The organism is Arthrobacter sp. MMS24-S77, from assembly GCF_054888235.1.
On sequence record NZ_JBTZRN010000001.1, the window covers coordinates 1,770,046 to 2,230,115 of the forward strand.

General features: G+C 63.2%; 389 protein-coding genes, 10 tRNA genes, 20 pseudogenes and 3 riboswitches (1 of these 422 running past the window's edge). Of the genes and pseudogenes, 226 read left to right on the forward strand and 193 right to left on the reverse strand.

The features are described 5' to 3' along the window. Positions 1 to 72 precede the first annotated feature (72 nt). From ACX5I4_RS08085 to dnaE, 22 genes and pseudogenes are all read left to right on the forward strand, one after another. The gene (locus ACX5I4_RS08085; protein WP_461836223.1) at positions 73 to 435 is read left to right on the forward strand and encodes a DUF3040 domain-containing protein; all 363 of its coding nucleotides are present in this window, start codon (positions 73 to 75) and stop codon (positions 433 to 435) included. Positions 436 to 813: 378 nt separating this feature from the next. After that, on the forward strand, positions 814 to 1,245 hold the full coding sequence (gene mraZ / locus ACX5I4_RS08090) for a division/cell wall cluster transcriptional repressor MraZ (RefSeq protein WP_184738974.1): 432 nt from the start codon (positions 814 to 816) through the stop codon (positions 1,243 to 1,245). Positions 1,246 to 1,428: 183 nt separating this feature from the next. After that, complete coding sequence (gene rsmH / locus ACX5I4_RS08095) at positions 1,429 to 2,427, forward strand: 16S rRNA (cytosine(1402)-N(4))-methyltransferase RsmH (RefSeq protein ID WP_395801892.1); 999 nt, start codon at positions 1,429 to 1,431, stop codon at positions 2,425 to 2,427. Further along, positions 2,424 to 3,086, forward strand: a complete 663-nt coding sequence (locus ACX5I4_RS08100) for a hypothetical protein (protein ID WP_461836224.1) — start codon at positions 2,424 to 2,426, stop codon at positions 3,084 to 3,086. Before rsmH ends, ACX5I4_RS08100 begins: the two co-directional genes overlap by 4 nt. 55 nt (positions 3,087 to 3,141) lie before the next feature. Next, positions 3,142 to 4,938 carry a peptidoglycan D,D-transpeptidase FtsI family protein gene (locus ACX5I4_RS08105; protein ID WP_461836225.1) on the forward strand — a complete coding sequence of 599 codons (1,797 nt, stop codon included), beginning with the start codon at positions 3,142 to 3,144 and terminating at the stop codon, positions 4,936 to 4,938. A 140-nt stretch (positions 4,939 to 5,078) separates the two neighbouring features. After that, positions 5,079 to 6,719 (forward strand): UDP-N-acetylmuramoyl-L-alanyl-D-glutamate--2,6-diaminopimelate ligase, encoded by a 1,641-nt coding sequence (locus ACX5I4_RS08110; protein ID WP_461836226.1) that lies wholly within the window; start codon positions 5,079 to 5,081, stop codon positions 6,717 to 6,719. Between the two features lie 6 nt (positions 6,720 to 6,725). Then, a complete protein-coding gene (locus ACX5I4_RS08115) occupies positions 6,726 to 8,216 on the forward strand; it encodes a UDP-N-acetylmuramoyl-tripeptide--D-alanyl-D-alanine ligase (RefSeq protein WP_461836227.1) in 1,491 nt (496 codons plus the stop codon). Further along, positions 8,213 to 9,322 (forward strand): phospho-N-acetylmuramoyl-pentapeptide-transferase, encoded by a 1,110-nt coding sequence (gene mraY / locus ACX5I4_RS08120; RefSeq protein WP_461836228.1) that lies wholly within the window; start codon positions 8,213 to 8,215, stop codon positions 9,320 to 9,322. The genes ACX5I4_RS08115 and mraY overlap by 4 nt, the downstream gene beginning before the upstream one ends. Next, a complete protein-coding gene (gene murD / locus ACX5I4_RS08125; protein WP_461836229.1) occupies positions 9,304 to 10,905 on the forward strand; it encodes a UDP-N-acetylmuramoyl-L-alanine--D-glutamate ligase in 1,602 nt (533 codons plus the stop codon). The genes mraY and murD overlap by 19 nt, the downstream gene beginning before the upstream one ends. 2 nt (positions 10,906 to 10,907) lie before the next feature. Further along, positions 10,908 to 12,212, forward strand: coding sequence for a putative lipid II flippase FtsW (gene ftsW, locus ACX5I4_RS08130; RefSeq protein WP_461836230.1), 1,305 nt, complete (start codon positions 10,908 to 10,910; stop codon positions 12,210 to 12,212). Between the two features lie 6 nt (positions 12,213 to 12,218). Continuing rightward, complete coding sequence (murG, locus tag ACX5I4_RS08135; protein WP_461836231.1) at positions 12,219 to 13,325, forward strand: undecaprenyldiphospho-muramoylpentapeptide beta-N-acetylglucosaminyltransferase; 1,107 nt, start codon at positions 12,219 to 12,221, stop codon at positions 13,323 to 13,325. Further along, on the forward strand, positions 13,322 to 14,695 hold the full coding sequence (murC, locus tag ACX5I4_RS08140) for a UDP-N-acetylmuramate--L-alanine ligase (protein ID WP_461836232.1): 1,374 nt from the start codon (positions 13,322 to 13,324) through the stop codon (positions 14,693 to 14,695). The genes murG and murC overlap by 4 nt, the downstream gene beginning before the upstream one ends. After that, positions 14,688 to 15,527 carry a cell division protein FtsQ/DivIB gene (locus ACX5I4_RS08145; protein WP_461836233.1) on the forward strand — a complete coding sequence of 280 codons (840 nt, stop codon included), beginning with the start codon at positions 14,688 to 14,690 and terminating at the stop codon, positions 15,525 to 15,527. The genes murC and ACX5I4_RS08145 overlap by 8 nt, the downstream gene beginning before the upstream one ends. 214 nt (positions 15,528 to 15,741) lie before the next feature. After that, the gene (gene ftsZ, locus ACX5I4_RS08150) at positions 15,742 to 16,974 is read left to right on the forward strand and encodes a cell division protein FtsZ (RefSeq protein WP_461836234.1); all 1,233 of its coding nucleotides are present in this window, start codon (positions 15,742 to 15,744) and stop codon (positions 16,972 to 16,974) included. 38 nt (positions 16,975 to 17,012) lie between these two features. Continuing rightward, positions 17,013 to 17,708, forward strand: a complete 696-nt coding sequence (locus ACX5I4_RS08155; protein WP_461836235.1) for a polyphenol oxidase family protein — start codon at positions 17,013 to 17,015, stop codon at positions 17,706 to 17,708. Then, the gene (locus tag ACX5I4_RS08160; RefSeq protein WP_461836236.1) at positions 17,701 to 18,450 is read left to right on the forward strand and encodes a YggS family pyridoxal phosphate-dependent enzyme; all 750 of its coding nucleotides are present in this window, start codon (positions 17,701 to 17,703) and stop codon (positions 18,448 to 18,450) included. The genes ACX5I4_RS08155 and ACX5I4_RS08160 overlap by 8 nt, the downstream gene beginning before the upstream one ends. Positions 18,451 to 18,538: 88 nt before the next feature. Beyond that, positions 18,539 to 19,068 (forward strand): annotated as a pseudogene (locus ACX5I4_RS08165) (cell division protein SepF). 101 nt (positions 19,069 to 19,169) lie between these two features. Continuing rightward, positions 19,170 to 19,457: a YggT family protein gene (locus ACX5I4_RS08170; protein WP_461836237.1), complete on the forward strand. Its 288-nt coding sequence runs from the start codon at positions 19,170 to 19,172 to the stop codon at positions 19,455 to 19,457. 168 nt (positions 19,458 to 19,625) lie between these two features. After that, positions 19,626 to 20,309, forward strand: a complete 684-nt coding sequence (locus tag ACX5I4_RS08175; protein WP_461836238.1) for a DivIVA domain-containing protein — start codon at positions 19,626 to 19,628, stop codon at positions 20,307 to 20,309. 93 nt (positions 20,310 to 20,402) lie between these two features. Further along, positions 20,403 to 20,996 (forward strand): signal peptidase II, encoded by a 594-nt coding sequence (gene lspA, locus ACX5I4_RS08180; RefSeq protein ID WP_461836239.1) that lies wholly within the window; start codon positions 20,403 to 20,405, stop codon positions 20,994 to 20,996. After that, entirely contained in the window at positions 20,989 to 21,933 is a 945-nt protein-coding gene (locus ACX5I4_RS08185) for an RluA family pseudouridine synthase (RefSeq protein ID WP_461836240.1), read from the forward strand. Before lspA ends, ACX5I4_RS08185 begins: the two co-directional genes overlap by 8 nt. A gap of 62 nt (positions 21,934 to 21,995) precedes the next feature. Next, positions 21,996 to 25,553, forward strand: coding sequence for a DNA polymerase III subunit alpha (gene dnaE / locus ACX5I4_RS08190; protein ID WP_461836241.1), 3,558 nt, complete (start codon positions 21,996 to 21,998; stop codon positions 25,551 to 25,553). Between the two features lie 64 nt (positions 25,554 to 25,617). Here dnaE and ACX5I4_RS08195 read toward each other — a convergent pair whose 3' ends face one another. After that, entirely contained in the window at positions 25,618 to 26,076 is a 459-nt protein-coding gene (locus tag ACX5I4_RS08195) for a flavin reductase family protein (RefSeq protein ID WP_461836242.1), read from the reverse strand. Positions 26,077 to 26,235: 159 nt separating this feature from the next. Here ACX5I4_RS08195 and ACX5I4_RS08200 point away from each other — a divergent pair, with 159 nt between their 5' ends. From ACX5I4_RS08200 to nrdR, 3 genes are all read left to right on the forward strand, one after another. Continuing rightward, positions 26,236 to 26,781: a hypothetical protein gene (locus ACX5I4_RS08200; protein WP_461836243.1), complete on the forward strand. Its 546-nt coding sequence runs from the start codon at positions 26,236 to 26,238 to the stop codon at positions 26,779 to 26,781. Positions 26,782 to 26,790: 9 nt separating this feature from the next. After that, positions 26,791 to 28,164: a histidinol dehydrogenase gene (hisD, locus tag ACX5I4_RS08205; RefSeq protein ID WP_461836244.1), complete on the forward strand. Its 1,374-nt coding sequence runs from the start codon at positions 26,791 to 26,793 to the stop codon at positions 28,162 to 28,164. 169 nt (positions 28,165 to 28,333) lie between these two features. Next, positions 28,334 to 28,846, forward strand: coding sequence for a transcriptional regulator NrdR (gene nrdR / locus ACX5I4_RS08210; RefSeq protein WP_461836245.1), 513 nt, complete (start codon positions 28,334 to 28,336; stop codon positions 28,844 to 28,846). Positions 28,847 to 28,896: 50 nt separating this feature from the next. Here nrdR and ppgK read toward each other — a convergent pair whose 3' ends face one another. Then, complete coding sequence (gene ppgK / locus ACX5I4_RS08215; protein WP_461836246.1) at positions 28,897 to 29,700, reverse strand: polyphosphate--glucose phosphotransferase; 804 nt, start codon at positions 29,698 to 29,700, stop codon at positions 28,897 to 28,899. A gap of 73 nt (positions 29,701 to 29,773) precedes the next feature. Beyond that, a complete protein-coding gene (gene map / locus ACX5I4_RS08220; protein WP_461836247.1) occupies positions 29,774 to 30,652 on the reverse strand; it encodes a type I methionyl aminopeptidase in 879 nt (292 codons plus the stop codon). A 115-nt stretch (positions 30,653 to 30,767) separates the two neighbouring features. Here map and ACX5I4_RS08225 point away from each other — a divergent pair, with 115 nt between their 5' ends. Continuing rightward, a complete protein-coding gene (locus tag ACX5I4_RS08225; RefSeq protein WP_268022860.1) occupies positions 30,768 to 30,932 on the forward strand; it encodes an SPOR domain-containing protein in 165 nt (54 codons plus the stop codon). Between the two features lie 3 nt (positions 30,933 to 30,935). On the opposite strand, the gene panB is transcribed toward ACX5I4_RS08225, so the two are convergent. Then, positions 30,936 to 31,847: a 3-methyl-2-oxobutanoate hydroxymethyltransferase gene (panB, locus tag ACX5I4_RS08230; protein ID WP_461836248.1), complete on the reverse strand. Its 912-nt coding sequence runs from the start codon at positions 31,845 to 31,847 to the stop codon at positions 30,936 to 30,938. 191 nt (positions 31,848 to 32,038) lie between these two features. Here panB and glnA (ACX5I4_RS08235) point away from each other — a divergent pair, with 191 nt between their 5' ends. Genes glnA (ACX5I4_RS08235) through ACX5I4_RS08245 form a run of 3 tightly spaced genes read left to right on the forward strand, consistent with a single transcriptional unit; the run spans position 32,039 to position 36,972 of the window. Beyond that, positions 32,039 to 33,379, forward strand: coding sequence for a type I glutamate--ammonia ligase (gene glnA, locus ACX5I4_RS08235; RefSeq protein WP_395801940.1), 1,341 nt, complete (start codon positions 32,039 to 32,041; stop codon positions 33,377 to 33,379). 9 nt (positions 33,380 to 33,388) lie between these two features. Beyond that, positions 33,389 to 36,400 carry a bifunctional [glutamine synthetase] adenylyltransferase/[glutamine synthetase]-adenylyl-L-tyrosine phosphorylase gene (locus ACX5I4_RS08240; protein WP_461836249.1) on the forward strand — a complete coding sequence of 1,004 codons (3,012 nt, stop codon included), beginning with the start codon at positions 33,389 to 33,391 and terminating at the stop codon, positions 36,398 to 36,400. A 50-nt stretch (positions 36,401 to 36,450) separates the two neighbouring features. Further along, positions 36,451 to 36,972: a GNAT family N-acetyltransferase gene (locus ACX5I4_RS08245; protein WP_461836250.1), complete on the forward strand. Its 522-nt coding sequence runs from the start codon at positions 36,451 to 36,453 to the stop codon at positions 36,970 to 36,972. A 7-nt stretch (positions 36,973 to 36,979) separates the two neighbouring features. On the opposite strand, the gene ACX5I4_RS08250 is transcribed toward ACX5I4_RS08245, so the two are convergent. Beyond that, positions 36,980 to 37,240 (reverse strand): hypothetical protein, encoded by a 261-nt coding sequence (locus ACX5I4_RS08250; protein ID WP_461836251.1) that lies wholly within the window; start codon positions 37,238 to 37,240, stop codon positions 36,980 to 36,982. A 477-nt stretch (positions 37,241 to 37,717) separates the two neighbouring features. Here ACX5I4_RS08250 and ACX5I4_RS08255 point away from each other — a divergent pair, with 477 nt between their 5' ends. Further along, complete coding sequence (locus ACX5I4_RS08255; protein ID WP_395801946.1) at positions 37,718 to 37,882, forward strand: hypothetical protein; 165 nt, start codon at positions 37,718 to 37,720, stop codon at positions 37,880 to 37,882. Between the two features lie 171 nt (positions 37,883 to 38,053). Here ACX5I4_RS08255 and glnA (ACX5I4_RS08260) read toward each other — a convergent pair whose 3' ends face one another. Beyond that, on the reverse strand, positions 38,054 to 39,478 hold the full coding sequence (gene glnA / locus ACX5I4_RS08260) for a type I glutamate--ammonia ligase (protein WP_461836252.1): 1,425 nt from the start codon (positions 39,476 to 39,478) through the stop codon (positions 38,054 to 38,056). Positions 39,479 to 39,797: 319 nt separating this feature from the next. On the opposite strand from glnA (ACX5I4_RS08260), the gene ACX5I4_RS08265 reads away from it, so the two are divergent. Then, positions 39,798 to 40,235: an RDD family protein gene (locus ACX5I4_RS08265; RefSeq protein ID WP_461836253.1), complete on the forward strand. Its 438-nt coding sequence runs from the start codon at positions 39,798 to 39,800 to the stop codon at positions 40,233 to 40,235. 89 nt (positions 40,236 to 40,324) lie between these two features. On the opposite strand, the gene ACX5I4_RS08270 is transcribed toward ACX5I4_RS08265, so the two are convergent. The 3 genes from ACX5I4_RS08270 to lipB form a co-directional block, all read right to left on the reverse strand. Continuing rightward, a complete protein-coding gene (locus ACX5I4_RS08270; RefSeq protein WP_184739037.1) occupies positions 40,325 to 41,089 on the reverse strand; it encodes a DUF4191 domain-containing protein in 765 nt (254 codons plus the stop codon). Between the two features lie 89 nt (positions 41,090 to 41,178). Continuing rightward, on the reverse strand, positions 41,179 to 42,198 hold the full coding sequence (gene lipA / locus ACX5I4_RS08275; RefSeq protein ID WP_461836254.1) for a lipoyl synthase: 1,020 nt from the start codon (positions 42,196 to 42,198) through the stop codon (positions 41,179 to 41,181). Further along, positions 42,195 to 42,863 (reverse strand): lipoyl(octanoyl) transferase LipB, encoded by a 669-nt coding sequence (lipB, locus tag ACX5I4_RS08280; protein ID WP_461836255.1) that lies wholly within the window; start codon positions 42,861 to 42,863, stop codon positions 42,195 to 42,197. The genes lipA and lipB overlap by 4 nt, the downstream gene beginning before the upstream one ends. 146 nt (positions 42,864 to 43,009) lie before the next feature. On the opposite strand from lipB, the gene ACX5I4_RS08285 reads away from it, so the two are divergent. Continuing rightward, positions 43,010 to 44,641: a serine/threonine protein kinase gene (locus tag ACX5I4_RS08285; RefSeq protein ID WP_461836256.1), complete on the forward strand. Its 1,632-nt coding sequence runs from the start codon at positions 43,010 to 43,012 to the stop codon at positions 44,639 to 44,641. A gap of 10 nt (positions 44,642 to 44,651) precedes the next feature. On the opposite strand, the gene ACX5I4_RS08290 is transcribed toward ACX5I4_RS08285, so the two are convergent. Next, positions 44,652 to 45,548 carry a TIGR01777 family oxidoreductase gene (locus tag ACX5I4_RS08290; RefSeq protein WP_461836257.1) on the reverse strand — a complete coding sequence of 299 codons (897 nt, stop codon included), beginning with the start codon at positions 45,546 to 45,548 and terminating at the stop codon, positions 44,652 to 44,654. An 83-nt stretch (positions 45,549 to 45,631) separates the two neighbouring features. Between ACX5I4_RS08290 and ACX5I4_RS08295 the strand changes: the two genes are divergently transcribed. Next, complete coding sequence (locus ACX5I4_RS08295) at positions 45,632 to 49,159, forward strand: S41 family peptidase (RefSeq protein ID WP_461836258.1); 3,528 nt, start codon at positions 45,632 to 45,634, stop codon at positions 49,157 to 49,159. A 72-nt stretch (positions 49,160 to 49,231) separates the two neighbouring features. Here ACX5I4_RS08295 and ACX5I4_RS08300 read toward each other — a convergent pair whose 3' ends face one another. From ACX5I4_RS08300 to ACX5I4_RS08320, 5 genes are all read right to left on the reverse strand, one after another. Then, positions 49,232 to 49,660, reverse strand: coding sequence for an OsmC family protein (locus ACX5I4_RS08300; protein WP_461836259.1), 429 nt, complete (start codon positions 49,658 to 49,660; stop codon positions 49,232 to 49,234). Between the two features lie 182 nt (positions 49,661 to 49,842). Next, positions 49,843 to 50,196 carry a hypothetical protein gene (locus tag ACX5I4_RS08305; RefSeq protein WP_461836260.1) on the reverse strand — a complete coding sequence of 118 codons (354 nt, stop codon included), beginning with the start codon at positions 50,194 to 50,196 and terminating at the stop codon, positions 49,843 to 49,845. A 160-nt stretch (positions 50,197 to 50,356) separates the two neighbouring features. After that, positions 50,357 to 52,105 (reverse strand): 2-oxoglutarate dehydrogenase, E2 component, dihydrolipoamide succinyltransferase, encoded by a 1,749-nt coding sequence (sucB, locus tag ACX5I4_RS08310; protein WP_461836261.1) that lies wholly within the window; start codon positions 52,103 to 52,105, stop codon positions 50,357 to 50,359. A gap of 107 nt (positions 52,106 to 52,212) precedes the next feature. After that, the gene (lpdA, locus tag ACX5I4_RS08315) at positions 52,213 to 53,595 is read right to left on the reverse strand and encodes a dihydrolipoyl dehydrogenase (RefSeq protein ID WP_461836262.1); all 1,383 of its coding nucleotides are present in this window, start codon (positions 53,593 to 53,595) and stop codon (positions 52,213 to 52,215) included. Positions 53,596 to 53,830: 235 nt separating this feature from the next. Next, complete coding sequence (locus ACX5I4_RS08320) at positions 53,831 to 55,351, reverse strand: leucyl aminopeptidase (RefSeq protein ID WP_461836263.1); 1,521 nt, start codon at positions 55,349 to 55,351, stop codon at positions 53,831 to 53,833. Between the two features lie 319 nt (positions 55,352 to 55,670). Here ACX5I4_RS08320 and ACX5I4_RS08325 point away from each other — a divergent pair, with 319 nt between their 5' ends. The 4 genes from ACX5I4_RS08325 (at position 55,671) to ACX5I4_RS08340 (ending at position 61,074) form a co-directional block, all read left to right on the forward strand. Continuing rightward, on the forward strand, positions 55,671 to 56,609 hold the full coding sequence (locus tag ACX5I4_RS08325) for a proteasome assembly chaperone family protein (protein WP_461836264.1): 939 nt from the start codon (positions 55,671 to 55,673) through the stop codon (positions 56,607 to 56,609). 35 nt (positions 56,610 to 56,644) lie between these two features. Next, complete coding sequence (locus tag ACX5I4_RS08330) at positions 56,645 to 58,003, forward strand: MFS transporter (RefSeq protein WP_461836265.1); 1,359 nt, start codon at positions 56,645 to 56,647, stop codon at positions 58,001 to 58,003. 145 nt (positions 58,004 to 58,148) lie between these two features. After that, positions 58,149 to 59,396 carry a DUF4192 domain-containing protein gene (locus ACX5I4_RS08335; protein ID WP_461836266.1) on the forward strand — a complete coding sequence of 416 codons (1,248 nt, stop codon included), beginning with the start codon at positions 58,149 to 58,151 and terminating at the stop codon, positions 59,394 to 59,396. Between the two features lie 379 nt (positions 59,397 to 59,775). Beyond that, positions 59,776 to 61,074 (forward strand): RNA polymerase sigma factor, encoded by a 1,299-nt coding sequence (locus ACX5I4_RS08340; protein WP_461836267.1) that lies wholly within the window; start codon positions 59,776 to 59,778, stop codon positions 61,072 to 61,074. Between the two features lie 81 nt (positions 61,075 to 61,155). Here the strand turns inward: ACX5I4_RS08340 and ACX5I4_RS08345 are convergent, their stop codons facing one another. After that, positions 61,156 to 62,568 carry an aminotransferase-like domain-containing protein gene (locus ACX5I4_RS08345; protein ID WP_461836268.1) on the reverse strand — a complete coding sequence of 471 codons (1,413 nt, stop codon included), beginning with the start codon at positions 62,566 to 62,568 and terminating at the stop codon, positions 61,156 to 61,158. Between ACX5I4_RS08345 and ACX5I4_RS08350 the strand changes: the two genes are divergently transcribed. Both ACX5I4_RS08350 and ACX5I4_RS08355 read left to right on the forward strand, forming a co-directional pair. Then, positions 62,567 to 63,526, forward strand: a complete 960-nt coding sequence (locus ACX5I4_RS08350) for a DMT family transporter (protein ID WP_461836269.1) — start codon at positions 62,567 to 62,569, stop codon at positions 63,524 to 63,526. The two genes, ACX5I4_RS08345 and ACX5I4_RS08350, sit on opposite strands and share 2 nt — an antisense overlap. 47 nt (positions 63,527 to 63,573) lie before the next feature. Beyond that, positions 63,574 to 64,200 carry an FMN-binding negative transcriptional regulator gene (locus tag ACX5I4_RS08355; protein WP_461836270.1) on the forward strand — a complete coding sequence of 209 codons (627 nt, stop codon included), beginning with the start codon at positions 63,574 to 63,576 and terminating at the stop codon, positions 64,198 to 64,200. A gap of 90 nt (positions 64,201 to 64,290) precedes the next feature. Here the strand turns inward: ACX5I4_RS08355 and ACX5I4_RS08360 are convergent, their stop codons facing one another. Further along, positions 64,291 to 64,512, reverse strand: coding sequence for a DUF7455 domain-containing protein (locus tag ACX5I4_RS08360; protein WP_078105523.1), 222 nt, complete (start codon positions 64,510 to 64,512; stop codon positions 64,291 to 64,293). A 222-nt stretch (positions 64,513 to 64,734) separates the two neighbouring features. Here ACX5I4_RS08360 and ACX5I4_RS08365 point away from each other — a divergent pair, with 222 nt between their 5' ends. After that, positions 64,735 to 66,843, forward strand: a complete 2,109-nt coding sequence (locus ACX5I4_RS08365) for a DNA gyrase/topoisomerase IV subunit B (RefSeq protein ID WP_461836271.1) — start codon at positions 64,735 to 64,737, stop codon at positions 66,841 to 66,843. A gap of 70 nt (positions 66,844 to 66,913) precedes the next feature. On the opposite strand, the gene ACX5I4_RS08370 is transcribed toward ACX5I4_RS08365, so the two are convergent. Continuing rightward, positions 66,914 to 67,906, reverse strand: coding sequence for a M56 family metallopeptidase (locus tag ACX5I4_RS08370; RefSeq protein WP_461836272.1), 993 nt, complete (start codon positions 67,904 to 67,906; stop codon positions 66,914 to 66,916). A 6-nt stretch (positions 67,907 to 67,912) separates the two neighbouring features. After that, positions 67,913 to 68,299 (reverse strand): BlaI/MecI/CopY family transcriptional regulator, encoded by a 387-nt coding sequence (locus tag ACX5I4_RS08375; protein ID WP_395801992.1) that lies wholly within the window; start codon positions 68,297 to 68,299, stop codon positions 67,913 to 67,915. Positions 68,300 to 68,572: 273 nt separating this feature from the next. On the opposite strand from ACX5I4_RS08375, the gene ACX5I4_RS08380 reads away from it, so the two are divergent. Genes ACX5I4_RS08380 through cydD form a run of 3 tightly spaced genes read left to right on the forward strand, consistent with a single transcriptional unit; the run spans position 68,573 to position 74,763 of the window. Further along, a complete protein-coding gene (locus ACX5I4_RS08380; RefSeq protein ID WP_461836273.1) occupies positions 68,573 to 70,171 on the forward strand; it encodes a cytochrome ubiquinol oxidase subunit I in 1,599 nt (532 codons plus the stop codon). A gap of 20 nt (positions 70,172 to 70,191) precedes the next feature. Beyond that, positions 70,192 to 71,289 carry a cytochrome d ubiquinol oxidase subunit II gene (gene cydB / locus ACX5I4_RS08385; RefSeq protein WP_461836274.1) on the forward strand — a complete coding sequence of 366 codons (1,098 nt, stop codon included), beginning with the start codon at positions 70,192 to 70,194 and terminating at the stop codon, positions 71,287 to 71,289. Between the two features lie 3 nt (positions 71,290 to 71,292). Further along, the gene (cydD, locus tag ACX5I4_RS08390; protein ID WP_461836275.1) at positions 71,293 to 74,763 is read left to right on the forward strand and encodes a thiol reductant ABC exporter subunit CydD; all 3,471 of its coding nucleotides are present in this window, start codon (positions 71,293 to 71,295) and stop codon (positions 74,761 to 74,763) included. A gap of 15 nt (positions 74,764 to 74,778) precedes the next feature. Here cydD and ACX5I4_RS08395 read toward each other — a convergent pair whose 3' ends face one another. Further along, positions 74,779 to 75,297: a DinB family protein gene (locus ACX5I4_RS08395; protein ID WP_461836276.1), complete on the reverse strand. Its 519-nt coding sequence runs from the start codon at positions 75,295 to 75,297 to the stop codon at positions 74,779 to 74,781. Positions 75,298 to 75,425: 128 nt separating this feature from the next. Between ACX5I4_RS08395 and ACX5I4_RS08400 the strand changes: the two genes are divergently transcribed. Next, a complete protein-coding gene (locus tag ACX5I4_RS08400) occupies positions 75,426 to 75,806 on the forward strand; it encodes a VOC family protein (RefSeq protein ID WP_461836277.1) in 381 nt (126 codons plus the stop codon). 40 nt (positions 75,807 to 75,846) lie between these two features. Here the strand turns inward: ACX5I4_RS08400 and ACX5I4_RS08405 are convergent, their stop codons facing one another. After that, entirely contained in the window at positions 75,847 to 78,384 is a 2,538-nt protein-coding gene (locus ACX5I4_RS08405; RefSeq protein WP_461836278.1) for a DNA gyrase/topoisomerase IV subunit A, read from the reverse strand. Between the two features lie 54 nt (positions 78,385 to 78,438). Here ACX5I4_RS08405 and ACX5I4_RS08410 point away from each other — a divergent pair. From ACX5I4_RS08410 to ACX5I4_RS08420, 3 genes and pseudogenes are all read left to right on the forward strand, one after another. Continuing rightward, positions 78,439 to 81,131: pseudogene (locus ACX5I4_RS08410) on the forward strand (bifunctional acetate--CoA ligase family protein/GNAT family N-acetyltransferase). Between the two features lie 55 nt (positions 81,132 to 81,186). After that, a complete protein-coding gene (locus ACX5I4_RS08415; protein WP_461836279.1) occupies positions 81,187 to 81,915 on the forward strand; it encodes a DUF5998 family protein in 729 nt (242 codons plus the stop codon). After that, positions 81,915 to 83,144: an alkaline phosphatase family protein gene (locus ACX5I4_RS08420; protein WP_461836280.1), complete on the forward strand. Its 1,230-nt coding sequence runs from the start codon at positions 81,915 to 81,917 to the stop codon at positions 83,142 to 83,144. The genes ACX5I4_RS08415 and ACX5I4_RS08420 overlap by 1 nt, the downstream gene beginning before the upstream one ends. Positions 83,145 to 83,200: 56 nt before the next feature. Here the strand turns inward: ACX5I4_RS08420 and sepH are convergent, their stop codons facing one another. After that, positions 83,201 to 84,556 (reverse strand): septation protein SepH, encoded by a 1,356-nt coding sequence (sepH, locus tag ACX5I4_RS08425; RefSeq protein WP_461838678.1) that lies wholly within the window; start codon positions 84,554 to 84,556, stop codon positions 83,201 to 83,203. A gap of 283 nt (positions 84,557 to 84,839) precedes the next feature. Here sepH and ACX5I4_RS08430 point away from each other — a divergent pair. Further along, positions 84,840 to 85,135, forward strand: a pseudogene (locus ACX5I4_RS08430) (DUF4193 domain-containing protein). 19 nt (positions 85,136 to 85,154) lie between these two features. Here ACX5I4_RS08430 and ACX5I4_RS08435 read toward each other — a convergent pair. Beyond that, entirely contained in the window at positions 85,155 to 85,640 is a 486-nt protein-coding gene (locus ACX5I4_RS08435) for a DUF3093 domain-containing protein (RefSeq protein ID WP_461836281.1), read from the reverse strand. A 110-nt stretch (positions 85,641 to 85,750) separates the two neighbouring features. On the opposite strand from ACX5I4_RS08435, the gene dut reads away from it, so the two are divergent. From dut to ACX5I4_RS08455, 4 genes are all read left to right on the forward strand, one after another. Then, positions 85,751 to 86,263, forward strand: coding sequence for a dUTP diphosphatase (gene dut / locus ACX5I4_RS08440; RefSeq protein ID WP_461836282.1), 513 nt, complete (start codon positions 85,751 to 85,753; stop codon positions 86,261 to 86,263). A 112-nt stretch (positions 86,264 to 86,375) separates the two neighbouring features. Further along, positions 86,376 to 87,125, forward strand: coding sequence for a DUF3710 domain-containing protein (locus ACX5I4_RS08445; protein ID WP_461836283.1), 750 nt, complete (start codon positions 86,376 to 86,378; stop codon positions 87,123 to 87,125). Next, positions 87,118 to 87,471 (forward strand): single stranded DNA-binding domain-containing protein, encoded by a 354-nt coding sequence (locus ACX5I4_RS08450; RefSeq protein WP_461836284.1) that lies wholly within the window; start codon positions 87,118 to 87,120, stop codon positions 87,469 to 87,471. The genes ACX5I4_RS08445 and ACX5I4_RS08450 overlap by 8 nt, the downstream gene beginning before the upstream one ends. Continuing rightward, the gene (locus tag ACX5I4_RS08455) at positions 87,468 to 88,259 is read left to right on the forward strand and encodes a DUF3159 domain-containing protein (RefSeq protein WP_461836285.1); all 792 of its coding nucleotides are present in this window, start codon (positions 87,468 to 87,470) and stop codon (positions 88,257 to 88,259) included. Before ACX5I4_RS08450 ends, ACX5I4_RS08455 begins: the two co-directional genes overlap by 4 nt. Here ACX5I4_RS08455 and ACX5I4_RS08460 read toward each other — a convergent pair. Further along, positions 88,229 to 88,960, reverse strand: coding sequence for a potassium channel family protein (locus ACX5I4_RS08460; protein ID WP_461836286.1), 732 nt, complete (start codon positions 88,958 to 88,960; stop codon positions 88,229 to 88,231). The genes ACX5I4_RS08455 and ACX5I4_RS08460 overlap by 31 nt on opposite strands. Continuing rightward, complete coding sequence (locus ACX5I4_RS08465) at positions 88,957 to 89,631, reverse strand: potassium channel family protein (protein WP_184739106.1); 675 nt, start codon at positions 89,629 to 89,631, stop codon at positions 88,957 to 88,959. Before ACX5I4_RS08465 ends, ACX5I4_RS08460 begins: the two co-directional genes overlap by 4 nt. A 110-nt stretch (positions 89,632 to 89,741) precedes the next feature. On the opposite strand from ACX5I4_RS08465, the gene ACX5I4_RS08470 reads away from it, so the two are divergent. The 9 genes and pseudogenes from ACX5I4_RS08470 to ACX5I4_RS08510 all read left to right on the forward strand — a co-directional run bounded on the left by ACX5I4_RS08470 (position 89,742) and on the right by ACX5I4_RS08510 (position 101,699). Continuing rightward, positions 89,742 to 91,715 (forward strand): APC family permease, encoded by a 1,974-nt coding sequence (locus ACX5I4_RS08470; protein ID WP_461836287.1) that lies wholly within the window; start codon positions 89,742 to 89,744, stop codon positions 91,713 to 91,715. Then, positions 91,715 to 93,111: pseudogene (locus ACX5I4_RS08475) on the forward strand (class I SAM-dependent RNA methyltransferase). The gene ACX5I4_RS08470 and the pseudogene ACX5I4_RS08475 overlap by 1 nt, the downstream one beginning before the upstream one ends. Positions 93,112 to 93,253: 142 nt before the next feature. Continuing rightward, positions 93,254 to 96,084 (forward strand): annotated as a pseudogene (locus ACX5I4_RS08480) (aconitate hydratase). Positions 96,085 to 96,237: 153 nt separating this feature from the next. Further along, on the forward strand, positions 96,238 to 98,211 hold the full coding sequence (dxs, locus tag ACX5I4_RS08485; protein WP_461836288.1) for a 1-deoxy-D-xylulose-5-phosphate synthase: 1,974 nt from the start codon (positions 96,238 to 96,240) through the stop codon (positions 98,209 to 98,211). Then, entirely contained in the window at positions 98,208 to 98,783 is a 576-nt protein-coding gene (locus ACX5I4_RS08490) for a DUF402 domain-containing protein (protein WP_461836289.1), read from the forward strand. Before dxs ends, ACX5I4_RS08490 begins: the two co-directional genes overlap by 4 nt. Beyond that, positions 98,780 to 99,340, forward strand: coding sequence for a hypothetical protein (locus ACX5I4_RS08495; protein ID WP_461836290.1), 561 nt, complete (start codon positions 98,780 to 98,782; stop codon positions 99,338 to 99,340). Before ACX5I4_RS08490 ends, ACX5I4_RS08495 begins: the two co-directional genes overlap by 4 nt. 30 nt (positions 99,341 to 99,370) lie before the next feature. Further along, on the forward strand, positions 99,371 to 99,586 hold the full coding sequence (locus tag ACX5I4_RS08500; RefSeq protein WP_265978955.1) for a helix-hairpin-helix domain-containing protein: 216 nt from the start codon (positions 99,371 to 99,373) through the stop codon (positions 99,584 to 99,586). Between the two features lie 39 nt (positions 99,587 to 99,625). Further along, positions 99,626 to 100,603, forward strand: a complete 978-nt coding sequence (locus tag ACX5I4_RS08505; protein WP_461836291.1) for an aldo/keto reductase — start codon at positions 99,626 to 99,628, stop codon at positions 100,601 to 100,603. Positions 100,604 to 100,613: 10 nt separating this feature from the next. Next, positions 100,614 to 101,699, forward strand: a complete 1,086-nt coding sequence (locus ACX5I4_RS08510) for a nucleoside hydrolase (protein WP_461836292.1) — start codon at positions 100,614 to 100,616, stop codon at positions 101,697 to 101,699. Between the two features lie 10 nt (positions 101,700 to 101,709). Here ACX5I4_RS08510 and ACX5I4_RS08515 read toward each other — a convergent pair whose 3' ends face one another. The 9 genes and pseudogenes from ACX5I4_RS08515 to ACX5I4_RS08555 all read right to left on the reverse strand — a co-directional run bounded on the left by ACX5I4_RS08515 (position 101,710) and on the right by ACX5I4_RS08555 (position 112,095). Next, positions 101,710 to 103,860, reverse strand: a complete 2,151-nt coding sequence (locus ACX5I4_RS08515) for a 3-hydroxyacyl-CoA dehydrogenase NAD-binding domain-containing protein (RefSeq protein WP_461836293.1) — start codon at positions 103,858 to 103,860, stop codon at positions 101,710 to 101,712. Next, positions 103,857 to 105,140, reverse strand: a complete 1,284-nt coding sequence (locus ACX5I4_RS08520) for a thiolase family protein (protein WP_461836294.1) — start codon at positions 105,138 to 105,140, stop codon at positions 103,857 to 103,859. Before ACX5I4_RS08520 ends, ACX5I4_RS08515 begins: the two co-directional genes overlap by 4 nt. A gap of 346 nt (positions 105,141 to 105,486) precedes the next feature. Further along, positions 105,487 to 106,875, reverse strand: coding sequence for an HRDC domain-containing protein (locus tag ACX5I4_RS08525; RefSeq protein ID WP_461836295.1), 1,389 nt, complete (start codon positions 106,873 to 106,875; stop codon positions 105,487 to 105,489). Positions 106,876 to 106,943: 68 nt separating this feature from the next. After that, a pseudogene (locus ACX5I4_RS08530) lies at positions 106,944 to 107,626 on the reverse strand (DUF3000 domain-containing protein). 61 nt (positions 107,627 to 107,687) lie between these two features. Next, positions 107,688 to 108,800, reverse strand: coding sequence for a threonine aldolase family protein (locus tag ACX5I4_RS08535; protein WP_461836296.1), 1,113 nt, complete (start codon positions 108,798 to 108,800; stop codon positions 107,688 to 107,690). Positions 108,801 to 108,809: 9 nt separating this feature from the next. After that, positions 108,810 to 109,541 (reverse strand): SDR family NAD(P)-dependent oxidoreductase, encoded by a 732-nt coding sequence (locus tag ACX5I4_RS08540; protein ID WP_461836297.1) that lies wholly within the window; start codon positions 109,539 to 109,541, stop codon positions 108,810 to 108,812. Continuing rightward, positions 109,541 to 110,908 (reverse strand): DUF6421 family protein, encoded by a 1,368-nt coding sequence (locus ACX5I4_RS08545; protein WP_461836298.1) that lies wholly within the window; start codon positions 110,906 to 110,908, stop codon positions 109,541 to 109,543. The genes ACX5I4_RS08540 and ACX5I4_RS08545 overlap by 1 nt, the downstream gene beginning before the upstream one ends. Positions 110,909 to 111,098: 190 nt before the next feature. Next, complete coding sequence (gene msrB / locus ACX5I4_RS08550) at positions 111,099 to 111,590, reverse strand: peptide-methionine (R)-S-oxide reductase MsrB (protein WP_461836299.1); 492 nt, start codon at positions 111,588 to 111,590, stop codon at positions 111,099 to 111,101. 13 nt (positions 111,591 to 111,603) lie between these two features. Continuing rightward, positions 111,604 to 112,095, reverse strand: a complete 492-nt coding sequence (locus ACX5I4_RS08555; RefSeq protein ID WP_461836300.1) for a hypothetical protein — start codon at positions 112,093 to 112,095, stop codon at positions 111,604 to 111,606. A gap of 154 nt (positions 112,096 to 112,249) precedes the next feature. Between ACX5I4_RS08555 and ACX5I4_RS08560 the strand changes: the two are divergent. Beyond that, positions 112,250 to 113,499, forward strand: a pseudogene (locus tag ACX5I4_RS08560) (alpha/beta hydrolase family protein). Positions 113,500 to 113,545: 46 nt separating this feature from the next. Here ACX5I4_RS08560 and ybaK read toward each other — a convergent pair. From ybaK to ACX5I4_RS08575, 3 genes and pseudogenes are all read right to left on the reverse strand, one after another. Beyond that, positions 113,546 to 114,037 carry a Cys-tRNA(Pro) deacylase gene (ybaK, locus tag ACX5I4_RS08565; protein ID WP_461836301.1) on the reverse strand — a complete coding sequence of 164 codons (492 nt, stop codon included), beginning with the start codon at positions 114,035 to 114,037 and terminating at the stop codon, positions 113,546 to 113,548. Positions 114,038 to 114,055: 18 nt separating this feature from the next. Then, positions 114,056 to 114,511, reverse strand: coding sequence for a SufE family protein (locus ACX5I4_RS08570; RefSeq protein ID WP_461836302.1), 456 nt, complete (start codon positions 114,509 to 114,511; stop codon positions 114,056 to 114,058). Positions 114,512 to 114,586: 75 nt separating this feature from the next. Next, positions 114,587 to 115,509 (reverse strand): annotated as a pseudogene (locus ACX5I4_RS08575) (sulfurtransferase). 209 nt (positions 115,510 to 115,718) lie between these two features. Between ACX5I4_RS08575 and zapE the strand changes: the two are divergent. Continuing rightward, on the forward strand, positions 115,719 to 116,756 hold the full coding sequence (gene zapE, locus ACX5I4_RS08580) for a cell division protein ZapE (RefSeq protein WP_461836303.1): 1,038 nt from the start codon (positions 115,719 to 115,721) through the stop codon (positions 116,754 to 116,756). Between the two features lie 212 nt (positions 116,757 to 116,968). On the opposite strand, the gene ACX5I4_RS08585 is transcribed toward zapE, so the two are convergent. The 9 genes from ACX5I4_RS08585 to ACX5I4_RS08625 all read right to left on the reverse strand — a co-directional run bounded on the left by ACX5I4_RS08585 (position 116,969) and on the right by ACX5I4_RS08625 (position 121,063). Beyond that, positions 116,969 to 118,186 (reverse strand): benzoate/H(+) symporter BenE family transporter, encoded by a 1,218-nt coding sequence (locus ACX5I4_RS08585; RefSeq protein WP_461836304.1) that lies wholly within the window; start codon positions 118,184 to 118,186, stop codon positions 116,969 to 116,971. A 186-nt stretch (positions 118,187 to 118,372) separates the two neighbouring features. Then, the gene (locus tag ACX5I4_RS08590; RefSeq protein ID WP_461836305.1) at positions 118,373 to 118,585 is read right to left on the reverse strand and encodes an antitoxin; all 213 of its coding nucleotides are present in this window, start codon (positions 118,583 to 118,585) and stop codon (positions 118,373 to 118,375) included. A 110-nt stretch (positions 118,586 to 118,695) separates the two neighbouring features. After that, the gene (locus tag ACX5I4_RS08595; protein ID WP_461836306.1) at positions 118,696 to 120,105 is read right to left on the reverse strand and encodes an amino acid permease; all 1,410 of its coding nucleotides are present in this window, start codon (positions 120,103 to 120,105) and stop codon (positions 118,696 to 118,698) included. A 253-nt stretch (positions 120,106 to 120,358) separates the two neighbouring features. After that, positions 120,359 to 120,434: transfer RNA gene (locus tag ACX5I4_RS08600), tRNA-Gly, on the reverse strand. Positions 120,435 to 120,492: 58 nt separating this feature from the next. Then, positions 120,493 to 120,567, reverse strand: a tRNA-Val gene (locus ACX5I4_RS08605). A gap of 49 nt (positions 120,568 to 120,616) precedes the next feature. Further along, positions 120,617 to 120,689: transfer RNA gene (locus ACX5I4_RS08610), tRNA-Gly, on the reverse strand. A 58-nt stretch (positions 120,690 to 120,747) separates the two neighbouring features. Next, positions 120,748 to 120,822 (reverse strand) — tRNA-Val (locus ACX5I4_RS08615). A 41-nt stretch (positions 120,823 to 120,863) separates the two neighbouring features. After that, a tRNA-Cys gene (locus tag ACX5I4_RS08620) sits at positions 120,864 to 120,934 on the reverse strand. 56 nt (positions 120,935 to 120,990) lie between these two features. Continuing rightward, positions 120,991 to 121,063: transfer RNA gene (locus tag ACX5I4_RS08625), tRNA-Gly, on the reverse strand. Between the two features lie 327 nt (positions 121,064 to 121,390). Here ACX5I4_RS08625 and ACX5I4_RS08630 point away from each other — a divergent pair. Then, a tRNA-Val gene (locus tag ACX5I4_RS08630) sits at positions 121,391 to 121,462 on the forward strand. A gap of 76 nt (positions 121,463 to 121,538) precedes the next feature. Here ACX5I4_RS08630 and ACX5I4_RS08635 read toward each other — a convergent pair. Then, a complete protein-coding gene (locus tag ACX5I4_RS08635; RefSeq protein WP_461836307.1) occupies positions 121,539 to 122,687 on the reverse strand; it encodes a GGDEF domain-containing protein in 1,149 nt (382 codons plus the stop codon). Between the two features lie 147 nt (positions 122,688 to 122,834). Between ACX5I4_RS08635 and ACX5I4_RS08640 the strand changes: the two genes are divergently transcribed. The 15 genes and pseudogenes from ACX5I4_RS08640 to ACX5I4_RS08710 all read left to right on the forward strand — a co-directional run bounded on the left by ACX5I4_RS08640 (position 122,835) and on the right by ACX5I4_RS08710 (position 135,773). Continuing rightward, positions 122,835 to 123,716: a cytochrome gene (locus ACX5I4_RS08640; protein WP_461836308.1), complete on the forward strand. Its 882-nt coding sequence runs from the start codon at positions 122,835 to 122,837 to the stop codon at positions 123,714 to 123,716. A 50-nt stretch (positions 123,717 to 123,766) separates the two neighbouring features. Then, positions 123,767 to 124,333, forward strand: a complete 567-nt coding sequence (gene def / locus ACX5I4_RS08645; protein WP_461836309.1) for a peptide deformylase — start codon at positions 123,767 to 123,769, stop codon at positions 124,331 to 124,333. After that, the gene (gene fmt / locus ACX5I4_RS08650; RefSeq protein WP_461836310.1) at positions 124,330 to 125,250 is read left to right on the forward strand and encodes a methionyl-tRNA formyltransferase; all 921 of its coding nucleotides are present in this window, start codon (positions 124,330 to 124,332) and stop codon (positions 125,248 to 125,250) included. Before def ends, fmt begins: the two co-directional genes overlap by 4 nt. Next, the gene (locus ACX5I4_RS08655; protein ID WP_461836311.1) at positions 125,247 to 126,797 is read left to right on the forward strand and encodes an RsmB/NOP family class I SAM-dependent RNA methyltransferase; all 1,551 of its coding nucleotides are present in this window, start codon (positions 125,247 to 125,249) and stop codon (positions 126,795 to 126,797) included. The genes fmt and ACX5I4_RS08655 overlap by 4 nt, the downstream gene beginning before the upstream one ends. 93 nt (positions 126,798 to 126,890) lie before the next feature. Next, on the forward strand, positions 126,891 to 127,553 hold the full coding sequence (rpe, locus tag ACX5I4_RS08660) for a ribulose-phosphate 3-epimerase (protein ID WP_234750213.1): 663 nt from the start codon (positions 126,891 to 126,893) through the stop codon (positions 127,551 to 127,553). Between the two features lie 99 nt (positions 127,554 to 127,652). Next, a riboswitch (FMN riboswitch) is annotated at positions 127,653 to 127,807 on the forward strand. An 85-nt stretch (positions 127,808 to 127,892) separates the two neighbouring features. After that, positions 127,893 to 128,591, forward strand: a complete 699-nt coding sequence (gene pnuC, locus ACX5I4_RS08665) for a nicotinamide riboside transporter PnuC (RefSeq protein ID WP_284990753.1) — start codon at positions 127,893 to 127,895, stop codon at positions 128,589 to 128,591. Further along, on the forward strand, positions 128,588 to 129,739 hold the full coding sequence (gene ribD / locus ACX5I4_RS08670) for a bifunctional diaminohydroxyphosphoribosylaminopyrimidine deaminase/5-amino-6-(5-phosphoribosylamino)uracil reductase RibD (protein ID WP_461836312.1): 1,152 nt from the start codon (positions 128,588 to 128,590) through the stop codon (positions 129,737 to 129,739). Before pnuC ends, ribD begins: the two co-directional genes overlap by 4 nt. Further along, positions 129,739 to 130,377 (forward strand): riboflavin synthase, encoded by a 639-nt coding sequence (locus tag ACX5I4_RS08675; RefSeq protein WP_461836313.1) that lies wholly within the window; start codon positions 129,739 to 129,741, stop codon positions 130,375 to 130,377. Before ribD ends, ACX5I4_RS08675 begins: the two co-directional genes overlap by 1 nt. A gap of 71 nt (positions 130,378 to 130,448) precedes the next feature. Continuing rightward, positions 130,449 to 131,068: pseudogene (gene ribB / locus ACX5I4_RS08680) on the forward strand (3,4-dihydroxy-2-butanone-4-phosphate synthase). Beyond that, a complete protein-coding gene (gene ribA, locus ACX5I4_RS08685; RefSeq protein ID WP_461836314.1) occupies positions 131,065 to 131,766 on the forward strand; it encodes a GTP cyclohydrolase II in 702 nt (233 codons plus the stop codon). Before ribB ends, ribA begins: the two are co-directional and overlap by 4 nt. A 56-nt stretch (positions 131,767 to 131,822) precedes the next feature. Beyond that, complete coding sequence (gene ribH, locus ACX5I4_RS08690) at positions 131,823 to 132,308, forward strand: 6,7-dimethyl-8-ribityllumazine synthase (protein WP_461836315.1); 486 nt, start codon at positions 131,823 to 131,825, stop codon at positions 132,306 to 132,308. 117 nt (positions 132,309 to 132,425) lie between these two features. Beyond that, positions 132,426 to 132,689 carry a phosphoribosyl-ATP diphosphatase gene (locus tag ACX5I4_RS08695; RefSeq protein ID WP_078105460.1) on the forward strand — a complete coding sequence of 88 codons (264 nt, stop codon included), beginning with the start codon at positions 132,426 to 132,428 and terminating at the stop codon, positions 132,687 to 132,689. A gap of 143 nt (positions 132,690 to 132,832) precedes the next feature. Then, positions 132,833 to 133,693 carry an ATP phosphoribosyltransferase gene (hisG, locus tag ACX5I4_RS08700; protein ID WP_461836316.1) on the forward strand — a complete coding sequence of 287 codons (861 nt, stop codon included), beginning with the start codon at positions 132,833 to 132,835 and terminating at the stop codon, positions 133,691 to 133,693. A gap of 23 nt (positions 133,694 to 133,716) precedes the next feature. Next, the gene (hisF, locus tag ACX5I4_RS08705; RefSeq protein ID WP_461836317.1) at positions 133,717 to 134,493 is read left to right on the forward strand and encodes an imidazole glycerol phosphate synthase subunit HisF; all 777 of its coding nucleotides are present in this window, start codon (positions 133,717 to 133,719) and stop codon (positions 134,491 to 134,493) included. Between the two features lie 92 nt (positions 134,494 to 134,585). Beyond that, the gene (locus ACX5I4_RS08710; protein WP_461836318.1) at positions 134,586 to 135,773 is read left to right on the forward strand and encodes an IS30 family transposase; all 1,188 of its coding nucleotides are present in this window, start codon (positions 134,586 to 134,588) and stop codon (positions 135,771 to 135,773) included. Between the two features lie 80 nt (positions 135,774 to 135,853). Here the strand turns inward: ACX5I4_RS08710 and ACX5I4_RS08715 are convergent, their stop codons facing one another. After that, positions 135,854 to 136,498, reverse strand: coding sequence for a TIGR03085 family metal-binding protein (locus ACX5I4_RS08715; RefSeq protein WP_461838679.1), 645 nt, complete (start codon positions 136,496 to 136,498; stop codon positions 135,854 to 135,856). A gap of 89 nt (positions 136,499 to 136,587) precedes the next feature. Here ACX5I4_RS08715 and hisI point away from each other — a divergent pair, with 89 nt between their 5' ends. The 11 genes from hisI to pyk all read left to right on the forward strand — a co-directional run bounded on the left by hisI (position 136,588) and on the right by pyk (position 151,857). After that, complete coding sequence (gene hisI, locus ACX5I4_RS08720; protein ID WP_461836319.1) at positions 136,588 to 137,016, forward strand: phosphoribosyl-AMP cyclohydrolase; 429 nt, start codon at positions 136,588 to 136,590, stop codon at positions 137,014 to 137,016. A gap of 57 nt (positions 137,017 to 137,073) precedes the next feature. Further along, positions 137,074 to 138,666 carry an anthranilate synthase component I gene (locus tag ACX5I4_RS08725; protein ID WP_461836320.1) on the forward strand — a complete coding sequence of 531 codons (1,593 nt, stop codon included), beginning with the start codon at positions 137,074 to 137,076 and terminating at the stop codon, positions 138,664 to 138,666. Then, positions 138,663 to 139,268, forward strand: coding sequence for a Trp biosynthesis-associated membrane protein (locus ACX5I4_RS08730; protein WP_461836321.1), 606 nt, complete (start codon positions 138,663 to 138,665; stop codon positions 139,266 to 139,268). The genes ACX5I4_RS08725 and ACX5I4_RS08730 overlap by 4 nt, the downstream gene beginning before the upstream one ends. A gap of 89 nt (positions 139,269 to 139,357) precedes the next feature. Then, a complete protein-coding gene (locus ACX5I4_RS08735; protein ID WP_461836322.1) occupies positions 139,358 to 139,630 on the forward strand; it encodes an HGxxPAAW family protein in 273 nt (90 codons plus the stop codon). Positions 139,631 to 139,632: 2 nt separating this feature from the next. Then, positions 139,633 to 140,451 (forward strand): indole-3-glycerol phosphate synthase TrpC, encoded by an 819-nt coding sequence (gene trpC, locus ACX5I4_RS08740; RefSeq protein ID WP_461836323.1) that lies wholly within the window; start codon positions 139,633 to 139,635, stop codon positions 140,449 to 140,451. A 111-nt stretch (positions 140,452 to 140,562) separates the two neighbouring features. Further along, the gene (trpB, locus tag ACX5I4_RS08745) at positions 140,563 to 141,945 is read left to right on the forward strand and encodes a tryptophan synthase subunit beta (protein ID WP_461836324.1); all 1,383 of its coding nucleotides are present in this window, start codon (positions 140,563 to 140,565) and stop codon (positions 141,943 to 141,945) included. After that, entirely contained in the window at positions 141,945 to 142,757 is an 813-nt protein-coding gene (gene trpA, locus ACX5I4_RS08750) for a tryptophan synthase subunit alpha (RefSeq protein ID WP_461836325.1), read from the forward strand. The genes trpB and trpA overlap by 1 nt, the downstream gene beginning before the upstream one ends. A 20-nt stretch (positions 142,758 to 142,777) precedes the next feature. After that, complete coding sequence (lgt, locus tag ACX5I4_RS08755) at positions 142,778 to 143,977, forward strand: prolipoprotein diacylglyceryl transferase (protein WP_461836326.1); 1,200 nt, start codon at positions 142,778 to 142,780, stop codon at positions 143,975 to 143,977. A 262-nt stretch (positions 143,978 to 144,239) separates the two neighbouring features. Further along, on the forward strand, positions 144,240 to 148,853 hold the full coding sequence (gltB, locus tag ACX5I4_RS08760; RefSeq protein WP_461836327.1) for a glutamate synthase large subunit: 4,614 nt from the start codon (positions 144,240 to 144,242) through the stop codon (positions 148,851 to 148,853). After that, on the forward strand, positions 148,846 to 150,303 hold the full coding sequence (locus ACX5I4_RS08765) for a glutamate synthase subunit beta (protein ID WP_461836328.1): 1,458 nt from the start codon (positions 148,846 to 148,848) through the stop codon (positions 150,301 to 150,303). Before gltB ends, ACX5I4_RS08765 begins: the two co-directional genes overlap by 8 nt. Before the next feature lie 57 nt (positions 150,304 to 150,360). After that, on the forward strand, positions 150,361 to 151,857 hold the full coding sequence (gene pyk, locus ACX5I4_RS08770) for a pyruvate kinase (RefSeq protein ID WP_461836329.1): 1,497 nt from the start codon (positions 150,361 to 150,363) through the stop codon (positions 151,855 to 151,857). 142 nt (positions 151,858 to 151,999) lie between these two features. Here the strand turns inward: pyk and ACX5I4_RS08775 are convergent, their stop codons facing one another. Then, positions 152,000 to 152,605, reverse strand: coding sequence for an ANTAR domain-containing response regulator (locus tag ACX5I4_RS08775; protein WP_028266834.1), 606 nt, complete (start codon positions 152,603 to 152,605; stop codon positions 152,000 to 152,002). Positions 152,606 to 152,800: 195 nt separating this feature from the next. Here ACX5I4_RS08775 and ACX5I4_RS08780 point away from each other — a divergent pair. Beyond that, positions 152,801 to 152,882 (forward strand) — tRNA-Leu (locus tag ACX5I4_RS08780). Positions 152,883 to 153,352: 470 nt separating this feature from the next. Then, positions 153,353 to 154,027, forward strand: a complete 675-nt coding sequence (locus ACX5I4_RS08785) for a GIY-YIG nuclease family protein (RefSeq protein WP_284752161.1) — start codon at positions 153,353 to 153,355, stop codon at positions 154,025 to 154,027. Between the two features lie 140 nt (positions 154,028 to 154,167). Here the strand turns inward: ACX5I4_RS08785 and ACX5I4_RS08790 are convergent. Continuing rightward, positions 154,168 to 154,443 (reverse strand): annotated as a pseudogene (locus ACX5I4_RS08790) (NAD-dependent epimerase/dehydratase family protein); the annotation flags it as partial. A 783-nt stretch (positions 154,444 to 155,226) separates the two neighbouring features. On the opposite strand from ACX5I4_RS08790, the gene ACX5I4_RS08795 reads away from it, so the two are divergent. From ACX5I4_RS08795 to ACX5I4_RS08835, 9 genes are all read left to right on the forward strand, one after another. Next, entirely contained in the window at positions 155,227 to 155,640 is a 414-nt protein-coding gene (locus ACX5I4_RS08795; RefSeq protein ID WP_461838680.1) for an endonuclease VII domain-containing protein, read from the forward strand. A gap of 278 nt (positions 155,641 to 155,918) precedes the next feature. After that, positions 155,919 to 157,445: a DUF3375 family protein gene (locus ACX5I4_RS08800; RefSeq protein ID WP_461836330.1), complete on the forward strand. Its 1,527-nt coding sequence runs from the start codon at positions 155,919 to 155,921 to the stop codon at positions 157,443 to 157,445. Then, entirely contained in the window at positions 157,442 to 158,221 is a 780-nt protein-coding gene (locus tag ACX5I4_RS08805) for a DUF4194 domain-containing protein (protein WP_461836331.1), read from the forward strand. Before ACX5I4_RS08800 ends, ACX5I4_RS08805 begins: the two co-directional genes overlap by 4 nt. Next, positions 158,218 to 161,610 carry an ATP-binding protein gene (locus ACX5I4_RS08810; protein ID WP_461836332.1) on the forward strand — a complete coding sequence of 1,131 codons (3,393 nt, stop codon included), beginning with the start codon at positions 158,218 to 158,220 and terminating at the stop codon, positions 161,608 to 161,610. Before ACX5I4_RS08805 ends, ACX5I4_RS08810 begins: the two co-directional genes overlap by 4 nt. Further along, on the forward strand, positions 161,607 to 162,794 hold the full coding sequence (locus ACX5I4_RS08815; RefSeq protein ID WP_461836333.1) for a Wadjet anti-phage system protein JetD domain-containing protein: 1,188 nt from the start codon (positions 161,607 to 161,609) through the stop codon (positions 162,792 to 162,794). The genes ACX5I4_RS08810 and ACX5I4_RS08815 overlap by 4 nt, the downstream gene beginning before the upstream one ends. A 324-nt stretch (positions 162,795 to 163,118) precedes the next feature. After that, a complete protein-coding gene (locus ACX5I4_RS08820; protein WP_461836334.1) occupies positions 163,119 to 163,271 on the forward strand; it encodes a hypothetical protein in 153 nt (50 codons plus the stop codon). 686 nt (positions 163,272 to 163,957) lie between these two features. Next, on the forward strand, positions 163,958 to 165,559 hold the full coding sequence (locus ACX5I4_RS08825; protein WP_461836335.1) for a hypothetical protein: 1,602 nt from the start codon (positions 163,958 to 163,960) through the stop codon (positions 165,557 to 165,559). A gap of 182 nt (positions 165,560 to 165,741) precedes the next feature. Further along, on the forward strand, positions 165,742 to 166,080 hold the full coding sequence (locus tag ACX5I4_RS08830) for a hypothetical protein (RefSeq protein WP_461836336.1): 339 nt from the start codon (positions 165,742 to 165,744) through the stop codon (positions 166,078 to 166,080). Positions 166,081 to 166,255: 175 nt separating this feature from the next. Then, on the forward strand, positions 166,256 to 167,059 hold the full coding sequence (locus ACX5I4_RS08835) for a DUF5677 domain-containing protein (protein WP_461836337.1): 804 nt from the start codon (positions 166,256 to 166,258) through the stop codon (positions 167,057 to 167,059). Positions 167,060 to 167,248: 189 nt separating this feature from the next. Here the strand turns inward: ACX5I4_RS08835 and ACX5I4_RS08840 are convergent, their stop codons facing one another. The 3 genes from ACX5I4_RS08840 to ACX5I4_RS08850 are packed head-to-tail and all read right to left on the reverse strand — an operon-like array spanning position 167,249 to position 169,253. Continuing rightward, positions 167,249 to 168,403 carry a hypothetical protein gene (locus ACX5I4_RS08840; RefSeq protein ID WP_461836338.1) on the reverse strand — a complete coding sequence of 385 codons (1,155 nt, stop codon included), beginning with the start codon at positions 168,401 to 168,403 and terminating at the stop codon, positions 167,249 to 167,251. Then, the gene (locus ACX5I4_RS08845; RefSeq protein ID WP_461836339.1) at positions 168,403 to 168,699 is read right to left on the reverse strand and encodes a hypothetical protein; all 297 of its coding nucleotides are present in this window, start codon (positions 168,697 to 168,699) and stop codon (positions 168,403 to 168,405) included. The genes ACX5I4_RS08840 and ACX5I4_RS08845 overlap by 1 nt, the downstream gene beginning before the upstream one ends. Continuing rightward, positions 168,648 to 169,253 carry a hypothetical protein gene (locus ACX5I4_RS08850; RefSeq protein ID WP_461836340.1) on the reverse strand — a complete coding sequence of 202 codons (606 nt, stop codon included), beginning with the start codon at positions 169,251 to 169,253 and terminating at the stop codon, positions 168,648 to 168,650. Before ACX5I4_RS08850 ends, ACX5I4_RS08845 begins: the two co-directional genes overlap by 52 nt. 144 nt (positions 169,254 to 169,397) lie before the next feature. Here ACX5I4_RS08850 and ACX5I4_RS08855 point away from each other — a divergent pair, with 144 nt between their 5' ends. Next, positions 169,398 to 170,567, forward strand: a complete 1,170-nt coding sequence (locus ACX5I4_RS08855; protein WP_461836341.1) for a hypothetical protein — start codon at positions 169,398 to 169,400, stop codon at positions 170,565 to 170,567. Positions 170,568 to 170,806: 239 nt separating this feature from the next. Continuing rightward, positions 170,807 to 171,787, forward strand: a complete 981-nt coding sequence (locus ACX5I4_RS08860; RefSeq protein ID WP_461836342.1) for a hypothetical protein — start codon at positions 170,807 to 170,809, stop codon at positions 171,785 to 171,787. Positions 171,788 to 171,863: 76 nt separating this feature from the next. Here ACX5I4_RS08860 and ACX5I4_RS08865 read toward each other — a convergent pair whose 3' ends face one another. From ACX5I4_RS08865 to ACX5I4_RS08875, 3 genes are all read right to left on the reverse strand, one after another. Beyond that, positions 171,864 to 172,709, reverse strand: a complete 846-nt coding sequence (locus ACX5I4_RS08865; protein ID WP_461836343.1) for an abortive infection family protein — start codon at positions 172,707 to 172,709, stop codon at positions 171,864 to 171,866. 6 nt (positions 172,710 to 172,715) lie between these two features. Beyond that, complete coding sequence (locus ACX5I4_RS08870) at positions 172,716 to 173,258, reverse strand: type II toxin-antitoxin system Phd/YefM family antitoxin (RefSeq protein WP_461836344.1); 543 nt, start codon at positions 173,256 to 173,258, stop codon at positions 172,716 to 172,718. A gap of 141 nt (positions 173,259 to 173,399) precedes the next feature. Further along, positions 173,400 to 174,080, reverse strand: coding sequence for a hypothetical protein (locus ACX5I4_RS08875; RefSeq protein ID WP_461836345.1), 681 nt, complete (start codon positions 174,078 to 174,080; stop codon positions 173,400 to 173,402). Between the two features lie 921 nt (positions 174,081 to 175,001). On the opposite strand from ACX5I4_RS08875, the gene ACX5I4_RS08880 reads away from it, so the two are divergent. Together ACX5I4_RS08880 and ACX5I4_RS08885 are read left to right on the forward strand one after the other, a co-directional pair. Further along, the gene (locus ACX5I4_RS08880) at positions 175,002 to 175,817 is read left to right on the forward strand and encodes an IS3 family transposase (RefSeq protein WP_461836346.1); all 816 of its coding nucleotides are present in this window, start codon (positions 175,002 to 175,004) and stop codon (positions 175,815 to 175,817) included. A gap of 133 nt (positions 175,818 to 175,950) precedes the next feature. Further along, positions 175,951 to 177,051 (forward strand): ATP-binding protein, encoded by a 1,101-nt coding sequence (locus tag ACX5I4_RS08885; RefSeq protein WP_461836347.1) that lies wholly within the window; start codon positions 175,951 to 175,953, stop codon positions 177,049 to 177,051. A 907-nt stretch (positions 177,052 to 177,958) separates the two neighbouring features. Here ACX5I4_RS08885 and ACX5I4_RS08890 read toward each other — a convergent pair. The 8 genes from ACX5I4_RS08890 to ACX5I4_RS08925 form a co-directional block, all read right to left on the reverse strand. After that, positions 177,959 to 178,612: a YoaK family protein gene (locus ACX5I4_RS08890; protein ID WP_461836348.1), complete on the reverse strand. Its 654-nt coding sequence runs from the start codon at positions 178,610 to 178,612 to the stop codon at positions 177,959 to 177,961. 376 nt (positions 178,613 to 178,988) lie between these two features. Then, a complete protein-coding gene (locus tag ACX5I4_RS08895; protein ID WP_284990454.1) occupies positions 178,989 to 179,483 on the reverse strand; it encodes a cupin domain-containing protein in 495 nt (164 codons plus the stop codon). A gap of 202 nt (positions 179,484 to 179,685) precedes the next feature. Beyond that, positions 179,686 to 180,468 (reverse strand): creatininase family protein, encoded by a 783-nt coding sequence (locus ACX5I4_RS08900; RefSeq protein ID WP_461836349.1) that lies wholly within the window; start codon positions 180,466 to 180,468, stop codon positions 179,686 to 179,688. Further along, positions 180,465 to 181,814, reverse strand: coding sequence for an FAD-binding oxidoreductase (locus ACX5I4_RS08905; protein ID WP_461836350.1), 1,350 nt, complete (start codon positions 181,812 to 181,814; stop codon positions 180,465 to 180,467). The genes ACX5I4_RS08900 and ACX5I4_RS08905 overlap by 4 nt, the downstream gene beginning before the upstream one ends. Positions 181,815 to 181,908: 94 nt before the next feature. Next, positions 181,909 to 183,105: an ABC transporter substrate-binding protein gene (locus tag ACX5I4_RS08910; RefSeq protein ID WP_461836351.1), complete on the reverse strand. Its 1,197-nt coding sequence runs from the start codon at positions 183,103 to 183,105 to the stop codon at positions 181,909 to 181,911. 86 nt (positions 183,106 to 183,191) lie between these two features. Continuing rightward, positions 183,192 to 184,067, reverse strand: coding sequence for an ABC transporter permease (locus ACX5I4_RS08915; RefSeq protein WP_461836352.1), 876 nt, complete (start codon positions 184,065 to 184,067; stop codon positions 183,192 to 183,194). Continuing rightward, positions 184,067 to 184,846, reverse strand: coding sequence for an ABC transporter ATP-binding protein (locus ACX5I4_RS08920; RefSeq protein ID WP_461836353.1), 780 nt, complete (start codon positions 184,844 to 184,846; stop codon positions 184,067 to 184,069). Before ACX5I4_RS08920 ends, ACX5I4_RS08915 begins: the two co-directional genes overlap by 1 nt. Beyond that, complete coding sequence (locus tag ACX5I4_RS08925) at positions 184,843 to 186,114, reverse strand: amidohydrolase family protein (protein WP_461836354.1); 1,272 nt, start codon at positions 186,112 to 186,114, stop codon at positions 184,843 to 184,845. The genes ACX5I4_RS08920 and ACX5I4_RS08925 overlap by 4 nt, the downstream gene beginning before the upstream one ends. 194 nt (positions 186,115 to 186,308) lie before the next feature. On the opposite strand from ACX5I4_RS08925, the gene ACX5I4_RS08930 reads away from it, so the two are divergent. The 4 genes from ACX5I4_RS08930 (at position 186,309) to ACX5I4_RS08945 (ending at position 190,324) form a co-directional block, all read left to right on the forward strand. Continuing rightward, positions 186,309 to 186,998, forward strand: a complete 690-nt coding sequence (locus ACX5I4_RS08930; protein ID WP_461836355.1) for a helix-turn-helix domain-containing protein — start codon at positions 186,309 to 186,311, stop codon at positions 186,996 to 186,998. After that, a complete protein-coding gene (locus tag ACX5I4_RS08935) occupies positions 186,995 to 187,972 on the forward strand; it encodes a PDR/VanB family oxidoreductase (RefSeq protein WP_461836356.1) in 978 nt (325 codons plus the stop codon). Before ACX5I4_RS08930 ends, ACX5I4_RS08935 begins: the two co-directional genes overlap by 4 nt. A 47-nt stretch (positions 187,973 to 188,019) precedes the next feature. Then, the gene (locus ACX5I4_RS08940; protein WP_234750512.1) at positions 188,020 to 189,315 is read left to right on the forward strand and encodes an amidohydrolase family protein; all 1,296 of its coding nucleotides are present in this window, start codon (positions 188,020 to 188,022) and stop codon (positions 189,313 to 189,315) included. A gap of 772 nt (positions 189,316 to 190,087) precedes the next feature. After that, positions 190,088 to 190,324: a hypothetical protein gene (locus ACX5I4_RS08945; protein ID WP_461836357.1), complete on the forward strand. Its 237-nt coding sequence runs from the start codon at positions 190,088 to 190,090 to the stop codon at positions 190,322 to 190,324. A gap of 472 nt (positions 190,325 to 190,796) precedes the next feature. On the opposite strand, the gene ACX5I4_RS08950 is transcribed toward ACX5I4_RS08945, so the two are convergent. From ACX5I4_RS08950 to ACX5I4_RS08960, 3 genes are all read right to left on the reverse strand, one after another. Then, positions 190,797 to 191,597: a hypothetical protein gene (locus tag ACX5I4_RS08950; protein ID WP_461836358.1), complete on the reverse strand. Its 801-nt coding sequence runs from the start codon at positions 191,595 to 191,597 to the stop codon at positions 190,797 to 190,799. After that, on the reverse strand, positions 191,594 to 192,577 hold the full coding sequence (locus tag ACX5I4_RS08955; protein WP_461836359.1) for a winged helix-turn-helix transcriptional regulator: 984 nt from the start codon (positions 192,575 to 192,577) through the stop codon (positions 191,594 to 191,596). Before ACX5I4_RS08955 ends, ACX5I4_RS08950 begins: the two co-directional genes overlap by 4 nt. Before the next feature lie 255 nt (positions 192,578 to 192,832). Further along, a complete protein-coding gene (locus ACX5I4_RS08960) occupies positions 192,833 to 193,018 on the reverse strand; it encodes a hypothetical protein (protein ID WP_284990439.1) in 186 nt (61 codons plus the stop codon). A gap of 557 nt (positions 193,019 to 193,575) precedes the next feature. Here ACX5I4_RS08960 and ACX5I4_RS08965 point away from each other — a divergent pair. Next, entirely contained in the window at positions 193,576 to 194,262 is a 687-nt protein-coding gene (locus tag ACX5I4_RS08965) for a DUF6308 family protein (protein WP_461836360.1), read from the forward strand. Positions 194,263 to 194,297: 35 nt separating this feature from the next. Here the strand turns inward: ACX5I4_RS08965 and ACX5I4_RS08970 are convergent, their stop codons facing one another. Next, complete coding sequence (locus tag ACX5I4_RS08970; protein WP_461836361.1) at positions 194,298 to 195,239, reverse strand: hypothetical protein; 942 nt, start codon at positions 195,237 to 195,239, stop codon at positions 194,298 to 194,300. Positions 195,240 to 196,826: 1,587 nt separating this feature from the next. Beyond that, complete coding sequence (locus ACX5I4_RS08975; protein WP_461836362.1) at positions 196,827 to 197,492, reverse strand: TetR/AcrR family transcriptional regulator; 666 nt, start codon at positions 197,490 to 197,492, stop codon at positions 196,827 to 196,829. Positions 197,493 to 197,637: 145 nt separating this feature from the next. Between ACX5I4_RS08975 and ACX5I4_RS08980 the strand changes: the two genes are divergently transcribed. Next, positions 197,638 to 198,609: an aldo/keto reductase gene (locus ACX5I4_RS08980; protein ID WP_461836363.1), complete on the forward strand. Its 972-nt coding sequence runs from the start codon at positions 197,638 to 197,640 to the stop codon at positions 198,607 to 198,609. A gap of 103 nt (positions 198,610 to 198,712) precedes the next feature. On the opposite strand, the gene ACX5I4_RS08985 is transcribed toward ACX5I4_RS08980, so the two are convergent. The 6 genes from ACX5I4_RS08985 to ACX5I4_RS09010 all read right to left on the reverse strand — a co-directional run bounded on the left by ACX5I4_RS08985 (position 198,713) and on the right by ACX5I4_RS09010 (position 203,956). Beyond that, positions 198,713 to 198,970 (reverse strand): GNAT family N-acetyltransferase, encoded by a 258-nt coding sequence (locus ACX5I4_RS08985; RefSeq protein WP_461838681.1) that lies wholly within the window; start codon positions 198,968 to 198,970, stop codon positions 198,713 to 198,715. A gap of 95 nt (positions 198,971 to 199,065) precedes the next feature. Further along, the gene (locus tag ACX5I4_RS08990) at positions 199,066 to 199,857 is read right to left on the reverse strand and encodes an SDR family NAD(P)-dependent oxidoreductase (RefSeq protein ID WP_461836364.1); all 792 of its coding nucleotides are present in this window, start codon (positions 199,855 to 199,857) and stop codon (positions 199,066 to 199,068) included. Positions 199,858 to 200,021: 164 nt separating this feature from the next. Next, positions 200,022 to 200,834, reverse strand: a complete 813-nt coding sequence (locus ACX5I4_RS08995) for a sugar phosphate isomerase/epimerase family protein (RefSeq protein WP_461838682.1) — start codon at positions 200,832 to 200,834, stop codon at positions 200,022 to 200,024. A 175-nt stretch (positions 200,835 to 201,009) separates the two neighbouring features. Further along, entirely contained in the window at positions 201,010 to 202,425 is a 1,416-nt protein-coding gene (locus ACX5I4_RS09000; RefSeq protein ID WP_059389057.1) for an MFS transporter, read from the reverse strand. A gap of 338 nt (positions 202,426 to 202,763) precedes the next feature. Continuing rightward, positions 202,764 to 203,312 (reverse strand): AAA family ATPase, encoded by a 549-nt coding sequence (locus tag ACX5I4_RS09005; RefSeq protein ID WP_461836365.1) that lies wholly within the window; start codon positions 203,310 to 203,312, stop codon positions 202,764 to 202,766. After that, positions 203,309 to 203,956: a bifunctional 4-hydroxy-2-oxoglutarate aldolase/2-dehydro-3-deoxy-phosphogluconate aldolase gene (locus tag ACX5I4_RS09010; protein ID WP_306961561.1), complete on the reverse strand. Its 648-nt coding sequence runs from the start codon at positions 203,954 to 203,956 to the stop codon at positions 203,309 to 203,311. Before ACX5I4_RS09010 ends, ACX5I4_RS09005 begins: the two co-directional genes overlap by 4 nt. Before the next feature lie 141 nt (positions 203,957 to 204,097). Here ACX5I4_RS09010 and ACX5I4_RS09015 point away from each other — a divergent pair, with 141 nt between their 5' ends. The 14 genes from ACX5I4_RS09015 to ACX5I4_RS09080 all read left to right on the forward strand — a co-directional run bounded on the left by ACX5I4_RS09015 (position 204,098) and on the right by ACX5I4_RS09080 (position 216,702). Then, the gene (locus tag ACX5I4_RS09015) at positions 204,098 to 205,084 is read left to right on the forward strand and encodes a Gfo/Idh/MocA family protein (protein ID WP_461836366.1); all 987 of its coding nucleotides are present in this window, start codon (positions 204,098 to 204,100) and stop codon (positions 205,082 to 205,084) included. Then, a complete protein-coding gene (locus ACX5I4_RS09020) occupies positions 205,077 to 206,072 on the forward strand; it encodes a LacI family DNA-binding transcriptional regulator (protein ID WP_059389053.1) in 996 nt (331 codons plus the stop codon). The genes ACX5I4_RS09015 and ACX5I4_RS09020 overlap by 8 nt, the downstream gene beginning before the upstream one ends. Next, complete coding sequence (locus tag ACX5I4_RS09025) at positions 206,069 to 206,650, forward strand: VOC family protein (protein WP_461836367.1); 582 nt, start codon at positions 206,069 to 206,071, stop codon at positions 206,648 to 206,650. The genes ACX5I4_RS09020 and ACX5I4_RS09025 overlap by 4 nt, the downstream gene beginning before the upstream one ends. Then, the gene (locus tag ACX5I4_RS09030; RefSeq protein ID WP_461836368.1) at positions 206,641 to 207,540 is read left to right on the forward strand and encodes a sugar phosphate isomerase/epimerase family protein; all 900 of its coding nucleotides are present in this window, start codon (positions 206,641 to 206,643) and stop codon (positions 207,538 to 207,540) included. The genes ACX5I4_RS09025 and ACX5I4_RS09030 overlap by 10 nt, the downstream gene beginning before the upstream one ends. Further along, a complete protein-coding gene (locus ACX5I4_RS09035) occupies positions 207,540 to 208,532 on the forward strand; it encodes a Gfo/Idh/MocA family protein (RefSeq protein WP_461836369.1) in 993 nt (330 codons plus the stop codon). Before ACX5I4_RS09030 ends, ACX5I4_RS09035 begins: the two co-directional genes overlap by 1 nt. A gap of 190 nt (positions 208,533 to 208,722) precedes the next feature. After that, positions 208,723 to 209,898, forward strand: a complete 1,176-nt coding sequence (locus ACX5I4_RS09040; RefSeq protein ID WP_461838683.1) for an MFS transporter — start codon at positions 208,723 to 208,725, stop codon at positions 209,896 to 209,898. A gap of 206 nt (positions 209,899 to 210,104) precedes the next feature. After that, positions 210,105 to 211,367 (forward strand): ABC transporter substrate-binding protein, encoded by a 1,263-nt coding sequence (locus ACX5I4_RS09045; protein WP_461836370.1) that lies wholly within the window; start codon positions 210,105 to 210,107, stop codon positions 211,365 to 211,367. 55 nt (positions 211,368 to 211,422) lie between these two features. After that, on the forward strand, positions 211,423 to 212,337 hold the full coding sequence (locus ACX5I4_RS09050) for a carbohydrate ABC transporter permease (protein ID WP_441438058.1): 915 nt from the start codon (positions 211,423 to 211,425) through the stop codon (positions 212,335 to 212,337). Further along, positions 212,334 to 213,191 (forward strand): carbohydrate ABC transporter permease, encoded by an 858-nt coding sequence (locus ACX5I4_RS09055; RefSeq protein WP_461836371.1) that lies wholly within the window; start codon positions 212,334 to 212,336, stop codon positions 213,189 to 213,191. Before ACX5I4_RS09050 ends, ACX5I4_RS09055 begins: the two co-directional genes overlap by 4 nt. Then, positions 213,188 to 214,174: a Gfo/Idh/MocA family protein gene (locus ACX5I4_RS09060; protein WP_461836372.1), complete on the forward strand. Its 987-nt coding sequence runs from the start codon at positions 213,188 to 213,190 to the stop codon at positions 214,172 to 214,174. Before ACX5I4_RS09055 ends, ACX5I4_RS09060 begins: the two co-directional genes overlap by 4 nt. A 134-nt stretch (positions 214,175 to 214,308) precedes the next feature. Continuing rightward, positions 214,309 to 215,058: an SDR family NAD(P)-dependent oxidoreductase gene (locus tag ACX5I4_RS09065; protein ID WP_461836373.1), complete on the forward strand. Its 750-nt coding sequence runs from the start codon at positions 214,309 to 214,311 to the stop codon at positions 215,056 to 215,058. Positions 215,059 to 215,221: 163 nt separating this feature from the next. Then, on the forward strand, positions 215,222 to 215,674 hold the full coding sequence (locus ACX5I4_RS09070; protein ID WP_461836374.1) for a VOC family protein: 453 nt from the start codon (positions 215,222 to 215,224) through the stop codon (positions 215,672 to 215,674). Positions 215,675 to 215,874: 200 nt separating this feature from the next. Then, the gene (locus ACX5I4_RS09075; protein WP_461838684.1) at positions 215,875 to 216,195 is read left to right on the forward strand and encodes a DeoR family transcriptional regulator; all 321 of its coding nucleotides are present in this window, start codon (positions 215,875 to 215,877) and stop codon (positions 216,193 to 216,195) included. Positions 216,196 to 216,201: 6 nt separating this feature from the next. Continuing rightward, the gene (locus ACX5I4_RS09080; RefSeq protein WP_461836375.1) at positions 216,202 to 216,702 is read left to right on the forward strand and encodes a DeoR/GlpR family DNA-binding transcription regulator; all 501 of its coding nucleotides are present in this window, start codon (positions 216,202 to 216,204) and stop codon (positions 216,700 to 216,702) included. 52 nt (positions 216,703 to 216,754) lie between these two features. Here ACX5I4_RS09080 and ACX5I4_RS09085 read toward each other — a convergent pair whose 3' ends face one another. Then, the gene (locus ACX5I4_RS09085; protein WP_461836376.1) at positions 216,755 to 217,279 is read right to left on the reverse strand and encodes a PaaI family thioesterase; all 525 of its coding nucleotides are present in this window, start codon (positions 217,277 to 217,279) and stop codon (positions 216,755 to 216,757) included. Positions 217,280 to 217,641: 362 nt separating this feature from the next. Beyond that, complete coding sequence (locus ACX5I4_RS09090; protein ID WP_461836377.1) at positions 217,642 to 218,505, reverse strand: hypothetical protein; 864 nt, start codon at positions 218,503 to 218,505, stop codon at positions 217,642 to 217,644. A gap of 64 nt (positions 218,506 to 218,569) precedes the next feature. Here ACX5I4_RS09090 and ACX5I4_RS09095 point away from each other — a divergent pair, with 64 nt between their 5' ends. Then, on the forward strand, positions 218,570 to 219,007 hold the full coding sequence (locus ACX5I4_RS09095) for a winged helix-turn-helix transcriptional regulator (RefSeq protein ID WP_059389043.1): 438 nt from the start codon (positions 218,570 to 218,572) through the stop codon (positions 219,005 to 219,007). Positions 219,008 to 219,348: 341 nt separating this feature from the next. Here the strand turns inward: ACX5I4_RS09095 and ACX5I4_RS09100 are convergent, their stop codons facing one another. The 7 genes from ACX5I4_RS09100 to ACX5I4_RS09130 form a co-directional block, all read right to left on the reverse strand. Next, positions 219,349 to 220,887 carry a glycoside hydrolase family 32 protein gene (locus tag ACX5I4_RS09100; RefSeq protein ID WP_461836378.1) on the reverse strand — a complete coding sequence of 513 codons (1,539 nt, stop codon included), beginning with the start codon at positions 220,885 to 220,887 and terminating at the stop codon, positions 219,349 to 219,351. Beyond that, positions 220,880 to 221,833, reverse strand: a complete 954-nt coding sequence (locus ACX5I4_RS09105; protein WP_461836379.1) for a carbohydrate kinase family protein — start codon at positions 221,831 to 221,833, stop codon at positions 220,880 to 220,882. Before ACX5I4_RS09105 ends, ACX5I4_RS09100 begins: the two co-directional genes overlap by 8 nt. 49 nt (positions 221,834 to 221,882) lie before the next feature. Next, positions 221,883 to 222,974 carry a LacI family DNA-binding transcriptional regulator gene (locus ACX5I4_RS09110; RefSeq protein ID WP_461836380.1) on the reverse strand — a complete coding sequence of 364 codons (1,092 nt, stop codon included), beginning with the start codon at positions 222,972 to 222,974 and terminating at the stop codon, positions 221,883 to 221,885. A 117-nt stretch (positions 222,975 to 223,091) separates the two neighbouring features. Further along, the gene (locus ACX5I4_RS09115; protein WP_461836381.1) at positions 223,092 to 224,462 is read right to left on the reverse strand and encodes a NosD domain-containing protein; all 1,371 of its coding nucleotides are present in this window, start codon (positions 224,460 to 224,462) and stop codon (positions 223,092 to 223,094) included. A 27-nt stretch (positions 224,463 to 224,489) separates the two neighbouring features. Continuing rightward, positions 224,490 to 225,413 carry a carbohydrate ABC transporter permease gene (locus ACX5I4_RS09120; RefSeq protein WP_437774009.1) on the reverse strand — a complete coding sequence of 308 codons (924 nt, stop codon included), beginning with the start codon at positions 225,411 to 225,413 and terminating at the stop codon, positions 224,490 to 224,492. Positions 225,414 to 225,532: 119 nt separating this feature from the next. Beyond that, on the reverse strand, positions 225,533 to 226,420 hold the full coding sequence (locus tag ACX5I4_RS09125; protein ID WP_461836382.1) for a carbohydrate ABC transporter permease: 888 nt from the start codon (positions 226,418 to 226,420) through the stop codon (positions 225,533 to 225,535). A gap of 66 nt (positions 226,421 to 226,486) precedes the next feature. Then, positions 226,487 to 227,767, reverse strand: coding sequence for an ABC transporter substrate-binding protein (locus ACX5I4_RS09130; protein ID WP_461836383.1), 1,281 nt, complete (start codon positions 227,765 to 227,767; stop codon positions 226,487 to 226,489). A gap of 391 nt (positions 227,768 to 228,158) precedes the next feature. Between ACX5I4_RS09130 and ACX5I4_RS09135 the strand changes: the two genes are divergently transcribed. The 10 genes from ACX5I4_RS09135 to ACX5I4_RS09180 all read left to right on the forward strand — a co-directional run bounded on the left by ACX5I4_RS09135 (position 228,159) and on the right by ACX5I4_RS09180 (position 240,553). Continuing rightward, a complete protein-coding gene (locus ACX5I4_RS09135; RefSeq protein WP_461836384.1) occupies positions 228,159 to 229,511 on the forward strand; it encodes a NosD domain-containing protein in 1,353 nt (450 codons plus the stop codon). A 214-nt stretch (positions 229,512 to 229,725) separates the two neighbouring features. After that, positions 229,726 to 230,616 (forward strand): NAD-dependent epimerase/dehydratase family protein, encoded by an 891-nt coding sequence (locus ACX5I4_RS09140; protein WP_461836385.1) that lies wholly within the window; start codon positions 229,726 to 229,728, stop codon positions 230,614 to 230,616. A gap of 220 nt (positions 230,617 to 230,836) precedes the next feature. Next, complete coding sequence (locus tag ACX5I4_RS09145; protein ID WP_461836386.1) at positions 230,837 to 231,916, forward strand: LacI family DNA-binding transcriptional regulator; 1,080 nt, start codon at positions 230,837 to 230,839, stop codon at positions 231,914 to 231,916. A gap of 152 nt (positions 231,917 to 232,068) precedes the next feature. Further along, positions 232,069 to 232,878, forward strand: coding sequence for an ABC transporter permease (locus ACX5I4_RS09150; RefSeq protein ID WP_461836387.1), 810 nt, complete (start codon positions 232,069 to 232,071; stop codon positions 232,876 to 232,878). Positions 232,879 to 232,882: 4 nt separating this feature from the next. Then, positions 232,883 to 233,842 (forward strand): carbohydrate ABC transporter permease, encoded by a 960-nt coding sequence (locus ACX5I4_RS09155; RefSeq protein ID WP_461836388.1) that lies wholly within the window; start codon positions 232,883 to 232,885, stop codon positions 233,840 to 233,842. Positions 233,843 to 233,964: 122 nt separating this feature from the next. Next, positions 233,965 to 236,169 carry a GH32 C-terminal domain-containing protein gene (locus ACX5I4_RS09160; RefSeq protein WP_461836389.1) on the forward strand — a complete coding sequence of 735 codons (2,205 nt, stop codon included), beginning with the start codon at positions 233,965 to 233,967 and terminating at the stop codon, positions 236,167 to 236,169. Positions 236,170 to 236,409: 240 nt separating this feature from the next. Next, positions 236,410 to 238,017 carry an ABC transporter substrate-binding protein gene (locus ACX5I4_RS09165; protein ID WP_461836390.1) on the forward strand — a complete coding sequence of 536 codons (1,608 nt, stop codon included), beginning with the start codon at positions 236,410 to 236,412 and terminating at the stop codon, positions 238,015 to 238,017. A gap of 113 nt (positions 238,018 to 238,130) precedes the next feature. Beyond that, on the forward strand, positions 238,131 to 239,639 hold the full coding sequence (locus tag ACX5I4_RS09170) for a glycoside hydrolase family 32 protein (RefSeq protein ID WP_461836391.1): 1,509 nt from the start codon (positions 238,131 to 238,133) through the stop codon (positions 239,637 to 239,639). Next, complete coding sequence (locus tag ACX5I4_RS09175) at positions 239,620 to 240,180, forward strand: aldo/keto reductase (RefSeq protein ID WP_461836392.1); 561 nt, start codon at positions 239,620 to 239,622, stop codon at positions 240,178 to 240,180. The genes ACX5I4_RS09170 and ACX5I4_RS09175 overlap by 20 nt, the downstream gene beginning before the upstream one ends. A 70-nt stretch (positions 240,181 to 240,250) precedes the next feature. Next, on the forward strand, positions 240,251 to 240,553 hold the full coding sequence (locus tag ACX5I4_RS09180; RefSeq protein WP_461836393.1) for a hypothetical protein: 303 nt from the start codon (positions 240,251 to 240,253) through the stop codon (positions 240,551 to 240,553). A gap of 473 nt (positions 240,554 to 241,026) precedes the next feature. On the opposite strand, the gene ACX5I4_RS09185 is transcribed toward ACX5I4_RS09180, so the two are convergent. The 6 genes from ACX5I4_RS09185 to ACX5I4_RS09210 form a co-directional block, all read right to left on the reverse strand. Next, a complete protein-coding gene (locus ACX5I4_RS09185) occupies positions 241,027 to 241,440 on the reverse strand; it encodes a cadmium resistance transporter (RefSeq protein WP_461836394.1) in 414 nt (137 codons plus the stop codon). Between the two features lie 235 nt (positions 241,441 to 241,675). Next, positions 241,676 to 242,767 carry a PfkB family carbohydrate kinase gene (locus ACX5I4_RS09190; protein WP_461836395.1) on the reverse strand — a complete coding sequence of 364 codons (1,092 nt, stop codon included), beginning with the start codon at positions 242,765 to 242,767 and terminating at the stop codon, positions 241,676 to 241,678. An 809-nt stretch (positions 242,768 to 243,576) separates the two neighbouring features. Beyond that, on the reverse strand, positions 243,577 to 244,494 hold the full coding sequence (locus tag ACX5I4_RS09195; RefSeq protein ID WP_461836396.1) for a carbohydrate ABC transporter permease: 918 nt from the start codon (positions 244,492 to 244,494) through the stop codon (positions 243,577 to 243,579). Then, positions 244,491 to 245,360: a carbohydrate ABC transporter permease gene (locus ACX5I4_RS09200; RefSeq protein WP_461836397.1), complete on the reverse strand. Its 870-nt coding sequence runs from the start codon at positions 245,358 to 245,360 to the stop codon at positions 244,491 to 244,493. Before ACX5I4_RS09200 ends, ACX5I4_RS09195 begins: the two co-directional genes overlap by 4 nt. A 69-nt stretch (positions 245,361 to 245,429) precedes the next feature. Continuing rightward, entirely contained in the window at positions 245,430 to 246,746 is a 1,317-nt protein-coding gene (locus tag ACX5I4_RS09205) for an ABC transporter substrate-binding protein (protein ID WP_461836398.1), read from the reverse strand. 166 nt (positions 246,747 to 246,912) lie between these two features. After that, a complete protein-coding gene (locus tag ACX5I4_RS09210; protein WP_461836399.1) occupies positions 246,913 to 247,929 on the reverse strand; it encodes a LacI family DNA-binding transcriptional regulator in 1,017 nt (338 codons plus the stop codon). Positions 247,930 to 248,137: 208 nt separating this feature from the next. On the opposite strand from ACX5I4_RS09210, the gene ACX5I4_RS09215 reads away from it, so the two are divergent. Further along, a complete protein-coding gene (locus ACX5I4_RS09215) occupies positions 248,138 to 249,490 on the forward strand; it encodes a glycoside hydrolase family 172 protein (RefSeq protein WP_461836400.1) in 1,353 nt (450 codons plus the stop codon). After that, complete coding sequence (locus tag ACX5I4_RS09220; RefSeq protein WP_461836401.1) at positions 249,490 to 250,734, forward strand: glycoside hydrolase family 32 protein; 1,245 nt, start codon at positions 249,490 to 249,492, stop codon at positions 250,732 to 250,734. Before ACX5I4_RS09215 ends, ACX5I4_RS09220 begins: the two co-directional genes overlap by 1 nt. Positions 250,735 to 251,207: 473 nt before the next feature. Here the strand turns inward: ACX5I4_RS09220 and ACX5I4_RS09225 are convergent, their stop codons facing one another. Beyond that, positions 251,208 to 251,405, reverse strand: a complete 198-nt coding sequence (locus ACX5I4_RS09225) for a hypothetical protein (protein WP_461836402.1) — start codon at positions 251,403 to 251,405, stop codon at positions 251,208 to 251,210. 570 nt (positions 251,406 to 251,975) lie between these two features. On the opposite strand from ACX5I4_RS09225, the gene ACX5I4_RS09230 reads away from it, so the two are divergent. Beyond that, complete coding sequence (locus ACX5I4_RS09230; protein ID WP_461836403.1) at positions 251,976 to 252,956, forward strand: integrase catalytic domain-containing protein; 981 nt, start codon at positions 251,976 to 251,978, stop codon at positions 252,954 to 252,956. 281 nt (positions 252,957 to 253,237) lie between these two features. Here ACX5I4_RS09230 and ACX5I4_RS09235 read toward each other — a convergent pair whose 3' ends face one another. From ACX5I4_RS09235 to ACX5I4_RS09260, 6 genes are all read right to left on the reverse strand, one after another. Beyond that, the gene (locus tag ACX5I4_RS09235) at positions 253,238 to 253,840 is read right to left on the reverse strand and encodes a TetR/AcrR family transcriptional regulator (protein WP_461836404.1); all 603 of its coding nucleotides are present in this window, start codon (positions 253,838 to 253,840) and stop codon (positions 253,238 to 253,240) included. Positions 253,841 to 253,920: 80 nt separating this feature from the next. Then, positions 253,921 to 254,727, reverse strand: a complete 807-nt coding sequence (locus ACX5I4_RS09240; protein ID WP_461836405.1) for a strictosidine synthase — start codon at positions 254,725 to 254,727, stop codon at positions 253,921 to 253,923. Between the two features lie 28 nt (positions 254,728 to 254,755). Beyond that, on the reverse strand, positions 254,756 to 255,622 hold the full coding sequence (locus tag ACX5I4_RS09245; protein ID WP_461836406.1) for an alpha/beta fold hydrolase: 867 nt from the start codon (positions 255,620 to 255,622) through the stop codon (positions 254,756 to 254,758). Positions 255,623 to 255,670: 48 nt separating this feature from the next. After that, positions 255,671 to 256,669, reverse strand: a complete 999-nt coding sequence (locus ACX5I4_RS09250; protein ID WP_441438046.1) for an NADP-dependent oxidoreductase — start codon at positions 256,667 to 256,669, stop codon at positions 255,671 to 255,673. A gap of 187 nt (positions 256,670 to 256,856) precedes the next feature. Continuing rightward, the gene (locus tag ACX5I4_RS09255; RefSeq protein ID WP_461836407.1) at positions 256,857 to 257,570 is read right to left on the reverse strand and encodes an SDR family oxidoreductase; all 714 of its coding nucleotides are present in this window, start codon (positions 257,568 to 257,570) and stop codon (positions 256,857 to 256,859) included. Positions 257,571 to 257,629: 59 nt separating this feature from the next. Continuing rightward, the gene (locus tag ACX5I4_RS09260) at positions 257,630 to 258,706 is read right to left on the reverse strand and encodes an alkene reductase (RefSeq protein WP_461836408.1); all 1,077 of its coding nucleotides are present in this window, start codon (positions 258,704 to 258,706) and stop codon (positions 257,630 to 257,632) included. A 702-nt stretch (positions 258,707 to 259,408) separates the two neighbouring features. Here ACX5I4_RS09260 and ACX5I4_RS09265 point away from each other — a divergent pair. Further along, a complete protein-coding gene (locus tag ACX5I4_RS09265) occupies positions 259,409 to 259,726 on the forward strand; it encodes a type II toxin-antitoxin system death-on-curing family toxin (RefSeq protein WP_461836409.1) in 318 nt (105 codons plus the stop codon). A gap of 531 nt (positions 259,727 to 260,257) precedes the next feature. Here ACX5I4_RS09265 and ACX5I4_RS09270 read toward each other — a convergent pair. From ACX5I4_RS09270 to ACX5I4_RS09305, 8 genes are all read right to left on the reverse strand, one after another. Further along, positions 260,258 to 261,646 carry an FAD-binding oxidoreductase gene (locus ACX5I4_RS09270; protein WP_461836410.1) on the reverse strand — a complete coding sequence of 463 codons (1,389 nt, stop codon included), beginning with the start codon at positions 261,644 to 261,646 and terminating at the stop codon, positions 260,258 to 260,260. A gap of 1,015 nt (positions 261,647 to 262,661) precedes the next feature. Then, positions 262,662 to 263,084 (reverse strand): dienelactone hydrolase family protein, encoded by a 423-nt coding sequence (locus ACX5I4_RS09275; RefSeq protein ID WP_461836411.1) that lies wholly within the window; start codon positions 263,082 to 263,084, stop codon positions 262,662 to 262,664. 35 nt (positions 263,085 to 263,119) lie between these two features. Then, positions 263,120 to 263,410 (reverse strand): dienelactone hydrolase family protein, encoded by a 291-nt coding sequence (locus tag ACX5I4_RS09280; protein ID WP_461836412.1) that lies wholly within the window; start codon positions 263,408 to 263,410, stop codon positions 263,120 to 263,122. 596 nt (positions 263,411 to 264,006) lie between these two features. Further along, positions 264,007 to 264,360, reverse strand: coding sequence for a TraR/DksA family transcriptional regulator (locus ACX5I4_RS09285; RefSeq protein WP_461836413.1), 354 nt, complete (start codon positions 264,358 to 264,360; stop codon positions 264,007 to 264,009). Positions 264,361 to 264,763: 403 nt separating this feature from the next. Beyond that, positions 264,764 to 265,822 carry an LLM class flavin-dependent oxidoreductase gene (locus tag ACX5I4_RS09290; protein ID WP_461836414.1) on the reverse strand — a complete coding sequence of 353 codons (1,059 nt, stop codon included), beginning with the start codon at positions 265,820 to 265,822 and terminating at the stop codon, positions 264,764 to 264,766. A 522-nt stretch (positions 265,823 to 266,344) separates the two neighbouring features. Then, a complete protein-coding gene (locus ACX5I4_RS09295; protein ID WP_461836415.1) occupies positions 266,345 to 266,695 on the reverse strand; it encodes a hypothetical protein in 351 nt (116 codons plus the stop codon). Next, a complete protein-coding gene (locus ACX5I4_RS09300) occupies positions 266,659 to 266,898 on the reverse strand; it encodes a hypothetical protein (RefSeq protein ID WP_461836416.1) in 240 nt (79 codons plus the stop codon). The genes ACX5I4_RS09295 and ACX5I4_RS09300 overlap by 37 nt, the downstream gene beginning before the upstream one ends. Next, positions 266,895 to 267,515 (reverse strand): helix-turn-helix domain-containing protein, encoded by a 621-nt coding sequence (locus tag ACX5I4_RS09305; RefSeq protein ID WP_461836417.1) that lies wholly within the window; start codon positions 267,513 to 267,515, stop codon positions 266,895 to 266,897. Before ACX5I4_RS09305 ends, ACX5I4_RS09300 begins: the two co-directional genes overlap by 4 nt. A gap of 613 nt (positions 267,516 to 268,128) precedes the next feature. Between ACX5I4_RS09305 and ACX5I4_RS09310 the strand changes: the two genes are divergently transcribed. Beyond that, complete coding sequence (locus ACX5I4_RS09310) at positions 268,129 to 268,461, forward strand: hypothetical protein (protein ID WP_461836418.1); 333 nt, start codon at positions 268,129 to 268,131, stop codon at positions 268,459 to 268,461. A gap of 38 nt (positions 268,462 to 268,499) precedes the next feature. Further along, a complete protein-coding gene (locus ACX5I4_RS09315) occupies positions 268,500 to 268,748 on the forward strand; it encodes a hotdog domain-containing protein (RefSeq protein ID WP_461836419.1) in 249 nt (82 codons plus the stop codon). Between the two features lie 217 nt (positions 268,749 to 268,965). Here the strand turns inward: ACX5I4_RS09315 and ACX5I4_RS09320 are convergent, their stop codons facing one another. The 7 genes from ACX5I4_RS09320 to ACX5I4_RS09350 all read right to left on the reverse strand — a co-directional run bounded on the left by ACX5I4_RS09320 (position 268,966) and on the right by ACX5I4_RS09350 (position 276,424). Then, positions 268,966 to 269,199 (reverse strand): DUF4192 family protein, encoded by a 234-nt coding sequence (locus ACX5I4_RS09320; protein ID WP_461836420.1) that lies wholly within the window; start codon positions 269,197 to 269,199, stop codon positions 268,966 to 268,968. Between the two features lie 313 nt (positions 269,200 to 269,512). Further along, entirely contained in the window at positions 269,513 to 270,373 is an 861-nt protein-coding gene (locus ACX5I4_RS09325; RefSeq protein WP_461836421.1) for a CPBP family intramembrane glutamic endopeptidase, read from the reverse strand. 660 nt (positions 270,374 to 271,033) lie between these two features. After that, entirely contained in the window at positions 271,034 to 272,056 is a 1,023-nt protein-coding gene (locus ACX5I4_RS09330) for a LacI family DNA-binding transcriptional regulator (RefSeq protein ID WP_461836422.1), read from the reverse strand. Positions 272,057 to 272,090: 34 nt separating this feature from the next. Further along, positions 272,091 to 273,272 carry a glycoside hydrolase family 99-like domain-containing protein gene (locus tag ACX5I4_RS09335; protein ID WP_461836423.1) on the reverse strand — a complete coding sequence of 394 codons (1,182 nt, stop codon included), beginning with the start codon at positions 273,270 to 273,272 and terminating at the stop codon, positions 272,091 to 272,093. 26 nt (positions 273,273 to 273,298) lie between these two features. After that, positions 273,299 to 274,045 (reverse strand): carbohydrate ABC transporter permease, encoded by a 747-nt coding sequence (locus ACX5I4_RS09340; RefSeq protein WP_461836424.1) that lies wholly within the window; start codon positions 274,043 to 274,045, stop codon positions 273,299 to 273,301. Between the two features lie 44 nt (positions 274,046 to 274,089). Continuing rightward, on the reverse strand, positions 274,090 to 275,043 hold the full coding sequence (locus ACX5I4_RS09345) for a carbohydrate ABC transporter permease (RefSeq protein ID WP_306961635.1): 954 nt from the start codon (positions 275,041 to 275,043) through the stop codon (positions 274,090 to 274,092). 67 nt (positions 275,044 to 275,110) lie between these two features. Further along, positions 275,111 to 276,424: an ABC transporter substrate-binding protein gene (locus tag ACX5I4_RS09350; RefSeq protein ID WP_306961633.1), complete on the reverse strand. Its 1,314-nt coding sequence runs from the start codon at positions 276,422 to 276,424 to the stop codon at positions 275,111 to 275,113. A 268-nt stretch (positions 276,425 to 276,692) separates the two neighbouring features. Here ACX5I4_RS09350 and ACX5I4_RS09355 point away from each other — a divergent pair, with 268 nt between their 5' ends. After that, the gene (locus ACX5I4_RS09355; protein ID WP_461836425.1) at positions 276,693 to 278,246 is read left to right on the forward strand and encodes an arabinose isomerase; all 1,554 of its coding nucleotides are present in this window, start codon (positions 276,693 to 276,695) and stop codon (positions 278,244 to 278,246) included. Between the two features lie 132 nt (positions 278,247 to 278,378). Further along, a complete protein-coding gene (locus ACX5I4_RS09360; protein ID WP_461836426.1) occupies positions 278,379 to 282,347 on the forward strand; it encodes a glycosyl hydrolase in 3,969 nt (1,322 codons plus the stop codon). Positions 282,348 to 282,395: 48 nt separating this feature from the next. On the opposite strand, the gene ACX5I4_RS09365 is transcribed toward ACX5I4_RS09360, so the two are convergent. Then, positions 282,396 to 282,641: a hypothetical protein gene (locus tag ACX5I4_RS09365; RefSeq protein ID WP_461836427.1), complete on the reverse strand. Its 246-nt coding sequence runs from the start codon at positions 282,639 to 282,641 to the stop codon at positions 282,396 to 282,398. Between the two features lie 189 nt (positions 282,642 to 282,830). Between ACX5I4_RS09365 and ACX5I4_RS09370 the strand changes: the two genes are divergently transcribed. Continuing rightward, the gene (locus tag ACX5I4_RS09370; protein ID WP_461836428.1) at positions 282,831 to 283,226 is read left to right on the forward strand and encodes a transposase; all 396 of its coding nucleotides are present in this window, start codon (positions 282,831 to 282,833) and stop codon (positions 283,224 to 283,226) included. Further along, positions 283,181 to 283,519, forward strand: a complete 339-nt coding sequence (locus ACX5I4_RS09375; protein WP_461836429.1) for a transposase — start codon at positions 283,181 to 283,183, stop codon at positions 283,517 to 283,519. Before ACX5I4_RS09370 ends, ACX5I4_RS09375 begins: the two co-directional genes overlap by 46 nt. A gap of 242 nt (positions 283,520 to 283,761) precedes the next feature. On the opposite strand, the gene ACX5I4_RS09380 is transcribed toward ACX5I4_RS09375, so the two are convergent. Further along, entirely contained in the window at positions 283,762 to 284,892 is a 1,131-nt protein-coding gene (locus ACX5I4_RS09380) for a DUF2264 domain-containing protein (RefSeq protein WP_461836430.1), read from the reverse strand. A gap of 1,030 nt (positions 284,893 to 285,922) precedes the next feature. On the opposite strand from ACX5I4_RS09380, the gene ACX5I4_RS09385 reads away from it, so the two are divergent. The 3 genes from ACX5I4_RS09385 (at position 285,923) to ACX5I4_RS09395 (ending at position 288,564) form a co-directional block, all read left to right on the forward strand. Further along, positions 285,923 to 286,798 carry an alpha/beta hydrolase gene (locus ACX5I4_RS09385; RefSeq protein ID WP_461836431.1) on the forward strand — a complete coding sequence of 292 codons (876 nt, stop codon included), beginning with the start codon at positions 285,923 to 285,925 and terminating at the stop codon, positions 286,796 to 286,798. Positions 286,799 to 287,368: 570 nt separating this feature from the next. Next, positions 287,369 to 287,698 (forward strand): glycoside hydrolase family 99-like domain-containing protein, encoded by a 330-nt coding sequence (locus tag ACX5I4_RS09390; RefSeq protein ID WP_461836432.1) that lies wholly within the window; start codon positions 287,369 to 287,371, stop codon positions 287,696 to 287,698. A gap of 68 nt (positions 287,699 to 287,766) precedes the next feature. Further along, complete coding sequence (locus ACX5I4_RS09395) at positions 287,767 to 288,564, forward strand: sugar phosphate isomerase/epimerase family protein (RefSeq protein ID WP_461836433.1); 798 nt, start codon at positions 287,767 to 287,769, stop codon at positions 288,562 to 288,564. A 580-nt stretch (positions 288,565 to 289,144) separates the two neighbouring features. Here the strand turns inward: ACX5I4_RS09395 and ACX5I4_RS09400 are convergent. Then, positions 289,145 to 290,314, reverse strand: coding sequence for a glycosyltransferase WbsX family protein (locus ACX5I4_RS09400; protein WP_461836434.1), 1,170 nt, complete (start codon positions 290,312 to 290,314; stop codon positions 289,145 to 289,147). A 1,118-nt stretch (positions 290,315 to 291,432) separates the two neighbouring features. Between ACX5I4_RS09400 and ACX5I4_RS09405 the strand changes: the two genes are divergently transcribed. From ACX5I4_RS09405 to ACX5I4_RS09430, 6 genes and pseudogenes are all read left to right on the forward strand, one after another. Beyond that, entirely contained in the window at positions 291,433 to 292,215 is a 783-nt protein-coding gene (locus tag ACX5I4_RS09405; protein WP_461836435.1) for a sugar phosphate isomerase/epimerase family protein, read from the forward strand. A gap of 69 nt (positions 292,216 to 292,284) precedes the next feature. After that, the gene (locus ACX5I4_RS09410; protein ID WP_461836436.1) at positions 292,285 to 292,419 is read left to right on the forward strand and encodes a hypothetical protein; all 135 of its coding nucleotides are present in this window, start codon (positions 292,285 to 292,287) and stop codon (positions 292,417 to 292,419) included. Continuing rightward, the gene (locus ACX5I4_RS09415) at positions 292,416 to 294,386 is read left to right on the forward strand and encodes a DUF2264 domain-containing protein (protein ID WP_461836437.1); all 1,971 of its coding nucleotides are present in this window, start codon (positions 292,416 to 292,418) and stop codon (positions 294,384 to 294,386) included. The genes ACX5I4_RS09410 and ACX5I4_RS09415 overlap by 4 nt, the downstream gene beginning before the upstream one ends. A gap of 67 nt (positions 294,387 to 294,453) precedes the next feature. After that, positions 294,454 to 295,464, forward strand: coding sequence for a transposase (locus ACX5I4_RS09420; RefSeq protein ID WP_461836438.1), 1,011 nt, complete (start codon positions 294,454 to 294,456; stop codon positions 295,462 to 295,464). Positions 295,465 to 295,776: 312 nt separating this feature from the next. Next, positions 295,777 to 296,655, forward strand: a pseudogene (locus ACX5I4_RS09425) (IS5 family transposase). Between the two features lie 11 nt (positions 296,656 to 296,666). Next, positions 296,667 to 297,026, forward strand: a pseudogene (locus ACX5I4_RS09430) (cation diffusion facilitator family transporter); the annotation flags it as partial. A gap of 243 nt (positions 297,027 to 297,269) precedes the next feature. Here the strand turns inward: ACX5I4_RS09430 and ACX5I4_RS09435 are convergent. The 8 genes and pseudogenes from ACX5I4_RS09435 to ACX5I4_RS09470 all read right to left on the reverse strand — a co-directional run. After that, positions 297,270 to 297,557 (reverse strand): hypothetical protein, encoded by a 288-nt coding sequence (locus ACX5I4_RS09435; RefSeq protein WP_461838685.1) that lies wholly within the window; start codon positions 297,555 to 297,557, stop codon positions 297,270 to 297,272. Beyond that, a pseudogene (locus tag ACX5I4_RS09440) lies at positions 297,557 to 297,934 on the reverse strand (IS1634 family transposase); the annotation flags it as partial. The gene ACX5I4_RS09435 and the pseudogene ACX5I4_RS09440, both read right to left, overlap by 1 nt. 156 nt (positions 297,935 to 298,090) lie before the next feature. Next, the gene (locus ACX5I4_RS09445; protein WP_461836439.1) at positions 298,091 to 299,968 is read right to left on the reverse strand and encodes a glycoside hydrolase family 36 protein; all 1,878 of its coding nucleotides are present in this window, start codon (positions 299,966 to 299,968) and stop codon (positions 298,091 to 298,093) included. 355 nt (positions 299,969 to 300,323) lie between these two features. After that, positions 300,324 to 300,926: pseudogene (locus ACX5I4_RS09450) on the reverse strand (transposase); the annotation flags it as partial. 347 nt (positions 300,927 to 301,273) lie between these two features. After that, positions 301,274 to 302,638 carry a type 2 periplasmic-binding domain-containing protein gene (locus tag ACX5I4_RS09455; RefSeq protein WP_306961603.1) on the reverse strand — a complete coding sequence of 455 codons (1,365 nt, stop codon included), beginning with the start codon at positions 302,636 to 302,638 and terminating at the stop codon, positions 301,274 to 301,276. A gap of 306 nt (positions 302,639 to 302,944) precedes the next feature. Continuing rightward, positions 302,945 to 303,898 (reverse strand): carbohydrate ABC transporter permease, encoded by a 954-nt coding sequence (locus tag ACX5I4_RS09460; RefSeq protein ID WP_461836440.1) that lies wholly within the window; start codon positions 303,896 to 303,898, stop codon positions 302,945 to 302,947. Further along, positions 303,895 to 304,863 carry an ABC transporter permease gene (locus tag ACX5I4_RS09465; protein ID WP_306961601.1) on the reverse strand — a complete coding sequence of 323 codons (969 nt, stop codon included), beginning with the start codon at positions 304,861 to 304,863 and terminating at the stop codon, positions 303,895 to 303,897. The genes ACX5I4_RS09460 and ACX5I4_RS09465 overlap by 4 nt, the downstream gene beginning before the upstream one ends. A gap of 890 nt (positions 304,864 to 305,753) precedes the next feature. Beyond that, positions 305,754 to 306,622: pseudogene (locus ACX5I4_RS09470) on the reverse strand (MFS transporter); the annotation flags it as partial. Between ACX5I4_RS09470 and ACX5I4_RS09475 the strand changes: the two are divergent. After that, a complete protein-coding gene (locus ACX5I4_RS09475) occupies positions 306,578 to 307,291 on the forward strand; it encodes a FadR/GntR family transcriptional regulator (RefSeq protein WP_461836441.1) in 714 nt (237 codons plus the stop codon). The pseudogene ACX5I4_RS09470 and the gene ACX5I4_RS09475 overlap by 45 nt on opposite strands. A gap of 959 nt (positions 307,292 to 308,250) precedes the next feature. Here ACX5I4_RS09475 and ACX5I4_RS09480 read toward each other — a convergent pair. Then, a complete protein-coding gene (locus ACX5I4_RS09480; RefSeq protein ID WP_306961599.1) occupies positions 308,251 to 309,192 on the reverse strand; it encodes an AraC family transcriptional regulator in 942 nt (313 codons plus the stop codon). Positions 309,193 to 309,316: 124 nt separating this feature from the next. Between ACX5I4_RS09480 and ACX5I4_RS09485 the strand changes: the two genes are divergently transcribed. The 3 genes from ACX5I4_RS09485 to ACX5I4_RS09495 all read left to right on the forward strand — a co-directional run bounded on the left by ACX5I4_RS09485 (position 309,317) and on the right by ACX5I4_RS09495 (position 314,134). Next, on the forward strand, positions 309,317 to 310,498 hold the full coding sequence (locus tag ACX5I4_RS09485) for a glycosyltransferase WbsX family protein (protein WP_306961597.1): 1,182 nt from the start codon (positions 309,317 to 309,319) through the stop codon (positions 310,496 to 310,498). 192 nt (positions 310,499 to 310,690) lie between these two features. Then, a complete protein-coding gene (locus tag ACX5I4_RS09490; protein WP_461836442.1) occupies positions 310,691 to 311,746 on the forward strand; it encodes a hydroxyacid dehydrogenase in 1,056 nt (351 codons plus the stop codon). 93 nt (positions 311,747 to 311,839) lie between these two features. Further along, complete coding sequence (locus tag ACX5I4_RS09495; RefSeq protein ID WP_461836443.1) at positions 311,840 to 314,134, forward strand: family 78 glycoside hydrolase catalytic domain; 2,295 nt, start codon at positions 311,840 to 311,842, stop codon at positions 314,132 to 314,134. Between the two features lie 157 nt (positions 314,135 to 314,291). On the opposite strand, the gene ACX5I4_RS09500 is transcribed toward ACX5I4_RS09495, so the two are convergent. Further along, complete coding sequence (locus tag ACX5I4_RS09500; protein ID WP_461836444.1) at positions 314,292 to 314,564, reverse strand: hypothetical protein; 273 nt, start codon at positions 314,562 to 314,564, stop codon at positions 314,292 to 314,294. A 97-nt stretch (positions 314,565 to 314,661) separates the two neighbouring features. Between ACX5I4_RS09500 and istA the strand changes: the two are divergent. The 4 genes and pseudogenes from istA to ACX5I4_RS09520 all read left to right on the forward strand — a co-directional run bounded on the left by istA (position 314,662) and on the right by ACX5I4_RS09520 (position 317,217). After that, positions 314,662 to 316,204, forward strand: a pseudogene (gene istA, locus ACX5I4_RS09505) (IS21 family transposase). A 77-nt stretch (positions 316,205 to 316,281) separates the two neighbouring features. Then, a pseudogene (locus tag ACX5I4_RS09510) lies at positions 316,282 to 316,902 on the forward strand (ATP-binding protein); the annotation flags it as partial. A gap of 160 nt (positions 316,903 to 317,062) precedes the next feature. Continuing rightward, positions 317,063 to 317,134: transfer RNA gene (locus ACX5I4_RS09515), tRNA-Gly, on the forward strand. A gap of 12 nt (positions 317,135 to 317,146) precedes the next feature. Continuing rightward, positions 317,147 to 317,217 (forward strand) — tRNA-Gly (locus ACX5I4_RS09520). A 220-nt stretch (positions 317,218 to 317,437) separates the two neighbouring features. Here ACX5I4_RS09520 and ACX5I4_RS09525 read toward each other — a convergent pair. The 15 genes from ACX5I4_RS09525 to ACX5I4_RS09595 all read right to left on the reverse strand — a co-directional run bounded on the left by ACX5I4_RS09525 (position 317,438) and on the right by ACX5I4_RS09595 (position 335,376). After that, the gene (locus ACX5I4_RS09525; RefSeq protein WP_461838686.1) at positions 317,438 to 318,064 is read right to left on the reverse strand and encodes a nucleotidyl transferase AbiEii/AbiGii toxin family protein; all 627 of its coding nucleotides are present in this window, start codon (positions 318,062 to 318,064) and stop codon (positions 317,438 to 317,440) included. After that, positions 317,962 to 318,627, reverse strand: a complete 666-nt coding sequence (locus tag ACX5I4_RS09530; RefSeq protein WP_461836445.1) for a hypothetical protein — start codon at positions 318,625 to 318,627, stop codon at positions 317,962 to 317,964. The genes ACX5I4_RS09525 and ACX5I4_RS09530 overlap by 103 nt, the downstream gene beginning before the upstream one ends. 1,395 nt (positions 318,628 to 320,022) lie before the next feature. Then, complete coding sequence (locus ACX5I4_RS09535) at positions 320,023 to 320,706, reverse strand: GTP cyclohydrolase II (protein ID WP_459341029.1); 684 nt, start codon at positions 320,704 to 320,706, stop codon at positions 320,023 to 320,025. 60 nt (positions 320,707 to 320,766) lie between these two features. Further along, positions 320,767 to 321,141 (reverse strand): DoxX family protein, encoded by a 375-nt coding sequence (locus ACX5I4_RS09540; protein WP_459341028.1) that lies wholly within the window; start codon positions 321,139 to 321,141, stop codon positions 320,767 to 320,769. A gap of 998 nt (positions 321,142 to 322,139) precedes the next feature. Continuing rightward, positions 322,140 to 323,285 (reverse strand): alpha-hydroxy-acid oxidizing protein, encoded by a 1,146-nt coding sequence (locus tag ACX5I4_RS09545; protein ID WP_459341026.1) that lies wholly within the window; start codon positions 323,283 to 323,285, stop codon positions 322,140 to 322,142. Positions 323,286 to 323,302: 17 nt separating this feature from the next. Beyond that, positions 323,303 to 324,208 carry a ketopantoate reductase family protein gene (locus ACX5I4_RS09550; RefSeq protein WP_461836446.1) on the reverse strand — a complete coding sequence of 302 codons (906 nt, stop codon included), beginning with the start codon at positions 324,206 to 324,208 and terminating at the stop codon, positions 323,303 to 323,305. Positions 324,209 to 324,511: 303 nt separating this feature from the next. After that, entirely contained in the window at positions 324,512 to 326,119 is a 1,608-nt protein-coding gene (gene mdlC / locus ACX5I4_RS09555; RefSeq protein ID WP_459341024.1) for a benzoylformate decarboxylase, read from the reverse strand. 148 nt (positions 326,120 to 326,267) lie between these two features. Beyond that, positions 326,268 to 327,779 (reverse strand): aldehyde dehydrogenase family protein, encoded by a 1,512-nt coding sequence (locus ACX5I4_RS09560; protein ID WP_461836447.1) that lies wholly within the window; start codon positions 327,777 to 327,779, stop codon positions 326,268 to 326,270. A gap of 472 nt (positions 327,780 to 328,251) precedes the next feature. Continuing rightward, entirely contained in the window at positions 328,252 to 329,127 is an 876-nt protein-coding gene (locus ACX5I4_RS09565) for a LysR family transcriptional regulator (RefSeq protein WP_459341022.1), read from the reverse strand. Positions 329,128 to 329,405: 278 nt separating this feature from the next. Then, positions 329,406 to 330,308 carry an intradiol ring-cleavage dioxygenase gene (locus tag ACX5I4_RS09570; RefSeq protein ID WP_461836448.1) on the reverse strand — a complete coding sequence of 301 codons (903 nt, stop codon included), beginning with the start codon at positions 330,306 to 330,308 and terminating at the stop codon, positions 329,406 to 329,408. A 12-nt stretch (positions 330,309 to 330,320) separates the two neighbouring features. Then, positions 330,321 to 331,403, reverse strand: coding sequence for a maleylacetate reductase (locus tag ACX5I4_RS09575; RefSeq protein WP_459341020.1), 1,083 nt, complete (start codon positions 331,401 to 331,403; stop codon positions 330,321 to 330,323). Between the two features lie 104 nt (positions 331,404 to 331,507). After that, positions 331,508 to 331,999: a flavin reductase family protein gene (locus tag ACX5I4_RS09580; RefSeq protein ID WP_459341019.1), complete on the reverse strand. Its 492-nt coding sequence runs from the start codon at positions 331,997 to 331,999 to the stop codon at positions 331,508 to 331,510. A 65-nt stretch (positions 332,000 to 332,064) separates the two neighbouring features. Further along, positions 332,065 to 333,138 carry an alpha/beta fold hydrolase gene (locus ACX5I4_RS09585; RefSeq protein ID WP_461836449.1) on the reverse strand — a complete coding sequence of 358 codons (1,074 nt, stop codon included), beginning with the start codon at positions 333,136 to 333,138 and terminating at the stop codon, positions 332,065 to 332,067. Then, complete coding sequence (locus ACX5I4_RS09590; RefSeq protein ID WP_461836450.1) at positions 333,122 to 334,189, reverse strand: LLM class flavin-dependent oxidoreductase; 1,068 nt, start codon at positions 334,187 to 334,189, stop codon at positions 333,122 to 333,124. Before ACX5I4_RS09590 ends, ACX5I4_RS09585 begins: the two co-directional genes overlap by 17 nt. Before the next feature lie 161 nt (positions 334,190 to 334,350). Then, positions 334,351 to 335,376 (reverse strand): AraC family transcriptional regulator, encoded by a 1,026-nt coding sequence (locus tag ACX5I4_RS09595; RefSeq protein ID WP_461836451.1) that lies wholly within the window; start codon positions 335,374 to 335,376, stop codon positions 334,351 to 334,353. Positions 335,377 to 335,911: 535 nt separating this feature from the next. Between ACX5I4_RS09595 and ACX5I4_RS09600 the strand changes: the two genes are divergently transcribed. Next, positions 335,912 to 338,329 carry a LuxR C-terminal-related transcriptional regulator gene (locus tag ACX5I4_RS09600; protein ID WP_461836452.1) on the forward strand — a complete coding sequence of 806 codons (2,418 nt, stop codon included), beginning with the start codon at positions 335,912 to 335,914 and terminating at the stop codon, positions 338,327 to 338,329. A 347-nt stretch (positions 338,330 to 338,676) separates the two neighbouring features. Here the strand turns inward: ACX5I4_RS09600 and ACX5I4_RS09605 are convergent, their stop codons facing one another. The 5 genes from ACX5I4_RS09605 to ACX5I4_RS09625 form a co-directional block, all read right to left on the reverse strand. After that, entirely contained in the window at positions 338,677 to 339,687 is a 1,011-nt protein-coding gene (locus tag ACX5I4_RS09605; protein ID WP_461836453.1) for an ABC transporter permease, read from the reverse strand. After that, entirely contained in the window at positions 339,680 to 341,257 is a 1,578-nt protein-coding gene (locus ACX5I4_RS09610; RefSeq protein WP_461836454.1) for a sugar ABC transporter ATP-binding protein, read from the reverse strand. The genes ACX5I4_RS09605 and ACX5I4_RS09610 overlap by 8 nt, the downstream gene beginning before the upstream one ends. Before the next feature lie 4 nt (positions 341,258 to 341,261). After that, positions 341,262 to 341,822: a hypothetical protein gene (locus ACX5I4_RS09615; RefSeq protein ID WP_461836455.1), complete on the reverse strand. Its 561-nt coding sequence runs from the start codon at positions 341,820 to 341,822 to the stop codon at positions 341,262 to 341,264. Next, positions 341,819 to 342,403 carry a hypothetical protein gene (locus ACX5I4_RS09620; RefSeq protein ID WP_461836456.1) on the reverse strand — a complete coding sequence of 195 codons (585 nt, stop codon included), beginning with the start codon at positions 342,401 to 342,403 and terminating at the stop codon, positions 341,819 to 341,821. The genes ACX5I4_RS09615 and ACX5I4_RS09620 overlap by 4 nt, the downstream gene beginning before the upstream one ends. A 736-nt stretch (positions 342,404 to 343,139) precedes the next feature. Further along, positions 343,140 to 343,943, reverse strand: a complete 804-nt coding sequence (locus ACX5I4_RS09625; RefSeq protein WP_461838687.1) for a DUF4192 family protein — start codon at positions 343,941 to 343,943, stop codon at positions 343,140 to 343,142. A 91-nt stretch (positions 343,944 to 344,034) separates the two neighbouring features. Here ACX5I4_RS09625 and ACX5I4_RS09630 point away from each other — a divergent pair, with 91 nt between their 5' ends. From ACX5I4_RS09630 to ACX5I4_RS09640, 3 genes are all read left to right on the forward strand, one after another. Further along, a complete protein-coding gene (locus tag ACX5I4_RS09630) occupies positions 344,035 to 344,205 on the forward strand; it encodes a hypothetical protein (RefSeq protein WP_461836457.1) in 171 nt (56 codons plus the stop codon). Then, positions 344,144 to 344,368: a hypothetical protein gene (locus tag ACX5I4_RS09635; RefSeq protein WP_461836458.1), complete on the forward strand. Its 225-nt coding sequence runs from the start codon at positions 344,144 to 344,146 to the stop codon at positions 344,366 to 344,368. The genes ACX5I4_RS09630 and ACX5I4_RS09635 overlap by 62 nt, the downstream gene beginning before the upstream one ends. A gap of 153 nt (positions 344,369 to 344,521) precedes the next feature. Next, positions 344,522 to 344,794, forward strand: coding sequence for a PaaX family transcriptional regulator C-terminal domain-containing protein (locus ACX5I4_RS09640; RefSeq protein WP_461838688.1), 273 nt, complete (start codon positions 344,522 to 344,524; stop codon positions 344,792 to 344,794). Positions 344,795 to 344,874: 80 nt separating this feature from the next. Here ACX5I4_RS09640 and ACX5I4_RS09645 read toward each other — a convergent pair whose 3' ends face one another. The 15 genes from ACX5I4_RS09645 to ACX5I4_RS09715 all read right to left on the reverse strand — a co-directional run bounded on the left by ACX5I4_RS09645 (position 344,875) and on the right by ACX5I4_RS09715 (position 360,366). Then, positions 344,875 to 345,078 carry a hypothetical protein gene (locus ACX5I4_RS09645; protein WP_461836459.1) on the reverse strand — a complete coding sequence of 68 codons (204 nt, stop codon included), beginning with the start codon at positions 345,076 to 345,078 and terminating at the stop codon, positions 344,875 to 344,877. A 279-nt stretch (positions 345,079 to 345,357) separates the two neighbouring features. Beyond that, the gene (locus ACX5I4_RS09650; RefSeq protein ID WP_459341009.1) at positions 345,358 to 345,966 is read right to left on the reverse strand and encodes a TetR/AcrR family transcriptional regulator; all 609 of its coding nucleotides are present in this window, start codon (positions 345,964 to 345,966) and stop codon (positions 345,358 to 345,360) included. 14 nt (positions 345,967 to 345,980) lie between these two features. Then, positions 345,981 to 346,916, reverse strand: coding sequence for a GMC oxidoreductase (locus tag ACX5I4_RS09655; RefSeq protein ID WP_461836460.1), 936 nt, complete (start codon positions 346,914 to 346,916; stop codon positions 345,981 to 345,983). Further along, positions 346,885 to 347,529: a hypothetical protein gene (locus tag ACX5I4_RS09660; RefSeq protein ID WP_461836461.1), complete on the reverse strand. Its 645-nt coding sequence runs from the start codon at positions 347,527 to 347,529 to the stop codon at positions 346,885 to 346,887. Before ACX5I4_RS09660 ends, ACX5I4_RS09655 begins: the two co-directional genes overlap by 32 nt. A 71-nt stretch (positions 347,530 to 347,600) precedes the next feature. Then, positions 347,601 to 349,007 carry an MFS transporter gene (locus tag ACX5I4_RS09665; RefSeq protein ID WP_459341007.1) on the reverse strand — a complete coding sequence of 469 codons (1,407 nt, stop codon included), beginning with the start codon at positions 349,005 to 349,007 and terminating at the stop codon, positions 347,601 to 347,603. Between the two features lie 93 nt (positions 349,008 to 349,100). After that, positions 349,101 to 350,135: a sugar phosphate isomerase/epimerase family protein gene (locus tag ACX5I4_RS09670; protein WP_461836462.1), complete on the reverse strand. Its 1,035-nt coding sequence runs from the start codon at positions 350,133 to 350,135 to the stop codon at positions 349,101 to 349,103. Beyond that, complete coding sequence (locus ACX5I4_RS09675; protein ID WP_461836463.1) at positions 350,132 to 350,542, reverse strand: C-glycoside deglycosidase beta subunit domain-containing protein; 411 nt, start codon at positions 350,540 to 350,542, stop codon at positions 350,132 to 350,134. Before ACX5I4_RS09675 ends, ACX5I4_RS09670 begins: the two co-directional genes overlap by 4 nt. A 1,581-nt stretch (positions 350,543 to 352,123) precedes the next feature. After that, positions 352,124 to 353,125, reverse strand: coding sequence for a sugar phosphate isomerase/epimerase family protein (locus tag ACX5I4_RS09680; RefSeq protein WP_461836464.1), 1,002 nt, complete (start codon positions 353,123 to 353,125; stop codon positions 352,124 to 352,126). Between the two features lies 1 nt (position 353,126). Continuing rightward, complete coding sequence (locus tag ACX5I4_RS09685) at positions 353,127 to 354,302, reverse strand: Gfo/Idh/MocA family protein (protein ID WP_461836465.1); 1,176 nt, start codon at positions 354,300 to 354,302, stop codon at positions 353,127 to 353,129. Positions 354,303 to 354,408: 106 nt separating this feature from the next. Next, positions 354,409 to 355,419: a nucleoside hydrolase gene (locus tag ACX5I4_RS09690; protein ID WP_459341002.1), complete on the reverse strand. Its 1,011-nt coding sequence runs from the start codon at positions 355,417 to 355,419 to the stop codon at positions 354,409 to 354,411. Positions 355,420 to 355,467: 48 nt separating this feature from the next. Continuing rightward, a complete protein-coding gene (locus tag ACX5I4_RS09695) occupies positions 355,468 to 356,304 on the reverse strand; it encodes a carbohydrate ABC transporter permease (protein ID WP_459341001.1) in 837 nt (278 codons plus the stop codon). A 1-nt stretch (position 356,305) separates the two neighbouring features. After that, entirely contained in the window at positions 356,306 to 357,253 is a 948-nt protein-coding gene (locus ACX5I4_RS09700; protein ID WP_461836466.1) for a carbohydrate ABC transporter permease, read from the reverse strand. 70 nt (positions 357,254 to 357,323) lie between these two features. After that, complete coding sequence (locus ACX5I4_RS09705) at positions 357,324 to 358,580, reverse strand: ABC transporter substrate-binding protein (protein ID WP_461836467.1); 1,257 nt, start codon at positions 358,578 to 358,580, stop codon at positions 357,324 to 357,326. Between the two features lie 611 nt (positions 358,581 to 359,191). Next, positions 359,192 to 359,419 carry a hypothetical protein gene (locus ACX5I4_RS09710; RefSeq protein ID WP_461836468.1) on the reverse strand — a complete coding sequence of 76 codons (228 nt, stop codon included), beginning with the start codon at positions 359,417 to 359,419 and terminating at the stop codon, positions 359,192 to 359,194. A gap of 170 nt (positions 359,420 to 359,589) precedes the next feature. After that, entirely contained in the window at positions 359,590 to 360,366 is a 777-nt protein-coding gene (locus tag ACX5I4_RS09715) for an SDR family NAD(P)-dependent oxidoreductase (RefSeq protein ID WP_461836469.1), read from the reverse strand. A gap of 216 nt (positions 360,367 to 360,582) precedes the next feature. Here ACX5I4_RS09715 and ACX5I4_RS09720 point away from each other — a divergent pair, with 216 nt between their 5' ends. Next, a complete protein-coding gene (locus ACX5I4_RS09720; RefSeq protein ID WP_461836470.1) occupies positions 360,583 to 362,196 on the forward strand; it encodes an FAD-binding oxidoreductase in 1,614 nt (537 codons plus the stop codon). Here the strand turns inward: ACX5I4_RS09720 and ACX5I4_RS09725 are convergent, their stop codons facing one another. Continuing rightward, complete coding sequence (locus tag ACX5I4_RS09725) at positions 362,197 to 363,198, reverse strand: helix-turn-helix domain-containing protein (RefSeq protein ID WP_461836471.1); 1,002 nt, start codon at positions 363,196 to 363,198, stop codon at positions 362,197 to 362,199. It lies immediately after the preceding gene. A 241-nt stretch (positions 363,199 to 363,439) separates the two neighbouring features. On the opposite strand from ACX5I4_RS09725, the gene ACX5I4_RS09730 reads away from it, so the two are divergent. The 3 genes from ACX5I4_RS09730 to ACX5I4_RS09740 all read left to right on the forward strand — a co-directional run bounded on the left by ACX5I4_RS09730 (position 363,440) and on the right by ACX5I4_RS09740 (position 365,883). Beyond that, positions 363,440 to 364,018 carry a TetR/AcrR family transcriptional regulator gene (locus ACX5I4_RS09730; protein ID WP_459340994.1) on the forward strand — a complete coding sequence of 193 codons (579 nt, stop codon included), beginning with the start codon at positions 363,440 to 363,442 and terminating at the stop codon, positions 364,016 to 364,018. 234 nt (positions 364,019 to 364,252) lie between these two features. After that, positions 364,253 to 365,473, forward strand: a complete 1,221-nt coding sequence (locus tag ACX5I4_RS09735) for an acetyl-CoA C-acyltransferase (protein ID WP_461836472.1) — start codon at positions 364,253 to 364,255, stop codon at positions 365,471 to 365,473. A gap of 8 nt (positions 365,474 to 365,481) precedes the next feature. Then, on the forward strand, positions 365,482 to 365,883 hold the full coding sequence (locus ACX5I4_RS09740; RefSeq protein WP_461836473.1) for a hotdog fold thioesterase: 402 nt from the start codon (positions 365,482 to 365,484) through the stop codon (positions 365,881 to 365,883). A 132-nt stretch (positions 365,884 to 366,015) separates the two neighbouring features. On the opposite strand, the gene ACX5I4_RS09745 is transcribed toward ACX5I4_RS09740, so the two are convergent. The 6 genes and pseudogenes from ACX5I4_RS09745 to ACX5I4_RS09770 form a co-directional block, all read right to left on the reverse strand. Next, positions 366,016 to 367,335 carry an NADH:flavin oxidoreductase gene (locus ACX5I4_RS09745; protein ID WP_461836474.1) on the reverse strand — a complete coding sequence of 440 codons (1,320 nt, stop codon included), beginning with the start codon at positions 367,333 to 367,335 and terminating at the stop codon, positions 366,016 to 366,018. A gap of 89 nt (positions 367,336 to 367,424) precedes the next feature. Beyond that, positions 367,425 to 368,447 carry an ABC transporter permease gene (locus tag ACX5I4_RS09750; protein WP_461836475.1) on the reverse strand — a complete coding sequence of 341 codons (1,023 nt, stop codon included), beginning with the start codon at positions 368,445 to 368,447 and terminating at the stop codon, positions 367,425 to 367,427. Beyond that, complete coding sequence (locus ACX5I4_RS09755; RefSeq protein WP_461836476.1) at positions 368,444 to 369,403, reverse strand: ABC transporter permease; 960 nt, start codon at positions 369,401 to 369,403, stop codon at positions 368,444 to 368,446. Before ACX5I4_RS09755 ends, ACX5I4_RS09750 begins: the two co-directional genes overlap by 4 nt. Further along, positions 369,400 to 370,353, reverse strand: coding sequence for an ATP-binding cassette domain-containing protein (locus ACX5I4_RS09760; protein ID WP_461838689.1), 954 nt, complete (start codon positions 370,351 to 370,353; stop codon positions 369,400 to 369,402). Before ACX5I4_RS09760 ends, ACX5I4_RS09755 begins: the two co-directional genes overlap by 4 nt. 51 nt (positions 370,354 to 370,404) lie before the next feature. After that, positions 370,405 to 370,482, reverse strand: a pseudogene (locus ACX5I4_RS09765) (ATP-binding cassette domain-containing protein); the annotation flags it as partial. Between the two features lie 44 nt (positions 370,483 to 370,526). Beyond that, positions 370,527 to 370,907, reverse strand: a pseudogene (locus ACX5I4_RS09770) (ATP-binding cassette domain-containing protein); the annotation flags it as partial. A 120-nt stretch (positions 370,908 to 371,027) separates the two neighbouring features. Between ACX5I4_RS09770 and ACX5I4_RS09775 the strand changes: the two are divergent. Both ACX5I4_RS09775 and ACX5I4_RS09780 read left to right on the forward strand, forming a co-directional pair. Next, a complete protein-coding gene (locus tag ACX5I4_RS09775) occupies positions 371,028 to 371,663 on the forward strand; it encodes a hypothetical protein (protein WP_461836477.1) in 636 nt (211 codons plus the stop codon). A 29-nt stretch (positions 371,664 to 371,692) separates the two neighbouring features. Then, positions 371,693 to 372,283 (forward strand): substrate-binding domain-containing protein, encoded by a 591-nt coding sequence (locus tag ACX5I4_RS09780; protein WP_461838690.1) that lies wholly within the window; start codon positions 371,693 to 371,695, stop codon positions 372,281 to 372,283. A 512-nt stretch (positions 372,284 to 372,795) separates the two neighbouring features. Here the strand turns inward: ACX5I4_RS09780 and ACX5I4_RS09785 are convergent. After that, positions 372,796 to 373,815 (reverse strand): dihydrodipicolinate synthase family protein, encoded by a 1,020-nt coding sequence (locus ACX5I4_RS09785; RefSeq protein ID WP_459340986.1) that lies wholly within the window; start codon positions 373,813 to 373,815, stop codon positions 372,796 to 372,798. A gap of 43 nt (positions 373,816 to 373,858) precedes the next feature. Further along, positions 373,859 to 374,872 carry an ornithine cyclodeaminase family protein gene (locus ACX5I4_RS09790; protein WP_459340985.1) on the reverse strand — a complete coding sequence of 338 codons (1,014 nt, stop codon included), beginning with the start codon at positions 374,870 to 374,872 and terminating at the stop codon, positions 373,859 to 373,861. A gap of 142 nt (positions 374,873 to 375,014) precedes the next feature. Between ACX5I4_RS09790 and ACX5I4_RS09795 the strand changes: the two genes are divergently transcribed. From ACX5I4_RS09795 to ACX5I4_RS09835, 9 genes are all read left to right on the forward strand, one after another. Next, positions 375,015 to 376,391, forward strand: a complete 1,377-nt coding sequence (locus tag ACX5I4_RS09795; RefSeq protein ID WP_461836478.1) for an aldehyde dehydrogenase family protein — start codon at positions 375,015 to 375,017, stop codon at positions 376,389 to 376,391. A gap of 102 nt (positions 376,392 to 376,493) precedes the next feature. Beyond that, positions 376,494 to 377,996: a bifunctional 3-(3-hydroxy-phenyl)propionate/3-hydroxycinnamic acid hydroxylase gene (locus ACX5I4_RS09800; protein ID WP_461836479.1), complete on the forward strand. Its 1,503-nt coding sequence runs from the start codon at positions 376,494 to 376,496 to the stop codon at positions 377,994 to 377,996. 57 nt (positions 377,997 to 378,053) lie between these two features. After that, positions 378,054 to 378,992: a VOC family protein gene (locus ACX5I4_RS09805; RefSeq protein ID WP_459340982.1), complete on the forward strand. Its 939-nt coding sequence runs from the start codon at positions 378,054 to 378,056 to the stop codon at positions 378,990 to 378,992. 30 nt (positions 378,993 to 379,022) lie between these two features. Continuing rightward, complete coding sequence (locus ACX5I4_RS09810) at positions 379,023 to 380,054, forward strand: fumarylacetoacetate hydrolase family protein (RefSeq protein WP_461836480.1); 1,032 nt, start codon at positions 379,023 to 379,025, stop codon at positions 380,052 to 380,054. Beyond that, positions 380,051 to 380,902 (forward strand): ABC transporter substrate-binding protein, encoded by an 852-nt coding sequence (locus ACX5I4_RS09815; protein ID WP_461836481.1) that lies wholly within the window; start codon positions 380,051 to 380,053, stop codon positions 380,900 to 380,902. Before ACX5I4_RS09810 ends, ACX5I4_RS09815 begins: the two co-directional genes overlap by 4 nt. Before the next feature lie 87 nt (positions 380,903 to 380,989). Further along, positions 380,990 to 382,006, forward strand: a complete 1,017-nt coding sequence (locus ACX5I4_RS09820) for a fumarylacetoacetate hydrolase family protein (protein WP_459340979.1) — start codon at positions 380,990 to 380,992, stop codon at positions 382,004 to 382,006. Then, complete coding sequence (locus ACX5I4_RS09825) at positions 382,006 to 382,614, forward strand: cupin domain-containing protein (RefSeq protein WP_461836482.1); 609 nt, start codon at positions 382,006 to 382,008, stop codon at positions 382,612 to 382,614. Before ACX5I4_RS09820 ends, ACX5I4_RS09825 begins: the two co-directional genes overlap by 1 nt. Next, positions 382,611 to 384,581: an acetoacetate--CoA ligase gene (locus tag ACX5I4_RS09830; protein WP_461836483.1), complete on the forward strand. Its 1,971-nt coding sequence runs from the start codon at positions 382,611 to 382,613 to the stop codon at positions 384,579 to 384,581. Before ACX5I4_RS09825 ends, ACX5I4_RS09830 begins: the two co-directional genes overlap by 4 nt. 173 nt (positions 384,582 to 384,754) lie before the next feature. Further along, complete coding sequence (locus tag ACX5I4_RS09835; RefSeq protein ID WP_461836484.1) at positions 384,755 to 385,222, forward strand: MBL fold metallo-hydrolase; 468 nt, start codon at positions 384,755 to 384,757, stop codon at positions 385,220 to 385,222. Between the two features lie 213 nt (positions 385,223 to 385,435). On the opposite strand, the gene ACX5I4_RS09840 is transcribed toward ACX5I4_RS09835, so the two are convergent. From ACX5I4_RS09840 to ACX5I4_RS09850, 3 genes are read right to left on the reverse strand one after another with little or no spacing between them, the layout of a single operon-like run. Beyond that, positions 385,436 to 386,227 carry an enoyl-CoA hydratase/isomerase family protein gene (locus ACX5I4_RS09840; RefSeq protein WP_461836485.1) on the reverse strand — a complete coding sequence of 264 codons (792 nt, stop codon included), beginning with the start codon at positions 386,225 to 386,227 and terminating at the stop codon, positions 385,436 to 385,438. Beyond that, complete coding sequence (locus ACX5I4_RS09845; RefSeq protein ID WP_461836486.1) at positions 386,224 to 387,519, reverse strand: CaiB/BaiF CoA transferase family protein; 1,296 nt, start codon at positions 387,517 to 387,519, stop codon at positions 386,224 to 386,226. Before ACX5I4_RS09845 ends, ACX5I4_RS09840 begins: the two co-directional genes overlap by 4 nt. Next, entirely contained in the window at positions 387,516 to 388,835 is a 1,320-nt protein-coding gene (locus ACX5I4_RS09850; RefSeq protein WP_461836487.1) for an MFS transporter, read from the reverse strand. The genes ACX5I4_RS09845 and ACX5I4_RS09850 overlap by 4 nt, the downstream gene beginning before the upstream one ends. A gap of 241 nt (positions 388,836 to 389,076) precedes the next feature. On the opposite strand from ACX5I4_RS09850, the gene ACX5I4_RS09855 reads away from it, so the two are divergent. Continuing rightward, a complete protein-coding gene (locus ACX5I4_RS09855) occupies positions 389,077 to 389,778 on the forward strand; it encodes a FadR/GntR family transcriptional regulator (protein WP_461836488.1) in 702 nt (233 codons plus the stop codon). Between the two features lie 81 nt (positions 389,779 to 389,859). Here the strand turns inward: ACX5I4_RS09855 and ACX5I4_RS09860 are convergent, their stop codons facing one another. Continuing rightward, positions 389,860 to 390,597: a cache domain-containing protein gene (locus ACX5I4_RS09860; protein ID WP_461836489.1), complete on the reverse strand. Its 738-nt coding sequence runs from the start codon at positions 390,595 to 390,597 to the stop codon at positions 389,860 to 389,862. Position 390,598: 1 nt separating this feature from the next. After that, a complete protein-coding gene (locus tag ACX5I4_RS09865; protein ID WP_461836490.1) occupies positions 390,599 to 391,111 on the reverse strand; it encodes an FCD domain-containing protein in 513 nt (170 codons plus the stop codon). On the opposite strand from ACX5I4_RS09865, the gene ACX5I4_RS09870 reads away from it, so the two are divergent. The 5 genes from ACX5I4_RS09870 (at position 391,061) to ACX5I4_RS09890 (ending at position 396,305) form a co-directional block, all read left to right on the forward strand. Next, positions 391,061 to 391,294, forward strand: coding sequence for a hypothetical protein (locus ACX5I4_RS09870; RefSeq protein WP_459343156.1), 234 nt, complete (start codon positions 391,061 to 391,063; stop codon positions 391,292 to 391,294). The genes ACX5I4_RS09865 and ACX5I4_RS09870 overlap by 51 nt on opposite strands. 306 nt (positions 391,295 to 391,600) lie before the next feature. Then, positions 391,601 to 392,800 (forward strand): pyridoxal phosphate-dependent aminotransferase, encoded by a 1,200-nt coding sequence (locus ACX5I4_RS09875; protein WP_461836491.1) that lies wholly within the window; start codon positions 391,601 to 391,603, stop codon positions 392,798 to 392,800. After that, positions 392,797 to 393,756 carry a 2-hydroxyacid dehydrogenase gene (locus ACX5I4_RS09880; protein ID WP_461836492.1) on the forward strand — a complete coding sequence of 320 codons (960 nt, stop codon included), beginning with the start codon at positions 392,797 to 392,799 and terminating at the stop codon, positions 393,754 to 393,756. The genes ACX5I4_RS09875 and ACX5I4_RS09880 overlap by 4 nt, the downstream gene beginning before the upstream one ends. 57 nt (positions 393,757 to 393,813) lie before the next feature. Next, on the forward strand, positions 393,814 to 395,940 hold the full coding sequence (gene acs / locus ACX5I4_RS09885) for an acetate--CoA ligase (protein WP_461836493.1): 2,127 nt from the start codon (positions 393,814 to 393,816) through the stop codon (positions 395,938 to 395,940). 152 nt (positions 395,941 to 396,092) lie between these two features. After that, positions 396,093 to 396,305 (forward strand): hypothetical protein, encoded by a 213-nt coding sequence (locus tag ACX5I4_RS09890; protein ID WP_461836494.1) that lies wholly within the window; start codon positions 396,093 to 396,095, stop codon positions 396,303 to 396,305. On the opposite strand, the gene ACX5I4_RS09895 is transcribed toward ACX5I4_RS09890, so the two are convergent. Continuing rightward, complete coding sequence (locus ACX5I4_RS09895; protein ID WP_461836495.1) at positions 396,302 to 397,591, reverse strand: ammonium transporter; 1,290 nt, start codon at positions 397,589 to 397,591, stop codon at positions 396,302 to 396,304. The genes ACX5I4_RS09890 and ACX5I4_RS09895 overlap by 4 nt on opposite strands. A gap of 298 nt (positions 397,592 to 397,889) precedes the next feature. Between ACX5I4_RS09895 and glnT the strand changes: the two genes are divergently transcribed. The 10 genes and pseudogenes from glnT to ACX5I4_RS09945 all read left to right on the forward strand — a co-directional run bounded on the left by glnT (position 397,890) and on the right by ACX5I4_RS09945 (position 408,099). After that, a complete protein-coding gene (gene glnT / locus ACX5I4_RS09900; protein WP_461836496.1) occupies positions 397,890 to 399,248 on the forward strand; it encodes a type III glutamate--ammonia ligase in 1,359 nt (452 codons plus the stop codon). 29 nt (positions 399,249 to 399,277) lie between these two features. Beyond that, complete coding sequence (locus ACX5I4_RS09905; RefSeq protein WP_461836497.1) at positions 399,278 to 400,186, forward strand: class II glutamine amidotransferase domain-containing protein; 909 nt, start codon at positions 399,278 to 399,280, stop codon at positions 400,184 to 400,186. Next, complete coding sequence (locus ACX5I4_RS09910) at positions 400,174 to 400,884, forward strand: GltB/FmdC/FwdC-like GXGXG domain-containing protein (protein WP_461836498.1); 711 nt, start codon at positions 400,174 to 400,176, stop codon at positions 400,882 to 400,884. The genes ACX5I4_RS09905 and ACX5I4_RS09910 overlap by 13 nt, the downstream gene beginning before the upstream one ends. Positions 400,885 to 400,895: 11 nt before the next feature. After that, the gene (locus tag ACX5I4_RS09915; protein ID WP_461836499.1) at positions 400,896 to 402,266 is read left to right on the forward strand and encodes an FMN-binding glutamate synthase family protein; all 1,371 of its coding nucleotides are present in this window, start codon (positions 400,896 to 400,898) and stop codon (positions 402,264 to 402,266) included. After that, on the forward strand, positions 402,266 to 403,417 hold the full coding sequence (locus ACX5I4_RS09920; RefSeq protein WP_461836500.1) for an FAD-dependent oxidoreductase: 1,152 nt from the start codon (positions 402,266 to 402,268) through the stop codon (positions 403,415 to 403,417). Before ACX5I4_RS09915 ends, ACX5I4_RS09920 begins: the two co-directional genes overlap by 1 nt. Before the next feature lie 74 nt (positions 403,418 to 403,491). After that, a pseudogene (locus tag ACX5I4_RS09925) lies at positions 403,492 to 404,699 on the forward strand (allantoate amidohydrolase). A gap of 29 nt (positions 404,700 to 404,728) precedes the next feature. Continuing rightward, on the forward strand, positions 404,729 to 405,349 hold the full coding sequence (locus ACX5I4_RS09930) for a helix-turn-helix domain-containing protein (RefSeq protein ID WP_461836501.1): 621 nt from the start codon (positions 404,729 to 404,731) through the stop codon (positions 405,347 to 405,349). Positions 405,350 to 405,719: 370 nt separating this feature from the next. Beyond that, positions 405,720 to 407,117, forward strand: coding sequence for a PLP-dependent cysteine synthase family protein (locus ACX5I4_RS09935; RefSeq protein WP_461836502.1), 1,398 nt, complete (start codon positions 405,720 to 405,722; stop codon positions 407,115 to 407,117). Between the two features lie 527 nt (positions 407,118 to 407,644). Next, positions 407,645 to 407,896 (forward strand): hypothetical protein, encoded by a 252-nt coding sequence (locus ACX5I4_RS09940; protein ID WP_461836503.1) that lies wholly within the window; start codon positions 407,645 to 407,647, stop codon positions 407,894 to 407,896. Further along, positions 407,896 to 408,099, forward strand: coding sequence for a hypothetical protein (locus tag ACX5I4_RS09945; RefSeq protein ID WP_461836504.1), 204 nt, complete (start codon positions 407,896 to 407,898; stop codon positions 408,097 to 408,099). Before ACX5I4_RS09940 ends, ACX5I4_RS09945 begins: the two co-directional genes overlap by 1 nt. Here the strand turns inward: ACX5I4_RS09945 and ACX5I4_RS09950 are convergent. Continuing rightward, entirely contained in the window at positions 408,090 to 409,427 is a 1,338-nt protein-coding gene (locus ACX5I4_RS09950) for an LLM class flavin-dependent oxidoreductase (RefSeq protein WP_461836505.1), read from the reverse strand. The two genes, ACX5I4_RS09945 and ACX5I4_RS09950, sit on opposite strands and share 10 nt — an antisense overlap. Before the next feature lie 90 nt (positions 409,428 to 409,517). Then, positions 409,518 to 410,396 (reverse strand): MetQ/NlpA family ABC transporter substrate-binding protein, encoded by an 879-nt coding sequence (locus ACX5I4_RS09955; RefSeq protein WP_461836506.1) that lies wholly within the window; start codon positions 410,394 to 410,396, stop codon positions 409,518 to 409,520. Between the two features lie 242 nt (positions 410,397 to 410,638). Between ACX5I4_RS09955 and ACX5I4_RS09960 the strand changes: the two genes are divergently transcribed. From ACX5I4_RS09960 to ACX5I4_RS10000, 9 genes are all read left to right on the forward strand, one after another. Further along, positions 410,639 to 411,736 (forward strand): methionine ABC transporter ATP-binding protein, encoded by a 1,098-nt coding sequence (locus tag ACX5I4_RS09960; protein WP_461836507.1) that lies wholly within the window; start codon positions 410,639 to 410,641, stop codon positions 411,734 to 411,736. Then, the gene (locus ACX5I4_RS09965; protein ID WP_459341823.1) at positions 411,733 to 412,392 is read left to right on the forward strand and encodes a methionine ABC transporter permease; all 660 of its coding nucleotides are present in this window, start codon (positions 411,733 to 411,735) and stop codon (positions 412,390 to 412,392) included. Before ACX5I4_RS09960 ends, ACX5I4_RS09965 begins: the two co-directional genes overlap by 4 nt. A gap of 47 nt (positions 412,393 to 412,439) precedes the next feature. After that, the gene (locus ACX5I4_RS09970; RefSeq protein ID WP_461836508.1) at positions 412,440 to 413,606 is read left to right on the forward strand and encodes an LLM class flavin-dependent oxidoreductase; all 1,167 of its coding nucleotides are present in this window, start codon (positions 412,440 to 412,442) and stop codon (positions 413,604 to 413,606) included. A gap of 140 nt (positions 413,607 to 413,746) precedes the next feature. Next, positions 413,747 to 414,262, forward strand: coding sequence for a flavin reductase family protein (locus tag ACX5I4_RS09975; RefSeq protein WP_459341821.1), 516 nt, complete (start codon positions 413,747 to 413,749; stop codon positions 414,260 to 414,262). An 84-nt stretch (positions 414,263 to 414,346) separates the two neighbouring features. Beyond that, a complete protein-coding gene (locus ACX5I4_RS09980) occupies positions 414,347 to 414,787 on the forward strand; it encodes a hypothetical protein (RefSeq protein ID WP_459341820.1) in 441 nt (146 codons plus the stop codon). A gap of 109 nt (positions 414,788 to 414,896) precedes the next feature. Beyond that, positions 414,897 to 415,006, forward strand: a riboswitch (SAM riboswitch). Positions 415,007 to 415,136: 130 nt separating this feature from the next. Next, on the forward strand, positions 415,137 to 416,681 hold the full coding sequence (locus tag ACX5I4_RS09985) for an ABC transporter substrate-binding protein (RefSeq protein WP_461836509.1): 1,545 nt from the start codon (positions 415,137 to 415,139) through the stop codon (positions 416,679 to 416,681). Positions 416,682 to 416,747: 66 nt separating this feature from the next. Next, positions 416,748 to 417,695: an ABC transporter permease gene (locus ACX5I4_RS09990; protein ID WP_459341818.1), complete on the forward strand. Its 948-nt coding sequence runs from the start codon at positions 416,748 to 416,750 to the stop codon at positions 417,693 to 417,695. Between the two features lie 9 nt (positions 417,696 to 417,704). Next, complete coding sequence (locus ACX5I4_RS09995) at positions 417,705 to 418,655, forward strand: ABC transporter permease (RefSeq protein ID WP_461836510.1); 951 nt, start codon at positions 417,705 to 417,707, stop codon at positions 418,653 to 418,655. After that, positions 418,652 to 420,319, forward strand: a complete 1,668-nt coding sequence (locus ACX5I4_RS10000) for an ABC transporter ATP-binding protein (protein ID WP_461836511.1) — start codon at positions 418,652 to 418,654, stop codon at positions 420,317 to 420,319. Before ACX5I4_RS09995 ends, ACX5I4_RS10000 begins: the two co-directional genes overlap by 4 nt. Before the next feature lie 65 nt (positions 420,320 to 420,384). On the opposite strand, the gene ACX5I4_RS10005 is transcribed toward ACX5I4_RS10000, so the two are convergent. Then, positions 420,385 to 420,999 carry a DUF6919 domain-containing protein gene (locus tag ACX5I4_RS10005; RefSeq protein ID WP_461836512.1) on the reverse strand — a complete coding sequence of 205 codons (615 nt, stop codon included), beginning with the start codon at positions 420,997 to 420,999 and terminating at the stop codon, positions 420,385 to 420,387. Positions 421,000 to 421,296: 297 nt separating this feature from the next. On the opposite strand from ACX5I4_RS10005, the gene ACX5I4_RS10010 reads away from it, so the two are divergent. The 6 genes from ACX5I4_RS10010 to ACX5I4_RS10035 are packed head-to-tail and all read left to right on the forward strand — an operon-like array spanning position 421,297 to position 427,920. Beyond that, positions 421,297 to 422,958 carry an ABC transporter substrate-binding protein gene (locus tag ACX5I4_RS10010; protein WP_461836513.1) on the forward strand — a complete coding sequence of 554 codons (1,662 nt, stop codon included), beginning with the start codon at positions 421,297 to 421,299 and terminating at the stop codon, positions 422,956 to 422,958. After that, a complete protein-coding gene (locus tag ACX5I4_RS10015; protein ID WP_461836514.1) occupies positions 422,939 to 423,889 on the forward strand; it encodes an ABC transporter permease in 951 nt (316 codons plus the stop codon). The genes ACX5I4_RS10010 and ACX5I4_RS10015 overlap by 20 nt, the downstream gene beginning before the upstream one ends. Beyond that, positions 423,886 to 424,758 carry an ABC transporter permease gene (locus ACX5I4_RS10020; protein ID WP_461836515.1) on the forward strand — a complete coding sequence of 291 codons (873 nt, stop codon included), beginning with the start codon at positions 423,886 to 423,888 and terminating at the stop codon, positions 424,756 to 424,758. The genes ACX5I4_RS10015 and ACX5I4_RS10020 overlap by 4 nt, the downstream gene beginning before the upstream one ends. Then, positions 424,755 to 426,548, forward strand: a complete 1,794-nt coding sequence (locus ACX5I4_RS10025; RefSeq protein ID WP_461836516.1) for a dipeptide ABC transporter ATP-binding protein — start codon at positions 424,755 to 424,757, stop codon at positions 426,546 to 426,548. The genes ACX5I4_RS10020 and ACX5I4_RS10025 overlap by 4 nt, the downstream gene beginning before the upstream one ends. After that, on the forward strand, positions 426,545 to 427,342 hold the full coding sequence (locus ACX5I4_RS10030) for a M20/M25/M40 family metallo-hydrolase (protein ID WP_461836517.1): 798 nt from the start codon (positions 426,545 to 426,547) through the stop codon (positions 427,340 to 427,342). The genes ACX5I4_RS10025 and ACX5I4_RS10030 overlap by 4 nt, the downstream gene beginning before the upstream one ends. After that, positions 427,225 to 427,920 carry a peptidase dimerization domain-containing protein gene (locus ACX5I4_RS10035; protein ID WP_461836518.1) on the forward strand — a complete coding sequence of 232 codons (696 nt, stop codon included), beginning with the start codon at positions 427,225 to 427,227 and terminating at the stop codon, positions 427,918 to 427,920. Before ACX5I4_RS10030 ends, ACX5I4_RS10035 begins: the two co-directional genes overlap by 118 nt. A 69-nt stretch (positions 427,921 to 427,989) precedes the next feature. On the opposite strand, the gene ACX5I4_RS10040 is transcribed toward ACX5I4_RS10035, so the two are convergent. Both ACX5I4_RS10040 and ACX5I4_RS10045 read right to left on the reverse strand, forming a co-directional pair. Beyond that, entirely contained in the window at positions 427,990 to 430,185 is a 2,196-nt protein-coding gene (locus ACX5I4_RS10040; RefSeq protein ID WP_461836519.1) for a zinc-dependent metalloprotease, read from the reverse strand. A 247-nt stretch (positions 430,186 to 430,432) separates the two neighbouring features. Then, positions 430,433 to 432,211, reverse strand: a complete 1,779-nt coding sequence (locus ACX5I4_RS10045) for a GNAT family N-acetyltransferase (protein ID WP_461836520.1) — start codon at positions 432,209 to 432,211, stop codon at positions 430,433 to 430,435. A 261-nt stretch (positions 432,212 to 432,472) separates the two neighbouring features. Here ACX5I4_RS10045 and ACX5I4_RS10050 point away from each other — a divergent pair, with 261 nt between their 5' ends. After that, positions 432,473 to 433,924: an MFS transporter gene (locus tag ACX5I4_RS10050; RefSeq protein WP_461836521.1), complete on the forward strand. Its 1,452-nt coding sequence runs from the start codon at positions 432,473 to 432,475 to the stop codon at positions 433,922 to 433,924. Here ACX5I4_RS10050 and ACX5I4_RS10055 read toward each other — a convergent pair. Further along, complete coding sequence (locus ACX5I4_RS10055) at positions 433,905 to 434,315, reverse strand: rhodanese-like domain-containing protein (protein WP_461836522.1); 411 nt, start codon at positions 434,313 to 434,315, stop codon at positions 433,905 to 433,907. The genes ACX5I4_RS10050 and ACX5I4_RS10055 overlap by 20 nt on opposite strands. 37 nt (positions 434,316 to 434,352) lie before the next feature. Beyond that, positions 434,353 to 435,495, reverse strand: a complete 1,143-nt coding sequence (locus ACX5I4_RS10060) for an LLM class flavin-dependent oxidoreductase (RefSeq protein ID WP_461836523.1) — start codon at positions 435,493 to 435,495, stop codon at positions 434,353 to 434,355. Positions 435,496 to 435,688: 193 nt separating this feature from the next. Continuing rightward, positions 435,689 to 435,798: riboswitch (SAM riboswitch) on the forward strand. A gap of 29 nt (positions 435,799 to 435,827) precedes the next feature. Between ACX5I4_RS10060 and ACX5I4_RS10065 the strand changes: the two genes are divergently transcribed. From ACX5I4_RS10065 to ACX5I4_RS10105, 9 genes are all read left to right on the forward strand, one after another. After that, the gene (locus ACX5I4_RS10065) at positions 435,828 to 436,931 is read left to right on the forward strand and encodes an LLM class flavin-dependent oxidoreductase (RefSeq protein ID WP_461836524.1); all 1,104 of its coding nucleotides are present in this window, start codon (positions 435,828 to 435,830) and stop codon (positions 436,929 to 436,931) included. A gap of 12 nt (positions 436,932 to 436,943) precedes the next feature. Next, positions 436,944 to 438,347, forward strand: coding sequence for an NtaA/DmoA family FMN-dependent monooxygenase (locus ACX5I4_RS10070; protein ID WP_461836525.1), 1,404 nt, complete (start codon positions 436,944 to 436,946; stop codon positions 438,345 to 438,347). 348 nt (positions 438,348 to 438,695) lie between these two features. Beyond that, entirely contained in the window at positions 438,696 to 440,360 is a 1,665-nt protein-coding gene (locus tag ACX5I4_RS10075; protein WP_461836526.1) for a TIGR04028 family ABC transporter substrate-binding protein, read from the forward strand. A 2-nt stretch (positions 440,361 to 440,362) separates the two neighbouring features. Next, positions 440,363 to 441,307, forward strand: coding sequence for an ABC transporter permease (locus tag ACX5I4_RS10080; protein ID WP_461836527.1), 945 nt, complete (start codon positions 440,363 to 440,365; stop codon positions 441,305 to 441,307). Further along, complete coding sequence (locus ACX5I4_RS10085) at positions 441,304 to 442,221, forward strand: ABC transporter permease (RefSeq protein WP_461836528.1); 918 nt, start codon at positions 441,304 to 441,306, stop codon at positions 442,219 to 442,221. The genes ACX5I4_RS10080 and ACX5I4_RS10085 overlap by 4 nt, the downstream gene beginning before the upstream one ends. Continuing rightward, on the forward strand, positions 442,218 to 443,834 hold the full coding sequence (locus tag ACX5I4_RS10090; RefSeq protein WP_461836529.1) for a dipeptide ABC transporter ATP-binding protein: 1,617 nt from the start codon (positions 442,218 to 442,220) through the stop codon (positions 443,832 to 443,834). Before ACX5I4_RS10085 ends, ACX5I4_RS10090 begins: the two co-directional genes overlap by 4 nt. After that, positions 443,831 to 444,874 carry a putative FMN-dependent luciferase-like monooxygenase gene (locus ACX5I4_RS10095; protein WP_461836530.1) on the forward strand — a complete coding sequence of 348 codons (1,044 nt, stop codon included), beginning with the start codon at positions 443,831 to 443,833 and terminating at the stop codon, positions 444,872 to 444,874. The genes ACX5I4_RS10090 and ACX5I4_RS10095 overlap by 4 nt, the downstream gene beginning before the upstream one ends. Position 444,875: 1 nt before the next feature. Further along, positions 444,876 to 445,574 carry a CMD domain protein gene (locus ACX5I4_RS10100; RefSeq protein ID WP_461836531.1) on the forward strand — a complete coding sequence of 233 codons (699 nt, stop codon included), beginning with the start codon at positions 444,876 to 444,878 and terminating at the stop codon, positions 445,572 to 445,574. Beyond that, positions 445,571 to 446,179, forward strand: a complete 609-nt coding sequence (locus ACX5I4_RS10105; protein WP_461836532.1) for an alkylhydroperoxidase domain protein — start codon at positions 445,571 to 445,573, stop codon at positions 446,177 to 446,179. The genes ACX5I4_RS10100 and ACX5I4_RS10105 overlap by 4 nt, the downstream gene beginning before the upstream one ends. Positions 446,180 to 446,964: 785 nt before the next feature. On the opposite strand, the gene ACX5I4_RS10110 is transcribed toward ACX5I4_RS10105, so the two are convergent. The 4 genes from ACX5I4_RS10110 to ACX5I4_RS10125 all read right to left on the reverse strand — a co-directional run bounded on the left by ACX5I4_RS10110 (position 446,965) and on the right by ACX5I4_RS10125 (position 448,803). Further along, positions 446,965 to 447,294 (reverse strand): hypothetical protein, encoded by a 330-nt coding sequence (locus ACX5I4_RS10110; protein WP_461836533.1) that lies wholly within the window; start codon positions 447,292 to 447,294, stop codon positions 446,965 to 446,967. Positions 447,295 to 447,316: 22 nt separating this feature from the next. Beyond that, a complete protein-coding gene (locus tag ACX5I4_RS10115) occupies positions 447,317 to 447,691 on the reverse strand; it encodes a hypothetical protein (RefSeq protein ID WP_461836534.1) in 375 nt (124 codons plus the stop codon). A gap of 32 nt (positions 447,692 to 447,723) precedes the next feature. Next, positions 447,724 to 448,176: a J domain-containing protein gene (locus ACX5I4_RS10120; RefSeq protein ID WP_461836535.1), complete on the reverse strand. Its 453-nt coding sequence runs from the start codon at positions 448,174 to 448,176 to the stop codon at positions 447,724 to 447,726. 201 nt (positions 448,177 to 448,377) lie between these two features. Next, positions 448,378 to 448,803, reverse strand: coding sequence for an Hsp20/alpha crystallin family protein (locus ACX5I4_RS10125; RefSeq protein ID WP_461836536.1), 426 nt, complete (start codon positions 448,801 to 448,803; stop codon positions 448,378 to 448,380). A 133-nt stretch (positions 448,804 to 448,936) separates the two neighbouring features. Here ACX5I4_RS10125 and ACX5I4_RS10130 point away from each other — a divergent pair, with 133 nt between their 5' ends. Together ACX5I4_RS10130 and ACX5I4_RS10135 are read left to right on the forward strand one after the other, a co-directional pair. Beyond that, a complete protein-coding gene (locus ACX5I4_RS10130; RefSeq protein ID WP_461836537.1) occupies positions 448,937 to 449,272 on the forward strand; it encodes a MerR family transcriptional regulator in 336 nt (111 codons plus the stop codon). 597 nt (positions 449,273 to 449,869) lie between these two features. Beyond that, the gene (locus ACX5I4_RS10135) at positions 449,870 to 450,025 is read left to right on the forward strand and encodes a hypothetical protein (protein WP_459340847.1); all 156 of its coding nucleotides are present in this window, start codon (positions 449,870 to 449,872) and stop codon (positions 450,023 to 450,025) included. 278 nt (positions 450,026 to 450,303) lie between these two features. Here ACX5I4_RS10135 and ACX5I4_RS10140 read toward each other — a convergent pair whose 3' ends face one another. Together ACX5I4_RS10140 and ACX5I4_RS10145 are read right to left on the reverse strand one after the other, a co-directional pair. After that, positions 450,304 to 450,702, reverse strand: coding sequence for a LapA family protein (locus ACX5I4_RS10140; protein WP_461836538.1), 399 nt, complete (start codon positions 450,700 to 450,702; stop codon positions 450,304 to 450,306). A gap of 41 nt (positions 450,703 to 450,743) precedes the next feature. Next, the gene (locus tag ACX5I4_RS10145; protein WP_461836539.1) at positions 450,744 to 451,832 is read right to left on the reverse strand and encodes a fatty acid desaturase family protein; all 1,089 of its coding nucleotides are present in this window, start codon (positions 451,830 to 451,832) and stop codon (positions 450,744 to 450,746) included. A 554-nt stretch (positions 451,833 to 452,386) separates the two neighbouring features. On the opposite strand from ACX5I4_RS10145, the gene ACX5I4_RS10150 reads away from it, so the two are divergent. Next, positions 452,387 to 452,776, forward strand: coding sequence for a carboxypeptidase-like regulatory domain-containing protein (locus ACX5I4_RS10150; RefSeq protein WP_461836540.1), 390 nt, complete (start codon positions 452,387 to 452,389; stop codon positions 452,774 to 452,776). A 174-nt stretch (positions 452,777 to 452,950) separates the two neighbouring features. On the opposite strand, the gene ACX5I4_RS10155 is transcribed toward ACX5I4_RS10150, so the two are convergent. The 5 genes from ACX5I4_RS10155 to ACX5I4_RS10175 all read right to left on the reverse strand — a co-directional run. Beyond that, positions 452,951 to 453,766, reverse strand: coding sequence for an SDR family NAD(P)-dependent oxidoreductase (locus ACX5I4_RS10155; RefSeq protein ID WP_461836541.1), 816 nt, complete (start codon positions 453,764 to 453,766; stop codon positions 452,951 to 452,953). Between the two features lie 69 nt (positions 453,767 to 453,835). After that, positions 453,836 to 456,280 carry an alpha-L-rhamnosidase gene (locus ACX5I4_RS10160; protein WP_461836542.1) on the reverse strand — a complete coding sequence of 815 codons (2,445 nt, stop codon included), beginning with the start codon at positions 456,278 to 456,280 and terminating at the stop codon, positions 453,836 to 453,838. Between the two features lie 51 nt (positions 456,281 to 456,331). Continuing rightward, on the reverse strand, positions 456,332 to 457,714 hold the full coding sequence (locus tag ACX5I4_RS10165; protein WP_461836543.1) for an MFS transporter: 1,383 nt from the start codon (positions 457,712 to 457,714) through the stop codon (positions 456,332 to 456,334). A gap of 131 nt (positions 457,715 to 457,845) precedes the next feature. Then, positions 457,846 to 459,726, reverse strand: a complete 1,881-nt coding sequence (uidA, locus tag ACX5I4_RS10170) for a beta-glucuronidase (RefSeq protein ID WP_461836544.1) — start codon at positions 459,724 to 459,726, stop codon at positions 457,846 to 457,848. Positions 459,727 to 459,744: 18 nt separating this feature from the next. Beyond that, positions 459,745 to 460,070, reverse strand: partial view of a glycoside hydrolase family 1 protein gene (locus ACX5I4_RS10175; RefSeq protein ID WP_461836545.1) — the end only. It continues 892 nt past the right edge of the window; the window shows 326 of its 1,218 coding nt (coding positions 893–1,218); the start codon falls outside the window, past its right edge — the gene reads right to left on this strand; it ends in the stop codon at positions 459,745 to 459,747.

A 460,070-nucleotide genomic window follows, 5' to 3' on the forward strand; every position in this document is an offset into this window, starting at 1 on the left:
ATTCGTCCGTTCAAAGGAACAGAGGCAACGGCAGCGGCGTATCGAGACGCTGGCCGACTAAAGGAGGTCGCGATGCCCCTCTCGGAGCACGAACAGAAGCTCCTCGAGCAACTCGAGAAGCAACTGCATGAGGACGATCCAAAGTTTGCCAATTCAATGGGCTCTGACCCCATTCGTTCATGGTCGACCAGGCACATCGTTATTGGCGTTCTAGGCACTATCGCCGGGATCCTCTTGTTGTTGGTAGGTGTGTCGTTGCAGAACATCTTCCTTGGTGTGCTGGGCTTCATTGTCATGGGCGCCGGCGTTTACTTTGCGACCCTGCGAAGGGCTATCGGCGGCAAGGGGAAGAGTGCCAAGCCCGGCAAGGCCAGGAATTCATTCATGAGCAATCTTGAGGAGCGCTGGGACGAGCGTCGCCGCGGCGAAGAGTAGTTAGGCGCCCTTTTAGGACTTGTCTTCCGCAGGAAGCCGAGTCCTCCACATTGCACCACCAGGCGTCGGCCTGATTGCGAAAAGACCCGAATTTCGGGTCTTTTCGCATTTAACGGCAGGTTCGCCGCATCACAGGAGGGCGAGGGCGCGGCTTTGGCCCCGGCGTCGGGCGCCTCCCGGGAGTGCACCGCAGAATCCGCTCCACTTTCCACCCCGTACGAAATCCATGCGTTTTCAGGCGCCTTCATTCGAAAGTGGGGCAGAAACACGCCGGATTGCGTTGACTGTGGGGGCTTGTGGAGTAAAGTGGAGCAAGTAAGAGGGTAGTGGCGGCGTGGGGCAGGTACGGGCACCTTTACGGATGGGGGCGGTGGGCCAGTGTTTCTTGGCACGCATTCTCCTCGTCTGGACGAAAAGGGCCGGATCATCCTTCCCGCCAAGTTCCGCGAGGAACTTGCTGACGGCTTGGTGCTCACAAGAGGCCAGGAACGTTGCATCTACGTCTTCAGCCAGCGGGAATTCGAACGTATTCACGAGTCCATGCGGGAGGCCCCCATCTCCTCCAAGCAGTCACGTGACTACATCCGGGTTTTCCTGTCCGGAGCCTCTGACGAGGTACCTGACAAGCAGGGGCGCGTGACGATTCCGCAGGCGCTCCGGAGCTACGCAGGTCTCGATCGGGAATTGGCCGTCATCGGCGCCGGAACCCGTGCGGAGATCTGGGATGCCCAAGCTTGGGATGAGTACCTGGCCGAGAAGGAAGCCGCCTTCTCGGAGACCGACGACGACAACCTTCCCGGGTTCATTTAGAAACCGGGCCAGGAAGCAGCAAGGCTTCTTGGATGGGATCTCCAGCCGCCCATCACATTGTTTTCCTGGCTCACCTTCCCCGGAGCCAGGCGGACACTGCGATAGGCGCGGATGGGGATCCGACCCAAGAAGCAACCAACTGACCGGCAGATGCACCGAATAATTCAGCACTGAGGAGGCCACATGGAGGAGCAAGACGCGCCAAAGCCAACCTCGGAGCGCCATGTACCGGTCCTGAAGGACCGGTGCATCAATTTGTTGGCCCCCGGTTTTGAGGCGGCCCGCAGCCGTGGAGAAACGCCCGTGGCCATCGACGCCACCTTGGGAATGGGTGGCCACTCCGAAGCTATGCTGCAACGTTTCCCCGATCTGCACCTCGTGGGCATAGACCGGGACGAAGAGGCGCTCGCCCTGGCCGGGGCGCGCTTGAAGCCGTTCGAGGCTCGGACCGATCTGGTGCATGCCGTCTATGACGAGATTGAAGATGTCCTTGCGGACCTTGGCATCCCCGAGGTCCACGGCATCCTCATGGACCTTGGTGTGTCGTCCCTCCAGCTGGACGAGCGGGAGCGCGGCTTCGCCTACTCCTACGACGCACCACTGGACATGCGCATGGACACGAGCCGCGGCCAGACTGCCGCTGACGTTGTCAACAACTATTCCGAAGAAGACCTGGTGCGGATCATCCGCAAATGGGGCGAAGAGAAGTTTGCCGGCAGGATCGCCAATCGGATCGTCGCGGCGAGGGCCAGCAAACCGTTTGCCACCACGGGAGAACTGGTAGAGCAGATTCGCGGCGTGGTTCCTGCATCGGCCGCAAAGTCCGGGGGACATCCTGCAAAGCGGACCTTCCAGGCACTGCGGATTGAAGTCAACGAAGAACTCGACGTCCTGGAACGGGCGGTACCTGCTGCGCTCTCGGCATCGGCCATGGGCGGACGTGTGGTGGTGATGTCCTACCACTCGCTCGAAGACAAGATCGTCAAGTCAGTATTCCAGTCACGGTCCAAGTCATCAGCTCCGCTAGGTTTCCCGGTGGAGCTCGAAGAACACAAGCCGGAATTCAAGACCTTGACTAAAGGCACGGAAGTGCCGACCCCCGAAGAAATCGCCGAAAACCCGCGTGCGGCATCTGCCCGACTGCGGGCCGTGGAACGCATCAAAGCGAGGAGAACAGCATGAGCACCGCCGCCGCGAAGATCCTGCCGACCACAGTGGGCAACACCGCGCGCGCCCTGCCCGTCCGAGGCCCGGAGCGCGAAGCCCCCCGCAAGGCGCGGACGCCGCTCTCGCTCGTCCAGAGCGTGCCCGGAAGACGACGCACTCCGTTCGTCGTCTTTTGCTTTGGCGTACTCGCGGCGGCCTTGCTGACAGTCCTCGTGCTCAACATCTCTGTTTCCACTGCCCAGTACGATCTTGTGAAACTCAGGAACGATGCTGCGACCCTGAACAAGCAGAACCAGGATCTGACACAGCAGGTCCAGAACTTCGAAGCTCCGCAGAATCTGGCCGCCAAGGCTGCAGAATTGGGAATGGTAGCCTCCACTGCCACGGGCCAGATCAATCTGGACAACCTGACGGTCACAGGTAAGGCGACGCCGGCAGTCAAGGGACAAAATCCCGGTGCCGTCATCGCTGCTCCTGCGGTTGCAGGCCAGCTCAGCGTCGTACCTCCTGCAACTACCAAAGATCCGTTGGAAAACCGCAAACCAACAGGAACTGCTGACTCCCCACCGGCCAAGCCGGCGGCGCCCGCGGCTCCTGTGGCACCCAAGCCGCCGGTTGTGGATCTTCACGGTGGTTCGGTCCCGGCTCCACAGCAGAAGGTGCCCGGGCAATAGCGTCCAGCCGACCTGATTTCAGGGTAAACAGCAAGGCAAGCAGCAAGGAATCGACGTGGTGCAGAAAACCGGCAAATCGAAGAACAAGAGAACGCCGGCGGCGAAGAAGCGCCTGCGCATCGGCCTGGGAATCATGCTGACGTTGCTGCTGGTGGTTGGGGGCAAGTTGTTCCTCGTCCAGGGACTGGACGTCGGCGGTATGGCCGAGGCGGCCTATAACAACCGGCTGAAATCCACGATCCTGCCTGCCGAACGTGGCAGGATCCTTGACGCCAACGGCACTGTGCTGGCCAGCAGCGTCATCCGCTACAACATCGTGGTGGACCAAACTGTCAACACCGCCACCACCGAGTTTTCGCGCTACAACTCCCAGACCCAAGGCATCGACAAGATCTCCAGGGCCCAAGGCATAGCCGAGCTCGCCAGCGCCCTGGGGCTGGATGTCAGCCAGCTTACGCAAGCAGTGACCGGCGAGAAAAAATACAACATCGTGGCCAAGGAAGTGAAGCCCGAGGTTGAAGACCAGATCTCCCAGCTGCATATCCCGGGTGTCGGATCGGAAGGCATCAGCAAACGTGTCTACCCCAATGGGAGCGTTGCCGGTGGCGTCATCGGATTCCTCAAGGACGGGACCACGGGCCAGGCAGGCCTTGAACAGACCCAAGACGAGCTCCTCCGCGGGAAAGACGGAAAGCGGGTCTTCGAGATCGGTGCGGACGGTCTTCGCATCCCCGTGGCAACCGACCTGCTGACCCCCGCCGTGAATGGCAAAGACGTCAAGCTGACTCTGAACACGGATATCCAGTACTTTGCGCAGCAGGCCATCCAAACGCAGGTCAACCAGCTCAGTGCCGAGTGGGGATCGGTCGTTGTCGAGGACATCAAGACCGGGAACATCATCGCGATGGCGGACACCAATGCCCCGGACCCCAATGACCCCGGCAAAGTTGCGGCAGCGGACCGCGGCGTGCGGTCCGTGACGGCCGCCTACGAACCTGGTTCGGTCGAGAAAATGATCACGGCATCGGCCGCGATCAATGAAGGAAAGTCCAGTCCGCTGGACACCTTCACCATTCCGCCGGCTGTAACCATTGACGGCCAGACGTTCACCGACGCTTTCACGCACGGCACCGAACAAAGGACCCTCGCCGGCATCCTCGGCTATTCGATGAACACCGGTACCGTAATGGTCGGCAGCCGCCTGACCAAGCAACAGCGGTACGACTACCTCAAGCGCTTCGGCATCGGCGAAGCTCCGGACATCGGTCTTCCCGCTGAAGCCACCGGCATCCTCGCGAAGCCGGAGCAATGGGACGACCGGCAGCAGTACACAGTGCTGTTCGGCCAGGGGGTTTCCCAATCAACACTCCAGACGGTCCGGGCGTACCAAAGCGTCGCCAACGACGGCGTGATGCTGCAACCGCGGCTCATCGACGGCTACGTCGGCGCCGATGGAGTCGAGGCGAAAGTTCCTGCCAAGGATCCCAGACAAGTCGTTTCCAAGGAGACGGCGCAGCAGGTCCGCGACATCCTTGAGAGCAACGTCACCATGGGCGAAGTGAAGGATGCCGGCATCGACGGATACCGGGTGGGTGCGAAGACGGGAACCTCCGAAGCACCCCGTGAAGATGGACTGCCGGGCTTCGATGGGTTCACCGCTTCCATCATTGGAATGGCGCCCATGGAAAATCCACGGTTCATCGTCGAGGTAGTTGTCCAGCGTCCTAAAGGCAACATCTACGGCATCACCCAAGGGCCGATTTTCCGCTCGGTCATGGGCCAGGTCCTGCGCACCTACAACGTCCCTCCGTCCACCGGAACTCCGGCGCGGTTCCCCCAGTACGCCAAATAAGGCCAGTACGCCAAGTAAATCAGTTTCGCCAAGTAAGCTTGTTGGGCATCTGTCCGGCCATATTACGATCCACCCATGCCGATTCCGGGAGCCCTGCGGTTCCCGCGCGGCCAGTTTTACGAGTACCAACGGAGACCCCTTTGTCAGAGCAGAATGACGCCGTATCGATCCCCACAGGGAACACGCCGGCTACGGACAAACCCGGCTTCCGTCCCGCGTTCGTGGCGGCGGTCCCCCTTGAGGTCATCGCCGCATCCCTGGGAATCGTCCTTCCCCCGGACTCCGGCGGCACCTCAGTGACTGGGGTGTCCCTCAACTCGCGCACCGTCGAGCCGGGGGATTTGTACTTGGCCCTGCCCGGAGCCACGCGCCACGGGGCCGACTTTGTCCCCCAAGCTGTGGCCGCTGGCGCTGTGGCCGTCTTGAGCGATGAAGACGGCGCCCGCCGGCTGGCGCTTGGCGAGGACCTCGCTGTTCCTGTCCTGATCGTCAGCAGTCCCCGCGCCGCCGTCGGGCCTCTCTCTGCACTCATTTATCGCAGCCAACCGCGCGATGAGGCTTCGCCGACGCTTTTCGGCGTCACGGGTACAAACGGCAAAACCACCACAACCTACTTCATCAATTCGCTTCTCCGCGCCCTGGGCAAGAACCCCGGCCTGATTGGGACGATCGAAATCGTCGCGGGAGGCGAAGCCATCCCGAGCCTGCTGACGACGCCGGAGTCAACGGATGTCCATGCCTTGCTCGCCCTCATGCGGGAACGCGGGTTGGACGCGGCTTCCATGGAAGTCTCCTCCCACGCCCTGTCCTTCCACCGGGTCGACTCGGTGACGTTCGATGTAGCCGGATTCACCAACTTGACCCAGGACCACCTGGACCTTCACGGAAGCATGGATGAGTACTTCCGGACCAAAGCGGAACTCTTCACCACCGACCGCGCACGCCGGGGCGTGGTGACCGTGGACGATCAGTGGGGGCGGTTGCTGGCCGAAGAGGCCGGAATTCCCGTGACTACGGTGTCCGCCGTACCCGGCACGGACGCCGACTGGACTGTGGTCGCCACCATGCAACGAGGGCTCGGAACCGACTTCGTGCTGCGCCACCGTGACGGAACGGTCCTGCGGGTCCACACAGGATTGCCGGGGGACTTCAACGTCGCCAACGCAGCCCTGGCCACCGTCATGGTGCTGGCTTCCGGCATCGACCCGAAGGCATTGCAGGCGGCGCTGGACAGTGACGATCCCTTTACCGTTTCCGTACCCGGCCGGATGCAGCTGATCTCGGACGCCCCGGCCTCCGTGGTTGATTTCGCGCACAACCCGGACGCGCTGGCGAGGGCCCTGACGGCTGTACGCTCCCAGGAACCCGGATCCCGGGTGATTGTCGTTTTCGGCGCCACAGGCCAACGGGACCAGGGCAAGAGGCCGACCATGGGCGCCATAGCCGCCCGGCTCGCCGACGTCGTCATTGTCAGCGACGACGACCCCCACGACGAAGACGCCGCAACCATCCGTTCGGAAGTCATCGCCGGAGCCCGCGCCGCCCGGGAGTCCGAGGGGCTCGACTGCGAGATCGTGGAAGCGTATCCCCGGGATGTTGCCATTCGCCAGGCCGTGGAATTGGCCACTGAACGGGACACCATCCTGATCGCCGGCCGCGGCCACGAGGTCTGGCAGGAAGTGAAGGGTGTCAACCTTGCACTCGATGACCGCGTAGAACTGCGGGCTGCCTTGACAGCCAGGGGATTCAGAGTTTCCACGGATGAGCGGATAGAGTCCTAGACCGAGATGATTGCACTTACTGCGGCGGAAATCGCCGATATCACCAACGGCCGCTTGGCAGCGGACCCGGGCATTGTTCCCGGGTCCATCGTCACCGATTCCCGTGAGGTGGCTGCCGGATCGATGTATGTGGCCAAGCCGGGAGAGAACGCGGACGGCCATGCCTTTGTGGGGGCGGCATTTGAGCGCGGTGCCGTTCTGGCGTTGACTGAGCGCGACGTTTCCGACGCCGACGGCCGGACGTACCCGGCCGTCGTCGTCGATGACGCCGTGCTCGCCATGGGTGCGCTGGCCGCCGAGTCCGTGCGCCGCATCCGCGCTGCCCGCGCGGCACAGGGGGAGCCTTTTACCGTCATTGGCATCACGGGCTCGGCGGGCAAGACCACTACGAAAGACCTGCTGGCCGGCATCCTGTCCCGGGCCGGTGCCACGGTGGCACCCCAGGGTTCGTACAACGGTGAAGTCGGTGTACCGCTCACCGTATTCGGAGCCGACGCCGGCACCCGCTATCTCGTGATCGAAATGGGCGCCACCGGAGTTGGCCACATCAAGTACCTCGCCGAGATGGTCCAACCGGACATCGGCGTCGTTCTTGGCGTCGGCACCGCGCACGCTGGCGAGTTCGGTGGCGTGGAGAACATCGCCAAGGCCAAGGGCGAACTCGTCGAAGCCCTGGGGCAGGACGGAACGGCGGTCATCAACCTCGACGACGCCCGGGTCGCGGCGATGGTTTCCCGCACCCAGGCCAAGGTGCTCGGAACCACGGCGACCGGCGCTTCCGGCGCGGCTGTCGAAGCCAGGAACGCCGATATCGACGAAGACGGCCACCCGGAATTCGAACTCGTCCTGCCCGACGACGGAGCCTCCCATGCGGTCCACAGCAAGCTCATCGGTGCGCACCACATCACCAACCTGCTCGCCGCCGCGGCCGCGGCATATGCGGCAGGCGTCCCCGCGACCGACATCGCCGCCTCGCTGAGCGAGCAGTCGCCTGCCAGCCGGTGGCGGATGGAACGCACGGAGCGGGCAGATGGCGTCACCATCATCAACGACGCCTACAACGCGAATCCTGAATCCATGCGCGCCGCCTTGCGCACCCTTGCCGACCTCGGCCAAGGGCGTCGCACCTGGGCCGTCCTGGGCGCGATGCTGGAACTTGGCGAAGATTCCATCCGCGAACACACGGCCGTGGGGACCCAAGTGGTTCGCTTGAACATTTCCCGTCTGGTGGTGGTTGGCCGCGAAGCCCGGGCGCTGTACATTTCCGCGATCCAGGAAGGCTCCTGGGGCAACGAGTGCAGTTTCGCCGAGACGGCTGACGAGGCTTACGAACTCCTGCGGGCTGAGCTTGAGCCGGGCGATCTGGTCCTGTTCAAGTCCTCGAACGGGGTAGGCCTCCGCCATTTGGGGGATCGGATAGCATTACCCCCACAGGCCGGAACGAGTGCGAACACCGCGGCTGTAACCGCCGCCAATGAAGGGAACGAGCTCCTGTGATTGCACTGCTGATCGGCGCTGGCGTCGCACTCCTGGTGGCTTTGATCGGGACACCACTCTTCATCCGGTTCCTCGTGACCAAGGGCTACGGCCAGTTCATCCGGGATGACGGACCCACTTCCCACCACACCAAGCGCGGTACTCCCACCATGGGCGGCACTGTGGTGGTGGCCGCCGTGCTCATCAGCTATGGGTTGACCCATCTGATCATGTGGATGATGAACCCTCGTTCGCCGGGCCCGTCCGCTTCGGGCCTGCTTTTGTTGTTCCTCATGGTCGGTATGGGATTCGTTGGATTCCTTGACGATTTCATCAAGATTTCCAAGCAGCGCAGCCTCGGACTCAACGCCAAAGCCAAGCTGATCCTCCAGGCGTTTGTCGGCATCGTCTTCGCGGTGCTGGTCCTGAACTTCCCTGACGCGGACGGCATCACTCCGGCATCCACGCATATTTCCCTCGTCCGGGACATTCCCTGGCTGAACCTGGCCTTCGGGGGCACAGTCCTCGGGGCCATCCTGTTCGTGATCTGGTCAAACCTGATCGTCACGGCGGCAACCAACGGTGTCAACCTGACGGACGGCCTGGACGGCTTGGCCGCGGGTGCCTCCATCATGGTCTTCGGGGCATATACCCTCATGGGAATCTGGCAGAACAACCAGGCCTGCGGTTCGCCGCGTGAGGCCGGCAGTGGCTGCTATTCGGTCCGTGACCCGCTCGATCTCGCGCTTTTGGCCGCCATCTGCAGTGCCGCGCTTGTGGGCTTCCTCTGGTGGAACACGTCCCCGGCGAAGATCTTCATGGGGGACACCGGTTCGTTGGCAATCGGTGGGGCAGTGGCCGGCTTTGCCATCCTGTCCCGGACCGAGCTTTTGTTGGGCATCATCGGCGGGCTCTTCGTTCTCATCACGCTGTCGGTCATCATCCAGGTGGGCTACTTCAAAGTCACCAAGGGCAAAAGGGTCTTCAAGATGGCCCCCTTGCAGCATCACTTCGAACTCAAGGGCTGGGCCGAGATCACGGTGGTTGTCCGATTCTGGATTCTCTGTGGCCTTTTCGTGGCCGCGGGCCTTGGTATTTTCTATGCTGAATGGGTGGTGCTGCTGTGAGTGCGAGTCTTCAATCCAAGCCTTCGGCCAATGACCGGCTCCGGAACCTCATCAGTTGGGATTCCGACTGGAAGGGCCTTCGCGTCGTCGTGACGGGCATCGGCGTCTCCGGTTTCGCCGCCGCCGACACCTTGATCGAACTCGGGGCGCGGGTGGTGGTGGTTGACGCCGCCACGAGCGCCAGGGCCCTCGCCCAGGCGGACACCTTGAAGATCGTCGGCGCGGCCGACGTCCTGCTTGGCCAGGATGCCGTCAAGGCACTGCCTTTGGTGGATGGCGAGAAGGCCGAACTCGTGGTGACCTCACCGGGCTGGCGGCCGGACCAATCCCTCCTGGCAGCTGCCAAACGCGCCCATGTACCGGTGTGGGGCGACGTCGAACTCGCTTGGCGGGTGCGCGAACGCGAGGGCCGCAAGACGGCGGACTGGCTCACGATCACGGGTACCAACGGCAAGACCACCACTGTGGGCATGACCGAGGCCATGCTGCAGGCGGCGGGCCTCAAGGCGATTGCTGTCGGAAACGTCGGGACTCCGATCCTCGACGCCCTCCGGGATCCTGTGGAATACGACGCCCTCGCCGTTGAACTCTCCAGCTTCCAGCTCCACTGGAGTGAATCGCTCTCTCCCGTGGCTAGTGTCTGCCTCAATGTGGCCGAAGACCACGTTGACTGGCACGGCTCTTACGAGTCTTACCTTGCGGACAAGGCAAAGATCTTCGAGCACACGCAAAAGGCGTGCATTTACAACGCTGAACAGATCGAGACCGAACGCATGGTGGAAAACGCCGACGTCGTGGAGGGTTGCAGGGCGATCGGATTCACCACCTTGACGCCGGCAGTCAGCATGCTTGGCGTTGTCGAGGGGTTGCTCGTGGACCGCGCGTTCATTGAAGAACGCAGGAGCTCTGCCGAGGAACTTGCATCCTTGGCGGACCTGGGACCGGGTGCCCCTCGACACATGGTCGCCAACGCCCTGGCCGCGGCTGCCCTGGTGCGTGCCTACGGCGTCGATTCAGCAGCCGTGCGCGAAGGACTCAGGAACTACCTCCCTGGAGACCACCGCATCCAGCCCGTGGCGAAGCAGAACGGCGTGCTGTGGGTCAACGACTCCAAGGCCACCAATCCGCACGCCGCCTCGGCAGCCCTCTCGGCGTTCGATAGCGTCGTCTGGATCGCCGGCGGCTTGTCCAAGGGCGTCAACTATGACGAGCTGGTAAAAAGCAACGCGCGCAGGCTCAAGGCCGTGGTCCTGATCGGAACAGACACCGCGGACCTGGAAGCCTCCCTCCAACGACACGCAGCGGATGTGCCCGTAATCGGGCAGCCAAAGGGCGACACTGAAATGGTGCAGTCCGCCGATTCAGCTGGTGCCGCCGCGGAACCGTCTCCGATCTTCGGCGACACCGTCATGGCCCATGCTGTCGAGTCGGCAGCAAGCGTCGCCGAGCCCGGCGATACTGTGCTGATGGCCCCGGCGGCTGCCTCCATGGACCAGTTCTCTTCCTACGCTCACCGTGGCGACGCTTTCATCCGGGCAGTTCGCGAGCTAGTGGAAGGCAAGGCACAGACCACCGAGGAGTAACAATGGTCAGCACGCCCACGCGCACCGGTCCCGGGCGGACCCGGGCCGGCAAGGCAGCCCCCGCTGGACGCGCGGCCGGCGATGCTCGACCCTCGCTGCCATCGCGCATTCGTTCCGGGATTGCCGGTTTCTGGTCAACGCTTGAGGGAAGCGGTAAATCAAGAAACGGCTCCACGTACTACCTGATTCTTGGTGCATCGCTTGCGCTCACGGCTATCGGGATCATCATGGTCCTCTCGGCATCCAGCGTTGAAGCGATTGCGGCCGGAGAATCCCCGTATTCGATCGCCACCAAGCAAGGAATTTTCGCCGGTATCGGCATCGTCTTGATGTTGGTGCTTTCACGGGTCAATGTCCTTTGGCTCAAGAGATTCGCGTGGCCGGCGATCGTACTTGCGGTTGCCTTGTTGGTTCTCGTTCTGGTGATCGGCAAACGGGTCCTGGGCAACCAGAACTGGATCGAGATCGGCGGCTTCACCTTCCAGCCTTCGGAATATGCCAAGTTCGCGCTGGTGCTCTGGATGGCCACGGTCCTTTCCGTGAAGGCAAAGCTCCTTGATAAGTGGACGCACGCACTGGTCCCCATCGTTCCGGTCTCCGGCGCCATCATTACCTTGATTGTCCTGGGCCACGACCTCGGAACCTCGCTGGTGGTCATGCTCATCATGGCTGCCGGGTTGTTCTTCGGTGGCGTCAACTTGAAGCTCTTCGCTGCAGCGGGTGGTGTTGCCGCCGCTGCAGCGCTGATACTCGCCGTTACCAGCGGAAACCGGATGTGCCGGATCACCTCGTGGATGGGGCAGAGCTGTGCGGGAGGAAGCGACATAGGTTTCCAGAGCGAACAGGGGCTGAATGCCCTTGCTTCCGGGGGCTGGCTTGGCGTGGGGCTTGGCCAGAGCCGGCAGAAGTACCAGTGGATTCCTGAAGCCCACAATGACTTCATCTTCGCCGTGATCGGGGAGGAACTCGGCCTGGTGGGTACCCTGGTGGTCCTGGTGCTTTTTGCGCTGCTCGCTGTAGCCATCTATCGCGTGGTCAGCCACCAGGAAGACCTGTTCGCCCGTGTGTTGGGCGGTTCGATCATGGCGTGGATGCTTGGGCAAGCTGCAATCAACATGGCCATGGTGGCCGGTCTGCTGCCCGTGATCGGCGTTCCGCTGCCTTTCATCTCGTATGGCGGTTCAGCATTGGTGATGTCCCTATGCGGCGTGGGCGTAGTGTTGTCCTTGGCCCGCGCCCAAATGGCCTCTGCCAGCCCTTCCAAACCGCGTGGGCGGCCTGCGAAAACTGCACGAAAGCGTACATAGCACTCCATGAATTCCCAGCCCAAGCCTCTGTCCGTGGTCCTCGCCGGTGGCGGGACCGCCGGACACATCAGCCCGCTGCTCGCCATCGCCGACGCCCTCAAGTCCCTGCGGCCGGACGCCAGCATCCTTGCCGTCGGCACGCCCAATGGCATGGAAACCCGGCTCGTTCCTGCCGCCGGCTACGAGCTGGCCACCATTGATCGGGTTCCGTTTCCCCGGAAGCCTTCCGCGGATCTGCTCAAACTGCCCGGCAAGCTCGCTGCCGCCGTCAAACAGGCTGGCCGCATTCTCGACGACGCGCAGGCCGACGTCCTGCTGGGCGTGGGCGGCTACGTTTGCACGCCGATGTACCTGGCGGCGTGGCGGCGGAAGATTCCAATCGTCATTCACGAGGCCAATACGCGCCCCGGGCTTGCCAACCGGGTAGGGGCTATGTTCACCAAACATGTTGCCGTGGCTTTTCCGGAGACCCGGTTGCGGCATGCCCGCCACGTTGGCATGCCCATGCGCAAGGCCATCGCCGGCCTGGACCGGGCGGCGGGGCGGGCGGATGCCAGGCAATCCCTGGGCTTGGACGCCGGACAACCCGCGCTCATCGTGACCGGCGGTTCTTCCGGAGCCCAGAGCATCAACCGCACCATTGCCGGCGCAGTAGCCGCTTTGGCGGAAGCAGGCATCCAAACACTGCACATCACCGGCCGTGGCAAGGCAGTCAAGAACGACGACGGCGCCCCCCTGGCGGCCGATGGGTACCATCAGGTGGAGTACGTGGACGGCATGGAAGACGTCTACGCAGCGGCAGATGTCCTCCTTGCGCGCTCCGGAGCGGCAACGGTCAGTGAGGTAGCCGCCGTCGGACTCCCCGCGGTATTCGTTCCGCTCCCCGTCGGAAACGGCGAGCAGGCCATGAACGCCTCCGCGTTGGTCAAGGCCGGTGCCGCCCTTTTGGTCGATGACGCGGCCCTCACCGCTGACTGGCTCAAAGCCGAGTTGATTCCTTTGCTCACGGATCAGTCCCGCCTTGATGACATGGCCAGCAAGGCAAAAGAACTTGGCATCAGAAATGCTGATCAGCGGATGGCTGATCTTGTACTGGAAGCGGTATCCGAATGACCCAGCCCCTTGCAGACCTCGATTCCCTCGGCCGGGTCCACTTCATCGGCATCGGCGGTGTAGGCATGTCCGCCGTCGCCCGCATCATGGTGGCCCGGGGCGTTGCGGTGAGTGGTTCGGACGCCAAGGACCTGCCCGTCATGCAGGACCTTCAGACCGCCGGCGCCCGGATTGCCGTCGGCTACGCTGCAGGAAATCTTGGCGACGCGCAAACTGTTGTCGCAGGTTCGGCGATCAAGGCCGATAACCCGGAACTCGAGGCGGCCCGCACGGCAGGGCTACCGGTGCTGCACCGCTCCGAGGCCCTCGCGGCAACGATGGGCACGGATCGTGTCGTGACCGTGGCAGGCACCCATGGCAAGTCCACCACCACCTCCATGGTGGCTGTGCTGCTCAAGGAAGCGGGCCTGGATCCATCCTTCGCCATCGGCGCCAATGTGCCGGCCCTCGGCGTCAACGCGGCGCACGGCACGTCGGACATCTTCGTTGCCGAGGCCGATGAATCGGACGGTTCCTTCCTCAATTACCGGCCGCTCATTGCCGTTGTCACCAACGTCGAGGCAGACCATCTCGACTACTACGGCACGCCTGAGGCCGTCTATGCCTCCTTCGACAGCTTCGCAGCCCTGTTGCCTGCCGCTGGAGTCCTGTTCGCTTGCGCGGACGACGACGGCGCCCGGGCCCTTGCGGAGCGGACCCGCTCAGCGGGCAACACCCGCGTGGTGAGCTATGGGACCGCAGAGGACGCCGACATCCGCCTTCACAATGGCGGTCCGGGCGATGTCTGGGTCTCCGCCGATGGGCAGCGGCACCGCCTCGATCTTCAAGTTCCCGGCCGGCACAACGCCCTGAACGCGGCTGCCGCGTTCGGCGTCGCCGTCGAGCTCGGCGTGGCGCCTGAGGCCGCCGCGGCCGCGCTGGGCCACTTCACGGGAGCGTCGCGGCGATTTGAGTTCAAGGGGCAGGGGAGGGGCGTCCGGGTGTATGACGACTACGCCCACCACCCCACGGAGGTCCGGGCCGCTTTGTCCGCTGCCCGCTCGGTGGCGGGCGGCAACAAGGTGCATGTGCTCTTCCAGCCGCACCTGTTTTCGCGCACGCGCGAATTCGCAGAGCAGTTTGCGGAGGCTCTTGGAGAAGCCGATACCGCCCTCGTGCTGGAGATCTACCCGGCACGCGAGGACCCTATTCCAGGGGTCACGAGCACCTTGATCACCGAGCGCCTCAAGAGCGGCAGACTGGTGGCGGACGGCCAGGAAGCCTTGGATGCGGTTCTCTCCGAGGCCAGGGAAGGCGACATCATCCTGACTGTCGGAGCCGGTGACGTGACGGCTTATGGGCCCCGGATCGTGGAGTTGTTGGGTGGCTGATACCCGGAAGCCCACTTTCAAGCCGCGGGCGGGAACCCGGCCAGGGGTCGTCAGTGCTGAACGCAGCCTCGACGATCCCGTCGAGGTCCCTTCAGCGGCCGCGAGCGGCAAGGACAGCAATGTGCTCGCCTTTCCAGAACCGAAAGGGCGCAAGCGCCGCCGGACGGTTCTTACGGTGCTGGCCATCGTTATCGCGCTGGTTGCCGGCATCATCGTTGCGGCCATCTATTCACCGGTATTCGCGGTGCGCACTGTGACGGTCGACGGAGCCAAGTTGCTCCAGCCGGCCGCAGTCCAGAAAGCACTGGAGCCGGTGAAGGGAAAACCGCTTCCGCAAATCAACGACGCCGAGATTGCCGCGCTGCTCAAACCTCTGGTCCAGGTACGCTCCGTCAGCACGGAGGCCCGTCCGCCGTCGGAATTGTTGGTGCACATCACCGAACGGGTGCCTGTGGCGCTGGTCAAGAACGGTGACAGCTACCTGCTGGTCGACGTCGACGGCGTCAAGCTTGGTTCATCACCTGATGCTGCATCGGTACCCTTGCCCCTCATCGACGGGCAAGGAGCCAACCAGGACCTCTTCAAGGCGATCACCGCCGTTCTGGCCACGTTGCCGGCCGATGTCCTGGCAAAGATGGCCAGCGCCTCGGCGAAGTCGCCCGACGCCGTCGAACTCAAGCTCACGGACGGCAAGATCGTCGTCTGGGGAAATGCGGACGAGAAGGAGCTGAAGGCACGCGTCCTGGAAGCGTTGCTGAAGGCGCCGGCCAATCCGAAAGTTCCGGTGAATGTCTACGATGTGAGCGCACCGCGGCATCCATTTACCAAGTAGGCCATTTCAGGAAGTAACTTCGCGGCGTTCAGGGCTATTTTTGGGACTTTCAGACGACACGCGGAGGCGGTCATTGAATGTCGGATTCATAGCCCATACCGTCACTTAAGAGTTACTTGACATAACTATAACCTTCAACTAGAGGGTTAAGGTCCAAGAATTCAAGTTGGACTCGATCTGTTTCGCTATAGGACACAAGCAAGGGGCACGAAACGTGGCAGCACCGCAGAATTACTTGGCCGTCATCAAGGTCGTCGGCATCGGCGGCGGTGGCGTGAATGCAGTTAACCGAATGATCGAAGTCGGCCTTCGGGGCGTCGAGTTCATCGCCATCAACACCGATGCCCAGGCTCTGCTCATGAGTGACGCCGACGTCAAGCTCGACGTCGGACGCGAACTCACCCGCGGTCTGGGAGCCGGCGCCAACCCCGACGTCGGACGCCAGGCCGCCGAGGACCACGCCGATGAGATCGAAGAAGTTATCCGCGGAGCCGACATGGTCTTCGTCACCGCAGGCGAAGGCGGCGGCACGGGAACCGGCGGCGCCCCCGTCGTGGCCCGGATCGCACGCTCGCTCGGCGCCCTGACCATCGGTGTCGTCACCCGGCCCTTCACCTTTGAAGGCCGCCGGCGTGCCGGTTCGGCCGAAGCTGGAATTGACGCCCTGCGCGACGAAGTCGACACCCTCATCGTCATCCCCAACGACCGTCTCCTCTCCATCAGCGACCGTAACGTCTCCGTCCTGGACGCTTTCCGTTCCGCTGACCAAGTACTGCTGTCCGGTGTCCAGGGCATCACGGACCTCATCACCACCCCTGGCCTGATCAACCTCGACTTCGCCGACGTCAAGTCCGTCATGCAGGGTGCAGGCTCGGCCCTCATGGGTATCGGCTCTGCACGCGGTGAAGACCGCGCTGTCAAGGCTGCCGAGCTCGCCATCGCTTCGCCACTCCTGGAAGCATCGATCGACGGCGCCCACGGCGTGCTGCTCTCCATTCAGGGCGGCTCGGACCTCGGCCTGTTCGAAATCAACGAAGCCGCACGGCTCGTGCAGGAAGTCGCCCACCCCGAGGCCAACATCATCTTCGGTGCCGTCATTGACGATGCCCTCGGCGACGAGGCACGCGTCACGGTCATCGCCGCTGGTTTTGACGACGTCAAAGCCACGTCACCGTCGATGAACCAGTCGGCTTCCCAGCAGCCGGGCCAGCACCAGGCTCCTTCAACTCCGGAGCGTCCCGCCGTGCCTGCGGCCGCCCCCGCGTACTCGGCCCCGCAGCACGTTGCAGCGGGCGTCGGTGCCTCCGGCTTGAGCAACTGGGGTCAGCAGCGCCCCTCCGCCTTGCCGGCTGACTCCGGTTTCGACGTGGACCTCCCGGCAGTCGTCGAACCGGACCTTTCGGGCAGCCGGACCGACGACCTCGACGTTCCGGACTTCTTGAAGTAGTCCGTCCATATCAAGCTGTTCAGGAGAGTTAGTCAGCAGTGTTTTGGTGGCGAAAAGAAGTGCGACCTGGAGTTTCGGTCGCCTTCTCCGATATCGACGCGGGCAACCTCGCACTGCACGTGGCGGACAATCCTGACGATGTGATGGCGCGCCGGGCCCGGCTGGAAGCAGCGGCGGGGCTCGGCGAGCGGCATTTCCAATACATGAACCAGGTACACGGAAAAACCGTCGAATTCATCACTGCGCACGGTGACGGACCAACGGCTGACGCCATGGTGTCGATGGGGCAGCCGCTCGCGGTCATGGTGGCAGATTGTGTCCCCATTGTGTTTTTGGGCGAGGGGCAGGGCAACATGGAGCCTGTCCTGGCGGTAGCCCACGCCGGCCGCCCCGGCGTTGCGGCGGACGTCGTTTCGTCGACGGTTGCCGAAATGCGAAGCCACGGCGCAAGGACCATCAGCGCCTGGCTGGGTCCTTCGATCTGCGGCGAATGTTACGAAGTTCCCGATCAATTGCGTGCAGACGTCGCGGCCGTTGTGCCGGAAACCTGGTCCACTACCTCGTGGGGTACGCCCGCGTTGGACCTGCCGGCCGGCGTGCGGGCCCAACTGAAGGCGCTCGACGTCGTGGTCGAATACTCGGGGGAGTGCACGCGGGAGACCGCCCGGCTTTACTCGTACCGACGCAGTCAGCAAACCGGTCGCTTCGCGGGTTTGGTGTGGACGCATGAGTGAAACTGTCCCGGCAGCGGGCACCGCCGACACTGATCCGCGGACCGCCGAACTGCGGGAACGTCTCGCGGCCGTCCGGCAAAGGATTACTGCGGCAACCCGCGCGGCGGGGCGCGGCGAGGAACCGCAGCTGATAGTCGTCAGCAAGTTCCATCCAGCAGCGGACGTCGCCCGGCTTGCGGCCCTCGGAGTGACCGACGTCGGTGAGAACCGGGATCAAGAGGCGGCCGGGAAGTCCGCGGAGCTTGCCGGACTTGCCGTGCGTTGGCACTTCATCGGTCAATTGCAAAGCAACAAAGCCAAGTCCGTGGCGAAGTACGCGTTTTCCGTCCAGTCGATTGACCGTCCGCAGCTCGCCGAAGCCCTGGCCAAGGCTATTGCGCGGCAGCAGGAAGAGTCCGGCAGGCCGGATCTTGATTGCTACATTCAGGTCAGTCTTGAGGACGACGCCGGCACTCACCGCGGCGGCGCCGCGCCGGCCGACGTCGAGAGACTCGCAGAAGCCATCGCCACCGCTTCCGGACTGCGACTGGCCGGTGTGATGGCCGTTGCTCCCCTCGGAGCGCCTCCCGAGGAAGCATTTGAGAAGCTCGCCGCCATTTCCACGGATCTGCGGGGCCTGCATCCGGAAGCTGTGGGGATTTCAGCCGGGATGAGCCAGGACCTCGAATCTGCTGTCCAATTCGGTGCGACACACCTCCGAATTGGTTCGGATATTCTCGGTTCGCGTCCACGGGTGGGGTAGCGTCAAAGTATTGGAAGCGACGGGCCGGGATTTCAGCTATGTCAAGTCATGGGCGGCCCGCCTACTGCAGACACGATAGGAGTCCAGCATGGCTGGCGCACTGCGCAAGACAATGGTTTATCTTGGGCTCGCCGATGGCGATGAACACTACGAGTCTGAGCAGCACGTGCAGCACACGGACGAGGAGCGGTCTGTTGACCACCATCGCGAAGAGCGCCGCGCCCCTGCACCTGTACGTGAAGTAGTTCGTGAAGCCCCCCTGTCGCCGAAGAGGAATACCGCGCACCCGTGACACCTATCAAGCGTGCGGCATCGAGCCGCGAAGACGCCTCCGGACTGAGGCAGATCACCACCGTCCATCCCCGCTCCTACAACGACGCCAAGATCATCGGAGAGAGCTTCCGGGACGGCATCCCCGTGATCATGAACGTCACCGACATGGGTGAGGCAGATGCCAAGCGCCTCGTCGATTTCTCTGCTGGCCTGGTCTTCGGGCTCCACGGCAGCATCGAGCGCGTCACCAGCAAGGTCTTCCTGTTGTCGCCGTCGTACGTCGAGGTCCTTGGCGACGACAAGAAGGTCAGCGAAGCACAGGCAACCTTCTTCAACCAGAGCTAGCACCAACAGCAACGATGCCAGGCGGAGCGATCTGCCTGGCATCTGTGTTGCAATAGAGGGACTGACCGAGAAGTGGCGAACTAGGAGATTTGAGCTAACCCGTGGGCATTGTTTTCGGCCTTATCTACATCGCACTGCTGCTGTTCCTGGTCACCCTCATCATCAGGCTCGTCTTTGATCTGGTGCAGATGTTTGCGCGCCAGTGGCGCCCTCGTGGCGCTGCCTTGGTGGCGGCGCATGCAGTCTATTCCGTCACTGATCCGCCCCTGAAACGGATCCGCCGGCTTATTCCACCCCTGCAGCTTGGTGGGGTATCCCTTGACCTGGCGTTTTTGATCATGTTTATTGTCGTCAGCATCGCGATGGGTTTCGTCTACACGCTGGCGTAGCTTTTCCGCAGTCCACGGGCCGACGCTCAGTTTTTTCTTCGGCACGGGGACTGCAATCTTTCGGTCCAACACGATGGTGTTGAATTGGGGGAATCAGATGATATTTAGGTACCGTAGTTTTGAACGGCCGGAAGGCCTACTGACTAACTAGACCAACGAGGTGACCAGATGGCTTTGACGCCAGAAGACGTTGTCAACAAGCGCTTTCAGCCGACCAAGTTCCGCGAAGGCTACGACCAGGACGAGGTCGATGACTTCCTCGACGAAATCGTCGTCGAGCTGAGGCGTTTGAACCAAGAGAACGACGAGCTGCGCAAGAAGCTCGCCGAAGGCGGAAACCCGGTTCCTGCCAGCGCAGCAACCGCCCCCGTGGTCGAGAAGGTGCCCGCACCGGTCAAGGCCGACAAGGACGCACAGGCCAAGGCAGAAGCCGAAGCGAAGGCGGCCGAGGCTGACAAGAAGAAGGAACCGGCCGTTGCCGCCGCTCCGGCCCCGGCCGCGCCTTCGGCCGGGTCTCCCTCCGCAGAGTCCGCAGCCGGTCTGCTGGCCATGGCTCAGCAGATGCATGACAAGCACGTGGCTGACGGCGAGCAGCAGAAGGAAAAGATCATCGCGGAGGCACAGATCGAAGCCTCCAGCCTTGTCAATGACGCTCAGGACAAGTCCCGCAAGATCCTTGGTGCTCTCGAGCAGCAGCGCTCCGTCCTCGAACGCAAGGTGGAGCAGCTCCGCGGCTTCGAGCGCGACTACCGCTCCCGCCTGAAGGCCTACATCGAAGGCCAGCTGCGTGACCTGGATGCCCGCGGCTCCGTCGCGGCCCCTGAGGTCGGCGAAGCCGCCGCAGAGGTCTAGCAAGTATTCTGAAAGCCGGTGGCTGGGGATTCCCGGCCACCGGCTTTCGCCTGTTAAGGCGCCAGAAGCCTACGGTTACCGAATGAAAGTACTATGAGCGACGAACAAACTGACGGCACCACGGAGCCGCTCCGCACCAAAGTCCACACGTGGCGCCCCGCATTGCTCTGGGTTTTCGCAGGCTTCGCCGTCTTCGCGTACACCTTCGACCAGCTGACCAAACTCTGGGTCACCAGCACCATGGTGGAGGGCGAACGGATCCCCGTCTTGCCTCCGCTGCTGCACTGGTACTACATCCGCAACTCCGGGGCGGCCTTCTCCATCGGCGAAAACGTCACGTGGGTCTTCACGATCATCATGGCTGCTGTGTCCGTGGCGATCCTGTTCCAGCTGCGTCGACTGGGATCAGCCTGGTGGGCGCTTGCCCTCGGATTGCTCCTGGGCGGAGCACTTGGAAACCTCACGGACCGGCTCTTCCGCGAACCCTCCTTCGCCATGGGCCACGTGGTGGACTTCATCCAGCTGCCCAACTTCGCTATTTTTAACATCGCCGACTCCGCGGTGGTTTCCGGCGTCGTGATCATCTGCCTCCTGAGCCTGCGGGGGATTGGCTTGGACGGCTCCCGCCCGCACTCTGCCCGATCCCGTGCTGCGACGCCCGAAGGCGAGGACTCCGGCGATGTCTGAGCAATTCGTTGTTCCCGAAGAACTGGGTGGGGCCAGGGCGGACGCTGGACTCGCGAAACTCATGGATATCTCCCGTTCCGCGGCTGCCTTGCTGATCGCCGAGGGCAACGTGACCGTCGCTGCAAGTACGGCGGGCACATCGGCTGCTGTGGGCAAGTCGGCGAAGCTCCTTGCCGGTTCCGTGCTGGAAGTCACCGTTCCCGAACGCCGGGATCCCTTGGAAGTCGTGGAGGAAGTCGTGGAAGGCCTGAAGATCCTGTTGGACGATGAGGACTTTGTCGTCATCGACAAGCCTGTTGGCGTGGCGGCGCATCCGTCGCCGGGATGGGTCGGTCCTACCGTGGTCGGTGGCCTCGCCGGGGCCGGATACCGCATCTCAACCTCCGGTGCGCCTGAACGGGCCGGCATCGTCCACCGCCTCGACGTAGGAACGTCAGGCGTCATGGTGGTGGCGAAGACAGAGCATGCTTACACGGTGCTCAAGAGGGCCTTCAAGGAGCGCACGGTGGATAAGGTGTACCACGCCGTCGTCCAAGGCCTGCCGGATCCCCTGGAAGGCACCATCGACGCCCCCATCGGACGCCACCCGGGGCATGACTGGCGGTTTGCGGTGATCGAGGATGGCCGTCCCTCGGTGACGCATTACGAAGTCCTCGAAGCGTACGGCAAGGCGACCCTCGTGGAAATCCACCTTGAGACCGGCAGGACACACCAGATCCGGGTCCATTTCTCGGCCCTGCGGCATCCCTGCGCAGGCGATCTGACATACGGAGCAGACCCTCGCCTGGCTGCAAACCTGGGACTTACCCGGCAGTGGCTGCACGCGCGCCGGCTTGGCTTCAACCACCCCCGCACCGGCGACTGGGTGGAAGTCACCAGCCAGTACCCGGAAGACCTGCAGTACGCGCTGGAGCTTCTCGAGAGCGGCAACGCGTAGGGCGGATTTACGCCCCAAGCGCGGCACTCCATCCGGGCGACCCCTGCCGGTAGACTGTCGTGGTGACTTCCAGCAATGACTCGTTCGTCCATCTGCACACCCACACCGAATACTCCATGCTGGATGGTGCGGCACGGCTCACCGAATTGTTCGATGAGACCGAGCGGCTGGGGATGCCTGCGCTTGCCACCACGGACCACGGATACCTGTTCGGTGCCTTCGATTTCTGGAAGAAGGCCACCGACAAGGGCATCAAGCCGATTATCGGCGTCGAAGCCTATGTCACGCCGGGAACGGCGCGCGGCGACAAGGAGCGCGTCCGCTGGGGCGACGAGAGCCAGCGCAAGGATGACGTTTCCGGTGGTGGTTCCTACACCCACATGACACTGCTGAGCTACAACAACGTCGGCATGCGCAATCTGTTCCGGGCGTCCTCGATCGCTTCCCTCGACTCGGTGTTCGGCAAGTGGCCGCGCTTGGACCGGGAGTTGCTGAACACCTATTCCGAGGGCCTGATCGCGACCACCGGGTGCCCTTCCGGTGAAGTCCAAACCCGGCTTCGATTGGGGCAATACCGTGAGGCCCTCGCGGCGGCGTCGGAGTTCCGCGACATCTTTGGTGCGGAAAACTACTTCTGTGAACTGATGGACCATGGCCTCGACATCGAGCGGCGGGTCACGGGCGACCTGCTGCGCTTGGCCAAGGAGCTGAAGCTTCCGCTCGTGGCCACCAACGACCTCCACTACACGCATGAGCATGACGCCAAGGCCCATGAGGCCTTGTTGGCCATCCAGTCGGGCTCCACGCTGCTGGAGCCCACCTATGACAATGGCGGCTCGCGTTTCGCCTTCTCCGGTAGTGGCTACTACTTGAAGTCGCCGCAAGAGATGCGTGAGTTGTTCCGCGATCATCCCGAGGCCTGTGACAACACCCTCCTGATCGCGGAGCGTTGTGAGGTGTCCTTCAACACGGGTGCGAACTACATGCCGCGGTTCCCTTGCCCGCCGGGCGAGGATGAGACGTCCTGGCTGGTCAAGGAAGTCGCCACGGGTCTTGACTACCGCTACCCCAAGGGCGTCCCGGACAAGGTGCGCAAGCAAGCCGACTATGAGCTTGACGTCATCACATCCATGGGTTTCCCGGGCTACTTCCTGGTGGTTGCTGACTTCATCAACTGGGCCAAGAACAACGGGATCAGGGTGGGCCCGGGCCGTGGTTCCGGTGCTGGCTCCATGGTGGCGTACGCCATGCGTATCACCGACCTCGATCCCCTCGAACACGGCCTGATTTTCGAGCGCTTCCTCAACCCGGACCGTGTGTCCATGCCTGACTTCGACGTCGACTTCGATGATCGTCGCCGCTCCGAGGTCATCGACTATGTCACCCGGAAGTACGGCGACGAGCGCGTGGCCATGATTGTCACCTACGGCACCATCAAGACCAAGCAGGCGCTCAAGGACTCCTCCCGCGTGCTCGGATACCCGTTCAGCATGGGTGAACAGCTCACCAAGGCCCTGCCGCCCGCCGTGATGGCCAAGGATATCCCGCTTGCGGACATCCAGAACCCGGAGGCCAAGCGCTATGGCGAGGCCGGAGACTTCCGCCAGCTCATCAGCACGGACCCCGAGGCTGCCAAGGTCTTCGAGACCGCACTGGGCATTGAAGGACTGAAGCGCCAGTGGGGCGTGCACGCCGCAGGCGTCATCATGTCTTCGGATCCCATCATCGACGTCATTCCTGTCATGCGCCGTATCCAGGACGGCCAGGTCATAACGCAGTTCGATTACCCGACGTCCGAGGGCCTTGGCCTGATCAAGATGGACTTCCTCGGACTGAGGAACCTGACGATCATTTCCGATGCCCTGGAAAACATCAAGATGAACCGCGGCGTTGACCTTGATCTGGAGAACCTGGCGCTGGACGACGCCGCGTCGTATGACCTCCTGGCGCGCGGTGACACCTTGGGCGTGTTCCAGCTCGACGGCGGACCCATGCGGTCCCTGCTCAAGCTCATGAAGCCCGACAACTTCGAAGACATCTCCGCCGTGCTGGCGCTCTACCGGCCGGGCCCCATGGGCGCCAACGCGCACACTGACTACGCCCTCCGCAAGAACAAGATCCAGGAGGTCATTCCCATCCACCCGGAGCTTGAGGAGCCCCTGCAGGACATCCTGGGCGGGACCTTCGGCCTGATCGTGTACCAGGAACAAGTCATGGCCGTGGCCCAGAAGCTGGCCGGCTATTCACTTGGCCAGGCCGACATCCTGCGCCGTGCCATGGGCAAGAAGAAGAAGTCTGAACTGGACAAGCAGTTCGCTGGATTCTCCCAAGGCATGCAGGACAACGGCTACTCCATGGAAGCCGTGAAGACCCTCTGGGACATCCTGCTCCCGTTCTCCGACTACGCCTTCAACAAAGCGCACTCGGCCGCTTACGGGGTCATTTCCTACTGGACTGCGTACCTGAAGGCCCACTACGCTCCCGAATACATGGCCGCCCTGCTCACCTCCGTGGGCGATGACAAGGACAAATCGGCCATTTACCTCAATGAATGCCGACGCATGGGGATCACCGTCCTGCCGCCGGATGTCAACGAGTCAAGCCTCAACTTCACGCCTGTGGGTACTGACGTCCGTTTCGGAATGGGGGCGATCCGCAACGTCGGCGTCAATGTCGTGGAAGCCATGGTGGCGGCCCGTGAGAGCGAGGGCTCCTACACCTCCTTCAAGGACTTCCTCATGAAGGTTCCAGCGGTAGTCTGCAACAAGCGCACGATCGAATCCCTCATCAAAGCCGGTGCATTCGACTCCTTGGGCCACCACCGCCGTGCGCTGGCCATGGTCCACGAAGAAGCGATCGACTCCGTCATCACGCTGAAGCGAAATGAAGCAATCGGCCAGTTCGATCTCTTCGCCGGATTCGAGGACCAAGAGCCCCAGGCCTCTTTGAGCACGGAGATCCCGGACCTGCCGGAATGGGAGAAAAAGGACAAGCTCGCTTTTGAGCGGGACATGCTCGGACTCTATGTCTCGGACCATCCTCTGCAAGGGCTCGAGGGCGTCTTGAGCCAGCATGCCGAGCAGTCGATCACTTCGATCCTGGGAGAAGACGGGCCGCACGACGGCGCCATCGTCACCATTGCGGGCATGATCACCTCGCTCAGCCGAAGGATCGCCAAGGCAAGCGGCAACGCCTACGCGCGGGCGGAGATCGAAGACCTCGGCGCTTCCATCGAGGTCATGTTCTTCGGCCAGGTCTACGGGCCCATCGCTTCGGTCCTCGCGGAGGACCTGATTGTCGTGGTCAAGGGCCGCCTGCAGCGGCGTGACGACGGTGCGGTCACCCTGAACTGCATGGAACTCTCAGTCCCGGACCTGAGCGAAAGCACCAACGGGCCACTGGTCATTACGATGCCCACCTACAAGGCAACCGAGGCTGTGGTCACGGATCTTCGCGATGTCCTGAACACCCACCGGGGCAACTCCGAGGTCAGGCTCCACTTGCAGGGTGATTCCAAGGTCGAAGTGATGGGCCTGCCCGTGCACCTGCGGGTCAACCCCACGCCATCCCTTTTCGGTGACCTTAAGGTACTTCTCGGCCCGACCTGCCTGGACAGTTGATCGGGCGCGGCCACCCGAGCTAGCCAGCCGGCGACGCTCCGCTACTCAGATTTCGCTCCGTTACTCAGATTTCATAGTCGAGCGGAACCGGTTGGCTGTAGGAACCGGAGTGGTAGAGGAGGGGAGCGTCGTCCTCGCCAACAAGCCCGTCAACAACTTCCACCACCACGATCGCGTTGTTTTCGAAGGACAGGCGCATCTGGATCTTGCCGATCAGCCAGCCGGCCACGTTTTTCAATATGGGGACATCGAAAGGTCCGGGTTCCCAATGATCGCCTTCAAACCGTTCCTGGGTACGCGCGAAACGGTCGGCAAGTGCCTGGTTCTCAAGGCCCAGCATGTGCAGGCCGATATACGTGGAATTCGCCACCGCGGGCCAGGAACTGGAACTGCGCGACATGTTGAAGGTAAAACGCGGGGGCTCTGCCGACAGTGACGCCACCGACGTCGCGGTGAAGCCGAAAGGCGTGCCGTTGAGGTCCGCAGTGATGATGGCAACCCCGGCGGCATGCCGGCGGAACATTTGCTTGAACGTTCCTTCAAAAGCCGATTTATCCGAACCCACTGTGCTCGATCTCCTGCATGACCTATTGGTATTAACGCTGGTGGGTTCAGCGTATTCCGCCACCTGCCGGTGCGCTCGCTTGTTGAGCGTCCAGAAACGTTTGTTAATGTTTGTGTCATGACCAAGCCAACATCGAACCTCCTCGAGTCCGTCCCCGCGACGGACACGGACCCGCGAGACCGCAGATGGTGGTTATGGCTCGCCGTACCAGCCGCTTCGGGCATCGGACTGGGCCTGGCATGGTGGCTCTTGGCTCCAGGCGGCCTCAATCTGATTTCCGGAAATTCCGCCCTCGCCGATCCCTCCGCATCTGCGGGGCGATTTCCGCGGGACCTGGTCTTGGCCGGACTGCTGCTTCTGGCCGGCTGCTTCACGGCTGTCCTGCTCGACAGCAAGGTACGGAGTCCGGGTCAGGGCATGAGAACTCTTTTCGCTGTTCTCGGGGGCTTGGCGGGTGCCCTGGTGGCCTGGCAGGTGGGCCTTTTGGCGGCGCAGTGGTGGGGTTCCGCTTCCAGGGCCGTGGCGAGTGGAAGTGAAGGGTTCTCTTTGCGGGCAATGGCGGCTCTTTTGCTGTGGCCGGGAGCGACGGCCCTCGTGACATTTCTCCTGACTCTTTTCGGCCTGATGGGAAAGCAGCCGGAGGAATCGCCGCACGCCCCGTAAAATGATCTGGTGACCATTTCTCCGGAGAATCCTGCCGACACCGCCGCCCAGTCCCTGGAGTTCCGATGCATTGACTTGCGCGGACGCTCCCTGACCTTGGCGGAACTGCGCGCCGCGGTGCCCCGGGCGGAGCATCAGACCACGGCGGACGCGGAGCAAAAGGTCCTGGATATCATCAGCGCCGTCCGCTCCCGCGGTTTTGAAGCGCTTGGTGAGTTGGCCCTGGCGTTCGACGGCGTGGAACAGTCCCACCCCCGCGTGCCCGCTGCCGCCCTCGCCGGGGCCCTCGAAAACCTCGATCCGGCTGTCCGGGCCGCCCTGGAGGAATCGATCAGCCGTGCCCGCCGCTTCGCCGACGGCCAGCGGCCGGCTAACGTGGACGTGGAACTGGGGGACGGCGCCGTCGTCAGCCAGAATTGGCTACCGGTGGGCCGCGTGGGACTGTATGTTCCCGGCGGGCTGGCCGTGTACCCGTCCTCGGTCATCATGAACGTCGTTCCCGCGCTGGCTGCGGGAGTCGCGTCGATCGCGTTGGCCTCCCCGCCGCAGAAGGACTTTGGCGGCTTGCCCCACCCGACTATCCTGGCCGCTGCCGCATTGCTGGGAATTGACGAGGTCTATGCCATCGGAGGTGCCCAGGCGATTGTTTCGTTTGCCTACGGGATCCCGGGAGCTGGCCATGAGGAGTCCATCGAGCCCGTGGATGTTGTGACGGGCCCCGGCAACATCTTCGTGGCTACCGCCAAGCGCCTCGTCAAAGGCGTCGTGGGGATCGACTCAGAGGCGGGCACCACGGAGATCGCCATCCTGGCCGACGAGTCGGCCCGCCCGTCGCTCGTGGCGGCGGACCTCATCAGCCAGGCCGAGCACGACCCCAAAGCGGCCTCGGTGCTGATCACCGATTCCGAGGAACTCGCCTCGGCCGTGCAGCGGGAACTCGCATTCCAGGCAGGGACCACCAAGCACGGCGAACGGGTCCGCACCGCGTTGTCCGGACCGCAATCGGGCGTGGTGCTGGTTGACGATCTTGAGCAGGGCATTGCGGTCTGCGACGCATACGCAGCCGAACACTTGGAAATCATGACGGCGGATGCAGCCGCCGTCGCGGCAAGAATCCGCAACGCAGGGGCGATTTTTGTGGGGGACTACAGCCCGGTCAGCCTCGGCGACTACTGTGCGGGCTCCAACCATGTGTTGCCCACCAGTGGTACCGCAGCCTTCTCTTCGGGCCTGAACGTGACAACATTCCTCCGCGCCGTCCAAGTCATCAACTACAACAAAGCTGCCTTGGAGGAGGTCAGCAAGCACATTGTGAGCCTTGCTGACGCCGAGGACCTTCCCGGCCACGGCGACGCGGTCAAGATTCGCTTTGCGGGTGCCTAACCACTACATGTATGGGTAACAACCACTACATATAGTAATTACAGTATTGTCATTAGCCCGTATGTAGCCGTAAACTGGTGCCGGAAGTCAAACTTCCGGCACCTTTTGCGTCCCTGGCCGATACTGCCGCCAGGACGCCCGGGCCGGAACCGAGCAGGGGAGGCCCAGCGTGTATTGTCCGTTCTGCCGGAACCCTGACTCGCGCGTCGTGGACAGTCGAATGGCCGACGACGGTTCCGCCATCCGCCGTCGGCGGCAGTGCCCTGAATGTGGACGCCGTTTCACCACCGTGGAGACCACCAGCTTGTCTGTCATCAAGCGCTCCGGGGTGGGGGAACCGTTCAGCCGGATAAAGATCATCAACGGCGTGCGCAAGGCCTGCCAAGGCCGGCCCGTAACCGAGGACGACCTCGCCATGCTGGCGCAGGAGGTCGAAGAGAACATCCGCTCATCCGGTGCGGCCGAAATTGACGCCCATGAGGTTGGATTGGCCATCCTCGGACCGCTCCAGAAACTGGATGAGGTGGCTTACCTGCGTTTTGCCAGTGTTTATCAAGCCTTCGAATCCCTGGAGGACTTCGAATCCGCCATTTCGCTTCTTCGCCACGAGGCTGAAACTGCAGCCGCGCAGAACTCGGCGAAGGGCGCCAAAGGCAAGAGCTCGGAAAAGAGCTCCCTCTAGCTCCGGTGGTGGCAGCGGAGGGGAAGCCGCAGCCACCACCGGCATCACCTCTACTTGGCCAGCTTGTGGTGGAGGGCGACGTCCAGGGCCGCTCCCACGATTCCAGCGTCGTTCTTCAGTTCCGCCGTGACGATGCGGGTACGCAGGTCCAAGTGCGGGAAGTACTCGTCCGAGCGCTTCGAAATGCCGCCCCCGATGATGAAGAGTTCAGGGGAGAACAGGAATTCGACGTGGGAGAGATAGCGCTGCAGCAGCACGCTGTACTCTTCCCAGCTCAAACCGTCGCGTTCACGCGCGACGGCGGAGGCCTTCGTTTCGGCGTCGTGGCCGTCCACCTCAAGGTGGCCGAGCTCGGCGTTGGGCACCAGGTGCCCGTTGAAGATGAAGGCTGAACCGATGCCAGTGCCGAGGGTGATGACGAGGACGGTGCCGTCGACGCCTTCGCCCGCACCGTAGCGGGCTTCCGCGAGGCCGGCCGCGTCGGCGTCGTTGATGACCTCGACGGGGCGATCCAGTCGCTTGGTGAGAAGCGAATCAATGTCGGTGTCGAGCCACGACTTGTCCACGTTGGCGGCAGAGCGGACCACGCCATGCTGGATGATTCCCGGGAAGGTCACTCCAACAGGCGAACCCTTGGCCGGGGCGTCCTCGCGGGCGGACAATTCGTCGACGATTTGCGCGATCACTTCGGCGACGGCTTCGGGAGTGGCGGGCTGCGGCGTAGGGATACGTAGGCGGTCCCCGAGCAGCTTGCCCTTTTTGAGATCGACGATGCCGCCCTTGATACCTGTGCCACCGACATCGATGCCGATCAGGGGGCCGTTCTTGTGGATCTTCTCATCCTTCTTGGTCAATGCGTTTCCGTTCGTGGCAGGAGGGGTGGGCATGTCGCAGCGCGAAGGGCTGCGGGTGACCTTCCGGAGAAGCTTAAGGAAGAGTCAGGATTTCGGCGCCGGTCTCGGTGACCAACAGGGTGTGCTCAAATTGCGCGGTCCGCTTGTGGTCGCGGGTGACTACGGTCCAATCATCGGGCCACATGTCCCATTCGATCGTTCCGAGGGTGAGCATGGGTTCAATCGTGAAAACCATGCCCGCCTCGATCACGGTGTTGTAGGCGGGCGCTGCGTCATAGTGGGGGATGATCAGTCCGGTGTGGAAGGCCTCACCAACGCCGTGGCCGGTGAAGTCGCGGACCACGCCATAGCCGAAGCGCTTCGCGTAGGACTGGATGGCCCGGCCGATCACGTTGATTTCGCGGCCGGGAGCCACGGCTTTGATGGCGCGGTTGAGCGACTCCTGGGTGCGTTCAACCAGCAGGCGGGATTCTTCGTCCACGTCTCCCACCAAAAACGTGTAGTTGGTGTCACCGTGGACGCCGTTGATATAGGCCGTGATGTCAATGTTCAGGATGTCGCCGTCTTGCACCACGGTGCTGTCCGGAATGCCGTGGCAAATGACCTCATTGAGGGATGAGCACAGGGATTTAGGAAAGCCTCTGTAGCCGAGAGTTGACGGGTAAGCGTGGTGGTCCAGAACGAACTCGTGGCCAATCCGGTCAAGCTGGTCAGTGGTGACACCGGGCACGATGTGCTTTCCGACCTCGACGATCGCCTGGGCCGCAATTTTGCTGGCGACGCGGATTTTCTCAATGGTTTCCGCCGATTTGACCTCTGAACCGGTGAACTTTGCCGGTGCCGGCTTGCCGACATACTCCGGGCGCGGGATGGACGCCGGTACAGGCAGCTGTGGGCTGACAGTTCCTCGGGTGAGCGTGCCGATGGGTGCGGTCAGGGCGGGAGAAGGCATAGATTGATCATATAAGGGACGCACGAGACGCAAGTAACTAAGTAGCTACATAACAGCCCGGTCGAAGGGCTACAGCACCCGCCAATGCTTCGGCGGGATTCGCAGAGGAGAAACCGTGGCGGAGTACTGGTACAACGTTCAGACACACCAGATCGAAGAGGACGCGTTGTCGGACTGGACCCAGCTGATCGGTCCTTATAAGACCCGCGAGGAAGCGGAGCACGCCTTGGAAAAGGTCAAGGCGCGCAACGAAGCCTGGGACAAGGACGACGAGGACTGACCGTCAGAAGGAATGCTCCGGGCCAGGGAACTGGCCGGACCTGACGTCGTCGGCGTACGCCTTGGCCGCATTGCTGAGTGTGGTGCGCAGATCCGCGTATTGCTTGACGAACTTGGCCATTTTTCCGCCGCGCAGACCGGCCATGTCCTGCCACACCAGCACCTGGCCGGTGGTCGCGTTGCCGGCGCCGATCCCGATAGTGGGCACTTCAATTGCGGCGTCGACGGCGGCTGCCGTTTCCGCGGGAACCATCTCCATGAGCACACAGAACGCTCCGGCATTAGCGAGCGCAACTGCGTCTTCGATCAGGCGCGTGGCGTCATCACCCCGGCCTTGGACACGGTAGCCGCCCAGTGAGTGTTCGCTCTGGGGCGTGAATCCGATGTGCGCCATGACGGGAATGCCTGCCTGGACCATGGCCCGGACTGTTCCGGCGTAGAACGCACCCCCTTCGATCTTGACGCCGTGTGCCAGCCCTTCCTTGAGAAAACGAACGCCGGTCGCCACGGCCTGCTCCGGCGAGACTTCGTAGCTGCCAAAGGGAAGGTCGGCCACTACCAAAGCACGCTTGGCGGATCGGGCCACGGCCCGGCACAGCGGGAGGAGTTCATCGACAGTTACGGGGAGGCTTGTTTCGTTTCCGAAGACATTGTTGGAAGCCGAATCGCCAATCAGGAGGACCTCGATGCCGGCCTGATCGAAGATTTCAGCCGTGTATTGCTCGTAGGCGGTCAGCATGGCAAAGCGCTCACCCTTGGCCTTGGCTTGTTGAAGGTGGTGCGTCCGGATCCTGGCAGGAGCCTTCGGGGCGGAAACGTCCGTTGACGCTGCTGAACCTGCGGCGGAAGGCCCGGTTCCGTAAGGGGCGGGAACTTCGGCGGGCATGCTGGAATCAGAACTGTTGCTTGGGGCCATGACTAGAGCGTATGCGGTACCGGCCGTCCTAGCCACCGGCGCATGAGGAGCCTCACATTTGTAAACGCTGTGTTACGCGAACTGGGGGTGCAGCCATTCCGGGCCAATGCTTAGTAGAGTGAATGCTGAGTTGTCGTCGGCTTCGAACCCTCGAATCCACGGCATGGACGTTGACCCGGAAATGAGGCCCCATGGACCGCCAGCAAGAGTTCGTTCTGCGAACTATCGAAGAGCGTGATGTGCGCTTCGTACGCTTGTGGTTTACCGACGTCGTCGGTTCCCTGAAATCGGTGGCACTGGCCCCGGCAGAAGTAGAAGGCGCCTTCGAAGAGGGCCTGGGTTTTGATGGCTCGGCCATCGAAGGCCTCGCCCGGGTGTTCGAGTCCGACATGCTGGCCCAGCCGGACCCCTCCACATTCCAGATCTTGCCGTGGCGCGGTGAGACAGAGCAGACCTCCAGGATGTTCTGCGACATCCTGACCCCCGACGGCGAGCCGTCCGCTGCCGATCCCCGGAACGTACTCAAGCGCACCCTCGCCAAAGCGGCGGATATGGGGTTCACCTGCTACACGCATCCCGAGATCGAGTTCTACCTCCTGAAGTCCCAGGACCTTGACCCCAACGGCGTCCCTGTTCCCGTTGACGAGGGCGGCTACTTCGACCACGTACCCGGTGGCGTGGCACAGGACTTCCGCCGCACGGCCGTGACCATGCTTGAATCCGTGGGTATTTCCGTTGAATTCAGCCACCACGAGGGTGGTCCCGGCCAGAACGAGATCGATCTCCGCTACGCGGACGCCCTCCAGACTGCGGATAACATCATGACCTTCCGTACGGTCATCAAGGAAGTGGCCCTGCAGCAGGGCACCTACGCCACGTTCATGCCCAAGCCGTTCACGGACCACCCGGGCTCCGGCATGCACACACATTTCTCCCTGTTCGAGGGTGACACCAACGCCTTCTACGAAGCCGGCGCCGAATTCCAGTTGTCCAAGACCGCACGCCAGTTCATTGCGGGCATTCTCCGTCACGCTCCGGAATTCACGGCCGTCACCAACCAGTTCGTGAATTCCTACAAGCGCCTCTGGGGTGGCGGCGAAGCGCCGAGCTACCTCAGCTGGGGACACAACAACCGCTCCGCCTTGGTCCGGGTGCCCCTTTACAAGCCGGGCAAGGGCCAGTCCGCGCGGATCGAATACCGCGGGATTGACTCTGCTACGAACCCCTACCTCGCGTACGCCGTGCTGCTGGGTGCCGGTCTCAAGGGCATCGAGGAAGGCTATGAGCTTCCGGCTGCAGCAGAGGACGACGTCTGGTCGCTGACCTCGGCCGAACGCAAAGCGATGGGCCACACGCCGCTGCCCGCAAGCCTCCATGACGCCATCCGGGCCATGGAAGACTCAGAGTTGGTGGCGGACATCCTCGGCGAACAAGTCTTTGACCACTTCCTGCGCAACAAGCGTGCGGAATGGCAGGACTACCGGCTCCAGGTCACGCCCTACGAGCTCAAGCGCAACCTCGGCATTCTCTAGGCTGTGAGTGTGAGCCTGGCCCGCCGGCTCATCTCAGCCGGCTTCAGCGACCTTGAGAAGGGTGAACGGTTTCTTGCCGCCCGTGAACTCGACGGCATCGACCAAGACACGATCTTTGCGGGGCTGCACCTGAGCGCCAACCCGGACACTGCGCTCCAGTCACTCGTCCGCCTGATTGAGAAGCACCCCTCACTCAAACAGCTCGCGGGGGAGCACCCGGATCGCAGCGAGCCGCTATACCGCCTGCTGGGGGCATCCGAGGCCTTGGGGGAGTTCCTCATCAGGCATCCGGAGCATCTGGACGTCTTCGATGTCCGCGTCAGCCCCGAGCCGTTGTCTGCCGATGCCGGTGAACTGCGGATGAAACTCCTCCGTTCGGTCAAAGCGGACCCCAACTCTCCCAGGCCCGTTGCAGGAGTGTCGGGACCAAGCGCATACACTGCTCTTCGGACGGCTTACCGGCGTGGATTGACCGAACTGGCCATCAAGGATCTCTGCGCCGCCAGCCCCCAGGACTTCATGCCCGCCGTCGGCGCCGAACTGGCCGACCTCGCCGGCGCGGCGATTGAGGCCGCCCTCGCGGTGGCCCGGGCGGAAGCGGCGGCGACTTTCGACGCTGCCGATATTGCCGGCGTCGGGCTGGCTGTCATCGGTATGGGCAAATGCGGTGCCCGCGAGCTCAACTATATTTCCGACGTCGACGTGATCTACGTGATCGAGGCGCCCGATCTGGAGGACGCCGAGGCCGCGACCATCGGCACGGCCCTCGCCGCCGGCATCTCCCGCGCGATTTCTTCCACAGCGCCCGAACCGGGACTGTGGGAGGTCGACGCGAACCTGCGGCCTGAAGGTAAGTCCGGGCCGCTCGTCAGGACACTGCCCTCGCACTTGAGCTATTACGCGAAGTGGGCGGAAAGCTGGGAATTCCAGGCACTGCTCAAGGCCCGTACCATCGCCGGGGACAAGGACCTCGGGGCACGGTACGAGCAAGCCGTCCAGCCACTCGTGTGGGCTTCGGCCGGCAGGGAAGGCTTCGTGGAATCCGTGCAGGCGATGCGCCGCAGGGTTACCAACAACATTGCTCCGGCGGAGGAACAGCGCCAGATCAAGCTCGGTCCCGGTGGCCTCCGGGACGTCGAGTTCACCGTACAGCTCCTGCAGCTCGTTCACGGAAAGTCCGATGAAACGCTCCGTTGCCGGGATACGACGTCGGCAATCTCCGCCCTGTCCGCAGGCGGCTACATTGGCCGGGTCGATGCCGCAGCCTTCGACGCGGCCTACCGCTATTTGCGGGTGCTTGAGCACCGAATCCAGCTGTTCCAGATGCGTCGTACGCACCTCATGCCCACCAGCCAGGAGTCTCTTCGTTTCCTCGCCAAAGCCGTCCTGGGTCCCTTTTCCACGGGCCGGCCCCATCCTGATGCCCTGATCGAAACGTGGCAGAAGACCAAACGGTCCGTTCGGGAACTGCACGACCGGATCTTCTACAGGCCCCTGCTAAACACTGCGGCAAAGCTGAGCAGCGAGGACGCCCGGCTCACCCCGGAAGCCGCGCAGGGCCGTCTCGCGGCCCTCGGCTACCGCGACCCGCAGGGTGCTATGCGACACATAGAAGCCCTCACGGCCGGGGTCAGCCGGCGTGCCGCCCTGCAGCGGCAACTCCTTCCCATCCTTCTCGGCTGGCTCGCCGAGGGAGTCGATCCCGACGCCGGCCTGCTCGCCTTCCGCCGTGTCAGCGAAGCCCTCGGAACCACCCATTGGTATCTCGGTATGCTCCGGGACTCGCAGGCGGCAGCTGAGCGGCTTTGCCACGTACTTTCGAACTCACGACTGATCGCGGACCTCCTGGAAGTATCTCCGGAGTCCGTTGCCTGGCTGGGTGCCGACAAGGAACTCATGCCGCTTAGCTTCGAAGCTCAGTGGCAGGAAATCCAATCCAAGATGTCGCGCCATGCCGATCCCGAGAATGCGATGCGGCTCATCAGGCTTATCCGTCGCCGGGAGATCCTCCGTATCGCTATCGCGGACAGTTCCGGCCTCCTGGAGCAGGATGCAGTGGGCGCGGCATTGGCCGACGCCGACCGGGCAGCGGTTCTAGGCGCCCTGCACGTCGCCGAGGCCATCGTGGCTTCCGACGGGTCCCTCAAAACGCAAGTCCTGGTAGTTGCCATGGGCAGGCAGGGCGGACGCGAGATCGGCTACGGCTCGGACGCGGACGTCATGTACGTCCATCGCGCCCTTCCTGGAGAGAGTGAATCCGAAGCCCAGCAACAGGCCCTTGCCATTGTGGGCCACATTTCCACCCTGCTGACCCAGCCCCTCAAGCCGGCCATCCTGGCGGAGCGCGTCCTGAGCGTTGACGCCGACCTTCGCCCCGAGGGCAAGAACGGTGCCATGGTCCGTTCCCTGGAGTCCTACGCCGAGTATTACCGCCGGTGGTCCCTTATCTGGGAAGCCCAGGCGCTGCTGCGGGCTCAACCCATGGCCGGCAACGACGAATTGGCGGCGGAATTCCTCTGGCTCATCAACCCCATCCGCTACCCAAAGGCCCTCGCGGAAACTGATGTGCGGGAGATCCGACGGGTCAAGGCCCGGGTCGAATCCGAACGGCTCCCCAGAGGGGCCGATCCGGCGAGGCATGTGAAGCTCGGCAGGGGCGGACTCAGCGACGTCGAATGGCTTGTGCAGCTGCTGCAGCTCCAGCACGCAGGCGAGCACCCGCAGCTCCGGACCACGTCCACGCTGCAGGCTCTTGGTGCGATTGAGTCGTTGGGACTGATCGACAAGAGCGACGTCGTGTTGCTGCGCGAAGCCTGGCGGCTTGCGAGCCGTATCCGCTCGGCGAATGTGATCTGCACCGGGCGTGCCTCGGATCTCTTGCCTGCCTCCCGGCGGGACCTGGAGGCCGTTGCCAGGTGGTGCGGTTACGCTCCCGGGCAAGCCGCGGTGTTCGAAGAAGACTATCTGCGCTTGAGCCGGCGGACCCGGGCCGTGTTTGAAAAGGACTTCTACGGCCAGTGAGCTCCCGCCCGAGCCGCCCCGCGGAGCGCGGGGACGGCTAAGCTCGAAAGATGCTGGAAACCGTGTGGCTCATTCCCTTGAAGGATCTCGACGACGATGCCCGCGCCATTACGCTCGGCGACGTCGCCGTCATGGAATTGGCCGCGGGGCAGGACGACTTCGTCGGGGACCCGTTCAAGATGATGCTTATGGGCCTCGAAGACGAAAGCCGTCTGCCGTACGTGATCGAAGCGGCCGGTGCCGCCGTCGGAGTATTTACCTTGCAGGCCGGTGCCGCAACCTTGGCAGGATGGCCCGACGACGATTCCGCCTGGCTCTTGCGAGGGTTCCTGATCGACCAGAAGTGCCAGGGGAGAGGCCTGGGCTCCCTGTCTGCCGCGGCGGCTGCCCGGGAGGCGCAGAAGCTCACGGCGAGGCTGGGTGGCGGGCAGGCCGGCGTCGTGCTCTCCGTCAACGAACGCAATCCCGCCGCCAAGGCTGCGTACGCAAACGCGGGCTTTGTGGAGACAGGCAGGTACTTGGGTGGTTCCGCCGGTCCGCAATGGACCATGTACCGGGGTTTCGGCGACTAGGAAATATCTAGGATTCGACGAGCGTCAGGATTGTCTCCGGCCGCACGCCGTCGAATTTCATTGCCTCGGCCGCAGCTTCGGACTCCATCATCCGCTGGAACGTTTCCATGTCCGGGACTTCGACAATCAGGCCAACACGGTTGGTTTTTCCCGGGTCGACGAACGTTCGAACTGTGAAGCCAAGGGGTCCGAAGAGTTCTTCCCGTTTCGGTGAGCTGAGCCAGTGCTCAACATCGTCGACCTCATGGAAGATCATCAAGGTTGTCATCGTTTGCCTCCGCTTTCAGAAGTTGCGTCAGGAGCCGGATGAGAGGGGGCTCACCTGAGGCATCCTGATCACGCTGAACGTACCACGGCGTCCACTCCGGCGACAGGGTCGTCGGACTGGCAGAACCGAGCGTCAACGCCCGGTCCGGTCGGCGATACGGAAATGCGCCATTGTTTCTGCGCCGCGGCGCAAGACACGGACGCTCGCTCACCTACGCCGGTGTTTGGCCGGACGCCCGCTCACTTGTGCCGTCCATCTGGTCAACGCTCCTGCAGATATGACCTCAAGGTGGACATGTTCCCCAATTTGGTGAGCGAGGGTTTGGGGGAAGGGCGTTGTTTGTGAGAGAGGGTCGGGCGGGGGCTGGTGGGTCTTGGTGGATTAGAATAATAAGCATGCTTACAGTAAGGTTGCTGAGGTTTGCACAGCGATAAAGGTAATCATCAGAATGTTTACGACTGAAACGGACGGTACATCATGAATGTCATCCTCGGAATCGTCGCGGTCATCGCGATCGTTTTCTTTATCATTGGCGGCACGGTGAAGGCCCTGGGGTTCCTTCTTTGGATCGCCCCGATACTGATCGTCTTGGCGATCATCGTCTTCCTCTTCCGGTTGATGAGCGGGCGCCGGCGGGTGTAGGAAAAATTGGGGGTCCGGCCCGGGCGAATCCGGGGTCTCTACAAAAGGATGGCTGTGTCTTAACAGGCACAGCCGTTCTTGTTTCTTACGGGGATTACCCTGCGAACTTTAACGCAGAAGGGGCCACGGGCGCTTGCCCATGACCCCTTCTTATGCTTATTGCGGTGTTGCTTAGACGCCGTAGTAGAGCTCGAACTCGTACGGGTTCGGGCGCAGCGACAGCGGACGGATCTCGTTCTCGTACTTGTACTCGATCCAGGTGTCGATCAGGTCCTGGGTGAAGACGCCGCCGGCCTGCAGGAACTCGTTGTCCTCGCGCAGGGCCTCGAGGGCTTCCTCGAGGGAACCCGGAGCCTTGGGGATGTCCTTGGCTTCCTCGGCGGGCAGCTCGTACAGGTCCTTGTCGATCGGAGCCGGGGGCTCGATGCGGTTGCGGATGCCGTCGATACCGGCCATGAGCTGGGCGGCGAACGCCAGGTACGGGTTGGAAGCGGCGTCCGGAGCGCGGAACTCGATGCGCTTGGCCTTCGGGTTGGAGCCCGTGATCGGGATGCGGATGCCGGCGGAGCGGTTGCCCTGCGAGTAGACCATGTTGACCGGAGCTTCGAAGCCCTTGACCAGCCGGCGGTAGGAGTTGACCGTCGGGTTGGTGAAGGCGAGCACAGCAGAGGAGTGCTTCAGCAGGCCGCCGATGTACCAGCGTGCGGTGTCGGACAGGCCAGCGTAGCCCTTCTCGTCGTAGAACAGCGGGTCACCGTTGCTCCAGAGGGACTGGTGGCAGTGCATGCCCGAGCCGTTGTCACCGAAAATCGGCTTCGGCATGAAGGTTACCGACTTGCCGTACTCCCACGCGGTGTTCTTGATGACGTACTTGAACTTCTGCAGGTCGTCGGCAGCGTGTACCAGCGTGGTGAACTTGTAGTTGATCTCAGCCTGGCCTGCGGCGCCGACTTCGTGGTGCGAGCGCTCGACTTCGAGGCCTGCTTCGTCCAGGGCGAGGCACATGGCGTTGCGGAGGTCAGCCTGGTGGTCAACCGGGGATACCGGGAAGTATCCGCCCTTGAAGGGGGTCTTGTAACCGAGGTTTCCGCCTTCTTCTTCGCGGCTCGTGTTCCAAGGAGCTTCAATCGAGTCGACCTTGTAGAAGGAACCCTGGGGGGAGGACTCGAACTGAACATTGTCAAAGACGTAGAACTCAGCTTCGGGAGCAAAGAATGCCGTGTCCGCAATGCCGGTGGAGGCCAGGTAGGCTTCTGCCTTTTCGGCCACGCCGCGCGGGTCGCGGTGGTACGGGTCGCCAGTGCGCGGGTTCACGATGGAGAAGTTCAAAGCGAGGGTCTTCTCGACGCGGAAGGCGTCGAGGAATGCCGTGGTAACGTCCGGGATGAGCTGCATGTCGGACTCGGCGATGCCCTGGAAACCGCGGATGGAAGATCCGTCAAAGAGCTGTCCGTTGACAAAGAAGTCAGCGTCGACGCTCTTGGCCGGCACATTGAAGTGCTGCTGGACGCCCGGAAGATCGGTGAAGCGGATATCGACGAACTTTACGTCTTCGTCTTTGATGAACTTGAGGACTTCGTCCGCAGTCTTGAACATCTATGCTCCTATCGCATAACAGGTAACAGGCCTTCAGGCCGTCTGATCCAGCGCAAACCGAAGGCAGGGAAACAAAAAAGTGTCCCTGCATCGGCGGCTAGCAACTTCTCCAACCATAGGGAAAAGGGATTTCCCCGCGGTGTCAGTATTGTTTCGTGCAGGTTACAGAACTGCCTGCCGTGTAAACGCTACTGGTCTACTGCAGTGCCAGTCTATGTCTTTCCTCCGTGTGTCTGTTTCCTTGTGAACACAGTGAACATCCCGCCGGGCGCCACCCCCCGCCGTCGGGCATCCGGTGGTGAAGCCGTAAGCTTGAACAGTGGTTGATCGAAAAGACATTGGTTCATGGCTCACAGGGCCGGATACGTCCGGAATCTCCAAGTACCCGGGAGAGCGGCTCGGACTGCCCGAGTCCGGTCCCGGCTCCATCGCCCGCGCCGGCCGTCGCATCCTGGCAATCTGCATCGACTGGGTCATTGCCTTGGCAATCAGCAACTTTGCCTTCGGTGGCAACCAGTGGGCAACGCTTGCAGTCTTTGCGGTGGAACAGATCCTCCTCATCGGCACGCTTGGCTACAGCATCGGGCACCGGGTCGCGGGCATCCACGTGGTGCGGCTCGGTGGCGCGCCGGCAGGGCCACTCGCCGCCTTGGTAAGGACGCTTCTCCTGTGCCTCGTGATTCCTGCGGTGGTCTTTGATCCTGACCAGCGTGGCCTCCATGACAAAGCCATGAACACGATCCTCATCCGGATGTAACTTTCCGCGGACAAAAGAACCGCAGACAAAAGAACCGCCCGGTTCCTGGATGATCTTCCCAGGAGCCGGGCGGTTCTTCTTATGTCGTCTTAGCGTCCGCGGGCTGCCTTGCGGTCCGGGCGTGCCTTGTAGGGGTCAATGCCCTTCGGGATCGGCAGGCGGTTGCCGAGGGAGGAGATCCGCTTGCTGACAGCGTTGACCTCAACCTTGGTGAGCTCGTTCTTGTATTTGTTCATGGTCTTGGCAATCTGGCTGATAGGCACCTGGCCCTCGCCACGACCGCTTTCGATCACGTGGATGGTCACGTTCGGGAGAATGCGGGAGAGCTTCTTGCGCTCGGCGTCGGCCAGCGGCTTGACGCGGTGCGAAGGTCCTTCGGTCACCAGCACGACGCCGGGGCGGCCGATGGCGCGGAAGACCGCGTCCTGGGTGCGCGGGTTGACGGCCACCGGCTGGTCTTCCGTGATCCAGCCGCGGCGCAGGGTTCCCAGAGCCGCGCCCGAGGCTCCAGGCTGGTTCTCGATCTGCGCGAAGGCTGCCCGTTCCGCGCGGCGCGAGAGGATGAAGACCGCTGCCAGCAGGCCAAGGGGAATGCCAATGATCAGGCCCGTGACCCAGTTGTTCAGGAGGAGACCGACGATGAGGCTGACAGCAACGACACCCAGGAACGCCAGCAGCATGAGCCACACAACGATGGGGTCATTGCGGCGGGTCATCTTGAAGACCTCGCCGATCTGCTTCAGCTGGCTCGGCTTCTTGGCCTTGGCTTCCTTGGGCTTGCGGGAAAACAAGCCGCGCTTGGGAGCGTCGGCAGCCGATGTTGTCGAGTTGCTGGAATCAGGGGATTTCGCCATAGTGCCTTAATTCTACGTGATTTATGCCAAAGGACCGGACGCCGGATTTGTCCGGGGCCCGGTCCTTTGACCGTGCTTTTGCTGGAGTGCTATGCGTGGTGTGCGAGGAGGGTGCTGGCTTCCTGGCGGGTGGTGCCGGAGTCCTGGATGCCCTCGGCGATGTGGGCCAGGTGGGCGGGGATGTCGCGGCCTTTCCTGCGCATCGCGGTGGCCCAGAGGCGTCCGGCGCGGTAGGAGGAGCGGACCAGGGGCCCGGACATGACGCCGAGGAAGCCGATCTCCTCGGCCTCGTGCTGCAGGTCCACGAATTCCTGGGGCTTGACCCAGCGGTCCACGGGCAGGTGCCGTTCGGAGGGTCGCAGGTACTGGGTGATGGTGATCAGGTCACAGCCCGCGGCGTGCAGGTCGGCCAGGGCTTCGGAGATCTCGGCCCGGGTTTCGCCCATGCCCAGGATCAGGTTGGACTTGGTGACCATGCCCAGGTTGCGGCCCTGGGTGATGACGTCCAGGGAGCGGTCGTAGCGGAACGCGGGGCGGATGCGCTTGAAGATCCGGGGCACGGTCTCGACGTTGTGCGCGAAGACCTCGGGGGCGGAGTCGCAGATCGCTTTGATGTGTTCGGGTTTGCCGGAGAAGTCCGGGATGAGCAGTTCCACGCCGGTCCCGGGGTTCAGTTCGTGGATCTTGCGGACGGTTTCGGCGTAGAGCCAGACGCCTTCGTCTTCGAGGTCGTCCCGGGCCACGCCGGTCACGGTGGCGTAGCGCAGGGCCATGGCCTGGACGGAGCGGGCGACCTTGGTGGGTTCGAAGCGGTCCACGGGGGAGGGCTTGCCGGTGTCGATCTGGCAGAAGTCGCAGCGGCGGGTGCATTCGGAGCCGCCGATCAGGAAGGTCGCTTCCTTGTCTTCCCAGCATTCGAAGATGTTCGGGCAGCCGGCTTCCTCGCAGACGGTGTGCAGGCCTTCCTTTTTCACGAGGTTCTTCAGGCCCACGAATTCCGGGCCCATCTGGACCTTGGCCTTGATCCACTCGGGCTTGCGTTCGACCGGGACGGCTTTGTTGCGCTGTTCAACGCGCAGCAGCTTACGGCCTTCAGGTGCCAGGGTCACTGGATTGCTCCTTCGGGGCTGGATACGAGTGCTTCTTCGTGCTTGCGGAACTCTTCCTTGAAGCGCTCCGCAATGTCGGCGGGGTTGATGGTCCGGCCGGTCTCGATGGACATGGTGGTGACACTGGCATCAGTGATGCCGCATGCGATGATCTGCGCGTAGGGTGCGAGGTCGTTGCTGCAGTTGATGGCCACGCCGTGCATGGTGACGCCGTCCAGGACGCGGATGCCGATCGCGGCGATCTTGCGGTCCGGACCCTTGTGGTCGGCGAGGACCCAGACGCCTGCCCGGCCCTTGACCCGGGTGGCTTTGATCCCGTAGTCCTCCATGATCGCGATCATGACGTCTTCGAGGCGCTCGACGTAGTCACGGATGCCTGCGCGGTTCTTTAGCTTGAGGATGGGATAGGCAATCAGCTGACCCGGCCCGTGCCAAGTCAGCTTGCCGCCCCGATCGACAGGGACAACGGGAGTCCCGTCAAAGGGGCGCTCGTGGTCCTCGGTGAGCTTGCCTGCCGTGTAGACCGCCGCGTGCTCGAGGAGCAGGACGGTGCTGGGTTTCTCGCCGGCAACAACTTTGTTGTGGAGTTCGCGCTGGATATCCCAGCCCTGCATATAGTCAACGAAATCCGGGGCGAGACCCAGCTGTGAAAACTCAAGAGTCATGGGGACAAGCTTAGACCCCGCCGGACGCAGGCCATGATTTTGTGGCCAAGCTCTCAGTCGTACTCGGCCAGGCTGTGCGGGCGCCTGCCACCCGAGCCTGTGGATAACTTCTGCGGCAATCCGGGAAATCCGGTATCTGTTGAGGCATGGAGACTTTTGCACCCGGCACGGGCGGACAGGACGACGCTGAAGCGATGAGCTCCCAGGAGACGGACCCTTCCCAACCTGTGATTCCCGGCTTTGTGCCCGTCCGTGAGCTTGGCCGCGGCGGAAGTGCCGCGGTATGGCTCGCCACGGAGAAGCGCTCGGGGAGCAGTTTTGCCGTGAAATGCCTTCGCCGGAGACCAGAGGCGGAGGACCTGGACGAGGCCAGGTCCTCCATGCTTCGTGAGGTGCACCGTCTGTCCCGGCTGGACCACGAGCACCTCGTCAAGGTCCGTGGCGTCGTTCAGTTGGCGGGGGCCTTCGACGGCGGCCTGGGCCTTGTCATGGAATATGCGCCCGGGGGCTCGCTGGGGCAGCTGCTCTCCAGCAGGGGACGCCTCAGCGTGGGGGAGACAGCGACCATCCTGACTCCCCTTGCGCAGGCTTTGGCCTATCTCCATCACCAAGGCATGACGCACTCCGACGTTTCGCCCGGGAATGTCCTTTTCACCGCCCAGGGGAAGCCGCTCTTGTCGGATTTGGGCGTTTCACGCATGGTGGGGGATGCTTTCGGCGTCACGGACTTCGGCACTCCCGGATTCGCGGACCCGGGACCGATCGTCCCCGGGGCCAACCCGCTCTTGCCGGAGCGCGATACCTATGCCCTTGCCGCCCTCGGCTGGTATTGCCTCACCGGATCCCCTCCGGACAGCGCGGCCCGGAGGCCACCCCTGACGCTCCTGGTGCCCGCTGTCCCCGCGGCCCTGGCCGCCGCCATCGAGGCCGGGCTTCATCCAGAGCGGCGGCAACGGCCAACAGCCGCGGAACTGGGTATCGCCGTCTATCGGAGCGCGGCGCCGGCAGCCGTGGACCTTTCCGATGCCGTGCACGCGACGGTTGTTCCGGAACTGCTGACCCGGCGTCGGGCTTCTCATACTCATGCGAGGCGCGCCCGCATCAAGGCATTTTTCGGCCGGTTCCGCCCGCGATGGGGAGGACGAACAGGCCGGCCGGCAGTTGCGCTCGTTTCCGTACGACGGCGGGTAGCGTCCATCGTGCTCGCCGTCGGGACACTGGTGGTGGCCGGCTCAGCAACGGCGGTGTGGTGGGCCGGTGATCGAGGACCGGGAGTTGCGCAGCAACCGCAGAGGCCGGCACAGGCGCCGGGGCCGGAAGAGCCCAGACAAGCAGGTACCGCCTTCGACGGGGTTCCGGCCGCGATACAAGGCCAGATCCGCTCCCAAAACCCCGAGGAAGCCATCAGGGGACTAGCGGGCCTCCGGGACAGGGCGTTCAGTACCGGCACGTTTGAACTACTGGAGTACGTCAATGTGGAGGGCTCTGCGGCGGCCGCTGCCGACGGCAAAGTCAGGGACGGATTGGAGAGTGCCGGCTTGGTTCTTGCCGGCTTCTCCACCACCTTGATCAACACGAGCGTGGAAGGCACTGCCGACGGGGACCGCGCGACGGTTAGCGTCACCGTGGAGACATCAGCTTATGAAGAGCGGGATGCCTCTGGACAAGTGGTCCAGGTGCGTGCCGCCGGCAAACACCAGGAACTCAGGGTGCTACTCTTTCGTGGCGGTGGCGAAGGCGCGTGGAAGATCGCCGAGATCCTCGCGAAGCAGTCGTGAAAAGGGGCGATCACTTGCCCTCTGCCACCCATCGGGCCGCGTCAGCCAAGGCAGGGTGCTGCCAGATAAAGCCCGCGTCCATAAGTTTTGCCGGTTCCATGCGCTGGCTGGCAAGGACGAGTTCCTCGGCCAAGTGGCCGCCCAAGACGAGGCGCAGCGCCGGAGCAGGCACGCGAAGGAATGCCGGCCGGTGCAGCGCTGCCGCCAGCTGGGCGACGATCGCGTTGACATCCGCGCTTTCGGGGGCGCAGACATTGACGGGCCCCTCGAGCGGCGAAGCGAGCAGGAATTCGATAGCCGAGACTTCATCGGCCAAGGAAATCCATGGCCAGTATTGCCGGCCATTCCCTAGCGGGCCACCCACACCCAACTTCAACAACGGCAGTAGCCGGCCCAGCGCCCCTCCGTCCGGGCTGAGCACTATGCCCGTGCGCGGGGTCACCACACGGACGCCCGGGGGAGCAGTGTGGGCCGCTGCCTCCCAGTCGACGCAGAGCCGCGCCAGCACGCTTTGGCCGGGACCCGAATCCTCGCGGAGCAGGCCGGGCCGGGACGAGCCGTAGTAGTGCGATCCCGACTGGCTCAGGAACGCTCCGGGCGGAGTTCCCAGCCGTCCCATGGCCGCCGTGAGAGTTTTGGTTGCCTGCCGGCGTGAGTCGAAGATTTCCCTCACCCGGGCCTTGGTCCAGCGGCGATCTCCGATGCCTGCCCCGGAGAGATTGACCACCGCGTCTGCACCGTCCAGGACCGCCTCGTCCAATTGCCCGGAGGCAGGATCCCACTGTGCCTCGCCGGTTCCGGTCGGTGGGCGGCGAACCAACCTGACGACGTCGTGCCCTTTGCGAAGAAGACGCTCGGTGAGCGCGGTACCGATAAATCCCGATGCACCCGAAATCACGATTCGCATGCCCCATCACATCATGGCGAGCGTCACTTCGGCACTCCGGCAGGCCTCGAAGAGCTTGCTTCTCCTTTGACTATGATCGAACAATGACCTCCTCCAGCTACTTCCGTTTCCCGCATTTGCACGGTGATCTGCTCACCTTCGTGGCCGAAGACGACGTTTGGATTGCGCCCGTGGCCGGAGGCCGCGCGTGGCGGATTTCAGCCCAGCAGTTGCCCGCACGCAATCCCCGGTTCAGCCCGGACGGCAAGCGGCTTGTCTGGACGACGATCACCGGCGCAGCTCCCGAGGTAGTGACCGCAGAGGTCGACGGCGGCGGGTACCGGCAGCTGAGCTACTTCGGCCACAGCACCACCCGGGTCAAGGGCTTCACCTCCCGGGGCGACGTCGTGGTCACCTCCGCTTTCGAGCAGGCCGAAGGGCGGCACACCCATGCTTACGCCTTGCCGCTCGACGGCGGCCCCGCCGTCGAACTTCCCTTCGGTCCGGTGGAATCGTTGGCGTTCGGCCCGGAAGTGGGCGATGAGCGTCCCGTTGTCCTCGCCAGTGTGCTCTCCCGTGAGCCCGCTTGGTGGAAACGGTATCGCGGCGGCACAGCTGGAAAGCTATGGATCGACGCCGACGGGAACGGCGAGTTCGCCCGCCTGGTCCCCGAACTCGACGGGAATCTCGCGGACCCGCTGTGGGTGGGCAACCGTATTGCCTTCCTTTCGGACCACGAGGGCTACGGAAATCTCTACTCCGTGCAGCCCGACGGAACCGATCTGCGCCGGCACACCGATCATGAAGATTTCTATGTCCGGCACGCCGCGAGCGACGGCAAGCGGGTCATCTTCGAATCGGCGGGCGAGCTGTGGATCCTGCCGACCCTCGAGGCCGATGCCGAGGCGGTGCGGCTCGACATTACGCTCGGCTCGGCATCGCAGTCGCGCCGGCCGGCTCCCCTCAAAGTTGCGGCCCACTTGGGCGAAGTGGTCCCGAATGCCGCAGGTTCGGCCAGCGCGGTGGAATCCCACGGAACCATCCACTGGCTGCGCCACCAGGACGGACCGTCCCGGGTGGTCGAAGCGACTCCCGGCGTGCGGGCAAGGCTTCCGCGGCCCCTCATCGACGGTCGTATCGCCTATGTGGCGGACCACGACGGCGTCGACTCCGTTTACATCGGGAGGATCGCCCCGCGCGTCCCGGGACCGACCCTCGCAGCCCCGGTCCGGGACGGGGCCGCAGTGGCGCCGGAAACCGACGTGCCGCGCGCATCCGACGAGGCTGTTTCCGGACAATTGCCCCGTCCCGTCTCCGCTTCAGCGATCGCGGGACAGCCCGTGACGCCCGCGGTTCGGGATGCGCAGCCCCACACGGAGGCCGTTCCGGCTTCCGTGGACAGTGCGACAGTGCCGGGCGGCGCTACAGGGAGCCGCGCGGACAAATCGGAGAACGACTTCCAGCGGATCGACTTCCCGAGGGCAACCCGCCCGAGCACGCTTGAAGCAAGCCCTGATGGCCGATGGCTTGCCGTAGGTACAGCATTCGGTGACGTCTACTTGGCCGACACGGCCAGCGGCGCGTTGGCGCTGGTTGTGAGCGTAGGGGATGGCAGCATTGACGGACTCGCATGGTCGCCGGACTCACAATGGCTGGCCTGGTCCGAACCCGTGACGTCGTTTGGTTCACGCAGCAAGCTGCGGATGGTCAACACGGCCAGCCCGGAAGGCATTGTGGATGTCACCGATGGCCGTTTCTGCGACGAATCACCGGCATTTACCCCGGATGGCAAGTTCCTGGCGTTCCTGTCGAATCGCAGCTTTGATCCGGTTTACGACGGACACGCCTTCGATTTGTCCTTCCCCAGCCCCATCAAGCCGTACCTGGTGGCACTCGCAGCGGACACCCCGTCCCCCTTCGGGCCGGTGGTGGACTTGTTTGACGAGGGGGAAGCCGAGGCCGCTCCAAGGGCGACGGGCGGGAAGGACGGTGCCGGAGCGGCCGTCGTGGTCCGGGTGGACCTTGACGGCCTGTCACTGCGCGTCATCGGCGTCCCGGTGCCGCAAGGCAACTACTCGGAGCTCTCTGCCTCCAGCGATGCGCTGTTGTGGCTCGACACTCCGCTTTCAGGTGTTACCGGAGATGGCCGGGGAAAGGTGCAGGACAAGGCACCTGCTCCCGCTTTGGTCCGCTACGAGCTTTCGAAGCAAAAGCAGGTCACCTTGGCTTCGGCGGTTGAGCGCTACCGGGTCTCCGGCGACGGCAAGAAACTGGTCTTCGTCAACGACAAGCAGGTTGTCGCCGTGCCCTCGGACGCCAAGGTTGATGAAGACTCAGGTGAGCGCGTCAAAGTTGAGCTCAACCGGATCCGGGTCATCATGGATCCGTTGGCTGTGTGGGGGCAAGCGTTCGACGAAGCGTGGCGGTTGCAGCGGGACTTCTTCTGGACCGAGGACATGGCGGGCCAGGACTGGGAATCGGTGCACCGCCTGTACCGTCCCGTTGTCGAACGCCTGGGATCGCATGACGACCTGGTTGACCTCCTGTGGGAACTCCATGGCGAGCTCGGTACTTCCCACGCCTATGTACGTCCGGCGGCAGCGGGTGAACCCGGCAGCAACGGACAGGGCCGGCTCGGGGCCGACCTTAAGTTCACGGAGGCTGGCTGGGAGATCACGCGCATCCTCGCGGGAGACTCCTCAGACCCCCTGGCGAACTCACCATTAACGCGGCCCGGAGCCGACGCGAAGGTGGGCGACGTCGTCTTGGCGATTGACGGCGTCGGGCTCTCCGCGGACCGTACACCGGCCGAACAACTGGTGGGTGCGGCAGGCCGCACCGTGGAACTCACTCTCCTCAATGGCGAAGGCCACGGTGATGCGGCCGGTCAGCAGCGGCGCATTGCCGTAGTTCCGGTGAAGGACGAGGAACGCCTGCGTTACCAGGAATGGGTACATGCCAACCGGCGTACCGTGCGCGAGGCCTCGGATGGCAAGTTCGGCTACCTGCACGTGCCGGACATGATGGCCAACGGCTGGGCACAGCTTCACAGGGATCTCGATACCGAGACGGCTCTGGATGGGTTGATTGTTGATGTCCGGCGCAACCGCGGCGGACACACTTCCCAGCTGGTGGCCGAGCTGATCGGCCGCAAGGTCACGGGCTGGAGCATGCCCCGCGGCGAAAAGCCACGGACGTACCCCCATCACGCTCCGCGGGGGCCGGTCATTATCCTCGCCGACGAATTCGCCGGCTCCGACGGCGACATCATCACGCAGGTGTCCAAACTCCGCGGCATCGGCCCGGTCATCGGCACGCGGACCTGGGGAGGCGTTGTGGGCATTGACAACCGCTTCTCCCTGGCTGACGGCACGGGTGTGACCCAGCCGCGCTATGCCACGTGGTTCTCTGGCGGCATCGGCTGGAGCGTGGAGAACTTCGGGGTTGAGCCCGACATCGAAGTGGTGTTCCCGCCCCACGCTTACGCAGCGGGCACGGATCCCCAGTTGGAGTACGGCATCGGCGCGCTGAAGGAAATGGTGCAGGAATTGCCCACTGACCGGCCACCGCTGCGCGAAGGTTACCGCAAGGTCCGTCCGGCTGCGCTGCCCGCCAGGCCGCAACAGGGCTGAACCAACCCGCCCGGCAAGAGGCCCCGCCAACCCCCCGAAACGGGGAGTCGGCGGGGCCTTTCGCGTTGAGTGCTAGGAAGCCAGGGATGCTTCCAGCGTTATCGGGGTGGCCCGGAGTGCCTGCGAGACCGGGCAGTTCACTTTGGCGTCTTCGGCCAGCCGCTGGAATTCTTCCTCGGAGACGCCCGGGATGCGGGCGCTCACGGTCAGGTGGATGCCGGTGATGCCAACACCTGGCTGGAACGTGACGTCGGCTTTGGTGTTGACCTCTTCGGGGGAGAAGCCTGCGCCTGCCACGCCGTTGCTGAAGGCCATCGAGAAGCATGCCGAGTGTGCGGCGGCAATCAGCTCTTCCGGGCTGGTCTTGCCCTCTGCGGACTCCGCGCGGGCCTTCCAGGTGACATCGAAGTTTCCGAGTCCGGAGCTGTCCAGCGTGGTGTTGCCGGCGCCTTCGATCAGGTTGCCGTTCCATACGGTGTGTGCGGTGCGTGTTGTAGCCATGTCCACTCCTCAGCGTCGTTGCGAATTGGCATCCGGATGCCGGATACCGCCGGGTTCAATCCTATGGATTCGACGACGGCGACGCACCGCGTGTCCGCTCTCAGAGGATTGTGACCGCCACGGTCTAAACAGCAACGGCCGCCCGGACGGTGAGTCCAGGCGGCCGCTTATCGATCAGGGAATCACTGCCAGATCGTGGCGATGGCGATGTTGATCAACGCCAGTCCGCCGACGCCGTGTGCCAGACCGGTGGAGACCGGTTCGCCCTTCTTGACCTTGCGCGAGCCAATGACGGCGAGCACGGCCACGGCGAGACCGATGGCGAACTTGATGCCGAGCTTGAAGTAGTTGGGGTCGGCATTGGGCAGCATGGGCAGGATTCCCATCATGGCAATACCGGTGATCAGCTGCACGAAGGCGCCATCCCGCTGACGTGGGTGGACGGTCGGCTGCTTCATGGTGGCGATCCAGAAGCCCACAATCATGGCTGCGCCGACGATGTGCAAGAACAGCAGGACGTTGAAGAGAATACTCATGGCTCCAGCTTAGCCAGAATCTTCTACGTGCCGTAGCAAAGCCACGGAGCAAAATACGAGCACAAAAACGGGGCAGGTTCCGGCGGTTTCCCACCGGAGCCTGCCCCGTCGTCGTGATCCGCACCGTCAGGCGGTGCGAAGCGCTACGCGATGACTGGAATCAGAGACCCAGGTCAGCTTCGAAGGCACCTTCCTCAAGGCGGGCCTTGAGGGTCTGCAGGAAGCGGCCCGCGTCGGCGCCGTCGACCAGGCGGTGGTCGTACGTCAGCGACAGGTACATCATGGAGCGGATGGCGATCGAGTCGTCACCGTTCTCGTCGGCAACCACTACCGGGCGCTTGACGATGGCACCGGTGCCCAGGATTCCCACCTGCGGCTGGTTGATGATCGGCGTGTCGAACAGGGCCCCGACAGAACCGATGTTGGTGATGCTGAAAGTACCGCCGGACAGCTCGTCTGGACCGATCTTCCCCTGGCGGGTACGGCCGGCGACATCGGCGATCTTGCTGGCGAGGCCTGCAAGGTTCAGGTTGCCGGCGTCGGAAATGACCGGGACCAGCAGGCCCTTGTCGGTGTCTACCGCGATCGCGAGGTGTTCTGCGTTGTGGTAGGTGATTTCCTGCTTGTCTTCGTCGTAGGCGGCGTTCAGCTTGGGGTGCTGCTTCAGTGCTTCAGCGACGGCCTTGGCGATGAACGGCAGGAAGGTGAGCTTGACGCCGTTCTGGGCCTCGAAGGAACCCTTGGCCTTGAGCCGGAGCTTGGCGATCTTGGTCATGTCGACCTCGTGCACCTGGGTCAGCTGCGTGGAGGTCTCGAGCGATTCGCGCATGCGGCGGGCGATGACCTGGCGAATGCGCGGAGCCTTTTCCACGGTCCCGCGCAGCGAGGAGGCGACCACGGGAGCGGCGGCAGGCTTGCTGGGGGCCGCAGGAGCTGCGGACACCGGCGCCGGAGCGACGGCTGCTGCCCGCTTGGCGTCGGCCGCGGCGAGTACGTCCTGCTTGCGGATCCGGCCGCCGACGCCGGTGCCCGTCACGGTGGTGATGTCGACACCGTTCTGGTTGGCAAGCTTGCGGACGAGGGGGGTGACGTAGCCGGATTCCGTCGAAGCCGGAGCTGCTGCGGGCGCGGATTCGGCAACCGGAGCCGGAGCTGCCGGGGCGGCGGGTGCTGCTGCCGGCACTGCCTCAACAACGGGCGCAGGGGCTGCCGAAGCGGGGGCAGCAACAGGAGCGGCTGCTGCTACAGGTGCGGGAGCAGCTTCGGGTGCCGGTGCAGCAGCGGCGGGGGCGCCGAAGCCGATGACGGCAAGGACAGAGCCGACCTCAGCGGTGTCGTCTTCGTTGACGCGGATTTCCAGCAGCGTGCCAGCCACGGGGGAGGGGATTTCGGTGTCGACCTTGTCGGTGGATACCTCGAGGAGCGGCTCGTCGACCTCTACGGTGTCGCCGACGGCCTTCAGCCAACGGGTGACGGTGCCTTCGGTGACGCTTTCGCCCAGGGCCGGGAGGGTCACATCGTGGCCCGACGCCGCGGCAGGAGCTGCTGCGGGGGCCTCAGCCGGCTCCGCTGCGGGGGCCGGTGCTGCTTCAGGAGCCGGTGCTTCGGCCGGGGCGGGAGCCGCCGGCGCTTCTGCCACAGGTGCGGCTGCGGGAGCTGCAGCGCCATTGCTGCCGCTACCGATCCGGACCAGGGGAGCGCCGACTTCGGCGGTCTCGTCTTCAGCTACGAGGATCTCTTCGATGATGCCGGCAATAGGAGACGGGATTTCAGTGTCTACTTTGTCGGTGGAAACTTCGAGCAGGGGCTCGTCGACTTCCACTCGGTCACCAACCTGCTTGAGCCAGCGGGTGACGGTGCCTTCGGTGACGCTTTCACCAAGGGCGGGCAAGTTAACGGATTCAGACATGTCGTCCCCGTTCTCCTTATTGATCTTTAGTGCGGATGAGTGGTGCCTGCTGGGGTCCTGCGCCCGCAGTTCATGCGGGCGCAGGACCGGGTGTCTTGCGTAAAGACTCAGCCGTGGAGCGGCTTGCCTGCGAGGGCGAGGTGGACTTCGCCCAGGGTCTCGTTCTGAGTCGGGTGTGCGTGGATGAACTGAGCCACGTCCTCCGGGTGTGCTTCCCAGTTGACGATCAGCTGTGCTTCGCCGATCTGTTCACCCATGCGGGAGCCGATCATGTGGATACCGACGACCGGGCCGTCCTTCTGGCGGACGACCTTCACGATGCCGCCGGTGCCCAGGATGGAGCTCTTGCCGTTGCCAGCCAGGTTGTATTCCTGGGTCTGGACCTGGTCCTCGCCGAACTTCTCCTTGGCGCCCTTTTCGGTGTAGCCAACCGTGGCGATTTCAGGTTCGCAGAAAGTGACCTTCGGGATGTTCACGTCTTCGACGACCACCGGGTTGAGGCCGGCGATCTCTTCGGCGACGAAAATGCCCTGCTGGTACCCGCGGTGGGCCAGCTGAACGCCGGGGACGATGTCGCCGACCGCGTAGACGTTGCCGACGCCGGTGTGCAGGCGTTCGTTGGTGATGACGAAGCCGCGGTCGATGGTGACGCCGGCTTCTTCGTATCCGAGGTTCGCGGTGACCGGGCCACGGCCCACGGCAACCAGGAGGAGATCGGCTTCGAAGCTCTGGCCGTCAACCAGCGTGACCTTCACGCCGTTGTCATCCTGCTCGACGCCCTGGAAGAAGACGCCGGTGCTGAACTTGATGCCGCGCTTCTTGAAGGCGCGCTCAAGGTTCTTGACGATGGCGGCGTCTTCGTTGGGAACGAGGGAGGGGAGGCCTTCAACGATGGTGACGTCGACGCCGAAGGACTTCCACACGGAAGCGAATTCGACGCCGATGACGCCGCCGCCGAGGACGATGACGCTCTTGGGGATGTAGTCCATGGTCAGCGCTTCATCGGACGTGATGACGCGGCCGCCGATTTCCAGGCCGGGCAGGGAACGGGAGTAGGAACCCGTGGCCAGGACGATGTTCTTGCCCTTGTAGGCTGTGCCGTTCACGACGACGGTGTCGGTGCCCTGCAGCTTGCCTTCGCCTTCGATGACCGTGATGCCCTTGGACTTGATGAGTCCCTGCAGGCCCTTGTACTTACCGGCGACGATTCCGTCCTTGTAGGCGTTCACGGCCGTGATGTCGATGCTGTCCAGCGTGACGTTGACGCCGTACTTGGCGGAATCGCGTGCGTGGTCGGCCAGTTCCGCCGAGTGCAGCAGGGCCTTGGTGGGGATACACCCGTTGTGCAGGCAGGTGCCGCCGAGCTTTCCCTTCTCGACGAGACCAACGGTGAAACCAAGCTGAACGGCACGCAGAGCCGTGGCGTAGCCGCCGCTGCCGCCACCGAGTACCAGGATGTCGAATTCTTGCGCAGTTGCCTGATCGGCCACTAGGACGCTCCCTCGCGTGAGCGATGACACGCGACTACGCGTCATCTGGTCTTGGAACTTGTACTGCCGCGATTATGCCAGCACCGAAGTTCTCTTGCATTTGTGACTACCGTGGTTCACCTTAGCGAACCACTTATCCATGCTCCACCCTGCCGAGGCTTTTGTGGGGCGCTTGTGGCCAGACTCACGTCGGGCCGTGGGGCCGGTCATAAACCGGCCCCACGTGGGGACCGGCTCAGGCCGTGGCCAGCACGTCTTCGACGTAGGCGAGCAGCGTCCTGACGGTGCAGCCGGTGCCTTGCTTGGGCGTGTAGCCGTAGGGGCTGCCGTTGTTGAAGGACGGGCCGGCTATGTCGACGTGTGCCCAGGGGATCTGCTTGCCCTCGGCGTCCTTGCCCACGAACTCGCGCAGGAACACTGCCGCGGTCATCATTCCGCCATGGCGTTCGCCGATGTTGGCGATATCAGCCACCTGCGAGTCGAGGCTGGCGCGCAGTTCTTCCGGCAGCGGCATCGGCCAGACGAGTTCGCCCGCGCGGTCTGCCGCGGACTTGAGGGCGCCCGTGACGGCGTCGGAACCCATGACACCGGCAGTACGGTCACCGAGGGCGATCAGCTGGGCGCCCGTCAGTGTCGCGACGTCGATGATGGCGTCCGGCTGCTCGAGGCTCGCCGCGACCAGTCCGTCCGCCATGACCAGGCGACCCTCGGCGTCGGTGTTGAGTACCTCAACCGTCTTGCCGCCGTAGACGGTGAGGACATCCGCCGGGCGCTGTGCCGCGCCGGAGGGCATGTTCTCGGCGATGCAGAGCCACGCGGTCACCTTGACTGGCAAGCCGAGTCCCGCGACGGCCAGGACAGTATTAAGTACGACGGCGGCGCCCGCCATGTCGCTCTTCATGTCACCCATGCCGAGGGCCGGCTTGATCGAAATCCCGCCAGTGTCGAAGGTAATGCCCTTGCCCACAAGCGCGATCTTCTTAGTGGCCTTGGCGGGTGCGTACTCCACCTTGACCAGGCGTGGTTGGCGGGTTGAACCCTTTCCGACGCCGAGGATTCCGCCGAAACCGTCTTTCTCAAGGCGCTTCTCGTCCCACACGGTCACCTTGACGGGGAGGCCCTTGGAGAGCTCTTTGGCGGCTTCGGCAAAGGACTCGGGGTAAAGGTGGCTCGGCGGCTGGTTGACCAGGGTACGGGTGGCGTTGACCGCGCGTCCCACGAGCAACGCACGGTCAAGTGATGGCTGGACTTCCTTGCCGTCAAGGGCCGTGTGGATGAGGACCTTGCCGACCGGATCCTTGAGTCCGTCCTTGCTCGAGCGGTGCTCGGTGTAGGAATAGGAGCCGAGCACGGCGCCTTCGGCGACGGCTGCGACGTCGGCGAGGGACGCCGTCGGGAGGGCGAGCGTCACGGAGGACAGGCCAGCCAGTTGGCGGACGGCGGATCCTGCAGCGCGGCGCAGGGCCTCCTCGGCGAGGGGAGCGTCGTCGGCCACCTTGCCAATACCTGCCAGGACAAGTACGCCCGAGCCGGTCTCCGGAAGACCCGGCAGACGGTGAACCTGATCGGCTGCTCCCGTGATGCCCAGGAGCCCCAGCGAGGCCCCGAGGGATTCAGCGGCCTTCGCGCTCAGCGGGTTCCCGAGCAGGACAGGTCCCTCAGGACCCTGTCCGATGCCTATCACGAGTGCGTCGCTGGGCGACTTTTTCAGGTCCTTGGCAATGGTGCCAAGGATGATGTCTGTAGTCTTCACCACGAGGATCCGTCCTCATTTCTCTCTGCATGGATTGGCCGGGCTGCATGTTAGGCGCCCGGCCCTGATACCCGTCGGTTGTCCGCTTGTGACAACGTCCGTGGTTGCTTCGGTCCGCATACGGCGGCACGTCTCGATCGTAGTCTGTCTGCTGCGCCGGAAAGCAATTAAATGAGAGTTGCAGCACATCGGCTGACAGGAATGCGCAGCCGGTCCGGGGCGTTGTACCAATACATGGAGCGTGGCCGGCCGCCGAAGGCTCTTGCCGCGGTGTGCAGCCGCCTGCTCCTCCTAGAACTTGCAACTGCGAAAGGAACACGCCGTGTTTGAACGGATTTCCGGCTCACTCCTTGACCCTGAGTCGCTCTACGCGAGCAACATCGAGCTCTTCCACAGCCCGGAAATCAGGGGGCTCAACATGCTGATGGGCTTCACGGGATTTGCCGATGCCGGCCACGTGGTCCACCAGATCAACCGGGAACTGCTGGACACCCTTGAAGTCGAAACCGTGGCCGTCTTCGATGCCGACCAGCTCATTGACTACCGCACGCGCCGTCCCCACATCAGCTTCGTCGAAGACCATCTGGAGGACTACAAGGCCCCCCAACTTGCCCTTTACAGGCTGAAGGACGGCCTGGGTGAGCCGTTCCTGTTGCTTGCCGGTTTTGAACCCGACCTCCAGTGGGAGCGGTTCTCGCGCGCCGTCGTCGGGATCGTGGAAAAACTCGACGTCAACCTGGTTACCTGGATCCACTCGATCCCCATGCCGGTTCCGCACACCAGGCCGGTGGGCGTCACGGTGCACGGCAACCGCCCGGAACTCATCGAAGGGATCTCAACGTGGAAGCCGACTGTCGACGTTCCTTCGGCTATTGGCCACATTCTTGAGCTGCGGCTGAGTGAAGCCGGGCGCAAGGTGGCCGGTTACGTCATCCACGTTCCGCACTACCTCGCCGATGCGGAGTACCCGCCGGCAGCGGTCGCGGGACTTGAATACCTGGGCGCGGCGACGTCCCTGATGCTGCCCACGGACCGCCTCCGCGAGGCCGGCAGGGAAGTGGGCCGGCAGATCGCCGAACAGGTGGAGGCATCCGAGGACGTCCAGCAGGTGGTTTCAACGCTGGAATCCCGCTATGACGACAAGGCCGAGGGGACCGTCCGTCGATCCCTGCTCGCTGACGAGAACGACGAACTGCCCAACGCAGAGGACCTGGGTGCTGCGGTTGAGGCGTACCTCGCACGTAAAGATGCGCGCCCATAAAGCAGCTTTAATGCGGCCCCGGGCATAATGGAAGGGTGAACGCACCCCGCGCCTGGCTCATATGGACGATCGGGGTGCTCGCCTATCTCGTGGCAGTGGCCCAGCGCACATCTTTTGGTGTGTCAGGACTCGAAGCGACTGAGCGGTTCCATGCCAGCGCGGCCGCCATTTCCTTCTTCACCGTCCTGCAATTGCTCGTCTACGCCGGCCTCCAGATACCCGTCGGGCTGCTTGTTGACCGCTTCGGTTCCCGCGCCATGATTGCCAGCGGGGCCGTGCTGATGGGGCTCGGCCAACTCCAACTGGCCTATGCCGAGACTGTTCCGGGCGGCGTGCTCGGCCGGGTGCTCGTCGGCGCAGGCGACGCCATGACCTTCGTCTCCGTGATCCGCCTCGTGCCGATCTGGTTCGCGCCGGCCCGGGTTCCCCTCGTCACCCAGCTGACTGGGATGTCGGGCCAGCTAGGCCAGCTCATCAGTGTGGTGCCGTTCGCGCTGGTCCTTCATTCCGCGGGCTGGAATACGGCCTTCTTGGCCCTGAGCTCCCTATCGGCACTCGCCGTCGTCCTCGTCCTGGCCTTGCTTAGGGACGTTCCGCCCGGTCATCCGCCCCGGGAGAGCGCCCAAGGGCTGCGCGCCACGGGCGTGACACTGGCCCGTGCCTGGAAGCAGCCCGGGACGCGCTTGGGGCTCTGGTGCCACTTCACTGTCCAGTTCAGCGGTAACGTCTTCGCCATGTCCTGGGGCTACCCGTTCCTGGTATCGGCGCAGGGCCTGAACCCGGCCACCGTGTCCGCCTTGATGGGACTCTTCGTAGTCACGAGCATTCTCGTAGGGCCTTTGTTTGGGACCTTCGTGGCCCGGCACCCGATGCGGCGCTCCGCCATGGTCCTCCTGATTACGGCGGCTACCGCACTTGCCTGGGCTGCGGTCCTGCTGTTGCCGAGCAGGGCGCCCCTATGGTTGCTTGCCCTGTTGGTGGTCGCCCTGGCCATCGGCGGCCCCGGGTCCATGATCGGCTTCGATTTTGCCCGGACGTTCAATCCTTCCCACAGGATCGGTACCGCCACGGGCATCGTCAACGTGGGAGGCTTCGTTGCGGCGCTCCTGACGATCTACTTGGTGGGGCTCATCCTCGACATTCTCCACACCAGTGGTTTCTCGGGCGGAGAGCTATACGGCCTGGCGTCCTTCCGCATCGCGTTAAGCGTGCAGTTCCTGTTCCTTCTTGTGGGTACCGTCTTGATCGTCATGACCCGCCGCAAAGTGCGCCGCCAGATGGCGTCCCAGGGCGTACACGTCCCGCCGCTCCTCGTGTCGCTGGCAAACCAACGCCGGCGCCGCGTGGAATTGCGGCGTGAACGGCTTGCGAAACAGCGAAGTTCAGCGAGTTAGCCTGTTTCGCCGCGGCTTCCTTTTGCCGGGAGGCCTCGTAGCTGGTGCTGCGGCGGTGATCCTCCACGGGCCGTCCTTGGAAACTTTGTCCACATAGGGCAATTGAGGCCTGCCGTCGACGCTTATTGCCGCCGATGCTGAAATCATGACATCAGACAACCGTGTAACCGTCTCCCGGCCCGAGGACATCTTGGGCTTCATTCCCCACGCCTTGGGTCATTGGCCGAAGGAGAGCCTTGTGGCCATCACTTTGCGCGGCCAGACGCTCGGCGCCACCCTTCGGGTGGACCTTCCGCCCGGGAGATCCCAAGAGGTGCTCGCGGTGTACTCGCGGAAGATCGGAGAATATTTGGAAGCTGACCACGAAGCCGACGGAGTGCTCCTGGCAATTTTCAGCGACGATGGCTGGGACGATGGCGGTGTTGTACGGGGCAATGTGTCGCTGCTGGAGGACCTGGATCTAGTGCTGGCCCGCCGTGGCCTGGCGCTCCGTGATGCCTGGTTTATTGGTTCTGAGTACTGGCGCAGCGCGTTTTGCACCGACATCGCGTGCTGTCCTATCCCAGGGCGTCCTGTGGACCAGATCCTCGACAGCCGGCTCAACGCCGAAATGGTTTTCAGGGGGAGCAGCGTCAGGGAATCGCCCCGGTTGCTGGGGCCAGAGGACGAACCGGCCGTTGATCCGGAATTCTTGCGCGCGGAAGCAACCGCCCTTGAGGAGATGCTTCGGAGGTGGCAAAGCAAGAAGGCATTCGAAGAAATGCTGGATGTGTGGATGCGGATCCTCGATTCCGGTCTTCCCGAAGAACTCGACCTTGAGGCGGCGGCGTTCCTCCGGGCGAGCCTGCGGGTCCCGGCGTGGCGCGACGCCGTGGTGGTCTTGGCTGCTGCGGGGAAAGGGGTCGCCCGCGGCGGTGCGGAAGCCTTCCGCTTCTTTTCTCCTGAGCGCGATGACGAAGAAGCCTTGCTCATTCCCCCCGGACTTCGTCCCCTCTCGCCAGCAGCAGGGAAGGGCAAGGGGGCATCCGGAGGGGAGCCTCCGCGGACGGCGGCTGCTGATATCAACGCTTTGCGGTACGGGGACGTGTTGCTGGGACTCTACCCGGATACCCCGGATTGGGACCGGCTGACTGCCTTGGACCAGGTTTTGGCGAGGCTCTCGCGGCGTGGCGGTGGCGAGGGACGCGCTGCCGCGCTCACGATCCGGGGGTGGATTCAATGGTGCCAGGGGAGCGGTTCGTTCGCCGACGAGCTTTTTTCGCAAGCGGACGCCGAACAACAGGGCTATCGACTTGCGGAACTACTTGCCGAGGTGGTGCGGCGCGGCACCGTGTGCGGCTGGGCGAAAAGCCAGACCTCCGCGTGGCGGAAGTTCGGTCGGACGGCGGCCTGACAAGAAGCCATGAGCAAAGGCTCGACGTGAAAGACAGGGACGCGGCGTCAAGGCAGACCCGACCTGAAGACAGACCCGACCTGAAGGCTCCGAGGCGCGTCACTGATGGAAATCCGCCGACGCGTAATTGTCCGCAAGGAAGTCCATATCGACCCTCGAAAACCAAAACCGTGAGACAATGGTTGCCGAGACCCGGTTGGGTCCGTGTTTCAAGTGCCTCAAGTGTCCCTGAACCCAGGGAACATTTAGGCGTCGTCGGGAGTTTTACCTAAAGACTCTGCGGTCGGCGATGGCACTTGATGTTCATCGCGGACTTGACAGGGTCATAGTGGTGTTGCCCCCATGGTGATTCCACAGACCGCCGCTAGAAAGGTTTTCTGTGACCCCGTCTTCCGCCGAGAAGGAACCCGCCGCCCAGGCCGAACTGTCCGCCGAAGAAAAGAAGGCGGCTACAGTTGCGAAGCGTGCGGCAACGCGTGCTGCCAATGCTTCAACTGCAGGTGCAGAGAAGCCGGCACCCAAGAAGCGCGGGCCCAAGCCCGGCGCCAAGGCCGCTGCCGAAGCAGCCAACAAGTCCGCCGGCGCCGACGAGGACTCCGAGGAAGAAGCCGAGGATTTTGACGCCGTCGTTCCCGATGAAGCAGAGCTCACCGAGGAAGTCGAAGAAGGCGAAGAGGGGAAGAAACCTGCCACAACAGGTTCGGGTTTTGTCTACTCGGATGCCGATGACGACGACGCTCCTGTCCAGCAGGTTATGTCTGCCGGAGCAACCGCCGACCCCGTCAAGGATTACCTGAAGCAGATCGGTAAGGTCGCACTCCTGAACGCGGAGCAGGAAGTCGACCTTGCGCTCCGCATTGAAGCCGGCCTCTTCGCAGAGGAGAAGATCAACGCCGACGACGGTTCCATGGACCCGAAGCTCAAGCGCGAGCTCGAGTTCATCATCCACGACGGTAAGCGCGCCAAGAACCACCTCCTCGAAGCCAACCTGCGCCTCGTGGTCTCCCTGGCCAAGCGCTACACCGGCCGCGGGATGCTGTTCCTGGACCTCATCCAGGAAGGAAACTTGGGCTTGATCCGTGCGGTGGAGAAGTTCGACTACACCAAGGGCTTCAAGTTCTCCACCTACGCCACCTGGTGGATCCGCCAGGCCATCACCCGCGCCATGGCAGACCAGGCCCGCACCATCCGTATCCCGGTGCACATGGTGGAAGTCATCAACAAGCTGGCACGCGTTCAGCGCCAAATGCTGCAGGATCTCGGACGCGAACCCACGCCTGAGGAACTGGCCCTCGAACTGGACATGACGCCCGAGAAGGTCGTCGAAGTCCAGAAGTACGGTCGCGAGCCCATTTCGCTGCACACTCCGCTTGGCGAAGACGGCGACTCCGAGTTCGGCGACCTCATCGAGGACTCCGAAGCCGTTGTTCCGGCGGATGCTGTGAGCTTCACCCTGCTCCAGGAGCAGCTGCACTCGGTACTCGATACCCTGTCCGAGCGTGAAGCGGGCGTCGTAGCCATGCGCTTCGGCCTCACCGACGGCCAGCCGAAGACTTTAGACGAAATCGGCAAGGTCTATGGAGTCACCCGCGAACGCATCCGTCAGATCGAATCCAAGACGATGTCCAAGCTGCGCCACCCCTCGCGGTCGCAGGTTCTGCGCGACTACCTCGACTAAAGCAACGGACGCCTTGCCCACAGCGGCGCAAGGCTTTCGCGAAAATGGACCCTCGGATCTTCCGGGGGTCCATTTTCGGTCCTAGCGCCTGTTTCGTTCGAGTGCTTGGCCGAGGATCCTTGCGCCTTCCGGGAAGGCGGAGGGGTTGGGGCCGGCATAGTTGAGTCGGATGAACGGACCTGCCGGTTCGGCCGGGAACCACTCGTTGCCGACGGCGATCATCACTCCTGCACTCTCGCAGTCCAGGGTCACCTTTTCGAGGTCGGTTCCGTCCGGCAAGCGTGCCCAGAGGTTCAGCCCTCCCTTGGGGATCTGGCTGATGTGGGCCTGCGGGGCGTGTTCGCGCAGGCTCGTGACCAGAAGGTCGCGGCGGGATTGAAGCTGATGGCGGAGGCTGCGCAGATGCGTCTGCCAGGCCGGCTGTGTGACGACATCGAGTGCTGCGGCCTGGAGTAAGCCGCTGACATACATCGACTCTGCCGCGCGGTCGGCAAGGATGCGTTCACGGGCCGGGCCTCGTGCGATGACGGCCGCAACGCGGATGGCGGGGGAGACGCTTTTCGTGAGGGAGCGCAGATAGACGACATGCCCGGAGTCGTCACGTGCGGCGATGGGCATGGGAGTCGAAGTGATGCCGAAATCGTGGGCCCAGTCGTCCTCAACCAGGAAAGCACCGTTCGCGCGGACCACGTCCAGGACTTCTTCGCCCCGCCGGATGGGCCATTGTGCCCCAGTGGGGTTCGCGTAGTTCGGTTGAGCATAGAACAGCCGTGCGCCGGTCTCCTCAAAGGCCCTGGCCAATTCTTCCGGGTCCGGCCCATCGGGTCCGCTCGGCACCGGGACGATGCGGACTCCGGCTTGCGTCGCAGCGAGGATGGCTCCCCAGTAGCTCGGGGATTCCATGAGCAACGGCTGCCCGTGTCCTACCAACGCACTAAATATCGAGCTGAGACCCCCTTGGCTTCCTGGCAGCACGATGACGTCGCTCGGTGTTGGCGGGGTGAGTCCTGCCGGGGTCGCTGAGCCGAGTTCGTGCGCGAACCAGGACTGCAACTCGGGAAGCCCCGCAGCGGGTGGTCGAGACAAGGCGGCGTCTCCCCGGGCGGCCCGGGCGAGCGCGGCACGCACAAGGCGCTCCGGCAGGAGTTCCCGGTCCGGGTAGCCGGAGTGGAATGCAATGACGTCGTTCGAGGTGTTGCGCATTGTGGTGGAGGCCGAGCGGGGAGGTGCCTGCGGTGCGCGCAGCGCCGCAGTCTGCCAGCCGTAATCCGACGGCCGCGCCGTCCGGACGGCCCGCACGAAGGTTCCGACCCCCGGCCTGCTCTCGATCAGGCCCTGGGAGGTGAGCGCCTGCAGGGCCTTCTGCACCGTCACCGGGCTGGCCTGGTACTCGGCAACCAGCGACCGGGTGGACGGCAACCGGGATCCCGGTGCGACCCCAGCGATCCATTCGCGCAGTCGCGTCGCAATCCGGGAACTGCTATCGTTGTTCATGAGAGTCAATAGTAGCGCTACTACGCTTATTCGCCCAGCGATATCGTCCAGCCCGGCCACGGGCCTTTGGTGGGGTCTTCTTGGAGTAGCGGCGTTCTCGTTCACTGTTCCCTTCACCCGACTAGCGGTTGGTGGCCTGTCGCCACTGTTCATCGGCTCGGGTCGCGCTGTGGTCGCGGGGATACTCGCGACATGTGCCCTCTCGCTCACCAGGCAGCGCCTTCCCCAAGGTAAGCAATGGACGCGGCTCGTGGTGGTCGCCGCCGGGATTGTTGTCGGCTTCCCGTTACTCACTTCATTCGCCCTCATGACGACGCCGGCCAGTCACGGTGCCGTCGTCATCGCTCTGTTGCCGGCAGCGACGGCAACCGCGGCTGTGCTGCGCGGACGTGAGCATCCGCCGATCGCCTTCTGGCTGGTCACGGCCGTGGGAGCCATTGCGGCCATTGCATTCGCCCTATCGCAGGCAGGTCACCCAACGCAGTCCGGCGGGCTCGGGCAGCTGGACTGGGCGGACTTGCTGCTCCTCGGTGCCGTCATTGCCGCGGCCATCGGTTACGCGGAAGGCGGACTGCTCGCACGCGAACTCGGTGCGTGGCAGACCGTATCCTGGGCGCTCGTCCTCGCATTGCCGTTGATGGCCGGCCTGACTGCGCTCTCCATGTCCTGGCAGCCACCGTCAGCTTCACCGATTCAATGGGCTGCTTTTGCATACCTCGGAGTCGTCAGCATGTTCTTCGGCTTCTTCGCCTGGTACCGGGGCCTCGCCATGGGACCCATGGCCAAAGTCAGCCAGATACAACTCATCCAGCCCGTGCTGAGCATCTGCTGGGCAGGAGTGCTGCTTGGCGAAACCCTGGGCTGGACCACAATCGTCGGCGGAATCGCAGTCATCCTTTGCGCCGGCATCGCAGTCCGGGTCCGGCTCAATCCGCGACCCAAGAATCAGACACCCTAGCGGCCACCGGACATCAAGATCCCTCCCTCCCAAAGAAGAAGAACACCATGTACATTCCAGCGCACTTCCAAGCCGGCCCCGAAGCCATCCACGACCTCCTTATGCGGCCGGGCGCAGCCAACCTGGTCACTATGACCCAGCGCGGCCTGCTCGCCAGTTTCGTGCCCTTCGTCTTCGATCCTTCGACCGGCGAACACGGCGCGTTGCACGGACACCTCGCCCGAACCAACGCGCAATGGTCCGAGCCGGCGATCGGAGAATCACTTGTCATCATCCAGGGTGCGGACGCGTATATCTCGCCTTCGTGGTACGCCTCGAAAGCCGAACACGGACGTGTCGTCCCGACGTGGAACTACTCCACGGCCCACGTCTACGGAACGCTCGCTATCCACGACGATGTGGCCTGGCTTGGTGACCAGGTCCGGCGGCTGACCGAGCTCAACGAAGCCCACTTTGAGCGGCCGTGGGCCGTGGACGATGCGCCGGAGCGCTTCGTCGCCGGTCAGTTGCGAGCCATCGTTGGCGTCGAATTGTTGATCACGAGGATCGAAGCGAAAGCCAAACTGAGCCAGAACCGGCCTGACAAGGACATCGACGGGGTCGTGGCCGGGCTTGGTGCCCAAGGGCACAAGGAGATGGCTGCCGACGTCGCCCGGGCAAGGCAGGAAAGTTAACGCAGCGAGGCCCCCTCCATTCGGAGGGGGCCTCGCTATCTCTGTGAAATTTTGTCAACCGCCGCGGCCGGTGTGCCCGGCCACGGATGGCTAGTCGGCGAGGACGGGTTCCTTCTCCTGAAGGCGGCCCGTTTCGTCATGCCAGTCCGAGGTCATCGGCCGGAGCGTGGCCTCTACTGCACGTGCGTGGTGGCCGCAGAAAAGCAGCTCACCGCCGGAGGACTCGAGTACAACGCGGACATATGCCTGGGCCCCGCAACGGTCGCACCGGTCGAGTGCATTGAGTGTGCGGTCTGCAACTGCTGTTGTCATGTTCGGCCTCCTTAGTAGTTCTGTGTATCCATATAACCAGCATTCGAAGCAAAACCATGGCAAGGATGGGTCACGTTCGCTGTCCGCGTATCACATGTGCGTAACACTGGGAAGTGGCGTCCGGCACGATTGGGAGTGGCAGCACGCGCCAAGGCTTCGGGGCGGCTAGCCTAGGGGGAGTGTTATTTTGCGTCTGTTACACCCCGAAGGAGCGCCCCGCCCGTGGCACCGAGTTCTGAATACAACGCCCGGCACCTTTCAGTTCTGGAAGGACTGGAGGCCGTCCGCAAGCGTCCGGGCATGTATATCGGTTCCACCGACTCCCGCGGCCTCATGCACTGCCTGTGGGAGATCATCGACAACTCAGTCGACGAAGCGCTGGCGGGCTTCGGCCACGACATCCAAATCATCCTGCACGCGGACAATTCGGTGGAAATCCACGACGACGGCCGCGGCATCCCCGTGGACCTGGAACCCAAGACCGGGCTGACCGGCGTCGAGGTCGTCTTCACCAAACTGCACGCGGGTGGAAAATTCGGTGGCGGCTCCTACACGGCTTCCGGCGGTTTGCACGGCGTTGGTGCTTCCGTTGTGAACGCGCTCTCTGCGCGTCTTGACGTGCAGGTGGACCGCGGGGGCAAAACGTACCAGATGTCTTTCCGTCGGGGCGAGCCCGGACGATTCAAGGACACTGGCTCCAAGCCAAGCCCGACGTCTGTCTTTGAACCGTTCGTCGAAGATTCGGTGCTCGATGTCGTCGGTAAAGCCAAGCGGGGTGTCACCGGCACCCGCATCCGATACTGGGCAGACCGTCAGATCTTCACGCCGGACGCGAAGTTCTCGCACGAGGACCTCGCTGCCCGTGCGCGCCAAACTTCCTTCCTGGTTCCGGGCCTCAAGCTCACCGTGCGCGATGAGCGCCGCCTTCCAGGCACGCCCGGCGAGAACGGCCCGCACGAAGAGGTCTTCCATCACGACGGCGGTATTTCCGAGTTTGTCGACTTCCTCGCCGCGGATTCGGGCGTCACTGACATTTGGCGTCTCCACGGTGCGGGCAAGTTCAAGGAGACCGTTCCGGTCCTTGACGAGAATGGGCACAGCAAGATCGCCGAAGTGGAGCGCGACTGTGAAGTTGACGTCGCGCTGCGGTGGGGAATCGGCTACGAGACCACGATGCGCAGCTTCGTCAACATCATCGCCACGCCCAAGGGCGGGACGCACCAGGCCGGCTTCGAACAGGCACTCCTGAAGACCTTCCGCAAGGCCGTGGAAACGAACGCACGCAAACTCAAAGCAGGCAACGACAAGATCGAGAAGGATGACGTCCTTGCCGGCCTCACGGCAGTGCTGACTGTCCGCCTGGCAGAGCCGCAGTTCGAAGGCCAGACGAAGGAAATCCTGGGCACATCGGCGGTCAGGGCGATCGTCGCCAAGGTGGTCGAAGAGGAGATCACGGCGCGCCTGAACTCGGCGAACCGCAATGACAAAGCCCAGTCCGCCTTGCTGCTTGAGAAGATCGTCAGTGAGATGAAGTCCCGCATCTCCGCCCGCGTGCACAAGGAAACGCAGCGCCGGAAGAATGCACTGGAAACGTCGTCGATGCCCACCAAGCTGGCGGATTGCCGCACGGACGACGTCGAACGCTCGGAATTGTTCATCGTGGAGGGTGACTCCGCCCTTGGCACCGCCAAGCTCGCGCGGTCCTCGGACTTCCAAGCGCTGTTGCCTATCCGCGGGAAAATCCTGAACGTACAGAAGGCCTCCGTAGGGGACATGCTCTCCAACGCAGAGTGCGCCGCCCTCATCCAGGTAGTCGGTGCGGGATCGGGCCGGAGCTTCGACATCGACGCCGCCCGGTACGGCAAGGTGATCCTGATGACCGATGCAGACGTCGACGGCGCCCACATCCGCACGCTCCTGCTCACCTTGTTCTTCCGGTACATGCGCCCGATGATCGACGAAGGCCGGGTATACGCGGCAGTACCGCCGCTGCACCGGGTCGAAGTCATCAACGCTGGCCAGAAGGCCAACGAGATGATCTACACCTACTCGGAGGCCGAACTGCACGTCCTGCTGGCAAGGCTCGCCAAGGAAGGCAAGCGCTACAAGGAGCCGATCCAGCGCTACAAGGGCCTGGGCGAAATGGACGCCGAGCAGCTCGCCGAGACCACCATGGATCCGCGCCACCGCACGCTCCGCAAGGTGGGGATCGAGAACGCCAAGATGGCGGAGGACACTTTTGACCTGTTGATGGGTTCCGACGTCGCCCCCCGCAAGGACTTCATCATTGCGGGGGCCGCAGACCTGGACCGGGAACGCATCGACGCCTGACCCGGCGGGCCCGCGTTCAGCGCACTATCCGGCCCGCGGGCCTATCGAGCCGTTCAGCCCAGCAAACCCTTCAGCCCAGCAGGCCGGGCACTATCAGCAGGCCCGTGGGCACGGCAAGCAACATGGCCGACGCCGCGAGGACCAGGGCGCGCAGCCCTGCCGGAAGCGGAGGCTTGGGTGAGAGCAGCCGGCTGACGCGCGACGCCGTCGTACGCGGTGAATCGGCGCCGCCGGTTCCGCTCAACGTGCCGTCTTCGGCGGAAGAGTCTCCGCTGCGTGTTCCGGGCAGGGAGACCCGCTCCACGGGACGGGCGGAACCGCTGGCCACGATCGCGATCGCCTTGATGAGCGTTCCCTTGCTCTCCGTGCGCAGGGCCACGTCATCGGCGAGCATCTCGATCAAGGAGTTGACCGCAACCTGGGCGAGCCGGGTGGTGGGGAACCAGGGCAGGGCCTGGCGCCACGCGGCGAAGGCCCACAAAAGAAGGTCGTGGCGTTGCGAGAGATGCGCGTTCTCGTGGATCAGGACGGCCCTGAGCTCAGCAGGTTCCAGTGCGGCCATGAGTCCATCGGACAGCACGGTCACGGACCTCGCGCCGCCGGGCAGGCAGTAGGCAACGGGGGAGTCGTGGTTGATGACCACGGTGCCCGGGCCGTCGTCGGAGGGTGAGGCCAGAAGCGCAAGGAGTTCGCGGTGGCGCCGGCGCTGCCGTTCGATCTTGACGTAGGTCAGCAGCAAGGTAAACACCAGATGGGCGCTCAGCAGCGCCGCTGCGGACAACGCGAACAAATGCCAGAAGCCCAGCGCTGTGGTGGGCTCGTTGTGCAATACCATGCCGGTCAAGGAACGCAGCCCCGCAATGAGGTTGTCGCCGATGGGCTCAAGTCCGTAGACGAGCATGGCTCCGATCATGGAGAGGCCACCGGCAAGTGCGATGGCCTGCCAGAGGACCATGGCCATGAAGGGTGCGCGCGCCGGCCATTCGGCGCGCGACAAGAGGACGGGAACTGGCCATGCCAGCACCAAAGCAAGGACCGCCAGAAAGTATGAGGTCCAGAACATGGGTGGTTAGTTTTTGCCGAGCAGTTTGCGCAGCGTGGCAGCTTCACTTTCGCTCACGGAACCAATGAACCGGGCCAGCACCGCCTCGCGGTCCGGGGCCGACCCCAGCGCCTCGTGCATGAGGTCTGCCGTGTGGTCGGCGCGGCTCGACACAGCCTGGTAGCGGTGCGGACGGGTGCCCCGTTCGCGCTCCACGAGCCCCTTCTTCTCAAGGCGCGACAAGACAGTCAGCACCGTGGTGACGGCGAGGTCCTTGCCTTGGTGCCCTGCGATGCCATCGGCGGCTGCGGAATCCTGCGCCAGCAGATCACGAAGTTTGTTGGCTGTCGCAGCCTCCTGGCCTGCCCAGAGCAGATCCATGACCGCCCGTTCCAGTTCGCCAAGACTTGCCATCAATGCATCCCTACTTTCCGCACTTCCCCGACCATGATATGGGTTCAAGGGCGTGCGATGATCCAACATTCCACCATCAATCTACCGCTTTTTGGAGTGCGATTCTACGTGAGGTAGAACATGCGGCGCGGCGTGTCCTTGCGGCACTGTTACGCCACTGGAAGAGTGGTGACCACATCGCAGAGGTTTGTTCTACACTGTGTAGAAGAAGCAGCTTCTACACAACGTAGAAAATGGACGCCGCAAGCGGGCGGCGGGACAATAAGGACAGCCATGGACGCCTTGGAAATCGCACGCTGGCAATTTGGAATCACCACGGTCTACCACTTCATGATGGTGCCGCTGACCATTGGGCTGGGGCTCGTTGTGGCCGTCATCCAGACTCTTTGGTACCGCACCGGAAAAGTCGAATACCTGCGGATGACCAAGTTCTGGGGCAAGCTCTTCCTCATCAACTTCATCATGGGCGTGGCCACAGGCATCGTGCAGGAATTCCAGTTCGGCATGGCGTGGAGTGAGTACAGCCGCTTCGTTGGAGACATCTTCGGCGCGCCCCTGGCCCTGGAAGCGCTTCTGGCGTTCTTCGTGGAATCGACCTTCCTCGGGCTATGGATCTTCGGCTGGAAGCAGCTCAAGCGCGGCGTCCACCTCGCGTGCCTTTGGATCGCCGTGATCGGCTCGCTCTTCTCGGCCTACTTCATCATCGTGGCCAATTCCTGGATGCAGCACCCGGTCGGCGTCGAGATGGTCAACGGGCGTCCGGTCATGACCGATGCTTGGGCGGTCTTCACCAACAACACCGCCTTGGTGGCCGTGCCGCACACGCTCTTCGGTGCCCTGGGCGTCGCCGGTGCGTTCCTTCTGGGCATCGCTTGGTACCACCTCTGGCGCCGCCGCCACGACGGCATTGACAGCGTCGATGCGGACGGACGCGCCATTCCCGGGGAAGCCAACATCCCTGGGCGCGACAAGGCCGACTACAAGGTGTGGATGACTTCCTTGCGGATCGGCGCCGTCGTTGCCATGATCTCCTTCGCGGGGACGGCCTTCACGGGCGATCTGCAGGGCAAGCTGATGTTCGAACAGCAGCCCATGAAGATGGCCGCGGCAGAGGCCGCATGCCACGACGGCACCGGATTCTCCGTGCTGAGTGTCGGCAACGTCGGTTCCAAGAACTGCAACGACATTGTGGCCGTGATCGAGGTCCCCGGCATTCTGTCCTTCCTGGCCAAGGGCGACTTCAGCACGGAGGTGAAGGGCGTCAACAGCCTCCTGGACGAGTACAAGGCCAAGTACGGCACGCACTTGCCCAACGATCCTTTGTACGGCGATCGCGCAGGGCAGGAAATCCAGTACGTGCCGGTCATGGAAGTGACCTATTGGGGATTCCGCATGATGATTGGCTTCGGTGGGATTGCCGCCTTGGCCGCGCTGCTTGCCTTGTGGGTGACCCGCAGGGGCGTGGTGCCGCAATCCCGGTGGATCATGCGCCTAGCAGTCTTCGGCATCCTCGCTCCTTTCGGGGCCAACGCCGCCGGCTGGATCTTCACCGAAATGGGCCGGCAGCCGTTCGTCGTCGCTCCCAATCCGGACGCGAGCGGCATCGACCAGGTGTTCATGTTCACGGCCGCGGCCGTCTCACCCGGCGTGTCCGCCGCCGAGCTCATCACCTCATTGGTGGTGTTGGCCTCCATCTACGCGGTGCTCTTGGTGGTGGAAGTCCGGCTGCTGGTCAAATACGCCCGCGGTGGTGTGGCATCCGCCATGCCGGAGCTCGCTGAGGCGCACCACAGGAAGGACGACGACGCCGGAATCCCCGGCGCTCCGGGCCAGCCCGGCGACAGCGACGACGTCCTGGCATTCGCCTACTAGGAAGCAGAGGGATCTTTCGCATGGAACTGTTGCCAACCGTCTGGTTCATAGCCATCGCCGTGTTGTGGACCGGCTACCTCTTCCTGGAGGGCTTCGATCTCGGCGTCGGAATGCTCATGAAGCTCTTCGCCCGGAACAACACCGACCGCCGGGTGCTCCTGAACACGATCGGCCCGGTATGGGACGGAAACGAAGTGTGGCTGCTGACCGCGGCCGGTGCCACCTTCGCGGCCTTTCCGCTCTGGTACGCCTCGCTGTTCTCCGCCCTCTACCTGCCCCTGTTGCTTGTCCTGGTGGCCTTGATCTTCCGTGCCGTCGCTTTCGAGTACCGGGGCAAGGTGGACACCGCGCGCTGGCGGACCGTCTGGGACTGGTCCATTGCGGTGGGCTCGTTCACGGCTGCGTTCGGTATCGGCGCTGCCTTGGCCTTGACCACTACCGGGCTGCCACTCAACGCCAACGGCGACCGGCAGGGCGGACCCTTTGCCTGGTTCAGCGGTTACGCCGTGCTGGGCGGTTTCGCCGTCGTCGCGTTCGCCCTGGTGCACGCTTTGGCGTTCCTGGCCCTCAAGACCGACGGCGAGATACGCCACCGCGCACGCCGCTGGTTTGTGCGGCTCTCGCCCGTCGCGTTGCTGCCGCTTCTGGGATGGATGGTGGCCGTGCAGCTGCTCAGTGGCAAGCCCTGGACGTGGATACTCGTGATCCTGGGAGCGCTGGCTGCTGCGACGGCATGGGTTCTCGCCCGCAAGGGAGCCGAGGGCAAGGCCTTTGGAGCCCTGGGTGCGTTCCTGGTGTGCGCCACGGCATCCATTTTCGGTGCGGCCTTCCCCGTGGTCATTCCTTCGACTGTGGATCCGGCCTTCAACCTCACCATTTCCAACGCCTCTTCCTCCGCCTACACCCTCGGGTTGATGAGCATCGTTGCGGCAGTCGGCTTGCCCCTGGTCATCGCCTACCAGGCGTGGACCTACTGGGTGTTCCGTCGCCGCGTGAGCGCGGCACACATTCCGGCGGCGCATGGATTCCTGCCGGCCATCGCCGCCAAGGTGCTCGTTGGCCATGCGGCGCCGGACGGTCCGGCTGCAAAACACGCACGCCACAACGCCGGCGAGTAACGGATGAAGCCCCAGTTCCCCGCCGGACCCGCTACCCGTTCCGCCCTCTACGCCCTAGGTTTGTTGTCCTCACTCAAGGCCTTGTCACTGGTCCTGATTGCACAGGCCGTTGCGGGGATGCTATCCGGACTTGCCTCCGGCGGCATGGGGTGGCGGGAAGGACTCCTCTGGGGTGCCATTGGCGCGGTACTGCGATCGCTGACGGTCTGGGGCCAAGGAGTCGCTGCGCGCCGGGCGGCCCTGGGGGTCAAGGAAGAGCTGAGGTCCAGGCTTCTGGGCCGTGCCCTCGGCGCCGGTGCCGCGGGACAGGTCGGGGAAGTGAACGACGGCGGGCTGGCGGTGCTCGCGACGCGCGGTCTTGACGCATTGGACAACTATTACACCCAGTTCCTGCCCGCCTTGGTCAATTGCGCCGCGTTGCCTCTGATCCTCGGCGCGAGGATTCTCTTCGCCGACTGGGTCAGTGCAATAGTTGTGGTTTTGACCCTGCCGCTGGTACCGCTCTTCATGGTGCTGATCGGCCGCCACACCGAGGACAGGGTCCACGAAGCACAATCCGCCCTGAGGAGGCTTTCGGGGCACATCCTGGAGCTGGCCAAAGGGCTTCCCGTGCTCGTGGGACTGGGCCGCGCCCGCGAACAACGAGCAGCGCTAGAAGACCTCTCCGAGGAATACCGTACCCGCACGATGGGAACCCTCCGCACGGCCTTCCTGTCCGCCCTCGCCTTGGAGCTCATCGCCACCATTTCGGTGGCCGTGGTTGCCGTCTTCATCGGCGTACGGCTCGTGGCCGGTGACATGGGCCTTGAGGCAGGCCTGCTGGCCCTCATCCTCGCACCCGATTGCTACCTTCCCCTGCGTGAGCTCGGCACGGCCCACCACGCCAGCGACGACGGTCGTGAAGCACTGGCCGCGGCCAACGCCGTGCTGGAGTCGCCGGCGGGCCGCCCCCTGAGCGATGTTTCCAGCACCGATGTTTCAAGCACAGATGTTTCAAGCACAGAGGCGTACGACGTCGGCGCGCCCGCCACCAATAGGCCGCTCGCCGACGTCGTGGTCACCGGACTAGCGGTGAGCTATGCGGGACGGGCGGCGGCCGCCGTCGGGCCCCTCGACTTCCGTGCCCCCGCAGGTCAGGTCACGGCCCTTGACGGCCGCAGCGGTTCGGGCAAGAGCACCATCCTGGGCGTTTTGGCCGGCACGATCGGCGACGGTCCGCGGGCGTCCGTTAGCGGTGCCGTTGCCGGATTGGACGCCGGTGCCGTGGCCTGGGTGCCGCAACATCCCGTCATGGTGGCTGGAACGGTGCTGGACGAGATCATTTTCTACCTCGACGGCGACGGCCAAGGCCCAAAGGCAAGCGACTCCGAATCCATGCCGGGCGCCCACAACACGACCGCAATGGAGTGCCTGGAGCAGGCTGCCGCGGAACACCTCGCACTCAAACATCCCGCGGAGCTCAGCCCCGGCGAAATGCGACGGGTTGCCGTTGCCCGAGGCTTGGCGCGCCTCAAAGCCGGAGCCACGGTCCTCTTGCTCGACGAGCCGACCGCCCATCTCGACGCCGCCTCGGCCGATGCCATCCGTACGGCAATCGGGGGCCTACGAGGGTCCGCGACCGTCATCCTGGTCGCCCACGACGCCGCAACCCGGCGACTTGCCGACCACGTGGTGGAGCTCGACGGCGGGACGGCGATCCAGCGGGCCGCCCCCGCAAACCCCGAGCCAGCGGCCGCCGGAAGTCGAACAGCGATCCAGCGGGACGGCCACCTCCGGGCCACCCCGACCGGGGGAACTGAACCCCCCACCGCCATCTCCACCCTCAAGGCCCTGGCACGTATCCTTGCGCCCGTCCGCTACAAGTTCGCCGGAGCTGTGCTGATCGGCGCGCTCGCCGCCTTGTTTGCCGTGGCCTTGTCCGGATCGTCGGGCTGGCTCATCATCCGCGCCAGTGAGCAACCGCCCATCCTGTACTTGCTCGGAGCCATCGTGGGTGTGCGGTTCTTCGGCATTGGCCGGGCAGTGCTTCGTTACGCTGAACGGCTCCTCGTCCACGACGCCGTCTTCGCCGCCATGACAAGGCTTCGGGGTGCGCTGTGGGCGGCGCTCAGTGCGCGGGCACTGTCCCTCCGACGGCTCCTGCAAGGCGGCAATGTGCTCGGGGCAGTGATCGACGACGTCGATACGCTGCGGGACTTGCTGCCGCGCGTCGTACTGCCGCCGCTCTCGGCGCTTGCCGTCGCGGCGTCGGCGGTGGTCGCCTCGGCACTGCTTGTCCCCGCTGCCGTGCCTGCCGTTGTCGCGGCTGCCGCGACCGGGGTTGTTCTGGCCCCCCTGCTCGCCCTGTTGGCGGACCGCAACGCTGCCCGCGCGGAGCAGCAACTCCGTTCGCTGGTTCTGCGTGACGTTGCATCCGCCCTCGACGCGCGTGCCGAGCTCAGCGCCAACGGGGTGGCCCCTGCGGTCCTGTCCTCCTTGGCCCGGCGGGACAACGCAGCCACAGCGTCGGCACAGCGTTCTGCATGGGCCGAGGGCGTCGGCCAAGGATTGACCGTGCTCGCCTGCACGCTGGGAGCGTTGGTGTCGGGAATTCTCGCAGGACCCTCGGTGCAAGGCGAAAATACAGCCGGGACCGTTGCGCCTGCCTTGCTTGCCGTCGTTGTGCTCATGCAACTAGCGCTCGCAGAACCCTACGCTGCGGTAGTGTCTGCCGTGCGGCAGGCACCCGCCTTGGCCGCGGTGTTGCGGCGAATCGCCGAGTCGGGAGCGTTTGACACGTCAGCAGAGTCCGACGGCGGTGTGCTGGCCCTGCCGGAGCGGCCCGGCGGTTCCCCGGGGCTGCTGCTGGACGGACTCGAAGCGTCTTGGCCCGGTGGCACCCCGGTATTCCGTGGACTGGGCGGCGAGGCGGCCCCCGGGCACTGGCTCTCCGTCACGGGTCCGTCCGGTTCCGGCAAATCCACACTGCTCTCGGTACTGCTCGGCTTCCTGCCGGCATCGTCCGGCGCTGCCTACGTCACCGGGAATGCGGCATGGTGTCCGCAGGAGGCCCACCTCTTCGACTCCACTATCCGCGGCAACCTGCTGCTGGCCCGCCCCGCCAGCCACAAGCCTTCCGAAGCGGAGATGCGCCAGGCTTTGGGCGCCGTCGGCCTCTCCGCACTGGTATCCGGGCTTCCTGCCGGCCTCGATAGCCGGATAGGCCCCTCGGGTTCGTTCCTGAGCGGCGGCGAACGCCAGCGTCTCGCGATGGCGCGAACGCTCCTGACCGGGGCAACGGTCCTCCTCCTGGACGAGCCGACCGCCCATCTCGACGCCGAAGCGGCCCGCCTGATGATGGCCGAACTTCGTGGCGGACTGGGAGGCGTTACGGTGGTCCTCGTGACCCACAACCCGGCCGACATCAGCGAAGGAGACTCCCGGCTTGACCTTGGATCGCCATCGGGCCTCCCGGCGCTGGTACGCGGAGGCTAACGGAGGGGGCTAGGCCTAGCCGTCGACGTCGTGCAGGTGATGGACGACGTCGTGCAGGAAGTACTGGGCGAACGTCAGCACGGTGAAGGTGGAGCCGTTGCTGCGGACACCGGTGCGCGGCCACTCATCTTCGTCGACGGAGGCGAAGGAATTCGCGATTTGTTCGCCCTCGGCGGCCAACTGTGCGGACACTTCGGCAGGATCCGAATTGGCGTAGTCGCCGTCGATTGCGGCCTTGTCCTGGTCCCAGTTGGCGAAATGGGCGTCGTCTTCGCGCAGCATCAGGTTCAGGCGCTGGTCGAAGAGGCCAAAGACATCCCTGACGTGGCAGGCGTACTCCAAGGGCGACCACGTGTGGTCGTCCGGGCGGACCGAGGCGTCCTCGCGGCGCAACACGGCGCGCCAGCGCGGCAACATGTTCAAGACCGTTCCCGGCACGGTGGAGGGGGTCACGGCGGCGGCGTCGAAACCGCATTCGGGGCACGGCGTGGACAGGACCCAGGTCCAGTCCTTGTCATCGGGAATGATCGGCATGGCAGTAGTCTAGGGCCCTCGTTCGCGATCCGGCTGCACCACCGAATGCGGGTGCGAGTCCACATCTCCACATGGCCTATCAGGAGTACAGTTAGGTGCTGTGGGGAAGCCTGGAAAGTGAAATTGCCATGCTTAAGGATCTAAACGTCGCCGGCGTGCTCCCCGCCAGCGATCTCGCCCGCGCCCGCGACTTCTACCGCGACAAGCTGGGCCTCGAACCGGACAATCCGGAAGCTACAGACAACCTGATGTACAAATGCGCCAACGGCACAGCGTTCCTGCTCTACGAGACACCCAACGCAGGGACCGCCAAGAATACCCAGCTTGGATGGCAGAGCACGGACCTGGACCAGGACATGGCCGATCTCAGGGCCCGCGGAGTCGTCTTCGAAGAGTACGACTTCCCGGGCTTGAAGACCGAAAACGGCGTAGCCACCATGCCGAGCGGAGAACGGGGAGCCTGGTTCCTCGACACGGAAGGAAACATCCTCAGCATCTCGACGATGTAGTCAGGGCATTCGAGACACAGCCGTCAACGGCGGTTTCCGGTCAGTCTTCCTCGCCGCTCCCGTCTTGCCACGTCATGCTCGCACCAATCGCGTCCACTGGCTGGGACAGGGGAACCCCGGAGCCGTCGCGGCGGCCGTGCTCCTGCGGTAGGGCACGCGCGACGCCGGCGCTGGACGCCGCCTTCGCGGGGCCGTGGCCTGCCCACCCGAGCAGCAGCGTGTCTTCACCCTTGAGGAAGCGGTGGGCCCGCACGCCCCCCGTGGCGCGGCCCTTGGCCGGGTACTCCTCGAACGGCGTGATCTTCGCGGTGCCCGGAGCAGTCCCCGGCAGCGCGCCGTTGCTGCCCGCGATGGTCACGACGACGGCGGAAGGGTCGTCGGCGCGCACCGTGCCGAAATGGATGACGTCGTCTCCTGCCGCAAGCTTGATGCCTGCCATACCGCCTGCCGTGCGGCCCTGCGGCCGAACGGAAGAGGCACTGAACCGCAAAAGCTGCGCAAGTCGGGTCACGAAGACTAGTTCGACGTCGTCCTCCTGGGCAGGTTCGACGCCCACCACCGTGTCCTTGTCCTTGAGCGCAATGATCTCCCAGTCCTCACGGTTCAGCGGGTAATCCGGCTGGACGCGCTTGACGACGCCTTGGAGCGTTCCGATGGCCAACACGGCATCCAACGGTACGAACGCCACAAGGGTCTCGCCCTTGAGCAGGGTGATGAAGTCCTTTGCTGCCACGCCACCCGCAAGATTGGGCAGGCCGGACACCGGTGGTAGCGCCGGCATGTCCATGACTTGGACCCGGAGCATACGGCCCTGAGAAGTGACCGCGCCGATTTCGCCGCGCGCGGTTGTCTTGACCACGGACCGGTAGACATCATGCTTGCCCCGGGGGCCGGATTCGGCCAGCGGTTCCTGGTTGGACGTCCGTGCGATCTGGCCGGAGGTGCTCAGGAGTGCCCAGCAGGGATCGTCGGGGATTTCGAGTGGGAGCGCCGCGGCCTTGCCCTTGCCGGCCGGCACGGCGGCTGCCAGCGCCGCGGCCACGGTGGGAGAGACAGCCTCGGACTCGAGGAGAACGGTGCGTCGCGGCGTGCCGTACTTCTCGGACACTTCGGCCAATTCCCCCGACACAAGCTCGCGCAGCAGAACATCGGACGCCAGGATCGCCTCAAGCTCGGCGATTTCGCGGCGCAGCTCTTCCTGCTCTTTTTCGAGTTCGATGCGTGAGTACTTGGTCAGTTGGCGCAGGCGAAGTTCCAGGATGTAGTTGGCCTGGATCTCGGACAAGTCGTAGATCGACATGAGCCGTTCGCGGGCCGCCGCGGCCTCGTCCGAGGAACGGATGATCTGGATGACCTCGTCGATGTCCACGATCGCGATCAGGAGGCCCTCCACCAAGTGGAGGCGGTCCTTCTTCTTGCCCAGCCGGAAGGCAGTGCGACGGCGCACCACGGACAAGCGGTGGCCGACGTACACCTGGAGCAGTTGGAGCAAGCCCAAAGTCTGCGGCTGCCCGTCCACCAGGGTCACGTTGTTGATGCCGAAGGAGTCTTCCATCGGCGTGAACCGGTAGAGCTGTTGCAGTACGGCGTTGGGGTTGAAGCCGTTCTTGATCTCAATCACGAGCCGCAGCCCGTGCTTGCGGTCAGTGAGGTCCATGACGTCGCTGATGCCGGTCAGCTTCTTGGCGTTGACGGCATCCTTGATCTTCTCGATGACCTTTTCCGGACCCACCATATAGGGGAGTTCCGTCACCACCAGGCCGGTGCGGCGTGCCGTGAGCTGTTCGATCTCCACCTTGGCGCGGGTCTTGAACGAGCCGCGTCCCGTGGCGTAGGCGTCGCGGATTCCATCCAGGCCCACGATCCTGCCGCCGGTGGGCAAGTCCGGGCCGGGCACGAAGCGCATGACGTCTTCCAGTGTGGCGTCCGGATTCGCGATGAGGTGCCGGACCGCGGCGATGACTTCCACGAGGTTATGGGGGGCCATGTTGGTGGCCATGCCGACGGCGATGCCCGTGGTGCCGTTGACCAGCAAGTTGGGGAAAGCGGCGGGAAGGACGTCCGGCTGCGTGAGCTGGTTGTCGTAGTTGGGGACGAAGTCCACCACGTCTTCGTCGAGGTGCTCGGTCATCGTCATCGCAGCTGCGGCGAGCCGGGCTTCCGTGTAACGCGGTGCTGCCGGGCCGTCGTCGAGCGAACCGAAGTTGCCGTGACCGTCAATCAAAGGCAAGCGCAGCGAGAAGTCCTGGGCCATGCGCACCATGGCGTCATAGATGGCGGCGTCACCGTGGGGGTGCAGCTTGCCCATGACCTCGCCCACCACGCGGGCACTCTTCACATGTCCGCGGTCCGGGCGCAGGCCCATGTCGCTCATCATGTACAGAATGCGCCGCTGAACCGGCTTGAGGCCGTCGCGCGCATCGGGGAGCGCGCGTGAATAGATCACCGAATATGCGTACTCCAGGAAGGAGCCTTCCATCTCGGAAGTGACGTCGATATCGATGATGTTCTCGGTGAAGTCCCCGTCGACGGCGGCCGTGGCTGCGTTCGCGCGGGAGGGACTTTGGCTGCGTGCCATGGAGTCGGTGGATCCTTAAACGTGTACTGCGGAAGACTTAGCTAGGCTAAGCCTATGGTGGATCAGCCCGGCGCCGGCGTATATCCGGAATATTGGGAGGCCGATGTCGTGCTTCGCGACGGCGGAACGGCGCATTTGAGACCCATCTCACCTGAGGATGCGGACGCGCTCCAGGCTTTCCACGCCGCCCAGTCGGAGACCTCCATCTACATGCGGTTCTTCTCGTTCAAGCCGAGGCTCTCCAGCAAGGAACTGCACCGCTTCACCGAAGTGGACCACAAGGATAGGGTGGCGTTCGTCATCACCATCGGTGGAGAGATCGTTGGCGTCGGCCGTTACGACCGGCTCGATGACCCCACCGAGGCCGAAGTGGCGTTCAATATCTCCGATGTCCAGCAAGGCCGCGGCATCGGTTCGATCCTGCTTGAACACCTGGCGGCGGCGGCCCGTGAAAACGGCATCCGCCGCTTCACCGCCGAGGTCCTGCCGGAGAACCGCAAAATGCTCCGGGTCTTCGCCGACGCGGGCTATGAGCTTGCGCGCAAATTCGACGACGGCGTCGTGAGCGTCGAGTTCAACATCGACCCCACCGAAAAATCCTTGGCTGTCATGGAGTCGCGGGAACACCGCGCCGAGGCGCGCAGCGTGCGGGACTTGCTGGCGCCGTCGTCGATCGCGGTGGTGGGCGCAAGCCGTCGGTGGGGGACGGTCGGGCACCAGTTGCTAGAGCACATCCTGGAGGGTGGCTTCACCGGCGCGGTCTATGCGGTCAACCCCGAGGCCTTCGAGCTAGCCGGGATGAAGTCCTTCGCCCGGATCGCCGATGTCCCCGGGCAAGTGCAGCTCGCCATTATCGCGGTGCCCTACGAAGAAGTGCCGAAAGTCGTGGACGAGTGCGGTGCGGCCGGCGTCAAAGGGTTGGTGGTCGCCACTGCGGGCTACGCCGACGACGGCGAGCAGGGCCTGCGGAGGCAACGGGACCTGGTGCGCCGGGCAAGGTCCTACGGGATGCGCGTGATCGGCCCCGAGTCTTTGGGGATCCTGAACACGAATCCGGACGTCTCCCTCAATGCCTCGATGGCCCCGAGCCTGCCCCGGCGTGGGGGACTGGGACTGTTTTCGCAATCTGCCGCCATCGGAGTTTCCGTCTACGCCGCCGCGAGCCGCCGCGGCCTGGGATTATCCTCGTTCCTGTCCGCCGGCAACCGTGCCGATGTCTCCGGCAACGACGTCATGCAGTTCTGGGAAGACGACCCTGATACGACCGCCGTCGGGCTTTACTTGGAGTCGATCGGCAACCCGCGCAAGTTCTCCCGCCTGGCCCGCCGCTTGTCGCGCACCAAGCCGGTCATCGTTGCCAAATCCGATGTCACCGGTTTGCGCCTTCCGCCGGGACACGTGGTCAGGACCACACTGGCGCCGGCGGCGGCCTTGGACGCGATGATGCGCCAAGCCGGGGTCATCGCCGTCGAAACCATTGAGCAACTCATGGACGTGGCGCAGATCGTTTCCAGCCAGCCCTTGCCCAAGGGGCCGGCGCTCGCGGTCTACAGCAATTCCGCGGCCTTCGGGAAGGTCGTGGCGGACAACGCGGCGCCCCAGGGACTCGTCGTTGACAGGATCGTCACCGATGTCGACCTGGATTCGGGGATGTCCGTGGCCCTGGAGGGGCTGCGGCGCAGCCTCCGGCAGAATCTCGCAGACGACGCCGTGCACGCGGTGGTGGCAGCAATGGTGCCTTCCCGCAGCCTCACGATGGAGGCGATCGCCGGCGTCCTCGCCGAATGCGCGGCAGAGGCGGGTAAGCCCGTGGTGGCGGCTTTCACGGGGATCCTTGACAGTTCCGTGCAGCTGGATGGCTTGCTTGCTCCAGGCGGAGAATCCGGGGCCTCCCTTCCCTGCTACTCAAGCCCCGGGAGCGCAGTGGCAGCCTTGGCAGCCGTGGTTCGTTACGCGAAATGGCTGGACCGGGACCAAGGCATGTTCGTGGAGCCCGGGGGTTGCGACCGCGAGGGAACACGGGAACACATCGAGCGGCTCCTGTCTTCAGTCCCGGGGAGCAATTGGTCCGGCTCGACGACAGCGAAGGGGCGGCTTTGCTGTCCCGTTACGGCATCCCCGTGGTTCCATCGGCTGTGTTCGAAAGCGACGACGAGGCTGTGGCCGCTGCCGAACTGCTCGGTTGGCCGGTGGTTCTCAAGACCACGGATCCTGCACTCCGGCATCGCCTGGACTTGGGGGGTGTGCGGCTGGACATCGAGGACGCCGACTCGCTGCGACGCAATATCGCGCAGATGCGCCGGGCCCTTGAGCCTTACGGTTCGCCTGCCATCGAGGTACAGGCCATGGCGCCAGTGGGACAGGCCTGCACCTTCCGGGCAATCGAGGATCCTCTCCTGGGGCCGGTGGTGTCGTTCGGTTTGGCAGGCGATGCCGTGAACCTCTTGGACGATTGGGCGCACCGCGTGCCTCCCTTGTCCGCCGCCGATCTCCACGACTTCATCAGGGCGCCCCGGGCTTCGCTGAAACTGTTTGGCTACCAGGGACTGCCGGCGGTCGACGTGGCGGCCCTTGAGGACCTCGGCGCACGGCTGGTCCGCCTTAAGGATGAACACCCCGGGATTGCCCTCGTGGAGTTCAATCCCGTCCTGGCCGGACCGCGGGGCGCGAAGATCCTTGCCGCCGAGGTATGGATCGGGAACGCGGCACGGCGTACGGACAGCGCCCGGCGTGCGATGCTCAGCTGACGGGTGGGAAGCCGGGCAGTTATGAAGTCCCCAGCCGATCTGTGAAAATGGGGGAATGAGCTCGAAGTCCCCGACGCCTCCGTCCGGTCCGGCTACCACCGGGCACCATGCAGCACACAGCCACAGCTCGCAGGGGCAGAGCCTGGACCAGGCACTTCAGCGGGCAGGGTTCTATCCTGTCCTCGTTGCCGATGTGGTGGCCGACGCCTTGGACGGGCGAGACTGCCTTGCGCACCTGGTTCACTTGGAAACACATTTCGACCGTGCCGAGGTCCGGCGCCACATCACAGTCCTGGTCCTCACTGAGGACATGCTGGTGATCACCCACGTCGACGACCAACAGCTTGACGAGGCCGGCGAGCAGATTGTCGCCCAGATTTCCACGGAGTCCGTGCCCGTGGCGCAAATCCGCTCGGTGGTACTCAGTTACATGTACGCGCAGCCGCAGAACTACACTCCGAGCGACCCCGTCAGGGAGCTGACCCTGTCCATTGCCTGGTCTGGCGGCCAACGACTGGACGTGGGACCCGCCAGTTGCGGGGACCCTCAATGCGAAGCCGATCATGGGTACACAGGCACTATTTCCCAGGAAGACATTGTCCTTCGGATCAGCTCGGAGGCAGACGGCCCGAGGGCGGTACAGGACGCGAAGATCTTCGCCCGTGCGTTGCGGGCCGTGAACACAGGGGCTCCCGGGCCTTTAGCGCATTCGGCTTCCATCCCCGCACCGCGACTTCGCTCGGGCGTCTTCGGAAACCGGCTGAGCCGCGGGCACCAGCGCTGATGGTGACCTCGGAACCCCTCGCCCAGGAAACCGCTCCCGCTGCCAGCGCTGTCCCCGAACTGCCTAGCGCGCCGTTGTATGGCAGCAAGTCGATCGCCGAGGTCTTCACCAGCGCGGCCGCGAGCATGGGCCTGCCCGGCTTTGAGAACAAGCTGCACTTGCCTGCCTCGCAACGCGTGTGCGTGGTCCTCGCTGATGGCCTGGGCCGCAATTTGCTCAAGCAGAAAGCCGCCCACACGCCGTTCCTGAGATCCATTGCGAATGCGGGGCAGGGAACCGTTCCTGCCTGGCTTGATTCAGCCTTCCCTTCCACCACGGCATCGTCCTTGGCAAGCCTGGGGACCGGCCGCACGCCGGGCGAACACGGCATGGTGGGCTATGACGTCCTGGATCCTGCCCAGGACAAAGTGGTCAACCTGCTCGGCAACTGGGACGCCGGAGTCGATCCCTTGAGCTGGCAACCGTTCCCGACGGTCTTCGAACGGGTTGCTGCTGAGGCTGACGTGGTGACGGTGAGCCTGCCCCAGTTCGGTGCGTCACCCATGACCCGGGCCGCCCTCCGGGGAAGCCGCTTCGTGGGAGGTAGCTCGCTGCATGCCCGAACGGCAGCTGCGGGGGAGGCGATGGCCACCGGGACCAGTTCGCTCATGTACTTCTACGTCAACGAGCTCGACAAGGCCGGCCACCGCTACGGCTGCCAGTCTGATCGCTGGGAGCACCAGCTTGAAGAAATAGATTCAACCGTCAAGAGGCTCTCCGCCTCATTTCCGGCAGGTACCACGATCCTGCTCACCGGCGACCATGGAATGCTTGACGTTCCGGAGTCACAACGCATCGACTACTCCGCAGATGCTGCCCTCATTGCCGGTGTCCGGCATACAGCAGGCGAACCTCGTATGGTCCACCTGTACCTCGAGCCCGATTCAGGAGAGCGGCATCGCGAAGCCTTGCTGGACTCCTGGCGTGCCCGCTTCGGCGACCGGATTTGGGCGTTCACCCGGGAGCAGGCACTAGCGGCCGGTCTCTTCGGTGGGTTGCGCCCGGAGGTTTCCCCGCGGATCGGAGACGTGATGATCGCTGCGCGGGACACCTTGGCGCTCTACGATGTCCGCCGGGTCCGGCCTACTGCCATGGAAGTCGTCGGGCAGCATGGTTCGCTGACCAAGTCGGAGCGCGAAGTTCCGCTGCTCTGCTTCCAGGCCGGAGGTCCCAAAGGCCGCCGTGGCTGAGCCCATGCGCGAACTGACGCCTTCCGCGAACCGAAAGCGGCCGTGAACGTGAGGGGCTAGTCTCCGCGCGTTCCGAAGACGATTTCATCCCAACTGGGGATGCTGGAGCGCTTGGGCCGCGACGGCTGGCGTTCGGCAGGCGCGGCGTCGGAAGATTCTTCATCCTTCAGTCCGGCACGGGTGGCCTTCGGCTCCTCGTGTTCCCGCCGGGGAGCTCCGCCGAGCAATTCGTCCAGGCCGGCCCGCGGGGATGGCGCATCCTGGGATCGCGCCTCGTCCTGGGGGGCCTGTGCATCGCTGTCAGTCCTGCCGCGCAGAAGGGTCACGGGACGCAGGGGGCTCGGGATCACGGTGATTTCCCGTGTATCCGTGCTGACGCCGTCGTGCAGCCGGAGGGAATCGTCTTCCTTGTCGTCATGCTGCGGAGCCAGGCTCAACCGCGACAGCATGGAAGCACGTGCATCGCGACGGGTTGCGATGGGGTCGGCTTCTGCCGGCTCGTCCGTGTCCTCGTCGGGTGATTCTTTGTCCGAAAGCCCGTCTTCGACGTCGCCCGGCCGCGGATGTGCCGCAGGAACTCCGCTGCTCAGAAGCAGCGCCAACGCGTCGTCGCCGTCTTCGTCGAGGCCCAGCCGTTGTCCGCGGCGTGAACGCAACATATCCAGGAGTCCATCGGCTTCCTTGGTGGCTGCGGCGGCGGCCGCACGGGCCGCGGCGCCGGCGTCAGCCTCGAAATCAAAAGGCCGGTCGGAAACGGCGGCGAGCCGTCGTGCCGGTACGGGACCATCAAGCGGCTCCAGTTCGCTGAGCTGCTGGGCCCAGCGGTTGGCGTTCTGTAGGGATTTCCGGGCGGGATTGAAGGTCCACATCGCGGGCGGCTCTTCGCCGATGCTTTCCAAGCTGCCTGGCTTGGTTTCGAAGCGCGCGACGACGGTCCACGCCCCATCGCTGCGGCGCCAGGAGTCCCACTCCACCGCTGAGGAGTCGATGCCGTGTGCCGTGAGCCGGTGGGCGACCATCTCGCCAAGGCTTGCAGGTTCGTCGCCGAACGCGGCGCGGTACGTGTCGTGGCCAGGTGCCGGGGCAGCGACTTCCACTTTGCGGGCCTGCTGCGCGATGTATTCCCGCTCGGCCAGCACAGGCCCCTCATAGCGCTGCACGTTGGCGAGCGGCAATCCTGACAGCTCTGCCACGTCCGTTGCTGTCGCACCGCTACGGATACGCGACTGAATGTCACGCGGGGACATGGCGACGGGCGTGATGGAAGCACGGGCGGCCACCTGGGCAGGTGTCCGGCTCGCTGCAACACGCAACGCCTCGTCAATCGGAAGCTGGAACATCTCGCCGCCGGTACCGCTCAACAGGAGATGTCCGCCGTCGTCGTGGACGCCAACCAGCCGTAGATCCCGCATAAAATCCTCCACCATGGCCTATCTGACATTCGAAACTCTGCCACCCGGTGGGGCCTTTTCCTACTAGGACAAAGGGCGCGCCGCGATATTCCGCGATTTTCCGGCGCTTCTCCGCGGAACGGTCCCGCGGGGCTATGGACATTTGGTGCGTCTGGGAGGACAATCTGCCCGATATCGGGCACAAAAACAGGGCCTGCTGCGTTACATCCTTAGACCGGAGCAGGTTCCGGTGGACAGGACCGCGAGCCCTGCGTGAAGCACAAGGGAGAACGAAGAAGGGACCATGGCAACGGACTACGACGCCCCTCGGAAGACGGAAGAAGACACCGAGGACTCGATCGAGGAACTCAAGTCGCATCGCACCGAGAAGCAGTCATCGGCGGTTGACATCGACGAGACTGACTTGGCCGACGCCTACGAGCTTCCCGGGCGGACTTGTCTGGCGAAGAGCTGCTGGTCCGCGTCCTGCCTCCGCAGGCGGACGAATTTACCTGTTTCAATTGTTTCCTGGTCAAGCACCGCTCCCAGATTGCGCGGGAGAAAGACGGGCATCTCTACTGCAAGGAGTGCGAGAGCTGAGCTGCGGGAACGGAGCAGCCTACTTGGAAAGGGCCGCGAGCAGCTCTTCAGGATGGCGCGTGGACGTCAGCCAGTAGGGAGTACGGTCCGCAGGGTCGGTGATTTCGATACGCACCACGGGGTCGATCCAGCCACGGAGGCACAGGAACGCCAGGCCGTTGAGGCGGACGCCACGCTCTGCGGTGGCTTCGTCCTTGCGGTATGTCGTGACTGCGCCGACAAACTCGCGCTGGATGCTGGCACGGCCTACCTGGACGGTATCCCGGTCCACCACTATGGCCGGGGTGGACAGCAGCAGCATGGTGGTCATGATCGCGAAGAGAACCAGCGCGGCTATGATGCCGGCGGTGATGCTGATCGGCGCAAACATCAGGATGCCCGCGGCGGACAAGCCGACCACAACAATCCAGATCCAGGGGGACGGCCAGAGCTTTTCCGCAAACAGGACGCCCGTTCCACTGGAGGAGTGGTTCGGCATGGGTACGGATGCAGTGGATTCAGGCATGGAACCAGCTTATCGGGACAGGGACCCGGGAATTGACGCCCGGCACTAACGTGGCAGCCGCTTGCGCCAGCAACCGCGGCAGTATCCGGCGGACGATAGAATATCTGACTGTGAGCCATGAGACAGCAGTAGCCAACCCCGCAGACACTTCCGCCGAATATGGCGCGCCGACCCTTCAGATCCAGCTGAAAATGCTCGACGACGGCCTGGAAGCGCCGTCGTACGCCCACCCTGGTGACGCCGGAGCCGACTTGCGCGCACGCACGGACGTATTTCTCGCCCCAGGGGAACGGAAGCTCGTTCCTACAGGGGTCTCCATCGCGCTGCCAAACGGCTTTGTGGCACTGATCCACCCGCGATCGGGGCTGGCCACCAAGCACGGACTCACCGTGGTCAACGCTCCGGGCACGGTCGACGCCGGCTACCGGGGTGAAATTTCCGTGACGCTTTTGAATACGGACCAAAACCAGGCAATCGAACTCAAGCGCGGCGATAGAATTGCCCAAATGGTGATCCAGCGCGTCGAGTATGCGCAGTTCGTGGCGGTGGAGGAATTGTCCGACACCGCACGCGGCACCGGCGGCTTTGGATCCACCGGAGGCTTCGCGCCGGCCGTGAGCTAGCAACAACCCTCGGGCAATCGACGCCATAAGGAGCTGATTGCCATGCTGCCCGCGAGTTGACGGGCAGTCTGCGGTTTACTGGGGGATAGACCACTACTAAGGAGACAACCCGATGCTTTTTGGGCGCGGAAAGAAGTCCAAGGCTGAACAGCCGGAAGACAAAGGTACCGAGCAAGCCGATGCCGCGACGTCGCGGCAGGATGCCGGCACGGTAGCCAGCGGAACCGCCAAGGGCGACTTCCGTCTGTCCAAGGGGCCATTCGATGCCAGCGAAATTGATAGCCAAGAGGGCTACGTGGACCTCGGCGCACTGCTTATCGAGCCTTCCGAGGGCCTCCAACTACGTCTCGAGGTGGAAGAGGCGACGCAGCGGGTAGTGGCCGTCACCATGGACCTGAACGGCTCGAGCCTTCAGCTCCAAGCCTTTGCTGCTCCCCGTTCCGAAGGACTCTGGGACGAGATCCGCGAGCAGATCGGCCAGTCCGTGTCCAGCCAAGGAGGCGAAGTCGAGGAGATCCCCGGCACCTTCGGTACGGAACTCATCGCCAAGCTTCCTACCGAATCTGCTGACGGCGGACGTGGCTTCCGAGCGGCCAGGTTCATGGGCGTGGATGGACCCCGCTGGTTCCTCCGCGGCGTCATCGGTGGCAATGCCGCCTTGGACAGGGACGCTGCCGAAGGCTTGGAGAATCTCTTCCGCAAGGTCGTGGTCATTCGCGGAGACAACCCGATGCCGCCGCGTGAGCTGCTCCAGCTGAGGCTGCCGAAGGACGCTGCAGCCCCCGGACACCACGGCGCTCCGCAGGAAGCACCGGAGCTTCAGCGGCCCGAACGTGGCCCGGAGATCACCCAGATTGGCTGACAAAACGGCTCGCGCCGCTGCCGCCCAGGGCAGCCCGGCATCCTTGCCCCTCACTGAGCTCCCCGTGCGTGGCAGAGTCAACTGCACGGGTTTTATCGAGTCGGTAACCTACCAACCCGCCAACGAGCAAGCGCACTTCTCGGCAATCGTCGTCGACCGTATCGCGCACAGGGGTGAAACCGGTCCATTGGCCCGCTTGCGCGTCATCTGGCTGGGCCGCCGTAAGGTCCCCGGCATCGAACCCGGGACTGGCCTGCGCCTCGAAGGAATGGTCACACTGCGGGACGGGATGCCCACCATGTTCAATCCGCGCTATGAAATCCTCTCCCGGCAGGAGCACCAATGACCGTCGCCAATGGACCCGGTCCCCACGAAAAGCCAGCGCAGGAAAAGCCCGGCCAGGCAGCAGGGCCCCGTCAGGAGACCCAGGGGCCGAGTATTGCGGACCTCGCCGCGGGCTACGCAGAAAAGGCCGGGCTCCAGCGCAACAGCCACGGGCACGTGGATATCCTCAAGTCGGCCGGGGGTGTCCAAGGGATAGCCGAGAGCATCGTCCCGGGCCTCGTCTTCCTGATCGCCTTCATGGTCACCCGCGACCTTCCGGCGTCCCTGATTGCATCCCTCGCGGCGGCCGCGGTCTTTACCGTGGTCCGGCTTGTCCAGCGGCGTCCGGTGACCCAGGCGCTTGCCGGGATCGCCGGCGTCGCAATTTCCGCTTGGCTCGCCAACACCACGGGCAAGGCCGAGGACTTCTACGTCCTGGGCTTCTACACGAACATCGCCTACATCGTGGGAATGGTGGTGTCCATTGTGCTCAAGTGGCCCATCGCCGGCTTGCTCTTCGGCTTTGTCCGCAACGAAGGCTTCGATTGGCGGAAGAACCCGGAACGCTTGCGGGCTTATACGATCGGCACCTGGGTGGTCATCGCTGTCCTGGCGCTGCGGCTTGTGGTTCAGGTTCCCCTGTACTTCATGGGCGAACCCGGCCTGGCCGCGCTCGCTACCATGAGGCTGATCATGGGCGCTCCGCTATACATCCTCGGCCTCTGGATTGCCTGGCTGCTGACCCGGCCGACGCCAGGCCAGAAGCCAGGCCAGGATCCTCAGCCGTCGAAACCGTCGTCGTCGGACTGATCCGAAAACTCTTCCTCGACCTCAACTGAGCCGTGGTCGGCCGCGGACGGGGACAACAAGGTCCTGAGCCCGTCTTCGGCCGCAATGGTGGTGACGAAGAACAGCTCGTCGCCGCCGTCGATCACGTCGTCACGGCTGGGCGTGATGGGCGCGTGGTCGCGGAGGATCGCCACCAGGGTGGAGTCTTCGGGCCACTCGATACCGCCCACGGTGCTGCCGATGATGTGCGAATCGTGGGGAACAGTGAACTCCACCAGCGAGGACACACCCGTCTGCAAGGTCAGCAGACGGACCAGGTCACCGATTTCCACGGCTTCTTCCACGAGCGCGGTCATGAGCTGCGGGGTGTTGACCGCGACGTCGACTCCCCAGGAATCGTTGAACATCCAGTCATTCTTGGGGTTGTTCACGCGGCCCACCGTGCGGCCCACGCCGAACTCGGTCTTGGCCAGCAAGGACACCACAAGGTTGACCTTGTCGTCACCGGTCGCGGACACGACGACGTCGGCCCCTTCCAGTTTCGCTTCCTGCAGCGTGCTCAATTCGCACGCATCGCCCACTAGCCAACGCGCTCCCCGGAGGCCGCTGCGCCCAATGACCTCCGGCTTGAGGTCGATCAGCATGATCTCGTGGTTGTGGGCGAGCAATTCCCGCGCGATCGACGAACCGACGCTGCCGGCGCCGACAATAACGACTTTCACTCAGACTCCTTGGCGGGTGCGCTGGCGAGGACGCGTGCCACCTCGGCGCTGCGGTCCAGATTCAACATGGCGTGCACAGTGTCACCTTCCTGGTACGCAGTTCCGGCCTGGGGCAGGACGCCCTCTCCGAAACGGGTGAGGAAAGCGATGCGGATCCCGGAAGCTGCTTCGATGGCAGTCAGCGGGTGCCCGATCCAGCCTTCATTCAGGTCGACTTCAGACAAGACCAGCCGGCCGGAAGGCTCTCGGTAATCGCCGGCCAGGTGCTGCTCGGGCAGGATGCGGCGCAAGACCTGGTCCGCGCTCCAGCGCACGGCGGCCACCGTGGGGATGCCCAGGCGCTGGTAGATTTCGGCGCGCCCGGGATCGTAGATGCGGGCAACAACATGCGAAACATGGAAAGTCTCGCGGGCCACCCGGGTGGCGAGGATGTTGGAGTTATCACCGCTGGAGACGGCGGCGAAGGCGTATGCTTCTTCGCAACCTGCCTGCTTCAGTGTGTCCCGGTCAAATCCGACGCCGGTGACTTTCCGGCCGGTGAATCCGCTGCGCAGGCGACGGAAAGCACGGTCGTCCTGGTCGATGATTGCCACTGAATGGCCGGCGTCTTCCAAGGTGTGCGCCAATGTTGCGCCCACTCGTCCGCAACCCATGATCACAAAGTGAGCCACGGTCTCTCCTTCACTCTTATGCATGCCGCTCGGTAAGACTCTACCGGGGTAAGTCGCGGAAGCCAGTCCGCCGTCATGACATCGCGTTCGATTCAGAGTAGCTTTGCGGAGTGCTGACAATTCTCAACGCCGCGAAGCGGGTGTTGGTGGGGCGGCCTTTCCGGAACGACCGTTTGGCCCACACCCTGCTTCCCAAGCGCATTGCGCTGCCGATTTTCGCTTCGGATGCCCTGTCCTCGGTGGCGTACGCCCCCGACGAAATCCTGCTGACGCTGGCCCTCGCCGGCGTGAGTGCCGTGGCCATTTCACCGTTGGTAGGCCTCGCCGTCATGGTGGTCTTGCTCACGGTGGTTGCCTCGTACCGGCAAAACGTCCACGCCTATCCTTCCGGTGGCGGCGACTATGAAATCGCCAACGTCAACCTGGGGAAGTTCGCCGGCCTGACCGTCGCGGCCGCCTTGTTGGTGGACTACGTCCTCACGGTCGCCGTGTCGATGTCCTCCGCGGCCGCGTACCTGACCACCGCGATCCCCTCATTGCATGGGCAGCAAGCACTCATCGCCACAATCGGCGTCGTCATCCTGGCCTTGGTCAACCTTCGCGGCATCAAGGAAGCCGGGAGCGTCTTTGCGGTTCCCACGTACATCTTCATGTTCTCCATCCTGGGCATGACGGCTGTGGGCATCTTCCAGGCGGTCACAGGCCAACTGGGCGAAGCGCCGTCGGCGGCGTTTACGATCGTCCCGCAAGAGGGATTCGACCAAGGACTGGTCGGCTTGGCCGGGGCATTCCTGCTCCTTCGGGCCTTCTCCTCCGGGGCAGCCGCCCTGACCGGTGTGGAGGCGATCAGCAACGGTGTGCCGAACTTCAAGAAGCCCAAGAGCAAGAACGCTGCCACGACCCTTCTTTTGCTGGGGGTTATCGCCTCGGCGATGCTTGCGGGCATCATCTACCTCGCCAACGCCACGAAGGTCCACATTGTCCTGGACCCGGCCAAGGAGTTCCTCCTCAACGGCCAACCGCTGGCGGGCGACTACATCCAGAACCCGGCCATCAGCCAGATTGCGGAAACTATTTTCGGCTCGGGATCCATCCCGTTCTATATCGTCGTCGCGGCCACGGGCGTCATCCTCGTCTTCGCTTCCAACACGGCCTTCAACGGATTCCCTGTCCTGGGCTCCATCCTCGCCCAGGATGGATACCTACCCCGTCAGCTACGCACACGCGGAGACCGGCTGGCCTTCAGCAACGGAGTCCTCGCGCTTGCGGCCGGGGCCCTCGTCCTCATCATTTCCTTCAACGCCGATGTCACCAAGCTGATCCAGCTGTACATCGTGGGTGTCTTCATTTCCTTCACCATGAGCCAGCTGGGCATGGTGCGGCACTGGGGCAGGGAGCTCAAGCTTGCCCGGGACAAGGCTGTCCGTCGCAGAATGCTGAAGTCCCGCACCATCAACATGGTCGGCTTCTGCATGACGGCGCTGGTGCTGACCATCGTGCTCATCACCAAATTCGAACAAGGTGCCTGGATCGCGCTCCTGGCCATGTTCGTGCTGTTCCTCATAATGTGGAGCATCCGGGCCCACTACGACAACGTGGCCAAGGAACTGGCCGTTGACGAGGACTCCTCCCCGCGTGCGCTGCCCACGAGGGTCCACGCCGTGCTGCTCGTGTCCCATGTCCGCAAACCGGTGCTGCGCGCACTCGCCTACGCGCGGGCATCGCGGCCATCCAGGCTGGACGCCATCATTGTCGACATCGACCACGACGAAACCACCCACACCGTGGAGGCCTGGGACAAGTTGGACATCCCGGTCCCGTTGACGGTGCTGGCGAGCCCCTACCGCGAAACCGTCACGCCCATCCTGGACTACGTCAAGAACATGCGCCGGGACTCCCCGCGAGACCTGATCGTCGTGTACATCCCGGAATACGTCGTCGGCAAGTGGTGGGAACAGCTCGTCCACAACCAGACCGCGCTGCGCATCAAGGCCCGGTTGCACTTTGAACCCGGCGTCATGGTGGCTAGCGTTCCATGGCAATTGAAGTCCTCCGAAGAAGCAAAGGCACTGCAGGATACCTAATGACCCACCCCAGCAACACCGAATCCAGCACGCCCACGGCCCAGGACGGCGCTGCCAAGGAACTGGTGGTGGACGTCGGCCCCATTGCCCACGGTGGCCATTTTGTCGCCCGGCACGAAGGCCGGGTCATCTTTGTCCGGCACGGCATCCCGGGGAGAAGGTCCGGGTCCGGTTGACGGACTCCGGAGAGTCGTCCCGTTTCTGGCGCGCCGACGTCGTCGACGTCCTGGAAGCGTCGGACGACAGGACACGCCATTTCTGGGCACTCGCCGATTCCCTTGCCGCCTGGCGGAAGGGCGGACCGCCCGTGGGCGGTGCCGAACTCGGCCACGTGACACTGGAACGGCAGCGCCGGCTCAAATCCGAAGTCCTCGCCGAGCAGCTGAAGCGGCTCGCCGGCGTCGAGCTGAACGTCGAGGTGGAGTCCGCCTCCACACATAATCCAGCGTCCGACGGCGGTACAGGGTCCGACGGCGGCACAGGCCTCGGCTGGCGAACGCGTGCCAGTTTTGCTGTCACCCCGGGCGGCCGCCTGGGAATGCACGCCCATCGCTCCGACATCGTGATTCCGGTTCACGAGATGCCGCTCGCGCTTCCGGGCATTAATGACTTGCGGCTATGGGACATCGATTTGCATGGCATTTCACGGGTGGAGGTTGCGGCACCTGCCAACGGATCACGTCCGCTGGTCCTGCTCGCCCCGGAGGAGGGTACCGACGCCCGGCGCCTCAACCGGATCCTGGGGCAGCTCCCGCACGATGTTTCCGTGGCCAGCTTCGACCCGGTCCGCGGCGAAGTGCTGCAACTGCGCGGTAGGACCTGGGTCCAGGAGTCGGCGGCCGGTCATGAATACCGGGTCACAGGGGAAGGCTTCTGGCAGATCCACAAAGACGCTCCGGACACCTTGGTGGGGGCGGTGACAGGATTCCTGCACGACGGCGGCTACCTCCTTCCGGGATCGGCCGTGGCCGATCTCTACGCGGGAGCCGGATTGTTTACGGCGCCGTTGGCGGACGCGGTGGGGATCACCGGTTCGGTGCTGTCCGTGGAAGGATCGCCCGGAACCAGCCGCGACGCCCGAAAGAACCTGCATGGAGAGCCCCACGTGGAGATCGTCCAGGGCAGGGTGGAACGCGTCCTGCGGCACCGCCCCCGCAACTTCGATTCCTTGGTGATCGATCCGCCACGGGCCGGCGCGGGCAAAGCCGTTGTCAGCCAGCTCATCGAGTCCAGGCCGCGGGCAATCGCCTATGTGTCGTGTGATCCAGCTTCTTTCGCGCGTGATCTGGGGTACTTCCGGAACGGCGGCTGGCGGCTTGAATCGCTCCGTGCCTTTGACCTTTATCCGCACACGCACCATCTGGAGACCGTTGCGTTGCTGGTGCCCGCGGCGTAGCCGCCACTACGATGGTGAAGAAGTTCCACGTCGCGCTTCCCTTCTCCACCGACCGACGGCAGTCGCTCAGATTAGGCTTGCCTAACTAGCTAGCGGTCAACCGCGCGACAAAGATGAAAGCTGTTGCGAGAGGAGTCCTGCCATGAGCATTGTGGACAGCTTCGGTTCCAAAGGCGTACTGAATGTAGCCGGCACCGATTATGAAATTTTCCGGTTGAACTCCGTTGAAGGCGCAGACAGCCTTCCGTTCAGCCTTAAAGTATTGCTTGAAAACCTCCTGCGGACGGAAGACGGCGCCAATATCACGGCCGACCACGTCCGCGCCCTGGCCGGTTGGGACCCGAACGCCCAGCCTGACACCGAGATCCAGTTCACCCCGGCTCGAGTCATCATGCAGGACTTCACCGGTGTTCCCTGTGTCGTTGACCTGGCCACCATGCGTGAAGCCGTCAAGGACCTCGGCGGCGACCCCAAGCGCGTCAACCCGCTGGCTCCGGCTGAGATGGTCATCGACCACTCCGTGCAGATCGACGCCTTCGGTAACTCCGGCGCCCTTGAGCGCAACATGGAGATCGAATACCAGCGCAACGGCGAGCGTTACCAATTCCTGCGCTGGGGCCAGACTGCATTTGACGACTTCAAGGTTGTCCCCCGGGAACCGGCATCGTCCACCAGGTCAACATCGAATACCTGGCACGCACCGTCATGACCCGCGAAGTTGACGGCGTCCTCCGCGCCTACCCGGACACCTGCGTCGGCACCGACTCCCACACCACCATGGTCAACGGCCTGGGTGTGCTGGGCTGGGGTGTAGGCGGCATTGAAGCCGAGGCCGCCATGCTCGGCCAGCCCGTCTCCATGCTGATCCCGCGCGTTGTGGGCTTCAAGCTCACCGGTTCCATTCCTGCGGGCGCCACCGCCACCGACGTCGTCCTCACCATCACCGAGCAGTTGCGCAAGCACGGCGTTGTCGGCAAGTTCGTCGAGTTCTACGGCGAAGGCGTTGCGGCTGTGCCGCTGGCAAACCGCGCCACCATCGGTAACATGAGCCCGGAGTTCGGTTCCACGGCGGCCATGTTCCCGATCGACGATGTCACGCTCGAGTACCTGCGCCTCACCGGCCGCTCCGAGCAGAATGTTGCCCTGGTCGAGGCGTACGCAAAGGAACAGGGCCTCTGGCACGATCCCTCGCACGAGATCAAGTTCTCCGAATACCTTGAGCTGGACCTGTCCACGGTTGTTCCTTCCATCTCCGGTCCGAAGCGTCCCCAGGACCGCATCATCCTCACGGAGTCCAAGGCCCAGTTCCGCGAGGACCTGCGCAACTACGTGAAGGAAGACCTGGCCGACGGAAGCCTGGACGAAGCGATTGACGAGAGCTTCCCGGCGTCGGATTCGCCGTCGTTCACAGCCTCCGCGACCCACCTCGCCGACGTGGCGCCGCACGCACACGGTCCGAAGTCCAACGGCCGCCCGTCGAACAAGGTCAGTGTCGTCACGGCTGACGGCCGCGAATTCGAACTGGACCACGGTGCTGTGTCGATCGCTTCGATCACGTCCTGCACCAACACGTCCAACCCCTCGGTGATGCTGGCAGCCGCTCTGCTGGCCCGCAACGCCGTGGACAAGGGCCTCACCTCCAAGCCGTGGGTCAAGACTTCGGTCGCTCCCGGCTCCAAGGTGGTCACCGACTACTACGAGAAGTCCGGATTGACTCCCTACCTGGAGAAGCTCGGCTTCTACATCGTCGGCTACGGCTGCGCCACCTGCATCGGCAACTCCGGACCGCTCGACGCGGAAATCTCCGAGGCCATCCAGGCCAACGACCTTTCCGTCACAGCTGTTCTCTCCGGCAACCGCAACTTCGAAGGCCGCATCAACCCGGACGTCAAGATGAACTACCTGGCCTCGCCACCGCTGGTCATCGCCTACGCCTTGGCCGGAACCATGGACTTCGACTTCGAGGCTGACGCGCTGGGCCAGGACCAGGACGGCAACGATGTCTTCTTGAAGGACATCTGGCCGAACCCCGTCGAGGTCCAGAAGGTCATCGATTCCTCGATCGACAAGGAAATGTTCGCCCGCGGCTACGAGGGCGTCTTCGACGGCGACGACCGCTGGAAGGCACTCGACACCCCGGCAGGCGACACCTTCGCCTGGGACGCCAAGTCCACTTACGTGCGGAAGCCCCCGTACTTCGAAGGCATGAAGGCGCAGCCGGATCCGGTAACGGACATCACCGAGGCCCGGGTCCTCCTGAAGCTCGGCGACTCCGTCACTACCGACCACATCTCCCCGGCCGGTTCCTTCAAGTCGGACACCCCGGCCGGCCAGTACCTTCTGGCCAACGGTGTGGAGCGCAAGGACTTCAACTCCTACGGCTCCCGCCGTGGCAACCACGAGGTCATGATCCGCGGTACCTTCGCGAACATCCGCATCAAGAACCAGCTGCTCGCTGACTTCAACGACGGTGCGGGCGTCGAGGGTGGCTTCACCCGCGACTTCACCCAGGCAGACGGTCCGCAGGCCTACGTCTACGACGCCGCCCAGAACTACCAGGCTGCCGGCACCCCGCTGGTTGTCCTGGCCGGCAAGGAATACGGCTCCGGTTCGTCCCGTGACTGGGCTGCCAAGGGCACGGCGCTGCTGGGCGTGAAGGCTGTCATCGCCGAGAGCTACGAGCGTATCCACCGCTCCAACCTCATCGGCATGGGCGTCCTCCCGCTGCAGTACCCGGCCGGCGAGTCCGCTGCGTCCCTGGGCCTGGTCGGCACGGAAACGTTCTCCGTCGAGGGTGTCACCGAGCTGAACAACGGCACGACGCCGCGGACGCTCAAGGTCACGGCAACGGCCGAGGACGGCAGCACCAAGTCCTTCGATGCCGTGCTGCGCATCGATACCCCGGGCGAAGCGGACTACTACCGCAACGGCGGCATCCTGCAGTACGTCCTGCGCCAAATCTCAGCACACTAGCGGTAATGAGCGCAGACTCCGCCTGAGCCAAAAGGCAACGGCTACAGCCCCGGTTGGTCATTGGACCAACCGGGGCTGTAGCCTTTCCGGCGGCTTCGCAGCGGCCAAGGCGTTAGAGTTGTATAGCACGTCAATCACCCTAAGGAGGGGCCGTTGGGACTTTTGGAGACAATCCGGAACCCGCAGGACCTGAGCAAGCTCACCAGCCAGCAGTTGGAGCAGCTTGCCGGCGAGATCAGGACTTTCCTCATCACCAACGTCGCTCAAACGGGTGGACACCTCGGACCGAACCTTGGCGTGGTGGAACTCACCATGGCAATCCACAAGGTCTTCGATTCGCCGCGCGACAGCATCGTCTTTGACACCGGCCATCAGTCATACGTCCACAAGTTGCTGACGGGACGGCAGGACTTCAGCACCCTTCGGCAGCAAGGCGGCATGTCCGGGTACCCCGATCGTGGCGAGTCCGAACACGACATCGTGGAGAGCTCCCATGCTTCGTCCTCCCTGTCCTGGGCCGACGGCATCTCCCGCGCCCGGCAGTTGACCGGAGAAGCCGATCGCTGCGTCGTCGCCGTCGTCGGTGACGGTGCCTTGACGGGCGGCATGGCCTGGGAAGCGATCAACAACATTGCCGCGGACAAACGCCGCCGTGTGGTGATCGTCGTCAACGACAACGGCCGCTCCTATGCCCCCACCGTCGGCGGCCTGGCAGACTACCTCGCTTCACTGCGCCCCACGATCGACTCCTTCCGCGCTGCCCCCACCTACGAGGTGGTGTTGGACTGGTGGAAGAAGAAGCTGCAAAATGGCGGCCCTATCGGCCAGTTCACCTACAAGAGCCTGCATGCCATGAAGAAGGGCATCAAGGATTGGTGGGCCCCGCAAGGCATGTTCGAAGACCTCGGCATGAAGTACATCGGCCCCGTGGACGGCCACAACATGCGCGCCCTCGAACACGCACTCACCACGGCGCGCAATTACGGCGGCCCCGTGATCGTCCACGCCATGACCGAGAAGGGCCACGGTTACGCGCCCGCCCTTGCCAACGAGGCGGACCAATTCCACGCCGTCGGAATCATCGATCCCGAGACCGGCGAATCCACTCAGGCCGGTGGAGCCCGCTCCTGGACATCGGTCTTCGCCGAGGAAATCGCGGATATTGCCGACGAACGCAAAGACATCGTGGGTATCACCGGGGCCATGCTGATCCCCGTCGGTCTGCACAAGTTCGCGGAACGGCACCCGGAAAGGGTGATCGACGTCGGCATCGCCGAACAGCATGCCCTCACCTCGGCTGCAGGCATGGCTTTCGGGGGGCTGCACCCGGTAGTAGCCGTCTACGCCACCTTCCTCAACCGCGCTTTCGATCAGCTCCTCATGGACGTTGCCCTTCACAAGGCTGGGGTCACGGTTGTCCTGGACCGCGCCGGTGTGACCGGCCCGGACGGCGCCAGCCATCACGGCATGTGGGATATGGCCATGGTCCAGATCGTTCCTGGGCTTCATCTCGCGGCTCCGCGCGATGCCAGCCGCTTGCGGGAAGAGCTCCGCGAGGCCGTCGCGATCGCGGACGCGCCTAGCGTGGTGCGCTTCTCCAAAGGCAGTGTGGGAAGTGAGATCGAAGCCATCGAACGGCTTTCCGATGGCGTCGACGTACTGGCTCGCAGGCCTGAAGGCTCCACCGAAAACGATGTCCTGATTGTCAGCGTCGGCGCAATGTCCGAGCTCGCCCTCGACGTCGCGTCCCGGCTCGGTTCCCAAGGCATCAGTTCCACCGTGGTGGATCCGCGGTGGGTCCTGCCCGTACGCAAGTCCATCATTGCCCTCGCTGCCCGGCACCGGTTGGTGATCTGCATCGAAGACGGTGTCCGCGCGGGCGGCGTCGGATCGCGGATCCGCCAGGAGATGCGCGCGGCCGGCGTGGACACGGCCCTCAACGAGGTGGGGCTCCCGGTCGAATTCCTCGACCATGGAACCAGGAGCCAAGTGCTTGAACGCGTCGGGCTGACCGCCCAACAGATAACACACGACGTCGTCGCGCAGGTTCTGGGAACCAAAGTGCCTTTCGCGCGTCCCTTGCCGGGACAGGAACACCCCAGCACCGGCAGCCTTCCCAAGCTGTGAGCGGGGACGCATCGCGGCAGCCCGGCGGGCTACAACCGGGAGACCTGGTGGTTGCCCGGAACCGAAAATGGAACGGCACGGCCCACTGGGTCGTGCCGGGACGCTATCTCGGCGAGGACATCCACGGCTGGTGGATCTTCCAAGGCCAGGGCGAATTCTGTTCCAGACCCGGAGCTGCCTTCTACGCGGCTTCGGATGCGGTGCTCCTGGTGCCGCGCTCAGGGGAGTACGTCGCCACGTTCTACGACGACAGCTACCCCGGGGATTTCCGGATCTACGTCGATCTGGCCATGGCCCACGAGTGGAAGGCCATCAAACCCGGCGTGTCCGAGTTCCACATGATTGACATGGATCTCGACGTCATTCGTTCCGTGCACAGGGACGTGTTCATTGACGACGAGGACGAATTCGATGAGCACCGCGCCATCATGGCCTATCCCGACGATGTCGTCGAGTCCATGCGGCAAGAATGCGGTGTGCTTTATCAGGCAGTATTCAACAAACAGGCACCCTTCGACGGCACAGGACCCAGCAGTACTTGTGCCGAATGGTTCAGAAAAGGACGGGCATGAGCGGCATAATTCGCACCTACAAGCGCGACGACGAAGCAGTCCTGCATTTCCGGGAGGCCTGGTACGACGACGAATTCAAGCAGTTCGTCATCAACCACGGAGTCGTAGGCCACCAGAGCAGCACTGACGAAACCGACGTCGAGGACGAGGCCGCCGTCGAAGGACTCATGACGGCCTTTGCCGCGCAATGCGAAGAGGATGGCTACGCAGAGATCCCCGAGACCGAGCAGTTCTGGGTGGTCGCCCAGATCGCGCTGAAGACTAAAGACGGTACTGAGCGCGACCGCTACCTTGAACGAAAGGCGAAGGCCGCCTTGACCAGCGAGCTGGCCTGGCGGGGGCTCGGGACCGTGGCCCGTTCCGAAATCGGCGACGCGAAGCTCAACATTTACTGCCTGTGCCCGGATGTCAACAAGGCCGTCAACGCGATCAAGGTGTGTATCCGCGGCGAAGACCTCGACTTCACCAAGCTGAGCATCGCGGCGGCCCCCCATGCCGAACCTGCCGCCTTCAAAGTAAAACACTCGCCGAAAACCGGCGCGGGCTTTACTCTCTAAGGACCACACCACCGCTTGGAAGGGACAACCATGGCGCCCAAGAGCAACTGGCCCGGGCACACGCCGTTGCCGAAGGGCTTGTCCGCTCCGGCACGCAGGGCACTTGCCCACGAAGGGCTGGAAACCTTGGAGCAGCTCGCCGAGTTCGGTGAGCTGCGGGTGGCAGCCTTGCACGGCATGGGTCCGAAGGTTATGGCCCAGTTGCACGACGCGATGGAAGAGGCAGGCATCGCGTTCGGGTCCTGAGTGGCCACCTGTCCACCGCGGGCATTGTAGGGTGAAATCATGACTGAATATCGCCGTCTTGGACATTCCGGATTGACCGTCTCAGTAGTCGGTTTGGGGTGTAACAACCTCGGCCGGGCCAATACGGCCACAGAATCGCAGGAGGGTACCAACGCGGTGGTGCATGCCGCTTTGGACGCAGGCGTGACCCTTTTCGACGTTGCCGACGTCTATGGCCGGGAGCCTGGCCTCAGCGAGACCATGCTCGGCGTCGCGCTGAAGGGGCGCCGGGATGACGCCATCGTGGCCACGAAATTCGGCATGGACATGCACGGCGCCAACGGCAACGACTTCGGTGCCCGGGGATCGCGACGGTACATCGTCCAGGCCGCAGAGGCCTCACTCCGCCGCCTTGGCACCGACTGGATTGACCTGTACCAGTACCACACCCCGGATCCGCTCACCCCGGTGGAAGAAACCCTCGCGGCCCTCGATGACCTCGTGACGAGCGGTAAAGTCCGGTACATCGGCCACTCCAACCGTGCTGGCTGGCAAATCGCCGAGGCCGAATACGTTGCCCGGATCCAGGGCGGTGCCCGGTTCATTTCGACGCAAAACCACTACAACCTGCTGGACCGCCGTGCGGAACTCGAAGTGCTGCCGGCCGCCCAGGCCTTCGGGCTCGGTGTCCTGCCGTATTTCCCTCTGGCAAACGGCCTCCTCACCGGCAAGTATGCGCCAGGAACCGCCCCGGAGGGTTCGCGCCTCAGCCACACCAGGACCAACTTGGTCAACGACGCCGATTGGGTCCAGTTGGGCCGCTTCAGCCAATTCGCCAAAGAACGGGACCTGAGCGAACTGCAGCTGGCGTTCTCCTGGCTGGCCGCCCAGCCTGCCGTCAGCAGCGTGATTGCCGGAGCCACACGCCCCGGGCAAATCGTAGAAAATGCCAAAGCGGTGCGTTGGGTGCCGACGGCGGATGAGCGCGCCGAATTGGATGACATCTTCCCGCGTTCACCCAAGGTTGCCCTTTTCTGAGGAATTCGCCGTGAGGGAGGATCCGACGCCGGTGGCCGGCTTCAGGGAGACCGTGAGCCTGCTGGTGGACTGCGATACGGGAATCGACGACGCCCTGGCGCTGGCCTACTTGTGCAGCCAGCCCCAGGTCGAGCTGGTCGCCGTGAGCAGCACCCCTGGCAACGTCTCGGCGGAGCAGGTGGCGCACAACAACCTGTCCCTGCTCGAGCTGTGTGGCCGCCCTGGGGTGCCCGTCGCCGTCGGTGCCCGGGCGCCGCTGCAGATCCCACTGGTCACCACATCGGAAACCCACGGGCCGCAAGGCGTTGGCTACGCTGAGCTGCCGGAACCGCAGGGGAGCGTGCACGGTCGCGACGCCGTCGAACTCTGGGTGGAAGCGGCCCGGGCACGGCCGGGGGAGCTGACCGCCCTGCTGACGGCGCCGCTCACCAATTTCGCGCTTGCCCTGCGGGCCGAACCGCGGCTGCCGGAGCTGCTGCGCGGCGTCGTGATCATGGGCGGCAGCTACTACTACCAAGGCAATACGACTCCCACCGCGGAGTGGAACACGCACGTCGATCCGCACGCCGCCGCCGAAGTGTTCGCGGCCTTCTCCGGACTTCCTGAGGAGCGGCTGCCGGTGGTGTGCGCCCTGGAAACCACTGAGCGGATCGAGATGAAGCCCGAACACGTGGCGGCCCTTGCGGCGGAGGCAGGCTGCGCGGAACCTGAACTTGTCCTGCCGGATCAGCCGGAGGGGCGGCGCAGCACCGCTTCCAACGAACTCGTCCGGCATGTCAGTGACATGCTGCGTTTCTACTTCGAGTTCCACCGCCGCTACGACCAGGGCTACGTGGCGCACATCCACGACTACTTCGCCGCGTCCGTCGCCGCCGGGACCGCCAGTTTCCGCACCCGCACCGCCACAGTGCACGTCGAGACGGCGGCCCCCAGGCTCATCGGAACCACCGTGGCGGATTTTCGCGGGCTCTGGCGCGAGCCGCCCAACGCGCGCATCGTCTCGGAAAACCATCCAGAGGAGGCTTTTGCCGAATTGGTGCGCTCATTGGGCGGCCTCGGCCGTCGGCTGGGAACTGCTACGACAGGAACGCCCTGAGGCCAGTTAGCTAGCTGGCGGCCGGCTTCGACGCGATTCCGGGTGCCAGGAAGCGTTTGCCGTTGACACGCTCGGAAGCACCCACCCGGTCAAGATAGGGCGTGATCCCGCCCAGGAACATCGGCCAGCCAGCGCCGAGGATGACACAGAGGTCGATATCCTCCGGCCCGGCCACCACGCCTTCAGCGAGCATGAGTCCAATTTCCTCGGCGAGGGCGTCCTGGGTGCGGCGCAGTACTTCCTCGGCACTGGAAGGCGTGGTGCCGAAGGACATGAGCGCCAGCGTCTCAGCCGGGATGACAGGTGTTCCATCAGGACCAGGTGCCCAGAGGGTCTTCACACCGTTGTCAATCAGCTTCTGCAGGTTTTGGGACACCGCAAACCGCTCGCCAAAGGCTGCGTGGAGCGATTCCTGGACGTGCTGGGCCACTGGAAGGCCCACCATCGCACTGAGGGTGAACGGACTCATCGGCAGGCCCATGGGACGCAGCGCCGAATCGGCAACGTCCGCCGGGGTTCCTTCGTCGAACGCGGCAATCACTTCGCCCATCAGCCGCAGGAGGATCCTGTTGACGACGAACGCGGCGGCGTCCTTGACCAAAACGGCTGTCTTTTTCAAGCCCTTGGCGAGTTCGAAAGCAGTGGCCAGGACGGCGTCGTCGGTCTTTGGCGCGCGTACGATCTCCAGGAGCGGCATCACCGCAACCGGGTTGAAGAAGTGGAATCCGACCAAGCGCTCCGGGTGCTGCAGGTCTTCAGCCATCGCGGTCACGGACAGCGAGGAGGTGTTGGTCGCGAGGATGCACTCGGGGGAGACGATCGCCTCCACTTCGGCGAAGACCTGTTTCTTGACGTTGAGCTCCTCGAAGACTGCCTCAATAACGAAGTCGGCGTCGGCGAAAGCCTCCTTGGAGACGGAGCCGCTCACGAGGGCCTTGGTCCGGTTGGCGGCGTCGGAGCTGATCCGCTTCTTGCCAAGCAGCTTGTCCACCTCGGCGTGGACGTAGGCGACACCCTTGTCCACGCGCTCCTGGTCGATGTCCGTCAGGACTACGGGCACCTTGAGCTGGCGCGCGAAGAGCAGGGCGAGCTGGCTTGCCATCAGCCCGGCACCCACGACGCCGATCTTCGTCACTGGGCGTGCGAGCTTGCGGTCCGGCGCACCTGCAGGCCGCTTGGACCGTTTCTGCACGAGGTCCAGGAAAGCGTAGACAGTGGAGCGGAACTCGTCCGTCTGCATCAAGTCGGCGAGCGTCTCGCATTCCAAGGCTGCGGATTCGGCTTTGCCCAGGGTGCGGTTGGCCTCAAGGATGTCCAGCACCTTCGCGGGTGCCGGCGAAGCGTTCGAGGTCTTGGCTTCCACGAACGCACGACCTGCCGCCACTGCGCCAGCCCAACGTTCGGCAACGGCGGGATCCGCGGGATTCACGGAATTGCTCCGCTCCGGAACGGCCTCGCCTGCGATCACTTTCGCAGCCCAGGCAATGGACTGCTCCACGAAATCCGCGGGTTCGAAGATGGCGTCGGCAATACCGAGCTGGAAAGCCTGGGGGCCAGTGAGCGTGCGGTTGTTGCTCAGCGGGTTCTCGATCATCACCTTGACGGCGTTTTCCGGGCCGATGAGGCGGGGAAGGATGTATACGCCGCCCCAACCCGGGACAAGCCCGATGAACGCCTCAGGCAAAGCGAGAGCGCCGGCGCCAGTCGAGACGGTGCGGTAGGTGGACTGGAGGGCGATCTCGAGGCCACCACCGAGCGCGAGGCCGTTGATGAAGGCAAAGCTGGGGACACCCAGATCGGCGAGCGTCGCGTACACGTCATGGCCCAGCTGGGCCATCCACAGGCCGTGGTCCCGCTCTTCGAGCCGCTTGACCGCGGAGAGATCCGCTCCGGCCGCCAGGAAGTACGGTTTGCCCGTGACGCCTACGCCGACGATCTCGCCTCGCGCGGCGCGCTCCTTGAGGCCCTCGAGCACCGTGCCGAGCTCGACGAGGGTATTGGGTCCAAGGGTGGTGGGCTTGGTGTGGTCCAGTCCGTTGTCCAGGGTGATCAAGGCGAACGTTCCGGCATTGCCGGGGAGCTCAATGTCCTGGACGTAGGAGTGGGTCACGGTCTCGTCCGGGAAAAGCCCGGCCAGTTTCTGGAATTCGGCGGCGCTCATGCTGCGGCTCCCTCGGTTTTGGTGTCGGCGGTAGTCTCTGTCGCGCCGACGTGGTCTCTGTAGTTGGGGTGATGCGGATTCTCCCAGATGACCGTGGCGCCCATGCCCAAGCCAATGCACATTGTGGTCATGCCGTAACGAACAGACGGGTCTTCTTCGAACTGGCGCGCCAACTGGTTCATGAGCCGGACGCCGGAGGATGCCAAGGGGTGCCCGACGGCGATCGCCCCACCATAACGGTTGACGCGGGGGTCATCGTCGGCGATTCCGAAGTGGTCCAAAAAGCTCAGGACCTGGACGGCGAAGGCTTCGTTGATCTCGAACAGGCCGATGTCCTCGATGCCGAGGCCGGCGTTCTTGAGGGCTTTCTCGGTGGCCGGGACCGGTCCGATACCCATGACTTCGGGTTCGACGCCGGCGAACGCATAGGAGACCAGCCGCATCTTCACGGACAGGCCGAGTTCTTCGGCGGCCTCGGCGGAGGCCAGGAGTGCCGCCGTCGCGCCGTCGTTCAAGCCGGCGGCATTGCCCGCGGTGACGCGTCCGTGGGCCCGGAACGGTGTGCGCAATTCCGCGAGATCGTCCACGGTGGTCCCCGGGCGCGGCGGCTCGTCGGTGGTGTTCACCGTCCAGCCTTGTCCGGGCTTTATGGTGGCGACAGGGACCAGGTCCGGCTGGATCTGGTCCTTGCCGTAGGCGGCCGCAAGTTTCGCCTGGGATGCCGCCGCATAGGTGTCCGTGCGCTCTTTGGTGATCGCCGGGAAGCGGTCGTGAAGGTTCTCGGCCGTGTTGCCCATGTTCAGCGCGGCTGGATCCACGATGCGCTCGGACATGAACCGCGGGTTCGGATCCGCGCCGGCCCCCATCGGGTGGTTGCCCATGTGCTCAACGCCGCCGGCAATCACGACGTCGTATGCGCCGAAGCCGATGCCGCTCGCCGTCGTCGTGACAGCGGTCATTGCCCCGGCACACATGCGGTCGATGGCAAAGCCGGGCACGCTACGGGGGAGACCGGCCAGAAGAGCGGCGGTGCGTCCGATGGTCAAGCCCTGGTCGCCGGTCTGCGTGGTGGCGGCGATGGCGACTTCGTCAACCCGCTCGGCAGGCAGGGCCGGATTGCGCCGCATGAGTTCGCGGATGCATTTGACCACGAGGTCGTCGGCACGGGTGCCTGCATAGATGCCCTTTTCGCCCGCTTTGCCGAAGGGCGTCCGGACGCCGTCCACGAAGACGACGTCGCGGACAATCCGCGGCTTGGCGCTGTTACCGGTGTGGCTCATGTGTGGCTCCTCGTTGAGACATGGATGCCGGACGCCCGCATGGGGAGGCCGGTGTCAATGATGGCTATGTTACTAGCGGGTAACTTAGCGCGCAAGGCGATCTGCTTTGCGACCCTCGCTCACATATGACGCCTCCCGGGCGGATCCTCGCTCACATATAACGCCTCCCGGGCGGATCCTCGCTCACATCAATCAGGGAACGTCCTTGGCAAGAGCACATATGTGAGCGAGCGTCTTGCCTGAGGGCCCGATATGTGAGCGAGCGTCACACGGGACCGGCAAAGGCCTGCCTCCGGACCATGCGGTCTGGCGGCAGCCCTTCCGAGCTCCTCGGTGGGCAAGGTGATCAGGAACCGGCACTGTCCTGCTGGTCCCGGTTGTTGTCCTGGCCTTGGTCCTGGGACTTCGGAGCCGGGTTCCGCGGCTCTTTGGGCTCTTTAGGCGGCAGCGGTTGCGGATTCAGTGAGGCCTCGGTGATGATCGGTGCTGTGAGGGCGATTTGCCATTCCCGGGCGCCGAGGGTGCGCAGCTCTTCGGCTATGGACTCGACGGTGATGTCCGACGGCGGCCGCCACAGCACGCGCCGCATGTAGTCCGGAGTGAGCAGGTTCTCCACGGGAAGTTTGAGCTCGTCTGCGGCTGCCTGAAGTCGTGGCCGGGCGGTCCCCAGGCGCGCTGCAGCTTCGGGGTCACGGTCCGCCCAGACACGCGGTGGCGGGGGAGCATTGGTTGGAAGATGAAGCGGGGGAAGATCTTCGGTGTTCCTTACAGCGGCAATGCAGCGCAGCCAACGCGGTGCTTCCCGCTGTGCGGCCCGTCCGTGGAAGCCTTTGGTGGCCAGGAGCTGGGGAACGGTGGTCGGCATGGCCTTTGCCGCGGCGACCAAGGCTGAATCGGGAATCAGGCGGCTCGGAGCAACATCCCGTTTGCGCGCCAGCTGGTCCCGCTCATGCCACAGCTCGCGTACGGCTGCCAGTTGGCGACGATCACGGATCTGGTGCAGGCCGGAGGTCTTGCGCCACGGATCGACCCGAGGGGCCGGGAGCCCGGCCGCGAGGATCCCGGCGAATTCCTGCTCGGCGAATTCGAGCTTGCCATCCGCTTCCAGGAGTTCAATGAGTTCTTCGCGTAGCTCAGCAAGGACCTCGACGTCGAGGGCCGCGTACCGCAGCCACGGTTCGGGGAGGGGGCGCGTGGACCAGTCGGCCGCTGAATGTTCCTTGGCGAGGCCAAAGCCCAGGAGCTGCTCGATGACGGCTGCGAGGCCGACCCGGGGCAGCCCGGCGAGCCGTGCGGCGAGCTCGGTGTCGAAAAGCTTGTCCGGCCACATGCCGAGTTCGGCCAGGCATGGAAGGTCCTGCGTCGCGGCATGCAGGATCCACTCGACGCCTCTCAGCGCTTCGTTGATGATTTTCAGGTCGTTGAAGGGTTCGGGGTCGATCAGCCAGGTACCCGCGCCGTCACGCCGGATCTGTACCAGGAAGGCTCGTTGTCCGTAGCGGAACCCGGAGGCTCGCTCTGCGTCGACCCCGGCGGGGCCGGTTCCCGCGGCAATGGCGGCGGCGCACCGCTCCAGGCCGGACATGGTGTCGATGACAAGGGGTACGCCCTCGCGTGGGGCATCAAGATCGATGATTTCAGGTATCCGGCCCTCAAAGCCGTCTACCGTGATGTGCGGGGTGGGATCAGCAGCCGGGACGCCGGCTGTGGTGGGTTCCAGATTTTCGGGGGTCATGGTGCCTTCAGTTTACCGACTCTGTTCGGGGCCGGTCCGGCCGGGATTCCAGCGAGCTCCCATGGTTTTCATGTGAGGCGCCGATTTGGCAGCGGCGTGACGCCGGGAGGCAGGGGAGGGAGTCCTGCAAACGTACAGACCATGTCGCACCACGCCTCCAGGTGTGCCTGGGCATCGGAAGACGCCGGTGTCCACGAGGCGCGGAGTTCGATGTCGATGGTTTCCGGCCTTTCGGCCAAGGTACCGAAGCTCTCTGACAGGATGCGTGTTGCCGTTCCACCCGCCGCCCGGTACTGGGCGGAATGGCTTTCGAGAGCGTCCACGAGCCACGTCCAGGCTACGGAACCGAGCATGGCATCGTTGCCCATTTCGGCTTCCAGCTGGGCCCTTATGTAGGTGACGATCCGGAATTCCCCGTCCCATACTGCCGAGCCGTCCGGATCGTGGAGGAGGATGAACCTGCCTGTCGCGAGTTCATCGTCTTCGTCATCGGCAGCATCGGGGAAACGGGGGAACCGGGGGCACCGGGAGTGTTTTCTTTGGTGAGTGCCATTGCCGCGGGTCCATGGACGGGGGTTCGGCCGGGACGCGTCGAGCGGCTGAAGACTTCTGCCCCCAGGGCCACGGCATAGGGGGCCAAGCGGGAGGGCGCCGGAATCTCCGCGAGCCGCAGCTCGCTCCGGCACTGTGCTTTTCGTAGCGTTCCCAACGCATGCAAGAAATCCGCGGGAACCTGTGCGAGTGCGTTCACCTTCGCAGATTATGTGTCCGGGGCGGCGAAAGCTTGAAGCCACGCCGCCCCGCCCAGTGGCCTATGCCGAGGCCAGCTCGCGCTTGATTGCGGCAACGAAGGAATCGATGTCCTCTTCCGTTGTGTCGAAAGAACACATCCAGCGTACTTCGCGGTTCGCTTCGTTCCAGTCGTAGAACTTGAAGGAGGAGCGGAGCCGGTCGGCGACGCCGGCGGGCAGCACTGCGAAGACCCCGTTGGACTCGGTGGCCTGGGTGGGCTCCACGCCGTCGATGGAATCTACTGCGGCGCGCAGCCGAGAAGCCATGGCGTTAGCGTGTTCCGCCGAGCGAAGCCACAGCCCGGACTCCAGGAGCGCGATGAACTGGACCGAAATGAAGCGCATCTTCGAGGCCAGCTGCATGTTCATCTTGCGGAGGAACTTTAGCCCGTGAGCGGCCTCCGGGTTCAGCGCAACCACTACCTCGCCAAACAGCAGCCCGTTCTTGGTCCCTCCGAAGGACAAAATGTCCACGCCGGCGTCGCGGGTAAACGTCCGTAGCGGCACGCCTAGGTGGGCGGCGGCATTGGCGAGACGGGCACCATCCATGTGCAGCTTCATGCCCTTGGCGTGGATGTGGTCGGCGATCGCCCGGATTTCTTCGGGCGTGTAGCACGTGCCGAGTTCAGTGGTCTGGGTGATGGAAACCGCGAGCGGCTGCGCACGATGTTCGTCGCCCCAGCCCCAGGCTTCCCGATCGATCAGCTCGGGAGTCAGCTTGCCGTCCGGGGTGTGGACCTGCAGGAGCTTGATACCGCCGATGCGCTCGGGGGCGCCGTTTTCGTCCATGTTGATGTGGGCGGTCGAGGCGCAGATGACGGCACCCCAGCGCGGCAGCAGTGACTGCAGGGACAGGACATTTGCTCCGGTGCCGTTGAACACGGGGAAACACTCGATGCCTGGGCCGAAATGTTGCTCCATGACTTGCTGGAGCCGTTCCGTGTATTGGTCCTCACCGTAGGAGACCTGGTGGCCGCCGTTGGCTGCTGCGAGGGCCGCCAGGATTTCGGGGTGGACGCCGGAGTAATTGTCCGAGGCGAAACCGCGGACGGAGGGATCGTGGAGGCGTCCTGCGGCTTCGGTGTCCAGGGCAGCCGGGAATTCTTCTGTAGTGCTCGTCACTTGTTCTTTCACGCTTTCAGTCTATTTGGCCAAGAGGAGGCGCTGTCCGTTCAGTTCCGCTGCCGGTTTGTTGAAGAGCCCGACGGCGGCCGCCGCCAGCTCCTCGACGTCCGTGTATCCGGGGAATTTCCGCTCGGGATGTTCCCTCCGCATCGCAGCGTCCAGCAATGCCTTGACCACAAAGACGACGGCGGCGCTGTGTTGTTCCGTCGGTTCGTCCTTGTTGCCTGACTGCGCGCGGTGGAATCCGTCGGCCACGGCCAGGGTCCAGGTCTCTGCAGCAGCCTTGGCCGCAGCGTAGGTTGCGGCTCCGGCGGTGGGTGCGGCGACCGTCGTCGAACTCACCATGGCGAAGCGTCCCCTGGGGGAGGCCTCAAGATCTTTGTAGAAGATCCGCGAGACGTTCCTCAGCGTGGTGATGGCGCTTTGCTCAAGGGCATCCCAGTCATCGTCGGGCTGGTCTTCGATCCCCTTGGCCCCGCGCCACCCGCCCACGAGGTGGATGACGCCGTCGATCCGTTCCGTGCTCCCGTGGATTGTCAAGGCGAGCTCCCGCACGGACTCCAGCTGGGAAAGATCGCAGACGAGGGGGACGACACCGTTGCCCGCTTCGGCTGCAGCGGCCTTGATGCGGGTTTCATCCGAACCGACGGTGAAGACCTGGTGCCCCGCGGCCGCGACGGCGCGGGCCACGGCGATGCCGGAAGAGTTGCTGCCACCTGTGACGATGACGGTCAGCGGTTCGCCGGCCATCAGGCTGCGGTCATTCCGGTGATACCAGTGGTCGATTCGATGATCGGACGCATTTTCTTCTCCAGCGCTTCATAGAACATGGACAGGGGGAATTCGTCGTCGAGGACCTGGTCGGTGAGGCCGCGGGGCGGCCCGTCGAGTGGCAGTGCCTCTGGGCCCTTCGCCCAGACCGAAGCCGGGTGGGGAGTGACCGTACCGGAAATGAGCTTATACGCCGCGAGCCAGTGGGCAGCCTTGGGGCGGTCGATGGAGCGCCAGTACAGTTCTTCGATCCGGGCGCCGAGCTCGATGACGACGGCGGCGGCCTCGTCCCAGTCGATGCTGAGCTTGCTGTCTGTCCAGTGCAGGACGTGGTGCTGGTGCATCCAGGCGAAGAGGAGCTGGCCACCCAGGCCATCGTAGTTGCGGACCCGGTTTCCCGTGATGGCGAAGCGGAAAATACGGTCGAAGATGACGGCGTACTGGACGAGCTTGGCGTGGCGCCGGGCGTCGGGGGAAGCTTTCTCATCCTTCTCGATCCGGACGGATTCGCGGAAGGCTGTCAGGTCGCAGCGGAGCTCTTCGAGCGAATAGAGGAAGAACGGCATCCGCTGCTTGATCATGAACGGGTCGAACGGGAGGTCGCCGCGCATGTGGGTGCGGTCGTGGATCAGGTCCCACATGACGAACGTCCGCTGCGTGAGTTCCTGGTCATCCAACAGCTCGGCTGCGTCGGCTGGCAGTTCGAGGGATGTTGTTGCCGCGGCCGCCTTGAGGACGCGGCGGAAGCGCGCGGCCTCGCGGTCGGCGAAGATGGCGCCCCACGTGAAGGCAGGCGTCTGCCTCACCGCAACGGTCTCGGGAAAGAGTACTGCCGAATTGGTGTCGTAGCCGGGGGTGAAGTCCAGGAACCGAATGGGCACGAACAGCTTGTTGGAGTAGTCGCCGGCTTCCAAGGAGCCGATGAACTCAGGCCAGATCACCTCGATCAGGACGGCTTCCACGAGGCGGTTGGTGCTGCCGTTCTGGGTATACATGGGGAAGACGACGAGGTGCTGGAGCCCGTCCTCGCGGTGTTCCTGGGGCTGGAAAGCCAGGAGGGAATCGAGGAAGTCCGGGACTCCGAACCCGGCATCGGTCCAACGCCCGAAATCCGTGACCAGGAGTTCAAGGTAGGCGGAGTCGTGGGGGAATGCGGGAGCCAGGCTCTTGATGGCTTCCATGATGGTGGCTGTGTACTCCCGGGCGGCACCGTGGTGTGCGGAATCCTGGATGGACCCGTCCTGGCTCTGGAACGCCTGGAGGGCAGTCGCCGCGGTCTTCAGGGAGATCCAGTCCCTGTTATCAGACGTGATGCGTGGACGGGCGGTGGTAGCGGTGGTGGTCATCGTCGACGGTGCCTTCCTCAAGAAATGTTGTTCTGAGGTGAGCGTAGCAAGCGGTCAGAGTCACTAATTCAAAAGTTGCCCGAGCATAAGAAACTCTTGTGCAAGTGGTTCCGGTGGCCCCGAAAGATCCAGCCCGGGGAGGGCTGGCCGGTGGGGGACCGCCGGTGCCCACCTGCGCTGTGCCCTTTCGTTACTGCGGTGTGGTGGACTTGACGAGCTTGAGCGAGACGGAATTAATGCAGTACCGCTGGTCAGTCGGCGTACCGTAGCCCTCGCCCTCGAAAACGTGGCCCAAGTGTGAATCGCAATTGGCGCAGCGGACCTCTACGCGATCCATGCCCAACGTGCGGTCATGGATATACCTGACCGTGCCCTCCGCGAGAGGGGCCCAGAAAGATGGCCAACCGCAATGCGAATCGAATTTCTCGTTGCTGGTGAAAAGCTCCGCGCCGCAGGCCCGGCATTGGTACACGCCAGCGGTGTGGGTGTCCCAATATTCACCCGTATACGGGCGCTCCGTTCCGGCCTGGCGCAGGACCCTGAACTCTTCGGGAGTAAGCTCTTCCCGCCATTCCGCCTCGGTTTTCTCCACGCATAGTCCGTCCTTCGGAACCTCCTGGAGGGGAACGCCGGCCAAGGGGTCCGCGGCTTGGAAGTACTTCCTGTTATCTGCAGTGCTCATGCTCTCTCAACGTTCACGAGTCACCGATAAATCCCGAGCCTGCGTAAAGATGCAGCACGGGCAGGCCCAACTGGTCCTGGGCCTTGTTCGCCCAATCTGTGTGGAAGGTATCGGCAATAGCGTGTGGACGGGTGACCACCACGGCTTGGGCAGCATTCAGCGCCTTGACCTTGGACACCAGGCCGGCAACTGCGCCGCCGTCGACGATTTCGCCGGTGACCCCGCCACCGAGCCCTTCCAAAGTAGCGAGGGAGGCCGACAAGGCCTCCGCGGCCTGCGCCCGCTCCGACTGAGGATCCGGTGCCTCTGCGACAAGGTCCCGGAAGGCCTTGGCTACTTCAAGCATCGAAAGGTTTTCGAGGAAGTCGACCAGCAAGTGCCGTTCGGTGTTCGCCGGCACGAGCACCACCAGGGGCGAGTCGCCGCCATCGAGCAGTTTGGCGATATTGACGCGGTCGTCCGGGCCGAGAGGCTCTTCAGTAAGGATGACGATTGGATCACTCATGGCTACAGCGTAGACCTGAGGCGCGCAGGGTGGCACGGTTTCGCACCGGCAATTCTGTTCTCGCCGTGGCGGCGCAGCGGCCTTTCCAGCTCGGAGGCAACCCTGGCAGACGGAGCTGTTCAAAGGACAGCCCCGCAACGGGGACAATGGTCACATGGCAACCATGACCCCACCTGCCCCGGCCGTTGTGAACGGCGCGAAAATGTCTGTCCGCGCCAAATGGGCTGTCGCGGGGATCATTGCCGGAAGCGGCATTGCCGGCCTGTTGGGCGCGGGATCTTCGGCGCTCGCCGCCTATTTCGCCCGGCGCGTCATCACCCCCTCAGTACGCGAGGCGGATCAGGAAGTGCTGGCGCTGGTGCGCGGCGACAATGGACTTCAAGTCATCCTTGCGGCCACCCCGGACACCACCATCGACGGAGTGTTCAGCCTATTTTTTGCCGGGGAACAGGGTTCGCGCGAATTGGCCGGATCGTGTCATATTCCCCGGCAGAGCGCACCGTGCAGCGCGAAGTCGAAGAAGTCTACAGCGGGGATCTGGCGACGGCCCGTCGTGGCTGGTGGAGCGGTGCCGTCTATAACTCCCCGGCGGCACTTGGCTTGGACTTCGAAGATGTACAGATCGAAGTCGAGGGTGGCCAGGCCCCGGCGTGGCTGATCCCTTCGAAGGCGGGGGAGACCGCGAAGGTGTGGGCCATCATGGTCCATGGCCGCGGTGCTACGCGCCTCGAAGGCCTGCGCGCAGTGCGCACCGCGCGCGAACTCGGACTCGACAGCCTGCTGGTGTCCTACCGGAACGACGGCCTGGCACCGTCTGCCCCCGACGGGCGTTACGGCCTGGGGTCTACCGAATGGCGCGACGTCGATGCCGCCATTGAGTACGCACTCGCCCATGGCGCGCACGAGGTGGTCCTGTTCGGGTGGTCGATGGGCGGAGCAATCTGCCTGCAGACCGCCGACCTTTCCCACCACCGCCATGTCATCAGGGCCATGGTTCTGGACGCTCCGGTGATCAATTGGGTCAACGTCCTGGCGCACCATGCGCAAATCAACAGGATTCCCTACGCGGTGGGTCGCTACGGGCAGCTGATGTTGGCGCACCCCCTCGGCCGGCGCCTCACCGGCCTGTCCGCTCCCGTTGACTTGAAGGCAATGGACTGGGATTCACGTGCCGTCGAACTTCGGACGCCCACGCTGGTGATCCACAGCGTGGACGATGAGTACGTTCCGTACGGACCTTCGGCCAGTCTCGCCGAAAAGAATCCAGACATGGTCACGTTTGAAGCCTTCGAAGGAGCGCGACACACCAAAGAGTGGAATGTGGATCCGCAAAAGTGGGAGGGGCTGGTGCGCTCGTGGTTGGCGCCGAGGCTCGCGCCACGGAGCGGCCCGGCGTCCGTTTGACCTTGCAGCCCGGGAGCTCAGTCGCCTGCTGGGCTCCGAGCGTTTGCTATTGGCTCCTGATGGGGGCAGTCCTGGCGTTGGTGAGCCGGACCAGGTCCGCAGGGTTCAGTTCGATGTCGAGCCCGCGCCGTCCACCGGAAACAAGCACTGTCCCGAAAGCCAACGCCGATTCGTCCAGCACGGTGGGCGATGGCTGGCGTTGGCCGAGCGGCGAAATCCCGCCCAGCACGTAGCCGGTGCGTCGCTCGGCCGCTTTGGGATCGGCCATGGTGGCCTTCTTCGATCCGAGCGCGGCGGCGATCGCCTTGAGATCAAGGGTTCCACTGACTGGAACGATGCCCACTGCAAGCTTGCCTTCGACGTCCACCATCAAGGTCTTGAACACCCGGCCGGGATCGATTCCCAGGACCTCGGCCGCCTCGAGTCCGTAGCTGGCCGCCGACGGATCGTGCGTATAGGGGTGCAGGGTGAAAGGAACGCCGGCCGCAGCCAGTACGGCTGTGGCCGGCGTCCCCTGTGAAGCCTGTTTCCTTGCCATTCCTGGAGGTATCCCGGATCAGGACAGCAAGCGGTCCGCCGCGGCCACCTTGCGCTTGATACGCCCCAACATGGCGGTCATGCCCCGCATGCGAAGTGGGGTGATGGCCCGGGTGAGGCCCAGCAGTTCGGGCATGTCATCCGGAACGGCCAGGATCTCCGCGGCCGTCGATCCGTCCAGGCCCTCATGCAGGACACCCGCGAAACCACGCGTCGTTGGCGCTTCCGGCGGTGCCTTGAAGAACAAACGGTAGGCGACGCCGTCGGGGTTCTTTTCCTGTTCAATGGTCAGGAAAAGTGGGGACTGGCACTCCACCACTTGCTCCAGGAGCTCAGGGTGATCCAGCAGCCGTTCCGGCAGGGCCGGGAGTCCACGGGAGAACTCAAGCAACAGCTGCAGACGGTCCGGCTCGGTCAGCGCCTGGAAGTCATCGACAATTTCCGCTAATGCGGCGGGCAAGGTATTGGTACTCATCAGTTCCAGCTTACGCACGTCCGGCCCGGTCCGGCGCCGGTTACTTCAATATGGCGCCGAACCGGAGACATCGGACTACTTTCCGGCAAGGACAGGGACGGTGCCCCGTTCGGCGCCCTTGGCGATCGGGACGCGGACGGCATTGCCCCATTCGGTCCAGGAACCGTCGTAGTTGCGGACCGTTTCGAAACCGAGCAGGTACTTCAGTGCGAACCAGGTGTGGCTGGAACGCTCGCCGATGCGGCAGTACGCCACGACGTCGTCGCCCTCGGTGAGGCCGGCTTCGCCGAGGTAGAGAGCCTCGAGTTCCGTGCGGTTGCGGTACGTGCCGTCCTCGGCCGCGGCGCGTGCCCACGGGATGGAAGCCGCGGTGGGAATGTGGCCGCCGCGCAGGGCGCCCTCTTCGGGGTAGGCCGGCATGTGCGTGCGCTGCCCCGTGTATTCCTCGGGGAGCGGACGTCGATCAGCGGCTTTCCAAAGTGAGCCAGGACGTCATCCTTGAATGCACGGATCGGGGCGTCGTTCCGTTCGATGACGGGGTACTCGCCTGGTGTGGGCTGCGGGACATCGGTGGTGATATCGCGGCCTTCGGCGATCCACTTGTCCCGGCCACCGTCCAGGAGCCGGACGTCTTCGTGGCCGAAGAGCGTGAAGACCCAGAGGGCGTACGCGGCCCACCAGTTGGATTTGTCACCGTAGATCACCACGGTGGTGTCGCGGGAGATGCCTTTGGCGGCCGCCAGGGCCGCGAAGGCTGCCCCGTCGACGTAATCCCGGGTGACTTCATCGTTCAGGTCCGTGTGCCAGTCGATCTTGACTGCGCCCGGAATGTGGCCGGTCTCGTACAGGAGGACGTCTTCGTCGGATTCGACAACCACCAGCTTGCCGTCGCCGACGGCGCCGCCTTCGAGGGCTGCGGCAAGCCACTCGGTGGACACCAGCCGCTCGGGATGGGCGTACGCGGCGAACTTCTCGTTCTGTTCAACGGGGTAGGACATTGGTATGGCCTTTCACTGACACTTTCACTGACACCGGGCGGCGCCGGGCGATAGGACGTGCCCGGTATTGATCCCACATTATCGAGGGCGAGGGACTAAAGCTCTTCCCCGTTCATATGGTGAAATATGGCCTTGATCACGTGTCCGTCGGGGCCCCTGATATTGCCGGTATTCTTGCTGGGGACTTACGACACAAAGAACGGACCACCTTGGTACAGATCGAACAGCTCGCCGCGCGCACGCCGGCGGTCTCAGCGGATGAGATTCTCAAGGGTTTCTACCCTTCGCCACGGTTCGGCGAGGTGTCCTTCAACAGCTACCGGCCGGATCCGAACCAGCCGAGCCAGGCTGCGGCAGTCAAGGCCCTGGAGGCCTTCGGGGCGACGATCGGCGCGGGCGACGGAGACGGCCTGTTCAAGCGTCTTTTCAGCAAAAAAGTCAACAGCAGGGCCGGCATCTACCTTGACGGCGGGTTCGGCGTCGGAAAGACCCACCTGCTGGCGTCCCTCTGGCACTCGGCTCCGGGGCCGAAGGCCTTCGGAACGTTCGTCGAATACACCAACCTGGTGGGCGCCCTGTCCTTCCGCAAAACCGTGGAGGCACTGAGCAGCTACAAGCTGGTCTGCATTGACGAGTTTGAGCTCGACGATCCGGGTGACACGGTGCTGATGTCGCGCCTCATGCGCGAGCTCGCCGACGCCGGTGTAAAGCTTGCGGCCACGTCCAACACATTGCCGGGTTCGCTCGGCGAGGGGCGCTTCGCCGCCGTCGACTTCCAACGCGAGATCCAGGTCCTCGCCGACCAGTTCGATGTTGTCAGGATCGATGGCGAAGACTTCCGGCACCGCGGCTTGCCCGCCGCCCCGGCACCCCTGAAGACCGAGGACCTCAAGCGGCAGATGCACGCCGAATTCGATGGCCAGACCGTGGCCGTAGACGACTTCCGCGGCCTAATCGACCATCTTGCCGGTGTCCACCCCAGCCGCTATCGCAAGCTGATCGCAGGAATCGACGCCGTTGTCTGGCGCGACGTGGAAACCATCACGGAGCAGGCTGTCGCCCTGCGCTTCGTGGTGCTGGCAGACCGTTTGTACGACAAGGACGTCCCGATCCTTGCCAGCGGTGTGCCCTTCGACAAGCTCTTCACCGAGGACATGATGACCGGCGGGTACATGAAGAAGTACTTCCGTGCCGTGTCCCGTTTGACCGCCTTGGCACGTGAGGGCCAGAACCACGAACCCTCGTAGGGACCCTGCTGCCCCACAGATTGGGGCAGGCCCTTTCGTGTCGACTCCAAGCCACGTGGGTCCAGACTGACCCTGCTGCCCCACAGATTGGGGCAGGCCCTTTCGTGTCGACTCCAAGCCACGTGGGTCCAGACTGACCCTGCTGCCCCACAGATTGGGGCAGGCCCTTTCGTGTCGACTCCGTCGCCACGCAGGGACCCTGCTGCCCCACTCTACTTTTGGGGTTTCCGGTCCCTGACGACCCAACGGACCAGGATTCCCGCGGCCAGTGCCCAGAACGCAGCGCCGATCCCCGCGAAACTGAGGCCCGAGGCAGCGATCAGGAACGTCACGGAGGCTCCGAGGCGCTCTTCGGCAATAGCCAGCGCCGAGGCGATGGCGGAGGCCATAGTGCCCAGCAGAGCCAAGCCCGCGACGGCTTCCAAGAGCCCAGGCGGTGCCGCCGCCACGATGGTCACCAGCGCGGCGGAAGAGGCCGCCAGCACGAGGTAGGCCAGGCCTGACGTGAAGGCCGCGATCCAGCGACGGCCCCGGTCCTCGCCCGCTTCCTCTCCAGCCGCCAGCGCTGCGCTCAGCGCGGCCAGATTGATCGCATGCCCGCCAAAAGGTGCCCCGAGGGCGGTTCCTGCCCCGGTCACCAGCATCGACTGGCGCCAGGGGACCGTGTAGCCGAAGGACTTCAGCACGGCCACCCCCGGAATGTTCTGGGACGCCATGGTGACAATGAACAATGGCAGGGCGATGCCGGCTGCGGCGCTAAGCGTGAAAGCGGGGGCTGTCCAGTGCAACTCGGGCAAGAGGCGGTTCGCAGGAATACTCACGCCGTTCAGCACGATGTAGAAACCAATGACGGCGAGGGCAACCAGTAGCGCCGCAGGGACAGACCAGCGGGGTGCCAGCTTCATCATGATCAGCCAGCAAAGGATCACGGGAGCCACCAACAGGGGAGCGGTGCCCAAGGCTTTGAAAGGGGCAAGGCAGAGGGACAGGAGAACCCCGGCGAGCATTGCTTGGGCGAGGGCCGTGGGAATCTTCGCGATCAGCCTGCCGAGGGGCGGTATCAGCCCGGTGAGGGCGATCAGAACACCAGCGATAAGGAAGGCGCCGACGGCGGCAGGCCACCCGCCGTCGGGCGTTCCGGCTCCCGCGAGCAATGCGGCACCCGGCGTCGACCATGCCAGCGTGACAGGCAAACGCGACCGCCAGGAGAGCCAGAGCACGCCGATGCCGAAGGTCAGGGTGAGGGCAAGAAGCCCGCTTGCGGCTTGCTCCTGGGTGGCACCAACGGCCCTCAGGCCTGCGAGCACCACGGCGAAGGAGGAAGTGAAGCCGACCAACGCGGTGACGATTCCGGCCACAAGAGGACGGGAGAGCCGCGCGGAGGCGGAAATCTGACGTGGCTGTCCGGTCTTGAGAGGTGACGCTGGCATAGTCACCTACGTTACCGGAGCCGGCATTTGGCTGCGATGGCAGTGAGGAGTCGGGCAAGAGGATGGTTAAACGCCAAGGGCACCGGCGGCGCCTCGCGGCGGGACCGGTGCCCCGTTGACGTAACTGTAATCGGGAGCTCTGGCCGGATAAACCGGCTGCGGAGCCTCATCCGTGGAGGGAGCTACCTAGGCCGGAGCCTTGTCAGCATCGCCGTCGAGGTTGCCCACGAAATCGGAAGCGGCATTCTGAACTGCATCTACTTGATCGGTGAAGCTTCCACCGGTCTTGTCGTCGATGAAATCACCGGCTTTTTCGATGCCGTCCTTGATGGCTTCTTCATTGCCACCAATGAGATCCTGAGCCTTGCCCTTCAGATCGTCAAGTAATCCCACGGGCACCTCCCTTCAATCACGGAGCCAGATCGCTCCTCCGTTCTCGATCCTAACCTGAGACCTTGGAGGTGCCAAGGTCTCATGTGACGTGGATGTCAAATGATTCGTCGTGGCGGTCAAAGCTGCTGATGGCGTGGACTGTTCGGATTCATGAGCGAATGCTTCCGGCCATAGCCGAAATAGATCACCAAGCCGATGAGCAGCCAGACCACAAAGCGCAGCCAGGTTTCCCAATGCAACTGGATCATGAGGAAGGCCGATGCGAGGACGCCGAAGGCCGGAACCAATGGCATGAACGGCAACCTGAAGGTGCGGGGAGCGTCAGGCTTTTTGTAGCGGAAGACGATCACGGCCAAGCACACCACCACAAACGCGGCGAGGATGCCGATATTGGTCAGGTCGGCTACAGCCTTGATTGGGAAGACGCCCGCGAGCAAGGCCGAGGCGATGCCTGCGATCCACGTGACGCGCTGTGGGGTTCCGTGCTTGTCCGTTCCCGCAAACCAGCCCGGGAGCAAGCCGTCGCGGCTCATCGAGAACCAGACGCGTGTGACGCCCAAGAGGAAGGTCAGCATGACGGTCAGGATGGACAGGACCGCGAAGACCGAGATGATCGTTGCGATGACGGGCAGTCCCACGCCAGTGAAGGCGGAGGCGAAACCGGCGGTGGGGTTGATGTCCTTGTAGTTCTGCATTCCGGTGAGCACCAGGGTCGCGGCAACGTAGAGGAGCATGGCGATGACAAGCGACAGCACAATGGCCTTCGGCATGTGCTTCTTGCCATCCGTGGCTTCTTCTGCCGCGGTACTCATGGCGTCGTACCCGAAGACAGCGAAGAACACGGTGGCGGAGCCAGCCAGTACCGGACCGAAGCCGCTGGGCATGAAGGGGTTGTAGTTGTTGGTGTTGATGTAGAAGATGCCCAGGCCGATGATGAAGAGGATCAGGACCACCTTGATAGCCACGGCCACAAGTTCGAAGCGGCCAAACGCCTTGGTTCCGCGGCTCAGGATCCAGGTGACCAGCAGGCAGACCAGGATGGCGGGCAGGTTGATGACACCGCCCTTGCCTTCGTCCACCGTTGAGGTCATCCAGGTGGGCATGTGGATGCCCACCCCGGAAAGGAACGCATCAAAGTAGCCGGAAATTCCGATCGCGACGACGGCGACAATCGCGATGTACTCAAGCAGCAGGTCCCAACCGATGAACCAGCCGATGACCTCGCCCAGGGCAACGTAGCCATAGGTATAGGCCGAGCCGGCCCGGGGAATCATGCCGGCGAATTCTGCGTAGGAAAGTGCCGCAGCCGCGGAGGCAAGGCCTGCCACCAGGAACGAGATCAGCACCGCGGGGCCAACGCCCGGGGTGTCTTTGCTTCCGTGGGCCACCAGGCCGGCCAAGGAGAAGATCCCGACGCCGATGATGCCGCCGACGCCGATGGCTGTCAGCTGCCACAGGCCCAGGCTTTTGAAGAGCCCGCTGTGCTTGCTTTCCTCCTCGATGTCGTCAATAGGTTTCTTCCTCATGATCGAACGGACGAGTGTTTGTTGATTCACCGTGTACTCCTGCCAGTTGGCGTGGACGAATTGGGCCTGAAGAACAGTATGCGACCCGAATCACATTGGATAAAGTGATTTTTGTTGAGTGATATTGATCAGTTCTGCCGATCTTTCCGTTGGGCGATTGCTATGGACTGCGGCTGCGGGCACAAAAAGCAGCTCCGCAGAGCTGCTTGGACGATGGTGCTGTTGACGCCGAAATCACCGGATATCGATCGATTGGAGCGGACGACGAGATTCGAACTCGCGACATCCACCTTGGCAAGGTGGTGCTCTACCAGCTGAGCTACGTCCGCACATGGTGACCGTTCAAGCCTGGGCTGGACGGTCACCAACAAGCAAGTTGCCTTGCCTTGGTGGGCGATACTGGGATCGAACCAGTGACCTCTTCCGTGTCAGGGAAGCGCGCTACCGCTGCGCCAATCGCCCGGATCCGGCATGTGCCGGCCGGCCCGTTGCCGGGACCTTAAAGTCCGAGAGCGGACGACGAGATTCGAACTCGCGACATCCACCTTGGCAAGGTGGTGCTCTACCAGCTGAGCTACGTCCGCACATGGTGACCATTCCAGCCTGGGCTGGACGGTCACCAACAAGCAAGTTACCTTGCCTTGGTGGGCGATACTGGGATCGAACCAGTGACCTCTTCCGTGTCAGGGAAGCGCGCTACCGCTGCGCCAATCGCCCAAATGCTATCCGGTCTGGACCGGAAACCAAGGTTTTCACCGAGGTGGGTACGGGATTCGAACCCGTGTATACGGCTTTGCAGGCCGCTGCCTCGCCTCTCGGCCAACCCACCGTGTAAGCACGATTCCCTGGGGCTCCAAGAAGTCAATGCCGTGACAGTGTCCTGCGAGCGGACGACGAGATTCGAACTCGCGACATCCACCTTGGCAAGGTGGTGCTCTACCAGCTGAGCTACGTCCGCATAGTCATATTCGGCGGGCTGCCCGCAGGGGGCATTCCGTCGCTTTCCGACGAGTAAAAACTCTATAGGAGGTTCCGGGAAACTCCAAATCGTTTGGGCCGGATCGTCAGCAATGGACCCAAGTTCCTTGAATTGGCGCGGATTTTTTGAGTTACACGGCTGTGATTCGCTTGTCGATTCGCGCCAGTCGTGGGGCTGGTTGGGCCGTGGTGGAGCCGACTTGCCTCTTCCAACGCGTGTTGGCGACCGGTGAGTTTTCGAGCGGCTTTTCCCGCCGTTTTCCCGATTTTTGAATTCCGGCCGGGGTCGGTTAGTCTTCTTGTGCACGGGCGATTGGCGCAGTGGTAGCGCGCTTCGTTCACACCGAAGAGGTCACTGGTTCGAACCCAGTATCGCCCACTAAGAGAGGCCCTGCCCGAACCATGGTTCATGTTTCGAGCAGGGCCTCTTGTCGTTGCTCGTGAACCCTCGCCGCTTATGGCTGAGGGGCTGCCCTGACCACCCGGTTCCTGCCGAGCGACTTGGCTTGATAGAGGGCTGCATCCGCGGCAGCAATCATCGCGGACAGGTCGACGCCGTCGAGCGGGCTTGCGGTAACGCCGTAGCTCGCCGTCGGTATATGTATGCCGGCGAGGCTTTTGGTTTCCGCCAAGGCGCGGTTGATGTCGGCCGCGATGCTCTCAGCCCGTTCCTGGTCCGCTCCAGGCAGGAGAAGGATGAACTCTTCTCCACCGTATCGTCCGACCAGGTCGGTGGACCGCACCGATTCCGTGCAGGCAGCCCCGAAGGCTTGGAGCGCGGCATCGCCGGCGGCGTGGCCATACTCATCATTGATCGTTTTGAAGTGGTCCAAGTCAGCCAAGATCAGGGAAGCAACTGAACTTGTGGTGTGTAGGCGCTTCAGTTCCTTGGTGGCCAAGTCAAGGAAGGTGCCACGGTTAAGGAGCCCGGTCAGGTTGTCACGGGCAGCACGTTCGCTGAGCCGGTTGATCAACTGATCGTTGCTGAGGGCGGTCATGCTGAAGGACACGGCAACAAGGAGTATCAGCGTGACCAGGCTGGCCATGGCCGGGCCGAAATACAGGCGGAAATTTGGGCCGGTCGGACCTTCGGCGAGGTACACGGACAGCCTGCAGAAATAGTAAGCGGCGAGGAATCCGGCGGCCAGGGCCATCGACTTGTGAACATGGGAATAGCTGGAATCCAGCAGCCACAGATCGCGGGACGCCAACGCGATGCCCAGTGTCATGAATCCCAGGTACACCAAGCCTCCGGACCAGGTGTTGTGACCAGGGCCTTCCAAGGCAGAGGCGAGGGCCGTGACGCCACACGCCGCGACAAATTGCCATTTTGGCGGTGACAACTTCCTCAAGGAACGGGCACCGGTCCACACACTGAACGCTCCGCCCACCAAGAGGACGTTGCCCGACGGATTTGCCCAGACTTGATGCGGTGTCCCGTTGAGAAGGAAGGCCAGGTTCCCTGAAAGAAAGAAAAGGAGGGCGACGCACCACCACCCGTTGTAGGACGACCGGGTGCGCCGAAACGATGCGTAGAACAGAAGGAGCAGGGTAAGAGCGACCACGCCAAGAGCCACCCGCAGTGTTGTTATATCGAGGACCATTGTTCGCTCCCGTATCCGAGGACGTGACCAATTATGGCACCGCGGATCAAAGAACCCGGTTCGCCATGCATGAGTGGGCTATTCGTTACGCGGTGGTGCGATATGGCCCCGCATCTTCTTGTCAGCGGTGTGTGAAAGAGTTTTCCTATGACAGATCCACTGCTTGCCCATGCCACCGAATACGGCCGGATGTATGCCCGGTCCACGTCCGAGTCCTTCTCGGTTCCTTCCATCACCACGGTGATCGGCCAGCAGGCCCACTCCCTGGACGGCTGGTTCGGCTACATGGGTGCCAGCAGCCTGGCCAAAGACCCGGAACTCCCGCAGCATCTCTCCAGTCCCGCCAAGATGCGGCAAGCTGTCAACAAGGCAGCCAAAGCGGCCGAGGTTTACCGGGACGACGCTGCACGCCGTGGCGACCGCGTGCATAACTACTGTGAGCAAGTGGCCCTCCGCGCACTCGGACGCCCGGACCGAGTGAAGGAGACGCGCGAAGAGCTCGCTTCAAACGGCGAGGAAGCCTTCGCGGCCCGCTTCGATGAATGGTGGGAGTTGTACCGCGTGGAGCCCATTGCGCCCGAGATCACTGTGTGGAACTCAAGCGTCGGTTACGCCGGGACCCTGGACCTCGTGGCCAAAATCAACGGCCGGATCTGCCTGATCGACTACAAGACCAAGGGCACCACCCGCGATGGAACCGTTAAAGCCCTCGATGACAAAGTAGTGATGCAATTGGTGGCCGGGATGAAGGCCGAGGAAAGCCTTGTGGATCCGGTGGCAGGTGAGTGGGAGCCGTGGAAATTCGGAGAGAACCCTGTTCTGCTTGCCGTGGCCATCGGCGAGACCGAAGTGCGTCCCCAGCGGGCCAATCCGGACGTTCTCAAGCACCATTGGTGGAAGTTCTGCGCCTTGAAGCGGGTGTGGGAGATGTCTGCCGATGTTGCCGCTGCCGGAACGGCGCTGCTGCCTGTGGCTCCGCCGTCGTACCCTGCCACCGCGGCGCCCTCAGGCTCAACTAAACTGGCTTAGGCCCCTTTTGCGGGGACCGAAGCTTTGCCGATCGTGAGGAAAGACAGCACATGGCCATTTTGAGTATCCGTATCATCGGCGATCCCGTGCTCCGCACGGTTGCTGATCCCGTCACGGAATTCGGGCCTGAGCTCGCCAAACTCGTGTCGGACATGACCGAAACCATGGAAGACGTGGACGGTGCCGGCCTCGCCGCCCCGCAGATCGGCGTCAGCCAACGGGTCTTTACCTACCGGATCGGCGGCGTGGAAGGCCACATCATCAACCCCGTGCTCGAGAACAGCGATGACTTCCAGCCCGACGAAGTAGAGGGCTGCCTCTCCATTCCCGGGCTCGCGTTCCCGGTTCGCCGCCGCAGGACCACCCGCGCCACCGGCGTGGACATGAATGGCAACCCTGTGTCCGTGGAGGCAGAGGGCATGCTCGCCCGCTGTTTCCAGCACGAAACCGACCACCTGGACGGGATCCTTTTCACGGACCGCCTCGAAGGGGAGGACCGAAAAACCGCCCTCCGGGCCATCCGCGCGGCGAACTACCACTCCGTCACTGAACAAACCACCGCCAAGCGGGCCAACACGGTGGGCTCCAGCTTCGGCAGTTTCGGGGCTGCCGAATGAGGGTGCTCTTCGCCGGCACCCCGGCCGTAGCGGTCCCTTCCCTTGACGCGCTGATCGAGGCCGGATTCGAGATCGTGGCTGTGCTGACCAGGCCGGATGCGCCTACCGGCCGTAAACGTGTCCTGACGCCGTCCCCCGTGGCAGCACGTGCGGCCGAACTTGGTATCGACATCATCCACGCATCGAAGGTGGACGCCGCCACCACGGAGCGGATCGCGTCATATGAGCCGGACGTCGCCGCGATTGTGGCCTACGGGGGCCTTGTCCCGAAGGCCGCCCTTGGCGTGCCGCGCCTTGGCTGGATCAACCTCCACTTCTCCCTCCTCCCTGCGTGGCGGGGCGCCGCCCCGGTGCAGCGTTCAGTCATCGCAGGTGACGACATCACCGGAGCGGCCACCTTTCTCCTTGAGGAGGGACTCGACACCGGACCCGTCTTCGGGACCTTGACGGAAACCGTGCGGCCCGATGACACCGCGGGCGACTTGCTGGAGCGGCTCTCGCTCAGCGGCGCGGTCTTGCTGAGCCAGACGCTCTCGGCCGTCGAAGCCGGAAAAGCGGCGCCCCAGCCCCAACAGGGCGATGTCTCGCTGGCGCCCAAACTGACGCTCGACGACGGCCGGCTCGACTGGACGCAACCAGCCCTCGCCATCCACCGCAGGTCCCGCGGAGTCACGCCGGAACCCGGAGCCTGGACCATGCTCGACGGGCAACGGGTCAAGCTCGAACCGGTGGGCATGCGCCCGGACACCCGCGATCTTGCGCCGGGTCGGATCCGGGTCGACGGCAAGAACGTCCTTGTCGGGACCGGATCCCATGCAGTGCAGCTCGGGCGGGTCCAGCCAGCAGGCAAGAAGATGATGCCGTCGGCCGATTGGGCCCGTGGTTTGGCAACACCAGAAAGCGTGGAATTCGAATGAGTGAGTCCGGCCGGCGCGGCCCCAACAACAGCGGGAACAGGGACGGCGGGGGCCACGGCAACCGCGGTCCCCGCGGCGAGAGCATCCGCAACGCCCAAGGCCGTGAACGCAACCGGGGTCCGCAGCGCGGTTTTTCCGCTAATGCACCGTCCCAGCGGACCCGGCGAGCGGATCCGGCACGACTGGTGGCGTTCGAAGTTCTCCGCGCAGTCGCCTCGGAAGACGCATACGCCAACCTCGTGCTGCCGTCCCGGATCCGCCACCATCACCTCGACAAGCGCGACGCCGGATTCGCCACCGAGCTGAGCTACGGGGCACTGCGCGGCCAGGGGATGTACGACGCCGTCCTGGCCGAGTGCGTCGACCGGCCGCTCGCCCAACTCGATCCGGCAGTCCTTGATGCGTTGAGACTTGGTGCCCACCAATTGCTCGCGATGCGCGTTCCTGCCCACGCCGCACTCGACCAGACTGTCGGGCTGGCCCGCGCGGTCATCGGAGCGGGCCCGTCGTCGCTCATCAACGCGGTGCTCCGAAAAGTCACCGCCAGGACCCTGCCGGAGTGGCTCGACCACCTGCTGGAAAACGAGACCGACGAGACCCGGATCGCTTCCGTACGCCATGCGCACCCGGAATGGATTGTCAGGGCGCTGCGCCAGTCGCTCGTCATGCATGGCCGTCCCGCGAGCGAAATCACCGAACTGCTCGAGGCCGACAACGCTGCCCCTGTGGTGAACCTCGTGGCGCTTCCCGGCATCGGCAATCTTGATGAAGCCCTGGAGAACGGGGCCATTTCCGGCGGACTCGTCATCGACTCGGCGCTGTCCAGCGGTGGAGACCTCGGGCGCATGTCCTCCATCCGCGAAGGCACCACGCGCGTCCAGGACGTCGGATCCCAGTTGGTAGCCCGCGCCGTCGCGGCCGTGGACCTCGGACGGGGCGCCAAGGACGGCGAGAAGTGGCTGGACCTTTGCGCCGGGCCCGGTGGCAAGGCCGCGCTCCTGGCCGCCCTCGCCCGCCAGGAAGGTGCGAGCCTCTTGGCCAATGAACCGGCAGAACACCGGGCGAAGCTGGTCAGCCAAGCCCTCTCGGCGGTTCCGGCGGACGCCTGGACCGTGCGGGTAGGCGACGGTCGCGACGTTGGCAAGGAACAACCGGAAGCCTTCGACCGGGTGTTGGTCGACGTTCCCTGCAGCGGCCTGGGCGCGCTACGCCGCCGCCCCGAATCACGCTGGCGCCGGACCCCCAAGGACCTTGCCGATCTCGGTCCTTTGCAGCGTGAATTGCTCAACTCGGCCATCGACGCCGTCAAACCGGGCGGAGTAGTGGCCTACGTGACGTGCTCCCCGCACCCGGCCGAAACCACCGCCGTCGTCAGCGATGTCCTGCGCAAGCGGGACGACCTGGAGCAGATCGACGCAGGCGCGGCCCTGGACGCTGTCAGCCTGAGCGGCAACCTGGGCGCCGGGCACGAGTTGACCGCCCAATTGTGGCCGCACGTGCATCAAACCGATGCGATGTTCCTGGCACTGATCCGGAAGAAGCCGTAACCTTCGGCGCCTTTCCGCGGCTGAAAGTCCCGCGTGCTTAAGCTGGAGAATTGCCAAAACCATCAGACCGCCACCAACACTGAGGGAACTGCCTTGACTGAGTGCTGTATCAACCCGAGCATCCTGTCCGCGGACTTCGTGAACCTGGAAGCCGAGCTGAAGAGAATCAGCAACGCCGACGCCGTCCACGTCGATGTGATGGACAACCATTTTGTCCCGAACCTGACGCTCGGCCTGCCGGTTGTGGAGCGGATCCAGGCTGTGAGCCCGGTCCCGCTCGACGCCCACTTGATGATCGCCGACGCCGACCGCTGGGCGCCGGCCTACGCTGACGCCGGCGTGGCCTCCGTGACCTTCCATGCGGAAGCGGCGATGGCTCCCATCAAGCTCGCCCGTGAGCTCCGTGCCCGCGGTGCGAAGGCAGGTATGGCCCTTCGCCCGGCAACGCCAGTGGAACCATACCTGGACATGCTCAGCGAACTGGACATGCTCCTCATCATGACCGTGGAACCGGGCTTCGGCGGACAATCCTTCCTGGACGTCACGCTTCCCAAGATCCGGCGCGCGCGTGCGGCGATCGACGGCTCCGGTATCGGCGTCGCAATCCAGGTTGATGGCGGCGTCACGGAGGAGACGATTGTCCGGGCAGCCGAAGCCGGCGCAAATGTGTTCGTCGCCGGATCCGCCGTCTACGGCCATGCGGACCCCGCTGCCGCTATTGAGCGGCTCCGCGCCGCCGGCCTCGCGGCAATGTGACCGGCACCGCGGCAATGTGACAACAATGACGCAATTGCCTGCATATTGGTCGGGGAATACATCAGCCATTCCTCCAGTTGTGTCAGAATAGCAATACACATACGTGCTCCGGGGTCGGTGTAATTCCGAACCGGCGGTTATAGTCCGCGACCCGCGAGCCATCGCGTTTCCTTCACGGGAATCACGGCGGCGGACGGTTGAACTGGTGGAATTCCGGTACCGACAGTTAAAGTCTGGATGGGAGAAGCACGTACAGTCATGCTTTGGGCGCTCCGTGCGCCCGGCATCGCGCTGTCGTACACCCCCGGAGCCATCGCGGCATTCGAGGGAAGGAACGACATGGACTTTCTGCGATGGCTCTTCGAAGCACAGATTCCCGTAGGCGGATCTGTGCTTGTTCTTCGCGAAGTGCTAGGCAATATTTTCGGGCTCGCCAGCGCCCTGGGCGGCATGCGCCGCAAAGTCTGGGCATGGCCCATCGGGATCGCAGGCAACGTGCTCCTGCTGACCGTCTTTCTTGGCAACGTCTTCGGTGCCGCCTCACCGGCAACCCTCTGGGGCCAGGCCGGACGACAGATCATGTTCATCAGCGTCGCCGCCTACGGCTGGTACCGCTGGCGCCAAGGCCTCCAAGCAGGCACCCACGGCCACGCCATTGTGCCCGGCTGGGCAAGCCCCAAAGTGCGGATCGGAATGCTGGCCGCCATGATTGCCGGAACAGCCGCACTCACCCCCGTCTTTGATTCCATGGGCTCCTACCCGCCCGTGTGGGCTGATGCCTGGACCTTTATGGGTTCACTCTTGGCAACGTATGGGATGGCGCGCGGCTGGACCGAATTCTGGTTGATCTGGGTTGCCGTGGACATTGTCGGAGTTCCGCTGCTTTTCAGCGCGGGCTACTTTGCCAGTGCGTTTATGTATCTCTTTTACGGGTTCTTCACACTCGCCGGATTCTTCGTCTGGTGGCGTGCGGACCGACGGGAAAGCCAGCCGCTCAGGGCAACAGCCGAGCCGGAAACCGCAGGAGCCCTCTCATGAGCGATGCCATTAACCCGAAATTTTCGGAAGCTGAGTCGGCGGCCATGGAGACCGCACTCCACGTGGCCCTCCGGGGACACCGTGGCGCCAATCCCTTGGTGGGAGCAGTAGTGCTCGGGCCCAAGGGAGAGCAACTCATCACGGGCTACCACCGGGGCGCCGGCACCCCCCACGCCGAGGCGGACGCGATCACCAAAGCGGAGGCAAGAGGCCTCGACCTCGCCGGAACCACCATGGTGGTCACCTTGGAGCCCTGCAACCACGTGGGCCGCACGGGACCGTGCACCCAGGCGATCATCGACGCCGGCGTATCGCGAGTGGTTTACGCCGTGGACGACCCCCACGATCCGGCAGCGGGAGGGGCCGCGAGGCTGCGCGCTGCCGGTGTGGACGTGCGGTCCGGGCTGGCCGCCGCCGAGGCCTTGAAGCTGAACCGGGAGTGGTTCAATGCGGTGGAGGCGAGGCGTCCGTTCGTCACTCTTCACATTGCCCAGACCCTGGACAGCAGGATCGCGGCCGCGGACGGGACCAGCCAATGGATCTCCAGTCCGGAATCGTTGGCCGACAACCACGGACTGCGCCGCTTGATCGACGCCATTCTGGTGGGTACCGAAACCGTCCTGGTGGACAACCCGCGGCTGACGGCACGGGAAGAGAACGGCGATGAATCGCCAAGCCAGCCACTCCGGGCCGTGATGGGTCTACGGGAGGTCCCGGCGGACGCCGCCGTGCGGGGGACTGACGGGAAGTTCGTCCATTTGCCGACCCGCGACCCTTCCGAAGCTTTGGAGTTGCTCTTCGCCGAAGGCGTCCGGCACGTCATGGTGGAAGGCGGCTCCCGCATCCTGAGCGCCTTCCTTGCCGCTGGCCTTGTGGATGAATTGATCGTCTATCTTGCGCCGACCTTGTTGGGCTCCGGTACGCCGGCCCTGACGGATCTCGGCATCTCCACCCTCGCAGACGCCCAGCACTGGAACTGGGACGACGCCGGTGGCGGTGCGGTCCATGCACTGGGCCGCGACCTCCGGCTGCATCTGAGGTCCGGCCCGTCGGATGGAAACAAACCGGCGTGGACGAAGTCGCACACCGAACACCACGAACCATTTCCGGGCAAGGACGCCTCGGACACCACCACAGGAGGACACTGATGTTTACCGGAATCGTTGCTGAACAAGGCACGGTCCTGTCCGTCGAGCACGACGGCGAGGCCAGCGCTACGCTGCGCCTCATGGCCCCCAGCACCACCGAAGGGCTTGGCTTGGGCGGCTCCATCGCGGTCAACGGCGTGTGCCTTACCGCCACGGACATCGACGGCCGGGAGTTCAGCGTTGACGTCATGGGCGAAACCCTCGTCCGCACCACCATCGGCGAACTGGCCGCGGGTGACACCGTGAACCTCGAACGATGTGTCCAAGCCGGCGGCCGCTTGGACGGCCACGTCGTACAGGGCCACGTCGACGGCGTCGGGCATCTTCTGGAGCGCGAGTCGCTGGGCAACTGGGACCGCCTCCGCTTCGCCGTGCCGGCCCCGCTGGCACGGTACATCGCCGAAAAGGGGTCGATCGCCGTCGACGGCGTTTCACTCACCGTCACCGCCGTCAGCCCGGCCGAAGAAGAGAACCCCTGGTTTGAAGTGGGACTCATTCCCACCACGCTGGACGAAACCGGGCTCGGGGCCAAGGCCACAGGCGGCCGCGTCAACCTTGAGGTGGACGTCCTCGCGAAATACACCGAGCGCCTGCTGTCCTTCCGTTCGCCGGCAACTGCCGGCGGAGCTGCCCAGTGAGCGCCGCACACAACGGCAGCACCACCGTGGTGCGCCAGGGGCTGGACCCCGTTGAAAAGGCCGTTCAGGCCATGGCTGCCGGCCGTCCGGTCATTGTTGTGGACAATGAAGACCGCGAAAACGAAGGCGACATCATCTTCGCCGCCGAACACGCGACGCCTGCCCTCATGGGCTGGACCATCCGCTACAGCTCAGGAGTCATTTGCGTTCCCCTTGAGGGTTCGCGGGCTGATGCCCTGGCGCTGCCGCCCATGGTCCTGGTCAATGAAGACGCCAAGGGCACGGCCTACACGGTGTCCTGTGATGCCGCTTTGGGAGTGAGCACCGGTATCTCCGCCACGGACAGGGCCCTGACGGCCCGGATCCTGGCCGATTCCAGCAGCACTCCGTCCTCGATCACGCGTCCCGGGCATATTTTTCCACTCCGTGCCGTTAAGGGGGAGTGCGTGAACGTCCGGGACATACCGAGGCGGCAGTTGATCTTTGCCGGCTTGCGGGGCTTGCCCCGGTGGGCGTGATCGCCGAGTTAGTTCATGACGATGGTGAAATGATGCGCCTGGATAGCCTCCGGGAGTTCGCTGCCGAGCATGGGTGCCCTTTGATTTCGATCGAAGACCTCGTGGCTTATGTTGTAGCGTCGGAGGCCGAGCACCAGGTTGCAATTCCGGCAGGAAACGAGGAGCAGCGATGACCACAGCGACAACGCACGACGGCGGCACGCACGCGCGCGCACCGCATCCCGTGAGCGGCGGCCCGATTGTCCAGCTACCCACCGCCTTCGGTGAGTTCGTGGCACAAGCGTGGACCGACCTTGCCACCGGTGCGGAGCACCTGGCCGTGAGTTCCCCGAAAGCGCCGCGTGCGGGCAAAGCCCCGCTCGTGCGCCTTCACTCGGAGTGCCTCACGGGCGACGTTTTCGGCTCGTACCGCTGCGATTGCGGCGAACAGCTGGCCTACGCCCTCGAGCTGATCCGCGAAGAGGGGGGCACCCTGCTCTACCTGCGCGGACAGGAAGGCCGCGGCATCGGCCTGGCCAACAAAATCAAGGCCTACGCACTGCAAGAGGCCGGATTCGACACGGTCGAGGCCAACGAGCAGCTCGGGCTGCCGGTGGACGCCCGCTGCTACAAAGCTGCTGCCCAGATCCTTGCCGAAATGGGCCTTCACGAAATCCGCCTCCTGAGCAACAACCCGGACAAGCAGAACAGGCTTGCCGCGGCCGGCGTGAAGGTTGTCGAGATGGTGCCCACCGAGGTTCCGTCCCGTGAAGAAAACCTTCGCTACCTTCAGACCAAGAAGGACCGCATGGACCACCGCCTGACCCTCGGTGACACTGAACCGGCCGGTACCCATGCAGCTGCCGGCACTTTTGACCTCGAGCAAGACTGAACTGCACTAGCAAGACTGAACTGCACTACCAAGACTGAACGGAATACCACACACCCATGAGCGGACACGGCGCCCCCACCATCGACCTCGCTACCCTCGACCGCGAGGAAACCCAACAGCTGAAGCTTGCCATCGTCGCTGCCAGCTGGCATACCCAGATCATGGACGGACTTCTCGACGGGGCACTGCGCGCTGCGAAGGAAGCCGGCATCGCCGAGCCCACCGTGCTGCGCGTCCCGGGATCCTTTGAGCTGCCAGTCGCGGCGGCACGGCTCGCGCCGCACTTTGACGCCGTCGTTGCCCTCGGCGTCGTCATCCGCGGCGGGACGCCGCACTTTGACTACGCGTGCCAGGCGGCGACGTCGGGACTCACCGAAGTCAGCGTCCGCACAGGCGTGCCGGTGGGCTTCGGTGTGCTCACGTGTGACACCGAGCAGCAAGGACTGGACCGCGCCGGTCTGGAAGGCTCGTCCGAGGACAAAGGGCACGAAGCCGTGACCGCGGCGCTGGCGACGGCTTTGACACTCAAGCAGTACGCGTAGCAAATAGACGAAAGGGATGTGGGCGTGCCGACGTATATTGTGCGTTCGCTCACATCCCTTTCGTCATGCAATGCCCGGACAGGCGGTCTCCGGCCCCAAGCAAGTAGGCTGTAGGGCGTGAAGAATTTCGAGACGCTGTTCGCAGAACTGAGCGAAAAGGCAGCGACCCGTCCGGCAGGCTCCCGCACCGTCGCCGAATTGGACTCCGGAATCCACGGCATCGGCAAGAAAGTCGTGGAGGAAGCAGCCGAAGTCTGGATGGCTGCAGAGTATGAATCCGATGAAGCCGCGGCCGAGGAAATCTCCCAGTTGCTCTACCACCTGCAGGTCTTGATGCTCGCCAAGGGTCTGGGCCTGGAAGACGTTTACAAGCATCTCTAGCCACGTCCGCTCCGCAGGACCTAACGAGGTCCCACCGGAGCCCCAGCGTGGCCCCCGCGCCCACCATACGGTGTCCTTCTGAGATCAGTGCCGTGGGCACAATGCCTGAAACATCCCCTTCCACTCCCCAAGAAAGTCCCCTCATGCTGCGAGTAGCCGTTCCCAACAAGGGATCCCTGTCCGAAGCCGCCTCCGCGATGCTGTCCGAGGCGGGATACCGCCAGCGCCGCGATACCCGCGAATTGGTCATGGTCGATCCCGACAACGACATTGAATTCTTCTTCCTCCGCCCCCGCGACATCGCCGTGTATGTCGGCCAGGGAACCCTCGACGTCGGGATCACCGGCCGTGACCTCCTGCTCGACGCGCAGGTGGAAGCCGAAGAACTGCTTCCCCTCGGTTTTGCCGCTTCCACGTTCCGCTTCGCCGGCCCAGTCGGTGACTTTTCCCGCGTCGAGCAGCTCGAAGGCAAGCGCCTCGCCACCAGCTACGACGGCCTCCTACGCGACTACCTCGCCGAGCGCGGCGTCAAAGCCAAGGTCGTCCGCCTCGACGGCGCCGTTGAGTCTTCCGTGCGTCTCGGCGTCGCTGACGCGATCGCCGACGTCGTCGAAACCGGCAACACGCTCAAAGCCGCCGGCATGGAAATCTTCGGCGAGCCCATCCTCAAGTCTGAAGCCGTCTTGATCCGCCGCACCGGCGAGGGTGGCGCCGCGAACGGCACCGCGAAGGAGATCGAGGTCCTCATCCGGCGCCTGCAGGGTGTGCTCGTCGCCCGCCAATACGTGCTCATGGACTACGACATCCGCAAGGACCTCGTAGAGGAAGCAGCCACGCTGACGCCGGGCCTCGAATCACCCACTGTGTCTCCGCTGCGCGACTCCGAGTGGGTTGCCGTCCGTTCCATGGTTCCGAAAAAGGAAACCAACCGGATCATGGACGAGCTGTACGACCTCGGCGCCCGCGCCATCCTGGTCAGCAGCATCCACGCCTGCCGCATCTGACACGAGACAATCCAGGAGTAGCAATGGCTGTAGCAATACGGGTCATCCCTTGCCTAGATGTCGATGCCGGCCGTGTCGTCAAGGGCATCAATTTCGAGGGCCTTCGCGACGCGGGAGACCCCGTCGAACTGGCGCACCGCTATGACAACGCCGGGGCGGACGAACTCACGTTCCTTGATGTCACGGCGTCTTCGGGCAACCGCGAAACCACGTTCGACGTCGTTCGCCGCACCGCCGAGGAAGTCTTCATCCCGCTGACCGTCGGCGGTGGCGTCCGCGGCGTGGCCGAAGTGGACAAGCTCCTGCGCTTCGGCGCGGACAAGGCCTCCATCAACACGGCCGCCGTCGCGCGCCCGGACGTCATTGACGAGATCACCCGCCACTTCGGATCGCAAGTGCTTGTCTTGTCGGTGGACGCCCGGCGGACAAGGCCTGGCTCCGAGCCCACGGCTTCCGGCTTCGAGGTGACCACCCACGGTGGACGCCAGGGCACCGGGATCGACGCCATTGCCTGGGCCAAGGAAGCCGCGGACCGCGGAGTGGGGGAGATCCTCCTGAACTCCATTGACGCTGACGGCACCAAAGACGGCTTCGACCTCGAACTCATCCGCCTGGTCCGCGCAGCCGTGCACATCCCGATCATCGCATCCGGGGGCGCGGGAGAACCGGCGCATTTCCCGCCCGCAGTAGAAGCGGGTGCCGACGCCGTACTGGCAGCCTCGGTGTTCCACTTCGGTCCGGACGACATGATCGCCCAGGTCAAGGCAGCGATTCGCGAAGCAGGCTTCCTGGTCCGCTAGAGGGTTCCAGCCCCAACTAACTCGCAGTTAACGTCGTTTTGAGCCGGCAAAGTCATATGGTCGTAGCAACGCTCTGATTGATGGAGCGTTTTATGGTCAGGTCATTTCCTCAGAGTGCCCGCAACGAGTTTGTGGACTTGGTGTGTGGTGGGATGTCGATTCTCGCGGCTTCCCGGCGCGTCGGGACCACACATCGGACCGGGGGAACCTGGTGGTCCCAGTCTGGCCTCATGATGACTGTGAACATGGGCCGCGTCGGGGGTCTTGCTGATCCGGCGCCGACGGCGGACGGTCCGGGTGGCCGGGCATTGACTTTGGACGATCGGGGGATGATCCAGATGGGCCGCCGGTGCGGGCTGAGCTACGCGGATATTGGGGAGGCGATTGGCCGGGACAAGTCGGTGGTCTGGCGGGAGGTGAAGCGGCACACCGGGGAGGACGGGGTTTATCATGCGTCGACCGCCCACGCTAAGGCGCATCAGAACCGGCGCCGGCCCAAGCCGCTGAAGCTTGTCGAGAACGAGGATCTGTGCCGGCTGATAGCGGTCTGGATGGACGACGGGTGGAGCCCGAAACTGATTTCATCGATGTTGGTGTTTTACTTCACCGATGATCAGACTATGCAGGTGAGCCACGAGACGATCTACCAGGCGCTGTACGTCCAATCCCGCGGGATCCTGCGGGCAGATCTGGCCGAAAAGCTCAGCCTGAAACGGAAGCAGCGGGTTCCCCACGCCGCGGACAGGACCAAGAACAGCCCCTACAAGGAGGCGTTCAAGATCAGTGAACGCCCGGCGGAGGCCCAGGACCGGGCCGTCCCAGGGCATTGGGAAGGCGACCTCATCATCGGCTCCAACGGGACCGCGATCGGCACCCTTGTGGAACGCTCGACCCGGTTCACGATCCTGCTCCACCTCCCCGGGAACCACAGCGCCGAGACCGTCGCTACCGCGATGATCCGGGAGATGGGCAACCTCCCGGACCACCTGCGACGGTCGATCACCTGGGACCGCGGCACGGAACTCGCCGACTACGCGAGGATCCAAACCGCGCTCGACACCACGCTCTACTTCTGCGACCCGCACTCGCCCTGGCAGCGCGGGACCAACGAAAACACCAACCGGCTCCTGAGATTCTGGTTCGAGAAAGGCTCGGACCTCTCCGCTCACACCCCGGAGGATCTCCGCCGGGTCGCCGCGAAACTCAACCGCCGGCCACGGCCCACCCTCAACCTGCAAACCCCAGCCAACCGGCTCAACCAGCTGCTGCAGGCAGCCTAAACCCCAGCGTTGCTCTGACCAGTTGACTTTGCCGCCCTCATAACGTCAACAACTGCGAGCTAGTTGGGTTTAGCGGCGGCTTAGAGGCCGACTTCGGCTGACTGGAGAAGCGCGACGGCGTCCGGCTGGCCTTCAAACGTGACCAGGGCGTGATGCGTGCGGCCGTGGGCGTGCATCAGGAGTTCACCGGGTTCGCCTACGATGGCGACGGATACGGGAGCACGCTTGGCAACATGGCGGGGACCGGAGGGGCGGACCAACACGATCCCGAGATCCACGCCGCGGTAGAGAATGGCAGCACGCTTGATCAATTCGTCCCACAAAGCGTCCGAGTATTCCTCATCAAGGGCCCGCGGCGCCCAACGGTCTCCGGCCCGGCGAATGTCTTCCGTGTGCACGAAATATTCAATGAGGTTCGAGGACTCGTCGAGGGCCTTGATCTTGAGGGGAGACAAGGCAGGCGGCCCTGAGCGGAAAGTGTTCACCAGCTCGGCGTAATCTTCGGTGGTCTTGAGCTTGGAGGCCAGTTTGGCCGTGGCCTTGTCCGAAGCCCTGGCAAGGCTCTTGACGAGCAGGCCGATACCGACGGCCGCTTTGCGCTCCCGCAGGTAAAGGTGTGCCGCGAGGTCCCTCGTCAGCCACCCTTCGCAGAGCGTGGGGGAGTCAGGTCCGGCCGCCAGGAGTGTTTCGGCCAGTACTTCGCGGGAGGGATCGACGAAATGCATCACTTGTGAAACTAGCACGAGACGCCCTCTGTTGCGCAGTGGAACCGCCACTGAATTTCGGGTCTACATGAGGCACTAGACTTGATCTGATGTCTGAGCAGTCAACACCCCAAGCCACGCCCGCTGCCGCTTCCGCCGCGGAGCCCGTCGTCGAGCCCGGAAGTCCGCTCCCTCATGAGTTGGCCGCCGCGCTCAAGCGCGATTCCGCCGGCCTCGTGGCAGCGATCATCCAGCAGTTCGACACTGACGAGGTGCTGATGCTCGGCTGGATGGACGACGAAGCGTTGCATCGAACCCTGACCACCGGCCGCGTCACGTTCTTCTCCCGCTCCCGCCAGGAGTACTGGCGCAAGGGAGACACCTCCGGGCACGTTCAGTTCGTCAAGTCGGTGGCCTTGGACTGCGACGGCGACGCCCTCCTGGTCCGCGTCGATCAGGTAGGAGCCGCTTGCCACACCGGTACGCGCACATGCTTCGATGACCGGAGCCTCGCCGCCGTAACAGGCGAGCGGGACTAGACCACTACCTACCATCCACTTTAGGCAGCACACAAGAAGAGGCGGAGAACACTAACCATGCAGGACCTTGGAATCATCAGCCCGGGCCTGGAGGAGTTCCGCGAACTCGCCGCACACAGCCGGGTCATCCCGGTCCGGCTCAGGGTACTGGCCGACGCCGAGACTCCCATCGGGCTCTACCGCAAGCTGGCCCAGGGCCAGCCGGGCACCTTCCTCCTGGAATCGGCGGCCGTCGGCGGAGCATGGTCCCGCTATTCGTTCATCGGTGCCCGTTCCCGTGCCACGTTGACCAGCAAGGACGGCCAGGCGCACTGGATCGGCGAGCCTCCCGTTGGTGTGCCGGTAGACGGCAGTCCCGTCGACGCAGTCCGAGACACCGTAGCGGCCCTGCGGACCGATCGCTTTCCGGATCTTCCTCCGTTCACCTCGGGCCTTGTCGGTTTCCTCGGATGGGAAACAGTCCGGCACTGGGAGAAGTTGACCAGCCCGCCGGAGGACGACCTCCATTTGCCGGAAATGGCCCTGAACCTCGTCACCGACATGGCCGTCCACGACAACATGGATGGCACCGTCCTGTTGATTGCCAACGCGATCAACTTCGACAACAGCTCCGAGCGCGTGGACGAAGCCTGGCATGACGCCGTGGCCCGGGTTAAGGGACTGCTGGACAAGATCAGCACGCCCGTGAAGCAGCCTGTGTCCGTGTTGCAATCCGAAGCCCTGGACTTCGCGTCCAGCGTGCAGGAACGCTGGGACGAGCAGGAGTACCTCAACGCGATCGATCGCGGCAAGGAAGCGATCGTCGACGGCGAAGTCTTCCAGGTGGTCATCTCGCGCCGCTTCGAAATGGAGTGCGCCGCGGACCCGCTGGATGTGTACCGCGTGCTGCGCAACACCAACCCGAGCCCGTACATGTACCTCTTCAGCCTTGAAGACGCCGATGGCCGTGAATACACGATTGTCGGCTCTTCTCCGGAGGCGCTTGTGACAGTGACCGGCAACGAAGTCATCACGCACCCGATTGCCGGATCCCGGCCCCGCGGCAAGACCGTTGAGGCCGACAAGGCGCTGGCCACCGAACTGCTCGCGGACCAGAAGGAACGTGCGGAGCACTTGATGCTTGTGGACCTGTCCCGCAACGACCTCTCCAAGGTCTGCGTTGCCGGAACCGTGGATGTCACGCAGTTCATGGAGGTAGAACGCTTCAGCCACATCATGCACTTGGTGTCCACGGTGGTCGGTGAATTGGCTCCCGGCGCCAAGGCGTACGACGTGCTGAAGGCGACCTTCCCCGCCGGCACGCTTTCCGGTGCACCCAAGCCGCGCGCACTACGCCTCCTGGACGAACTCGAACCGCACCGCCGTGGCATCTACGGCGGAGTGGTGGGTTACCTGGACTTCGCAGGCGACATGGACATGGCTATCGCCATCCGTTCGGCCCTGTTGCGCGAGGGGCGGGCCTACGTCCAGGCCGGCGGTGGCATTGTGGCCGATTCCCACAAGCCGTCCGAGGCACTCGAGACCGTCAATAAGGCGGCGGCCCCCTTGCGTGCCGTGCACACCGCCGGATCGCTCCACAACATTTTACCGGACGCGGTGTCCGCCGACGTGGGTTCCACTGACACTGCCGACGGGAACCCCACCCCGTGAGCGCTGCAGCCACTCAGACGCCGGCCGCAAAGCCTCCCGTGTGGGCCCGCAAGGCCAACGTGGTGCTCGGCATGGCAATCCTCGCCCTTGCGGTTTTCGGGACCACGACGCAGAGCTGGATCGACGTCCGGCTTGACCCCGCGGCTGCGGCGAATGCCGATCTCCACGTTCAGGGGAGCAAAGCCGCAACTGCGGTGACCGCGCTGGCGCTCGTGGCCCTCGCCGGAGGCCTGGCATCATCCATTGCCGGCAAGGTTTCGCGCTGGATCATCGCAACGATCATTGTGCTTGCCTCCGCAGGCATCATCGTTGCCGCAGCCACGGTCTTGGCCGACCCCCTCGGTGCGGCGCAAGGAACTATTGCGGCAACTACCGGCATCTCGGGTGGCCGGGCGGCCGCGTCGTCCACAGTGTTCCCGATTCTCGCCGTCGTGGCTGCCGGTTTGCTGGCTTTGTGTGGCGGCCTACTGCCGCTCGCCGGCCGGCGCTGGAAGGCGCGCACCAAGTACGACGTCGCCAGCCGGGCAGCGCGCGCGGGTTCCGGTCCCGTCGACGAGATCGACAGCTGGGACAGCCTCTCGCGCGGAGAAGACCCCACGTAAGACTCGACTGTCCGGACGTCGGACGATGTCCCGGGTGCGGTCAATAAATGGCAGAATGTAAGCAGTATTCATCCTGAGGAGATTTTCACATGAGCAAAACCACAGTGTCCGCTAGCAAGGCCCCTGTGACCGCTGCGAGCCACAGCGACGCCATCGGCCACGGCAACAGCCCGGCCGCGTGGACCTGCGTGATTGTCATGCTGGTAGGGGCACTGGTGTCCTCCGTCGCCTTTGTTATAGCCAGCACCCCCATTTTCATCGCCGGCATCGTTGTCATGTTCGCCGGCCTGATTGCCGGCTGGGCCATGCGCAAGGCGGGCTACGGCGTCGACGGCAGCAAGCTGAAGAACGCCGGCCACTGACTGTGACCGTTCTTGATGACATCATCGTCGGTGTCAGGGAGGACATGGAGGCACGCCGCCGCCTTGTTGGCCTCGACGAGCTGAAAGATCATGCCGCTTCTACGGCACCGGCGTTGGATGCATGGGCTGCCTTGGGCGGCCCGTCAACCAGCCGAGACGATCTGAAGGTCATCGCTGAAATCAAGCGCCGCAGCCCCTCCAAGGGCGATCTCGCGACCATAGTTGATCCGGCTGCACTTGCAGTGCAGTACGCCGACGGCGGCGCCTCTGTGATCAGCGTCCTCACCGAACAACGGCGCTTCAACGGCTCCTTGGCGGACCTGGACGCCGTCAGGGCCGCCGTCGACATTCCGCTGTTGCGCAAGGACTTCACGGTCGACGAATACCAGATCTGGGAAGCCCGCGCCCACGGCGCGGATCTCATCCTGCTGATCGTCGCGGCGCTTTCCGATGCACAGTTGCAGGAGTTCAGCGCATTGAGCCACGAGCTAGGCATGAATGTCCTGGTGGAAACGCACACACTCGACGAAATCGAGCGTGCTGCCGCGGCCCAGGCGCGGATCATCGGGGTGAACGTCCGCAATCTCAAGACGCTCGACGTCGACCGTTCTTTGTTTGCCTCCCTCGCCGGAAACATTCCTGCGGGAGCGGTGGTCGTGGCCGAGTCCGGCGTGCGGAACGCCGATGACGTCGCGCACTACGCAGGGAATGGCGCCCACGCGATTCTGGTGGGCGAGGCGCTTGTGAGCGACTCCACCCCTCGGGAGCGAATCAGCGAATTCAAGGCGGCCGGAGCTGCCGCCATGGCCGTCAGGACCTGAGACAGTCCTGACTCGCAGCGTGGACAAAGTCAGCGGCGGACAACGCGGCTGGTTGCTGTCCTGCGGCTCCCGGAAAAACTCAACTACCAACTGAACAGGACGGTGAGACTGATGGTGGACGCACCGACAGCCAACTCGGAAGAGAATGCGGCCGACGCATTCCTACAAGGCGGAGCCTCGCTGCGCAACGCTGCAGGGCCGTACTTCGGCTCATATGGCGGACGCTGGATGCCTGAGTCCCTCATTGCCGCCCTGGATGAAGTCCAGGACACGTTCGAGAAAGCCAAGGCCGATCCTGCGTTCCTTGCCCAGCTGAAGGACCTCAACAAGAACTACTCCGGCCGGCCGTCACTGCTCACCGAGGCGAAGCGCTTTTCCGAACACGCCGGCGGGGCGCGCATTTTCCTCAAGCGCGAAGACCTGAACCACACCGGATCCCACAAGATCAACAACGTCCTCGGCCAGGCTTTGCTCGCCAAGCGCATGGGCAAGACGCGCGTCATCGCCGAGACCGGCGCCGGCCAGCACGGCGTTGCCAGTGCCACCGCTGCTGCGCTCCTCGGCTTGGAATGCGTGGTTTACATGGGCGCTGAGGACTGCCGTCGGCAGGCCCTCAACGTGGCCCGCATGCAACTCCTGGGCGCCACCGTGGTTCCCGTGACCAACGGTTCACAGACGCTCAAGGACGCCATCAACGACGCCCTGCGCGACTGGGTCTCCAACGTGGACAACACGCATTACCTGCTGGGCACCGCGGCTGGAGCCCACCCGTTCCCGGCGATGGTGCGCTTCTTTCACGAAGTCATCGGTGAGGAAGCCCGCGCGCAGATCCTGGAGCAGACGGGCAGGCTGCCCGACGCCGTCTGTGCCTGCATCGGGGGCGGTTCCAATGCCATCGGAATCTTCCACAGTTTCCTGGACGACGCTTCCGTGAAGATCTACGGGTTCGAGGCAGGCGGCGAAGGTGTCGAAACCGGCCGCCACGCCGCCGCCATTACTCTCGGACGCCCCGGTGTGCTGCACGGTGCACGGTCCTACCTCATGCAGGACGAAGACGGTCAGACCATCGAATCGCACTCGATTTCCGCCGGACTGGACTACCCGAGCGTCGGTCCGGAGCACTCCTACCTCGCGGACATTGGCCGCGTGACGTACGAGCCCATCACGGACACCGAGGCCATGGACGCGTTCCGCTTGCTTTGCCGGACCGAGGGCATTATCCCGGCCATCGAGTCCTCGCACGCCCTCGCCGGTGCCATCAAGGTGGGCAAACGGCTCAACGAGGGCAAGGAGAGCCCCGCGGACACGATCATCATCGTGAACCTGTCCGGGCGTGGCGACAAGGACGTGGAGACGGCGGCGGCGTGGTTCGACATGCTGGATGAAGACGGCAACGTCAAGGGCACTACGCTTTCCACCCGCAAGCCCAAGGGTCCGGGGGATCGCAGCAATCTTGAGATCAGCCCTGACGAAGCAAGCGAGGACCAGAACTGATGACTGAGCAGATGACCAGCAAGTCCGCGGCCGCGATCGACCGCGCCAAGGAACAGGGCCGGGCCGCGTTGATCGGATACCTGCCCGCAGGCTACCCGGACGTGCAGTCCAGCATCGATGCCGGAATTGCCATGGCGCGCAACGGTGCAGACCTCATTGAAATCGGCATCCCGTACTCGGACCCGGTCATGGACGGCGCGGTCATCCAGGCCGCCACCACAGAGGCAATCGCCAACGGCTTCCGCGTGGCCAGCGTCTTCGACGTAGTGGCAGGCATCACCGCCGCCACGGACGCCGCAGTGCTCGTCATGACCTATTGGAACCCCGTGATGCGCATGGGCGTCGACGAGTTCTCGCGCAGGCTGGCCGAAGCCGGGGGAGCAGGGCTCATCACGCCGGACCTCATTCCGGACGAAGCTGCAGAATGGTTTGCGGCATCGGACAAGTATGGATTGGACCGGGTGTTCCTCGTGGCACCGTCGTCCACGCCGGAACGCCTGGCCATGACGGTGAAGGCAAGCCGCGGCTTTGTTTATGCCGTGTCCATCATGGGTGTCACCGGGGCCCGGCAGTCCGTCAGCAGCGCCGCGGAGAAGGTTGTGGCAGACACACATGCGGCCGGCGCCGAACGGGTTTGTGTCGGGCTCGGAGTCTCCACCGCGGACCATGTCCGCGAGATCGCCGCTTACGCGGACGGCGTGATCGTCGGTACCGCGCTGGTTGCGGCCATTCGCGACGGCGGCGTTGACGCCGTCGCGCAACTCACCAAGAACCTCAGCGCCGGCCTTGGCCGGGCAACAGCGCAGGCCTAGAAAAAGGAAAAGCGTAGACAATGCAGAGTCTCCTCCACGCCGCGGCAATGGCTCCCATGAGCCTTCCGAGCCCCTCATGGTCCGGATTCGATATTCCGCTTCCGTGGGGGTCTCTCCGCATCCACGCGTATGCCCTGTGCATTCTCCTGGGTATCATCCTGGGACTTTGGCTCACAGCCGTGCGCTGGAAGCGTCGCGGGACGCCCGAAGGCAGCCTCTGGGACATCGCGATCTGGGCGATCCCGTTCGGCATTGTGGGCGGCCGTCTTTACCATGTCTTCTCCTCGCCCGACGCGTATTTCGGCCCTGGCTTCAACGGCACCGGCGACCTCTCCCTAATACCGCAGATCTGGCGGGGTGGCCTGGGCATCTGGGGCGCCGTGGTTCTCGGCGTTTTCGGTGCCTGGCTGGGCTGCCGCCGCTCCGGCGTCAAGCTCACTGCATTCCTGGACGCCGCGGCCCCCGGCCTGCTGCTGGCCCAGGCGATCGGGCGCTGGGGGAACTGGTTCAACCAGGAACTCTTCGGCGGCCCCACCACCCTGCCTTGGGGACTGCAGATCGATCCCAATAGCCCGAACTTCCCTGCCGGGATGCCCAGCAGCACTCTGTTCCACCCGACGTTCCTTTACGAATCCCTCTGGAACCTCATCGGCGTCGCGATCCTCCTTGTCCTGGACCGCCGGTTCCACTTCCGCCGGGGCAGGCTCTTCTGGCTGTACGCCATTTACTACACGCTTGGCCGCGTGTGGATCGAAGCCCTGCGGATTGACGACGCAGAACAGATCAGCCTCTTCGGCATCACCACACGGCTCAACGTGTGGACGAGCATCTTCGTGTTCGTCGCAGCGATCATCGTCTTCATCGTCCTGAGCCTGCGCGGCAGGCCAGTGCCGGACACCGCGTACCTTCCCGGCCGCGAACCTGCAGTGGCTGGCGGCGGAGATGAGTCCGCCGGCGTTGACACAAATGCTGCGGACGATGAGACGAACAGCACAATTGTGACCGGTCCGGCGGACCATGATGCGGACGGATCTGTCTCAGATACCGGTGCGCATGGTAATCTCCGGAATAACCAAAGCGATCCGGGCCATACTGCTGAGCCAACGGAAACGGCCGAGGAGTCACACGCCGGCGTAGCGTCGGATTCCGGCTCCGAGTCCACCCAAACTACCGCCAGCAGCGCCCCCGGATCCGGGCCGGAAGCTGGCAGCACCAAGTAGCCAGCGCTACGGCACAGGGGCACCGGGCTACCGCCCAGAGGCCCCCGGCCACAGCGTCGTGGCACCCTTGGCAGTCGCCCGGCAGCACACAGATGCTCCGCGGTCAAGCTTGGGCCTGGGTCAGGCGTAACTGTTCGTTGCGACTTGGCCGCTGGCCTACAATTTCAAGTAATTAGCGCTTTGTTATGCCCGTCACACGGCAGGCAAGGTGGGGCCAGCGTTGTCCCTTCCATTCGCACGATCTCGAGGAAGGACGTCTTCAATGACCCATCTTCATAACCCAAGTTGGTCCGAAGCAGTCGAACCGCAGGGTGCCATGTCGCCCTTCAAGCGTTTTGCTGCGCTCCCGGAAGCCCAGGGTCTCTACAACCCCGAGCAGGAGAAGGACGCTTGCGGCTTGGCCATTATCGCCACCCTGCGTGGTGAACCCGGCTATGACATCGTGGAAGCGGCCCTGACTGCCCTGCGCAACCTCGAACACCGCGGCGCCGTCGGCGCCGACGAAGGTACCGGCGACGGCGCCGGCCTCCTGATGCAGGTTCCGGACGAGTTCTTCCGAGCCGTCGCCGAGTTCGAGCTGCCCGCACCGGGTCAATACGTCGTCGGCACCGCTTTCCTGCCTGCTGAAACCCGCGAAGCCGAAACCGCGAAGGCCGGCATCGAGGCGCTTGCCGTGGACGAGGGCCTCACGGTTCTTGGCTGGCGCGAAGTACCCGTGGTTGGCGATCTGGTGGGTGCCATGGCCCGTGCCTGCATGCCTTACTTCTCCCAGCCTTTCTTTGCCTCCGCCACGGGCGAGGTGCTGGACCGCAATGAACTGGACTCCCGCGCATGGCGTATCCGCAAGCGGGCACAGAACAAGTTCGGCGTCTACTTCCCGTCGCTGTCCTCGCGCACCATCGTGTACAAGGGCATGCTGACCACCGCGCAGCTGGAGCCGTTCTACCCGGACCTTTCGGACAAGCGCTTCAAGACCAAACTGGCCATCGTGCACTCGCGCTTCTCCACGAACACCTTCCCCTCGTGGCCCCTGGCCCAGCCCTTCCGCACCATCGCCCACAACGGTGAAATCAACACCGTCAAGGGCAACCGAAACTGGATGCGGGCCCGCCAGTCCCAGCTGGCGAACCCGCTGCTGGGCGATTCCCCGGAAGAGTTGTACCCCATCTGCACTCCCGGTGCTTCGGACTCCGCGTCCTTCGATGAAGTTGCCGAGCTGCTCTGGCTCTCCGGCCGGCCCATCACGCACTCAATCATGATGATGATCCCGGAAGCCTGGGAAAACCACGCCACCATGGATCCGGCACGCCGCGCCTTCTACGAGTACCACTCGCTGCTCATGGAGCCGTGGGACGGTCCCGCAGCAGTGTCATTCACGGACGGCAATCTTGTTGGGGCCACCCTTGACCGCAACGGCCTGCGCCCCGGCCGCTACTGGATCACCGAAGACGGACTGATCGTCTTCGCCTCCGAAGTCGGCGTGATCGACGTCGAAGCCGCCAAGGTGGTCAAGAAGGGCCGTGTTTCGCCGGGCAAGATGTTCCTGGTGGATACCGAAGCAGGCCGCATCATCGACGACGCCGAGGTCAAGGCCGAGGTCGCCGCAGCGAATCCTTGGGCCGAATGGGTCAAGGACAACCTGATCGACCTCAACGATCTCCCCGAGCGCGAGCACGTGCTGCACACGGCCGCGTCCGTCAACATCCGCCAGCGGACTTTCGGTTACACCACCGAAGAACTGAAGATCCTCCTCGGGCCGATGGCCCGCACGGGGGCCGAACCGCTTGGCGCCATGGGCTCTGACACCCCGGTTGCCGTGCTGTCCAAGCGCCCGCGCCTGCTGTTCGACTACTTCGTGCAGTCCTTCGCCCAGGTCACCAACCCGCCGCTGGATGCCATCCGTGAAGAGCTTGTCACCTCGCTGAAGTGCGCCATCGGTCCCAACGGCAACCTTCTCGACGTCGGACAGGTGCGCCAGCCGCAGATCTCCCTGCCGTTCCCGGTGATCAACAACGACCAGCTCGCCAAGATCGCCAATATCGAAAACGCCGATGGCGACAAGGTCGCCATGAAGGTCCGGGGCCTCTACCGTCCGGAAGGCGGCGAAGCGGCCCTGCGCAGCCGCCTGACCGAAATCTGTGAGCAGGTCTCCGGCGCGATCAACCGAGGCGTGCAGTACATCGTGCTGTCCGACCGCGACTCCAACGCGCAGTGGGCACCCATTCCTTCCCTTCTGCTTGTCAGCGCCGTGCACCACCATTTGCTCCGCAGCGCCAACCGAACCAAGACCGCCCTGGTGGTCGAAGCGGGCGACGTTCGCGAAACGCACCACGTGGCAGTGCTCGTCGGCTTCGGCGCTTCCGCCGTGAACCCGTACCTGGCCATGGAGTCCGTGGAGCAGCTGATCAGCACCGGCGAGGTAGTGGGTGTGACGCCGGAGGACGGTGTCTACAACCTCATCAAGGGGCTCGGCAAGGGCGTGCTGAAGATCATGTCCAAGATGGGCATTTCGACGGTGGCCTCGTACACCGGCGCCCAGACGTTCGAAGCGCTGGGCCTGTCCCAGGAACTCGTGGACGAATTCTTCTCCGGCACGCACTCCCAGTTGGGTGGCGTGGGCCTGGACGTTATTGCTGCCGAGGTTTCCGCGCGCCACCAGATGGCCTACCCGGAAGGCGGCATCGAGCAGCCGCACCGCCCGCTGCTCGGCGGGGGCGAATACCAGTGGCGCCGCGACGGCGAACCGCACCTGTTCAACCCGGAGACCGTCTTCCGGTTGCAGCACGCAACTCGCGAACGCCGCTACGACATCTTCAAGTCCTACACCAAGGGAATTGACGATCAGTCCGAGAACTTGATGACCCTGCGTGGGCTCCTGAAGTTCAAGGACAGCTTGCGACCTGCCGTGCCGCTTGAGGAAGTCGAGCCCGTTTCCAGCATCGTGAAGCGCTTCTCCACGGGAGCGATGAGCTACGGCTCCATCTCCAAGGAAGCCCACGAAACGCTTGCAATCGCCATGAACCGGCTGGGCGCCAAGTCCAACACAGGTGAAGGCGGCGAGGACGTGGACCGCCTGCTGGATCCTGAGCGCCGCTCCGCCATCAAGCAGATCGCCTCGGGCCGTTTCGGCGTGACCAGCCTGTACCTGACCAACGCCGAAGACATCCAGATCAAGATGGCCCAGGGCGCCAAGCCCGGTGAAGGTGGCCAGCTGATGGCGCAGAAGGTCTACCCCTGGGTGGCCCGGACCCGCCACTCAACCCCCGGCGTCGGGCTCATTTCCCCGCCACCGCACCACGACATCTACTCAATCGAAGACCTCGCGCAGCTCATCTACGATGCCAAGCGGGCCAACCCGTCGGCACGTGTGCACGTGAAGCTTGTGTCCGAAGTCGGGATCGGCACTGTGGCGTCCGGCGTCACCAAGGCGAAGGCCGACGTCGTGCTCGTCTCAGGGCACGACGGCGGAACCGGCGCCTCGCCGCTGAACTCGCTCAAGCATGCGGGTGTTCCGTGGGAGCTCGGCCTCGCCGAGACCCAACAGACGCTCATGCTCAATGGGCTTCGCGACCGCGTGGTGGTTCAGGTGGACGGCCAGCTCAAGACCGGCCGCGACGTCGTCATCGCCGCTTTGCTGGGTGCTGAGGAGTACGGCTTCGCGACCGCGCCCCTGGTGGTGTCCGGCTGCATCATGATGCGAGTCTGCCACCTGGACACTTGCCCGGTCGGTGTGGCAACCCAGAACCCTGAGCTTCGTTCGCGCTTCAACGGCAAGCCGGAATTCGTGGTCAACTTCTTCGAGTTCCTTGCCGAGGAAGTCCGTGAACTGCTCGCAGAGCTCGGTTTCCGCAGCCTCGAAGAGGCCATCGGCCACGCCGAAGTCCTGGACTCCCGAGAAGCGATCGACCACTGGAAGGCCGAGGGGCTCGACCTGGACCCGATCCTGCACGGGCTTGAGTTCGACGACGATGTTCCGCTGCGGAACCTCACCGGCCAGAACCACGAGCTCGACAAGCACTTCGACCAGCGCCTCATCGGCATGGCCGCCGAGGCTTTGAGCGACCGCACGCCGGTGAAGATCGCCGTCGACGTCATCAACACGGACCGTTCCGTGGGCACCATGCTGGGGCACGTCGTGACCAAGACGTTTGGCATCGACGTGCTCGCCACCGACACGATCGACATCACGTTGAAGGGGACCGCCGGGCAGTCGCTGGGCGCTTTCCTTCCGGCAGGCATCACCCTTCGCATGTTCGGTGACTCCAACGACTACGTCGGCAAGGGCCTCTCCGGCGGACGCATCATCGTCCGTCCGGACCGCACCAACGTTTTCCAGGCGGAACGCAACGTCATCGCAGGCAACGTGATCGGCTATGGTGCCACGAGCGGCGAGCTGTTCCTGCGCGGCCAGGTGGGCGAACGCTTCCTGGTGCGCAACTCGGGTGCCACAGCCGTCGTCGAAGGCATCGGCGACCACGGCTGCGAATACATGACCGGCGGCCAGACGCTGATCATCGGCCGCACCGGCCGCAACTTCGGTGCGGGCATGTCCGGTGGCACGGCCTACGTGCTGGACCTCCAGCCCGCCCGGGTCAACAAGCAAGCCCTGGATTCCGGGGAACTGCAGTTGCTCGAGCTCGACGACGAGGACCGCACCATCGTCCACAGCCTCCTGGTCAAGCACGTGGAGGAAACCGAATCCGTCCTTGCAGGCCGCTTGCTCGAAAACTTCGACGACACCGCTGCCCGCATCACCAAAGTTCTGCCGCGTGATTACGCCGCAGTCCTGCAAACCCGTCTCGACGCCATCGAAGAGGGCCTTGACCCTGACGGCGAAGAAGTATGGTCTCGAATCCTGGAGGTAACCGGTGGCTGATCCACGCGGATTTCTGAAAGTCCGGCAGCGCGAGACGCAGCCACGCCGTCCCGTTCCAGTCCGCATCATGGACTGGAAGGAAGTCTATGAGGCCCAGGACAAGGGCGTGCTCAAGAGCCAGGCCGGCCGCTGTATGGACTGCGGCGTTCCGTTCTGCCACCAGGGCTGCCCGTTGGGTAACCTCATTCCCGAATGGAACGACCTCACGTGGCGTGGCAAAGGCGAGGAGGCTATCGAGCGCCTGCACGCGACGAACAACTTCCCGGAGTTCACCGGGCGGTTGTGCCCTGCGCCGTGTGAAGCATCCTGCGTCCTGGGCATCAACCAACCTGCTGTAACCATCAAGCAGGTTGAAGTTTCCATCATTGACGACGCCTTCGAAAACGGCTGGGTGCAGCCGCTTCCGCCGACGCGTCTCTCCGGTAAGACGGTCGCCGTCGTCGGCTCCGGCCCCGCAGGGCTTGCAGTTGCACAACAACTGACGCGCGTCGGACACACTGTGGCCGTCTACGAGCGGGACGACAAGATCGGGGGACTGCTGCGCTACGGCATCCCCGACTTCAAGATGGAGAAGGAACAAGTTGACCGCCGCATCGAGCAGATGAAGGCCGAGGGCACCCGGTTCCGTACCGGTGTAGCTGTCGGAAGTGACGTGACGTGGGAGCAACTTCGCCGCCGCTACGACTCCGTGGTGATCGCCACGGGCGCTACAGTGCCGCGCGACCTTCCCATCCCCGGCCGCGAGCTCGAAGGCATCCACTTCGCCATGGATTACCTGGTACCTGCCAACCGCGTCGTGGCGGGTGAAACCGTGGAAGCCCAGATCGATGCCAAGGGCAAACATGTGGTAATCCTCGGTGGCGGCGACACAGGCGCCGACTGCCTCGGCACCGCACACCGACACGGCGCCGCGTCCGTCACCACCCTCGCGATCGGCAAGCAGCCGCCGCTCGAGCGTGCCTCGCACCAGCCGTGGCCAACGTTCCCGACGCTCTTCGAGGTTGCAAGCGCCCACGAAGAGGGCGGCGAACGCACCTACCTTGCCTCCACCGTTGAATTTGTCGGCGAAAACGGCAAGCTCACAGGAGTCAAGGTCGCCGAGACTGAGTTCGTGGATGGCAAGCGACTGCCGAAGGCTGGCACGGAACGCGTCATTCCGGCCGATCTGGTCTTCCTGTCGCTCGGCTTTACGGGCGCGGAACCTGCCGGTATCACGGAACAGGTCAGCGCAGAATTCGACGGGCGCGGCAACGTTGCCCGAGACGGCTACTACATGACCAACACCGAGGGTATTTTCGTGGCCGGCGATGCCGGCCGCGGACAGTCCTTGATTGTCTGGGCTATCGCCGAAGGCCGCGCCTGCGCTGCCGCCGTCGACAAGTACCTCATGGGCAGCACCATTCTTCCCGCGCCGGTGGCCCCCACCGACCGGGCTATATCGGTCCTCTAAGGGCCGGCGCACGACGCTTTCCCAACTCCAACTGCAGCACACTACTAGGGTAGGTATATGAGACGCGCAAAAATCGTGGCAACGTTCGGACCGGCAATTTCCAGCTTTGACAACACCCTCGCGGTGCTGGAAGCCGGCGTCGACGTCGCCCGCATGAACATGAGCCACGGCGACTACTCGGTACACGACAACACGTACGAGAACGTCCGCAAAGCCGCCGCCCAGCTTCACAAGCCGGTTGCCATCATGGCCGACCTGCAGGGCCCGAAGATCCGCCTCGGCCGCTTTGTCGATGGCCCCCATGAACTCGCTGTCGGTGACACGTTCACCATCACCACCGAGGACGTTCCGGGGACCAAAGACATCTGCTCCACCACGCTCAAGAGCCTCACCGAAGACGTCAACGTAGGCGACGCACTGCTGATCGACGACGGCAAAGTCGCACTTCGTGCCATCGAGGTTGACGATGTCAAGGTGGTCGCCACGGTGACGGTCGGTGGCTGGGTTTCCAACAACAAGGGCATTAACCTGCCTGGCGTTGCCGTCAACGTCCCCGCGCTGAGTGAAAAGGACGAGGACGATCTCCGCTGGGCCTTGAAGCGCGGCGTGGACATGGTTGCGCTGTCCTTCGTTCGCGATGCCTCGGACATCACTCGCGTCCACGAAATCATGGACGAAGCAGGCCGCCGCGTACCGGTGATCGCCAAGATCGAGAAGCCGCAGGCAGTGGCTCAGCTCCACGAAATCATCGACGCCTTCGACGCCATCATGGTTGCCCGTGGCGACTTGGGCGTGGAACTTCCGCTTGAGGAAGTGCCGATCGTCCAGAAGCGCGCCATCGAGCTGGCACGCCGTTGGGCGAAGCCGGTCATCGTGGCCACCCAGGTCCTCGAGTCCATGATCGACAACCCGCGTCCGACGCGCGCCGAGGCTTCGGACTGCGCAAACGCAGTGCTCGACGGCGCCGATGCGGTCATGCTCTCCGGTGAGACCAGCGTGGGCAAGTTCCCGATCGAGACCGTCAAGACGATGGCCCGGATCATCGAGTCCACTGAAGAGCACGGTCTCGAGCGCGTTCCGCCGCTGGGTACCAAGCCCAAGACGCGCGGTGGCGCTATTACGCGTGCCGCCGTCGAAATCGCCGATCAGCTGGACGCCAAGTTCATCTGTACGTTCACCCAGTCCGGTGACTCAGCCCGCCGCCTGTCCCGTCTGCGCCCGGTCAAGCCGGTCTTCGCCTTCACCCCGGTGGAGCAGGTCTGGAATCAGCTGGCGCTGACCTGGGGCATCCGGCCGGTCCTGGTTCCCATGGTGGGGCACACCGACGCCATGACTGCCCAGGTTGACCGCAGCCTGCTGGAAATGAAGATCGTGGAGAACGGTGACCTCGTGGTCATTGCTGCCGGTTCGCCTCCCGGACAGGCCGGCTCCACGAACTCTCTGAAGGTCCACAGGGTGGGCGACCTCGCTGACACGTCCCGCGTGGAAGAGTCTGCGCGCAAGGAAAAGGTCGGTCCCTGGCCTGAAAAGAAGAAGAGGTCGGGCAAGGCCTGATCTCTCGGCATGGCAGCATGAGGGGAGGTCCCGCCGTTTGGCGGGGCCTCCCTTTTTGGTGTCGTGCGGCTTTCGGGGCTCTCGCCGGAAGCTACGAAGGGCGCCGCTTTCTTGTGAAAGCGGCGCCCTTCGTGGCGGAGTGCTAGTTGACCTGGTTGATGATGGTCTCTGCGACCTCACGCATGCTGAGGCGGCGGTCCATGGACGTCTTCTGGATCCACCGGAATGCTTCCGGCTCCGTCAGGCCCATCTTGGTGGTCAGGAGGCTCTTGGCGCGCTCTACGAGCTTGCGGGTGGCGAACTGCTCCTGGAGGTCGGACACTTCGTTTTCAAGGGCCTTGATCTCTTCATGGCGGGACAATGCGATCTCGATGGCGGGGATCAGGTCGGCCGGCGTGAAGGGCTTGACGACATAGGCCATCGCTCCGGCGTCGCGGGCGCGCTCCACGAGTTCCTTCTGGCTGAAAGCCGTCAGGAGGACGACGGGAGCGATCCTGGCCTTGACGATCTTCTCAGCGGCCGAGATACCGTCCATAACGGGCATCTTGACGTCCATGAGGACCAGGTCCGGCTTCAACTCCTCGGCCAGCTGAACTGCCTTCTCACCATTGTCGGCCTCGCCGACGACGTCGTAGCCTTCGCCCTTCAGGATCTCGATGATGTCCAGGCGGATGAGGGTCTCATCCTCTGCGACAACTACACGGCGTGCCGGCTGGGATGCGGGCTTGGACTCCGTCTGTTCTGACACGGGATCTCCTTCAAGACGTACGGCGGGTTCACAACCATCTTAGTTGCACCCGGTCCTTGCGTATGATTTATTGCTCGGCCGAGCCGGTTCTGAAAAATAGCCTATCTGCATGTAGAGTAGTTTCGCGCACTGCAACAGGGAGCGTTGAGATCTGCGAAGGCTTCAACGTCGGTTAGTTTTGTTCCAGTGTTCCGCGCCCGAGTGGCGGAATTGGCAGACGCGCCGCACTCAAAATGCGGTATCGAAAGGTGTGTGGGTTCGAGTCCCACCTCGGGCACCGTGTTTCCGCAGGTCAGACGCCTGTTTCATCTTTGGGTGTTGACAAAGCTTGACTTTTTGGAATTCTCTCTGGTGTATCGCGTTTTTCGCAACAGGCGTTGGATCGCGGAGTTCTCCGCACTGCCGGATCGGGTGTTTCCTTTGCAGTCGCCCGAATCACTTTGTGCGAGCTGGAGCATGCTGCGGGCTTCGAGGTCCGCAGCCGGTGGCACGCATTTGGCTCAATAAGGCTGCCGCTCCTTGCCGAGGCGCGTAGTTTCGGACCCCAGGTATGCGCCGTCAGCGTCGATCCCTCGTCCGCTGACGGCGGAGAACGAGCGGTTCACAGGCCACGTCGGTCCCGAGCACGTCTGCCTGGCAATCAGGACCGACGGCGTATAGCTGATGCAGGATCTGACGGACGAATACTTGGCGGGTCACAGCGTGTTGATGAACGGTTCTCGGGATGCTCGCCGTCATTGTTGACCTGTGACGACTGGACAAGACTTCTCGGACGAGATGGGGGCTGGGTTAGCGCCGCTGACGAGTGCGGAACGGGACCCATCTGACGAGTACATCGCAGAGCTGGCACAGTTACTGGGGCCATCACGCCTCTTCACCCGCGAAGAAGTGCTCCAGCGATCCTCACCTGTACCCAGGGTGTCCGGCGTGTACGCGTGGTACTTCGATGAGGTGCCGCCGGGTGTTGACGTCCGCGACTGCCACGCAATCCCTGAAGGAGTGATGCTCTATGTCGGGATCGCGCCCAAAGAGCCGCCGCGCAATGGCGCGTCGCCGAGCACCCAGACGCTTTGGAACCGGATCCGATACCACTACCGCGGCAACGCCTACGGTTCCACACTACGGCTGACACTGGGCTGCCATCTGGCAGACAAGCTAGGCATCGCGCTCCGCAGAGTCGGCAGCGGAAACCGGCTGACCTTCACGCACCATGGCGAACATCAGATCAACGAGTGGATGAGCCGGCACGCCCGCGTGACCTGGGTCCAGACGGATACGCCCTGGCTGCCCGAAACGTACGCGATCGAGCAGCTGAATTTGCCGCTCAACCTCCAGGGCAACAGTCACCATCCCTACTACCCGACACTTAAGGCCCTCCGTGCTAAGCACAAGGCAATAGCGCGTGCGCTTCCTATCGCGTGAGGTCGGGCGGCTAATCATTGGTAGGACAGGAAACAGCACCGAGTCTGGACGCCCCAGCCTCAGGAGTTTTGCCATCAGTAGTATGTGCTTCGCGCAGCAGTGATGCGAAGTTCCCGCCAAAACCATCCGAAGCTGGCTTTCGAACCGCGCATCCATCGGGATACCGAACGGAGCTTACCCTGAGGGTTACGGGTTGAGATGATGTGGTGCAGGGCCGCGAGGTGACCTTCCGCGAGGTCGACGGCGTGGGTGTAGTCCAGCTGGCACGTCCCGTTCCGGGGTGTCGTAGTCGCCGCCGAAGACCACCAGGTTTTCACGGCGCCCGACGGCGACCTGGGCGATGAACGGGACGAGGTTGTTCGGGATGCCCTGGGGTCCTCGCCGATGCGGCCGGAGGGGTGCGTGCCCACCGGGTTCAAGCCCTCCGCGCCCGCGGGAGTGGGTGCGATGCCGACGTCGATGCCCGTATAAGGCTTACGTTGGTTACCATCCACGAGCTGCGGTCTTCGAGGCTGCTATGGCATCCCCCTATGTCGCTTGGCATGACTCGGCAGGTCGAGGCCCACCTTTGTCAAAGAGCCGAGGTGAACCGCCGGGTTGCGAGGAAGGTGAAAGCTTCGTCCATGCTTGTATCTGTACTGCCCCCGGCGGCGGGGGATTTGATCGTTTCTCCAGCATTTGTCTGTGCCTCCACATAATGTGAGGGCATGGAAGACCTTTGTGTGGGACCGACTTACGTGCCCTCGGAGCAGTGCGGACGGCCCGTGAAGGTTGTCGAGCCACAGCCAATGTGTCAGGCGCATTTTTCGCAGTGGGAGAACCGCGGCGAGATGCGGCCCATCCGGATTCCGATCGGGAATCGGCCGTGTAGCGCACCCGCGGACGAAGGCGGCGGTGTTTGTGCACGCAAGCCGGGACATAACAGTCCTGGGGGGCCGCTCTGCGATTCGCACTACCGTTATTGGCGGAAACACCGAACGCTCAAACCACTTCACCAACAGATCCGCGGCGTGCAGGATCACACCTGTGAAGCGCCGGGCATGACTGAAACCTACTGCGGCAGGGAAGCCAAAAGCCTCACCCCCATACCACTTTGTGGTACTCATTACGATCAGGTGCGGCGTGGGGTTGAGTTGTACGCCGTTAAGAGGTCGTACCCTTCCAGGGCGCGCGATGAGAACGGCAATAAGCGCTGCTGCATGTGTGAGCAGTGGCTGCCAGAGGACAGCTTTCCACCCAATTCCAATGCTCGGGACGGTCTCCGCAGTCAGTGTAAGCCGTGCGTTGCCGACGAACGCCGGGCACGAATATACGGGATCACCGGCCAGGCCTACAGGGCCCTTCTCGACTTGCAGAACGGCGTGTGTTACCTCTGCCGGGAAGTTCCAGAGGGCCGGCAGGGACTCATGGTTGATCATGACCATTCGTGCCGCTCCGATAGTCAAAAGACATGTGGGTTCTGTATACGGGGGCTGCTGTGTTGGAGTTGCAATGCGGCCATTGGGCATGCCAAGGACAGGGCAGAATTGCTGGAAAGAATGTCAATGTATTTGCGTGTGGGGGCCGATCACGTGGCGGCCTACTTAGCAGAGAAGAGAATCGCGGCAACTTAGCGGCATGTTGAATCGATCTGCCGAAAGTGGTTCGGCATACGCAAGCGACTATCTTTCGGTCGAGGCCACTTGCGGCGTTAATTGGATGCGACATGCCCCGGCTGCACCAAGAATGTCAGTGGTGCCGAAGATACTGGCCTCATGTACAAGCTGTATGACTCAGAGTCGTTCGCCGCGGGAGCTTTCTTGCCCGCTCGGTGCCTGCCGTGGTTTTTTTCGGAGGTTCCGACCGGCAAGGCCAGTTGTCAGGAAGATCGCCTAACAAAGGGCGATCAACAATGCGAAGCACTTGGGCGGTGGTGGTGAGCCTGGCGACTGGCATCGAGGGTGACGTCGCCCGCATCGAGGCTGCTCTTAATACACCGACCCTGAAACTGCTGGACCGCAAGTCCGCGGTAGTCGCCATGCCTCTCTTCGCTGCCGTGTTCCCCGACGATGCGCAACCGATTCCGGTCGAGCAGTTCCACACCCGCATCGACGCCCTCCTCGATGAGCTGCGAGCAGTCGGGTACACGGTGCCCTCCGCGGGCGGCAAGGCCCTCGCCATGCAGTGGGTGCGTGAGCGGTGGCTGTACCGGGACCCGGGGCGCGGGCAGGAAACCTATCAGCTCACCGGCGACGCCAGGCAGGCCCTGGACTACGTGATCCGTGCGAGCCGATCCCAGCTCAACGTCTCCGTGTCGCGCATCGAAACCATGCGGCGGGTCATCTCGGATGCCGCACAGGCGGCCAATCCGGACCGCGAGGAGCGTAAGCGCAGGCTCGCCGAAGAGATTGCGATCCTGCAGGAAGAGTACGACCACCTGGCCGCCGGCGGAGAGCTGCGGGAATCCTCGGAAGCGGAGTTGTCCGAGCAGTTCTCCAACGTGCTCCGCGAGCTCGATGGCCTGCCGTCCGACTTCCGCCGGGTCGAGGAGGCCGTGCGGAAGATGCACCGGGGCATCACCAAGAGGTTCCGTGAGGAAGAACGACCCGTCGGGGAAGTGGTCGACGATTACCTTGCGCAGGCAAGCAGCCTGCTGACCGGTACTGCGGAGGGCAGGGCCTTTGCCGGCGCTCTGGAGCTCCTACGCAAACCTGACTGGCTGACAAGGCTGCGCTCCGATCTGGAAGCCATCCTGGCCCACCCTGGGGCAAGCCGTCTGCTTGCCGATGAACAGCGCCAGATGCGCACGGCGGTGGACATCATCCGCCGCGGCATCGCCGACGTCCTGGATCAGCGCCAGCGCCTCACCGCCACCCTCCGGGAACACATCGAGAACTACGACCACATCCGCAACCGCGAGCTCGACACGGTCCTGCGCGGAATCGACCGGGAAATGCGGACCTGGATGCAGTCGGCACGCGCCCGGGACCACGTCGGCGTCCAGTTGATCCCGCCGGGCCTGGACATAGCGGCGTTGCGGTTCAAGACCTACGATCCGGAGAGCCAGCGTCCGCCCGAACCGCTCGCGGACGTCTCTGACGAGGCGCCCGCGGCGCTGTCCCTGGAGGACATCCGTAGGCAGGGCGGCCCGTCACTGGACCAGCTGCGCCGCCGGATAGAGGAAAAATCCGCCAATGGTGAGCTTGAGTCCGCCGCGGCGCTGTTCAACTCGCTGCCGGGAGACCTTCGCCGCCCCGTCGAGATCCTCGGGCTCCTGCACCTTTTCACCGGACTCGGGGCCGTTGCCGATCCCAACCAGCGCGAGGCCGTGTACGCAGTGCGGCCCGACGGAAGCACGCGCACATTCCTGATGCCTGCCGCCACGATCCGGCCCGCCGGGGACACGCAGGACACCGATACCGAAGGAGCACGCCAATGACAGACGTCGCCGCGATCGACGAGGACTCCGTGGACCCTCTGGACTTCCTGTCGGATGAGCCCCCGGCCGGGGACGAGGACGGCACGGAGAGCTCGCTGTCCATGTTCGAGAGCGATGCCTCGATCCTGTTTCCTGACCAGCGCCGATGCCTGCATGCGCTCCTGAAGCATCGGTACCTCTCGGCGGAGCGTCACCCCGACCACTGGCAGGTTCTCCTGGCCAACGACGACGTGATCCGTGGCCGGCTCAACGAGCTGTTCTTCGAGCTCTTCATAGACCGGGACCACCAAATCGCGTTCAAACGGCAGGCAGTTTCGGAGACGGGCGATCCTCTTCCTTCACTGCTGCGGGACGTGTCCCACACGAAAGAGGAGACCATCATGATGGTCTACCTGCGGCAAAGGCTCTTCTCCCAGCGCCAGGAGGGTGAGGACGTCGTCTTTGTGGACCGTCAGACGCTGCTCGATGAGGTGGCCGACCAGCGCCCCGAGCATACGACCCACCGCGCCATGGACCAGAAACGCGCGCTGAAGGCGGTTGACGGGCTGGCCACGCCCGGCCTGCTCCTGAAGACCGCCGATCCCGACAGGTTCCGGATCTCTCCCATCATCGAGATCCTCATGCCGGTCGAGAAGCTGCGCACTCTGTGGACGTGGCTCATGGAGCAGAACGGCACCGCGCAGGACGGTGACGGCGCCGGCGACGGCTCCGATACCGACGACGAAGAAGACGATGAACCAGACCTGCTGACCGTCCTGGGGAAAGACAACGCATGACCCTCGAACTGGAGATACCGGACCTGCCGGCAGCTGTGCCTGATCATGCCCAGTGGCGGGTGGAGACCCTGCAGCTGGTGAACTGGGGCGGCTTCCACGGCCGCACCGAGGTGCGGTTTTCGCCCGGATCCACGCTCTTGTCCGGGGCGAGCGGCACCGGGAAGTCAACGGTCCTGGATGCCTACATTGCCCTCATGATGCCCTCCAACACGCCGTTCAACGGCGCCTCCAACGACGCTGGCGGCCGGGCACGGTCTGCGGAGCAGCGGAACCTGCTCACCTACCTCCGCGGCAAGATGGACGCCAACCGCGTCGACGGCTCCGACGAGATGCTCGACCTGGTGCTCCGCGGTGCGGGCATGACGCCGGTCTGGGGCGCCCTGGCTGCAACCTTCGTCAACGACCGGGGCCGTCGCTACACGGCGCTGCGCATCTTTTTCGTCAAGGCCGGCGGGTCCGCCGCCGCCGACGTTACCACGACGTTCGCCGCTTACGAGGGCTACTTCGACACGTCCAAGCTCGCGCCCCTGGCCGCCAGCCGCTTCGACAAGCGCACCCTGAAAGCGGCCGTTCCCGGGCTGGCCACGTTTAACACCTTCTGGGAGTTCGAGGGGACCCTCCACACCCGACTCGGCATCGGCGGCGCGGACGGCGGCCGCAAGGCCATGCGCCTTCTGGCCCGGCTCCAGGCCGGGATGGAGGTCAAACGCGTTGACGGGCTGTACAAGACCATGGTGCTGGAGGAACCCGTCACGTACCAGGCTGCCGACCAGGCGCTTCTGCACTTCGCCAACCTGGAGGCGTCGTACTCGAAGATGCTGGACGAGGCGAACAAGGTCAAGGTCCTGCAGCGCCTGCCCACGCTCCAGACGGAGCTCGCAGACGCCGAAGCCAGGGAACTGATGATCCGCCACTTCGGGGCTGATGAGGAGGGACCCTCGTCGTTCCGCCTCTGGAAACTTCGCACCGAGCACGGTCTTCTGGACGATGCTGTGGACGAAAACCGCCGCGACCATGCCGCCGCCGGCCGTACCTTCGCCCAGGCCAAGGCGGACGAAGCAGAGTACGGGGCACGCCTTGAGAGGATTGCCCGGGACAAGGCCGCCAACGGCGGTAATGCGATCGAGGAACGCCGCCAGAAGATCGCGGCCCTTGAGAGCAGCCGTGACGGGGTCTACCAGGCAAATCTCAAGTTCCAGCTGAAGACCGAGGCAATCAACCTCGTCGTGCCCGAGACCGCCGGGCAGTTCGCCGAGGCGCAGTCCGCGGCCGCCGACTTCCTGTCCGTTTACGAGGTCCGCGAACGTGATTTGGACGAGCAGGAAGGGCGTGCCCGCGAGGACCTTGCCCCGCTCACGGCACGGAGGAAGGACCTCACGGAGGAGGCCGCGTCCCTCAAGGACAGGGCCGGAATGGTCCCGATGAGGTTGCACAACGCCCGGCTGCAGATGGCGGCGGCCGCTGGCCTCGATCCGATGCGTGATCTTCCGTTTGTCGCGGAGCTCATTGATGTCCTTCCGGGTGAGGAAACCTGGCGTAAGGCCATCGAAACGACCCTCGGCGGCTTGGCCCGCACTGTGCTGGTCGACCGCAACACCCGTGACCGGCTCTCTGCATCCATTGACGGCGTCACGATCAGGCCGCGCATCAACTACCGGGCAGTGACCCTGGCCGAACACGAGGACTGGCGCGGAGACCCCGCCCTGGTCTCGGGCAAGCTTGCATTCCTGGACTCGCCGTTCTCGCGCTGGGTTCAGGACCGGGTAGCCGGCAGCGGCGTCGACCATCTGTGTGTGGCCGACGCTGCCGGGCTCGCAGGCCCCGGGTCCCGGGTGACCAGGTCCGGACAGACCCGCTCGGGTGACCGGGGCGCCCACGGAGAATCAGGTGAGGGCAACGTCATCGGGTTCTCCAACGAACGCCGACTCAGGGACATCGCGGAGTTGCTGGACGCGATGGAACCGGAGATCGCCGGGGCCAACGCCGCCCTCCGGGAGATCCAGGAACGCCGCAACGACCTGCGGCGGCAGCGCGAAGCGCACCTGTTCGTCCAGGACAGCGCCTGGGCCGCGATCGACCACCTCGGGATCGACCGGCAGATCGCAGAGCTTCAAGACGCCATCCGCAGGCTGCGGACCACCAACGCGGTCCTCGACGAGCTTGAAGCCGAGGATGAGCGCATCAGACCCCTTCACGGGCAGGCGAACCGGGACAGGGTCCTGGCAGAAAGCGACCTGGGCAAGCTGAAGTCGCGTTGGGGCGACCTCGTGACTAGGCAGGACACCGTGCAGGCCGCGGTGGACGAGATTGTCGACCAGCAGACGGCAACGGTTACCGACGCCCAGCAGGAGTATCTGGACGGACTGTTCACCGGCAACTGGGAAGCCACCAGCCTGGAATCATTCGAGCCGAACATCACCGCCCTGCGCAAGCGGCTCAGGGAGGAATCCGAGGCTGCCCGGCGCAACGCCAAGAGTGCCACCAATGCGATGGTGACCATGTTCGAGGCGTATAAGAACAACTGGACCGAGAACAATCTGGGCACCACCGCCGACTCGGCGGACGGTTACCGCGAGATCCTCGACCGGATCCAGTCCGAGGGGCTTTACGAACGCCGCAACAAGTGGCGGCGTGAACTGGCTGCGTGGTCCAGCGATGACCTGCTGCGGCTCAACGACGCCTTCGACACCGCCCTGGCCGACATCGAAGACCGTCTCCTGCCCATCAACAGGATTCTGGAAACGCTGCCGTTCGGGAACAAGGGTGGCGTGCTTCAAATCAGCCTCCGCCGGCTTCAGAGCGAAGACCTGGGCAGATTCCGCCGCGGTCTGCGTGAGCTGTCCTCGGGACTGGCCCTGGAGCTCACCGAGGACCAGATCGAGGCGAGGTTCAAGAAGCTGAGTGAGTTCATGGCGCGCATCCGCATCCCGGAGGGCCACACCAAATCCTCGACGTCCCAGCGCGACCGCTACCTTGATGTGCGACAGCACGTCGTCATTACTGCAGCGTGCCTGGACAAGGACACCCGCCGCGAGATCGCAACCTACGACTGGCTGGTCGACAAGTCCGGCGGCGAAACGCAGGAACTGGTGGCCTTCGTCGTCGGGTCGGCACTGCGCTATCAGCTGGGGGATGAGACCCGCTCCCGGCCCACGTTCGCTCCGGTGTTCCTCGACGAAGGGTTCGTGAAAGCGGACAGTGAGTTCGCGGGCCGGTCCGTGCGGGCCTGGCAGAACCTGGGGTTCCAGCTCATCATCGGCGCCCCGCTGGACAAGGTCACGGCGCTTGAGCCGCACATGGACCTGCTCCTGACCGTCACCAAAAACGCGCGGGGCTACTCCTACATCAGCGACCTCCCCGACGACCCTGGTGCCGGGAGCGGAGCATGAAGACACCGCAGGCCGTCACCGAAGACATCCGCCGTCGACTGAGCGGGAAGTGGCATACCCACCTGACCGGGGACGAGGTCGCGTTTCCGCACGCTTTCGCCCTAGGCCGGCCGGCAACATCGGAGCTTCGTGCCGACTACTCCGCTGTGCACGCGCAGACCGTGCATTGGCAGGACTGGGCGAGGGCGCACGACGTGGTCCTCGACTACGAGAACCGCATAGCAAAGGGCGGGACAACGCAGTCACTACCCACCCATGCGCGGGTCGCGTCCATCGACCATGCCGCAACCATTGCCAGCGGGGACTGGCCCGAGAGGCTCGCCCGGGCACGCCTGCGGCTCGGGGTCCTGCGCGATAGGTATCCGCACCTGGCTGACGTCGGGAAGACCCTGCGGGTCCTCGACGCGTACGGGGACGTCGATTTCGGACTGCTCGTGTCCGTTGCGGACTGGTATCTGGCGGATCCTGCCCGCGCCCGCCTCGGTGTGACCCCGCGTCAGGTGCCCATCCCGGGCGTTCACGCGAAGTGGCTGCAATCCCATCGCCGCGGAGTCCAGGCGCTCACCGGGATCGACGATCTCGGCCTGCTGCCGGGCCACCCGCCCCGGATCCACTTCACTTATCTCGACCCCGCGCACCTCGCCGCCGGCCGCCGCGTCCATGACTCGGCGACAGCCGGCGACAGCTTCACGCCGGCCTATCTCCCGGAGGTCGTGGTCATCTCGGAGAACAAGGACACCGCAATCCACTTCCCGGCCCTGGCGGGCGGCATCTGCGTCGAGGGGGTCGGCAAGGGCGGGAAGACGCCGGCATCGTTCCCGTGGATCCGGGATGCCGCCGTGCTGGTCTACTGGGGTGACATGGACCGCGACGGCTATGAGATCCTCGATGGCTACCGTGCCGATTTCGGCCGCGACATCGACTCGATCCTCATGGGCCCGGATGCCTATGCGGTGTACGAGCCGTTCGGCACCGAACTGGACCAGACGGGCAGGATTCTCCAGCCAGGCACTCCGAGGCCCGCGGACAGGCTCCGCGAGGAGGAACGGGCCGTCTATCTGCGTCTTCTCGATCCGCAGCACACTGGCCACCGGCGCGTCGAGCAGGAACGGATCCCTCTCACCAAGGCACTTGAAGAAGTCGAGTTGGTCTGCCGGAGGATGGCCAGCCGCGACGATCAGTGACCCGCATGGGAATACTTGGGCCGTAGCAGCGAAGAGGAAGAGTGAACCATGAGCAAACCGAAATGCCCGTCGCGGTCAGAGCCACAGCGACCAGGAAGCAACGTCGCTGGTTGAAGACCCGGTACCGCAGCGTACGCCATGACGTTAGATCCGCTGACGGGCGCGAGGAGTACGGAATCCACTTTGACGCCGTCCTCCAGGGCGCCTGGTAGCCGGCTGTAGCTCAGCACATGGTGCTGACCGGGCTTGCCCGGAAGAAGGTGCCGGACCATGGGTGGACTATCCCTTCGGCCGGCCACCGGAGCCAGCTGAACTCCGGGATACGTGAAGCCCGAGTTCAGCGGACACCGGGTGTCGGTGCACGATCTGCGGGATAGCATGGGCCACGCGGATCCGCAGCCCACGCGGCGGTACGACCGGGCGAGGGATATCCTGCAGAAGTCCGCCGGCTACGACGTCGCCCTGGCCCTGGGATAGGGACCGCCCACGCCTCCGGCACCAAGTAGCTTGGAGTCGTGAACGATATGACCTCGGAGGAAACGACTCCGCCGGCGGCCGAGACCGTGACCGCGATCTACCAACTCCCCGTTCCGATTTGGATCTCTTCCAAGACTTTGACCGGACCTATCCCTCCGGTGTGGGCCGGGTGCGGTTCGACGGCGTGATACCGCGGGGCAACGGCGCCGCGGGTGGCCTCCCTGTCGACGACGGCGTTGTCGTGCCGGCCTCCGTGGAGGGCAAGCCGGTCGAGTGGACAACAGGAACGCAGCCACGATCGCCAAGGAGTTCCAGTCGGCGACCACCCTACGCCGAAGTGTCGTCACCGCGGTGGGGGCCCCGAGGATGCTACCAGGTCGTGGCGGGGCGCCGACCAGCGGCCTGGAGAGTACATCCAAATCTGGTTCGATCAGGTGCGCAATTGGGTAGAGATCCAGAAGGGGCAGGACCCCGATCTGAAATCCTTCGCAATCTGCGCCAGCGGCGCTTCCCCTTGCGGGCCACATCAATAACATCCTGGCGGAACTCCGCCCGATACGGCGTGGGCATGGTCAACATCCTTCCGCGAGCACAAGCTCGCTAGGTCAAGGAGTCAACAAAACCGGGGGCAGTCCCCACATCGGTTGATCTGCAGAAGTGGACCCTAAGGGTTCTAAGCTGGGCTGGTGCAGACCGAAGCTGGCTCCCTTGATCCTGTTCTAACCAAAGACCTTCTAGCCCTCCGCGGGCTTCTGGACATGGCCGTCCGAACCGCTCGCAACCAAGATGACGTCAGCCGATCGATAGCCGTGGTGCTCTTGGACGCAGCGTGTGAGCGAGCTGTCCACATGGTCGCGGTATCGCGGGCAGTGGCACAGAAAAGGGACGATTTCCCTCAGCTTGTTGGGAACGTGCGGGCATCACTCGGTGAGGCCTGGTCTCCCGGGCACCTGCCAGCAATCCGCAAGCTCCATTTGGCCCGGAACAAACAACAGCATGAGGGTTTGGGGTCAGACCGATCCGATGTGGAGTCGTGGAGCGTTGCGGCCCCCGGATTCATCGAGAGCATCGTCTTCGCCGCCTATGGCGTCAGCCTTGGCCAGGTCTCACTGGGACTGGCGATCCGTCGTCCGGATCTACGGGAAGCGTTCGAAGAAGCTGCTTCTCTGATTGAGCGAGAAGAGCCGGAAAAGGCCTTCTCAAAGCTCGTGCAGCTTTTTCAGAAGGCCGCTGCTGAGTGGAGCTCCTTCGCCGGGCCCATCAACGGCTTCTACTCCGAGTCGTTGTCATTTAAGGCGCTCGATAAGGAAGGCCACGACCGTCTTCAGCGGCAGATTGACCGAATGTGGGGAATGGCGCTCTACTCGCCCTTGGCCATTGACCCCGGCGAACTAGCGTGGTTCCTTCAAGCCCGCAGAGAACGTGATTTCGTAGACAGACCTGATGCAGATCGGGCATTGAACTTCGTATTTTGGTGGCTTATAGCGTTCGAAGCGGCCCCGGCCCAGGAGACCGTCGACCGCCGCGCCCGCTGGCATCTCGCCCATCGTCGTGTGCGAGTGGAGACCGGACCCGCGGTCATAGAGAAAGCTGAGTGGGTTTCGACCAGCCAGCGCACCGGGCAGCTAACGTTGACAATTGCCAATGTCCCCGGACCTAAAACCTTCGAAATCTGGCGGAAGGCGCTCCAGGATCGTGTCAGAGTCGAACGGGGGAGGGGCGGTTTCCAGATCGATGAAAGCGGACACGCAAGTATCACCGTGTCAGATCCAGAGAAACTTCCGCAAGAACTTGAGTCCTTGAGCGGTGCTCTAATAAGCGTCGAAGATGTTCTTACCGCCGAGGTTGAGAAACTGGCGAGTGCTAAGGCTGAGGCCGCACGCGTCGAACGCGAACGAGAACAGGAGCGCCAGGCTTTCTCAAAAGCCTTGGTCGAGCACTCCTTGCCGGAATGGGTGGGGTCGATAAGAGCAGAAGCAGATCCACGACACTCAGGCAGCCGCATCGTTCTGGAGCTGGCTACCGATGGACTGGTCGGAACTGTGAGATCCATTCTGCGTGATGGCAACATCGACGCACACCGAGAGAACTACTCCGCCGAAGAACTGATACTTCCGTTCCGCACTGATCCTGGCGAGGTCATGGCGGAACTAGCCCCTTACGGTGAAGCCATACGGCAGTTGATCGCCGCCTCGCAAACGTGGGGCGAGGTACCGCTTTCAATGCTGGTCACGAAAACTCTTCATGAGGCCGGGATACCCGTAACAATGGCCGCGCAACTGCCGTAATACCCCGACCTGGCTTCGCACACCGCGGGCACTGAGGTTGCAGACTACTGGATGTGCCCGGCGGGTCGAAGGCTACGAGCCGGCACTCGGGGCAGCAACGATTAGGCCAGGGATGGGTGGGGCGAGACGGGCCACCGGCGGTCCTTCCGGGGGAACGTGGCGCACCCGCATAGGATGACCACATGTCTGAACCCTCCGAACAGGTCACCATCCGCAACAGCGTGCCGAACATCCTCGCCAATGAAGCATACGGGCCCGACTGGAAAAGCACCCAGGACGTCATGGTGGTCAACACAGCCGGTGGCACCTCGACCCACCTGTCCTTGAACTCCGGCAGCGGAACAACCATGTGCGGCCAGCAGTCAGCCCGAGTGGCCCGCGCCTGGTTCCACCTGAGCGGCTGCAAGAAGTGCTCAGAGGCGGCTCTCAAACAGGGCATCGCCACGATCACCGATACGGACGGCACACTCATCGACCTCGCTACCAACACCGTGACCAAACCGACCTCAGACCGACAATGACTACGGGAAGTAACGACGCGGAACCCACATTCTCCGACCGCATCGAAGCGGAGATCCACAGGGGCGGGATCGACTCACCAGCAGCGGAAGAAGCCACCCAGCTTGAACGCTGGATGACGCATAGTGCACTAACACGAGGAACACCAGCGCATCGGTTCAACCACAAGGCAGAAGAATGACTTTCACGACAACCGACACCAACCTACAGCGGCACGTTGAACTGCTGATCGAGGACTGGTTCACTCAGCCAGGCCTCAGAGCCAAGAAGGACGACGGCGACGACGTCAACTCCTTCCTCAACTGTGTGGGGTTCACTAACGCCGCCGCAGAGTGCATGCGCACCTACCTGAACACCATCCCAGCTGACCGCATCGCGCGCGGCATCCTCGCCCGTTCCATCTTCGAACTCGGCGTTACATGCGTATGGCTATCTCTCACAGATCTGGACGGCTTCGAAGCCCTGCGTTGGGACGAACAGAGGCAGAAGAAGGCACTCGCTAACGAAATGAAGGGGTTCGACTCAAACGAAGAATTGAACCAGACGATTGCGAAGGTCAGCGAGCAGGAACCGCACCCGAAAAACAACCGAGCAGAGCAGGCGAGGTACTTCTCGCAGATGGTTAAGTCTCTGGACACCGGCGCAACACCCCTCTACGTCATCTACAGGATGTACAGCGAATACAGCCACGCTTCCCTGGGCGTTTCCAACAGTTACATAGACGAAGATGACGCTGGCGAAGTCGGCGTATATTTCCCTGCGCGACACCAGGCGCTGAATGACCACATGGGTACCGCGGTCGCGCCCTTTGTGTGGGCTGTCAACGCAGTCAACAAGATGCTCATTGACGAACCCTTTAGCGGTCGGCTGACCACCATGAAGGCGCTCCTGGAAACTGGCATCGACTTCACTCTAAAAGACCCCGCTCTTCAGTCATGGGCGGCAGTTCCACCGGGGTCGGGTTCAGCGGCGGGGGAGTAGGGTCGGCTCTGCCGGGCTCCTTCTCCTGCCGAAGATCTGCTTCAGGTTCATCACCGGTCCTTCCCCGACCTTGGGGGCAGTGAAGGAACCCCTGCTGATCTGCTGACCACGGGCTGCACCTGACGGAGTGAGGCCTGCCCCTACAAGCGCAGTGGCAGGCCTCCCTTCGAGAGTGTTTCCAGTCGGCCATCAACGGAGTGGGGGAGAAGAGAGCCTACTTGGCCTGTGGGGGTGGATCTGGCGCCACGGACGGTTGCGCACAATCTCCTGCACCGCGTCCGGTTGGGTCAGCAGGGCTGCCAGGCCAATGAACTTCTCCAACCACGCTCTGTCCTGCTCGTATGAGTCTTCGGGCCGTGGGCTTTTCAGTGACCGAAGTAGAGCATCCCTGGCGACGGGGGAAAGGTCTTTGAAGTACAGATCGGCAGCGAACTGCTCAATCTTGCGGATGTCGTCGTAGGCCTCGGGCGGGGCCAAGGGCTTCGCCGACTGATATGCCAGATGCATGTGCTTTTGCCTGAGTTTATCGAGGGGTGTGAGGGCATCCTCCGAGTGTTTTGCGACAGTGGCCCGGACCTCGTCTCTGAGTGACCGAAGCTGGATCAGCGTTTGCTTGTCGTGTGGGCTGACCAGTTCTGAGACAGGAAGAGCAACGCACTGTGTCGACTCGATCGCCTCGCGGACAACCGCCAGCGAGAGGCTGCCGATAGCCTCGTAGGCATTCAGGTAGCGGATGCCGTCAACGCCGTCGTTTGCCAGGTCGAAGTTGGTGATCTTGGCAGCCGCAGCGCTGTTTTCGTCACGCCAGCCCTGTTCAATCACCAGGTCAGGACGCAAACGGACCCGGTGCAAGTAGAAGGCCGAATCCTGATCTCCCTCGTTGCGCATCCGTCGCAGCAGCGAATCGATGGCGGCCTCATAAGTACCGAGGTGGATGGCCTGGTTCTCGCGAGGGATGCGGTATCTTTCTATCCGTTCTTCCGACCATCGTGCCCGTTCGCGAAGATGTTGGAGCACATCATCCGCCAACGGCTTCCTCGTACGGGGCCATTCAGGATCCGTGGTCGTGTGGTACCAAGCGAGCTCGGGAAGGGCAGCGTCATCTAGCGCCGGATCCTCGCTGTCCGTTAGCGCGATGACCGCGGGACCGAAGTTGAAGTTGTCCCCGCACCTGTTGCAGACCGTCATCGATTCAGGACTCGTCACGTAGTCTTCGGCGCTGAGCCAATTGATGGAGCTGCAATTGACGCAACGCATCCTGAAACCTCTACCGAAGTTGACCGGACGATCAATCAGCATGCGCTCGCGCTCGAAAGGCTCCGTTGTGGACTCCGTGCCTGGCATCACTTCGCCTCGAGCTTCGCGAGGCGTTCGGCGATGCTGCTGCCTGCCCGGTGGGCCTTCGGGCTGCGGGCCAGCCACCTCTTCAGCACCGCAAGCTCCTCGTTCTTCTGGCCGAGCTTCCGGTGGACGATGGCGGCCTGCTCCGTGTACCAGGGTGCAGGTTCCCGGCCTCCGGCATTTCCTTCGGCGGCCTCGATGGCCTTGTAGCAAAGGACGAGGGCTTCTTCGAACCGGCCTTCGCGCTTCAGCTGTTTGATCGGCTCAACGAGCTCAAGGTAGTGGACACCGTCGACCATGCCACGTTTGAACTGCTGCGCTCGTTCACCGCCGCCCTGCAGTGCTTCGCGGACCATCGCTGTCTTTTCCGCGTGGGAGCTGTTGATCCGTTCCCTGGAGGTAAGCGCAGGCGGGTTTTGCGCTGTGAACTGCCATGCTGGCTCGCCGTCGCCCAGCCAGACGTCGCCCGGCGGTAGCTGGCGCGCGTGTCCGGGGCAGGATCGGGGATGGTGAGAACCCCGTCGCCGACCTGGAGCTCGGCGACGAGATCGACCGTTGAGAGTTCGACTACGGCGCGGCGTTTCTTTTGCTGCTCCGCAGCCGCGGGGCGTGAGTCCTGATCATCAGGATCCTGCGGGTACCGACGATGCTCGAGGTAGTTGCGGCCGTCTTCGGTCACCTGCGCCGACCACGAGTTTCGTCGACGGTCCACTACGACCAGGCCCCGATCGGCCAGTGCGTAGGTCGTGCGCTTGTAGGAGTAGTCCTCCCACCTCCCGTCCGGGCACCCGTCGACCACCCACTTCAGGACCTCCATCTGGCGTTCCGACAATGATTGGCGGCGGTTGACCATGTGGACCATTGTCTCGGGGGAGGTGTGTAAGAGCTAGGCCCGTTACGGGGACAACGCGACAGGGAGGAACAGCTGATCCCCTCGGCTCGGGTACCCCTGCTGCGTGTTGCGTAATCGGTCCGGGCTCACTCCTAGAGTGTCCTCATGACCGATCACATGTATGCCTGGCTTCCTGAGCGCCATCTCGGGGTCGCCGCGACACTTTCGCACGCCGACGAGCTAATCGGACAAGTCGCAGATCTGCTTTTCGACTACCAGACCCAACCTAATGGTGTATTCCAGCTGGCGGAGGTGCCCGTGGACCGGGTCAGCCAAACTATTGTGGAAAGGGTGGCTCCGATCCCGCGCAAGGTGCCGCTAATCGTGGCCGACGCATTGGTGGCGTTACGTGCGGCGCTTGAGCACACATTGTTCGCTGAGGCAGAGTTCCTCGACGGTGCGCCGCTCGATGAGAAGGCTGCCAAACTGGTCGAGATGCCGGCTTCGGACACGTATGAGAAGTTTTCTGAGTGGACGAAGAAGCGCGTTCGGAATGGCCCGCCATCGCTACGCGCCGGTGGCGAGCTGGCTCGTCGGATTGAAGCCTTGCAGCCCTTCCATCGGCAGGTACAAGCGGACCATCACCCGTTGGCGCGGCTTGTTCTTCACACGAACCATGCGAAGCACAGGACACCGGCGATCACGGCTGTCAGGCTGGCGGCCGTGCTCAGGGATGACCAGAAGCCTCGCTCGCTGCGCGACTATTCCCCTTTGCCGGAGGAACCGATGCGCGTGGGGGACGTCATCGCAGAGACTCCACTGGGTACCAGAGTTCCGGTCACGTTGTTTCCGACCGTGGGGATCAACAGGCCGGGCACGGATCGATGGCCGGTCCTGATTAAGGAACTTGCGGAAATCTCGTCTTGGGTCCGCACACAGGCGGTGCCACGCCTAATTACGGGTGCGGAACCGCCCGAGCCCGCGCTTCCGACTCGGTACGAAATCGCCGTCGGTCACGAAGATGAGCGCAGCGCAATCTCGGTGGGCTCAGCGACAAGCGCCGTGGACCGCTATCAACTGCGTCTCGGCGCAGCCTCAGCCAGGGAAGAGCTGGCTGACATGATCAGCACGATGGCTGGAGCCCCGAATAAGCAAGAGATCGCGGGTTGGCTGGGCCACCTGACCGACATCGAGGTGATGGAAAGGATGAGGCGGCTGGAAGCCACTTTCACCTACGAGCCCGAGATCATTCTCCGCAACGCCCTGGTCTTGAACGGCCTGCGCGATGAGGCACTGGCCTTCGCCCGTGAGGCTCAGTCTGTCGTTGACAGCTGAGGCAGCCCATGACGGAAGAAGTATGGCCAATTCAAATGGGTTGTCCCCGGACGGGTTGGTGACGATTCCAGATCCCAGCCTCGACGGGTATCTTTCTGGACGCTGCGTACTGCGTCTACGAATGGCATCGTCGTTGCCTTCCTCAATGAAAACTCCGGTAACGATCACCTTTCAAAAGGCAGTCGGCCACGATGACGTCCGGACACTAATGCGAGGGCGGGACAAAGCAGTTTGGAGCCGTGAACGAGATGAACGCGGTAGAAATGACTCCACATGCTTCCGAGACCGTGACGGCGATCTACGAGCTGCCTGTTCCCATTTGGGTGAGCTGTGCAGCTTTGGGAGGGATCTCTAGTTCCGGGTACGGCAGAGTCCAGTTTGATGTTGCAATGCCGGAGGTCCGTCCTCCCGTTGGCGGGCCTCCGGCGTTCGAGGGCATTGAGGTCCCCGAATGCCTCAACGGGGAGGTGGTCGCGTGGACCACAGAGTACGCGGCGCACGTTCCTGAGGAGTTTCAACCTGCGACCGCGTTACGCCGATTAGTGATCACATCGGTCGAGGCTCCAACCGATACAGGCCGAGCATGGAGGAGGCCTGAGCAGCAGCTCGGAGAGATCATCAAATTCTGGTTCGACCGAGTACGCTCTTGGGCAGAGATTTTCACGGGGCAGGATCTCGACCCCGGCCATCGGGTCTACGATGCGGAAACGCTCGGGGCCGGGCTGACGTTCATTGTTCCACCTCACGAAGGCGATCTGGGTGTTCAACTCACCACGCGTCGCATACGGCCGGTCACCGCTGCAGAGTGGCGATTTATTCTGGCCGCTGTCCGTGACGGTAAGGAGCCTCCGCTGGAGCGTCTCCTTATTCGTGACGCGAATGCGGCATATGCGCGAGGGCTTTACCGGCGTGCGATCATCGACGCCGCGGCGGCGCTTGAACTTACGCTTGTCCGGGTTCTGGAGGAGCGAATTGAGGAGCTTCCACAGCGACAACGTGACCGCCTGGAGGGCGCAACGCTGGGCGTCTGCATCAACATCGCGAGAGTCTCCGGGTTCGAGTTCGATGTGACTTTCGAGGACCTGAAACGCCTGAGTGAGGCACGCAACAACGCCGTCCATCGGGCTCAGGCACCTGACCACTTCGTTACCGTCAGTTTGCTTCAAGTGACTGGAGACTTCATTCAGTCCTCCGTCCGCATCAGGGGGCGCATCGACTGATACGGATTGAGACGGCTTTCCGCCCCTCAATCCACTCCCTGGCACACGCGAACGTAACTACGCTCGGTACCCGTGATCAGGATGCCGAGCGACGCCAAGGTGCGTCCGGATCTGCCAGGGTCTCCAGCATGAGCTGGCACCAGACCTGCGCCGCTCCGACGACCAGACGCGCATGTCGAGGGCGCACCCAGCGGGGCACCTCCTCGGCTCCGTGGTCGATGCCGACGTTGTTCCTGAGCTCGGTCACGCTCTGGGTGAGCGTGACGAGGGACTGCAGGGCCTGGCGGAGCGCTTTGTCTTCGTCGCTGACGGACTTGGCTGCCAGGCCGAGTGATTCCTGTGCGGCGTTGACCAGGGCCGGCACCTTGGCTGCGCGGGTGTAGGTTTTCCCACGGGCGGTGAGCACGCATTTGGCGGTCGATTCGATCAGCGCTTTGGCAGTGCTCACCGCCAGCCGAGGATCCGTGTCGACGCTGTCACCGAGCCGGCGGAGATGATCATGGATGGACTGCGGATCGGGCAGAGCGTTGAGCGCGTGCTCTGTCAGCTGCGCCCCGGTACGGCCGAGTCGTACGATGCCTGTGGTCCCGTCGACGTCAAAGCCGTCTTCACGAAGAATCCGGCACCACTTGTCCCTCAACCCGTCGTCGGTGCCCCAGCCGTTCGAATGATCCTGGGTGATCTTCTGCAAAACGTCGCTGAAGACCGCGGTCAGTCGCTGCGCATCAGCGGAGCTGTTCAGGTCCAGTGTCACGAGGTAACGGCGCATTCGCTCCCGCCGTGCGCTCTCGTCGTTCTCCCGTGGCTGCGGTGGACCAAGCGCGATCCCCCGGTCGTCGAACAGGGCATCGATCTGGCGCAACGGAATCTCGGTCAGCTGATCTGCGAGCAACCGCATCACGCGTGGGGTGAATGATCCCATGGGCTTCTACTTCGCCTCACTTGAGTCGTGCTTCTTCAGCACGTGTAATGATCCCGTCGTCGGCCGTCTGAACGACTTGGACGGGCGTCGGGGACGCTCGACCGCGGTCTTATCGTCCTCATCGATCCACTCGACCGGCTGCGAGCCCAGTCCTGCGGCACTTGCTGTGGCCGTCTCGCGCCAGCTGGTGAGCGTAGCGATCGCCAGGTGAGGTTGTTGCGTAGCGAAGGAAGCCCGCGCAGCGTCGATGACCTCCCGAGCGCAATCATCCCGATCTTCGGCCTTGAGCGCGTACATCCAAGGGAACCGGCTGGCGATGCGCTCAGCCAGGATGCCACCCTCAAGCGCAGCAGCAAGGAGCGTGTCCGCGAGGTCCAGGAGCTCGGCCCGGGCATCGGCCTCACGCTGGGACATCAGCACTAGGGCCTCGCCGTCGCGCCGGGTCACCGTGACCGGGTGATCCTCCGCCTCCGCGAAGACCTCTGCAGAGTGCTTGCTCAGGTCCGAGGACCGCCGAGTAGCCGAGGGTCGGACGACGGTGATTGCCATGGTTCGATCGTATTCGGAACGTGTTCGGAAGTCACGAGTCGGGAGGCTCCACCATGCGCCTCCCGCTCTTGGACTCCACGATGGGGGAGACCTAGCAAATCGCAGCCGGTGGAAGACAACCCACTTCATGCCTCCAAGGGGTCAGTGCTGGTCCTCGGTCGCACGCTCGAGATACTCAGTGGTCCAGTGATTGAGGTATCGTCCTTGTTCATTTTTGGGGTGCCACAGCTTGTGGATCGTCGGCCGGTCTATGATCGAGCGACGCACCGGCTCCAATGCATCGACGACAATCTGTCCAAGATGCGCGAGGATCTGGATCTGGCCGGTCGAATGCCCCAGAAGCATTGGCGACATGCTGCTCAGCGTGGGCTCGCCAGGCTCTTTCGGTTTGCCGAAGTGCACTCCGCCCTCGACATGAGCGTAGTAGCGGATCACGCTCTTTACCGTGAGGTCGTCGGTTTCGGCTACGCCGATGACGGTCCTGAGGAACTCATCAAGTGGAATGCCTGGCCAATCGGCCTCGCCGACGATCTGTTCGCCGCCAATCCCAAAGTAGCGGCTGAGTCCTTCATTCGCCAACCGGTCCTCGAACGCGCTCCATGACCGAATACGGAACTCCACAGGAACTTCTGCACGCACGGCAAATACGGTGTCGAGCAGCGAGGTTCCGTCAATCAGGAGCTTGCGCAGCAAAGGTGCGATGCCCAGCAGCTCGTACCGTGTGCGCGACGTGGGTTCCTGGCTTCTGCGGCGAATATCGTCGAGGGTTTCGGCGAACAGCCACTCGGCGAGGATCATCTGCTCACCGATGTCCCGCGCCATTAGGCGATACCCCAATCGTCAGAGGCAATAGTTGTGTGCGCTGAGCTGATGGCCGAGGCGAGTCCTCGTACGGCTCGCTTTTCACCCGCACCGTTGCCATGTACAGCTCCTCTCACCAGCCTTCAGTATCGCACCGCCTGCCACGCGTAGTTCAGCGGCGATGTTCCATCTGTCAGGGTGCGAAGGCTTGTTTACGTTCATCAATGTGGGAACCTCACCAGCAGGTTTCTGCTCATAGACCACTACACACTTAACTATCTGGTCGACGAAGACCCTCCACTGGAGGCGGCAGCGCGGCCGTGATGCTCCGTCACGCCTGGACTTCCCATCGAGAGAGGTCACCTCCAAACGAGGTCGACTCGTTTGGTGTCGACTCCGCGCCGTCCTCGGTTACTGGCTGTCACGGGCTGGACGAAGGGGAGCACCAGCGCGCCGATGACTTGCCGTTGGGGGCTGCCCCCGGTTTTGTTGACTCCTTGACCTAGCGAGCTGGGGGCGGAGTTCCGCCAGGATGTTATTGATGTGGCCCGCAGGGGCGCATGACCAACAACGTTGACCGCGTGAACATCCAGACCAATGAAAGTAGGCTCAAACATAGCCGGGACCTCCCAAACCTCACATGTGGCACTACCATTGCACCCCCCCAAGGACCCTCGCAGGCCACAGGAGCCGCGAATGGCAACCCACGGACCTGTGAAACAGAAGGCCCCGGCCCCTCATTCTCCCGGCTGAACCTGCCGTCCGGGATAAGGGCCATCACCGCCGGGAATAGGTCCTGAAGCGCCTGTCCCCGGATCAGGGCGAGCCGAATCACCTCAAGTCGGCGCTGCAGGACCGCCCGGCGAAAATGGACCGCCCCGGACGGGCAGGTAACCCGTTCCACTTCATATCGTCTAAGGAAATGAGCCAAGTCAGGTGGCGGTGACCTGCACGGTGTTGAAGTTCAGCAAGCAAGGCTACTACCGGTGGAAAGCCAGCCCGGTGACGGCCCGGGACTGGGAGGATGGGCACCTGGTTAACGCCGCTCGGGACATCCACGTCGATGATCCGGCCTTCGGATACCGTTTCATCGCCGACGAACTCCCCGGAGAAAGGCTTCACGGCGGGCGAGAACAGGGTCCAGCGCTTGTGCCGGGACCATGGCATCTGGTCCGTGTTTCCATGAAGCGTGGCCTGTACCGGAAACCGGGACCACCGGTTCGCGATGACCTGGTGGAGCGGGACTTTACCGCCGCGGCGCCGAACGAACTGTGGCTGACCGACATCACTGAGCACCCCACTGCCGAGGGGAAGCCCTACCTCTGCGCAGTCAAGGACGTCTATTCCGGGAGGATCGTCGGGTACTCGATGGACTCGCGGATGAAATCCTCGTTGGCCGTCGCCGCACTGGAGAACGCCGTGCGCGCACGCCGCCCGGCCGGAACGGTGGTGCATTCGGATCGTGGATCCCTGTTCCGGTCCCGCCGCTTCGTCGAATCGCTCCGGCACCACGGGCTCGCAGGGTCGATGGGCCGGGTGGGCGCGTGCGCGGACGACGCCGCGATGGAATCCTTCTTCTCGCTGCTGCAGAAAAACGTCCTGGACCGCCAAAGCTGGCTCACACACCAGGAGCTCCGGTCTGCGATCACCACCTGGATCGAAAGGACCTACCACCGCCGGCGACGGCAAAGACGCCTCGGAAAACTCACGCCAATCGAATATGAAACAATCAACCGGACCGCGCTCTCAGCGGTTTAAGACCCCGAGTCAACAAAAGCCGAGGCAGTCCCGTCCGACCAGTTTACGTTCATTATTGCCGCAAACGGTTTGCTGGTTGGTAGGGTGATATTCACAGGATTCATAAGATTCATCGACATTCACAGGAGCAGGTGTGGAGAACCCTTTTCGGCCGACGGCTGGGGCGACGCCGCCGGATCTTATCGGGCGCGGCGGAGTGCTCGACGAGTTCGCCTATGGTCTGCGGATCGGGTCGGGGGCGCCGGGGCTTCTGACTATCTTCACCGGGGCGAGGGGGATCGGCAAGACCGTCATGCTCGGTGCCGCCGAGGACCTGGCCGTGGCCGGTGGCTGGGCGGTGGTGTCCGAGACCGCGACCGGCGGATTCCTGGGCCGTATCGGGGAGGCGATGCGCAGGCTGACGAACGAACTCGGGGACGGGCCGACGGGCCGGCGGGTGACGGGGGTGTCGGTGGCGGGGTTCTCGGTCACGACCCAGTTGGCCCCGGAGGAGCAGGTCGATTGGCGGGCGCGCGGAGCGGTGCTTTTGCGTTTGCTGGCGGAGCGGGGGACGGGGTTGGTCATCACGGTTGATGAGATTCATGCGGCGGACCGGGCCGAGTTGTCCCAGCTTGCCGCGGATGTCCAGCATTTCATTCGCGAGGGCCTCCCGATCGGACTGATTTTCGCGGGTTTGCCTGCCGCTGTTTCCGATTTGCTGAACGAGGGAGTGGCCACGTTCCTGCGGCGCGCTGACCGGATCGATCTGCATGCGGCCTCGATCGCGGAGGTGGAGCGCTCGTTCGGGGAAACCTTCGCCGCGGCGGGCGTCGCCCTGGACGGTGAGCTGGCCAGGGTCGCGGCGGAGGGCACGGGCGGTTATCCGTTTCTGATCCAGTTGATCGGCTATTACCTTTGGCAGGAAGCCGAAAAGGCCCCGGGCGGTCTGGATGCCGCCGCCGTCGGCCGGGCGGTGACGGCGGGCCGGCGTCGGAACGAGCGGGTGGTCATTGAAGCCGCGCTGTCCACGACGTCCGGGCGGGACCGTGATTTCCTGCAGGCCATGGCCGAAGATCCCGGGCCGTCGTCGACCGCTGATATTGGCAGGCGTACCGGGATGCGGCCGAATGCTGTTGGTAACTACCGGACGCGGTTGATGGATGCGGGTCTGATCGAAGCGGCAGGTTACGGGCTCGTGGACTTCGCTATCCCTGGACTGCGCGAATACATGACCGCCGGCCCGGCCAGCAAATAAGCCCCGCGGCCGGCAGAAGTTCAGATCTCCCTAGGCCATAAGTTGGCATTCACGAGGTGTTGACAGTGTCAACACTTTTTCCGTCGGACTGGGTCGTACATCGGCCGGTTTGGCTCGGATTGCCTATGTTTTCTGGACTTCCCTTTGTTTGCAAGGCCTGGAATGCGGTTCGAGTCCCACCTTGGGCACAGCATGACCCCTCGTCAGAGGGGTTTTTGCTTTAATGTGTGGACATTGACCCTTCGCGGGTTCCTCTGACGCTGTTCGCGGTCTGTGCCAGGCGCCGCGGTCGCCTGTTCGGTTGTGTGGGTGGCGGTATCAGGGTCCTGGCTTGGGGGTCTTCCGTCTGCTGGAATCTAGGGGTATGGGTCGTCCTTTCTGGCTGTAGCGGTGGCCAGTTGTTGGCCTTTACTCGTTCATGGTCAGGAGTTGTGGTGACGACATGACCAAATCGAAATAATCTACGAGGATCTTCCTCGAATAACAGTCTTCGGCGAGCGAGGTAGAGGGCGCCAGTGCGTGTTTGTCCGGCCAAAGGGGGTGTTCACATTGTGCACACCTTTGTGCACTGCGGCTTTTTGACCTGCATCTAAATCCCCCTCCGGGCTCTGCCTTCGCCAGTTCATGCAGGTCTCTGTTCCGGTCGACATGACTTTGCGGCCCGGATCATAGGTTCTTGTCGGACGTTCCTGTCATCGGGCACCTCTCATGGCATATCTGTTGCCGGCGTACGATCCGTCGACAGAGTTAAGGTGTGTGGGATCCGGACTCTTCTTCCCTCAACGAGTCATCACGGTCAATGGCGGTAAGGGCGGCTTCGACATGACTATCTCAAGGCGCTCTCCGACCGTGCCAGTTCCGCGGGCGCTCCCTCAGGCGCTCATGTTCATTTCCCGCTCCAGGAGTGTCAGTCCGTTTGGGCACCGCTAGATCGCCCATTCCACCTGAGGTGTCCAGTGACAGTCATCCCTATCGTGAGGCAGCTTGCCGCGGCCATGGCCAGGACTAGATGCACATGCTGTAGTGCCGCTCCCGTCAAGGCTCCGGCGAGGATGGCAGTTACTGCGGCGAGCCTTCGATTCCACACTCGACCCTTCGGCCGGCCGACCAATGACTCCCCCGCGAAAGAGACCAGGGTCGAAGTGACCACGACCGTCGTCATGTCACGCACGGCGAGCCTCCGCGCAACGCAGGCCTGGAGTCCCATCTCGAAGGCCATGGCCGTCGCGAATACGTTCTTCTGCATGGGACTGAGTTGCCCGTCGAACAGCCAGGCGGCCGCACTTACTGTCATGAGTATGAGGCTGGAAGCCCCCAGAATGGCTGACACCCGCCAAGTCCATCGGAGTTCGGGACCGCGCAGAACCCACCCGGCACCCGCAGCCCCTGCGCTGAAGCCTGCCAAAGCGATCAGCGGGCCGAATAGAGGTAGGCCCGAGCTCCCGGCCAAAGCCATGCCGATGATGACGATGTTTCCGGTCATATTGCCGACGAAGACCTTGTCGAAGCCAAGGTAGCCGACAGCGTCTCCGACGCCCGTCGCAAATGTCAGGACGATCATCAGCCAAATTTTGAGAGCCTCACGATCGGCGTTATTGGAGGAGTTTTTCGAAGTCTGAAGAACAGACAATATGTTCAGCCTTTCGGGACGGCGATTAATCTACCTCCGCCAAGTGGAAGAGGCCGCTGGGGTCAGGGACTCGCCCTCAACAGGTAGCGGGTGGGGTTCTGATAGAGGATGATGGCGGCGTAGCGGGTGGCGAAGGTCGCAGATTCGCTCCTTGAGTCGGACGAAATCCGGGAGCCCGTTCAGTGGCGGTTTGGCTGGCAGCATCCACGCGCGCGACCAACGGCGGGACATGCTGCCCACGATCAATTCGGGTCAGGTTTTAGATTTATCGCGGTGAGATCTTCGGCTTGCTTAGCCCGACCCGGGCTCAGACATGTCGTTGTCCATGAAGCGGGTCGGCGACCACTTTGCCGATTGGGGCGAGTCCGACGAAGATCGCGGCCTTGTCCGGTTCCTCAAAGTCAACCGTTCGCCCCGATGTGACAAGGTCTTCGAAGCCTTTCTTCATGGACCCCATGTCGTTTGCCATTATTGTCACCGCATACAGTCGCTCAGTCTCTGAAGTGTTGCGGATGTGATGTACGGATCCGCTTGGAAGTATTAGTACGTCTCCCGACTTGATGGAGACCGTGTGCTCGTCGCTTACGGCTTCGCCTTCACCGTTGAGGATGATGAAGATTTCAACGGAATCCGAATGGGAATTGGCCGGCTGCACGCCCCGTGGTTCCCAGATTTCAAAGAAGGCGCTTGTCGGAGAGCCGTCGGACGGCCCGGTTAGCGGTACGAGCTTGACGGTGTCGCCTGGAGAAATCGCGTGTGCGATCAGGTCGTTTAGGTGCTTGAGGATTGGCGCATCGGCCATGGGGTCCTCCTTCAGGTCATCGAGTGCGTTCTGCAAGCACCGCGTCGGGTTCGGTAGTGAAGCCAGAGCACTGCCGCATGCGCAGATCGTGGCATTAAAGGCAGCAGGGGTTGATGTGGTAGCTGCTTCATCGACGAGCGATGCTCACTTCACGGCGCAGTTGGTCCGCTGGCCGACGGCCGGAAGGTCACGGAAGAAGTGATCATGCGTCATCCCCGGCCAGCCGGAAACGAGAGATTTCATCCAGCGCCGCGGCGGCTTGGGCGACCGCTGCCTCGAAGAGGGCAGCGCCGTCGGCTGCGTTGGCCCACCTCGGATCCCCCACCACCCCAATGGGACCGAAGTCGTTCGAGAGCCAGCCAAAGCTGACGGGTTTGGAATGGAATCCAATGTAATCCGCTTCGGCTATGTGGGCGGGTACATTCCGCTCCGCGAGTGACGTGTCCACCAGGTCGGGGCGGATGTGCATGATGAGCGAGGTTTCGGAGTGGCCGCCGTGGATGCCGAGCCCGCACTCTTCCTCTGGCGGCTCCACGCCGTCGGCCGATGCCCGGACTCCCATTAGAAAGGTGTTGAGGCCGAAGCGGCGGCGGATCTCCCGCAAGGCCACCTGCAGGAGCGCCACATTGCCACCGTGCCCGTTCAGGAACACCAGCGTCCTGGCCGGGGTGGAGGCCACGGACCGGCCGATGTCGATCATGGTCTTCATCATCGCGTCCCAGCTGAGCCACACGGTTCCGGGGGCCCAGGCGTGTTCGTCCGATTTGGTGTAGGCCAGGGTCGGCAATATCCAGGCGTCGACGCCGGCGGCAGCCGCGTGCTCTACGGCAGCGTTGCCCACCGAGTCGGCCAGGAGGTAATCGGTTATCAGGGGCAGGTGCGGGCCGTGGTGTTCGATCGCGCCCGTGGGCACCACGATCACTGACGATGGTGAGAGGATCGAAGCGGCGGCGGGGCCGGAAAGTTCTGCGAGTTTGCGGCTCATAGCTGGGCCTCCACCGTCATGAGGCCGTGCGGCTGTTCTTCGTCGTTGATGAGCTTCCCGGGGTTGAGGAGCCGGAAGGGGTCGGTCACCGCGGCGAGGTCCTTGGTTCTCTGGACCTCGAAATCGACGAACCATTGATGCGGGTTGTGGACGCGCACTCCAAGGTTCTTGAGCCGCTCCAGGCCGGCCTCCACTTCGGCCTTGCTTTCGTAGCGCCCGGCGAGTTGGCCGATCGGGTAGTCGCGTTGTGCCTCGATGTGGAGCATTCCGCCGGGGTACACGGCGTGGACCTCGTCGATGCGTTCAATCAGGGCATCGCCTGCCACTTCGACGTGGAAATAGGTGTCAGGGTGCGCCTTCTGCAGCCACTCGATCGGATGATTGTAGGAGATCATGCTGAGTTTGATGACCGCCTGAGGGCCTCCCCGGACGACTTCCACGTGCCCGCCCGCCCGTTCGACGAGGGCGGTGGCAGCGGGCAGGGCGGCCACGTCCAGGATGGCGCGCAGGCTGGCCCGGCCAGCCGGGATGGCCGGGTCGACGGGCAGCGCGGCGGCGAGCATCGGCAGGTCAGCCGAGACGAGGCGCGGCGTCGGCGAAAGTTGCCCGAGTTCGCGGATGATGGAGAGCGCCCCCTCGAAGGCCGGGAAGCTCGCGTAGAAGGCGCGCCATTCGCGCAGCGGTTCGAGTTTGACGGTGGCGCGGACGATGATGCCGGCGGTGCCGTAGTTGTGAAGGTAACTTTGGGCGTCGGGGCCCTCGACGTGGATTAGCTCGGGATCGGCGACGCCGTGGACGACGTCCAGCGCGATCACGAAGTCCCCACCGGCGATGACACCATGCTCGATGGAGCCGGTGCCTCCGGACCCGCCGGAGAGGAAGCCGCCGATGGTGCTTTGGGCCGTGGACGGGTACATGAGCAATTCCTGGCCGGCGGCGCGGGCTGCTGTTTCCAGCTGGATCATGGTGGCCCCGGCTTCCGCCGTGATGTAGCCGTCCCCGACGTCGAGAATGCCCTTCGCCCGCGATACGTCGAGGACGAGCCCGCCGGGCATCGGAATTGCCTGGCCGTAGTTTCCCGTGCCCTTGCCCCGCGGGGTGATGGAGACGCCGTGGCGCACCGCCGCCCCCACTGCCTGGACGATCTCATCGGCCGTAGCCGGGAAGGCGACAAGGTCGGCGAGGCCCAGCGGAAGCTGTTCCATGATGACGGGTGAGAGCTTGGCTCCGTCGATCGAGGCCTTCTCGCGCATCGCAAGGTCGGTGGTGACCCCGCGTTCGCCCAGAATGCCGCGCAGCTCCCCGGCCAGCGCGTCGATCGTTGTTTGAGGGTAGGTGTAGTTCATGATTGCCACTTTCGTTATGGAAAGACCGCAGCAGGCGCCGGCCGCGCTGTCGAAGGCACGGCCGGCTGCTGGTCCCGCGTTGCTGTTTTCGGGGCTATTTCAGGCCGATTGAGGTGTCGATGTACTTGTTGGTGTAGATGTCTTCGGCCGTGAGGCCAGGTTTGGGGGTGCTTCCCGGCTTGGTGAAGAGCGGGACGGATTGGTCGAGGATCGTCTTCACCCGATCGGCGTCGAAATCGCCTAGCGTGGTGTTGTTGCCGTTGCCCACGATCTTCTGTTCGATCATGGTCTTCACGGAGAAGTCGGCGACGCCCGGGGAATAAACCCAGCCCGTGTTGAATTTCGTAACCAGGTCAAGGATGAGGCTCTCAACGGGCTTGGGATCCTTGAAGAAGTCCACCTCTGCCTGCTGGAGCACGGGCACAAGCTTGGTGAGGCATCCGCCCAGCTTGGATTCGTCGGCGGACCGGACGGAGACGGCGGCTTGGTAGATCTTCCATCCCGTGTCGTGGATGAGCTGGTAGGCTACAGGCTTCTTCCACGCCGACACTTCGTTTTGGTAGATGTATGGTTCGGCGCTGGCGAAGCCCTGCTGGGCGTCTTTGCCGCCGCCGGCGACGAAGTTGGCCGGTGTTCCGTCATAGCTTCCGTCAAGTACCTTCTCGGAGAGGATGCCCTTCGCCGTCATGTATTTCATCCAGCTGGCGCTGCCGAAATAGCGCACGACGCCGTCGTTTGCAGCAAGTTCGGGGCCGAGTTCAGCAATTGTCTTGGCCTTGTATGTATTGGGGTCCCACATGATCATTTGGGGGTTGATATCCATTGGAGCGAACACCGCCTTTGTGGGCATCGTCGCGGAGAGCTGGACTGCTGCGTCGGTGTTGATGTAGCCGAGGGTGATGGCCGGGTCCTGGTACATCTGGGACGCCACGCTTTGGAAGCCGATGGCGGGACCGCCGGAACGGATCTCCACATTGACGCCGGTGGACTTGCCGCCGGCGTAGAGGGGGCCGGAGACGGACTTGTTGCCAGCGTCGATCGTGGGGTTGGGACCAAGCAGCTGGTAGAGGTGGCCGTGTTCGCTCTCCGGGTTCCAGTCGGTCTGGATCACGACGTTGGCCGGGCAGCCGGCGGCCTTCAGGTCAACCGAGCCGATGGTCTGGTCTGCCGCGCTTGCAGCAGGTGCGGTGGCGTTCGAGGTGCCGCAGGCGCTGAGCGTGAGCGCTGTGAGCGCCGCGACGCCGGACAGGAAAATGGCGCGGGTTGAGGTGCGGGATGTTGGGCGTTGCATGTGTCTCCTCAAGTGGGAAAAGTTCCTGAATGGATAAGGATGGGACGTGCACGGTGAAACATTTGTGGGGTGGGCGGGCGCGGTCTTTAGCGGGCGTCGACGTCGTACCAGGCGCCGACCACGAACTTGGTGATCAAGCCGAAGAGCCAGAAAATCACGACGCCGAACAGTGAGGCGGCGATGATCGCGGCGAACAGTTCGGCGGATTCGACGCGTGATTGGTAGTTGCTGATGAGGGAGCCGATGCCGGGGGTGCCGCGGCGGAAGAAGAAGTCTCCGACGATGGCGCCGACGACGGCGAGGCCTGCGGAAATGCGCATGCCGGCGAAGACCGCCGGCAGGGCAGCTGGCAGTTGGAGCTTGGTCAGGACCGTCCAGCGGCTGGCTTTCTGCAGCCGGAAGAGTTCAAGCTGGGAGCGGTCAGCCGATTGGAGCCCGAACAGGGTGTTCGAGACGACGGGGAAGAGCGCGATCATGACACACACCACGGTCCGGGAGAAGAAATCGAAGCCGAACCAGAACCCGATCAGGGGCACCAAGGCGAGGATGGGGATGCACTGCAGGATCACGGCGTAGGGAAACAGCGAGCGTTCGATCCATTTGGCCTGTGACATTGCGATGCCCCATGCCATACCGATGACGATCGCCGCAGCGAGACCGGCGAGGGCGACGGCAGCGGTCTGCCCCAGGCTTGCCAGGATCTCGCCAAGGACTTCCGGGGCCAGTAAGCCTTTTCTGACCACCTGGTCCGGAGGCGGCATGAGGAACCGTCGCTTCTCGTCCAGCACCAGGTAGCTGACTGCGTACCAGAGCCCCAGGAGCATGAGGGAGACGAGCACGGGCGGAACCCATGTGGCCGTCTTGGGCCTGCGAACCCGAACATCGGGCGTCGTTCGCTTGATGGGGGAAGGCCCGGAGGCCGTGGCTTTGGGGGACTTCTCGGGGTTGATCGTGGCTGACATCAGTGGTGCCCCTCTCGGAGTGCGTGGGAGACGTCGCCGACCAGGGCGGCGAACTCGGGGGTGAAACGGATGTCAGGGTCACGAGGCACAGGGAACGGCACCTCAAACGTGCGCACAATCGCTCCGGGCCGTCCCGACATGACCACCACCTTTGTGGAAAGGTACACGGCCTCGGAGACGGAGTGAGTGATGAACAAGCCCGCAAAGCGGCGCTCGGCGAAGAGCCGAAGAAGTTCATCGTTGAGTCGCTCGCGCGTAATCTCATCAAGGGCTCCGAACGGTTCGTCGAAGAGGAACAGTTCCGGGTCCAGGGTGAGTGAACGGGCCAGGGAGGCCCGCATCTTCATGCCGCCGGAGAGCTGCCGCGGAAGGTGCTCTTCGAAGCCTTTGAGCCCGACCAGTTCGATGGCCTCCCGGGCCTTCTGCGAGCGGATAGCCCGGGGCTCCTTCCTTAACTCGGCCAGCAGTTCGACGTTGGATTGGACGTCGCGCCACGGTAGCAGGGTGGCATCCTGGAAGACGTAACCGATCCGGGACGTGGCAATGTTGACGGTTCCGTGGGAGGAGCTTTCCAGCCCGGAGGCGATGCGCAGCAGCGTGCTCTTGCCGCAGCCGGAAGGTCCGACAACGGTTACGAACTCACCCTGGCGGACCGTGAGGTCCACGCCCGAGAGGGCGACGGTCCCGTTGGGGAAGGTCATTTCGACATCCTGGAAATCGAGGAGCCTCGTCCCCTCGTTCCGGGTTTCCGACAGCGCAGCTGCCTGTGTTTCGGTCATGCGGAGTACCTCGGTTCCATGGGGGCTGAAAGTTGACGCAGACTTGCGGGGGTGGCGATGCGGCGCGATATTTCGCTGTGTGCCACGAGGCGCCCCGCGTGGATGACATATCGGTCAGGTGAGGCATTTGCGACCACATCGCCGATACTGGTGCCGCGGATGGCCACTAGCTCGGCGTCCGCGCCCTCCACCGGGCCGGCCGCGAGCATCCCCATGACGGAGCGGGCGCCGACGGAAACTGCCTGATAGGCCTCGGCAGGCGTCAGATGCGCGGCGACAACGAGCAGCCCTGCCGTTTCGAAGGCGTCGCTTCGCCCCACAGGGTTGAAGGGGTCGCGGACGTTGTCGGCCCCGGCACCCAGCCGGGCCCCCCGGTCAAGGAGCGTTCGGACTGCAGTGAGGCCGCGCGGCGTCGATGCCGGGTGGTCCCAGCCTTGAAGGTAGAGGTTGGTGATCGGGAGGGTGACTATGCCGAGGTCGCTCGCGAGAATCTCGTCAATCACACCGTGGAGGCCCTCCGGTTCGAGGGTTCCCAGTCTGACGCAATGCCCGGCCGTCCTCATCCGCCCCGCTGGCCATTCGCGGACAAGTCGGGCGAACTCGACGATCGTGAGCTCGCCATCCAGGCTCTCGTCCGTGTGAAGGTCGACGCCGACGCCGCGGCGTTCGGCGAGTGTGATCAGTCGGCGCAGATCTGCAAAGGGGTCTGCGCTGAGATGTGGTGATCCGCCCACGAGGTCGACTCCAAGATCGAGGGCTGCTTCGATGTCGGCGTCCGGGACCTCGGAACCTGCAAGGGCCACAAGTTCGAGGTCCATGAGCCCTTCGAGCTCCTGGCGGACAGCAACAAGGGCTTCGACGCCGCGGAGGGGTTTGTCTCCGAGCAGGACGTCGACGTGGCACCGCACCGACGTGGTGCCGTTGGCGAGCAGCGTGAGCGCCGCTTCAAGGGCCCGGCCGCGGATGTCGTCGACGGTCATTGTGGAGGCGTGGCGGCGCCACGCCTCGATCGCGTCTCGCAGATCTCCCAGGGGAGGCCGGATGGCCTCCGCGGACAATGCCTTGTCAAAGTGAGCGTGCGGTTCGGCGGGGGCCGGGAGGAGCATGAAGCCGCTGAGGTCTATCTCCGCTCCGGAGCCGGACCGCCGGCCTTGCCCAGCGGCCACGACGCGGCCAACCCGGTTTCCGTTGATCTCTACGTCCCGGACGGTTCCGTCGGGAAGCGTAGCTGAACGAAGGAGCGAGATATGGAAAGGCAGCTGGTGCATCCGGTCCTCCGATTTCATTGCTCTCGATGTGTGGCAAAATGTTGATACACTCAACATGTTGATAGCTTCAACATACGGTGGTTGTGTTTCGCCCACGTAACAAGTCGGTTTCCCGACGGTGAATCAGCCGGGGTCCTGCACCACGGCTGGTGAAATTACAGTTCCATAGTCCTGAAGGACCGAAAGGAGTCACGGTGAAAAACCCGGTAGACGTGGCGCGATCCGGCGGCGAAGGCACCGGCCGGGCCCCCGCCATTGACAGGCAGATCGCACTGATGGGACGGCGCGTCCGTGTGCTGCGCAAGGACAAGGGACTCACGCTGGTCCAGCTCGCCGGAGCAACAGATCTTTCGCATTCCTTCCTGAGTCAACTGGAAAGGGGTCTTGCCCGTCCGAGCATGTCGTCGCTGGATCGGATCTCCCACGCATTGGGCATCAGCCAGATCGAGCTGATGCTCGCGGCGGAGTCCCGCGGCGCGTCCTCGGACGACCACGGCAACGTCCACGTGGTCCGGGCCGACGAAGGCGTCCGCGGGCCGACGCGCAAGGGCGAGGCCCGTACCCTGGCCCGAGGGAACCGGGGAGTCATGACCTTGGAATGGCGCGACTCCAGTGTCGAACCGGGCAGGTTCTTTGTGCATGACGAGGACGAGTTCCTGTTCATCATTTCCGGCAGCGTGCTGGTGGACCTGGACAACCGCGGGTGCGAGCTGCTGCATGCGGGGGACTCGATCCACTACCCGGGCGGCACCCGGCACCGCTGGAGCTCACCGGATGGCAGCGTCTACCGTGCCATCGTCGTCAAGGAAGACCGGTCGTTGACCGGCGGGACCGGCGACGTCCACTTCGAGCGCGCGGACGCCGATCTGGACGGGAAATCATGAGCGCCGAAAACGTCGAGGTGTTCGAGGTCAGCGTCGCGGCGCGCCGAGAGCTTGCGGCGGGGGTCGTGGCCTTCGAGCTGGCAAGAGCAGACGGCTCAGCCCTTGCCCCGTGGACGCCCGGTTCACATCTCGATGTCCTGTTACCTGGCGGGATAGAACGGCAGTACTCCCTGTGCGGCGGCACGAGTACCGGATCGCCCTGGCGGATCGGAGTATTGCGCGAGCCCGCCGGCCGGGGCGGCTCCATCCAGTTGCACGACTCCGCCACAGTTGGGACCAAACTGCGCGTTCGGGGCCCCCGCAACCACTTCCCGTTCGCACCCGAAGCGGGGGCCCGAATCATCTTTGTCGCTGGCGGAATCGGCATCACGCCCATCCTTCCCATGGTCCGCGAGGCAGCTGCACGGGGCCTCGACTGGACCCTGCTCTATGCCGGGCGCTCCCGGCAGACCATGGCGTTCGTGGACGAACTGCTCGCCTACCATCCGGAACGGGTCCGGATCCACGCCGCAGATGAAGGTCAGCGGCTGGAACTAAGCGTTCTTGCGGCCGACAGCCGTCCAGGACCCGGTGCCCGGCTTGCCGTGTACGGCTGCGGACCCGCCCGGCTGCTCGACGGCGTCGAGGACGCCTTCGCCGGCTATCACGGAGTAAGCGTGCATCTGGAGCGTTTCACCCCGAAGGAGAACGGCGCTCCGGTCTATAACGGACCGTTCGAGGTGGAACTCCAGCAGACAGGTGTGACCGTCACAGTGACCGAGGGCCGCACGATCCTGGAGGCCGTGGAAGAAGCCGGGGCTTTTGTTCTTTCCTCCTGCCGCGAAGGTACCTGCGGCACTTGTGAGACCCCCATCGTCTCCGGAACGGCTGATCATCGAGACTCCGTTCTGACAGCGGCGGAACAAGCCGAGAACCGCGTGATGATGGTCTGCGTCTCGCGCGCGGCGTGCAGCCGCCTCGTGCTCGATCTCTGACCCCAGCCGCCACCTTCACCCAAACGACCACTATCCAGGGAGTCCCCATGCTCACTATCACCAACGCCGAACGGATCTTCATCGACGGCAACGAGGAACGCACCGGCCCGCTGCATATCAGTGAAGGTACCGTGGTGGGCGCCGACCCCGCCCAAGACGACGGGGAGGTCCTTGACGCCACCGGCTGTGTAGTCACCCCCGGCCTGGTGAATGCGCATCACCACCTCCTCCAATCCGCCTTCCGTACCCTCCCGGGCACCCGAGGCGTAGCGATGAGCGAATGGCTGCCCACCATGGCAACCGCCTATGATGCGGCCAGTGTCGACCCCGAACTCGCGAGTTTTGCGGCCTCAGTGGGTGCCGCGGAGGGCTTGCTGTGCGGGGTGACCACCGTGGCCGACCACCACCTGAGTTGGCCCCGGGGCGCCGACACCGTGTCAATCGCCCGGGCAAGCGCCGAGGCCGTCCGCCGAGTTGGCGCGCGTCTTGCCTTCGTACGGGGAACCGCAGGCGACGATCCCCAGGCCGCTGCTGCCTCCGCGGAGGATATCGTTTCGGCCTTGCTGCCCGGCACCACCAGCGGGGTGAGCGGCGATGGCATGCTCCAGCTCGCCGTCGGGCCCGCCGGAGTCCACAGCGACGGCCCTGAAACATACAAACTGCTCGGCGAGGTGGCCCGCCGGCACGGGCTACGTCGCAGGACCCAATCGAACGAGCAGGTGGACGTCGGAATTGCCCAGGAGCACTACGGCCGCCGCCCTCTGGAGCTTCTGGAGGACTGGGGCTGGCTTGAGGACGATGTAACCCTGGCTCACCTGTGCGGCGTCACGCCCTGGGAGATCTCCCGGATTGCCACATCTGGCGCAACCGCGACCCATGCCCCTGGCTGCGACCTCCCCATGGGCTGGGGAATCTCACCGGTCGCCGCACTGCTCGACGCCGGCGTGAAAGTGGGCCTCGGCACGAGCGGCGGCGGCTCGAACGACGCCGGCCACCTCCTCGCAGATGCACGGCTGGCCATGCAGATTGCGCCCCTTGTGGGCCGGGCCGTGTCCGCCCGCGAGGCACTCAGCATCGCCACGGAAGGCTCGGCACAAGGCCTTGGCCGCCCCGAACTCGGCCATTTGCGGTCCGGGGCCGCAGGCGACTTATGCGCGTGGGATGTCGCAGGCATCGCCGACGCCGGCGTCGCGGATCCCGTTGCAGGGATCTTGTGGGCATCGCCCGGGCGCCGGCCACGCCATGTGGTGGTCGCGGGCAGAGTGGTCGTCCGCGACTTTCAGCTGGTCAACACGGACGAACACGAACTCGTCACGGCCCTGCGCCGACGCGTGGGCCGATAATCCTGGCCCTAGTAGCCAGGGTCGGCCGCTCGGCGATGAGGAGCTCTCACGGGTTTCTTTCGCGCCGGCGGGACTGGATCCGCCAAGGCCTGCCGGACGGTGTCCCTGCCGACCTGATACCGCTTTGCCAACCCGCCGATCGACATGCCCTCCACACGGGCGTCTCGGCGGATCTTGGCAAGTGGTCGTCGCATCGAGGAGTGGACCTCGTGCACGATCTTTGAAGATGCATCCAGCAGCGAATGATGTTCTTGGCTACTCGAACCTCACCGACTTGCCGACAAATGCGGCGTGCGCGGCGCAAGGGGTTCTAAGCGTGGAGCCCAGGCAAGGCAATGTGAAGCCCGGAGGTAGTACCTGGCTATCAGCAGGACTGATCCCGTCCAGATGGGTTCTTGCGGCGCTTCCAGCCATGCGGTTTGGACATGACCGAAACGGTCCCAGTCGATGGTGATCCACGAACCGGTAGGTTCTCGGGCGTCAACGCTGAGGACGGTGATTTCCGCCGTCGTGCCGTGCGTTCGTCTGATGTCCCGGCGGCATTCCAGCAGGCGCGCCATCGCGTGCTGTCCACAGGCAGGACTAACGCTTCAACTGCTGTGTGACGGGGTCAGCGAGGGATGGTCGCCTGCATTGCGCCCGGTCCACGAGACGAACGAGAACTGGATTTCGTTCACCTCGCCCCAAGCAGTGTCGTCAGGATTCCTTGACAACCGATCTGGCTGCACGACAAGGTCGTGTCAGGAAAGCTTGACAACGGATCGGAGTCGCTATGTGGGATCTTGACGGCGAAGGACATGCGGGCTGGGCCGCGCCAGTTCTTGACGTCGTCATCGGGGGTGGAGTGTGGACCGCCATCTCGGTCATCGAAGGTCGCGGGGTAGCCCGTGCCGACGCTGCTGCCGTCGACGACGGCGTGGCCGCGGCGGCGGCGGTCGACGCACGGGATCCTGATGCGTTAGAGGCGCCGGAAGGAATAGCCGGAGGTAGCTCTTTCGTGCCCGTCTGAGTCGGAGGGGCGCTTGCGGTGACCCCGGAGGTTCCAGGTGCGGTCACTCCAGGCGGCAGGGTGCCGGTGAGCCACAGCCGGGTCGTTCGGTGCCGGAGCAGGGGCCGGAGGCGGCTGGTAACCGGGTGCCGACCAGGCCGGCGGAGTTGCGGCCGTCGTCGGGCGTCCGTCCGGGCCACTCGCGCCGGGGGTGCCGTTGTTGATGCCAACGCTTGTGTAGGAGCCGGGCTGGCCTGCGGCCGGAATCCACTGGCACCGCAGACCTGGTTGCCTTTGTTATCGAGCATGCAAGTGTCGGCTTGCGCGGGAACAGGCAGGAGCGTCATGGCGACAGCAGCAAGTGGAACGGTCAGTGCGGCGCGGCGGAACCGGAACGTGATCACAGTAGCCTCCTCGGCATCTGGCTTATTCACCGGGGACCATGCGAAGACCGGCCACAACCTCGTCTTCACGGAATCTGGCTCAGGGCAAGTTACCGGGTCGGCGCCGGGACATGCTCGCGCAGCAGGGCCGCGAACCTGGCCGGGGACGCGAGGCCTCTCAAAGGCTTTATGCGGCCGCGGTCGGCCAATTGAATTAGCTGGTGTAGCACCCTGGCCGCGTCCTGCCGCTGCCCCATGGCAGCCAGACGTGCGTCCCCGAATCCCCAGCTCGCCAGGGAATCCCTGTGCATCTGGACGATTTCCATCAGGGAAGAGATGTCAGCGAGGTCCTTATCTGAGGTGCGAGATTTCCACGCAAGAGCCTTGAGGATCAGGGCTGCCTCGACGTCTGGCACTGGGATCGTGAAGGCAAGGTCTTCCTTACCTCCAAGGAGCTGTACTTTCACGTCGATCAGCAACGGCGTGGCATTCAAGGCGAACCCGAGGCCTGGAATTGCATCGAATCCGCGGCCGTTGACTTCGGTTGGGCGTGTCATCGGTCTGCCGACGCCGGTGTGCGGAATCAGCAAATCTACCTCGATCTTGGCGCCTTTTTCGTCGGTGCGGATGTAATGGTTGCCCTTCACGGCCTCATACCCGCGTGCCAGGAGCTGGTGGTGCAGGTTTTGCCCAGCTGCCACGGCCTCTCTGATTCCAGCATCCGCATCGGCCGTGCTTCGTTCCGTTGCCGCGGGGGTGGGGTAAACGTGCATGAGCATCTGGACCATGTGGCCGCCGACGATCCGGTAGTCAGCGAGCGGGATACCTTCAGACGCCGCGGCGACATCGGCCAGTGCGCGGTACCCCAGGTCTGCGGCGTTGGACATTGAGATGACGTTAATGGCTGTCATCTGGCGGTCCCGGCGAGGATGGCTTCACGTAGGTGCTCAGCGGCCTCGTCGCTGTCGACGGCGTCGTCTGCCAAGACATCTTGGAGGGTCACGAGCGGGTCAGCAAGGGGGATGCTGGCGGACACGTGGACCAGCAGTGCGGTTGCCCACAGGGTCGGGTCCTCAGGGACCGTGGTGATCAGAGTGGCCTCTTCTTTGCTGGCCGGGCTGAAGCCTGCGTCGGTGAAGTCAACAGTTTCGCGCAGGTACACGAGGACGCTGTCTGGAAGCCGCCAGGGTGCATAGATGTCCGCTGCGGCGTCACCGGAGATCAGCGGCGAGGCGCCTATCTCCTTGGCGAATGCCGCTGCCTTCTCCGCCTGTTCCGTAGGGGACTTCAGGCTGTACCAGTATGAAGACACTCCGCGCGGACCTGGGTAGTTCTGGGTCAGCCAGGACACGATCGCGGAAACGTCGTGGGCCTTCCAGCCCGACTGATCATGCTCGACAAATGGGGTGAGGAGCTTCAGGTGCTTGTTCACGGCCGGCTGGCTGATGCCGACGGCGCCCGCAAGCTCCTGCTGTGTCCAGGGGCCGTCGGCGAGGGCGAGCGCGCGCAGGATGGCCCAACGACCCCACGGGGCGCGCCCGCGGGTCTTCTCAATGGGATAGTCAGTTTCCTTGCTCGATTGCAGGCGCTGCACGCCTCCGATCGTGACCGACGCCGGGTCCACGGTGATGAGGTCGACTTTGTCCTGGGAGGCGGCCTGGGAGAGAGCAGGGGTCGGGTGAGATGTCACGATGAGGGTTCGGACTTTGCGTTTGAGGATGGCATCGAGCTTGCTGGGCGTCGGAGGAGCGTCGGCGACCTGCACTTTCACTTCCCGGGTGCTGCGGTCCGGCAGCGTCAAAGAGAGCGCTTCGAGGTTGCCTCCGGAAATGCGAACCTCCGCCTGTTGCAGCAGTAGCATGGCCTGCGACAAGATAGTTTGCTGTTCCATTGTCGGAAACCTTTCTACTAGACCTAACGGGGATTATATGTCAAATAACCTTATCCGGAAAATGCCGCTTTAGGTTATAGGCGTTTGAAATAAGCGCTTGATCGGCCATTTCCCAGTCGCCCGTGCTGGCTGGGGTTCCGCGGGGCGGCCCGGCATGAAAGCCTCGGCGATTCTGGTCGAGGAGGCAAGGTGCGCGTCGCAGCAAGCATGGTTCTCCGGATCTGCTCATGTCCTTGATAGTGACCAGGACATCGACTACAACATCCGCGACGGCAAGCCCCGCCCGGTTCGCGGCGAATCGCTTGTACCGGACGGCGCGGTCGTCGACAGTCGGAACGGCGCTCCGGGAACGAGGAGGGCGGGGACGCTGTCGTTGTGTTCGGTGGCTGCGAATTCTCCGCTGGCCGGGACGCCGGCCTGCGCTCGGTTCTGGTTGGTCATACCTGTCTGTGTGCGGCAGCACCCCGGATCTGGCGCCAATCACGGGCAAAACGTAGGACCGACCCTAACCGACCCGAAACCGACCACTGGGTCGGTCAGCAAAAATCGTGCCAGCACTGGGAAGCAGGGCCCCTATATAAAACCGACTTAACCGACCTTTTAACTCTCTCTATAGGGGACCCCCATATATATAACCAATACATACCTCTTCCCTATATAAGCCCGCCCATCCCCAAAAAGGTCGGTTTGGTCGGTAGAAACCGCAAAAACCCCTGCCAACACTGCGATCCAAGACCAAAAAACAAGCCGACCCGAGGGTGGTTTCGGTCGGCAGGCGGCAGCTCAGGCCGACTCGAACCGCCCGAAGCGATGAACAGGGTCATCGCAGGAGGTCATTTCGAGAGTCTCTTGGCATGAAACGGCCGCCCTGGGAATGCTTTCCGCAGCGGCCGCCGTCGATCGCCGGATCAGTCCTTTGCGGGTGCCGGCGGACGAACAGGCCGTCACCTCAGCGAACGTGCTCATGCCCTGATGTGTGCGGCTGTAGGCTCAGGCGCATGACGGAGACTCTTATCATGGGCGGCCTGGATGTCAGCGTCCAGCACGCCAAAGAGCTCGCCTGGGAGTACATGAACCAGCCCGGCCAGTGGTCTTACCCTGCATACGACAGCTACCCGGGCAATGGCGACCGGAATTCCGTCGGTTCTCAGGATGCCTTGGCCGCCGGGCTCTTGAACGCCGGACAGAACCCGCTCAAGACCCAGTACACATTCCTGAAGATCCTGGAGCACATCGACCCGCTCCTGCGTAACAAACACTTGACCGGCACTTTGGATCAGGCCGGTCCGGAGACCCTGTCGGCCATCGCGGAGCTCTACGGTGTCCTGGACGGCCGGAAGACCCAGCAACTGCGCCTGGTGAAGCTTGCCAAGATCTTGCATCTGAAACGGCTGGGCCTGCTGCCGCTCTACGATGACAACATCTGGCGCTGCTACGGCAGGCTCGGGAAAAAGAGGATGGACAGCGTAAAGGGCCGGTCAAACACGGATTACATGACCGCTTGGCTGCCCCACATCCAGAAAGACCTCAAAGACGGTCTGCGGCGCTGGACGGACATCGCCGCACTCGCACCGGCCGGCGGTCCGGAAGTAACGCCTTTGCGGGCCCTGGACATGGTTGCCTGGCGGCTCGTCGAGGAGAAAGAACCCAGGAAACGTAAGCTGCTCCGCAGGAGACTGGCATAACTAAAGGGCACAGCAGCTCCGCTAGAAGCTGTCCGTCATTTCCAGCCGATGAGTTTGGCTTTGTCAGGTACCGCGCTGGCTGGAACCTTCTTCGGTGTTCCGCCTCCTGCGGACTCGACGGTGTACACCTCGACGTTGCTTGAGTCGGGGGCCGTCGCGAGGAATGCAACCTTGGCACCGTCAGGGCTCACGACCGTGTAGGAGGGGGTCCGGTCCGTCCGCGGGAGCAGGGCTATGCCCTCCGTGGGCGAGTCCATTAGGTCGGACTTGCTGCGAGGCTTCGCCTTGACCCGGTAGATCCCGCTTTGGCTGAAATCGACCGCTACATACTCAGTGGAGCTGATCCAGTCCTGGACAACGTAGCCTCCGACGCCCGCACCGTTTTCCTGAAACGTACCGCCCCCGTATTGGACCCCTACGAGAGTCCCGTCCGGGTTGACGAAGTAGTTCACCCCCTCATCGGGTGTGAGGGTTTTCATAGCAGTTGCCGGTCCGGTGAATCCGTTTGGGACTTTCATGATTGTGGGCTGTTTCTTTGGCCCGCCGCCGGCCTCGCGGCGGGCGAAGTAGAACGTCCCGTCGGTGCCGAACATCGGGGTGTCATCAGCGGTGACAGTGGCGGAACCGGGGGCTCCGTTCGTTGCTGCACTGACGTCGGTGAACGTTCCCGTGGTGTCGAGCCAACCAACGTGCACGGCGGCATCGGAGGTCTTCTTCACAGCGACCACGCGGTGGAAGTCGGGGGAGAACATGGCTCGTTCCATCGGAGAGGATCCGTAGGTCAGCTCCACGATCTCCGGATCGATGGAGATGGACGTGTCGGGCGAGACGAACGTCGCGACGGTGCGGGCGGCTCCAGTGGTTGGGTCGATGGCGTCCACCTCTGCGTTTCCGCTCGAGTCAGTCCGGGCGAGTATGAGGCCCGAGGCCGGCTGGGCAGCCGCCGGCGACACTCTGTCGCTGCGGGCTTGCGACACAGCGCCTCCACTGCCGGCGGTGGCCGATGGCTCTGGGCCGGAGCATCCTGCCACTGACAGACACACCCCCACGCCTAAGGTGAGAAGCACGGCAGCCGACCTGCCAGAGAAGCCGCTGAAGCCCATTGACCGTCCCCCATGATCGAGCCCGGTCGTTGACACCGGCCAGTTGCGGCTAAAGCATACCGTCAGAACCCACCGCAAGGGGCGCCACCGCCGACCAACCGTGTGGTTACGAAGCAGAGTTGTCGGGGCCGTTCCAGAGCCAGTTTCGCATCATCTCCAACGAGATCGCCGTCGTGGTGGAAGACATGGACTGGCTCATGCTGTTCTGCAGCCAAGCCATGTTCAGTTCGGTGACCAGGCCATCCCTGTTGGCGTGGCCGCGAACGGCAAGCCTCGACAGGAGCCGTAGGCCATGTATTCAAGATGATGCTTCGCGGTCTGGGCACGTGTCGGCGGTGGTGACAACGGGGGAGCAACCGGTCGCTGCGAACAGCAGGCCCGCGCATGGGACGATCCCGTAACGGCTGGGACGGTGCTTCGGTTCGGGATTCCTGATTTTGCGGTCGGTGGGGGAGTTCGACGGCCAAAATCCCGGTGTGCACAATGTGCACACCTTTGCCTTCGGACTGGGTCGTACATCGGCCGGACCGGCCCGTACTGCCTATGTTTTCTGGACTTCCCTGTGTTTCCGCGGCCTGGAATGCGGTTCGAGTCCCACCTCGGGCATAGCATTTCCCCTCGTCAGAGGGGTTTTTGCTTAACGTGTTGACAAAGCTTGCGCTGGCGCGCCTATGACGCTGGTGGTGCGGGCTTCTGCCTGGTCGCCGCGGGGCCTATTCAGGTGTGTGGGTGGCGGGTTCAACGCCGTGGCTGGTGGCCTTCCGCCTGCTGAAGTGGGGTTATGCGGTTCCTCGTTCCGGTTTGGTCGGGTGGGCCTGGGGTGTCCTTCACCTATTCATGGGCCGGGGGTGCCAGTACGACATGATGAAACCGAGTTTGTTGGAGAACGGTTCTCCGAAGGTGGGCACCCGGGGGAACTGTGTGGGTGAGTTGGTCCTGTCAAAGCGGGTGTGGACACTGTCAACACTTACGTCTGCTTTATCGACGCTGGCGGTGCGGTGAAAGCCACCGGCACAACCCACCTCACCACAGTCACTGGAGCGACCACAAGAGCTCCGTTGCACCAAAGTTGATATAGGAGGTGGGTACCATAATCCCCGGAATCACACGGGTTCTGACCTATTCTTGTACCATCTTTGTGCCACTGCAACGACCCACCTCATTAGTAACGTTGGTGGGTCGAGTTTCCCGCATTCGCAGGTGTGAGGGAAGGGCCCAGAGACGTCTTTGCTGCATGTGATTGAGGACCTCGCCAGGTGTTTCTCGTCTGAGTCAGCCTGTCGACCGCACCGACGTAGGAGGCCTTATACGAGGCGATGGGCCGCAAGGGCTAAATCGCAGCGTTCGCTCCGCGCAACGAGGGCCCACCCCTGCAACGGGACCGGTGCACCGAGTCCTCGGACTGGCCGCGAGGGACCGTTCGGAAAAAGGACGGCGCGGATTGCCGGGAGTGTCTTCCTCTCAATCTTCGATCCTCTGGTTGTGCCCTCCGAATCGGACAGAGGGGCGCCACCGGCCTCCCCAGGCGGCAATGGCGCGTTCGACATAGGTTGTCACGCTGGCGTGTATGTCGGTTTCGGGGTCGAGGAGCCATTGCAGGCCCATGCCGTCCATCACGGCAGTGAATAACCGCACTTCAATCTCAATCTGCGCGGGGGAGAGGTGAACAATGTCGCCAGCTTCGACCGCTTCCTGCAAATGCCCGGCGAGGGTTGCCAGGTTCGAGGTGTAGCGCTGGGTGATGAACGCGTGGCCCGGGTGGGCCGGACTGGAGGCTTCGGCCGCGATAGTGGTGAACAGTTCGAGCAGGCCGCGGTTGTCCCGGTGGGCGGCCATGACCTCTGGCAACCGCCGGAAGTAGTCCAATCCACTGACATCGATGAGGCCGTTCTCCACGGTCCGTCGGTCCCATTCCTCCAGCACGGCCGTGAGCAGGCCTTCCTTGCTGCCGAAATGCTGGATCAGGGTGGCGTGGTTGACGCCGGCCTGCTCGGCAATCGTGCGGAGGGATCCGCCGGCGAAGCCGTGTTCGCCGAAGACGTCCATCGCGATGCCGATGAGCTGCTCGCGTCGGCGGACGCCTGTGCGGTAGGGGCCCCGTGTTCTGGTCTCTGCGGCTTCTGGCATGTCACTACTTTCTCATGACCATTGCCGAAATATAACCAGTCGGTTATGGTTTAAGTTCGACACGGCTCGTAGCCGCACGGGACCTCCTGACGGAACGCCGCACGCGCCAGCCCAGTCCCGAGACTCGCAGATGGGAATCCTTTAGATGAAGTACTCCGTTCTCGGACCGACCGGCGTGCGTGTGTCCCGCATCTGCGTGGGCACGGCGACTTTCGGTGTGGCACCGAGCGCACACGAAGCCGATAGCGTCGTGGGAGCGGCTCTGGATCTGGGCATCAACTTCTTTGACACCGCTGATGTCTACGGCTCGACCTCGACGTTCGACCGGCCCGGCGCTCCGCCGGCGGCAGAGCGGGCGTCCGCCGAGGAGATCCTCGGCCGCTCCCTGGCCGGCCGGCGGGATGAGGTGGTGCTGGCGACCAAGTCGGGGGAGCGGAGGTTCGATCCGGATGGCGGTCTCTCGCGCCGGTACATCATCCAGCAGGTCGAGCAAAGCCTGCGCCGGCTGCGCACTGACCGCATCGACCTCTATTACGCGCATTTCCCTGATCCAAACACGCCCCTGGAGCAGACCCTTGCCGTCTACGACGATCTGATCCGGCAGGGGAAGCTGCGGTATGTCGCTTTGTCCAACCACCCCGCCTGGCAGATGACCGAGGCCCTGTGGATCGCCGATGACCGCCGGCTGGTCTCCGCCCCCGTGGCTGCGCAGGTGATGTACAGCCTCCTGGACCGCAGCGCCGAAAAGGAGCTCGCCGCCGCGTGCGTGAGGTTCGGTCTGTCGATCATTCCCTATGCGCCGCTGCACGGCGGTCTCCTTGCCGACCTGTCGGTCCTGGACCGGCCGATCGCCGGAGGCAAGCGCTACGGCGGGCCCGGATACCCCGACGCCGAGATCGCCATCGCCCGCCAACTCGACCAAATGGCCCGCGCGTGGGGGCTGGGGATGCAGCAGGTCTCGCTGGCCTGGCTGTTGTCCCGCCCGGCCGTGGCATCGGTGATCGTTGGAGCCGAGACCGCCGACGAGCTCCGCGCCAACGCCGCCGCAGCAGATGTCGAGCTCACCCAGGAACAGCTCAATGCGGTCTCGGCGCTAACTGCCGAGACCCGGTCCTGACCGGAAGATACGAGGAACTTCGATGAAGTACTCACGCCTCGGCCACACGAGTGTCAGGGTCTATCAATGACCGAGTTGTGCCGACTATTCGATGATGCCGGAATCAAAGGGGCTTCTTGAAGAAGGTCGCGGCGTCCTCATAAGCCAGCGCACGGTAGAACCCGCCTGCCCGCCGGCTCGCTAGAGAGACATAGGCAGCGCCTTGCTCCCGCCCCCACAACTCGGCCTCAGTCATCAAGGCCGGCCCTACCCCCTGTCGTCGCACCTGCCCGGCCACCATAACTTCTTCGACCCAGGCAGTAATACCTTCAAGCAATGGCAGGGCTTGGCCACTCGCTACGACAAACTCGCACTCACGTATCGCGGAGGAGCGGTTCTCCGAGCAGTCAGCATCTGGCTAGCCGCTTTAGGAGACACGCCCTAGGCCACTTTCGGGGGCGCCGGCACAGTTCGGCTTCAGGATTTGGAACTGGGTCGTCCAGGAATATGGCTGAGGATAGATTTGGAGAAGCCACCGTCGACACAAATGTCTTGGCCGGTGACATAACCAGATAGCGGACTCACAAGAAATTCGATCACGTTCGCAATGTCCATGGGATCGCCAATTCTTCCCAGCGGGATAATATCTTCCCTTGCCTTCTTGATTTGGGGATCTTCATACATTTTTTCCGTCATCCGAGTGTGAGTCATGCCGGGGGAGACCACATTCACACGGATTCCGTCAGGGGCCCATTCCAACGCGAGTGTCTGCGCCAACATCGTCAACGCAGCCTTGCTGGGGCTGTAAGCACCTGATCCAGCATGGGGTTGTTGGCCAGACATGGAGGAGGTGAAACAGGCGGCGCCATTGCTGTCCTTCAAGTGCGGGTAACTCGCTTTGGCAAGAAGCCACGCGCCGCGGAGGTTGACGGAGAACATTCCGTCCCAGTCCTCAATGGACAGGTCGCATATGGCTCCGGGGTTAGCGATTCCGGCGTTTGCTACCAATGCGTCCAGGCCACCGAATTCTGCTACAGCAGCTCCGACCAGCTGGCTTGGCACATCGGGATCCCCGAGATCACCTGCCAGTGCGATGGCGGTACCACCCATGGACTGGATTGAACGAACAACCTGCTCTTGGCTGCTGTTCGATTCGTGTCCACATACGGCAATCATCGGGTGCACACCCCGGGCCAGAGCGGCCTCCGCGATTCTCACGCAGGTAGACGCGCCTATGCCGGTGCTTCCGCCACTTACCAAAGCTCTCATTGCACACATTTCCTTTTACTTGGGTTTCATATGAAGTCATTCTTAACTGAAGAGGGCCCACGGGCTGTAGAGCCATCCGTCTACACCATAAAAGTGGCAGTGGAAACTGATTTCATTATCTTTAGACACACATCGACTAGCCCGTCGCAACCTCGACCCAGGGGCTAAGACCCCAGATCCCAGCCTTGATTCTTAAGATCCTGCATTGCCTTATCGAATTCCTGCACGGGGTTCTCTTCGCGAATGATTTCAAGGACTACGTTATTGACGCCGCAGGTTTCCCTTACGGCTGTGCCCAATCCATTCCAGTCGATCACTCCGGTGCCGATTGGATCATGGCCCCAGGTTTCGGTGCCCGTATCAGAAATATGCACAAGTCCAATTGCTTCGTGGTAGGAGAGCAAGCCGTTTACGGGGTCTTCTCCTATGTAGGCAGCGTTGGCGACGTCGTACACAATCTTCACTGCATCGTCGTTGATAGTGCTTACAACGCCTGCCAGATCCTGGATGGTAGGCGTGAAGCAGTAGGGAGTGTTTTCAAAGAGCAGTCGTGTGCCGGCCTGCTTGGCCAGCGGAATCAGATTCTCCAGACTCTCGTACATCCACCCGTAGGTCTTTTCGAGTGAAGGTGAAATCATGGGGCGTCTTGTGCCCGGGGATATCACGACTTCGGGGACATCCCAGACCGCAGCCAGGTCAATCACCGATTTGATGTGCTCGATGCTTTTGCGACGCATGTTGGCGCCCGGGCTGGCCAAGTTGATGTCATATCCACCGGCGTTCAGTGACCTGATGGTTGCGCCGTACTCAACGAGCCTCGCGCGAGTTGCCGAACGCTCAGGGGCGGTTATTTCATCCGGCCAGCAATGTGGCGAGCTGATCGGAACTTCAAAAGTTCTGTACCCACTGTCGACCAATTCAGCTATGGCATCAATCGCCGTAGATGACCATAGATAGGAAAATGTGTTAATGATCATTTGGTTCACGTGAAGGCATCCTCTCTTCTGTTCTTCGCCTATTTGTAAACGCGCTACGAATTTTGGTCCCTGCCGAGGGATCGCAAGCGCGAGCCAGGCGGCTCGACGAGACCCGGGGGACACGCCCCCTTTTGCTTGGTCGAGCCGCTACGGCGGCTTGGTACCAGCGTGCCTACTAGGAACGCCTAGCCTCGTCGGTGGCATGCGAAGGAGCCACCAGCAGGTGCTCGCCTTCAAGTACCTCAGCGTCAGCAAGCGCCACTGTGGCACGGCCGGTACGGCTGCCGGTCTCGGGCAGGGTGAAGTAAACGACGAGGCACAGGGCGACGACGACAATCATGTAGACCGCGACAAGCATGGGCTGTCCGGCGCCAACGAACGCAGCGGCGATCAGTGGCGCTGTGCCGCCGAAGACGGCGATGACGATCTGGTGTGCAAATCCGATCCCGGATACACGTACCGACGCCGGAAACAGCTCGGCCTGAATGGTCGGGTAGACGGCCTGCCAGATACCGAGAACTACCCATCCCGAGGCTGATACCAGAACGTAGACGCCAAAGCCGGGCTGGTTGAGCAGGAGCAGGAGAGGGTAGAAGAGAACGATCATGCCGATGGCACCGACGATGGGGAAGATTTTGCGCCGGCCGAGCCGATCGGACAGCGCACCGCAGATCGGCACGATGACAACGAGCAAGGCCAACCCGATAACATTCCCGGTCAGCGTGGATGCCAGGTCCCGGCCGGTGGTCAGTTTGGCGTAGGTGGGAAGGAAGGTGGCCCAGGTGTAGTAGGCCACGGCCGGGGCAGAGAGTGCAGCCGCCTGCAGCAGCGCCTTGGGATGTTCGCGAAGCAGGTCCATCAGGCGGGCCGCTGCGGACTTTTGATCGACAAGGGCCGTTGCCTCAAACTCGGGGGTCTCTTCTGCCCGTGCCCTCAAGATCAGGCCAACGACGCCGAGGATGCCGCCCGCGATGAACGGGACGCGCCAACCCCAGGCGGCCAGGTCCGCTGGGGCAAAGGCTGATGTCACCATTGCTGCGGCGCCGGTAGCTGCGAGAGTCGCCAGGCCGCTCGCCGTATTGGAAAATGAACCGAACAGGCCCCTGCGGTTCGCGGGGGCGTGTTCGACCATGAATGCGATGGCGCTCTGCGCCTCACTGCCGGCCGAGATTCCCTGGAGGATGCGTGCCACCAGGAAAAGAATCGGTGCGGCATAGCCGATGGTCGCAAACGAGGGTGTGAGGCCGATGATCAGGGCGCCGACCGCCATTCCGGAGATGGACAGCGTCAGGATGCGCCGCCGGCCGAAACGGTCGGCCAGTGGGGAGACGATGACTCCGCTGAGCGGGCGCACAACAAAACCTACTGCGTAGGTGAGCAGTGCTGCGACTAGGGATGCGAACGGGGAATCGCCTGGAAAAATCTGTCCCGAGAACACAGCCGCGAGCAGGCCGTAAATGTACCAGTCGTACCACTCCACGAAGTGGCCAATCGTTCCTGCCACCATATTCACGTTGCGGCGAGGACGCTTGGACACTTCGGGATACTCCGAAGGGTCCGGCCTGCCGACGGCTTCTTTTGAGGTCTTCATTGAACTCTCCATATTTTCACATTTGCTGCGGAGGGGTAATGGGGTGAGGGCGCTTAATGCTTGCCCGAAATTTGCTTTACTGCGGCTCTCTAACTCATCAGCACGACCAATGAGATCGGTTGCTGAGATCGGTTGCAATAACCTTACGAGTGATGAAAGTCGGTTGTCAACGTCTTGTTGAAGGGGTCGTTCCGAATCTGGGCCGCGCCGGCGTCTAGCAGGCGGCGACGCTATCTATGCTCTGGAAGCAGGCCTCCCGAACAGAAAGTAGGGCATCAGACCTGAGAAGGGCTGCTCTTGGACCTCGGGTGAAAGTGAAAGATGGCCAGGTTCGGCAGTCACGCATCTGCCGGGAGCGGTGTTTCGTTGTTGAAGTCCAGGTACTCCACCCCGGACCACGCGCATTCGAGGCTTCCGTAGGTGCGCCAGTATTCGTCCCAGTGCGAGAGTTTCCATTGGTCTCGTTCCAGGCCGCGGCGGGTAAGCCGTTCCCGCAGAAGTTCCTGGGGAACCCTTACCCGCACGACTGTGGTCTGGGAAGGTGGCCAATGAAATTTCTCTGCTGCGCGGGTCAGGAAGTCGGGTACCTGAAAGTAGGCGCCGAATGGGGCATCGATTACTACCGACCGGCCGAGGCGCAGGTTCGCTCCAGTCACGTCCATGAGAGTGTCGTATTCGAGGGGCAGGAGGTTGTCGCGGTAGTAGTCGTTGGATTCCCGGTCGGTGGGGTCGTGTCCTGTTGCTTTCAGGGCGAACTCGACAAATCGTCCGCATACCCTGTCCTTGTCCAGGTAAGCGGCACCGTTCTCTCTTGCCGTTTTCTGGGCAACTGTCGTTTTACCTGAGCCGGCCGGGCCAATGACGATGAAGACGCTGGGGGCCGTCATCGGCGGGCCTCTGCCACCGCTGACAGGAACTCCTTGGCGGCTTTGGTGACGCGGTTGAAGTCGCCATCCGGCTGCCATGCTTTAGTCACGTAGCTGCCGACGCCGACACCTGCGACGCCGGCGGCAAACCATTCGCCTACGTTCTCAAGGGTCACGCCGCCTGCCGGCATGATCGGCAGATGGGCGAGTGGGGCGAGGACGGATTTGACGTAGGGGATGCCTCCGGCTTCCGTGGGGAAAAGCTTGAGGATGTCGGCACCCGCCTCGGCGGAGTTGACCAGCTCAGTTGGCGTGTAGGCGCCGCTGACGGTGGGTATCTGGTAACGGTTCGCTGTCCGGATCATTGCCGGGTTCAGTTGAGGGCTGACCAGGAAGTCAGCGCCGGCGCGGATGCACTCGTAGGCCGAGTGCTCGTCCAGTACCGTTCCGGCGCCGATGGCTACTCCGTTGGGCCCGTGCTTGGCGGCGAGCCTGCGGATCACATCGACCGCCCCTGGGATCGAGAGGGTGATTTCAAGGGCTCGGAAGCCTCCGGTGATGGCGGCTTCTGCCACGCGTTCTGCCACCTCAGCGTTCTGGAGGCGGACGATCAGGACGGCGCCGGATTCGTCGATGGTCTGCAGGGTGCGAAGTTTCTTGTACATGCTTGCCTTTCTTGCGCCCCGGCGTGTTGATGTTTCCTATTGCCCGGGCAATGTTGAAGTGTCGTTGACAAACTTTCCCACTATCCATAGTGTTATTGCAACCGATCTCAGCAACCGATCTCATACAAGGGGGTATTGCGGTTGACTCACGTACGCACAATCATTCTGGGTGCTTCCCATTGGCATGTTCCGCTTTGCGCGCCGGCCATTGCCGAAGAGCACGAGGTGATCGGAGTCGGTGACGACGACGTATCCCGCGTCCAGGTGCAGGACCTGGCGGAAGGATGGGGGGCGCCGGTTGAAGCCGACTGGCGGAAGCTGGTTGATCTCCCCGACGTCGGCCTCGCATATGTCTTCGGCCCCCATGACGGTATGGCCGAAAAGTGTCTTGCGTTGATCGAGCGCGGTATTCCGTTCGTTGTCGAGAAGCCGTTGGGCACTTCCCTTGACGAGCTTTCCGCCGTGCGTCAAGCCGCCGAGGCAGCCGGCGTGCCTGCCACCGTCCCCCTGGTCCAGCGCGGTGGACCCACAGAGCAATGGCTTGCCAAGGCAGGCCGGCCCACGTACCAGCGAACCTCGTTCATTGCCGGCCCGCCAGCCCGGTATCTCGACAATGCCAATCCCTGGATGCTCGATCCTGTCAAGGCTGGCGGGGGTTGCCTGGCCAATCTGGGCCCACATTTTCTCGATCTGTTCCTTAGGGGCACGGGTGAGACCGTGGCGCGTGTGGACTCCCGGCTCTCATCGGCTCTTCACAACCAGGCTGTGGAGGATCATGCCAGCCTGATCATCACGACGCCGGAGGGACGCGAAGCCATCGTTGAGGTTGGCTACGCATTCCCTGGTTCGCCGCTTAAGCGCTACTGCAGCTTTACCTCGGTCGGTGAGGCAGGATTCGCATCCGTTGATTCGGACGGCACAGCTACGTTCACGGCACTGGACGGCACCACGGAGGTCGACAAGATCAATGTGGACAGCGACCCGCTTTATGCTCCGTTCGTGCGGAGCGTCGCCCGGACGCTGGATGATGGATTCCTGGGCCTGACTACGTTGGCCCAGCTCGAAGACGTCATGCGCCCCATTTGGGAGGCCTATGACAACCAGCACGGAGGAAGAGAACATGTCTGACTTGAGTATCGACGTCGTTGCAAAAGCTGCTGGTGTCCATAGGTCAACGGTCTCCCGGGCTTTCTCACGCCCCGAGGCGGTGAAGAGCGAAACACGCGAGCACATCCTTCGGGTCGCCGAGGGACTCGGCTACACGATGAGTCCACTCGCCCAGGCGCTTCGCCGGAAAACCAGCACGTTCATCCCGCTGATCGTCCCTGACATCACCAACCCGTTCTTCGCTGAACTTGCCAAGACGATGACGCAGGCGGCGGACGAGCGCGGCTACCAGCTGCTGCTCTGCGTCACCAATGGTGACCCTGCCAAGACCGATGGATACTTCACCGCGATGCAGGCCATGTACGCCCCCTTCGGAATTGTGGCTCCATCGACAAAGGTCGATACCGAGGCCATGAAACGCTTCGACTTCGGCCATAAAGTCGTGGTGATCGACCGCGTGGAAGGTGACGACTCCGTTCCCACAGTCACCGTCGACAGTCGCCAGGGAATCAGGCTCGCACTGGACCACCTGCACGCGTTAGGGCACACCTCGATTGGCTACGTATCCGGCATTGCCGGGACGCACACCGCCCAGGACCGGATGGACGCCTATTTGGAGCTGTCCGCCGAGAGCGGCAACGCACCTGTCGTGCTGGACAGCGGGTCGGATCTGGATGCGGGCACGCGCGGGGCAGAACATTACCTGGAGATGGACAATCCTCCAACGGCAATCATCGCCGCCAATGACATGGTGGCCTTTGCGGTCATTTCGGCGCTCGGCCAACGTGGAGTACGGGTACCGGAAGACGTGTCGGTTATCGGGTTCGACGGTCTCGCTCTCGGCGCCCGGTTCAACCCTCCTTTGACGACGGTTCGCCAGCCGATCGCCGACATGGGACACATCGCCATTGAACTGGCTGAGAAGCAGAACGCGGATGGCTCCGTGGACCACATCGTCCTCGAACCTGAGCTTCTGGTCCGCCGCTCCACCTCTGGACCACGCAAATGACCAGGGCGCAGGAGTCAACGCTCCGGCGCCTGCCGGGCCTTCAGCACACAGACCACGTCGGCCTGACGGTTCCAAACCTTGACGAAGGCATCCGGTTCTTCGTCGAAGTCCTCGGAGCCGAAGAGCTCTACCGCTCCGAACGCGGGCCCGATGAAGAATTCATGCCCACAAACTTCGACGTCCCTGCAGATGCCAAGCTCACGCTCGCCATGCTGCGCCTGCCACCAAACCTCAACATCGAGCTTTTCGAATGGAGCAGCACTCAGCGGCGTGATACCCCGCCGCGGCACTGCGACGCCGGCGGCCACCACCTGTGTTTCGTCGTGGACGACGTCGACGAAGCGATCGCAGTGCTGCAGGCAACACCTGGAGTACGGGTGCTCGGAGAACGCAAAGAAGTTGCCGGCGACAGCCCGCGAGTAGCCGGCAACCGCTGGACCTACTTCATCACCCCATGGGGATTGCTGATGGAAATCGTGGACCGATCCCGCGTCGCAGCCCCGCCCCCGCTGGTCGGTCCCACGGACTGGGCAACACCTCCAAACACTTCCAGAAAGGACATAAACAAATGCGGCTAGCCGGTCACACACTAGGCACCCCGGACCACACGGTTCCCCAAGCACTTGATCTCTTCCGAGCCGCAGGGCTCGATGCAGCCGAAGTCATCTACCAGGATGACTACAAATCAGGGTTGCCATTAGGTGACCGGCGTGCTGCGGTGGAGGCAATGAAAGCGGCCGATACCGCAGGAATATCCATCGTGGGTCTGACGCCTTACACGACCGCCATCAACTCACTGGACGACGCGGAATGGCGCACAGCAGTTAATGAATTTCGTGGCGCAATAGAAACCGCACACCTGCTCGGCGCTGACCGGGTCCGTGTCTATGCTGGTTCCTGGCACCCTGGGGACAACGACCACGCGGCGCGTTGGGCAAAACTGCGCCAGGCATTGGAGACCCTGGCGCCCGAAGCTGGCCAGGCGGGCGTTCGCCTCTGCGTGGAAAACCACTTCGGCACCATGACCCAGACCGCGGCGGCCACCGCTGCCTTGGTCCGGGAAATTGACCATCCGGCGGTCCGCGTTCTCTATGACCAGGCGAACCTGACCTTCACCCACGACGAAACGTTCGAACAGGCCTTTGCTGTTCAAGGGGACCTGATCGGTCACGTGCATGTGAAGGACCTCGTCTTCACGAACCCCAACGCGGCTTTCCGCGCCACGGAAACGGCCCGGGTCAACGCGTCCGAACGGGCCGTCAGGTCGCGCGTCGTCGGAGGCGGCGTCGTTCCATGGTCCGACATCCTCGCCGCGTTGCTGCAGCACGGCTACGACGACGTGCTGAGCATCGAGCTCGAGTACCGCTGGCATCCTCAAGACCTCCCCGCGCCCGAGGACGGATTCCGGGAATCCGCCGCCGTCCTTCGCGCCATGCTCTCTGACCTGACTGAAGTAAGGAACGCCTGATGAACACCAACCGTCTACGCGTCGGAGTTGTCGGCGCGGGCAATATCGCCACCATTGCCCAATTGCCCACCCTCGTCCAACGTGCCGACGTCGAATTGGCCGCCTTGGTGTCACGGCGTGAGGACCCAAGCAGCCTGGTCCGACGCTGGGGCTTCAACGCAGCCTACAAAACGGTGGAGGACATGCTGGATTCCCAGGAGCTGGATGCAGTCTTCGTGCTGACGCCACGTTCCGAGCACGCCCACGCCGTCCAGCTATGCCTGAGCCGTGATGTCGACGTGTTCTGCGAAAAACCCTTGGCTCCGGCAACCGATGAGGCAGAACGTCTGGCAGACCTCGCCGACGAGCGCGGCCGCATCCTGATGGTCGACTTCAACCGCCGCTACGCTCCGGTCTACACTGCCGGCCGGGAAGTTTTCGGTACCAAAGGCGCCACCTTCTGCGTCGCCCAGAAAAACCGCCCCGGCTCCGAATACCGTGCAACATTCGAAAATGCCATCCATATGGTCGATCTCCTCCGCTGGTACTGCGGCGGCGAACCCGAGCACGTCGCCGCCCACGCCGCTGGTGACGACCCCTGGGAAGAAGACGGCGTCGCAGCAACCATCCGCTTCAGCACCGGGAACACGGGCGTCCTGATGGCCGCCCGCACAGCAGGAGCGTGGAACGAGAAGTTGGATGCCTATGGTGACGGAAAGACAGTAGAGGTCAGGGCGCCCGAAACAGTCTCGACCACAGTCAAGGGCGTCACCACATCCCGGGAACTCAGCGCAGAGGCGTATGGCTGGGCTACTGCGACGGACACTCTCGGATTTTCCGCCGCCGTTCACCATTTCCTGGACCGCGTCGCTGACAGGCAACAGCCACTGACCTCAGGCCGTGAAGCCGTTCACACCCAACGATTGCTCGACCGGATCCTCGCCGCATCCGGGCTCCCGACGGAGGAACAAGCCGGTCGGGAATGGGCCAGCCACGCAGTGAACGGAAGCTGAACAACCAAGCTCGCCCATCCTTCGGGTTGGGGCTTGCACCGAGAACTGTTGAAACCACGGCCTCCACAAGCCGCTGAGCATAGGGAGGCACAAAATAGCTCCAAACCGCCTCCACCAGAGCAACCCGAAAATCGGGGGAGCGGGACGACAACCGCTGCGCGGCCGGCTCACCCCTCTCGTTGGCATCCTGCTGGTCGCGTTCAGCGCCAGACAGGCGGTTTCGGCGGTATCCCCACTCCTTGGTCCAATAAGCGGTGACCTACCCCTCGACGCCGTGACGACCGGGATCCTTGGTATGCTGCCGACCGCCGGCTTCGCAGCGATGGGCTTCCTGGCTGTCCCTCTGATCCGCCGTACCCAGCCCGAACACCTGCTGCTGGTGTCAATCCTGCTGACAACACTCGGCCAGATCGGACGCGCACTGGGGTCGACTACCCTCGCCTTTTTGGTGTTCACCTGTGTCGCCATGCTGGGGATCGGGGTGGTAAATGTGGTGATTCCGCCGCTGCTGATGAAGTATTTCCCCGATAAAATCGGGATCCTCCCTGCCCTCCACGTGACGCTCCTCGCCGTCAGCACTGCCGTGGCCGCCCAAGCCGCCATACCCTTGGCGGGTATGTGTGGCTGGCGGTTCTCTATCGGTATCTGGGCGGTAATCAGCGCCGCCGCGACGGTACCCTGGTTGATGGTCCTTGCGGGCAGGCGTACGGCTGCCCGCGTCAGGAAACCGCCAACCAGCGAAGTACCGCCGCCCCGCACCAGCGTGATCAAGCCCTGGAGATCATCGATTGGCTGGGGTACGGCACTAATCTTCGCGGGTTGCTCGAGCAACACGTTTGCTGCCCTTACATGGCTTCCGGTTGTTCTTATAGACAGAGGGATGAGTCCGGGAACCGCCGGGTTCATGTTGGCGCTCTATTCCATCCTCGGCCTGCCGGTCGGCCTTGTTGTGCCTTTTGCTGTGGTAAGGATGCCTCGCCCGCTACCTATCGCAATCCTGTTCGTCGTCACGTTCTCGGTCGGCTATGGAGGCATCATCTTTGCTCCGATAACTTCTGCCGCAGTGTGGGTAGCCATCGCCGGGCTTGGTCAGGGCGCATACTCCTTCGCGTTTACCATGATCAATAAGCGGGCACGAACCCAAACCGGGTCGGGGGTACTGTCCGGGTTCGCCCAGGGAGTCGGCTACACCCTCGCAAGCCTCGGCCCATTCCTTTTTGGTCTCCTGCATCAGCCAGGGGACCACTGGCTACCCTCGTTCGGCATGCTCGGAGCCTGGCTCCTCGTGCTTACCGTGGGAGCCCTGATGATCAACAAACCGCGCGTGCTTGAAGATGCACTCCCGGCTGAAACAGCTCGTCGTTGAAAGCAACAAGGACTTCGGTGATCCTTGATGCCGGCAACTCAAAACGATAGACCCCTCGCCAGCGACCGGAACCAAGGGCTCCAAAAACCTGAGCTAAATAATCCTTGACAGACCCTGCTCCCGACCCTATGTTTAGTGCAACCGATCTCAGCAACCGATCTCATTTCTACTGATGAAAATGCAACCGATCTCAAAGGAGAGACGCAATGATCAAAGCTGCAAGTACTTTGACCGCTGTTGCCCTTGCCGCGGCACTGCTCACCGGCTGCTCCGGCAGTTCGGGCGACTCCGGCAACAACAACGACGACGGTCCCGTCACGTTGACGTACTGGGACTTCATGGACCCCAGCCAGAACAACCCGAGGGCTGCGGCGCTGAAGCAAAACCTCGAGAACTTCCACAAGGAAAATCCCAACATCACAGTCCAGCTGTCGACCGTGTCCTTCGGGGACATGATCAGCAGGCTCCCGCAGGCAGCAGCAGCGGGACAGACGCCGGATGTCGTGAAGATGTTCGCCCCGGTTGTCCCCCAAATTGCTGCCGCGCAGGTTTATCAGCCGCTTCCTGAGGAGGCCAAGCAGATCACTGACTGGTTGCGCCCGGTGGACAAGCTGGCGGACAAGGACGGAAAGCAAGTAGCCGTCCCGTACGATTACCGCACATGCACGCTCTATTACAACGACAAGATCCTCAAGCAGATCGGAGCTGCCGTACCCACCACCTGGGACCAGGTCGCCGAGGTTGCTGGGAAGGCAGCGAAGGCGGGATTTACCGGGTTCGGGACGGGGTTCTCCGGGGTCGACAACTCGGCGATCATCTCGACCTTCTTCGATTGCTTCATGAGCGAGGTGGGGCAGGCCATCTCCAATCAGGACGGCAAAGCCAGCTTTAACACTGAAAAGGGTAGAGAATTCGCGGATTTCCTCGTGAAGCTCAAAAAGGCCGGAGGCATGCCACCGAGCGTTGTGGGGGACCAGTACTCGACGGTTGCTGACGGCCTCCAAAACGGCACTGTTGCCATGTCTGCCCTCGGAACGGAACGCCTCTTGACCCTGCAGAAGGCCAACCCGGACATCAAGTCGGCCGCCCTGCCCAAAACTTCAAACGGCTCGGATACGGGATCGACGTTCGGCTGGACCCTTGGCATCGGTGCCGGAAGCAAGCATGCCAAGGCGGCCTGGAAGTTCATCCAATACATGACCAGCCCGAAAGCCGGGGCGCTCATGGCAACCGGGGGTGACGTACCCACCCGCTCGTCGACGTTCCAGGAGCCTTACTTCACCACTCCTGCGGCCAAGACCGTGCTGGACGTCAGTAACTTCGTCAAAGATCACAGCGAGCCACACATCTACCCCGACAACTGGATCGCGATTGCCGGTGGCCTCGCCAACGCCGGACAGCAGCTGTACCTGAACAACTCGTCGGCCGACGATTTCATGAAGTCTGCCCAGGACGCGGCCAACAAATGAGCCCCCGCCCGGACAGGACTAATCACGTAAACCTGGTCCCAGGAAAGCGAATCCCATGTCAGTGACACAAGAACGACGCGCAGCACGGAGTACCGATCCCCGTGTACGGCCTGCGCGGAAGGACCGCGCGGTCTGGCTCTACGTCATCCCGGTCGTTGCAGTTTTCCTTTTCGTCTTCGTCGGGCCCCTGCTCTTCACAGCCTGGACGGCGCTCCACGAAACCACGTACTACCAAATCAAGGACTTCTCGGGACTAAAGTCGTTCACCAAACTTTTCACCGACAAGGACCTTCCCAAACAGATCGGCACCACCCTTGTCTTCTCACTCGGCGCACTGGCTATTGCATTGCCACTCGGCTTTGTCTCAGCGGTGGTCCTGAATAAAATCATCCGCTTCAAGCGGACGGTGCGGAGTCTGTTCCTGCTTCCGTGGCTGATGTCACAAGCCACAGTTGGCACCCTCTGGCTGTGGTTTCTCAACCCCACCTACGGCCCCGGGACAGCCATCACAAAAGCCCTTGGCTTCGGCCCCGCCGATGCGTTCTCCACGCCGGGTTCTGCACTGCTGGCGCTAACGCTTATCACTGCGTGGTGGTCCTATCCCCAGGCGATGGTCCTCTTCCTCGGGGCGCTTCAGACTGTGCCAACCGAACTTTACGAGAGCCTGCGGGTGGATGGCGGAAACGTTTGGCAGGGATTCGTGAACATCACACTTCCCTTTCTTCGGAACACCATCGTTTCCGTCGTCGTCGTCCTCCTGATGCTGTATGTGCAGATGGTGACCATCATCCTGGTCACCACCCGCGGCGGCCCGCTGGGCGGAACGGAAACGCTCTCCATGCGGGTATTCAACAAGACGTTCCAGGACTTCGACCTCTCCGGCGCCTCCGCCGCAGCTATTTTGCTCTTCGCTATCAACATCGCCTTGACCCTGGTAGCGATCCGCTTCCGACGGAAGGAAACCCTGTGACTGCCACCATTCCGGCACGCCGCCGACCCGGGCATATTCTGCGGCGGCTACCCATCTGGGCAGTCGTCGCAGTCACCGCCGCCCTGGTGCTGCCACCCATCCTGTGGATTTTATCGACGTCCCTGAAAACCGATGCGAACACGGTCGCTTTCCCACCTGTGTGGATACCGAATCCGTTCTCGTTCGACAGCTACGGCGGACTGTTCACCTCCACCAACATACGCTTTTTCCTGAACTCGCTGATCTACGCCATCGGTTCGATCATCCTTGCCCTGGCCGTCTGCGTCCCCGCAGCGTACGTCGCGACCCGCTACCGGGGCCGACGCATGGAAAGCCTCATGACCTCAATCCTCGTGCTGTCCATGGTCCCAGGCGTCGTCGTTTTCATTGCGCTCTACTCCATGTTCGTAAAAACCGCGCTCATCAACACCTACCCTCTGCTGATCGTGGTCTACACGGGCATCATCTGCGGACAAACGATCCTGTTCCTGCGCAACTTCATCGAAAACATCCCCGTTGAGATCGAAGAAGCAGCAGCGATCGATGGCTGCAACCGACGCCAAATCCTCCTGAGGATCGTGCTGCCCCTGATCCGTCCCGGCATAGCAGCCGTTGCGATCTTCATCTTCGTATTCGTCTGGAACGACTTCCTCGTCGGGACCGTCCTGGCAACAACCGAGGACATGAAGACCGTGCAAAACGGCATCGTCCGCTACATCTCCACCGGCTACGGCAACTTCTGGGCCGCCTTCGGCGCCTTCGTCATCGTCGCCTTCGTACCCGTCCTGGGCATCTTCGCCGCCTTCCAACGCTGGTTCATCGCCGGCCTGACCTCGGGAGGCGTCAAATCATGACCGTAACGGAACATGCTCCCCGCGTCGCCGTCGTAGGAGCAGCCGGCTGGGCCGGATCACGACACACACGAGCATTCGCCGCAGCCGGTGCCAACGTCGTCTTCCTTGTTGACAAGGACCACCGCGCCTACCCACTCGCCCAGGAACTGGGCGCAGTGCTGCTACCCAGCACAGAGACACTCCGCCCCGAGCACCTGGACCTAGTCGTCGTTGCCCTCCCAACCACCATGCAACCGGACGTTTGCGCAGACCTTCTCAACAGGGGATTCCGTGTCCTGACCGAAAAACCGGTAGCCGCAGATACCGAAGGCGCCGCCGTCCTGGCCGCTTCATCCGGCGTCAACGAGCGCCTCATGGTCGGGTACACGCTCCACCAGCATCCCGCCGCACCCCTTGTCTCTCAATGGGTAAGGGGCCACGACGTGGTCGCCGTGTCCGTCCGCTCCGTGGCCCATAAACAGAAGGTCGACTCGTGGCGCGCCGACCCGAAAGAGGGCGGCGTCGCAGTCATCAACGGCATTCACGCCATCGAACTAGTCTCCTCCTGGTTCGACGGCGACCCGAAAGTACTGGCCACCAGCGCCAGCAGCAGCCTGTACGGCTCGCCGGTGCCCGAGCACGTCGTCGCCACCCTCGAATTTCCTGAGGGCACGGTGTTTAACCTTCAGAGCTACTGGTCTCCCTGGCAGGAGTCTCAAGGTCTCAACCAAGGGGACTGGAGCCTCACCATCGATGTCCTGGCAAGCACCGGCCGGATGCTGTGGTCCAACGATTCCCTCCACGCGTGGGAACGGGACGGCAGCCAGTACGAGAAGACCTTCGATCCCTCGGACCTCTTCCTTCGCCAGGCCGAGTCGGCTCTGAGGTTCTGCTCGGGTGAAACCCCTGCAGTCACATTCGCCCAGGCACTCCGCGCCACCGAAATCGCCGATGCCCTCCTGGCAGCGGTAGCCTCCCGAGCTAAGGACGAGCTCGCCCCGTAGCATCATCAAACCTGACCACATGGCGACCGGCCGAACCGAGCAATCTCAACTAAGGAAATGAACATGAAACGATCACCTCACACTCCAGCCGCGGGGGGACCGCGGTGCACCCACATTCATGGAAGCGAAATCAAATGAGCCTCAAAGACCAGGTGGTTCTGGTAACCGGATCCAGCGGCGGAATCGGCGACGCCGCTGTCAGCGCACTCAAAGCTGCAGGCGCCATCGTCATTGGCGCTGACCGTTCCCCCAAAGAGGACCAGCCCTTGGAGGCGTTCTACCCCCTCGACATCACCTCGGAACAGCAATGCGCAGCCGCAATCCAGGACATCGCATCCAAACACGGCCGCATTGATGTCCTGATCCACGCAGCGGGAGTGCTCGGCCCCACCCCCGGCATTATGGAGACAACAACCGAAGAGTTCGACTCCATTCTGAGGATCAACGCCTCCGCGACCTTCACGATGGTGCGGGAAACAGCCAAATCGATGCTCAAGTCCGGCACCGCCGGCGCCATCGTGGTCCTGTCCTCCGTTGCGGCCAAGGAATCACGCCTCAACTACCTGCCGTACAACGCGAGCAAGCTAGCGGTACTTCACATCATGTGGTCATTCGCCGAGCTGCTCGGGCCCAACGGCATCTCCGTTAACGCCATCGCACCAGGCCCGGTGAACACACCCATGTGGGCACAATTCGCGAAAGACTCCGGACCGGACGCGGCTGCCAACCGGGCGAAGCGGGCCGCACAACTGCCGATGCGCCGGTTCGCCGAACCCGACGAAGTCGCCCGCGCCATCCTCTTCCTCGCCGATCCCGACAACCGCTACATCACAGGAGTGTCCCTCGACGTGGCAGGCGGAGCACACCTGGGAATCGGAACCTAAAACCAACCGGCACGGGGCTTCTCACATGCCGTCGCCCAGCGCTGCTATGCACATGCCCCCAACCCATCCAATATCAACGCTTCAAGGCTGGTCTCATCTCCTGTAAAGCAATTCAACAATCGGAGACGAGTAGGAAGTCCTTGACCCACCAAGGAGACACTTAATGCGACATCATCACACTGCCCTGCACGTAACGGATATGGAGCGCAGCGCGCGATTCTACGTGGATGGCCTTGGACTGACCCGCTTGGATGCGTGGACGTCGGGACCATACATCGGCGAACTTTACGGCCGTCGCAACGTAAAGGTCAAAGCCATGCTTCTCGCTACCAGTGACGGAGCCTTCCGGCTGGAACTTGCCCATGCCGAGCCTCTACTGCCCGCAGTCGACCCATCAGAGGCGCAGCCGGGCACGGCACACCTTGCCTTCACAGACATCGACGTACGGCAGGTTTACACCAAGATGACAGCTCTTGGTTACGAGGCGGTATCCGAACCCGTTGCCCCGGCCTCAGGCCCCATTGCAGGCGGGTGGCTGGTCTACCTCCTCGATCCAGACGGAAATCGGGTGGAGCTCATTCAGGCGCCCGACTGGCAGGGAAGCGACAAGTCTTGAGCCATCGGGACCCAGAAGAACATGCCCGGAATCCTCGGACGCCAGGTGAGCATATCGGGCCGTAGACGACACGCAAGAAAACAGGGGCTACTTGACGGTTCAGACGAAAAGCCGCCGTCACGCATCAAACCTCTAGGCGCCCGCTCATGGTGCCGGTCGACACCTTTGAAGGGAACCTCGTGAGTCCAGCAGCCCGATCCATGATTCCCGAGCAGAGGCACCAAGAAATCCTCCGCCTCCTGCGGCAGGAGGGCATTCTGAGTGTCCGCGGCCTCACGGCCTATATGAATGTCTCTCACATGACGGTCCGTCGTGACATCACTGCCCTAGAGTCCACTGGCCAAGTGAGCTCAGTCCGCGGTGGTGTTCGGCTCACAAAGCAGCACGGCCAAGAACCTGCAGGGGAACCCAAACTTCGGGCCCAACCCGGAGCCCCGCGCGAAAAGGCGATTGCCAAGCTCGCAGCCCAATCAATAAAGGATGACATGGTTGTCTTCCTCGACGCCGGCACCGCGTGTTGATCACTCGTGCCCTTCCTCGCCGCGCGCCGGCACCTTACCGTAGTAACCAACGACTTCTACATCGTCACAAGCTTGTTCGCCTACCCGAACATAGAAACCATCCACACTGGCGGAGTAGTGGACCCAGCGAGCGCTTCCGGTCAGGGGCCCCTCGCGACCGAAATGCTCAAATTCGTCAACATTGATTTGTCCTTCCTCAGCAGCCGGACGTGGAACATTTCCAGGGGCCTCATGGCACCTTCCATGGACGAAATCGAGGTAAAACGGGCAGCCCTCAAAGCGTCGTCCTCGAGGTTCCTACTCGCGGACAGCACCACGTTCGGCACCGTCTCCCTTTTCAACGTTGCACCTTTGCAAATGCTCGACGCTGTCGTAACTGACGATCGACTACCACTAGACGTGCAAAACAATATCCGACAACTCGGGGTTACCGTCCGCTTGGCTACTTTCGGCGAAGGAGGCCCAAGTCCACTCGCGTACGCAACCGAAAAGGGGGCCCGGTGGTAACGCGCGATCCTGAGCGGCAGGCGTCACAGGGCAACGGCGGTGCCGGTATCAGTCATGTTGTCCGAGCGCCCGGTTGGCGGGGGAAGATAAGCAGCGTGCTCGTGGCGGTGGCGAGGAGTTCACCGCTGGCGGTGCTGAGGCGCCCTTCGGTGAATATCACCCGCGGGCCGGATTTTACGACTGACCCCTCCGCACGAAGTTCACCCTTGTTGAGCGTGATTGGTCGCAGGTACTTGACCGCCAGATCGATAGAGGTGTAGCCGATCCCGACTTCCAAGGTACTGTGTGCTGCGCAGCCGAGCACCGTGTCGAGGAGCGTGCAGGCCAGGCCGCCGTGCACCATTCCGAGGGGGTTGTAGTGCGCTTCTCCCGGCCAGCACTGGAACTCGACGTGTCCGTACCTCGCATCGACGAGATCGAAATTCATGAGGGAAGCGATCGGCGGCGGCGCAATGCCGCCGTCGCGGAGGCCGGAAAAGTAGTCCAGACCCGACAGCCGTGGCAGCTGTTCGAGCGCGATTGCCGGATCAATCCAGGTGAAGGTTTCCGACCGTTCCGCTGGGTTGTTGGTTGACATGAGGTTTCCTCCTAATTTTTGGTGAGCCCGTAATCGCCTCGCTCGAGCCCATGGAACAACCACCGCGCGACTTCCCAGGGGAGGCCTTGGGGCATCTCAGCCCTTAGCCCAGAACCCGACGGCGGCCGAACGGGTACGTGCGTGTACACCGGCGAGGCTCGTGAGGGCGCAAAGGCCCGCTCACCGCCTACGGATGCGTTAGATCCGCTTCTGGGATTTCCGGGTTCGGCTGTGACTCGGCAGACCTGGTGCGGTTTACGCGGGCCACCGAGCGGAGCAACACCAGGCCGAAGCCCGCTGCCGCCCAAAGCGCGAGGACGCCAAGCGATGACCATGCGGCCGTTCCGTTGAAGTAGCCGTAGTCATTGACGGCTCGGACCGCTGCGCCGGGGAAGAATCGCTGAGACCGCTTGCCCCCACGAGGGCAGGATGTCGTAGCCGATGGTCGCTCCGCTGACGGCGTTGCCGACGATGGTTAGCGTGATGACTGCTAGGGCGATCCCCGCAGCTCCCAGCCAGGCGCCGAGCGCCTTGGTCGTGAACGCGACCGACGCGGAGAGCAGCGCGAGAGTTGCCGCGAGCAGCGGCCACGGGGCCGTCAGGGCTCCGAGGATGGGGCCGGCGATTGTTGCCCCGACGACGCCGATCAGTACGGCGAATCCGCCCATGGCATACAGGCGGTGGCGCAGCCTGATCTTGTCAGCGGCCCCGGTGAGACCTTGCGCCAGAACAAATGACGAGAGTGTGACGCCGAATACGACGTAGAAGGCAGATAGCCCTCGGCTGTCGTACTGCGCCAGCGGCACGAGGTCTTTCTCCTGCAGGGTAAGCCCGGCATGGTCCGCTACGCCATGGACCAGAGCGCGGGCCGCTCCGCTCTCGCTGAGGCCCTTTGCGCCGGCGTAGTCGAACTGCAACGTGGTTGGCGCGGTCAGGGCCACCGCCGCAACCGCGTCGCCATTTTGAACCATCTGGGTGCCTTCGCTGAGCGAGGTGACCTCGGTCACCGTGACGGCGTCGCCCAGTCCCTTTTGAGTTGCCGTGGCGAGCGGTTCGCCCACTACAGCCAGCGGCAAGTGCAACGGTGCGGGGCTGCGCTGAATGCCGACGTAGATGGCGATGAAGGCCGTACCAATGATGAGCCCGGTAAGAACCAGGGCTATCAACGCGCTGTGCTGAGTTCCGGGAGCGGCATTCCCGGCCCGGGCTGGATGGGGAAATGACATCTTCAGGGCTTCCTCGACTAGAATGGTTTGAATATCAAACCGAGGCAATCGTACAGGAGGCGGTTTGAAAAACAAACCATCGAAAGACTCACTCGCCGTTGCTCTTGGCGCGATCGATGACCGGTGGTCGCTCCACATCGTTCGCGCGCTGGCGTTCGGCGCGTCGCGGTACACCGAAATATTGCGTGCCGTGGGAGCGCCAAGGGACATCCTTGCATCGCGTTTGAAAAAGCTCACGGAGTCCGGGATCGTCCAACAGCGGTTGTCGGAAAGCAGCGGGGGCTCCGGGTATGAACTCACCCAAAAAGGAAGGGATTTGGGCCAGGTCATCTTGGTTCTGAAGCGCTGGGGTGACGCATACCGGGACGCGGACGTTCCGGTAGTCGAGTTTGTGCATGATGCGTGCGGCGAAATGTTTGTGGCTGAGGTGCGCTGCGAAGCTTGCGGAAGGCCTGTCAAGTCAGGAGAGCTCTCTGTCCGCCACCCGGAGGAGGCCTGCTAGCCGGCCAGCGATCGGACGCGGGGTGCCCGCCCGATCGCCGCCGAACACACCACGCCACGCAGCCGGAATTCACGGCTTGTGAGCGCCGAAACAAGCGGCTGGTGAGGCGAGCTCGAAGGCCTTGATCTCACCCTCCAATTTCATCGAGAAAAACGGGACGTCGTGCAAAAATCCGTCCAGTGGGGACCTGCCGGTCTGGGGATCCCGACGATTCGCGCTCGAATGGAATGACAGCGTACGGCTGAATTGTTGACGGCTTCCTTCGCAGCGTTCGGCCTCTTATGGCCTTTGGGGCACTCTTTCCCGCAGGACCCGGTGGGCACTGCAGCGCGGTGCCGTCCTTAGGATAAGGACGTGACGGCCAGTTTCCGCACCGTGGCTGTGCCGCCTTCGACGTACACGTCGGTGCCCAGGTTCCCGGACCGGGGGAACACCAGATCGCTCAGCACAACCCTGCCGTCTTGGGCGAAGACCTCCACCGAGCACTGGTCGATGATTACTTTTAGCCTAAGCGCGCCGCCGTCGAGCTTCACTGGTGCGGACTCAGCCGACGAGAACTTATCGTGGAAGGCGGTGTTTCCGGAGTTGCGCCGGTCCAGTGTGAGCCGGCTCGTCAGGGCATCGAAGCTGAGGACCGTTGCGGTGCTCCCGTCCGGTGCGCTGAGGAGCCTTAACGCGATGGTCCGTGCCGTGCCGGGCAGGATCTCGGCGTCGATCAGCTGGGCTGATCCGGGCATCGCGTGGGGCAGTTGCAGCAGGGAGTTGTGAAGTTCCATGTTCTGGATGGTGCGGGCCGGCTCCCCGGAGTCCAATGGCAGCACGGGGCGCTGCATCAGGCGCGGGAAACCGTCCACCGTCGCGAGCTCGATCTCGCGGGCAAGCGACATACTGGAGCGCCACGGAGACGTGGGCAAGGAGTTGGCGTAGTCCCAGTTGTTCATCCAGCCGATCATGATGCGGCGGTTCTCCGGGGCGTTGCTGAAGGAGACGGCGGCGTAGTAGTCACGTCCCCAGTCGAGCCACAGACAGTGTCTGAGATCTACGTTCCCGTCGGCATCGGTTGGAACGAGCGAATCAGGGTCGGCGGTGAACTGCACGCCGTCGAAGTCGCCGACGAAGTATTGCCCTCCGGAGCCGCCGGCCACGGCGCCCGGGTTGATATTGACCACCAGGACCCATTTGACGTTGTCCGGGTCTCCGTCGACGGGGAGCGGGAAGAGGTCGGGGCATTCCCATTCGCCGTCGCTGGCGTTGGCTGGGCCGAAGGTGCTCAGGTATTCCCAGTCCTTGAGGTCGGCCGAGCGGTACAGCACAACCTGCTGGTGTTGGGCCTCCACCGCCACCATGATCCAGCAGGAACCGGCCGGTCCCTCGTAGCGGAACACCTTGGGATCCCGGAAATGGGCCGAGCCGCGGCCAAGCACGGGGTTGCCTGCGTATTTGCTCCAGGTCATGCCGGCGTCCGTTGAGAACGCGAGAGACTGGGCTTGTGTCCCTTGGTGCGCCGAGCCTTCCTTGAAGGCGCTCGTGTAGATGGCCACCAAGGCCGGATCTTCTGCTGTGCCGAATCCCGACGTATTGCCGTGGTCCACAACGATGCTGCCGGAAAAGACGTCTTCTTCCTCATCGCAGGCGATGGCCACCGGGTGTTCGGTCCAGTGCAGAAGGTCGGTTGAGGTGGCGTGTCCCCAGGACATGTTGCCCCAGACGTTGTCGAAGGGGTTGTTTTGGTAGAACAGGTGGTAGACGCCCTGGTGCCACACGAGTCCGTTGGGGTCGTTCAGCCATGTGTTCTTGGCTGTGTAGTGAAGTATCGGGCGCATGGTGGGGGCGGTTTCTTCGGCGCGGCCCCCGGAAGGGTGTGTCGTTGTTTCAGTCATCGGAGTTCTTTCGGGAAGTCTGGGCTAGTTCCAGGGATCGGATCAGTTCCGCCCGCGTTGGCGGGTTCGCTCCGTGCCTTCCGACCGTTATGGCCGCAGCGAGCGAGGCTGCGGTTCCCAGTCGGGTGAGTTTGCCGTAGCCGAAATCGTCCGCGGGGTCCTCGATGAGGCCGGCGATAAGCGATGACATGTAGGAGTCGCCTGCGCCGACAGTATCTTTGACGAGTACTGGTGGCGCCGGCACGTCGATCTCGGCGGCATTCGAGCGCAGATATGATCCGGATGCGCCATCGGTGATGATTGCAAGTTCTGTCCCGAGATCAAGCAGCCGCCGCGCGACGTCGTGAGGAGACGTGCGCGGGTAAAGCCACCGGGCATCGTCCGAACTGAGCTTCACAACGGTAGCCAGCGCGACTGTGTGTTCGAAGGTCCTGAGCGCTTCAGTGTGGCTGTGGAGCAGAGTCGGGCGGATGTTGGGGTCGTACGTGATCAAGCAGCGGCGGGAGAATAGTTCCAGCAAGGACCGGACTTGGGTTGCTCCGGGCTCCGTGAAGGAGGCCAGTGACCCCGTATGCAGCACCTTCGGGAGGAAAGCGGGGCTGATTTGGGGGAGGTTCCATTCGAAGTCGAATTCGTACTCTGCGGAACCGCTGCTGTCCAGAAGCGCCCTGGCAGTGGACGTGCGGTTGAGGTGCTCGGCTCCCGGGAACAGGCGTACTCCCGCGGTGTCCAGGTGTTGTTGGATGCTCCTGCTGCGTTCATCCCTGCCCAGTGCGGTGAGAAATGCGGTGCTGACGCCTAGCCGGCCAAGTCCGAACGCGACGTTCATCCTTGATCCGCCGGGAAACTCGACGGGCCCTGCCGCGGTGTCAATGATGTCGATTATGGCCTCGCCGACGACGACGACATCCGTTTCAGGGCATGAGGGAACTGGGGTGCTGTGCATTCAAAGTCCTTGGAGGGTTGGGCGCGTCCTCTACTGGACGCGCTCGAGGTCAGGTGTTGGGGCGTGTAGCTGAGTCCGGTGCTGCTCTGCTCGAAGCGTCCTGATGTTTTGGGGAGGCGACGGAATCGCGAAGGACCAGGGGACAGGGGAGAAGGGTCGGGTGAGCGGCGAACAACTGCAGGTCGGTTTTTCCCTCGATGGCGTCGATCAGGTTTTCGGTGGCCCAGGCGCCCATTTCGTAGTGCGGAAGGGCGACGGTTGTCAGTGCGGGGTAGATGTTTTCGGCAATCAGTTGTTGGTTGTCGAAACCGACGATGGAAATGTCATCCGGAATCCTGAGGCCAAGTTCCCCGGCGGCCCGGTACGCGCCCATGGCCATGCGGTCGTTGTAGCAGAACACGGCTGTGGGCCGGTTTGGGGTTTTCAGCAGGCGCAGCGCGGCCTGGTGGCCGCCGGGCACCTCCGAAGGCTCGGACTGGACCAGTTCTTCGTGATAGGGCAGCCCGGCATCTGCGAGTGTGTCCTTGAAGGCCTTGAGCCGGGAGTGGGTGGCCGGGACGTCGTCGGTGTTGTTGAGCATGCCGATGCGGGTGTGTCCGGCGTCGATCAGGGTTTGTACGGCTGACCTCGCACCGGCGATTTCGTCGGGGATTACGGAGGAAACGGTGTGGCTGATGTCTTCGGAGTCCACCAGGACAGCGGGGAGTCCGACGAGGTTCTTGGGGACGGCCAGTTTGCGGTGATACATCGTGGCGTACAGGATGCCGTCTACCTGCCGGTCCAGCAGATCCGCCACATCACTTTCCTTGGAATCCTGCGAGCTGGTGCTGGTGGAGTTGATGATCATGATGCGGTACCCGCGGGCACGTGCCGTCTCCTCGGCCCCCAAAATGATCCGGCCAGCGTGGGGGGTGGTGGCGATTTCCTCGCTGATGAACCCGATCATGCCCGAACGTTGGGTGCGCAGGGCTTGCGCCAGCCGGTTCGGGCCGTATCCGAGACGCCGCGCCGCTTCGTGGACCCGTTCCCTCGTCTCCGCCCCCACCCGGGCGTAGACAACGTCATTGAGGACGTGGGAGACCGTTGTGACCGAGACGCCGGCTGCGGCTGCCACGTCCTTGATTCCAACCGACTTGTTCATTGGTCTCCCACGTCCTTATGTTGATGCTGATTCTATGTCCGGGTACTTGCTGGGTACGTTTTTTGCATCCCAGAGGCCCGATGCCGATCCCCGGGGGTCTCGCCGGGCCTGAGCGGGTTACTGGGCCACAAGTGGTGCGTGCGCCGGCTGGACACCGACCGTGGGTGTGGCCCTGAGGGCGTTAACAGCCCTGTCTGCGATGACTTGGGCGTCACTTCCGGAATCAAGGATGGTATTCCGGGCTGATGCGGAATCGACCATGACTGCCGTAACGGCGAGGGCGTCCGAGGCTTCGGTCGTCAACAGCGCGTCCACCTGAGCTTCGAAAGCGGATCCGCTGGACGTGGCGTGAACGTCCATCGCCACCACGTGGTTGTTGGAAACGAAGTTGCCGACCCCCGCCATCAGCCGGATGATGACAGGCGTCGCACCTGTCGGCCGGATGCTCTGTGAGTCGATGATCTCGGAGAAGTGGTTGCCGATGACAGAGTTGTTGCTGCCGCTGACACAGAGAAGTCCGTTGAGATCGTCCAGTCCGTTGTCGACTCCCAGGAACGGCGTCCAGGGCTCATGGTCGCGCAGGAAGTGATTCGTGGCCACGAGGTTTTCCGAACTATTCGCTGCGAGAATCACCATGCCAGGGTAGAACGAATGCAAACGGTTGTTGGTGACACTCGAACGCGTGACGCCGTCCAGATGGACGCTGCTCGCGCCACGGGGGAAGACGTTGTTCGCGGTTATCAGGAGCCCGCCATGGTGCTCGGCGTAGATCGAGTGGCCCTTGGGCCCTGCTCCGACGAGGTTGTCGGTGATCTTCGATGCCTGTCCCCACCCGCGCAGCTCGATGCAGCTTCCGCATTCGGCGAGGAAGTTGTCGTGAACGGAAAGCGCGTCCGCGTTGTAGATGGTGAGAGCGTTCTCAAGGTAGACGAACCCCATGCCGTTTACGCGGAATGAGTCATTGGCGTTTGCGACATAGATGCCGGTCTTGCCGTTGACGTAGGTGTTCTCCGGACTCATCCCGGAGCCATCCGGGGTGAAGTGCAACCCATCGATGCAGAAGTTGGAGAACTCGACCGAGCTGATCCGCGGGCTTCCGCTTCGCTCAACGTAGAACGCGGCACCTTTGGATTCCTCCCCGTCTCCGCCGGGGGGAAGGTCGACGAGAATGCGGCTCCCCCCGGGCCACAGCTCATGCAAGTCGGGCCATTCGTCTTCGGGAACGTTGAACCGGATGCTCGATGACGTAAAGCCGTGTCCCGAGCCGTGGATCCTGAGGAAGCTGACGTCGATCACGACCTGCGTACGGAGGTGGTAGTCTCCGGGCGGAATGTAGATCACCGCGCCTGGCTTTCCGCCATTGTTCGCGTCGGTGGCCGTCTGCCGGTCCTTGATATCGGCGATGATGCTGTTGATTACTTCACCGACGTCCTCGGACGGATTGCCGACGGGCCACGTCGTCACATCGTAGTAGTTGTTGCTTGACATAGGTTCTTCCCTTTGTGCTGTGGTTTCTCAGCCCTTGACGGCGCCGAGGGTCATGCCTGCGACGATCTTGCGCTGCAAGAGAAGAGTGAGAAGGATGACGGGGATCGAGTAGACGGCCGCGAGGGCTGTCATGGATCCCCAGTCCAGTCCGAACTGGGTCTGGAAGTTTGCGATGACCACGGGGGTGGTCTGAGACCGGACGGCGGTCATGAGCAGCGCGAACAGGAACTCGTTCCAGGACGCGAGGAAGGCGAAGATCGCCGTCACTGCGATGCCTCCGGAGACCACCGGGATCACCACCCGCCACAGGGCTCCGAGCCGGCTGCAGCCATCCACTGTCGCGGCTTCTTCCAGGTCCTGTGGGACGGCCTCGAAGAAGCTGGACATGAGCCAGATGGAGAGCGGGAGCGAGATGGTCGTGTGCGCGATGGACAGCGCTATCGGGGTGTCGGCCAGACCGACCGAGGCCATCATGGATGCCAGCGGGATGCCGATGGCAACGGGCGGCACCATGCGGGTGACGAGTGCGGCCATGATGAACACGCGGCCACTGGCTGTTTTGTATCGTGTGATGCCGTAGGCCGCCGGGACGGCCAGGACGAGCGACAGCAGGGTGCTGATGACGGCGGTCTGGATGCTGTTGATGAACGACGCCGGCACTCCATTGCGGCCCAGGGCGTTGATGTAGTTATCCAGCGTCCATTCCTTGGGGAGGATGGTCGGCGGGACGGCAATGGTGTCGATCGGCGTCTTGAAGGACGTGAACAGCAGGTACAGGAACGGGAAGCCGTAGAGGACAAGAGCCGCGGCGAGGAGGATCCACAGGATGGTCCTGGTGCTGCGCTTGCCGGCTTCGAGTCCTTCGCGGTTGACGCCGCGGCGCCTGCGTCCTCCGCCGGCCGACGCCGGTTCCGTGGTGGTCTGAGGCGCAGTCGCTGTTCGGCTTGGCATGGTGCTCTCCGTTTGGTGCGGTGCCGGCGCATTGCGGTATGCGATGCCGGCGTGGCGTGGCCGGTCGGGGACGGCGGCGGCCAGCATGCCGCTGTCGTCGGGGGTCTGGGCCGGGCTCATCAGGTGTCCTTTCCTGGCCGCCAGATTGTGGTTACGGCGACGAAGGCGATGGCGAGCATGGCCAGCAGGTAGATGGTGCCCATGGCGCTTGCGAGGCCTGGGTCGCCGAAGCGGATCATCGTCCGGTAGATGAGCAGGCTCATGGTTTCGGAGGCGGATTGTGGTCCGCCGTTGGTCTGGATGAGGATGGTGTCAAAGGCCCGTGCTGCGTCGATGCCGCGGACCACCAGCGCCACGGCGATGACGGGCCGGAGCAGCGGGAGGATGATCCGGAAAAGCAGCGACGGTGCGCGGGCGCCGTCGAGCCTGGCCGCCTCGATGAGGTCTCCCGGGATGTTTTGCAGGCCCGCGAACAGTACCAGGCACATGAACGATGTCGTGAGCCAGATGTCCGGGACGGCGACGGAGAACAGCACGATGTCCGGGTTCGACAGCCAGCCGATCTGGTTTGGGTTCTGCAGGATGCCGGCCTGGCTGAGCAGGGTGCCGAGCAAGCCGAAGTTGTCGATCATGAGGAACTTCCACAGCAGGCCTGCCACGATCGGGGCAATCATCAGTGGATACAGGAACATGGTCCGCCAGACCTGGGATTTCCGGCCCAGGGTGGTGAACAGGAGGGCCATGCCGAGGCCCAGGGTGAACTCGAGGGTCACCACCATCAGGGTGTAAGCGAGGGTCCGCCATCCTGCACCGATGAAGGCCTCTGAGGTGAAGGCCCGGACGTAGTTGTCCAGGCCCACGAAGTCACGGGGGCCCCCGACGATCGGGGAAATTTTGAAGAAGCTGTCCATGACCAACCGGAACAGCGGGTAGGCAACAAAGACTGCGAGGAACAACGCCGCCGGGGTCATCAGGTAGAGGGCGAAGCGGCGATCAGGGATGCGCACGGGATTCTCTTCCGCTGGTTGGGGCCGCGGCCGGCAACGCCATGGGCTGGTGCCGGCCGCGGAGTCTTACTTAAGGAGGGCCTGGATCTTCGACTTGGCGTCGGCCAGCAAGGTCGTGCTGTCTCCGCCGGCGACGGCCTTCTGGAGCATCGGAACCAGTACGGTGTCGACGATCTGCTGCCATTTTGCTGTTGCCGGACGGGTCGCCGTCGCGGGGGCGTTAAGGGTTTCGATCAGGGGTTTGAAGCTCTCGTAGCCGGGCTGGTCCTGGTACTTCTGGAAGGCGGAGACTCGTGATGCCAGGCCAAGGCTTGACTGGATGGCCAGGTCATTGTGGTCGAAAGCGCACTTGACGAACTTCTTCGCGGCGTCCGTGTTCTTGGTTGCCTTGGGTACCGAGAGGTACCAGGGGCCGGGAACACCGGCAACACCGGCGGACCCGCCGATCATCGGGGCCGTTCCGACCTTGCCGTAGACCGGGGAGTCCTTGGGGATCTGCCGGTACGCGTGGGCCCAGAACTGGGTCATGGCTGTCTTGCCCTGGTTGAAGAGGTTCTGGGCGGCGGCCCAGTCGACCTGGGCCGCGCCGGCCGGGGCGTCCTTGACGAGGCTGGTGTAGAAATCCAGCGCTTGTTTATGGGCCGCATTGTCGATCACGACGTTGTTGTTGCTGTCCAGGACCATGGGCGATCCGGCCTGGAGCACGTGGGCGAGGTACTCGGTTTCAACGCCGCCCTTGACGTCCGTGCCATACATGCCGTCTTTGGTGAAGAAGGCGGAGATGTCCTGGTACTGCTGCCAGGTCTTCGGCGCGGCGAGGTCGTAACCGTACTTGGCCTTGAAGTCTGCCTTGTTCTTGGCGTCCTCAAAGAGGTCCTTGCGGTAGAGGACTATCTCGGCGTTGGTCCACGCCGGCATTCCAATGAAATGGCCATCGACGTTGGCTTCCTTGACAAGTGAAGGGAAGATGTCCTTCTTTGCCTCGTCAGTGAAGAGCTCATCGATGGGCTGCAGGGCGTCCTTGAAACTGGGCAGCCACACGGAGTCAAGAGCCGCAACATCGAAGGAGACAGTGCCGGAGGAGAATTCGCTGGAGAGACGGTTGAAGAGGCCGTCGTATGGGAGTTCGACGAAGTTAACGTTGACCCCGGTGTCCTTCTTGCACTGGTCGGCGATGGGCTGCAGTTCTGCATGTCCGCCTGCCTCCACCAGGACGTTGATGGAACTGCCGGCGGCGCCTCCGGACGTCGCCGGGCCTCCTGCGCCGCATGCGGTCGCGGCCAGGATTACCGCGGTTGAAAGGCTGCCGAGGGCGGCAAGCCTGGAGATTGTTTTTCGAGAGGACATCGCTGTCGACTCCCTTTCTCGGGAACGGAATACGAAGACGGGATAGGATGAAAAACCGTTTTGCCAAAACGACTTGGCAATAGATTACGCGCAGGGCGCGGCGGGTGTCAAGGGTCACAAATCACTGGTAGACGCCGTCGGATGTGCCAAAAACTTCTGTCCGAATTTTGGCGTTGACAGCCGTCATGCCGTGCTCCTAGTGTCATCTCTCGTTAGCCCAAACGGTTTGGCACATGAGTTGTGACATTAGTCCACGTGGGACATTAGCCGTTTCCGGGAACAAAAGCGTGATGCCGCCGAGGCACGTGACAAGGACAGTCAAGCCTTCGGCGGCCGACCCGGCAACGCCCGATTCTGAGCAGCAGTCTTATCTCATACAGAGGAGAAACCCGTGGTAACTGGAAAGAATCTAGAAAATGCGAATCCAAGCCGCCGCCGGCTGATCGGTGCCGGAGCAGCTGGAACGCTGGCGGCCGCATTGACTTTCGGAACAACGCAGAATGCTAATGCGGCCGACGGCCAGCAAGGCGAACCCCTCAATTCGCCCAACACGTACGACGTCGCCGCATGGAGGATCAAGGCGCACCCGGACGTCACCGCGCAATCCGACATCGGGGCGGTCATCAACGACATTATCGCCGACATCAAGCAGCGTCAGTCCTCCCCGGACGCGCGTCCCGGAGCCGCGATCATCATCCCTCCGGGCGACTACGACCTGCACACCCAGGTCGTCGTCGATGTGAGCTACCTGACCATCGCCGGCTTCGGGCATGGCTTCTTCTCCCGAAGCATCCTCGACAACTCGAACCCGACCGGATGGCAGAACCTCCAGCCCGGAGCCAGCCACATCCGCGTCCTGACCTCTCCGAGCGCGCCCCAGGCATTCCTCGTCAAGCGGGCGGGGGATCCGCGTCTCTCAGGAATCGTGTTCCGGGACTTCTGCCTCGACGGAGTCGGTTTCACCCCCGAGAAGAACAGCTACCACAACGGCAAGACCGGAATCGAAGTCGCCTCCGATAACGACTCCTTCCACATCACCGGCATGGGATTCGTCTACCTCGAACATGCCCTGATCGTGCGCGGCGCGGACGCGCTCCGCGTCAACGACAACATGATCGCCGAATGCGGCAACTGCGTCGAGCTCACCGGGGCAGGGCAGGCGACAATTGTCAGCGGCAATCACATGGGCGCCGGTCCTGACGGGGTCACGCTCCTGGCGGAGAACCACGAGGGCCTCCTCGTCACGGGCAACAACCTCTTCCCCCGGGGCCGCAGCCTCATCGAATTCACCGGCTGCAACCGGTGCTCGGTCACTTCGAACAGGCTCCAGGGCTTCTACCCGGGTATGCTCCGCCTGCTGAACGGCTGCAAGGAGAACCTCATCACGGCCAACCACATCCGCCGGACCAACGAGGGGTACCCGCCGTTCATCGGCCGCGGCAACGGCCTCGACGACCTATACGGAGTCGTCCACGTCGCGGGAGACAACAACCTCATCTCGGACAACCTCTTCGCCTACAACGTCCCGCCCGCCAACATCGCCCCCGCCGGCGCCCAACCGACCCAGATCCTGATCGCCGGAGGGGACGCCAACGTGGTCGCGCTCAACCACGTGGTCAGCGACGTCGCTTCGCAGCACGTCGTTCTCGACGCATCGACCACCCACTCGAAAGTGCTCGACAGCGGGACAACCTCCCAGATCACCTCCTACAGCCCGGACACGGCAATCCGTCCGACCCCCTGACAGACCAAGCGCCAGAAGCGCGTCCCGAGGCGTGGCCTCTATTCTCGGGGCGCGCTCCCACGCATTGATCTGCGACAGGCACTCCGGTGTTGGCCGATCCATCCGCCCCGTGAAGTGAACAATGGCGTGCTCGGGGCAACGAACCTGTCGAAGACCCGGATTAGGGATGCCGGAGAAACACTCCAGCGTGTCCCGACTTCCGGAAAGGAGCATCATGAATCACGGAAACCACGCCGCCATCGCACCAAGTGGCACGCGCGTCGTTATTACCGGCGCGGGCGGGAACATCGGCCGTGGCCTCGCCCCACGTCTCCAAGCTGCTGGCTACGACCTGACCCTCTCCGACCTTAAACCCGTCGACGAGCTGGTTGCCGAAGCACGTTTCGCTGCGGCGGACGTCCGGACCGGAGAGGGTCTCCAGGCCGCGATGGTCGACGCCGACATTCTCGTGCACCTGCCGGCCCTGCACGGCATCCACGTCGTCGATCACACTGAAACGGAATTCTGGGACCTCAATGTAAATGGCACATTCCGCACCCTGCAAGCAGCCGTCGACGCCGGTGTCCGGAAAGTGGTCTGGCTTTCCTCGCAGGCGTGGCATGAGCCGAGCGACGTCTACGGATTCACGAAAGTCATCGGCGAGCAGCTTCTGGAGTACCACCGGATGCGCCACGGCATCTCATATGTTGCCGTCCGTCCTGCTTCGCTGGTCCCCTGGACAGACTGGGCCCGTGACTATGGTCGCGGCCTGCTCTACGAGCGGGTAGATCGCAATGACGTGCTCGATGCCATCGTGTTGTCGGTGGACTATGTGGCAGCAAACGACGGCGGGCTGGTGTTGGATGCCCTCCATCCGGACGCAGTCCCGGCCGGAGACCTGGCCGAGTGGAAACTTGACCCAATCGGCACCGCAGACCGCCTTTTCCCCGGGGCACGGGCCGTCGTCGAGCGGTTCGGCCTGGACATCTCAGCACCCCCCGTAAAGCCAAGCAAGCTCGGCTGGACCGAGATAGGATACGCGCCGAGCCGTGACTTCGGAGCGTGGATCAATCAGGTCATCGGACTCAGCGACGATCAGGTGAAAGCGCGAGCCAGCGACTACTGAACGTCATCAAGTTGAGGTGGCAACAAGGCTCATAGGAGTGGATCTCACGCCAGGGACTGACCGGTGAGGGTGTCTGGGCCGGCGTGAATCCGGCGGCGGACATAGGGACGGTGGCCCATAGCCTGGGACTGGACCCGTTCAGGATATGGGTTCGGGAGAACAACTTGACGGAAATATGTGAGCTGTATTACGCTCGATCACCAGGCGGTTAGTTATACGAATGACTAACGCAACACACAGCGAAGGAGGTGTCAGGTTGCGCAGGCCGAATTTGAACTCAGGACCGACGATGCACGACGTGGCGGCTCTGGCCGGGGTATCCCAGGCCACCGTGTCGCTCGTCCTCAACGACGTCAGCGGGTCCCGGTTTTCACAGAAGACCAAGGACAAAGTGGAAGCGGCCGTCGAGCAGCTCGGATACCGGACGAATGCGCATGCCAAGGTCCTGCGTGACGGCGTCTCTGGCATGGTCGGCTTTGTCGGCGACGTCGTGGCCAGCGCCCCCTTCGCAGGCAAGATCATCGAAGGCGCACAGGAGCGTGCCTGGGAATCGGGACTTCTGGTCCTGGCTGTAAACACCAACGGAGACAGGGAACTTGAGCGCGCTTCCTTGGAAGCGATGCTTTCGTACAAGGTCGCCGGGGTGGTCTACGCGTCCATGTACCACCGGAAAGTGGACGTGCCGGCTGCCTTGCTCGGCCTTCCGTCCGTGGTGCTGAATTCCGAAGACCGCGACCGCCGGCTCCCCAGCATCGTCCCGGACGAGGAACTCGGCGGGTACGCCGCGACGAAACGACTCCTCGATGCAGGGCACCACCGTGTGGCCATGCTCAATATCGAGACCCTGGAAAGCGGACTGCCCGCCGCCCTCGGGCGTTACGCCGGCTACACGCGGGCGCTCAACGAGGCCGGATTGGCCGTCGATCCGGCTATTGTCCGGTTCGGGGACGGCAACCCCGGCGACGGCCTCCGGTACACCCACGAGGTCATGGCCGCAGGTGACCCTCCGACGGCCATCTTCTGCGCGAATGACCGAACCGCCTGGGGCGCATATCAGGCGCTGGCCGAAATGGGGCGCCGGATACCTGAAGACGTTGCCATCGTTGGTTTTGACAATCAAGAGACCCTGGCGCCATATCTTCAGCCGGGGCTGACCACTATGGACCTGCCGTTTGTCGCTATGGGCAGGCGCGCAGTCGAAATGCTCATCGAGGGCGGCGAACCGGACGGCCGGATCGAAGCCCTCGAATGCGCCCTAATTGAACGGAGTTCAGTGACGAATTCAGGTGAAGCGGCATGAGCCGCGCAACGTCGACTAGGACGCGGCCCGCCGGCCCGCATCCGGTCAAAAGACCATTGGCCTTCCGGCTGAAGCGGGTGGCGACTGCCTGGCAGTTATACGTATTACTAGCGCCTGCGCTGATTTACATTGCCGTGTTCAAGTACTGGCCGATGTACGGAGTTCAGATCGCGTTCCGGAACTACAACCCGGTGGACGGTTTCCTCGGCAGCCCATGGGTCGGCCTGGCCAACTTCCAGCGGTTCGTCTCCTCGTTCCAGTTTGAGCGAGTCCTGGAAAACACCGTCTGGCTCGCGGTCCTTGGCCTTCTCATCGCGTTCCCGGTGCCTATTGTCCTGGCCCTGCTGGTCAACCAGCTGCAGGCCCGACGGTTCAAGCAGCTGACCCAGACGGTGTTGTATTCGCCCGCCTTCATTTCCACGGTGGTGGTTGTAGGAATGATGTTCGTCCTGCTCTCTCCGCGGTCGGGTCTGATCAACAATGCTCTCCAGCTCTTTGGTGGCCAGCCTGTGTTCTTCATGGGATCGGCCGATTGGTTCCGCCCCGTTTACGTGGTGTCGGACGTCTGGCAGCAGGCCGGATTCTCCATGGTCGTCTACCTGGCCGCTCTGACCGGCATCGACCCTGCCCTGCATGATGCGGCCAAGGTCGACGGGGCGAATAAGTTCCAGCGGATCCGGCACATCGACATCCCTGGAATCATGCCTGTCATTACAGTGCTGTTCATCCTGGCAATCGGCAACCTGCTCAACGTCGGCTTCGAAAAAGCCCTGTTGATGCAGACGAACCTGAACATGCAGACGTCTGAAATCGTCCAGACATACGTTTACCACGCGGGACTGCAGCAGGCGCAGTTCAGCTACTCCGCCGCTATCGGCCTGTTCAATTCCTTGCTCAACCTTGCACTCCTGGTGACCTTCAACTGGGTGGCCCGCCGCGCAACCAAGACAAGTCTGTGGTAACCAAATGACAACCAGGACCATCCCCCCTCTTGAGCTCTTCCGCGAACGCCGGCCAGCAGGCCCGTACAAGGTTCCGCTTCGCGCCCGGCTGGCCGATCCGGCATTCAACACCCTGGCAATCACGATCCTGCTTGTTGCGATTGCCGCCGTGGCGTACCCGCTGTATTTCATCGTCATCGCCTCGGTCAGCGATCCGAACCAGATCTACGAAGGCAAGGTGTGGTTCCTGCCGGCGGGCTTCACCCTTGAGGGGTACCAGCGGATTTTCGCTGATCCGGCCATCTGGCGCGGTCTGGGCAACTCCGTGCTGTACACGGTGACGGGCAGCATCATCAGCGTCGGCTCCATCCTGGGTGCCGGATATGCCCTGTCCCGGAAGGACCTGCCCGGTCGAAAGTTCATCATGCTGCTGTTCATCATCACCATGTTCTTCGACGGCGGCCTGATCTCCCGGTACCTGGTGGTCCGTGACCTGGGATTGCTGAACACCATGTGGGCGGTAATCCTGCCCGGGGCCATCGGAGTCTGGAACCTCATCATTGCCAGGTCGTTTTTTGAACACAGCATCCCCCACGAACTGCGCGAAGCAGCGCAGCTCGATGGCGCCTCGGACTTCCAGTTCTTCTTCCGGATGGTCCTCCCGCTGTCCAAGCCGCTGATCATGCTCATGCTCATGATCCATGTCGTCGGCAACTGGAACTCCTTTTTCGACGCCCTGATTTACCTCAACGATGACACCAAATACCCGCTTCAACTGGTGCTGCGGAACATCCTCATCCAGTCCGACGTCGCCGCGTCAGGAAACCTATCGGGCGACGTCGAGTCCTATGCAGCTGCGCAACGGGTCGCCGAACTGACCAAGTACGCCATGATCGTCATCTCCAGCCTGCCCCTGATGATTGCCTTGCCATTCATGCAGAAGCACTTCACCAAGGGCGCCCTCATCGGCGCCGTCAAAAGCTAGAACGATCCCCCACCAATACGTGAAATTTTGGAACCCCTGAAAGGGAAACCCATGATAGACAACCGGGCTCGGGCCACAGTTGTGGCGATCGACCAAGCCGGCTGCGACCGGTTCGACACGAAATGAAGGCACAACCGGGTCCGGCCGGACCGACCGCACACAACAGCCCTGGAGGGCCCGTCACACGTCCGTTCCTTGACCTCACCTTCCACGGAAACCCTGTTCAACCTGCCGACGCAGTCGGATCCAACGCGCGCATCATTTGCTCTGAACCGCCGGAGCAACGCGCGGTATTGCTCGCGCCGCGGCAGGGACCGACCACTGACAGTTCCGCTATATACCTGGACGGCTGGTCGACGTGGGCGGAGATCCATTTCACCCCCTCCAATGAGCCTGCGCTCACGGTGACGGCCTGGTTCGCCCCGCGCGCTTTTGCACGCGGCGGAGCACATGGTTTCACAGCAATAATCGATGCGCTCGAGCTGAACACCGGGTTCGCGCTGGGCCACGACAGGTCAGGCCATATAGCGGCACTGGTCGGCGGCCGATCGTTTGTTGGCACTGGCCGTCTCAAACTCGATTCCTGGAATCACCTGGCACTGTCCATAGCCGATGGCCGTGCCGAACTCCACGTCGATGGCAAACCAGCGGGTACCTTCGATGTGCCACCCGGCGGCATCCGGCTTCCCGCCAGAATGACCCTGGGACGGTCAGCGGACAGCGACCTCGTCGAGGGCCTGTTTCCCGCCGCTGCGGCGAGCGGCCTGCTCGGACCCGTGAGGGTGCTGCCCGCGGCGCACCCGCCGGCGGTACAAGAAGCGGTATACGCCGCCGACACGGCGCCGGACCGTGCCCGGTTCGCGGCAGACCATCATCGCCCGATCGCGCATTTTTCAGCACCGCAAGGCTGGATGAACGAGCCCCACGCCGCGCTACAAGTCGACGGCATGCATCACCTCTTCTATCAGCACAACCCGGCTGGCCCGTACTGGGGGAACATCGCCTGGGGTCACGCGATCAGCGAGGACCTCGTGCACTGGCAAGACAAGACCATCGCGGTGGCGCCGTCATCGAGCACCGTCGCGCCCGACGGTGCTTGGAGCGGAAGCTCGGTCACCGCCCCCAACGGTGAACACCTGCTATATCTCACTGCCGGAGACTTCGGCCGGCGCCCTGACCAAACGGTGGCGGTGGCCCGCCCGACCGGTAGCGGCTGGGCCGTTGATGAACACCCCGTGCTCGAGATGCCGACCACCGTGCCCGGCTCCGCCGAACCCCTCGTGACAGGCCAGTTCCGTGACCCCTTTGTCTGGCGCGACGGGGATGATTGGTTCCTCCTCGTGGGCGCAGGCCTTGAAGGACGCGGCGGCGCGGCCCTCCTGTTCCACTCGCGGGACGGCGATCGATGGGAGCAACAGGAACCGCTGCTTGTCGGCGACGTCGCCCGATACCCGGCGACGGGTGTGATGTGGGAACTCCCGGTGCTTCTGCCGATCGGCAAAGGCAGCGACGGACGGCGCCGGCACGCTCTTTTCATCGCGCCCTGGTGGGCAGGCGAGAGCGAGCACCACCTTCAGCACGTCTGGCACTGGATCGGCGTCTGGGACGCCGCGTCGCGACAATTCACGCCCGATGATCCGGCGCCGAGGGAGTTTGACGGCGGCGGCCATCTCACCGGGCCGAGCGGCACCGTTCTCGAGGATGGACGCACCATCCTGTGGAGCATCGCGCAAGACAAGCGAAGCCTGGACGAGTATGCCGGGAGCGGATGGGCGCACAACGCGGGCTTTCCGCTGGAACTCGGACTCCACGCAGACGATGCACTTTGCGTGAGGCCTGCCGCGGAGCTCCGGTTGCTCCACGAACGCCCCGTCGGACCCGATTGCACGATCACGGATGCCGAGAGCACAGGGACTGACGTTTCCGTACCTCTTCGCGGCAGACATCTCGACCTCGAATTCCGGGTCGAGGGAGCCGGGTTCGAGATAGAAGTGCTTCGCAGTTCCGACGGAGTCGAGACGACCGTGCTCGGGGTGACCGGCACAGAGGTTTGGATCGACCGATCGAGGAGTAGCCGTCGATCGGAGCACACCGAGGGGCGTCGCGGCATTCGCCGCCCCGAATCGCCAAACGTACATGCCCGGCTGCTCGTGGACGGCTCGATGGTCGAGCTCTACGTCGATGATCGGGTCTCGCTAACGTCACGCGCCTACCCGGTGAATAAGGATGCCGACCAGGTGCTTCTCCGGGTCGCGGACGGTGCCCGAATTCTCTCGTTCTCCGCCCATCACCTCCACTCCGCATACCGACGAAGAAAGGCCGATTGAATCATGTTCATCCAGTCCGACGTCGCCGCCTCCGGAAGTCCTTGGACGTGGAGTCCTAAGCCGCCGCGCAACGGATCCCCGGACTGACCAAATACTCCATGATCGTCGCTCCAGGCTGTCATCGCCGATCACATTGTCGTTCATGTATCAGCTCTTCACCCAAGGCACCCTCATCGGCGCCGTCAAAAGCTAGAACAACCCCACCGAAACCCAAATTTGGAACCCCTGAAAGGGAAACCCATGAAGAAGAACCGCGCCCTGGCCACGGTCGGCGTCTTTGTCGCCGGAACACTGATGTTCACTGCCTGCTCCGGGCAAAACTCGACCGGTATCAAAGATTCCTCGTCGGACTTCGGGCTGAAGCCGACCGGACTACCTATCGTCGATAAAACCCTGACCTTGCGATTCTCCGGGACGAAAGCCCCGCTGGCCCCCGCCTACGAGAGCATGCCGCTGGTCCAGCAATGGACCAAAGACACCAACATCGACGTCAAGTGGGAAAACCTGCCCGAAAACGTCTACAAGGATAAAAAGAACTTGATCCTGGCCAGCGGGGACCTGCCGGACGCCTTTTTCAACACCGGTTTCTCGGATTCAGACATCTCCACTTACGGAACCAACGGCACTCTAATCCCGCTGGAAGACCTGATCGACAAGTACGCCCCGAACCTCTCAAAGATCCTCAAGGATCGGCCGGACATCAAAGCGGCCATCACCTCCTCGGACGGGCACATCTATTCCCTGCCCAACGTCGAGGAACTCGGCCTGGTTGCCTACCCGAACTTCATGTCGATCAACAAAGCATGGCTGGACAAACTCGGACTGCCGGTTCCGCAGACCATCCAGCAGTACCACGATGACCTCGTCGCCTTTAAGACGAAGGACCCCAACGGCAACGGCAAGAATGATGAAATTCCTTTGAGTTTCATCAACAACTGGTGGTGCGCGGACATCAGCGACCTGTTCGCCGCCCTGGGCGGCCTGCCGGACAACACCGACCACCGCATCGTCCAAAACGGCAAGGTCATCTTCACGGCCGCGCAAGACCAATACAAGACGGCGGTTTCCGAACTCCACAAGTGGTACCAGGAAGGCCTGATCGACCCCGAGTCCTTCTCACAGGACGACAAGGCATACCTGGCCAAGGGCAAGACCACTACTGAAAGCCTCGGCTCCTACGTCTGGTGGGAGACCGAAGAAGCCGTCGGCACGGACCGGGCCAAGGACTACGTGGTGATGCCGGTGCTCAAAGGCAAGGACGGCAAGCAGATCGCCAGTGTCGGCAACTTGCCGGACATCAGCCGCGGCGCGTTCGCGATTACCCGTGCCGACAAGTACCCGGCCGCGACCATGCGATGGGTCGACCGGCTGTATGACCCCACCATGTCCGCGGAAACCACGTGGGGTCCGATAGGCACCGCCTTGCAGAAGGATGACAAAGGCGTCCTCCAGCAGATTCCCGTACCCGCAGGCACGACGGCAGGGGAACAACGTCAGAAGGTAGCCCCGGGAGGGCCACACATCGTCACCGCACAGGACTTCCAAAGCGTCGTGGCCCCGGAGCCACGGGCCGCCGCACGCCAGCAAACCATCAAGGACGTTTTCAAACCCCACGCCGGGAACGACCCCTACCCCAACGTGCTCCTCTCCAACGATGAGCTGCAGCAGCTAAGCACCATCGAAACCGACGTCCAGACGCTCGTTAAGGAAAAGCGCGCCAAATGGATCGTTTCCGGCGGCGTCGACCAGGAATGGGATAGCTACATCGCCCAGCTGAAGTCCATAGGCCTGGACAAAATGGTCAAGATCTACCAGGACGCCTACGACCGCTACAAGAAGAACTCCTAAACACCAGACAGCGGGGTAGGCCGGCGCAAACAGGGACCGGCCTGCCCCGCCGTAGGGGAACCTGCAACCGGATGTCACCACACCCACGATCACAGAAGCGAGATCCGACCTTTATGACTGCCGTGACCGCCACGACGGCCGATGCTTTCCGACCCGCACTGCACTACGCAGCCCGGAACACCTGGCTCAACGACCCCAACGGCCTCATCCACCATGAGGGCATCTACCACCTCTATTACCAAAACAACCCCCTGGACAATGTCTGGGGAAACATGTCATGGGGACACGCCACCTCCACGGACCTGCTGAACTGGACCGAGCACCCCGTCGCCATCGCCTACGACGAGACAGAAGACATCTTCTCCGGCAGCGTCGTCTTCGACCGCCACAACACCAGCGGATTCGGCACCGATTCCCACCCGCCGCTGGTCGCCATCTACACCAGCGCGTTCAAGAAGGCCTCCACACGCGAGGGCATCCAGGCCCAGTCACTGGCCTACAGCCTGGACGGTGGCTATAGCTGGACCAAGCACACCGGAAACCCCGTGCTGGACCGCGGATCAGCCAACTTCCGCGACCCCAAGGTGTTCCGCTACGACGGCGACGCCGGTAGCTACTGGGTCATGGTTGCCGTGGAAGCCCAGGACTTCAAGGTGGTCCTCTATAAGTCGGAGGATCTCAAGAGCTGGGAGTTGCTGAGCAGCTTCGGTCCGGCGAACGCGACCGGGGGAGAGTGGGAATGCCCGGATCTCTTCCCGCTGCCAGTCGACGGCGACCCGGACAACCTCAAATGGGTCCTCATCGTGAACCTCAACCCCGGAGGCCCCAACAACGGCTCGGCCGGTCAGTACTTCGTGGGAGATTTCGACGGCGTCACGTTCACCTCCGCTTCCACAGTCACCGACGGCCTCCAGGATCCGGCACGGTTGGCCGAGTACCAGTGGCTCGATTGGGGCCGGGACTACTACGCCGCCGTTTCGTTCAGCGACGCCCCGGACAACCGTCGGCTCATGATCGGCTGGATGAACAACTGGGAGTACGCCAGCCAGATTCCGACTTCGCCTTGGCGGAGCCCCATGTCGCTGGTCCGCGAAGTGTCCCTGCGCACCCTTGACGGAAACTTGCGCATGGTGCAGCAGGTTGCTGCGGATCTGACATCGCTGAGAGAGCAAGGTCCTTTGTTCAGCCTCGCGGCAGTCGAAATCTCCGACGGCCGTCATGTTCTCAACGGCGCGGCCGGCAGCGTCCAACGCATCGGCCTCAGCTTCGCTCCCGGAACCGCCGAGGAATTCGGGATCGTCGTCCGCGGCAACGGAGCGCAGGGAACCCGCATCGGCATCCGACCCACCGAAGGCCTCATCGTCGTCGACCGCCGAGAATCCGGGCAAACAGACTTCCACGAGTCCTTCGCTTCCGTCGACACCGCCGCCATCCGGACAACGGACGGCTCCTACGAGCTCGCGGTGTATGTGGACCGTTGCTCCGTTGAAGTCTTCGCCCAAGGGGGCCAGGTCACCCTGACAGAACTGATCTTCCCACCCGCCACCAGCAACGACGTCTCCCTCTACGCCGTCGCGGGCACGGCAACCATAAATAGCCTCAGTGTCACTCAATACGCATGAGGGCAGCATTGTCGTCGAATCCGGCGCCCCATCACGGTGCAGTGTCCGGGCGCAATCCGTCGTCCGTAAAGGAACTCCGGCCCCGTTTGGAATAAAACCGGAGCCTCAACCCGGGCAGCAAGGACCCGATCCCACGGCGTTCCAGATCTGCTGGTCACCCCTTGCCCAAGGGGTTCTCACCGGCAAATACATCCCAGGCCAGGACTCGCCGCCGGCCTCCCGCTTCGCGACGGAGGAAGGCGGGCTGAAGACCGAGCACAAGTTCATGCGCCCCGAAGTACTCGAACGGGCCCAGGCGCTGAAACCGGTCGCGGAGGAAGCAGGTCTGTCCATGGCCGCCCTCGCCCTGGCCTGGGTCCTGCAGAACAGCAACGTCTCAGCCGCCATCGTGGGAGCATCACGACCCGATCAGCTCGTGGACAACGCCACCGCCGTCGGAATCAAACTGGATCCGGAGCTGCTGGCCCGGATCGACACGATCCTCGACCCTGTCATTGAACGCGACCCCGCCAAGGTCGAATCCTTCACGACGCGCCCCTAGTCCAAGGCCGACCAGCCCGCTTGCGTGGGGACCAAAGGTGCATCTGATTTATTGGCCGAAAGAACAATTAATGAAAGATCAACAAGAGGACAACCCTCATCCTGACAGCGAACATGAGCAGGCGAGTGATCATCCGCTGCTGATCTGGACAAGCCTCTCGCCCGGCGACGTCGTGTCTTTTCGAGGGCCGGACGGCAAAAAATGGGGCGGAACAGTCGAGTCCCGGACAAGCGACGGGCTCATCATTTGGATGAGGGATGATCTCAACGATAGGAGAGCCTTCGATTTTCGCGAATGCCAGTCCGTACGCGTGACCCGGCAGTCTCATGATTGGATAACTGGCCCGATGGCACCTGCTGCGCTGTTGCGATGACTACCATCGAGACCCATGGGGCACAGCGGTAGGCGACCTGCGGCTCAGAGGCATCGACCGCCAGCAGGGTCACTTTCAGAAGTTGAGTGCGCAACCTTCGCCGGCCCTGCAGGAAGGGAACCTGTGTTGTCGGGCGCACATCCAGATTCGGTACCGGTTCCCGGACCCCGGCGCCCAGCTGCGCGCCGAACTCGATGCCCAGCTGATTCATGGTCTTGACGTTTGAGTAGCGACCGCACATGCAGATCCAGCAAACCTTGTCTCGTTGACGGTGAATCACTGTCTTTGGGCTGCCGGGTGCCGTGCTCATGTAAGCGAGGAGCGGATCAGAGCCGTGGCCCCGATGGCGATATATGCGACCGGGGCGAGTCTTGCAGGTATTCGCCGCGCTGTCCCCGGACCCGGAGCAGCACGGGTGAGGACGCAGGCGGCTGTGCACCACAGGAGAGTCATTGCCAGGAAGCAGCCCGCTGTCACGCCTCCCTCTGCTTGATTGATGCCGTGGAACAGGGGATGTACAGGGCCATGTTGTCTCCTCCGTTGGCGACCGTGATCCCAACGACTGCGAGTGTGGTCCCGGCCTTTGTTGTCGGGCGCTCCCCGCGGGGCTGTCTGTTCCGGCGCCGGAGTGACTTGAGCCCGATGAAGATCGGGATCAGGGACAAGTACCGGATCCAGGATGTCGGCACGTTGTTCAGGGCGTTGGCCGCGAGGAAGGCTGCGGCAGTGAGCAGTCCGATGCCGATGAACTGGCCCGCCCAGATCCGCGCCGTGTTCCTGGCGCCCGTTGCCCGGTCCAGTGCGAAGAGCGCTGTCAGTACCACGAAGTCGTCGAGATTGGTTGCGGCGTAGGTTCCTGCGGCGGTGAAGACGATACTGGCGTCCATAGCCGCCTCTCAGCGCGGGGCGAAGACTGCGCTGGCGCTGCTTGAAGGGCATCCAGCACCAGCCGGTCCGTTGGGAAAGCCCGGGTCCGGGCAGAGGCCATGACCTCGACGACCTGGTCCTCGGGCGTGGTTCTTGTGGCTCGCTGGCCGCGGCCGCGCGGCACGGTCGGTTTGCAGCCGGGAACCTTCAGGGCGGTGCCCCCGGGCCGGTGGCCGCGCCCGGGTCTCAACATGTTCAGCGGCCATTGATTAAACGGGCGGGTGCCCGACCGCTCGATGCCTGTGCGGGTCCGGGGCTGTGTTCTGCGAGGCGAGCAGGCATTGCCGGCTCGTCTGAGCGTACGATCTGCAGGTCCATGAGCATGGGGGGCTCGGCGCCGGCCCGGGAGACCGTGACGGCGGCTGCCTGAGCCGCCAGGGTCCCCGCGGCCGCCAGTTCGGAAATGTTGAAGGGCGGTCGTCCCAGGCTGAGGAGTGCCGTGAGGAGGGCAGACATATAACTGTCCCCAGCGCCGACCGTGTCCTGAACTGTTGTTGAGACTGGCTCGATCCCGATGATGTCGCCGCCGGATACGAGGAAGGAACCTCCGGCTCCTGCCGTCACGGCGACGACAGGACCGTTGCCGGCTATTGTTCTGGCCGCCTCTTGCGAGGTGAGGCTCGGATAGAGGTAGGCGGCATCCTCGTCGCTGAGCTTGACGATATCGGACAGGGCCACGAGGCGTTCGAAGCGGGCCAATGCGCTGGCCGGATCTCCGTTGAGGGCCGGACGAATATTGGGGTCGAAGCTGACAGTTGTGTGCTGCCCGAGCTCGCGGACGATCTCCTCTACCCGGTCTGCGCCTGGGGCGAGGAAGGCCGCCACCGAGCCGACGTGAACGTGGTCAACTTCTGGGAGTAGAGCTTCGACCGGCAGACGCCAGTCCAAATCGAACGTGTAGCGGGCAGAACCATCGCTCTGGATGTCCGCCAGTGCCGTGGACGTCACCGGGAGGGACCAAGACTCGGGCAGGATTTCGACGTCGGAGGCGCGAAGGCGGGCCGCGATCGCCTCGCCGCGTGCGTCTCGGCCCAGAGCGGTGAGGAACGATGTTGCGACGCCAAGCCGTGCGAGTCCGAGGGCCACGTTCGACGGGGAGCCTCCAGGGTGCTCGCTGATCCCTTCGGCGGTGTTGATGATGTCTGTGAGCGCCTCGCCCACAACCAACACATGCTTTCCTGGCCAAGCCCCGGACGTCATCTTTTGACGGTTCCCGGGGCTGGTTTCGGTAACTTCCAGGCTCCCGCTATCGGGCGTCCGCTGATCAGCTACGGTCGGGTTTTGCATCTGAACTCCTTATGTTGAATCTGGTTCGAAAGTTGCCGCGGGCTCATGACGCCGTGAAGGGGTCTGGCGCCGGTTTCCTGCCATGTGGCGCCCACCAGAGAAGACGCCGGGGCAGGGTCTCGTCGCGTGATCTCCTATCACACGAGACGCTGGCTCTCTCTGCACCTACTTGGGAACAGGAAGTGGCCACTGGCAGCGGTCCCGGTCCGGTTCCGGCAGAGAGCCGATCCGGCTGAGGTACCGGAGCTCGGAGGACGATGTTGCCGCGCTGCTCAGAGTCAAGTCGGAGTCGCCCGCTTTTCCGCGAGAACGACGGGCAGGTCTTCCCCAGAGGCGGTGCGTCCTCAGGTCGCGTTCCACGATTGTTCTGTATGGAGCCTCTTCGCTCAGCTCTACCGTCAGCGTCTGACGGTCCTGGCGTGAAACAAGGATTCCCAGGCCAGGATGCCCGCTGCTGCATCGATTGCCGCGTCAATGGCCTGGTCAAGTTTCACCTCAAGGTCCCTCCGCTGTGCCAAATAAATGGAAACCGAATAGATTGCACCATTTCCTTGGCCTGCCATTGCACTCTTGCATCCATGTGCCCCGCGTTAGGGCGTATTGCTCTTGTATGGCGTCTACGGGGCGCTGCTTTTCGGCATTGGGGAAGGGCGTGCGAGCTGTCAGATCGCTGGCCGGTCCCACGCCCACGGTGACTTGTTGGACATGACTTCCTTGGCACGACCCTCATGGGTCGTCCTCCGGTCCCCGCACCCGGCCGGCCCAACGGCGGCGGGAACGTTCCATTCAATAGCGGCAGCCGCCGGAGTCTAGCCTTTGACCGCGCCGACGGTCATTCCGGCAATGACCTGTTTCTGGAAGAGCGCATAGATGACGAGCTGGGGCAACAGCACGAGAGTTGCGGCCGCCATCATGCCCCCGTAATCGACCGTGTACTGTCCTTGGAATCGCGATACCGCCAGCGAAACAGTCACCATATCCGGGTTGTTGATCAGGATGGACGCGAAAGGGAATTCATTGAAGACATAGACCACATTGAAGATGAGGATCGTCGCGATTACCGGTCGCATCAGCGGCAGCACGACGGTCCAGCAGAGCCTTCCGAGTCCTGCACCATCGATGATTGCCGCTTCCTCGAGTTCGGACGGAAACTCCCTCAGGAAACCGGTCAGCAGCAGCGTATTGAACGGAATGGACACCGCAATGTAGGGCAGGATCAGCGCAGCGTACGTTCCGAATACCCCGAACGCCAGGTCGAGGCGGTAGACCGGGAAAAGCAGGATGTAAACAGGCACCGCAAGGCCGGCGAGGATGTAGAAACGCAGGCTCGACTGGACTTTCCTGTGCCGGAATATCATCCGCGTCAATGCAAACGCGGCCGTGAATGAGATCGCCGTTCCGACGGACACAGCGACCACCGCGATCAGGATGGTATTCCCGTACATTTTCAGCAGCGGCAGCGATCCGATGACCGTCAGGTAATTGTCAAGAGTCAGATTAGTGAGTGAGAACGGGTTTCCGAGGATGTTTCCGCTTGGCTGGAATGAGAGCAGGACGATCCAGAGGAGCGGGAGGACGACGAGGAACGTGATCAAGTAGGCGACGGCGCCCGAGGCGATCGCCGCGGCCCTCCGCCGGGTCCGTTTCGGCTTCTGATGGTCCGGGGTTGTCCCGGCCAAATCGGTGCTCATGGATTCATCGATGATGTCGGTCGGGGTGGTTCTCATGCTGTCTTCCGCTCGCGCGAGAGGGCCAGGTATGCAACGGAAACGACTGCGCCCAGCACCGTGATGATGACGGCCAGGGCCATGCCCAGGCCATATTTCTGGTTGGTGAAGGTGGTGAAGTACATGTAGCTGACGAGGGTTTCGGACCGGTGGACAGGACCGCCGCCGGTGAGCATGTAGACGAGTTCGAAGATTTTGAAGACGCTTGTGATCATCAGGATTGTGACGATCGCAAATGTCTCGCGCATCATCGGAATGGTTACGTAGCGCAGCTGCTGAAACCCGGTGGCGCCGTCGAGTTCGCTGGCTTCCATGACATCCTCGGGTAGCACCTGCCGGCCCGCGTAGAAGATGGTCATGGCGAAGCCGATGCTGCCCCAGATGAAGACCAGCGCAACCGCGTACGGTGTCAGGGTGTCCCCGCCGATCCATTGGACCGGGGCCACCCCCATGAAACCCAGCAGCCGATTGAGAAGGCCGATCTTCGGGTCGAGGATGAAGACCCAGATCAGCCCGACGAGGATCGGAGCGATGATGGCCGGACCGAAGACGAGGGCGCGCAGAGCCCCGCCACCGGGGACCTTGCGGCGGAGGAGAAGCGCGAGAGCGAAGGATCCGGGGACCAGCAAGACGATACTGACGATGAGAATGATGACGGTGTTCTGCAGCGCCCGCCAGAAGAAGGGGTCCTGCCCCAGCGAAATGTAATTCTGGAGGCCGATGAACTCAGGGTTTCCGAATCCTTGGAACTTCGTGAAGCTGAAGCCAAGGGAGTAGATGACGGGGTAGACGAGGAACAGGGTGAAGAGGATCAGCGCTGGTGCGATCATCACGAGGATCTTCCAGCGGGAACTTATCCATGTCACGGGTTGAGACTTTCTGCTGGTGAAGGACTGCCGGTGGCTCTGGAGTCGAGAGCCAGAGCCACCGATCAGCTACTTGGACTGGATCGCGGCCTGGACCAGGTCGACGGCCTGCTGAGGTGTGAGTTGGTTCTGAATCACGCCGTAGATGCTGTCATACATTGCGTTGGCGACAGGGGTCGATACCAGAAGGTCCGGCTGGGACTCCGGGCTCGAAACGCCGGGGGCGTTGGCCGCGTCTAGGGCGGCCTTCAACGCACTCTGAGACGACGGGTCCACCTTCGGCTTGTAGGTCGTGACCGGGGGCTGTCCGTTGTCAACAAGCATCTGCTGGGCTTCGTCGCCGTAGTAGAAGGCGATGAACTTCTTGACGGCGGCGAGCTTGGCGTTGTCCTTTGAGACCTTCGCACTGACAACAAGGGGCGCGGACGCGACGTTCATGATGATGTTCTGGTTGCCGACGCCGTCTTTGAACTGGGGACCGGCCCAGAAACCCACGTTCCCGGCAACGGAAGACTTCTGAATGGCGCTCGAGCCCCAAACGCCCGCGTCGAGCAGGGCCGCCTTGCCGCTGGTGAACTGGTCCACTGCCTGCTGGTAGGTCTGGGTCGAGACGTTGGATGCGAATGCTCCTGCGTCCCGTAGCTCGGCAACGTGCTGGTAGAGGCGAAGGAAGTCCGGATTGTTGAAGCTTCCAGTGCCATTAAGGATGCTGTCGATCTTGTCGGCGTAGCCGAAGCGGTCGAGATCCGTGAGGAAGCTCCACACGCTGAAGGCAGACTGATTGGCACCGTTGGAGATGGTGGTGATCCCTTTCTCCTTCAGCTTCTTGGCAACAGCCAAGAGATCGTCGAACGTGACGGGAACTTGGAGCCCGTTGTCCTGAAGGATCTTCTTGTTGTACCAGAGACCGGTGAGGAGTCCCTGGTAAGGGACCCCGTACATCGCGTCGCCGGACGTGAAGTTGGACACCGTGCTCTTGGGGAACTTGTCGCCCAGGCCAAGCTCGCCAAGCACCGGGGAGAGATTCATCAGCTTCCCGCCCTTGAGCATGTCTTCGGCGTTGGACTTGTACACCCAGAAAACATCAGGGAGGGTATCGCTCTGCGCGGCAATGGAGAGCTTCTGCAGATGCTCGGCAACCGCCTCGCCTGTGACCTCCACCTTGATGTTGGGATTTGATTTCTCAAAGGCCTGGACAATCGCCCAGGTGGCAGGGTCGGCCGTTTTGACATCGGGGTTCTGCATCGACAGCGAGATCGTCGTCGGGCCGTCCGACGACGACGAGCTCGACGAACAGCCCACAAGGCTGCCCAAAGCGGCTGCAGTCACAAGGGCTGCTGCCGCAAGGCGTTGGGCCCGTCCGGCCGTGGTGAATGAGAAGGACACTTCATCTCCTTTGACGAACGAGAAGGCCGCTGGTGCCCTCTCGGAATCGAGTGCCTGGTACCCGCCGAAGGGGAAGCGGGCGAGTCATCCAGGTCTTTTAGCGAAACGTTTGCGCGAAACGTTTGTCTGACGTTAGAACGCGATGATTCGATTGTCAAGCATCCGGCTAGTCGCCGGCCGATTGCCGGCGATAGTCTTCAGTGGACTCGCGCCATTCGATGCGCTGCTGCAGCCTGACGGTGCGCGGGCTCGCCTCGGGCGAACGAAGCCGCTCAACCAGCAAATGCACTGCCGCTGCCCCCATATCGAAGGCGGGCTGCCTGACCGTGGTGACTCGCGGCTGGAACAGATCCGAATTGTCAAAGCCATCGAAGGTTGCGAAAGCGACGTCGCGGGGAGTGGATATTCCCACACGGGCCAAGGTCCGCAGGCTAAGGGCGGCCAGGGGTGTACTGCAGGCTATGACCGCGGTGATTTGGCCGGTGCGGAGTGAATTTTCGAGCTCCTCCGCCAGCGCTTCCCGGTCCATGCCGGTGATGATGGCCTGTTCCTGATGGATGAGCCGCCCCTCAAGCGAGGCGTCCGTAAAGCCGCCCATGCGCTCCTGGAGCGTGGGCACGCGGACGTCCCCGGCCACGAGGGCGAAGCGTCTATGGCCTGATTCGATCATGTGCGTCACCAGCTGGCGCATGGTTTCCCTATTGTCAGCGCCGACCTGGTCGAAGGGTAGTTGGGAGAAGATGCGGTCCAAAAGGATCGTCGGAGGCTTCTCCTGTTCCAGGGCCTGAAGCAGGGCAGGATCCGACTCTGCTGCCCTGGCAAGAATCAGCCCGTCCACGCGTCGGTTCAAGAGGGTCTGGACGGCTTTCTTTTCCCGGTCGGCGTTCTCGGCGGAATTGGCCAGAACCAGGGTGAGGCCGTTCTCGACGGCGGCATGCTCCACGCCGTGGACCATTTCGGCGAAGGCCGGTTCGCCGGCGTCCGAGACCACAAGGCCGATGCTATCGGTCTGGGAACGCCGGAGTGCTCTTGCCAGTGCATCCTGCCGATAGCCGGTCGACGCAATCGCCGCGAGGACGCGTTTTCGCGTCTCCGGCTCCACATTGCGGGTCCCATTCAGCACGTGCGAGACCGTCGATGTGGACACCTTGGCCTTGCGTGCAACTTCAACGATAGTCGCCATTGCTCACCTCATCATGTAGCAGCGCATCGTTTGCGCAAGTTTGGAACTACCTTACTTCAGCTCTGGAACCTCCATCTCGTCGGGGAAACGGTGGCCCAGTTGCGCTTGTTGCTGGAATGAGCCTATCATCCAGTCACGCAAACGTTTCGATGCTTCCGACCCTTTGCAGCAGGCAGAGACAGACCCGGGAGCACAAGGAAGGACAACGGTGACCGAAAACCACACGCCAGCGGGCATCCTCGGGGACTTGACCCGGGCCCATCGCGCACGAACAGCACGGGCGTCAAGCTTTGACCAGACTGGCCGGAACCGGGATAACTGGATCGTGATGCCCGGTGAGGAAAGGACGCTGGCTGATATTGAAGGCCCGGGGTACATCACCCACATCTGGATGACCCAGTCATGCCGGAACCAGCCGGGGCCCGGACAGATCGATCCGAACGTCGTCGGGGTACCAATGCTGGAGATCCATAACGCCCTGGGCGTGAGCTGGGAAGTCGTTGACCCTGACTACTACCGGAAGATTGTTCTGAAGATGTACTGGGACGACCAGGAAACGCCGAGTGTGGTCGCGCCGCTTGGTGATTTCTTCGGCCTGATGAACTCCCTTTCCGGCTCGTACGACTCACTGCCGCTTTCCGTCTCCGCCAAGGAACCGGAGCTCCACACCTTCGGCGGCTCCGCAGCCTTCAACAGCTACTTCCGGATGCCCTTCGGGAAGCGCGCGAGGATCGTCGTCGAGAACCAGAACGACATCCCGTATCTTCAGTATTTCTACATCGACTACGAGCTCGTCAAGGAGCCGCTTCCCGAGGACACTCTCTACTTCCATGCACACTGGCGCCGCGCCCTACCCAGCGGCTGGGCACCTGACCTGCAGGCCAACAGCATCGAAACCACGGTGGCGAATCTCGACGGGAAGGACAACTACGTCGCGCTAGAGACTGAAGGCCGCGGGCACTACGTCGGGTGCACACTGGCTGTCCGCCACTTCCAGGGCTCCTGGTGGGGCGAGGGAGACGACATGATCTTCATCGACGACGACACCTGGCCCCCGAGCCTCCACGGAACGGGCATGGAGGACTACTTCGGGCACGCCTGGGGCATGCAGCACAACGCCTACCAATTCAACGGAACCATTGTCCACGAGGAAAACGTTCCCGGATTCCACCACAGCTACCGCTTCCACATGGTCGACCCCATCCGGTTCGAAAAGCGGATCAAGGTCACTTTCGAGCATGGTCACGGCAACCATCTCTCGGACGACTGGTCGTCAACCGCGTATTGGTATCAGACCCTTCCCTCGCCGATCCTCGGCATTCCCGGGGTGGAGGAGCGGCTGCCTCTGCGCCCGATCGACCGAGTGATCCAAGCGCCTCTTCCAGAACTAAATGAGGAACAACGGCTGGCCCGTGCCGCCGCCGCGAAGCGAATGGACGATTTCACGGCCAAGCGCGATGCCCTTCGTGAAGAGCGCAGGCTGCAGATCGATGAATGGGAGCAGGGAAACGTTGAGATCGCCCGCGCCATCCGGGCCCGTTTCGATGGGCAGGAAGGCTGATGCGGCCGGCGTTCCACTTCGTCGCCGATAGCGGCTGGATCAATGACCCGCACGGCATCACCGTCAAAGACGGCGAATACCATCTCTTCTACCAGTACGTTCCCGACAGCACCATTTGGGCCCCTAACTGCCACTGGGGGCACGCCCGGGGAGCGGACCTGTTCTCGCTTGAACAGCTGGCGGTCGCGATTGAACCAGGCGACGGTGACGAGGGTATCTGGACGGGCTCTCTCGTCACCGACGACAACGGAGACACCCGCATCTTCTACACCTCGACGGCACAACCGAACATCGGCATTGGCCGCATTCGAGTCGCTTCCCCCATGGACAAGTCTTGGATCGAATGGCAGAAGGGAGACTTTGTCGCCGATGCGCCCTCTGGGCTCGATATCATCGCGTATCGAGACCCCTTCCTCGTCAAAGAGGCAACAGGCTGGCGCATGTTCGTTGGAGCGGGGTCATCTGATGGCACCGCCATGGCGCTCAGCTACCGCTCGGCCGACCTTGATACCTGGGAATACGAGGGCGTTGCCCTGCAACGTTCGACCGATGATCGAGAGCCGGTATGGCTGGGGGCACTGTGGGAATGCCCGCAGATCTTCGACATCGACGGCCGCCATCTGATGGTCTCATCGGTCTGGGATGATGACGTACTGCATTACGCAGGCTATGCAGTGGGCAGTTACGCCGACGGGCGCTTCGAGGCGAGCTCCTGGGGGCGCCTTACCTACGGCCCCAGCTACTACGCGCCGTCATTCTTCCGTGATGCACAAGGCCAGCCGTGTCTGACGTTCTGGATGCGTGGCATCGCCGATCTGGATTCGGGATGGGCAAGTGCCCATAGCGTCCCTCATGTTCTCACCCTCGAGGAGAACCGGCTGGTCGCGACTCCGCATCCGGACCTCGAGAAGTACAGAACCTCAGCCGTCGTTGGTGGCGATCTTCCCGGACTTTCCGGGGACATCGTATGGTCTCCCTCGACCGGGGAATCGCTGCGAGTTACTTCAGCCGGGAAAACCGTCTTCGTTCTCGACGCCAATTCCCGGACTCTCGTCGCCAAGACCGAAGCGGAAACCTTCGAAGTCCCCTACCTTGGCGGTGCTGTCCGGATCATCCTCGACGCCCAAGCAATCGAGATCTCGTCGACGTCGGGAATTCTCGCGTTCGCAGCTGCGCCAGAGGGCCTAACGTACAACGTGGACGCGCTCCACGCGACCATCTACCCTCTAGACCGTCGGGGATGAGCGACGGCCACGGCAGGTCGTCATCATTGTCTGGAGCACCCCCGGCGTCCGACGACAGGCACGGACCAGCCGACAAGAGGGCGCCTTCTCCTGGCCAGATAGTCCGCAAAAGCCGCCGGTAGCACAGGCCCGAAGAGAGGACACACGACTGACCCACGGGATGGGTGGGTTGTGATGGTCGTTGCAACACCCAGAATTTTTGGGTCTTGCAACGACCATGGCTCGTTAAAGGTTTCGGAAGGGGGATGCCCCGATCTCCCGCTCACGGTTTCATTCCATTAGACAACGCCACAGGGACTAATGTCGGGGCGCCTGTCGGAGGATCCTATATCCAAGGTTGTCTCGGGTCCGGCGGTTCCGGCACGGAACCGACCTCGTTTGTAGGTGGGTCAACGTGGTTCTCCTTTGAATTGGGCAGCCGGCTAAGCGGCCGGTTGATGAGCGGTCTGGCCCAGCCAGGTTAGGGCATGGTTTCAGCCCATGCCCGGCGAAGCTTGCTTAGCCGGGGCGCCAGTTGACATGGTCCAGTGAAGGAAGCCGTCCCACTTCATCTCATACACCGAGCCGCCGGACAGCGCATTCTCGTGCGGGATCGACTCCACGGCCTTCGCCAAGGCGAGAGCCACAGGAGGACGCAGCGCAGCCGGCACACCCTCAAACATTGTGGGCACAGCGTAGTCCCAGCACGGCAGCCGCCGGCAGCGGCGTTCCGCCGCAGGAAAAGCATGGCCGTGGACGACGTGAATCGAAGGACAACGGGGTGGGGGCAAAACGTCACCGAAGGCGCGTACCGGCATTTACCGAAAGCTCTATTCCGAGGACCAGGCATGTTGCGGCTATTCGCCGGGTGTTACTTTCAGAAGCTGACTGCGCAAACCGGCCCGTGGTTTCAGGGGTAGTGCAGATGATTTGTGAACACTGACCGGTCGGTACTCCTCTGCACTAAGGTCGCTTCTGTTCGGTACTCCTGTTCCCAAAGGAGGCAGGCATGGACGCCGACCCGGTTCGCATTGTTGCGCGGGGAGAGCTGACGATGTCGGATGCCGCATGGGAACACGCCCGAAGCCGGGCTTCTGTGATCGGGGCGTTGGCGTCGCGGGGCTCAAGCCTGTTGAGGAGATCATTCGGGACTTGATCCGCAAGCGGTTCCTCACACGCCAGAGGTGGAGCGTGGCGGCGCTCCACCGCGAGATCGCCCGTGCTTGTGCGGCGCGGGGATTGAAGGCCCGACCAGGAACACGGTGTCCCGGCGCATCGCGATGGTGAACCCGGTTGAGGTCGGCCGGCGCAGGGAGGGCGCGGACGCTGTGAGGCCGCTGCAGTCCGCCGGAGGTGAGGTGCCGGTGATCGGTTCGATCCTGGACCAAGTGCAGATCGATCACACGGTCATTGACGTGGTCATCGTGGATGAGCGCGAGCGTCGATCGATTGGCCGCCCGTATTTGACCGTTGCGATCGATGTTTACAGCCGGACGCTGGTAGGGATGGTCGTCACGTTGGAACCACCGTCGGCGGTGTCCGTGGGGTTGTGGCTTGCCCACGCCGCTGGTGACAAACGGCCCTGGCTCGAACGGCTGGGCGTGGAGGCGGCCTGGCCCATGAGCGGCAAGCCGAAATCGCTGTTCCTTGATAACGCGGCAGAGTTCAAGAGCGAGGCGTTGCGGCGCGGCTGCGAGCGGCACGACATTCGTCTGGCCTACCGACCGCAGGGACGCCCGCACTATGGCGGCATTGTTGAACGCGTGATCGGCACAACGATGCGCAAGATCCATGAACTGCCCGGAACCACTTTCGCCAATCCGGCAGAGCGTGGCCGGTATGACTCGGAGAAGATGGCCGCGCTGACCTTGGCTGAGCTGGAAAGATGGCTAGTCCTAGCGGTCGCCGGCTACCACGGCAGCGTGCACACCACATTAGGGCAGACACCCGCAGGGCAGTGGGCTGCCGGTGTTGCCGCCAGTGGCGCCCCTTCCGTCACAGCGAACCAGACGTCGTTTCTGGTCGACTTTCTTCCGATCATCCGCCGCACGCTGACCCGCACCGGTTTCGTCATCGACCACGTCCATCACTTCGCAAACGCGTTGAAGCCCTGGATCGATGAGGCGGCGTTGTTCCGGATGATCGAGCAAATGCGCCAAGTTGCCGAGAGTGCCGCCAAAACGACCAAACGCGTCCGGAGGGAAACGGAACGCCGCAAAGTAAACTCGGCTGGATCGAGATAGGCTACACGCCGAGCCGCGACTTCGGAACGTGGATCAATCAGGTCACCGGACTCAGCGACGATCAGGTGAAAGCGCGAACCAGCTACTACTGAACGTCATCAAGTCGAGGGTGGTACACCGACACGCTGGCCTTGCAGGGTCAGGCAGCCATTCATCGGCATGCTGCGTGACTTCCCCTTAACAACTGCTGAGGCGGGGTGCTATGGCCAAAGGCCAGTGGTTGTCTCGTCGACCGCAAACGTAACGAGTGGCTGCCGTCCAGATCGAGTTTGCCGGCCGCGTCAGCGGGGTATGAGCAGGCTGATTTGTGTCCTGATGTCCTGCTCCAGTGCTTCAGTTTCCAATCCAGCGTTTACGCTAGCGGCCATGCTGACAAACATGATCGCGGAGACAATGCGCGCCGCCGTCGCCGCGTCGCCCGCACCGGCCAGTTTGTCCCTGTCGAGTATGGCGGCAATGGCCTCCTCGGTTTGCGCAACGATGGATAGAGCAGCGCTGTGCTGTGGCTCCGTGGGGTCGCCGAAGACCATTTCCCGCAGGTAGAAGCGTCCGTTGTCGATCTGGGTTCGGTTGCACTCCACGATCGGCCGCACGACGGCCATCACCGCACCCAGGGCATCCTGGATGGTTTCAGCATCCGCCCGGCCCCGCTCGAGCGCTTCGGCGTAGTGGGCGTTCTGAACGAGGAGGAGGAGTTCTCCCTTGGTTTTGGCGTAGAGGAAAAGGGTTCCGGTGCCGATGTCGGCTTTGTCGGCGATCTGCTGGGTGGTGACGTCCTCGACCCCGTATTCGGCGAACAACTCACTGGCTGCAGCGGTAATGCGGTCCAGCTTCTCCTGCTTGTTCCGCTCGCGCCGTCCGAGCGGCTGGGACGTGACAGGCATGGGTTCCTCCGGAAATAAACTGACTCGACTCAATAATGAGTATATCGACGCTGCGGAAACCGGCCCTCCGGTCGGCGCCCCTACTGTTCGTGGTGGGGGAGGATCCGGCCACGCTTGACATACGTCCGTGCTGCTTCGACGTCATAGGCATGGATGGCCGAGGCCACTGGCTTCAGCTGATCGGAGAGGTTGTGGACAGCAGTGCTGCTGAAGTAGGCGGCGCGGGCTGCCGGGTCGGCGAATCCCAGGATGATTGAGGCGTGGAAGCGTTGATCCGCCGGGTTGTCGTGGGCGACGTCGGGGGTGTCCCACATCTTCTGAATCCATGGCATGAATGACTGAGTGCGCAATTCCTTCAGCATCCCGGTGTCAGCCAGGGCAGGAATGAGCCCCTTCTTCACGAGCCGCCTGAATTCGCCCGGATGGACGCCGGGGCGGCGGCGGAGGTAAATGATCGCGCGAGCACCGACAGTCTCTGCCGGGGAGGCGACGTCATACCAGTGTGAAGTGTTCGGCGGGCCGGCGTAGAGAAGGGTGCGGCGGAATACGTTGACCTCGTCCTTGTGGGCCAAGGCGGTTTGCTTGCGCCCCTTGAGTGTCGAAAGCGCGGATTGGAAGGTGACTTCCGCTATGCCGTCGATCTTCCGGTCCGCGGGGATGGCGGTCTCCACCCCTGTGGTTGCGGGCCATAGGCCGGGGTTGTGTTCGGCGAGGTGGATTTGCCGGTACTCCTCCAGCCCTGGTGTGGCGGCGATGATGCCCGAGTGCGGGCCTTTCCAGTAGTCCATACCCGTTTGGCGGGACTGGCCGTTGCGTACCCATAGCAGGACCGAGGAAGTGAAGTGCTTTTCCAGGTGCGGTCCGGTGGTTGGTGGTGAGGTGCCCATTGATGCCTTCTTGTCGCGAGCGTGGTGGTCAGGGGGCGAGGAATTCGACGACGGCGGGTGCGAACCGGGTGTGGTGCTGGAAGATGCCGCCGTGGCCGGAGTCGGGGTAGATGATCAGTTCGGATCCCTTGATGCGCCGGTGCAGGTCTTCGGAGAGTACGGAGGGCACCATGCGGTCGTTGTCGCCATTGGCGATAAGAGTGGGGTGCGTGAGCGTGGACAGGTCCGACGGGGCGGAGCGGCCGAACGCCTGGATTGCCTTCAGCTGCGTCTGGAATGCACGGGTGCTGATTGGTTTGTCGCGGTCGATGGTTCGCTCCTGCAGGCGTTTGATGAACGCTTTCGCAGCGGGTTTGCCGGTGGCGTTGCGGTTGAAGAACAGGAATTCCTTGGGGTCGGACCGGGTCAAGATTGCCCGGAGGATGTCCCGATAGGTGGTGCCGACGACCTTGTCGATGTCTTTGCCGCCGCGCGGACCGGTTCCGGTCAGGACGAGTTTGCGGACACGGTCGGGATGTTTAAGGGCAAGGTCCTGGGCGATCATGCCGCCCAGTGAGAAGGAGAACACATCGATCTTGTCGAATCCGAGGGCCTTGATGAAGGTGTAGGCGTCGTCGGCCATTGCCTCGATGTTGTCCGGAACCCGTCCGGTGGAGGCGCCGACGCCGGGCTGGTCGAAGGTAATGACGTGGCGGTTCTTAGCAATGGGGTCGATGATACGGGGGTCCCAGTTATCAAGGGTGGCTGCCAGGTGCACGAAGAACACGACGGGGATGCCGCCCTTGGGCCCCAGCTCGCGGTAGGCGTAGCTGACGCCTCCGGCGGTGACAGTGCGGGCAGGTGCCTTCGCGTACGAGGTGATGACTGGTTCGTTCGGGGCGTCGGTGTTGTCCATGACGGGTGTTCTCCTGGATTCTTTGCGTGAAGAGTCGCTGGCGGCGGGTCAGTTGGTGAGGGTGAGCACTGCTTTGCCCCGGAAGCCCCCTGCGGCCAGGGATTGCAGTGCCTCCGGAGCCTGGCCGAAGGTGAAGACCTTCCCTACGATGGGGCGCAGCACGCCGGCGTCAACGAGGGCGCTGATCTGGCGTAGTTGGTCGCCGCTGGCTCGCATGAAGAGGAACTCATAGCTGACGCCGAGCTTCCTGGCTTGCCTCCGGATCTTGCTGCTGAGCCCGGTGATCGCCAGGCGCAGTATGGGGTTCAGGCCTGCTTTGCGGGCGAATGCCGGATCGGGCGGGCCGGCGATCCCTATCGCCTTCCCGCCGGGCTTGAGGATGCGCAGTGATTTCTGCAGGTTCTCGCCTCCGAGGCTGTCCAGCACCAGGTCGTATCCGCTCAGGAGCTGCTCGAAGTCCTGGGTGCGGTAGTCGATGACGATGTCAGCGCCGAGGTCCCGCAGGAACCCGGCGTTGGAGCTGCTGGCTGTGGTTGCGACGGTCGCGCCGAGATGCTTGGCCAGCTGGATGGCGATGGAACCGACTCCGCCGGCGCCGGCATGAATGAGTACTTTCTGACCTGGCTGCACCTGGCCCTGCTCGACGAGGGCCTGCCACGCGGTAAGAGCCACAAGAGGCAGCGAACCGGCCTCCTCCATGGTGGCCGAGACGGGCTTGAGTGCAAGGTCTTCCTCCGCGACGGCAATACGTTCGGCAAATGTGCCGATGCGGTCCTGGTTGGGGCGGGCGTAGACCTCATCGCCGGGCTTGAACCCCGTCACTCTTTCCCCGACGCGCAGCACGGTGCCGGCGAGGTCGTTGCCGAGGATCAGCTGGAGCTTGTAGGGAAGGATCTGTTTGAACTCACCCAGGCGGATCTTCTCGTCCAGCTGGTTCAGGCCGGCAGCCTGCACCTGCACGAGCACGTCCCGTTCGCCGACGGCGGGTTCAGCAACCTCGGCTTCGCGCAGCGGTTCCTTGTACTTGTTGATCACGAATGCCCGCATGCCGCGATGCTCCTTCTGGGTGGATGTTCTTGTAGTCGGCGCCGGTGGCGACAGTACCTTCGTCGTGGGGCGACGTCCGGTTAAAGTGACTACAATCAATTATGACTGCACTCAGTTAATTGTCAAGCGGTAATGGAAAGCGCCGTGGCGACGTGTTGGATTCATCACCACGGCGCTGCTGCTGTTTCTAGGACTTGCTGCGCGCAAGTTGGGGGTAGAGCGCCTCGATGGGGGCGCTGAGTCCGGCCTTGAGCTGGATGGATGTCTCGTCGGCGAGGACCTCGTACTCGCCGGCTTCGAGGGCATCCAATACCGTGGTGACCAGATCGGCCGGGTCCATTTTCGGGTCGGTGGCATGCGCAGCCATTGCCGTGTCGACGTAGCCGACGTGGACGCCCACCACGTGTACCCCTTCGGGGGCGAGCTCCAGGCGCAGTGAGTTGGTGGCCGACCAGAGGGCGGCCTTGGTGGCACTGTAGATGCCGCCGACGGCGTACCAGCTCATGGCGGAGTGGATGTCGATGATTGCGGATTCGGCCTTCGCTGACAGGATCGGTGCGAAGGCGCGGGCGAGGAATAGCGGGCCAAGGAAGTTCGTCTCCACGTTGGTCCGGATTTCCGCGTCGGCGTGGGTAAGGATGCCCGGGGTTGCAACGCCGGCCCCGGCGTTGTTGATCAGCACTGTGACATCGCCCGCAGCCTCGACTGCGGCCCGTATTGATTCCGGGTCTGTGACGTCGAGGGTAAGGGGGACGATGCGCTCGTCCTCCCAGGTGCGCGGGGTGCGGGCGGTGGCGTAAACCTTGCTGGCGCCGCGTGCGAGGGCGCCGTGGACGAAGTGGGTTCCAATGCCGCCGTTTGCGCCGGTGACGAGGACGACTGCTCCATTGAGTGAGTGCATTTCACGAACTTTCTTGTGTTGATTTTCCGTCCGCGCCGGGCGGCGTGGATGGTGCGGGATTAGGCGTGGGCAAGGGCCGGGTAGTCGGTGTATCCGGCTGCCCCGCCGCCGTAGAGAGTGCTGGGATCCATCTCGTTCAGGGGGGCGTTTGAGCGCAGACGCTCAACGATGTCGGGATTGGCCAGTGCGAAACGGCCCAGTGGGGCAACGTCCGCAAGGCCGGCCGCGACGTCGTCGGCTATCTGCTCACGGTTGCGTCCGTAGCGGACCACGAGCACCGCCGTCGGCCATACATCCCTGAGGGAGCGGAGCAGTTCGTCGTCGCCTGCATGGTGAAGGTGCAGGTACGCCAGGTTCAGGGTCGCGAGCTCGCCGACCAGGTGCCGGTACTGGGCGCGCACGCTCCCGGTGTCGCCCTCGTTGATTCCACCCAACGGCATGGCCGGGGAGAGGCGGATACCAACCCTGTCCGCCCCGATTTCATCGGCGACGGCCTGGGCGATCTCGATCACGAACCGCGACCGGTTTTCTACTGACCCGCCGTATGCGTCGGTGCGGTGGTTGGCATTGGGGGAGAGGAACTGGTGCAGCAGATACCCGTTCGCGCCGTGGATTTCAACTCCGTCGGCGCCGGCGGCGATGGCCGAAGCTGCCGCGAGGCGGAAGTCAGCCACGGTGGCCTGGATATCCTCCGCGCTCAGCTCTCGCGGTGACGGCGTCTTCTGGGGTCCGGTCGGCGTGATTATTTCCTGGTCGGCGGAGATCGCCGACGGTGCCACCGGCAGCCGGCCGTGCTGGGTATTGTCCGGGTGGGACATGCGGCCCGCATGCATCAACTGGATGAACACCGCCCCGCCCCGGGCGTGAACTGCTTCGGTGACGCTTCGCCAACCCTCGACATGCTCGGCGGTGTAGATCCCCGGCGTGTTCATGTAACCCTGACCGTCCTCAGACGGCTGCGTGCCCTCGGTAATGATCAATCCCAATGAGGAGCGCTGCCCGTAATATTCGGCGGCCAGGTCGCCCGGCGTACCATCCGGGTTGGAGCGGCTTCGGGTCATGGGTGCCAGCGCCAGCCGATGGGATAGCTCAAGGCGGCCAAGAGTCAGTGGTTGCCACAGTGAAGAAAGGGTCATGGGTTAGTCCTTTTGCGTTCGATGTTTCAGAGCATCACCGCTGTCCAGCCGATGTTCGGCCGCCGTGGACGCTGAGACCTGCTGCTGCGACCGCGGGTAGTGATTGCACTCATAATTGAGTATGCTCAGAGAATATTCCCATGAGAATCAGGAGGACAAGAAACGAACGGTCAGAAGGCTCTGCTCTGTCCGCCTTGAATGCCGAGGGTCCAAAGCCGCTTAGGCCCCAAGTGGGCACCGCCTACCGCGGGCGGAGTCCGTCATAGCCGGCCCACGGAGGCGGACCTGGCTTCGGGCTGGGGCTCTAAGGGGGCGCGAAGTAACTGCGGGCAAGCTACCTGGACTCCAAGGTCGGCAGTCGCAAGACTTGCGAACTATGATTTCGGCGGTGAGGAGCTCGATCCCGCCGCCCGGCTCTTCCGGTGACAGGGTTGGCGCAAGAAACCCTCTCTGCGGAAAGGTACAACCGGGACAAGCCTTGTACTGCCTCACAGCGTGCTCGGGAGGCCACCTTGTGTCGTTCGGGGAGGCGGACCGATTGAACTCCCCGGAGGCAACTTGCTGGGCGATATCCGGCGGCAGGACCGTACAAGATGAAATCGCTCTCGCTGTCGCCTTGAATCGATGGCGAGGACGTGCTGTTCCCCTTCATACACCGGCTTAGTAGGTCCGGGCACGGTAAACAGGAAGGACGGGTTTCAGATGCGCGAGGTCGGCCTGCTCGCCTCGGCCTTGGCGCGTCCCGCGACGGCGGTCATGGGCACCGAAGCCTATCCCCAGCTGGCCATGAAGGCGGCGGCGCTGCTCAAGTCCCTGGCTAGGTTTCATCCGCTCATCGACGGCAATAGGCCAACCGCCTGGACGCTGATGGTCCTGCTGCTCTGGATCAACGGTTACCGCCACGACTTCTACACTGAAGAGGGCTCCGACCTGGTTGTCGGAGTGGCCGCCGGCCACATCGATTTGCAGCGCAGCGCCGTCCTGATCGAGAAACACCTGATTCGACGGGAGGCCCGTTGAGACGTATCCCAAGCTGAAGGCCATGACTCTTGATCTGAGATCGGCGGGGTGTTCGAAGGCCCAAAAGAACGTGTGCACAATGTGCACACTCTTGCCGTCGGACTGAGCCGTACCGGGGCCGGATTGGGCCGTACTCAGCATGTTTTCGGGAGTTCCCTGTCTTTTCAAGGCCCGGAATGCGGTTCGAGTCCCACCTTGGGCACAGCGTAGTCGCGGTCAGGGCCTATTTGGCCCCTGACTGTGCACAAATCAGCTTTTTATTGGCGGCCCCTTCGGGGGCGTTTTGTTGTCCTCTGCCTCATTCTCCTTGTTTGGGGGAGTGGTCTGTGGTCTTGCTTCCTCATGGGCGGGGGCAGGACCATTCGTCATGACTTCTGCCCGACCTGGTGGGAGCGTTCGCTGCCCGGCCCGGGTTTGCGCATTTCAACCGAAGACAGGCGTTCACGCAGCTGCCTTGGGCCTAGGCGGGTTCTGGTCGTGGCCCGACGTGGTGGTTTAGTTGAAATGCGGTGCCGGGTTTGGGTAGCTGCCTCACGGCGCGGCGGGGGCAATGTTGTGGTTGAGGCGGAAGACGTTCTCGGGGTCGTAGTGGGCTTTCACGATCGTCAGCCGGTCGTAGTTCACCCCGTAGGCGGCCCGTACGCGCTCTTGCTCCATGCCACCAAGGTTGTTCACGTACACTGCTTCCTTGAGATGAGGGCTCATCGCCTCGAAACAGCGGCGAGTCCAGGCGATATTCCTGTCGGCGTCGGCCGGATCCTCCCACTGGGACAGGATCAGGAAGTCGTACTGACGATCTCGGTGGGCAAATGCGGTGGCCCGCGGGTCCACCCGGCTGGCCACTCCGGTCATCTGCTGTAATCCGATGCCCGTATAGGGTGACGGGCTGGTTGCTGCGAACTCCAGCATCACCTCGATGGCACTGTCGGTGACGTCCTTGAGATAGCTTGATTTCCAGTAGTGCTGGCGCCCGCCGGGAGCGCCGCCGTCGCGCGAGCACTGGAACGCCAGATAGGGCAGTGAACTAATTTCTCCGTTGATGGGGTTGCCGAAGTCCCGTAGCGGTTGGAGAGTGTGCTCTCCCTCGCCGAGTTGGCCGCAGTAGCACGCTGTTATGGAAACGAGGGGCCGGCCCTCTGGGTCCCGGCCTACGGAAGCGCTGGTGGACAGTTCATCGGGCGCGCGGCTGGAAAATTCGTAGTAGAAGCGCAGCGCTGCCTTGGCCTGCTCGGGCGGGAAGACCAGCGTGCCGGCGAGCACAGTGCTGACCGGGTGGAGTTGGTATGTCAGTGAGGTGACGACGCCGAAGTTTCCGCCGCCTCCGCGCAGGGCCCAGTAGAGGTCTTCGTGTTTGACAGGGCTTGCCGTGAGAAAGTCCCCGTCTGCGGTTACGACATCGGCTGCGAGCACGTTGTCGCAGGCGAGACCGTATTTGCCGTTCAGCCAGCCCAGACCCCCACCGAGGGTAAGGCCGGCGATGCCGGTGACCGAGACGACGCCCAAAGTGGTGGCCAACCCAAATGCCTGGGTCTCGTGGTCGAATTCACGGAGCAGCAGCCCAGTTTGTGCTTGGGCTACGCGGCGGGCAGGGTCCACCCGTATGCCTTTCAGGGGGGAGAGGTCGAGCATCAGCCCGCCTTCGCACACGGACGCCCCGGAGACGCTGTGTCCGCCGCTGTGGATCGAGAGCGGTAATTGTTGTGCGCGGGCGAAGCGCACGCCTTGCATGACGTCGGCTGCCCCGGCGCAGCGGAGGACGGCTGCCGGACGGCGGTCGATCATGGCGTTGAATACGCGGCGGCTGCGGTCGTAGTCCGGGTGCCGGGGCGTCAGCAATTTGCCCCGTATGCGATCCGCTAGGGCGCCCAGCGGACTCGGGTCTTGGGCGGCTCCGCTCTCGCCCAGTGATCCTTGTGGCATCCGCACCCCCCATCTTTGGAGCCGATATTGGACCCCGGGGCCGCAGTTGTCAATGACTCAACTCCGGACCGGACGTGGCCCTCATGATCAATCCGGTGCCGCCGTGAAATGGGGAAGTTGTCGCCGGGATTGCTTACGTACGTCGCACACTGGCTTCTGCCCCCAACCGGTGATCTGGCCGCTTTCCATGCAGGCGAAGTTGTCTGCATGGAAAAGACCGCACCCCGCGATGCGAGATGCGGCCAGTGGCTGTAGATGCTTTGAACTGGCTATTTCGGGGTGTGCACAATGTGCACAGCTAAGGCCTCGGACCGAGGCGTATTGCCACCGGATCGGGCCGGATTCCGTATGTTTCCGGGGAGCCCAGTGTTTACAGGGGCTGGAGTCCGGTTCGAGTCCCACCTCGGGCACAATGTTGTCGCAGGTCAGGGGCCTATTTGGCCCCTGAGTGTGCACAGGTTTCGTTGTGAAGGGCCCCTTCGGGGCCCTTCACAGGTGGCCGGTGGTGTGGCCGGTTGCCTCCTTGCGTGCTTCGCTGATCGACAGGTTGGCGTTCGGTACCTGTTCATGGATGCTTATGGCCCCAGCAACATGAATTCGGGAAAATTCGGTGGAAGTTTCCCTAGTGCATCGTTGGGTGCTCATCAGGTTCATAGTGCTGTTCGGCTCTTGGTTGGCTGTTCTGCTTGATGATGGTTGGACCGGGAACAGGCCGTGACTTGTGCCCAACCGGTGGAAACTTGTGCCGCCGATCGTCCGCAGACTGTCCACCGTGCAGCCCACGGTGCCCAGTGCCATTCCCGTCCGGACCTAGGGATCGTTCTGTATGCAGCTGTCCATGGTTGCTGTCAGCGTCGACTGCGTAGTGCTGTAGATTTTCACGCACTGTCCTGCGCTGGGACGCCTGCTGCTTGGTCGTTTTTCACGCTTGTTCATTGGGCGGCTGGCTGCCGAGTCTGTCGCCTGACCGGCAGGCGATTCGAAGTGGCAATCCGGCTTCGGGCGGTGACCGGGGTCAGCCTTTCAGCGTTGTGTCGAATAGAGCCTGCAGCTCTTGGAAGTGCCGCTCGGTGGCCGCCGGGTTGAAGGCGGAGGTGTCCGCCATGGTGTAGCCATGCGGCGCCCCTGCATAGATTTCGTTGGACGCCTCAAGCCCTGCGGCCTGTAAGGCTTCGCCGAGCCGAGCGACGGCGTCCGGTGCCATGCTGCGGTCATTGTCGGCGTGGCCGAATACGAACCGGGCCCGTGCATTGCCAAGCTTCAGATGCGGGCTGTCTGGCCCGTCGGTGGCGAGGCCGCCACCGTGGAAGCCGCCGCACGCTGCCACCACGTCCGCGTGGGACGTGGCGGTGCGGACGGCCAGCCGGGCGCCCAAGCAGTAACCGGTGGTCCCGATGGGGCCGGGAGCTACGCCGTTGAGCCCGGCAAGTGCGGACACCCACGCATTGATGTCCTGCAGTGCCTTTTCCGGTGTCAGGCGGCCAACCCGGGGAAGGCAGCCTTGCCTGCCGCTTCCCTGCCTTCCTGGGCGGACATGTCCACGGCCGGGCCGAGCTCGGCCATTGATCCTTCACGGTAGAAAACGTTCGGCGCCAGCACCACGTAGCCCCAGTCGGCGATGCGCTGGGCCATCTCCTGGATTCGGGGACGCAGGCCGAAGGCGTCCATGTAGAGGATGACGCCGGGAAGAGTGCCGATTGCAGTGGAAGGGCGGCCGACGAGGGCCTCAGCGGTGCCTTCAGCGGCAGGGATTTCGATTGGCATGGGCCCACAATATCGGAGCTCAGGAGTAAAGCCGGGTCGCGGTCCCGCAGCGAGGTCGAGGGAGTCTGCGTCGAGACCGTTTCGAGTCAGAGCTTCACAGGGCCCTCCCAAGGCACTGATTGGTGCTCGCGGTCAGGGTCACTTCAATGGGTTCAAGGCTATTTCCAGAGGTTGTCCACCATGATCGCCTCGCGAACCATTCCCGCACCTTCTGCACCAGCCACCCCCTTGCTACCTGTCCTTTGAGCCGCGGAAATTGGTCCCCGGCTGTGGACAGGGAAACAGGCCATCCGAGGAGGCAGAAGCGACAGTCCGCTGGCGGCGCTAGTGCTTCCACAGTCCGTTGTGCACGCGCGCTATCCACAGCGTTGCTCCGGGTGAAATTGCGACGCCGGTGACGGGCAACAGCGACAAGGACCCCACATCCATTGAGCGTCCGGGGTGCCGTTGGGTCGGTCGGGGGTGCCGGCGAGGTCGCAGCGGTGATTGCCTTCCCGGCTTTACCGGCGTCGTCGACGGAGGGATGCTTCAGATGCGCCCTCACGCCGGATCGTGCATCGTTGGCAAAGAGTGGCGGGAGGGGTATTGGCCTTGGCTTAGCTCTGACCGGATGCGTGCTCTATGCAATACGGAGTCCAAGGCCTTGCCTCCAGGCGACCCTCCGCAATGGGCTTGCCGCACACGGCGCACAGTCCGTAACTCCCGTTGGCAATCCGCAGCAAAGCGGCCTCGATCTGTTCCAGGCCCACCCGGCTCTGCTCCATGAGTGCGGAAGCCTGGGAAAGTTCGAAGGCGATCGTGCTCCCTTCCGGATCGTGTTCGTCGTCGACGTTCGCGTCCTGCCTGGCGACGTTTACGGAAGTGATGTCCCCAATGAGGGCTTTCAAGAGCGCAACCTTGCGGTCACGTTCCTCCTCAAGGAGTACGCGGAACCGCTTCGCATCGACCATGGGACGAAAGGCTACCGCACAGTTGAGCTCCTAGGCTGGTCGTCGTAGTTCGGGTCCGTAGTGCTTAAAACCCGCCGCGGGGTGTCGGTGTTTGGGATCCGGTGTCGGGCAGGGGTGGTTTCATATCCACCCTGTCGTGGGTCCCTGCGCGTCGTCTTCGTCCTTGGGCAGTGGGAGATGGCGATTTTTCTTGAGCGGAGCGACCGTTGTGGCGGTCATTTTCGCTGGCATCCTTTCTGGAAGTGTCGCTTGTCGGCCAAGGAATCCACAGCTCCGAGAAGAATCTGAGTGGGAGCTAGGCCGCGAGCTCGTGGGACCGCTCTGACAACTGGGAGCACCGCGACTCGGCAGCGCACAGCCACCCAGGAATGCCCAACGTGTGGTCGATTGTAGGCCGTGACGCCTACCGCGGGTCGCGCCGGACTTCAGCTGGAGTCCATCCCAGGGCTGGACCGAGTTTGCTGGCGATGTCGGTGAGGATCTGGATGTAATCCTCGTGGTCGAAGCTGAAGGGCAACGCAAACGCCACCTCGTCGACTTCCTGAAATCCTGCGTGTGCGTATAGCTGTTCGGCGATCTCGTCGCTGGTGCCGATCAGATCCGCGGCGAACAGCATGCCCCTTGCCCCCTGCGGCGCCCGTGTGCGGGGAGTGCGTTCATCAACATACCGCTGGTATTTCTCCCGCTGACCCGGCGAAGCCGAATCAGTTGGGATCACCACCAGGCCCTGCGACACACGGGCCTGTCCGTGCGCCTGGGCTGACGTTTCAGCGGCTTCACGGAAGGCACGAATCTGCGACTGCTGGATTCGGGCAAAGTCCGGTTCCTGATCCACTTCCGGAAAGATGACGCTGCTGGAGAGCAGATTGAAGCCGTTTGCCCCGGCCCAGACGGCCGACTTCCTGCTGGCCGCCCCATACCAAAGGCGATCCCGGAGCCCGGCAGAGTGCGGCTCGACGCGGTTGGAGAATTCCTCGACTACACCCTGCCTGCCCGAAAAGTCCCGCACCTTTTCCCCCGCGATCAGACGGGCAAATCGGTTCAGGCGCCCGTAGCTGAAATCCTCTAACTCGGAGGAATCCGGGTACAGCTCGTGCTTCACTGTGTCGTAGTGCATCGGTTCACCCACGCTCAGCCCCGGATTGATGCGTCCCCCGGCGAGCAGATCCACGGTGGCCAAGTCTTCGGCAAGGCGCAAGGGGTTTTCCCAGCCCAGCGGGGTTACAGCGGTTCCAAGCTCGATCCGTGAGGTGCGCTGGCTGGCGGCGGCCATCATCGCGATGGGGGAGGAGATTCCGAACTGCAGATGACGGTGCCGCAGCCACGCGCTGTCGAATCCGAGGCCTTCGCCAAGTTCGATGATCTGCAAAGTGGATTCGTGGCCCGAGGCGGGATCCGCCGGATCGAACAGGCCGATAGTGAGGAATCCAAGTTTGCGTAAGGGACGTGAGGTGTCGGGCATGGCTTCCTTCAGGATCGGATACGGCTGATCTCAGAATATGCGCCGGGACCTGCAGGTTCTTCTGACAATGGCGGGAGGTTACCCTTCGTGTCGGCTGAAGTGAGCGAGCGGTGCCACGTCGCCGGCATCGAACGCCTGGCGGAGATGGAGCTCCCGCCACAGGGGTGCCCGAGAAGCGTCTCCGAACGAAACCGGCCGGTCATGATTCGTGAATGCAGGATGCAACAACTCGTGGAACTCGCTGATGGGTGACGGGTGTCCGGGAACGGAACTCGCCAACCTGAATTCGCAGGCTTGTTGTGTGCTCGTCTACGAGCACACAATCCGGGAGTCGGGAAGATCATGCTGGCAGAGAAGGTCTCAGTACAGCCCCTCTGTACGGGTTGTGTCAGGGGTGTCTTCTTGGCAGAAAGGGTGTTTCCGCCCGCGAAGCGGGCTCGGGCGACTGCTCGTCTCGATGTCTGTGAAGGTGATCCAAAAGCGGCTGGGTTGAGCCGCTTTCTGGAGGGCTGGTCTGAGAGATTATTCGCTGGGTTCGAGGGTGGCGGCTGCGTCAAGGGCGTCGTCGACGACGATGAGGTAGTTGTCCCGCCCCGCGGCCAGGGGGATGGAGCGGTCGCCGTATTTGTTGTAGGTGAGGTCGACGGCGTCGTCGGCGTTGGTGAAGTTGAGCCGGCGGAGGAGCCGGGCGATGTCGAGGGTGTCCTTGCCGCGCTCGGCGGCGATTTTCATGGCCAGGAACGTTTCCATGTCCGCGGCCTGGATCGTGAGTCCGTCGGTTTGTTCCAGGGTCACCCAGGTGGCGTTGTCGGGGATGAAGGCTGCTGCGCTGGAGTTCAGCCAGCCGGGGGAGAGATCGTAGTCTGCGGCCATTTCCGTGACGACGGTGTTGACCGTGGTGGGTCGGCGTAGCTGGCGTCGATGTCGGCGGTGGGGCGGTTGCCGATTCCTTGAAGGATGAGTGCGGCGCCGCCGACGAGTTTGATGTCACCGCGGACACCTTGGGCTTGCAGGCGCCGGCCGAGTTCGTGGAGGAGGGCGCGGATTTGATCGGCAGTGAGTTCTCCGCCCCTCATGCGGTGGCCAGGCTGCGTTCGCGGATGAAGACGTTCAGGGCGGCGAGTTCGGCCGGTGTTTCGGACATGGTGAGTTTCTTCATGGGTTCCCTGACGGTCCGGTAGGACTCGGCCGGCATCCATGCCTTGTCGAGGGCTTTGACACGTCTGGTCCAGGACGGTGCGGGTTGCCCTAGCCGGTGTGCGGTGTAGTTGGTGATCCCTGCCAGGGCGGCGGACCAGTGCGGATCCTTGAGCCGGGGGCTGCGTTGGAGCAGCGGCCTCCCGGCTTTGAGGGAGGCTGTGGCGTAGTCGGCGAGCATCTTGATGGCGAATTCGAAGTCCCGCGAGCCGATCAGCTGTGTGAAAGTTTCGGCGTAGTCCCGCCGTGCCGGGTCGTAGTCGCTGCCGCGGGGCATAGGGTCGGAAGCGGTTAGCGAGAGCCCGAGGGTGTGGAGGACAGCCATGGTCTTGCCGAGTTCGGCGCGTTCGTGACCGGCTTCGAGGTCAACAAGGAACTTCCGTGAAACCCCGGCTGCCTCCGCGAGTGACTGTTGCGAAAGACCGCGTTCCTGGCGCCGGGCGCGGATGATCGCACCGGCGGCCGCCGGCGTATCGATGCTGCTTTCACCTGTCATGGGTCCTCCCTGCCGTTTCCCAGTATGTCACCGAATGGTGACAGGTGCACGCAGTCTGGCGCGGCTCGATTCTGGAGGGCGCCCGGGCGGGAGGTGTGGCAGAGGGCGAGATATCTGGATTAGGGGGCAAAGAAGACGTGTTGACAGTGTCAACACTTTTGCCGTCGGACTGGGTCGGACATCAGACGGACTGGCTCGTACTGCCTATCTGGACTTCCCTGGGTTTTCAAGGCCCGGAATGCGGTTCGAGTTCCACCTCGGGCACAGCATTCCCCCTCGTCAGAGGGGTTTTTGCTTTAACGTGTGTACATTGACCCTCCGCGGGTTCCTCTGACGTTGGCCTCGGTTTGTGCTTGGCGCCGCGGTGGCCTGTTCGGTTGCGTGTGTGGGTGGCGGGTTCAGGGTGCTTGCTGGTGGCCCCCTCCAGGTTGCCGGGACGCGTCCAATCGAAGTCACGCGGACGAAGGTCCTTGGTGTCGGGACCGAAGAGAAGGATCCTGAAGGTCTCCGCCTCGCAAGTTTGCCCAGCTAGGACACTGCTATCAGAACCGCGGGTGAGCGGTCTCGGGCCTATCATCCGCCTGAAGGGCAGGGTAATCTGGACGGACTTCAAATGCAGGAGATGCCTGGCAGGAAGGCGGTGTTTACGAGCGTGAGCCTCAAGGATGAGTGGGATCTGCTCGATTCCGAGACCCGAACATGGCTTCTGGAAAATCCGGAATGCTTGGTCCTACCCTCTGCCATCTCGGCTAAGTTCAGCAGGTGCGCGCCCGGGGACACCGAGCGCGACCCGCGCGGGCAGGTTGTCCTCTCCCGGGAAGACCACGATTTTGTCCGGGAGAAAGCAGAGGCCGCAGGAAAGCCAATCCGGTTCCCCACGAGGGAATATCAATTCTTCGATACGGCACCGTTGCCTGTCATCCGGAAGGTATCGCCTCAAAAGTGATCTAGTTTCGATGAAGCCATCTGATTGACGCCGCGACCATGGCAGCAAATACCCTAGGACCCGACATTGCGACGACGACCGATGCCTCTATCACGTACTTGACCCTGGCTCGTATTGGCGAACAGCTTGTCGCTGCCGCTGGGGTCACCTTCAACGAAGGACGGAGTGTGATCGTCGACGGCATGGTGCGTGCAGGCGATCGCACAGTCGCCATCTACCGGGGAACGGGTCGGGCCCAAGTCCCAGCGTCCGGTATGCCGTGTCGTTGTCCATGTTCCAGCCAGTGAGCATTCCATAGCTGAGGAGTTGAGCGCCGAGTTTGGCCAGGCGATAGCTGGGGTCTGCCTCGGGGCGAGTTGCATCGTCGTCGTACGGCGAGACGGCCTGGTCGCCGACGAGGAGGCCGTCGCGGACGGTGATGTGTCGCTCGGCGAGTGCTCCCGTGAGGGCGGCTATGACTGCAGCATACGGTTTGTCCTGACCGGCTGTCGGAGCGGCCGAGGTCTAGACGGCAAACAGGGCGCTGGTGGCATTCGTGTCGTTCGCCAGGTAGCCGGCGACTGTTCGCGCATAGGCGCGTTCCCCGCCGTCGTGCTTGGGAAGGTCCACGCGACGGGTCACGCCAACATGGTTGGTGTCCAGAGTGATGCACACAAGGCTTTCCTGCGGCCAGAAGCCCAGGGCGTGGCCAATGAAACTGAGGACATTGGCAGGGGTTTTGATGGTGAGCGCTTCCATGATGCTTCTCCTTCAGAGGCGGCGTCAGCCGTGGCCGTTAGGTATCGGCGTCGTTCTGATACGGGGGGCGCTGCTGGGCATGAGGGGCCGGAGTGCAACTTGGGGAACCGGCAACAATCCAAAATGGCGAGTGCCAGAGCGCCTTTCGAGAGCGAGTTCAGCGCGCTCGACGAGGGCCTGGTCGTTAGCGTCGAGATGCGGGTCTGTCACCGTGGTCGCCATTTCGCAGTCGCGTAGTTCGACGACGCCGGAACCCACCGACGGTCGAGATCTCCTCGACCGTTTCCCGCAATCGCGGGCCGCAGTCGCAGAGTCATCGGCCGAGGATGAGGGTAGTGAGTATTGCGGTGGAGGCGTCGCTGAGCCAGTGGACGGCCGTAGTGGCCAGAAGACGGCGGCGCAGCAGCACGAAAGACAACGTCAGGCCTGCGGTAATGAGCAGCGCGCCGAGAAACCGTGAGATGAGATAGGTCCTGTCCGGGATGAAGGGGATCACCAGGTGCTGGGCACTCCAGAAAAATATGATGATGGCCGCCGCCTTCCAGGTTCTGCCGGTGCGGGTTTGAAGGCGTGGCAGTAGGAATCCGAGGTAGGTGATCTCTTCGGTGAAAGCCCACAGGAGCGGCCAGACCGTGAAGCTATAGACGGCTGCCCAGCCCGGCAGGTGGATCGCGGTGACCTGGGGCGGGAGCGCTGCGGGCCCGTAGAAGGGGAGAGTGACCAGGCTGGCGGCCGCGACGGCGGGCAGCAGGGCCAGTAGATACAGCGGGATGGAACGCAGTTGCGGGCCCAGACTCGTGCGCGTGAAGCCGAAAGTGTCCCGGAGGCGCAGTCCTTCCCGCCTGAGCAGGAGGATCAGCAATCCTAGGCACCCTGCATCGGTGAGGGTACCGTAGACGGTCCACCAGCCCTGAGAGGATTCCCAGGGTGTCGGGTTGCCGGTGGACCACAGCACCGCAGCGGTGAATGACTGAGCGAGGAAGGACAGGACACCCCTTGCAGGCAGGAACAACAGAACGGGCCACCACGACAAGTCCCTGTCCGAATACAGCACGCGGATGGCGTCGGGCGTGTTTGGGTCCGACGGTCTTCTGCTTGTCGTGACTGCTTGTGCCGATCGCGGCTGGCCGCCGCCGGAATCCACGGCCCGCGGCTCGGTTGGAGAGGTTGTCATGAACGGATCTCCGGTCTGCGGTTCCGGGGCTCGCCGCCGGGTCGTTTCGTTTCCATGGCCCCGGCGTGCGTGCATTCATCACGGCGCGGCGTTCGGGTCAGGTACACCAGTTTCCACTCTCGTCGTCTGTCAGGGAGGTGACTCTGCTAAGGGGCGAAGGCGGCGGGTGCAGTATGCGAAACCACCTGACCCGTCGCAGCGAAGAATCACACCATTTCCGGTCGGTTGCAGCGTCCGCCGGTGCGCGGTTGACCGATCGTAACTGTTAGGTGATCGAGTACGTGCAAACAGCGCATGAACGCTCCAGCAACGCTTGAAGCGGCTTCACTCACGATCGCCGCGACGTTGGGGGTATCTGACGCGCAAACCCGTCTTCGAGGTGCATTTCGACGTCGACGGCGATGACTTCGGCCTCGATCCGGCGGGGTTTTCAGGGGATTGGGGAGTGACGGTGGAGAATGGTGCTGCTTCCCGAATCTCGCGGCGGCGCCGTGAGAACACCCGCAGGGACCAAGACGCGCCGTGACGTGTGGGTCACCTTCGGCTGGGTCGAGCACCAGGGTGGGCTCCGCCCCCGGTGAAGCGGGCCAGATGCCCATGGCGGGGAAGCCATGCACTCGCGAGCTCCCCAGACAGCCCCTATGTGGCTGCAGGTAGCTTTCAGAGAGGCTGTCCCGGCATCACTGTCGACTCGCGTACGACAAGTTCTGGAGTGAAACTGATTCGTCTGTTCGGAGCGTCGGGACTTTCGGATTTTGCAAAGAGCAACCTGGCGGCGGCCTCGCCAATTTCGTAGGCTGGTTGCTTGACTGTGGTGAGGGGAACTACGGCCAGTTGGGCGTCGCTGATGTCGTCGTATCCGACGACGGCGATGTCCGCGGGTATGGACCAGCCTTCGCGAGTGAGCCTATTGACGATTGCGATGGCGATCATGTCGTTCCCGCAGAGGACTCCCGTCGGCCGCGGATCCATCGCCGTGATGATATCGGCCAATGCGCTTCGTTCCCGGATGGTGCGGCCGGTGGCGTCGACACGGGTTAGAAGCGAGGGATCCGCACCAGATTCCCGCAGGGCGAGCATGGCCCCTTCATAGCGTGCCTGCAAGGCACGACTGCCCCCGGGTCCTCCTGCGAAAAGCACTCGCCTGTGGCCGAGGTCCAGGAGGTGCCTCATCGCCAGGTATCCGCCGTGTTGTTGATTGATCACAACCGACGATGTACTGAGGGTCATTCCTTCCTGGCCGACTACTACAACGGGTGTTTCCACATGTTCGAGTTCGCCGACATTTGGAGGATTCAGGGCGCCCGACGAGATGATGAGCCCGCCGACCCGCATCTCGGCAAGATCCCTCACATAGTGGCGCTGGCGTTCCTCATCTCCCGCGGTATCGCAGTAGATGAGGAGATACCCCCGCGTGCGCGCGATATCTTCTACGCCCCGTGCAAGCTCGGCAAAGAACGGGTTGGCAGCGTCAGGAACCAACAGCGCGAGGGTGTGCGTGCGGTTACCATGCAACGACCGGACGGAGCGGTTTGGGACGAATTTCGTTTGCTTGATGGCAAGTTCTATCCGGGCCCGGGTGGTAGGCGAGACAACTTTCGTACCGTTGAGGTAGTTCGACATCGTCCCCAGCGACACACCCGCAAGGGTGGCCACGTCCTTGATGGTGACGCTCTTCCCCATGATCCTGACTCCTCTGGTTTTTGAAGCTGAAACCTCACGATAGCGCGGAACCGATTTCTTCCTTCTCCGGCTTGTAGTCGCTGCTGCCGAATACGTCCTTGATTGCTTCAAGGAAGCCGTGGCGGTGGAATGTGTCGGGAAGGAGCGCAGAGCCCTCCGTCCATTCATTCCAAGCGTTGATAGTTACGAACGGGTGGGGGCTGCCGTGTCGATCAAGGAAAGCCTTGGCCTGCAGAAGACCTTCTTTGAACTCCTCGGGCGTCGGGTCCCAGACGGGTGTCCACGGGTATCGGCCCCGTTGGAAATCTTCTGTCTGCTGAGTTCTGGGCGACGGATCCCACCCGACAGTGACGTTCGGGTAGAACGGTATATCCAACTGGGTGGCGTACTTCTCGTACTCGGCAAAGGCAGAGTCTCTTAGCGGTGCGATTTCCGCGGCCGGGAAAGAGAAATGGGAAAGGTCCGCGTGGTGGACCCAGACATAGGATGTCGCCGAACGGAATCCGAGCTGGCGTACGAGGTCAATAGGGGCATGCGGGGCGGCACTTGTTGGCAGGACCTCGCCCTTCCACAGGACGGCATTGAGGTGAATTCCCGGGAACCCTGCCTGCTTCACCTGATCATCGAACCAAGTCAAAGCCTCGACTGCCTGCGTCGTGCCTCCCATTCCGACGACGAAGTTGGCAAGGTCGTAAATCGTGAACCATGGCCTTCCCTCGACAGTGAGGTAGTTTGGCCTGCTCAGATAGGCAGGGATGATGTGCCGGACCATCTCTTCGAACGACTCCCTATCAATAGCCCCATTCTTGAGACGGGTTGCCTGGGCGTTGCCAGGGTGGTCGTGCGGGAAGATATCGACAAGTTCGTGATTCGCCCACATCAGGGCGAGCTCGATGTCTCGGCTGTTGCCAGCTGCCAGAAGCCCTTCATCCAGCGCCCGCTGAAGGTAAGGCCCGTCGTCGTACCAGTAGTAGTCGACCAGGAAACCATCCACGCCATAGTTCCGCGCAAGCTCAATCTGCGCTGACGCGGCGGCCGGAGTTGCTTCATCGAACGGACCATGCAGGGGCATCCTGGGCTGGCGGTGTCCTTGGAATCGTGAGCCGGCAGATTCGAGGAGCGACCATTCGTCCCATCCTTGACCGAACCACTCGGCGTTTCGCGGATCATGGTGCCAATCGGGGAAGTAGTAAGCCAGGATCGTGGGGCGTGGCACGGATTGTTCTCCTTTAAGGACGGTGGCTATTTGACGGCTCCGGCGGAAACGCCGGCTCGGAAGTTCTTTTGCAAAACAATGAAAACGATGACTATCGGTATCGAAATGAGAATGTTGGCCGCGAAGAGCCTGGGCGTATCAACGAGTCGCTCGCCTTGGAAATATGTTGGGACTTGAGTCAGGACCTGCAGGTCCGTGGACTGGATGAATATGAGGGGAAACAAGTACTCGTTCCAGGCTGCGAGAAAAGTGAATATCGCGATAACCGACAGGATCGGGCGGCACACAGGGACAAGTATTCTCCAGAAGAACTGCCATGAATTGGCACCATCGAGTCGGCCGGCTTCATAAAGTTCGGCTGGTAAACCACGAATATAGTTGGTTCCGACAAGCACCCCGAACGGAATCGAGACCACTGTGAGTGGTACTATGACCGACCAGTAGGTGTTCAGTAGGCCCGCCGCCTGGACCGCGTAGTAAAGGGGAACTACCAGAGCGATGCCGGGGAGCGCCAGCCCAGCCAAGATGATGGTGAAACCAGTCCGGGTACCCCTGGGACGGAGTATGGCAAAGGAGTAGGAAGCGGTAAGCGCAAAGTACATCACCAGCACCACCGTGGACACGGACACAATGAGGCTATTGAGGAAGAAACGCAGGAATGGAGTCGTCGAGAAGACGATCCAGTAGTTGCCGAGGCCTCGCCCGGTCAGGGACTGTTGAACGATCAGCCAGATCGGTATGGCAAGAATGACGATGGCGAGGACGATGAGCATCTGGCTCAGTATCCGGCCTGCGAGCTTCTGGTAACGAAACACGCCTACCTCGATTCCCTAGTTGAGAGCCTGACCTGCAGTACCGCAAAAAGCAGCGCGATGAGGACGAGAACAATCGATACGGCTGCTCCAATCCCTGCGTGGAACTGCGAGATGACCTGTTGATAGATGTATCCGGTGAGTACCTGGGTTGTGGTGCCGGGCCCACCGCCGGTGGTCAGGAACACCAGGTCAAACATCTTCAGTGAACTGATGAATCCTAGGACGACGAGTACTACATGTGAGCCGCTCAGCATCGGGAGCACGACCAATCGCACAAGTTGCCCGGTGGAAGCACCATCGATGCGTGCGGCCTCGAAGATAGCGTTGTCGATTTGGCCGATGGCAGCGTCATAGATGAGGAAGCTGTAACCGGTGTACTGCCAGATATTGATCGCCATTATGGTCATCAACGCGGTTTTCGGGTCCGCCAGCCAAGGCTGCTCGAAACCAGAAAAGCCGACGGAGTCCAGGAACTGATTGAACGCTCCGTCAGGCGTGAGAAGAAAGCGGAACGACGTCGCAACTACCGCCGGGGCCAGGACGACGGGGACGAACACCAATGTGCGCAGGACGCTTCGAAGCCGGGTTTGGGTTCGGACCAGCACCGCAAGCCCTAGGCCCAGCAGCATCTGGACGGTGACGGTTACAACGGCAAAGACGAAGGTATTCCCGAGAGATTGCCAGAACTCGGGGTCGTTGGTAACTGTCGTGTAGTTGTCGATGCCGACGAAGGTGGTGGGGTCTCCGACACCTGACCAATCGAACAGTGAATAGTAGCCATTTGCTGCGATTCCAAAATGAACGACGCCGATAACCAGGATGAGGGCCGGCAGAGCCCACAGGTAGACGGTGATCTGACCACGGCGACGCCGATGAGGTGTGAACGGCCCGCGAGTCGCGGCCTTCTGGAAGGTTGCTGCTGCGGGGGCAGTCTTGCCCTCAAGTTGCTTGCTCATCATTCATTCTTTCCTGCGGTGGGGAAGGCTGAACCAGCAGCCCTCCCCATTTACCGTCTGATGAGGGCTACCGCTTGGTCTTGTCGGAAGCCGTTTGGATCTGCGTCAGCGCATCTGCCGGACTTGTGGTCCCTGCAGCGACCCCTGAAAGGGCCCGGCCTATCACAGCGGACAGATCGCTGTAGGGAATTTGCCGCAGGCCGACGAGCTGCGAGACTCCGGCCTGCTGGCCTTCGATGTCGGCGACCTGGCTGGGATCGATGACGTCAGAAGTCGACACCTTGATGGACTTGATGGCGGGGATGTTGCCTGCGGCGGCCTGAATGTTCTGGCCATCGCCGACTGTGAGGAACTCAAGCAATTTGAATGCTGCGTCCTGTTTTTGGGATTTGGCAGAGACTGAATAGCCGTTGTCTGGCCCACCAAACAGTTGCGTCGGTGTGCCACCAGCGATCGGTGCCGGGAACGGTGCGCTCCGGAACAGCCCGTCGATCTTAGCGGTGACGGTGTCCTGGATCTGGGCCTGCCCCGTCTTGGTCATCGTCGCCGGCGTGTTCCATGTTCCCAAGGCGATGAAGGCGGCTTTGTTCCCCAGAAATGTTGTCTGGGCATCCGGGTACTCACTCGCGGCAGTGGCGCCTGGTGCGATGATGCCGCTGGTGAACAGTTCGGACCAGGCATCCATGGCCTGCTTGAAAGACACACCGGTCCAAGAAGTCTTTCCGCTAATCGCTTCATACACTTTTCCTGGAGCAATGCTGTTGATCAGGGAGAGGAATACGTCCGTGTTCACCCAGGCGTCCTTTGCCCCTTGGGCGAGACAGCCGACGTTGTTCGCCCGCAGGACCTGACAGACCTTCTTCCACTCTGAGAAGTCTTTCGGAACGCTCAGACCATACTTATCCAAAATCGTCTTGTTGTAATAGACGAGGCCGGCCGCCGACATATAGGAAGGGAGGGCAACCTGCTTGCCATTGAGCTTGAGCTGGTCAAGTCCGGCCTGGTTGAACTTGGATGCCCAGTCCGAACCTGCGTCCTTGGCTATGTGAGTGTCGACCGGTACAGCCAAAGGTCCGAATGTTCCCACCAGGTCACCGGGCTGCAGTTGGAACACGTCCGGGCCATCGGAAGAGGAGAGGCCGGGTCGCAGTGCTGTCAGGTAGTTGGTGTAGTCGAAATTCTTGTAAGTGACCTTGATTCCCGGGTTCTGAGTCTCGAACTCGTGGATTACTTGATCCTTGCCGACGCTGTTCCAGCCCCACCAGGTGAGCGAAACAGTCTCGCTCGGCTGGGATGGTGAGGCAGAACATCCCGCGAGTGCAGTCAGAACGAGGGCCGCGGCGGCAAGAAGTGCCGCTGGAGTCTTTGAGGTACGACGCATGTCAAGCTCCTTTGCATGACTAAGAGGATGCGAAATTGAATCCTTTCAATACGGAAACCATAGCCCTCCTCAGAACATGCGTCAATGCTCAGTTGCGACTAGTGAAATATTTCAATACGTCATCTCGAACGAGACAATCGAAAAGTCCTTATCGCCACCGTCCGGGGCTCCAACTTGCAAAAGGAGGGCGTCATTCCGCCGATTCGACGACTCCCCGCTCCTGGGCTCTTGACAGTTAGAGCTCGGATACATACGTTGATACGCATCTATGAATCGATTCATAGTCTTCCCAAGCTACATTCGGCCGGTCCCCGCCGTGTACGGCCGCATCCCGCCCGATTCCCTGCGTTTCGACGCCCAGTCTGAGGACGCCTCCATGTTTGATGATGACGTGAACCGCACCCGAAGTGTCCTCACACCCAAAAGGAGGCGTTCGACCCGCATTGGCCTTGTTGCTGGCGGCCTGGCTGCGTATTGGCCCCAGTTCCCAGACCTGCTTCCTCAGCTCAAGGAGTCAGCAGCCTATGTTGTGGAGCGCTTCCAGGAGATGGATGTCGAGGTCCTGGATGCGGGGTTCGTTTCCGATGCGCAGGAAGCGGCTGCCGCTGCTGAACAGCTCCGCCGCGCAGACCTCGACCTCATCGTAATTTTCCTGACCACCTATCTGACGTCCTCCATGGTCCTGCCGATCGCCCAGCGCACTCAGGCTCCCGTGCTACTCATCGATCTGCAGCCGACAGAAGCCATGGGGCATGCAAACTTCGACACTGGCAAGTGGCTTGCCTACTGCGGGCAATGCCCCGTCCCCGAGGTTGGGAACGTGTTCCGCCGTGCCGGCATCCCGTTCCGTTCTGTCAGCGGTCACCTGAAGGACGAGAAGGCTTGGAGGCGTATCGCCTCGTGGATCAATGCTGCCCACGTCCGCGCATCCCTCCGCCATGCACGCCACGGTTTGATGGGTCACCTGTACCCGGGCATGCTCGACGTATCCACCGATCTCACCACGGTATCGACGACGTTCGGGTCGCACGTTGAGGTTCTTGAATTCGATGACTTACGTGTGCGCGTAGACCAGGTCACTGAGGCTGAAGTCGTGGCGCGCAAGGAACTCGCCCGGTTGATCTTCAAACTTGATGATTCCGTGAATGACGAGGATTTCTCCTGGGGCGCGAAGGTGTCCGTGGGACTGGACCGTCTCGTCGAGGATTTTGAGCTGGACACCCTCGCCTACTATCACCGCGGGCTTGACGGTGAACAACACGAACGTCTCGGCGCAGGGATAATCCTTGGCGCTTCCCTTCTGACCGCGCGGGGCATTCCGGCAGCCGGGGAGTATGAGCTGCGCACCTCTATTGCCCAGTTGGCCTCCGAAGCCTTAGGAGCCGGCGGCTCCTTCACCGAGATCCAGGCCCTGAACTTCAGGGACGATGTTGTCGAGATGGGCCACGACGGCCCTGCTCACCTGGCCGTGAGCTCCGCCAATCCGCTACTGCGAGGTTTGGGCATTTATCACGGCAAGCGCGGCTGGGGAGTTAGCGTCGAATTTGACGTCATGCACGGACCCGTGACGACGTTTGGCATCGGCCAAGAGCGGGACGGCTCCTACGTCTTCGTGGCCTCCGAGGGCGAAGTGAAGTCTGGTCCCTTGCTGGCCATCGGCAACACGACATCCCGTGTGGATTTCGGCATCGACCCGGGCGAGTGGGTGGACAACTGGTCGCAGACCGGTATTGGCCATCATTGGGCTCTCTCCGTCGGACACCGGGCCCAGGACTTCAAAGCCGCGGCCGACCTGTTGGGGCTGCCATTCCGCCAAGTCTAGAGCCCGCGACTCACTCCGAAAGGGCCGCCGGATACTGCTCGGTCACACAGCAGGCCGCCCTATCTCTGCAGCTTCGTTGGCGCACCGTTGGAGTATCTCCAGCGCCATATTCATCCTGAAAGGACACCGACAATGACTTCGCCTGCCCTCCGACAGCTTTTTGCCGACCCACCCCGAACCTATGGCCCTACACCACTATGGTGGTGGTCCGGTGGTGAAGTAACCCGCGAACGGCTTGAGTGGCAGATGCGCCGGTTTGCCGAGGGCGGCATCCACAACCTCGTCGTGATCAATCTCGCCCCGGCCGGACCCATCGTGGACGCCCAGACAGATGATCCGGCTTGGTTCAGCGAAGAGTGGTGGGACCGCTTCATCCTCACTTGCGAACTCGCCCTCGAACTTGACGTGAAGATCTGGTTCTACGACCAGATTGGATTCTCCGGGGCCAACGTGCAGGGCAGCATCACCCACCGACATCCAGAGGACGCTGGGCGCACGCTCCGATCGCGGCAGACTGATGTGAGGGAGGGACACGTCGACGTCGCCGCGGTGGAAGAACTCGTCGCCGTATACGGCAGAAGCGGGGAACGGCTGGATGTCGGCGCGGAGGGTCAAGTTACGGCCAAGGACGGTACGTCCGTGCGGATTGTGGTTGCGGTTCCGACGGCCTTCGACTACCTGAATCAGACCGCCGTCGGCCATCTGATCGACCTCATCCATGGAGAGTTCGAGCGACGAGTGCCGCAGTTCCTGGGCAATGTCATCGCCGGCAGCTTTCAGGACGAACTTCCCGCCACCAACGCCTGGACACCCTCTTTTCCGGAGGAGTTCCGCAGGCGCAAGGGGTATGACCTGCTGGACTATCTGCCCGCCCTGTTCGAATCCGGTGGCGATCAGAACGCCAAGGTGCGTGGAGACTACTACGCCGTGCGCGGTCAACTGACCGAGGAAGCACTGTTCAAGCCGCTGGGTACTTGGCACTCTGAGCGCGGGATGATGCTGGGCGCTGATCAAAGCAACCCGGCCCGAGCCGGGAACCCAACACAGGCCACGCAGCTGTACACCGACTATTTCCGCACGCACCGCTGGTACTCCGCCGTCGGAAGCGACCACGAGGGTGATGCAAAAGTCCACAGCTCCATGGCGCACTTGTACGGCCACGAACGCGTCTGGATGGAGTCCTTCCATTCAAGCGGTTGGGGCGCAACTTTGGAGGATACCTATGATTGGTTGCTGCCGATGTTGCGCAGCGGGGCAAACCTCTACAACCCTCACGCGTCCTACTTCGGAACCGCGGCCGGTTGGTTCGAGTGGGCTCCGCCATCCACCGATTGGCGCCAGCCTTACTGGAAGCAGTATCCGGCCTTTTCCCGGGCGGTCGCGCGCATCGCCTCGATCATGTCATGGGGCACTTACTGCGCCGAAGTGGCAGTGCTCCACCCCACCGCGACAGCCCAAGCTGCACTGACCTTGAATGCCCGCATTGATCATTACGGCAACGGGCAGCTTAGTGAGGAGTTCACGGATGCCAACCGGGCCCAAGAGGATTACCTTGCACTGTGCGGGGCCAATAACTGGTTCACCACCCGGCTGGGTGCCTTGGACAGCGCCGGTATCTCTTTCGACGTTATCGACGACGACTCCCTCCAGCGTGGCTCCGCCGAGAACGGTGGCCTGTCTGTAGCATCCCAGCACTATCAGGCTGTGATTGTTCCTTCGGCTGTGGTCCTTGAAGAGGAGACGGCGCGGCGGTTGAATGACCTGCTGAATGCTGGCGGCCGTGTTTTGCTAACGGGGTCCGAGCCCCGCCTCGCTGCCGGGCTGAACGGCGACGACGATGCCGTGACCGCCCTGTGCAGGAATCCCCGGATTGAACGCCATGTAGATCCCGCATCCGCTGTCGGCGCTTTGACGAGGTTGAAGGGTTACGCCAGCAGCGACGTCCCGTTGCTGGTCCGCCGCGACGGGGCGGACGGGGTTGCCCTGGTCACCGCCGCATTCCCGAACGCCAGCGCCCACCCGTTGCGCACTTATGACGACCCCTGGATGTGGGAGGACTACGACTTCGACCCCTCACGCTACGCGCGCACCCGCACCGTGACCGTCAACGGCACCGTGACCACAGCCGAAATGTGGAACCCGGCCACCGGCGAATCCTCCGCAGTGCCGGTCAAAGTCCTGGACAGCACTTCTCAAATCGAGCTCCCCTTGGGTGGGGCGCCGGCCGTCATCCTCACCTGGTCTGAGGGAGAAGAGCCCTCTACGACCCTCTTAGAGAGCCCGCCTGAAAGCCGCACCCTTGATGTGGGTGAGGGGTGGACCGGGACGCTGGTGCCCACCATGGCCAATGATTGGGGTGACTTTGCCGGACCGGCAGGCAGCTCCGTGGATGATCTGCAGCTCTGGAAGATGCAGTGGTCACAGGACGGGGGCACCACCTGGTCTCCCGCCAAGGTGACTTACGGGAACCGGGTTGCCACATTCGGCTCGGTTTCCACTTCCAATGCCCCAGAGCCATTGGATGAGTCAGCGGTGGAGGCCATTCTGGCGGGCGGAGTGGATCTGGCCGGGACGGGCTGGGACATCCATGAGTATTCGGCCAGCCGAGGGCTGGAAAACGCCGGCCCCGGCACCTTGGGCAACAAGGGCCTCGTTACTGAGGAATTCATCCGTGTTCCCTCTCCCGGGACGGGCGAAATCGCCCGCATCCGTACCGTCGTGAGAGTCCCGCGGTTAGGACAGGCCGAACTGATCCTTGGCGCGGGCGCGGCCAAACGTGCCTGGTGGAACGGCAGGGAGGTAGGAACGGACAGCGGCAGCTACCTCTTCAAGGCAGCGGTTGAAGTGGCCAGAGAGCTGAATGTGCTTGAGTATGAACTCGGTCAAGACGAGAACATCCACGGACCGGCCCTGCTCGGCGGGCCGCCTCCCCTCGGCAGCTTCTTCACACTCACCGCCCCTGGCACCTTTGGATCGCGGCCGGAATTCATGTCTGTTCCGCTGGCCCTTAAACCGAATGGCCGCGTATCCTACCGGGGACGGATATTGCTTCCCACGCAGGCTCGGCATGCCACCTTGGTGGTCGGCGCCGCCACCGGAGCCAGCGTGCTGATCGATGGCAGGACCGTCGCTCGGCAGGAAAAAGTGGAGTATTACGAGTCGGACCGGGGCGCCAACCCGATGTTCTTCTCACACGACGTCACCGAACTCCTGACTGCCGGGGAGCACAGCATCGAGATCATCGCCGACGGTGCCGACGCCCGCGACGTGATCTACGTGGACCTGGTTGCCCGCCACGGCGAGAAGGAAGTCTCCACTCTTGTCAGCGGCTCCGGCTGGACAGCGTTATCCGGTGGCGCCGTGGGCGCCACCGTGGAACATCGAGGGCATTGGTCGGAGCTTCTGTCGGCGCATGCCGGTCGCCGGCCCCATCCGCTGCCCTTCGCCGACTGGCTCAACGGCACACCCGAAGACGGCGAACCCGTGATCCCCAGCCAGGCCACCACAGACATGACGCCTCGGCCGCAGATGTTCCGTATCCCGATGCCGGCGGGCACCGCGTCAGCGTTCCTACCACTGGCGCTGCCGGCGGTGGCAGAAGTCAATGGCGAGGACGTAATGATCACCAGCGGCCGAGTCTCTTTCGACCCTCCGCTGCAGAGAGGCGCCGATTTTCTCATTACGACCAGCCCGACCGCCATGCTGCGGGGAGGCTCTGCATGGACCGGTCCCGTCCGGGTGGACGTCACCCCAACATCCTTGGCCTTCGGAGACCTGCGTAATCTCGGACTCGGCGCTTGGAGCGGCGGACTGTCCTATCGCCGGACCATCGACGTCGGAACCCAAGTACGCGCAGTCCTTGACCTGGGGCGGGTGCGGGGCTCGGTTGAGGTCACGGTCGATGGCAGCGTCGTAGGGGAAGCGTTCTGCGCGCCGTTCCGCTTCGACCTGGGGGTCTTGGACGGCCCAGCCGAAGTGACGGTGACTGTCTACAATACCCTCGCGCACTTCCTTGAGGAGTCGACTCCCACGTCCTGGGTCTTCCCGTCACAGCGGGCCTCGGGGATCTTCGGACCGGTGACACTGACCTTGACTGAGTAAGCCCTTCCCCGGGATGACCGCACCGGGAAGGGACTAATCACCCACACCTCACACGAGAACCGGCCATGGATCAACGACGCCCTCCGGCGCCCCCTGCCCGGTGGGCAGTACTGGGGGTGGCCCGGCGTGCCGTGCAGCGGCGGGAACCTTCTTCACTGACGTCGCCCGCGCGGAGGACGAGAGCGTGAACGGCGGAAGCCGGCTTTTCGTGGTTGGTGGACTGCGCCCGACGGCGGTCGCCGGGTCATCATCGAATCGGACCAGCTCCCGGGCTGCCCGGGTTGTGGGGGTCATTGCATCCCAGCGGAAGGAACGCCGCTTCCAGCGGATCCCGGACATTCCTGTCGCCGGCCCCGTGGAGGTCCTCTGGTCCAAGTACCGCTGGTACTGCGAAGAACCGCGTGAGAGAGGCTCTCGTTCTTTGAGTCCACCGTTCAGGTCCCGCGGCGTGCCCGCTCGAGCGGCCAGCTCCGGGGCCAGCTCGTGGAGGCTGTCATCCGCTCGGGCCGGGCCGTCTCGGAGACTGCTGCCGCGTTCGCGGTGTCCTGGTGGATGGTCCGGACCGCGCTCAACGAGGCCTTCCTCACCCTTGCGGATGTGGATCAGCTGAGTCCGAGAATGCTGGGTATCGACTCCGAATCGAAGCTCTGGATGCGGTTCGAGCCGTGGATGACCACGATCGTGGATGTGGACACCGGCCAGGTGCTGGGCGTCGTGGACGGCCGGGACCACACGGGCGTGGGGGAGTGGCTCTTCGCCCGGCTTCTGGAATGGTGGCGGGCCGTGCTGGTCGTGGCGAACGACCCGTCGTCGGCGTTCCGCAGGCGCCGCGGATGGGGCTTCCCCGGACCGCCGTCGCTGTCGATCATTTCCACCTGATCTCTCTGGCCAACCAGGCCGTGACCGCGAGACGACAGAACCTCTCCCAACAGGTCGAGGGCCGCCGGGAAAGGTCAAGGAACAGGTCCGGGCGTTGCTGCGCACCGGCTCCCTGGAGGACGCCGCGACGGCGAAGAGCGAACTCGAGGAACTGGTCAAGGCAGCCGCACAATCCCGAGACGAACCGGCTCTACCGGACCGCCTGCCAGTGGTGGAAAGAGATCGAGGTCCTGATCATTACCGGCGCCACGACGGTTATTCTCTTGAGAAGCGCCGTCCGGACGGCGGCATGACACGCATCCCGGGAATCCTTTTCCCCACGAACCACCAAGAGACCAAGCGGCCTAGTGGTGTTGGGCAACATCGGGCACGATGCAGCCAAAGAAGCCCGGTGCGTCGATTCCTTCCAAGAGCAGCGGGTTCTGGGGGTCTGCTGATCGGCAAAATATAGATCTCGACAACCACTGTTTTCCCAGTTCAGAGCACCCTTACCCCTGCTAAACACACCCTCAGCGATGCGTCATGAAACCCCGGGCTAGTGCGTCGAGAAGGGTACACCGGCCCAGGCCCGTTTTGCGGTCCAATCCGCTTCGCCTTGCCAGAAGGGGTGTTCTGGCGGCAGGCCGAGAGGCAGAAATACCGAAGCGCATAGGTACAAACTTCCTGTCGAGATGTATGCCTCGCCGATACCCGGCTGATCACCGCAAAACCCGATCCGCAGCCAGCCGTCCGGGTCATAGGTTCCCGGGGCTTCTATCATGCGGCGGATCACCGCCGTCAGCGCGCATCTAACCTGGTTGGGTGCGATCTCCTCTGGAAGAAAGCCTTGCAGAACAGCCTGGGACAATAGTTGAAATGCGCCGAACCGGTAAGCTAGCGATCGCCCCATCGGAGGGAAGGTGCCTTCCGGAGAAATCAGTCGCTCCTGCTGGGCCGAATGCCGGGCCGCACGGTGAAGTACGTCGGCCGTCATCTGCTCCCAATCCGGCGAATGCGTTCCCATTGTTTGCAAAATATCAACCATCATGGGCTGAATGACAAAGCTGTTATAGTAATCCCAGTGAAATTCCGGCCCATCCCCATAGACTCCATCCCCTAAATACCATTCCTGATGCTTACGCAGGGCATAATCGATGCGCATCGGATCCCACTCTTCACCGAGCAGGGACAGGGCCGTCTCTGTCATGGCTGCGAACAGCAGCCAGTTGTTATAGGCAGGTTTTCTCGACCTGGTAGCTCTCAAGCAATCGGCTACATTTTGTTTAACGCGTCCTTCAAGCTTACCAAGCAGTTCCTTTGGCGCCCGGACCATGGCGTGAGACAGGAAGGCGGCGTCGACGACAGGCTGATTACCGTGCGCAAAGTTCATAAAGTCCGGCGACGACGGGTCAGTGGCAGAATCAATGGCTTCTCTCGCCAAACGTGCCATCTCGCTGCGGCGCTCCTCTTCTTCGCCGGATAATCCCGTCTGTTCCAGCCAAGGCGCCATCCCGGCCAGTAACCGTCCGAGCGCTTGCAAGTAGGTGTACTCGCCTCGATCGTCCGCTGTGCCTTGGACGGGCATCCGCTCCTTCAACTTGCGTTCAGCCAATGCACTCAGCACCGGTTTGCCGATTTGCAGCATCCACTCCAGCCATTGATCACGGTTCGTTGTTGCATGAGCCATCTTCGTGTTCTCCTACTTTCCGGAATACATCCCGTAACACTTCCAGTAGCGGCGTTTGGCCGGTGGATACGGGAAATAATTTCAGGCATCTTTACTATTTCCGTAGCTCCCTCAGGGAATGCGAGGGCGATATGGTGGCCGTGAACCAAAGCAAAATCAGCACATCGTCTCCGTCGTCGGAGTCTTCTCGCCCGGTCGTGGGAACCTGACATCTGAAGCAGCCGCATGAGACCCACGCTGGCACCCGGCTGCTTGACGTTTGTATTGGCCCGTACGCCGCAAGTCCCACATTATTGGCGGATTACCGCTTATGGAATGAGTGAGGTTGTGCCAAAGTGGGACAAAGTTGACCTCCCGTAGATCAGAGCCCGCGGGGTTCGCTCCGTAACGGAAATCCGCAGATGTGTTCCGCAAGCTACGAGAAACGTGGCCATAGGGACGCCTCGGAACCGGACTCGGACAGGTCGGTTGCGCGCAAGTCGAGGACAGTTGGTCATACGGCTTTTGCCGGCATCAGTTTTTCGTGGTGGGGAGTTTGAAGGAGGCTTTCGCGCATTCGACGATTAGACGGTCGCTGGTTTAGCCGGACAACCGCCTCGTGGACCTCCCGGATGGACCGGTAAGCCGACGGCGATTAATAAACCCCGGTGAACTACCTCCTCGACCAGCATGGGCTCGAATCCTGGTCAAGGCCCGCGACGCCATGCGCCTGCTGCGCCGGCTGAAGATCGACTTGCCGCAGCGGAGCTGGCAAATCGCGGGGTTGAGCATTCGGACCAAGTTCACGGAGTCGTCGAGTCGCTCACGGCCCGCTTTGTTGACCATCACGTCCTGCGGCCCAGATACTGGCCAGGATCGATGAACATGCCGATGTGTAGTTGGCCGCTTTCGCGCTGGCGGCAGCACGCCTGGATGCGATTCCGGGTATCGGCTGCTGTCCGCCACCTGTGCCATTGACAAACCTATTCCCTCATCCTACGGTTCATCATGAATCGATTCATGCAATTGCTGTGAGCAGATAGGGACCCCAATGTCCGAAGCCCAAAACTGTCTTGCCTCGAAAGTGGGAGACGCCACTGATCACTTCGTGAATGGCCACGAAGGACCTGTACGGGTGCGTGTCTACCCCGGAGTAGCGACCCGCCTCGATCGCGTTCGCGCGCCGGAAGGCGCGGGGCTCGTCTGGGTACACGGCGGTAGTTTCACCCATGGAACCTTGGAGTGGCCGGAAGCCGATTACACCGCAAGAGCGTTCGCTGCCCGCGGCGTGACGGTAGTCAGCGTGGACTACAGACTGTGCGGGAACGGTATCCATTGGCCCGCGCCCTCCGACGATGTCCTTGACGCTTGGGCTTGGACGCTGGATAACGCGCCAGAACTGGCCATCGATCCCACAAGACTGGTGCTCGGCGGGGCAAGTGCCGGCGGAAACCTCGCCGCTGGGGTAATACTGCGGCTGATTGAGGCTGCGGGCCCTCACAGTGCGATCCCGGTTGGCGCGTTCCTCGCCTATCCAACGCTTCACGCCGTGCAGCCTCCCACTCCCACGGCTATCACATCCCTGTTGGCCGGATTGGCGGACCCCGATGTTTTTTCTCCCCGGAATGTGCTCAGAATGTATGAGAACTTCCTGGGAGGGCCTGCGTCCGCCGCCCCCGCAGCAGCCATTCCAGGCACCGCGGCAATCGAACAGCTCCGGGGATTCCCTCGGACCATCATGATCAACAACGAAGCTGACGAACTCCGAGTATCCGGTGAGGCCTTCGCCTCAAACCTTGCCGAATCAGGGACGTCGATAGAAGTATTCACAGAACCTGGAACCGAACACGGTCATCTGAACCGTCCCGAGGACGGCATAGCCGAGCGCAGCATCGACCGTGTGGTTGAGTGGCTTAGCCAGCAGTAGGCAATGCCGAGGTTGTGCCTTCTGCTCTCGCTGTAGCTAGGGATGGCGGGCCTCAGGGTGCCCCGGCGGGGTTAACTGCCGTTGCGGATAATTCCACTGGTCAGTAGATAGAAGGGTCGACAACGCGAGGTGCTCGGTTCTGTCGTGGGCATGCCACTGGTTCGGGTGTGGCAGGGTCACACGGAAAACTGCCTGGAGTGAACACGGATTCTTCCTGATCGAGATGCCCTGCTCTACGCCCGCCAATTTTGACCTATTTTCACCCAACAGAGGCCGCTGTAGGACCTGTTCCAATCGCATAGCATCGCTTTGTGAGTGAAATGAGCCATCGGTCCCGAAAGCCCGGACGTTAGATCAGCAGGGAATCGATGGTGCACAGGTTCGAGTCAGCATGAGCGCCATGTTCCTGCCTCCTAATTTCCGAACTACCACGTCGGCCCAAGGAACGAGAAGTCGCATGGCGAGGTTGGACCGAATGGGAGTTCATGAATTCGCCAGGCCGCGGTTCGAGGGCATCGGCAGGCGCGCATTCCGCTCCACGGCTACGACGACGAGGCTGACCCGACCGTGATGGAGAACAAGATCGCACTTGCCAGTTCCCGTGGGGTCGAGGCGCTCATCTTCGACCGGTACCGGTGCAGCGGCCACCCCTACCCGCACCGTCCACTCGAGGTGGCGCTCATGCCCGGCGCGGACGCTCACGGGACGTTTGTCGATAAGACCAAAACCCCTTTGGTGACTATCAACGCCTGGAATGAATGGACCGAGGGTAGCTACTTCGAGCCCGACACCCTGCACGGCACTGGACACCTCCAGCAGGTCCGTGACCTCTTCGGTTCGGCATCCTCAACGGAACTTTTCGGCGCTTCCGCGCAGCCCCAGGTTGCGGTGAGTTTCTGATGGGCCCGTCTCCACCGGAACGGCCATCGGTGTCCAAACATTCGGAGATTCGGCCTGGTCTGTGCTCGGTGACGTTTCGTTCGCACGCTCCGGCGGACGTTATCCGCTTTGCGGCCGACGCCCGCTTGAAAGCGATTGAGTGGGGCGGTGACGTCCACGTGCCAGCCGGCGACTTTGTCTGCGCCAAGGAGGTCAAGGATCGTACCGTCGATGCTGGACTGGCGGTGGCCTCTTATGGCTCCTACCTCCGTCTTGGCTCTAGCCCGCGGTCGGAACAGGAGGCAGTGGTAGAAACGGCCGTGGCCTTGGGAGCACCGCGGATACGGGTCTGGGCGGGCACACGAGGCTCGGAGGATGCCGGGGCTCATCACTGGGCGGCGGTTGTCCGCGATGCCAGGGAGTTCGCCGACACAGCAGCTTCTGCGGACGTGTTGGTGGGACTTGAGTTCCACGGTGGAACCCTGACTGACCGGGCCGAGTCCACTGCGGCACTCCTGTCGGAGATAGAACGTGACAGCCGGCTGGGAACCTACTGGCAGCCACCCCAGGGAATGCCTGATTCGGAGGCACTCAGGGGCCTGGACCTGCTGGCCGGGAACGTGCTCGCCGTGCACGCTTTTTCCTGGTGGCCCACGGACGAGCGCCGACCGCTCGCGGACAGATCTGACTTGTGGCGCGCGGTTCTGGAGCGGATGCGCGGGCAGGACAGCCTCAACGATGTCCTGTTCGAATTCGTTCTCGGCGACTCAGCGACCCAGCTTGCTCGCGACGCCGGGACTCTACGGCGCCTGATCGAGGAAGCCTCGCGCGAGGCACACCCTGAACCGCCAGACATTGCGGCAGCGCGCCAGCCCGCGTCATACTGAACAGCCGCGAGCACCGCTGCCCGGAATTCCAGGGGAAAGAACAATGAACGAAATTCCACCGGAGAAACCAATGACCCACGAACCGTGGTCGGAGGAAGTCGGGGACCGTCCTGACGGCGGGCAAAGGGTTCTCCCGAACCCCGAGACGACTTCGGCACAGCTCAACTGCCGCCGACTTGGCCGGGACGGTCGATTCCGGCGCTGGCCGGCACGGTAGGTTTCGACGGCGGCCAGCATGCGTTCGTCGAAAGCCTCCCCGTGTGCGCTGGTCCAGCCAGTGTGCGGCGACTGAGGAAATGGGGCTCGGGTTCAGGCTTGTAGGGCCAGTGTTTCCCTGGTGATCGGGCTGAGTGGGGGCAGGCCCGTGGCGTACCGTTCAAGTTCGGTGAGCACGGCCTTTGTCATCCTCCGGGTCTGCGGCGTTCAGAGACACCAAAGTGAAGTGGGTACTGGTGACGGAGGAGGAACGAGTGCCTCGTTCGACAGGGTCCGGGCTGCAAGTTTCACAGCCCGGACCCTTCCCGTAGCAAAACAACGGATCCCTGTACTTAGGTTTAATGGGCGGTGCACCAAACGGAGTTCAGAGCTTGTGGCCCCCGAAGACGCGAAATATCTCTTCTAGATGGCCGTGGAGATGGACCGTGTCGGGTTCAAGATACGTGCCCTCGGTCCACTCGTTCCAGGCGTTAATCGTGACCAGAGGCGAATCGGATTGCTGGGCGAAGGCGCGGGCTCGCTCTAGAGCTTTCCCGAACTCCGCGGGTGTTGCCTCGGCGATGGTGTTGGTGTGGGGATAGCCTTGGGCCGGGTCGAAGAGATCGGACTGCACCGTGCGGGGCGACGAATCCCAGCCGACCGTGACGTTGGGATAGTAGGGAACGCTGTAGCGAGATGAGAGAACTTCCCAACCGTCGGCAGCCTCGTCTGCGACCGCGGAATACGGCGTCTCGAGTTCAGGCAGCTCGACATGGTGAACCCACACATAAGAGGTCACGCTGTCGAAGCCAAGCGCAGCGACCAAGCCTGGCCCGTCGAACCCGGCGCTTTCTTGTGGCAGGACGGTGACATCCTTCACGATGGCGTTCAAATGAAGGTCGCCTAACCCCGCATTAGCGACGCGCTGGCGAAAGTCGTCAAGGGAGGCGCGAGCGGCCTCAATGCTGCCCAATCCGTATACCAAGGTAGGAAGGTCGTAAATTTGCAGCACCGGGCGGCCATCGATGTGCAGATAACTCGGATGTATGAAGTACTGCTCGATCATGTAGTCAGTCGCAATACGGAACTGGTCGGCATCAAGGCCACCGTGCTCCTGGATTGTTTGCGGCGTCCCCCGCTTCATGGGGTGAATGTTGGCCCAGTCGTGGTTTGCCCACATCAATGCGAACTGGATGCCGCCCGCCTCGGCTTGAGGCATGAACCCTTCCTCAAGAGCGCGCTGCAGGTAAGGCCGGCCACTGTACCAGTACCAGTCGAACAGAAAAGCGTTCACACCGTGTATGGTTGCCATCGCGATCTTGTCGGCCATGACGGCAGGATCCGCCTCGTCCTCATAGCCGCGCAACGGGATGCGCGGTTGCTGATGACCGTCCCAGCGCGGCTCGGCGCGCTTTACCAGTTCCCACTCGGTCCACCCCGTTCCATGCCAATCCTCATTTCGGGGGTCGACGTGATAATTGGGAAAGTAATAGGCTCCGACAATCGGGCTAGTTGATGAGGTCTTCTTGTTATGCGAAGTGGAGTTATCGGTCATAGGTACGAGGCTATAGAGCGTGTAGCTTGCGCCGTTAGGCAGTGGAGTGGGTGAAAGTAGGACAAAGTTGTAGTCAGCCGCCACGCCCAGGGAACAAAGTCGCAGGAGGGCCCCGTCAGGAAACCCGGGAGCTCACTTCGTCTTACTTTGGCACAACATGACTCACTCTAAGGGCGCAAATCCGCCAATAAGACCCGGTGCTCCAGAAGGTGACTTAGGGGAAAATTTAGATGCGGCTAAGTTCTGGTATGGGCCTTGAGTTGACGAGCGAACTTCTTGATTCGTGGACCGCTGGACGCGGGCAGTTACGCCTGATTCACCGCGACGCGGGCTCAAGAAACTGTTTTGGTTAACGGAAGACTTGAGGCGAACCATCTTATGGTGTGGACAGTGTCCAGACTTTGGGTCTCGGGTTGGGTCGAACAGCGGTCGGATCGGGCCGGATTCCGCAAATACACCGCGAGCAAGTGTCGCGTACACAACTCACTGGGCCGAGCACGCGATCGCCAGAGCGGTGTGACAGCGGTGCACCAGCACCTCGGCGCCGGCGAACCCGCTGACGCCGTCGCCGCCCCGGACGTAGTTCGTCACTGCGACGTGTAGGTGGCGTCCGGATCGAGTGGCTGCCAGCCCACGGTGACGTCGCTGACGCGCGAGCGTGGGCAATGGCACTGGCACCGGTGCGGGTTGGCTTGCCCACACGGAAACCGCCTGGAAGGAACCCGATCTTACTCGTCGAGATGCCTAGCTCTATGGCCCGCCAATTTTGACCTATTTTCACCCAACAGAGGCCCGTGTACGACCTGTTCCATTCACCTAGCATCGAATTGTGACTGAAAAGAGCCATCGGTCTCGAATGCCCGGACTCTACATAAGCAGGGAAAAGATGTTGCATCCGTTTGAGTCAGCGCGGGCTACAAGTTGCTGCCTACTACTTTCCGAACAACTACGCCGACCCCCGGGTCGAGAAGTGGCACGGCGAAGGATGGGCCGAATGGGAACTCAGGGTTCGAGGGGCATCAGCAGCCCCAGGTTGCGGTGAGTTTCTGATGGGCCCGTCTCCACCGGAACGGCCATCGGTGTCCAAACATTCGGAGATTCGGCCTGGTCTGTGCTCGGTGACGTTTCGTTCGCACGCTCCGGCGGACGTTATCCGCTTTGCGGCCGACGCCCGCTTGAAAGCGATTGAGTGGGGCGGTGACGTCCACGTGCCAGCCGGCGACTTTGTCTGCGCCAAGGAGGTCAAGGATCGTACCGTCGATGCTGGACTGGCGGTGGCCTCTTATGGCTCCTACCTCCGTCTTGGCTCTAGCCCGCGGTCGGAACAGGAGGCAGTGGTAGAAACGGCCGTGGCCTTGGGAGCACCGCGGATACGGGTCTGGGCGGGCACACGAGGCTCGGAGGATGCCGGGGCTCATCACTGGGCGGCGGTTGTCCGCGATGCCAGGGAGTTCGCCGACACAGCAGCTTCTGCGGACGTGTTGGTGGGACTTGAGTTCCACGGTGGAACCCTGACTGACCGGGCCGAGTCCACTGCGGCACTCCTGTCGGAGATAGAACGTGACAGCCGGCTGGGAACCTACTGGCAGCCACCCCAGGGAATGCCTGATTCGGAGGCACTCAGGGGCCTGGACCTGCTGGCCGGGAACGTGCTCGCCGTGCACGCTTTTTCCTGGTGGCCCACGGACGAGCGCCGACCGCTCGCGGACAGATCTGACTTGTGGCGCGCGGTTCTGGAGCGGATGCGCGGGCAGGACAGCCTCAACGATGTCCTGTTCGAATTCGTTCTCGGCGACTCAGCGACCCAGCTTGCTCGCGACGCCGGGACTCTACGGCGCCTGATCGAGGAAGCCTCGCGCGAGGCACACCCTGAACCGCCAGACATTGCGGCAGCACGATAGGCCACCCACTAATCAACGGCAGCGAGCAATCGCTGTGGCCAGAATTCCAAAGGAAATAGGGAAATAACAATGAACGAAACTTCACTGGATAAACCAATGAACGCACTGAAGTCGGCGGAAGTCCGAGCCCGTCTTGCCGAGGTTAAGGTGCTCATCATCTCTTGGCAATGCCCGCAGCTCGAAAGTCTGGCGGTTCAGGCATGAACCTTGAGCTTGACTTTGCCCGGTCACCGTACACCGGCTGGACCCGGGCCCACTGGGAAGCGTTCGTGGAGCGCATGGTGGGCGCTGTGGAACCGTACCGTTCGCCGTCTGGCGCTCGTATCGACTTGCCTGGCCCAGCCAGCGGCAACGGCTCCGTGTCCGACGGGATCGAGGGTTTCGCCCGGCCCTTTCTTGCTGCAGCCTCATTGGTAGCAGGACGGAACGGGAAAGACCCCGGGAACCTGATGGAGCGCTACGCCCGGGGTCTGGACGCCGCCATGGACCCGGCGTCCCCCGAAGCTTGGCCTCGCCCGGAAGAACTCCTGCAGACGAAGGTGGAGGCCGCCTCGCTGGTGCTGGGCCTTCAAATGACGCGGCCTTGGCTGTGGGACCGGCTCGATGACCGCGTCCGAGAGAACACGGTGAACTGGCTCTCCGGTATTATGGGCACTTGGTATCCGCCGTCCAACTGGGTGTGGTTCCGAATCATCGTTGAGTCTTTCCTCCGTGAGAATGGCGGTCCCTGGTCGGCCACCGATATCGAAGAAGACCTGGCCATCCACGCCTGGATGCGGAGACGGAACGGCTGGCTCAGCGACGGTCCGGGGCGACACTACGACCATTATGTGGGCTGGATGCTGCATACCTACCCTCTGCTCTGGACGCACCTGTTCGATGTTCCGGATTCACTGTGCTCGACGTCGCTCCGTGAGCAGTGGAACATCGACCTAGGCCGCTACACGGACGACGTGCTGCGGCTGACCGGTGCGGACGGTTCCCCGCTGGTGCATGGCAGAAGCCTGGTGTACCGCTTCGCCACTGCCGCCCCGCTATGGATGGCCGCGCTGACCGGTGCCGGGAACCATGATCCCGGCCTCCTCCGGAGGGCCGCCAGCGGAATCGTGACCCATTTCGAGAACCGTGGCGCGTTCGAAGGTAACGGTGTGCTCAGTCTCGGTTGGCACGGCGCGTGGCCCGCAATGCGTCAGACCTACTCCGGGCCCGGCTCGCCGTACTGGGCGTCCAAGGCTGCTTTGGGGTTGCTCTTGCCGCAGGACCACGCGGTTTGGACCTCCGTGGAGCAGCCGCTTCCGGTCGAGGCCGGGAACGTGTCATGCGTGATCGAAGCCCCTGGGTGGTTGGTCTCCGGGCGGAAGAAAGACGGACTTGTGACTGTCGTAAACCACGGCAGCGATCACTCGGAACCCGGGGCTGAGATCGCCGACGCGCCCGTGTATGCGCGGTACGGCTACTCAACCGCCACTGTCCCACCATTGGCCGGTCCTGCCGCCCATAACCCGCTGGACAATGCAGTGGTCCTCCTGGACAGGGATGGCCTTGCAAGCCACAGAACAGGGTTTGACACCCTGTTCACGCGGGAACTGGAAGACGGAGTGCTCGTGGGCGCGTCACAGGGCCGGGTGCGCTGGATCGAATCTGACGGAGACGCCGCGGCCAACTTCGGGACCTATCAGTCCGGGATCATGACCCCCGGGCCAGTCGTTACTGTGGCCTCGGCGGTGCGCGATGGCGTCGAAGTACGTCTCGCACGTGTGGACGGGCCTACGGACGCTGTGGCGCTGCGCTTCGGTGGCTGGCCAGTGGCGTCCTCGGAGCCGCCGCTGACCGGAACGGGCGGCGAGGATTTGCACCCATTTGCGGAGGCATCAAGCCAGGATCTGGTCTCGGCCGTCAGGAATGTTGCCGGGCTCACCGAGGCGGGCATACTCGTCGAAAAGGACGCAAGCCCGCTGGGGGAGTTCGTGGCGATTCCCTGGCTCGCCACCGGCACCGTCACGCCAGGTCAGGTCGTTGTGGCGACGGTAACATTGTCCCGCGGGAAGGTTGACGAGCCGGCTCCACGTGTGACGGCCGAGCCCCTTACCGAGGGTGGCCATCGGATCACGGTTGCCTGGCACCAAGGCAAACCGACCGAATTCACCCTTCCAACCTGGCCGGCCCCGTAGGCACAGAACGAGCCGACGCTTGGAGGGGCGGCGACGACCTGGCCGATCTTGCCTTGCCGGGCTCGTCGTGAGCACCATCACGCAGCTCATCGCCGGAATCCGCCGCTTCGGCCGTGACGTCGCCGGCGGCCAGGACCTGCTGGCCACCCAGGCCACAGGCTATGACTACACGCGCACCGGCAAACCGGACATCGCCTGGGGCGACCAGGATGCCCGGGAAGGGCTGGTCTCGGCGCTGGTCACCGATGCGCTGGCGCTGCTGGCCGCGGTCGATCCCGAGACCTTGGACGGCAGGGCGGCTGACGCGTATGCGCTGCTTGCACTGGTCGCCGGGCAGGACGTGGAACCGGCCGAGGACTCGGATCGGACCGACGGGCGGTGGCGTATCGCCCGGAAGGTCGCCCCGGACCGGATGATCTCCACCGTGGACCCGGACACCCGGCACGCGCATAAGACCCAGTCCCGCCAGCAGGACGGATTCAAGGCCCATTTGGTCATCGAGCCCGATACCGGGCTGATCACCGCCGCTGAGCTGACCAAGGCCTCCGGACCGGAGAACAGTGACGGGGCCGTCGGTGCCCGGCTGCTCGGCCTGGATCCCACGATCGCCGGCGCCAGCGTAGACGTCCTGGCCGACTCGGCCTACGGTTCCGGGGAAATGCTCGCCGCTCTTGCCGGCAGCGGCCATACCCCGGTGATCAAACCCTGGCCGCTGCGCCCGGCCGTCGAAGGCGGGTTCACCCTCGATGATTTCACCGTCGATGAAGCCGTCGGCACCGCGACCTGTCCGAACGGTATCACCAGGAACATCACGGCCAAACGGCGGGTCACGTTCGGCGCCGCCTGCACCGGCTGCCCACTCCGGCACCGGTGTACCGCCTCACCGCGGGGACGCAAGCTCGTTCTCCACGAACACGACGCGCTGCAGCGCGAGCACCGTCAACGCGCCGCGGACCCGGCCTTCAGGGACGTCTACCGCAGGCACCGGCTAATGGTCGAGCGGTCCATCGCCTGGCTCACCCGCGGCAACCAACGCGTTCCCCACTTCGGCATCAGCCGGAACAATTTCTGGCTGTAGCTGCGGATAGCCGGACTTAACCTGCGCCGCCTGCTCGCCCTGGGACTGAGAGCGAACCAGGGATCATGGGCGCTGGGATGAGCCGCCGGCCGGACCGGGTCCATCGACAAAAATCGCTGGATGACACCCCAGATCTGAGGCAGAATGTACGCAAGCGGGCGGAACGACCCCGTTGTCGCACCCAAGGGTGCTGACCAGAACACGCCGCTAGACGGCCATTGGTGGCGTTCCGCCCGCCCGAACATCCCGCTTAATCAGCAGTCTCCTAGGGCGCGTCTCCTAAATCAGCTGCGTGGCTGAAATGCTTGAACGTTGTCGAGAACATCTGTCTTGAGTGACGATCAGTGGTCACGGATCGAGCCACTGCGGCCAAGTTCAGAGGGGCGGCGCGGCCGCCCGTTCCGTGGCCATCGCCAAGTCGTAGAAGGAATCATTACCGGTATCGCTGCGGCATTGCCTGGCCCGACTTGCCTGCTGAGTTCGGTCCGTGGCAGACGGTCTGGAAGCGTCACCGCCGTTTTGCCTCCGATGGGACGTGGGACCGTATCCACGGAAAGCTCCTGGCGGAAGCAGACGCCGCCGGGCAGATCGACTGGACGGTTTCGGTGGACTCGACCATCAACCGGGCCCACCAGCACGGGACGAACCTTCCCCGCACCACAGGGGGAACTTCCGAATTACAATAAACTGTTTGCTGAACCGTCCGACCACGCCATCGGCCGCTCCCGGGGCGGGCTAAGCACCAGAATCCATCACGCCTGCGACGGTAAAGGCCGGCCGCTGGCAATGATTCTCGGCTCCGGCAGGCCGGCGACTCGCCCATGTTCCCGGTCGTCATGGAAACAGTACGCGTGCCCCGGCTCGGCGGCGGCCGCGCCGGAACCCGGCCGGATACCGTGATGGGCGACACAGCGTCCTCATCCCGCGCGAACCGGTCGCTGCTGCGTGGCCGCGGCATCGAACCGTCATCCCCGAGCCCTCTGACCAGATCGGGCACCGCAAACGCCGTGGTTCACGCGGCGGGCGCCCCGTGAAGTTCGACTCCAAAACCTACAAAGGCCGCAACACTGTCGAAAGGTCCTTCAACCTTTCAAACAATGGCGCGCCATCGCGACCCGCTATGACAAGCTCGCACGGACCTACCGCGCCGGCGTCGTCCTTTATGCCGTCGTCATCTGGCTACGCCAATAGGGAGACACGCCCTAACCCTCCTCACCGGCAATGGCGTGTGGGATGCCGTCGGCATCGGGATGATCGGCATCCTGCTGGTGCTGATCGCCGTCGTTCTGGCCCTCGAAACCAAATCGGTGCTGTTGGGTGAATCCGCCTCCAAGGACGACCGCGACAAGATCCACCACGCCATCGAGGATGGCGGCACGCGCGTCATGCACCTGAAGACCCTCCACCTGGGGCCGGAAGAACTGCCGGTGGCAGCGAAGTTTTCGGTGGGTGCAGCTGATGCCGGCCGTGACATCGCGGCGGCCATCGACGGCGCTGAGGAACGGATCCGGGCGGCGGTTCCGATCGCCCGCGTCATCTACCTGGAACCGGACCTCCGCCGGACGGACGCAACGGACGTGGCGCCGTCGGAAGCAGCGGCCGGCAATACTGCGGAGCGCAACGCCAAAGCCCGACACCGGACACCTGCTGCACGAACCTTCATGCTGTGCCAACCATCAGGCCGCTGACCATGGCCACGCCCAGGCTAAGGATGGCCAGGAAGGCTCCACCAGGGCAGGGGCAACGTAACCCCGGCCAGGCGATCACCACGCCGCCCAGGAAGGAGCCCAGCGCGTTGGCCACGTTCAGCGCGGCATGGTTGAGGAGGAGGGGATGCTGGCCACCGAGGTCATGGTGTGGGCGATATAGGCGTAGGTCGCGAAAAAGCCGCCGTAGCCAAGAATTCCGATCAAGATGGCAAGCCAGACCTGCAGCCGCTTCAGCACCCCGAGCTCGCGCCGGATGCTGGCATCGGGGTGTGCTGCCTGGAACGGCACAAACCTCCACAGCAGCGCCAACGTCAGAAGGCCAATGGCTCCCACCAGGACAAACAGCAGGCGCCAGCCGAATGCCTGGCCTACCCAGGTGGCCAGCGGCACACCCCCCACGTTGGAGACAGGCAATCCCGGTGCGGGGCAGCCACGCCGAGATCCTCGAGAATCCCGACCGTGGCGGCTTTCGAGGCTGGTTCCACGAGCCGGGCGAGCACCATCGCGGCGAACGCCTCGTCCCCGAGGACGTCGAATCTCAACCGGGAGTAGGCTTCCGCCAGGACCTCCCAGAGGACCTCGCACTGTGAGCCGGCAACCACCGCAGAGTGCGCCGCAGGCACGGATTCTGTGCCGGCCCGGGAGAGGTCGAACTCAAAGGCCTGCTGGTCGGCGTTCAGGCGCTCCTGTCCGGCGCGCACCAAGGCTGCCACCCCAGCGTCGTCGTGGGCCGAGCCGAGATGCTCAAGGATCCGGCGGACCCGGAACGCTTCTTTCGGGAGACGACCTCTGCCTGAACTGCGCAAACACTCCAGTACCCCAATCGCCTGTGCAATCGGGGGTCTGGCTGGCGGATATTTCCGACGGCGATCCGCGGCCGCTCGAAGACCATGACCAGCTGAGACGGATCAGCACTACTACGAAAAGAAGCGGGCACAGGAAATAAACCCGGGCGAATCTCGCCACGAAGAAGTTGCAACGATTTGCTCGGAGCGGAATCGCGTGTGCGCGTCAGGCACGCTCGATCCGAACCAGACCGGAGGGGGGACGTTGATCGGCCATACGTCGGGGCGGACCATAGTATCGTGTCGGATCTCGGTCCCGGTGCAGTCGTACAGCACGAGGTTGACCGGGTCAGGACCGGCACCCTCGATGAGAACACGTGATTGTCCGCTTCCGTTGACCACGATGACCGGCCGATCGACCCCCTGCAAGTGCACTACAGGATCGGTGTACACCGCCACTACTTTCTCGTATTCATTCTCGGCGCGGACCTGAGTGTAGCGGGCGTCCGGCCTCGACGGCGTGAGCCTGCCGCCTAATAGCACGTCAGCATGATCACGAAAAAATTTCAGCCAAAAACCTACGGCGCGCTTTTGTTCGGCCGATGCTGTGTCGAAGTCAATCGATACCTGCGGTGCGGCAAACAATGTATTAATGAAGTGGCTCGCTACAACCTCAGCTGGCGCATCTCGATGCCACATCATCATGTCCGAGTGCACTGCACGGTCGCCGGCCAGCAGGCGGGCATCGATCGTCCGGACTCGATTCTCGATAGCATCCATTGGGCAGTCGTTGGCTCTGACGAAAGTGCCGAATTGCCACAGCCGGGGGTGCACATAGTCCTGCCGAAATTCGATAAGCACTTCATCTCGGAGTTGGCGCATCAGGTCGGTAATCGCTTGAAGTACCTTTTCCACGCCCTCGTCAACCGTCTCACAGTCAGTACCTAAACCGGCCGGATCAGCCGAACGAGCCCATTGGTCAATGAAGTCAATCTTCAGCCCGTCGACGTTCCAATCGCGCACTGGCCGTATGCAGGCTTCGACGATGTGTTCGCGAACTTCGGGATAGCGCGGATCCAGAACGGCAAAACGATCACCTTCAGAACGACCTAGAGTCTTGTTCTTGAAACGACCCCACACACTTGATCGATCCCCGACGAACGGAGGTGCGACCCACAGCACGTATTGGAGCCCCAGATCGTGGACGCGCTGCACATGCCCGGTCATGTCCGGAAACCGGTCTGTGTCAGGTTCCCAGTCGCCACACGACGCATAATAGCCGTCTACGAGATTGTCGTACTCTCCGTTGAGGTCGCTATTCTGCCACCCTCCGTCAACGATAATTGCGCGGCACCCATATGGCACACTGGTCAGGGCATGATGCTCCACAGTTTCGGCCGAAACCTGCTGATGGTCGCTGTACCAGGTGGAGTACATCGCCTGCCGAGCCAGCCCCGGAACGGGCAGGATCTTGTCACCGAGCTCGTCTGCCCAGTCAGCCGTCGCAGCGCGTAACGCCTCGGCAAAGTGGAGCTCCCTGAGGTCTATTCGCAACGTGAAACATGGAACTTCGGTCGAGGACTCGACGTCGCTAACCGCTATGCGTATGTGGTACTCGCCGTTCTCCTCGTCGACGCCCAGGGCAAAGTCACAGCCTCGCACGTTCGACGACAGCCCAACCACCAGTGGACTGCGATCACGGGCGTCGACGAGCGCGGCGACGGGTGCGGACTTTGCCGATCGAACAGTCCGGCGGGAACGTGATCCCCAGTCGGGCGGCAGATCGCGGGCGGAAGTGTGCACAGGCTGCCATACTGTGACGGCCTCAGACGCCGGCCACCAAAACTCGATAACGACAGGACCTGCCGCTTCGACGTCGTACCGGACAAGACCCGGCTCCTCACCTTCGGCCGGCCGAATCGTGTGAAGGCCACTGACTGTTCCGACTCGTCGAGTCTGGGCGGGCGCGACGATCTCGAACGACGACACCTGATTAGTGGAGTTGAGCACGGTGATCTTCTCCTTTGTTTGTGTTGGTTACGCATGCACAGGCATGTTCCTTGCACGCACGGTTTAGCCAGAGGAAAGTCTCGAAAGAGGCTGGTTCCACCGGCCCGGGTCACCGGCGGTCTTTGAAACCGGGGGGATAACTAGCGTGCTGGTCCCAGTGTCTTCCTAATGCGGGAGTACGCCCCTCTATCGGTTGTGAATCAAGGGACACGGAGATCACATCGTGTCCATTATCGAAAACCTCTGGGCGGTACAGGCGAGCCTAGCTGCACACTCCTACATTAGTTGGCAATCTGAGCCAATAGAATGTGTCAAATTGCGCGAAAGTGAGACAAAATTGACCGGGTTGACCTTTTCACAGTGAACCATCCCGGGATGCTCCTATTGGTGCCAATTCGCGTTTTGTTTGGTCGATCAGCCATTGCCGGTAGGTCGCGGCAAGGGAGTCGTTGCGGATGAGTCCTCGTTCGAGGCGGGAAATGACGGAGGGCCATTGGCTGAGTTGGCTGGCGGCGGCATTGATGGTGAATCAGAGTTTGGTGCGTTGCTGGCGCAGGTCGGCGTTGCTCGGCGCCGGTTGGGGGTTGGTGATCTGGCGGTAGATTTCCCGGGCCACGTAGCGTTTGAGGCAGCGCATGATCTCCCGCTCGCTCTTGCCTTCGGCGGTGCGTTTGTTCACGTAGTCCCTGGTCCGGCGGCACGAAGACCTACGGACCAGGACCACGTGATGCAGGGCGCGGTTGGCGTTGCGGTCACCGCCCCGGCTGAGCCGGTGACGGGTCGTTTTCCCCGATGATGCGGGAATGGGCGCGACCCCGACGAGGGCCGCGAACTGGGGTTCGCTGCCGATCCGATCCGGGTTGTCTCCCACGGTGACCAGTAGCTGGCTGGCCACTTCCGTCCCGACCCCAGTCAGGTCACAGAGCATCGGCGCGTAGGTGTCGAGGATTTCCTGCAGGGGAGAACTGCTGGACGGGAATCAGTGTTCGCTAGTGATCGGCCTCCGCGGGATGAGCCGTTTGCTTTCAGGCAACGTTGGCAGCCAAGCCTGATTCAGCGCGACGCGGTCTCAAGACATTGTTTTGGTTAAGCCGAGACACGTTCATCCCGGCACAGCCTCGTGCTCTTCCGCAATCGACGAGAAAGAATCTGGTCCCATGAGGCACGACGAATCGGCCTGATTACGAAAGTCCAATCCCGCCCTCGCTGCAGTATTTTGGTGTGCGGCGAGGGCGGGATCGGATCAGAGGAGTCGCACGATGGAGTCCTGGGACCATTCTCTCGCTCTGACTGGATTCTTTTAGGTCACTTTGTCCCGGCGGTTTGGAGTTGCTCTTCGTATTCGCCGCGCATGGCGTCGCCGGCGTCGGTCCGCCATTTCTTGATGAGTTCGTCCAGGGAGGACATTGGCTTGCGGCCCTGGATGACTTCTTTGACTCCGTCGACCATGGTCTTGTCGGCCCCGGCGTTCTTAGTGGCGGCCGTGTTGGAGTACAGGCCCACTGTGGGGTTGGAGATGGTCTTCGCCATAATCTTTTTCTGGTAGGTGTACTGGATGTCCGCGTCGTCGGGCCGTCCGGGCTGATAGACGGTGATCGGGGCGTCTGCCAGATAGCGGATCGGAAGGGCTGTGTTGGTGATGCCCTGCTTGGTCAGCGACAGAGAGCCGTTGGCGCTGATCGTGTGATCGACGCCTTCCTGCCCGAATTTGGCGTAGGTGTACTCCTCGGTGCCGAAAGGCGCCGCGAGCCAGTTGAGGACCCGTAGGATGGTTTTGATCTTGTTCGGGTCGTCCTGCTTTTTCAGTCCGGTGAATGAATACAGGCCGCTACCGAGCTGCCACGGCGCAAGCGAGCGGCCATCACGTGTGTAGATTGGCATAACACCGAGTTTGAAGTCCGGGTTTGACGAGTTGTCGGTAATGTATTGACTCCATGCAGTCATGCCGTCGACGGCGTTGATGGCGATCGTCCCTGCATTGAACAGCGCCTTCGGTTGAAGTGTGGCCGAGAAGGAATCGGGGTGAATGACACCGGCCTTCCAGAACTCAGCAATATCGTTAATCGTCTGCTTGTACTGCTCGGTCTCGTAAACGTGCGTAAGCTTGCCGCCCTCTTCGTCCCAGCCGTTCGGCGCCTCGTTTTGGGTCAGCAGATAGAGACGGAGATGTTCCCAGCTGCCGAACGCCCAGCGCCGCTCCTTGGCGTTCGTGAGTGCCTTCGCCGACTCGAGCAGCTCCTCGCGACCCTTGGGCTCGGACGATACGCCCGCTTTCTCGAATAGATCCTGGCGGATGAAGGAGTAAAAGAGAACGCGGCTGCGCGGGATCGGAATTCCATAGATCCCGCCGTTGAAAACGGTCTGCTTCCACTGGGCAGACTGGATATTGGCCAGGTTTGGATAGTCCTTGATCGCGTCGCCGGAGAGATGATCATCCAGACGTGCGAATCGTTTCGCCAGCAGATCGGGCATGTTGGGCGCTTGTGGCATCTGAATCATGTCGGGCAGGTCGTTGCCGGCGATCGTAGTTGCGAACTTCTGCGCGTAGTCCGCAGCCGGAACCATCTGCATGGACAAATTGGCGCCGAGGCGCTTGTTGAGCCCTGCCCACCAGCTGTTGCCGTCGGGCGTTGGCGGTGCTGGAAGGTAGATGTTGGACAGTCCGACCAAGGATTCGCCCTTTGCCGGGATCTCGGTGACCGAGCGGGAAAGCTGCTTGGGATAGTTCCGGAACGCGGGATCGATTCCGGCCTCCGTGGCCGGGAAATCCGGAGTGAGCCCGGTGTAGGGAATGTAGGTGGGCAAAACGATCTTGGAGTTCGTCTGAACCGAGTTGACGTTGTTTCCGCCCCCAGAGCCGCACCCAGCCAGTGCTCCACTGCCTAGCAGAATTGCTGCTCCACCCGCACCACGGAGGAGCGTCCTTCGGTTAAATGCTATTTCTGACATATTCAGCCTCTTTCGTTAATTCGAGAATTATCCTTTGACAGCGCCGATCATGACGCCCTTTGCGAAGTGCCGCTGCAGGAAGGGGTATACGACCAAGATTGGAATCAGGGACACGACTAGGATGGCCATTTGCAGCTGAAGCTGGGGTGGCAGAGCTTCAGCGGAAGCGCCGACTTGGTCACCGGCGATTGTGGTCTGGTTCACAACGAAAGTTCGTAGCACGAGGGCCATCGGCCATTTGTCGGTACTCTGGATATAGAGCAGCGCGTTGAAGAACGCGTTCCAATAGGCGACCGCGTAGAACAATCCCATTACTGCAAAGACTGCCTTGGACAGCGGCAGCACGATTCTGGTTAAGATAGTGAAGTTGGATGCGCCGTCAATGTAGGCTGAATCAAACAGCTCCTGGGGTAGCTCCTGGAAGAACGCCCGCATCACGATCACATTAAAGGCATTGACCAACACCGGCAGGATCAACGACCACCACGAGTCCAGCAGGTTGAGCTCCTTCACCAGGAGGTAGCTGGGGATCAGCCCCGGGCTGAAGAGCAGTGCTCCAAGCACTAGTAGGAGCATGGGCCGGGCACCGAAAGCACCCCGCCGGGAGAGCCAGTATCCAAGCCCGGCAGTCGCGGCCAGGGAAAGTGCTGTACCAGCCACAGTGACTCCCACGGATATCATCAACGCACGAGTGACGACCCCACCGGACAAAATGGACTCGTAAGCGGAGAACGACGCCCGTCCCGGCCACAGCACCATGCCACCAGCAGCCTGATCAAGCGTTTGCCGGTCGGCGAGTGATGTCGCGATGATCGACCAGAACGGGATGATGACAAGGAGTACCGAAACGCCGAGCGCGACGGATTTTAGAACCTGAACCAGGGGTTTGGGCTTCTCCATCCACACTGGCCTCTTGTTCTCTTTGGTTGAGGGCCTTAACGCCTTCGAGGCACGAGCAGAGATCTCTCTGAGTGTGGTCATTTCTGGTAAACCCCCTGTTCGCCGAACTTATGGGCAAGTTTGTTAGCGCCGACCACCATCAGGATTCCGATAATGCTCTTCACTAAGCCGACGGCGGTTGACATGCCCCAGTCCCCGCCGACTATGCCGTTGTTGTAGACCCAGGTGTCCAATACCTCACTAGCCTCCAGACCGACTAGCCCCTGCTGCAGAATGATCTGCTCAAATCCAACCGACAGACTGGTCCCCAAACGCAGGATCAGCAACAGGATGAAAATCCCCTTCAACGAAGGCAAAGTGATGTTCCATAACCGCTGCCATGCGTTAGCGCCGTCCACTGCGGAGGCCTCATACTGCTCCTGGTCAATCTGGGATATCGCAGCAAGGAAGATGATCGTCCCCCAGCCAGCGTCCTTCCAGATCGCTTGTGAGGTGAGAAGCGTCATGAATACCTCGGGCACGCCGATGATGTGGAAGCTGGGCAGATTGTTTTGCACCAGAAAAGTGTTCAGCATGCCGGCATTACCGAGCATTTGCTGGAAGATTGCTACTACGATCACCCAAGAAAGAAAATGTGGCAAATACAGGATCGACTGCAGCAGCCGTTTCAGCCGCTCTCCGGCCAAACTGCTGAGCAGCAAGGCAAGCGCCAGCGGAACGGGGAACACAAAAACCGTTTGGATTACTGTCAGAATAAGTGTGTTCGTCAAGGCACTCAAAAATGAAGCGTTACCATCCCACAGAAACTTGAAGTTATCCAAACCGATGAACGGCGACTCCGCGATTCCCGTGTAAGGCTGGAAGTCCTGAAATGCGATGATATTGCCTAGCAGCGGTACATATTGGAACAGGATCAGCGCTGCCGCCCCCGGTAGTCCCAAAACGACAAGCAACTTGTCTCGACCGAAACGCTGCCCAATCCGTCGCTTCCTCCGTGTCGTGCTGTGGCCGGCAACGGCCGGCCTGGCTTCGACATCAATGGCCATCTATAGGCCTCCTTGCCTCTATAACCCAGACTGTGCCGGGCTTAACTAACTAACCTGATGCTGCTCCGTGGCGAGCTCGGCGAGCCTGCCGGGAACAGCCATCAAAATCCCTAGCCAGATCGAGCTTCTAAACGCGTGTGAAGCCGCCCCGAGCTCATGATTGGTCTAAGCCAGTCACTTTTGGTCCCCTCGATCTTGGGCTTGATACTCCACGGCACTAATGTCCTGGAGTTCGCGTTCACCGGGGAGGCCTGCTGCGACCTCCCGATATCGCCCGGTTGTGGTGGCATTTGCTCCTGATTAGGAGCCTAGTTGCAGATGGGTGACCCGACCACGGGCGGGGTTGACGAGAACTAGGAGAGAATTGACACTGGCTGAAGCACGTCAACGGAGCATTCGCCGGTGTACTCATGGTTGAACCGGCGCAGATTGCGAGAGGCCTGTACCTTCTCTTGGTGGAGCAGGATGATGCGGTCCCGGGACGTGTTGCTGAACTTCCGGTGGGCACACGGGCGAAGCTGGCTTTCGTGCGCAGTGATGTGATCTCAGATAAAGCATGGGCGATGATCGGCACGTTATTCCCAGGGTTGAAGGGGACCGGGCCGTCCGCCGGTGGACAGGCGCGGTGGTGGATGCCACAGCGTGGCGTTTCCGCACCGGGGCCGCCGTGGCGCTACGTTCCCGAGCGATTCGCGAACTGGAACACGAGAACTTCAACCGCGACGCCTGGCCACACGGCCGATACCAGCATGATGGAGGCCACGCTCGAACAGATCCGGGTAGCGGTCGGGCGAGGCCGCCCGCGGACCAGGCCCGACCGATCGATTTCGGCGACGAGCAGCGTGCTCACCGCCGCGGCCGCAACATCGTCGAGCGATGCTTCAACAAGCTCAAGCAGTGGCGCGGGTCCGGACGCCGTCAGTGACGCGTCGGGAGCGGCTGAGGTTGATCATCAGGATCGCGGAAAGGAGCATGAAGCCACCCACCACGAACATGGGTACCGTGTCGCTGCCGGTCCAGTCCTTGAGCCAGCCGGTGACGTGGCCGGCAATGAAGCCCGCGAGGTTGCCGAGCGTGTTGATCAGGGCGATGCCGGCCGCCGCTGCTGCACCGGTCAGGAACTGGGTGGGGACTGTCCAGAAGTTCGGCAGGGCCGCGAAGATGGACATGGCGGTGATGGTGATGACGGCAATGGTGGCCGCCGGGGAACCGGCGAACAGTGCTAGTGGGATGCTCAGGCCGCCCACCAGGGCCGGGGCGACGATGTGCCAGGTCTTCACGCTGCGCTTGGTGGCGTCCCTGGACCAGAAGTACAGGGCAAAGGCCGCGGGCAGGTGCGGGATAGCCGTGATGAGGCCCCTCTGGAACACATCGAACTTTGTGCCATACAGGCCTTCGAAGCCCGCGATGATGGTCGGCAGGAAGAAGCCGAGTGCGTACAGGCCGTAGATAAAGCCGAAGTAGATCAGGGAGAGCATCCATACGCGGCCGTTGCCGAACACGGTGCGGCTCTGACGTGCTTGTTGCTTGAGGCAGTGGCTGCCTTTTCCTTTTCAAGCGCACCGGTCAGCCAGGTCTTTTCGTCCGAGGTGAGCCACTTGGCCTTGGCCGGCGAATCGGCCAGGAAGAACCAGGCGATGACGCCGATGACGATCGCCGGGATGGCGACGCCGAAGAACATGAAGCGCCAGCCCTCAAGGCCGAAGAACACGCCGTGTTGCTGGATCAATGCACCGGCCAGCGGAGCGCAGATAACCGTCAGCGAATCCTTGCACTGGCATCCTCAGGCCAGACTGGCCCTTCTCGACGGCTTCCCGCTGAGCGGCGCCTTGCAGAGCAATTCGGAGTCGGAAGGGCGGCGATTCGCGAGGCGCTGGCAGGGCTGGAGACACTCGGTGTCCTCGAGACACGCGTCGGCGCCGGCAGCTATTTCAAGGAAGGCGCGCAGGAGCTCCTGCCGCAGACCATCGAATGGGGACTGCTACTTGGGCGCCCCGAAACTGCTGACCTGGTCGAGGCGCGAACAGTCATGGAGCTCGCTTCCGCAGGGCTTGCCGCCGAGCGGGCGACCGACGAAGAGATCGATCGCCTGCGCGCCATCTTGATGGAGATGGAAGAGCACGCGGGAGACCCCGAGGCGTTCATCGATGCCGACGTCCGGTTCCATATCGAAATCGCCCGCATGGCCCGAAACTCCGTCATCGAGCGAATGCTCACGAGCATCCGCTCTCTGCTCGAGGTCTGGATTCGTCGCGCCTCAGGCGGCGAAGAAGCAGTCCGCGCGACGCTCGTAGAACATCGGCGCATCGTCGATGCAATCTCTTCGCGCACCAGTGACTTCGCTACAGGCGCCATGCGGCTCCACATGACCTCTGCTGGTAATCGGCTCCGAGCCACCCTCGAGGAATCACGAGAACGACTGCCCTAGCGGGCTCTGGCTACTTGGTTCGGCACCACTCCGGCGCGGCGAGTGCATGACCACAACACTGCCGTCGGAGTTCATCGGCCCACTGGGCGTGCCCGGCGGTGGGAACCAGGAACCGTCGTTGTTAGCCGATATTCCGCATTAACTGGCCGCCACCAGCCGATTAGTGAGCGAACAATCAAACTGACTTCGCTGGGGCTTTCACTGCCCAAATCAACGACGGCTGTCTAGACGGACCTGATCCAGGATTCTGTCTAGCTCCACGCTGCGTCGCAAGTGAAGAAACGCGGCGATAAGCCGCCCCGGTCCGGAAACGCCACGCTATGGCATCCACCACCGTGCGCCTGTCCACCAGCGGACGGCCCGGTCCCCTTCAACCCTGGGGACAACGGTCCGATCATCGCCCACGCCTTATCTGAGATCACATCACGGCCCACGAAAACCAGCCTCGCCCGCGAGCCCCACCAGGAGTTCAGCAACACGCCCTCGGACGACACTAGGAAGGGTCGGCCGGGCGGACGACTCGCTCGTGGCGGGTGTCGATGGTGCCCGATTCGTTGAAGTGGCTGGGCGCTTTCGATAGTGTCGGGGTCGTTGGCGGTCGCGACGTCGAAATTCACCGCAAGCCTGCCGCGGGATGTGCGTCCTTAAAGACAGGGCCTTCGGATGGCTTCCATGACGACGGGATCATTGGCGAACAGCCACATTGTCCCGGGCCTAGAATCATCGCCAGCGGCCGGCCTTCCCGTCCGGCGTGAAGAGTCTTGGTGCCGGGCCCGCTCTCTGGACCGGCCAATGGCGTGTAGTGTGACGGAGGCCTCGAATCATGTCCTGCAGTCTGACTGTGACCCGTAAGTCTTCATCAGCGTCCGCACTCCGATCCGTCGGGCCAAGCCTGCTTGCGCGTGGGACAAACCAGTCTGGGCCCAATTCCTGATGTCAGGAGCGTCGGGATCGCGGCTTCAGTCCTTGGATGCTAAGTCAAAACGTGCTCCGCTTATGGGCAGGTTTGGTTCAGGGGAGTGATAGCGGTTTTCACCTGTGACCGCACGCTTCCTGTACGCAGAAGGGCTGAGTCCATACGCGCTCTTGAATCGCTGAGCGAAGTAGCTGGCATCGTCCCATCCAAGCCGTGCCCCCAGCTGTGCGATTGGCTCGTCGGTTTGAACTAGCAGCCGGGCTGCAGCCTGTGCCCGCAGCCGGTTCAAATAGGCGATTGGCGGTGCCCCGAGGTCGCGTTGGAACAAGCGCACGAGATGCGTGCGTTCCGTGCAACTCGCGTTGGCTAATTCGGCTAGCGTCCAGCTGCGGCCAGGGTCGTCCTCCATCATCTTTACAGCTCCGGAGACGGCAGGATGGAGGGGGATACGACGGTCTGTCCCGCGGTCTGCAGACCAGGCGCGGTTGAGGATATCCAGGTAAATCAAAAGGTGCCCAATAACCTGAATGCGTGAGCGCCGCCCGGAACTGACATCGCTCATGCTGTACAACTGAGCAATTACCAGGCTGAGGTCGTGGGGGTTCAGCTGGATGCGTTGCGGCAACGTCAGGCTCGAGGAGCTAATCGAGCGCATCAGTGGCAGCTCGGCGTCGAGGAACGACAGGGTGCTGTCGACAAGATCCGGTGCGACAAAACAGTCGAAGACCACCAGATCCTCGCATTGGCCGTAGGCATGCCACTGGTTGGGCGGAACGATCACGGCACTCCCCGGCTGAATAGGATAGTCGCCGTCCGCTGCAATGTGAAGGCCACTGCCTTGAGTGACCAGTGCTATCTCGAAAAAGTCGTGATCGTGCGCAGCGACGCCACCATCAAGTCGGTGGCGGTCCGCCCAGACGGGTAGTCCATCCGGATTGAACACGAGCGCCGCCTCGTAACGCGGCTTTCGTCGAATGGATGCCAATTTTCTCCTACTTTCCCTCAATTCGTACCCGTGCGGGCTGGGTTTAAATTCAATAGCATCACAATAATGACCCAAAGACGAGGGTTTGTCTGACCATCATCAAAGCGGCAACGAGAGGCTACCCATGAACAGGAATGATGTGACCATTGCCGCATATTACTTCCCCAACTACCACGTCGACCCGCGAAATGAGAAGTGGCATGGCAGAGGTTGGACGGAGTGGGAGTTGCTGAAACGGGCGACTCCACGCTTCGCTGGACACGAGCAGCCTCGCGTTCCCCTCCATGGCTATGAGGATGAGGCTGATCCTGCAGTCATGGAGGGCAAGATCGCCCTCGCAACTGCGCACGGCGTCGATGCATTCATTTTCGACTGGTATTGGTATGCCGATCGCACTTTCCTCGAACGCCCCTTGGAGGAAGCGTTCATGCCCAATGCCACCACCCACAATATGAAGTTCGCGATCATGTGGGCGAATCACGATTTGGATAATGTTCATCCTTGGAAGACGGCTACACCGGCCACGAAACTGGAGTCAGGCCGCGTTGACGCGGATCAGTTCGAAGCTGCGACGGACTATCTCGTGGAGCGGTACTTGAGCCATCCAGCGTATTTGCGTCTCGATGGCCGGCCGTATCTTTCGATCTACTCGCTGACCACGCTTCTGGAAGGTCTTGGCGGTGTTGGTCCCACGAAGGAAGCGCTGCAGGGCCTTCGGCGCCGGGCAGCCAGGGCCGGACATCCTGAGATCCATCTCAACGCGATTGCAGGAGAAGGTCCCACTTTCGGGCGGGGCCTGGCCGCTTGGGATGAGGCGCGGCTCGTCAACGATCTTGGATTCGATAGTGTGACGTCCTATGTCTGGGTGCACCACTACCCGATGCAGAAGCTGAAAACCCCCTACATTGTGATGCTCGAACAAGCTGAGAAGGGCTGGGAGACGAACTCAGTGCGGTACGACGTACCGTACTTCCCCAATGTCACCGTCGGGTGGGACCCGTCGCCTCGAACTGTCCAGTCCGACGTATATGACCCAAGCCTCGGGTACCCGCACACCAATATCATCTCGGATACAACTCCCGAGCTGTTTAGGTTATCTCTTGAGAAAGTCCGCCACTTCGTGGAGAACAACAAGGTTCAATTGGTGACCATCAACGCTTGGAACGAATGGACTGAGGGTAGCTACCTTGAACCGGATACGCTTCACGGCACTGGATATCTGGAGCAGATCCGCAGCGTGTTCGGGAACGCACCTGGCTCAGCGCTCCATACCATTTCGGCACAATTTCCTTCCCGTCTGGAGTGAGTTTCCTGTGCTGGGCGTCCTGGCGAGCCCGGACGTTGAATCTCCCTTTCGCAGTCTTGAAGATGACGCACATGTACAAGGCCGCCAACCCACCGGCTCCCATGGATCGTGGCAGTGGCAGTGGCTCGTGCGACCTCAACCTTTGATTAATGCCGCTGGCTTCGCCCCGCGGCTACCCACCCGGAGGTACAAATGAATTTTCCTGAGTCAAGCGGATCCAATGTGCACCTACGGGCGCACAAGCCTGAGACGTTGTTGGTGATGGGCAACGATGTGATGGGGTGGCAGTTTGGTGAGACGGAGCTTGCCCGGCTGCGTGAAATCGCGAGTGTTGGGACGCCTCTGGTGACCGATGAGCTGGTGTCGGCAGGTGTCCGTGCCCGTCTTGCCGAGGTTGAGGTACTGATTACCTCGTGGGGATGCCCGCCGCTTGATGAAGCGGTTCTGGATGCTGCGCCGCGTCTTCGGGCGGTCCTGCATGCGGCCGGGAGCGTGCGGGGGCACGTGGGAGAGGCGGTGTTTGAGCGTGGTCTTCTGGTCACGACCGCCGCGGGTGTCAACGCCGAGCCGGTGGCGCAGTACACGGTCGCAGCTGTGCTGTGGGCGTTGAAGAAGGTCCCGTTCCTGGCCCAGGACGCCCGCCGGTTCCGCCAGGACGTGTCCTATCGTGACCGCCACGGCGAGCTGAGCGGTTACGGACGCACGGTGGCCGTAGTGGGCTTCTCCCGGATTGGCCGGCGGGTCGTTGATCTGCTGGGCAGGCTGGAGACCGGCAACACGATTTTGGTGGCGGACCCGTACGCGGACCCTGCCGAAGTCATCGCGGCGGGCGCCGAGCCGGTGGTCCTGGCCGATGCCCTCTCGCGTGCGGATGTCCTGTCCTTGCATGCGCCTGCCCTGCCGGAGACTCGGCACATGATCGGGGCGGCAGAGCTTGCGCTGCTTCGGCCGGGAGCGACGCTGATCAACACCGCCCGCGGATCGCTGGTGGACACCGCGGCACTGGAACGGGCGTGTGCCACGGGCCGGCTGGACGCCATTCTGGACGTCACCGACCCCGAACCCCTGCCCGCGGGCTCGCCGCTCTATGACCTTCCGAACGTCCTCCTGACCCCGCATGTGGCCGGCTCGATGGGCTCGGAGACCCGGAGGATGACAGCGGCAGTACTCACCGAACTTGAACGGTACGCCACTGGCCTGCCCCCACTCAGCCCGATCACCCGGGAAACGCTGGCCCTACAAGCCTGAGGGCCCCTCGGATTTCCCGACCATCGAACACTGCTGCCCTTCGACGGCAGTCAACATATTCAAACGACCCTTCAAACGTAATGGAGCACGAAGATGACTTCCTGGCATGCCCGACTGGTTTCTTCTGATATTGATTTCGGGGGTGCCCCGCTGTTGCGCGGGGAGTTTCGCCTTGATTCGGGCCACGGGGAGGTTGTCTCGGCGACGCTGTTCCTCTCTGCGCTTGGCGTAGTGGAGGCCTGGGCGAACGGGAAGAAGGCTTCGGAGGATTTGCTGACGCCGGGGTGGTCGGCTTACGAGTGGCGGGTCCGGTATGCCGAAGTGGACGTCACCTCTTTGGTCGGTCCGACGACGGTGCTTGGCCTCGCGCTGGGTAATGGCTGGTACCGGGGGCGGTTGACATGGACCGGGGCCTCGGGACTGTACGGGGACGAGCTCGCCGGGTTCGCGGAGCTGCGCGTCCGGTTCGCGGACGGGCACGAGCAGGTGTTTGGGACGGACCCCTCGTGGACGGCCGGGGCGTCGGCCACGACTTCGAACGACCTGTACGACGGGCAGGACATCGACGCGCGTAAGTACGACGACGCGTGGCTTGCTCCCGGGTTCGCCTCACCCGAGTGGGTGGGGGTGCACGTGCTCGACGACGGCCTGTCCCGCCTTGAGCCGTATGTCGCTCCGCCGGTGCGGAAACAGATGGAACTGGCGCCTGTGAAGGTCTGGGAGTCCCCGTCAGGGAAGGTGCTTGTGGACTTCGGCCAGAATCTGGTCGGTTGGGTGCGGACCGAGGTGGCCGGGCCGGAAGGCACTGTGGTGACGTTGCGGCACGCTGAGGTCCTTGAGCATGGGGAACTGGGCACGCGGCCGTTGCGCACGGCGGAGGCGACGGACCGGTTCACGCTCTCGGGCGGGGCGGACGTGTTCGAGCCGACGTTCACGTTCCACGGCTTCCAATATCTCGAGGTGGCGGGTTGGCCCGGCGGCGCGGGGGCCCTGCGGGACCTGGGCGGGCTTACCGCCGTCGTGATCTCTTCGGACCTGTTGCGGACGGGGACGTTTGAAACGTCGAACCCGCTCCTGAACAAGCTGCACGAGAATACGGTGTGGGGTATGCGTGGGAACTTCGTTGATGTGCCCACGGATTGCCCGCAGCGCGACGAGCGGCTCGGGTGGACCGGGGACATCGCGGCATTCGCCCCCAGCGCGTGTTTCCTCTTCGACTCCCGGGACTTCCTGCGTGACTGGTTGCGTGATCTGGCGCTTGAGCAGCAGCATCAGGACGGCATCGTGCCCTATGTGGTCCCGGATGTGCTCAAGTACGTCGAGCACTCGGCGGAGCTGCCCGATTTGGACACCACGGCGTTGTGGAGCGACGCGGCCGTGTGGGTGCCATGGGCGCTCTGGCAGGCCTACGGAGACCGGATGGTACTCGAAGAGGCGTTCCCTTCGATGCTCGCCCATGCCCGGCGTTTACGGCAGTTGCTCTCGGCGAACGGGCTCTGGGACACCGGGTTCCAATTCGGCGACTGGCTGGATCCGGACGCCGCCCCTGAGCAGCCCGCGGAGGCCAAAGCCGACCGGCATGTTGTTGCCACGCTCTGCGCATACCGCACAGCGGACCTTCTCGCGCGCACCGCCCAGATCCTGGGCGACGCCGCAGCCGCCGCGGAATTCCGCGGCATGGCCGACGGATTGCGCACCGCGTTCAACCAGCACTATGTCCAGGGCGGGGTGATTACGAGCGACTGCACCACGGTGTATGCCCTCGCGATCGTTTTCGGAGTCCTGGGCGAGGCCGACGTCGAGTTTGCAGGCGACCGGCTGGCCCGACTCGTCAAGGCCGCCGGGCATCGGATCTCGACCGGGTTCGCCGGAACCCCGTTTGTCACCGACGCCCTCACCGCAACCGGGCATCTGGATACGGCGTACGGGCTGCTGCTGCAAACAGAATGCCCGTCTTGGCTGTACCCGGTAACCAAGGGCGCTACGACCATTTGGGAGCGCTGGGACTCCATGCTCCCGGACGGGACCATCAACCCCGGCGGCATGACAAGCTTCAACCATTACGCCCTCGGCGCGGTGGTCGACTGGCTCCACCGCTGCGTTGGTGGTCTTGCGCCGTTGGAGCCTGGCTACGGTCGCATCCTTGTCGCCCCCCAACCAGGCGGCGGGCTCACCTGGGCCAAGACCACTCTCGAGACTCCGCACGGATTCGTGTCAGTCCGGTGGCAGCTTCAGGAGGATGAGATGCACATCGCGGTCACGATCCCCGCCGGCGCAGAGGCCATTCTTCGCCTCCCGGGTGCGGAGGATGAGGTCATCCCCGCCGGTGCCCATGAACGGCGCCTGCCGTGGAAGTCCAAGGCTTCGGCCATTGCACTGGGGGTATGACATGGCTTCATACGAAGCGTCTGTTACAGCAGACGGGGCCGGCACTGTGGAACTGGGCGGCGCGACAGCTACCGACTCGCGTCCGGTCATCGAGTCCTGTGAAGGGCTAGAACCTGGCGACAGGATCGAGGCCCGTCGAGGAGGCGCGCTCCACTTCTCAGGGCGCGTCACTGAGCTTCTCCCGCAATTTGACCTGTTTTGGGCGACCGACGACCACGGCGAGCGGCGCATCGTCGAATTCCAGGAGTACAGCGTCAGCCGGATCCACTGCAACGATGTAGCTGCCGGAGTGCTGCAGCGGCAAACTGACCGGAGTCGGAAAATCTGACTGACCGTTCGCGGCAAGGTTTTGACCAGCAGCGGCAAGCATTTTTGAACAGCATTTGGCCACCGGTGTGTGGCTTGGCGTGCCGGGGATTCCCTTGTCCATCCCTCGTGTCGTTACGGGGAGAGCCCCTTCCTTCCGCGGTGAAATGGCGATGTCGATCGTCTGTATTTCACCCGTTACCGGAAGGAAGGGGCTTGTTGTGAAGTCTCCAGGAGAGTTCATGGAAATTTTAGCTGCTTATGATTTGACCCGGTCCTACCGGGATGCCGCAAAGATCTGCGGTGTTTCGCACAATACGGCGCTCTTATGTGAAAGCCCGTCAGGAGGGCGCGCAGGCGCCGGTGGCCCGGCAACGCGGCCGGATGACCGACCCGTTCCTGCCGCAGATGATCTCCTGGGTCGAGCAGTCCCGCGGGAAGATCCGCGGCGACATCGTGCATGAGAAACTCCTTGCCCTGGGGTTCACCGGGTGTGAGCGGACAACCATGACAACGCTGGCTGAACTGAAGGCGAAATACCGGGCCCGGAACGTGCGCGTGCACCGCCCCTGGACCCCGGAGCCAGGGCTCTGGCTACAGTTCGACTACGCGGATGGCCCCGTCGTTGACGGTGTGAAGACCGTGTTGTTCGTGGCCTGGCTGGCTTTCTCGCGGTTCCGGATCGTGATCGCCTTGCGGGACAAGACGATGCCGAGCGTCTTCGCGGCCTTGGACAGGTCGTTCCGCCTGGTCGGCGGGGTCCCGACCTACATTTTGACCGATAACGAGAAGACCGTCACGATCGAGCACATCGCCGGGATCCCGGTCCGCAATCACCAGATTGTCGCGTTTTCCAGGCACTATTCGACGTCCATGCAGACGTGCATCCCGGCAGACCCTGCCTCCAAGGGCGGGGTCGAGAACGCGGTCAAGATCGCCAAAGCCGACCTCGTCCCCAAAGAGACCAACCTGCTCCCGGAATACGGGTCCTTCGCCGAGCTGGAAACCGCCTGTGAAGCGTTCATGGAGGAGGTGAATTGCGGGTGCACCGGGCCACGCTGGAGGTCCCCAAGGACATGCTCCGGGTTATCGAACGCCCCCGCCTGCACCCGGTCCCGGAAACTCCGGTGACAGCGAGTTTCGGCCACACCCGCCAGGTCCCGCCAAACATGCCCATGATCACGTTCGAACAGTCCCGCTACTCCGTCCCGCACGCCCTGATGGGTGAGATGGTCTGGGTGCGCGGGACAGATACCGAGGTCGTCATCGTCCATGTCGGCGACGCCGGCCCGGTCGAGGTCGCCCGCCACAAGGTCACCCTTCCCGGCACCCCGGCGATCATCGACGCCCACTTCCCGCCGGCCCCGGCCGGGGCCCTGGAACGGGTCATCCGCCCGACGAACAAGGCAGAGGAAGATTTCCTGGCCCTCGGCGCCGGCGCCGCGCTCTGGCTCAAGGAAGCCGCCGCGGCCGGGACCGGAAAGATCCGGCACAAAATGGAACGCGCGGTCACCCTCGCCAAGGTCCTGGGCACCGACGAGGTCGACAAGGGCCTCGGTTCCGCCGCGGTTCATCATCGCTTCACCCACGAGGACCTGCTCTCCATCATCAAAACCGCCGGCGGGAAAAACCACACAACCAGCACCCACACTGCCACCGACCAAAGGCCAATGGCTCAGCCAGGGCACCAGCGGCTGGGCCAACTTCGGCACCACCCCGGCCGCCACCACCACTGATGAAGACTTTGAAGGAGCCACCGAATGAGCGCGACAGCCCTTGCCCCCAGCCCGCTATCGGACCCTGCAGTGGAGAACGTGATCGCTCTGATGCGCACCACCCGGATGCCGCACGCCCGCGCCGTCGTCGCAGACGTCCTGGCCACCGCGAAAGCCCAGCGCTGGGACCCCACCGAAGTCATCCGTGTCCTCCTCGAAGCCGAAGCCACCGGCAGGAACGCCTCGATGCTGGCCACCCGCCGCAAACGCGCAGGCTTTCCCTCCGGGAAAACCTTCGATGTCTGGGACGAGGCACTGTCCACCCTCCCGGCCGCAACGACGTCGTTCCTGCGGACCCTGGAGTGGGTGCGGCGGCGGGAGAACCTGATCGCCTGCGGACCCTCCGGCACGGGCAAGACTCTGCTGCTGGAGTCCTTGGGCCAGCAGGCCATCGATCAAGGCATGTCCGTGTCCTGGCTCAGCGTGGAAGACCTCGGCGCTCTCGTGCGCCGGCACAGGATCGATGACAGCGTCAACAAAGCCATCGTCCGGGCCACCAGCGTGGATTTGATTTGCGTTGATGACATCGGGCTTTTGCCGGTATCCGCCGACGCCGCGGAGGGCTTCTACCGGGTTGTCGAGGCCTCCTACGAGAAGCGCTCCCTGGCGATCAGCTCGAATATCCACCCGTCCGGGTTCGATGAACTCATGCCCAAAACCAGCGCGACCGCGACCGTGGACCGGCTCCTCCACCACGCCCACCTCTGCCAGACCAGCGGCGAGTCCGTCCGGCTCATGCAAGCCCGGCGCCCCCAATACCTCCGAAGTAAAACCTGTGACATGCGGTCCTCCGCGGTAACGAGATCCCGGCAGGTGTCGGGCCTCGCTAAAGCTCTAGCCCGGCATTGTCGGTGTGGTGTAGAAGGCAACGCGACAGTCTGCCAGTCTGTCATCGCGGGTTTGACTCCCGTCGCCGACACGGAATACCAATGCGCGAGTAGCTCAGTGGAGAGCATCGGCCTTCCAAGTCGAATGCCGCGAGTTCAAATTTCGTCTCCCGCCCGAGGTGCCCTGTGCACCTTTTCGCCTCCGTAACTCAGCGGGACAGCGTGCCGGCCTTCCGATCCGCAAGCCGCTGATCGAATCCAATCGACGCACCCTCAGCAGCTAGAGATTTTCTTGCATCCGCCGGGTCGCCCGAGCGGCGATGACGTCGTTGGGCTCCAGCCGGCTGCCTTTGAAACGATCCATTAGGTCATCCAGATAGATGAACGGGACCCGATTAAAGCAATTCGGGGCCGGGTTCCGCTGTTTCCGGCTCGTTGGGGTTGGCTGCGTCTGTGTGGGTTGTGGCGGTGTTTTGTATTGTTTGGGCGAAGTCCAGGAGGGTGGTGCTGAGGGCGGGGAGTTCGCCGGGGTGGAGGCCGTATTTGGTGAATTCGGTGGTGGGGAGGGTTCGGTGTCTAGCGATGGCGGTGGCGAAGGTTGGCAGGTCCAGGGTGGGGTCGCGGCGTTGGCAGACGGTGATCAGTTGTTGGTGGGTGAAGTGGCGGCTGGTGATGATGGAGTAGGCGTCGAGGTAGTCGCGGGCGTATCCGCGTGAGTAGACGGCGAGCAGTTTGGATGCGACGGAGTCTTTGAGGGAGAGGATGGGTCCGATGTCGATGATGGCGGGGGAGTTCTCCCACCAGTCCAGTCCGAGGTCGATGACGACGGCTTGTTCGTCGTGTCCTACGGTGATGCTGGCGAACTCTTCGTATTGTCGGGTGATCTCGACGGTGTATCCGGCGGCTTCGAGGGCGGCCGTCATTTTCTGTACCGACGCGGCGAAGGTTGCCGGGGTATGGCGTCGGTGGAGGGCGAAGAGGTCGATGTCGTCCGAGGGGCGTTCGGTGATGCCGTGTTCGATGAGGGCTTGGCCGCCGGCGAGGAGGAAACCGTCGGAGGCGAGGACTTCGAGGGCGATTTTGGCTGCGACGCGCTGAGAGTGGTCCATGACGGGTGCTCCTTCGCTTCGCGGATGGCGGGGAGCCGGGGGAAGGTGGTTTCCCAGAGCTGCCTGCACCGTGCGGGCAGGATCATGGTCGGCCACAGGGCGGTCAGCCGTGCTGCGTTGACGATACTGCGGATTTCTTCGATGGATCCGGAATTCTGAAGGGTGAGTTGGTACAGCACTGAGCAGCTGCCGTCATCGTCCACGGTGTAGCTTCTTTCCGGTCCCCAGTCCAGGTGCACGGGGAGGTCCAGGGATCCGGCGGCGGGGCCGTGCAGATCGTCCAACGAGTCCGGGACCAGGTATACGAGGGAGTCTGCGATGGTGTGCCGGTGCTCGACCGGGGCCGCGACGTAGTCGCGGAGCCGGGTGCGGATGAGTTCGGACACGGAGGTTCCTTCCCGCAAGGCTTTGCGGTGGGCTTCGTTCCACAGCTCGTCACTGACGCGGATCGTGTGCCGTGGTGTCCCTGCCGACATGACGCGCTCCTTTCAGGTGGCTTGACCTTCACGTCCAAGTTTACGCGGTGTCATGACACCACGAAATAGGGCGTCATGACAAGGCAGGATGGGGACTGCTCGGTGTCGCGAGGATGGCCCAAGCCGTGATGGCGCACCGGCTACGAGGCGTCGAATCGCGAACGCTGTGGAAAGGGGGTCGTAAGTTCGAGACTCTACCCTGAAGGTTGTAGATCTTATTGTTGGACGGCCGGTGACGGAAGCTTGCGGCTTCGGATCTGCGGGTGTTGACAGTGTCAACACACTTGCCGTCGGACTGAGTCGTACATCGGCCGGTTTGGCTCGGATTGCCCATGTTTTCTGGACTTCCCAGTGTTTGTAAGGCTTGGAAAGCGGTTCGAGTCCCACCCCTGGCACAGTGTTGTCGCAGGTCAGGGGGCCTTTGTCCCTCTAAGCGTGCACAAATCAGCTTTTTTATGGGCCCTTCGGGGCCGTTTTTGTTGGTGGCCGTGGCTGTGGCCGGGTGCCTCCTTTCCTTTTGTTGGGCGGTAGGTCTGTGTTCTGTCTTCTTCATGCTGGGTTTGGGGCCGGACTGCATGACTTGGGTACGTCAGTCTGATAGTGCCCTGCGTCCGGTCTTTCGACCGGGCGCAGGACCCCGGCCAGTGCAAGGCGTGGAAACAAGTGGCTCACCTCGGCACTGGTCGAGGCGGCAGCGTCGGCGGCTCGCAGCAAGAACACCTACCTCTCGGCGCAACAGGGCCGCATCGCTTCCCGCCGCGGCGCCAAGCGTGCCCAGATCGCGGCCGCGCACTCAATCCTGGGCAGTGCCTATTACATGCTTGAACGCAACGAGCCCTACCTCGACCTCGGACCGGAATGGCTGCAGCGCCGGCACAGCAGGCCCGGACCCGACAGCTGGTCGCCCAACTCGAACGGCTCGGACACACCGTCCTCATCGACCCGGCCGCCTGATTTCCAGGCCCACCTACTGCCCGGAGCGACACCTCCGGTGGGTAACCTACGCCCTGATCGGGTTATTCACGGGTCTGTAGCTGATGCGGAAGTATCTTCCGCGTGCCGAGGAATGAGAATTGGGGTGCAGCCTGGCGACTATCGAGTACGCTCGAAATTTAACAAACCGAAGGTCAGATTAGGAATCGCCTGTTCGCTGCCCGGTGGCCTCCGCACTTGCCAGCTAGGACCAAAACCTCGTACGAGATTCCCATTTCGGTCCCTCCCAGGGTGGCTACCGGAGCGAAGATTCAGTCGCCGGTGGCAACCCCTGCGGTGTTGTTCATGGGCCGGACGGAAATTGTGACGACGCTGATGCCGGACCCGGTGGTTGAAGCGAGGTCAGTGAGGTCCTCGCCGATCCGTACCAAGGAGGCACGTCGCGCGTTTCGCGGGGCGGCTTCACGTCAGGAAGCGGGGGAGCTCAAGGGTGTGGGAGGTGTGATCGCGCTTGGCGGCGAGGTAGCGGAGGTTTGCCGGGCTCAGATGTACCCCCGTGGGCACCTGCTCGGTGATGTGGACGCCGAGGGCTGTGAGTTGGGCGGCTTTGTCGGGGTTATTGGTGAGCAGCCGGACATTGTTGGCGCCGATGGCAAAAAGCATCTGTGCGGCAGCAGCGTAGTCGCGCTCATCCTCTCCGTGACCCAAGGCCAAGTTGGCTTCGTAGGTGTCCAGTCCGTTGTCCTGCAGGGCGTAGGCATCCAGTTTGGAGTACAGGCCGATGCCGCGCCCTTCTTGGCGGAGGTAGAGCAGGAACCCGCCGTCGGCCGAGATCTCCTCGACCGCTTCCCGCAATTGCGGTCCGCAGTCGCAGCGTTGGCTGCCGAAAGCGTCCCCAGTTAGGCATTCGCTGTGCAGCCTAACTAGTGGCCCCCGGCCCTCTGACGCCGAGCGCAGGAGCGCTTGCTCCCACCCTCCCAGGGCGAGCAACAGGTGTTCTTTGCCGTCCGCTAAGCCGTGGAACGTCAAGACTTCAGCGGTGGTTGCGAAGCCATCTGGAAAGCGCAACGGCACAGTCACCCGGCTACGAATCGTAGCCTCGGAAATGTCGGTGATTGGCGGGATGGTCTCGAATGCAACGGTCATTTCAGGTCCTCAGGCTTTCGCTAATTGGCGGCGGTGGACAGGCGGACAACGGTTGGACGATCAGAAGGAAAAGGGACCAAACCGGCCCCACGCAACGACCGCCGCCAGGATCAACAGGACGGCGTTGACGCCGATCATCGACGCTTCCTTGCGGCGGGCATGGATGATCGCTGCGCCGGCCATGAGTGCAGCGAGGCCAGTCGCGGCCAACGGCACGAGGACGGGAAGAATCCCCAAGATCGCGGGCAGGATCAGGCCGATCGCTGCAAGGACTTCCAGAAGGCCAATGGTCTTGACGGTGCCGGGTGCGAAGTCTCCAGTCCAGCCCATCCCAGAAGCGGCGAGCTTCTCCTTCGGCTGGGAGACCTTCATGGCCCCGGCGGCAAGGAAAGCAACGGCGAGCACGCCTGCGATGATCCAAAGAGTGATGTTCATGTTCAATCAATTCCAATCGGTGAGTTACTTCAATATTGAAGTTAAAAGTACAGTCAATTACTTCACGATGCAAGCAACACTCCATCGGACAAAAGTTAAGATGTGAACTTCTCTGGGCTATGCTTGCTCTATGGAAAGTTCAGTGGAACCGCGATGGCTAAGCAGCGATGAGCGTCAGGCGTGGCTCGCGTTCGTGGGCATCATGATGCGGCTGCCTCCCGCCTTGGATGCGCAACTGCAGCGCGACGCAGGGCTAAGCCACTTTGAATACCTGGTCCTTGCCGGCCTCTCCGAGGCTGCTGGCCACACGCGCCGGATGAGTGACCTGGCTGGTTTCGCTGAATCAGGACTCCCGCGGTTGTCCCAGGTTGTTGCCCGTCTGGAAAAGCGAGGTTTGGTGCGCCGTTCCCCGATCCCTCCGACGGCCGTATCACCCTTGCGGCCCTCACGGATGCCGGCTGGGAAAAGGTGGTTCAAACCGCCCCCGGGCATGTCGAAGCCGTCCGCACACTCGTCTTTGATCCCCTCACGAAGGCGCAATCGCGCCAACTGGCCGAGATTGGGCAACGCATCATGCGTGCCATTGATCCTGACGACCGTTGCCTACGAAGCGCCGAATAGCGCGTGCCCGTCTCAAACGTTTCTTCGAGTCGCCGCTAAGTCATGCAGAGGGTGCGCTTGCGGTCGTGATGAGCGTGACTTGCCGATCGATTTGTTCTCCGATGGGTATCCCGAAAGTCCTTGCTGGCGTCAGGGGTGCCGACGAAAATTCCGTGGTCCTGGCTTTGTTCATCGGCCGCTTAAACATCGACCGGGCCCCTCTCGGCACGCGAACAATCTTGCCAAGAGTCTGGGGGCATCCTGAGCAGCTGGCAAAGGGAGCAGATTCTTGGCAATCGTGCAGGGGCAAGTTCGCCAAGCCTGGATCCTTCACCCGCCAGTAGCCTTCAAGGGTCACCCTGGGTCCAGGCCAATTCCTTGCACCAATAGAGTCAGCCTTATCCGTGCCCTGATAGGGTCTCGACCCTGTGCCGGAGGAATGAGCGGTCGAGTTCGCTTATCGATCTGGCGCCCGTCAGGGCGAGGGTCGTGTCGATTTCGTGGCGGACGATGTCGAGTACCGCGGTGACGCCCTTCTCGCCGCGGGCCGATAGTCCGTAGAGCGGTGCGCGGCCGAGGAGTACAGCGGAGGCGCCCAGGGCGATCGCCTTCACGACGTCCGAGCCGCGACGGAACCCGCTGTCGACGAGCACTGGGGCATTGATGCGGTCGACGATGTCCTCGAGGACCTCGAGCGGAGACGGGACGTGGTCGAGCTGGCGCCCCCCGTGGTTCGAGACGACAATTCCGTCGGCTCCGGCGTCGACTGCACGCGCAGCATCGTCGGCCCTCAGGATGCCTTTGACGAGGAGCATGTGTGGCCACATGTCACGAAGGGCTGCGAGATCCGACCACCCGAAGCTGGCGTCCATCTGGCGGTGCATGACGGCGTACTGGGATTCGGTCGTCCCGGCATCATCGGCGAAATTCGCGAGCTTCGGCATTCCTGCCCGCAGGAAGCGAAAGGACCAGGCAGGGTGCATGGCGCCGTCGAGCGCGACTCGAGGCCTCATGGAGAAGGGCACGCTGAAGCCGTTACGCACGTCACGCTCCCGAATCCCGTTCACGGCCACGTCCGTGGTGAGCACGAGCGTCCGGTAACCGGCCGAGAGCGCGCGCTGCACGAGCCGCTCGGCGAGCCCGCGCTCAACGACGTAGAGCTGGAACCACAGGTCGCCGTCCGAAGTCGCAGCGACCTCCTCGAGAGAGCTTTGCGCGGGTGTGGACAGGACGAAGGGGAGGCCGGCTGCGGCGGCGGCCCGTGCCAGCGCGATGTCCCCGGCGGGGCGGAACGCGCCGTTCAGCCCGGTCGGGCCGACGATGAGCGGCGATTCCAGACGGCGACCGAAAAGCTCGATCGACTGGTCTCGGGCGCTCACGTCGGTGAGCCGCTTGGGCGCGAACTGGATGCGCCCGAACGCGGCACGGTTCTCCTGGAGCGAGAGCTCGGCCTCGGCACCTCCCTCGAGGTAGTCGAAAACCATGTGCGGCAGCGTCCGACGGGCCGCCGACCGATAGTCGTCGACGGTGAAGAGCTTGGTCATCTGGTCCCTGCTTTCTCTTACTTCGCGGTGCGGACGCGCACCAGGCGGCACAGTGTCTGGAGAACCGGGGTCGGCACTCCCGACTTTCTTCCGATCTCGGCGACGGCACCGCCGATGAAGTCCACTTCGGTGACCTGTCCCGCTTCCAAGTCCACCAGCATGGAGGTCTTGTGCGTCGGGTGGTTGGCGAAAGCGTTCTCGATTGCTGCACAGACTCCTTCGATGGAGAAACCGATGCCCTGTGATGCGGCGACGCGCTGGGTCTCCGACAGCACGTCCGACACGATCTCTCGCGCGTCGGGAGACTTGCCGAGGTCGCCGATCACCTTCCCGGTGACGGCGGACAGCGTGTTTACCGCCGAGTTGAAGGCGACCTTCTCCCAGATGGGGACTCGGACGTCGTGATCCACATTCACGTTGAGCCTCGCCCGGTCCAAGATCTGCGCCACATTCTCGGCATGCCCGTTCGAACCGATTGAGCCAATCCGGACAGATCCGTGCCGACTGGTCTTGATGTGACCGACCTCTACCAGATCCGATGGGAAGTCTGTCACCCCGGCCAGGGTCAGTTCCGGTCCGAAGAATTCTGACAGGACCTCGGCATGGCCAAGGCCGTTTTGGAGGGTGAGGCCGACGGATGCCGGGCCCACGAGGTGACGTATGGATTCGACCGCCGCGCGGGTATGGAAGCCCTTGGTGAAGAACACGAACAGGTCGAAGGGGCCGTTTCCGTCTTCCGCTCGGTGGACGGTGACGGGAGTGTGCTCTGTGCCCTCCTCGGTCTCCACGAAGACACCTGAGCTGTTGAGGGTGTCGATTGTCTCCTGCCGGGTGTCGAACAGCGTGACATCTTCTCCTGCCAACTGGAGTCGAGCTCCGAAGAGCTGCCCCATGGCACCGGCTCCCACGATCGCCGTCTTCACCGCATGACCTCTTTCTTCTTCACATAGCATCGCTGCTGAGCATTGGGTTGACGTCTCCCTGCAAGTCCCAGCGCATCTCGGTCGGCGAAACGGCGCCTCTGGACGGTCAGTCCGACGGGCAAGTCATTGGGGCCGATGATGAGGGAAGAACGCAGTGCGCTTATTGGGAACTCCATGATGTGGTAGGCCGTTGCCGGCAGGCGGGGCCGGCCTGGATGGGAGGCTGAGGACTTCGAGCACGTTGATGCGTCGCCGGACATGCCGGAGTGGTCCCCGCCCTTGTGCGGGCGGATAGTGCGGGTTTCAGTCGGTCACGACTCTTGCATCGATAAGGACCGGGCCGCTTCGTTCCAGCGCCTTCTTGTAGACCAGCTCGAATTCCTCGCGGGTCTCCGTCCTCTGTGCCGGCACGCCGTAGCCTTCGGCAATGGCAACGAAATCGATGTTGCCGAGCCGGAGCCCTGGTACGTCCGGCACTTCCATGCGCCGGGCGAACGCTGCGAGAGCCCCGTAGCCGGAATTGTTGACGATGACGAACACCGTCCGCGTCTGCCGCTGGGCGGCGGTGTACAGGGCGGTGATTCCGTAGTTCGCGGAGCCGTCGCCCACTGTCGCGACGATTGTCTTCGTGGGATCACCAAGCGACATCCCGACCGCCACGGGCAAGCCGAATCCAAGGCCGCCCGAGGCCGGGAAGTGGTACATGCCCGGGCGGTCGATGGCGACCCGCTCAAGATATTCCAGGTCCAAGGTGGTCGTCTCGTTGACGTATGCCACGCTGCTGTTGGCGTGGGCGTTCAGTACTTCGAGGATCTCGGTGCCGGTCATGCCGTCCGCAGCGGTCCGGGCGCCAGACAGGGCGCGGGTGCCAGGCGCGCCGCGTCGCTTGCCGCGGTCCTTCACCCCCACCGACAGGGTCTTGGCCGCGCTGGCGATGTCGGCGACGACGGACCGGCCGAAAGGCGCCCGTGTCGCCTCCCGGGGGTCTGCAGTGAGCTGCAGCACACGGGTGCCGGCCTCAAGATAAGTGCCCGGCTCCCACCGGTGGTACCGGAACACGGCAGCCCCCAGGACGAGGACGACGTCGTGGCCGGCCAGGCGGTCGCGTACCGAGGTGATGCCCGGCACGAGAACGCCCTCGAAGTTCGGGTGGGTGGTCGGGAAGGGGCAGCGCGAAGGGGACGGTGCAATGTACACCGACGCGTCAGCCTTCTCCGCCAGAGAGACGACGGCTTCGAAGACCTTGGGGTCCTTGACGGCTGCCGCATCCACCTGAGGACCCACCACGAGGGCAAGGCTTTTCGCGTTGTTGACGACGGCGATGAGCTCCCGGGCCAGGGCTTCGGACAGCTCGCCCGCGGCGACCACTGATCGATCGTTGAGCAGGGAGTCGTCTTCGAGGGCAGGCTCGGCCCAGTCGTCAAGCGGGACCGAGACATAGACCGGCCCGCAAGGCTGTGTGGACGTCTCGAACACGGCTTGGGCCAAGGTCCGGGGCACGTCGGCTGCGGCCAGGGGCTCGTGCGAATACTTCACGAGCGGGGCCGGCAACGTCGCCGCATCCGTGCTTGCGAGCATCGTCTCCTGGCCGACCGTGCGCCGGACCTGCTGTCCGGCCAGGATGACCATCGGGATGTGGCCGTAGTGGGCGTTCGTCAGGGCGCCCATGGCATTCCCCGTGCCGGATGCGGCATGGAGGTTCACCAGGGCCGGACGTCCGGTCGCGCGGGCGTAGCCCTCGGCCATGCCCACGACCACCTGCTCATGCAGGCCGAGGACGAAGTCGAAGTCGTCGTCGAGGCCAGCGAGAAACGGAAGCTCATTGGATCCTGGGTTGCCGAAGATGGTCGTCATGCCGTGGGCACGGAACATGTCCAGGCTTGTCTGCAGGACTTTCTTCTTGGTCGCCACTCGTGTGCCTCTTTCAGATACTTTCATTCATCGCGTGTGTGGTCGGTCGGGGCGGGCATGATGGCATCTCTTGCATTTCTTGTGCCGTCAGACCTGTGCCTCACATCCCAGGCTGATCGGCGATGGCCGATCACGGTGCCCGGCGTTGTCAGAACGGGACCGGCCCCATGGCGGAGCGCACCCCGACCCAGTGCAGGGTCGTGAAGTCCTCGATCGCCTGATCGCCGTTGAAGCGGCCGAGGCCGGAGTTCTTCTCGCCTCCGAACATGACGTGCGGCTCGTCGTTGACTGTCGAGTCGTTGACGTGGGTCATGCCGGCCTTCACGCCACGTGCGAAGCGCACGCCGCGTTCGATGTCTCGAGTGAAGACGGCCGAGGACAGGCCGAACTCGGTGTTGTTGGCGATGCGCAGGGCGTCCTCTTCGCCGTGGGCCTTGATGATCCCGACGGCGGGGCCGAAGATCTCGTTCCTGGCGATGTCCATGTCCTCGGTGACGTCGGCGAAGACGTGCGGCCCCACCAGACGTCCTTCGAGTTGGCCGCCGACCACCTCGCGGGCGCCCTGCTTGCGGGCTGCTTGGATGAGGCCGGTCACGGCTTCGGCCTGGTCATCGTTGATGATCGGGCCGATGATGACGTTGTCGTCGGTGGTGTCGCCAGCCACGAGCTTCCTGGCGCGGGCGGCGAAGCGGTCTACGAATTCGTCGTAGACGGACTCGTCCACGATGATACGGTTGGCGGCCATGCAGATCTGCCCCTGGTGCAGGAACTTCGCCATCAGAGCGCCGTTGACGGCCCCGTCGATGTCGGCATCGTCCAGGACAACCAGGGGGGCGTTGCCCCCGAGCTCGAGCGCAACCTTCTTCAGGCGGCCTTGGGCGGCGAGGGCGCCCACGCGCTGCCCCACGGGGGTGGACCCGGTGAAGGAGATCATCGAGGGGATCGGGTGCTGGACGAAATAGTCTCCGATCTCGGAGCCGGAGCCGGCGACCACTGACAGCAGGCCCTTGGGCAGGCCGGCTTCCTCGAAGATCTCGGCGACGACCAGGCCCCCGGAGACCGGGGTGTCAGATGCGGGCTTGAGGACGACGGCATTGCCCAGAGCAAGGGCAGGGGCGGCGGATCGGATGGACAGGTGCAGCGGGAAGTTCCACGGTGAGATCACACCGATCACGCCGCGGGCCTCGCGGTAGACACGATTCTCCTTTCCGGAGAAGGCAGAGGGGTGAAGGGTGCCGTGGGCCCGGTTCGGGAAGGTAGCGGATTCGCGGGTGATGCCGACGGCAGCGCTGACCTCGATGTTGGCCTTCAGAGCCGACGATCCGGACTCGACGCGCAGCAGCGCGGTGATCTCGGGGCGGCGGCGTTCGAGGATGTCCGCGGCTCGGCTGATCACGGCGGCGCGCTCGGGGGCTGGGACGTTGGCCCACTCCTTCTGGGCGGCCGCTGCAGCCCCATACGCCTCGTCCACGTCCCGCGTGGATGCGCTGGCGAATGTACGCAGAACGGTGCCGTCGGCAGCCGTGGTGACCCTTGTTTGACGGTCGGACGATCCATCCCGCCAGATGCCGGCAATGAAGCCGCCGGCCTTGAGGCCGTCAATCAGTGAGGTCGCGGCGTCGCGGACTTCGGAGGATGTGGTGGTAGCCGTAGCGGTCATGAGAGCCTCTTTCGGTGATCGGAAATGGTCTCCAGCACACCGCAGTGTTATTGAGACACATATCGAGGCTAGGTGACAGGAATCACCCAGGTCTAATAAAGATTCATGGCTTCTCTCATAGGCCAGACTTATAATTCGGTTCTCTGGCACGCCGAAATCTGCCTCAGGCGCCCGGCCTCGCCCGGTGGGCGGGTCGATGCAGGCCGCCGTGCTGGCCGTTTCCTCGAATGCCCGGGCGGTCGCCTCTTGGCGAGTCGATCACGCCACGGAGAATAGTGGCTCGGCGTTGTGATGCTGTGGCCCAAGGCGGCCTTGCCGGGTGGCTCTCAACGCTTCCCGCTCCGCAGGCTGTGGGTGGGCAACTGGCCCAATGTCCGCGACCGGCATGCGACCGAGTTCAAGTACGAAGCCTTTGGGAGCAAGAATCAAGCGGTATAAGGAGAGCAGCACGCCGGACCCCGTGTTCTGCGCGCTAATACGGTGCGCGCATCCTTGCAATCGCCCACTCGACAAACCAAGCAGTGGCCGCCGACGGGGAATCAAGGGCCGCATGCGCGCGCACCACGCTGGCGAACTCTTCACGCGGCAAAGATGTGACCTCAAAATCCCACTTCGCAGCCCAGTCCGCAGTAACCGCCTCCGGGACGAAGGCGATCAGATCCGAAACCCCCAATATCCCAGGGATCGCCGAGAAACCGGAGAGATGGATGGAACCGTCCGCCGGAGGCGGTAGCAGGGACTCCACGAGCGTGTGCCCAGTCGAATCTCGGACGACCACCCTCGGAAGTGAAGTCATCTCCTCGAGAGTCGGTGTGCTGTCACCGAACCGACCTCGGTTCGACACGCAACAGTAGTGGTCTGAGCGGATTATCGAGGGACGCAAGGGGCCGTGTAGGGGGGTGGATGAGACCGCGAGGTCCAACCATCCGGAAACAAGGTCATCCACGGCTGTCTCGGTGTTCAGGTTCACCACATCGAGACTGCAATGTGGGGCGGTCTCAGCCAGACCGGACACCAGTGCCGGAAGGAAGACTGTCTGCCCTAGATCCGTGAGTGCCATCCGGAAGGTAGTTCTCGCCGTCGCCGGGTTGAATCGAAACAAGCCGTTGATGGCCGCGTCCGCCATCGCGGGAAGACGACCTATCTCCTCGTACAGCTGCAGTGCTGCGCGGGTCGGAGCAATTCCGCGTCCTTCACGGCGGAAGAGATCATTCCCCGTGGCCCGGCGCAGTCTGTTCAACGCCTGGGTGACGGAAGGCTGAGACATCTTCAGGCGGTCGGCCGCCGCCGTCACCGAGCCCTCCTCGACGACGGCAGAGAACACGCGGATGAGATTCAAGTCCACCATCGCGGGCCTCCTACATTGGTCGTCTTCCTGCGGCGAGAGATTATCGAAAGAAGAGCGATCTACAGCAAGAAGACATCCTTCGCGGTGATGGGACGGACGGTCGCGTCCCCGTTGCCACTCATGAAGAAGACCGCGGCCGAGGTCCGGATTTCGGCTGACACACTCTCCAAGAATCCAATCACACCCCCGGCCGCGACGAGGCCACCGCTTATGCGTGGCAGCTGCGCCTCGTCGCGGATAGCTGGACTGCATGCAGAGGTGCGGTGCGGTGCCGGCCCTCAGGTGCCGGGAGGGGCGAGGACGATGTCGAAACGGACGCGGGCCCAGGCCCGGTGCGGGGCGCGGCCGTCCGGGGCGGGGGCGCTTGCGGGATGCTGGGCGAAGTCCTTGACGAGGGAGTCTTTGACGCCGAAGACGGTGTCGGTCTTCAGGAGCTCGTCCCCGCGGACGAAGATGTGCGTCACGAGGGTGCGCAGCCCGGGGGCGGTGACCATGAAGTGCAGGTGCGAGGCGCGCATCGGGGAGCGGCCCGTGGCTTCGAGCATCTTCCCGACCGGTCCGTCATGGGGGATCGGGTACGGGGTGGGGGTCAGGCCCCAGAACGAGTACCGCCCGGCATCGTCGGCGAAGAGGTGCGCACGCCCGGCGACCCGCCCGTCGGTGTGCTGGACGTCGTAGAAGCCGTCCTCGTCAGCCTCCCACACCTCGATCCGGGCCCCGGGGACGGGGTTGCCCTCGGTGTCGGTCACGGTGCCCTCGACCCAGCACGGCTGCCCTGGGGCGCCGCAGGCGATGTCGCCGCCGAGCGGGATTTCGGGGGCGTCCTCGACGAAGAACGGTCCGAACACGGTCGCCTCCGTCGCGTTGCCGTAGGCAGCGTTGTTGACGTTGATGGTCTGCATCGAGACGCCGAGGACGTCGGAGAGGAGGATGAACTCCTGGCGCCTGTCGTCGGTGATGTGCCCGGCGGAGGTGAGGAACTCGATCCCCTTGTTCCATTCCTCCTCCGTGAGCCGGACGTCCCGGACGAAGGCGTGCAGGTGCGTCACGAGCGACTGCATCACCTGCTTGAGCCGCGGGTCCGGGCAGTTCTCGAAGCTGCCCTTCACGTTGCGCGTGAGCCGCTCCTCGACGGCGGACTGTTCGGCGGAGACGGCGTTGCGGGCGGCGGTCTTGGTCATGGCTGTTGTCCTCTAGTCGGGCTCGTCGATGAGCGTCTTGGGGTCCTCGCCGGTCAGAGCCGCACGCAGCAGCGCGGTGAGGGATGCCTCCGTGACGGGGCGGGGGTTGCTGGCGGGGATGGCAGGAAGTGCCACGTCCACTGCCTCGGCAATGTTGCGGGCCGTGAAGCCGTAGTCTGCCAGACGGGTCGGGGCGTGGAGCCGCTCGCGCAGGTTCTGGAGGCCGGCCAGGGCGTCGTCGGTTCCGAAGGCGGCGGCGGTCCTGTTTGCCGCCTCGGGTGCGGCGGCCTGGTTGAAGGCCAGCACATAGGGCAGGACGGTTGCGTGGGTTTGGGCGTGGGGGAGGTTGAAGGTCCCTCCGAGGACGTGGCAGATCTTGTGGTGCATGCCGGAGCCCGCGGAGGCGAATGAGACGGCGGCGAGGTAGGCGCCGTAGAGCGCCTGTTCGCGGCCCGGCAGGCCCTGTGGGTCGGCGGCGATTGCGGGGAGGCCGGCGGCGAGGGCGCGGATGCCTTCGAGGGCGATGGCTTGGTTGATCGGATCTGTTCGCGGGGCCCAGAGCGAATCGATGCAGTGCGCCATGCCGTTCAGCCCGGACGCGACGGACATTCCGACCGGGAGCGAGACTGTCAGGTCCGCGTCGTACACGACCGTCGCTGGAAGGACCCTGTCTTCCACGCCCGTGATCTTCCGCGCCCCCTCCGTCAGGCCCCATACGTTGGTCGCTTCGGATCCGGCGTAGGTGGTGGGTACGGAGATGATCGGGATTCCAGTGGTGAGCGCAACGGCCTTGGCGAGCCCGGTCGTCGAGCCTCCTCCGACGCTCACGATGAGGTCGATGGCGTGTTCGGCCGCGGCGGCCCGGGCCCTGTCTGCCGTCTCGACGGGGACGTGCATGACGACCTCGTCGTACTCGAGGGCCACGTCGATCCCGGCAGCCACGTCGCGGGCGATGCCTGCCGCGGTCCTGGCCGCGATGAGCATCACCCGTCGGGCGCCGGTACGGCTGACCTCGGCTGCCACGTTTCCGGCAGCCTTGCCGGAACCGAACAGCACCCGCTGTCCCAGGGTTGTGTGGTCGAATTCCAGCCCCATGTGCTTCTCGCTCTCCTAGTCTTCGGCGTTACGGTTAGCTTCCGACATCGGGGCCGTGACGTACAGGCCCGCGAGCGGTGGCGTCAATGTGCAGACGGAATCCTTCAGACCGACGCCAAACGCCGCATTTGGCTGTGGTGGAACACAAGCGGCTGGCGTGACCGATCGGATCGGATCGCCTCTATCTGGAGGAGCACAATGATGTGGTCCCCCGCCTCGATCTCCTGATATATGGAACAGTCGAACCAGGCGGTCGCTCCATCCACGAATACCGCGCCTTCCAGGGTCCGATTCCAGTCAATGCCCTGGAATCTGTCGCCTGGTCCGGCGAGGAGTCGGCAGACCGGGCCCTGGTCCTCTGCCATGACGCTGATCCCGAGCCGAGGGAGTCCGCGCAGCTGCAACCAGGTCTTGGAATTCTTCTGCACGTAGACGGAGACCAGGGGCGGTTCGAGTGAGACGCTCGTGAACGAGCTCACGGCCATCCCTGTGGGTTTGCCATCGACGCAGCCACACAAGGCGGTGACCCCGCTCGGGAAAGAGGCGTAGGCCTGTCGGAGTTCGGCCGGATCTGCCGGCATGGGGCGCATGTTCATGTGAGTATCCTTCATCGTGGGTTTGTCGCTTCGGAGGCGCGCAGGCCGCCCGGAGCGTATGGACATCAACTCGACTCGGCGAGTTGATGTTTGGGGAGCCGGGTGTCGTTCTCGACGTTTGCGTCAAGCCACGCGGTAACGGCGTCGAGCACCTGCTCGTTGTTGCGTTCGACCATCATGAGATGGCCATTGCCGTGGATGCCGAGCTCACCTAACCGCAAGTGATCCACTCGCTCGCATCCGGCCTGTCGAAGGAACGCGGCAGTGCCGGCGTCCATCGCACCGGCGAACGACTGTTCACCCGTGACAATCGCGATCGGAACGGTAGCGAGGCGAGGTAGACGACGCGCGGGGCCGGACTGGAGCCGCATGGGTGGCTGTGCGTCCGTCGCGGGTACGTCGATCAGGTCGAGAGAACCGGGCTCAGCGGCGGGCGGCTCGTACGTAATCGGGCTGGCGGCGATGCCCCAGGGCATGTTGAACGGGCCGCTCGGGCCGAGGGGTTCGAGCGCCACCACGGCCCGCACAAGACTGGGCCGTTCGTCCGCCATCAGCCAGGCCGCGGGGCCGCCCGCCGAGTTGGCGACGATGATCGAGGGGCCGATCCGGTCCAGGAGTTCCGCACCTCGGCGCCGCATCAGGTCGTGATCCACGCCAAGGTCGGGCAGGCCCCCTTGCGAGGCAAGTAACTGCCCGAGAGCGGGATCGTCGGCTTGGCCGGTTCCGGGCCACTGGGTGTGGTCCGGGTTGTTCGCGCCAGCGAACAACCTCCCCAGTGTCTCGGCTGACGGCGCCACCGCGGCTGCCCCTGCCCCGTCTGGGCGGGCTGGCGAGCGGCCATGGCCGGGTCGGTCGATCGTGTAGACGGCATACCCTCGCTGCAGCAGCAGAGTTCGCCAGCCGGGGCGCCCGTCGGGGGTTGCCATCCAGTCCAGGCCCTGGCCGCCTCCGCCGTGGATGAGCACGACGGGATAGGGCTGGGTCTGCTCTTCCGGGCGCTGGAAGTCGACGAAGAGTTGCGTTCCGTCGACGATCCTCTGTCCCTCGTTCTCCGCAAAAGTGACGCCTACCCAGAAGTAGCCCTGATCCGCGAGTCGGACGGCTCTTGGAGTGGCATACGCGTCAGTGTGCGTTGGCATTGCGTTCCCGCAGAATGGGCATGACCTCGCGAGCGAACAAGCGGGACTGCTCCGGAGTGAACGTCTCGACAAGGAGGCGACGGGCTCCGGTCGTATCAATCACTTGCTGCAGCTCATCGATGATCTGCTCGGGAGTGCCCACGACGGTGAGGGCCGGCCGCTCTTTCTTCTTGTCAAGAGCGAACTCGCCGTCGGTCTTGGGGATCGAGCGTCCGTTGGACGCGTAGTGGGACATGAACAGTCCGAAGGTGCGCGCGAAGTGATCGACGTTGCGCTCGGCCTCCACCTCGGTCTCGCCGATCGCGATGAAACGCTCGACCATGAAGTTCGCCCCGGAGCGGTCGTGGCCGTTTTCGTCGGCAACCTTGAGGTAATGGTTCAGCGCTTCGCGGTGGGACTCGTCAGTGCCGAAGTTCCGCATTAGGTTCCACCCATACGCCCCGGCGACCGCCGCGCTCTCCAAGCTGCCGCTCGCAAGCCAAATCGGGAAGTCCTCCTGAATCGGACGGGTAGCGATCGACGTCGGACGGGTTACCTGGAAGTACTTGCCATCGAAAGTGACGTCACGCTCGGTGAGGGCTAGCCGTACAAGCTCGAGGGACTCGAGCCAGGCCTCCTTCAGATCCTCGTCGTTCAAGTCGCGGCCGAGGGCGATACGGGCCTCGCCCGGGGCGCCGCGACCTACGCCGAGCTCGAACCGGCCACCGCTCAGAAGGTCCAGGGTGCCAGCTTCCTCCGCGACCCGGATCGGGTTGTACAGCGGAAGGATAGTAACGGCAGTACCAAGCCGGATCGTGCTCGTCCTGACCGCAGCAGCCGCCAGGAGCAGGTGAGGGGAAGGACAGGTCATCAGTGGTGCATGGTGCTCGGTGACTGTCAGCCCGTCATAGCCGAGTTCCTCGGCGAGCACCGCGAACTCGACGAACTCCTCGATCTGGCGCTTCTGCCAAGTGGGGTTATGGACATCCGGAACGAAATCGGTCGTATGCAGACCTACGGCGTACTGGTGGACGAAACTAAGGTTGCCCCTGTCCTCGCTGATTGCGCTCATGGGCGCCAACCTCCGTGTTGTTGTTGGTGGGGGGATAATGACACTCTTCACGCTACGGAGGGTGCGGGGCCTTTCCTATCCGGCAGGCGACCCATCAATCCGCCAAGCGACCCGAGATCTCTCAGCCCATTGCGCAGTCGCGGCGGGAGTGGAGGAAATTGCTACACGATCTGCGTGGCATGCGTGGAAGCCCGCAGCGTCGCAGACGGCAGCACCCCGTACCGCTGCTGGTAAGCACCCGCAAAGCGTGGCATGTGGGTGAAGCCCCAACGAAAGGCAATTTCGGAGACGCTCTTGACGCCGCCCGCCAGAAGCTCGTCGTGGGCCCGCTCAAGACGCACCCATTGGATGTACTCGCGTGGCGATGTCCCCACGTACTCGCGAAAGTACCGCTGCAATGCCCGCGGGCCAACGCCGGCCACCGAAGAGAGCCGTGTCAATGAGAGCTCACCCGCTGGCTCCCGCTCGATCAACTCAACCGCTCGCTTCAGGGATTGCGGTCGGAAGCCGTTCGACTGCCCTTGGGTAAGCCACTCAGAGTAATTGTGTGATTGTGCGAGCAACAGACCGGTCATCAGGAAGTCAGACCACGGGTTGACACCCGCCCTGGCCGCACTCAGACCCGAAGGCTCGTCAAGGTCATCCAGGAGGACCTTGAATCCCCGCATCCATGAGGCCAGAGCGGGACGGGTGAGGTCCATCTCCATTTGGAACCGGATCGGCTTGGCAACCGCCCTGTCGAGCATCCGCTCGAGGTGCCGTTCCAGTGCGGCACGTTCGATACAGAGATGCAATTGCGCATACCCGTCGCTGAGACGCATGCCCGCGACCATCTGGGGCGAGAGAATCGTCGCTCGCTGGGCGGAGCACAGTGCTTGCTCATTCTTGACGGAGACTTGATTGGTTCCCGCAAGCGCAAAGCTGACGTCGTAGTTCGATTCCTGGCGGGTGAACTCCACGGCCAGGTCGCTGCCCGTCGTTTGCGCATAGACGAGCTTGACGGGTCCAAGGGTGGTCACAGAAACAGTCCCGCGAGCCTTACCCTCGGCGTCGCGGCTCAGGGTTCTGATTCTGCACGGAGTGAGGCAGTCACGTGCACTGGACTCAAGATCTTCAAGCCCGACAGCTTCCATGAGGCCGAATCGCCGCAACGGCGTCCTCGACAACACGCCTCCATCTACTGCCATTTGTTCACGCTCACTTCTTCCCGTTGTTGACCGTCCCCACGGTTCTCAACTCTTGTATTACTTCTATGAAAAATCGCCGACGATCCCGCGGGCTGTCATCGTCTCGCGCCGTCAGACCTGGCCCCTCGGCAGGGCAACCGGCGGGCGCGTTTGTGTTCCCTGGCTAGGTCAGAGTGACGATTGTCGTTATGCGGGCGTCGTTGGGCAAGATTTCGGAAAGGGCCGGAGAGTCTTGTGCATCGATGCAGTCTGGCCAGAGCTGGGGTCCGCACCATCGATCCCACAGGCCCCGGGGCCGGCCGCCCGTGTCAGGGGAGATGGAAAGCACGACCGTGGTGCTGCTCCCGGTCGCCGATCCGCCGGCTCCCTGTGGGCGAAGGCAGTTTCTCGGTGCCCCTCTGCGTTTCATGGTGATGACCTCGAATTCATCGTTGAATCCTTTTTCTGCTTCCAGCTTGTTCTCGTCGGCCCATGCAGACACGGGTCAGATGACCCCATTGAGTACCTGTATCGTGTTGTCCATCACAGGAGGGTCATGAGCACAGCGGTACTGGGCGGGCACATGCCCGGAGGTCATGGCCTGACGAGTTTTGTCGGTCGACGGCGGGAGCTCGGTGAAGTGCGCGAGCTTATGTCACGCTCTCGCCTCCTGACGTTGGTGGGTCCAGGCGGCGTCGGGAAGACGCGCCTGGCCGTAGAGCTCTCGGGGCGGTCGCGGAAGGCGTTCCGCGACGGCGTGTGGATTGTGGAGCTAGCCGCTCTCGAGGACGGTTCCCAGGTCGGTTCCCAGATCGCGGCCGCCTTGCGCCTCCCGGACCAGTCGAACCGGTCATCGCTCCAACGGCTTGCGGGTTACCTTCAAGAGCGCCAGCTCCTCCTGGTCCTTGACAACTGCGAACACCTTCTGGGTGAGGTCGCTACCCTCGTGGCTCGCCTTCTCGATGCCGTGCCCGGGCTGCGGGTCCTCGCCACGAGCCGCGAACCACTGGGCATTTTCGGTGAGCAGCTCTACGGCGTGCCGCCCCTTGCGGCGCCCACCGATTCGGCCGCAGCGACGGGATCCCTTGAAGCCTTCGAATCCGTGCGCCTGTTCGTGGATCGAGCGCGGAACGTGGACCCCGAATTCGGGATCACGGACGGCAATCGTCTCGCAGTGGCCCAGCTGTGCCGGAGACTCGATGGGATTCCGCTCGCGATCGAGCTCGCAGCCTCTCGCCTGCGCTCCGTGTCCGTCCTCCAGCTTCTCGAACGGCTTGACCGTCGTTTCGACGTCCTGACCGGTGGCAGCCGGGTCGCGGTCCCGCGGCAGCAAACCCTCAGAGGGCTCATCGACTGGAGCTATGAGCTCTGCACCAGAGCCGAGCAGCTCCTCTGGGCGCGTCTTTCGGTGTTCCCTGGAGGATTCGACGTCGAGGCCGCCGAGGAAGTGTGCGGCTTCGGCGAGATCGAACGCGCAGAAGTCTTCGATCTGGTGGACCGGCTCGTAGCGAAGTCCCTTGTTGTCGCCGAGCGAGCTGCGGACGCTCATGTTTCGGGTGGCGGTCGAGTGCGTTATCGCCAGCTGATGACGTTCCGAGAGTACGGCGCCGAACTTCTCGAGGCGGCCGGCGAGTCAGTCGAACTGCGCCGCCGGCAGCGCGACCATAGCCTGGCACGGGCGGCGGAAACGGTCGCGTCGTGGTGTGGGCCCGATCAGTCTCTACGCCTTGCTGCGGCCCGGCGGGACCACGCGAACTTTCTTTCCGCGCTCGAATGGTCCGCATCGACGGCCGGAGAGGAAATCGGGGGAATGCGCCTGGCCGCGCTGCTTCGGTACCACTGGATCGCGGGCGGAAACCTGAGCGACGGTCGACGGTGGCTCGATCGGATGCTGGCGTTGTCGACCGAGCCCGGCCCCGAGCGCGGCGAAGCGCTGTGGGCGGCAGCGTGGATATGTCTTATCCAAGGCGATCGAGACGTAGCGGAGCGGTATCTGTCGGAGTGCCGCCGCATCGCTGTGCTTTTGGACGATCCCGTGCTCGCGGCACACGCGGACCACTGGGACGGGCTCCGCGAAGTCCTCGGCGGACGCGCACAGCATGCGATCCAGCTCTACCGTGCGGCCATCACAGTTTACCGACGAGTCGGGGATACGGCGTCGAAGCTGACCGCGCTGTTCCTGCTCGGGATGGCGCAGATCTATGCCGCTCAGCCTGAGAAAGCCCTCGCCACGTGCCGGGAGGTGCTGAGCGAGAGCGACGAGCATGGAGAACGGTGGACCCACGCCTACGCCCACACTGTCGCGGGCCTATGCCAGTGGCACCTCGGCGAGTTCGAGGCCGCCCTCCAATCAGAAATCGCCGCTCTTGAGATCCAGCGGGACTTCCTGGACGGCCTCTGTACAGCGATCACGATTGAGCATATGTCGTGGACGGCCGCGTCCACCAAGCACTACGAGAAGGCCGCGATTCTTCTTCACGCCGCGCAAGCAGTATGGAAGGGATTCGGGACGGCGGTCTCCGCTTTCGGACCGGTGCAGACCGACTCGGAACAGATGGTGGCTCTCGTGCGGCGCGAGCTCGGCGAGAGCCGGTTCGAGTCCATCCTCGCCGAGGCCCCTGTCCCGTCCACGAAGCAGGCGATCGAGCTCGCCCTGGCTATGGCCCGTACCGCTCAGGTCATGCCTAAGGCTGCCCGACCTTCACACACCACGCCGAACGTGCCCATCGGTGGCGCCGGCTCGCCGTTGTCCGATGACTACACGCTGCCGGCAGGCCAGGAGCTTACGAAGCGGGAAGCGGAAGTCGCCGCCCTCGTCGCCGAGGGTCACAGCAACAAGGAGATCGCAGCGGTGCTCGTCGTATCGCCCCGGACCGTGGGCGGCCATGTCGAGCGCATCCTTGCCAAGCTCGGGTTCACGTCGCGCACGCAGATTGCGACGTGGGTTGCCGGTCACCGCGGATCACGACGCTAGCCGCTTTTCTCGAAGTACCACCCCACCCAGGGGGCGGAGACCAGGCGAAGGGTTGGAGTGTAGAGGTGGGAGTCGACGGCGGTATTGGCCGTCATTGCGTGTTTCCACCGACTGAATATACGCCCGGTGAGAGTGGCAGCGGAGCGAGGGATGTTGGTCATGGTGACTCCTCGTTGAGGATGATATTGATGATGGCTAGGGTGCGGTGCGCCTTGGATTCGAGGGCCGCCGCGTCTTTCGCAGGGTTCTCTCGCCGCCCTGAAGGACCGCACTACGGACTCGCCGATCACCGACAGATCGGCAGCGGTCTCGCAGACGTTGAGGCCGAGCTTGTGGTGCAGGAGGCATCAGGCCGCGTTCCGCTGGCGGACCAGTGGGAGTCGGTCGACCAATCGCCGAACACCTGCCAGAGCCGGGCGCCCGCCTCCCAGCTTGGCTAGCGCGACGGCCAGTAGCAGCGCCAGCCCGTTGAAGAGGTCGGGAATCCAGACCGGTGCCCCGGCGAGTTGAAGGCCGGTGACGCCCACAGCGAGCACGTAGACCGCGACTACCGTGCCCCACACGTTGAACCGGCCGGCCTTGAACTGCGTTGAGCCGAGGAAGACTGCAGAGAAGGCGGGCAGCAGGTAGGAGGGGCCGATGGTCGGATCACCGGTGCCGAGCCGCGAAGCGAGGAGCAAGCCGACGCTCGCCGCGACGACGCCGCAAGCTACGAGCGCGAGAATTCGCACCGCTGTGGTGTTGACACCGGCGAGTCGCGCGGACGGCTCGTTGCCACCGGTTGCGTAGACTTGGCGGCCGATCGGGGTGTTCTCGAGAACGTACCAGGCGGCGACCGCAACGATGAGCATCGCGTAGACGGGGTAGGTGATGCCGAGGAAGCGATTAGTCGCGAAGGCGACGAAGTCTGCCGGCAGATCAAGGATCTGCGAGCCGCCCGAGAGCCAAACGGTGCATGCACCGACCACGGAGCTCATGCCGAGTGTCGCGATGAAGGAGTCGAGTTTGACGACCGCGAGGAGTATGCCGCTCACGAGGCCGACCAGCGCACCGATCGCGAGCGTCAGAGGCACGGCTAGGGTCGGTGAGACGCCATGGTTGACGAGCATCCAGGACGCGAAGATGGATGTGAGGCCGACGGTGGCCCCTATCGCGAGGTCGAATGTACCCGCGGCTACGGGGATCATCAGGCCGATCGCCGCCATCGCAACGGGTGCCTGGCTGTCCAGAAGAGAGCGCCAGGTGCCCACGTTGAGGAAAGTCTCTGACTCCGTGAACGCGAAGATTACAAAAAGCACGATGAAGATGTAGACGGCGCTAAGACGCCGGAACGAGAGCAGTACGGTGAGTTCACGCATGAGTTTCCTCCCAAGTGGTCGTGGAATCCTGCATCGCCTGCAGGAGGTCGGCGTCGCTCGTGCCCAGACACTCGCGGGTGAGTCGGTGCTCGTTGATGTCGGAGCCGTGCAGTTCGGCGGAGGCGACGCCGTCACGGAGCACTAGCACACGGTCGCACATGCGGATCAAATCGGCGTTGTCAGAAGAGGTCACGAGTACGGCGACCCCTTGGGCTGCGGCGTCGATAACCAGCTGGCGGATCGCCTCGCTGGCGCCGACGTCTACGCCCTGCGTCGGTTCCTCGACAAGAAGAACGCTGGGCTCGATGCGCAGCCACCGTGCGATGACGACCTTCTGCTGATTGCCGCCGCTGAACAGACCTAGGGCACGTTCAGGGTCGGGAGGCTGTAGGCCGACGCGCTTCGCCCAGGTCCGGAACTCGGCCTCCTGTCGACGGCGACTGAGTTGGAAACACCGGGCAAACGCCCACAGGTCAGGTAGCACAAGATTCTCGATGGCGCTGAGGGTCATGACGCCGCCGTGGGCCCGCCGGTCGGCGGGCACGAGGGCGAGGCCGGCGCGCCGAGAGGATCGGGGTCCCGGCCGTACGTTTCGGCCGTTGACGGCGACGTCTCCTGCTTGGCGGCGGTGCGCCCCGTAAATGAGAGCCGCGAGCTGTTCTCGTCCCGAACCGATGCTGCCGGCGACGCCGACGATCTCCCCGGGGGCGAGGTCGAGATCGAACCCCTCCACTCGAACGCCCGCAAGACCACGGACGGTGAGGATGGGGGGCCCACTGCTGGCCGAAGCAATAGCGGTCACGGTGCCGGCGGTCGCCTCTCGGCCGGTGATAAGCACTGCGAGACTGTCCGCGTCGAGCCCGACGGCGGACTGGTCCGCGACCAGCTTGCCGTCCCGAAGCACGACGACGCGGTCGGCCAACTCAGTGACCTCCTCAAGTCGGTGGGAAATGAAGACAACACCAGCTCCGGCGTCGGCGACCTGTCGGATTGCTGCGAAGAGGATGCCAACCTCCTCGCCGTTGAGTGAGGCGGTCGGCTCGTCGAGCACGAGAACGTTGTTGGAACCCGTCCAGCCGCTCATCGCCCGTGCTATCGCGACGAGCGTGCGCTGGGCCGGGGACAGCTCGCCAACCGGACGCCGCACATCAAGGTGCGAGCCGAAACGGCTGATTAGTTCCTCGGCCGCGCCCCGCTCGCTCCTACGCCCGAGCGGGGCGAGGCCGCGCGAGCCGAAGTGCCGTCCGAGCGCTAGGTTCTCGACGGCGGACAAAGTGTCGATGAGGCCGAGGTCTTGGTGGATGAAATGGAGGCTGTCATACGGCTCGCGCCGCACGCCGTCGGCACCAGTGACGACGACCGAGCCTGACTCCGCCATGTACACGCCGGCCAGGATCTTCACCAGAGTTGACTTGCCGGAGCCGTTCTGGCCCAGCAGCGCAACGATTTCGCCGGAGCGCACCTGCAGAGAAACCTCATCGAGTGCGCGAACTCCGGGGAAGGACTTCGAGATGCGGTCGACAGTGAGGATCACTGGTGGTCCGCTGGACGGAGTCGGGGTCATTGTCATCAACTCACTGTCCGTTCCAGAGCTGACCGAACCGCTGTACTGCGTCGGGATAGGCCGCGAAGCCCTTTGAAACGTCGACGCCCGCCAAGTCGTTCTTGGTCACCATCTGCATCGAAGTCAGGCCGGCGGTCTCAGTTGCCGTGAGCTTCTGGCCTGTCACCAGGCGGGCAGCCACGTCGGCGTTCAGGAAGCCTGCGACAAGGGTGTCGACCGCGAGGCCCGCCGTGACGTCACCGCTTTGGATGTAACCGAGAATCGTTGGGCTCGGCGCATACCCGTTGATCGCCACATCCAGGCCCGCCACCTTCAGTGCGGCGGGCAGGCCGGTCGCCGCCTCTTCGGAGGCGAATATCGCCGTCCTGGTCTCAGGGTTGGCCTTGAGGTCGCTGACGACCGTGGCTGGCGCCGTGTTACCGATAGAGGCCAGTGGAATCTTGACCACCCGCACCTGGCACCCGGGGCACACGGCCTTCATCTCGTCTTGGTACGCCGCGGCCATGGGCGCGCTAAAACCGAGCTCTGGAATGGAGTAGAAAACGCTTGGCGCGGTCCCGTTCGTGGTCACGGCCCAATCGGCGAAGAGCTTGCCGGCCAAGGCTGCAAGAGATTCCCCAAGATGGCCGCCTTGATGGCGGGGAAACCCTTGGTGTTGGTGACGGCGAGGGTCACCACCGGAATGCCTGCGCTGTCCAGCTGCTCCATCTGGGCCCGCATCGTTACTGGGTCGATGGCCGGGAGAATGACCGCAGAGGGCTTCTTGGCGATGATGCTTTCCATTGCCTGCTGCGCATCCTGCGCCGACCGGCCGGCCTTGACAACAATGAGGTCGTTTCCCAGCAGTGCATGGGTAGCCGTGCCGACGACCTGCGCCTGCAGCGCGCAGATAGGAGTTGCACATTCGAGGTAGGCGAATGTCGTGCCGGCCGGCGGCTTGGTGGTCAGCGGCTCCTCGACCGGGAACGCGCTGGCGTGTCCGGTGTAAGGTGCAAGGTTCTTCTTTGCCGTGTCGAGCGCGTTCGCCTCGAGGCTGGCCTTGGACGAGGCCGCGTCGCCGCTTGCGGGCAAGGAATTTCCACAGCCAACCAGCGCGAGAGCCAGGCTCGCCAAGATGGACCAAGCCAGTGCCTTTGTCGTGAGTCGCGTCATTGCATTTCCTTTTCACAGTGCATGGTGTCGGGCGGCGACGGTGCCGCCCGGGACAGGGATGACGTCGGCGTCCTCGGGAGGACCGACGATGGGAAGGCGCAACCACCACCTCGAATGACACTCAGGCGCAGGTACCTTGAATGGACGAGCGTTGGCCATCTCCGTTGAGCTCCTGCCCCAAGTGGTCAGTTAGTTGCGCTTAAGAGAGGGCGAGTAGTTTCGATCGGTCACGGTTGGTCGCGTGACCGGCGCCACCAACCAAGCCGCTTGGCCGCCCCCACGAAGCTCTCTCCGATGCTTGAAGAAGCGCGAGAAGACGGTTGCTGATCGCACCCATGACCGCGGCCTCCTTCGTATCGGAAAATGTGCTGATAATCACGTTACGGGGGGTCGGGCGGCTTCCAGATCCAGAGAGCGACATGCCGATCCACAAAGCGACCACAGTCTTTCACCGAGGCGTTTCACCAGCACCAAGAACGCGGACGCTCCCTAGTAGTAGGACCTCCCCGCCATCGAGCGGCAGGGAAGATTCGCCCACGGTTTACCCACCGGAAACAACGGCGAGTAACGAAAAATGATGGGCACGCGCGGCATCCATTTGGGCCATTCTGCCCCAGAATCTAGGCATTTTTGGCATCCACCGAATACCGTTGAAAAACGGCAAATCATATTCCTAACTTCCAAGTCCCGTTCGGTATGCGGTCTCCTTGTCCAGGTTCCAGCCGGCGAGCATTCCTTAGCCGAGGAGTTGGTCGCTGAGTTTGGCCAGGCGGTAGGCGGGGTCTGCTTCAAGTGCGAGTTGCATGTATTGGTGGGCTTTGCTTCCCCGGCCTTCCCACCAGTTGATGTAGCCGAAGGCCGTGAGGAGAGGCACCGAGTGTTGGGTGCTGCTGTCCGTGTAGGCGCGCAGGAGGATTTGCTGTGCCCATTCGACGCGGGCCCACTGCGGCTTGCCGGGAGTTTGGGCCAGAAGGATTTTTTCCATGGGACCGTCGACGCCCGGGATGTCCGCCATGAGCTGGTCGCGGATGGCTGCGAACTGGAAGTTCGCGATCAGAGCGATGGTCTGATCTTCGGTCGGGTAGGTTTTGGCCTCGAGGATGCCCGCCCAGAGCGTTCGCGCCTTTTCGATCGCGCTGTGGTTATGGCACTGCCCGATTGAGTTGACGCGCTCCTCGACGGCATCAAACGTCGCCTTCTTGTTTGCCGGCGGCAAGGTGTTACGGCCGGTTCGGGCGACCGCGCTCCCGCGGTACACGAGCTCGGCGTTGATTTCACTGGAGTCGATCATCGACAGGGGCAGCGCGCAGTTGAGGTTGGCGTCGTCGTCGTAGGGCGAAACGCTCTGGTCTCCAACGAGGAGGCCGTCCCGGATGGTGATGTGTCGCTCGGCTAGTGCTCCCGTGAGGGCGGCGACCACTGCCGCGTATGGCTTGACCTCACCGGCTGCTTGGGCGGCGGCGGTGTAGACGGCGAACAGGGCACTGGTGGCGTTGGTGTCGTTGGCGAGGTAGCCGGCGACAGTTCGCGCATGGGAAATTTCGCCGCCGTCGTGCTTGGGGAGATCCCATCACCGCTTCATCATCACGGTTTTCGGTCTCTATGGCCGTAGCAGCGGGGGAGTGATACCCGTGGCCCAGCTGGTGCGTCTGCTCCAGGATCTGGGGTGCGAGCCGGCCAGTATCCGGTCCTCGATTTCCCGGTTGAAAAAGAAAGGGGTGCTGACCAGCGAGAAAGTCGATGGTCAGAACGGGGTACTCCCTGTCCCCGGAACTGGAGCAACACTTCAGCACCCGAGATGAGCGCATCTTCGTGCCCCGACCTGCGTCCGCCAACGACCCGTGGCTCCTCGCGTCTTTCTCCGTGCCTGAGGCGGAAAGGGCGCAGCGGAACAAGATCCGGTCCGGCCTGGCCCGGATGGGATTCGGCAAACGTGGCGCCGGGGCTGTGCATCGCCCCGAATAAGTTCTTCGCCGAGGCATCGGATTTCGTGATGCGCAATGACCTGCAGGACTATGTTGAGTTTTTTGTTTCCAGTCCGGCGGGGCCGGGGAACTCAAAGACAAGGTCGCCCAATGGTGGGACCTGGAGTCCCTTGAGCAGTATTATGCCGAGTTTATCGATGCCCACGCGGCCGAACTCACGGAGTGGAAAAGGCGCAGGGACCGGAACGAGGGCACGTACCGGGACGCGTTCACGGCCTACATCCCCATGCTGACGGAGTGGCGGCGGTTGCCTTTCCTGGATCCGGAACTTCCCCTCGAATTCCTGCCCGAGCAGTGGAAGGGCACGGAGGCCCGGGAGTTGTTCAGTGACCTGCACGGGATCCTCGGGCCTCTGGCCGCACGTCATGCCAACCGTGTAATCCACGGTCAGCGGGAAGCAGCCTGAGAAGCTCCCGGGCCGCGGCGTGCTTTCGGTCATGAAGGCTGAGAGGTCGGATGCGCAGAACAGGGCGACGGAGGGCGATCTCAATCAGCTTGCCGCAGGCCCCGTCCGTGGGGATCTGGTACAGGGCGGGCTACACCAACGCCCAGCCCGGTGCCCAGCCCGAGAATCTGCTGGGCTTCTGTGAATCCGCCGCGCGCCGTCTTGATACTGATGGCGTTGCAGCCGCCGGAGAGCAGTTCACGCCACCACCGGTCGATCTCCTGCCGCCAGTGAGCAGCCAACATGCCGAACCCGTGCGTTTCCAAGTTGCCGTTGACATGCGGAGTCTCAGTCCGGAGTCCACGCGCTGAGCAGAGACCGAGATCACGAGATGCGTCGTCAATTCGGCCGTCTGCTGCCTCATGGCACCATGGGCTCCAGTTCGGCGACCTATACCCATCTTGCGGTTCCAGCGGATGCGATGCCGGCCTCGATGCACATTTCATGCTCGTTGAGTGCTGGCGTTTTTGGCGTGCCGGCCGGTCCGTATATACGGATCCTGGACAGGGAGCCTGCTGATGCCCCTAATCGACCCTAGAGGCCAGTATCGCGCGGAATCCCCGCCTCAACGAAGCGATGATGTCGAACTCGGGGTCGAGGAGCCACTGCAGCTGCAGTCCGTCCCAGAGCCCTACGATCTCTGCCGCCACCGCGCGCGGATCGATGCCGTTGGGCACGCGTCCAGCAGTGATGTCTTCCGTGATGGCCTGCATAATGACGCCCCTGATTCTCTCGTAGCGATCGATGAACCATTGGTGGGCAGGGTGATCGGGCGATGTCGCTTCCGCCCCGAGTACTGCGAGCAGACGCACGGACCAGCGGTGGTTGAGATTGCGCTCGGCCAGCGATAGAGCGGAATCGATGAAGCCGACGTTGATCTCGTCGGACTGCACTTGAGCGAGTTCGAGTTCGTCGTTCGCCTCTAGCACCGCGATAAGCAGGTTTTCCTTGGTCGGGAAATGATGTTTCACGCTGGTGAAGCTCAGGTCCAGATGGCGGGCGATTTGTCGAAGGGACCCTCCGTGGTACCCGGACTCGGAGAAAATTTCCGCGGCTGCGGCAACGATTTCCGTCTTCCGGCGAGGCGTGTTGGCATAGGGTCCTCGGGGGGACACGGTCGGTGACGCATTCATTCTCCCAGCCTAATTCAGTAACCCGCTCCTGCTCCGCGCAGAACCCTCGGGAGGGTACTTTCGCTGGAAATGCGGCGGGTAACAGCCCGCGCGGTCCTTACGCTTAGCGTCATTGCGGTTAGCGTCGAGTTGCAGGTCAGCGCGGTGGGCACAGCACCGTTTCCAGCCACGAAGAGATTGTCGAAGCCCCAGACCAGTCCGTCCGGGCTGGCAACGCTCTTTCCGTCATTGGTGGATCCCAGACGCACCGTTCCCGTGTAGTGCAGCGATGATCCCGGTGCGAGTGTCTCGGAGTCGCCAGGCAGGAACTCCCCGATGGCGGTGGCTGCGCGGCGCTGCACATCGCGGAGGACTTCGATCCTCTTCCGGTCCGCGTCCGTGTACGCGAAATGAGCCTTCATGAGTGGCATTCCCAATTCATCCGTTTCCGTGTCGGAGAATTCGATTCGGTTTTCGGCGCGGAGGTCCGTGTTCGTGTACCAGCTCATGCCGATACGGTGCCCACGGTCATCGAAGGTTTCCATCATCTGGCCGTGTGTGGGCCGCGCAGTACCAATGGAGGGACTCCAGTAGGCTCCGACGAACGGTTCATTCAGCTCCGGCTTGGGTAGCTCGGTTCCGGATACGCCGAGCTTGGGTCCATCGACAATTACGCTTCCGTCGATGGAAACGTGTTCGTTCAGGTAGCGCCCTAATGCGTGGGGCCGGATTTCGGACGCCCACAGGATCTGGGGGCTGCGCAAGGTGTCTGCGGCGACTACCACTGACCTCGCGGGGACTTCGCGCTCGGTACCAGTGGCCAGGTCACGTGCCACCACCGCGCTGACCTTTCCGTTGCTGTGCAGGATCCGGGTCGCAAGACTACCTGAGAGCAGTGCGATGTGCGGAGAGGATTCGTCGAAGAGTTCGGGCGCGATGTCACGGGGACCGGTTCTGGCGAATGAGCCCACCGGTCCGCCGCAGACCTGCCAGCGGCATGTCCTGGGCATCTCGGCCTTGGACATCCGAATGGACCGCGGCTCGGAGTGCGGTGAGGATTGGTTCTCGATATGGATTGCCGGTGAACGCCTGTGGGTGTACGCGGAGCAACCGTTTCGCAGTTTGAAGGTCGTCAACGAAGTCCCTGCCTGCGAAACCCGGGATCTCATCGGCGTATGGCGAGGGCGACGCTGCCGCCCAGTGAATCCCCATCCCCCCGACATTCCATGAAAAGGAGGCCCCGGAGAACTCAGCGAAATCGTGGCCGAGATAGGAGACAGGGAAAATGCCGGTTCCTTCCGGGGTCCAGCCATCGTCACTGCCGAGTAGGGCTCCGGCGTTCTTGACGTACTCGATCTGCCGGGCGCGACGCATCAGCGTCTCGAACGCTTCCCGCAGGGCCCCCTCGTCGGACTCTACAAGATGCTCGCCTTGGTTGGCGCTCATTCCTCGGCCGCTCTCGAGGACCAGGATAGACGTCTCCGGCGAGGCCCGGTGAACTTCATGGACAATCGCAGCGCCGTTCGGACCGCTGCCGATGATCACGAGATCCCAAGGGCGGATTGATGCCGTTTCAATGTCCATGTGTATTTCCTTTGTTCGTTGTTTGTTTGTCCTCGTCGAGCGTTGGCGCAATCATCAGCGCCGCCGGAGTTTCACTTCTCGGGTTGCAACGAGGCGGTGTCCAGGCGTTCCCGGATGTCGTGATTCTGGGCGTCCGACAATTTGTAGAAGAAGAACGGGATGATCGCCGCGAACGCGAAGAAGGCCGGCACGAGATTAGACACCAGGTTCATTCCGTTAATCGCCTCCGGCGATTGATGTGCATTTGCGACATACCCCAAGGCGCCGATTGCGGCGACACCTGCCGCTCCACCGATCGCGTTGCCTACCTTCTGGGCGAAGCTGATCACGGCGTATGACGTTCCGTCCGCGCGAACGCCGGAGCGCTCCTCCGCGTAGTCGATGGCATCGGGCACCATGGACCAAATGATGGGACCGTTGAACGAAACAAGTCCGTAGATCACCAAAGCGACGATCGTGCCGGTGACATTCGTCGGGCCGATTACATATACAGCAATGAGCGACAAACCTTGAGCAACAAGTGACATGCAGGCTATGAGGCGCTTACTGTAGCGGCGCGTTAGCGGGGTAAATAGGGCGATTCCGACGGCGCCTGCGATGGCGGGGGCGGCCATGAAGACTGAGACGAGGTCGATCCGGCCCACGGCGTAGATGTAGTAGTAGACCACGATTCCAAGGCGACCGAAGAAGCCCGTCATCGACAAAAGCATCATCAGGAAGATGAGCATGAGCGGACGATTGCCGACCACCACATGAATAGTCTTCCGAATCGGAACTCGGGTGGAGGCGACCGGCCTAACGAGTTCCTTGCTTTTGAATGCAACGGCCAGGAACATCGGGAGGGCGATCACGGACATGACGACTGCTGTCCAGGTGTAGCCCTGCACAGTTCCAGTTTCGTTGTGGCCTGTCCCGCTGAAAGTGAGGATCAGGGGAAGGGTCAGCGCGCTGAGTAGAACTACCCCGATGTTCGTCCCAATCATGCGGACCGAGTTCAGCGTGACCCGTTCCTGCTGGTCGGCGGTCATCACCCCAACGAGTGCGCCGTACGGTACGTTAACTGCCGAGTAAGCAATTCCGAGAAGCCCATAGCTTACGACGGCGTAAATGAACTTGGCGACGTCGCTGCCGGGAATGGTGGTGAACGAGAGCACCATGAGCACCGCCAATACAGGGGAACCGTAGATCAACCACGATCGGAAGCGCCCGAACCGGCTTCTGGTGCGCTCGGCGGCGGCGCCAATCGCCGGGTCAATCACTGCGTCCAGTACACGGGCGACGAGCATAAGGACGCTCACTGCAGCGGCCGACAGTCCAACGGCGTCCGTGTAGAAGAGCGCCAGATAGGAACCCGTGGTAGTCCAGATGAGTTGGCTGGCGAGGTCACCAAAGCCGTATGTGAATTTTGTGCCCCATGTTAGTTTGGGACGGACAATCGGCGCTGTCGTTTTCGCTGGAACTGCATGATCGATCACCATTGGTCTCCTTTGACCCTCAGTTATTTGGCTGATGCCGTTGCGCCAGCCAGGGATTGGGGCTCCGAGTGGCAGCTCGAAGCCCCAAGCACGGACTTAGATGCGCGTGCCGGCTGCCTTTTCCAAGCTGCGGCCCAATAGTCTCTGGTGGGCCTGCACCTGGTCGAAAGCGCTGACGTTGGAGGAGGCGAAGTAGTGCCCCTCCCATTCGGTGGAGATATAGCCCTTGTAGTTAATATCGACCAGCAGGCGAGCGACAGCGTCATAGTCGATGCTGGGCTCGTCACCGACGGCATCAAACTCGTAGCACTTGCCGTGGACATGGATGATCTGGCCGGCGATGTCATACCAGCTCTCCATTGGCTCTGTGCCGTGCATTGTCAGCGCACCTACCGTCGGAGCGATTGCTTCTTCCGAGGCGCCGCGCGCGAGTGCCAGCCTGCGGAATGCCTGAAAACGGTCTTTGATTGTGCCGGGCGCGGTTCGCCAGTTCTCAACGAAAATGTCCACGAGATCCTGGGGCAGGCCGGCTTCGACCCATTGGTGCTGCTCCGTCAGGGGAATGTCACGCATTGTGGCGCTGAAGTCGGGGATGAATCCCAGTGCCGGCGAATCAAGTTCGGCGTAGAGGTCGCGCACACGCATGATGCTCTCGGTGCGTGGTCCCTCCGGTGCGTGGAGTTCCATACCCATGCGCAGGCCCAGGTCCTCAGCAAGCGGAGTGACCCGCCGGATTACTTCTGCCGACGCCCCGATTTGGATACGTACGATGTTGAACCCGAGCTTATTCGCTGTGCGAAGTTGCCGTTCGAGCAGCTCTGTCATCTCATCGGCGTTCAGGAACCGATCTGAGCGAAGCGCAATGTCGACATTTGAGCTCAGGCAGGTGGGAACCAAGCCAAGCTCGTCGATGAGGCCATGCCACTTGTCTGTCGTCGCGTCGTCGATGTCGGGGAAGCTTCGCAGTGACTGATACCCGACGACCTCCACCCCCGGGCCCAGTCCCCGTGCGGCAACTTCGCGCAGAATTTGCTCCAGGTCGAATTGCCCGCTGAGCCACTCATTCGTCAGGGAATATAGGGTCAGGCCGGACCCAATTGTTGGCAAGGAGTAGTTGTTCGATGCGGTCATGGCTGCTCCTCACGGACGACAGAAAGCTTGCGGGTCTCACTGGTGCTCCGCTTCAGCGCAGAATCAGGGCCGGTTAGGATGTATGGGATCCGGAGCGTGATGGATAGCGTCGTATTGACGGCACCATTGAGATCTCCTGGGGCCGGGAAGCGAACGATGGCCCGGTCCTGCACGAACCAGGTCTCCTGCCACCGATCCGCGATGGCGTCGAGCTCGCTTTCGATCCCGTTGATCTCTACAGTCAGTTCATTTCGAGGTATGGTGTGGCCGTCAATCGAGACGGCGATGTCTTCAACAGTTGACGGAGCGAGGCTCCGGTACCAAGGCAGGCGCAAGTCAACTTGCGCATTCCCCGCCTGGTTGACCCGGACTTCGTCCCCACCAATCACTCTTTCAGTGGCACTCACAGGCTTTTCCTCAGGTTGATTCCAGTAGTGGCGCCTTGGCCGAGCCACCTGCCGCAGATCTGCGACAGTGCGTCGTAGCAGTGTCGCGTTGGGGGTGGTTCCGCGTGATGCCCGAGATCATTGCAATGCTGAGCATCTTCGGTCCAGTTGCTGATCGGTCTCAGCCCCTGACTTCCAAGATGTCGGACCACGGATCCCTCGCTACGCTGCGCGCCGGGCGTCCAAGTATTCTTCCAAATTAGTGCAAAATTGTCGCAGATGCAACAAATTCGCAAGAATCTTACTGACGCGATGACTTCCGGTTTTCGAGTTCGATAGTGAAGTTGGCTGCATGCCGCTCGCATCTCACGCATGCAAAGGCCACTGCGGAGCGAGTGTTGACGGTTTGAGCCGTCGACTCATGCCGTCTCACGAGTTAGCTCAGTGCTGCCAGTGACCAGCACCAGCCCGCGTGGTCACGGGCGATCGCGGCCCGCTGCAACGTTTGGCTCCGGTCCGCCGGGTGCGCGGGCTTAGTGCCTATGTGGGTTGATTGGGGGGCGGGGGTGGCCAGTCGAAGATGCCCCGGTGCTTCCTGGTCGATGGCCGGAGCTGCGGTGGTGGTCTGACCCCGATTCGGGCGGTGACCCTGCCGCTCTCATCGGCCTCGGCGTGGACGCGATCCGGCTGATCGTGACGCCGGTGGCCTCGCGCCGACGGTTGCGGGCGGGGCCGTTTCGCGTCTCGGGAGAGGTAGATGACGTTGCTCTTGAGTCCGGCGAGCTGGTGGGCGCGGTCCATGATGGGCTGATCCAGAGCCTTCCGGGCGCCGGTGAACGTCAGGTTGTTAGGCCATCCGGGTTGAAAAAACACCGATGCCGGTTCGGCGCTGAAAGAAGAGCGCTCGGAGCAGAGGAATTACTGAGAGCGCTCTCCACGCTGATGAGCGGTCCTGCATCACTTGGTCATGCGCTGCCTTCGCCTGCCTTGGGGGCCTCGGCTCGGGTTTGACGGATAGATGGTGAGCTCCAGCCTATTCTCTGGGCCGATGACTCGGCGTCTATCCGACTTGGGCGCCCCATTTTTCTATTGTTGTTCCCGGCGGCAGTTCCGGGTTAAGCCGAGCCTCGCAGCGGCCTGGGGCGAGCCTCGTGATCATTGTGCCGACCTGTGCGGATATAGGTGCCCGCTTTTACCTGATATGTAGCCCAACGCCAGTCTGTTCTCGGGTAAGTCGAAGCAGGCTGTAAATGGGCAAAGACATCAGCGTAATCGTCGTCTGGGCGGGCGGGGGAAGGATCCACGGCCATGAGGCCTGTTATCACCAACGCCCGAAGTTCGCGCAGAATCTAAGCGGCAGCAAGATCAGGAGGGGCGCTCCCAACGGGTTGATGTGTCGGCAGCCAATCACGGCTGTAACGGCGTCATGAGTGTGAGGGCGAGGAGGAACGCTGAGTCATTGGATTTATCTCTTTTTCATTCTTGCTTTCGTCAATCTAATGCCAATTTCCCTTTTAGGTTATGCGCGTCGCCGTTCACGTCATTGACGCCTCGATCGGTTGCACTTAAAGAGATTTGAAAGGTGTCCGCAAGGGTCCAACCCTAGGGTTTGGAGCTGAAGGCGGCGTCGAAGCTGGTTTGCGAGGGCGGGTAGTCGAACTTCTTGAGGGCGGCGAGGGCTTCGGGGGCGCCGTGGAGGCGGTCCATGCCGGCGTCTTCCCATTCCACGGAGATGGGGCCGTTGTAGCCGATGGCGGTGAGGGCGCGGAAGCTTGATTCCCAGGGGACGTCGCCGCGTCCGGCGGAGACGAAGTCCCAGCCGCGGCGGGGGTCGCCCCAGGGCAGGTGGGAGCCCAGGACGGTGTTGCGGCCGGTGGGGCGGAGCTTGGTGTCCTTGCAGTCCACGTGGTAGATCCGGTCCTTGAAGTCCCAGATGAAGGAGACGGGGTCGATGCCTTGCCACATGAAGGGGGAGGGGTCCCAGTTCAGCCCGAACGCTTCGCGGTGCCCGATGGCTTCGAGGGTCCGGACGGTGGTCCAGTAGTCGTAGGCGATTTCGCTCGGGTGGACTTCGTGGGCGAAGCGGACACCGCATTCGTCGAAGACGTCCAGGATGGGGTTCCAGCGGTCGGCGAAGTCCTGGTAGCCGGCCTCGATGATTTTTTCGGGGACGGGTGGGAACATGGCGACGTATTGCCAGATGGAGGAGCCGGTGAATCCGACGACGGTGTCCACCCCGAGCGCGCGGGCGAGGCGGGCGGTGTGTTTCATTTCCTCGGCGGCGCGTTGGCGGACGCCTTCGGGGTCCCCGTCGCCCCAGACCTTGGCGCCGACGATTCCCTGGTGGCGGAAGTCGATGGGGTCATCGCAGACGGCCTGGCCTTTGAGGTGGTTGGAGATGGCCCAGACCTTGAGGTTGTATTTGTCCAGGATGGCGAGCTTGTTCTCGACGTATCCGGGTTCGTCCCAGCGCCAGGCGTCCAGGTGGTCCCCGGAGACAGCGATTTCCAGGCCGTCGTAGCCCCAGCCGGAGGCGAGGCGGGCGACTTCCTCGAAGGGCAGGTCGGCCCACTGGCCGGTGAACAGGGTGTATGGGCGGGGCATGTCAGGCTCCTTCAACGACCAAAGCCACGCTGTCGACGACGGTGAGCGTGCTCTTGTTCTTGGCTGACTCTTCGACTGCGGCCAGGACGCGCTGGACCTGAAGGCCGTCCTCGAACGATGGCGTCGGCGGCTCGCCGTTGCTGATGGCGGCCAGGAAGTCCCGGATCTGGTGCGTGAAAGTGTGCTCCCAGCCAATGATGTGACCCTGTGGCCACCACGCTTCAAGATACGGGTGCTCGGGTTCGTTGACCAGGATCCGCCGGAATCCTTGCTCCCGGACAGGCACCGTGGCGTCGAGGAAGTTCAGTTCGTTAAGGTTTTCCAAATCAAAGGTCAGTGCGCCGTCAGTGCCGTAAACCTCTATCCGGAGGCTGTTCTTCTTGCCGGTCGCCACGCGGGATGCTTCAACGGAGGCCCCCATCTCGCCTGTGAGCCAGAAGGTCGCCCATGCCGCGTCATCGACGGTGACGTCTTCCAGCCCGTCCGGGCCAGGGCGCCGAGCGACGAAGGTCCTCAACACGCCAGAGGCCTCCAAAACGGTTTGCCCGGTCAAATATTGAATCTGGTCGACGGCGTGCGAGGCGATGTCACCCAGGGCGCCCGAGCCGGCAGTTTCCTTGCGCAGTCGCCACGTCATGGGGGACTCGGCGTCGGCGAGCCAGTCCTGCAGGTACGCGGCACGGATGTGCCGGAGCGTGCCTAGGCGGCCCTCGGAGATGAGCTCGCGCGCCAAGGCCAGCGCCGGGACGCGGCGGTAGTTGAAGCCGATCATGGATCGGATGCCGCGCGCGCGGGCTGCCGCCGCGGCGGCCGTCATCAACTCTGCCTCGGCCAGGGTGTTGGCGAGCGGTTTCTCGACGAGCACGTGCTTGCCTGCTTCCAAGGCGGCGATGGCGATCTCGGCGTGCATCCAGCCCGGGGCGCAGATGTCCACGATGTCGATGTCATCCCGCGCGATCACGGATCGCCAGTCGGTGGCGGACTCGGCCCAGCCGTATTTGGCAGCGGCTTCGGCAACCTGGGCGGCGTCCCGTCCGACGAGCACTTTCTGCTCGAAGGCTGGCACGTCGAAGTAGCTTCCAACATTGCGCCATGCATTCGAGTGGGCTTTGCCCATGAAGGCGTACCCAATCATGGCCACCCCTAAGGGCTGTGGTGCTGCCGTTGTGCGCAACATTGTCATCCTCCTATGATTTGCGGCCCCGAATGGGGCTTGTAGCCTCTGGCCGTCCGACGGCGTGTTGTCTTGTTGCTGTTTGGGGTGCGCGGGAATGCCAAGGCGCTCAGTCGCTTCGAACGGTGCCCCGCGCCCGATGAAGGCTGTCATCGCGGCCTGTCGCGATTTGGCGGTCAGGGTTCTCCGCCGCAAAGGCGGCGATCTTGTGATAGAAGTCTTCAAACATGAGCCGGTTGTCGACGTGCGTGTATTGCCGCATCGGACGTCCGTCAGGGTTCGCCCCGTACGACCCGTCCGGGTTGATCCTGGGCGTGGGCACCGTCGAGTGGAAGCTGGACGATGAATCCGGCTCGAACGACGACTGCAGGGCGGTGAGCAGGACCAGTGGGCTGTCTCCGAGCGCATAGGTCTCTCCCATTAGTAGGCCGACCTTTTCCGCGCCGTCAAACACCTGATCGATCGCCTCGATCAGGTGGGCGCCGATACGCCCCATGGGCTTAACACGCGAGTGAAGTTCTGCGCGGGACACCAGGCACTGGCGATAGACATTGCGGGGCACCTGCCAGATCGGGATCTGAGAGTTATTGAAAATCACTTGCCCAGCCGTAACATCGATGTTCAGGTTGTACTCGATTCCCCTGGGGCCCTTCGGCCCGACGGCGACGCCCTCAGGCTCAGCGCCCCCAATCCAAACTGCTGTAAGCCGTTCGGCGATCCGGGGTTCGATAAGATGTGCGCTCGCGAGCTCAGTAAGCCCTGCTCCGAGAGCGACGTACAAGGGAAGATCGGTGTCTTCCCGCATGGCCTCGGCAACGATTGCCTCAGCGGCCTCAGTGCGGATCGGCTCGATGGGTGAGCTGAGACCGACATTGGATCCCAGCAGGACTGGAGGCTGCCTCTCGAGCCCGAGCAGTGAAAGTATTTCCTTCGCTACCTTGACTGCATTGTCAGCCTGTCGAGAGGAGGAATCGAATGGATCGTCCGGAGAGAGGTGTGAGCCAATCGCGAACGGGATCTCCACGGAAGGCGACAGCAAATGATGGACGAGTTGGAAGAGGCCGTCAGGATCGCCGGAAAAGTCGTTGTCGATGATTACTCGTGCGCGAGGAGTTGCCATGCCGTTATCGTTTTCCGCGCGGGAATTTGATGTCAATAATCGTTCTCATTAGCCTTTGAGGCCTCCTGCGAAACCCTGGATGAATCTCCGTTGGGCGAACAGGTAAAACGCGAGAATTGGGACCATCGACACGATCACGATGGCAAAAATCTTGTTCCATGATGAGACCATGGAGCCGATGTAGAAGTACATCGCTACTGGGAGGGTTTGGTTGTTTGAACCTCCGAGGAAGATGAGTGACGTGAAAAAGTCATTCCACACAATCAGGCCAGCCAGAATTGCGACGGTTCCCGTTGCTGGAGAGATCAGCGGCAGAATAATTCCCGTAAAGATGCGGGTCCGACCCGCTCCATCGATCGTCGCAGCCTCCTCGTACTCGACTGGTAGCTCACGGATAAATCCGGCATATATGAATATCGATAGCGGTAACAACATTCCGGAGAACAGCACAATCATTCCGAAGGGCGAGCCCGTAAGGCCCAAGCCGCGCGCACCAATGTATAGGGGAACGGTTCCCAGCTGCGTCGGGAGGACGATCGCGATGAGGAATAGATAATACGCGATCCGGCCCAACCGCCGAGTGCTGCGGGCGATGACATAGCCGGCCGTGGAGCCAAGGACAACGAGGCCGAGGATGCTTCCAGCTGTGATAATCAGACTATTGACCAGGCCGAGCACGACGTTTGAATTGCCGCGGGCCGACAACACGGAACCAAAATTGGCAATCGTCGGTTCCTGAGGTAGCGCCAGCGCCGATGCTGAGAATACTTCCGCGTCTGGTTTGAGCGCGGTGGAGATGAGGAAATAGAAGGGCAGCAGAAATAGGGCAGCGATGAGCCAGAGACCTATCTCCCGTGCCAGCGTGAATTTCGTGTAGCGAAACATGTCAGCTCTCCGATCTACGGGCGGTTACCCGCTGCTGAACGACGGCAAAAAAGAAGATAATGACGGTCAGTACGACCGCCAGGGCCGCCCCGTAGCCGAAGTTGCCGAGTGAAAAGGCCTGCTTGTAGACGAGGGTCGCAAGGGTTTCAGTCGCTCCTGCCGGACCTCCGTTGGTAAGAGCCAGAATCTGGTCGAAAATCCGCAGGCCGTTGACAATTCCTAAGGTGGTGGAGATTGCGACGGCCGGTCGGATGGCAGGAAGCACGACATACCAAAGGCGTTGCAATAGGCCAGCCCCATCGATTGCCGCAGCTTCTTCTATATCCGTCGGCACCGACGCTAGCCCAGCCATATAAATGACCATGGAGAACCCCACCTGCTGCCAGCACGCAACGATGACAATCGCCCAGATCGCGAACTGCGGATCGCCAAGCCAGGACCGAGTGTATTCTCCAAGGCCCAGAGCTTTCAGTGCCGCATTTAGAGGGCCATTGAAGTCGAAAATGAACTTCCAGATGTAGGACACAGCAAGCGGGCTGAGCACTACGGGCATAAAGAACAAAACCCGGAGTATATATCGTGTCCGGATTACGCGATTGAGCCCCAGCGCTATAGCCAATCCCGCAATGTTGACGATGATGACCGATCCGAATGCCAGGAACAGGGTGTTTCCTAGAGCAAGGAGCTTGGATGGTTCAGACAAGATCGCTACGAAATTGTCAAGGCCGATCCAGTTAAAAGAACCCAACCCCGTCCAGTCCGTGAATGCAAAGAATCCGCCGATCGCCGTTGAGGCATAGTGAATGGTGATGACGAACAGCACCCCGGGAAGAGCCCACCACCAGTGACCGTAGGAAAGACCGGTGTGGGTTCTAGGAGTGCTGGCAGGGCTGGGTATCGATCGGCCGGGCGGCGGCGGAGGTGCGAGATCTGGCTTTGTAATAGTCATGAGGTGATCCTCGATTAGTCAGGAGGCGGGGCCCGGTGGGAATTCCGGGCCCCGCACCCGGTTGGCGTGGCTACTTCTTATCCCAGGCACTATCCATTGCTCGCAGGACTTGGTCAGGTGTCTGCTGGCCAGTGAGGAGACCTTGAACTCCGGACGCGAGCGCATCGGTCACGGCGGCATTGGGCCAGTTTGAGTTGGGCATCGCGATGTAGTCGCCTTTGGCGAGTTGCGAAGAGACATTCGCATATGGAGTTCCCGCTAGATCGGCTTCCTTCGTCTGGCCTACGGGGAGGGTACCTTGTACCTTTGCGAAGAGTGCAGTTTGCTCCGGCTCAGCCGCCCAGTTGAGGAACTTCTTCGCCGCATCCGTGTGCGGAGCCGACTTGGTAAGCGACAGGGAGAAATTGGCGTTCGCGTACCCAAAGTGCTTGTCGCCTGAGGACACGGGAGGGAAGTCTGACACACTGAAGGACTGGTCGGGTGCGGCTCCACTAAGCTCTCCGGTCACGCTACTGGGGGCCGTGACTGCAAGCCATGGTTTGGCGCCCAGATTTTGAGTAAGGCTTTCAGGTCCGGCGCCGGCGGCACCGTCCTGGAAGCAGCCGGCGTCCTTCATTTTCACAATGGCCTCGAGAGTGTCCTGCCACCCCTGCGTCCCCGCGAAAGTGACTTTCTTGTCCGCCCGCTGCTTGTTCCAGTCCGGGTTCTTCGCGTACACCCGTGTGGCGGCGATGATCTGCGCAGTCGAGCTCGTGGATGGCGGAAGCTGCCCCGCAATGACGAATAGGGACTTGCCCTTGGACTTTGCCGTCGAGCACGCTTCCAGCAGCGAGTTCCAATCGGAGGGGTAAGAGATCCCCGTTTCCTTGATGAAGCTTTCGTTCACAACGGTGCCGATGTATGTCAGCCCCAGCGCTTGACCGTACGTTTTCCCGTCGGTCTGCAAGAGCTCCTCGTTCCCCTTCGGAATCGTCTTGGTGGCCGAGTCGTCGAGCGGCTGAAGGAGTCCCGCTTTGGCCAGCGTGATCACGCTGGAGGCCTGACCGCTGCCCGGGGTGGTCGCTATGATGTCAGACGCGTTCCCGGACTGGAGTTGGGTGCGGATTGTCTGGTCATAGGAATCGAGGGGAATCGCGTTGAGGGTGAGCTTAACGTCCGGGTGCTGCTTCTGGTACTCGGCGGCAAGCTCCTGATAGGCGTTTGTCTGGCCCGTGGTGACGCCGAACGCGATTGCGATCTCGTTTCCGCCCCCGGCTGGGTTTGCGTTGCTGGAACAGCCTGCGAGGGCGAGTGATCCAAGGATAGGGACGGCCAGCAAGGTTGCCACCCGTCGGGTTCGATGATAGTGCGCCATGTTAGGCCTCTCTGACTTCGTTGTCTGCCGTGCAGTCTGAATCTCCTACGCCTGTTCTGCGGGCATTCGATTAGATACGTAGCGTATTCAATGTAGTTGCCAGCAAGTCCGCGAGAGAAGGGCTGGTACTAAATTGTTACACATGCGCTATTTTTGCAAAAGGTCCAGCACGAAGTGGAGTTGCGGGCGTTTGTAAACAGGACGCAAGCGTGCTGTTTGATCTCGCATCGAGGTTGGCGCTGAGGATACTTCGGTTTCCAGACCTCAGGCCTACCGGCAATTCGCCGAGCTTCAGGGCATGACGGAGCGTGACTGCGGGTACTGTCCGTTGGCTGTCCATTGGGAGAGTCCTCTCCGGCGAAGACCGGGCTCTCTTTGACGAACTCCACCTTCACTCATTTGAGTCGTAAGCCTTGGACGAGGGACTTAGGTCATCGAGGTTGCTCTGCCGGCGCCTCCTGAAGAGCGGACTTCCAGCAACACGCGGGAGAGGATCATCGGAAAGCTTGGTCGTTGGCGCCTACGCGGAGTGGGTTGTGGGTGACTGTCAGGCGACGATAGCGCTATTCCACGCCTGCAGAAGCTCAGGGCAATTTTGGATTTCCACGGGCCGACGATGACGTCGAGGCGGGTCCGGGCCCAGGCTTGGTTGTCGAGGTCGCGGCCGTCAGTGCGGGGGCGCCGGCGGTTGCGCTTCCGAAGGAGATTTCGGGTGTGTCTTCGAGGAAGAACGGTCCGAAAGCGGTGTTTTCGGTGGCGGCGGCCGAGCTGGCGAGGGCGGGGTTGTTGATGGCGATCGTTTGCGTGGACAAGCCAAGGACGTCCGAGGTGAGTCGGGCGTAGTGGACGAAGTTGTGCCGGTTGACCGGCCTGTGGCCAATGTTCTGCCCTTGAGTTCGACGGCGGAACTCGCAACCGAGCAGGGAACATGGGCCTCGACTGCGTATTGGACTGCAGCCGAGGCCCTGGCCGTCGCCAGGAACTACATCACCGCGTGGGCCCCGCCGTCCACGACAAGGTGAGAGCCGGTGACCCATTTTGCTTCATCGGAGGCGAAATAGAGGCCGGCGTAGGCGACAGCGAGCGGATCGCCCGGCTTGCCGTCGATCGTGCGCTCAAGTATTGGTGCGACAGGGGCGTTCTCGCCGAACTCTGCGAACATCGCCAGCACCGGCGGGGTTGCCATGACGCCGGGGCTCACGCGATTAACGCGAATGCCGACGGCGACGCCCTCCGCGGCGAGTTGCCGGGTCAGGCCAATGACAGCACCTTTCGCCGCGGCGTGGGCCGCCTGCGGCAGGGCACGTGCACCTAGGATTCCCGCGACCGAACCGATATTCACGATGGCTCCGCCGACCTTGGCCAGGTGCGGCCAGACCGACTGGCAGGTATGCCAGACCAGATCCAACTCGTTCTGGATAGTGAACCGGTAATCTTCACCGCTCATCTGGGCGAACGGCGCGAACTTTGGCTTGCTGGCATTGTTGTAGAGCACATCGATCCGGCCGTGGCGTTCGATAGCGGCGCCAACCCAGCGATCGATCTCCTCTCGGCTGCCCAGATCCACGGGTGCGCTCGAATCGATGGAACCACCCTCGTGCTCGATGAGCCTCACCGTCTCGGCGGCCGCGTTGGCATCGACGTCGCAGCCGACCACCGTGGCGCCTTCGCGTGCGAACAACCCGGCAGTCACCCGGCCCATTCCGCCTCCGATGCCCGTCAATAGGACGACTTTTCCTTCCAATCGGCCAGAAGCCATGGTTCCTTCTCCGTTCACCTCGTCACCTGTATTGGCGCCCATGCAACCACAACGAGCGGGAGACCGCAGGTTGGAAGGGCGTGATGGTGCAGTCCGTGCACAGTTCTGTGCACGGACTGCACCATCACGCCGCAGCCGGACCGTTCGGGCGCGGGATCGCGCAGGATGAAGATCGCGTGTTACACACGTCACACCGCATCAAAGGAGATGATGAAAATGAGCAACACTTCCGCGACATCGACCCGGCCGGTCCCTCCGGGCGTCACCCAGGACGACCTCGAGGCCGCGCTCGTCGCCTTCGCCGAGGCCATTGGATCCGAGAATGTCGCAACCGATGCCGAATCCCTGCAGGACTTCCAGGATCCTTTTCAGGTCCCGGGAACAGCAACCAACCTTCCCTCCGCTGTGGTCAGCCCCACCAGCACCGAAGACGTTCAGGCCCTCGTGCGGATCGCCAACAAGTACCGCGTTCCGCTGTGGCCCATCGGCCGCGGCAAGAACAACGGCTATGGCGGGGCCGCTCCGCAGGTTCGCGGAAGCGTGATGCTCTCCTTCCGGGAGATGAACCGGGTGCTGGAGATCAACGAGGAACTCGGCTACGCGATTGTGGAGCCCGGCGTGAGCTGGTACGACCTGCATGACTCCATCAAGAGCGGTGGGCACAACCTCGTTGCCTCCATCGTTGACATCGGATGGGGCGGCGTCGTCTCGAACACGCTCGAGCATGGGCTTACCTACATGCCCTACTCGATCGATCAGGCCTCGCACTGCGGTTTCGAGGTGGTACTCCCCAATGGTGATCTCATGCGCACGGGCTCGGGCGCCATGGATAACAACCCGACCTGGCCGCTGTACAAGCGAGGACTGGGACCGACCTCAACCGAGATGTTCATGCAGTCCAACTACGGGATTGTCACCAAGATGGGCTATTGGCTGATGCCCAAGCCCGATGTGTACATGCCGCTGTGGTTGCGTGTCTGGGATGAAGAGCGGATGCCCGCGGTGGTCGACGCCTTGCGCGAGTTGATGCTGGCCGGCACCATTGACATGCGCCCGCAACTGTCCAACACGCTGTGCATGGCCTCGATGCTCACCACCCGCGCCGAGTGGTACACCGGTGAGGGCCCGATGCCGGAGGAGGTCATCGACAAGATCGCCAAGGAAATGGGCCTGGGCCGCTGGATGATGCGCTTCGCCCTATATGGCGACGAGGCCGTGGTTGACCACAACTTCGCCAAGCTCCAGGAGCGCTTCCTGCAGATCCCGAGCGTGGATTTGGCCGGCCAGAAGCACGGGGCTGACGCGTGGGAGACCCTGCCCAACCCGCACGAGCGGGTACAGATCGGCGTGCCGAGCCAGGACCTGTACAAGATGGCGGGCTGGTCCGGCGGCGAGGAGGGCGGCCACGTCGACTTCTCGCCCGTTATCCCGCTCACAGGTCAACAGGCGATAGGCGCCCAGAAACTCATGAAGGAGATGTGCGCCGAGGAGGGGCTCGACTTCCTGGGCGGCATGCTTCCGATCAATGCCCGCGCCACTACGTTCATCAACGTGATCGCCTTCGATACCAAGAACCCGGAACAAGTGGCCAAGGCGTACGCCCTGGCCAAGCGCATGGTCGCGGAAGCGGGTAAGCGTGGCTACGGCGAATACCGGGCACACCTCTCCTTCATGGACCTAGCGGCCGATCAGTTCGGCTTCAACGACCACGCGCTGCGGCGCTTCAACGAGACGATCAAGGACACCCTTGACCCGAACGGGATTATTGCTCCCGGTAAGTCAGGGATTTGGGGCACCCGCCTGCGGGAGGCCGGCTTCCCCCAGTCCTGATCATGAACCTTCGGGGAAGTCCCTGCCCAGACGAGCAGGTGGGGGCTTCCCCGCGGGATCAGGCAGGCGCCTGGCTTCCCGTGGGGGTCGGCCGTAGACCTCCCGGAACGCTCTGCTGAAGCTCGCGGGATGGCGGTATCCCCACCTCGCTGCCGCCGTCGCGATTGTCGTTTCAGGGGACCGCCGCAACTCGCCAACGGCACCCTCGAACCGGCGTTCGCGGATCCAGGACGCCACCCCGGCTCCGGTGGAGGCGAAGATCTTGTGTACGTAGCGCGTGGACACGTAGTGGGCCCGCGCGATCTGGTCGGGGCCGAGTTCGGGGTCGTGCAGGTGCTCCATCACGTATCGCTGCATCCGCGCCAGCAGTGCCTCGGGACCGGAACGCCGATCGGAAGTCTCTTGTGAGCCGTACAAACCGTGAAGCATGGGAAGCAGCATCCCTGCAACGCTATCCCCGTCGCTGCCCGCGAGGCCTCCGCCACCCACCACCGTTCGGGCGAGCTGCGCGAGGAACGGCGTTGCCAGCGGGGTGAGCCGCCCCTGGCCCGAATCCACTCGCGTCGCGGAGCGCCGGGCGATGCCCTCGTAGGGTGCACCGATGAACCACCGGGGAATGCTGAAGACGAGCAACTCGAATCCATCGCGGCCCTCGAACGTGGAAGGGTACGAGGTATCTTGGCAGGCCATGTCACCGGGGCGAAGGGTGCAGCTGCGGGCGTCTTGTTCGATATGGATCAGGCCCCTGGCGACCACATACAGCAAGAGGCACTCCGGATCGTCGGTGGCGATCATCCGCTGGGTGCGTCTCACCCGGTGCGCAAGTCCTTGGATTATTTGAACCCCGACGGGGCCGATTCGGCCACTGGCCAAGCGGGCCTCAAATGACGGCGCAGCGACCGACTCGACGTTCATCGTGAAGAAGTGCTCGGCAATGCCCGCCGACCAGTATTCCACGCGTTCGGCCGGAGGAACCGATCGGGTATCCAGTACGGAAGTCATCGGTCCGCGTCGGATTCGGTTCCGTAGGAGGTCTGCGGCGCAGGCAGGTCGGTGCTGCGCACGGTGGCAAAAGTTGCGGTCACTACCCCTCCTTAGGGTTCGATACGGTTCGTACGTAGTGTACGGCGCGCCACTCTGCTGCGCAAAGGTCCGCGGATTTTTCGCGATGCGCCAAGCGTTCAATTAACGCTCATGATTGTGTACGTTCCGTATTGGATGGGTTGGCACGTATTGTTGACGCATGGCAATCAGAAGCGAAGAAAGTCGTCGGGCAGTTTTGGAAGCAACCATGAAGTTGCTCGAAGATTGGGGGCCCACCGGACTTACGGTGCAAAAGCTCTCCATTGAGCGCATTGCCCGCGAGGCTGGTGTCAGTAAGACCACCATCTATAGGTGGTGGTCCAGCAAGGTTGCCGTGGTAATTGACACATTCCTGGATAATCACGTTGCGCGGACGCCGGTGCGCCAAGATGTGCCGGCGATCGACGCGCTTCGTGAGCACATGGCCTCACTCGCGGAGGTCTACTCGGGAAGTGAGGGGCGGCTTGTGGCGCAACTGATCGGTGAATGCCAGCAGGATGAGGCAACAATGGCTGAGTTCAAGCAGCATTTCTGGAGCCCCCGCGCGCAGGTCGTTACGTCGCTGGTTGAGCGAGCGATAAGCGAGGGGGCGATGCGGAAAGATCTCGATGCCCAGGTCGTCACGGAACTTCTATATGCCCCTCTGTACTTCCGCCTGCTGTTCCAATCGGGCCCCCTTGACGCCAAGGCTACCGACTCCATCCTGCAGACGGCCCTTGAGGGGCTCGCCGTAGGTTAGTGGCCTCAAGATAGTCCACGTTGATCGGTGATTGCCGCATGCGTCAGCAGGCCCGGATGGGGCTTGTGGCTTGTAGGATACGATACGGATCGTATATATTGGGTGGGCGTTGGGTGCATGAATTTGATCGATGCCCGTCGCGAACGTGGAGTCTACGCCCGCCCCAGCCCGTCCCTTCCGGCCCTTAGGGCCAGCCGGTAGCGCAGGTCGGCCACAATGAAAGGAGGCCTCATCGTGAACACTGCCACTGCGCCGAATGACGCGGTCATCGTCGCCTACCGGAGGACACCGATCGGCCGGGCCCGCAAGGGCTCGCTGGCCACCGAGCGCCCCGAAGACCTCGCGCTGGCCGCCATCCGGGGCGTGCTTGCGGCGGTTCCGCAGCTGGACCATTCCGAGTTTGCCGATACTTACGTCGGATGTGCAGTGCCGCAGGGCGCGCAGGGCGACAACATCGGACGCCGTGTCATGGTGCTTGGTGGGATGGACAGCGTCCCGGCGGTCACAGTGAACCGCTTCTGTGCGTCATCGTTGCAAGCCACCGCGATGGCGGCGCAGGCAGTACGGGCCGGCGACGGGGAGGTGTTCTTGGTCGCGGGCGTCGAATCGACTAGTTCGACACCGCCTATCGTCGAAAACCCCCATCCCGTCTTCGCGGAGGCGGCGCGGTGGGCCAATGACATTTTCGAGTCGGCCCAGCCATGGGTCGACCCCAGGAATGACGGGCAGCTGCCCGATGTGTACGTATCCATGGGCAAGACAGCAGAGTTCGTGGCACGCCTAACCGGCACCACGCGCCGGGACCAGGACGAATGGGCCCTTGAGTCTCAGCTCCGGGCGGAACGGGCCATCCGATCTGGTTATTTCGCGCGCGAGATCGTACCGGTAACCACGTCTGCTGGCGCGGTGGTTCGCGCCGATGACGGCCCGCGCCCGGGCACCACCTTGGAAACCCTCTCCGACCTCAAACCGGTATTCCACGAAGCCGGAACCGTCACTGCGGGCAACGCCAGCCCGCTCAACGACGGCGCATCGGCCTTGGTGGTCATGAGCGCCAGGCGTGCGGGTGAACTCGGTTTCAAGCCGCTGGCCCGCGTCCTGGGCAGTGCCGCCAGCGCACTCTCGCCGGAAATCATGGGACTGGGTCCGGTGGACGCATCCAACCGTCTGCTGGATCGTTTGGGCTTGTCAATCGCTGACATTGACATCGTTGAGCTTAACGAGGCCTTCGCTGCCCAAGTGGTTCCCGTTGTGCGCAAGCTGGGTGCGGATCCTGAGCGGGTAAATCCGTTCGGTGGTGCCATTTCACTGGGCCACCCATTCGGAGCGACCGGTGCGCGGCTGGTCGGAACGCTGATCAACGGTTTGCAAACCACGGACGGTTCTCTCGGCCTGGCCACGCTGTGCGTGGGCGGCGGCCAGGGCATGGCGATGGTAGTGGAAAGGCTCTCGTGAAAGAAGCAATGCTTATTGCAGACCCGGCCCGAACAATGCTGGCTGAAGACCGGGCCTTGGAAGGGCTTGGCATTCAGGTGCTGAGCGCCAGCGAAGGACGCGCCACGGCAGTCCTTACGGTCACCTCCGACATGGCCAACGGGCACGGTATTGCCCACGGTGGTTTGGTCTTCGCGCTGGCGGACACTGCGTTCGCCATGGCCGCAAACACTTTCGGCGCCGGCATCGCAACCGCAGAGGCTTCGATCTCCTATATTTCCCCGGCCCACATCGCCGACGAACTGGTGGCCTCCGCGGAAGTGAGCTTCCATGAGGGCCGCCGGATGATTGTGGATGTCATGGTGCGGGCGGGGGAGCGGACCGTGGCCATCTACAGAGGAACCGGCAGGGCCTTGCGCCAGGCCGGCTGAGGCTTCCGAGGCAGCGCGTTCTACATATGCGTGCGCCCGGACTCCACGATCTGGAGGCCGGGCGCACGTCTCTGTGCCAAGCGAGCCGCGCCGGATCCCCGTCATGGACGGAAGTCCGGCACGGTGCTGGTGTCAGTCTTTTGGTGGCCTCGCCCCGGCGCTTGCCAGCTTGTCGGCAATTCCCATGAGGAACGGTGAGCCTGTGGCGGCGATCAGTAGGTTCTGGGCCGGGCGCTGAAGCTTGACCGAGACCGGTTCCTTGGTCCCCGCCAGCACCGCTTCGCGTCCCATGGTCTCGTTCTTGCGGCAACGGACGGGCACGTTGAGGATCAAGCGGCGCAGGCAGGAATTGTCGTGATCGCACCAGGTGATCTCATTTTGCCGGCCCTGGAGGACCTTGTTGGGGAAATCAGGGTCGGCCAGCAGTTGCCGGGCGAGCATGATTCCGTCGGCAAACCCGGAGGTGATGGCGTCTGCGCTTTGACTCGGGTCGTAGGTGCTGCTCAGAAGCAGCGGGACCTTGGGCATGGCGGCACGGAACGCCTGCGGCTCTCCGTGCTCGATGATGGCACCGGATTCGGAGGTGAGGTTGTTGTCCATCGACTCGTAGTTTCCATCGCTCAGGGCTATGTATCCAAGACCTTCCTTTGCGACGATTGCCGCGACCTCAGCGAACCCCTCGGGTCCCTGGCCATCAGGAAGGTGATCGTTGGTGCTCATCCTCAGTCCCACCGGATAGTCGGTGCCGACCTCGGCGCGAATGGCACGGATCGCATCGACGAGGATGCGGGCGCGGTTTTCAGGACTTCCACCGTACTCGTCAGTCCTCCAGTTGGTGCGTGGTGAGAGGAAGGAGGAGTAGAGGTAGCGCATGTGGGCGCCGAGCTCGACTCCGTCGAAGCCTGCGGCCCTGGCCCTGCGTACGGCGGCCACTGTCTGCTCTTGGACCTCAAGGATTTCATCCTTGGTGATCTCTTCCGGCGTTGGGTTCGTTCTGCCGCCGGGAATGTACAGGCCGTGCGGGAGGCGGGGTGCGGCCATGCGCACGGGCTTCGGGCTCGCAGCCCGGGTGGGCCGGTCCTCTCCCGGCACCCCCATGGCGCCGAAGCTCGGGAAGATCTGGGCAAAGATCGGGACGTCGTGTACATGGACGGCATCCACCATGCGCCTGAGTCCAGGAATGAAATCATCGTGGTCAAAGCGCATCAGTGGCTGGAAAGGTGCTTCCTGGTTCCCGCGCTCGGTGGCAACGGTGCCGCCGACGATCAGGAGCCCCGCGCCTCCGCGTGCCCGCGTGGTGAGGAACGCGATGGTTTGATCGCTGGGGTGACCGTCCTTCGTGGGCCGCAGCACGGCCATGGGGCTGAGGACGTAGCGGTTTTTGATGGTAAGTCCGTCGATTTTCCAGGGGCTCGAGAGGACCTCGGCAACGGTGGCGGTCTCGGGGGACATTTGTTCTCCTTGGATTTCAGTGCAACCGCGATGAAATGATTCATCCGGGATTACGTTCGGGTCGTTTGGATCGGGGGGCGGCTTGGAACTCAGAACCTGTCGCGCACGTGACGTTCCCTGCCGTAGAGCGAAACCACGGCAAGGATGATGATCCCGAAGATGATGCGGCTTTGCGCCTCGGAGAGTCCGTTGCTCACGATGATCGTGGACAAGAGGGTGAGGGTGAGTGCGCCGAGCAGTGTCCGGGTGTAGCTGCCGCGGATCGAGCCAAAGATGGTGCCTCCAACCAGGACGGCGGCCAGGCCAGAGAACAGATACGGCTCCCCGATGGTTTGCGACCATCCCGAGCCGTAGGAGGCAATGAAGATGCCGGCGGTCCCGGACAGGGCGCCGGAGGCGGCAAAGACCAGGGTCCACACAGCGGAGGTGCGAATCCTCGTCAGCCTCGCGGCGCGGAAATTGACTCCCGTAGCATGGAAGCGGCGTCCGGCCGCGGTGCGGTTGAGGAAAATCCACATGCCCACCCCGCAGAGGAGCACGATCAGGATGATCGGCGGGAACGGCATGCCGAAGGCGGTTCCCCGCAAACTCGCCAAAGAACGCAGCGCCTGTGGCGGGGCTGAGGAATAGTCGCCGTCGGCGAGGAATAGCGTCGCTCCCGTCAGTGCCGCGCCGGTACCCAGCGTGACCACCAATGGCTGGACCGCGAAGCGGTGGCAGATCCAGCCGATCAGGGTACCGATGCCGCCGCAGACCAGAACCGTGATCAGCACAGTGACAACCGCCGGGACCGCGAGTTTGCCCGCGATGTTCGCCGCCACGAAGGCGCCGAAGAGGATGTAGCCGGGCGCCGCCAGGTCCAGTCCGCCCAAGATCACCACGAGCGTCTGGCCTAGGGACGCCAGGGCCAACAGGGAAGTGATGACCAGGATCGAGGTGACGGACCTGGGGTTGGCGATGGCAGGGATGGTGATGACCAGCCAGGCCGCCAAGGCCAGTACGACAAGGACCTGTAACGCAGGCACCTCGAAGACCCATGCCTTGAACCTGGTCCAGGGCCTGGAAATCCGGACCTGGGTTGTTTCTGCGGGGGGCACTGTGTCAGTGGTCATGATGCGTTCCTCTTCAAACGGGGTGCCAGCAGGGTCGCGCCAAGCACGACGCCGACGACGAGTACGGCGCCGTAGGCGAATTGGATGAGGCTGGGAGCCACGCCCGAGGCGGTGAGTAATTGCTGCAGGAGATAGATGGAGGCCGCTCCGAAGAATGCGCCCAACAGGCCACCGCGGCCGCCGGCGAGGCTGGTTCCGCCCAGGACGGCGGCAGCGAGGCCCAGCAGGGCATACGTGGAGGCGAGCGAGGACTGCGATGACTGCACAATGGCGGTCAACGCAATGCCGGCGATCCCGGCAAACAGCCCGCCGAGGGTGTAAGCGAGGATCCGGATAGCTTTGATGTTGACTCCGGAACCGTAGGCGGAGACATCGCTCTCGCCGGTGGCCAGGAGATTGCTGACAAAGGCCGTGCGGCGCAGGACGAACCAGATGAGCCCGGCGACACCAATCGTCAGGAGAGCGCCCGGGAGAATGCCGACGCCTCCGGCGAACACTTCGGTCCAGTTGTTTGGTGCGGCGACCGGGTTCTGGGCGATGCTCAGCGACAGGCCCACGAGCAGGAAAAGCATGCCGGTGGTTGCGACCACCGGGTGCAGACGCAGGACGGCGACCAGGATTCCGTTTAACGCTCCGGCCCCGGCGGCAACAACTAGGAGGATAGGAGCTGCCAACTGCCAGTTGCCTAGCCCCGCGGGGATAAGGATGGCGACGAAGAAGCAGTTGATGAACGTGGCCAGAGGACCCACCGAAACGTCGATGCCACCCGCAAGGATGGACGGTGTGGAGGCGAATCCCACCAGCACGAATGGCGCCAGCGTGGCCAGCGTACCGGGCAGGCGGGCGGGAGAGAGGAAGGACGGTGAGACGAAAAGGTTCAGCACCAGCAGCACCAGTGCCAGCAGCAAGGCAAATGCGAAGGGCCAGCGCTGGAACAGGGTCAGGACGCGGTTCATGTGAGGACCTCTGATTTCTGGCCGAAGTATGCGGCGACGATGGATTCGGTGGACAGCTGTGTGTAAGGGATCTGGGCAAATACCGCTTGGTCGCGGAAAACTAGGACGCGGTCCGCGAGTTCCACGAGTTCGTCGACTTCGCTCGACAGGACCACGATGCTCATGCCTTGGGCGCTGAGCCGGTGCAGGGTTGCGTAAATTTCCCGCTTGGTCCCGATGTCGACCCCTCGGGTGGGGTCATTGAGCAGCAGGACCTTGGGGTCCGTGGCAAGCCAGCGGGCCAGCAGTACCTTCTGCTGGTTGCCGCCGGACAGGGTGGAGATGGCATCGTGGGCGGCGCCGAAGCGCAGGGAGAGTGACTGGGCGAAGGCCTCGAACCGGCGGGCAGTGTTGCGGATGTCCAGCAGCCCGCCGCGGCGGTCCTTGGCAAGGGTCGGGAGCGCGAAGTTTTCGCTGATCGACATGGACTCGAACAGCGATTCCCCGCGACGTTCCCGGGGCAGGTAGGCCACACCCAGAGCATCCCCGATTCGATCCGTAACCTCTGTGGCGCCCTCGGGGAGGACGCGCATGACACGGCCTGCCCCGCCAGCCACACCGGCCAGGCGCTTGATGAACTGGTCCTGTCCGTGGCCCTCGAGCCCGGCGAGGCCCACGATCTCTCCAGCGCGCAGCTCGAAGTCGATGGGTTTAGAATCCGGTGCCAGGCGGACCGCGGCTCCCTGGAGGACGGTGTCTCCGGGAACATGCGGTTGCCGCCGGGTGTGGTCGGGGCCGGAGTTTCCGGTCATGTCCGCGATCAAGCGATTGATGGATAGATCAGAGCGTTCCACGGTGGAAACGCTGCGTCCGGACCGCAGGACGGTGACCCGGTCCGAGATTTCCGCGACTTCGTCCATGCGGTGCGAGATGAATAGGATGGCGGTCCCCTCGGACGCGAGCCGGCGCATCTCGACGAAGAGCCGATCACGGGAGCTGACGTCCAAGGCAGCCGTCGACTCGTCGAGGATGAGCACCTTGGGTTTGCGCACGAGTGCGCGGGCAATGCAGAGTGACTGCCGTTCGGAGAGCGAGAGTTCCCCGCGGGAAGATCCAGCGGAATCTCACCAGCGATTCGTGCTAAGACGTCTTGGGCCATTGATCGCTGCTCCGCGCGGCCCCGCCGGCGACGAAACACTCCTTGGGACCCCAACCACACGTTCTCGAGGACCGATTGGCTCCCCGCGGTGAGGACTTCCTGGAACACCGTCGCAATCCCCAGGTTCATGGCATCTCGGGGCGAACGGCTGGTTATGGGGACGCCGTCCAATGTGACGGTGCCGGAATCCGGATGGTGGACGCCTCCCATGATCTTGACAAGAGTGCTCTTCCCGGAGCCGTTTTCGCCCAGGAGCGTGTGGATTTCACCCGGTCGGAGGTGGAGGTCGCCGTCGATGAGGGCGCGGGTGGCGCCAAAGCGCTTGCTCACCCCGGTGAGCACCAGGCCGGATGGTTGGATGGTCACGGCGGATCTCCTTCGCGATAAATGTGGCGCGGGTCATATTCGAAACTAGACGAATCGTACAGCATGTGATTACTCTGATGCGATACGCAACGAAGCGTTTCACTCGGCAAGGAAGAACACATGAAGAAGATGACCTCTTTCCCCCGTTTCGCAACAGTCGGCGCCGCGATCCTTGGGGCCAGTGCCCTCGTTCTGACGGGCTGTTCGGCATCGGCGCCGGCGGCCCCTAGCTCCGGAGGGAGTACGCCCGGGCCGGCGACGTCGGCGGCCGCCGGGACCTGCGGGTCGCTGCCGACAGGTACGGTGAACGATCCGAACGGTCTGCTGGCCGGTTTCCCCAAGGAGATCGCGGCGGGCTACAACCTCTACCCCTACGAGATCCGGAAATCGGCATGGGCCGGCTACAAGTCAAAGAAGACTGACGGTTTCACGGCCGCGATCGTGGGCATGCCACCGGCCAGCCCCTTCATTGCCTCCATGTCGGCGGCGATCCGCACCAGCTTGAAGGCCGGTGGTGTCAAGATCGTCGGCGAATTCGCCCCGGATGACCCGTCGAATGTTCCCCTTCAGCTCCAGCAGTTCAATGAGGCACTCTCGCTCAAGCCGGACGTGATCATTTACACGCCCATCGCACCGGAGCCTTCCGTGGGCCTGGCCAAGGCCGCATTTGACGCCGGCATCCCGCTGGTTGCGGCTCAGGTGCCGATCGATTCCGAGTATGCCGTCAGCGTGACGCGGAATACCCCCTCGCAATAGCCCAGGTCACCGCCGGCACGCTGAGGGCAATCGGGGGCAAGGGCAACGTCCTGCGCGTCGATGGCATCCCGGGCATCCCCGTCTCGACCTTCGCCAGCCTGGGCATCGATGCCGTCCTGAAAAACTGCCCGGAAATCAAGGTGACCGGGTCTGTCACCGGCTTCTTCCAACCGGCAACGGCCCAGGCGGAAGTCCAAAAATTCCTTGCCACCAACCCCGCCGGGGTTGACGCCGTGCTTCAGGCCGGAACGATGGGCGTAGGGATTCGCAACGCCTTTGAGGAATCGGGCATGGACGTGCCACCGATCGCCGACGACGGATCGAGCCGCGGATTCTCCTCCTGGGCGCTAGCAAAGCCTGACTACCCGTTCTTCGGCACCACCACCCCGTCCGTGCGCACCGGGGAGGCAGTGGCCGACGTGGCACTGCGCATCCTGAAAGGCCAGGGTCCGAAGATCAATCAGATCGTTGAACCCTCGGTGATCGTCTCCCGGGAAAACCTCGCCAAGCTCGCGGATCCGTCCTGGGACCACAATGACCTGACCGACCTGGCCGGCAACCCTGAGGACTACCTGCCCGCCGATCGCCTCAATAAGTTCTTCTCAAGCCCCGGCGCCTAACTCCTACCCGGGCCCACGCCCATCACCGGACCTGACCCGGGATTGAGGGCCTCTTCCAGGGTTGGATGTCGATTCGACATCCAACCCTGGAAGGGGCCCTTTGCCTGCTGTCTATCCGGCCCGGGGATGCGGTTACCGGTATGGTATCCGGCCACGGAAGGTCAACGACCAATTCGTAGAGACGATCAACGTGCTGGCCGGCACTCACAGGACCCGGGCAAGCCTTTCGGAAACTTCCGGCCTGCGCTCGCCGGCTTATGGAACCAAATGCCCCGGCAGCGCCATGGATCGGTCGGCAAAAGGGCATCCGTGCTCGTGACGCAAGGTTCCGAACGTCTGATTCTCAGCCACTTGTGCGAGTAGCTATCGTTGTAGTGACCGCAGTTTTGGGGCGCTGCAACTTGTTAATCACGACGGGTTCACACGCAAAATAAGCCCCTTGGAACACCGAACCAGCACGTCGGTTTGGCATCCAAGGGGCTTTCCCTTGCCGGCACGAGGCCGGGCAAGGCTTAGGCGCCGACGCGTCCGCGCATGAACTCCTCATCCGGGGTCTCGGTCACGGGCAGACCTGAAGCCACCAGGCTTGCGCGCAGCTGCTTCATGAAACGGTCCGGAAGCCTGGCTGCCGGCGGACGGAGGGCGCCGCCGTTGAAGCCGGAGAGCCATTCCTGGTACTTCCACTGGGTGCGGTTGATGACGCTCGTGCCCGGGGTGGAGGTTGACGAAACGGCGATATTGGCGGCCCGGGCCGGCTGGACAGCCCAGTAGCGCTTCATGGCTTCTTCCCATTTGCCGGTGCGCGCCAGCTCGAAGGCCTTGGGGTAGTAGTCACCCATCCAGTTGGTGTTCGCGGTGCCGGAGAACTGGACGTCCAGGACCGACATGAGCGGGATCAATTCGGCCTCAATGGGGCAGGAGATCACTACTTCGTCGCGGAAGTGGTGGTACATCTCCATGACTCCGGGGATGCCCGGGTAGCCCTGTTCGGCCTTGATGGCGACGATACTCGGCATCGCGTCGAGGACGCGGCGCACGAAGTCAACGCTCATGCCCGCGGGGTGAATGCGTTCGAATCCCCAAGCCGGCAGCGGGAACAGCATGGTCGCCAGGTCGGTTTCGTCGGTGAAGCGCTTGGTGTAGTCGAACACCTCCTCGTAGGAGGTCGGCCAGAACGATGAAGGGTAGGCCAGCAGGGCGCGGTCGGCGCCTGCCTTGGTGGCCAGGTTCGCGGCATGGATGTTTTCTTCCAAGGTGCCGAAAATGGCGTGGAAAAAGAGTCCGAAGTCTTCCCCGGCCGCCTCGCGAGCCACCTCCGTGATCCGGGCATTCTCCTCCGGGGTGATGTTCGCTTCGGCGATCAGCAGGGAACCCTTGTAACCGCGTTCCTTGAGCAGAAGGATGTCGTGCCGGATCGCATTTTCGTTGATGCCGGAGAAATCCGGGGTGAAGGATGGGTGCGTGACGGCGACTGTGCCGACAAAGTTTTCCCGGGCCCAGGAACGTGCCTCGGATTTTGTGTATTCCACCATGGTGTACTCCTTGTTTGTTGTCGGTGGGGTCTTGTCTTTCGGCCTATTTGCGGCTGGTGACGATGCCGACGGGCAGGACGGTGCCAATGCCTTCGGCGCGGGCGCGGTCCACGAGCATCTCGGCGACAACGATGTCCTGCAGTCCGGAACCGGTTGACTTATAGATCCGGATCCCATGCTCCACGTCGATCCCGGCTTCACCGGTCAGGACCGCATTGAGTGTGACGACGAGCGAATCTACCTCGACGCCGTATGCCCGGGCCGCGATCATGTCCCCGCTGCCGTGCACCACCTCGTCACGGGTATCAACCACGACCGTCGCGGCCCTGGCGATCAGCTCCGCCGGCAGTTCCCGCTGGGCGGGGGTCGTGGAACCGATCGAGACCACCGCGGAGTCCGGGCCGACCCATTCGGCCTGCAGGGTCGGGGACTCGTCCCGGGAGCGTGCCGCGCACAAGATCAGATCCGCACCTTCCACAGCCTCGCGGGCCGAACCGACAGCGCGTGCGGGAGCGCCAAAGGCGCCGTTGAACTCCGCGGCAAAGCTCTCGCGGTTCGCCCGGGTCGGGCTGAACACGCGGATGTCGGCGAACTCAAGGACGTGCGAAAAAGCCGTCAGATGCGAACGGGCCTCAAAGCCCGAGCCGATCACCCCGACGCTCAGCGGCCGTCCCGGGACGATTGTAGAGGTGCCCACCGCAGTGGTCGCGGCAGTGCGCAGGCCGGTCACGCGGTTTCCGTCCACCAGCGCCACCAGGTCCGCAGTGTCCTTGTTAAAGAGCGAAATCAAGTAGCTGACGCGAAGCCCGTCCGCAAAGGATCCTGCGATCGATTTCGCCCCGAACAGATGCCCGCTGGGCGGCACCGAGGGCATGATCCGCAGCCACTCACCTGTGGTTTGGGCGAAGATCCGCCCAGGAGTACCGGCCTCGTCGCCGGGTGCCTTATAGGCGGTGCGGATCGCCTGTATCGCCCCCGGCCAGTCCGAAAGACTGGCCACGTCGGCGTCGGTGAGAAAGAGCGGAAGATTCTTCGGTAGCTCGCCGTCGGTGCTCACGGGCACTCCTTTGTGTCAGGCAGCCGGTCAGTGGGCTGCAGCGTGGGTGGATCGATTCCGAGAAGGCTGAAAATAGTATCCGATACGAATCGTATCCTATATAGTCGTGACGGAGAACACGTCTCAAGGAAAAGGACCCACTATGGCAATCGCAACAGTCAACCCCACCACCGGTTCGACCGAAATGATCATTGACCCGCACACGGCGGAGGAAGTCGAAAAACGCATTGCGGAAGCCGCCGAAGCGGCGCGGGTGCTGCGCGGCACAACCTTCGTCGAGCGCGCGCAGTGGATGCTCGCTGCGGCGGAAATCCTCGAAGATCAGGCAGAGGGCCTGGGCGAGTTGATCACCGTCGAGATGGGTAAGCCAATTGCACAATCCATCGCCGAGGTGCACAAGTGCGTCAAGGCCATGCGCTTTTATGCCGCGCGTGCCGAGGAATTCCTGGCCGATTCCCCATTGGATAACCCGTCATCGGTGGGCGCGAGCCGGGCGTGGACCCGCTACGAGCCGCTGGGGACGGTCTTGGCGGTTATGCCGTGGAACTATCCGCTGTGGCAAGTCATTCGGTTTGCGGCCCCGGCGCTCATGGCCGGCAACTCCGGCCTGCTCAAGCATGCATCAAACGTGCCACAGGCTGCGCTCTTTCTTGACACGCTCTTTGAGCGGGCGGGGTTCCCACTGGGCTCCTTCCGCACCCTGCTGATTGGCGGCTCCGGGGTCGCGACCATACTGGCCGATGAGCGGGTCAAGGCCGTCACCCTGACCGGTTCCGAGCCGGCCGGGCGTTCGGTGGCTTCTATCGCCGCCGACAACGTGAAGAAATCCGTGCTGGAGCTCGGCGGCTCGGACCCCTTCATTGTCATGCCTTCGGCAAATGTCGCCGAGGCGGCAGCGACCGCCGTGCGTGCGCGGATCAGCAACAATGGCCAGTCCTGCATCGCCGGCAAGCGCTTCATCGTGCATACCGAGGTCTATGACGCATTCGCTGCCGAGTTCGTGAAGTTGATGTCGGAGCTTGCCGTCGGGGACCCGCTGGATCCCGCTACTCAGGTGGGGCCGTTGGCCACCCTGTCCGGACGTGACGAACTGGCCGAGCTCGTGGAGGACGCCCGCGCCCGGGGTGCTCAGGTGCTGACCGGCGGGACAGTTCCGGAGGGCCCGGGCTTCTTTTATGCCCCCACCGTGCTCGCCGGGCTCAGCGAAGAGATGCGGATCATCCAGGAAGAGGCCTTCGGGCCCGTCGCCTCGCTTTACCGTGCCCGGGACCGCGAGGATGCCCTGCGGATTGCCAACCAGACCACATTCGGGCTTTCCAGTGCAGTCTGGACCGCCGACGCCCAGGAGGAGGAGTGGTTCCTAACAAATCTCGACGCAGGGGCGGTGTTTATTAACGGCATGACGGTTTCGTACCAGGAACTTCCGTTCGGCGGGATCAAGCGCTCCGGATTCGGTCGTGAACTGGCTGCGGACGGCATCAGGGAATTCTGCAATCTCAAGACCGTCTGGAAGGCCTAAGCAAGCCAGGCTCATTTGCGAGCCGTCGTGCACGCTTGTGCCACCAAGTGATGCATGTTACTTTTTATTCGAAACGATACGTACTGAACTTGAAGGAGCAAGATGGCTAACGTCAACGTCGACGTGGTAGTGATCGGGGGAGGGCCCGTGGGAGTCACGGCGCTGGCCTTGCTGGGGCGCGCAGGTCTGAGCGCCGTCGGGGTGGAGCGCGACATCCAGGTTTGGCCGACTGCCCGCGCCGTGCACTTTGACGGTGAAACCTTCCGTACCCTCCAATCGCTGGGAGTTGCCGAGCGCTTTGCCCAGGCCACTTTGCCGATGTCCTCCTTTCACATCGAGAACGAGGAACGGGAAGTCCTGGTGTCCGTACCCACCGGTCAATTTGGCACCCAGGGTTGGCACGACGACCTCACTTTTCACCAACCGGACATCGAAGTCCTGCTTCAGGAGGTCGTCCAGGAGCTGCCCGGCGTCGAGCTCCGCCGAGGCGCCACAGTGCTCTCGGTGCGCAATGCCGGACCAGGCGTCGAGGTGGCGGTGCGGGACGCTGACGGCGGGGATTCCCTCATCCGCGCCCGCTGGGCCATCGCAGCGGACGGGGCCCGTTCACAAAGCCGCCAGGCACTGGGCATTGAGTGCGAAAAACTGGGCGAGGATGCGCAGTGGCTGGTCGCGGACGGCATCCTGGAAGAAGGCCCCGGCCTGTCATCCGACATGATCTTCCTGGGCCATCACACCCGGCCCGCCCTGTGGATCCGCCTTCCTGGCAAACGTGTGCGGATGGAGTTCATGCTGATGCCGGGGGATGACCCCGAGGAACTTGCGACCCCCGCGGGTGTTGAAAAGATCAGCCACGGCGTGCTGCCGGCAGACAAGTTCACTGCAGACCGGCTCGCGACATATACCTTCCGTGGCCGCATCGCGCGGCAGTGGCGCGCCGGGAACATCTTCCTGGCCGGGGACGCCGCCCACCAGGCCCCACCGCTTTTTGGGCAAGGCCTATGCGCAGGAATACGCGATGTTGCCAACCTGGTCTGGAAACTCGCTGCGGTCAAACGCCAAACGGCCGACGATAGCCTGCTTGACACCTACGAGAGCGAGCGGATGCCGCATGCACGGTTCTGGGTCGAGCAGGCAACCCGAGCCGCGGGCTTCATGCAGACCACCGACGCCGACATTGCCAAGCAGCGCGACGCCTTCATCCGCGCAAACCCCGCCGCGTCGGCACCCGTCTCACCCGCACTGGGACCGGGCCTGCACGAAGGTGGCACCGATGAACGGGCCGGCAGGCTCGCCATGCAACCGATCCTCAGCGACGGCGTGCGCCTGGATGACATGGTGGGAAGCCGTTTCCTAGTAGCAACAACCCGCGAAATCTATTCCGCCATCCCGTCACAACTGCGGGAACAACTTGAGGACACCCCCGACGTCGTAGTCCTGTTCGATCCGGCCAAGGTGGGCCAGATCCTTGCAGCCGCCGGCGCCCAGGCAGTTATCGTCCGCCCCGACCGCTACATCCTGGGCCTCGGCGACACCCCCGAGGCACTCGAACACCTCATCTGCAGCATCCCGAGCCTGGACCGCGACGTGCCAGCACCCCTCTAAACCCAAAATCGACAGATCCACATCCGCACCAGACGGACGTAAAGACAGGAGCCCAACATGGCATTCAGCCCAATCACACACCTGAGGCACTTCGACATCGCCGTGCCCGACTACCAAAAGCAGGTCGAGTTCTACAAAAACCACTGGGGACTCACCGAAATGGAGAACGACGGCGGCGTCACCTACTTCGCCGCCGAAGGCTCACCGGAACAATATTCGGTCCGCGTGCGCAAGGCCGATGAAAAGCGCCTTGACATGGTCGCGTTCGGCGCGGCGGACAAGGCCTCTGTAGACCAGCTCGCCTCGGACCTCATCGCCAAGGGCGTGAAGCTCATTGGCGAACCCGATGACGTCCAGACCCTCGGTGGGGGATACGGCTTCCGCTTCTTCGACCTGGAGGGACGCACCATCGAGGTCTCGTCAGACGTTGAGGTGCGCAAGCACCGCAAGATCGAGGAACGCGAGGCCATCCCGGTGCGGCTCTCCCACGTGGTCCTCAACTCCCCGGAACCGGAAAAGATGCGCGCCTGGTACGAACAGCACCTGGGCTTCCGCCTCTCGGACACCCTGAACCACCCCCACATGGGCGACCTCTTCTACTTCATGCGCTGCAACGCACAACACCACTCGATAGCAATCTCCCGCGGCCCGCATGCCTCGCTGCAGCACGCGTCCTTCGAACTGCGCGGCATCGACGAGTACATGCGCGGCAGCGGCAAGCTGCTGCGTTCGGGGTTCAAGAAGATCTGGGGCCCTGGCCGCCACAAGGCCGGGGACAACACCTTCACCTACTTCCACGATCCCAACGGCAACACCATGGAGTACACCACCGAACTGGACTCGATCGACGAGGATACCTGGCACCCCAGCATCTACGACACGAGTGACCCCGAGACCTCCGACCAATGGGGAACCGGCGGCGACATGGACGAATTCATCGCCCGCGAAATGTTCAACGACCGCGACAAGGGCCTGTTCGTCCCGCCACCGGTATAGCGGCAACAGACGATGACTAATGGAGGATTCTTGGAAGAGGCACGCGTGACCGGATTCATGCTGGGCACTTTCGAGGACGGCGGGGAGCAATTTCCCGGGGCCGTCTTCGGGGACGCCGTCGTTGACCTGCGCACGGTGGTGCCGGGAGTCAAACGGATCGGGGACCTGTTCGCCGCCTGGGATGCGCACCTGGACACCCTCGAGGCGATCGATCCGGCTGCGGCGGGCGCACGCCCGCTCGAGGGGCTGCGGGTGCTGCCTCCTGTGCAACCGGTGGGCACCATCATCGCCGCGGGGGCGAACTACCGTGAGCACGTCCTGCAGATGAGCGTGGCCCACAAGCTCGGTAAGGAAGGCGCCGACGCGGCGCAACTGGCCGCCGACGCCGCAGCTGACATCGATGAACGCGGCCGCTCTGGCGACCCCTACGTCTGGACCGGGATCCCCTCGGCGGTCTGTGGCGCCTACGACGACGTGCAGTTACCGGATGTCGGCGGCAACGTCGACTGGGAACTGGAACTCGGCGTCGTCATCGGCCGCAAGGCGCACCGGGTCTCGGCCGAAGACGCTTTCGACTACGTGGCCGGGTATACGATCGTCAACGACATCACCGCCCGCACGCTCGTACCGCGCAATGACATCGCGATGATGGGCACCGACTGGTTTCGTGCGAAGAACCAGCCGACGTTCTTTCCCACCGGCCCCTATTTGGTGCCAAAGCGGTTCATCCCGGACCCGGCAAAGCTGCGGATCCGCCTGAGCCTCAACGGCGCACCGATGCAGGATGCCCTGGCCGATGACCTGCTCTTCGATATTCCGAGCCTGATCGCCTACGCCTCCTCAATGGCCGTGCTGCTGCCCGGGGATGTCCTCATCACCGGTTCACCGGCGGGCAACGGATCGCATTGGGGCCGTTTCCTGCGCGATGGGGACGTGATGGAGGCGCAAATCAGCGGGCTCGGCACCCAGCGTTCAACGGTCCGCGGGCCCAGCGGACAGTTGCCTCCCTGGTATCTGGATCGCCCGGCCGCCGTCGCCGCGGCTGGCGGGGCCGCCTCGTGAGACTTCGCCAAAGCCACTTCGTTCCGCCGGTATCCTATCTGTTGGCCGCCGAGCTGGGATTCCTGCGAGACGTCGAGGTAGCTACCACCCGGACCACCTCGAGCGCCGAGCAGCTGCGCGCCCTGCTCGCCGGGGAGCAGGACATCGCAGTCACGGCAATTGACAACCTGTTCGAATGGACCCGGGCGGGGGCCGACCTGCGCCTGGTCGCCCAGGTCGAGGCGACCACGCCGCTGGGCATCCATGCAGCCGGTGACGCGGAATCCCTGGCGGATCTGGCCGGGTGCCGGTTCGCGGTGGACGCCCCAGGCAACGGCTTCGCGCTCATCGCCCAGCGACTGTTTCGAGACGCCGGCGTCGAGGTCGACTACCTGGTGGTCGGTGGCGTGCGTGAACGGCTGGATGCGCTGCTCGATGGCCAAGCGGACGCCACCCTGCTCGGGCCGCCGTTCGACAAACTGGCCGAACAGGCAGGATTGTCCTGCGTGCAGGACGTCAACACCGTGCTGCCGGAACTTCCGGGCCAAGGCCTGGTAGTCCGAGCCGAGCTTCTGGATTCCCCGGAGCTGGAACGCCACCTGGGCGCCCTGGTCGCCGGGGTGGAAGCCGGAGAATCCATGAACGACACGCAGGGCATCGAGTTGCTTGAACGCTGCGGTTACCAAGCCGCGGCCGCAAGTGCCTGGGACACGCGAGCCCGCACGCTTGCGGTGGATCACCGCGGGCTTGGGCTACTGACCGAGATCCGTCGAAGCCTGGGCATGCTTCCGGCGGGTATGGCCCTGGAAGAGCTCTACGACGCCGAACCGCTGCTGAGGGCCACAGGGTCCGCCTCGATCGGTAGCTGAGCATCACCCCCACGCAGTTGCCCAACGAAACTCCATCAACTCGATACGATACTGTGCGTATCGTATGAATAGAACCAAGGAGCAATCATGAAACTGGGACGGATAGCAGTGCCCACACCCGACGGCGAACAGATTCGGCTCGTCGCTGCCCAGCCTGAACTGGGAAGGGTCATTGACCTTGCCCGCGCATATTCCCTGACGCTTCAGCGCAAAGCCGCCGAACCCGAGCGTGCCCGTGCGCTCGCGTTGGCGGTCCTTCCCGGAAGCCTGGCAGCGGGAATCGGCGGAGGCTCCATCTTCCTGGACGCCGCGCACGAAGCGCTCGCGGCGGCAGACGACGCTTCGTACGCCATCGACGACGTCTCGTGGCGCGCTGCTGTCGACTCGCCAGTCATCCGCGACGGACTGACCTTCGAGCAGCACATCCAGAACTTCCACCGGATTGTTGCCAAGGCGCAGCCGGCACGCTCGATCTACGAACGCCCGGGATACTTCAAGGGCACCACAGCCATGTCTTACGGTCACAATCAGGAACTGCCCTACCCCGACTTCACCGAGGCCCTCGACTGGGAGCTCGAGATCGGCTACGTCGTGGGCAAGTCCGGCAGCGACCTGACCCCGGATACCGCCCTGGACCACCTCTTTGGCATTACTGTCTTCAACGACTTCAGCGCACGCGACATCCAAGGTGCGGAAATGGCGATCGGCATGGGCCCGCAGAAGTGCAAGGACTTCGGCTACGGCATCGGGCCCTGGGTCACCACGATGGACGAAATTGACTCCATTGAAGGTTTGCGCGGACAGGTCCGCGTCAACGGGGAGGTCCTCTCCGATACCAAGGTGGAAGACTTCGTGTACACACCCGCCGAGCTGCTCGCCTACGTCTCGATCTCTGACCGCTTGCAGCCGGGCGACATCATCGGTTCCGGCACCATGGGCTTCGGCGCCGGCGTCGAGATCGGCAAATTCCTGAAGCCCGGCGATGTTATTGAATTGGATCTCGAGGGCGTCGGCACCCTGCGCACTCCGATCTCCAGCGAACGCCAAAAGGCCCCGTGGTGGCCCGAGCCCCGTACCTACCCGCACGAAGAATGGGTGCTCTGATGACCAGGCCTCCAGTTCGCCGCATCGTCACCGGGCACGACGACCAGGGACGCGCCATCATCCTCTCCGACGGCGCCGCGCCCAACCACTGGTCATCGGAGGTAATTCCGGGATTCGGTGCCACAGTGCCATGGCTGACCCCAGCCGGACCCATCGACCACGTCAGCGACTTTGACCCGGCCTCGGCGGACGCAGAGATCCCCAGCTTTCCCGCCGCCGGCGAGACGATTCTCCGCATCGCCGACTTCCCGCCGGACTCCGTCTATCCGGACGAGGCGGGTTCGGTAATCTTCAGCGAGATCGATGGGCACGAGGAAGCCGAAGCGGGTGCCGAGCGCAGCGGCTCAAAGCACTTTTGGTTCCACCGCACCGACTCGCTGGACTACGCGGTGGTTCTCGAGGGCGAAATCACGCTGCTCGTCGACGAGGGCGAAGCGACCATGCGCGCCGGCGATGTAGCCGTGCAACGGGCCACCAGCCACGCGTGGTCGAACCGTACCGACCGCACAGCCAGGGTCCTTTTTGTGCTGATCGGAACCGAGCCGCTTACGGCATCTCAGATCGCCGAGCGGCGCCGGGAGACTACCCGGGCCCTGGAGAGCGCATGATAGTCAACGCCCAGGCCGCGGACGGCGAAGTGATCTGGGAACCCGCCCAGGACCTCAGCGCTGAGACCGGCGTCGGACGCTTTTCTACCTACCTGGGCCGGCAGGGCATCGACGTCGATTCGGGTTACGACGGGCTTTGGCAATGGTCGGTAGATGAGCCCGAGCAGTTCTGGGAACACTTTGCCCGGTTTGCAGGGGTAGAGCTCGGTGGGGCGGCAGGGCCTGTTTGCACGAGCGATCCCATGCCAAACACGCGCTGGTTCCCGGGGCGCACCGTCAACTTCGCCAGGCACATGCTGCAGGGCCGCGAGGGAATCGCATTGGTGGGCGTCGCCGAGGACGGGACGCGCGAGGAGATCACTTGGGATGCTCTGCGGCGCCAGGTGGCGTCCCTGGCCGCGCACCTTCGTGCCCGGGGCGTGGGCCACGGGGACAGGGTCGTGGCGATCCTCCCCAACGTTGTTGAGGCCGTCGTCGGGCTGCTCGCCGCTGCCTCGATCGGTGCAGTCTGGTCAGTCTGCGCCCCGGAGTTCGGCCCTGGCGCAATCGTCTCTCGGTTCGCCCAGCTCGCTCCTAAGGTCGTCATCGCCGCCCCTGGTTACATGCTCGGCGGGAAGGACCGTGACCGACGTGCGGAGTTGGAGGAAATCTTCACCCAGCTACCCACCCTTGAGCACGTGATCTGGGTGGGGCGGCATACCTCAATTCCGAGTATCCCGACCCGGGCCCCGGCCGTGGACTGGGTCCAGGCTGCTGCAGAGCCAGCGGAGCTGGTCTTCGACGACGTTGAGTTCAGTCACCCCCTATGGGTCCTCTTCTCCTCCGGGACTACGGGCATCCCGAAGGGCATCGTGCACGGGCATGGTGGGGCGCTGCTGGAGGAGATGAAAATGCTCCTCATCCACTCCGACCTGCGCCCTAGTGACCGTTACCTCAACATCGCCTCGACGAGCTGGGTGCTGTGGAACGCACTCGTCTCCGCACTTGGCGTTGGGGCGACGGCGGTGCTCGTTGACGGAAACCCGACCTTCCCGTCGATCGACCGGGTGTGGCAGATCGCCGCCGCTGAGCAGGTCGCGGTCCTCGGCGTGGGTGCGGGATTTGTCCATTCCTGCGCGAAGACTGGCCTCGTGCCGATGCGCGACCACGACCTGGGTGCCTTGAAATCCCTTCAGGTCACCGGTTCGCCGCTCTCCGCCGACGGCTATCGCTGGGTCTACGGCAATGTGGGTGACATCTGGTTGAGCTCGATGAGTGGTGGCACTGACATCGCCTCCATCTTCGTGGGAGGATCCCCGACGCTCCCGGTGCATGTCGGCTACATCCAGGCTCCGGCCCTCGGAGTGCGCGTGGAGTCCTGGGATGAAGCCGGCAACCCCACCCGGGGCAAAGGCGAACTGGTGGTGTCCAAGCCAATGCCCTCGATGCCGCTGAGCTTCTGGGGCGACGACGGCAGCCGCTACCACGAGAGCTACTTCGCGACGTATCCGGGGGTGTGGCGGCACGGGGACTACATCGAGCTCACGCACCGAGGCATCCTCATCCACGGCCGTTCCGACTCGACTCTCAACCGCAACGGGCTGCGGCTCGGTTCGGCAGATATCTACGCGGTGGTTGAATCGCTGGCGGAAGTTGCCGAGGCCTTGGTTGTCGGTGCGGAACTGGGTACTGACTATTACATGCCGCTGTTCGTTCACCTGGCTGAGGGCACCAATCCGGACGTGGCCAAAGATGCGATTACCAGATCCATCCGTGAGAACCTCTCCGTCCGATACTTGCCGGACGAGATTATCTTCATGCCCGGAATTCCGCATACCCGCACTGGAAAGAAGCTGGAAGTTCCCATCAAGCGGCTTCTGCAGGGGGCGCGCTTGGAGACGGTCGCGGACCTCGGATCGGTGGACGATCCGGAACTCTTGGAAGAATATGCACGGTTTGCCCTGAAGCGGGAGACGGCATCACTCTAAGCGGTACGCTACTGCTACCGGCTTACGACATCCACGGATGTCGTAAGCCGGTAGCGTCGGCCATGTCCAGCCCGTCATGGGGTCTGAGGATACGGCTCCGTGGGTTCCCCGACACTAGCCCAAATATTGATATTGGGTCCCTTCGGAACCTCTGACGCAATGCGTTTCCGCGTGTGGGGATTCAGAAATTTTCGGCTGGGCCGCTAAGTGCGGTTCCCGCCGTCCATGGACCTCAGGACGGAGAGCGCGACGGGGACGGCAACATCAACTGTGAAGTAACAGGTTTCGTGCTTTCAGGAGAGCGGCTACCCACGATCTATGTCAGCGGCGACAATGCCTCGCTAGACGCAGTGGCGCAATTTTCACGCAAGTTCGATGGCATCGACGTCGCAGTGCTCTTTGCTGGTGCTGCACGGGTCTCCACTAAATTCAGCGGTCGCCCGTTATCCCTCGACAGCAGAGGTGCAGCAGCTGCAGCCGCCATTCTCGGGGCAAGAATTGTGGTGCCCGCTCACTATGATGGCTGGGCTCACTTCTCCGAAGGTCGCGCCGACATTGAGCACGCCTTCTTCGAAGCAGGGCTTTCCCAACGACTGCACATAGCTGAGCACGGGAACTGGATACCGCTAGCGGACCGATGATTGCGTCCGAGTGTAAGTGAGCACCGGGCGATTGGCCCATGGCACCAGTCGTTGTTATGGCCGGCCCTTCGATACCAAGGTTCGTCAACACCGAGGGGCCAAAAGGGGAATCTCCAGCGCTGACCTATTCGCCTTCGGGAAGCCTGATAGACCCGGATTTGGATCACGTCACGAAACGGCGCCGGTCCGGATGGCTCCCCTGGGCGTTCCTGTCTAGCGTCGCTGGCCGTGGCCGTGGCTGTGGCGGTGGAGGAAGGAGTTCACTCGCCAGGCGAATTCCTGTGGGTCGGAGGCAGGGCCTTGTGGTGCGTGCCGGGCGGGGTGCGCGAGCGGGCTGAGCCCGAGGTCCACTGCGGCTTTGGATGCCCGCAATGATGCGGCCGAAAGGCCTTCCCAGCGGGTGAGGAGTTCTCTTAGTGCCGCGTCGACGTCGTCGTCGGCTATCACTGTGGTGATGAGGCCGATTTCGTTGGCTTGCTGGGCGGTGAGCAGCCGTCCTCCGTAGAGCAGGTCTTTGGTCCTCGACGGGCCGATCCGCAGAGACATCCTGTTGGCGAAGGTCGCCGGCACCAGGAGGCCGAGTCGGGCTATGGGCATGCCGATTTTGGCGGAGTGGTTCATGAGTTGAAGGTCGCAGGCCAGGGCGAGTTGGCATCCTGCCCCAGTCGCGAAGCCTTCAATGGCGGCCACAGTCGGGACGGGAAGGTCCTCGATGGCCTGAAGAGCCGCTTCCATGCCGGCGAAGCTGGCGCTGACGGCGTCGGGGGAGGCCCCTTCCCATTCCCTGAGGTCTGAGCCGGAACAGAACACGCCTCCTCGGCCGCGGATGACGACGGCTCTGAGCGCCTCGTGTTCAGCCAATGAGATGGCTGCGTGTTCCAGGGTCTCCCATTCCTGCTGTCCGAGGGCGTTGAAGCGTTGGCCTGTTCCGATGGTCAGGGTCGCGACGGATCCGGAGTCGTCGAGGGTCATGGTGTCCAGGCCGGCCGGGCTCGGTGAGGTCATTGGACTTCACCGGCTTCGCGCAGGGAGGCTATGCGGTTTGTACTGAAGCCAAGTCCGGACAGGATGTCATCAGTGTGCTGGCCCAGCAGGGGCGGGGCGGTCCTGATGGAGGCGGGGGTGCGGGTGAGCCGGACCGGACAGCCGACCATTTTCAGCGCCCCGACGGTGGGGTGCTGCAGTTCTGCCACCATGCCCCTGGCGATGACCTGGGGGTCTTTGAGGGCCTGGTCGACGGTCTGGATGGGGCCGACGGGTACGCCGGCCAGGTCCAGGGCACGTACCCATTCGTCGGTGGTCCTGGTGAGCATGATCTCCTCGAGAAGGGGGATGAGGGTGGTGCGGTGCGCGACCCTGGACGGGTTGCTCACGAACCGCTCGTCGGCCGCCAGATCTGCGCGGTTCAGGGCGGAAGTGAGGCTCCTCCACATTCTGTCGTTTCCCACGGCGACCATGACGAACCCGTCGGCGGTGGCAAATGCCTGGTATGGGGCGATGGTGGGGTGCGCCGAGCCGTAGCGTTTCGGTGTTTCGCCGCTGGCAAAGTACCCGCTGGAAACGTACGTCAGCCAGGAAACGGAGCCGTCGAGCAGGCTGATGTCAACCCATTGGCCCCGCCCGGTGCGCTTTTTCTCGTGCAGCGCGGCCAGGACGCCGATGGTGGCCCACATGCCGGCGACCAGATCGGCGCTGCTGACGCCGACCCTGACCGGCGGACCGTCCGCTTCGCCGGTCACGCTCATGATGCCGCTCCGGGCCTGGGCAATCGCGTCGTATCCGGCACGCAGGGCATCCGGGCCGGTCTGTCCGTAGCCGCTGATGGACGCGTAAACAAGGCCGGGATTCTCCTTGGATAGGTCCTCGTAACCCAGGCCAAGGCGGGCCGCGGTTCCGGGCCGGAAATTCTCTACGAGCACGTCCGCCTTCAGCGCCAGTTGGCGCACGGCGGCCAGGCCTTCGGCTGACTTCAGGTCAACGGCCAGGCTGCGCTTGTTGCGGTTGACGGAAAGGAAGTAGGCAGCTTCTTCGCCTTGGAAGGGCGGGCCCCACTGGCGGGTGTCATCGCCTTGGCCGGGCTGCTCGATTTTGATCACGTCGGCGCCCAGGTCCGCCAGGGTCATGGTGGCGAAGGGGCCCGAGAGTATCCGGGTCAGGTCCAGCACCAACAGGTCCTGCAAGGCTCCGCCGGACACCTCCTCGGAGGGAGCAACAAGGGGGCTCAGGTCCGGTGCTGGTTCCTGAAGACCGCCACTGCGGGCACTCGTGTCCTGGACGCTTTCTTCTTGGATGCTCATACGGGGTTTCCTACGGCTTTCGGGGTCGTGGCGGCCAGGGCGTGTGCGGCCTTGGGCAGCAGGATCAGGGCGGCCATGCTGACGATGGTGCAGATGATGATGTAGATCGAGATGGCCGTGGAATCCCCGTAGTGCTCCAGAAGGGCGGCGGCAATCAGTGGCGCCGGGCCGCCGGCGACCACGCTGGCGAGCTGGTAGCCCATGCCGGCACCCGTGTAGCGGATATCCGGATCGAAGCTTTCGGCAATCAATGCTGCCTGCGGTCCGTACTGCATATCGTGGAGAACCAGGCTCACGACGACGGCAATTCCAACCAGAAGGGCATTGCCGGTGTTGAGCAGGCCGAAGTAGGGGAAGGCGAACAACGCGGTCAGGATGATGCCGGTCCCGTACACCCGGCGGCGGCCGAAGCGGTCCGAGAGCCGCCCGAACAGGGGGATGCTGATCAGTCCCAGTGCGGCCGCGATGAGGGTGTCATCCAAAATGGAGTTGCTGTTGAGCTTCAGCTGCTTGACGGCATACGTGAGCACGAAGGTGATGAACAGGTAGAACGGCGCCTGTTCGGAAGTCCGCAGCAGGGCCGAAAGCAGGATCTGCTTCGGCTGGCGTCTGATGGCCTCCAGGATCGGGCTCTTGACCACCTTGTTCGATGCGCGGACGGCCTCAAATTCCGGGCTCTCGACGACGCGCAGCCTCACGAACATGCCGACGCCGATCAGCACAATGCTGAGGATGAAGGGAATCCTCCAACCGAAAGCGGCGAATCCTTCCGCGCCCGTGACGCCGGAGGTGAGGCGCACAACTCCCGTGGACAGAACAAGGCCAAGCGGCACGCCCATCTGCGGCCAACTGGCGGACAAGCCCCGTCTCTTCTGGTTTCCCCATTCCATGCTGAGCAGAACGGATCCTCCCCATTCCCCGCCGACGCCGATGCCCTGGATAATCCGCAGCAGCACCAGCACGATGGGAGCGGCGACGCCGATGCTCTGATACGTGGGAAGGAGTCCGATCAGTACCGTGCCGAAGGCCATCAGGAACAGGGTTGCCATCAGCGTGGTCTTACGGCCTATGCGGTCACCGTAGTGGCCGAAGATCGCAGCTCCCACCGGACGTGCCACGAAGCCGACAAACTGGGTGCCGAAGGCCGCCAGAATGCCGGCAAAGGCAGATTGGCCTGGAAAGAACAGCTGCGGAAAAACAAGGGCCGCCGCAGTTCCGTAGAGGAAAAAGTCGTACCACTCAATAGTTGTTCCAACCACGCTGGCCACGGTGGCACGCCGTACGGCCTGCTCCCGGGTCACTTGCTGAACAGTCATCGTCGCTCCATTGGTCTGATGTTCCGGGCGTGGTGCCCGGTGGGGGTATTGGGGTTGTGGCTTTGCGTCTTAGGGAATTTATCGAGTTCACCGTTGGAGGGCCGCTGGGGCCGCCCGGGGCGGGAAATCCGATGTGATGTTGATTACCCTAGCACTGGACTAGCCTCTAGTACAGTGAGTCACCTTGTCAATGCTCCTCCGTGTATTCTTATTACTCAGAGGACTATGTGAGGAGGTATGAGTGCGCGAGACTGCACAATCTGATCCGTTGGCGCGTGTTTCCCGGCCCCGCCTGTACGAACAGCTCGTGACGCAGCTCCTTGGCTATATTGAGTCTGCCCAGCTTGGTCCGGGTGATTTGCTGCCCGCCGAGCGGGATCTGGCGGAGCGGCTCGGAGTGTCGAGGGCCACGCTGGTCCAGGCACTGGTGGCACTGGAGGTTCTGGGCGTCATCGATGTGCAGCACGGCACCGGCGCCGTCCTCGTCTACCGGCCCAGCATCGCCACCGTGATCAGAAGCCTGAGGGAACACAGAAGCAGGCTTCCCGAGATCGTCGAAGCCCGAAGCACCCTCGAAGTGAAACTCGCCGGACTCGCCGCGGTCAGGCGCACCGATGCAGAGATGGAGGCAATCGACTCGGCGCTGCAGGTGATGGCTGATGAGATCGCCAAGGGAGGCAAAGGCCTGCACGGCGACGAACTATTCCACCAGGCTGTCACGGCTGCGGCCCATTCATCGGTGATGGCCCAGCTGATGACTTTCATCGCCGAGATGATCCTCGAAACACGTCTAGAGTCCCTGGGACAGCCGGGGCGGCCCGAGCAATCACTCGCTTCCCACCGCAAGATAGCGGATGCGATCCGTGCCCAGGACCCCGAAGCCGCAGCGGAAGCGATGCTTACGCACATCGAGCTTGTCTCCGACGTCGATCTACTCAGGTAGCGATCATCCGCGGGCACTCCAGGTTCGGACGTTTTGGCGCGTTGGCAGGTAACGGCTGAACAGTCCTCTGGCGGTGCCGGGCTACGTCGGAATGTGGGCCTTATTGTGAAGGCTGATCAACTTCCAGGGAAGGCGGCTGGGATGGCCGGCGGTGACGTCAAGTGATGCCTCGACTCGTCCCAGGTCCTCCGCCAGGAGGAGGGTGCCGGTGGCGATACGGGCGTTGTTGGAGGCGATGACCCTGCCGTTGGGTCCAAGCAGGACGACCGCAGGTTCGCGAAGTTGAAGCGTCCGGAGAAAGACTCTCTCAAGCTTCGCGAGGGTCAGATCACATCCGAGGACGTGGACGCCCTGTGGGGTCGGAGCTAGAACACAGAGGGTGATGATGTTGACGTTGATGCCGCCGAGGTCAACGTAGGGGCCGACTGCCACAGACCGTCCCGTGGAGACGGGGAGAGTAAACCATTCGCGGGTTGTGTAGTCGTAGTAGTTCAGCGAGTCCGGGTTGAGGTCGTGGGTGACGAAGCGGGGGTCGCCCTTGGGTTGGCCCCTCCACCATTCCAGCCAATGCGGAGCCTCGGGGAGGCTGCCAGGGGCAAAGGCGATCCCGGCGCCGTTGATGAGGTCCGAGTTCTTTTTGATGAAGTCCGCCAGCTCTTCTTTGAGGAAGAGGAACTCGCTGCGGCGCAGTTCTCCGGGCGCGGCTTTAGCTGCGGCCGTAACAGAGTCTGCGATGTTTTCCAGATCGGTGAACAGGCCGTTGATGCTGGAGGAGAGCGTGCCGGCGGTCCCCTCGAGGGCTTCCATCACTGGCTCCATGTCACGCACCTTCCTCTGCCCGCATCGTCAGCCCGAGGTGTTGTTCTATCAAATATTCCATCTCGCTTCTGCTGTGGTGCTCAGCTGCGTGGGCCGCGGCGTCGGCGTCCCTGCCCCTGATCGCATCGACGATTGCCATGTGCTGTTTCACCAGTGAGTTCTGGCTCCCGGAGTGAACCGGGATGCCCCACCAAAGCGTCATGAGCTCGGCTTCGAGTTGAAGCGCGGCCGAGGTCAGTCTGCTTGACTGTGCGGCGATGCTGACGGCCACGTGGAAGCGGCTGTCCATTCGGCGACGGGCACGTTCATCGACGGTATCCCGGTGGCGCTTTGCCAGGCTTTCCAGATCCTCAATGTTTTGCGGATCTGCGCGGCTGGCCGCAAGCCGGGCAGACATTGACGCGATAGCGGCCCCCAAATCTCCCAGATCCCTGAGGGCTTCGGTGCTCGTCTCCTTGAGCTTATGCTGCAGTTGCGTGTCGGTAAGGTCGATCTGTTCGGAACTGAGGGCCAAAAGTTCGGCTACCTCTACGACGTAGAGCTACACACCACGCTGTATAACACGTACCTTCCCGGCACGGTGGTGCGCTGGGAGACGCTGAAGACACGCGGCGACGCAACCTGCGGCTTCCGGATCGAGGTTTCCGACGAGGCAATCGCGGCAGCGGCAGCCGCCGGAACGCCGAGCCTTCCATGAGGACCATCCGATCCCGGGAACGGATTCTGTGATTTTCGCTGGATCGGGACGGGCATACTCAAGCCAACTGAAGACGGCCCAAAGCCCGTTCTGACTCCAGAAGCGATGGCCAAACAGAACGCTGACTCATTCGTAACCCGGAATGACCGTGCGAGGTCCTTTGGGTGATGGAAGGTTCAATTTCCAGCCCACACGACCACGGAAGCCAATGTTGCCGGTCCTACTAGGTCCGCAGGTCAGCAGCGCCCCGCTCCAGGCTCGATTCTTCCGTATATCTTTTTCCCAACTCAACGAGGAGTGAACAGCATGCAGCAACTCGCGCACCGGCTCGCGCGTCTGGGCACCGAGACCGCCTTCAGCGTCGCCCAGGCCGCGGCCGCCTGGAAGGCAGAGGGGAACCGTGTGTTCCCCTTCCATCTTGGTGACATCAACATCCCGACGGCCGGGAACATCGTGGAAGCAATGAACAGGGCGATCGCGGACGGCTACACGGGCTACTGCCCGGGCCCGGGTATCCCGCAGCTGCGTGAAGCACTGGCCGAGGACATCGGCTCGCGCCGTGGCATCGAGTTCTCGCCCGACAACGTGGTGGTGATGACCGGCGGGAAGCCGGTCATCACGAAGTTCCTGCAGGCGGTCATGAACCCTGGCCAGGACGTGCTCTACCCGAACCCCGGCTTCCCGATCTACGAATCGCAGATCGAGTACCTTGGCGGCACGGCCGTGCCGTACCGCTACCTGCCCACGAGCACGGGCTTCTCGATCGACCTCGACCAGGTGCGCTCATCGATCACTCCGAACACCGTCGCCATCATCTACAACGACCTCCAGAATCCGATCTCGGCGGAGTCGACGGCGGCCGAGCGGGAGGCCATCGCACAGTTCGCGATAGAAAACGACCTGTGGGTGCTCTCCGACGAGGCCTACTTCGAGACCCGCTACGAGGGGGTCTCCAGCTCGATCGCATGTCTTCCGGGCATGGCCGAGCGCACCGTCATCCTGTACACATTCAGCAAGAAGTTCGCGATGACCGGCTCACGCCTCGGCTGCGCAGTCGCACCGCTCGAGATCGCCAAGGTGCTCAGCACGCTGAACACCAACGACGAGTCGTGCACGACGCACTACGTGCAGTGGGCCGGCGTCGAAGCGCTCCGCGGCCCCCAGGAATCCGTGCAGCAGATGCTTGACGTCCTGCAGAAGCGTCGGGACACTGCATGCGAGCTCGTGAACTCCGTCCCGGGCATGCATGTCGCCGTGCCGCAGTCGACGTTCTGCCTATTCCCTGATGTCACCGACGCAATGGAACGCATGGGATACACAGCAGTCGGAGACTTCGCCACCGATGCCCTGTACAAGACCGGCGTCTCCTTCTGCACGCGTGAGCACTTCGGCCGTCGCCTCCCCGGTGAAGAGCGGCAGTACATCCGGCTCGCCTACTCGGGCATCGAGGTAGCGGACATCAACGACGGTCTCGGTCGCCTGCGCGAGTGGATCGAGACGGCATGAGCCGGGTAGTCGTCACGGGACGCATACCCGAAACCGCAATCGAGAAGCTTCGCGCCGAGCACGACGTCGATGCATGGACGGGTTCGGAGTCGATCGGCCGCGAGGAGCTCCTGCACCGGGTGGCCGGGGCAGACGCCGTGGTGAGCCTGCTCACCGAACGCATCGACGCCGAGCTGCTCGACGCCGCCGGCCCGCAGCTCAAGGTCGTCGCGAACGTGGCCGTGGGGTATGACAACATCGACGTCCCCGCCTGTACGGAACGGGGCATCGTGGCCACCAACACGCCGGGGGTGCTCACGGAGGCAACCGCCGACATTGCCATGGGCCTCGTCCTCATGGCGACCCGCCGGCTCGGCGAGGGGGAGAGGCTCATTCGCTCCGGCCAGGCCTGGAAGTGGGGGATGTTCTTCCTGCTCGGGTCCAGCCTGCAAGGCAAGACCCTCGGCGTCGTCGGTATGGGCGGCATCGGCCAGGCGACCGCGCGCCGGGCCAAGGCCTTCGGCATGGACGTCGTCTACCAGTCGCGCAGTGAGCTCGATCCGGCGATCGCAGCGGAACTGGGCGCCCGGCGGGTCGATCTCGACGAGTTGCTGACCGTGTCCGATGTCGTTTCGCTGCACTGCCCCTACGGACCTGCCACGCATCGTCTGATCGGCGCGGAACAACTCGCGGCGATGAAGAACTCGGCGTACCTCGTCAACACCGCGCGCGGACCGATCATCGACGAAGCGGCGCTTGCTGCCGCGCTCCGCGACGGCGTCATCGCCGGCGCCGGGCTGGACGTCTTCGAGCGCGAGCCCCAGGTCCATCCCGAATTGCTGGACCTGGAGAACGTGGTGCTAGTGCCGCATCTGGGCTCCGCCACGGTGGAGACGCGCACCGCGATGGCGATGCTCGCCGCCGACAACGCCCTCGCCGTGCTCAGCGGCGAACAACCGCCCGCACCGATCAACTAGCGGCAATGAAAGCCCAGCCTGCCAAAGTTTTTCAGATCGATGAATGATGAGGTTCACATGTCCCAGGACGCCAATGGATCGACGACCACCGCTGCACCCGCACCTGACGGGACAAGCAACGGCGATGCCCTCGAAAACCTTCTCCACGAGAACCGGAAATTCGCGCCCACCGCGGAATTTGCCGCCAACGCAATAGTCGGCGCCGAAGCCTACGCGGAAGCAAATGCGGACCTCCCCGCGTTCTGGGCCAAGCAAGCCCGCGAGCTCCTGGACTGGGACACGGACTTCGGCCAGGCCCTGGACTGGTCCAACCCGCCGTTCGCCAAGTGGTTCGTCGGCGGCAAGGTCAACGCGGCCTACAACGCCTTGGACCGGCACGTCGCGAACGGGCTCGGGGACCGTGTGGCGATCCATTTCGAGGGCGAACCCGGCGATACGCGCTCCTACACCTACGCGCAGCTGACCGAGGAGGTCAAGAAGGCAGCGAACGCCTTCGAGTCCCTCGGCGTGGCCAAGGGCGACCGCGTTGCCGTGTACCTGCCCATGATCCCCGAGGCCGTGATCACGATGCTGGCCTGCGCCCGGATCGGCGCCGTGCACTCCGTGGTATTCGGCGGCTTCTCGGCCGACGCCCTGCGCTCCCGGATCGATGACGCCGAGGCCAAGCTTGTGGTCACCGCGGACGGCACCTACCGGCGCGGCAAGCCCAGCCCGCTCAAGCCCGCCGTGGACCAGGCCCTGTCCAAAGAGGGACATTCGGTCCGGAACGTCGTGGTGGTCAAGCGCAACGGCCAGCCGGTGGACTGGCACGAGGGCAGGGACCAGTGGTGGGAGGACACCGTCGGCGCCGCCTCGGGCGAGCACACCGCCGTCGGGCATGACTCCGAGCACCCTTTGTTCATCCTGTACACCTCCGGGACCACGGGCAAGCCCAAGGGCATCCTGCACACCACCGGCGGGTACCTGACCCAGACCGCGTACACGCACAAGGCGGTCTTCGACCTGCACCCGGAGACGGATGTGTTCTGGTGCACCGCCGACGTCGGATGGGTCACCGGCCACTCGTACGTCGCCTACGCCCCGCTGGTCAACGGCGCCACCCAGGTCATGTACGAAGGCACCCCGGATTCCCCGCACCAGGGCCGCTGGTGGGAAATCGTGGAGAAGTACAAGGTCTCCATCCTCTACACGGCACCCACGGCGATCCGGACGTTCATGAAGTGGGGCCGGGAGATCCCGGCCAAGTACGATCTGTCCTCGATCCGGGTCCTCGGTTCGGTGGGTGAGCCCATTAACCCCGAGGCCTGGATGTGGTACCGGGACGTCATCGGCTCCAACGCCGGGAAGAACGGCGAGAAGAAGGAGAACCCTGCCCCGATCGTGGACACGTGGTGGCAGACCGAAACCGGCGCCCAGATGATCGCCCCGCTGCCCGGCGTCACGGCCACCAAGCCGGGCTCGGCGCAGGTCCCGCTGCCGGGCATCGCGATCGACGTCGTGGACGAGGCCGGCGAGTCCGTCCCGGACGGGCACGGCGGCTACCTCGTGGTCCGCGAACCCTGGCCCGCGATGCTCCGCGGCATCTGGGGAGACCCCGAACGGTTCAAGGACACCTATTGGTCCCGCTTCGAAGGCATGTACTTCACCGGCGACGGCGCCAAAAAGGACGAAGACGGCGATATCTGGCTGCTGGGCCGGGTGGATGACGTCATGAACGTCTCCGGGCACCGGCTCTCGACCACCGAAATCGAATCCGCCCTCGTCTCCCACCCCGCCGTCGCCGAGGCCGCCGTCGTCGGGGCCGCCGACGAGACCACCGGCCAGTCCGTGGTCGCGTTCGTGATCCTGCGCGAGTCCGCCCCGTCGGGACAGGACAGCGGCGACGCCACCGTCGCCGAACTCCGCAACCACGTCGGCAAGGAAATCGGCCCCATCGCCAAACCAAAGCACATCCTGGTGGTCCCCGAACAGCCCAAGACCCGCTCCGGGAAAATCATGCGCCGCCTCCTCAAGGACGTCGCGGAAGGCCGCGAAGTAGGCGACGCCACCACCCTCTCCGACCCCACCATCATGCAGCGGATCATTACGGAGCTTCCGAAACAAGCCAGCTCTATCTACGAACCTCAAACCCCATCTAGCTTGAGCGGAAGGAATCCTCATATGCAGCTAACAAGCGGCGCGTAACCGGTAGGCCGCCCCTGCTGAATCGCACATATGTAACATGAATACTGCCATTAGGCCGCAGCGGGAGAGTTCAGCACACCCAGGCGCCGGCGGCCAGGAGGATCCGCAGTGCTTCCCTGAGGCCCTCGGACCTGGGGCTGACAAGTTCGGTCGTGGCCATTCCCCAGGACGGTCCGGGCGGCGGCGACGGCGTCGATCGCGCCGGATTTGCCGTGGGCGCGGCCGGATCGCTCCGGGGCGCCCCGGCTTCCGAGCTACGTGCCGAAGCCTGCTTCGCTACCTACTACAACGCTTGCGTGGACCACAGTTGCGGGGCGATCTTCACTCATGGCCGCGCAGGTCGTAGCCCGTCCAGCTTGGACTAGCGTCGGTGCGGGGAGCCGAGTTCGACGGGTTCTTCGTCGCTGAGGTAGGCGGCTTCCGAGTGGGCCGCGATGTCGATGCCGCGTAGTTCATCTGCCTCGTGGATACGCAGGCCCATCGTGATGTTGAGGACCTTGGCAATGACCCAGGTGACGATGAAGGAGTAGCCCAGCACGGCCAGGGTTGCGATTGTCTGGATGCCGAGCAGGCCGAAACCTCCGCCATAGAGCAACCCGTTGACCTTGTTCGGGGCGGCGTCCGTGGCGAAGAACCCGATGAGCAACGTTCCGAGGATGCCGCCGACCAGGTGGACGCCGACGACGTCGAGTGAATCGTCGAAGCCCAGTCGGAACTTCAGTTCAATCGCCAGGGAGCAGACGGCACCTGCGATCAAACCGATGGCGAGGGCACCGAGCGGGCTGACGGCGCCGCACGCGGGAGTGATGGCGACAAGGGCCGAGATCAAGCCGGAAGCGGCGCCCATGCTGCTGGCGCTGCCGAGCCGAATGCGTTCCACCAGCGCCCACGCCAGGAGACCCGCACAAGCGGCGACGGCGGTATTCAGGAACACCACGGAGGCTGACTGCCCGGCCGTGAGCGCCGAGCCTGCGTTGAAGCCGAACCATCCGGCCCACAGGAGTCCGGCGCCGACCAGTACCAGCGGCCTGCTGTGGGGTTTGGTGTGTTCGCTCTTGGGCCAGCCGGCGCTGCGTCCGAGGACAAGTGCGAGTGCGAGGGCGGCGATTCCGGCGTTCATGTGAACGGCCGTTCCGCCTGCGAAGTCGATGGCTTTGAGGTTGTTCACGATCCAGCCGCCGGTCACTGAGCCATCCGCCGAGGTGAAGGCGAATACCCAGTGCGCGACAGGGAAGTAGACAAGGGTTGCCCACAGGGCGGCGAAGGTCATCCACGCACCGAATTTCATTCGTCCGGCCGCCGCTCCGGCGATGATCGCCGTCGTGATTCCGGCGAAGAACAGTTGGAAGGCGGCGAACAGGGCGGCAGGTATGGCGGCGTTCGGGTCCTCGGCCAGCAATTGCTCCATGCCGAAGTATTCCGTGATGTTGCCGATGAGGCCGGCACCGCCGACGGAGTTGCCGAAGACCATCGAGTAGCCGAATACGGCCCAAAGCACTGCGACGATGCTCATTCCGCCGAAGCACATCATCATCATGTTCAGGATCCTTCGCGATCCGACCATGCCGCCGTAGAACAGGGCAAGGCCCGGAATCATGATGCACAACAATGCGCTTGCGGCGAGGATCCAGGCGGTATCTCCAGAATTCATGGAACTCCAATCAGAAAGGGGTTGGGGTCTGACGGCGATAGGCGCAAGGCTGCGCACGAAGTAACCGTGAGATGAAACCATGATTCATGACAGTGAACGATTGCGGGTTTCGCTTGCGTTACATTTCCGTTGCAATCGACGGCGGATCGCGACATGAGGATTTAACGTTCCGAGCGCACGGCTGTAACATCACTTTGACTACTGTAGTTCAACAGCGTTTCCCCTTAGGTAACACCAATTGAACAGGACAGTTCCGATGACAAGTGTCGCAACCCCTGAAGTATCAACTGAAAGCCCAGTGCCGACCGAGACCCCGGCCCAGGCCGGACAGATTTCCCTCGCGGACATCGCGAAGGCCCATGACGTGCGCTTCCTGCTGGCCACCTTCGTGGACATGACCGGCAAGCCCTGCGCCAAGCTGGTCCCGGTCGAAGCCGCGGACGAGCTCGAGGCTGGTGCGATGGGATTTGCCGGGTACGCGGCCGGTCTGATCGGCCAGAAGCCGCAGGATTCGGACCTCATCGCCGTTCCGGACCTCGCATCCTTCACGCCCGTCCCATTCATCAAGGAGGGCCTGGCGATCATCCACTGCGATCCGCATGTTGACGAGAAGCCGTGGCCCTACGCCCCGAGGGTCATCCTGAAGAACACCTTGGCCCGCCTGGCCGGGAAGGGCATGCAGGCCAAGGTTGGCGCCGAAGTGGAGTACTTCCTGGTCAACAAGAACCCCGATGGCTCCCTCAGCACTGCCGACGTCCGCGATGATTCGCCGCGTCCCTGCTATGACGCCCGCGGCGTCACCCGCATGTACGAGCACCTGACGTCCATCTCCGAAGCGATGAACGGCTTAGGGTGGGGCAATTACGCGAACGATCACGAGGACGCCGCCGGGCAGTTTGAACAGAACTTCAATTATGCGGACGCCCTCACCACGGCCGACCGCGTGGTCACCCTGCGCTACATCCTGAACATCCTTGCCGAACAGCGCGGCATGACCGCCACGTTCATGCCCAAGCCGTTCACCGACCGGACCGGCACCGGCCTGCACTTCCACCTGTCGCTGTGGTCCGGCGGTCACGCGCTGTTCCCCGGTGAGGACGATGGTTCGGACGACGGCGGCAGGGGACTTGGGCTTTCCGACCTCGCCTATTCGTTCATCGGGGGGATCCTGGATCATGCGCCTGCCCTTCAGGCGTTCCTTGCCCCGACGGTCAACTCCTACAAGCGATCGGGCGCCACCACCAGTTCCTCCGGAGCAACCTGGTCACCGCGCAAGGCCTCGTTCGGGGGCAATGACCGCACCCACATGATCCGGGTCCCTGACGAAAAACGGATCGAGCTCCGTTCCGGCGACGGCTCCGCCAACCCGTACCTGGCCATCGCCACGGCCATCGAAGCAGGGCTCGACGGCGTCACGAACCGTACCGACCCCGGCGCACCGTCCGGACCCGGCGAAGCGCGCAAGGGTGCCCACCTTTTGCCTGCAACGCTCCTGCACGCCGTCGAGGCACTGCGCCGGGACCCGGTGATGCTCTCGAGCCTGAGCGGCGATGTGGCGATCGGCGAGTACTACGCCGACGCCAAGGAAGAAGAGTTCCTGAGCTGGCATAACCAGGTCAGTGACTGGGAAATCCGCACGTACCTGACCTCGATCTGATATCCCTCCACCTAGCAAAGGACACACCAATGTGCGGAATTGCCGCGCTGCAGCTGCGCAACCCCTCGCTGCATCCCGAAATGGGCAGTCTCCTGTCCTCCATGATGTGCCAGATCGTGGACCGCGGACCGGACTCCGCCGGCCTGGCCGTCTACGACACCCCTGGCCTCGTTTCCAAAGGCACCTCCACCCTCAGCCTCCTCGGCAAAGACCAAGGCCTGCCGCTCGACGACATCACCGCGTCACTGGAGAACCTGCTGTCGGCGTCCGCGGCCCCGGACGTCAGGGTGGTCGGCGACACCACCCTGGTGAGCGCCGCCGTCGGCACCGATTTGCTGGTGAAGGCCGTGCGCGAAACCCTCCCAAGTTCCACCATCATCGGCCGCGGCGAGCACGTGGCCGTCATGAAGAGCGTTGGCCACCCGATGCACATCGCCGCCGAGCACGGACTGGAGGCCATGGCCGGTAGCCAGGGTCTGTCCCACACCCGCATGGCCACCGAGTCCGCCGTCACGGCCGGCGGGTCCCACCCCTTCTCAGTGGCAGACGACCTGTGCCTGGTCCACAACGGGTCCTTCTCCAACCACGCCACCATCCGCCGGGAGCTCAAACGCGAAGGGGTCGTGTTCGACTCCGACAACGATACCGAAGTCGGCGCCCGCTACATTGCCTCACGCCTGCAGCAGGGCGACGATCTGGAAACGGCACTCACCAACCTCGGAAAAGTCTTCGACGGCTTCTACACCCTGGTGGTCACTACCGCGGACAGCATGGCCGTGGTCCGGGACCCGATCGCCTGCAAGCCCGCCATCATCGCCGAAACCGGCGACTACGTGGCCATGGCGTCCGAATACCGTGCCCTGGCAGCCCTGCCCGGCATCGAAACAGCCCGCATCTTTGAACCGGAACCCGGAAAGGTCTACACATGGTCACTCTGACAGCCCCCGAAACAACAACCCCAACAACCACAATTGACCTGGCCGACAGCCCGGTCCGGGACCTCAACCGAGCCCTGCATGAGGCCGCCGACGGCCAGTCCTGGACCGTCGCCAACCCCGGCGGCAAGCACAGCCTCGCCGTCGGAATCGACGCCGACATCAGCGTCACCATCAAGGGCCACGCCGGCTACTACGCCGCCGGGATGCACAAAACGGGCACCGTGACCATCAGCGGCAATGCCGGCGTCGGACTTGCGGAGAACATCATGTCCGGAACGGTGCACGTGCGAGGAGACGCCTCCCAATCGGCGGCGGCCACCGGACATGGCGGGCTCGTGGTCATTGACGGCAACGCCGGGGCCCGCTGCGGGATCTCGATGAAGGGCGTGGACATCGTCGTCGGCGGGAACATCGGCCACATGTCCGCGTTCATGGCCCAGGCCGGTCGGCTGGTGGTCTGCGGAGACGCCGGCGAAGCGCTCGGTGACTCCATCTACGAAGCCCGGATCTACGTCAAGGGAACCGTCACTTCCCTGGGCGCGGACTGCATCGAAAAGCCGATGAACATCGAACACCTTGAGGAACTCGAAGGGCTGCTCGCCGCCGCCGGGCGCACCGACAACCCCGAGGACTTCAAACGCTACGGCTCGGCACGCAACCTCTACCACTTCAGCGTCCACAACTCGACGTCGTACTAAAGGACACCCCCATGACCATCACCTCACCGCCCCAGGACACAGTCCCCGCCCCAAGCATCCCCGCCCAGCGCACGGAGGAGCTTGGCCTGCGCGAATCCGCCACCTTCGACCGCGCAACCATCGCCGACATCCAGCGGGCCGCCGCAACCGGTGTCTACGACATCCGCGGTTGGGGCGCCAAGCGCAAGGTCCCGCACTTCGATGACCTGCTCTTCCTCGGCGCCTCGATGTCCCGCTACCCGCTGGAGGGCTACCGCGAAAGGTGCGACACCGACGTCGTCCTTGGCGACCGGCACGCCTCCCGGCCGCTGCACCTGCAGACCCCGGTCACCATCGCCGGGATGAGCTTCGGCGCGCTGTCCGCCAACGCCAAGGAGGCCCTGGGACGCGGCGCCAGCGAGGTGGGAACCTCCACAACCACGGGCGACGGCGGCATGACGCCCGAGGAGCGCGGCCAGTCCAAGCACCTCGTTTACCAGTACCTGCCCTCCCGGTACGGCATGAACCCGGACGACCTTCGCAAAGCCGACGCGATCGAGATCGTGCTCGGCCAGGGCGCGAAGCCCGGCGGGGGAGGCATGCTGCTGGGCCAGAAGATCACCGAGCGGGTCGCCGGTATGCGTACCCTGCCGGTGGGTATCGACCAGCGCTCCGCCAGCCGTCACCCGGACTGGACCGGGCCGGACGACCTGGAAATCAAGATCGGCGAACTCCGCGAGATCACCGACTGGAAGACGCCGATCTACGTCAAGATCGGTGCTTCCCGCCCGTACTATGACACCGCCCTGGCGGTTAAGGCCGGAGCCGACGTCGTCGTCGTCGACGGAATGCAGGGCGGCACCGCCGCCACGCAGCAGGTCTTCATCGAAAACGTCGGGATCCCGACCCTGGCCGCCATCCCGCAGGCGGTCCAGGCGCTGCAGGAACTGGGCCTGCACCGCAAGGTCCAGTTGATTGTTTCCGGCGGCATCCGCACCGGAGCCGACGTCGCCAAGGCCATGGCCCTGGGCGCGGACGCCGTCGCGATCGGCACCGCCGCGCTGATTGCGCTGGGGGACAACGACCCCCGCTACGCCGCCGAATACGCCGCCCTGGGATCCGCTGCAGGGTTCTACGACGACTTCCAGGACGGACGCGACCCCGCCGGCATCACCACGCAGGATCCCGAACTCTCCTCGCGGCTGGACCCGGTGGCCGGTGGGCGGCGCCTGGCCAACTACCTGCGTGTCCTGACCATGGAAGCGCAGACCATCGCCCGGGCCTGCGGCAAATCCCACCTGCACAACCTCGAACCCGAAGACCTCGTGGCACTCACCATCGAAGCCTCCGCCATGGCACGCGTGCCCCTGGCCGGAACCAACTGGATTCCCGGAGCGAAATAATGCCGGAGTCCTCTGAATACGTCGTGGTCGGCGCCGGCCTGGCCGGCGCCGCCACGGCCTGGCAGTTGGCCTTGCGCGGCCACGACGTGACGATCCTGGAACGCACGCAGCCGGCCAGCCACGACGGCAGTTCCCATGGGTCCGCCCGGATCTTCCGCTACGCCTACCCGGATGAGTTCTACACCCGGGCGGTTCTGGAGTCCAAGGCCTTGTGGGACGAACTGGACCGGGCCAGCGGGCTGGAACTCATCACCCCTTGCGGGGCGGTCGACTACGGCCCCGAGCGGCAACCGGAGCACCTGGCCCGGATCCTCGCGGAGGCCGGCGTCGAGCACGAACTCCTCAGCGCCGCCAAAGCGCGGGAGCGCTGGCCACACATCGCCTTCGACACCGCCGTGCTCTGGCACCCCGGTGCAGGCGTGATCGACGCCGAGAGTGCAGTCAACGCCATGATCGGACAGGCCGTGAAGCACGGCGCCAGGCTGCTGACCGGATGGAACGTCTCGCGCGTGGAGAAGCGGGGATCCGGCTACCGTGTGGTTTCCGACGGGTGGGAGACGCTCGACGCCGGCAACGTCGTCATCAGCGCCGGCGGCTGGCTGCCGTCACTGCTGGGACAATTGTCCCTTCCCACCGGGTTCCTGGCCAGGCTGCCGGAGTTCACCGTCCGGCAGGAACAGGCCTACCATTTCCGCTACCGCTCCGACGGCGGTCCATGGCCCACGTTCATCCATAAGAGTGCGGACATCCAGACATACGGGCTGCCCGGAGGACGGGACGCCGGCTTCGCCGGACAGAAAGTCGCCGAATACAACGGCGGCAAATTCATCCCCTCGGCGGCTGCCCAAACCGGCCTCGTGGACCCGGCGAACCGGAGGCGGGTCGTGGATTACGTCCGGAAGTACTTGCCTGGCCTGGATCCCGAGCCGTACGCCGAAACGACCTGCCTGTTCACCAATACCCCGAACGAGGACTTCGTCATCGACCGGACCGGCGGCCTCACCATCGTGTCTCCTTGCTCAGGGCACGGCGCGAAATTCGCGCCACTGATCGGGCGGTGGGCTGCCGACGTGGCTACCGCGGGGGATGTCCCCGCCCGATTCCGTCAGGCGACCGCCAAATCGGCGCCGACTGAACTGTTCAGTAACTAACCTTCTACAGGAACGGGACGAGCCCAGTGACCTCTTCGCCGATCAAAGCGGCAACCAGCACCGTATCCGGCCTCATGCGGGACATCTCCGGAGTCGGCAAAGACCAGTACCGCGGCGGATACTCCCGGCCGGTCTTCTCCCATGCCGAAACCGAGCTGCGGAGCTGGTTCATCGAGCAGGCGGCCCGGCGCGGACTGGACGTCGCTACCGACGGGAACGGGATCGTGTGGGCCTGGTGGGACACCGCCACCGGCACCCGCGCGGACGCCGTCGTCACCGGCAGCCACCTCGACTCCGTTCCCGGCGGCGGTGAGTACGACGGCCCGCTGGGTGTCGCCTCGGCGCTGGTCGCCGTCGACATCCTCAAGGCGCGCGGCATCCGCCCGCGCCGGCCGCTGGCGATCGCAGTGTTCCCCGAAGAGGAGGGCTCCCGCTTCGGCGTCGCCTGCCTGGGTTCCCGGCTTCTCACCGGTGCTCTCGATCCGGACAAGGCCCGCAACCTCAAAGACGCCGACGGGAACACCTACGCCGACGTGGCCGCAGCCAACGGGCAAGACCCCCGATTCATCGGCGCGGACCCCACGACCCTCCAGCAGCTGGGCATGTTCGTTGAACTGCACGTCGAACAGGGACGGGGACTGGTCGACCTGGGCCGGCCGGTGGCCATCGGATCGTCCATCCTGGGCCACGGCCGGTGGAAGCTCTCCGTACATGGCGAGGGCAACCACGCCGGGAGCACGCTTATGAAGGACCGGAAAGACCCGATGATCGCCGCCGCCAAAATCATGATCGGCATCCGCGACACGGCCAGGAACTACAGGGACGCCCGCGCGACCGTCGGGCGCCTCCAGCCGGTCCCGGGAGGCACCAACGTCATCGCCTCCCGCGTCGACCTGTGGATCGACGTCCGCCACCCCAGGGACGAAGTCACCGCCGCCCTGGTCGAATCCATCCACCTCAACGCACAGGTCATCGCCGCCGAAGAAAACTGCACTGTCACCTTCGGCACTGAATCGCTCAGCCCCACAGTCCACTTCGACACCGGCCTGCGGGACCAGCTCCAGGCCCTGCTGCCCGGTGCGCCGGTCCTGGATACCGGGGCCGGCCACGACGCTGGAGTGCTCGCAACCCACATCCCAACCGCCATGCTGTTCGTCAGGAACCCCAGCGGCATCTCGCATTCCCCGAAGAGCTTGTGGAGGACGCGGACGCGGACGCCGGGGCACATGCGCTCGTGGACGTCCTCCAGGGCCTGTTGGGCGAAGCCCGCTCGATCGGATAGAAGCCATGGCTGCCGCCTATGATGGCTGGGTGAGCAATCAGACTGGCGGGGAGACGGATGTGACGGCAAAGGTCGAATCAGACGGTGTGGCCGGCAAACTTGAACGCATCATTGCCGCCCAACTCCGCCACTACCGGACAGGCCAGGGACTCTCGGCCGCGGAACTTGCCACCCGGACCGGCATGTCCAAGGCGATGATCTCCAAGATCGAGTCAGCCAGCACCTCGTGTTCGCTGACGACCCTGCAGCGGCTGGCAGACGGACTCAAAATACCCGTCACCGCGCTGTTCCGGGGCGCAGACACCGACCGGGACGCAACGTTCACCAAGCACGGCGAAGGCAGCCTGACTGTGCGCAGCGGAACCCAGCACGGTCACGAATACCGCGTGCTGGGAACCCTCAAAGGACGCACCGACGCTCTCGAACCCACGCTGGTCACGCTGACCGACGCCTCGGATGTCTTCCCGCTTTTCCAGCACCCCGGCACGGAATTCATCTATATGCTCTCCGGAAAGATGGTCTACGGCCACGGCGCCTACGAATACACCATGGAAGCAGGGGACTCTCTCCTCCTCGATGGCGAAGGACCCCACGGCCCGCTGGAACTGCTGGAACTGCCCATCAGGTTCCTGGCCATATCCGCAAAGTAACAGCCTAGGCCGTGTATTGACGCGTAATTCCGAAATGTTCTAGACAGCCCGGTCGGCGCCCGCCGGATCCACCATCGTTGCTATCGCCCCGGATGCGGGGACCAACTACCTCAGCAAAGCGTTCAACGACCTCTGGCTGGCAAAGAACGGTATTTCTCTGGGCGCGCGAGAATTTTCGATAGCTCCTTGAGGGCGATCACACCGTAAAGGCGTCTCACCAAAGTCCATGAGGCCTTACATGTCCGGGATGTTGCCCCAGAGGACGCCAGGTTTCAACGCTCTGGGCGCTCTTCCTCCCATTGGGTAACGTGGCCGGAAGGCCGGCATAGCGCCGGTGTTTGCAGAACGATGACCAGCATTAGGGGGCACCATGGCCGTTTTCGAATCAGTTTTGGACGCTATCGGGAACACGCCGCTTCTTCGGCTAAATCATTTGGCCGATGGGTTGCGCCCGCGGATTTATGTGAAACTCGAGTTCCAGAACATTGGAGGCAGCGTCAAGGACAGGGCTGCGCTCTCAATGATCCGGGCTGCCGAGAGCGAAGGGCTTTTGAAACCCGGGGGAACCGTCGTTGAAGGCACCAGCGGGAATACCGGTGTGGGCCTCGCCTTGGTAGCTGCACAGCTGGGGTATCGTGCCGTTGTGTTTGCGCCCAGTGCAACATCCGTGGAGAAAGTCCGGCTGCTTCGCGCGTACGGGGCTGAGGTCCATTTGGTCAGCGATTTCGTGCCCCGTGAGCATTCCGACCACCTTTCCAGCCGGGCCGCCAGCTTCGCTGCGGAGACGCCTGGAGCCTGGCTTGCCATGCAATACGACAACCCCGCGAATCCCGACGCGCACTTCCACAGCACGGGACCGGAGATATGGACGGATACAGAGGGGAGCGTGACGCATGTTGTGGCCACTGTAGGCACCGGTGGGACGCTCAGCGGCGTCGGCCGGTACTTGAAGGAGGTCGGCGGCGAGAGGGTGACAATCGTTGCTGCAGATCCCGAACATTCCGCGTATGGCGGCGGCGACGGGGCTCTTAAATACGTTGAAGGCGCTGGCCACGCTGTCCATCCTGATACGGTCGACGACATTTGGCCGCAATCCTTTGACACCCGTGTTGTGGATAGATACATACGCGTCAGCGATCGGGACTCCATTACAGCGGCACGCCGGGCTGCCCGGGAGGAAGGCCTGCTGCTTGGCGGTACCGCTGGTACGGCTCTTGCTGCTGCCCTGCGCCTTGCCGAAGAGCTCGATGAGCACCACACAGTGGTGGCCATAGTTCCTGATTCTGGCCGGAACTACCTCTCCACTTACTTCAACGATGATTGGGCCCGAACCACCGGATTCCTGGAATCGCCAGAGGCCGGAGGTACTATCCGCTCGCTCGTGCCGGATCTGCCGGGCGGTGTTTCGCTGCTTCCTGCCGATGTGAGTGTGGCTGAGGCGATCCGGACTCTCGAAGCACGGGGAACGAAGCATGCCGACCCCGTCTTCCTCGTGTTGGACAGAGGAGGGGACTTCGATGCGGTCCACCCCCGGGAAGTTGCGGCCGTCGTGACCCTGGACTCGCTCAACGGGTTGCTTCACGACGACGCCGGTGCCCGGCCAGGACCGGCAGCCCGGGCAGGCGTAACTTGGCGCACCGTCGGGATCGGGCAGCCCATCGCCGAGTTCGCAGACTCCGGTCCGCAGCAACGGTATGGAGTCAATGCGGTCCTGGTCGACGGCCGGATTGCTGCGGCGCTCCTCTCAATTCCTGAGTTATCAAGGTAGCGCCGGCCAACAGAAGACTAGGGCATTGCGTCCAGACGTCTGCACGAAATCCAGACGCTCACACCAGTGGCTGGCCCCAATTCAGTGCCGTTGCGTGCTTTGGCTGCCACCCGAGCGCCGGCGCAATGTTCATGGCGAAGTCCATGATGATCTGTAGGTAGTCCTCAATGGAGAATTCGTACGGGGCGGTTCGGCCAATGGACGGGTCATGATGCGACGCCCTTCTGGTGGTGTTGGACTCGGTGGGCGACGCTCTGCGGCGGCAGGCCCAGCGGGGAGACGGACGACTTCACGTTGACGGAGCTTACGCCCAAAGTCTCTGGATTTCTGCCTGTGAAGGGTCATGACCGTCCAAGACTTGGTGCCAGCAATCGAGGCGAGGTTCTCGCTACGCTGTGGTCCTATTCCGGCTAGCAACTACAGCGCATTACATAAGTTCGCGATTGCGGAGTGAGCGCCAAATAACAACGAAAGGCCTTCGGGCGCAGAAGCGCGCGAAGGCTTCCCCATCAGAAAGGAAGGAAAACATGACTAGGTTCGGGGCGAGGGCACGGCGCAAGTATCGCGTGGTGGACGTTCAGTATTCGACGCAGGACTGGTCGGCTATCAGGGTGGGGGAGAGTGTGGAAGTCCAACTTGCGACCCGTTTCTCCTACCACGGAAGTGTGGAAGCCAAGACGGCTGACTCCAAGATCGTTTGGGTGGTTAGCTCGTCCGGGCAGGGCCGTGCCATGTACACACATGCTGACGGCGTCCGGATAGCCACGGTGGAGGCGTGATGGACGGGGTAGTCGCGGCCGCACTTTTGCTCGTTGCTTTCAGCCTGCCTCTGCTCCTTGCCGTCGTGTGGGCGGCCTGGCCTTTTCTCGCGGAACTTATGGGCGTTCAGGAGGTCCCGGAGGAATCAACGGACACTGCTCGGCCCTCCGAAGACGGAGAAACCGTGGATGAGCACTTTTCCTTCTACTGGTACTACCCCTGAACCGGAAGACCCAGATGGGACTTCAACGTGTTTCCGGAATACTCTGTCCGGGCGAGCCCTCTCTCCTGAAGGAGCGGAATCACCTTGGACGTGAACAGCTCGAGGTCCTGGGGCAAGAGGGAGAACATCAGGTTGAAGCCGTCTGCGGCTCCGGAAGAGTGCCAGCGAGCCAGTGAATCCGCGACCTTTTCCGGTGTTCCGACGAAATCGTTGTTGCGTTTGTCACCCGTGAGGATCGAGTAGAGCTCCTTGAGGCTCACCTCGTTCTCCCTGCCCCGGATCTGCTCACCGGATGCCCTGAAGTCACTGCGGAGATCTGAGATGCCTAGGATGCCGGACTGCGCAACGCTGGTGTCCTCGCTGAGGGCAGAAAAATCGACGAGCCCACCGAAGTACTTCTGCAGAAAATCCAGAACCTGTTCCTCGGTGATGAGTGCATCCAGCTCGCGCACTCGCTCCAAGGCTTCCTCTTCGCTGTCGGCAACAACAGGGGAGATGGCCTGGTAGATGAAGAGTTCATCCGGGTTGCGGCCGAAGGCGGCGGCCTGGCTCCGGATCGCCGTGCGGAAAGTTGCAGCTTCGGGGATGTCACGATGGCTGGCGAAGATGGCGTTGGCGAAGCGAGCGCCCAAGCGCTGTCCGGGAATCGAGGAGCCTGCCTGGGCCAGCAGGGGTGAATGTTGGGGCGACGGTGCAATGTTCAGTGGCCCGGCAACACGGAAGAACTCGCCGGTGTGGGCCAGTTTCCGCAGTTTGTTCCGGTCAAAGAAGAGTCCGGAGGCCTTGTCATAAGGGAATGAACCGGGCGCCCATGAATCCCACAGGCCGCGCACCACTTGTACGAATTCTTCGGCGCGCCTGTACCGCAGCCCGTGGTCCAAATGGTCGGTTCCGCCGAAGTTTGCAGCCGTACTGTTGCTCAAGTCCCTCGTGGTGACGATGTTCCAGCCGACGCGTCCTCCGCTGATATGGTCCGCGGTCAAGGCAGCGCGGGCGAAGTTGAACGGTTCGTCGTATGACGTCGACGATGTCGCGATGAGTCCGATCTGGCTGGTTACAGCGCCCAACGCTGTCACCAGGCCAACCGGGTCGAAACGGTTGAGGATGCCCGGATTGGACGTTTCATCGATGGCCAAGGAATCCCCGAGGAAGACGGCATCGAATTTGGCAGCCTCAGCGATTCTCGTGAGTTCGAGCTGGTGTGCGAAATCGATGCTTGCTGGCGGATAGGCGGTGGGGTGCCGCCAAGACGCCAGATGGATCCCTGTCCCGACGAGGTAGGCGAAGAAGTGGATCTGGCGGTGTTCCCGACGTAGTGCTTCGGTCAAGAGTAACTCCTGGAATGTGGTGCGGATGAGCTCAGGGCACGGCAATCGCCGCGCCCTGAGATGTATCGGTACTACTTGCGCTCTGTGCTTCTATTTCTTGATACGGCTCTCTTCCGTTGTCAGAACGTCCTGAAGCCTCTGGGGGGTCCAGTCGGCCTTGAACTTGAGGTTGCCGCCATTCAGCTTGGTCACTGATGCTTCGACCTCAGGCGTGTGGTAGGCGTCAAGGATCGTCTTCCATCGGGGATCGTCCTTCTTGTCGGCCTTCACCACGAAGGCGTTGATGTAGGGAGCCAATGCCTCCGAGTCGAGGTTCTCCTTGAAGATGATCTTGTTGTCCCCAAGACCGCCCTTCTGCGCCTGCGTATTGTTGACAACAGCAGCGGCAACCGAGCCCTTGAGCGCGTTCACCGTTTGGTTGCTGTCTACGGGCACAACCTTGATCTTGCTGGAAGTGATTTCAGCCGGGGTTGAGAGAGTATTGCCACCGTCCTTGAGTTTCAGCAGACCCGCCGTCTGCAAGTTCAGAAGGGCCCGTGCCTGGTTGGTCGGGTTGTTGGGGATGGCAACCTCGGCATCGGCCGGCAGCTCAGAAACCGCTTTGTACTTCTCGGAGTACAAAGCCAACGGGTACACCGCTGTGGCGCCCACCGGCACCAGAGTGCCGCCGCTCTTGACGTTGAACTGGGAAAGGTAGATCAGGTGCTGGAACAGATTGATGTCGACCTGGCCCTGCTGGGTTGCGGTGTTGATTTGGGCGCCGTCGGTGAAGGTCTTCACCTCAAGGTCGATCCCCTTCTCCTTGAGTTTGGACTTGAGGATCCCCCAGTGTTCTTCTGCGCCGTCGTCGACGCCGATGACCACTTTGCTGTTCGCCGACGGTGACGCTCCACCCGCGGCGCCACCGCACGCACTCAGAGCCAGGGAAGTGACGAGGCCGACGGCGGCTATTAACAAGCGCTTTTTCATTGATGCTCTCCGAGATAAATGGTGCGAGTTCGGGCATATCGTGGCCCAAGCCCACGCTATGCACGGCTGCGGTGCACGGGCCAGCTCGCTGAAACAAGCAGTCGCCTACGTTCACCTTCCGCAACCCGAAGTCATTCACGGACATCCCGTTGGAAGTCCGTGCGCACGCGCTGTTGGATGGGCAGTCGAACCCTTGCTGCGCCCACTCAGCGCGGCCACCGAATCACTACAAGGAGGCTTCCATGAGCGCGATTGTGTCACTGCGCAATGTTTCCAAGCACTTCCCGGGTCAGGGGAGCGGGGCGCCAGTGGTGCGGGCAGTAGATGATGTGAGCCTCGACGTCGAAAAGGGAACCGTCGTCGGCGTCGTGGGCTATTCAGGGGCCGGCAAGTCCACCCTCGTCCGGCTCATCAACGGACTGGAACGGCAGAGCTCGGGCCGGATCTTTGTCCAAGGACGGGACATCTCGGAGCTGCCGGAGCGAGAATTGCGTTCCGTACGATCCGGAATCGGCATGATCTTTCAGCAGTTCAACTTGCTGAAGTCGCGCACCGTGTTCGGCAACGTCGCATACCCGCTCAAAGTGGCTGGATGGCCGAAGGACAAGATCAAGGCACGCGTAGAGGAACTCCTTGATTTCGTCGGCATCGCCGACAAAGCCACCCGGTATCCCCGCAGGCTCTCCGGCGGACAGCAGCAGCGCGTTGGGATCGCACGGGCCCTTGCCAACCACCCGGACATACTGCTGGCTGACGAATCGACAAGCGCCCTGGACCCGGAGACAACCCAGGAGGTACTGCTGCTCCTGCGCAGGATCAACCAGGAACTGGGTACAACCATCATTGTCATCACCCACGAAATGCACGTGGTTCGTGAGATCTGCGACACCGTTGTGATGATGGAATCAGGCCGCGTGGTGGAGTCCGGCCCCACTTACTCGGTTTTCGCCGATCCCCGGAGCGAATCCACCCGGAGGTTCGTCTCGACTGCAGTCCATGGGACCCCTGGACCGGAAACACTGCGCCGACTTGCCACAGTGCATCCCGGGAGACTTGTTTCGGTAGGGATCTCGGAGGCAAGCCCCACCCACTCGGTGGCGTCCACCCTTGCCCAACACAGGGTGTCCGCCAGCGTCGTGTTCGGGGGCGTCACCGAAATCCAGAACCGCGTTCTGGGAACCCTCACCTACGAGCTCACGGGCAATGAAGAGGACATCGACCGCGCGCTCGCGGACCTGGCGCGAACGACGTCGATTGACGAGCCAACCATCGGAGCGGCACCGTCCGCAAGAACATCCCTTCCAGAAGAGACCTACGAAAGGGCAGGAGAGAAGCCGTGACCGATTGGACTACATTGCTGCCCGTTCTGGGGGAGTCGTTCCAACAGACCATTTTCATGGTGGCCATCACGGTGGTACTCAGCGGAGTCGCCGGCCTGGTGCTCGGCGTCACCCTTTATGCCACCCGGCCTGGAAACCTGTTTGCCAACAGACCGCTCTTCGCGGTCCTCAACTTCCTCGTAAATATCATCCGTCCTATTCCGTTCATTATTTTCATCACGGCGATCGCGCCATTGACCTTGCTGGTCATGGGAACCACCATCGGCACCACGGCGGCTGTCCTGCCGATGGCACTCATGGCAGGGGTGGTGATTGCCCGCGTTGTTGAGCAGAACCTCGTGGCGTCAGACCCCGGCGTCGTGGAGGCAGCCCGGGCCGTCGGCGACAGCAGGGTGCACATCCTGTGGGCAGTGGTGATTCCAGAATCCCTTGCCCCGCTGATTCTGGGCTACACCTTCATGTTCATTGCCATCGTTGACATGTCAGCCATGGCCGGCTACATCGGCGGCGGTGGCCTTGGAAACTTCGCCATCACGTACGGGTATCAGCAATTCAACTGGGAAGTCACCTTAGTCACCGTAATCATCATCATCGCCATGGTCCAGGCCGCCCAATTGCTCGGGAACTGGCTTGCCCAAAGGATCCTCCGCCGCTGATCGCAGCCCGGAGCACAGGATTTCAACGGAAACTCAAGGAGTATAAGATGCCCATCGAATTCCTCGGCATGGGTGCCGGAAACGATTCCACCGAGACGTCTGCGGCCACTACGTCCTTTTTTGACCCGGCGTACGCTGTTCGGATTGCAAAGGTCCACGAAGACAACAACTGGGACCATGTTTTATTCGCGTACAACTCGGCCACTCAGGATCCGTCCGTCCACGCGGTCTTGGTTGCCGTGAACACTGAGCGAATCCAGCTGCGGCTGGCCCACCGGCCCAACGTCTCGTATCCCACCTTTGCCGCGAAGTCGTTCCTGACGCTGGACCACATCTCTCAAGGCCGGCTTACGGTGCATTTCATCACGGGCGGGAGCCAGGCGGATCAAGCGCGCGAAGGGGACTTCCTGAGCAAGGATGCGCGGTATCGCCGAACGCGGGAGTACATCCGCATCGTCCGCCGCTCTTGGGAAGGCGGCCAAGCTTTCGATTGGGACAGTGAGAACTACCGCTTCGAGAACTTCGCGAGCGGTATCCTGCCCTTCGCCGGCCGGCGCCCCGGCATCTCTTTCGGGGGTTCATCTGAGGCCGCGTGGGAAGTGGGCGCCGCAGAAGCAGACATCTATGCCCTTTTCGGCGAACCGCTTGCCGATGCCGCAGACCAACAACAGCGGATCCTTGAACGGGCCGCGGCGGCTGGGCGGACCACTCCGCTACGTTGGCAGATTGCGTTCCGGCCAATCACGGCTCCCACCGATGAGCTTGCGTGGGAGAAGGCACACCGGATCCTTGCCCGGTTCGAGGCCCGGCGGGCCAATGGCGAGGTGATTGACCCCGTCAGGCACTATGCTGCGAAAGCAGAAGCCGCAGGAACACAACGGTTGCTCGCTGCCGCCGAGCGGGGCGACCACCACGACCGCGCCCTCTGGACAGCATTGGCCAAAGCTGCCGGCGGCGGGGGAGGCAGCGCGACGGCGTTGGTGGGCAGCTATGACACGGTGACGAAAGCGCTGCTGGACTACCACGAACTGGGGTTCGAAATCTTCGGGCTGCGCGGCTACGACTTTGTGTCCGATGCCGTGGAATTCGGGCAACACGTGATCCCGCAGCTCAAAGCGGAAGTCACGCGCAGGGAGGCAGGGAAAACGGCCGGCGAAATCAGGGCGGGTCACGCTGCAGCGCGGGAAAGAGTCCTGAAAGCGAAAGGTGAATAGCGGCTCCACAGCGCCCGTTTCTTTACGCCGTAATGCGGGATATGAAGCCGTATTGCCGTCAGTGTCCGTTGGTTTCGGCTGTGTTGAGAACCAAATATCCGAGTGGTTGATTGAAAGAACAATCCCGGAAAGGACTCCTCATGACCGCAGACTCCGATTTGACGCCGCAAAGACTTCGGCATGTTTTGGGACATTTCGCCACGGGCCTAACCGTGATTACGGCTGCGACGGAAAGTGGCCCGGCAGGCTTCACCTGTCAGTCATTCGCATCGCTTTCCCTGGACCCGGCGTTGGTGTCGTTCAGTCCGTCACGCACTTCCAGTACTTGGCCGCTCCTCCGCGAAACAGGCCGATTCACCGTCAATGTCCTACCCGCCGGGCACCAACATCTGGCGTCCCAGTTTGCAAAGTCCGGCACCGATAAATTTGCTGGGGTGGAGCACTCGCCGTCGCCATTCGGGAACCCCATCCTCGCGCAGGCGCTGGCTTGGATTGATTGCGAACTTCATCAGGAGTACGACGGCGGCGATCACACCATTGTTGTGGCGTCCGTGCGCGCTTTGAGTGCCCGCACGGATGCTGAGCCGCTGCTGTTCTTCAAGGGAGAGTATTTAGAGGTGCGGCCTCAGACCGGGATCCTGGAGACGGTGGCGTGATTCTCCTGACAACCACCTCGTGCGGAGAATTGTGTCCCGCTGGCCGTACCCGCATTGGCGGCTGCTCCTGAGATGACAACAGGCATGATCAGCATACTGTCCCAGAGAATTCGAACGATTTGCGACGAGGATCTGAAGTGGTTTCGGGAGCAGGTGTTTGCACTTGCCGATCAAGATGCATTCGCGGAAGGGGTTGAAGGCGTTGGCGTCGCAACGGCAATGCAACAGAAGCCGTCAATGATCACAAGGGGGCTGTCTGTAGAAGTTGTGGGCTTTACGCAGCGAAACGTTCAGGAGGCAAACAAATTCATGGTCTCCGTATCGCTATACCGACACTCCAACGGCTCCCCAGCAAACGTCTACTGGGAGGAGGCTCATGCCTGGGCCGATGCTATAGCTCATGTTCTATGGACGACGGCAGAATTTAACGGCAGCCAAGAAACACCGAGCGGCAAGTCTTTCCATTATGTGTTGGAGGACTTCGAGGCGCCGCCCTCTCTACGGGCAACTGCAGTCGTGTTGTGAGGTTCTCACATGACGGATTATGGAGCGCATTGACGCCGTATTGCGCGAATTTACCGTCCACGACGAGCGGTTTGTCTATCCAAGGGATGACTTCTACATTCAACTCGTAGGTCAAGAGTTAGCACGCCAAGGACCGGCTCGTGCTGCGGCAACCCTCAGGCATCAAATGGCGGGGTGCTCCGGAAACAGACCTGGCCGCAACCGCGGCAAGCGAATGTCATGCCGGCCGCCTTGAGGCCTCGAACGTTCTTGAAAGAGGAAAAATGCCTGCCATACCCCTACGCGGAAAACGCCGCAGACCGGCCGCTCTTGGCCTTCTAGTTGGAAGCGTTGCGCTATTGGCCACCGCATGCGGGGGAGCGGCCGACGCCGGGTCCCCCGCCAGTTCATCAGCCACACCGGTGCCGGGGGAAACCTGACGTTCGCCCTATCAGTTGACCGTGGCTGCATTGATCCACAACAGGTGGGCAACAACGACGCCATTGCGATTGCCCGACAGACAGTAGCTTCGCTGACCTCGCAGGATCCGAAAACAGGAGAGATCGTTCCCTGGCTCGCCGAAAAGTTCGAGGCAAACACCAACGCCACCAGCTTCACCTTTACTTTGCGCGGCGGAGCTACCTTTGCCGACGGCTCGGCTGTTGACGCGGCATCCGTGAAGACCAACTTCGAAGCAATCAAAGCCCTGGGCGCCAAAGCCACGCTGGGCTCAACCTACTTGAGCGACGTCAAGGCCATCACGGTGAAGGATCCCAAGACCGTGGTGGTGGACTTCACCAAGCCCAACGCCCAGTTCCTGCAGGCAACCTCTACGTTCACGCTCGGGCTGCTGTCGCCGTCATCGGCAAAACTTTCCGTGGAGGACCGGTGCGCTGGCAAGTTCTCCGGCTCTGGTCCATTCACTGTGAAGAGCTACACGGTGGACAAGGAGGCAGTCCTGTCGCGACGAGCCGGTTATTCCTGGCCATCATCCACCAACAGCAACAAGGGCGAGGCCTATCTGGAAACGGTGACGTTCAAGATCATTCCGGAGGCTGGCAACAGGACGGGCAGTCTGCAGTCCGGCCAGATTGACGCCACGGCGGCGATTTCAGCGGCCGATATCAAGCTCTTTGATGGCAACGGCTTCTGGAACCAGACGAGGGCCAACCCCGGCGTGGTTTACAACCTGTATTCAAACGAAAGCAGTCCGAAGCTCAAGGACCCCGCGGTTCGCCAGGCCATCTCCAAGGCCATCAATCGGGAGGAAATCACCAAAACTTTGCTCACGGAGGCGGACCAGCCAGCCAAGGGTGTCCTTTCCCACACCACGCCGTTCTTCAAGGACTTCAACTCCCTGCTGAAATACGATCCCGACGGTGCCAAGAAGCTGCTGGATGACGCAGGCTGGAAGACCGGCGCCGATGGTGTGCGTGCCAAGGACGGCGTGAAGCTTTCCTTCAAGGTCACCTATTGGCAGTCTCCCAAGGAAGTCCTCGAACTTGTACAGCAGCAATTGAAGGCCATCGGGGTGGATCTTCAGCTCAAGTTCACCACCATCGCTGATGTCACGGCTGCCCAGGCTGACAAGAACTATGACTTCTCCTACGGCAACTTGACCCGAAGCGACCCGGACGTCCTCCGGACGGTCTTTGCTTCCAACACCGCCCGCGGGGGAAGCAACCTGCGGGACCCCCTTCCCGTGGATACGACCTTGGGGGACCAAGCGGCGGCCCTGGACAAGGACGCGCGGCAAAAGCTGGTGGATCAGGCGCAGGAAACCCTGATCAAGGAAGCACACTCCATCCCCTTGTATGAACTTTCCACCACGATCTCCGCCAGCGAAAAGGTGCACGACCTGAAGTTTGAGGCCTCCAGCCGACTGGACTTCTATGACGCCTGGCTGAGCAAGTAAGCCGCCAGCGGTCGGCCAATACGAGCGGTGTTGGCCGACCGCTACCCTGACTACCTAAGGACGCAGATGATCCGCTACATCGGACAACGTCTACTCCAAGGCGCCTTTGTTCTCTGGGCGGCCTATACCGTTTCCTTCTTCATCCTCTACCTGCTCCCGGGGGATGCCGTGAGCATCATGGCCGGAGGCGAAGAACAGAACACGGTGGACCCGGCCCTCGTCGCGAAGCTCCGCAGCGAGTACGGCCTCGATAAGCCTATTTATGAGCAGTATTTCGCGGCTTTGTTCAGGGCGATCCGGCTGGACTTTGGCGTGTCCATCAAGAACGGTGTCGCGGCAACACAGGCTGTGTCGGAAGTACTTCCGGAAACCGTCAAGTTGGCGCTTGTCGGGTTTTCGTTGGCAGTAGTGCTGGGGAGCGCTCTCGCAATTGCCTCAGCCTTCAGCCGGAGCCGGTGGGTGCGCCAGGCGTTAGGTTCCCTGCCGCCGTTGGGTATTGCAGTACCCACCTTCTGGATCGGACTGCTCTTGCTCCAGCTTTTCTCTTTTCGACTCAGGCTTTTTCCTGCGCTTGGCAACGATGGTCCGGCGAGTATCGTGTTGCCGGCACTCACTCTTGCCATCCCCACCGGCGCAATCATCGCCCAATTGCTCTCCCGCAGCCTGCACCGGACGCTCGGCGAACCCTACATCGAGCAGATCCGGGCCAAAGGGGCCAGTGAAGCCTTGGTTCAGTTCGGACATGCGTTACGCAACGCTGCCATCCCCACGCTGACCATGCTCGGCATCCTGATCGGAAACCTCCTTGCCGGCGCGGTTGTGAGTGAAACGGTGTTCTCCCGGGCAGGTATCGGGCGTCTCACGGTCACGGCAGTCAACAGCCGCGACATTCCGGTGGTCCAGACTGTCGTCGTCTTGGCCGCTGCCATCTTCGTTGTCACCAGTTTGTTGGTTGACCTGATTTATCCGCTCGTGGATCCGCGCCTCAGCGTGGGCCGCAAGCCCAAGACCTAGGAGCAAACAGTGGCACAGCAAGTGCTGGCGGACGCCGATGGGACGGCGCAGGCGGTTCCACGTCCCCCGGAGGAGTTCGGGTCGGGTCCGGCTTCGAGCCATACGGCAAGAGGACATTGGAACCTTAAGGCGGTCCTGAAAAAAGCGTCATATGGCGCCATCAAACACCCGGGGCTGGTTTTCGCCGTCCTGCTCATGGTTCTGGTGCTGCTCTGGGCGGTGATTCCAGGTGCCTTCACGCAGTGGCCACCGGACACCGGTATCCCATCAGACCGGCTAAGACCACCTTCAGCGCTCCATTGGTTTGGAACCGACAGCTTGGGCCGGGACCTTTACTCCCGGGTGGTGCATGGCTCGGCCACGTCCCTGGCGGCCACGGCAGTTGCTGTGGCCGTCGGCCTTGTTGCCGGCTCGGCATTGGGCCTGCTGGCCGGATCCACGCGGGGCTGGATCGACGATGCCATCATGCGCCTTATGGATGTCTTGCTGGCCATACCAAGCTTGCTCCTCTCGCTCGCACTGATCACCGTCCTGGGATTCGGCACCGTCAACATTGCCATCGCCGTCGGAGTTGCCAGCGTCGCCAACTTTGCCCGCATCATGCGTGCCGAATCCCTCCGCGTAAATACCGCCGTGTACGTTGAGGCAGCCCGCTCTTCCGGAGTTCGCTGGCACACCATCCTGCTTCGCCACGTGCTGCCCAATGCTGCGGGGCCGGTCCTGGCGTTGTCAGCCCTGGAATTTGGCATGGCAGTGCTGTCCATTTCATCGCTGAGCTTCCTGGGCTTTGGCGCCCCGCCGCCCGCCGCAGAGTGGGGATCCCTCGTGGCGGGGGGCCGCGACTACCTCGTCGCGGCATGGTGGCTGGTGACCCTACCTGGCATTGTGATCGCCGCCGTCGTCCTGTCTACCAACCGTATTTCCCACGCGTTCCAAAGCAGCGAGAGGACCCACTCATGACAGTCCGCAACGGCATGGAAACAGCCGCCCCCTTGCTGAAGGTCACCGGACTGAATGTGTCCTACCAGCTTGACGGACGGACCCATCACGCCGTTCGGGGTGTCAGCTTCGAGGTCCATCCCGGCGAGGTGGTTGCTCTGGTAGGGGAATCTGGTTCGGGCAAGACCACCACAGCGCATTCCGTCATTAACCTCCTGCCGGCAAACGCCCGCCGCGCATCGGGAAGCGTGATCTTCGACGGCGCCGATCTCATCCGCCTGACCGCAAAGGAATGGCAGGGCGTGCGCGGAAAGGAGATCGGTCTTATCCCCCAGGACCCCACTGCATCACTGGACCCACTTCAGCGCGTAGGGGATCAGGTCGCCGAAGCGCTGACCATCCACCGTATCCAAGCGAAGAAGACCGCACGCGAAAGCGCCGTACGGTTGCTGCAGGAGAGCGGAATACGCGAAGCCGCATCCCGGGCTCGTCAATACCCCCATCAATTTTCCGGAGGAATGCGTCAGCGGGTGCTTATTGCCACGGCACTAGCTACGCGGCCGAAGCTGGTCATCGCAGACGAACCAACCAGCGCGCTTGACGTGACGGTCCAACGCCAAATCCTGGACAACATCGCTGCGCTAACAGCGGAACAAGGAACTGCGGTGCTGCTGATTACCCACGATCTCGCTGTAGCGGCAGATCGCGCGGACAGAATCATTGTCATGAAAAGCGGTCGCATCGTCGAGGAGGGTTCTGCCGAGCAAGTGTTCAACAACCCCAAGAATGCGTACACCAAGGAACTGCTTGCCGCGGCACCGGGCCTCAACCCTGTCCGCCTGCGGACCGCTCCGGTCCTGCCTCTCCGCGTCGGGACGGACGATGCCGCCCGGCCGCTGGTAGAGGCATCAGGACTTGAAAAGTCGTTTAGGCTTCCGCGGACCGGTGCCGGCCCGAACACGCTCAAAGCGGTCGACGGCGTTTCCTTCAGCATCGGCCGACGCGAGACCCTGGCGCTGGTGGGTGAGTCCGGTTCTGGAAAGAGCACCGTAGCGCGGCTGCTGCTGCGACTCGAGAAACCGTCCAAAGGAAGGGTCCTCTTTGACGGTGACGATCTTGCCGCTGCCAAAGGTGAACAGCTCAGGCAGCTGAGGCGACGGTTCCAAGTGGTGTTCCAGAGCCCCTTCGCTTCACTTGACCCACGGTTCAATGTGGGGGACATCATCGGGGAACCTCTCCGGGCGTTCGCCGAAGGGACCAAGGAGGAACGTCGGCAACGCGTCGCTGAACTGCTTGAGGCAGTGCAACTACCCGCTTTCTACACGGACCGCCGCCCGGTTGAGCTGTCCGGCGGCCAACGCCAAAGGATCGCGATCGCCCGCGCACTCGCGCTGAAGCCGGATCTTGTTGTCCTTGACGAGGCTGTGTCTGCATTGGATGTGTCCGTGCAGGCCCAGATTCTCAAGCTTCTTGTCGAACTTCAGGAACGTGAGGGACTCAGTTACTTGTTCATTTCCCACGACCTTGCCGTCGTACAGCAGATCTCGGACCGGGTGGCCGTGATGCGCGCGGGGAAACTGATCGAAACCGGAGACACCGAACAGGTATTGAGGAGTCCCTCGGAGGGCTATACCCGCCAACTCATCGAGGCCATACCCGGACAGCGGACGACGACCGTCGCCTGACCATCCGTTTAAAGCTGGGAAAGGCCGCGTAGGCGGGGAACTGGAGAAACCGGTCCCCGCCTTCGTCATTCTCCATGGGTCGCTGGCGCTTTCAAAGCTTCAAGGACAGCCGGCAGGAGCCGGTCATTCCTTCCCCACACCGGGTCGAAGATCTCGACGTACCAGGAATCGGCAAGCGCCAAGGCCAGGGTCTCATTGGCTTCGTCCGACCAGTCCTGAAATTGAACCGCTTCCACGGGACTCTCGCTAGAGCCGAGGACTGTGACTACTTCGCGGCCCTGGATTGTCACGGGGATGGAGGACCTGCTCAACTCGCCGGGGGAGTGGCCTACCGTGACAAGTTCCCCTTGCGTTGATAGTTCCAACAAGCGGGACGCCGTTGTTGCGCTGCAATAGCCGGTGACGTACTCGCGCTGCGCAGTTCCGCTGCCGGTACGCAGGCCAGGCTGGGATTCCTTCGTGAAAAGCCCGTTCCGGTTGATCTCGGCGAGATCGGCAGCAATGGCAAGAGTTTCCTCATCAAAGCTCGCGGAGAAAGTTCCGGGCTGGTACTGGCTCATTCCCTCAAGCCACCGGGCGGTAAGCTCCCCGGCAGCCTCGATGGTGGTGGCCTGCCGCCAGACTCCGCGATCCGCCAGGAGCCGGCCATAGCTATCCCGGGCGATTCTGCTCTCATTCATCCACGGATGCTACAGCCCCGTGGAACGCGCGTCCCAGCCGGACTGAAACACAAGTCAATCTCCGGCAGCCAGGCCGAGAACCGTGCGCAGGGCCGGTGCCGATCGGTCGGAGTGCATGACTTTTGATTAACCCCGAGGGGCTTTTGATGACCTTGAGGGGCGCCGCATGACCGTTTGTGCAGCAGTTTGACCCGTCGCGTCGGCGCATGAAATCCCGACTTCGGGACTACGCCGGGCCTGCCTAGGCTGGGGCCACAGACGCAGAGAACGCCTTTGCGAAGCAAGGAGAAAACACCAATGAACGGATTGACACCGCCTGGCAGGGCCTCTGCCATGCAAAAGAGGCCGCGGGTCCTGGCCGGTGCCGCGACAGCACTTGCGCTCACTGTCTTGCTTTCGGCTTGCGGTGGAAGCACCCAAAGCGGAGCCCACCCCAGCGAAGCCGCGCCGGTTGACGGAGGCACCCTGACGGTGGGCCTTGCCACCGATACCTCGATTATCGATCCGTCGATTACGGGCAGCTCCATCACCGCAGTGATCGCGCGCAACGTCGTCGACTCTCTTGTCGGCCAGGCCGAGGACAATTCGTTCACACCATGGTTGGCTGAAAAGTGGGAGGTCAACAGCGACAACACCGAGTACACCTTCCACCTACGCAGCGGTGTCACCTTCAGCGACGGCACGTCGCTGGACGCGGCCGCCGTGAAGACAAACTTCGACCGCATCCTGGACCCGAAGACCAGCTCCAGCTACGCCAGGTCGCTCCTCGGACCGGTCAAGGAAGTTTCAGCCCCAGATGCGAAAACCGTGACCATCACCTACGGGAAGCCTTTCGCGCCGCTCCTCCAGGGCCTGAGCCTTCCTTACCTGGGCATCCAGTCACCGCAGTACCTCAAGGGCGCCGCCGATACGAAGAACACCGTAGTCGGTTCCGGTCCGTTCATCCTGAAATCCTTCGTCAAAGGAAGCGGCAGCGAGCTGACGAAGCGCTCCGACTACAACTGGGGCCCGGGTTATGCCAAGCACACCGGTGCCGCCCGGCTGGATAGTATCTCGTTCAAACTGCTTCCCGAGGCATCGGTTCGCCTCGGCGCCCTGACCAGCGGCCAAGTCCAGGCCATTGATGAAGTTCCGCCCGCGAACTTCCAATCAGTGAAGGCCAACGACAAGCTGCAGGTCATCACCAAGGAGAACCCAGGCGTGAACCGGTCGTTCTTCCTGAACACGAGCAGCGGACCATTCACGGACGTCAAGGTGCGCCAGGCATTCCAGAGTGCGGCCGACGTGAAGTCCGCTGTAAACGCAGCCTACCTGGGCAGCTTGAAAGCAGCCGACAACATCCTGGGCCCGTCGACGCTGTATTACGACTCCAGCGTTGCCGGCAGCTGGGGCTTCGACAAGAAAAAGGCGGCACAACTCCTCGACGACGCGGGTTGGAGCACCAAAGACTCTGACGGAATCCGCACGAAGGCCGGCCAAAGGCTCACCTTGCGCTATGTATACGACACAGCCAGCACCTCGGCCCCGGACCTCACCCTCGCACAGGCCATCCAGGCCCAGGTCAAAGAGGTCGGCTTTGACCTGAAACTGGATCCGGTGGACGCCGGCGGCTACACCGAACGGACCAAAGCCAACAGCTACGAAATCGCCGCCTTCTACTATGTCCGGGCCGAACCGGACATCCTCCGCACGGTCTTCCACTCCGCCTACATCCCGCCGAACGGTGCCGATGTGTCCAGGGTGAACAGCCTCGACGAGAAGCTCAACACGGCCCTTGGAGCCACAGGGGGAGATCGCCAGAAGCTGTATTCGGACGTCCAGAAGGAAATCATTTCGCAGGCCTACGCTTTGCCCCAATACGTTGCCGCCTACCAGCTTGGCGCCTCGAAGAAGCTGCAGGGAATCAGCTGGGCAACCAACGCCAAACCGCTCTTCTACGATGCCTGGCTCAGCAAGTAGGCTGCTCGGCTTCGCGCTGCGGCGCGTGGGGGTGATGGTGGCCGTCCTGTGGGGGGCGGCCACCATCGCCTTCATCGCGGTGAAGCTGGTACCGGGTGACCCGGTGGCGGTGATCAGCGGAGGCGAGAACGTTGTTGACGAAGCCCAGCGAGCCGTGATTCGTGAGCAGTTCGGACTCGACCAGCCCGTGCTGCTCCAGTACTTCCGGTACCTCGCCTCTGCCCTGAGCGGCAACTTCGGCAGCAGCTACCAGTATCGCCAGCCGGTTGTGGATGTAGTTGGCGAGGCCGCCGGCCCAACCCTCCAACTCGCCGGAACCGCCGTCGTTCTGGCCGTAGTCCTTGCGCTGGTGGGCGCCCTGAGCACTGCGGGACGACGACGGAGCCTCCGACTGGTGGTGGCCGGCACCGAGTTGGTCCTGCTGAGCACTCCCGTGTACTGGATCGGGATCCTGCTGCTTTCAGTCTTCAGCTTTCAGTTGGGCTGGTTCCCCGTGACGGGCAACGACGGCATCGGGTCATTGGTGTTGCCCGCGATCGCGCTCAGCCTCCCGCTCGCTGCCGTGCTCGGCCAAGTCCTTCGCGACGGACTCGAGGAAGCACTCTCTCAACCTTTCTCCCTCACCGTCCGCACCCGCGGCGTGGCAGAGGGTGCCCTGCGCTTCAGGCATGGCCTCCGCCACGCCGCGCTCGCAGCCTCAACGCTGACCGGAACGCTGTTGGCCTCCGTGCTCGGCGGATCCGTCCTGACGGAAACCGTCTTCGGGCGATCCGGGATCGGCCAGATCACCCTGCTGGCCATCAAGAGCCGCGACATGCCGCTCATTCTCGGGCTCGTCGTGCTCTCTGCCCTGGTCTTCGTTGTCGTCAACCTTGTCATCGACGCCCTCTACCTTGCGATCGATCCCCGCCTCAGGAAGGCCAGAGCATGAGCGCCACCCAAGTCATCGGAGCAAGGCTCCTGGCCGGTCCATCGTCCGGACGGGTCAACCCCTGGTTGTCCCCGGCCACCCTTGTTCCGGGGTTCGTTGTCCTCCTGCTGGTCCTCGCCGCCACCGCACCCCATCTGTTTGCCAGCTATCCGCCGGACCAGGTGGATACATCCGCCGTACTCCAGCCGCCCGGCACGGCTCACTGGTTCGGCACGGACCAGCTTGGCCGGGACCTGTTTTCCCGTGTGGTCCACGGCACGGCACAATCGCTGGTGATCGGCTTGGGGGCCACGTTGCTGGCATTTCTGGGCGGGATTGCCGTCGGCACCGCGGCGGGCCTCGCCCCGCGCGGCCTGGACAGGCTCCTGCTGCGCCTGGTCGACATCCTCCTGGCCTTTCCGGAGCTACTGCTGGCGCTCCTGGTGATCGCGGTCCTGGGCCGTGGCCCCGTCAACACGCTGATCGCCGTCGGCCTTGCCGGAATTGCCAGCTATGCCCGGCTCATCCGCTCGCAGGTGCTCCATGTCCGGCTTTCCGGGTACGTGGAGCACGCCGTGGCCCTGGGAGAGAGTAACTGGCGAATCATATCCACCCACATCGTGCCCAACACTCTTCGGCCGCTTTTAGTCCTGGCCACGATCGGGGTTGGAAGTTCGGTCCTTTCTGCCTCCGCCCTCAGCTTCCTAGGGCTTGGTGTGGTCCCCCCGGAAGCCGAGTGGGGGGCGTTGCTGGCAGACGGGCGCAACTACCTCGACGTCGCCCCCTGGACCAGCCTTTGGCCCGCAACCGTGGTGGCCGTTTCCGTGGTCAGCATCACTGTGTGCGGGCGCCGCGTCCAAGCCATCTTCGCGAAAGGAGACCAGGCATGAGCACTGTTCTATCTGAAAAGGCTGAAACATTTACAGAGGAAACGGAGGCATTGCTACGGGTCCGCAACCTTCGCGTGTCGTTCCCCAGTTCCGATGGGGAGATTCAGGCCGTCCGTGGTGTCTCCTTTGACGTACGCCCAGGGCAGATTCTCGCAGTAGTGGGGGAGTCAGGATCCGGTAAATCCGTCACGGCGCGCAGCCTGGTGGGGTTGGCAGGCGGCAAGGCACGGGTGGAAGCGGACGAGCTCCGCGTCGCCGGGAGGGACGGACACCTCATCGATGCCCGCCCGCTCAGCCAGCATCAATGGCGCAGCCTGCGAGGCCGGACCGTCGGCTTCGTGCTCCAGGATGCGTTGGTTTCCCTCGACCCATTGAGGACGGTTGGCCGAGAGGTTGCCGAGCCAATCCTGGCGCACGGGCTCCTGCCCAAGGCACAGATTCCGCCGCGCGTCAGGGAACTGCTGGCGTCCGTCGGAATCCCGGACCCGGAGATCAGGGCCGCCCAGTACCCGCACGAGCTTTCGGGCGGCCTGCGCCAGCGGGCGCTGATTGCATCCGCCTTGGCGGCCGAGCCGCGCTTGTTGATTGCGGATGAGCCGACGACGGCCCTTGACGTCACCGTTCAGAAGCAGGTTCTGGGACTTCTGACACAGATTGCCGACGAAGGCCATGGGGTGTTGCTTATCACCCACGATCTCGCCGTCGTGGCTGAGGTTGCGCACCACATTGTGGTGATGAAGGACGGTGAAGTTGTCGAATCGGGGCCTACAAGACAGTTGCTCAGTGCACCGGGGCACCCCTACACCCGCCGGCTCCTGGCGGCGGTGCCCTCCGCTGCCACCCGGGGAAGCCGGCTTTCGGTGCCGGAGGACGGTGAAGACGCGCGTTCCACCGGACCGGTCCATAGTGCCCGCTCGGGAGAAGTCAGCGAAAAGCCGCACGATGCAGCAGAGCGGGGAGGGAGCAGAAACCCCGACGGCGGACCGGTACTGGATGTGCGGAGCGTTTCGGTCTCCTTTCCCCGACCAGGGGGCGGCAGGCATCAAGCCGTGGATGGGGTTTCCTTGAGCCTGGCCGCAGGAGAAACGCTGGGGATCGTGGGCGAATCCGGCTCCGGCAAGAGCACCCTGGGCAGGGTGATCTTGGCGCTCCAACGGCCGGAAAAGGGTGACGTCCTCCTTCACGGTGAAACGTGGAGCGCTGGAGGAGAACGTGCCCGCAGGGCCAGGAGAGCACGGATCCAGACCATCACCCAGGATCCGCTGAGCTCTTTCGACCCCCAATTCGCGGTGGAGCGGATCCTGGCCCAGCCCTTGCGCCTGCACACGGGTCTGGACCCTGCTGGCCGGCGAGCCGAGTCCGTCCGTCTGCTGGAGCTCGTGGGCCTCGGGGCGGAGCATTTGTCCCGGAGGCCCTCCGCACTGTCGGGTGGGCAACGCCAGCGCGTGTCCATAGCGCAGGCGCTCGCCTCCCGGCCGCAAGTGCTGGTCTGCGATGAACCCGTCTCGGCCCTGGACGTGACCACTCAGGCCCAAGTACTGGACCTGCTGTCCGAGCTGCAAGAACGATTGCGGCTCGCGATGCTCTTCATTTCCCACGATCTAGGGGTAGTCCAGCACCTCAGCCACAGAATCGCAGTGCTGAAAGACGGCCGGATTGTGGAGACAGGCCCCGCGGAGCAGGTTTTTGCTGCCCCGGAGCACCCCTACACGCGTAAGCTGCTCGCTGCTGTCCCAGCCCTGCCGGCTACTCCGGGCTTGGCCTATGCCGAAAGGATCTCCGAGCCATGAGCCACACAACCCACTCCGCCGCACCCGGCTTGGCCTCGGCCGAAACGCTGCACAGCCAGGCCACTGAGCTCTTGCAGGAGCTCATCCGCTGTGCCTGCGTCAACGATGGGACTCCCGACTCGGGCCAGGAAATCAGGGCAGTGCGGGTGCTCCAGGACTTCCTCGCTGGAGTCCCCGCCGAATATGAAATCGTGGAGCCCCATCCTGGACGCGCTTCCCTCGTGGCCCGGATCAAAGGCTGGGATGCGGCTGCGGAGTCGCTGGCACTCGTTGGTCACCTGGACGTAGTCCCAGTCAACGACGCCGAATGGACCGTGGATCCCTTCGGAGCGGAGATTCTTGACGGTCGCGTCTGGGGAAGGGGTGCCGTGGACATGCTGTTCCTGACCGCTTCCTATGCCGTGGTTTTCCGCGCCCTCCTGGCCTCGGGAGTGCGTCCCGCCGGCGATATCGTGTTCGCGGCCGTAGCAGACGAGGAAAGCGGTAGTCGCTTCGGGGCCGGGTGGTTGACTGAGCACCGCTGGGACCTGATCGGGGCAGACAACGTACTCTCTGAATGGGGAGGGGCCGGACTCGGTTCGCTTCCCGGCGGTGGAGAAGCGCTGAGCGTCGGCGTCGGCGAGAAGGAGGGGCAGGCCGGAAACTGCTTGTCCGTGGACGTTCCGGCCACGGCTCCGTGCCTTGGGGTTCGCAAAACGCCGCCGCCCTCGCCGCGGGCGTCGTGCAGCGCATTGCCGACCAACCGCCGTCGCCCGTTCTGGGCAGCCATTGGCTCCAAACGCTCGACGCGCTGAAACTCCCGGCGCCGTTGACCGAGAGGCTTTCCGATCCGGCAACCCTGGCTGACGCCCTGCCGGATGCCGGAGAGCTCGCACCGTTTTTCCATGCCTGGACCCACACAACCATCTCACCCAACATCCTCACCGCGGGAACCAAGGCAAACGTCATTCCCGGAGCCGCCGAGATTGTCTTGGACATCCGGGTGCTACCCGGTACCACGGAGGCAGATGTGGACTCATATCTGCGCGGTGTGCTGGCGGGTCTTCCGGGCAACGTGGGAGTGGCTGAGGGCCGGTTTTCGGCTGCCAACGTCTCGTCCTCAAGTACGCGCCTGTACGGCATCTTGGAGCAAGCCATGGCCGCCGTGCGTCCCGACGCCGTTCCAGTTCCGGTACTGGGGTTGGGCGGATCGGATTCGCGCTTCTTCCGACAGCGCGGCGCGTCAGCCTACGGATTCGGTGTCTTCTCCGCAGGGACCTCCTTTCCGGAGGTCAGGGATCGTTTCCACGGCGCCGATGAACACATCGATCTGGGGTCGCTGGGGCTCACGGTGACCGCACTGGAGCAGGTAGTCCGGCGGTTCTCGCTGTAGCCACCCGTCCCGTGCCCGCCGTCGTCCGCCTGCCGCCGTGGCGGGCGCGCGACGACGGCCGCTTCTTGCTCAGAGGGGCGTGCCCTGCGGAATGTTGGCTTGACGAAAGAGCAGATCGCCAGAAAGACCCCCGGTCAAGGCCAGATTGATGCCATGGCGAATGAAGGCTGAATGGGTGCTCGGCGTCGATTCCGCGATTTGTTCCAGACTTGCCAGGAAGTTGACGCGATTCTCATCCGTGAGCCTTCCCGAGCCTAGAGCGTGAACCGCGGCCCGAATCACGGTGTGCCGGGCCACCACGGCGTGCCGGCCGGCGTTGCCAGCTGCGTGGAACAACGTGTGCAGAACTTCATTTGAAAGGGGGACTTCGGGGTCCTCGATGTGCTGGCTGGCCATCCGATTCAGCCGGCTTGGTTCCATGGCCTCTTGCGCCACGAGGGTTACTGCGGCGGCAGCCGCGGCATCCTCGTCATGGAGCGGCCCCAAGCGAGACTCACGTGCGGGAGTAGCATGCCGAATGGACTGGGCCGAGAGAACTCCCGAGACATTCTTGGGCAGGTCGAGGACATCCGAAGAAAGCAACCCAGCCGCTGTCCGGAGCGCGAGGCGTTGGATGCTTCCGGCAACCGGCTCAATGCCGGAAACCTTGGGGGAGTCAGACGCCGTACCGTACCTATAGCGACCTCCCCCGAGGAGCCGCAGCACGGCCGAGGCTTGGAAACGGTGGAAGAAATAGACCCGGTTGAGCCGGTTCGCCAGTTCTCCAAGCTGCGCGTCCGGGGGTATGGCCCCAGGACCGAAACCTTCCAAGGCTATCTGCCGGACCCGGAGGGCGTGCTCCAAGGCCGCGAAAAGTCCGTTGTCCCGCCCGGCGACCTTGCCGCCCGCCGGCGTCGTGATGCCTTGGCTCGCGGCCACGTCGGTGTGGACTGTCCACGGAATCGCTTCCGGGGAGGCCGCCCACTGAGATGATCCGTCTTCATCGCTCAGATATGCCAGCGGCTCGGATTCCTCGCGAAGCTTGCCGAGGAATGACGCTTCGGATTCACCGGGGGCAGGATTCCCATAGGCGTGCTTGACGAGAAAATGGTCCCATGGCCCCAGGCCGTCGCTGTAAGCATGGCTGAGCGAAAGCTGCCCCTCCTTGCGGATGGACACCGCCGGATGGGGGTAGTCCATCACGGACGGCGCAGGATGGTTGGTGGACGCAAAGTTGTGCATGAACCCCAAGGCGTGGCCGATTTCGTGGGCGGCCAGGTGCCGGATCCGCTGCAGAACGGCCGCTTCGATTTCGGCCAGCAGCTGTTCCTCGTTCGCCTTGCCGTACGGGCTGAGCAGGGCTTCAAAGAGGGAACGGAGCTGCGGAATGCGCTGTGAGCCAAGACGGACGTTGCCCCGGAGTATTTCTCCTGTGAAAGGATCGGTCTGGGCGTTTCCAAGCGACCAGCCCGGCCCGCTGCGGTGAACCCACCAGACCATGTTGGTGGGCACTGTCCACGGATCGTTTCCCGGTGGAAGCAGCTCGGCAAGGTAAGCATCGCGGAATCCTGCGGCCGTGAATCCTGCGCTCCACCAGTTGGCGCCTTCCAGGACTGCGGTTCGGTAAGGCTCGGGAATGGCACGGTCCACATGGAAGACGATCGGCCGCTGCACACCGGATAGCCCATCCGTATCCGGTTCCTCATCGGTCTCCAGACGGAACCGGGGCTGCAGCCAACGTGCGGTTCGGCCGGTTCCGACCGCCGCAAAGTCGTGGAACGCCTTGCCGTAGGCGCCGGAAGCAGGGTGGTACTCACGGGGCGTGAAGCCTGTGGGAAGCTCAAGAAGGGAAATCCTCTGGACAATCGTGACCCTTCGCGGGTCGGCAGCAACCACAGCGGAGGGCGACGCCGACGCGTTCTCGGTTGAAAACGTCAGCGACGCGCTCAGTTCTGTACTGCGCTGGTTGGCAGCGCATCCCTCATAGAGCGTGAATCCGACTCCAGGAACAAGCTTGAAGGGCGAGCCGCCGACGGCGAGGGCTGATGCGTGGTTGTTGATATCCGACAGTACCCACGGCGTCATGTCCGCAAAGACTACGCCGGCATGGGCTTCCGCAAAGCCTGGCACGACACCCGGGATTTCATCCGCCTGCAGCACAGAGGCTGAGAAGACGGTTGAAGCAGCGAAGGAGTCCTCAATCGCCTGATCGTGTCCGTCTTCCTGCGGCAGACCGACGCCGAAATCACGGCTCAGGAACTGCAGGAACAGCCGGGTGTTTCGCAACAGAAAACGGGCCAACTGGACGGTGGCTGGCTTCCCCGGTCCAACGGAAGCTCGCTCGCTCCGACGCCCGCCGTCAGTCCTCCCGCAACCAGGAAGAGGCGCCCGGGGTGGGGAACTCCTAGATACACGGCGCCGCTTTTCGGGTCCGCACTCAGGGGAAACAGCGACGCGGGAGAACTGGGTGCCGTTTTCCGACCACTCCTGAAGGAGACTGGGCCGGACGGCTGCGCTGCCTGGATTCCGGTTTTCAAACCTCGCCTCGTGGCCACAGCGGTTCCTCAGCGGCGTCTTCAGCTGCTTGCAATACACGCAGGACATTGCCCCCTGCCAAGGAGGCAAGCTCTCCAGTTGACCAACCGCGCTGGGCAAGCTCGGCAAACAGCCCTGGATAGCCCGAAACGTCTTCCAGGCCCTCGGGGAGCTTTTCCACACCGTCGTAGTCGCCACCGATCCCCACATGCGCCGCGCCTGCGGCCTCCCGGACATGGTCGATGTGATCGGCCACGTCGTGGATGGTGACTCTTGGCCGCGGATTCTCCTCCAGCCAGTGGCTAAAAGCGGCCTGCCCGGGGCGCAGGTTTTCGCCGTCGGACTTCAATAGCTCTTCATTGCCCGACGCCGGGCTTCCGAAGCGCGGACCGTCGGGCCAAGTCCACGTCAGTCCGGCATCGGCCCTGGCTTGTGCGGCGCGCCCGTCCCAATCGGCGTACGCCGTGGAGATGAAAGCGGGGACAAAAGTCACTTGTGCAACTCCGCCGTTGGCAGCCAGGCGTTGCAGCACGTCGTCGGAAATGTTTCGTGGGTGATCCGTCAAGGCCTTCGCGGAGGAATGGCTGAAGATGACCGGTGCCGTGCTGTGCGCGAGGGCATTGAACTGCACGGATTCGGCAGTGTGTGAGAGATCCACCAGGATTCCATGCCGGTTCAGGGCAGCGACGACCGACCGTCCTTCGCCGGTCAAGCCGTGCGAGGAGGGCGGGGCGGTGGCTGAGTCGGCCCATGCTGTGTTGTGGTTGTGCGTGAGCGTGAGGTATCGCAGGCCAAGCCTTGCGAAACTACGAAGGACTCCGGGCGATCCCGCGATGCTGTGGCCGCCCTCGGCTCCCAAAAGGGAAGCAATGCGGCCGGATGCAAAGATCTTGCGGACCTGCGCCGCGGTGTAGGCGAGGCCAAGGCGCCCGGGATAGGCGGCAACCAGCCGGTGTACGGCGTCGATTTGTTCCAGGGTGGCAACCGCTGCCTCGGGTTCGGGCAGAGAAGAAGGAACGTAGACGGACCAGAATTGGGCGCCGACCCCTCCCTTCCGCAAACGCACCAGGTCCGTATGGAATTCCGGCCTTACCCGGTCGAGTCCGGCAAGCTGATACCCGGTGCGCCGCAGCCGTGTGGGCAGGTCGTTGTGACCGTCGACAAGGGGATTGATCCTCAGGAATTCGAGCGCGCCAGCTTCATCACGGATTTCCGTGCCGGCACCCTTCTCTCCGGCTGGAGATGTGACTTGAACTGCGGTCGCTTCGGCTCGCTGTGAGAGGTCAAGGCTGAAAACGGCCAGGGAGACTTTGGGCGGTTCTCGATGAACGTCCCGTTCGGGCCGGTGCTCAAAGCCAAAACGGAGGTAGAGGCGCTGCGAGCGCAGGTTGTGCAATGCCGTATCCAGAACCAGACGTTCCGCACCCCATCCTTTCGCAATGTTGGCACCCTCCTCAAGGAGCGCCCAACCAAGACCACGCTTGCGAGCCTCGGGAAGCACGGCGAGCAGTCGCAGTTCCGCTTCGCCTACGCGTGCTTGGCGGGCGTAGGCCACACCATGAGGGAAGACGCTGGCCGTGCCAAGGAGCTTTCCGTCTGTTCCTTCCGCAACCAGCAACACCCCCTGTTCGTTGCGGCCTTGGGCATCAATAAGCAAGGAGAGGCGTTCCTTTTCCGGGAGCTTGGCGCCAGATTGCAAATGATCGAATCCTGCCAATGTCAATTGTCCGATGTGTTGGTATTCGTCGGTACGTGCCCGGCGCACAGTGAAAGTCATTGCCCTACGATAAGACCGCACAATTCCGGAGGCGGAAAGCGATTGAGTGGTATTTCACCGGGTTGCGTTCTGTGTTCTTTTGGGTCGAATTCCTACGTACCCAGCTGCGCAGAACGTCACGGGTGGAAAAGGTTCTTAGCTCGTTTCAGGCGAGGGCTCGGCCCGGCATAGGGTCCGAACATGGGGCAGACCACCGATGAATCACGAAGAGTCGAGTTAACGCAGACAATCAGCACGCAAACTTCAAAGCGATCCAAAGCTGTGTTATTGCTTTGTCTCGCCGCAGGATTCATCACGCTGCTTGACCAGTCTGTCTTTACTTTGGCCATACCCGCGATGACCGCGGCCCTTCATGCGAAACCCGCCGAGGTCCAGTGGATTCTGGCCAGCTACTCGCTGGCGTTCGGTCTGGCCTTGGTGCCGGCCGGCAGGCTTGGCGATCTGATGGGCCGCCGCAGACTCTTCTTGGCCGGGCTTGCCGTCTTCGGAGCGTGTAGTCTGCTCGCGGGCCTGGCTACCGACCCCGTCGTCGTGATCGTCGCGCGACTCCTACAGGGTTTTGGGGCCGGTACCCTGAACCCCCAGGTATTGGGATTTCTGCAGGACATGCCAGCGGCGTTCCGGGCCAAAGCAATCGGTGCTTACGCCTCGATCGGTGGCTTCGCTGCGGTCTGCGGGCCCTTGCTCGGCGGACTTATCCTGTCCGGTGGCAGCCAGGACGTCAGCTGGAGGCTGCTGTTTCTGTTCAATCTCCCTTTTGTGGTGGTCGCGCTGCCGCTGGCTGCTAAATATCTGGGGAAGGCTGAGCGCCGCGAGAGCGCGCCGCTGGACCTTCGTTCCGCATCGCTTGACGTGGTCGGTGTTGTCTTGCTGTGTGCGGTGGTTCTCACGGCACTCCTGCCGACTATCTACGGTTATGGGGAATCCCCCTGGCTGTGGATGTCGGGTGCGGCCACCGCTTGGCTGGCTTTCGCGGCCTGGGAGTTCGGCTATGGCCGCTCCGGGAAGACCCCATTGCTCAGTCCGCTGCTCGTGAAGTCCGGTGGCTTTATTCTGGGTACCGTGGTTGCGCTGAACCACTTTGGAGTCGGCGCGGCGATGGCGGTGTTGACGTCGTTCTACTTCATGGCCGGCGAGGGCCTTGCGCCGTTGTCAGTGGCGGGGATTCTGGCGCCACAGGCGGTGGGGATGTTGTTGTCATCGGCGCTGAGCTGGAGGTTCGTGTCACGGTTTGGGCGAGGCGGCGTGGTGCTTGCGGTGTTGGCGGGGCTGATGACTCTGCTGGCGAAGGATCAGGCCGTGCAGCAGCTGGAAGGATTTCCGGCGGCACTGGCGGTCGCCGGGATTGGCCTGCTGCAGGGCCTTGTCACCGGCTTGGTGGTGGCCCCGAATCAAAGCCTCACGCTAGGCCATGCTCCGGTTCGGATTGCCGGCGTCGCGGCGGGCTTCTATCAGCTAAGCCAGCGGTTCGCGGCGGCGCTGTGCTCCGCGGCGGTCGGAGGGCTGATATTTGGCCTCGTCGGGACACGGACCGGATATAGGGGTGCGTTCCACGACGGCGTCGTGCTGTGCTGCTCGCTCCTCGCCGTGGCTGCCGTGGCTGGCAGCTTGGATCTTGCCCGGGCGAAATGGTGGGCCGGCCCGGCGCTCGAGTCGAACGGGAACGTTCCGGCCCACCAAGGGGATACGAGAGTCAGCGCCCCGCGGGGCTAGCCGCCTCGGTATTGGCTTCTTCGGCGGCAGGTTCGAGGGTGGGAACTCCTGCCGCTTTCAGCGCGAGGAATCCACCGTCTACATGAACAACGTTCGGGTAGCCCAGGATTCGCAGTTTCTCAGCAACGGGCTGCGAACCCTTGACCGATCCGCAGAACACCACGATCTGCCGATCAGTCGAGGCTGCCTCCGGGTGCCGTTCCCTGGATTCCGGGGCGAACCCCTCGTCGACCTGCTCACGGTCCACGATGACGGCGCCGGGGATGCTCCCGGTGCTGGCCCGGCCGCCGTCGCTGCGGACATCGATGAGCAGGGCGCCTTCTTGTATGAGTCCAGCTGCCCGTTCCGCGTCGACAAGCTGGCTATCTTCGGTGGTACTGGTCTCGCTCATTCCTGCTCCTTATGGTTTTTTGTTCGGGGTGTGGAAATCACATTGCATGGGCCGGTTCCCAGGCTTCCGCCAGAAGCGCATAGGAACGGACACGCTGTGCATGGCTGTGCGTGATGGTGGTGATGAGAAGCTCATCCGCTCCGGTAACCCGCTGCAGGGTGCGCAGGGAGCCAGCCACTTGCCTCGGGTTCCCCACGAAGCGGGTTTCCAGCCGGTCGGAGACCAATTCCAGATCATCCGCTCCCAGTCGGAGATCCAGAGCTTCTTCGGGCGTCGGGTAAGTGATCGCTCCGGCACCGCTGCGGATGCTGTGCACCCACGCCGCGTAGCCTTGCGCCAGCGATGACGCTTCGGATTCACCGGTGGCCACCACGACGTCGGCAGAGACGATCACATAAGGCTCCTCCAGGGTTTCGGACGCCTTGAAATGGGAACGGTATTCGCTGATAGCCTCAAGGACTCCCGAAGGGGACACGTGGTAGTTGGCACCGAAGGGGAGCCCGAGTTTGCCGGCCAACCGCGCGCTGGGTCCGGCTGTGGAGCCGTGGATCCAGAATTCGGGTGATTCGCCGGCGGCCGGGCTGACGGTTATCGGCTCGGCATCCCGGGTCCGATAGCTGCCGGTGAAGAAGCCGATAACATCCTGCACGTCTTGTTCAAAGGTCTCCGCGTCTCCGTCCTTTCGTCCGAGCAGTTCGGTTTGTACTTTGAAGCGATCGGCGAGTCTGCCGTGGAACAGAGGACGGGCCGTGGGGATGAGCAGACCATCCACACGCCGGCTTAACCCGGACCCTGAGCTAGGCTGGGCGGTCTGTTGCCCCGGATTCGGCGTCCCGGATCGTCCGAAGCCCAGATCGATCCTCCCGGGATAGAGACCAGCGAGAGTGCCGACGTTTTCGGCTACTTGGATAGGCCGATAGTTTCCGAGGATGGTGGCTGCGGTGCCCACCCGGATGCGGGAGGTGGCGGCGGCAACTAGTCCGGAGAGCACGTGCGGTGCGGCTCCGGCGACGCCCGGGTTCAGATGGTGCTCGGCTAACCAGAAGCGCCGGTAGCCAAGCCGCTCTGTTTCGATTGCCAGGTCGATGGTGTTGCGCAAGGCGTCGGCGCTTGTCTGGCCGGAAGGCACCGGGCTGAGATCGAGAACGGATAGCGGAACGATGGACTGGCGGGGCGTCATGCCCTGACCTTATGAGCGGGAAATCATTGTGCCAAATGCCCGGACACAGGGATCAACGCACCGTCATGAGCTGTCATGTCTCTTCGGTCCTGATGACGTTTTGCTGAGTTCCTTGACCTTCGATGGCGTTCCTTGACCGGGCAAGACGGGTGGTTTGAAATGGGCGGTTGACCGTTTTTAGAGTCGGGGTGTAGGTCAAGAGTCAGCACGCCAAGGACCGGCTGGTGCTGCGGCAACCCTCAGACATTGTGTGGCGGGGTGCTCCGGAAACAGACCTGGCCGCAAGCGCGGCAAGAGAAATGTCATGGGCTGCGACCCGGAAAGAGGACAGAATGCCTTCAACATCCATATCCGAAAACAGCCGGAAGGTGCTAGCCATAGAGCTCGATGGCGACGGCGCACACCCGTCCGCGTGGCGCCGTGCGGCGCATACTCCTACGGCGCTCCTCTCCGGTCGAAGGATCTCAGAGATTGCCCAGGCAGCGGACATTTCCGGATTCCACTTTGCGAGCCTCAAGGACTCACGGACCATCGCTCCTGCGTCTGCTGGAATCGCAGGCAGGATCGATGCCGTCCAGCGAGCAGCCTTTGCTGCTCCGCTGACCCGTTCCCTTGGCTTGGTGCCGGAAGCCGGGACGCTCTATACGGAGCCGTTCCACATCGCCACACAGCTGGCGAGCCTCGACTATTCCTCGCAAGGCCGGGCAGGCTGGCTCGTCAATGCAGAAAACAGCAGCCAGGAAGCCCGTTCCGTCGGACGCGAACAGCTGCGTGACTCCGAGGTGCAGGCCGAAGCGGCGGATGTTGTGGAGGCCGTGCGCAGTCTCTGGGACTCGTGGGAAGACGATGCCGTGATCCGCGACGTCTCCACGGGCCGGTATCTGGACCGCGACAAGCTTCACTATGCGGACTTTGAGGGCAAGCGGTTCTCGGTCAAGGGCCCCTCGATCATCCCGCGCCCCTTGCAGGGGCAGCTGGTGGTTATCGCGCCGGCGGAGCTGGCGCCTGCTATTGGGGCGGATGTTGCCTTGGTGCACGCGCCAAGCGTCGAGGGCCTAGCCGCTGCGGCCGATGCCGCCCATGGTGCCGGGGGCGCCCGAGCGGTGGTGGAGCTCGACGTCGTACTGGACTCGCGCGGCCAGCGCGCCGAAGATCGTCTGGCCGAACTTGATGCCTTTGGGCGTTGGGAAGGGGGCGCCCGGTACGTTGGCAGCGCCGCGGGGCTCGTGGAACTCCTGGCGAGTGTCCTGGCCACAGCGGACGGCGTGCGGTTCAATCCTGCGGTGCTCGACGTCGACCTCCCTGAGCTCTCGTTCCAGGTGCTTCCGGAGCTGCGCCGACACGGGCTTGTCGGCGCGCCCGAACCCGGAACCACCCTTCGGCAAAGCTTCGGCTTGCCACGCCCTGCCAACCGCTACGCCACCTCGGCACGATAAGGAGTCCAGACCATGAGCAACCACAGAGTCGCCGGGAACGGCAAGATCCAATTCGGGGTCTTCTTCCAAGGCGTCAACCACACCACCGTTTGGCGGGCGCCGCAAAGCGGTTCTCAAACGGACTTCGAATCGTTCCGCCGCGTAGCTCAGACTGCCGAACGGGGACTTTTCAGTGCGTTCTTCCTCGGCGAAGGGCTTCGGCTGCGTGAGCATCTGGGGAAGATCCATGATCTGGACGTAGCCGGACGGCCGGACGCCCAAACTGCTTTGGCGTCTTTGGCGGCGATTACAAACCACATCGGACTCGTGGCCACGCAGAACACCACCTACAACGATCCCGCAGACCTCGCCCACAGGCTCGCGAGCCTGGACGTACTCTCGGGCGGAAGGGCGGCATGGAACATTGTGACCACGGACAACGCCTGGACCGGGGCGAATTTCAGGCGCGGCGGGTTCCTGGCGCATGAGGACCGCTATGTCCGGGCAGAGGCGTTTGTCCAGACCGCCAAGGCGATATGGGACTCCTGGGACGATGAAGCAATCGCCTCCGGACCAGAAGCGAAACGCTGGCTGGCAGAAGGAGCGATTTCGAAGGTGCGACGCAGTGACGCGAGTTTCGACATCGAGGTGATCCCAAGGCTCCCACGCTCAGCACAGGAGCACCCGGTCCTTTTCCAGGCCGGAGACTCCCCGGCAGGCCGCGACTTCGCAGTGCGCAACGCCGACGTGATCTTCTCCGCCCACCCGGAGCTGGAAGACGCAAAGAAGTTCCGCGACGATATTGTTGCCCGGACCCTGAAAGCGGGTCGACCTGCTGACGACGTCAAGATTTTCCCCGGCCAGGAATTCATCTTGGGCGCCACAGCCAAGGAAGCCGAAGAAAAGCACCGCTGGGTGCGCGAACATCAAGTGGGGCCAGAGACAGCTATCGCCTACTTGGAGCAATTCTGGGGACGAACCCTGAGCGAGTACGACCCCGACGGCCCTTTGCCGGACATCGATCCGGTGGTTGACGTGACCAATCCCACCCGAGGCAACGCTTTCCACGGCAAGAGTGCCAAGGAGCTCGCGGCCCAGTGGCGGGCGGAAACCAAGGAACGCGGCCAGTCCATCCGCCAATTCGTGTCCGAACGATCCCGGTTGAACGGCCGCGGACTGGTGGGTTCGTACGATGACGTAGCCGAGTTGCTCGCTGAATACGCCCACACCGGCGCAGTCGACGGCTTCAACATCACGCCGTGGATCGTTCCCAGCGGACTCGACGACATCGTCAACGAACTTGTTCCCCGGCTTCAGGAGCGGGGCGTTTACCGGACGGAATACGAAGGCGTCACCCTCCGCGAGAACCTCGGGCTGCGTCGTCCTGTAACACGGCGAGGGACCGCAGTGCTGAGCGAAACCGGGAACGTGGCCTGAGCCGCCTGAACCGCCTCAGTTTTCATGGAACCGGCCAGGGGTCCGCGACGATCAACGTCCCGGACCCCTGGCCGGTTTTGCGCGCAGTGGCGGAGTCCCGGGGGCGGCCGATTAGCACCGTGAAAGCAGATGGAGAGTGTTGCTTTGAGTGAAGGGCCGTGACGCGGGCTGAAGTTGTATTGCTGCAGGTGAACCCGGGTTTCCGTGGATTTCAAACCGGCTTCAGTCCGCGCCGCAAGCACCTCTACGGTGGTCCCAGTGCTCGTCAATCGAGCCGAATCAACGTCGACTCGCGATCGTTGATCTTCCCCGTGATCATCTGGTCCGAGGAATTCGGAAGGAAACACTGTGGCTCTGCCCAAACACTTGAGATTTGTTGCAAGCAGCATCGCTGCCATCTCCTTGGCGGCTGTTCTTGCGGCCTGCGGAGGTGGGCCCTCGGCCGAACCGCAAAGCGCGGAGGCTTCCCCGGTAACAGGGGGCACCTTGGTTTACCTGGAGCAGCAGGCACACACGAACCTCTATCCGCCGGCCGGCGGGTTCTACCCGAATGGCGGCATCCTGAACCAAGTCACGGACAAGCTGACATACCAGAACCCCAAGACTCTCAAGATCGAGCCGTGGCTGGCCGAGTCCTGGACGAGCAACCCGCAACTCACCGAATACACGTTCAAACTCCGGAAGGGTGTCACGTTCTCGGACGGCACTCCGCTGGATGCCGCTGCGGTGGCCCGTAACTTCGACACCTATGGCCTGGGCAACAGGGCCCTCAAACAGCCGGTGTCCGAGGTGATCAACAACTACGATCACAGCGAAGTCATCGACCCGCTCACCGTGAAGTTCCATTTCAAGAAACCCTCACCCGGCTTCCTGCAGGGCACCGCGACCATCGGCTCCGGAATCGTTTCCGTGTCCACCCTTGACCGGAGCTTTGATGACCTGGGCAACGCAAAGAACATCATCGGTACCGGGCCGTTCACCGTGGCTAGTGAGGAACTGGGCAAGGAAGTTGTCCTCAAGGCCCGCACTGACTACAACTGGGGACCGGCCGCATCAGGACACCAAGGCCGCGCCTACCTGGACTCCGTCAGAATTGTGGTCACGCCCGAAGACAGTGTCCGTACCGGCTCCCTCCTGGCCGGACAGGGCGATCTCATCCGCCAGGTCCAGGCCTACGACGAGAAGCAGGTCACGGCCCAGAATTTCAAGATCTCAGCTCCGGGCACCAGGGGAGTGAATGACAGCATCGTCTTCCGTCCGGACAACCCGCTCGTGGCCGATGTCCGTGTCCGGCAGGCACTCCTCAAGGCGACGGACACCAGGGAAGTGGTGGACACCATCTTCTCGGCGAACTATCCGGTGGCTACCTCGGTGCTGGCGAAGGAAGCGATCGGCTACACGGACCTGTCCGCAAAGCTCGGATTCGATCCCGAGAAGGCCAAAAAGCTTCTCGATGAAGCCGGCTGGAAGCCGGGTGCGGCTGGAATCCGCGCCAAGGACGGCGCCCAACTCTCCTTGTCCATTTACGAATCCCTGCCACAGCCCCAGAACAAGGCCGTCCTCCAGTTGGTCGCCCAGCAGTGGGCCAAGGTGGGAGTCAAGCTCAATGTCTTGGCAGGGGATTCAGGCAGCAAGACCGTGGACAACCTGGACCCGGAGAAGACACCCGTTGCGGTTGCCATGGTGGGCCGCGCTGATCCCGATGTCATCAAGAGCCAGTTCTACCCGGCCAACCGCGACGCCCTCTTGCAGAAGGGCGGCAGCAGCCAGAAGGTCAAGAGCTTCGTTGACAGCAAGCTCAACGCCCTGCTGGAAGCCGAGACTGCCCAGACCGATCCGGCCCACCGCCTCAAGGATGTCGCCGATGTCCAGAACCACCTCATTGACCAGGCGCTCATCATCCCGATCTTCGAGGAACCACAGGTATTCGCCTACGCTCCGTACCTCCACGGACTGAACTTCGAGGCCGTGGGCCGTCCCAGCCTGTACGGTGTCTGGCTGGACAAGCACTGACCATGTCCGGCTACATACTGGGCCGGCTCGGCCAAGCAATCCTCGTTCTGTGGGCGGCGTTCACCGTGGCGTTCGTCCTGCTGCAGGCCCTTCCGGGTGATGCCCTGATGATCAAGTACCAGAACCCGGACATGGGGCTGAGCCCGGCAGAAATAGCAGAAATCCGCGCTTCGTATGGAGCGGACACGCCCCTGTTCCTGCAGTACCTGAACAGCATCGGCGGCTTCCTGAGCGGGGATCTTGGCTATTCCCTCGCCGCCGGGGTTCCGGTCACCGAGCAGCTCGCGGCAAACGTTCCCGCGACCTTGGCCCTTGCCTCGCTCGGCTTCCTCTCCGCGGTTGTTTTGGCGGTGGCCATCGCGTTCCTGTCGAACCTGAGCCGGTTTGCCTGGCTCCGCCACGGAATCCAGGCCCTGCCGTCCCTGTTCATTTCAGTGCCGGTCTTCTGGCTTGGAATCATCCTGATCCAGGTCTTTTCCTTCCAACTCAAGCTCATCCCGGTGATCAATCCTCCGGAACCGCTGGGCCTGGTCCTTCCGGTCCTTACCCTCGCGGTGCCTATTTCCGCACCGCTGGCGCAGGTCCTGCTGCGGAGCATCGACGACGTCAGCACCCAGCCTTTCGTGATGGTGGCGAGATCCAAGGGAGGTAGCAACGCATGGGTGTTGTGGCGGCACGTGGGGCGCAATGCCGCCCTTCCTGCCCTGACCATCGCCGGGATTCTGTTCGGGGAGCTCATTGGCGGGGCAGTCGTCACCGAAACGGTCTTCGGACGCAACGGCGTCGGCCAGCTAACCCACCAGGCAGTCAACAGCCAGGATGCGGCCGTGCTGCAGGCCGTCGTCGTGCTCGCAGCAGGCGTCTTCGTCGTCGTGAACCTCGCGGTGGACCTGCTATATCCGGTGCTGGACCCCCGGCTCAAGAGAAGGGCTGGTGCTACCGCATGAGTCAACTTTCCACCACTGAAAAGCGCCCGACGGCGGCGGGCGGTCCCGGCGCCGACGCAGCGGCTCCAAGCGCGGCCCCGTTGTCCGATTCCCCGGTCGTCCGGCTGGCGCGGGCACTGCGGCGCGCACAACCAGGTCTTCTGGCGTCTTGGCTGGTCATCGGCACGATCGCGCTGTGGGCCGTCGCCCCCGGGATCTTCACCGGCTACAGCGGCACCTCAGGCACAGCCAGGGAGAAGCTTCTGCCGCCAGGAGGTGCGCACGTGCTGGGCACTGACGAGATTGGCCGGGACCTGCTGGCCAGGATCATCCATGGTTCGGTGAATTCGATCTCCGGGGCTCTCGTGGCCGTCTCCGTCGGCCTCGTTGTGGGAACGTTGCTCGGCCTTCTCGCGGGTTCGCTCGGCGGCTGGGTCGATTCCGTGGTGATGCGCGTCGTCGATGTCCTGTTGTCCATCCCAAGCCTGTTGCTCTCGCTGAGCATCATCATCATCCTTGGCTTCGGCACGGTCAACGCGGCTATTGCCGTCGGCGTCGGATCCGTGGCCGGTTTCGCCCGACTGTCCCGCTCGGAAGTGCTGAAGGTGCGCCGGAGCGACTATGTTGAAGCCGCCTTCGGAAGCGGAGGGAAATTCCACGCCGTGCTGTGGCGCCATGTGCTGCCCAACTCGGTAGGGCCGGTCGTCGCGCTCGTGGCCCTTCAATTCGGCTCCGCGATCCTGGCCATTTCCACCCTCGGTTTCCTCGGCTACGGCGCACCGCCGCCCACACCTGAATGGGGACTGCTCATCGCAGAAGGCCGCAAATACGTGGCCACTTCCTGGTGGCTGACTACATACCCCGGGCTGGTGGTAGTGGCGGTGGTTCTGGCCGCCAACCGCATCAGCCGATCCGTCGTGAAGGGACAGCCATGAGCACGCCGAGTCCAGTCCTTGAGGTGGACCAGCTTTCCATTTCCTACGCCGACACCACCCTTGGCCGCCGAAGGGTGGTCCATGAGCTCTCACTGAGCATCGCGCCCGGCGAGGTAGTGGCCCTGGTGGGCGAGTCTGGCTCAGGCAAGTCCACCACCGCCCATGCCGTGATCGGTCTCCTGCCGGAGGGCGGGCGAATTGACGCCGGAAGAATCCGGCTCAACGGGACCGACATCTCCGGATGGTCACAGAAGCGACTAGAGACCATCCGCGGAACCAAGATCAGCCTCATTCCGCAGGATCCCACGAGCTCCCTGAACCCGGTCAAGACCATCGGCGCCCAGGTGGAAGAGGTCCTGAAGCTGCACGGGGCTTTGGACCGTGCCGCGCGCAAGCAGCGTGTTGTCGACCTTCTGGACCGGGTGGGGATCCCACAGCCGGAACTCCGCGCAAAGCAATATCCGCACGAACTCTCCGGGGGGATGAAGCAGAGGGTGCTGGTCGCGACAGCCATCGCCCTGCAACCCCAGCTGATCATCGCGGATGAGGCCACAAGCGCCCTGGACGTCACCGTGCAGCGGCGCATCCTGGACCTGATCGACGACCTTCGATCGGAATTCGGCACCGCGGTCCTCTTCGTGACGCATGACCTAGGCGTCGCAGCCGACCGTGCCGACAAGGTGGTTGTTTTGCGCGGCGGACGTGTCCGGGAGAAAGGCCCCACAGGAGAGGTGCTCTCCAATCCGGAGAGTGAATACACCCGCCAGCTCCTGGCAGATGCACCATCATCGGCTCTGGACAGCTTCCGGGCCGCACCAGCTGGTCCCGCCGAGGACGTGATCCGGGTCCATGACCTTGTCCAGGAATTTACCCTCAGCCGGAAGCAGCCACCATTCCGTGCCGTGGACGGTGTGGGGTTCACCGTGAGGCGGGGCACCACCCATGCGATCGTCGGGGAATCCGGTTCCGGGAAAACCACCACCGCCCGGATACTCTCCGGGTTCCAGAAACCGAAGTCCGGGAAGGTCTTGATCGACGGCACCGATGTTGCCGCGCTCACAGGGGAGGAACTACGCCTCTTCCGGAAGAAGGTACAACTGGTCTACCAGAATCCGTTCACCTCCCTCGATCCGCGCCAGACCATTCGCCGGATCGTTGAAGAACCGCTCCGGAACTTCGGTCCCGTTGCGAAGGCCGCTAGGGAGGCCCGTGTCCGCGAACTCGTGGCACTTGTCAGCCTGCCGGAAAACCTCCTGCAACGTCACCCGCGCGAACTTTCAGGCGGGCAACGCCAAAGGGTCGCCATCGCGCGTGCCCTTGTCCTTGACCCGCAGGTCATCGTCCTGGACGAAGCCGTTTCCGCCCTCGATGTCACCGTGCAGGCCCAGATCCTTTCGCTCCTTGACGAGCTTCAGCGGGAACTGGGGCTGAGCTATGTCTTCATCACCCACGACCTCGCAGTCGTTCGGCAAATCGCGGATACCGTCTCCGTGATGAGCAACGGTAGGCACGTGGAGAGCGGGAAGGTGGCCGACGTGTTCGGCCGGCCGCAGCACGAATACACGAGGGAACTGATCGCCGCGATTCCCGGCAAACGAAAGGCACTTCCATGACCCGTGTGGGTACCGAAAAACGTATCGGGTTCTTCACCAGACTTCTCGACAAGGCGACCCCTTCTGAACGGTACCGCTTGGCAACCGAACAGATCCTGAAGGCCGAGGAGCACGGTTTCGACACCGCATGGGTGGCGCAGCACCATTTCCACGAGGCGGAAGGGGGCTTGCCCTCACCTTTGGTCTTCCTCGCAGCGGTTGCGGCACGAACGTCACGCATCCGGCTCGGCACCGGGATCATCACCCTCCCTTTGGAGGACCCGCTGCGGGTCGCCGAAGACGCGGCAGTACTGGACCTCATCTCCGGTGGACGCTTGGAGGTCGGCATCGGCACCGGAGGCACGCCGTCGTCGTTCACTGCCTTCGGGCGGGAATCCGAGGAGCGGCGGGAGCTGTACGCGCGCCACCTCCAGGTGCTGACGGAGGCCTGGGGCGGCAAGGAGCTTGGCTCGGTGGTGAACCGGCTGTACCCTCCGGCATCGCAACTGTTGGAGCGGCTGTGGCAGGCGACCTTTTCGGTGGCAGGAGGGGAGCGGGCAGGACAGGCCGGAGACGGCCTCATGCTCTCGCGCACCCAGCCGCGGCCCGTGGATGCGCCGGAGGCGACGCTTTCCGAGCTGCAGGACCCGATCATCGACGCCTATTTGTCCGCATTGCCCGACGGCGCCACCCCCCGGATTCTGGCGTCGCGGACCGTGTTTGTGTCTGACCACCGGGACGAAGCCCTCGCCCTGGCAGAGGAAGGCCTGCGCGGCATCGTCCCGCATTTCGAACGCCAGGGGCATGTGTTCCCCGGTACCGATGTCGAGTCCCTCATCGCGGCCATGGATGCGCACGTTGGCACGGTAGAAGACGTCATCGAGTCGTTGAACCGGGATACCGTCTTGGAGCGAGCCACGGAGGTGTCCTTCCAGGTGCATTCCATCGACCCTCCGCACGAGTACATCTTGAGGTCCATCGAGTTGGCAGCCACCGAGGTTGCGCCGCGGCTCGGCTGGAAGCCGGCGGGCCTTTCATCAACCCAGAATGTCAAGGAGTGACATGACCAATACACCACTAATAGATGCTGTCGACGCGATCCTCGGCAGCCAGCCGGGATCATTCCTGGATGAACTGCGCAGGAGAAGGCCTGTCACCCGCGAGAACACGCAGGCGAGTTTCCTTGCGCTGTTCCACCCTGTGGACGACCGCGAGGTGAGCCTCCAGGAGCGCTTTGCAGTGGCGTTCTTTGTCGCGGAGTTGCACGGCCAAGGCCCGGCTGCGGACTTCTACAGTGAAGGACTGGGGCATGCGTTGCGGGCAACGGACGACGGCGGTGCCGCGGCTGCCGTGACCGGCGGACTTGAGACGCTCCTTGGGCGTGCTGCCTCCGCGGGTGCCGGAACCGGTCCGTACGGCGAGTACCGGGAGCCCGGGCTCCGGGGCGAAAGCCTCAGTGGTCCGCGCTTCGAGCTCCCGCCCGGTTTGCGTTCTGAACTCGGCGCCAGGCTTGCCGCGGCGCTGGAACACGCCCACTCACTGGTGTTCAGGCCCCGGGAGTCTTCCCCGGAGGCACTCCAGAAACTGCTCGACGCAGGATGGTCAACGGCAGGGATTGTCACACTCTCACAGCTCGTCGCGTTCCTGGCCTATCAGTTGCGTGTCATTTCCGGTCTTCAGGTGCTGGCCGCTGCATCCGAATCAACGGAATCCCTCGTGGCAGCTGTTGCTGCACACACCACCGCTAGGAGCGACGCATGAGCCAGGAAGTCATCACCTATCCCGGTCTCGACCGACCCGAGGCCTTCACCCAAGAGGAACTGGGTTGGCGGCCGTGGCTGCAGGGCCCTGAGGAACAGACCCTCACCGAGCGACAGTACGACGGTCTAGTCGACCGATCGAGGGCGAAGAATGACTACTTCCGGCTCCTCGCACTGGATCCGGACATCCTTGGCGCCCGCACCAGGACTGACAAGGACATCTTCTACAATGCCACCGAGGGCCTGCCGCGGGCCGAACGGGAGTTGGCGGCAGCAGCGGCGTCGCGCCTTAATGGCTGCGTGTTCTGCGCTTCCGTGCACTCGCGTTTCGCCTCGCATTATTCGGACCGCCACGACGACATTCAGCGCTTGCTCGACGGCGGGGTGGAAACCGATCTCGGCACCCGGTGGAACGCGATCGTCGCCGCCGCCGTCGCGCTTTCGAAAACGCCGTCACAGCTCGGTCCGGGGCACATCGCGGACTTGGAACGCGCTGGGCTGGATACGCTGTCCATCTCCGACGTCATCCATGGAAGTTCGTTCTTCAACTGGGCAAACCGACTCATGCTGTCGCTCGGTGAGCCCGAGGCCCCGAAGCGTAGCTAGGCGAGAATGAACCTTCAAATCTTCTACGATCCGCTCGCGGACACGACCTCACCCTGGCGTCCGAGCGAAAGTAACGCGTTGCCCGAGGAACGGCCAAGCAAATTGGGCCAAGAGCGGGCGCCGGAGGCAAGAAGCAGCGCCTTGGAACAGGTCCTCAGGGACCTTGAGTTCTTACGAAAGAAGTCCCAGCGGTTTTCGGGGTAACGCAGGTCGGCGGCCCGCATCGGATTCCTTTATTCGTAACAGTGATTATTCGGTTCCGAACTAATTCACTCGGGATCCGAGAGAGACGAGCTAGGCCAGCATGTCTCGATGTGCAGACGGGTTTTTGCTTTAACGTGTGCACAAAGTTTGTGGGCAGGTCCTCTGACGCTGGTTCTCGGCTGGTGCCTGGCTGCCGCGGTGGCCTGTTCAGGTGTGTGGGGTGGCGGTCAGGGTCCGGGCTAGTTGGGTCTCCGCCAGCTCTGGGGTGGGTTTATTCGGTTCCTCGTTCCGGTCCTGTCTGGTTGGTCGTGGACGGCCAACACCAGTTCATGGTTCAGGCTCCCGGGCACAACATGATGAAACCGACTTTGGCGAGGAAGTTGCTTGGAAAGCTACTCCCGGTCGTAAGGGGCAGCTGCGCCAGTGCCCGGCCCAAGGTGACACCGGGCATTGGCGCGTTACCTTGGCCCCTGGTCCACCCATCCGCGGGCCGCTTGCCCGGAAGCAGCAGCGCACAGATCTTTTTGCAAACCTGGAGCGGCGTTGGCGCCGGACACCAGGCGGAAACAGGGTCCGGCTCGTCATGGCGTCCGGCCGGACCTTGACCTCCTGCTCCAACCGGGGTCCGCCGGGGTTTGGGCGCTGCTGTTGAGGATGTAGTCCACGGCGGCTGGTCCTCTCATGCGCAGGCCTTGGAAGACTCTCTTTCTGCCCTTCCCGTCCTTTTCCTTAACAAGGCCCGCAAGGCGCAGGGCGGTGCGGAAGGCATGGTCGGGGAGGGGGACTTTACGGTTGAGGGAGCACCAGCTGACGTAGAGCCCGTAGAAGACGTCGCCGTCGAGTCCTGAATCGCTCGTGTCGTCTTTGACGATGCAGTCCTGCAGGAACTGGCTGATCTGTGGAGGGGTCATGGTGTACTCCGGGGGATGGTTTTCAGGGTTGGGTTCCGTAAATGAATTCCTTGGCGTGGGCGACGGCTTTTCGGAAGGCGTCGTTGCGCAGGCTGGCTTGCTCGGTATTCCTGGTGTCGGTTTCGAGGTAGTTCGTGTAGCCGGGCCGCAGGACCCAGATGTCGCCGGCCGGGGGTAGGTAGAACACCCCGAAGGAGCGGTGCTGGGGGTCTTCGGCCCAGATGGGGACGACCGCGACCGCGGCTCCGGTGTCCGGGTTGATCCATTGGGCCCGGGGCATGGGTTGTTCGTGGGTCTCGGGGTCCAGGAACGGCGCTGTTCCTTTGCCCCACCGCTTTTCGAAACGTTCGTAGAACGCGGGCATCAATTGGTTGTCGTACGGGCGCCAGGCACTCATTGGGGCTCCTTGCGATTGCGTGGTTTTCCGGCTCAGCGTCTGATCCACCGGATCAGCGTGTAGCCGGTTGGTGGATATGGGCCTTGCCGGACCGGCATTCCGGGGGACCGTCCGGCGGGCGGTTCCCAGATGACCGGTCCGATCAGCAGCGACGCGGCGGGAAGCAACTGCCCTGGTGTCCTCAACGAGCCGCCAGGCGGCTGCGGTTTGGCGTTCGCGGCTGGACGCGGGTGCTCCCGGTCGTAGGCCGCCCGCTTTTCCGGGTTGCCGAGGATGGCATACGCCGCCATGATGTCCCGGAGTTCCTGGAGTTCTTCCTGCGGCTCCGGCGTCTTGGGGCCCGAGCCGGTGGGATGTTCGCGGGCCGCCCGGGTGTCCGGGTGCCGTCCGCGCATGAGCGTCCGGTAGGCCCGCGCCACCTCACGCGCTGTGGCGGTCGGGGTGATATGCAGGATGTCGTATGGGCCAGGGCCGTTGTTCCTCATCGTTGGCGGTGCTGTGTTCTCGTAGGCGGGGAGGAGGATGGTCCCCGGCCTGTTCGGCCGGGGACCATCGTTGCGGGAGTCTTCCCCGGGGCCTCATCCATCCGTGCGCTGGCTGCGCTGTGGCGTGGTCTGTGAACTCGACCGCCCTCTTTACATGGTGGGCCGCTGTGGCGCTCCCGGTCCGGCAGGCTGCGCCTCCTGTCAGGCGCTGATCTCCTGGCGCTGTTTTCCGGTGGTTTCGATTTCGATCCGGCGCGGCTTTGCTTTCTCCGCTACCGGGATGCGCAGGGTCAGGACACCGGCGTCGTAGTTTGCTTTGACGCCTTCGGTGTCCAGCGCGTCGCCGAGGATGAGCTGGCGGCTGAAGACGCCGCGGGGCCGTTCGGAGGCGATCAGTTCCGTGCCCTCGCCGACGGGGTCCGGGCGTTCGGCTCTGACGGTCAGCACGTTGCGTTCGACGTCGATGTCCACCGAGTCCACGTTGACTCCGGGGAGATCGAAGGCGACCACGAAGTCCTCGGCTTCCCGCCAGGCATCCATCGGCATGGCCGCCGGCCGGGCTGTGGTGCCGAGTACCTGTTCGGCGAGCCTGTCGAATTCACGGAAGGGGTCGGTTCGCATCAGCATGGTGTGTCACTCCTTGCAGATCGCAGTTTTTTGTTGTCAACCCAGCCGATCTATAGTGGCTGGTATATATTTCTTATAGCACTGCATATGGATCAGGGCAAGCCTGATTTTCGAAGGATTTTGGAGGCACCCGATGGGCCAGGCCGAGGACCGGGGGAAGGGCGTGTACGCGATTTCCGTTGCGGCCGAACTGGTGGGAACGGGGCAGCAGAACCTGCGCCTGTACGAACGCAAGGGTTTGCTGGAGCCGGGCAGGACCCTGGGCGGGACCCGCCAGTACAGTGAGAACGATCTCGTGGTATTGCGGCGGATCGGCGAGCTTCTGGAATTGGGCTTGAACCTGGCCGGCATCCGGATGGTCCTCGTCCTGGAGGCCGACAACCGGCGCCTCGAGGCGGAACTCCGGTCCGCGGACGCTCCACGGGATACCGCCCCGTCCAGTCCGGGAGGCGGAACCGATCAGCGCTGAACCTTTCAGAGTCCTGGCCGGGGCTTCAAACGAGCGGGGCCGGCTGCGCCTTTCAACCGCGCCGTCGCCGTTGCCTCCCGCCGGGCCCCGTAACTTCGCTCTTGAATTCCGGGCTCCGATCCGGGGGTCGAGCCGGGGTGCTAGGTATGGGAGAGGACGCCTGATTCGAAGAGGGCACGGATCTGGCATGCCGTGATTTTGCGGCCGGGCGCGATGCGCACCCAGCACCGCAGAACATCGCGGCTGAAAGCACGGGCAGCGAGGTGGACCCTGGACGCTGAAACAAGCAAACCTGGCAGACCGGAACATGACGGCGTGCCAAACAATACAGATCCGATCACCAAGGAACCGGCTGGCTCCGCGGCCGCCGGGAATGAACTCCTGGGCCGAAGCCGTGGTCGACGGCGCCGGCCTCTTTGGCGCTGGATGACCCGGACGCGCCGGAGCAGCGAGTCGTCCTGATCCCGTCAGGACCACGCGCGTCCTCAACGTTTTTCCAGCGGTGGCGCATCGCTGGAATCCCTGTTCTGTGCGGAGTAGATTGGGGCCAGCCGCCGACCGGGGCCGTTCGAGAACGCAATTTGGGAGGTAATGGTAATGAGCGCGCTGCTGTGGATCCTGGCTGTTATCGCGATCGTTTTGTTCATCATCGGCGGCACGGTGAAGGCTGTCGGTTTCCTGCTGTGGATCGCTCCGATCGTCCTGGTGGTCGCAGTGATCATGTTCTTCGTCAACCGAGGCCGCAGGGTGTAAGTCCCGGTCACGCCCGAATCGTGGCATAGCGCTCGGCGCCGGAACGGGAGGGATCACCGCGCCCATTTTCGGCATCCAGTGGCTGCCGGTCGTGGGGCTGGTCTTCGTTGCAGCATTGACTGCCCGCCTATACACCGCGAGTGTCTGTCGTATTCGGGCGGCGTTCTGATAGCGGGGGCACGGCTGGGCCGAGAGGCCGGAGTTCAACTTGGGGAACCGGGAGCAGTCCAAAAGTTCGAGCCCATGGCGACTCTCTTCTCGGCCGCGCAGCACCCTGGCTACAGCTTGTTGTGGGTTCTTCGTATTTTGCGGGCGTTGGATCGCAGTTGGATGATCCTTGCCGCGCCAGCCGCGGCCACGAGGATGCCTCCGGCCACGGCGGCGATAAACAGCGCCATGCCCAGGGAGACCGAGCCTCCCAGCCCGAGGAATAGAACCTGGACTGGTTGCTGGTTCTGCAGGATGAAGATGATCAGCAGTATCAGCGCGAGCAGGGCAACGATGACGGCGGCCCAAATGACGCCGGCCCGGGTTGTCTGGGGCTTTGGTGCAGCGGCAGCCCGGGGCACCGGCTCGACTGGCTGCGGGGTGCCGGCCGTCCCAGGCGTGGTGTTGGTCCGCGCGGGCCCTCGAGGCTGTTCTCCGGGCACTTGAGGCGTCGCTGGGTTCGACGTCATGATGGTTTGTCCTCTTTATCTGTTTGTTGTTCGGATTCTGCTCATCGGGGCCGGTTGCTCTGCACGACAGGGCATTCGAACGGGCCGCCGGCAAACAGGCCGACGGTGTTGAGGTACCGGATGACCACCGCGTAGGAGGTGACGAGGCTGGTTTCGGTGTATGGGATTCCCTGTTCCCGACAGCACGAGCGGACCAGCGTGGCCGCGCGGTGCAGGTAAGGCCGCGGCATGTCCGGGAACAGGTGGTGCTCGATCTGGCGGTTCAGCCCACCCATCAACGCATCCATGAGCCTGCCGCCGCTGATGTTGCGTCCGGTGAGCACCTGCCGGTGAAGGAAATCGGCCCGGCTGGAGGCGGCCAGGATCGGCATGCCCTTGTGGTTCGGTGCGAAGGAGGCGCCCATGTAGAAGCCGAACACACCCAGTTGGACGCCCAGGAACGCGAACGCCATGCCCAACGGCAGTAGCCAGAACACCAGGGCCGGGGCGACGAGCAGGCGCAGCACCACGATTGGTATTTCCACCCAGCGATGGTCCACTTTTCCGCGGCGGAACAGGTACTTCAACGAATCAATGTGAAGGCTCAGGCCCAGGAAGAACAAAAGCGGCAACAGCAGCCATCCCTGCTTGCGCGTGACCGCGACCATGAGCCCGCGCCGGGATGCCGCGGCTTGCGGATGGAAGGCGATCGCCCCGGTGTGGATATCGGGATCCTTATCGATCACATTCGGGTAGTTGTGATGACGGGTATGCTTCTGCGCCCACATGGCGTAACTGATCCCCACCAAGCCGGTGCCGATCAAACGGGCGGACCACTCATTAATCCGTCGGGAGGCAAAGATCTGCCGGTGCGCAGCCTCGTGGGCCAGGAACCCGAACTGGGTCAGCACAACACCCATGCCGGCGGCGATCAGCAACTGGAACCAGGTGTCCTGAAGGAGGATGAACCCCGTCCACGTGCCTGCCCACGCCACCATCAGGATGGCGAAGAGTGCGATGTAGAAACCGCGACGCCGGCGCAGGAGACCTGCTTCCCGTACCTGTTTCAAGAGGATCACGTAGCTGTTGACCACTTGGTTCGGGGACCGCCGCTGCAGCGGACCTTCAGCGGGAGACGGTGTTGTGTCCATGATGCCTCGAACCATTCACGGGCGAGTGCGACACTCTACATTCGGCACTTCCAAACCCTAGCTTTCAGCATACGCCTGCACGACTGCGGCGACTCGTCGCGAGGATGGCCGCTTTGGGTGGCGCATCCGTCGTCGGTCCGCCGTAACTAGGCTCATCTGGGGAGCGTCTCATACCAATAAACCGGAAGGAGCCCTAGCCTCCTGGAATACCCGTGGCGCCACCATTGGTTTGCGGAAGAGACTATTCCTGCCGCTGGTTCTGTAGTCTCCTTCGGCGTACCGGCCACTCAGCACCGCTTCTCCGAGAGCTTTCTCGCTCGCACCTCCTCGGCGGTCGGTGAGCCGGGGTGCATTGCCGGGGCTGTCGTAGTCGCCGCCGCGCCTTTTGCAAAAGTGATCAGGAAATGACGACACCTGCCGGTCTGCGGAGGGTGGATACTCGGTGTTGGGCATCAATCGTCGACCGCCTGGCGGCCATGTTGTCCGGTCCAGAGCAATGGGCCGTCGCAGCGAGCCCGCGGCGGCGAGCAACGTCATATTGTGCTGGAATGTTGGTGAGTGAAGTGAAGCGCTTCGTCTGGGCCGTATTGGCCGCAGTTCTCTGGTTGTGCGGGTGCGGCGGTCAACCCGAGCCGGTCACCGGGCATCCCGGGATTGTCACCGGCTCCGTCCTGAGCGCTCCAGTCTGTCCCGTCGAACGCATTGGTCAGGAGTGTCCGCCGCGTCCCGTATCAGGGGCCGCGGTTGTCGCCTTGGACGGGGAAGCTGTCCGGGGCTCAACACTGACCGACAGCACCGGTGCGTTCAACCTCACGCTGCCTGCCGGTCGTTACGTGATCAGGGCGAGCAATGTGGGCGGTTACGCTTCGACGGCTACAGAGCAGGTGGTCATCTCCGAAACCCCTGTTCACATCACTCTGGTTGTTGACAGCGGGATTCGCTAAGCCGGCAGCGGACAGGACAGTCCCGAGAGTCCATGCCTTCTGGAGTTCCAGTGTTTTCAAGGGTCCGAATGCAGTTCGAGGCGCCCCCGGTACAGAGGTGCTCATCCCGTGGGCGGGTCTCGGAGTCCGCGGGGGACCATCGGAAAGTCTTCAATGTTTTCGGCAAGACTCTCTTCAGATTGTTTCGCCGGCGTCGGCGAGCAGGGTGCTTCCGGTCATGAAGGCTGAGAGGTCGGATGCGCAGAACAGGGCGACGCGGGCGATGTCGTCGGGCACGCCGACGCGTCCTAGCCGGCTGGTGAGCATCATGGCAGGAACCGCGTCCGGGGGCATCGGTTGGGCGGAAGCGGCGATCTGGTTTCCTTCGGTGGGGACGTAGGTGGGTGCCACCCCGAGGACGCGGATTCCGAGCGGTGCGAGTTCGAGTGCGAGCTGGCGTGTCATGCCACGTGCCGCATGCTTCGAGCTCACATAGGCCGCGAGGCCCGGTGCCGTGCCGCGGAAGCCTGCGGTGGAGATGACGTTGACGATCACGCCGCCGTTACCGGCGGCGGTCATGTGGCGGGCGGCTTCGCGTGCGCCAACGAAGACACCGCGCGAGTTCACCGCGAAGACCTCATCCCAGAGGGAGTCGCTCATCTCGAGCAGCGGCACGCTCGGGAAGATGCCGGCGTTGTTGACCCAGATGTCGATCCCGCCCAGGCGCGCGGCCGCTACCTGTGCGACTGCGGCGACCGATCGAGTGTCCGTGACGTCCATCCGCATTCCACACGTCGCCACCGCGTAACGGTCGCCTAGCTCCGCTGCGGTCTGCCGTGCGGATTCCTCGTCGAGGTCTCCGATGAGGAGATCGGCGCCGGCTTCGGCAAGCCGGGCAGCGATTGCTTTGCCGAGGCCGCGGCCGCCTCCGGTGACGACGGCGCGGCGGCCTTTCAGGGACAGCAGCTCGTGAAGGGTCCTGTCGGAGACTTCTGGGACGGCGATTGCCATGTGGATCCTCTCAGTTTTTTTGTTTTCCCGCGTCAACGGGGGAAGGTTTCGTAACCGGACAGCTCGCAGTCACGTCGTGCGCGCCACGTGCCTGTGGTCTGCAACGACCGGAGCGGGGCAGGATGCGAAGTGCGTTCCGGAAGCGTAGGCGGTGCTTCTGCCATCTGGCAGGGTGAGGCGGGCAGTGGTTCCCTCGGGCACGGTGAAATCGACGCGGAACTCCTCGTTTGCGATCTCCCACGCGACGTGGATGCGGCCTTTGGGGGACATGAAATGGAAGCTGGCCGAGGTGACGTCCCCGCCGGGGTGGGGCTCAATATCGAAGCGTTCCCATCCTGCTGAATCGGGGGCTTGTCGGAGGCCTACGAGGTATTCGTGGAGGAAGCGGATGACGGCTCCCTTGCTGTAGTGGTTGAGCGATTCGTGCGCCGCACCATGCTCGTCGACGCCTTCCCAGTCCTCCCAGACGGTGGTGGCTCCCCGTTCCAGCATGCCGAGCCAGGAGGGTGTCCCGCGGCGGAGCAGGAGACGGTAGGCGAGGTCGGCGTGGCCGTTCGCTGCGAGGACGGGGAGCAGTAGTCCGCTGGAAAGGAAGCCGGTGCCGAGCCTGTCATCGGCGTCGTGGATGAGCCGGACCAGGCGTGCGGTGGCCGATTCCCTGAGCGGTTCGGGGAGGAGGCCGAAGGCCAGGGCCCGGACGTAGGCTGCCTGAGTGTCCTCGCGGGTGTGCCCCTCGGGTGTGAGGAACTCGGTTTGCCATGCCTCCCTTACGGCGGCCGCTATCCTGCCATAGTGATCTGCTGCTTCATCGCGGCCGAGGATTCCGGCGATGCGGCTCAATGTATCCGTGGTGCGGTACAGGAAGGCCGTTCCCACTTCGCCTCTGTCGGCGCTCATGTAGGCGTAGGGGTTCTCTGCCATGGGGTCGATGAGGGACCCGTCTGCCCGGCGGCGTTTTGGTTCGAGCCATTCGCCGTAGTGGAAGGGGGCATCCCAGATGTATTGCTCGTGGGGGAGCGGTGTCTCCGAGCGGGCGATACGGGACGGGTGGCGGGCCGTCTTGGCGAGGTGGAGCGCGTAGTCGGCCCAGCGGGTCATTGAGTCCCAGCTTTCCGCCAGAAGCTCCGTATCTCCGTACGCTTCGTAGATGGCCCAGGGGACGAGCACTGTGGCATCGCCCCAGCCTGCGGATCCGCCCATGACCCGCGACGGGTTGCCGGGATGGTGCCTGATCCGTGCCGAGTCGGGCGAGAAGGCTGCGGGGAGGCCGTCGTCGCACTGGTCGTCGCGCACGGATTGGAGCCATTTGCGGGAGAAACCGTGGACGTCGTAGAGCATGGCGGCGGTAGGGGCGAAGACCTGGTAGTCGCCGGTCCATCCGGAGCGTTCGCGGGTGGGGCAGTCGGTCGGGACGTCCACGATGTTGCCGCGGAAGCTCCAAAGGGCCGCCTCGTGGAGTCGTTCCAGGTCCGGGTCGCTGCACGTGAACCACCCGCGGCGTTTGAGGTCCGAATGGACGACGACCACCGTGAAGTCATTGATGGAGAGCTCGCGTCCAGGGTGCGACACGCGGACATAGCGGAAGCCGTGCACTGTGTGCCGAGGTTCGAAGATACTGGGGCTGTTCCCGGCGATGACGCGGTCGGTCTGACGGAATTCGAGTATCCCGCCTTGGGGTGCTTTCATGTCCAGATGGGCCGTTGTCAGGTCACCGTCGGCGTCGAGGTGCTCGCCGAATTCGAGCACCGTCTCCGTCCCCGCGGGTCCCACGCTGGACAGCCGGACCCAGCCGGAAAGGTTTTGGCCGGCGTCGAGGATCGAGACCCCGTCGCGAAGCCGGGTGAGGGCCGCCGGCTTGCGTTCCTCAATGCGACGAACGGGCGGGGCGGGCGACCGGGAAGGAGTGGGTGGCGTGACGACGCCGACCCGGACCGGGCTTGGATCCGCGAGGTCCGGATCGACGCGGAAGTCCGTAGTCTGCCCGGTCATGAGGTCCGCCCGTACGATGGGGCTCGGCAAGGTGATCCAGTCCCTGTCTGTCCCCAAGGTCATTCTTGTGCCTGATCCGAGGTCGATTTCGAGTTGGGCGAGGGCAGCGGTGGTGTTGCCCCAGACGTTCCGGCGCTGTGCCCCGCTGTTCCTGCCGCGGAACCAGCCGTCGGAGAGGACGACGTCGATCCGGTTGCCACCGGGAACGAGAAGGTCCGCGACGTCATACTGCTGGGCGTAAAGGGTTTCGTCGTAGCTCGTGGAACCGGGTGCCAGGTCGATGTCTCCCACCCGGATTCCGTTGAGGAAGACTTCATAGACGCCAAGGGCGGTTGCGTAGAGCGTGGCTGTGGCGGGACGGGCGGGAAGGTCAAATGACCTGCGGAGGATGTAGGCCGCGCGCTCGTCCTGGGCGGCGGCTTCTTCGGACTCGGTCGGCGAAATCCAGGCGGCCGTCCATTTGACGGGTGCTGTTTCAGCGGGGGCCGGTACCACGTCTGGCGGAGTTCTGAGCGTGTTGCCCATGGGTGTTTCAGCTCTCTTTTTGCTTGGCGTGTTGGGGTGGCGGGTCGTCCGTCAGCGTACGGATTTGATCTTCAGGAGGATGATGAGGCTGCCGATGAGGGCCAGGGCGGCGCCGGTGAGGTAGAGGGCGGTGTAGTTCTTCTCGGCCCCGGCGGCCCCCAGGACGATGATGAAGGGTGCCAGAAGGGGGGCTATTGCGCTGGGGATCCGTTGTGCGAATCCGACGACGGCGAGGTATCGTCCGGCCTGTGCCCGGTCGGGCAGTACCGCGAAGATGATGGCTTGGTCCACCGCGCTGAAGAGGGCGATCGCGCACTGCATGATGAGTGCGCCGACGAGCAGGGTGATGAAGGAATGGGCGTACGCTTCGGTGATGCCGCCGGCGAGGAAGAGCAGGCCGCCGAGGAACGTGAACAGCTTGCGCCGGCGGAGCTTGTCGGAGAGGAAGCCGCCGGTGAGGGCGCCTGCGGTGGCGGCGACGATGCCGAGCATGCCGATCAGGGCGACGGTTCCCGCGACTTCCTTGATGGGAAGGCCCAGGCGCTGGGCGTAGAAGAAGCTGCCGAAGGTGGTGTTGAAGTACAGGCCCATGAAGAAGATGAAGCGGCCCAGCCAGTTCCAGCCGAAGTCCGGGTGCTTGCGGGGGCTGAAGGTGTAGCTGGCCAGGAGGGCCTTGACGGTGACGGTGCTGTTGTGGACGAGGCCTACTGAGCTGCCTTCGCGCTTGACGAGCGAGAAGAGAGCCACCAGTGCAAGACCCACGAGGCCGGGGACAAGGAAAACGAGCAGGGTGCTGGAGGAGACGGCGTACGCGATGCCGATTCCGAGGACGGGGGCGATTTGGGCCGACAACCCGCTGAACGCCGAAATCTTGCCGCGCTGTTCCTCGGGAATCCGGTCGGCCTGGAGGTTAAGGATGGCCTGGCCCGCGGCCGCCCAACCGAAGAGTCCGAAGACCCAGCCAAGGCCGATGAGGAGCACGCTGGGTGCCAGGGAGATGCCGAGGAGTCCGAGGATGCCGAGGAGGGCTCCGCCGATCATGAACGGGGTGCGGCGGCCGAGGCGGGAACGAAAACGGTCGCTCCAGACGCCGACGAGAGGACTGGCGGCGATGGAGATGAACTGCGCCGTTCCGGTGACGTAGCCGAGCAGTTCTTCGTGGCCCGGCGCGAGCTGGGAGATGCGGACGGCAAGTGAGTAGGACATCGGGACGATGAACGCCATCGCGACGCCGAAATTCGCCAACGATATCAGCGTGAGGTAGCTGGCGCTGGCCTTCTTCAGGGGCGGCGCCTCGATTTCCGGGATACCGGCGGGAGGCGCTCCCTGGGGACCTTCGTCCGGCCCGGCGGTGACGGGCCGGGCAGTCGCGTCCGTGAGGACCGCGGATTCTGCCTCTTTCGGTGGTAGGTCCCCGTGGGTGGGCTTGACCATGATGACTCCTTTGTCTGGGTACGATGTGCGCGACGTACGATGTGCGCGACTTATTTTTGCTGCGGCGGGGATTGGTGACTGGTGGGGCGGGGGCGGCAGCGATGCCGCCCCCACCGGTGGGGTTGCGGCCGCTAGGAGCGCTGGGCGCCTGCGGGCCTCGACAGTGCCGGTTCCTGGGTGAAATCAGCTGCCGTGGCTTCCTGCTGCCCGTTCTGTGCGGTGATTGTCCCGGGCTTGCGGCCGTGGAGTCCCTTCCATCGCTCGCGGAGCGCGAACGCGGCGGTCTTGGGCTTGCGGTCCCGGGTAAAGACGCCCTTCTTGTTGCCGTCCACGCGGTGGATCGCGGGGCCGGTGCCGAAGTCGGCGAAGTTCCAGACGTGCTCTCCGACGAATGACGGGATCCGGTCAAAGACACGGTGGTTCATGGCGAGGAAGCCTGCCTGGAATTCCTCCGTCCACGGGGTGTCCAGGACGGAGTGGAGGCCGGCGATGGTGTCGGCGCCGTATTCGCTCATCATGATGGGCTTGCCGTGCTTCGCGGCCCAGCCGCGCAGATCGGCCTCGAGGAGCTTCTCGGCGGTCTCGAGGTCGCCGGTGGCGACGTACCAGCCGTAGTAGCGGTTGAGGGAGATGACGTCGACGAGGTCCGCGAGGCGGTCGTTCTCGCTCGTGGCGAAGATGACCGCCGTCGTGGTCACCGGGCGCGTCGGGTCCAGGTCCCGGGTGAGTTTGATGAGCGGTTCGAAGTATTCCCTTGCCCCGTCCTCGTTGGAGGAGGGTTCGTTGGCGACGCACCACATGACGACGCTGGGGTGGTTCTTGTCCCGGTCGATGAGCTCACGTAGATGCTGGGCGTGTGCTGCCTGGGTCTGGTCGTTGATCGTCTCCGGGGAGAACGTGGGCCGGGGCGGCTGTCCCGTCAGCCCGGCCTCCACGGCGAGGTTGAGTCCGACGGCGGCGGTCTCGTCGATGACCACGATTCCGTGCCGGTCGGCGTACTCGATGACTTCCTCGGCGTAGGGGTAGTGGGAGGTGCGGAACGAGTTCGCGCCCGTCCAGTCAAGGAGGCGGAAGTCGTGGACGAGGTAGGCGTTGTCGTGGCCTTTGCCGCGGATGGCGGTGTCCTCGTGTTTGCCGAAGCCGGTGAAGTAGAACGGCTCGCCGTTGATGAGGAACTGTTCGCCCCGGACGGCGACTGTGCGGATTCCGACCGGGAGTTCGTAGGCGTCGACGACGTGCCACCCGTCGTGGATCTCGACCTCCAGGCGGTAGAGGTAGGCCGCGCCGGGCCTCCACAGCACGGCGTCCTCGACGCGGAGGGTGCCGGAGTGTCCTTCGCCTGAGGCGACCGCGTTCCCTGTCTCGTCGATGAGCCGCACGCTCGCGGGAGCTGCCTCGCTGGTAGCCAGGCGGTAGCTCACCAGGCCGGTGCCGCCGTCGACGACGTCCGTGGTCACCGTTATATCGGTGAGGTGGGACCGGGGGGTGCTGTAGAGCCAGACGGAGCGGGCGAGGCCGGCGTAATTGTAGAAGTCGTGGAAGTATGTCTGCCGTTCCTGACCGTCGGCGCCGACGGTCAGCTTCCCGGGCGGAATGGTGATGTTGGTGAGCCGGTTGTCGACGGCAACGGTGAGACGGAACTCCTCCCCGGGGGCAACGAGCCGGGTCAGGTCCGCTTCGAAGGGCGTGTACCCTCCGACGTGCTCCGCAACCAGGGTGTCATCGACGTAGACCGCGGCCGCGTGGGTCGCGGCGTCGAAACGGAGCATCATGCGCTGGTCCGACCAGCCGCGCGGGACCCGGACCGTGCGTTGGTACCAGACCAGGCCGACATGGTCGCGGATCTTCTGCTCGGCGAACAGGTCGTTGTAGCTGGCCGGGACGGCCGCTTCCAAACGGGTTTCGAGCCGTGACTTCCACGGCTCCGGGCCGAGTGTGCCGTCGAGGGCGAACAGCCAGAGGCCGTCCAGGTTGACGAGTTCACGGGTGGCGGTTGCCAGGGGCTTCAACATTGAAGAACTCCTTGCAGATCAGTGGGCGAGGGCGCTGAGCGCGCCGGCCCGGGCGACGGATCCGAGCCAGGCGAGGCTCGGCTTGGGGGTGCGGACGAATGTCTCGCGGTCGACGCTCACGAGCCCGAAGGTGGGCTCCCAGTGGCCCCACTCGTAGTTGTCCAAAAGCGTCCAGTGCAGGTAGCCGCGGACATCGACTCCGTCCGCCATGGCCTCGGACACGTGCTGGAGCGCTTCGCCGGTGTACGCGATGCGGCGGGCATCGTCAGCCGTGGCGATGCCGTTTTCGGTGATCAGGATCGGGATCCCGCCGGTGACTTGGGCGGTGTGGCGGATCGCGATGC

Excerpts from the sequence above, each read along its gene's own strand:
- ACX5I4_RS08965 (WP_461836360.1), top strand. The coding sequence starts at position 193,576 with ATGACGGAGACTCTTATCATGGGCGGCCTGGATGTCAGCGTCCAGCAC.
- ACX5I4_RS10080 (WP_461836527.1), top strand. The coding sequence starts at position 440,363 with ATGTCCGGCTACATACTGGGCCGGCTCGGCCAAGCAATCCTCGTTCTG.
- ACX5I4_RS08915 (WP_461836352.1), bottom strand. The coding sequence starts at position 184,067 with ATGTCAGCCACGATCAACCCCGAGAAGTCCCCCAAAGCCACGGCCTCC.
- ACX5I4_RS08195 (WP_461836242.1), bottom strand. The coding sequence starts at position 26,076 with ATGTTCCGCCGGCATGCCGCCGGGGTTGCCATCATCACTGCGGACCTC.
- ACX5I4_RS08895 (WP_284990454.1), bottom strand. The coding sequence starts at position 179,483 with ATGGCCGATGCGCCAATCCTCAAGCACCTAAACGACCTGATCGCACAC.
- ACX5I4_RS09020 (WP_059389053.1), top strand. The coding sequence starts at position 205,077 with ATGTCTGACTTGAGTATCGACGTCGTTGCAAAAGCTGCTGGTGTCCAT.
- ACX5I4_RS09375 (WP_461836429.1), top strand. The coding sequence starts at position 283,181 with ATGGGGCTTCCCCGGACCGCCGTCGCTGTCGATCATTTCCACCTGATC.
- ACX5I4_RS09245 (WP_461836406.1), bottom strand. The coding sequence starts at position 255,622 with ATGGACAACACCGACGCCCCGAACGAACCAGTCATCACCTCGTACGCG.
- ACX5I4_RS09725 (WP_461836471.1), bottom strand. The coding sequence starts at position 363,198 with ATGACTTCCGTACTGGATACCCGATCGGTTCCTCCGGCCGAACGCGTG.
- ACX5I4_RS08200 (WP_461836243.1), top strand. The coding sequence starts at position 26,236 with ATGACCAAGCCAACATCGAACCTCCTCGAGTCCGTCCCCGCGACGGAC.
- ACX5I4_RS09970 (WP_461836508.1), top strand. The coding sequence starts at position 412,440 with ATGCCCATCGAATTCCTCGGCATGGGTGCCGGAAACGATTCCACCGAG.
- ACX5I4_RS09100 (WP_461836378.1), bottom strand. The coding sequence starts at position 220,887 with ATGACTGAAACAACGACACACCCTTCCGGGGGCCGCGCCGAAGAAACC.
- ACX5I4_RS08555 (WP_461836300.1), bottom strand. The coding sequence starts at position 112,095 with ATGAGTGATCCAATCGTCATCCTTACTGAAGAGCCTCTCGGCCCGGAC.
- ACX5I4_RS08890 (WP_461836348.1), bottom strand. The coding sequence starts at position 178,612 with ATGATCGTCCTGACATTTGCGACGGGCGTCGGAGACGCTGTCGGCTAC.
- ACX5I4_RS09570 (WP_461836448.1), bottom strand. The coding sequence starts at position 330,308 with ATGACCAAGACCGCCGCCCGCAACGCCGTCTCCGCCGAACAGTCCGCC.
- ACX5I4_RS09150 (WP_461836387.1), top strand. The coding sequence starts at position 232,069 with ATGTACGGAGTTCAGATCGCGTTCCGGAACTACAACCCGGTGGACGGT.
- ACX5I4_RS10105 (WP_461836532.1), top strand. The coding sequence starts at position 445,571 with ATGAGCCAGGAAGTCATCACCTATCCCGGTCTCGACCGACCCGAGGCC.
- glnA (WP_395801940.1), top strand. The coding sequence starts at position 32,039 with ATGGACCGCCAGCAAGAGTTCGTTCTGCGAACTATCGAAGAGCGTGAT.
- murD (WP_461836229.1), top strand. The coding sequence starts at position 9,304 with ATGGGTGGTGCTGCTGTGAGTGCGAGTCTTCAATCCAAGCCTTCGGCC.
- ACX5I4_RS09590 (WP_461836450.1), bottom strand. The coding sequence starts at position 334,189 with ATGAGCGCAATCAGCGAGGACAGGGGCAACCTTAGTTTCGTCCACCAG.
- ACX5I4_RS08920 (WP_461836353.1), bottom strand. The coding sequence starts at position 184,846 with ATGACCGAAACACAGGCAGCTGCGCTGTCGGAAACCCGGAACGAGGGG.
- ACX5I4_RS09495 (WP_461836443.1), top strand. The coding sequence starts at position 311,840 with ATGACTTCCTGGCATGCCCGACTGGTTTCTTCTGATATTGATTTCGGG.
- ACX5I4_RS09270 (WP_461836410.1), bottom strand. The coding sequence starts at position 261,646 with ATGCCACAAGGATCACTGGGCGAGAGCGGAGCCGCCCAAGACCCGAGT.
- glnA (WP_461836252.1), bottom strand. The coding sequence starts at position 39,478 with ATGTTCAAGACTGCGGACGAAGTCCTCAAGTTCATCAAAGACGAAGAC.
- ACX5I4_RS08635 (WP_461836307.1), bottom strand. The coding sequence starts at position 122,687 with ATGGTCCTCGATATAACAACACTGCGGGTGGCTCTTGGCGTGGTCGCT.
- ACX5I4_RS09670 (WP_461836462.1), bottom strand. The coding sequence starts at position 350,135 with ATGACCGCATCGAACAACTACTCCTTGCCAACAATTGGGTCCGGCCTG.
- ACX5I4_RS08800 (WP_461836330.1), top strand. The coding sequence starts at position 155,919 with ATGCGAAGCACTTGGGCGGTGGTGGTGAGCCTGGCGACTGGCATCGAG.
- ACX5I4_RS10120 (WP_461836535.1), bottom strand. The coding sequence starts at position 448,176 with ATGAGGAACAACGGCCCTGGCCCATACGACATCCTGCATATCACCCCG.
- ACX5I4_RS08255 (WP_395801946.1), top strand. The coding sequence starts at position 37,718 with ATGAATGTCATCCTCGGAATCGTCGCGGTCATCGCGATCGTTTTCTTT.
- ACX5I4_RS10070 (WP_461836525.1), top strand. The coding sequence starts at position 436,944 with ATGAGCAACCACAGAGTCGCCGGGAACGGCAAGATCCAATTCGGGGTC.
- ACX5I4_RS09350 (WP_306961633.1), bottom strand. The coding sequence starts at position 276,424 with ATGCGTCGTACCTCAAAGACTCCAGCGGCACTTCTTGCCGCCGCGGCC.
- ACX5I4_RS09210 (WP_461836399.1), bottom strand. The coding sequence starts at position 247,929 with ATGGCGACTATCGTTGAAGTTGCACGCAAGGCCAAGGTGTCCACATCG.
- ACX5I4_RS09940 (WP_461836503.1), top strand. The coding sequence starts at position 407,645 with ATGACTAGGTTCGGGGCGAGGGCACGGCGCAAGTATCGCGTGGTGGAC.
- ACX5I4_RS09315 (WP_461836419.1), top strand. The coding sequence starts at position 268,500 with ATGGCAGCAAATACCCTAGGACCCGACATTGCGACGACGACCGATGCC.
- ACX5I4_RS09665 (WP_459341007.1), bottom strand. The coding sequence starts at position 349,007 with ATGGTGATCGATCATGCAGTTCCAGCGAAAACGACAGCGCCGATTGTC.
- uidA (WP_461836544.1), bottom strand. The coding sequence starts at position 459,726 with ATGTTGAAGCCCCTGGCAACCGCCACCCGTGAACTCGTCAACCTGGAC.
- ACX5I4_RS08160 (WP_461836236.1), top strand. The coding sequence starts at position 17,701 with ATGAGTGAAACTGTCCCGGCAGCGGGCACCGCCGACACTGATCCGCGG.
- ACX5I4_RS10015 (WP_461836514.1), top strand. The coding sequence starts at position 422,939 with ATGCCTGGCTCAGCAAGTAGGCTGCTCGGCTTCGCGCTGCGGCGCGTG.
- ACX5I4_RS10140 (WP_461836538.1), bottom strand. The coding sequence starts at position 450,702 with ATGACGTCGAACCCAGCGACGCCTCAAGTGCCCGGAGAACAGCCTCGA.
- ACX5I4_RS08305 (WP_461836260.1), bottom strand. The coding sequence starts at position 50,196 with ATGAGTATTCTCTTCAACGTCCTGCTGTTCTTGCACATCGTCGGCGCA.
- ACX5I4_RS08335 (WP_461836266.1), top strand. The coding sequence starts at position 58,149 with ATGACATCAGACAACCGTGTAACCGTCTCCCGGCCCGAGGACATCTTG.
- hisI (WP_461836319.1), top strand. The coding sequence starts at position 136,588 with ATGTCTGAGCAGTCAACACCCCAAGCCACGCCCGCTGCCGCTTCCGCC.
- ACX5I4_RS09390 (WP_461836432.1), top strand. The coding sequence starts at position 287,369 with ATGGAGAACAAGATCGCACTTGCCAGTTCCCGTGGGGTCGAGGCGCTC.
- ACX5I4_RS08925 (WP_461836354.1), bottom strand. The coding sequence starts at position 186,114 with ATGCACCAGCTGCCTTTCCATATCTCGCTCCTTCGTTCAGCTACGCTT.
- ACX5I4_RS08960 (WP_284990439.1), bottom strand. The coding sequence starts at position 193,018 with ATGACCAACCAGAACCGAGCGCAGGCCGGCGTCCCGGCCAGCGGAGAA.
- ACX5I4_RS08805 (WP_461836331.1), top strand. The coding sequence starts at position 157,442 with ATGACAGACGTCGCCGCGATCGACGAGGACTCCGTGGACCCTCTGGAC.
- ACX5I4_RS08710 (WP_461836318.1), top strand. The coding sequence starts at position 134,586 with ATGGTCAGGTCATTTCCTCAGAGTGCCCGCAACGAGTTTGTGGACTTG.
- ACX5I4_RS08085 (WP_461836223.1), top strand. The coding sequence starts at position 73 with ATGCCCCTCTCGGAGCACGAACAGAAGCTCCTCGAGCAACTCGAGAAG.
- ACX5I4_RS09945 (WP_461836504.1), top strand. The coding sequence starts at position 407,896 with ATGGACGGGGTAGTCGCGGCCGCACTTTTGCTCGTTGCTTTCAGCCTG.
- ACX5I4_RS09195 (WP_461836396.1), bottom strand. The coding sequence starts at position 244,494 with ATGAGAACCACCCCGACCGACATCATCGATGAATCCATGAGCACCGAT.
- hisF (WP_461836317.1), top strand. The coding sequence starts at position 133,717 with ATGGCTGTAGCAATACGGGTCATCCCTTGCCTAGATGTCGATGCCGGC.
- ACX5I4_RS09000 (WP_059389057.1), bottom strand. The coding sequence starts at position 202,425 with ATGAAGACCTCAAAAGAAGCCGTCGGCAGGCCGGACCCTTCGGAGTAT.
- ACX5I4_RS09050 (WP_441438058.1), top strand. The coding sequence starts at position 211,423 with ATGTCAGTGACACAAGAACGACGCGCAGCACGGAGTACCGATCCCCGT.
- ACX5I4_RS09090 (WP_461836377.1), bottom strand. The coding sequence starts at position 218,505 with ATGTCATTTCCCCATCCAGCCCGGGCCGGGAATGCCGCTCCCGGAACT.
- ACX5I4_RS09220 (WP_461836401.1), top strand. The coding sequence starts at position 249,490 with ATGCGGCCGGCGTTCCACTTCGTCGCCGATAGCGGCTGGATCAATGAC.
- pyk (WP_461836329.1), top strand. The coding sequence starts at position 150,361 with ATGAGACGCGCAAAAATCGTGGCAACGTTCGGACCGGCAATTTCCAGC.
- ACX5I4_RS09895 (WP_461836495.1), bottom strand. The coding sequence starts at position 397,591 with ATGAATTCTGGAGATACCGCCTGGATCCTCGCCGCAAGCGCATTGTTG.
- ACX5I4_RS08715 (WP_461838679.1), bottom strand. The coding sequence starts at position 136,498 with ATGCATTTCGTCGATCCCTCCCGCGAAGTACTGGCCGAAACACTCCTG.
- ACX5I4_RS09320 (WP_461836420.1), bottom strand. The coding sequence starts at position 269,199 with ATGGAAGCGCTCACCATCAAAACCCCTGCCAATGTCCTCAGTTTCATT.
- ACX5I4_RS09235 (WP_461836404.1), bottom strand. The coding sequence starts at position 253,840 with ATGCCTGTCACGTCCCAGCCGCTCGGACGGCGCGAGCGGAACAAGCAG.
- hisG (WP_461836316.1), top strand. The coding sequence starts at position 132,833 with ATGCTGCGAGTAGCCGTTCCCAACAAGGGATCCCTGTCCGAAGCCGCC.
- ACX5I4_RS08990 (WP_461836364.1), bottom strand. The coding sequence starts at position 199,857 with ATGAGAGCTTTGGTAAGTGGCGGAAGCACCGGCATAGGCGCGTCTACC.
- ACX5I4_RS10010 (WP_461836513.1), top strand. The coding sequence starts at position 421,297 with ATGAACGGATTGACACCGCCTGGCAGGGCCTCTGCCATGCAAAAGAGG.
- ACX5I4_RS09690 (WP_459341002.1), bottom strand. The coding sequence starts at position 355,419 with ATGGCAACTCCTCGCGCACGAGTAATCATCGACAACGACTTTTCCGGC.
- ACX5I4_RS10095 (WP_461836530.1), top strand. The coding sequence starts at position 443,831 with ATGACCCGTGTGGGTACCGAAAAACGTATCGGGTTCTTCACCAGACTT.
- ribH (WP_461836315.1), top strand. The coding sequence starts at position 131,823 with ATGAGCGGACACGGCGCCCCCACCATCGACCTCGCTACCCTCGACCGC.
- ACX5I4_RS08290 (WP_461836257.1), bottom strand. The coding sequence starts at position 45,548 with ATGCGAATCGTGATTTCGGGTGCATCGGGATTTATCGGTACCGCGCTC.
- ACX5I4_RS09830 (WP_461836483.1), top strand. The coding sequence starts at position 382,611 with ATGATAGTCAACGCCCAGGCCGCGGACGGCGAAGTGATCTGGGAACCC.
- ACX5I4_RS09400 (WP_461836434.1), bottom strand. The coding sequence starts at position 290,314 with ATGACCGATAACTCCACTTCGCATAACAAGAAGACCTCATCAACTAGC.
- ACX5I4_RS08100 (WP_461836224.1), top strand. The coding sequence starts at position 2,424 with ATGAGCACCGCCGCCGCGAAGATCCTGCCGACCACAGTGGGCAACACC.
- ACX5I4_RS08910 (WP_461836351.1), bottom strand. The coding sequence starts at position 183,105 with ATGCAACGCCCAACATCCCGCACCTCAACCCGCGCCATTTTCCTGTCC.
- ACX5I4_RS08725 (WP_461836320.1), top strand. The coding sequence starts at position 137,074 with ATGCAGGACCTTGGAATCATCAGCCCGGGCCTGGAGGAGTTCCGCGAA.
- ACX5I4_RS09760 (WP_461838689.1), bottom strand. The coding sequence starts at position 370,353 with ATGCGCCGGCTCGCGTCCGAGGGGACCGCCATCCTATTCATCTCGCAC.
- ACX5I4_RS09110 (WP_461836380.1), bottom strand. The coding sequence starts at position 222,974 with ATGAACAAGTCGGTTGGAATCAAGGACGTGGCAGCCGCAGCCGGCGTC.
- ACX5I4_RS09115 (WP_461836381.1), bottom strand. The coding sequence starts at position 224,462 with ATGTCAAGCAACAACTACTACGATGTGACGACGTGGCCCGTCGGCAAT.
- ACX5I4_RS08545 (WP_461836298.1), bottom strand. The coding sequence starts at position 110,908 with ATGACCACCACCGCTACCACCGCCCGTCCACGCATCACGTCTGATAAC.
- ACX5I4_RS09490 (WP_461836442.1), top strand. The coding sequence starts at position 310,691 with ATGAATTTTCCTGAGTCAAGCGGATCCAATGTGCACCTACGGGCGCAC.
- msrB (WP_461836299.1), bottom strand. The coding sequence starts at position 111,590 with ATGAGCACTGCAGATAACAGGAAGTACTTCCAAGCCGCGGACCCCTTG.
- ACX5I4_RS08900 (WP_461836349.1), bottom strand. The coding sequence starts at position 180,468 with ATGAGCCGCAAACTCGCAGAACTTTCCGGCCCCGCCGCCGCTTCGATC.
- ACX5I4_RS08850 (WP_461836340.1), bottom strand. The coding sequence starts at position 169,253 with ATGGTCAACCGCCGCCAATCATTGTCGGAACGCCAGATGGAGGTCCTG.
- ACX5I4_RS10160 (WP_461836542.1), bottom strand. The coding sequence starts at position 456,280 with ATGGGCAACACGCTCAGAACTCCGCCAGACGTGGTACCGGCCCCCGCT.
- ACX5I4_RS08870 (WP_461836344.1), bottom strand. The coding sequence starts at position 173,258 with ATGGCAATCACCGTCGTCCGACCCTCGGCTACTCGGCGGTCCTCGGAC.
- ACX5I4_RS09380 (WP_461836430.1), bottom strand. The coding sequence starts at position 284,892 with ATGGCTCATGCAACAACGAACCGTGATCAATGGCTGGAGTGGATGCTG.
- ACX5I4_RS10025 (WP_461836516.1), top strand. The coding sequence starts at position 424,755 with ATGAGCACTGTTCTATCTGAAAAGGCTGAAACATTTACAGAGGAAACG.
- ACX5I4_RS09540 (WP_459341028.1), bottom strand. The coding sequence starts at position 321,141 with ATGAACATCACTCTTTGGATCATCGCAGGCGTGCTCGCCGTTGCTTTC.
- ACX5I4_RS08855 (WP_461836341.1), top strand. The coding sequence starts at position 169,398 with ATGACCGATCACATGTATGCCTGGCTTCCTGAGCGCCATCTCGGGGTC.
- ACX5I4_RS09530 (WP_461836445.1), bottom strand. The coding sequence starts at position 318,627 with ATGTCGGCAGGGACACCACGGCACACGATCCGCGTCAGTGACGAGCTG.
- ACX5I4_RS08435 (WP_461836281.1), bottom strand. The coding sequence starts at position 85,640 with ATGCCTGAATCCACTGCATCCGTACCCATGCCGAACCACTCCTCCAGT.
- trpB (WP_461836324.1), top strand. The coding sequence starts at position 140,563 with ATGGTGGACGCACCGACAGCCAACTCGGAAGAGAATGCGGCCGACGCA.
- ACX5I4_RS09805 (WP_459340982.1), top strand. The coding sequence starts at position 378,054 with ATGGCATTCAGCCCAATCACACACCTGAGGCACTTCGACATCGCCGTG.
- ACX5I4_RS09250 (WP_441438046.1), bottom strand. The coding sequence starts at position 256,669 with ATGCGGGCATTCGTGATCAACAAGTACAAGGAACCGCTGCGCGAAGCC.
- ACX5I4_RS08495 (WP_461836290.1), top strand. The coding sequence starts at position 98,780 with ATGAGCGGCATAATTCGCACCTACAAGCGCGACGACGAAGCAGTCCTG.
- lipB (WP_461836255.1), bottom strand. The coding sequence starts at position 42,863 with ATGACTCTTGAGTTTTCACAGCTGGGTCTCGCCCCGGATTTCGTTGAC.
- ACX5I4_RS08640 (WP_461836308.1), top strand. The coding sequence starts at position 122,835 with ATGACAGATCCACTGCTTGCCCATGCCACCGAATACGGCCGGATGTAT.
- ACX5I4_RS09785 (WP_459340986.1), bottom strand. The coding sequence starts at position 373,815 with ATGGTGGAATACACAAAATCCGAGGCACGTTCCTGGGCCCGGGAAAAC.
- ACX5I4_RS09860 (WP_461836489.1), bottom strand. The coding sequence starts at position 390,597 with ATGGAGCCAGTGATGGAAGCCCTCGAGGGGACCGCCGGCACGCTCTCC.
- ACX5I4_RS08655 (WP_461836311.1), top strand. The coding sequence starts at position 125,247 with ATGAGTGAGTCCGGCCGGCGCGGCCCCAACAACAGCGGGAACAGGGAC.
- ACX5I4_RS08270 (WP_184739037.1), bottom strand. The coding sequence starts at position 41,089 with ATGGCGAAATCCCCTGATTCCAGCAACTCGACAACATCGGCTGCCGAC.
- gltB (WP_461836327.1), top strand. The coding sequence starts at position 144,240 with ATGACCCATCTTCATAACCCAAGTTGGTCCGAAGCAGTCGAACCGCAG.
- ACX5I4_RS08345 (WP_461836268.1), bottom strand. The coding sequence starts at position 62,568 with ATGAACAACGATAGCAGTTCCCGGATTGCGACGCGACTGCGCGAATGG.
- ACX5I4_RS09610 (WP_461836454.1), bottom strand. The coding sequence starts at position 341,257 with ATGACAATGACCCCGACTCCGTCCAGCGGACCACCAGTGATCCTCACT.
- ACX5I4_RS09825 (WP_461836482.1), top strand. The coding sequence starts at position 382,006 with ATGACCAGGCCTCCAGTTCGCCGCATCGTCACCGGGCACGACGACCAG.
- ACX5I4_RS10145 (WP_461836539.1), bottom strand. The coding sequence starts at position 451,832 with ATGGACACAACACCGTCTCCCGCTGAAGGTCCGCTGCAGCGGCGGTCC.
- ACX5I4_RS10065 (WP_461836524.1), top strand. The coding sequence starts at position 435,828 with ATGCCTTCAACATCCATATCCGAAAACAGCCGGAAGGTGCTAGCCATA.
- acs (WP_461836493.1), top strand. The coding sequence starts at position 393,814 with ATGTCCCAGGACGCCAATGGATCGACGACCACCGCTGCACCCGCACCT.
- ACX5I4_RS09910 (WP_461836498.1), top strand. The coding sequence starts at position 400,174 with ATGGTCACTCTGACAGCCCCCGAAACAACAACCCCAACAACCACAATT.
- ACX5I4_RS08795 (WP_461838680.1), top strand. The coding sequence starts at position 155,227 with ATGTGTGAGCAGTGGCTGCCAGAGGACAGCTTTCCACCCAATTCCAAT.
- ACX5I4_RS08350 (WP_461836269.1), top strand. The coding sequence starts at position 62,567 with ATGAGAGTCAATAGTAGCGCTACTACGCTTATTCGCCCAGCGATATCG.
- ACX5I4_RS09755 (WP_461836476.1), bottom strand. The coding sequence starts at position 369,403 with ATGAACCGCGTCCTGACCCTGTTCCAGCGCTGGCCCTTCGCATTTGCC.
- ACX5I4_RS09365 (WP_461836427.1), bottom strand. The coding sequence starts at position 282,641 with ATGACCCCCACAACCCGGGCAGCCCGGGAGCTGGTCCGATTCGATGAT.
- ftsW (WP_461836230.1), top strand. The coding sequence starts at position 10,908 with ATGGTCAGCACGCCCACGCGCACCGGTCCCGGGCGGACCCGGGCCGGC.
- ACX5I4_RS09180 (WP_461836393.1), top strand. The coding sequence starts at position 240,251 with ATGAAAGATCAACAAGAGGACAACCCTCATCCTGACAGCGAACATGAG.
- ACX5I4_RS10115 (WP_461836534.1), bottom strand. The coding sequence starts at position 447,691 with ATGAGTGCCTGGCGCCCGTACGACAACCAATTGATGCCCGCGTTCTAC.
- rsmH (WP_395801892.1), top strand. The coding sequence starts at position 1,429 with ATGGAGGAGCAAGACGCGCCAAAGCCAACCTCGGAGCGCCATGTACCG.
- cydB (WP_461836274.1), top strand. The coding sequence starts at position 70,192 with ATGGAACTGTTGCCAACCGTCTGGTTCATAGCCATCGCCGTGTTGTGG.
- ACX5I4_RS08735 (WP_461836322.1), top strand. The coding sequence starts at position 139,358 with ATGAGCAAAACCACAGTGTCCGCTAGCAAGGCCCCTGTGACCGCTGCG.
- ACX5I4_RS09595 (WP_461836451.1), bottom strand. The coding sequence starts at position 335,376 with ATGGCAGTAGATGGAGGCGTGTTGTCGAGGACGCCGTTGCGGCGATTC.
- ACX5I4_RS09560 (WP_461836447.1), bottom strand. The coding sequence starts at position 327,779 with ATGACCGCTACGGCTACCACCACATCCTCCGAAGTCCGCGACGCCGCG.
- ACX5I4_RS08585 (WP_461836304.1), bottom strand. The coding sequence starts at position 118,186 with ATGCCAGCGTCACCTCTCAAGACCGGACAGCCACGTCAGATTTCCGCC.
- panB (WP_461836248.1), bottom strand. The coding sequence starts at position 31,847 with ATGGCCCCAAGCAACAGTTCTGATTCCAGCATGCCCGCCGAAGTTCCC.
- ACX5I4_RS08570 (WP_461836302.1), bottom strand. The coding sequence starts at position 114,511 with ATGAGTACCAATACCTTGCCCGCCGCATTAGCGGAAATTGTCGATGAC.
- ACX5I4_RS09545 (WP_459341026.1), bottom strand. The coding sequence starts at position 323,285 with ATGACCAAGCTCTTCACCGTCGACGACTATCGGTCGGCGGCCCGTCGG.
- ACX5I4_RS09820 (WP_459340979.1), top strand. The coding sequence starts at position 380,990 with ATGAAACTGGGACGGATAGCAGTGCCCACACCCGACGGCGAACAGATT.
- ACX5I4_RS09620 (WP_461836456.1), bottom strand. The coding sequence starts at position 342,403 with ATGACGCGACTCACGACAAAGGCACTGGCTTGGTCCATCTTGGCGAGC.
- ACX5I4_RS08905 (WP_461836350.1), bottom strand. The coding sequence starts at position 181,814 with ATGAACTACACCTACCCTCAAACAACGATCGACGCGCTGGCCGGGGAG.
- ACX5I4_RS08955 (WP_461836359.1), bottom strand. The coding sequence starts at position 192,577 with ATGGAACAGCAAACTATCTTGTCGCAGGCCATGCTACTGCTGCAACAG.
- ACX5I4_RS09265 (WP_461836409.1), top strand. The coding sequence starts at position 259,409 with ATGCGCGAGGTCGGCCTGCTCGCCTCGGCCTTGGCGCGTCCCGCGACG.
- ACX5I4_RS09345 (WP_306961635.1), bottom strand. The coding sequence starts at position 275,043 with ATGAGCAAGCAACTTGAGGGCAAGACTGCCCCCGCAGCAGCAACCTTC.
- trpA (WP_461836325.1), top strand. The coding sequence starts at position 141,945 with ATGACTGAGCAGATGACCAGCAAGTCCGCGGCCGCGATCGACCGCGCC.
- ACX5I4_RS09120 (WP_437774009.1), bottom strand. The coding sequence starts at position 225,413 with ATGCCAAGCCGAACAGCGACTGCGCCTCAGACCACCACGGAACCGGCG.
- ACX5I4_RS09130 (WP_461836383.1), bottom strand. The coding sequence starts at position 227,767 with ATGTCCTCTCGAAAAACAATCTCCAGGCTTGCCGCCCTCGGCAGCCTT.
- ACX5I4_RS09575 (WP_459341020.1), bottom strand. The coding sequence starts at position 331,403 with ATGGGGCTGGAATTCGACCACACAACCCTGGGACAGCGGGTGCTGTTC.
- ACX5I4_RS09585 (WP_461836449.1), bottom strand. The coding sequence starts at position 333,138 with ATGCCAACGCACACTGACGCGTATGCCACTCCAAGAGCCGTCCGACTC.
- ACX5I4_RS08675 (WP_461836313.1), top strand. The coding sequence starts at position 129,739 with ATGTTTACCGGAATCGTTGCTGAACAAGGCACGGTCCTGTCCGTCGAG.
- ACX5I4_RS09065 (WP_461836373.1), top strand. The coding sequence starts at position 214,309 with ATGAGCCTCAAAGACCAGGTGGTTCTGGTAACCGGATCCAGCGGCGGA.
- ACX5I4_RS09325 (WP_461836421.1), bottom strand. The coding sequence starts at position 270,373 with ATGACAACCTCTCCAACCGAGCCGCGGGCCGTGGATTCCGGCGGCGGC.
- ACX5I4_RS08300 (WP_461836259.1), bottom strand. The coding sequence starts at position 49,660 with ATGGCTACAACACGCACCGCACACACCGTATGGAACGGCAACCTGATC.
- ACX5I4_RS08815 (WP_461836333.1), top strand. The coding sequence starts at position 161,607 with ATGAAGACACCGCAGGCCGTCACCGAAGACATCCGCCGTCGACTGAGC.
- cydD (WP_461836275.1), top strand. The coding sequence starts at position 71,293 with ATGAAGCCCCAGTTCCCCGCCGGACCCGCTACCCGTTCCGCCCTCTAC.
- ACX5I4_RS08975 (WP_461836362.1), bottom strand. The coding sequence starts at position 197,492 with ATGCCAGAAGCCGCAGAGACCAGAACACGGGGCCCCTACCGCACAGGC.
- ACX5I4_RS09565 (WP_459341022.1), bottom strand. The coding sequence starts at position 329,127 with ATGGTGGACTTGAATCTCATCCGCGTGTTCTCTGCCGTCGTCGAGGAG.
- ribD (WP_461836312.1), top strand. The coding sequence starts at position 128,588 with ATGAGCGATGCCATTAACCCGAAATTTTCGGAAGCTGAGTCGGCGGCC.
- ACX5I4_RS08415 (WP_461836279.1), top strand. The coding sequence starts at position 81,187 with ATGAGCTCGAAGTCCCCGACGCCTCCGTCCGGTCCGGCTACCACCGGG.
- ACX5I4_RS09685 (WP_461836465.1), bottom strand. The coding sequence starts at position 354,302 with ATGTTGCGCACAACGGCAGCACCACAGCCCTTAGGGGTGGCCATGATT.
- ACX5I4_RS09160 (WP_461836389.1), top strand. The coding sequence starts at position 233,965 with ATGAAGGCACAACCGGGTCCGGCCGGACCGACCGCACACAACAGCCCT.
- ACX5I4_RS09360 (WP_461836426.1), top strand. The coding sequence starts at position 278,379 with ATGACTTCGCCTGCCCTCCGACAGCTTTTTGCCGACCCACCCCGAACC.
- ACX5I4_RS09140 (WP_461836385.1), top strand. The coding sequence starts at position 229,726 with ATGAATCACGGAAACCACGCCGCCATCGCACCAAGTGGCACGCGCGTC.
- ACX5I4_RS08285 (WP_461836256.1), top strand. The coding sequence starts at position 43,010 with ATGGAGACTTTTGCACCCGGCACGGGCGGACAGGACGACGCTGAAGCG.
- ACX5I4_RS10045 (WP_461836520.1), bottom strand. The coding sequence starts at position 432,211 with ATGACTTTCACTGTGCGCCGGGCACGTACCGACGAATACCAACACATC.
- ACX5I4_RS08945 (WP_461836357.1), top strand. The coding sequence starts at position 190,088 with ATGTGGGATCTTGACGGCGAAGGACATGCGGGCTGGGCCGCGCCAGTT.
- ACX5I4_RS08505 (WP_461836291.1), top strand. The coding sequence starts at position 99,626 with ATGACTGAATATCGCCGTCTTGGACATTCCGGATTGACCGTCTCAGTA.
- ACX5I4_RS09185 (WP_461836394.1), bottom strand. The coding sequence starts at position 241,440 with ATGGACGCCAGTATCGTCTTCACCGCCGCAGGAACCTACGCCGCAACC.
- ACX5I4_RS09645 (WP_461836459.1), bottom strand. The coding sequence starts at position 345,078 with ATGTTGGCTGCTCACTGGCGGCAGGAGATCGACCGGTGGTGGCGTGAA.
- ACX5I4_RS09955 (WP_461836506.1), bottom strand. The coding sequence starts at position 410,396 with ATGAAAAAGCGCTTGTTAATAGCCGCCGTCGGCCTCGTCACTTCCCTG.
- ACX5I4_RS08115 (WP_461836227.1), top strand. The coding sequence starts at position 6,726 with ATGATTGCACTTACTGCGGCGGAAATCGCCGATATCACCAACGGCCGC.
- ACX5I4_RS10135 (WP_459340847.1), top strand. The coding sequence starts at position 449,870 with ATGAGCGCGCTGCTGTGGATCCTGGCTGTTATCGCGATCGTTTTGTTC.
- ACX5I4_RS08500 (WP_265978955.1), top strand. The coding sequence starts at position 99,371 with ATGGCGCCCAAGAGCAACTGGCCCGGGCACACGCCGTTGCCGAAGGGC.
- ACX5I4_RS09700 (WP_461836466.1), bottom strand. The coding sequence starts at position 357,253 with ATGACTATTACAAAGCCAGATCTCGCACCTCCGCCGCCGCCCGGCCGA.
- ACX5I4_RS09190 (WP_461836395.1), bottom strand. The coding sequence starts at position 242,767 with ATGCAAAACCCGACCGTAGCTGATCAGCGGACGCCCGATAGCGGGAGC.
- ACX5I4_RS09745 (WP_461836474.1), bottom strand. The coding sequence starts at position 367,335 with ATGTCCCCCGAGACCGCCACCGTTGCCGAGGTCCTCTCGAGCCCCTGG.
- ACX5I4_RS09240 (WP_461836405.1), bottom strand. The coding sequence starts at position 254,727 with ATGGGCACCTCACCACCAACCACCGGACCGCACCTGGAAAAGCACTTC.
- ACX5I4_RS08935 (WP_461836356.1), top strand. The coding sequence starts at position 186,995 with ATGAGCGCCGAAAACGTCGAGGTGTTCGAGGTCAGCGTCGCGGCGCGC.
- ACX5I4_RS09740 (WP_461836473.1), top strand. The coding sequence starts at position 365,482 with ATGCTTATTGCAGACCCGGCCCGAACAATGCTGGCTGAAGACCGGGCC.
- ACX5I4_RS10060 (WP_461836523.1), bottom strand. The coding sequence starts at position 435,495 with ATGACGCCCCGCCAGTCCATCGTTCCGCTATCCGTTCTCGATCTCAGC.
- ACX5I4_RS09465 (WP_306961601.1), bottom strand. The coding sequence starts at position 304,863 with ATGGCCATTGATGTCGAAGCCAGGCCGGCCGTTGCCGGCCACAGCACG.
- ACX5I4_RS08405 (WP_461836278.1), bottom strand. The coding sequence starts at position 78,384 with ATGGCACGCAGCCAAAGTCCCTCCCGCGCGAACGCAGCCACGGCCGCC.
- lgt (WP_461836326.1), top strand. The coding sequence starts at position 142,778 with ATGCAGAGTCTCCTCCACGCCGCGGCAATGGCTCCCATGAGCCTTCCG.
- ACX5I4_RS09905 (WP_461836497.1), top strand. The coding sequence starts at position 399,278 with ATGTGCGGAATTGCCGCGCTGCAGCTGCGCAACCCCTCGCTGCATCCC.
- lspA (WP_461836239.1), top strand. The coding sequence starts at position 20,403 with ATGAGCGACGAACAAACTGACGGCACCACGGAGCCGCTCCGCACCAAA.
- ACX5I4_RS09720 (WP_461836470.1), top strand. The coding sequence starts at position 360,583 with ATGAGCAACACTTCCGCGACATCGACCCGGCCGGTCCCTCCGGGCGTC.
- ACX5I4_RS09285 (WP_461836413.1), bottom strand. The coding sequence starts at position 264,360 with ATGGTCGATGCGAAGCGGTTCCGCGTACTCCTTGAGGAGGAACGTGAC.
- ACX5I4_RS09340 (WP_461836424.1), bottom strand. The coding sequence starts at position 274,045 with ATGCTCATCGTCCTCGCCATCGTCATTCTTGCCATACCGATCTGGCTG.
- ACX5I4_RS08840 (WP_461836338.1), bottom strand. The coding sequence starts at position 168,403 with ATGCCAGGCACGGAGTCCACAACGGAGCCTTTCGAGCGCGAGCGCATG.
- ACX5I4_RS09060 (WP_461836372.1), top strand. The coding sequence starts at position 213,188 with ATGACCGTAACGGAACATGCTCCCCGCGTCGCCGTCGTAGGAGCAGCC.
- ACX5I4_RS09840 (WP_461836485.1), bottom strand. The coding sequence starts at position 386,227 with ATGACCTCACCGAGCCCGGCCGGCCTGGACACCATGACCCTCGACGAC.
- ACX5I4_RS08245 (WP_461836250.1), top strand. The coding sequence starts at position 36,451 with ATGCTGGAAACCGTGTGGCTCATTCCCTTGAAGGATCTCGACGACGAT.
- ACX5I4_RS10165 (WP_461836543.1), bottom strand. The coding sequence starts at position 457,714 with ATGGTCAAGCCCACCCACGGGGACCTACCACCGAAAGAGGCAGAATCC.
- ACX5I4_RS08515 (WP_461836293.1), bottom strand. The coding sequence starts at position 103,860 with ATGAGCGCCGCCGAATTCCAGAAACTGGCCGGGCTTTTCCCGGACGAG.
- ACX5I4_RS09715 (WP_461836469.1), bottom strand. The coding sequence starts at position 360,366 with ATGGCTTCTGGCCGATTGGAAGGAAAAGTCGTCCTATTGACGGGCATC.
- ACX5I4_RS09660 (WP_461836461.1), bottom strand. The coding sequence starts at position 347,529 with ATGGACATTGAAACGGCATCAATCCGCCCTTGGGATCTCGTGATCATC.
- ACX5I4_RS10090 (WP_461836529.1), top strand. The coding sequence starts at position 442,218 with ATGAGCACGCCGAGTCCAGTCCTTGAGGTGGACCAGCTTTCCATTTCC.
- ACX5I4_RS08370 (WP_461836272.1), bottom strand. The coding sequence starts at position 67,906 with ATGTTCTGGACCTCATACTTTCTGGCGGTCCTTGCTTTGGTGCTGGCA.
- ACX5I4_RS08455 (WP_461836285.1), top strand. The coding sequence starts at position 87,468 with ATGACCGTCGCCAATGGACCCGGTCCCCACGAAAAGCCAGCGCAGGAA.
- ACX5I4_RS08595 (WP_461836306.1), bottom strand. The coding sequence starts at position 120,105 with ATGAGGAAGAAACCTATTGACGACATCGAGGAGGAAAGCAAGCACAGC.
- ACX5I4_RS08865 (WP_461836343.1), bottom strand. The coding sequence starts at position 172,709 with ATGGGATCATTCACCCCACGCGTGATGCGGTTGCTCGCAGATCAGCTG.
- ACX5I4_RS09035 (WP_461836369.1), top strand. The coding sequence starts at position 207,540 with ATGAACACCAACCGTCTACGCGTCGGAGTTGTCGGCGCGGGCAATATC.
- ACX5I4_RS09935 (WP_461836502.1), top strand. The coding sequence starts at position 405,720 with ATGGCCGTTTTCGAATCAGTTTTGGACGCTATCGGGAACACGCCGCTT.
- ACX5I4_RS09795 (WP_461836478.1), top strand. The coding sequence starts at position 375,015 with ATGGCAATCGCAACAGTCAACCCCACCACCGGTTCGACCGAAATGATC.
- ACX5I4_RS10055 (WP_461836522.1), bottom strand. The coding sequence starts at position 434,315 with ATGAGCGAGACCAGTACCACCGAAGATAGCCAGCTTGTCGACGCGGAA.
- ribA (WP_461836314.1), top strand. The coding sequence starts at position 131,065 with ATGACCACAGCGACAACGCACGACGGCGGCACGCACGCGCGCGCACCG.
- ACX5I4_RS08380 (WP_461836273.1), top strand. The coding sequence starts at position 68,573 with ATGGACGCCTTGGAAATCGCACGCTGGCAATTTGGAATCACCACGGTC.
- ACX5I4_RS09880 (WP_461836492.1), top strand. The coding sequence starts at position 392,797 with ATGAGCCGGGTAGTCGTCACGGGACGCATACCCGAAACCGCAATCGAG.
- ACX5I4_RS08540 (WP_461836297.1), bottom strand. The coding sequence starts at position 109,541 with ATGGCCGGCGAACCGCTGACCGTCATCGTCACAGGTGGCAGCAACTCT.
- def (WP_461836309.1), top strand. The coding sequence starts at position 123,767 with ATGGCCATTTTGAGTATCCGTATCATCGGCGATCCCGTGCTCCGCACG.
- ACX5I4_RS09170 (WP_461836391.1), top strand. The coding sequence starts at position 238,131 with ATGACTGCCGTGACCGCCACGACGGCCGATGCTTTCCGACCCGCACTG.
- ACX5I4_RS09985 (WP_461836509.1), top strand. The coding sequence starts at position 415,137 with ATGCGGGGGAGCGGCCGACGCCGGGTCCCCCGCCAGTTCATCAGCCAC.
- ACX5I4_RS08250 (WP_461836251.1), bottom strand. The coding sequence starts at position 37,240 with ATGACAACCTTGATGATCTTCCATGAGGTCGACGATGTTGAGCACTGG.
- murG (WP_461836231.1), top strand. The coding sequence starts at position 12,219 with ATGAATTCCCAGCCCAAGCCTCTGTCCGTGGTCCTCGCCGGTGGCGGG.
- ACX5I4_RS09960 (WP_461836507.1), top strand. The coding sequence starts at position 410,639 with ATGAGCGCGATTGTGTCACTGCGCAATGTTTCCAAGCACTTCCCGGGT.
- pnuC (WP_284990753.1), top strand. The coding sequence starts at position 127,893 with ATGGACTTTCTGCGATGGCTCTTCGAAGCACAGATTCCCGTAGGCGGA.
- ACX5I4_RS08995 (WP_461838682.1), bottom strand. The coding sequence starts at position 200,834 with ATGATCATTAACACATTTTCCTATCTATGGTCATCTACGGCGATTGAT.
- ACX5I4_RS09695 (WP_459341001.1), bottom strand. The coding sequence starts at position 356,304 with ATGTTTCGCTACACGAAATTCACGCTGGCACGGGAGATAGGTCTCTGG.
- ACX5I4_RS09145 (WP_461836386.1), top strand. The coding sequence starts at position 230,837 with ATGACTAACGCAACACACAGCGAAGGAGGTGTCAGGTTGCGCAGGCCG.
- sucB (WP_461836261.1), bottom strand. The coding sequence starts at position 52,105 with ATGTCTGAATCCGTTAACTTGCCCGCCCTTGGTGAAAGCGTCACCGAA.
- ACX5I4_RS09980 (WP_459341820.1), top strand. The coding sequence starts at position 414,347 with ATGATCAGCATACTGTCCCAGAGAATTCGAACGATTTGCGACGAGGAT.
- ACX5I4_RS09310 (WP_461836418.1), top strand. The coding sequence starts at position 268,129 with ATGCAGGAGATGCCTGGCAGGAAGGCGGTGTTTACGAGCGTGAGCCTC.
- ACX5I4_RS09290 (WP_461836414.1), bottom strand. The coding sequence starts at position 265,822 with ATGCCCGACACCTCACGTCCCTTACGCAAACTTGGATTCCTCACTATC.
- ACX5I4_RS09605 (WP_461836453.1), bottom strand. The coding sequence starts at position 339,687 with ATGCGTGAACTCACCGTACTGCTCTCGTTCCGGCGTCTTAGCGCCGTC.
- ACX5I4_RS08830 (WP_461836336.1), top strand. The coding sequence starts at position 165,742 with ATGTCTGAACCCTCCGAACAGGTCACCATCCGCAACAGCGTGCCGAAC.
- ACX5I4_RS09850 (WP_461836487.1), bottom strand. The coding sequence starts at position 388,835 with ATGACTGTTCAGCAAGTGACCCGGGAGCAGGCCGTACGGCGTGCCACC.
- ACX5I4_RS09845 (WP_461836486.1), bottom strand. The coding sequence starts at position 387,519 with ATGAGCATCCAAGAAGAAAGCGTCCAGGACACGAGTGCCCGCAGTGGC.
- ACX5I4_RS08520 (WP_461836294.1), bottom strand. The coding sequence starts at position 105,140 with ATGAGCCACACCGGTAACAGCGCCAAGCCGCGGATTGTCCGCGACGTC.
- ACX5I4_RS09355 (WP_461836425.1), top strand. The coding sequence starts at position 276,693 with ATGAATCGATTCATAGTCTTCCCAAGCTACATTCGGCCGGTCCCCGCC.
- ACX5I4_RS09030 (WP_461836368.1), top strand. The coding sequence starts at position 206,641 with ATGCGGCTAGCCGGTCACACACTAGGCACCCCGGACCACACGGTTCCC.
- ACX5I4_RS09975 (WP_459341821.1), top strand. The coding sequence starts at position 413,747 with ATGACCGCAGACTCCGATTTGACGCCGCAAAGACTTCGGCATGTTTTG.
- ACX5I4_RS10130 (WP_461836537.1), top strand. The coding sequence starts at position 448,937 with ATGGGCCAGGCCGAGGACCGGGGGAAGGGCGTGTACGCGATTTCCGTT.
- ACX5I4_RS08525 (WP_461836295.1), bottom strand. The coding sequence starts at position 106,875 with ATGACCCCCGAAAATCTGGAACCCACCACAGCCGGCGTCCCGGCTGCT.
- ACX5I4_RS10155 (WP_461836541.1), bottom strand. The coding sequence starts at position 453,766 with ATGGCAATCGCCGTCCCAGAAGTCTCCGACAGGACCCTTCACGAGCTG.
- ACX5I4_RS09330 (WP_461836422.1), bottom strand. The coding sequence starts at position 272,056 with ATGGGGAAGAGCGTCACCATCAAGGACGTGGCCACCCTTGCGGGTGTG.
- ACX5I4_RS09010 (WP_306961561.1), bottom strand. The coding sequence starts at position 203,956 with ATGTACAAGAAACTTCGCACCCTGCAGACCATCGACGAATCCGGCGCC.
- ACX5I4_RS09085 (WP_461836376.1), bottom strand. The coding sequence starts at position 217,279 with ATGTCAACCAACAACCCAGCGGAACGGTCGGAAACCTTCACCTGGATT.
- ACX5I4_RS09800 (WP_461836479.1), top strand. The coding sequence starts at position 376,494 with ATGGCTAACGTCAACGTCGACGTGGTAGTGATCGGGGGAGGGCCCGTG.
- ACX5I4_RS08295 (WP_461836258.1), top strand. The coding sequence starts at position 45,632 with ATGACCTCCTCCAGCTACTTCCGTTTCCCGCATTTGCACGGTGATCTG.
- ACX5I4_RS09500 (WP_461836444.1), bottom strand. The coding sequence starts at position 314,564 with ATGGACAAGGGAATCCCCGGCACGCCAAGCCACACACCGGTGGCCAAA.
- ACX5I4_RS09410 (WP_461836436.1), top strand. The coding sequence starts at position 292,285 with ATGAACGAAACTTCACTGGATAAACCAATGAACGCACTGAAGTCGGCG.
- murC (WP_461836232.1), top strand. The coding sequence starts at position 13,322 with ATGACCCAGCCCCTTGCAGACCTCGATTCCCTCGGCCGGGTCCACTTC.
- ACX5I4_RS08360 (WP_078105523.1), bottom strand. The coding sequence starts at position 64,512 with ATGACAACAGCAGTTGCAGACCGCACACTCAATGCACTCGACCGGTGC.
- ACX5I4_RS09535 (WP_459341029.1), bottom strand. The coding sequence starts at position 320,706 with ATGACCGTTGCATTCGAGACCATCCCGCCAATCACCGACATTTCCGAG.
- ACX5I4_RS10000 (WP_461836511.1), top strand. The coding sequence starts at position 418,652 with ATGACAGTCCGCAACGGCATGGAAACAGCCGCCCCCTTGCTGAAGGTC.
- ACX5I4_RS08420 (WP_461836280.1), top strand. The coding sequence starts at position 81,915 with ATGGTGACCTCGGAACCCCTCGCCCAGGAAACCGCTCCCGCTGCCAGC.
- ACX5I4_RS09920 (WP_461836500.1), top strand. The coding sequence starts at position 402,266 with ATGCCGGAGTCCTCTGAATACGTCGTGGTCGGCGCCGGCCTGGCCGGC.
- ACX5I4_RS09305 (WP_461836417.1), bottom strand. The coding sequence starts at position 267,515 with ATGACAGGTGAAAGCAGCATCGATACGCCGGCGGCCGCCGGTGCGATC.
- ACX5I4_RS09155 (WP_461836388.1), top strand. The coding sequence starts at position 232,883 with ATGACAACCAGGACCATCCCCCCTCTTGAGCTCTTCCGCGAACGCCGG.
- ACX5I4_RS08175 (WP_461836238.1), top strand. The coding sequence starts at position 19,626 with ATGGCTTTGACGCCAGAAGACGTTGTCAACAAGCGCTTTCAGCCGACC.
- ACX5I4_RS09775 (WP_461836477.1), top strand. The coding sequence starts at position 371,028 with ATGAAGAAGATGACCTCTTTCCCCCGTTTCGCAACAGTCGGCGCCGCG.
- ACX5I4_RS09025 (WP_461836367.1), top strand. The coding sequence starts at position 206,069 with ATGACCAGGGCGCAGGAGTCAACGCTCCGGCGCCTGCCGGGCCTTCAG.
- ACX5I4_RS10085 (WP_461836528.1), top strand. The coding sequence starts at position 441,304 with ATGAGTCAACTTTCCACCACTGAAAAGCGCCCGACGGCGGCGGGCGGT.
- ACX5I4_RS09300 (WP_461836416.1), bottom strand. The coding sequence starts at position 266,898 with ATGAGGGGCGGAGAACTCACTGCCGATCAAATCCGCGCCCTCCTCCAC.
- ACX5I4_RS09580 (WP_459341019.1), bottom strand. The coding sequence starts at position 331,999 with ATGAACATGCGCCCCATGCCGGCAGATCCGGCCGAACTCCGACAGGCC.
- ACX5I4_RS08835 (WP_461836337.1), top strand. The coding sequence starts at position 166,256 with ATGACTTTCACGACAACCGACACCAACCTACAGCGGCACGTTGAACTG.
- sepH (WP_461838678.1), bottom strand. The coding sequence starts at position 84,556 with ATGCGGGATCTACGGCTGGTTGGCGTCCACGACGACGGCGGACATCTC.
- ACX5I4_RS09635 (WP_461836458.1), top strand. The coding sequence starts at position 344,144 with ATGGTCAGAACGGGGTACTCCCTGTCCCCGGAACTGGAGCAACACTTC.
- fmt (WP_461836310.1), top strand. The coding sequence starts at position 124,330 with ATGAGGGTGCTCTTCGCCGGCACCCCGGCCGTAGCGGTCCCTTCCCTT.
- ACX5I4_RS09730 (WP_459340994.1), top strand. The coding sequence starts at position 363,440 with ATGGCAATCAGAAGCGAAGAAAGTCGTCGGGCAGTTTTGGAAGCAACC.
- ACX5I4_RS09070 (WP_461836374.1), top strand. The coding sequence starts at position 215,222 with ATGCGACATCATCACACTGCCCTGCACGTAACGGATATGGAGCGCAGC.
- ybaK (WP_461836301.1), bottom strand. The coding sequence starts at position 114,037 with ATGGCAAGGAAACAGGCTTCACAGGGGACGCCGGCCACAGCCGTACTG.
- ACX5I4_RS08810 (WP_461836332.1), top strand. The coding sequence starts at position 158,218 with ATGACCCTCGAACTGGAGATACCGGACCTGCCGGCAGCTGTGCCTGAT.
- ACX5I4_RS09750 (WP_461836475.1), bottom strand. The coding sequence starts at position 368,447 with ATGACCACTGACACAGTGCCCCCCGCAGAAACAACCCAGGTCCGGATT.
- ACX5I4_RS09460 (WP_461836440.1), bottom strand. The coding sequence starts at position 303,898 with ATGACCACACTCAGAGAGATCTCTGCTCGTGCCTCGAAGGCGTTAAGG.
- ACX5I4_RS09650 (WP_459341009.1), bottom strand. The coding sequence starts at position 345,966 with ATGAATGCGTCACCGACCGTGTCCCCCCGAGGACCCTATGCCAACACG.
- ACX5I4_RS08445 (WP_461836283.1), top strand. The coding sequence starts at position 86,376 with ATGCTTTTTGGGCGCGGAAAGAAGTCCAAGGCTGAACAGCCGGAAGAC.
- ACX5I4_RS09875 (WP_461836491.1), top strand. The coding sequence starts at position 391,601 with ATGCAGCAACTCGCGCACCGGCTCGCGCGTCTGGGCACCGAGACCGCC.
- ACX5I4_RS08185 (WP_461836240.1), top strand. The coding sequence starts at position 20,989 with ATGTCTGAGCAATTCGTTGTTCCCGAAGAACTGGGTGGGGCCAGGGCG.
- ACX5I4_RS09075 (WP_461838684.1), top strand. The coding sequence starts at position 215,875 with ATGATTCCCGAGCAGAGGCACCAAGAAATCCTCCGCCTCCTGCGGCAG.
- ACX5I4_RS08400 (WP_461836277.1), top strand. The coding sequence starts at position 75,426 with ATGCTTAAGGATCTAAACGTCGCCGGCGTGCTCCCCGCCAGCGATCTC.
- ACX5I4_RS09045 (WP_461836370.1), top strand. The coding sequence starts at position 210,105 with ATGATCAAAGCTGCAAGTACTTTGACCGCTGTTGCCCTTGCCGCGGCA.
- ACX5I4_RS08875 (WP_461836345.1), bottom strand. The coding sequence starts at position 174,080 with ATGGCGCGGGACATCGGTGAGCAGATGATCCTCGCCGAGTGGCTGTTC.
- ACX5I4_RS08355 (WP_461836270.1), top strand. The coding sequence starts at position 63,574 with ATGTACATTCCAGCGCACTTCCAAGCCGGCCCCGAAGCCATCCACGAC.
- ACX5I4_RS09990 (WP_459341818.1), top strand. The coding sequence starts at position 416,748 with ATGATCCGCTACATCGGACAACGTCTACTCCAAGGCGCCTTTGTTCTC.
- ACX5I4_RS09680 (WP_461836464.1), bottom strand. The coding sequence starts at position 353,125 with ATGCCCCGCCCATACACCCTGTTCACCGGCCAGTGGGCCGACCTGCCC.
- ACX5I4_RS10100 (WP_461836531.1), top strand. The coding sequence starts at position 444,876 with ATGACCAATACACCACTAATAGATGCTGTCGACGCGATCCTCGGCAGC.
- ACX5I4_RS08845 (WP_461836339.1), bottom strand. The coding sequence starts at position 168,699 with ATGGTCGACGGTGTCCACTACCTTGAGCTCGTTGAGCCGATCAAACAG.
- ACX5I4_RS08980 (WP_461836363.1), top strand. The coding sequence starts at position 197,638 with ATGAAGTACTCCGTTCTCGGACCGACCGGCGTGCGTGTGTCCCGCATC.
- ACX5I4_RS09255 (WP_461836407.1), bottom strand. The coding sequence starts at position 257,570 with ATGCACTCACTCAATGGAGCAGTCGTCCTCGTCACCGGCGCAAACGGC.
- ACX5I4_RS08395 (WP_461836276.1), bottom strand. The coding sequence starts at position 75,297 with ATGCCGATCATTCCCGATGACAAGGACTGGACCTGGGTCCTGTCCACG.
- ACX5I4_RS09260 (WP_461836408.1), bottom strand. The coding sequence starts at position 258,706 with ATGACCCTTTCTTCACTGTGGCAACCACTGACTCTTGGCCGCCTTGAG.
- ACX5I4_RS09385 (WP_461836431.1), top strand. The coding sequence starts at position 285,923 with ATGTCCGAAGCCCAAAACTGTCTTGCCTCGAAAGTGGGAGACGCCACT.
- ACX5I4_RS09415 (WP_461836437.1), top strand. The coding sequence starts at position 292,416 with ATGAACCTTGAGCTTGACTTTGCCCGGTCACCGTACACCGGCTGGACC.
- ACX5I4_RS08940 (WP_234750512.1), top strand. The coding sequence starts at position 188,020 with ATGCTCACTATCACCAACGCCGAACGGATCTTCATCGACGGCAACGAG.
- ACX5I4_RS09105 (WP_461836379.1), bottom strand. The coding sequence starts at position 221,833 with ATGCACAGCACCCCAGTTCCCTCATGCCCTGAAACGGATGTCGTCGTC.
- ACX5I4_RS09165 (WP_461836390.1), top strand. The coding sequence starts at position 236,410 with ATGAAGAAGAACCGCGCCCTGGCCACGGTCGGCGTCTTTGTCGCCGGA.
- ACX5I4_RS09915 (WP_461836499.1), top strand. The coding sequence starts at position 400,896 with ATGACCATCACCTCACCGCCCCAGGACACAGTCCCCGCCCCAAGCATC.
- ACX5I4_RS09485 (WP_306961597.1), top strand. The coding sequence starts at position 309,317 with ATGAACAGGAATGATGTGACCATTGCCGCATATTACTTCCCCAACTAC.
- ACX5I4_RS10005 (WP_461836512.1), bottom strand. The coding sequence starts at position 420,999 with ATGAATGAGAGCAGAATCGCCCGGGATAGCTATGGCCGGCTCCTGGCG.
- ACX5I4_RS10125 (WP_461836536.1), bottom strand. The coding sequence starts at position 448,803 with ATGCTGATGCGAACCGACCCCTTCCGTGAATTCGACAGGCTCGCCGAA.
- ACX5I4_RS08950 (WP_461836358.1), bottom strand. The coding sequence starts at position 191,597 with ATGACAGCCATTAACGTCATCTCAATGTCCAACGCCGCAGACCTGGGG.
- ACX5I4_RS09870 (WP_459343156.1), top strand. The coding sequence starts at position 391,061 with ATGCTGCAGTTGCGTGTCGGTAAGGTCGATCTGTTCGGAACTGAGGGC.
- ACX5I4_RS09280 (WP_461836412.1), bottom strand. The coding sequence starts at position 263,410 with ATGCCAATCGAAATCCCTGCCGCTGAAGGCACCGCTGAGGCCCTCGTC.
- map (WP_461836247.1), bottom strand. The coding sequence starts at position 30,652 with ATGCCTTCTCCCGCCCTGACCGCACCCATCGGCACGCTCACCCGAGGA.
- ACX5I4_RS10020 (WP_461836515.1), top strand. The coding sequence starts at position 423,886 with ATGAGCGCCACCCAAGTCATCGGAGCAAGGCTCCTGGCCGGTCCATCG.
- ACX5I4_RS09600 (WP_461836452.1), top strand. The coding sequence starts at position 335,912 with ATGAGCACAGCGGTACTGGGCGGGCACATGCCCGGAGGTCATGGCCTG.
- ACX5I4_RS08375 (WP_395801992.1), bottom strand. The coding sequence starts at position 68,299 with ATGGCAAGTCTTGGCGAACTGGAACGGGCGGTCATGGATCTGCTCTGG.
- ACX5I4_RS09005 (WP_461836365.1), bottom strand. The coding sequence starts at position 203,312 with ATGACGGCCCCCAGCGTCTTCATCGTCATTGGCCCGGCCGGCTCAGGT.
- ACX5I4_RS10110 (WP_461836533.1), bottom strand. The coding sequence starts at position 447,294 with ATGACCCCTCCACAGATCAGCCAGTTCCTGCAGGACTGCATCGTCAAA.
- ACX5I4_RS10030 (WP_461836517.1), top strand. The coding sequence starts at position 426,545 with ATGAGCCACACAACCCACTCCGCCGCACCCGGCTTGGCCTCGGCCGAA.
- ACX5I4_RS09295 (WP_461836415.1), bottom strand. The coding sequence starts at position 266,695 with ATGGCCGCAGACTACGATCTCTCCCCCGGCTGGCTGAACTCCAGCGCA.